At 61.6% G+C, this 453106-nt stretch carries 414 protein-coding genes, 9 tRNA genes and 12 pseudogenes (2 of these 435 only partly in view); 252 read left to right on the plus strand and 183 right to left on the minus strand.

Going from position 1 to position 453106, the window contains the following annotated elements:
- Together ileS and ACVWWD_RS18145 are read left to right on the plus strand one after the other, a co-directional pair.
- Positions 1-863 carry the 3' end of an isoleucine--tRNA ligase gene (gene ileS / locus ACVWWD_RS18140; protein ID WP_457103223.1) on the plus strand. 2122 nt of this gene lie to the left of the window's left edge, so the window shows 863 of its 2985 coding nt (coding positions 2123-2985); its start codon lies off the left edge, out of view; the stop codon is at positions 861-863.
- A gap of 205 nt (positions 864-1068) precedes the next feature.
- Positions 1069-1746 carry a metal ABC transporter substrate-binding protein gene (locus tag ACVWWD_RS18145; protein ID WP_023774544.1) on the plus strand — a complete coding sequence of 226 codons (678 nt, stop codon included), beginning with the start codon at positions 1069-1071 and terminating at the stop codon, positions 1744-1746.
- 36 nt (positions 1747-1782) lie between these two features.
- Here the strand turns inward: ACVWWD_RS18145 and ACVWWD_RS18150 are convergent, their stop codons facing one another.
- The gene (locus tag ACVWWD_RS18150) at positions 1783-2232 is read right to left on the minus strand and encodes a nucleoside deaminase (RefSeq protein ID WP_023782980.1); all 450 of its coding nucleotides are present in this window, start codon (positions 2230-2232) and stop codon (positions 1783-1785) included.
- 181 nt (positions 2233-2413) lie between these two features.
- Between ACVWWD_RS18150 and ACVWWD_RS18155 the strand changes: the two genes are divergently transcribed.
- From ACVWWD_RS18155 to ACVWWD_RS18175, 5 genes are all read left to right on the plus strand, one after another.
- Positions 2414-4426: a pseudouridine synthase gene (locus tag ACVWWD_RS18155; protein WP_023774542.1), complete on the plus strand. Its 2013-nt coding sequence runs from the start codon at positions 2414-2416 to the stop codon at positions 4424-4426.
- Positions 4423-4977: a 16S rRNA (guanine(966)-N(2))-methyltransferase RsmD gene (rsmD, locus tag ACVWWD_RS18160; protein WP_023774541.1), complete on the plus strand. Its 555-nt coding sequence runs from the start codon at positions 4423-4425 to the stop codon at positions 4975-4977. Before ACVWWD_RS18155 ends, rsmD begins: the two co-directional genes overlap by 4 nt.
- A gap of 119 nt (positions 4978-5096) precedes the next feature.
- The gene (locus tag ACVWWD_RS18165) at positions 5097-6485 is read left to right on the plus strand and encodes a M16 family metallopeptidase (protein WP_352550388.1); all 1389 of its coding nucleotides are present in this window, start codon (positions 5097-5099) and stop codon (positions 6483-6485) included.
- Between the two features lie 2 nt (positions 6486-6487).
- The gene (locus ACVWWD_RS18170; protein WP_352550389.1) at positions 6488-7885 is read left to right on the plus strand and encodes a M16 family metallopeptidase; all 1398 of its coding nucleotides are present in this window, start codon (positions 6488-6490) and stop codon (positions 7883-7885) included.
- A complete protein-coding gene (locus ACVWWD_RS18175) occupies positions 7882-8754 on the plus strand; it encodes a patatin-like phospholipase family protein (protein WP_352550390.1) in 873 nt (290 codons plus the stop codon). Before ACVWWD_RS18170 ends, ACVWWD_RS18175 begins: the two co-directional genes overlap by 4 nt.
- A gap of 82 nt (positions 8755-8836) precedes the next feature.
- Here ACVWWD_RS18175 and efp read toward each other — a convergent pair whose 3' ends face one another.
- On the minus strand, positions 8837-9406 hold the full coding sequence (efp, locus tag ACVWWD_RS18180; RefSeq protein WP_023782984.1) for an elongation factor P: 570 nt from the start codon (positions 9404-9406) through the stop codon (positions 8837-8839).
- Between the two features lie 114 nt (positions 9407-9520).
- On the opposite strand from efp, the gene epmA reads away from it, so the two are divergent.
- A complete protein-coding gene (gene epmA / locus ACVWWD_RS18185) occupies positions 9521-10567 on the plus strand; it encodes an EF-P lysine aminoacylase EpmA (protein WP_352550391.1) in 1047 nt (348 codons plus the stop codon).
- A 25-nt stretch (positions 10568-10592) separates the two neighbouring features.
- Here the strand turns inward: epmA and ACVWWD_RS18190 are convergent, their stop codons facing one another.
- On the minus strand, positions 10593-11009 hold the full coding sequence (locus ACVWWD_RS18190; protein ID WP_023782986.1) for a VOC family protein: 417 nt from the start codon (positions 11007-11009) through the stop codon (positions 10593-10595).
- Between the two features lie 173 nt (positions 11010-11182).
- On the opposite strand from ACVWWD_RS18190, the gene ACVWWD_RS18195 reads away from it, so the two are divergent.
- The 6 genes from ACVWWD_RS18195 to lpxK all read left to right on the plus strand — a co-directional run bounded on the left by ACVWWD_RS18195 (position 11183) and on the right by lpxK (position 16775).
- Positions 11183-12526: a TldD/PmbA family protein gene (locus tag ACVWWD_RS18195; protein ID WP_023795556.1), complete on the plus strand. Its 1344-nt coding sequence runs from the start codon at positions 11183-11185 to the stop codon at positions 12524-12526.
- A complete protein-coding gene (locus ACVWWD_RS18200) occupies positions 12513-13316 on the plus strand; it encodes a 3'(2'),5'-bisphosphate nucleotidase CysQ (protein ID WP_023774533.1) in 804 nt (267 codons plus the stop codon). The genes ACVWWD_RS18195 and ACVWWD_RS18200 overlap by 14 nt, the downstream gene beginning before the upstream one ends.
- A gap of 76 nt (positions 13317-13392) precedes the next feature.
- Complete coding sequence (locus tag ACVWWD_RS18205) at positions 13393-13638, plus strand: DUF4170 domain-containing protein (RefSeq protein WP_352550393.1); 246 nt, start codon at positions 13393-13395, stop codon at positions 13636-13638.
- A gap of 5 nt (positions 13639-13643) precedes the next feature.
- A complete protein-coding gene (locus tag ACVWWD_RS18210; RefSeq protein WP_023774532.1) occupies positions 13644-14435 on the plus strand; it encodes a lysophospholipid acyltransferase family protein in 792 nt (263 codons plus the stop codon).
- Entirely contained in the window at positions 14432-15748 is a 1317-nt protein-coding gene (gene waaA, locus ACVWWD_RS18215) for a lipid IV(A) 3-deoxy-D-manno-octulosonic acid transferase (RefSeq protein ID WP_023774531.1), read from the plus strand. Before ACVWWD_RS18210 ends, waaA begins: the two co-directional genes overlap by 4 nt.
- A gap of 1 nt (position 15749) precedes the next feature.
- A complete protein-coding gene (gene lpxK / locus ACVWWD_RS18220) occupies positions 15750-16775 on the plus strand; it encodes a tetraacyldisaccharide 4'-kinase (RefSeq protein ID WP_352550394.1) in 1026 nt (341 codons plus the stop codon).
- Positions 16776-16868: 93 nt separating this feature from the next.
- Here lpxK and ACVWWD_RS18225 read toward each other — a convergent pair whose 3' ends face one another.
- Positions 16869-17102, minus strand: a complete 234-nt coding sequence (locus tag ACVWWD_RS18225) for a DUF2093 domain-containing protein (protein ID WP_023774529.1) — start codon at positions 17100-17102, stop codon at positions 16869-16871.
- A gap of 114 nt (positions 17103-17216) precedes the next feature.
- Here ACVWWD_RS18225 and ACVWWD_RS18230 point away from each other — a divergent pair, with 114 nt between their 5' ends.
- Positions 17217-17816, plus strand: a complete 600-nt coding sequence (locus ACVWWD_RS18230) for a hypothetical protein (protein ID WP_023795559.1) — start codon at positions 17217-17219, stop codon at positions 17814-17816.
- A gap of 61 nt (positions 17817-17877) precedes the next feature.
- Here ACVWWD_RS18230 and ACVWWD_RS18235 read toward each other — a convergent pair whose 3' ends face one another.
- Positions 17878-18804, minus strand: a complete 927-nt coding sequence (locus ACVWWD_RS18235) for a LysR substrate-binding domain-containing protein (protein ID WP_023795560.1) — start codon at positions 18802-18804, stop codon at positions 17878-17880.
- 90 nt (positions 18805-18894) lie between these two features.
- Between ACVWWD_RS18235 and ACVWWD_RS18240 the strand changes: the two genes are divergently transcribed.
- Positions 18895-19788, plus strand: coding sequence for a DMT family transporter (locus ACVWWD_RS18240; protein WP_352550395.1), 894 nt, complete (start codon positions 18895-18897; stop codon positions 19786-19788).
- Positions 19789-19892: 104 nt separating this feature from the next.
- Positions 19893-20606, plus strand: a complete 714-nt coding sequence (locus ACVWWD_RS18245) for a hypothetical protein (protein ID WP_457103224.1) — start codon at positions 19893-19895, stop codon at positions 20604-20606.
- A gap of 103 nt (positions 20607-20709) precedes the next feature.
- On the opposite strand, the gene mutL is transcribed toward ACVWWD_RS18245, so the two are convergent.
- Entirely contained in the window at positions 20710-22599 is a 1890-nt protein-coding gene (mutL, locus tag ACVWWD_RS18250; protein ID WP_352550397.1) for a DNA mismatch repair endonuclease MutL, read from the minus strand.
- Between the two features lie 55 nt (positions 22600-22654).
- Complete coding sequence (locus ACVWWD_RS18255) at positions 22655-23617, minus strand: GlxA family transcriptional regulator (RefSeq protein WP_352550398.1); 963 nt, start codon at positions 23615-23617, stop codon at positions 22655-22657.
- A 113-nt stretch (positions 23618-23730) separates the two neighbouring features.
- Here ACVWWD_RS18255 and ACVWWD_RS18260 point away from each other — a divergent pair, with 113 nt between their 5' ends.
- Complete coding sequence (locus tag ACVWWD_RS18260; RefSeq protein WP_023774522.1) at positions 23731-24039, plus strand: putative quinol monooxygenase; 309 nt, start codon at positions 23731-23733, stop codon at positions 24037-24039.
- A gap of 54 nt (positions 24040-24093) precedes the next feature.
- Here ACVWWD_RS18260 and ACVWWD_RS18265 read toward each other — a convergent pair whose 3' ends face one another.
- Positions 24094-24996, minus strand: a complete 903-nt coding sequence (locus ACVWWD_RS18265) for a LysR substrate-binding domain-containing protein (RefSeq protein ID WP_023774521.1) — start codon at positions 24994-24996, stop codon at positions 24094-24096.
- Positions 24997-25088: 92 nt separating this feature from the next.
- Between ACVWWD_RS18265 and ACVWWD_RS18270 the strand changes: the two genes are divergently transcribed.
- The 6 genes from ACVWWD_RS18270 (at position 25089) to ACVWWD_RS18295 (ending at position 32764) form a co-directional block, all read left to right on the plus strand.
- Positions 25089-26639, plus strand: a complete 1551-nt coding sequence (locus ACVWWD_RS18270) for a trimethylamine methyltransferase family protein (RefSeq protein WP_023774520.1) — start codon at positions 25089-25091, stop codon at positions 26637-26639.
- A gap of 45 nt (positions 26640-26684) precedes the next feature.
- Positions 26685-28334 carry an ABC transporter substrate-binding protein gene (locus tag ACVWWD_RS18275; RefSeq protein ID WP_352550399.1) on the plus strand — a complete coding sequence of 550 codons (1650 nt, stop codon included), beginning with the start codon at positions 26685-26687 and terminating at the stop codon, positions 28332-28334.
- A 74-nt stretch (positions 28335-28408) separates the two neighbouring features.
- Complete coding sequence (locus tag ACVWWD_RS18280; RefSeq protein ID WP_352550400.1) at positions 28409-30391, plus strand: oxidoreductase; 1983 nt, start codon at positions 28409-28411, stop codon at positions 30389-30391.
- A gap of 52 nt (positions 30392-30443) precedes the next feature.
- Positions 30444-31553, plus strand: coding sequence for an enolase C-terminal domain-like protein (locus tag ACVWWD_RS18285; protein WP_435054018.1), 1110 nt, complete (start codon positions 30444-30446; stop codon positions 31551-31553).
- Positions 31554-31677: 124 nt separating this feature from the next.
- Positions 31678-32154 carry a DUF3828 domain-containing protein gene (locus tag ACVWWD_RS18290; protein ID WP_023774516.1) on the plus strand — a complete coding sequence of 159 codons (477 nt, stop codon included), beginning with the start codon at positions 31678-31680 and terminating at the stop codon, positions 32152-32154.
- A gap of 4 nt (positions 32155-32158) precedes the next feature.
- Positions 32159-32764 (plus strand): hypothetical protein, encoded by a 606-nt coding sequence (locus ACVWWD_RS18295; RefSeq protein ID WP_352550403.1) that lies wholly within the window; start codon positions 32159-32161, stop codon positions 32762-32764.
- An 8-nt stretch (positions 32765-32772) separates the two neighbouring features.
- Here the strand turns inward: ACVWWD_RS18295 and queF are convergent, their stop codons facing one another.
- Complete coding sequence (queF, locus tag ACVWWD_RS18300; protein ID WP_023783002.1) at positions 32773-33234, minus strand: preQ(1) synthase; 462 nt, start codon at positions 33232-33234, stop codon at positions 32773-32775.
- Between the two features lie 57 nt (positions 33235-33291).
- Between queF and ACVWWD_RS18305 the strand changes: the two genes are divergently transcribed.
- Positions 33292-35337 carry an NADH:flavin oxidoreductase gene (locus ACVWWD_RS18305; protein ID WP_352550404.1) on the plus strand — a complete coding sequence of 682 codons (2046 nt, stop codon included), beginning with the start codon at positions 33292-33294 and terminating at the stop codon, positions 35335-35337.
- Positions 35338-35437: 100 nt separating this feature from the next.
- Here the strand turns inward: ACVWWD_RS18305 and ACVWWD_RS18310 are convergent, their stop codons facing one another.
- Positions 35438-35845: a hypothetical protein gene (locus tag ACVWWD_RS18310; protein ID WP_457103225.1), complete on the minus strand. Its 408-nt coding sequence runs from the start codon at positions 35843-35845 to the stop codon at positions 35438-35440.
- A gap of 145 nt (positions 35846-35990) precedes the next feature.
- On the opposite strand from ACVWWD_RS18310, the gene ACVWWD_RS18315 reads away from it, so the two are divergent.
- Complete coding sequence (locus ACVWWD_RS18315; RefSeq protein WP_352666692.1) at positions 35991-36419, plus strand: MarR family winged helix-turn-helix transcriptional regulator; 429 nt, start codon at positions 35991-35993, stop codon at positions 36417-36419.
- A gap of 145 nt (positions 36420-36564) precedes the next feature.
- On the opposite strand, the gene ACVWWD_RS18320 is transcribed toward ACVWWD_RS18315, so the two are convergent.
- Complete coding sequence (locus ACVWWD_RS18320) at positions 36565-38637, minus strand: putative bifunctional diguanylate cyclase/phosphodiesterase (RefSeq protein WP_457103226.1); 2073 nt, start codon at positions 38635-38637, stop codon at positions 36565-36567.
- A 306-nt stretch (positions 38638-38943) separates the two neighbouring features.
- Here ACVWWD_RS18320 and ACVWWD_RS18325 point away from each other — a divergent pair, with 306 nt between their 5' ends.
- Entirely contained in the window at positions 38944-40131 is a 1188-nt protein-coding gene (locus tag ACVWWD_RS18325; RefSeq protein ID WP_352552526.1) for a glycine C-acetyltransferase, read from the plus strand.
- A 52-nt stretch (positions 40132-40183) separates the two neighbouring features.
- Positions 40184-41218 (plus strand): L-threonine 3-dehydrogenase, encoded by a 1035-nt coding sequence (tdh, locus tag ACVWWD_RS18330; protein ID WP_023773358.1) that lies wholly within the window; start codon positions 40184-40186, stop codon positions 41216-41218.
- Between the two features lie 156 nt (positions 41219-41374).
- On the opposite strand, the gene ACVWWD_RS18335 is transcribed toward tdh, so the two are convergent.
- The gene (locus ACVWWD_RS18335) at positions 41375-41812 is read right to left on the minus strand and encodes a MarR family winged helix-turn-helix transcriptional regulator (RefSeq protein WP_023773357.1); all 438 of its coding nucleotides are present in this window, start codon (positions 41810-41812) and stop codon (positions 41375-41377) included.
- A gap of 87 nt (positions 41813-41899) precedes the next feature.
- Here ACVWWD_RS18335 and hmgA point away from each other — a divergent pair, with 87 nt between their 5' ends.
- From hmgA to ACVWWD_RS18355, 4 genes are read left to right on the plus strand one after another with little or no spacing between them, the layout of a single operon-like run.
- On the plus strand, positions 41900-43213 hold the full coding sequence (gene hmgA, locus ACVWWD_RS18340) for a homogentisate 1,2-dioxygenase (protein ID WP_352552529.1): 1314 nt from the start codon (positions 41900-41902) through the stop codon (positions 43211-43213).
- A gap of 11 nt (positions 43214-43224) precedes the next feature.
- Entirely contained in the window at positions 43225-44112 is an 888-nt protein-coding gene (locus ACVWWD_RS18345) for an MBL fold metallo-hydrolase (RefSeq protein WP_023783004.1), read from the plus strand.
- Entirely contained in the window at positions 44109-45122 is a 1014-nt protein-coding gene (locus ACVWWD_RS18350) for a fumarylacetoacetate hydrolase family protein (RefSeq protein WP_352552531.1), read from the plus strand. Before ACVWWD_RS18345 ends, ACVWWD_RS18350 begins: the two co-directional genes overlap by 4 nt.
- Positions 45123-45143: 21 nt before the next feature.
- Positions 45144-45704 (plus strand): DinB family protein, encoded by a 561-nt coding sequence (locus ACVWWD_RS18355; protein WP_023783006.1) that lies wholly within the window; start codon positions 45144-45146, stop codon positions 45702-45704.
- 145 nt (positions 45705-45849) lie between these two features.
- Here the strand turns inward: ACVWWD_RS18355 and hppD are convergent, their stop codons facing one another.
- Complete coding sequence (hppD, locus tag ACVWWD_RS18360; protein WP_352552533.1) at positions 45850-46962, minus strand: 4-hydroxyphenylpyruvate dioxygenase; 1113 nt, start codon at positions 46960-46962, stop codon at positions 45850-45852.
- A 135-nt stretch (positions 46963-47097) separates the two neighbouring features.
- Here hppD and ACVWWD_RS18365 point away from each other — a divergent pair, with 135 nt between their 5' ends.
- On the plus strand, positions 47098-47565 hold the full coding sequence (locus ACVWWD_RS18365) for an Lrp/AsnC family transcriptional regulator (protein WP_023773351.1): 468 nt from the start codon (positions 47098-47100) through the stop codon (positions 47563-47565).
- On the opposite strand, the gene ACVWWD_RS18370 is transcribed toward ACVWWD_RS18365, so the two are convergent.
- From ACVWWD_RS18370 to aztA, 4 genes are all read right to left on the minus strand, one after another.
- On the minus strand, positions 47562-47900 hold the full coding sequence (locus ACVWWD_RS18370; protein ID WP_023783008.1) for a TIGR01244 family sulfur transferase: 339 nt from the start codon (positions 47898-47900) through the stop codon (positions 47562-47564). The genes ACVWWD_RS18365 and ACVWWD_RS18370 overlap by 4 nt on opposite strands.
- Before the next feature lie 149 nt (positions 47901-48049).
- Positions 48050-48991, minus strand: a complete 942-nt coding sequence (gene aztC, locus ACVWWD_RS18375) for a zinc ABC transporter substrate-binding protein AztC (RefSeq protein ID WP_457103227.1) — start codon at positions 48989-48991, stop codon at positions 48050-48052.
- Between the two features lie 31 nt (positions 48992-49022).
- A complete protein-coding gene (gene aztB, locus ACVWWD_RS18380; RefSeq protein ID WP_352552537.1) occupies positions 49023-49898 on the minus strand; it encodes a zinc ABC transporter permease AztB in 876 nt (291 codons plus the stop codon).
- Positions 49898-50701: a zinc ABC transporter ATP-binding protein AztA gene (aztA, locus tag ACVWWD_RS18385; RefSeq protein WP_023783011.1), complete on the minus strand. Its 804-nt coding sequence runs from the start codon at positions 50699-50701 to the stop codon at positions 49898-49900. The genes aztB and aztA overlap by 1 nt, the downstream gene beginning before the upstream one ends.
- 219 nt (positions 50702-50920) lie before the next feature.
- On the opposite strand from aztA, the gene ACVWWD_RS18390 reads away from it, so the two are divergent.
- Entirely contained in the window at positions 50921-51265 is a 345-nt protein-coding gene (locus tag ACVWWD_RS18390; RefSeq protein WP_023773346.1) for a RidA family protein, read from the plus strand.
- Between the two features lie 41 nt (positions 51266-51306).
- Here ACVWWD_RS18390 and hutC read toward each other — a convergent pair whose 3' ends face one another.
- Together hutC and ACVWWD_RS18400 are read right to left on the minus strand one after the other, a co-directional pair.
- Positions 51307-52053, minus strand: coding sequence for a histidine utilization repressor (hutC, locus tag ACVWWD_RS18395; protein WP_023795574.1), 747 nt, complete (start codon positions 52051-52053; stop codon positions 51307-51309).
- Between the two features lie 5 nt (positions 52054-52058).
- The gene (locus ACVWWD_RS18400; protein ID WP_352552540.1) at positions 52059-53414 is read right to left on the minus strand and encodes a formimidoylglutamate deiminase; all 1356 of its coding nucleotides are present in this window, start codon (positions 53412-53414) and stop codon (positions 52059-52061) included.
- Between the two features lie 99 nt (positions 53415-53513).
- Here ACVWWD_RS18400 and hutI point away from each other — a divergent pair, with 99 nt between their 5' ends.
- The 8 genes from hutI to ACVWWD_RS18440 all read left to right on the plus strand — a co-directional run bounded on the left by hutI (position 53514) and on the right by ACVWWD_RS18440 (position 71277).
- The gene (gene hutI / locus ACVWWD_RS18405; protein WP_352552542.1) at positions 53514-54746 is read left to right on the plus strand and encodes an imidazolonepropionase; all 1233 of its coding nucleotides are present in this window, start codon (positions 53514-53516) and stop codon (positions 54744-54746) included.
- Positions 54743-56284 (plus strand): histidine ammonia-lyase, encoded by a 1542-nt coding sequence (gene hutH / locus ACVWWD_RS18410; RefSeq protein ID WP_023795577.1) that lies wholly within the window; start codon positions 54743-54745, stop codon positions 56282-56284. The genes hutI and hutH overlap by 4 nt, the downstream gene beginning before the upstream one ends.
- Positions 56284-57102 (plus strand): N-formylglutamate deformylase, encoded by an 819-nt coding sequence (gene hutG, locus ACVWWD_RS18415; protein ID WP_352552544.1) that lies wholly within the window; start codon positions 56284-56286, stop codon positions 57100-57102. The genes hutH and hutG overlap by 1 nt, the downstream gene beginning before the upstream one ends.
- Positions 57103-57127: 25 nt before the next feature.
- On the plus strand, positions 57128-58801 hold the full coding sequence (gene hutU / locus ACVWWD_RS18420; protein ID WP_198019218.1) for a urocanate hydratase: 1674 nt from the start codon (positions 57128-57130) through the stop codon (positions 58799-58801).
- Positions 58802-58811: 10 nt separating this feature from the next.
- Entirely contained in the window at positions 58812-59390 is a 579-nt protein-coding gene (locus tag ACVWWD_RS18425) for a HutD/Ves family protein (protein WP_352552547.1), read from the plus strand.
- A 288-nt stretch (positions 59391-59678) separates the two neighbouring features.
- Positions 59679-68267: a GH36-type glycosyl hydrolase domain-containing protein gene (locus ACVWWD_RS18430; protein WP_457103228.1), complete on the plus strand. Its 8589-nt coding sequence runs from the start codon at positions 59679-59681 to the stop codon at positions 68265-68267.
- A gap of 371 nt (positions 68268-68638) precedes the next feature.
- Positions 68639-70411: a glucan ABC transporter ATP-binding protein/ permease gene (locus tag ACVWWD_RS18435; RefSeq protein WP_023783018.1), complete on the plus strand. Its 1773-nt coding sequence runs from the start codon at positions 68639-68641 to the stop codon at positions 70409-70411.
- 104 nt (positions 70412-70515) lie between these two features.
- Positions 70516-71277, plus strand: a complete 762-nt coding sequence (locus ACVWWD_RS18440; protein WP_352550320.1) for a heme ABC transporter permease — start codon at positions 70516-70518, stop codon at positions 71275-71277.
- 4 nt (positions 71278-71281) lie between these two features.
- Here ACVWWD_RS18440 and ACVWWD_RS18445 read toward each other — a convergent pair whose 3' ends face one another.
- Positions 71282-72340 carry a D-TA family PLP-dependent enzyme gene (locus tag ACVWWD_RS18445; RefSeq protein WP_352550321.1) on the minus strand — a complete coding sequence of 353 codons (1059 nt, stop codon included), beginning with the start codon at positions 72338-72340 and terminating at the stop codon, positions 71282-71284.
- A gap of 199 nt (positions 72341-72539) precedes the next feature.
- Here ACVWWD_RS18445 and ACVWWD_RS18450 point away from each other — a divergent pair, with 199 nt between their 5' ends.
- Positions 72540-73226: a D-lyxose/D-mannose family sugar isomerase gene (locus ACVWWD_RS18450; protein ID WP_352550348.1), complete on the plus strand. Its 687-nt coding sequence runs from the start codon at positions 72540-72542 to the stop codon at positions 73224-73226.
- A 72-nt stretch (positions 73227-73298) separates the two neighbouring features.
- Complete coding sequence (locus tag ACVWWD_RS18455; RefSeq protein WP_352550322.1) at positions 73299-73700, plus strand: hypothetical protein; 402 nt, start codon at positions 73299-73301, stop codon at positions 73698-73700.
- 30 nt (positions 73701-73730) lie between these two features.
- On the opposite strand, the pseudogene ACVWWD_RS18460 reads toward ACVWWD_RS18455, so the two are convergent.
- The 4 genes and pseudogenes from ACVWWD_RS18460 to ACVWWD_RS18475 all read right to left on the minus strand — a co-directional run bounded on the left by ACVWWD_RS18460 (position 73731) and on the right by ACVWWD_RS18475 (position 77486).
- Positions 73731-75415: pseudogene (locus ACVWWD_RS18460) on the minus strand (hypothetical protein).
- A gap of 122 nt (positions 75416-75537) precedes the next feature.
- Positions 75538-76182 (minus strand): hypothetical protein, encoded by a 645-nt coding sequence (locus ACVWWD_RS18465; protein WP_352550323.1) that lies wholly within the window; start codon positions 76180-76182, stop codon positions 75538-75540.
- A gap of 121 nt (positions 76183-76303) precedes the next feature.
- Positions 76304-76377 (minus strand) — tRNA-Gln (locus tag ACVWWD_RS18470).
- A 176-nt stretch (positions 76378-76553) separates the two neighbouring features.
- Positions 76554-77486, minus strand: coding sequence for a lysylphosphatidylglycerol synthase domain-containing protein (locus ACVWWD_RS18475; RefSeq protein WP_023773309.1), 933 nt, complete (start codon positions 77484-77486; stop codon positions 76554-76556).
- 351 nt (positions 77487-77837) lie between these two features.
- On the opposite strand from ACVWWD_RS18475, the gene ACVWWD_RS18480 reads away from it, so the two are divergent.
- Both ACVWWD_RS18480 and ACVWWD_RS18485 read left to right on the plus strand, forming a co-directional pair.
- Positions 77838-79193, plus strand: a complete 1356-nt coding sequence (locus tag ACVWWD_RS18480) for a Ppx/GppA phosphatase family protein (protein WP_457103636.1) — start codon at positions 77838-77840, stop codon at positions 79191-79193.
- 25 nt (positions 79194-79218) lie between these two features.
- A complete protein-coding gene (locus ACVWWD_RS18485; RefSeq protein WP_352550325.1) occupies positions 79219-80016 on the plus strand; it encodes an RlmE family RNA methyltransferase in 798 nt (265 codons plus the stop codon).
- A 133-nt stretch (positions 80017-80149) separates the two neighbouring features.
- Here the strand turns inward: ACVWWD_RS18485 and ACVWWD_RS18490 are convergent, their stop codons facing one another.
- On the minus strand, positions 80150-81571 hold the full coding sequence (locus ACVWWD_RS18490) for an MFS transporter (RefSeq protein WP_352550326.1): 1422 nt from the start codon (positions 81569-81571) through the stop codon (positions 80150-80152).
- A gap of 240 nt (positions 81572-81811) precedes the next feature.
- On the opposite strand from ACVWWD_RS18490, the gene ACVWWD_RS18495 reads away from it, so the two are divergent.
- From ACVWWD_RS18495 to ACVWWD_RS18515, 5 genes are all read left to right on the plus strand, one after another.
- Complete coding sequence (locus tag ACVWWD_RS18495) at positions 81812-82057, plus strand: type II toxin-antitoxin system Phd/YefM family antitoxin (protein WP_084056445.1); 246 nt, start codon at positions 81812-81814, stop codon at positions 82055-82057.
- A complete protein-coding gene (locus ACVWWD_RS18500; RefSeq protein WP_023795587.1) occupies positions 82054-82509 on the plus strand; it encodes a PIN domain-containing protein in 456 nt (151 codons plus the stop codon). Before ACVWWD_RS18495 ends, ACVWWD_RS18500 begins: the two co-directional genes overlap by 4 nt.
- 135 nt (positions 82510-82644) lie before the next feature.
- Positions 82645-84147 carry an IMP dehydrogenase gene (gene guaB / locus ACVWWD_RS18505; protein WP_015318286.1) on the plus strand — a complete coding sequence of 501 codons (1503 nt, stop codon included), beginning with the start codon at positions 82645-82647 and terminating at the stop codon, positions 84145-84147.
- Positions 84148-84178: 31 nt separating this feature from the next.
- Entirely contained in the window at positions 84179-84721 is a 543-nt protein-coding gene (locus ACVWWD_RS18510; protein WP_023773303.1) for a hypothetical protein, read from the plus strand.
- A gap of 25 nt (positions 84722-84746) precedes the next feature.
- Entirely contained in the window at positions 84747-85166 is a 420-nt protein-coding gene (locus ACVWWD_RS18515; protein WP_352550327.1) for an MAPEG family protein, read from the plus strand.
- A gap of 48 nt (positions 85167-85214) precedes the next feature.
- On the opposite strand, the gene rnd is transcribed toward ACVWWD_RS18515, so the two are convergent.
- Complete coding sequence (rnd, locus tag ACVWWD_RS18520; RefSeq protein WP_015318283.1) at positions 85215-86366, minus strand: ribonuclease D; 1152 nt, start codon at positions 86364-86366, stop codon at positions 85215-85217.
- Between the two features lie 75 nt (positions 86367-86441).
- Positions 86442-87687 (minus strand): annotated as a pseudogene (locus ACVWWD_RS18525) (MFS transporter).
- Between ACVWWD_RS18525 and ACVWWD_RS18530 the strand changes: the two are divergent.
- Positions 87686-87838: a hypothetical protein gene (locus tag ACVWWD_RS18530; RefSeq protein WP_352550328.1), complete on the plus strand. Its 153-nt coding sequence runs from the start codon at positions 87686-87688 to the stop codon at positions 87836-87838. The pseudogene ACVWWD_RS18525 and the gene ACVWWD_RS18530 overlap by 2 nt on opposite strands.
- Before the next feature lie 12 nt (positions 87839-87850).
- Here the strand turns inward: ACVWWD_RS18530 and ACVWWD_RS18535 are convergent, their stop codons facing one another.
- Complete coding sequence (locus ACVWWD_RS18535) at positions 87851-88225, minus strand: avidin/streptavidin family protein (protein WP_023773301.1); 375 nt, start codon at positions 88223-88225, stop codon at positions 87851-87853.
- Positions 88226-88447: 222 nt separating this feature from the next.
- On the opposite strand from ACVWWD_RS18535, the gene aspS reads away from it, so the two are divergent.
- On the plus strand, positions 88448-90235 hold the full coding sequence (gene aspS, locus ACVWWD_RS18540) for an aspartate--tRNA ligase (protein WP_352550349.1): 1788 nt from the start codon (positions 88448-88450) through the stop codon (positions 90233-90235).
- A 236-nt stretch (positions 90236-90471) separates the two neighbouring features.
- On the opposite strand, the gene ACVWWD_RS18545 is transcribed toward aspS, so the two are convergent.
- A complete protein-coding gene (locus tag ACVWWD_RS18545) occupies positions 90472-91662 on the minus strand; it encodes a hypothetical protein (RefSeq protein ID WP_352550329.1) in 1191 nt (396 codons plus the stop codon).
- A 331-nt stretch (positions 91663-91993) separates the two neighbouring features.
- On the opposite strand from ACVWWD_RS18545, the gene parC reads away from it, so the two are divergent.
- Together parC and ACVWWD_RS18555 are read left to right on the plus strand one after the other, a co-directional pair.
- Entirely contained in the window at positions 91994-94246 is a 2253-nt protein-coding gene (gene parC / locus ACVWWD_RS18550; protein ID WP_457103229.1) for a DNA topoisomerase IV subunit A, read from the plus strand.
- Positions 94247-94507: 261 nt separating this feature from the next.
- On the plus strand, positions 94508-95716 hold the full coding sequence (locus ACVWWD_RS18555; protein WP_023773297.1) for an AI-2E family transporter: 1209 nt from the start codon (positions 94508-94510) through the stop codon (positions 95714-95716).
- Between the two features lie 9 nt (positions 95717-95725).
- Here ACVWWD_RS18555 and ACVWWD_RS18560 read toward each other — a convergent pair whose 3' ends face one another.
- From ACVWWD_RS18560 to ACVWWD_RS18570, 3 genes are all read right to left on the minus strand, one after another.
- Positions 95726-96622 (minus strand): DMT family transporter, encoded by an 897-nt coding sequence (locus ACVWWD_RS18560; RefSeq protein WP_352550331.1) that lies wholly within the window; start codon positions 96620-96622, stop codon positions 95726-95728.
- A 131-nt stretch (positions 96623-96753) separates the two neighbouring features.
- On the minus strand, positions 96754-97512 hold the full coding sequence (locus ACVWWD_RS18565) for an arginyltransferase (RefSeq protein WP_352550332.1): 759 nt from the start codon (positions 97510-97512) through the stop codon (positions 96754-96756).
- A 140-nt stretch (positions 97513-97652) separates the two neighbouring features.
- Positions 97653-98123 carry an RDD family protein gene (locus ACVWWD_RS18570; protein ID WP_023773294.1) on the minus strand — a complete coding sequence of 157 codons (471 nt, stop codon included), beginning with the start codon at positions 98121-98123 and terminating at the stop codon, positions 97653-97655.
- Positions 98124-98327: 204 nt separating this feature from the next.
- Between ACVWWD_RS18570 and sthA the strand changes: the two genes are divergently transcribed.
- Entirely contained in the window at positions 98328-99716 is a 1389-nt protein-coding gene (gene sthA, locus ACVWWD_RS18575; RefSeq protein WP_352572829.1) for a Si-specific NAD(P)(+) transhydrogenase, read from the plus strand.
- 347 nt (positions 99717-100063) lie between these two features.
- On the opposite strand, the gene ACVWWD_RS18580 is transcribed toward sthA, so the two are convergent.
- Entirely contained in the window at positions 100064-100732 is a 669-nt protein-coding gene (locus tag ACVWWD_RS18580; RefSeq protein WP_023795595.1) for an alpha/beta hydrolase, read from the minus strand.
- A gap of 201 nt (positions 100733-100933) precedes the next feature.
- Between ACVWWD_RS18580 and ACVWWD_RS18585 the strand changes: the two genes are divergently transcribed.
- Complete coding sequence (locus ACVWWD_RS18585) at positions 100934-102130, plus strand: OpgC family protein (RefSeq protein WP_352550334.1); 1197 nt, start codon at positions 100934-100936, stop codon at positions 102128-102130.
- Positions 102131-102135: 5 nt separating this feature from the next.
- Here the strand turns inward: ACVWWD_RS18585 and ACVWWD_RS18590 are convergent, their stop codons facing one another.
- Positions 102136-103212 (minus strand): substrate-binding domain-containing protein, encoded by a 1077-nt coding sequence (locus tag ACVWWD_RS18590; protein WP_457103230.1) that lies wholly within the window; start codon positions 103210-103212, stop codon positions 102136-102138.
- Positions 103213-103579: 367 nt separating this feature from the next.
- Here ACVWWD_RS18590 and ACVWWD_RS18595 point away from each other — a divergent pair, with 367 nt between their 5' ends.
- Positions 103580-103729 carry a hypothetical protein gene (locus ACVWWD_RS18595; protein WP_352550336.1) on the plus strand — a complete coding sequence of 50 codons (150 nt, stop codon included), beginning with the start codon at positions 103580-103582 and terminating at the stop codon, positions 103727-103729.
- 15 nt (positions 103730-103744) lie between these two features.
- Here the strand turns inward: ACVWWD_RS18595 and ACVWWD_RS18600 are convergent, their stop codons facing one another.
- A complete protein-coding gene (locus tag ACVWWD_RS18600; protein WP_352646646.1) occupies positions 103745-104107 on the minus strand; it encodes a DUF423 domain-containing protein in 363 nt (120 codons plus the stop codon).
- 32 nt (positions 104108-104139) lie between these two features.
- On the minus strand, positions 104140-105393 hold the full coding sequence (locus ACVWWD_RS18605) for an MFS transporter (protein ID WP_457103231.1): 1254 nt from the start codon (positions 105391-105393) through the stop codon (positions 104140-104142).
- 115 nt (positions 105394-105508) lie between these two features.
- Here ACVWWD_RS18605 and ACVWWD_RS18610 point away from each other — a divergent pair, with 115 nt between their 5' ends.
- Positions 105509-106174 (plus strand): GntR family transcriptional regulator, encoded by a 666-nt coding sequence (locus tag ACVWWD_RS18610; RefSeq protein ID WP_352550338.1) that lies wholly within the window; start codon positions 105509-105511, stop codon positions 106172-106174.
- 130 nt (positions 106175-106304) lie between these two features.
- Positions 106305-106538, plus strand: a complete 234-nt coding sequence (locus ACVWWD_RS18615; RefSeq protein ID WP_245262889.1) for a DUF982 domain-containing protein — start codon at positions 106305-106307, stop codon at positions 106536-106538.
- Between the two features lie 67 nt (positions 106539-106605).
- On the opposite strand, the gene ACVWWD_RS18620 is transcribed toward ACVWWD_RS18615, so the two are convergent.
- On the minus strand, positions 106606-106752 hold the full coding sequence (locus ACVWWD_RS18620) for a hypothetical protein (RefSeq protein ID WP_015318263.1): 147 nt from the start codon (positions 106750-106752) through the stop codon (positions 106606-106608).
- Between the two features lie 196 nt (positions 106753-106948).
- Between ACVWWD_RS18620 and ACVWWD_RS18625 the strand changes: the two genes are divergently transcribed.
- Positions 106949-107920 (plus strand): glycosyl transferase family 90, encoded by a 972-nt coding sequence (locus ACVWWD_RS18625; RefSeq protein ID WP_352550339.1) that lies wholly within the window; start codon positions 106949-106951, stop codon positions 107918-107920.
- A 139-nt stretch (positions 107921-108059) separates the two neighbouring features.
- Positions 108060-109031, plus strand: coding sequence for a glycosyl transferase family 90 (locus tag ACVWWD_RS18630; protein WP_352550340.1), 972 nt, complete (start codon positions 108060-108062; stop codon positions 109029-109031).
- Positions 109032-109055: 24 nt separating this feature from the next.
- Here the strand turns inward: ACVWWD_RS18630 and ACVWWD_RS18635 are convergent, their stop codons facing one another.
- Positions 109056-110099, minus strand: a complete 1044-nt coding sequence (locus ACVWWD_RS18635) for an aldo/keto reductase (RefSeq protein ID WP_352550341.1) — start codon at positions 110097-110099, stop codon at positions 109056-109058.
- A 275-nt stretch (positions 110100-110374) separates the two neighbouring features.
- Between ACVWWD_RS18635 and ppk2 the strand changes: the two genes are divergently transcribed.
- Positions 110375-111295, plus strand: a complete 921-nt coding sequence (gene ppk2, locus ACVWWD_RS18640; RefSeq protein WP_023773281.1) for a polyphosphate kinase 2 — start codon at positions 110375-110377, stop codon at positions 111293-111295.
- A gap of 253 nt (positions 111296-111548) precedes the next feature.
- Here the strand turns inward: ppk2 and ACVWWD_RS18645 are convergent, their stop codons facing one another.
- The 4 genes from ACVWWD_RS18645 to ACVWWD_RS18660 all read right to left on the minus strand — a co-directional run bounded on the left by ACVWWD_RS18645 (position 111549) and on the right by ACVWWD_RS18660 (position 114673).
- Positions 111549-112193 carry a dihydrofolate reductase family protein gene (locus tag ACVWWD_RS18645; protein WP_352550343.1) on the minus strand — a complete coding sequence of 215 codons (645 nt, stop codon included), beginning with the start codon at positions 112191-112193 and terminating at the stop codon, positions 111549-111551.
- A 133-nt stretch (positions 112194-112326) separates the two neighbouring features.
- Positions 112327-112605 carry a hypothetical protein gene (locus ACVWWD_RS18650; RefSeq protein ID WP_352550344.1) on the minus strand — a complete coding sequence of 93 codons (279 nt, stop codon included), beginning with the start codon at positions 112603-112605 and terminating at the stop codon, positions 112327-112329.
- A 101-nt stretch (positions 112606-112706) separates the two neighbouring features.
- Positions 112707-113738, minus strand: coding sequence for a porphobilinogen synthase (hemB, locus tag ACVWWD_RS18655; protein WP_023773278.1), 1032 nt, complete (start codon positions 113736-113738; stop codon positions 112707-112709).
- Positions 113739-113851: 113 nt separating this feature from the next.
- Positions 113852-114673, minus strand: a complete 822-nt coding sequence (locus ACVWWD_RS18660; RefSeq protein WP_023773277.1) for a DUF2066 domain-containing protein — start codon at positions 114671-114673, stop codon at positions 113852-113854.
- A 159-nt stretch (positions 114674-114832) separates the two neighbouring features.
- Between ACVWWD_RS18660 and ACVWWD_RS18665 the strand changes: the two genes are divergently transcribed.
- The 15 genes and pseudogenes from ACVWWD_RS18665 to ACVWWD_RS18735 all read left to right on the plus strand — a co-directional run bounded on the left by ACVWWD_RS18665 (position 114833) and on the right by ACVWWD_RS18735 (position 127942).
- Entirely contained in the window at positions 114833-115873 is a 1041-nt protein-coding gene (locus ACVWWD_RS18665; protein WP_352550346.1) for an enoyl-CoA hydratase/isomerase family protein, read from the plus strand.
- Complete coding sequence (locus ACVWWD_RS18670) at positions 115870-116292, plus strand: DUF6163 family protein (protein ID WP_023773275.1); 423 nt, start codon at positions 115870-115872, stop codon at positions 116290-116292. The genes ACVWWD_RS18665 and ACVWWD_RS18670 overlap by 4 nt, the downstream gene beginning before the upstream one ends.
- Positions 116293-116600: 308 nt before the next feature.
- On the plus strand, positions 116601-117116 hold the full coding sequence (ldtR, locus tag ACVWWD_RS18675) for a transcriptional regulator LdtR (RefSeq protein WP_013896002.1): 516 nt from the start codon (positions 116601-116603) through the stop codon (positions 117114-117116).
- Between the two features lie 350 nt (positions 117117-117466).
- On the plus strand, positions 117467-118720 hold the full coding sequence (locus tag ACVWWD_RS18680; protein WP_023773274.1) for a L,D-transpeptidase family protein: 1254 nt from the start codon (positions 117467-117469) through the stop codon (positions 118718-118720).
- 133 nt (positions 118721-118853) lie between these two features.
- Positions 118854-120494 carry a Na+/H+ antiporter gene (locus tag ACVWWD_RS18685; RefSeq protein ID WP_352550347.1) on the plus strand — a complete coding sequence of 547 codons (1641 nt, stop codon included), beginning with the start codon at positions 118854-118856 and terminating at the stop codon, positions 120492-120494.
- A gap of 180 nt (positions 120495-120674) precedes the next feature.
- Complete coding sequence (gene glyA, locus ACVWWD_RS18690; protein WP_023773272.1) at positions 120675-121988, plus strand: serine hydroxymethyltransferase; 1314 nt, start codon at positions 120675-120677, stop codon at positions 121986-121988.
- Between the two features lie 114 nt (positions 121989-122102).
- Positions 122103-122681: a hypothetical protein gene (locus ACVWWD_RS18695; protein ID WP_023773271.1), complete on the plus strand. Its 579-nt coding sequence runs from the start codon at positions 122103-122105 to the stop codon at positions 122679-122681.
- Between the two features lie 157 nt (positions 122682-122838).
- Entirely contained in the window at positions 122839-123318 is a 480-nt protein-coding gene (nrdR, locus tag ACVWWD_RS18700; protein WP_015318247.1) for a transcriptional regulator NrdR, read from the plus strand.
- A 2-nt stretch (positions 123319-123320) separates the two neighbouring features.
- Complete coding sequence (gene ribD, locus ACVWWD_RS18705) at positions 123321-124457, plus strand: bifunctional diaminohydroxyphosphoribosylaminopyrimidine deaminase/5-amino-6-(5-phosphoribosylamino)uracil reductase RibD (RefSeq protein WP_457103232.1); 1137 nt, start codon at positions 123321-123323, stop codon at positions 124455-124457.
- A 6-nt stretch (positions 124458-124463) separates the two neighbouring features.
- Positions 124464-125084, plus strand: a complete 621-nt coding sequence (locus tag ACVWWD_RS18710; RefSeq protein ID WP_352552583.1) for a riboflavin synthase — start codon at positions 124464-124466, stop codon at positions 125082-125084.
- Positions 125085-125125: 41 nt separating this feature from the next.
- Positions 125126-125397: pseudogene (locus ACVWWD_RS18715) on the plus strand (CopG family ribbon-helix-helix protein).
- On the plus strand, positions 125375-125662 hold the full coding sequence (locus ACVWWD_RS18720) for a type II toxin-antitoxin system RelE/ParE family toxin (protein WP_352552616.1): 288 nt from the start codon (positions 125375-125377) through the stop codon (positions 125660-125662). The pseudogene ACVWWD_RS18715 and the gene ACVWWD_RS18720 overlap by 23 nt, the downstream one beginning before the upstream one ends.
- Positions 125663-125742: 80 nt before the next feature.
- Positions 125743-126237, plus strand: a complete 495-nt coding sequence (ribH, locus tag ACVWWD_RS18725) for a 6,7-dimethyl-8-ribityllumazine synthase (RefSeq protein ID WP_023773266.1) — start codon at positions 125743-125745, stop codon at positions 126235-126237.
- Positions 126234-126734 carry a transcription antitermination factor NusB gene (gene nusB / locus ACVWWD_RS18730; protein ID WP_015318243.1) on the plus strand — a complete coding sequence of 167 codons (501 nt, stop codon included), beginning with the start codon at positions 126234-126236 and terminating at the stop codon, positions 126732-126734. Before ribH ends, nusB begins: the two co-directional genes overlap by 4 nt.
- Positions 126731-127942 (plus strand): MFS transporter, encoded by a 1212-nt coding sequence (locus ACVWWD_RS18735; RefSeq protein ID WP_352552586.1) that lies wholly within the window; start codon positions 126731-126733, stop codon positions 127940-127942. The genes nusB and ACVWWD_RS18735 overlap by 4 nt, the downstream gene beginning before the upstream one ends.
- Positions 127943-127955: 13 nt before the next feature.
- On the opposite strand, the gene ACVWWD_RS18740 is transcribed toward ACVWWD_RS18735, so the two are convergent.
- A complete protein-coding gene (locus tag ACVWWD_RS18740) occupies positions 127956-128528 on the minus strand; it encodes an NADPH-dependent FMN reductase (protein WP_023773263.1) in 573 nt (190 codons plus the stop codon).
- Between the two features lie 216 nt (positions 128529-128744).
- On the opposite strand from ACVWWD_RS18740, the gene osmF reads away from it, so the two are divergent.
- The 5 genes from osmF to ACVWWD_RS18765 all read left to right on the plus strand — a co-directional run bounded on the left by osmF (position 128745) and on the right by ACVWWD_RS18765 (position 134933).
- On the plus strand, positions 128745-129656 hold the full coding sequence (gene osmF, locus ACVWWD_RS18745) for a glycine betaine ABC transporter substrate-binding protein OsmF (RefSeq protein WP_023783051.1): 912 nt from the start codon (positions 128745-128747) through the stop codon (positions 129654-129656).
- Positions 129657-129693: 37 nt separating this feature from the next.
- Positions 129694-130857 (plus strand): ABC transporter permease, encoded by a 1164-nt coding sequence (locus tag ACVWWD_RS18750; RefSeq protein ID WP_457103233.1) that lies wholly within the window; start codon positions 129694-129696, stop codon positions 130855-130857.
- Complete coding sequence (locus ACVWWD_RS18755) at positions 130854-131792, plus strand: ABC transporter ATP-binding protein (protein ID WP_023773261.1); 939 nt, start codon at positions 130854-130856, stop codon at positions 131790-131792. Before ACVWWD_RS18750 ends, ACVWWD_RS18755 begins: the two co-directional genes overlap by 4 nt.
- A complete protein-coding gene (locus ACVWWD_RS18760; RefSeq protein ID WP_023773260.1) occupies positions 131789-132538 on the plus strand; it encodes an ABC transporter permease in 750 nt (249 codons plus the stop codon). Before ACVWWD_RS18755 ends, ACVWWD_RS18760 begins: the two co-directional genes overlap by 4 nt.
- Positions 132539-132791: 253 nt before the next feature.
- On the plus strand, positions 132792-134933 hold the full coding sequence (locus tag ACVWWD_RS18765) for a sodium-translocating pyrophosphatase (RefSeq protein WP_023783053.1): 2142 nt from the start codon (positions 132792-132794) through the stop codon (positions 134931-134933).
- Positions 134934-135038: 105 nt separating this feature from the next.
- Here the strand turns inward: ACVWWD_RS18765 and ACVWWD_RS18770 are convergent, their stop codons facing one another.
- The 3 genes from ACVWWD_RS18770 to ACVWWD_RS18780 form a co-directional block, all read right to left on the minus strand.
- The gene (locus tag ACVWWD_RS18770) at positions 135039-135998 is read right to left on the minus strand and encodes a glycosyltransferase family 2 protein (RefSeq protein ID WP_352552592.1); all 960 of its coding nucleotides are present in this window, start codon (positions 135996-135998) and stop codon (positions 135039-135041) included.
- 40 nt (positions 135999-136038) lie between these two features.
- On the minus strand, positions 136039-136584 hold the full coding sequence (locus ACVWWD_RS18775) for a dTDP-4-dehydrorhamnose 3,5-epimerase family protein (protein WP_051407651.1): 546 nt from the start codon (positions 136582-136584) through the stop codon (positions 136039-136041).
- 155 nt (positions 136585-136739) lie between these two features.
- The gene (locus tag ACVWWD_RS18780; RefSeq protein ID WP_023773257.1) at positions 136740-137255 is read right to left on the minus strand and encodes an outer membrane protein assembly factor BamE; all 516 of its coding nucleotides are present in this window, start codon (positions 137253-137255) and stop codon (positions 136740-136742) included.
- Between the two features lie 114 nt (positions 137256-137369).
- Here ACVWWD_RS18780 and ACVWWD_RS18785 point away from each other — a divergent pair, with 114 nt between their 5' ends.
- The 7 genes from ACVWWD_RS18785 (at position 137370) to ACVWWD_RS18815 (ending at position 142201) form a co-directional block, all read left to right on the plus strand.
- Positions 137370-137912 (plus strand): ubiquinol-cytochrome C chaperone family protein, encoded by a 543-nt coding sequence (locus ACVWWD_RS18785; RefSeq protein ID WP_352552595.1) that lies wholly within the window; start codon positions 137370-137372, stop codon positions 137910-137912.
- Between the two features lie 3 nt (positions 137913-137915).
- Positions 137916-138464, plus strand: coding sequence for a YceD family protein (locus tag ACVWWD_RS18790; protein ID WP_023773255.1), 549 nt, complete (start codon positions 137916-137918; stop codon positions 138462-138464).
- Between the two features lie 113 nt (positions 138465-138577).
- Positions 138578-139648: a phosphate acyltransferase PlsX gene (gene plsX / locus ACVWWD_RS18795; RefSeq protein ID WP_457103234.1), complete on the plus strand. Its 1071-nt coding sequence runs from the start codon at positions 138578-138580 to the stop codon at positions 139646-139648.
- A 9-nt stretch (positions 139649-139657) separates the two neighbouring features.
- Positions 139658-140629, plus strand: a complete 972-nt coding sequence (locus ACVWWD_RS18800) for a beta-ketoacyl-ACP synthase III (RefSeq protein WP_023783055.1) — start codon at positions 139658-139660, stop codon at positions 140627-140629.
- A 102-nt stretch (positions 140630-140731) separates the two neighbouring features.
- Entirely contained in the window at positions 140732-141055 is a 324-nt protein-coding gene (locus tag ACVWWD_RS18805) for an integration host factor subunit alpha (protein ID WP_010915609.1), read from the plus strand.
- A 215-nt stretch (positions 141056-141270) separates the two neighbouring features.
- Positions 141271-141810 carry a MerR family transcriptional regulator gene (locus ACVWWD_RS18810; protein WP_015318228.1) on the plus strand — a complete coding sequence of 180 codons (540 nt, stop codon included), beginning with the start codon at positions 141271-141273 and terminating at the stop codon, positions 141808-141810.
- 88 nt (positions 141811-141898) lie between these two features.
- A complete protein-coding gene (locus ACVWWD_RS18815) occupies positions 141899-142201 on the plus strand; it encodes an MDR/zinc-dependent alcohol dehydrogenase-like family protein (RefSeq protein ID WP_023773252.1) in 303 nt (100 codons plus the stop codon).
- Between the two features lie 241 nt (positions 142202-142442).
- Here ACVWWD_RS18815 and ACVWWD_RS18820 read toward each other — a convergent pair whose 3' ends face one another.
- Together ACVWWD_RS18820 and ACVWWD_RS18825 are read right to left on the minus strand one after the other, a co-directional pair.
- Positions 142443-142640 carry a hypothetical protein gene (locus ACVWWD_RS18820; protein ID WP_084567499.1) on the minus strand — a complete coding sequence of 66 codons (198 nt, stop codon included), beginning with the start codon at positions 142638-142640 and terminating at the stop codon, positions 142443-142445.
- 186 nt (positions 142641-142826) lie between these two features.
- Complete coding sequence (locus tag ACVWWD_RS18825; RefSeq protein ID WP_352552602.1) at positions 142827-143441, minus strand: hypothetical protein; 615 nt, start codon at positions 143439-143441, stop codon at positions 142827-142829.
- 276 nt (positions 143442-143717) lie between these two features.
- Between ACVWWD_RS18825 and ACVWWD_RS18830 the strand changes: the two genes are divergently transcribed.
- Together ACVWWD_RS18830 and ACVWWD_RS18835 are read left to right on the plus strand one after the other, a co-directional pair.
- Positions 143718-144002: a helix-turn-helix domain-containing protein gene (locus ACVWWD_RS18830; RefSeq protein ID WP_023783058.1), complete on the plus strand. Its 285-nt coding sequence runs from the start codon at positions 143718-143720 to the stop codon at positions 144000-144002.
- 204 nt (positions 144003-144206) lie between these two features.
- Positions 144207-144668, plus strand: a complete 462-nt coding sequence (locus ACVWWD_RS18835) for a YbaK/EbsC family protein (protein ID WP_352572811.1) — start codon at positions 144207-144209, stop codon at positions 144666-144668.
- 96 nt (positions 144669-144764) lie between these two features.
- Here the strand turns inward: ACVWWD_RS18835 and ACVWWD_RS18840 are convergent.
- From ACVWWD_RS18840 to ACVWWD_RS18860, 5 genes are all read right to left on the minus strand, one after another.
- A tRNA-Pro gene (locus ACVWWD_RS18840) sits at positions 144765-144841 on the minus strand.
- A 36-nt stretch (positions 144842-144877) separates the two neighbouring features.
- Positions 144878-146167: an O-antigen ligase family protein gene (locus ACVWWD_RS18845; protein WP_352552607.1), complete on the minus strand. Its 1290-nt coding sequence runs from the start codon at positions 146165-146167 to the stop codon at positions 144878-144880.
- Positions 146164-147699 carry an undecaprenyl-phosphate glucose phosphotransferase gene (locus ACVWWD_RS18850; protein WP_023773246.1) on the minus strand — a complete coding sequence of 512 codons (1536 nt, stop codon included), beginning with the start codon at positions 147697-147699 and terminating at the stop codon, positions 146164-146166. The genes ACVWWD_RS18845 and ACVWWD_RS18850 overlap by 4 nt, the downstream gene beginning before the upstream one ends.
- Before the next feature lie 87 nt (positions 147700-147786).
- The gene (locus tag ACVWWD_RS18855) at positions 147787-148917 is read right to left on the minus strand and encodes a glycosyltransferase (RefSeq protein WP_352552610.1); all 1131 of its coding nucleotides are present in this window, start codon (positions 148915-148917) and stop codon (positions 147787-147789) included.
- Positions 148918-148927: 10 nt separating this feature from the next.
- Entirely contained in the window at positions 148928-149491 is a 564-nt protein-coding gene (locus ACVWWD_RS18860) for a polysaccharide biosynthesis/export family protein (RefSeq protein ID WP_023773244.1), read from the minus strand.
- 253 nt (positions 149492-149744) lie between these two features.
- Between ACVWWD_RS18860 and ACVWWD_RS18865 the strand changes: the two genes are divergently transcribed.
- A complete protein-coding gene (locus tag ACVWWD_RS18865) occupies positions 149745-152081 on the plus strand; it encodes a Wzz/FepE/Etk N-terminal domain-containing protein (RefSeq protein ID WP_457103235.1) in 2337 nt (778 codons plus the stop codon).
- Positions 152082-152128: 47 nt separating this feature from the next.
- On the opposite strand, the gene ACVWWD_RS18870 is transcribed toward ACVWWD_RS18865, so the two are convergent.
- Positions 152129-153358 (minus strand): GNAT family N-acetyltransferase, encoded by a 1230-nt coding sequence (locus ACVWWD_RS18870; RefSeq protein ID WP_352549064.1) that lies wholly within the window; start codon positions 153356-153358, stop codon positions 152129-152131.
- 89 nt (positions 153359-153447) lie between these two features.
- Between ACVWWD_RS18870 and ACVWWD_RS18875 the strand changes: the two genes are divergently transcribed.
- On the plus strand, positions 153448-154506 hold the full coding sequence (locus tag ACVWWD_RS18875) for a polysaccharide deacetylase family protein (protein ID WP_352549066.1): 1059 nt from the start codon (positions 153448-153450) through the stop codon (positions 154504-154506).
- Positions 154507-154529: 23 nt separating this feature from the next.
- On the opposite strand, the gene ACVWWD_RS18880 is transcribed toward ACVWWD_RS18875, so the two are convergent.
- Positions 154530-154745 carry a DUF2842 domain-containing protein gene (locus ACVWWD_RS18880; RefSeq protein WP_015318215.1) on the minus strand — a complete coding sequence of 72 codons (216 nt, stop codon included), beginning with the start codon at positions 154743-154745 and terminating at the stop codon, positions 154530-154532.
- A 153-nt stretch (positions 154746-154898) separates the two neighbouring features.
- On the opposite strand from ACVWWD_RS18880, the gene ACVWWD_RS18885 reads away from it, so the two are divergent.
- Positions 154899-155990, plus strand: coding sequence for a COX15/CtaA family protein (locus ACVWWD_RS18885; RefSeq protein ID WP_352549069.1), 1092 nt, complete (start codon positions 154899-154901; stop codon positions 155988-155990).
- A 130-nt stretch (positions 155991-156120) separates the two neighbouring features.
- Here the strand turns inward: ACVWWD_RS18885 and ACVWWD_RS18890 are convergent, their stop codons facing one another.
- Genes ACVWWD_RS18890 through speB form a run of 3 tightly spaced genes read right to left on the minus strand, consistent with a single transcriptional unit; the run spans position 156121 to position 158924 of the window.
- Positions 156121-156963, minus strand: coding sequence for an aminoglycoside phosphotransferase family protein (locus ACVWWD_RS18890; protein WP_457103637.1), 843 nt, complete (start codon positions 156961-156963; stop codon positions 156121-156123).
- Complete coding sequence (gene argC / locus ACVWWD_RS18895) at positions 156960-157886, minus strand: N-acetyl-gamma-glutamyl-phosphate reductase (RefSeq protein WP_023773238.1); 927 nt, start codon at positions 157884-157886, stop codon at positions 156960-156962. Before argC ends, ACVWWD_RS18890 begins: the two co-directional genes overlap by 4 nt.
- 30 nt (positions 157887-157916) lie before the next feature.
- Positions 157917-158924 carry an agmatinase gene (gene speB / locus ACVWWD_RS18900; RefSeq protein ID WP_023795080.1) on the minus strand — a complete coding sequence of 336 codons (1008 nt, stop codon included), beginning with the start codon at positions 158922-158924 and terminating at the stop codon, positions 157917-157919.
- 123 nt (positions 158925-159047) lie between these two features.
- Here speB and ACVWWD_RS18905 point away from each other — a divergent pair, with 123 nt between their 5' ends.
- Together ACVWWD_RS18905 and ACVWWD_RS18910 are read left to right on the plus strand one after the other, a co-directional pair.
- The gene (locus ACVWWD_RS18905) at positions 159048-160256 is read left to right on the plus strand and encodes an acyltransferase family protein (protein WP_023773236.1); all 1209 of its coding nucleotides are present in this window, start codon (positions 159048-159050) and stop codon (positions 160254-160256) included.
- 297 nt (positions 160257-160553) lie between these two features.
- A complete protein-coding gene (locus tag ACVWWD_RS18910) occupies positions 160554-161612 on the plus strand; it encodes a glycerophosphodiester phosphodiesterase family protein (protein ID WP_457103236.1) in 1059 nt (352 codons plus the stop codon).
- Between the two features lie 98 nt (positions 161613-161710).
- On the opposite strand, the gene rpsI is transcribed toward ACVWWD_RS18910, so the two are convergent.
- The 3 genes from rpsI to ACVWWD_RS18925 form a co-directional block, all read right to left on the minus strand.
- Entirely contained in the window at positions 161711-162193 is a 483-nt protein-coding gene (gene rpsI, locus ACVWWD_RS18915; protein ID WP_015318209.1) for a 30S ribosomal protein S9, read from the minus strand.
- A gap of 1 nt (position 162194) precedes the next feature.
- Entirely contained in the window at positions 162195-162659 is a 465-nt protein-coding gene (rplM, locus tag ACVWWD_RS18920; RefSeq protein WP_010915638.1) for a 50S ribosomal protein L13, read from the minus strand.
- A 299-nt stretch (positions 162660-162958) separates the two neighbouring features.
- Positions 162959-163402, minus strand: coding sequence for a PaaI family thioesterase (locus ACVWWD_RS18925; RefSeq protein ID WP_352549076.1), 444 nt, complete (start codon positions 163400-163402; stop codon positions 162959-162961).
- Positions 163403-163554: 152 nt separating this feature from the next.
- Here ACVWWD_RS18925 and ACVWWD_RS18930 point away from each other — a divergent pair, with 152 nt between their 5' ends.
- The 6 genes from ACVWWD_RS18930 to ACVWWD_RS18955 all read left to right on the plus strand — a co-directional run bounded on the left by ACVWWD_RS18930 (position 163555) and on the right by ACVWWD_RS18955 (position 167888).
- Positions 163555-164379: an enoyl-CoA hydratase gene (locus ACVWWD_RS18930; protein ID WP_023773233.1), complete on the plus strand. Its 825-nt coding sequence runs from the start codon at positions 163555-163557 to the stop codon at positions 164377-164379.
- A 4-nt stretch (positions 164380-164383) separates the two neighbouring features.
- A complete protein-coding gene (locus ACVWWD_RS18935; protein ID WP_352549079.1) occupies positions 164384-164806 on the plus strand; it encodes a VOC family protein in 423 nt (140 codons plus the stop codon).
- A complete protein-coding gene (locus ACVWWD_RS18940) occupies positions 164806-165582 on the plus strand; it encodes an AAA family ATPase (RefSeq protein ID WP_023773231.1) in 777 nt (258 codons plus the stop codon). Before ACVWWD_RS18935 ends, ACVWWD_RS18940 begins: the two co-directional genes overlap by 1 nt.
- A complete protein-coding gene (locus ACVWWD_RS18945) occupies positions 165579-166100 on the plus strand; it encodes a CoA-binding protein (protein WP_023783837.1) in 522 nt (173 codons plus the stop codon). The genes ACVWWD_RS18940 and ACVWWD_RS18945 overlap by 4 nt, the downstream gene beginning before the upstream one ends.
- 156 nt (positions 166101-166256) lie before the next feature.
- Positions 166257-167537, plus strand: a complete 1281-nt coding sequence (locus tag ACVWWD_RS18950; protein ID WP_023773229.1) for an O-acetylhomoserine aminocarboxypropyltransferase — start codon at positions 166257-166259, stop codon at positions 167535-167537.
- 6 nt (positions 167538-167543) lie between these two features.
- The gene (locus tag ACVWWD_RS18955) at positions 167544-167888 is read left to right on the plus strand and encodes a cupin domain-containing protein (protein ID WP_352572802.1); all 345 of its coding nucleotides are present in this window, start codon (positions 167544-167546) and stop codon (positions 167886-167888) included.
- 44 nt (positions 167889-167932) lie between these two features.
- Here ACVWWD_RS18955 and ACVWWD_RS18960 read toward each other — a convergent pair whose 3' ends face one another.
- Positions 167933-169186: a cytochrome P450 gene (locus tag ACVWWD_RS18960; RefSeq protein ID WP_352549084.1), complete on the minus strand. Its 1254-nt coding sequence runs from the start codon at positions 169184-169186 to the stop codon at positions 167933-167935.
- Between the two features lie 100 nt (positions 169187-169286).
- On the opposite strand from ACVWWD_RS18960, the gene ACVWWD_RS18965 reads away from it, so the two are divergent.
- Positions 169287-170390 carry an NAD(P)/FAD-dependent oxidoreductase gene (locus ACVWWD_RS18965; RefSeq protein WP_023783840.1) on the plus strand — a complete coding sequence of 368 codons (1104 nt, stop codon included), beginning with the start codon at positions 169287-169289 and terminating at the stop codon, positions 170388-170390.
- 2 nt (positions 170391-170392) lie between these two features.
- On the opposite strand, the gene ACVWWD_RS18970 is transcribed toward ACVWWD_RS18965, so the two are convergent.
- Positions 170393-170986 carry a hypothetical protein gene (locus ACVWWD_RS18970; RefSeq protein WP_023783841.1) on the minus strand — a complete coding sequence of 198 codons (594 nt, stop codon included), beginning with the start codon at positions 170984-170986 and terminating at the stop codon, positions 170393-170395.
- 333 nt (positions 170987-171319) lie between these two features.
- Here ACVWWD_RS18970 and clpP point away from each other — a divergent pair, with 333 nt between their 5' ends.
- The 4 genes from clpP (at position 171320) to ACVWWD_RS18990 (ending at position 176673) form a co-directional block, all read left to right on the plus strand.
- Positions 171320-171949 carry an ATP-dependent Clp endopeptidase proteolytic subunit ClpP gene (gene clpP / locus ACVWWD_RS18975; RefSeq protein WP_015318198.1) on the plus strand — a complete coding sequence of 210 codons (630 nt, stop codon included), beginning with the start codon at positions 171320-171322 and terminating at the stop codon, positions 171947-171949.
- Between the two features lie 295 nt (positions 171950-172244).
- Positions 172245-173519, plus strand: a complete 1275-nt coding sequence (gene clpX / locus ACVWWD_RS18980; protein WP_013532190.1) for an ATP-dependent Clp protease ATP-binding subunit ClpX — start codon at positions 172245-172247, stop codon at positions 173517-173519.
- Between the two features lie 273 nt (positions 173520-173792).
- On the plus strand, positions 173793-176204 hold the full coding sequence (gene lon / locus ACVWWD_RS18985; RefSeq protein WP_015318197.1) for an endopeptidase La: 2412 nt from the start codon (positions 173793-173795) through the stop codon (positions 176202-176204).
- Positions 176205-176400: 196 nt separating this feature from the next.
- Complete coding sequence (locus ACVWWD_RS18990) at positions 176401-176673, plus strand: HU family DNA-binding protein (RefSeq protein WP_015318196.1); 273 nt, start codon at positions 176401-176403, stop codon at positions 176671-176673.
- 86 nt (positions 176674-176759) lie between these two features.
- On the opposite strand, the gene ACVWWD_RS18995 is transcribed toward ACVWWD_RS18990, so the two are convergent.
- Positions 176760-177782, minus strand: coding sequence for an aldo/keto reductase (locus tag ACVWWD_RS18995; RefSeq protein ID WP_352549090.1), 1023 nt, complete (start codon positions 177780-177782; stop codon positions 176760-176762).
- Positions 177783-177993: 211 nt separating this feature from the next.
- Here ACVWWD_RS18995 and ACVWWD_RS19000 point away from each other — a divergent pair, with 211 nt between their 5' ends.
- Positions 177994-178539, plus strand: a complete 546-nt coding sequence (locus ACVWWD_RS19000) for an SIS domain-containing protein (RefSeq protein WP_032922509.1) — start codon at positions 177994-177996, stop codon at positions 178537-178539.
- Positions 178540-178542: 3 nt separating this feature from the next.
- Complete coding sequence (locus tag ACVWWD_RS19005) at positions 178543-179286, plus strand: creatininase family protein (protein ID WP_023783844.1); 744 nt, start codon at positions 178543-178545, stop codon at positions 179284-179286.
- 45 nt (positions 179287-179331) lie between these two features.
- On the opposite strand, the gene ACVWWD_RS19010 is transcribed toward ACVWWD_RS19005, so the two are convergent.
- From ACVWWD_RS19010 to ACVWWD_RS19020, 3 genes are all read right to left on the minus strand, one after another.
- A complete protein-coding gene (locus tag ACVWWD_RS19010; protein WP_023783845.1) occupies positions 179332-180249 on the minus strand; it encodes a carbohydrate ABC transporter permease in 918 nt (305 codons plus the stop codon).
- A 6-nt stretch (positions 180250-180255) separates the two neighbouring features.
- Positions 180256-181377: a carbohydrate ABC transporter permease gene (locus tag ACVWWD_RS19015; protein WP_031248099.1), complete on the minus strand. Its 1122-nt coding sequence runs from the start codon at positions 181375-181377 to the stop codon at positions 180256-180258.
- Positions 181378-181446: 69 nt separating this feature from the next.
- On the minus strand, positions 181447-183111 hold the full coding sequence (locus ACVWWD_RS19020; protein ID WP_023795085.1) for an ABC transporter substrate-binding protein: 1665 nt from the start codon (positions 183109-183111) through the stop codon (positions 181447-181449).
- Positions 183112-183387: 276 nt separating this feature from the next.
- Here ACVWWD_RS19020 and ACVWWD_RS19025 point away from each other — a divergent pair, with 276 nt between their 5' ends.
- Genes ACVWWD_RS19025 through rbsK form a run of 3 tightly spaced genes read left to right on the plus strand, consistent with a single transcriptional unit; the run spans position 183388 to position 185851 of the window.
- Positions 183388-184437 (plus strand): ABC transporter ATP-binding protein, encoded by a 1050-nt coding sequence (locus ACVWWD_RS19025; RefSeq protein WP_023783847.1) that lies wholly within the window; start codon positions 183388-183390, stop codon positions 184435-184437.
- 27 nt (positions 184438-184464) lie between these two features.
- Positions 184465-184917, plus strand: a complete 453-nt coding sequence (locus ACVWWD_RS19030; RefSeq protein WP_352549094.1) for an RbsD/FucU family protein — start codon at positions 184465-184467, stop codon at positions 184915-184917.
- Positions 184918-184921: 4 nt separating this feature from the next.
- Complete coding sequence (gene rbsK, locus ACVWWD_RS19035; protein WP_457103237.1) at positions 184922-185851, plus strand: ribokinase; 930 nt, start codon at positions 184922-184924, stop codon at positions 185849-185851.
- Positions 185852-185928: 77 nt separating this feature from the next.
- Here the strand turns inward: rbsK and ACVWWD_RS19040 are convergent, their stop codons facing one another.
- Positions 185929-186444, minus strand: a complete 516-nt coding sequence (locus tag ACVWWD_RS19040; protein WP_352549098.1) for a hypothetical protein — start codon at positions 186442-186444, stop codon at positions 185929-185931.
- 312 nt (positions 186445-186756) lie between these two features.
- Positions 186757-186833: transfer RNA gene (locus tag ACVWWD_RS19045), tRNA-Asp, on the minus strand.
- 217 nt (positions 186834-187050) lie between these two features.
- Here ACVWWD_RS19045 and ACVWWD_RS19050 point away from each other — a divergent pair.
- Positions 187051-187126, plus strand: a tRNA-Val gene (locus tag ACVWWD_RS19050).
- A 74-nt stretch (positions 187127-187200) separates the two neighbouring features.
- On the opposite strand, the gene ACVWWD_RS19055 is transcribed toward ACVWWD_RS19050, so the two are convergent.
- The 4 genes and pseudogenes from ACVWWD_RS19055 to ACVWWD_RS19070 all read right to left on the minus strand — a co-directional run bounded on the left by ACVWWD_RS19055 (position 187201) and on the right by ACVWWD_RS19070 (position 190833).
- Complete coding sequence (locus ACVWWD_RS19055; RefSeq protein WP_457103638.1) at positions 187201-188139, minus strand: tyrosine-type recombinase/integrase; 939 nt, start codon at positions 188137-188139, stop codon at positions 187201-187203.
- Positions 188040-188363, minus strand: coding sequence for a helix-turn-helix domain-containing protein (locus ACVWWD_RS19060; RefSeq protein WP_457103238.1), 324 nt, complete (start codon positions 188361-188363; stop codon positions 188040-188042). The genes ACVWWD_RS19055 and ACVWWD_RS19060 overlap by 100 nt, the downstream gene beginning before the upstream one ends.
- On the minus strand, positions 188360-189430 hold the full coding sequence (locus tag ACVWWD_RS19065; protein ID WP_457103239.1) for a tyrosine-type recombinase/integrase: 1071 nt from the start codon (positions 189428-189430) through the stop codon (positions 188360-188362). The genes ACVWWD_RS19060 and ACVWWD_RS19065 overlap by 4 nt, the downstream gene beginning before the upstream one ends.
- 664 nt (positions 189431-190094) lie before the next feature.
- Positions 190095-190833: pseudogene (locus ACVWWD_RS19070) on the minus strand (IS5 family transposase).
- A 493-nt stretch (positions 190834-191326) separates the two neighbouring features.
- Here ACVWWD_RS19070 and ACVWWD_RS19075 point away from each other — a divergent pair.
- Positions 191327-193123: a caspase family protein gene (locus ACVWWD_RS19075; protein ID WP_457103240.1), complete on the plus strand. Its 1797-nt coding sequence runs from the start codon at positions 191327-191329 to the stop codon at positions 193121-193123.
- A gap of 716 nt (positions 193124-193839) precedes the next feature.
- Here the strand turns inward: ACVWWD_RS19075 and ACVWWD_RS19080 are convergent.
- A complete protein-coding gene (locus ACVWWD_RS19080; RefSeq protein ID WP_457103241.1) occupies positions 193840-194427 on the minus strand; it encodes a hypothetical protein in 588 nt (195 codons plus the stop codon).
- Between the two features lie 208 nt (positions 194428-194635).
- On the opposite strand from ACVWWD_RS19080, the gene ACVWWD_RS19085 reads away from it, so the two are divergent.
- From ACVWWD_RS19085 to ACVWWD_RS19155, 15 genes are all read left to right on the plus strand, one after another.
- Positions 194636-195748: a DUF4384 domain-containing protein gene (locus ACVWWD_RS19085; protein WP_457103242.1), complete on the plus strand. Its 1113-nt coding sequence runs from the start codon at positions 194636-194638 to the stop codon at positions 195746-195748.
- 46 nt (positions 195749-195794) lie between these two features.
- Complete coding sequence (locus tag ACVWWD_RS19090) at positions 195795-196766, plus strand: OmpA family protein (RefSeq protein WP_457103243.1); 972 nt, start codon at positions 195795-195797, stop codon at positions 196764-196766.
- On the plus strand, positions 196763-198373 hold the full coding sequence (locus tag ACVWWD_RS19095) for a caspase family protein (protein ID WP_457103244.1): 1611 nt from the start codon (positions 196763-196765) through the stop codon (positions 198371-198373). The genes ACVWWD_RS19090 and ACVWWD_RS19095 overlap by 4 nt, the downstream gene beginning before the upstream one ends.
- On the plus strand, positions 198346-199884 hold the full coding sequence (locus ACVWWD_RS19100; protein WP_457103245.1) for a caspase family protein: 1539 nt from the start codon (positions 198346-198348) through the stop codon (positions 199882-199884). The genes ACVWWD_RS19095 and ACVWWD_RS19100 overlap by 28 nt, the downstream gene beginning before the upstream one ends.
- Positions 199881-200876, plus strand: a complete 996-nt coding sequence (locus ACVWWD_RS19105; protein ID WP_457103246.1) for an OmpA family protein — start codon at positions 199881-199883, stop codon at positions 200874-200876. The genes ACVWWD_RS19100 and ACVWWD_RS19105 overlap by 4 nt, the downstream gene beginning before the upstream one ends.
- 115 nt (positions 200877-200991) lie before the next feature.
- Positions 200992-202833, plus strand: coding sequence for a caspase family protein (locus ACVWWD_RS19110; protein ID WP_457103247.1), 1842 nt, complete (start codon positions 200992-200994; stop codon positions 202831-202833).
- Positions 202834-203118: 285 nt separating this feature from the next.
- Positions 203119-207201: a caspase family protein gene (locus ACVWWD_RS19115; RefSeq protein WP_457103248.1), complete on the plus strand. Its 4083-nt coding sequence runs from the start codon at positions 203119-203121 to the stop codon at positions 207199-207201.
- Positions 207202-207517: 316 nt separating this feature from the next.
- Entirely contained in the window at positions 207518-210685 is a 3168-nt protein-coding gene (locus ACVWWD_RS19120; protein ID WP_457103249.1) for a caspase family protein, read from the plus strand.
- A gap of 5521 nt (positions 210686-216206) precedes the next feature.
- Entirely contained in the window at positions 216207-218204 is a 1998-nt protein-coding gene (locus ACVWWD_RS19125) for a CHASE2 domain-containing protein (protein ID WP_457103250.1), read from the plus strand.
- A gap of 12 nt (positions 218205-218216) precedes the next feature.
- Positions 218217-219002 carry a hypothetical protein gene (locus tag ACVWWD_RS19130; protein WP_457103251.1) on the plus strand — a complete coding sequence of 262 codons (786 nt, stop codon included), beginning with the start codon at positions 218217-218219 and terminating at the stop codon, positions 219000-219002.
- A gap of 878 nt (positions 219003-219880) precedes the next feature.
- Positions 219881-221782: a DUF262 domain-containing protein gene (locus tag ACVWWD_RS19135; RefSeq protein ID WP_457103252.1), complete on the plus strand. Its 1902-nt coding sequence runs from the start codon at positions 219881-219883 to the stop codon at positions 221780-221782.
- A 641-nt stretch (positions 221783-222423) separates the two neighbouring features.
- Positions 222424-225318, plus strand: coding sequence for a helicase-related protein (locus ACVWWD_RS19140; protein WP_457103253.1), 2895 nt, complete (start codon positions 222424-222426; stop codon positions 225316-225318).
- Complete coding sequence (locus tag ACVWWD_RS19145; RefSeq protein WP_457103254.1) at positions 225315-226007, plus strand: DUF4391 domain-containing protein; 693 nt, start codon at positions 225315-225317, stop codon at positions 226005-226007. Before ACVWWD_RS19140 ends, ACVWWD_RS19145 begins: the two co-directional genes overlap by 4 nt.
- 10 nt (positions 226008-226017) lie before the next feature.
- The gene (locus ACVWWD_RS19150; protein WP_457103255.1) at positions 226018-227883 is read left to right on the plus strand and encodes a site-specific DNA-methyltransferase; all 1866 of its coding nucleotides are present in this window, start codon (positions 226018-226020) and stop codon (positions 227881-227883) included.
- Positions 227884-227893: 10 nt separating this feature from the next.
- Complete coding sequence (locus ACVWWD_RS19155; RefSeq protein ID WP_457103256.1) at positions 227894-230932, plus strand: type III restriction-modification system endonuclease; 3039 nt, start codon at positions 227894-227896, stop codon at positions 230930-230932.
- Between the two features lie 130 nt (positions 230933-231062).
- Here the strand turns inward: ACVWWD_RS19155 and ACVWWD_RS19160 are convergent.
- The 5 genes and pseudogenes from ACVWWD_RS19160 to ACVWWD_RS19180 form a co-directional block, all read right to left on the minus strand.
- Positions 231063-231341: pseudogene (locus ACVWWD_RS19160) on the minus strand (IS3 family transposase); the annotation flags it as partial.
- Between the two features lie 37 nt (positions 231342-231378).
- Positions 231379-232752 carry an IS30 family transposase gene (locus ACVWWD_RS19165; RefSeq protein WP_457103257.1) on the minus strand — a complete coding sequence of 458 codons (1374 nt, stop codon included), beginning with the start codon at positions 232750-232752 and terminating at the stop codon, positions 231379-231381.
- 4 nt (positions 232753-232756) lie between these two features.
- A pseudogene (locus ACVWWD_RS19170) lies at positions 232757-233419 on the minus strand (IS3 family transposase); the annotation flags it as partial.
- On the minus strand, positions 233420-234787 hold the full coding sequence (locus ACVWWD_RS19175; RefSeq protein WP_352662903.1) for an IS110 family RNA-guided transposase: 1368 nt from the start codon (positions 234785-234787) through the stop codon (positions 233420-233422).
- A 236-nt stretch (positions 234788-235023) separates the two neighbouring features.
- Positions 235024-235278, minus strand: a pseudogene (locus ACVWWD_RS19180) (transposase); the annotation flags it as partial.
- Positions 235279-236066: 788 nt separating this feature from the next.
- Here ACVWWD_RS19180 and ACVWWD_RS19185 point away from each other — a divergent pair.
- Entirely contained in the window at positions 236067-236990 is a 924-nt protein-coding gene (locus ACVWWD_RS19185) for a PD-(D/E)XK nuclease family protein (RefSeq protein ID WP_457103258.1), read from the plus strand.
- Positions 236991-237053: 63 nt separating this feature from the next.
- On the opposite strand, the gene ACVWWD_RS19190 is transcribed toward ACVWWD_RS19185, so the two are convergent.
- Positions 237054-238367 carry an McrC family protein gene (locus ACVWWD_RS19190; RefSeq protein ID WP_457103259.1) on the minus strand — a complete coding sequence of 438 codons (1314 nt, stop codon included), beginning with the start codon at positions 238365-238367 and terminating at the stop codon, positions 237054-237056.
- The gene (locus ACVWWD_RS19195; protein WP_457103260.1) at positions 238364-240547 is read right to left on the minus strand and encodes an AAA family ATPase; all 2184 of its coding nucleotides are present in this window, start codon (positions 240545-240547) and stop codon (positions 238364-238366) included. The genes ACVWWD_RS19190 and ACVWWD_RS19195 overlap by 4 nt, the downstream gene beginning before the upstream one ends.
- 198 nt (positions 240548-240745) lie before the next feature.
- Between ACVWWD_RS19195 and ACVWWD_RS19200 the strand changes: the two genes are divergently transcribed.
- The 3 genes from ACVWWD_RS19200 to ACVWWD_RS19210 are packed head-to-tail and all read left to right on the plus strand — an operon-like array spanning position 240746 to position 242966.
- On the plus strand, positions 240746-241477 hold the full coding sequence (locus ACVWWD_RS19200; RefSeq protein ID WP_457103261.1) for a hypothetical protein: 732 nt from the start codon (positions 240746-240748) through the stop codon (positions 241475-241477).
- A gap of 49 nt (positions 241478-241526) precedes the next feature.
- A complete protein-coding gene (locus ACVWWD_RS19205; protein ID WP_457103262.1) occupies positions 241527-242144 on the plus strand; it encodes a hypothetical protein in 618 nt (205 codons plus the stop codon).
- A 30-nt stretch (positions 242145-242174) separates the two neighbouring features.
- Entirely contained in the window at positions 242175-242966 is a 792-nt protein-coding gene (locus ACVWWD_RS19210; protein WP_457103263.1) for a hypothetical protein, read from the plus strand.
- A 175-nt stretch (positions 242967-243141) separates the two neighbouring features.
- Here ACVWWD_RS19210 and ACVWWD_RS19215 read toward each other — a convergent pair whose 3' ends face one another.
- The 3 genes from ACVWWD_RS19215 to ACVWWD_RS19225 all read right to left on the minus strand — a co-directional run bounded on the left by ACVWWD_RS19215 (position 243142) and on the right by ACVWWD_RS19225 (position 248384).
- Positions 243142-244653 (minus strand): DNA recombination protein RmuC, encoded by a 1512-nt coding sequence (locus tag ACVWWD_RS19215; protein WP_457103264.1) that lies wholly within the window; start codon positions 244651-244653, stop codon positions 243142-243144.
- 47 nt (positions 244654-244700) lie between these two features.
- Positions 244701-244964 (minus strand): hypothetical protein, encoded by a 264-nt coding sequence (locus ACVWWD_RS19220; protein ID WP_457103265.1) that lies wholly within the window; start codon positions 244962-244964, stop codon positions 244701-244703.
- Positions 244965-245060: 96 nt separating this feature from the next.
- On the minus strand, positions 245061-248384 hold the full coding sequence (locus ACVWWD_RS19225) for a TM0106 family RecB-like putative nuclease (RefSeq protein ID WP_457103266.1): 3324 nt from the start codon (positions 248382-248384) through the stop codon (positions 245061-245063).
- Between the two features lie 81 nt (positions 248385-248465).
- Between ACVWWD_RS19225 and ACVWWD_RS19230 the strand changes: the two genes are divergently transcribed.
- The 6 genes from ACVWWD_RS19230 to ACVWWD_RS19255 all read left to right on the plus strand — a co-directional run bounded on the left by ACVWWD_RS19230 (position 248466) and on the right by ACVWWD_RS19255 (position 258749).
- The gene (locus ACVWWD_RS19230) at positions 248466-249461 is read left to right on the plus strand and encodes a helix-turn-helix transcriptional regulator (protein WP_457103267.1); all 996 of its coding nucleotides are present in this window, start codon (positions 248466-248468) and stop codon (positions 249459-249461) included.
- A gap of 179 nt (positions 249462-249640) precedes the next feature.
- Positions 249641-250030, plus strand: coding sequence for a hypothetical protein (locus ACVWWD_RS19235; protein ID WP_457103268.1), 390 nt, complete (start codon positions 249641-249643; stop codon positions 250028-250030).
- Between the two features lie 43 nt (positions 250031-250073).
- Positions 250074-250403, plus strand: a complete 330-nt coding sequence (locus ACVWWD_RS19240) for a hypothetical protein (RefSeq protein WP_457103269.1) — start codon at positions 250074-250076, stop codon at positions 250401-250403.
- A 689-nt stretch (positions 250404-251092) separates the two neighbouring features.
- Positions 251093-256612, plus strand: a complete 5520-nt coding sequence (locus ACVWWD_RS19245) for a DUF4011 domain-containing protein (RefSeq protein ID WP_457103270.1) — start codon at positions 251093-251095, stop codon at positions 256610-256612.
- 148 nt (positions 256613-256760) lie between these two features.
- Positions 256761-257870: a hypothetical protein gene (locus ACVWWD_RS19250; protein ID WP_457103271.1), complete on the plus strand. Its 1110-nt coding sequence runs from the start codon at positions 256761-256763 to the stop codon at positions 257868-257870.
- 225 nt (positions 257871-258095) lie between these two features.
- A complete protein-coding gene (locus ACVWWD_RS19255; RefSeq protein ID WP_457103272.1) occupies positions 258096-258749 on the plus strand; it encodes a hypothetical protein in 654 nt (217 codons plus the stop codon).
- 827 nt (positions 258750-259576) lie between these two features.
- On the opposite strand, the gene ACVWWD_RS19260 is transcribed toward ACVWWD_RS19255, so the two are convergent.
- From ACVWWD_RS19260 to ACVWWD_RS19295, 8 genes are all read right to left on the minus strand, one after another.
- Positions 259577-259777 (minus strand): hypothetical protein, encoded by a 201-nt coding sequence (locus tag ACVWWD_RS19260; RefSeq protein ID WP_457103273.1) that lies wholly within the window; start codon positions 259775-259777, stop codon positions 259577-259579.
- A 223-nt stretch (positions 259778-260000) separates the two neighbouring features.
- Positions 260001-260480, minus strand: coding sequence for a GIY-YIG nuclease family protein (locus tag ACVWWD_RS19265; protein WP_457103274.1), 480 nt, complete (start codon positions 260478-260480; stop codon positions 260001-260003).
- A 235-nt stretch (positions 260481-260715) separates the two neighbouring features.
- Positions 260716-261486, minus strand: a complete 771-nt coding sequence (locus tag ACVWWD_RS19270) for an SDR family NAD(P)-dependent oxidoreductase (RefSeq protein WP_352553552.1) — start codon at positions 261484-261486, stop codon at positions 260716-260718.
- A 13-nt stretch (positions 261487-261499) separates the two neighbouring features.
- Entirely contained in the window at positions 261500-262495 is a 996-nt protein-coding gene (locus ACVWWD_RS19275; RefSeq protein WP_023773215.1) for an ABC transporter permease, read from the minus strand.
- A 116-nt stretch (positions 262496-262611) separates the two neighbouring features.
- On the minus strand, positions 262612-263652 hold the full coding sequence (locus ACVWWD_RS19280) for a sugar ABC transporter substrate-binding protein (RefSeq protein ID WP_352553549.1): 1041 nt from the start codon (positions 263650-263652) through the stop codon (positions 262612-262614).
- A gap of 30 nt (positions 263653-263682) precedes the next feature.
- A complete protein-coding gene (locus tag ACVWWD_RS19285; RefSeq protein WP_023773213.1) occupies positions 263683-264456 on the minus strand; it encodes an ATP-binding cassette domain-containing protein in 774 nt (257 codons plus the stop codon).
- Entirely contained in the window at positions 264453-265619 is a 1167-nt protein-coding gene (locus ACVWWD_RS19290) for an ROK family transcriptional regulator (RefSeq protein WP_352553547.1), read from the minus strand. Before ACVWWD_RS19290 ends, ACVWWD_RS19285 begins: the two co-directional genes overlap by 4 nt.
- Positions 265620-265810: 191 nt before the next feature.
- A complete protein-coding gene (locus tag ACVWWD_RS19295; RefSeq protein WP_352553545.1) occupies positions 265811-267115 on the minus strand; it encodes a M23 family metallopeptidase in 1305 nt (434 codons plus the stop codon).
- A gap of 300 nt (positions 267116-267415) precedes the next feature.
- Between ACVWWD_RS19295 and ACVWWD_RS19300 the strand changes: the two genes are divergently transcribed.
- Positions 267416-268417, plus strand: a complete 1002-nt coding sequence (locus ACVWWD_RS19300; protein ID WP_352553543.1) for a sterol desaturase family protein — start codon at positions 267416-267418, stop codon at positions 268415-268417.
- On the plus strand, positions 268414-269553 hold the full coding sequence (locus tag ACVWWD_RS19305; RefSeq protein ID WP_352553541.1) for a GNAT family N-acetyltransferase: 1140 nt from the start codon (positions 268414-268416) through the stop codon (positions 269551-269553). Before ACVWWD_RS19300 ends, ACVWWD_RS19305 begins: the two co-directional genes overlap by 4 nt.
- 34 nt (positions 269554-269587) lie before the next feature.
- On the opposite strand, the gene ACVWWD_RS19310 is transcribed toward ACVWWD_RS19305, so the two are convergent.
- On the minus strand, positions 269588-270055 hold the full coding sequence (locus ACVWWD_RS19310) for a peroxiredoxin (protein ID WP_352553537.1): 468 nt from the start codon (positions 270053-270055) through the stop codon (positions 269588-269590).
- Positions 270056-270150: 95 nt separating this feature from the next.
- Here ACVWWD_RS19310 and ACVWWD_RS19315 point away from each other — a divergent pair, with 95 nt between their 5' ends.
- Positions 270151-273531, plus strand: coding sequence for a hypothetical protein (locus tag ACVWWD_RS19315; protein WP_457103275.1), 3381 nt, complete (start codon positions 270151-270153; stop codon positions 273529-273531).
- 93 nt (positions 273532-273624) lie between these two features.
- Here ACVWWD_RS19315 and tyrS read toward each other — a convergent pair whose 3' ends face one another.
- Both tyrS and ACVWWD_RS19325 read right to left on the minus strand, forming a co-directional pair.
- Positions 273625-274878, minus strand: coding sequence for a tyrosine--tRNA ligase (gene tyrS, locus ACVWWD_RS19320; RefSeq protein ID WP_352551688.1), 1254 nt, complete (start codon positions 274876-274878; stop codon positions 273625-273627).
- Between the two features lie 56 nt (positions 274879-274934).
- Positions 274935-275132 carry a hypothetical protein gene (locus ACVWWD_RS19325; RefSeq protein WP_352551690.1) on the minus strand — a complete coding sequence of 66 codons (198 nt, stop codon included), beginning with the start codon at positions 275130-275132 and terminating at the stop codon, positions 274935-274937.
- Between the two features lie 89 nt (positions 275133-275221).
- On the opposite strand from ACVWWD_RS19325, the gene ACVWWD_RS19330 reads away from it, so the two are divergent.
- Positions 275222-276865: an ArnT family glycosyltransferase gene (locus tag ACVWWD_RS19330; protein WP_352551692.1), complete on the plus strand. Its 1644-nt coding sequence runs from the start codon at positions 275222-275224 to the stop codon at positions 276863-276865.
- Positions 276866-277106: 241 nt separating this feature from the next.
- On the plus strand, positions 277107-277718 hold the full coding sequence (locus ACVWWD_RS19335; RefSeq protein WP_245273892.1) for a phosphatase PAP2 family protein: 612 nt from the start codon (positions 277107-277109) through the stop codon (positions 277716-277718).
- Between the two features lie 89 nt (positions 277719-277807).
- Here the strand turns inward: ACVWWD_RS19335 and ACVWWD_RS19340 are convergent, their stop codons facing one another.
- The gene (locus ACVWWD_RS19340; RefSeq protein ID WP_015318172.1) at positions 277808-278482 is read right to left on the minus strand and encodes an alpha/beta hydrolase; all 675 of its coding nucleotides are present in this window, start codon (positions 278480-278482) and stop codon (positions 277808-277810) included.
- A 253-nt stretch (positions 278483-278735) separates the two neighbouring features.
- On the opposite strand from ACVWWD_RS19340, the gene ACVWWD_RS19345 reads away from it, so the two are divergent.
- The 9 genes from ACVWWD_RS19345 to ACVWWD_RS19385 all read left to right on the plus strand — a co-directional run bounded on the left by ACVWWD_RS19345 (position 278736) and on the right by ACVWWD_RS19385 (position 286296).
- Positions 278736-279896, plus strand: a complete 1161-nt coding sequence (locus ACVWWD_RS19345) for a cysteine desulfurase family protein (RefSeq protein ID WP_457103276.1) — start codon at positions 278736-278738, stop codon at positions 279894-279896.
- 27 nt (positions 279897-279923) lie between these two features.
- A complete protein-coding gene (locus ACVWWD_RS19350; RefSeq protein ID WP_023783858.1) occupies positions 279924-280073 on the plus strand; it encodes a hypothetical protein in 150 nt (49 codons plus the stop codon).
- 41 nt (positions 280074-280114) lie between these two features.
- Positions 280115-281632, plus strand: a complete 1518-nt coding sequence (gene sufB, locus ACVWWD_RS19355) for a Fe-S cluster assembly protein SufB (RefSeq protein WP_023773201.1) — start codon at positions 280115-280117, stop codon at positions 281630-281632.
- 29 nt (positions 281633-281661) lie between these two features.
- Positions 281662-282417: a Fe-S cluster assembly ATPase SufC gene (sufC, locus tag ACVWWD_RS19360; protein ID WP_352551698.1), complete on the plus strand. Its 756-nt coding sequence runs from the start codon at positions 281662-281664 to the stop codon at positions 282415-282417.
- A gap of 40 nt (positions 282418-282457) precedes the next feature.
- Positions 282458-283726, plus strand: coding sequence for a Fe-S cluster assembly protein SufD (gene sufD, locus ACVWWD_RS19365; RefSeq protein ID WP_023773199.1), 1269 nt, complete (start codon positions 282458-282460; stop codon positions 283724-283726).
- Between the two features lie 5 nt (positions 283727-283731).
- On the plus strand, positions 283732-284976 hold the full coding sequence (locus tag ACVWWD_RS19370; RefSeq protein WP_023773198.1) for a cysteine desulfurase: 1245 nt from the start codon (positions 283732-283734) through the stop codon (positions 284974-284976).
- Between the two features lie 21 nt (positions 284977-284997).
- The gene (locus ACVWWD_RS19375; RefSeq protein ID WP_352551701.1) at positions 284998-285390 is read left to right on the plus strand and encodes an SUF system Fe-S cluster assembly protein; all 393 of its coding nucleotides are present in this window, start codon (positions 284998-285000) and stop codon (positions 285388-285390) included.
- Between the two features lie 100 nt (positions 285391-285490).
- The gene (gene sufA, locus ACVWWD_RS19380) at positions 285491-285871 is read left to right on the plus strand and encodes a Fe-S cluster assembly scaffold SufA (RefSeq protein ID WP_023773196.1); all 381 of its coding nucleotides are present in this window, start codon (positions 285491-285493) and stop codon (positions 285869-285871) included.
- A 68-nt stretch (positions 285872-285939) separates the two neighbouring features.
- Positions 285940-286296: a hypothetical protein gene (locus ACVWWD_RS19385; protein ID WP_023783859.1), complete on the plus strand. Its 357-nt coding sequence runs from the start codon at positions 285940-285942 to the stop codon at positions 286294-286296.
- A gap of 29 nt (positions 286297-286325) precedes the next feature.
- Here the strand turns inward: ACVWWD_RS19385 and ACVWWD_RS19390 are convergent, their stop codons facing one another.
- Positions 286326-286823 carry a GFA family protein gene (locus ACVWWD_RS19390; RefSeq protein ID WP_352551704.1) on the minus strand — a complete coding sequence of 166 codons (498 nt, stop codon included), beginning with the start codon at positions 286821-286823 and terminating at the stop codon, positions 286326-286328.
- Positions 286824-286913: 90 nt separating this feature from the next.
- Here ACVWWD_RS19390 and ACVWWD_RS19395 point away from each other — a divergent pair, with 90 nt between their 5' ends.
- A complete protein-coding gene (locus ACVWWD_RS19395) occupies positions 286914-287237 on the plus strand; it encodes a TfoX/Sxy family protein (RefSeq protein ID WP_023783860.1) in 324 nt (107 codons plus the stop codon).
- A 186-nt stretch (positions 287238-287423) separates the two neighbouring features.
- On the opposite strand, the gene ACVWWD_RS19400 is transcribed toward ACVWWD_RS19395, so the two are convergent.
- The gene (locus ACVWWD_RS19400) at positions 287424-288341 is read right to left on the minus strand and encodes a pseudouridine-5'-phosphate glycosidase (RefSeq protein ID WP_352551707.1); all 918 of its coding nucleotides are present in this window, start codon (positions 288339-288341) and stop codon (positions 287424-287426) included.
- 77 nt (positions 288342-288418) lie between these two features.
- Complete coding sequence (locus tag ACVWWD_RS19405) at positions 288419-289363, minus strand: carbohydrate kinase family protein (protein WP_023783862.1); 945 nt, start codon at positions 289361-289363, stop codon at positions 288419-288421.
- A gap of 281 nt (positions 289364-289644) precedes the next feature.
- Here ACVWWD_RS19405 and recA point away from each other — a divergent pair, with 281 nt between their 5' ends.
- Together recA and alaS are read left to right on the plus strand one after the other, a co-directional pair.
- Complete coding sequence (recA, locus tag ACVWWD_RS19410) at positions 289645-290745, plus strand: recombinase RecA (protein ID WP_013895892.1); 1101 nt, start codon at positions 289645-289647, stop codon at positions 290743-290745.
- A gap of 271 nt (positions 290746-291016) precedes the next feature.
- Positions 291017-293683, plus strand: a complete 2667-nt coding sequence (alaS, locus tag ACVWWD_RS19415; RefSeq protein ID WP_352666843.1) for an alanine--tRNA ligase — start codon at positions 291017-291019, stop codon at positions 293681-293683.
- Between the two features lie 241 nt (positions 293684-293924).
- Here the strand turns inward: alaS and ACVWWD_RS19420 are convergent, their stop codons facing one another.
- On the minus strand, positions 293925-294548 hold the full coding sequence (locus ACVWWD_RS19420) for a glutathione S-transferase family protein (protein WP_352551711.1): 624 nt from the start codon (positions 294546-294548) through the stop codon (positions 293925-293927).
- A 16-nt stretch (positions 294549-294564) separates the two neighbouring features.
- Positions 294565-295776: an NADP-dependent isocitrate dehydrogenase gene (locus ACVWWD_RS19425; RefSeq protein WP_023773187.1), complete on the minus strand. Its 1212-nt coding sequence runs from the start codon at positions 295774-295776 to the stop codon at positions 294565-294567.
- 211 nt (positions 295777-295987) lie between these two features.
- Here ACVWWD_RS19425 and ACVWWD_RS19430 point away from each other — a divergent pair, with 211 nt between their 5' ends.
- Both ACVWWD_RS19430 and murI read left to right on the plus strand, forming a co-directional pair.
- Positions 295988-296905: an RNA methyltransferase gene (locus ACVWWD_RS19430; RefSeq protein ID WP_352563123.1), complete on the plus strand. Its 918-nt coding sequence runs from the start codon at positions 295988-295990 to the stop codon at positions 296903-296905.
- Positions 296898-297767 carry a glutamate racemase gene (gene murI / locus ACVWWD_RS19435; protein ID WP_352551716.1) on the plus strand — a complete coding sequence of 290 codons (870 nt, stop codon included), beginning with the start codon at positions 296898-296900 and terminating at the stop codon, positions 297765-297767. The genes ACVWWD_RS19430 and murI overlap by 8 nt, the downstream gene beginning before the upstream one ends.
- Here the strand turns inward: murI and ACVWWD_RS19440 are convergent.
- Positions 297711-299093 carry an RNB domain-containing ribonuclease gene (locus tag ACVWWD_RS19440; protein WP_352551718.1) on the minus strand — a complete coding sequence of 461 codons (1383 nt, stop codon included), beginning with the start codon at positions 299091-299093 and terminating at the stop codon, positions 297711-297713. The two genes, murI and ACVWWD_RS19440, sit on opposite strands and share 57 nt — an antisense overlap.
- A 159-nt stretch (positions 299094-299252) precedes the next feature.
- Between ACVWWD_RS19440 and ACVWWD_RS19445 the strand changes: the two genes are divergently transcribed.
- Positions 299253-299435: a DUF3008 family protein gene (locus ACVWWD_RS19445; RefSeq protein ID WP_015318153.1), complete on the plus strand. Its 183-nt coding sequence runs from the start codon at positions 299253-299255 to the stop codon at positions 299433-299435.
- Positions 299436-299519: 84 nt separating this feature from the next.
- Here ACVWWD_RS19445 and ACVWWD_RS19450 read toward each other — a convergent pair whose 3' ends face one another.
- Positions 299520-299714 (minus strand): hypothetical protein, encoded by a 195-nt coding sequence (locus tag ACVWWD_RS19450; RefSeq protein WP_023773183.1) that lies wholly within the window; start codon positions 299712-299714, stop codon positions 299520-299522.
- 374 nt (positions 299715-300088) lie between these two features.
- Here ACVWWD_RS19450 and rpsD point away from each other — a divergent pair, with 374 nt between their 5' ends.
- The 4 genes from rpsD to ACVWWD_RS19470 all read left to right on the plus strand — a co-directional run bounded on the left by rpsD (position 300089) and on the right by ACVWWD_RS19470 (position 303029).
- Positions 300089-300706, plus strand: a complete 618-nt coding sequence (gene rpsD / locus ACVWWD_RS19455; protein ID WP_023773182.1) for a 30S ribosomal protein S4 — start codon at positions 300089-300091, stop codon at positions 300704-300706.
- A 148-nt stretch (positions 300707-300854) separates the two neighbouring features.
- Entirely contained in the window at positions 300855-301742 is an 888-nt protein-coding gene (gene ttcA / locus ACVWWD_RS19460; protein WP_352551722.1) for a tRNA 2-thiocytidine(32) synthetase TtcA, read from the plus strand.
- A complete protein-coding gene (locus tag ACVWWD_RS19465) occupies positions 301732-302559 on the plus strand; it encodes an inositol monophosphatase family protein (protein ID WP_352551724.1) in 828 nt (275 codons plus the stop codon). Before ttcA ends, ACVWWD_RS19465 begins: the two co-directional genes overlap by 11 nt.
- 62 nt (positions 302560-302621) lie before the next feature.
- Positions 302622-303029, plus strand: coding sequence for a cell envelope integrity protein TolA (locus ACVWWD_RS19470; protein ID WP_023783868.1), 408 nt, complete (start codon positions 302622-302624; stop codon positions 303027-303029).
- Between the two features lie 19 nt (positions 303030-303048).
- On the opposite strand, the gene ACVWWD_RS19475 is transcribed toward ACVWWD_RS19470, so the two are convergent.
- The 5 genes from ACVWWD_RS19475 to purL all read right to left on the minus strand — a co-directional run bounded on the left by ACVWWD_RS19475 (position 303049) and on the right by purL (position 308149).
- Positions 303049-304335: a multidrug effflux MFS transporter gene (locus ACVWWD_RS19475; protein WP_457103277.1), complete on the minus strand. Its 1287-nt coding sequence runs from the start codon at positions 304333-304335 to the stop codon at positions 303049-303051.
- A gap of 145 nt (positions 304336-304480) precedes the next feature.
- Entirely contained in the window at positions 304481-304816 is a 336-nt protein-coding gene (grxD, locus tag ACVWWD_RS19480) for a Grx4 family monothiol glutaredoxin (RefSeq protein ID WP_013895877.1), read from the minus strand.
- 151 nt (positions 304817-304967) lie between these two features.
- Entirely contained in the window at positions 304968-305201 is a 234-nt protein-coding gene (locus ACVWWD_RS19485; RefSeq protein WP_015318146.1) for a BolA/IbaG family iron-sulfur metabolism protein, read from the minus strand.
- Positions 305202-305322: 121 nt separating this feature from the next.
- The gene (locus ACVWWD_RS19490; protein ID WP_352551728.1) at positions 305323-305910 is read right to left on the minus strand and encodes a hypothetical protein; all 588 of its coding nucleotides are present in this window, start codon (positions 305908-305910) and stop codon (positions 305323-305325) included.
- Positions 305911-305917: 7 nt separating this feature from the next.
- Positions 305918-308149, minus strand: a complete 2232-nt coding sequence (purL, locus tag ACVWWD_RS19495) for a phosphoribosylformylglycinamidine synthase subunit PurL (RefSeq protein WP_023773177.1) — start codon at positions 308147-308149, stop codon at positions 305918-305920.
- A 246-nt stretch (positions 308150-308395) separates the two neighbouring features.
- On the opposite strand from purL, the gene ACVWWD_RS19500 reads away from it, so the two are divergent.
- The gene (locus tag ACVWWD_RS19500; protein ID WP_015318143.1) at positions 308396-308560 is read left to right on the plus strand and encodes a hypothetical protein; all 165 of its coding nucleotides are present in this window, start codon (positions 308396-308398) and stop codon (positions 308558-308560) included.
- A gap of 78 nt (positions 308561-308638) precedes the next feature.
- Here the strand turns inward: ACVWWD_RS19500 and ACVWWD_RS19505 are convergent, their stop codons facing one another.
- Positions 308639-310048, minus strand: coding sequence for an aminotransferase-like domain-containing protein (locus ACVWWD_RS19505; RefSeq protein ID WP_457103278.1), 1410 nt, complete (start codon positions 310046-310048; stop codon positions 308639-308641).
- Positions 310049-310142: 94 nt separating this feature from the next.
- On the opposite strand from ACVWWD_RS19505, the gene ACVWWD_RS19510 reads away from it, so the two are divergent.
- Entirely contained in the window at positions 310143-310394 is a 252-nt protein-coding gene (locus tag ACVWWD_RS19510) for a DUF1127 domain-containing protein (RefSeq protein ID WP_457103279.1), read from the plus strand.
- An 8-nt stretch (positions 310395-310402) separates the two neighbouring features.
- Here the strand turns inward: ACVWWD_RS19510 and ACVWWD_RS19515 are convergent.
- From ACVWWD_RS19515 to purC, 7 genes and pseudogenes are all read right to left on the minus strand, one after another.
- A pseudogene (locus ACVWWD_RS19515) lies at positions 310403-311060 on the minus strand (Pr6Pr family membrane protein).
- A 7-nt stretch (positions 311061-311067) separates the two neighbouring features.
- Positions 311068-311475 carry a hypothetical protein gene (locus ACVWWD_RS19520; RefSeq protein WP_352550544.1) on the minus strand — a complete coding sequence of 136 codons (408 nt, stop codon included), beginning with the start codon at positions 311473-311475 and terminating at the stop codon, positions 311068-311070.
- A complete protein-coding gene (locus tag ACVWWD_RS19525; RefSeq protein ID WP_352550542.1) occupies positions 311472-312137 on the minus strand; it encodes a glutathione S-transferase family protein in 666 nt (221 codons plus the stop codon). The genes ACVWWD_RS19520 and ACVWWD_RS19525 overlap by 4 nt, the downstream gene beginning before the upstream one ends.
- Positions 312138-312201: 64 nt before the next feature.
- Positions 312202-312870, minus strand: a complete 669-nt coding sequence (gene purQ, locus ACVWWD_RS19530) for a phosphoribosylformylglycinamidine synthase subunit PurQ (RefSeq protein ID WP_352550540.1) — start codon at positions 312868-312870, stop codon at positions 312202-312204.
- A 55-nt stretch (positions 312871-312925) separates the two neighbouring features.
- Positions 312926-313120: a hypothetical protein gene (locus tag ACVWWD_RS19535; RefSeq protein WP_348625760.1), complete on the minus strand. Its 195-nt coding sequence runs from the start codon at positions 313118-313120 to the stop codon at positions 312926-312928.
- Between the two features lie 18 nt (positions 313121-313138).
- Positions 313139-313381, minus strand: a complete 243-nt coding sequence (gene purS / locus ACVWWD_RS19540) for a phosphoribosylformylglycinamidine synthase subunit PurS (protein ID WP_023773171.1) — start codon at positions 313379-313381, stop codon at positions 313139-313141.
- Between the two features lie 42 nt (positions 313382-313423).
- Positions 313424-314218 (minus strand): phosphoribosylaminoimidazolesuccinocarboxamide synthase, encoded by a 795-nt coding sequence (gene purC / locus ACVWWD_RS19545; RefSeq protein ID WP_013532127.1) that lies wholly within the window; start codon positions 314216-314218, stop codon positions 313424-313426.
- 274 nt (positions 314219-314492) lie between these two features.
- Here purC and ACVWWD_RS19550 point away from each other — a divergent pair, with 274 nt between their 5' ends.
- Complete coding sequence (locus ACVWWD_RS19550) at positions 314493-314813, plus strand: DUF1476 domain-containing protein (RefSeq protein ID WP_015318134.1); 321 nt, start codon at positions 314493-314495, stop codon at positions 314811-314813.
- A gap of 110 nt (positions 314814-314923) precedes the next feature.
- A complete protein-coding gene (locus ACVWWD_RS19555) occupies positions 314924-315697 on the plus strand; it encodes an HpcH/HpaI aldolase family protein (protein ID WP_023773170.1) in 774 nt (257 codons plus the stop codon).
- On the opposite strand, the gene ACVWWD_RS19560 is transcribed toward ACVWWD_RS19555, so the two are convergent.
- Positions 315604-316902 carry an acyltransferase family protein gene (locus ACVWWD_RS19560; protein WP_457103280.1) on the minus strand — a complete coding sequence of 433 codons (1299 nt, stop codon included), beginning with the start codon at positions 316900-316902 and terminating at the stop codon, positions 315604-315606. The genes ACVWWD_RS19555 and ACVWWD_RS19560 overlap by 94 nt on opposite strands.
- A 170-nt stretch (positions 316903-317072) precedes the next feature.
- A complete protein-coding gene (locus ACVWWD_RS19565; RefSeq protein WP_352550535.1) occupies positions 317073-317621 on the minus strand; it encodes an RBBP9/YdeN family alpha/beta hydrolase in 549 nt (182 codons plus the stop codon).
- A 244-nt stretch (positions 317622-317865) separates the two neighbouring features.
- Here ACVWWD_RS19565 and ACVWWD_RS19570 point away from each other — a divergent pair, with 244 nt between their 5' ends.
- Positions 317866-318678, plus strand: coding sequence for a VOC family protein (locus ACVWWD_RS19570; RefSeq protein WP_023773168.1), 813 nt, complete (start codon positions 317866-317868; stop codon positions 318676-318678).
- 57 nt (positions 318679-318735) lie between these two features.
- Here ACVWWD_RS19570 and purB read toward each other — a convergent pair whose 3' ends face one another.
- The 3 genes from purB to ACVWWD_RS19585 are packed head-to-tail and all read right to left on the minus strand — an operon-like array spanning position 318736 to position 321350.
- Positions 318736-320046 (minus strand): adenylosuccinate lyase, encoded by a 1311-nt coding sequence (gene purB / locus ACVWWD_RS19575; RefSeq protein ID WP_023773167.1) that lies wholly within the window; start codon positions 320044-320046, stop codon positions 318736-318738.
- A 60-nt stretch (positions 320047-320106) separates the two neighbouring features.
- The gene (locus ACVWWD_RS19580) at positions 320107-320571 is read right to left on the minus strand and encodes a hypothetical protein (protein ID WP_352550532.1); all 465 of its coding nucleotides are present in this window, start codon (positions 320569-320571) and stop codon (positions 320107-320109) included.
- A 56-nt stretch (positions 320572-320627) separates the two neighbouring features.
- The gene (locus ACVWWD_RS19585) at positions 320628-321350 is read right to left on the minus strand and encodes a DUF2259 domain-containing protein (protein ID WP_352550530.1); all 723 of its coding nucleotides are present in this window, start codon (positions 321348-321350) and stop codon (positions 320628-320630) included.
- Between the two features lie 146 nt (positions 321351-321496).
- On the opposite strand from ACVWWD_RS19585, the gene ACVWWD_RS19590 reads away from it, so the two are divergent.
- On the plus strand, positions 321497-321751 hold the full coding sequence (locus ACVWWD_RS19590; RefSeq protein WP_352550529.1) for a DUF2171 domain-containing protein: 255 nt from the start codon (positions 321497-321499) through the stop codon (positions 321749-321751).
- 17 nt (positions 321752-321768) lie between these two features.
- On the opposite strand, the gene ACVWWD_RS19595 is transcribed toward ACVWWD_RS19590, so the two are convergent.
- The gene (locus ACVWWD_RS19595; RefSeq protein WP_352550527.1) at positions 321769-322791 is read right to left on the minus strand and encodes a P1 family peptidase; all 1023 of its coding nucleotides are present in this window, start codon (positions 322789-322791) and stop codon (positions 321769-321771) included.
- Positions 322791-323864, minus strand: coding sequence for a branched-chain amino acid ABC transporter substrate-binding protein (locus tag ACVWWD_RS19600; RefSeq protein WP_457103281.1), 1074 nt, complete (start codon positions 323862-323864; stop codon positions 322791-322793). The genes ACVWWD_RS19595 and ACVWWD_RS19600 overlap by 1 nt, the downstream gene beginning before the upstream one ends.
- Positions 323865-324042: 178 nt before the next feature.
- Here ACVWWD_RS19600 and ACVWWD_RS19605 point away from each other — a divergent pair, with 178 nt between their 5' ends.
- The 7 genes from ACVWWD_RS19605 (at position 324043) to ACVWWD_RS19635 (ending at position 330380) form a co-directional block, all read left to right on the plus strand.
- Positions 324043-324570, plus strand: a complete 528-nt coding sequence (locus ACVWWD_RS19605) for a flavin reductase (RefSeq protein ID WP_023773161.1) — start codon at positions 324043-324045, stop codon at positions 324568-324570.
- Positions 324567-325496, plus strand: coding sequence for an AAA family ATPase (locus ACVWWD_RS19610; protein ID WP_023795101.1), 930 nt, complete (start codon positions 324567-324569; stop codon positions 325494-325496). Before ACVWWD_RS19605 ends, ACVWWD_RS19610 begins: the two co-directional genes overlap by 4 nt.
- Before the next feature lie 4 nt (positions 325497-325500).
- On the plus strand, positions 325501-326751 hold the full coding sequence (locus ACVWWD_RS19615; RefSeq protein WP_457103282.1) for a vWA domain-containing protein: 1251 nt from the start codon (positions 325501-325503) through the stop codon (positions 326749-326751).
- 47 nt (positions 326752-326798) lie between these two features.
- A complete protein-coding gene (locus ACVWWD_RS19620; protein WP_352550520.1) occupies positions 326799-327137 on the plus strand; it encodes an XdhC family protein in 339 nt (112 codons plus the stop codon).
- A 6-nt stretch (positions 327138-327143) separates the two neighbouring features.
- Entirely contained in the window at positions 327144-327848 is a 705-nt protein-coding gene (locus ACVWWD_RS19625; protein WP_457103283.1) for an XdhC family protein, read from the plus strand.
- Positions 327845-329455, plus strand: a complete 1611-nt coding sequence (locus tag ACVWWD_RS19630) for a molybdopterin-binding/glycosyltransferase family 2 protein (protein WP_352550516.1) — start codon at positions 327845-327847, stop codon at positions 329453-329455. Before ACVWWD_RS19625 ends, ACVWWD_RS19630 begins: the two co-directional genes overlap by 4 nt.
- Positions 329456-329528: 73 nt before the next feature.
- Positions 329529-330380 (plus strand): alpha/beta hydrolase family protein, encoded by an 852-nt coding sequence (locus ACVWWD_RS19635; protein WP_435053629.1) that lies wholly within the window; start codon positions 329529-329531, stop codon positions 330378-330380.
- A 19-nt stretch (positions 330381-330399) separates the two neighbouring features.
- Here ACVWWD_RS19635 and ACVWWD_RS19640 read toward each other — a convergent pair whose 3' ends face one another.
- Complete coding sequence (locus ACVWWD_RS19640) at positions 330400-331449, minus strand: DUF1176 domain-containing protein (RefSeq protein WP_352550512.1); 1050 nt, start codon at positions 331447-331449, stop codon at positions 330400-330402.
- 140 nt (positions 331450-331589) lie between these two features.
- On the opposite strand from ACVWWD_RS19640, the gene ACVWWD_RS19645 reads away from it, so the two are divergent.
- Positions 331590-332096, plus strand: coding sequence for a DUF1993 domain-containing protein (locus ACVWWD_RS19645; RefSeq protein WP_015318115.1), 507 nt, complete (start codon positions 331590-331592; stop codon positions 332094-332096).
- A 52-nt stretch (positions 332097-332148) separates the two neighbouring features.
- On the opposite strand, the gene ACVWWD_RS19650 is transcribed toward ACVWWD_RS19645, so the two are convergent.
- On the minus strand, positions 332149-332313 hold the full coding sequence (locus ACVWWD_RS19650) for a hypothetical protein (protein ID WP_352550510.1): 165 nt from the start codon (positions 332311-332313) through the stop codon (positions 332149-332151).
- 3 nt (positions 332314-332316) lie between these two features.
- Entirely contained in the window at positions 332317-332481 is a 165-nt protein-coding gene (locus tag ACVWWD_RS19655; protein ID WP_156939400.1) for a hypothetical protein, read from the minus strand.
- Between the two features lie 215 nt (positions 332482-332696).
- Between ACVWWD_RS19655 and ACVWWD_RS19660 the strand changes: the two genes are divergently transcribed.
- The 3 genes from ACVWWD_RS19660 (at position 332697) to ACVWWD_RS19670 (ending at position 335660) form a co-directional block, all read left to right on the plus strand.
- The gene (locus ACVWWD_RS19660; protein WP_023795108.1) at positions 332697-333158 is read left to right on the plus strand and encodes a hypothetical protein; all 462 of its coding nucleotides are present in this window, start codon (positions 332697-332699) and stop codon (positions 333156-333158) included.
- Positions 333159-333278: 120 nt separating this feature from the next.
- Positions 333279-334346: an aldo/keto reductase gene (locus tag ACVWWD_RS19665; protein WP_352550506.1), complete on the plus strand. Its 1068-nt coding sequence runs from the start codon at positions 333279-333281 to the stop codon at positions 334344-334346.
- Between the two features lie 45 nt (positions 334347-334391).
- Complete coding sequence (locus ACVWWD_RS19670) at positions 334392-335660, plus strand: cysteine desulfurase-like protein (RefSeq protein WP_352550504.1); 1269 nt, start codon at positions 334392-334394, stop codon at positions 335658-335660.
- Positions 335661-335673: 13 nt separating this feature from the next.
- On the opposite strand, the gene ACVWWD_RS19675 is transcribed toward ACVWWD_RS19670, so the two are convergent.
- The 5 genes from ACVWWD_RS19675 to ACVWWD_RS19695 are packed head-to-tail and all read right to left on the minus strand — an operon-like array spanning position 335674 to position 341201.
- Positions 335674-336702, minus strand: a complete 1029-nt coding sequence (locus tag ACVWWD_RS19675; RefSeq protein ID WP_352550503.1) for a histone deacetylase family protein — start codon at positions 336700-336702, stop codon at positions 335674-335676.
- Entirely contained in the window at positions 336699-337202 is a 504-nt protein-coding gene (locus ACVWWD_RS19680) for a GNAT family N-acetyltransferase (protein ID WP_032922494.1), read from the minus strand. The genes ACVWWD_RS19675 and ACVWWD_RS19680 overlap by 4 nt, the downstream gene beginning before the upstream one ends.
- A 37-nt stretch (positions 337203-337239) precedes the next feature.
- Complete coding sequence (locus tag ACVWWD_RS19685) at positions 337240-338169, minus strand: BKACE family enzyme (protein WP_352550502.1); 930 nt, start codon at positions 338167-338169, stop codon at positions 337240-337242.
- A 4-nt stretch (positions 338170-338173) separates the two neighbouring features.
- A complete protein-coding gene (locus ACVWWD_RS19690; protein ID WP_352550501.1) occupies positions 338174-339559 on the minus strand; it encodes an aminotransferase family protein in 1386 nt (461 codons plus the stop codon).
- Between the two features lies 1 nt (position 339560).
- On the minus strand, positions 339561-341201 hold the full coding sequence (locus ACVWWD_RS19695; RefSeq protein ID WP_352550500.1) for a N,N-dimethylformamidase beta subunit family domain-containing protein: 1641 nt from the start codon (positions 341199-341201) through the stop codon (positions 339561-339563).
- 155 nt (positions 341202-341356) lie between these two features.
- Between ACVWWD_RS19695 and ACVWWD_RS19700 the strand changes: the two genes are divergently transcribed.
- The 3 genes from ACVWWD_RS19700 to ACVWWD_RS19710 all read left to right on the plus strand — a co-directional run bounded on the left by ACVWWD_RS19700 (position 341357) and on the right by ACVWWD_RS19710 (position 343191).
- Positions 341357-341605: a ParB N-terminal domain-containing protein gene (locus tag ACVWWD_RS19700; protein WP_023773145.1), complete on the plus strand. Its 249-nt coding sequence runs from the start codon at positions 341357-341359 to the stop codon at positions 341603-341605.
- A 118-nt stretch (positions 341606-341723) separates the two neighbouring features.
- Complete coding sequence (locus ACVWWD_RS19705) at positions 341724-342209, plus strand: SRPBCC family protein (RefSeq protein WP_352550499.1); 486 nt, start codon at positions 341724-341726, stop codon at positions 342207-342209.
- Between the two features lie 25 nt (positions 342210-342234).
- Positions 342235-343191 (plus strand): alpha/beta fold hydrolase, encoded by a 957-nt coding sequence (locus ACVWWD_RS19710; protein WP_023773144.1) that lies wholly within the window; start codon positions 342235-342237, stop codon positions 343189-343191.
- 49 nt (positions 343192-343240) lie between these two features.
- Here ACVWWD_RS19710 and ACVWWD_RS19715 read toward each other — a convergent pair whose 3' ends face one another.
- Positions 343241-344269: an isopenicillin N synthase family dioxygenase gene (locus tag ACVWWD_RS19715; RefSeq protein ID WP_023783888.1), complete on the minus strand. Its 1029-nt coding sequence runs from the start codon at positions 344267-344269 to the stop codon at positions 343241-343243.
- A 114-nt stretch (positions 344270-344383) separates the two neighbouring features.
- Here ACVWWD_RS19715 and ACVWWD_RS19720 point away from each other — a divergent pair, with 114 nt between their 5' ends.
- The 5 genes and pseudogenes from ACVWWD_RS19720 (at position 344384) to ACVWWD_RS19740 (ending at position 347953) form a co-directional block, all read left to right on the plus strand.
- Complete coding sequence (locus ACVWWD_RS19720; RefSeq protein WP_352550498.1) at positions 344384-344779, plus strand: GFA family protein; 396 nt, start codon at positions 344384-344386, stop codon at positions 344777-344779.
- A 152-nt stretch (positions 344780-344931) separates the two neighbouring features.
- A complete protein-coding gene (locus ACVWWD_RS19725; RefSeq protein WP_352550497.1) occupies positions 344932-345129 on the plus strand; it encodes a hypothetical protein in 198 nt (65 codons plus the stop codon).
- 281 nt (positions 345130-345410) lie between these two features.
- A pseudogene (locus ACVWWD_RS19730) lies at positions 345411-346285 on the plus strand (undecaprenyl-diphosphate phosphatase).
- Positions 346286-346430: 145 nt separating this feature from the next.
- Positions 346431-347057: a transglutaminase-like cysteine peptidase gene (locus ACVWWD_RS19735; protein ID WP_352550496.1), complete on the plus strand. Its 627-nt coding sequence runs from the start codon at positions 346431-346433 to the stop codon at positions 347055-347057.
- 104 nt (positions 347058-347161) lie between these two features.
- Positions 347162-347953, plus strand: a complete 792-nt coding sequence (locus tag ACVWWD_RS19740) for a phosphodiester glycosidase family protein (protein WP_352550495.1) — start codon at positions 347162-347164, stop codon at positions 347951-347953.
- A 27-nt stretch (positions 347954-347980) separates the two neighbouring features.
- On the opposite strand, the gene ACVWWD_RS19745 is transcribed toward ACVWWD_RS19740, so the two are convergent.
- Positions 347981-348613 (minus strand): DedA family protein, encoded by a 633-nt coding sequence (locus ACVWWD_RS19745; protein WP_457103639.1) that lies wholly within the window; start codon positions 348611-348613, stop codon positions 347981-347983.
- Positions 348614-348943: 330 nt separating this feature from the next.
- On the opposite strand from ACVWWD_RS19745, the gene ACVWWD_RS19750 reads away from it, so the two are divergent.
- Positions 348944-350014 carry a glycoside hydrolase family 25 protein gene (locus ACVWWD_RS19750; protein WP_023783892.1) on the plus strand — a complete coding sequence of 357 codons (1071 nt, stop codon included), beginning with the start codon at positions 348944-348946 and terminating at the stop codon, positions 350012-350014.
- A gap of 36 nt (positions 350015-350050) precedes the next feature.
- Here ACVWWD_RS19750 and ACVWWD_RS19755 read toward each other — a convergent pair whose 3' ends face one another.
- The gene (locus ACVWWD_RS19755) at positions 350051-350239 is read right to left on the minus strand and encodes a hypothetical protein (protein ID WP_352550494.1); all 189 of its coding nucleotides are present in this window, start codon (positions 350237-350239) and stop codon (positions 350051-350053) included.
- Positions 350240-350562: 323 nt separating this feature from the next.
- Here ACVWWD_RS19755 and ACVWWD_RS19760 point away from each other — a divergent pair, with 323 nt between their 5' ends.
- Positions 350563-351543: a DUF3592 domain-containing protein gene (locus tag ACVWWD_RS19760; protein ID WP_352550493.1), complete on the plus strand. Its 981-nt coding sequence runs from the start codon at positions 350563-350565 to the stop codon at positions 351541-351543.
- Positions 351544-351554: 11 nt separating this feature from the next.
- Here the strand turns inward: ACVWWD_RS19760 and ACVWWD_RS19765 are convergent, their stop codons facing one another.
- Positions 351555-351914 carry a hypothetical protein gene (locus ACVWWD_RS19765; RefSeq protein ID WP_352550492.1) on the minus strand — a complete coding sequence of 120 codons (360 nt, stop codon included), beginning with the start codon at positions 351912-351914 and terminating at the stop codon, positions 351555-351557.
- A 181-nt stretch (positions 351915-352095) separates the two neighbouring features.
- Here ACVWWD_RS19765 and ACVWWD_RS19770 point away from each other — a divergent pair, with 181 nt between their 5' ends.
- Positions 352096-352617, plus strand: coding sequence for a hypothetical protein (locus ACVWWD_RS19770; protein WP_352550491.1), 522 nt, complete (start codon positions 352096-352098; stop codon positions 352615-352617).
- Positions 352618-352738: 121 nt separating this feature from the next.
- Complete coding sequence (locus ACVWWD_RS19775) at positions 352739-353260, plus strand: hypothetical protein (protein ID WP_457103284.1); 522 nt, start codon at positions 352739-352741, stop codon at positions 353258-353260.
- A 35-nt stretch (positions 353261-353295) separates the two neighbouring features.
- Here ACVWWD_RS19775 and ACVWWD_RS19780 read toward each other — a convergent pair whose 3' ends face one another.
- From ACVWWD_RS19780 to ACVWWD_RS19815, 8 genes are all read right to left on the minus strand, one after another.
- Complete coding sequence (locus ACVWWD_RS19780; RefSeq protein WP_352550489.1) at positions 353296-353862, minus strand: hypothetical protein; 567 nt, start codon at positions 353860-353862, stop codon at positions 353296-353298.
- Between the two features lie 100 nt (positions 353863-353962).
- Positions 353963-354625, minus strand: coding sequence for a hypothetical protein (locus ACVWWD_RS19785; protein ID WP_352550488.1), 663 nt, complete (start codon positions 354623-354625; stop codon positions 353963-353965).
- Positions 354626-358420, minus strand: coding sequence for a vitamin B12-dependent ribonucleotide reductase (locus tag ACVWWD_RS19790; protein WP_457103285.1), 3795 nt, complete (start codon positions 358418-358420; stop codon positions 354626-354628).
- A gap of 668 nt (positions 358421-359088) precedes the next feature.
- Entirely contained in the window at positions 359089-359400 is a 312-nt protein-coding gene (locus ACVWWD_RS19795) for a PilZ domain-containing protein (protein WP_023773128.1), read from the minus strand.
- A 100-nt stretch (positions 359401-359500) separates the two neighbouring features.
- Positions 359501-359989: an NUDIX hydrolase gene (locus ACVWWD_RS19800; RefSeq protein ID WP_023783900.1), complete on the minus strand. Its 489-nt coding sequence runs from the start codon at positions 359987-359989 to the stop codon at positions 359501-359503.
- Positions 359990-360201: 212 nt separating this feature from the next.
- Positions 360202-360702, minus strand: coding sequence for a xanthine phosphoribosyltransferase (gene gpt, locus ACVWWD_RS19805; protein ID WP_015318084.1), 501 nt, complete (start codon positions 360700-360702; stop codon positions 360202-360204).
- A 114-nt stretch (positions 360703-360816) separates the two neighbouring features.
- The gene (locus ACVWWD_RS19810) at positions 360817-361650 is read right to left on the minus strand and encodes a universal stress protein (protein WP_352550551.1); all 834 of its coding nucleotides are present in this window, start codon (positions 361648-361650) and stop codon (positions 360817-360819) included.
- An 81-nt stretch (positions 361651-361731) separates the two neighbouring features.
- Positions 361732-362475: a competence/damage-inducible protein A gene (locus ACVWWD_RS19815; RefSeq protein ID WP_352552484.1), complete on the minus strand. Its 744-nt coding sequence runs from the start codon at positions 362473-362475 to the stop codon at positions 361732-361734.
- Positions 362476-362844: 369 nt separating this feature from the next.
- Between ACVWWD_RS19815 and ACVWWD_RS19820 the strand changes: the two genes are divergently transcribed.
- Positions 362845-363129, plus strand: a complete 285-nt coding sequence (locus ACVWWD_RS19820; protein WP_023773124.1) for a hypothetical protein — start codon at positions 362845-362847, stop codon at positions 363127-363129.
- 71 nt (positions 363130-363200) lie between these two features.
- Here ACVWWD_RS19820 and ACVWWD_RS19825 read toward each other — a convergent pair whose 3' ends face one another.
- From ACVWWD_RS19825 to ACVWWD_RS19835, 3 genes are all read right to left on the minus strand, one after another.
- Positions 363201-363440, minus strand: coding sequence for a DUF2188 domain-containing protein (locus ACVWWD_RS19825; protein WP_015318080.1), 240 nt, complete (start codon positions 363438-363440; stop codon positions 363201-363203).
- 28 nt (positions 363441-363468) lie between these two features.
- Positions 363469-363792 (minus strand): DUF982 domain-containing protein, encoded by a 324-nt coding sequence (locus ACVWWD_RS19830; RefSeq protein WP_051407654.1) that lies wholly within the window; start codon positions 363790-363792, stop codon positions 363469-363471.
- A gap of 108 nt (positions 363793-363900) precedes the next feature.
- A complete protein-coding gene (locus ACVWWD_RS19835; protein WP_023773122.1) occupies positions 363901-365004 on the minus strand; it encodes an NADH:flavin oxidoreductase/NADH oxidase in 1104 nt (367 codons plus the stop codon).
- Positions 365005-365161: 157 nt separating this feature from the next.
- Between ACVWWD_RS19835 and ACVWWD_RS19840 the strand changes: the two genes are divergently transcribed.
- Positions 365162-365740: an NUDIX domain-containing protein gene (locus tag ACVWWD_RS19840; protein WP_023773121.1), complete on the plus strand. Its 579-nt coding sequence runs from the start codon at positions 365162-365164 to the stop codon at positions 365738-365740.
- Positions 365741-365762: 22 nt separating this feature from the next.
- Here the strand turns inward: ACVWWD_RS19840 and ACVWWD_RS19845 are convergent, their stop codons facing one another.
- Both ACVWWD_RS19845 and ACVWWD_RS19850 read right to left on the minus strand, forming a co-directional pair.
- The gene (locus ACVWWD_RS19845) at positions 365763-366302 is read right to left on the minus strand and encodes a J domain-containing protein (protein WP_023773120.1); all 540 of its coding nucleotides are present in this window, start codon (positions 366300-366302) and stop codon (positions 365763-365765) included.
- 255 nt (positions 366303-366557) lie between these two features.
- On the minus strand, positions 366558-366869 hold the full coding sequence (locus tag ACVWWD_RS19850) for a hypothetical protein (protein ID WP_023795121.1): 312 nt from the start codon (positions 366867-366869) through the stop codon (positions 366558-366560).
- Positions 366870-366970: 101 nt separating this feature from the next.
- Between ACVWWD_RS19850 and ACVWWD_RS19855 the strand changes: the two genes are divergently transcribed.
- From ACVWWD_RS19855 to ACVWWD_RS19870, 4 genes and pseudogenes are all read left to right on the plus strand, one after another.
- Positions 366971-367690, plus strand: coding sequence for a carbonic anhydrase (locus ACVWWD_RS19855; protein WP_023773118.1), 720 nt, complete (start codon positions 366971-366973; stop codon positions 367688-367690).
- Between the two features lie 38 nt (positions 367691-367728).
- Positions 367729-369122: pseudogene (locus ACVWWD_RS19860) on the plus strand (patatin-like phospholipase family protein).
- 30 nt (positions 369123-369152) lie between these two features.
- The gene (locus tag ACVWWD_RS19865) at positions 369153-369908 is read left to right on the plus strand and encodes a bestrophin-like domain (RefSeq protein ID WP_352666924.1); all 756 of its coding nucleotides are present in this window, start codon (positions 369153-369155) and stop codon (positions 369906-369908) included.
- Positions 369909-370145: 237 nt separating this feature from the next.
- Positions 370146-370230 (plus strand) — tRNA-Leu (locus tag ACVWWD_RS19870).
- A 510-nt stretch (positions 370231-370740) separates the two neighbouring features.
- On the opposite strand, the gene ACVWWD_RS19875 is transcribed toward ACVWWD_RS19870, so the two are convergent.
- Entirely contained in the window at positions 370741-371403 is a 663-nt protein-coding gene (locus ACVWWD_RS19875) for an outer membrane protein (RefSeq protein ID WP_352552472.1), read from the minus strand.
- 188 nt (positions 371404-371591) lie between these two features.
- Here ACVWWD_RS19875 and ACVWWD_RS19880 point away from each other — a divergent pair, with 188 nt between their 5' ends.
- Together ACVWWD_RS19880 and ade are read left to right on the plus strand one after the other, a co-directional pair.
- Positions 371592-371966: a SecDF P1 head subdomain-containing protein gene (locus tag ACVWWD_RS19880; protein ID WP_352552470.1), complete on the plus strand. Its 375-nt coding sequence runs from the start codon at positions 371592-371594 to the stop codon at positions 371964-371966.
- An 84-nt stretch (positions 371967-372050) separates the two neighbouring features.
- The gene (gene ade / locus ACVWWD_RS19885) at positions 372051-373868 is read left to right on the plus strand and encodes an adenine deaminase (RefSeq protein WP_352552468.1); all 1818 of its coding nucleotides are present in this window, start codon (positions 372051-372053) and stop codon (positions 373866-373868) included.
- A 24-nt stretch (positions 373869-373892) separates the two neighbouring features.
- On the opposite strand, the gene ACVWWD_RS19890 is transcribed toward ade, so the two are convergent.
- Together ACVWWD_RS19890 and ACVWWD_RS19895 are read right to left on the minus strand one after the other, a co-directional pair.
- Positions 373893-375053: an alpha/beta hydrolase gene (locus tag ACVWWD_RS19890; protein ID WP_457103286.1), complete on the minus strand. Its 1161-nt coding sequence runs from the start codon at positions 375051-375053 to the stop codon at positions 373893-373895.
- A 143-nt stretch (positions 375054-375196) separates the two neighbouring features.
- Positions 375197-376228 (minus strand): alpha/beta hydrolase, encoded by a 1032-nt coding sequence (locus tag ACVWWD_RS19895; protein ID WP_156939408.1) that lies wholly within the window; start codon positions 376226-376228, stop codon positions 375197-375199.
- Positions 376229-376667: 439 nt separating this feature from the next.
- On the opposite strand from ACVWWD_RS19895, the gene ilvA reads away from it, so the two are divergent.
- Both ilvA and ACVWWD_RS19905 read left to right on the plus strand, forming a co-directional pair.
- Positions 376668-377924 carry a threonine ammonia-lyase IlvA gene (ilvA, locus tag ACVWWD_RS19900; protein WP_457103287.1) on the plus strand — a complete coding sequence of 419 codons (1257 nt, stop codon included), beginning with the start codon at positions 376668-376670 and terminating at the stop codon, positions 377922-377924.
- The gene (locus tag ACVWWD_RS19905; protein WP_352552462.1) at positions 377921-378475 is read left to right on the plus strand and encodes a DUF1697 domain-containing protein; all 555 of its coding nucleotides are present in this window, start codon (positions 377921-377923) and stop codon (positions 378473-378475) included. The genes ilvA and ACVWWD_RS19905 overlap by 4 nt, the downstream gene beginning before the upstream one ends.
- Positions 378476-378522: 47 nt before the next feature.
- On the opposite strand, the gene ACVWWD_RS19910 is transcribed toward ACVWWD_RS19905, so the two are convergent.
- Positions 378523-378816, minus strand: a complete 294-nt coding sequence (locus tag ACVWWD_RS19910) for a DUF2218 domain-containing protein (protein WP_023773108.1) — start codon at positions 378814-378816, stop codon at positions 378523-378525.
- A gap of 133 nt (positions 378817-378949) precedes the next feature.
- Complete coding sequence (gene gloA, locus ACVWWD_RS19915) at positions 378950-379390, minus strand: lactoylglutathione lyase (protein ID WP_023773107.1); 441 nt, start codon at positions 379388-379390, stop codon at positions 378950-378952.
- Between the two features lie 216 nt (positions 379391-379606).
- Here gloA and ACVWWD_RS19920 point away from each other — a divergent pair, with 216 nt between their 5' ends.
- From ACVWWD_RS19920 to ACVWWD_RS19930, 3 genes are read left to right on the plus strand one after another with little or no spacing between them, the layout of a single operon-like run.
- Positions 379607-380200 (plus strand): cold-shock protein, encoded by a 594-nt coding sequence (locus tag ACVWWD_RS19920; RefSeq protein ID WP_032922500.1) that lies wholly within the window; start codon positions 379607-379609, stop codon positions 380198-380200.
- A gap of 23 nt (positions 380201-380223) precedes the next feature.
- Positions 380224-380784, plus strand: a complete 561-nt coding sequence (locus tag ACVWWD_RS19925; protein WP_023773106.1) for a DUF192 domain-containing protein — start codon at positions 380224-380226, stop codon at positions 380782-380784.
- Between the two features lie 21 nt (positions 380785-380805).
- Entirely contained in the window at positions 380806-381573 is a 768-nt protein-coding gene (locus ACVWWD_RS19930; RefSeq protein ID WP_023773105.1) for an alpha/beta fold hydrolase, read from the plus strand.
- Positions 381574-381621: 48 nt separating this feature from the next.
- On the opposite strand, the gene ACVWWD_RS19935 is transcribed toward ACVWWD_RS19930, so the two are convergent.
- Positions 381622-382218, minus strand: a complete 597-nt coding sequence (locus ACVWWD_RS19935) for an HD domain-containing protein (RefSeq protein WP_457103288.1) — start codon at positions 382216-382218, stop codon at positions 381622-381624.
- A gap of 133 nt (positions 382219-382351) precedes the next feature.
- Here ACVWWD_RS19935 and cysE point away from each other — a divergent pair, with 133 nt between their 5' ends.
- Together cysE and ACVWWD_RS19945 are read left to right on the plus strand one after the other, a co-directional pair.
- Complete coding sequence (gene cysE / locus ACVWWD_RS19940; protein ID WP_015318060.1) at positions 382352-383200, plus strand: serine O-acetyltransferase; 849 nt, start codon at positions 382352-382354, stop codon at positions 383198-383200.
- Positions 383201-383339: 139 nt separating this feature from the next.
- A complete protein-coding gene (locus ACVWWD_RS19945) occupies positions 383340-383543 on the plus strand; it encodes a DUF3126 family protein (protein ID WP_006200852.1) in 204 nt (67 codons plus the stop codon).
- Between the two features lie 52 nt (positions 383544-383595).
- On the opposite strand, the gene ACVWWD_RS19950 is transcribed toward ACVWWD_RS19945, so the two are convergent.
- Positions 383596-384327, minus strand: coding sequence for a hypothetical protein (locus ACVWWD_RS19950; protein ID WP_352552455.1), 732 nt, complete (start codon positions 384325-384327; stop codon positions 383596-383598).
- A 141-nt stretch (positions 384328-384468) separates the two neighbouring features.
- Between ACVWWD_RS19950 and ACVWWD_RS19955 the strand changes: the two genes are divergently transcribed.
- On the plus strand, positions 384469-384795 hold the full coding sequence (locus ACVWWD_RS19955) for a DUF6949 family protein (protein ID WP_435053631.1): 327 nt from the start codon (positions 384469-384471) through the stop codon (positions 384793-384795).
- Positions 384796-384814: 19 nt separating this feature from the next.
- A complete protein-coding gene (locus tag ACVWWD_RS19960; protein WP_352552451.1) occupies positions 384815-385342 on the plus strand; it encodes a gamma carbonic anhydrase family protein in 528 nt (175 codons plus the stop codon).
- 38 nt (positions 385343-385380) lie between these two features.
- Here the strand turns inward: ACVWWD_RS19960 and ACVWWD_RS19965 are convergent, their stop codons facing one another.
- The 5 genes from ACVWWD_RS19965 to ACVWWD_RS19985 form a co-directional block, all read right to left on the minus strand.
- Positions 385381-385944 (minus strand): ankyrin repeat domain-containing protein, encoded by a 564-nt coding sequence (locus ACVWWD_RS19965; RefSeq protein WP_352552449.1) that lies wholly within the window; start codon positions 385942-385944, stop codon positions 385381-385383.
- 78 nt (positions 385945-386022) lie between these two features.
- Entirely contained in the window at positions 386023-386775 is a 753-nt protein-coding gene (locus tag ACVWWD_RS19970; RefSeq protein WP_457103289.1) for an NYN domain-containing protein, read from the minus strand.
- A gap of 310 nt (positions 386776-387085) precedes the next feature.
- The gene (locus ACVWWD_RS19975) at positions 387086-387694 is read right to left on the minus strand and encodes a transglutaminase-like cysteine peptidase (RefSeq protein ID WP_023773100.1); all 609 of its coding nucleotides are present in this window, start codon (positions 387692-387694) and stop codon (positions 387086-387088) included.
- Between the two features lie 282 nt (positions 387695-387976).
- The gene (locus tag ACVWWD_RS19980; protein WP_023773099.1) at positions 387977-388594 is read right to left on the minus strand and encodes a PilZ domain-containing protein; all 618 of its coding nucleotides are present in this window, start codon (positions 388592-388594) and stop codon (positions 387977-387979) included.
- Between the two features lie 119 nt (positions 388595-388713).
- On the minus strand, positions 388714-389346 hold the full coding sequence (locus ACVWWD_RS19985) for a PAS domain-containing protein (protein ID WP_352552445.1): 633 nt from the start codon (positions 389344-389346) through the stop codon (positions 388714-388716).
- A gap of 459 nt (positions 389347-389805) precedes the next feature.
- Between ACVWWD_RS19985 and ACVWWD_RS19990 the strand changes: the two genes are divergently transcribed.
- From ACVWWD_RS19990 to ACVWWD_RS20010, 5 genes are all read left to right on the plus strand, one after another.
- Positions 389806-390561, plus strand: a complete 756-nt coding sequence (locus ACVWWD_RS19990; protein ID WP_023773097.1) for a rhomboid family intramembrane serine protease — start codon at positions 389806-389808, stop codon at positions 390559-390561.
- Positions 390562-390647: 86 nt separating this feature from the next.
- Complete coding sequence (locus tag ACVWWD_RS19995) at positions 390648-391079, plus strand: CBS domain-containing protein (RefSeq protein ID WP_015318050.1); 432 nt, start codon at positions 390648-390650, stop codon at positions 391077-391079.
- Between the two features lie 390 nt (positions 391080-391469).
- Complete coding sequence (gene gatB, locus ACVWWD_RS20000) at positions 391470-392969, plus strand: Asp-tRNA(Asn)/Glu-tRNA(Gln) amidotransferase subunit GatB (RefSeq protein WP_457103290.1); 1500 nt, start codon at positions 391470-391472, stop codon at positions 392967-392969.
- A gap of 4 nt (positions 392970-392973) precedes the next feature.
- The gene (locus ACVWWD_RS20005; RefSeq protein ID WP_352553272.1) at positions 392974-393468 is read left to right on the plus strand and encodes a GNAT family N-acetyltransferase; all 495 of its coding nucleotides are present in this window, start codon (positions 392974-392976) and stop codon (positions 393466-393468) included.
- Between the two features lie 150 nt (positions 393469-393618).
- Positions 393619-394317, plus strand: coding sequence for an AIM24 family protein (locus tag ACVWWD_RS20010; protein WP_023773094.1), 699 nt, complete (start codon positions 393619-393621; stop codon positions 394315-394317).
- Between the two features lie 134 nt (positions 394318-394451).
- Here ACVWWD_RS20010 and panC read toward each other — a convergent pair whose 3' ends face one another.
- Positions 394452-395303: a pantoate--beta-alanine ligase gene (gene panC, locus ACVWWD_RS20015; RefSeq protein WP_352553269.1), complete on the minus strand. Its 852-nt coding sequence runs from the start codon at positions 395301-395303 to the stop codon at positions 394452-394454.
- Complete coding sequence (gene panB, locus ACVWWD_RS20020; protein WP_352553267.1) at positions 395300-396142, minus strand: 3-methyl-2-oxobutanoate hydroxymethyltransferase; 843 nt, start codon at positions 396140-396142, stop codon at positions 395300-395302. Before panB ends, panC begins: the two co-directional genes overlap by 4 nt.
- A gap of 227 nt (positions 396143-396369) precedes the next feature.
- On the opposite strand from panB, the gene ACVWWD_RS20025 reads away from it, so the two are divergent.
- The 3 genes from ACVWWD_RS20025 to ACVWWD_RS20035 all read left to right on the plus strand — a co-directional run bounded on the left by ACVWWD_RS20025 (position 396370) and on the right by ACVWWD_RS20035 (position 397963).
- The gene (locus ACVWWD_RS20025) at positions 396370-396768 is read left to right on the plus strand and encodes an NADH:ubiquinone oxidoreductase subunit NDUFA12 (protein ID WP_352553265.1); all 399 of its coding nucleotides are present in this window, start codon (positions 396370-396372) and stop codon (positions 396766-396768) included.
- 139 nt (positions 396769-396907) lie between these two features.
- A complete protein-coding gene (locus tag ACVWWD_RS20030; RefSeq protein WP_457103291.1) occupies positions 396908-397516 on the plus strand; it encodes a DUF2155 domain-containing protein in 609 nt (202 codons plus the stop codon).
- Between the two features lie 63 nt (positions 397517-397579).
- Entirely contained in the window at positions 397580-397963 is a 384-nt protein-coding gene (locus tag ACVWWD_RS20035; RefSeq protein WP_352553261.1) for a hypothetical protein, read from the plus strand.
- Between the two features lie 9 nt (positions 397964-397972).
- Here the strand turns inward: ACVWWD_RS20035 and aat are convergent, their stop codons facing one another.
- The 6 genes and pseudogenes from aat to ACVWWD_RS20065 form a co-directional block, all read right to left on the minus strand.
- Positions 397973-398590, minus strand: a complete 618-nt coding sequence (gene aat, locus ACVWWD_RS20040; protein ID WP_023773089.1) for a leucyl/phenylalanyl-tRNA--protein transferase — start codon at positions 398588-398590, stop codon at positions 397973-397975.
- Positions 398591-398616: 26 nt separating this feature from the next.
- Positions 398617-399960 (minus strand): acetyl-CoA carboxylase biotin carboxylase subunit, encoded by a 1344-nt coding sequence (gene accC / locus ACVWWD_RS20045; RefSeq protein ID WP_023773088.1) that lies wholly within the window; start codon positions 399958-399960, stop codon positions 398617-398619.
- Positions 399961-399970: 10 nt separating this feature from the next.
- Positions 399971-400423 carry an acetyl-CoA carboxylase biotin carboxyl carrier protein gene (accB, locus tag ACVWWD_RS20050; protein WP_023773087.1) on the minus strand — a complete coding sequence of 151 codons (453 nt, stop codon included), beginning with the start codon at positions 400421-400423 and terminating at the stop codon, positions 399971-399973.
- Positions 400424-400449: 26 nt separating this feature from the next.
- Positions 400450-400884 (minus strand): type II 3-dehydroquinate dehydratase, encoded by a 435-nt coding sequence (aroQ, locus tag ACVWWD_RS20055; protein WP_023773086.1) that lies wholly within the window; start codon positions 400882-400884, stop codon positions 400450-400452.
- 145 nt (positions 400885-401029) lie between these two features.
- Complete coding sequence (locus ACVWWD_RS20060) at positions 401030-401869, minus strand: DsbA family protein (RefSeq protein WP_023773085.1); 840 nt, start codon at positions 401867-401869, stop codon at positions 401030-401032.
- 69 nt (positions 401870-401938) lie between these two features.
- Positions 401939-403334, minus strand: a pseudogene (locus tag ACVWWD_RS20065) (M48 family metalloprotease).
- A gap of 147 nt (positions 403335-403481) precedes the next feature.
- On the opposite strand from ACVWWD_RS20065, the gene ACVWWD_RS20070 reads away from it, so the two are divergent.
- Together ACVWWD_RS20070 and ACVWWD_RS20075 are read left to right on the plus strand one after the other, a co-directional pair.
- Complete coding sequence (locus ACVWWD_RS20070) at positions 403482-404630, plus strand: pyridoxal phosphate-dependent aminotransferase (RefSeq protein ID WP_352553254.1); 1149 nt, start codon at positions 403482-403484, stop codon at positions 404628-404630.
- Positions 404631-404634: 4 nt separating this feature from the next.
- Complete coding sequence (locus ACVWWD_RS20075) at positions 404635-405582, plus strand: glutaminase (RefSeq protein WP_031241230.1); 948 nt, start codon at positions 404635-404637, stop codon at positions 405580-405582.
- Positions 405583-405676: 94 nt separating this feature from the next.
- Here ACVWWD_RS20075 and ACVWWD_RS20080 read toward each other — a convergent pair whose 3' ends face one another.
- Positions 405677-408631, minus strand: a complete 2955-nt coding sequence (locus ACVWWD_RS20080; protein WP_457103292.1) for an Rne/Rng family ribonuclease — start codon at positions 408629-408631, stop codon at positions 405677-405679.
- 649 nt (positions 408632-409280) lie between these two features.
- On the opposite strand from ACVWWD_RS20080, the gene ACVWWD_RS20085 reads away from it, so the two are divergent.
- The 7 genes from ACVWWD_RS20085 (at position 409281) to ACVWWD_RS20115 (ending at position 417561) form a co-directional block, all read left to right on the plus strand.
- Positions 409281-410558: an N-acetylmuramoyl-L-alanine amidase gene (locus ACVWWD_RS20085; RefSeq protein ID WP_352552273.1), complete on the plus strand. Its 1278-nt coding sequence runs from the start codon at positions 409281-409283 to the stop codon at positions 410556-410558.
- 213 nt (positions 410559-410771) lie between these two features.
- The gene (locus ACVWWD_RS20090; protein WP_023773079.1) at positions 410772-413216 is read left to right on the plus strand and encodes a penicillin-binding protein 1A; all 2445 of its coding nucleotides are present in this window, start codon (positions 410772-410774) and stop codon (positions 413214-413216) included.
- 123 nt (positions 413217-413339) lie between these two features.
- A protein-coding gene (gene prfB, locus ACVWWD_RS20095) for a peptide chain release factor 2 (protein ID WP_015318029.1) occupies positions 413340-414471 on the plus strand; the annotation gives its coding sequence in 2 pieces (ribosomal slippage) (positions 413340-413405 and positions 413407-414471; 1131 coding nt in all).
- A 591-nt stretch (positions 414472-415062) separates the two neighbouring features.
- Complete coding sequence (locus ACVWWD_RS20100) at positions 415063-415431, plus strand: hypothetical protein (protein ID WP_352552270.1); 369 nt, start codon at positions 415063-415065, stop codon at positions 415429-415431.
- 115 nt (positions 415432-415546) lie between these two features.
- Positions 415547-415915: a GFA family protein gene (locus ACVWWD_RS20105; RefSeq protein ID WP_023773076.1), complete on the plus strand. Its 369-nt coding sequence runs from the start codon at positions 415547-415549 to the stop codon at positions 415913-415915.
- Positions 415916-416048: 133 nt separating this feature from the next.
- Complete coding sequence (locus ACVWWD_RS20110) at positions 416049-416699, plus strand: OmpA family protein (protein ID WP_023773075.1); 651 nt, start codon at positions 416049-416051, stop codon at positions 416697-416699.
- 256 nt (positions 416700-416955) lie between these two features.
- On the plus strand, positions 416956-417561 hold the full coding sequence (locus ACVWWD_RS20115) for a hypothetical protein (protein ID WP_023773074.1): 606 nt from the start codon (positions 416956-416958) through the stop codon (positions 417559-417561).
- 145 nt (positions 417562-417706) lie between these two features.
- Here the strand turns inward: ACVWWD_RS20115 and ACVWWD_RS20120 are convergent, their stop codons facing one another.
- Positions 417707-419290, minus strand: coding sequence for a DEAD/DEAH box helicase (locus tag ACVWWD_RS20120; RefSeq protein ID WP_031241235.1), 1584 nt, complete (start codon positions 419288-419290; stop codon positions 417707-417709).
- 192 nt (positions 419291-419482) lie between these two features.
- Positions 419483-420256 carry an NAD kinase gene (locus ACVWWD_RS20125; RefSeq protein WP_023773072.1) on the minus strand — a complete coding sequence of 258 codons (774 nt, stop codon included), beginning with the start codon at positions 420254-420256 and terminating at the stop codon, positions 419483-419485.
- A gap of 357 nt (positions 420257-420613) precedes the next feature.
- On the opposite strand from ACVWWD_RS20125, the gene ACVWWD_RS20130 reads away from it, so the two are divergent.
- Positions 420614-420781, plus strand: a complete 168-nt coding sequence (locus ACVWWD_RS20130) for a hypothetical protein (RefSeq protein ID WP_245273899.1) — start codon at positions 420614-420616, stop codon at positions 420779-420781.
- A gap of 183 nt (positions 420782-420964) precedes the next feature.
- On the opposite strand, the gene ACVWWD_RS20135 is transcribed toward ACVWWD_RS20130, so the two are convergent.
- Genes ACVWWD_RS20135 through ACVWWD_RS20155 form a run of 5 tightly spaced genes read right to left on the minus strand, consistent with a single transcriptional unit; the run spans position 420965 to position 425572 of the window.
- Positions 420965-421765 (minus strand): MBL fold metallo-hydrolase, encoded by an 801-nt coding sequence (locus ACVWWD_RS20135; protein ID WP_352552266.1) that lies wholly within the window; start codon positions 421763-421765, stop codon positions 420965-420967.
- A gap of 2 nt (positions 421766-421767) precedes the next feature.
- A complete protein-coding gene (locus ACVWWD_RS20140; protein WP_352552264.1) occupies positions 421768-422832 on the minus strand; it encodes an ABC transporter ATP-binding protein in 1065 nt (354 codons plus the stop codon).
- Positions 422829-423611, minus strand: a complete 783-nt coding sequence (locus tag ACVWWD_RS20145) for an ABC transporter permease (RefSeq protein WP_352552262.1) — start codon at positions 423609-423611, stop codon at positions 422829-422831. The genes ACVWWD_RS20140 and ACVWWD_RS20145 overlap by 4 nt, the downstream gene beginning before the upstream one ends.
- A gap of 2 nt (positions 423612-423613) precedes the next feature.
- A complete protein-coding gene (locus tag ACVWWD_RS20150) occupies positions 423614-424474 on the minus strand; it encodes an ABC transporter permease (protein WP_352552260.1) in 861 nt (286 codons plus the stop codon).
- Positions 424475-424486: 12 nt separating this feature from the next.
- Positions 424487-425572 carry a polyamine ABC transporter substrate-binding protein gene (locus tag ACVWWD_RS20155; RefSeq protein ID WP_352552258.1) on the minus strand — a complete coding sequence of 362 codons (1086 nt, stop codon included), beginning with the start codon at positions 425570-425572 and terminating at the stop codon, positions 424487-424489.
- Between the two features lie 90 nt (positions 425573-425662).
- On the opposite strand from ACVWWD_RS20155, the gene ACVWWD_RS20160 reads away from it, so the two are divergent.
- Both ACVWWD_RS20160 and ACVWWD_RS20165 read left to right on the plus strand, forming a co-directional pair.
- On the plus strand, positions 425663-426277 hold the full coding sequence (locus ACVWWD_RS20160; protein ID WP_023773066.1) for a TetR/AcrR family transcriptional regulator: 615 nt from the start codon (positions 425663-425665) through the stop codon (positions 426275-426277).
- A 124-nt stretch (positions 426278-426401) separates the two neighbouring features.
- The gene (locus tag ACVWWD_RS20165; protein ID WP_023795140.1) at positions 426402-426971 is read left to right on the plus strand and encodes a DUF2569 family protein; all 570 of its coding nucleotides are present in this window, start codon (positions 426402-426404) and stop codon (positions 426969-426971) included.
- A 101-nt stretch (positions 426972-427072) separates the two neighbouring features.
- Here the strand turns inward: ACVWWD_RS20165 and ACVWWD_RS20170 are convergent.
- Positions 427073-427148: transfer RNA gene (locus ACVWWD_RS20170), tRNA-Thr, on the minus strand.
- A gap of 153 nt (positions 427149-427301) precedes the next feature.
- On the opposite strand from ACVWWD_RS20170, the gene ACVWWD_RS20175 reads away from it, so the two are divergent.
- Together ACVWWD_RS20175 and ACVWWD_RS20180 are read left to right on the plus strand one after the other, a co-directional pair.
- Positions 427302-427469, plus strand: coding sequence for a hypothetical protein (locus tag ACVWWD_RS20175; protein ID WP_023773064.1), 168 nt, complete (start codon positions 427302-427304; stop codon positions 427467-427469).
- A 186-nt stretch (positions 427470-427655) separates the two neighbouring features.
- The gene (locus ACVWWD_RS20180) at positions 427656-427874 is read left to right on the plus strand and encodes a hypothetical protein (RefSeq protein ID WP_352552254.1); all 219 of its coding nucleotides are present in this window, start codon (positions 427656-427658) and stop codon (positions 427872-427874) included.
- Positions 427875-427963: 89 nt separating this feature from the next.
- Here the strand turns inward: ACVWWD_RS20180 and ACVWWD_RS20185 are convergent, their stop codons facing one another.
- Complete coding sequence (locus ACVWWD_RS20185; RefSeq protein ID WP_156939398.1) at positions 427964-428176, minus strand: hypothetical protein; 213 nt, start codon at positions 428174-428176, stop codon at positions 427964-427966.
- Between ACVWWD_RS20185 and ACVWWD_RS20190 the strand changes: the two genes are divergently transcribed.
- The gene (locus ACVWWD_RS20190; RefSeq protein WP_023773062.1) at positions 428169-428474 is read left to right on the plus strand and encodes a BA14K family protein; all 306 of its coding nucleotides are present in this window, start codon (positions 428169-428171) and stop codon (positions 428472-428474) included. The two genes, ACVWWD_RS20185 and ACVWWD_RS20190, sit on opposite strands and share 8 nt — an antisense overlap.
- 67 nt (positions 428475-428541) lie before the next feature.
- On the opposite strand, the gene ACVWWD_RS20195 is transcribed toward ACVWWD_RS20190, so the two are convergent.
- Both ACVWWD_RS20195 and bhcR read right to left on the minus strand, forming a co-directional pair.
- Positions 428542-428964, minus strand: coding sequence for a hypothetical protein (locus tag ACVWWD_RS20195; protein WP_023773061.1), 423 nt, complete (start codon positions 428962-428964; stop codon positions 428542-428544).
- 99 nt (positions 428965-429063) lie between these two features.
- Positions 429064-429885 (minus strand): HTH-type transcriptional regulator BhcR, encoded by an 822-nt coding sequence (bhcR, locus tag ACVWWD_RS20200; RefSeq protein WP_023773060.1) that lies wholly within the window; start codon positions 429883-429885, stop codon positions 429064-429066.
- 208 nt (positions 429886-430093) lie between these two features.
- Between bhcR and gcl the strand changes: the two genes are divergently transcribed.
- From gcl to ACVWWD_RS20215, 3 genes and pseudogenes are all read left to right on the plus strand, one after another.
- Positions 430094-431875: a glyoxylate carboligase gene (gcl, locus tag ACVWWD_RS20205; protein WP_352552250.1), complete on the plus strand. Its 1782-nt coding sequence runs from the start codon at positions 430094-430096 to the stop codon at positions 431873-431875.
- 71 nt (positions 431876-431946) lie between these two features.
- Positions 431947-432744 carry a 2-oxo-tetronate isomerase gene (otnI, locus tag ACVWWD_RS20210; protein ID WP_352552248.1) on the plus strand — a complete coding sequence of 266 codons (798 nt, stop codon included), beginning with the start codon at positions 431947-431949 and terminating at the stop codon, positions 432742-432744.
- Positions 432745-432950: 206 nt separating this feature from the next.
- Positions 432951-433865: pseudogene (locus ACVWWD_RS20215) on the plus strand (2-hydroxy-3-oxopropionate reductase); the annotation flags it as partial.
- A 122-nt stretch (positions 433866-433987) separates the two neighbouring features.
- Here the strand turns inward: ACVWWD_RS20215 and ACVWWD_RS20220 are convergent.
- Positions 433988-434836 (minus strand): TrmH family RNA methyltransferase, encoded by an 849-nt coding sequence (locus tag ACVWWD_RS20220; protein WP_352552245.1) that lies wholly within the window; start codon positions 434834-434836, stop codon positions 433988-433990.
- Between the two features lie 200 nt (positions 434837-435036).
- Here ACVWWD_RS20220 and ACVWWD_RS20225 point away from each other — a divergent pair.
- Both ACVWWD_RS20225 and ACVWWD_RS20230 read left to right on the plus strand, forming a co-directional pair.
- Positions 435037-435121 (plus strand) — tRNA-Tyr (locus ACVWWD_RS20225).
- Between the two features lie 85 nt (positions 435122-435206).
- Positions 435207-435280 (plus strand) — tRNA-Gly (locus ACVWWD_RS20230).
- A gap of 78 nt (positions 435281-435358) precedes the next feature.
- On the opposite strand, the gene ACVWWD_RS20235 is transcribed toward ACVWWD_RS20230, so the two are convergent.
- Positions 435359-435823 (minus strand): YidB family protein, encoded by a 465-nt coding sequence (locus tag ACVWWD_RS20235; RefSeq protein WP_023773055.1) that lies wholly within the window; start codon positions 435821-435823, stop codon positions 435359-435361.
- Positions 435824-435954: 131 nt separating this feature from the next.
- Here ACVWWD_RS20235 and ACVWWD_RS20240 point away from each other — a divergent pair, with 131 nt between their 5' ends.
- A complete protein-coding gene (locus ACVWWD_RS20240) occupies positions 435955-436212 on the plus strand; it encodes a GlsB/YeaQ/YmgE family stress response membrane protein (RefSeq protein WP_015318000.1) in 258 nt (85 codons plus the stop codon).
- A gap of 108 nt (positions 436213-436320) precedes the next feature.
- Here the strand turns inward: ACVWWD_RS20240 and ACVWWD_RS20245 are convergent, their stop codons facing one another.
- A complete protein-coding gene (locus tag ACVWWD_RS20245; RefSeq protein WP_023773054.1) occupies positions 436321-437208 on the minus strand; it encodes a DMT family transporter in 888 nt (295 codons plus the stop codon).
- A 292-nt stretch (positions 437209-437500) separates the two neighbouring features.
- Here ACVWWD_RS20245 and tuf point away from each other — a divergent pair, with 292 nt between their 5' ends.
- The 13 genes from tuf to rpoC form a co-directional block, all read left to right on the plus strand.
- Positions 437501-438676 (plus strand): elongation factor Tu, encoded by a 1176-nt coding sequence (tuf, locus tag ACVWWD_RS20250; protein WP_015317986.1) that lies wholly within the window; start codon positions 437501-437503, stop codon positions 438674-438676.
- Positions 438677-438908: 232 nt separating this feature from the next.
- Positions 438909-440486, plus strand: coding sequence for a hypothetical protein (locus ACVWWD_RS20255; RefSeq protein ID WP_435054052.1), 1578 nt, complete (start codon positions 438909-438911; stop codon positions 440484-440486).
- A 94-nt stretch (positions 440487-440580) separates the two neighbouring features.
- Positions 440581-441063, plus strand: a complete 483-nt coding sequence (locus tag ACVWWD_RS20260) for a group II truncated hemoglobin (RefSeq protein WP_352553354.1) — start codon at positions 440581-440583, stop codon at positions 441061-441063.
- A 29-nt stretch (positions 441064-441092) separates the two neighbouring features.
- On the plus strand, positions 441093-441644 hold the full coding sequence (locus tag ACVWWD_RS20265; protein ID WP_352553352.1) for a putative glycolipid-binding domain-containing protein: 552 nt from the start codon (positions 441093-441095) through the stop codon (positions 441642-441644).
- A 76-nt stretch (positions 441645-441720) separates the two neighbouring features.
- Positions 441721-441796, plus strand: a tRNA-Trp gene (locus ACVWWD_RS20270).
- Between the two features lie 363 nt (positions 441797-442159).
- A complete protein-coding gene (gene secE / locus ACVWWD_RS20275; RefSeq protein WP_013531408.1) occupies positions 442160-442363 on the plus strand; it encodes a preprotein translocase subunit SecE in 204 nt (67 codons plus the stop codon).
- Between the two features lie 27 nt (positions 442364-442390).
- Positions 442391-442918 carry a transcription termination/antitermination protein NusG gene (gene nusG, locus ACVWWD_RS20280; RefSeq protein ID WP_015317996.1) on the plus strand — a complete coding sequence of 176 codons (528 nt, stop codon included), beginning with the start codon at positions 442391-442393 and terminating at the stop codon, positions 442916-442918.
- Positions 442919-443092: 174 nt separating this feature from the next.
- Positions 443093-443521 carry a 50S ribosomal protein L11 gene (rplK, locus tag ACVWWD_RS20285; protein WP_010909262.1) on the plus strand — a complete coding sequence of 143 codons (429 nt, stop codon included), beginning with the start codon at positions 443093-443095 and terminating at the stop codon, positions 443519-443521.
- Positions 443522-443525: 4 nt separating this feature from the next.
- Positions 443526-444224, plus strand: a complete 699-nt coding sequence (rplA, locus tag ACVWWD_RS20290) for a 50S ribosomal protein L1 (RefSeq protein WP_023775355.1) — start codon at positions 443526-443528, stop codon at positions 444222-444224.
- 406 nt (positions 444225-444630) lie between these two features.
- Positions 444631-445149: a 50S ribosomal protein L10 gene (rplJ, locus tag ACVWWD_RS20295; protein WP_015317994.1), complete on the plus strand. Its 519-nt coding sequence runs from the start codon at positions 444631-444633 to the stop codon at positions 445147-445149.
- A 54-nt stretch (positions 445150-445203) separates the two neighbouring features.
- On the plus strand, positions 445204-445581 hold the full coding sequence (gene rplL, locus ACVWWD_RS20300; protein WP_015317993.1) for a 50S ribosomal protein L7/L12: 378 nt from the start codon (positions 445204-445206) through the stop codon (positions 445579-445581).
- 266 nt (positions 445582-445847) lie between these two features.
- The gene (gene rpoB, locus ACVWWD_RS20305; RefSeq protein ID WP_023785185.1) at positions 445848-449984 is read left to right on the plus strand and encodes a DNA-directed RNA polymerase subunit beta; all 4137 of its coding nucleotides are present in this window, start codon (positions 445848-445850) and stop codon (positions 449982-449984) included.
- Positions 449985-450136: 152 nt separating this feature from the next.
- Positions 450137-453106: the 5' portion of a DNA-directed RNA polymerase subunit beta' gene (gene rpoC, locus ACVWWD_RS20310; protein WP_457103293.1), read on the plus strand. It continues 1227 nt past the right edge of the window; the window shows 2970 of its 4197 coding nt (coding positions 1-2970); the start codon lies at positions 450137-450139; its stop codon lies beyond the right edge, outside the window.

The raw sequence follows: 453106 nt of genomic DNA on the forward strand, positions 1-453106 counted from the left end.
CCAACATCGACGCCTATCGCAAGCTGCGCAACACCATACGCTGGATGCTGGGCACGCTCGCCCATGACGATGGTGAGGTCGTTCCCCTGGAGACGATGCCGGAGCTTGAGCGGCTGATGCTGCACCGGCTGGCCGAACTCGACGAGGTGGTGCGCCAGGGCTACGACGCCTTCGAGTTCAAGCGCATCACGCGCGCAGTGCTCGATTTCATGGTGGTCGAGCTGTCGGCCTTCTATTTCGATATCCGCAAGGACGCGCTCTACTGCGACGGCCCGTCGAGCGTGAAGCGCAAGGCCTCGGTCCAGGTGGTGCGCCATCTCTTCGACTGCCTGGTGAAATGGCTGGCGCCGATGCTGCCGTTCACCACAGAGGAGGCGTGGCTCGAGCGTCATCCCGATGCGATGTCGGTGCATCTCGACCAGTTCCCGCAAATCCCGGCGGATTGGAGGAACGAGGCGCTGGCGGAGAAATGGCGCAACGTCAGGCAGGTGCGCCGCGTCGTCACCGGCGCCCTCGAGATTGCGCGTGCCCGGAAGGTGATCGGCTCGTCGCTGGAGGCCGTCCCCGTGGTCACGATCAACGACGCGACGCTCGAGGCGGCGATATCGGACGTCGACATGGCTGAAATGGCGATCACCAGCGATCTCGTCATTGCCCATGGCCAGGCGCCGCGAACCGCCTTCGCCCTCGACGATGTCAAGGGTGTTGCCGTGGTCGTCGAGAAAGCGGAGGATCGCGGCCTGGTCAAATGCGCGCGTTCGTGGCGCTACACCGCCGATGTCGGGCAGGATCCCGAGTTCCCGGATGTTTCGGCACGGGATGCCGCGGTGCTGCACGAACTGAAAGCGCTGGGAAGGCTCTAGTGCCTGTCGCCCAAAGAAGTGCACAAACGCCACGCCGCGCGGGTGCAAACCCGCCGGTGCGTTGCCCTTAACGAGCGGTTGAGGTAAACACGCGAAACTCCGGAAGACAAATTGTCGCCGGATTTCCGTCGCAAGTGCTTGCACGATGGGGACCGGACACAAGGCCGGTGCGATCGAGAGGTTGTCTAGAGTGGGACTTTTTGGCATGACCGAAAGATATAACGCGCGCCTTGCGCTGCTGGCGCCGCTTGTCGCATCGGGCCTTGCTTTGTCCGGCTGCATGGGCTCTCCGACCTATGGCACCGACAAGACGGCCGCCGAACAGTTGGCCGGCGATCTTACAGGCGCCGTTTCCTTCGCGCCGAAGCGCAAGGACCCGATCGACTACAAGCCACGTCCCACCCTGGTGAAGCCGGCACCTGGCCAGAAGGAAGCGCTGCCTGCCCCGCAGGAAAGCATCCAGACGGCAAACGCCGGTTGGCCCGAATCGCCCGAGCAGCGTCGCGCGCGCCTGCGCGCCGACGCCACCGCGCATCAGAATGATCCGGCCTACCAGTCGGAGATCGTCGATGACGTGCAGACGGATCCGGCATCGGTGAAAAGGGCGATGGAGGATTCAGGATCCAGCCACCCGCCGGCGTGGAAACCCGCCGATTCCGACAAGGGCCGCGCCGCCGAGATCCAGCGCCGCCTTGCCGACAGCAAACAGGGCGACCCGAACACGCGCAAATATCTCAGCGAACCGCCCTTGGCCTACCGCACCGCCTCCGGTGCCGCGCCGCAGAACGAACTCGGCGAAGACGAGTACAAGAAGGAACGCCGCCTCAAGGCCAAGGCCGAGGGCAAGAAGGGCGGCTGGTTCGACTGGTTGCCGTCGCTGTAGGAACAGTGGCGCCGCTGATCTTGCAGCGTCCTTGGCTCAATCTCGACGTTCCCTGAAAAAATCCTTCAGCAGCAGGCCCGCTTCGGTCTCGGCCATGCCCGGATAGATGTCGGGCGTGTGGTGGCAGGTCGGAGAGGCGAAGAAGCGCACGCCGTTGACGACGGCGCCGCCCTTTTCGTCGGCCGCACCGAAATAGAGACGGCGCAGCCTGGCGAAGGAGATTGCCCCGGCGCACATGGCGCAGGGCTCCAGCGTGACATAGAGATCATGGCTGGTGAGCCGCTCGCTCGAGAGTTTGCCGCAGGCTTCACGGATCACCAGCATCTCGGCATGGGCTGTCGGGTCCGCAAGCTCGCGCGTGCGGTTGCCGGCACTGGCAATAACCGCGCCGCCATTGGCGATGACCGCGCCGACCGGCACTTCGCCACGCAAGGCTGCCGCTTCGGCCTCTTTTAGCGCCAAGGCCATGAAATCCGGCCTCTTCAAGGGGTTTGTCTTCCCATTATGTCCTCGCCACCCGGCGGTGATCCTGTTATGGAGCGCATCAACCCGAAAAATCGGACTCGATTTTCGGAAATGATCATGCGCCAAATCAAAAGTGCTACAGCGTCCGTTGCGCGCCGAACGGATGCGCCACGCTGTAGCAGCGCAAACGGACAAAGGCCACATGGACGACAACGACAAGAAATCTCCGCGCAAAGCCGGCCCGGGCAGGAGTGGCCCGAAATCGGCAGGTGCACGTGGCCGCGATGCCGGCAAGGGCGGGAAGCCCTCCTTTGCTGCGAAAAAACCTTATGCGCCACGTGGCGATCGGCCGACGGCCGCCGACGGCGACCGGCCGAAGCGGGACTTCAAGGGCGGCGACAGGCCGTTCAGCAAGGGACCCCGCCCCGAAGGCAAGCCTTATGAAAAGCGCGAAGGCCCGCGCAAGCCATATGCGCCGCGCGGCGACCGCCCGATGGCGGCCGAAGGCGAGCGCAAGCCTTATGAAAAGCGCGAGGGACCACGCAAGCCCTACGCGCCGCGCGGCGACCGCCCGATTCCGGCCGAAGGCGAGCGCAAGCCATATGAAAAGCGCGAGGGACCACGCAAGCCCTACGCGCCGCGCGGCGACCGCCCGGTTTCTGCTTCGGCGGAGGGCGGTGAAAAGCGCTTCGACCGTCCCAAGCGTGATTTCGGAGATCGTCCGAAGCGGGATTTCGCTGACCGTCCAAAGCGTGACTTTGGCGGCGACAGACCCAAGCGTGATTTCGGAGATCGGCCGCAAGGCGCGTCTGGCGGCGGCTTCAAGCCGCGCCCTCGGCCTGCCGAAGCAACGGAAGAAGCCGGCGAGCGCATCGCCAAGCGGCTGGCACGCGCCGGGCTCGCCTCGCGCCGCGACGCCGAGGAGTTGATCGCCGCCGGCCGCGTCAAGGTCAATGGCAAGGTGCTCGCCTCGCCGGCGTTCAACGTCATGCCCAATGACATCATCCATCTCGACGGCATGGAAATCCCGCCGATCGAACGCACGCGCCTGTTCCTGTTCCACAAGCCGGCCGGCGTCGTCACCACCAACCGCGATCCGGAAGGCCGCAAGACCGTCTTCGACGTGCTGCCGGCCGAACTGCCGCGGCTGATGACCATCGGCCGCCTCGATATAAACACCGAAGGCCTGCTGCTGCTGACTAATGATGGCGGCCTGTCGCGCGTACTCGAGCTGCCGGCCACTGGCTGGCTGCGCCGCTACCGCGTGCGCGTTCATGGCAAGGTCGAGGAAAGCGCGCTCGCCGGCCTGCGCGAAGGAATTGCCGTCGACGGCGTTTTCTACGGCGCCATCGAAGCCAGCTTGGATCGCGAGCAGGGCTCCAACGCCTGGCTGACGATCGGTCTGCGCGAGGGCAAGAACCGTGAGGTCAAGAACATCCTCGGCGCGCTCGGCCTCGACGTCACGCGGCTGATCCGCATCTCCTACGGTCCGTTCCAGCTCGAGGATCTCGCCGAGGGCCATGTTCTGGAGATCAAGGGCCGGGTGCTGCGCGACCAGCTTGGCGAGCGCCTAGTCGAGGAATCCGGCGCCAATTTCGACGCTGAGATAACAAAACCGTTTTCCAACCAGCCGGTGCGGCGTACCGAAGTGCGTGAGGTCGAGCCCGAACGGCCGAAGTTTACGCGAGACGGCGAGCGCCGGCCGATCGGCGAGGGCGGACTGATCAAGAACCGCAAACGCCGGGAAGGCAGCCGCGACGAGGCGCTCGGCAAACTGTCGACGAGCCCCGACAGGGGCGAGAGACCAGAAAAGAGCTTCGGCGATCGCGGCCCGCGACCGGAGCGCGGCGGCTTTGGCGATAAGCCGCGTGGAAGTTTTGGCGACAAGCCGCGCGGCGGATTCGGTGACAAGCCTCGTGGCGGCGGCAAGAAATCCGAACGCGAGCAACGGCCGATCGAGCCGCCCGGCCAGCGCAAGGCCAATGTCTGGATGGCGCCGGGAGCCCGGCCGATCGGCAAGGGCAGGGCGGAGGCCGATGCGGCCAAGGCGGCCGAGAACAAGGCACGCAAGGCGTCGTTCAAGCCATCTTATGGCAAGCCCGCCGGCAAACCAGGTGGCGCAAAGCCATTCGGCAAGCCGCGTGGCGAGCGTCCAGGAGGCGCCGGTGGCGGCGAGCGGCCGCGCGGCGGCCCCAAGGGCCCCCGGACAAGATGAGAATCGTCGGCGGTGAGTTTCGCGGGCGGCCGCTGGCGACGCCCCGTGGCAGCGCCATCCGCCCGACGACCGACCGCACCCGCGAGGCCGTCTTCAACGTTCTGGCGCATCGCTTTGCCGGGCAACTGGACGGCGCGCGCGTGCTCGACCTGTTCGCCGGCACCGGTGCGCTTGGCCTGGAAGCCCTGTCGCGCGGGGCATCCTATGGCGTCTTTATCGAGGAATCGGCCGAGGGCCGTGGTCTGATCCGCGACAATGTCGAAGCCTTCGGCCTGACCGGACGCACCAAGATCTTCCGCCGTGATGCAACCGGGCTTGGCGAGGCGGGCACGCTGGCGCCGTTCGGCCTGGTCTTTGCCGATCCGCCCTATGGCAGGGGCCTTGGCGAGCAAGCCCTGCGGTCGGCCCAGGCCGGCGGCTGGCTGCGGCCAGGCGCACTCTGTGTGGTCGAGGAGACGGCGGTGGTTCCCTTCGAGCCGGGCCCGGGCTTTTCCGTCCTTGATGAGCGCAACTACGGCGAGACCGTGATCCGCTTCATCGAGGCTGCCTGACAGGCCTGCTTTCAGCAGTGGCCTCTTTGCCGCCGCCTTTGCCGGCAACATGACCAACAATTCACTTTGCTTGTCGCCAGCGCCTTGCCTATCGTCGCTGCATGAAACCGGAGCCATCGATGACATCCAGGACTAAATGGCTGCGGGCCACGTTGCTGGCGACGTCGCTGGCTTTGTTCATGACCGACCCCGTCCTGGCGGACGGCCCCGTATTGCCGAGCACCCTGCCGGCCGAGTTCAAGGTCACGGACTTCCTCCTCGACAACGGCATGGAAGTGGTCGTCATTCCCGATCACCGCGCGCCGATCGTCACCCACATGGTCTGGTACAAGATCGGCAGCGCCGACGAGCCGCCGGGCAAATCCGGCATCGCCCATTTCTTCGAGCATCTGATGTTCAAGGCCACGGCCCACCACGCGGCCGGCGAGTTCGACCGCGCCGTCTCCGACATTGGCGGCTCCAACAACGCCTTCACATCCTACGACTACACCGCTTTCCATGAGACGGTGGCGCCGTCGGCGCTCGAACTGATGATGAGCTTCGAAGCCGACCGCATGCGCAACCTCATCCTCACCGATGACGTCATCAAGACCGAACGCGATGTTATCCTGGAGGAGCGCCGCTCGCGCATCGACAACAATCCGCAGGCCGTGCTCGACGAAGAGGTCGATGCCACGCTATGGCAGAACCAGCCCTATCGCATCCCGGTCATCGGCTGGATGCAGGAGATGGAGCAACTGAACCGCACTGACGCGGTCGCGTTCTACAACAAATACTATCGGCCCAACAACGTCGTGCTGATCGTGACCGGCGATGTCGAACCGGACACGGTGAAGGCGCTGGCCGAAAAGACCTATGGCAAGGTGGCCCGCGGGCCGGACCTGCCGCCGCGCGTCCGCCCGGTCGAGCCGGAGCAGAATACCAGGCGCACGGTCACGCTCTCCGACGCTCGCGTCAGCGTGCCGAGTTTCTCGACACAATGGGTCGTGCCCTCCTATCACACTGCGAAGCCCGGCGAGGCCGAAGCGCTCGATTTGCTGGCCGAGATCCTCGGCGGCGGCAACCGCAGCCGGCTTTACCAGGCGCTTGTCGTCAAGCAGGGCATAGCTTCCGGCGCCGGTGCGTACTTCCAGGGCACCATGCTCGACGACACCAATTTCACTGTCTACGGCGCGCCGCGCGGTGACGCCAAGCTGGCCGACGTCGAAGCCGCGGTCGATGCGGAAGTGGCGCGCATCGCCAGCGACGGCGTCACCCCGGATGAGCTCGAGAAAGCCAAGGACCGCTATGTCAGGTCGATGATCTTTGCTCGCGACAAGCAGGATTCCATGGCCAACATCTATGGCTCGACGCTCGCCACCGGCGGCAACGTCCAAGACGTGCAGCAATGGCCGGACCGCATCCGCAAGGTCACCACTGACGAGGTCAAGGCCGTTGCCGCGCGCTATCTGTTATTGGCCCGCTCGACGACCGGCTATCTCTTGCCGCAGCAACAGGCGGGGAATTGATAATGACGAACCAGTTTAGCGGCGCGTTGACGTCTCCCCGCCAGGCTCCCCCTTCTCCCCTCGCGCGAGAAGGGAAGGCCCTCCATGCCCTTGCAACCTTCTTCCTCTCCGTCCTCTTCCTTGTTCTGCCGGCGCTTGCCGCCCGCGCGATGGAGATCCAGTCCGTTACCTCCTCGAAAGGCGTCACGGCCTGGTTGGTCGAGGACTATTCGGTACCGGTGGTCGCCGTCCGCTTCGTCTTCGGCGGCGGCTCGACGCAGGATCCGGTGGGGAAGGAGGGTCTTGCAAATCTGATGACCGGCCTGTTCGACGAGGGTGCCGGCCCGCTCGACTCGGAAGCCTTCCAGATCAAGCTTGACGACGCCGGCGCCGAAATGAGCTTCGACGAGGCCCGCGATGGCATCTACGGTTCCATGCGCATGCTGGCGGAACAGCGCGACGAAGCCTTCGACCTGTTGCGTTTGGCGGTCAATGAGCCGCGCTTCGACCAGGCGCCGATCGACCGCATCCGCGCGCAGGTCCTGTCCGGCATCATCGCCAACGAGAATGACCCCGACACGGTGGCGCAGAACCGGTGGGCGCGCGCCGTCTATGGCGACCACCCTTATTCGCGTTCCGACCAGGGCACCAGGCAGAGCATCGCCGCCGTCACGCAGGCCGATCTCGAGACTCTGCACAAAGCGGTGTTCGCGCGCGGCGGCTTGCATGTCGCCGTGGTCGGGGCCATCGATCCCGAGACCCTGAAGAAGAAACTCGACATGGTGTTCGGCGACTTGCCGCGGGACCAGACGCTCGCTCCTGTAGCCGATGTCGAGCCCAAGCTGGCGCAGCATATCGAGGTCAATTACGACCTGCCGCAGACATCGCTGCAGCTCGCCTGGCCGGGCGTGAAGCGCAAGGCGACGGATTTCTTCCCGGCGGTGCTGATGAACGAGATCCTCGGCGGTGGAACTTTCACCTCGCGCCTGTTCCAGGAGGTGCGCGAAAAGCGCGGGCTCGCCTACAGCGTCAATTCCTCGCTGGTCAACCAGGACCATGCCAATGCGCTGATCGTCACCACTGGGACGCGCTCGGACCGTGCGGCCGAGACGCTCGCCATCGTGCGCGACGTCGCCAAGCGCCTGGCCGAGGATGGCCCGACAGAGGCCGAACTGGCGGCGACCAAGAAATATCTCATCGGCGCCTATGCGATCAGCAATCTGGATTCCTCGAGTTCCATCGCCGCCACGCTTGTCGAGCTGCAGATCGACGATCTCGGCATCGATTACATGCAGCGCCGGGCCGGCTATATCAACGCGGTGACGATCGATCAGGTCAAGGCGGCGGCGAAGAAGCTGCTGACGACCGAGCCAACCATCATGGTGGTCGGGCCGCCGCTGGCGGGAGCCGGCAAGGGATGAGCCCCACTTTCGGCATAGCGTTCGGCGGTGGCGGCGCGCGCGGTCTGGCGCATATCCATGTCATCGAGGCGCTGGACGAGCTCGGCATCAAGCCGGTGGCGATAGCCGGCTCGTCGATCGGCGCCATCATGGGCGCCGGCATGGCCTCGGGCATGAGCGGCAAGGATATCCACGACTATGCCCGCTCGATCCTCGGCCGCCGCGCCGAGGTCGCGAGCCGCATGTGGCGGGCGCGGCCTGGCACGATCGCGGAGGCCATGCAAAATGGCATCCGCGTCAGCCAGTTCAATGTCGAGCGCATCCTGAAGGCGTTTCTGCCGGAGGCCATTCCCGAAAGCTTCGCCGAACTAAAAATCCCGCTGAAGGTCACGGCAACCGACTATTTCGGCCACAAGCTCGCTGTGTTCGACGACGGCGACCTGCATTCCGCACTTGCGGCCTCAACCGCCATTCCTGCCGTCTTCCGTCCGGTGACGCGCGATGGCAGGCTGCTGATCGACGGCGGCATCTATAACCCTGTGCCCTTCGACCTGATCGAGAAGGATGCCGATATCATCATCGGCGTCGACGTGGTCGGCGCGCCGGAAGAGGCCGACCGCAAGCAGCCGACCTCCGTCGACCTGATGTTCGGCGCCACGCAGCTGATGATGCAGTCGATCATCGCAAACAAGTTGAAACAGTGCCAGCCCGACATACTGGTCCGCCCGGCGGTGTCGAAATACCGCGTCCTCGATTTCCTGAAGATCGAGGCCCTGATGAGCGAGACAGTTGAAATCAAGGATCGGCTGAAGCGGGAGGTGGAGGTCGCAATTGAACGGCGTTCCGCCAAGGTCGAAGCAAAAAGGACAAAAACACCAGCCAAGTCGTGATCGCGGTCAGCGAGACTGCGAGCTTACTTTGTGCCGTGTCGGCGGGGCATCAATGCCGAGATGGCAACAATGCCCGCTTCGCTCAGTCCTTCGCCCGCTCCACATAAGCGCCATCCGCCGTCATCACCACGACGCGGGTGCCGGGCGCGATGTGCGGAGGCACGGTGGTGCGCACGCCATTGGAAAGCACGGCCGGCTTGTAGGACGACGATGCCGTCTGACCCTTGGTCGTCGGCTCGGTCTCGACCACTTCGAAGGTGGCGCGCTGCGGCAGCACCAGGGCGATCGCGATGCCGTTGAACTGTGACACCTGCACCGGCATGCCCTCCTTCAGATAGGGCGCCGCGTCGCCGACCACGGCTTCCGACACCGCCACCTGGTCGTAGGTTTCCGGGTTCATGAAGTGATAGCCTTCGCCGTCGGCGTAAAGGAAGGTGTGCTCGCGCTCCTCGACATAGGCGCGCTCCACCTGTTCGGTGGTGCGATAGCGCTCGGATACCTTCACCCCGTCGCCGATGCGGCGCATGTCGAGCTGCGTCACCGGCGTGCCCTTGCCTGGGTGGATGTTTTCGGCAAAGAGGATCACATAAAGCTTGCCGTCCTTGTCGACGACATTGCCTTTGCGGAGCGAACTGGCGATGACTTTCACCACGGTTTTAAATCCTGCGAGAGTTGACTGGCGTTTGCCGGCTTGTGCGGCGCTGGATGGGGGCCTAGCGCATCTTGGCGCGAACCGCCAGCCCCCTCGGCGAACCGAAGCGCGCTGATGACCGCGGCTTCGCCCTGGTGGACGCCGCATGTCCATGCCGACCGCCGTCCGCGCCTGATGCTGCGCAATGGGCTGACGGCTGCCTTTCGCGACTGGTTCGCCCGCCACGACTTCATCGAGGTGGAAACGGCGGCGCTGCAGGTCTCGCCCGGCAACGAGGCTCATCTGGCGGCCTTCGCTACCGAAGCGGTCGGGCCGGATGGCGCCCGCTCGCCGCTTTATCTCCACACCTCCCCCGAATTCGCCTGCAAGAAACTGCTCGCTGCCGGCGAGCGGCGCATTTTCAGTCTGGGTTCGGTTTACCGCAACCGTGAGCGCGGTCCCTTGCATCATCCCGAATTCACCATGCTCGAATGGTATCGGGTGGGCGAGACGTATGAGAGCCTGATGCGCGACTGCGCCGATCTGTTGGCGACGGCCGCGACACGGGCAGGGGCCACGCACTTCTCTTTCAGGGGCCGGGAGTGCGATCCGTTTTCCGAACCGGAACGGCTGACCGTGGCGGACGCCTTCAGCCGGCACGCCGGGATCCGTCTGCTGGCAACGGTCGCGCCCGACGGCGGCACGGACCGGGACGCGCTGCATGCCGCTCTGATCCAGGCCGGCCTGCGCACCGCGCCTGACGACAGCTGGGCGGATTTGTTCAGCCGCGTGATGGTGGAAAAGATCGAGCCCAATCTCGGCCTCGGCCGCGCGACCATTCTTTGCGAATACCCGGTGGTCGAGGCGGCGTTGGCGCGGCCGAGCCCGAGGGATCCGCGCGTCGCCGAACGCTTCGAGCTCTACTGCTGCGGCGTCGAGCTCGCCAACGGCTTTGGCGAACTGACCGACGCGGCCGAGCAGCGCCGGCGCTTCGTCATCGAGATGGACGAGAAAGAGCGCGTCTATGGCGAGCGCTACCCGCTGGACGAGGACTTTCTCGCCGCGTTGGCCATCATGCCGCAGGCCAGCGGCATCGCGCTCGGCTTCGATCGGCTGGTGATGCTGGCGACCGGCGCGCGGAAGATCGAGGACGTGATCTGGACTCCGGTCGCCGCATCTTGAATGAGGGGCTGCCGCCCCTCTGATCTCAATGCGCGAAAACCTGCTCAAGAGAGCGAAAACCCTTGAATTCCAAGGCATTGCCAGAGGGATCGCGGATAAACAATGTCGCTTGTTCGCCGGGCTCGCCCTTGAAGCGGACCATCGGCCGCTCCAGCCAGTCTATGTCGTCGCGCGCTTCCAGCCGCGTCGCCAGGCGCTGCCAGTCGTCCATCAAGAGCACAGCGCCGAAATGCGGGATCGGCACCAAAATGCCGTCGACCTTGCCGTCGCTTGCAGCTTGCGCGGCCTGCGGCCGCAAATGTGCCGACATCTGGTGGCCGTACAGGTCGAAATCGACCCAGGTCGCCGACGAGCGGCCGATCGCACAGCCCAGTACGTCGCCATAGAAAGTTCGGGTTTGATCGAGATCACGGACTGGAAAAGCAAGATGGAAAGGCGTCATGGCGAGGCTCCAGATAGGCAAAAACTGCGACGTCCGCTCTTTGCGGGCGCTTCGATGGCGATTTGGTCGCGACATCCTGATTGGCCTTCTGCCATTGCACAAGCGGCAGTGGAACAATAGATGGTGCGGCAGCACCTGCCTTCCGGACAGGCTGAAGAAATAGGATCAAGTGCATGACCGACAAGCTCGACGCCGCGAAATTGACGGACCGCGTCGCGGCCCTGGTCGAGGCCGCCAAACGCGCTGGCGCCGATGCCGCGGACGCCGTCGCGGTGCGTGGCCGCTCGACCGGTGTTTCGGTGCGGCTTGGCAAGGTCGAAAACACAGAGGCGTCCGAGGGCGACGACGTTTCGCTGCGGGTCTTCGTCGGCCAGCGTGTGGCCAGTGTATCGGCCACCGCCGCGTCCGATCCGAAGGCCCTTGCCGAGCGCGCCGTCGCCATGGCCAAAGTGTCTCCCGAGGATCCCTACCAGGGTCTTGCCGACCCCGCGCTGCTCGCCAGACAGACGCGCGATCTGGACCTGTTCGATGCAACCGAAGTGTCGGCAGACCAATTGAAGGAGGCGGCCCTCGCGGCCGAGGCGGCGGCTCTCGCCGTCAAGGGCGTAACCAATTCGGCCGGCAGCAATGCCAGCGCCGGCCTGGGCGGGCTGGTTCTGGCCACCTCGCACGGTTTTGTCGGCCAGTATGTCGCCTCGCGCTTTTCGCGCTCGGCCAGCGTGATTGCCGGCGAGGGCACGGGCATGGAACGCGACTATGAATTCTCCTCGCGCCAGCATTTTGCCGATCTCGACGCGGCCGAGGATATCGGCCGTCAGGCCGGCGAACGGGCCGTGCGTCGCCTTGGCGCGCGCAAGGCGGCGACCGGATCGGTCGACGTGGTGTTCGACCCGCGCGTCGCGCGCGGCATTGCCGGCCATATCGCCGGAGCCATCAACGGCGCTTCCGTCGCGCGAAAAACCTCGTTCCTGCGCGACATGATGGGCAAGCAGGTGGCGGCTTCCGCCATCACCGTCACCGACGAGCCGCTGCGGCGCCGTGGCCAGGCCTCGCGCCCATTCGATGGCGAAGGCGTCGAGGGCGAGAAGCTCCTGATGATCGAAAAGGGCGTCCTGAATCACTGGTTCCTGTCGACATCGGCGGCCCGGGAGCTCGGCCTCGTCACCAACGGGCGCGGCGCGCGCGGCGGCTCTTCCGTCTCGCCGTCTTCCACCAATCTTGCCATCGAGCCAGGCGAAAGGTCGCCGGAAGACCTGATCGGCTCGCTCAAGAGCGGCTTCTACGTCACCGAAGTGTTTGGCCAGGGCGTCGACATGCTCACCGGCGAATACAGCCGCGGCGCCTCCGGCTTCTGGATCGAAAATGGGGCGCTTGCCTATCCGGTCGCCGAAGTCACCATCGCCTCGAACCTGAAGACGATGTTCCTCAACATGGTGCCCGCGAATGACCTTGATCGCAATTTCGGCACCGCCGCCCCGACGCTCCTGATCGAAGGCATGACCCTTGCCGGAGCATGAGCTGACCACCGCCGGTGCCGATCTGGACCTGCCGCTGCTGCGCGACGCCGCCCGCGAGGCGGGTCTTATCGCGATGCGCTACTTCGGCAACAATCCGCAGGTCTGGATGAAGGGCGGCACCTCGCCGGTCAGCGAAGCCGATCATGCCGCCGATGCGTATCTGCGCCAGACGTTGCTTGCGGCACGGCCGGATTATGGCTGGCTGTCGGAAGAGACGGCCGACGACCCGGCGCGGCTTTCGGCGCGCCGCACCTTCGTTGTCGACCCGATCGACGGCACGCGCGGCTTCCTTGAAGGCCAGCGCGCCTGGTGCGTCAGCGTCGCCGTCGTCGAGAATGGCCGCACGCTTGCCGGCGTGCTCGAATGCCCGGCGATGGACGAGACCTATTCCGCGCTGCCAGGCCAGGGCGCATTCCGCAACGGCAAGCGCATTGCGGTGCGCAAGCCAGGCGACAAGCCCGAGATTTCCGGCCTGAAGCAGTTGATCGACCTGATGCCGGCCGGCTGGCAGGAGCGGCTGCAACGGGCGCCCTACAGCCCTTCGCTTGCCTACCGCCTGGCGATGATCGCCAACGGCACGCTCGACGGCACCTTCGTCAAGCCGAACGCGCATGACTGGGACATTGCCGCCGCCGACCTCATCCTGCGCGAGGCAGGTGGCCAACTGCTCGACCCGCACGGCCACGCGCCGCTCTATGCCGGCGAGGTGACCCGCCACGGCGCGCTCGCGGCCGGCAGCGGCGATCTGCTGGCGGTGCTGGTCGACGTCATTGCCGGGCTGGATGGCTGAAAGCGTTTTCGAAGGTTTCAAAGTCGGCGGCTTTGGTCTAGACCTGTCACAAACTCACGATATGTGAAGGATCGACATGGCCGCGGAAGACGGAAAGAAACAGCTTTTGCATCTGGTGTTCGGCGGCGAACTGAAGAAGCTTGGCGGCACCGAGTTCCGCGATCTCGATGCGCTCGACATCGTCGGCGTCTATCCGGATTATGAATCCGCGCACACGGCGTGGAAAGCCAAGGCGCAGGCCAGTGTGGACAATGCCCATATGCGTTATTTCGTCGTTCATCTGCACCGTTTGCTGGATCCCGATAGCAAGGCCGCCGGTTGACTTCGATGGAGCATGATCTGGCGAAAGAGCCAGCCGGCGAGGCCGCGCCCACGGGCAGGGGCCGCAGCCGCACGACCAAGGCCTTCTGGCGCAGGATTCGCGAACCGCTCGCGCAGTCGCGATTCGTCAAGAACGCCATTGCCAGCCTGCTCGCGCAGTTCGTGCGGCTGGTTCGCCTGACCAGCCCCCTGGTCGCCGGATCGGCGCGCTTTTCGGGCGGCGCCTATGCCGAGTTCGAGCCGGGGATCATTGCTCTATGGCATGGCCAGCACCTTTTGACGCCGGCCTATTATCCCAAGCGCAAGCCGCTGGTTGCCATGGTGTCGCGCAGCGCCGATGCCGAGCTCAACGCCCTGATGCTGGAGAAATTCGGCATCGAGGCGGTGCGCGGTTCGGGTGGGCGCGACAATGCCAGGCATCTCGACAAGGGCGGGGCCAAGGCGCTCATCGCCCTCAAAAAGTCGCTCACATCAGGCAAGAACGTCGCCATGATCGCAGACATTCCCCATGGTACCCCGCGCGATGCAGGGCTCGGTATCGTTCTCCTGGCTCGCCTCTCCGGCCGGCCGCTGCTGCCCGTCGCCATCGCCACCAGCCGCCGCAAGGTGCTGGAAAAGAGCTGGGACAAGACCACCATCAACCTGCCCTTCGGCCGCTCCGCCGTGACCATCGGTGCGCCGATCTTCGTGGCGGCGGATGCCGATGACGCCGAAATGGAGCGCAAGCGCCAGGAAATCACCACGGCCCTCAATGCCGCGACCGCCGAGGCCTACCGCCTCGTGGACGGTCCGCGATGAGCGGCCGCTGGGCCCGCACGATGTTGTCGGCATACCGCTTTGCCGGCGCTGCCGCCTATCCGCTGGTCGGGCCTTACGTCGCCTGGCGCACCTCGCGCGGCAAGGAAGACCGCAATCGCCGCCGCGAGCGCTACGGCGTCGCCGGCCGGCCGCGCCCCGAGGGCCCGGTGATCTGGATCCACGCCGCGAGCGTCGGCGAGACCTTGGCCGTCGTGCCGCTTGTCGAAAGCATCCTCGACTATGGCGTCAACATCGTGCTGACGACCGGTACGGTCACCTCGGCCCAGGTCGTCGACGAGCGGCTCGGCGATCGCATCATCCACCAATATGTGCCACTCGATCTGAAGCCGGCGGTCAGCCGCTTCCTCGATCACTGGAAACCCGATCTGGCGATCATCGCCGAATCCGAGATATGGCCGATGACCATCCTCGAACTCGGTGCCCGCCACGTGCCGCAGGTGCTGGTCAATGGCCGGCTCTCCGATCGCTCCTTCACGTCTTGGAAGAAGCGGGCCAACATCGCCGAGGCCCTGTTCGAGAATCTGGCCCATGTAGTTGCCCAGTCCGACGTCGATGGCGAGCGTTTTCGGGCGCTCGGCGCCCGGCCGGTCACTGTGTCGGGCAATCTCAAGGTCGACACCAACCCGCCGCCGGTCGACTTGCGAGCGCTTGGCACATTGCAGCGGCAGATCGGCGATCGCCCGACCTGGGCGGCGATCTCGACCCATGATGGCGAGGAAGTGGTCGCCGCGGAAGTTCACGCGACGCTGCACAGGCGTCACCACGGGCTTTTGACGATCGTCGTTCCGCGCCATCCCGATCGGGCCGAAGCCCTTGCCCTGCAGATTTCCGGCATGGGCCTTAAAGTCGCCCGGCGCAGCAAGGGCGACCGTATCGGAGGCGATACCGATGTCCTGCTTGGCGATACGATCGGCGAAATGGGCTTGTATCTCCGGTTGACCGAAATCGCTTTCGTCGGCCGCTCGCTGACCTCCGAAGGCGGCCAGAATCCGCTTGAGCCGGCCATGCTCGACACCGCCGTTCTCGCCGGGCGCAACGTGCAGAATTTTCGCGAAGCCTATCAGCGCCTGCTCGACAGCGGCGGCGCCAAGCTGGTGCGCGACCGCGACATGCTGGCCGGCGCCGTCAATTTCCTCCTGACCAACGAAGTGGCGCGCCACGAGATGATGGCGGCGGGGATCGCGACTGTCGATGAGATGCGCGGCGCACTGGCACGCACGCTCAAATCGCTCGAACCCTATATCCAGCCGCTGGTGGTCAAGGCGCGCCTAAAGGGCGCCAACGGGCGTTAAAATGGCCTCCGAAGCACCGCCATTCTGGTGGGAAGAGCCGGACTGGAAGGTCCTGGCGCTGTCGCCGTTATCGGCTGTCTACGCGCTGGTCGCCGGTCGCGGCATGCGGCGGGCCCGGCGCGAGAAGATCCAGGCGCCGGTTCTGTGCGTCGGCAATTTCACCGTCGGCGGCACCGGCAAGACACCGGTGGCGATCGCACTCGCCCAACAGGCCAAGCGCATGCATCTGAAGCCCGGGTTCCTGTCGCGCGGCCACGGCGGTTCCTTCGCCGAGCCGCATGTCGTCAATGCCAGCCATGACAGCGCCAGGCATGTCGGCGACGAACCGCTGCTGCTGGCCGAACATGCCCCGGTGGCGGTGACGCCGAACCGTGCCGCCGGCGCCCGGCTGCTGCTGGAAAAACACGGTTGCGATTTCCTGATCATGGACGACGGCTTCCAGAGCGCGCGCATCCACATCGATTATGCGCTGGTCGTGGTCGATGCCCGCTACGGGATCGGCAATGGCCGCGTCATCCCGGGCGGTCCGCTCAGGGCCAAGATCGTCGACCAGTTGGTCTTCACCAGCGGGCTGCTGAAGATGGGCGAGGGCACGGCCGCCGACGCCGTGGTCCGCCGAGCCGCGCGTGCCGGCCGGCCGATCTTCGAGGCCCACACGGAGCCGAGAAGCACGGCCGGGCTTGCCGGCAAGCAGTTCCTGGCCTTTGCCGGCATCGGGCATCCCGAAAAGTTCTTCGACACGGTGCGTGACGCCGGGGGCGAAGTGGTGCTGCCCAGGCCCTTTCCGGACCATCACTTCTACGCCGAGGACGAGCTTACCGAACTGGCCGCGACGGCGCGCGCCGAAGGCCTTGGCCTGATCACCACCGCCAAGGACGCCGTCCGGCTGCGTCACAACGCTCCGCAGGACTTTCTCGACCGTCTCGACGTGCTGGAAATCGACACGGTGTTCGAGCTTGATCACATGCCCGAACGGATCATCGGGGAAACGCTCGATGCCTGGCGGCAGCGCAAGCTGAGAAACTAAAGCTATTCCAGGAAGAGTGCGTAGCGGTTTTCCGTCCGGAATTGCATAAACAAAGAAGGAGAGCGGTCAAATTCTATCAAACGCCGAGCCGCTCTAACTCCGTTTGCGCAACTCCGGATGCACCTCGATTTCGCGGCGCAGCGATGCGGTGGCGTTCACGTAGGGCTCCTGCCTGGCGACGCTCCAGTATTTCAGCTCGTCCAACGGGATGCTTTCGCCCGTCACGGCGCAGCGCACGAACGAGCCCGGGCTGGTGACCTGGAAATCGCCATCGAGATAGCGGATGCGGGCTTCCTTGCTGCCCGGGCCTTCGAAACGGTTCATCATGCAACGGCACTTGAGTTCATCGGGATTCAATCGCCATAAATCGTGGGCAAGGTCAAGCTTGGCGCAATGCTCATATACTATTGCGGTTCGGCACAATGGTTGTCAGGAAGCGCCATGGACATCGCCAATGCCAGTATGACGTCTTTGCTGAAAGAAGCGCTCATTCCCGAGCCGGTGCCTTCGCCCAAGGCCGATCCCGCGACCGCGGCTCTGGTCAAGGCGCTCGTCCAGCCGCAGGCGCCCGCGATCGTGCAATCGGCGCAGTTCGCCGCCCAGGCGCTGCAAGGCTCGCTACCGCGGTCGGCCGGTCAAACGTCGCAACGCCTGTCTTCCCCCGAGATCGAGGATGCCTACCGGGCCGTCATGGAACCTGACGCCACCCACCATGCATTGGCACAAGCCTCGACGGGTGGGGCAGGGCCGGACGCCGATCAGGCTTCGCGCGGCCTGGCCCCGCCGCGGATAACGGCCAACGACAGTACCCCGAAACTGGCGGCGGCGCCGGCCCCGACCACATTCTCGCCGGTCGTCTCTGCCGCCGCGGTGTTGGTCGCGGCCAACGCCAACGCGCCGCAACCGCGCGGCGCCTCCATCCGTCCGGCGGGCCATGCTCCCCGATCCGAGCCAGTTCCTTCGTCGCTGTGGACGATATCGATCGTAACGGCCATCGTCTCCGCCGCAACCACCACGATCGTGCTTTTGCTGTTCCGTTAGTCTAGGCGAGCATCACGATCCGACAGCGGCCGTCACGCATGTCTCCGAGATACGTCAGCGCCTAATCGTCATCCTGCAGGAAAGCTTCCAGCCTTGCCGAAGCAAGCCCGGCCTGTTCGGCAATGCGCCTGGCGAGATCCGCGGCGGCCGCGCGCGGCCGGCCAATCGGACGATCCAGCCAGTAGGAAACGGGATTGAGCGCGGTGCGACCGTCAACCGCGACGAGGCGGCCGGACTGTATCTGGTGCTCGGTGAGCGGCGGCCGCGCCAGCGCGATGCCGAGGCCATGAGCCGCTGCATCGAGCACCAGATTGTAATCCTCGAAACGCCGATCTTGCGGGCGCGGCCGGTAGTCCATGTCCTGCGCGGCCAACCATGCGCGCCAGCCCGAAGCGTCGGAATCGTTGATCAGCGGGAATTTGAGCAACCGGGCCGGATCGCCGCTGCCGATCTCCCGTGCGAGGCCCGGCGAGGCGATCGGGAAGAGATATTCTTCGAACAGTTGCACCGAGACCCGGCCCGGGATGCGGCCGCGACCGCAGCGCACCGACAGGTCGATGCCTTCGTCGGCCAGATCGGCCTGGCGGTTGTCGACATCGAGCACGATGCGCAGGCGGGTGGGGTCGTTCTCCAGCGCCGCCATGCGCGGCATCAGCCACAGGCCGCTCACCGAAGGAATGGAGGCCAGGCGCACCACAGCGGTGCCGCGCGGCTCCACCCACCGGTCGGAATTGACCGAGATCAGCGCGAAGGCTTCGGTGGTCCTGAGATGCAGGCGATTGCCTTCGTTGGTCAGCGTAACGCCGCGCGCGCCGCGCTCGAAAACCTTCAGGCCAAGCCAGTCCTCGAGTTTGGCGACCTGCCGGCTGACCGCGCCATGCGTGAGGTTGAGTTTTTCGGCGGCGGCCGAGAAGCTCCCCGTGCGCGCCGCCGCGTCGAAAGCGCGCAACGTCTCCAAAGGCAGCATGCTGTTCGAGCTGTGATCCATGCTCACAGGTGACCCTCGATTTGGTCGTTTGTCAATTAACCTGGAAAGGCGTTTCCTGCTCCCGAGACCTGAAGAATCCGAGGCACTGGGATGAGCACGACGACAGGCACATTGAATTCGACACAGCGGATGGACACCACGGCCGCCATCGCAGTGGCGCTGACGGTGATCGGCTGGGCCTCGGCCTTCCCGGCAATCCGGGCCGGGCTCGCCGCCTTTCAGCCGCTGGAGCTTGGCGCCCTGCGCTTTGCCATAGCCGCCGTGCCGGCGGCGATCTTCCTAGCCGTCAAGCGTCAGGCATTGCCCAGGATCGGCGATCTCTGGCGCTTCGCCTTTGGCGGCGCCATTTTCGTCGCGCTCTACACGGCGATGCTCAATTTCGGCGAACTGACCGTCTCGGCCGGAGCCGCCGGCTTCATCATCAATGTCAGTCCCATCTTTACCGCCATCATGGCAATGGCGCTGCTCGGCGAGCGCTTTTCCGGCCTGGCCTGGATCGGTACGGTCATCTCCTTCGCCGGCATCGGCATCATCGCCGTCGCCGACGGGCACGGCCTTCATTTCAATGCCGGGGCGCTGCTGGTGCTTGGCTCGGCCCTCTGCTCGGCCGTCAACACCATCGTCCAGAAGCCGCTGTTTGCCCGTCATCATCCGCTGACGATCGCGGCGTCCAACATGGTGCTCGGCGCGTTCTGCCTGGCGCCCTTCCTGCCCGCCGCTCTCCAGCAGGCCGCTGTCGCCGACACCGCCGGCCTCGGCGCAGTCATCTATCTCGGCATCGTGCCGAGCCTGATCGCCTATGCGGCCTGGGCAACGGCCCTGTCGCGCCTGCCGGCGGCGCGCGCCTCGAACTTCCTCTATCTGGTCTCGCCGATGTCGGCCCTGATCGGCTTCTTCTGGCTGGGCGAGGTGCCGACGCTGCTCGGCATCCTCGGCGGCGCGCTGGCGCTGGGCGGTGTCATCGTGGTGAATTTGAAACGCTGATTCAAAAGCTTGCGATCTTTCTCTGACTCGTACCGGGAACCACCGATCTCATCGCCAGTTGACGGCTGCCGCAAGGCAAGGCAACTGTCACGCAGTCTTGGCGGATGGTCGACGCGGGGCGCTGCGAGGTCGGGATGGGAAGACGTTTTATCTCAACGGTCGTTTGCTTGTTGCTGCTTAACGCGAAAGCCGTCGCGGGTTGGTACCACGTGGAAAACTACGAGGGTTTCCTCGGGCCGTCTCCCATCCATTTCTCCATCCAGACATATGATAGCTTAGGCAGCGCGCCAAAGGTCGATGGAAGCTACTTCTACGACGCGAAGCAAAGCCCGATTGCGCTGTATGGCACAGTCAGCGGCACCAAGTTCGTGCTTTGCGAGATCTCGGACGACAAGGAATTCTATCGGATAATGGTGCAGGGGCCGAGACCCGCTGTCGATACCACAAGCTGCCCATTCTCCCTCGACCTCAATGGAAACGCTGTGACCGGAAGCTGGAGCAAGGGCACGGACAGATATCCCGTCACCCTCACGAAAGTAGCGAGCCTGGATGACACCGGCGAGGCGAAGACCGATGGCACAGTCGAGATTTCCTTCTGGGCGCAGACAGCCACCGACAGGTTTTCGGGATTTTACACAGATACCAGCGCCGGCCTTTGCATGGAAAAAATGCGTGTCATCAAAAAGAGCAGCCGCAAGGTTGTCCAGGAAATTACCTTCCCCGATGACGACGTGTGCAGCGCCGGCATGCTGATGACGACCATCTACATGAACGTCGAGAGAAATGGGTGGAGCGAGGCAAGGACGTCATTTCCGTGAATTTTCGAGGTGGTGGCGCCGGAACCGCGGTCGATTACGTCTTCAATGCACGGACAGGGAAATACCAGCGGAGGAAATGAGGGCTGGCTGCCGGGCAGCCGTTTCACCGGCGCCCGAACAGTCTCTCGATGTCCGCCAGCTTGAGCTCGATATAGGTTGGGCGGCCATGGTTGCAGGTGCCGGATCCCGGCGTTGCTTCCATCTGGCGCAGCAGCGCGTTCATCTCCTCGGCCTTGAGCAGCCGCCCGGAGCGCACCGAGCCATGGCAGGCCATGGTGGCGGCGATCTTGTCCAGCCGTTGCTTGAGTGTCTCGACCGTGTCGTTGTCGGCAATCTCGTCGGCAAGGTCGCGGACCAATTGCTGGACGTTGGTCTCGCCGAGCATCGACGGCGTCTCGCGCACGGCAACCGCACCCGGTCCGAAACGCTCGATGCCGAGGCCGAAGCGGGCGAGCGTTTCGGAATGCATGGCCAGCCGTTCGGCGTCCTCCTCCGGCAGATCGATAATCTCGGGCAGGAGCAGCATCTGTGACGGCACCGGCCGCGCGTGCAGCGCGTTCTTCAGCGCCTCATAAACCAGCCGCTCATGGGCTGCGTGCTGGTCGACGATGATGAGCGAATCGTTGGTCTGGGCGACGATATAGTTCTCATGCACCTGCGCGCGCGCGGCCCCCAGCACCGCGCCGAGCAGCGTCTCCGCTGCCTCGCTCTGCCCGGCGCGCGCATCGGCGGTGGCAAGCGAGCCGGCATCGAACGCGGCTTGCTCATTTTCGCGAAATCCGCCCTGTCTGGCGCCGGTGCGTTCAAAGCCCGGGCTGTCGAATTGCATGTCGAGCGGACGCTGCGGCGAGCGCCTGGGATCGAAGCCGGCGGCGCCTGAAGCGCGATAGGCCGCGTCGTAGCTGCGATGGCCGTTGGCCGGGCCGGGATGCGCATAGGACGGGCTGCCCGGCCGGAACGCTGCCATCATCCTAGCGGCACCGGTGGTGGCCGAGCGGATGCCGGCATCGGCCAATGCTTGCCGGATCGCGCCGACGATCAGCCCGCGCACGAGGCCCGGATCGCGGAAGCGGACATCGGCCTTGGTCGGATGGACGTTGACGTCGACGATGGCCGGATCGAGCGAAAGAAACAGTACCGTCACCGCATGGCGGTCGCGCGGCAGGACGTCGGCGAAGGCGCCGCGGATCGCTCCGGCGATCAGCTTGTCGCGCACCGGGCGGCCATTGACATAGGCATATTGCTGCAATGCGTTGGCGCGGGTGAAGGAGGGGATCGACACATGGCCGGTCAGGTGCACGCCTTCGCGCATCGCGTCGATGGCAATGGAATTGTCGGGAAAGTCGGCGCCCATCACCTGCGCGACCCGGCGCAGGCTGCCGTCCGCGCTATCCTCGGTGGCCGGCAGTTCCAGCGTCGTGCGGTCGGAACCGGCCAGCGTGAAACGCACCGTGGGAAAGGCGATGGCGATGCGCTTGACGATGTCGCTGATGGCCGAGCTTTCGGCGCGTTCGCCCTTCATGAATTTCAGCCGTGCCGGTGTGGCGAAGAACAGGTCGCGCACCTCGACGGTCGTGCCGCGATTGGCCGCCGCCGGCCTGACGGGCAGGACGCGGCCGCCCTCGATGCCGATCTCGGCCGCGCTGTCGCCCGAGGCCGTGCGCGAGCGGATCGACAGCCGCGACACCGAGCCGATCGATGGCAACGCTTCGCCGCGAAAGCCGAGCGAGCGGATGTCGTTGATATCCTCGGTGAGCTTGGAGGTGCAGTGACGTGCAATGGCCAGCGCCAGTTCCTGTTCGGGAATGCCAAAGCCGTCATCGGTGACGCGGATCAGGTTCAGCCCGCCACCCGATGTGACGACTTCTACCTTGCTGGCCCCGGCATCTAGCGCATTCTCGACCAGTTCCTTGACCACGCTTGCCGGACGCTCGATGACTTCGCCGGCGGCGATCTGGTTGATCATCGTTTCGGAAAGCTGGCGGATGGGCATGGGAGTACTATAGGCGGATTCGTCTCGTGCGGGAGGGGAGAATTGCCAGGGTGGATCAGTTTGCAGCGCGGATTTCGCGCACGCCCTTGCGAAGCCGCCGACGCAACAGATTGCGCAACGTCACCCCGTCGCCGTAGCCGACCTTGGCGGCAATCTCATCGACACTATCGGATGTGGTCTTCAACAAATGCACAGCCTGCTCGACGCGCAGATCCTGGAAATAGGATAGCGGCGTCTTGCCAAGTACGTCGTTGACCCGCCGCGACAGCGTCCGCTTGCTGGCACCCAGCGCCGCCGCTGCTTCGTCGAGATTGAAACCGGCGGCGAGATGGCCGCGCGCCCAGCGCTCGAAACGTTCTACCAGCGGGTTCGAATGGGCGAGGTGGTCGGAGATTGCATAGGCCGATTGCAACGGCCGGCTGTCGACGATGAGGTATTTCGCAGTCAGCGCGGCGAGCTCGGGACTGGTCTGGCGGATCACCATCAAAGCGAGATCGATATGGCCGAGCGCCGCACCCGCGGTTGCTAGCTGCCCATCATTGATCAGCATTCGCGAAGCATCGAGCCGCACTTGCTGGTAACGTTGCCGGAACATCGGCGCCAGCCACCAGGTTGTGGTCGACGGCCGCCCATCGAGCAGCCCGGTCTCTGCCAGCACAAACGTCCCGATGCAGGCAGCACCAATGCGCGCGCCGGCTTTGGCCGCGTCACGCAGGGCCACGACCGCCTCCGCGACATCCGGCCTGAGCAGCGCCTTGCCGAGCGGATCAGGCATCTTCTGGCCGAGTGCCGGAATGAGAAGCCAGTCCGGCGCCGGCTCACTGCCGATTGCAGACACCGGAACCTGCAGGCCTTGCGCCGTCAGCGCCCTGTCCCTGACGCCGACAATGGTTGTGTTGAAGCGGGCGGGCGGCTCCGGCAGCAGGCCCGCCAGTTCGTTGGCGGTGCCGAAAACGTCGAGCACCGTAGCGAGGCCGGTGTCAAAGGCGCCATCGAGAACAAGCACGGAAATGTTCATGGCAAGAATTATATCAAAGATGTCATTTTTGCCAATACGATTTTCAAGCCATTCCTGCGAGGCTTGAAATCGACGGCCGGTTCGGCCGCACGAATACCAACAGGAGGATTGAGATGATCAAGCTCGCGCTGTTCGCACGTTTTGAGGCCAAGCCCGGCAAGGAGAAGGACGTCGCCGCATTCCTGAGCGAGGGATTGCGGATGGCCAACCAGGAGGCGAAGACGCCGATCTGGTTCGCCCTTCGGCTTTCGCCAAGCGTCTTTGGCGTCTTCGATGCCTTTCATGATGAGACAGGACGCCAGGCGCATCTCACCGGCGAGATTGCCAAGGCACTGATGGCCAACGCCGAAGCGCTGTTCGTCGGACCCCCGACTATCGACAAAATCGACGTGCTCGGGCTGAAGAACGACGGCTCGGTCTGATCTCTTTCAGCACGCGAATGCAATCCGGTCATGCGCCGGATTGCGCCGACGCATTTACGCTTGCGCCAGCAGCCAATCCCTTACCTTGCGCGCATTGTCGCTGAGCTCGCGGTTCTTCGGCCAGACGACGTAGAAAGCGGTGCCCGTCTTCATGACGTGGTCCGTCACTGGCACCAGCAATCCGGTCGACAGCAGCCGTTCGACAAGGTGGCGCCAGCCGAGTGCGATGCCTTGCCCTTCCATGACCGCCTGGATCACAATCGCATAGTCATTGATGCGCAAGCCACGCTCCGCATTGCGGAGGCTGGTTCCGGCCGACCGGAACCATTCGTCCCAGTTCGGGGCCTCGCGATAGGGCTCCTCAAGATGAATGAGGCGGTGTGTCGCCAACTGCTCCACGGTCTCCGGCTGGCCGAATTTCGTCAGATAGCTGGGACCCGCGACCGGAAAGATCTCTTCGTCGGAGAGCGATAGCGAGTGGTAGTCCGGCCAGTCGCGTGGCACGCCTCCGCGCACGGCGAGCGGAATGCCTTCCGCGATGATGTCGAGATCTCGGTCGCCGGTCTGGATGCGCAGATCGATGCCCGGCAGTTCGTCGCGGAACCGCTGCAGGCGCGGCATCATCCAGAACGAGCCGAAGGCCGTCGAGGCGGCGAGCGTCACATGGCCGCCAGTCGCCTGCAGACGCAGGTCCTCCGCCGACTTCCGGATGTGGGAAAGGCCGAGCGAGACGTCGGCATGGAAGCGCTCGCCGGCCTCGGTCAGGCTGACCTGGCGGTGGCGGCGCTGGAATAGCGTGGCGCCAAGCTGTTCTTCCAACCCGCGCACGGCATAGGAGACCGCGGCCTGCGTCATGCCGAGCTCGCGCCCGGCGGCGGTGAAACTCGACAACCGGCCGGCTGCTTCGAAGACGACAAGGCTGCCGGCGGAGGGCAAGAGGTGGCGCAGGCTTCGCATAAGCTCAGCTTATACAAGAGATCAGGATTTTCCAGCGTCACAGTCGAATTTCACCTCGCTAAGTTGACTGGGATCGAAGGGATGGAGGCTCCATGAACGCGCCGGCCGCTGAATTGACCGAGCAAACCCATCGCCGTGGTGGTGGCCGTCTCGGGCGCAAGGCGATGAGGAGCGCGCCGATTGCCTCGTTCCCGACCCTGGTGCGCCAGATTCCGGTCTATGAGATCGTTCCCGATGAGGCGGTGGAACTGATCCACGAGGAATCGCTTAAGATACTCGAAGAAGTGGGCTGCGAATTCCGCGACGACGGAGCCATCGAGCTCTGGAAGGCGGCTGGTGCCGATGTCAGGGAAACGCGCGTGCGCATCGACCGCGCGCTTCTGATGGAGCTCGTCTCGAAAGTTCCATCGGAATTCACGCTCAATGCACGCAATCCCGAGCGCACGGTCCGCGTTGGCGGCAAGAATTCGATCTTCGTGCCCATGTATGGCGCGCCGTACATACGCGACCTCGACAACAACAGGCGCTACGGCACGCTTGCCGACCTCAACAATTTCCACAAGCTTGCCTATATGGCGCCGGCGCTGCATTCCTCGAGTTCGGTCATCTGCGAGCCGATGGAAATCGCCGTGCCGAAGCGGCATCTGCACATCATCCATTCGGCGCTGAAACATTCCGACAAGCCGTTCATGGGCATCGTGACCTCGAAGGAGCGCGCCGAGGACACGATGGCGATGGCTGCAATCGTCTTCGGCGAGGAGTTCGTCCGTGAGAACCCGGTGCTGGTGGCGATCACCAACTGCAATTCGCCGCTGGTCTGGGACGCCACCATGATCGATGCGATGCGGGTCTATGCAAGCCACAACCAGCCGCTGATCCTGGCGCCGTTCGCGCTCTGCGGCGCCTCGACCGCGGCGTCGGCCGTCGGCGCGGTGGCCCAAGTCAATGCCGAGGCGCTCGCGGGCGTGGCCCTGACCCAGCTCATCCGTCCCGGTTCGCCCCAGATCTACGGCCAGTTCATGGTCACGGTCGACATGAAGACCGGCGCTCCCATGGGCGGCACGCCGGAGGCCGCCCAGATGATGTACTTGATGGGTGCGCTGGCGCGGAAATACAAACTGCCGTGGCGCACGTCGGGCTTTCATGTCGGCTCGAAGCTCAACGATGCCCAGGCTGGCTACGAGGCGAACATGCTGATGCATGCGGCCATCCTCGCCGGCGCCAACTACATCTGGCATTCGGCCGGATGGCTGGAAGCGGGTCTCACCTGCGGTTACTCGAAATTCGCCACCGACTGCGAACAGCTTGTCGGCTGGTACAAATATGCCGGCGGCCTGCCTTTCGACGATTTCAAGGAAGCGATGGCGGCGATCCGCGAGGTCGGGCCGCAGGGCCATTTCCTCGGCACCCAGCACACGCTAGAGCATTTCGAGAAGGCTTTCTTCATGCCTAGCATCATGGATTTCAACTCCTACGAACAATGGAAGGCGGAAGGGGCGAAGGACCATGACACGCGCGGCCGCGAGAAGGCGCGCAACATGCTCGCCGACTATGAGGAGCCGAAACTCGACGAGGGCATCGCCGACGGTCTCAAGGATCTGATCGCGCGGCGCGAGGAACAACTGCCTGACAGCGTCAGTTGAAAAAAGCAGGCAAAGACCTCACGGGAACAACAAGGGGAGAATGACATGACGATTTTCAGAAGCAACGGCGACCGTGTGCCGCCCGCAATCGAAGCGATGGCAGCGGAAGCGAAGGCGGGTCGCATGGACCGGCGCGAGTTCCTGGCGCTGGCCAGCGCGCTTGGTGCGTCGACGGCATTTGCCTATGGCATGATCGGCCTCGTCGCGCCGGCGCAAGCTGTGGCCGAGGAACCGAAGAAGGGCGGGACGCTGCACATCTCGATGGCGGTGAAAGCGCAGAAGGATCCGCGCACTTACGACTGGGTGGAACTGGCTAACATCTCGCGCAGCTGGCTGGAGCCTCTGGTGCGCTACACCAAGCAATTCACCTTCGAGCCGGTGCTGCTCGAAAGCTGGGACATCAACGACGACGCCACCGAATACACGCTGCATGTGCGCAAGGGCGTCACCTGGAACAATGGCGATGCCTTCGGCGCCGATGACGTGGTCCACAATGTGACGCGCTGGTGCGAGAAGGGTGTCGCCGGCAACTCGATGGCGGCCCGCGTCGGCGCGCTGATCGATGCCAAGACCGGCAAGGCCAGGGACGGCGCCATCACCAAGGTCGACGACAACACGGTCAAGCTGAAGCTCAGCGAGCCCGATATTTCGCTCATTCCCAATTTCACCGATTATCCGGCGCTCGTCGTGCACCGCAATTTCGACGCCGATGGCGCCGATCCGATCAAGAAGCCGATCGGCACGGGAGCGTTCGAACTGGTCTCTTACGACGTCGGCCAGAAGGCGGTGGTCAAGCGCCGCGAGAACGGCAAATGGTGGGGCGGCGAGGCGCCGCTCGACGGCATCGAATTCATCGACTACGGCACCGATTTCAACGCCACTGTGAACGCGTTCGATTCCGGTGAAATCGACCTCAACTTCGAGTCGCCCGCCGACTTCATCGACATTCTCGACAAGATGGGGCTGCAGAAGTCGGAGGTCGCGACCGCCACCACGCTGGTTGCCCGCACCAACATCACGCACAAGCCCTACGACGATCAGCGGGTTCGCAATGCGCTGCAGATGGCGGTCGACAACAACGCGGTGCTGCAGCTCGGCTACAACGGCCGCGGCACGGTCGGCGAGAACCACCATGTCAGCCCGATCCATCCCGAATATTATGCCCTGCCCAAGAAGGAGCGCGACGCCGCCGGCGCCAAGAAGCTGATGGCGGACGCCGGGCAGGCCGACTTCGAGCACGAGCTGATCACCATCGAGGACGACTGGCAGAAGAACACCGGCGACGCGATCGCCGGCCAGCTGCGTGACGCCGGCATCAAGGTCAAGCGCACGGTGCTGCCGGGCTCGACCTTTTGGAACGACTGGACCAAATATCCCTATTCGATGACCATCTGGTACATGCGCCCGCTCGGTGTCCAGGTGCTGGCGCTGGGATATCGCACCGGCGAGGCGTGGAACGAAACGGCCTATTCCAATCCCGATTTCGACGCCAAGCTCAAGCAGGCGCTCTCGCTGATCGACGTCGCCAAGCGCAAGGAGGTGATGAAGGATGTCGAGCAGATCCTGCAGGACTCCGGCGTCATCATCCAGCCGTTCTGGCAGAAGCTCTACAGTCACACGAACAAGAAGGTGAAGAACTACGGCGTCCACCAGACCTTCGAAATGGACCTCCAGAACGTCTGGCTGGATGCCTGACGCCAGAGGTTCAGCCACACAGCGCCGGCGCTCCGTTGCGCCGGCGCAATGCCGCCGATGGGGAGAGAATTTGCATGCCCGGCCGGGTCTTCAAACGTTTGTTCGAGCCGGCCACCTTGCGTGGCAAAACATTGCGCAACAGGATCGTGTTTGGAGCCCATACGGCGAACATGGCCGAGAACGGGCTGCCGACCGAACGCCATGTCGGCTACTATGCGGAACGCGCCATCGGCGGCGCCGGCATGATCGTGGTCGAGCCGATGCCCGTGCATCAGGCCGCCGTGCTTACCCGTGGCAATTTCAGCCCTTCCGATGACCGCGTCATCCCGCATTTTCGCAAGGTGACGGAGGCGATCCGCGGTAACGGCGCCGTCGCCATCCAGCAGCTCTATCATGTCGGTCAGCACGCGGACGCGGACAACTCGTTTCACCCCGGTTGGTCGCCGTCGGGCCTGCCGAGCTACCACGATTCCGACGGTTCGCATCGGATGTCCGAAGCCGAGATCGAAGAAACGATCGACGGCTTTGTCCAGGCCGCGCGCCGTTGCCACGAGGCCGGCTTCGACGGCGTCGAGGTCTGGGCGGCGTACCATTCGATGCTGGACCAGTTCTGGACACCCTGGTCGAACCGCCGGGACGACCGATGGGGCGGCAGCCTCGAAAGTCGCACCCGGATGAGCCGTGAGGTGATGACCAGGATTCGCCGGGAATGCGGCGATGATTTCATCATCGGTCTGGCAATCAATGATGAGCCCGAAGTCGAAGTGGCGCTGAAGCGCGAAGCGCTGGCCGAGATCATCGACCTCCACGACCGCGACGCCTTGATGGACTATGTCACTTGCGGGACGGGTTCCTACTTCGATTTCTACAAGATCATGCCGACCTTTGTTTATCCGGAAAAGCTCGGTGCCGACCTGGCGTCCGTGCTGAAATCCACCGTGCGCCACGCTTTGATCACCGCCGAGAGCCATATCCGCACGCCCGAGAACGCCGAGAGCGTGCTGAGCGAAGGCCACGCCGATCTCGTTTCCATCGTGCGTGGGCAGATCGCCGATCCGCATCTGGCTGCAAAGGCTGCCGCCGGCCGGCCGCAGGACATTCGAGGCTGCCTGTCCTGCAACCAGATGTGCTGGGGCCGGCGCAGCCGTGACTACTGGATCAGCTGCGTCATCAATCCTTCCGCGGGGCGGGAATGGGAGTGGGGCGGCGACCGCTTTGCTCCGGCCGGCCAGCCGAAGCGCGTACTGGTCGTCGGTGGCGGCCCGGCCGGTCTCGAAGCGGCGCGCGCCGCCGCCGAGCGCGGCCATCGCGTCACGCTAGCCGAGGCATCCGACCGCCTTGGGGGGCAGTTCCGTCTTGCCGGACTGCAGCCGCGCCGTGCCCAGATTCTGGACCTGATCGACTGGTACGAGCGCCAGCTCGGCCAGCTCCAGGTCGACATCCGCTACGGGCAGTATGTCGAAGCCGACGATGTCGAGCGCGAAGGCGCCGATCACGTCATCGTCGCGACGGGGTCGATGCCGCCGGACGGCGCTTTCCAGCGGGCCTTGCCGCACTGGGAGAGCATTCCGGGCGGCGGTCCGGTGCTCTCGGCCGAAGCGGTGATGGCGCGCGAGGCGAGGCCGGGAAAAAATGTTCTCTTGCTGGACGATGGCGGCAATTGGAAGGGCTGCGGCACCGCCTGGAAACTCGCCGAGGATGGTCACAATGTGACGCTTGTGACACCGGACGCCCTGGTCGGCAAAGAGCTTCAGCGAATGGCCGTCGATGCGCCGCTGCGACGGGCACTCGCCAAGCTGAAGGTGCGGTTTGTGACCGAGAGCGCCGTCGTTCATTGGGACGGCAGGGCGGCCAGGATCGCTTCGCTGCTCGACGGGACCGAGCAGCAGGTCGAGGCCGACGCTTTGGTCTTCGCCGCGACTAGCATGGCGCGGGACAGCCTCTCCATCGAGCTCGAAAGGCGCGGAATTGCGCATACCTCCATCGGCGATTGCACCGCCTCCAGACAGGCGGCCTTTGCCATTCATGACGGGCGCAAGGTGGCGCTTAGTCTTTGACCATCGCGAAAGGTGCCATACCAGGCAAGGCATGAACGGGGCTAATGTCTGAATGCGTATCAGGGCGATCAAGGTCTATCAGGTGCTTCTGCCTGTTAAAGGCGGTGCCTACCGGATGGCCAGCGACACCGTGCAGAATTTGGACAGCACGCTGGTTGAAGTCACCACTGAGGATGGACTGTCAGGGTGGGGTGAGACTTGCCCGATCGGCCCTGTTTATCAACCTCAGCATGCTCTGGGCGCGAGAGCGGCAATTGCTGAAATAGCGCCGGGACTCATCGGCGAGGACACAGCGTCCATGCGCCGCCTCGCCAAACGAATGGACGAACGGCTGAACGGTCACAACTATGCCAAGGCGGCCTTGGACATAGCTCTCCTCGACCTCGCCGGCCAGCGGCTGGGCGTCCCTGTTTCAACACTTCTCGGCGGTGCGCTCACCGATCGCGTGCCGTCATACTACTCGACGACCGTCGGTGCTCCGGACGAGACCGCGCGTATTGCCGCCGACAAGGTCAATGCCGGATATCCACGGCTTCAGATCAAGATCGGCGGGCGGGATCTCGAACAAGACGTCGCCACTGTGCACAAAGTATGGGAGGCGGTTGGCTTCAAGGCTCGGATAGCCGTCGACGCCAATCGCGGCCTGACCGCTGCCGCGGCGCTGCACATCGATCGGCTTTGCCAGGCAATCCCGTTCGCGTTCGAACAGCCTTGCAACACCATGGAGGAAGTCGCTGGTCTCAAAGGACGCGTTACGCATCCGATCTATCTCGATGAGAGTACCGAGGATTTGAATGCCGTGCTTCGGGCGGTTTCGTCAGGGATCGCGGACGGATTCGGATTGAAGGTCACTCGTCTTGGTGGTCTCACCAAAATGGCCATGGTCCGCGACCTGTGTGCGATACGGTCTCTTCCGCACAGCTGCGACGATGCCTGGGGCGGAGACGTCATCGCCGCGGCATGCGTCCACCTCGCCGCTACCGTCGAGCCGAGACGTTTTGAGGGAGCCTGGATCGCCCAGGAGTACATCGAAGGGCATACAGATCCCGCAAACCCGATCGTGATCGAGAACGGGCATATACGCGTCCCGCAGATCCCAGGGCTCGGTGTCAAGCCTGAGCGCTCCCAACTCAACGCGCCGATCGCCACTTTCGGAGACTAAGGATCGTTGGATTTGATCTATGCAAGCAGACGCGCCGCCCGGAGGCTTCATGGGCCGCAAAAAAGCCGATATGCACGATGCGTGATATTGATTGCTTTCCGCAGCCAAACATTCGGGGAAATCCATGAAACTGCTGCTCGCTGCCATCCTGTCGATTGCCGCACCAGCCGCGGCATTGGCCGGCCCGGCGTCCGACGCCGTGAAGTTCTTCTATGTCCCGCAGGTCAAGTTCGAGGCCGACGCGCAATACCGCGATCGCTTCACCGAGCCGGTGACGAAACTGTTCGACCTCAACGACCAGGCGACCAAGAAGAATCCGGACCAGGTCGCCTGTATCGACTTCGACCCCGGCCTCGACGCGCAGGATTTCGACCAGAAGGCCCTTTCCAGGACATTGAAGCTGTCCGAAACGGTGGAGGGCGACACGGCGCAGGTGATTGCGAGTTTCAGTCTTTTTCCGGAAGGAGACGATTCGCAGCGCGAAATGCACTGGTCGCTGAAGAAGGTCGACGGCAAGTGGAAGATATCGGACATTGCATCGAAGACCAGCGACTGGACGCTGAGCCAGCTCGAGTGCATGGCGGGCCAAGATCCGGAGTGATGGGATGGCCGGTCGCACGCTTCTTTTGTTCTCGGCCATGTGCCTGCTGGCGGCGGGCTTGAACGGCGCAGCTGCTCAGGGGCTGTTGGGCGCGCCGCCGGCAAAAGCTCCGGCCGGGACCGCGCCCGACAGCGTGACGCCGCAGGCAACCACGCCTGGCGGCGCCGCGGGGCCGCCGACGCCACCCGTCGCATGGCCGCCGAGCGAGCCTGCCGCTCCAATCCAGCCGGGGTCGCCGACAGCGGTGGTGCGGCCGTTCTACGATCAGGTCGGCCTGGAGGTCGATCCGGCTCAGCGCGGCCATTTCATCGATCCGGCGAAAACCGTGCTCGACAAAAGCGACGCCTTGCGCAAATCCGGGCAAGGCGAGTGCCTGGATCCCAACATGGCGCTCGACAATGCGGACTACGACAAGGCCGAGATCGACAAGAGCCTGAAGACGCTCGAAGCGATCAACGGCGACCAGGCCAAGGTGATCGTCGCCTTCGTCGTCGCCGGTAACCCGCACCGCCTCGAATGGAAGTTCAAGAAGGTCGATGGCGAATGGAAGATATCGGACCTTTTGTCGGTGACCGGCGAATGGGCGCTCAGCCAGTACCAGTGCGAATGATGGGCGAACTAGCCGCGCCCGCGATAGGGAGCCACGCCGGTATCCGGCAGCCAGGCGCCTTCGGGCGGAGCGCCGGTCTGCCAGAACACGTCGATCGGAATGCCGCCGCGCGGATACCAATAGCCGCCTATGCGCAACCAGAGCGGCTTGGTCGCGGCCACGATGCGACGTCCGATCACCACCGTGCAGTCTTCATGGAAGGCGCCATGGTTGCGAAACGAGGTCATGAACAGCTTGAGCGACTTCGATTCCACCAGGGCGGCATCGGGTGCGTAGTCGATGACGATATGGGCGAAATCCGGCTGTCCGGTCACCGGGCAGAGCGAGGTGAATTCCGGGCAGGTAAAGCGCACGATCGCCGGTGGTCCGTCGCCGCGCGAAAACGGCACGGTTTCCAGGACCGCGGCTTCGGGGCTCTGTGGCGTCTCGACCTGCGTGCCGAGCTGGGTGAGATTTTTGGTATCGATCATGTGCGGTTTCCCTTGGATTTGCCGCTCATTAGCACAAATTAAAACGGCAGGAAGACGATGACCAGCAACGACCCGCTTCTCCAACCCTACCAGCTCAAGCATTTGACGCTGAAGAACCGGGTGATGTCGACCAGTCACGAGCCGGCTTACTCGGAGGACGGCATGCCGAAGGAGCGCTACCGGCTCTACCATGCCGAAAAGGCCAAGGGCGGCATGGCGCTGACCATGACCGCGGGCTCGGCCATCGTTTCGCGCGACAGCCCGGCTGCCTTCGGCAATCTGCACGTCTATGACGACCGCATCGTGCCGTGGCTGGCTGAACTCACCGATGCCTGCCACGAGCACGACTGCAAGGTGATGATCCAGATCACCCATCTTGGCCGCCGCACGGGTTGGAACAAGGCCGACTGGCTGCCGGTGCTCTCGGCTTCGCCGGTGCGCGAGCCGGCGCATCGCGCTTTCCCCAAGACCATCGAGGAGTGGGATATCGAGCGCATCGTCGCCGACTATGCATCGGCCGCCCAGCGCTGCCAGGCGGCCGGGCTCGACGGCATCGAGTTCGAATCCTACGGCCATCTGATGGACGGCTTCTGGTCGCCTGCCACCAATCATCGCGATGACGAGTATGGCGGTCCGCTCGACAACCGCCTGCGCTTCACCAACATGGTGCTCGATGCGGTGCGGACGGCGGTCGGCGACAAATTCGTCGTCGGCATCCGCATGGTCGCCGACGAAGATTTCGACAAAGGCCTGTCGAAGGAGGAGGGCGTCGAGATCGCCAGGCGGCTGGCCGGCTCCGGCAAGCTCGATTTCCTCAACATCATCCGGGGCTCGATCGAGACCGACGCGGCGCTCACCAAGGTCATTCCGGTGACCGGCATGCGGTCTTCGCCGCATCTCGATTTCGCCGGTGAGGTAAGGGCGGCGACGAAATTCCCGACCTTCCACGCGGCGCGCATTTCCGACGTCGCCACCGCGCGCCATGCGATCGCCACCGGCAAGCTCGACATGGTCGGCATGACACGCGCCCACATCGCCGATCCGCACATCATCAAGAAGGTGATGGAGGGCCGCGAGCACGAGATACGTCCCTGTGTCGGCGCTACCTATTGTCTCGACCGCATCTATGAAGGCGGCGAGGCGCTGTGCGTTCACAATGCGGCGACCGGCCGCGAGGCGGATATCCCGCACATCATTGTCAAGACGGAAGGGCCTAAGCGGAAAGTGGTGGTCGTCGGCGCCGGCGCTGGTGGGCTGGAGGCGGCGCGCGTCGCAGCCGAGCGCGGTCATCAAGTGACGATCCTCGAGGCATCATCACAAGCGGGCGGCCAGGTGCGTCTGGCGACCCAGAACCCGCGCCGCAAGGAATTGATCGGCATCATCGACTGGCGACTGGCCGAACTCGCCCGGCTCGGCGTCGAGATCCGCTACGACACCTGGGCGGAACAGAACGATGTTCTGGCGCTGGCGCCCGATGTCGTGGTGATCGCCACCGGTGGCCTGCCGCAGAACCCGCCGCTGGCCTCCGGCGACAATCTCGTCACCTCGAGCTGGGACATCATGGCCGGCAGCGTCAAGTCGGCCGAGAATGTGTTGCTCTACGACGACAATGGCGGCCATCAGGGCATGGGCGCGGCCGAACTGATTGCCAACAGCGGCTCGAAGCTGGAACTGGTTTCGCCGGAACGCTTCTTCGCCCCCGAAATGGGCGGCATGAACCACGTACCCTATGTCAGGGCCTTCCAGGAAAAGGGCGTCACGGTCACCATCAATACCCGCCTGCGCTCGGTGCGGCGTGAGGGCAATCAACTGATCGCGGAACTCGCTTCGGATTTCGCCGATGGCTGGCGCGGAGAGCGCAGGGTCGATCAGGTGGTGGTCGAGCACGGCACGGCGCCGCTCGACGATCTGTATCTTTCGCTGAAACCGCTGTCGAAGAACGGTGGTGCGGTCGACTATGAGCGTCTGGTCAATGGCGGCGACATTTTTCCCAAGCGCAACGTGGATGGCGGCTTCGTGCTCTTGCGCATCGGCGACGCCGTTGCCTCGCGCAACATCCACGCCGCCATCTATGACGGGATCAGGTTCGGGATCAGGATTTGATCACGATCAGGTGGCGCGCAACGGCCTTTGCAAGGAGAGCCATCTGCCGCTCTGGTCCGTTGCGCGCCGCGCATGATCGGCTTTCACCGGCCGTGCGATTCTAAAACATCTTGGCGGTCGCCATGCAAAGCACGGTGATGACCAGCAGCCCGCCGGCGATGCGTTCGCCCCTGGTCATTTTCGCGCGCAGCTCCGGTTGGGTCGCTGCATCGGCGCCGGCAAACTGCCTGCTGGCGGAGCCCACGAGCGCGCCTTGCACGCCGGCGGCGATCAGCGCCGTCAAAATTCCGAGCGCCAGTACCTTTTCCATCGAGCCGAAAGCACCCTCATGAAAGAAATACCAGAGCAGGAAACCGGTCAGGAAAGCCAAACCGGCCGCGCCCATTTGCGGCCGGAAGAACCGCTCTGCCCGGATGTCCGGATCGCGGCCAACCGCGATGGTCGTGCCGGCCCAGAAGACGCCGGCCATGACGTGCAGGCCGATGACAGCGATATAAACGTATTGCATGGCCGCATTCCTCTCATTCGCCCACCGCCTACGCGCCGCAACCATGTTGCGATGCCACGGATAAAGCAAAATTAGATATCTAACGGTTAGATGTCAATCATGAAGCCAAGTTTCACATTCCCACTGCTTGCTCTACTGTCAGATCATGACACCATTTGACCGCCCGCCGGTCGGCATGAATCTCGGCCGCACCGCCAAGCTTGTCGCACAAGCATTCGACGCTGCCTTGGTTGAGGCAGGCGGCACATTGCCGGTCTGGCTCACACTGCTGTCCGTCAAGTCGAGCGAGCTTGCCAATCAGCGCGAACTCGCCGGCATGATCGGCATCCAGGGTGCGACGCTGACCCATCATCTCAACGCAATGGAGGCGCAGGGCCTGCTGACGCGGCGGCGCGATCCCGTCAACCGCCGGGTCCACCTGGTCGAATTGACGGAGACGGGAGAAGCGCTGTTCGAGACGTTGCGGCAAGCGGCACTCGTCTTCGACAAGCGGCTTCGCAAAGGACTGTCCGACGAGCGTCTGGCGGAATTTGCCCAGGTGCTTGCGGCGTTGCGGAAGAATGTAAAGAGCTAGGAATGCCGGCCTGATGGCTCAGTCGTCATAGCTCTGGATTGTTCCAAACGTATAGTGGCGTAGTTTCAGCGCGGCGATCAGGCTGGTCAATTTTGTCGTGCCGTCAAAGCCGTCCTGAACATCTCGTCATGCATCGCTGGCCGGGTTACGCCAGGCTTCCCTGCAATACCGTCAGCCTGGCTTTCTTCGGCGTGCGGGCGGTCAGCCATTCGAGCGCCTTGTCATGCGGCATCGGGAAGGCGATGGAATAACCCTGCACCTGGTCGCAGCCGATCGCCATCAGCGAGTCGAGTTCCGCTTCGGTTTCCGCACCCTCGGCGACGATGGAGATGCCCAGCCCCCGGGCAAGTTCGGTGATGGCGCGCACGATCTTGGAGTTGTCGCCATTCTCGTGGATGTTTTGCACGAAGCGACGGTCGATCTTGAGCCGGTCGATCTCGTTGGGATTGACGTGGCTGAGCGAAGCATAGCCGGTGCCGAAATCATCGAGCTCCAGATGCACGCCGGCCGCCCTGATATCACGCAGCTTCGCCGCGATGCCGGTCTTCTCGTCGTCCAGAATGACGGATTCGACGATTTCCAGCGACAGTTTCTGCGGCGGCAGTCCGGCTTTCTCCAGCGTATCGAACAGAAACGCATCGAAATCATGCTCGCGCAACTCGGTGCCCGAGACATTGACCGCAAGCCGGCCGAAGGCAATCCCGGCACGATTCCACTCGGCGGCCTCGTTGATCGCCTTGCCGATCACGATGCGGCCGATCTCCGGCATGAAGCCGCATTTCTCGGCGACCGGGATGAATTCGCCCGGCGAGATCATGCCTCGCTCGGGATGGTTCCAGCGCACGAGCGCTTCTATGCCGCTGATGGTGCCGTCGGTCAGCGAGACCTGCGGCTGGAAATAGACCTGGAACGCCCTTTCGGAAATGGCGATCTTGATGTCATGTTCGAGCTGCTTGCGGTAGTCGAGTTCGCGGCGCAGCTCCTCCGAGAAGAAAGAGAAGTTGCCGCCCCCCATTTTCTTGGCGGAGTAGAGCGCCAGATCGGCATGGACGAGCAGGTCCTGCGCATTGTCGGCATCGATCGGATAGACCGCGATGCCGCCGCTGGCGCCCGGGAGAATGGTGGTGCCCTGGAACACGATCGGCTCGTTGATGTGCACCAGGATGCGCCGTGCCAGCATGTTGATGTCCTCGGTGCTGCCGGCTCCGTTGAGGATCATCACGAATTCGTCGCCGCCGAGCCGCGCGCACAGATCCGAAGCGCGGCAGGAATCGCGCATTCGCTGTGCCGTCACGACCAGGACATAGTCGCCGGCGGCGTGACCCAGCGTATCGTTGATCTGCTTGAAGCGGTCGAGGTCGAGCTGAACTACGGCCAGGCGCTCGCGCCGGCGATGCGCGCCCTTGATCAGCGTCTCGAAATGGTCGGTGAGGAAGGTGCGGTTGTGCAGGCCGGTCAGGCCGTCATGCACCGCGATGAAGGCCATTGAATTGCGGGCGTCGACCAACTCACGCGTCTTGCGCAGGATCGCGTTGGACATCGGCCTGAAGATGAACAGCGCCACCAGCAGGATGACGCCGAGTGTGGCGTAGAACAGCGTGCGGTGGAGGGAGAGCAGCTTTTCGGAGCGCTCGTCGGCATCGGCGCTGATGCGCTGGCCGAGCGCGGCATAGCCCGACAGCGTGGCATTGGCGACCGACGCATCGAGATTGACGCGTTCGGCGCCGCCCTTGTAGCCGCCATTGTCGCCAAGGTTGAGCTGCGATTCCAGTGCAGACACCAGCCGGTCGCCATTGGCGATCAGGCCAACCGAGAAATAGTCGAGATGGAAGGGTTTGGTGAAAAGCACGCTCTCGATCGACTTCGCATCGAGCTTGGCCGGCGATTGCGGATCCGCGCCCGTTTGCTTGAGCAGCAGATCGTAGTTCGTCTCGAACTCCGCCGTGGCCTGCTTCAGCGCGCTGACCAGCGCCGGCTGCTTGTCGCGCGAGGCGGCGCCCGTCGCGCTGGCAAGGAAAACGATGCGCTGCGACAGCGTCTTCTGCGTGCCGACGATGTCGAGCAAGGTGTGGTTGTGCTGCTGCGTGGCCATCGTCTGCTGCAGCAGAACGAAGGAGGCCGCGACCATGGCGGCAATGATCAGCAGCGCCAGCCAGTAGCCAGCCTTGATCAGCAGTATGAGCCTGCCTGAAACGGTTTGCACCGGCTGCTGAGACATGTTCGGGGGCGGTCCTCTCGCCAACGGATCTATGCGAGCACCATTGGACTGCAAACGTTAACAGGACTGGAAATCGACAACCGGTCCGCAAGGGGGAAAGGGCCAAAGATCGCGAAATGGTTATCGCCTCCTTTCGCCGCAGGCCGGCATTTATGTATTCGTCGGCCCGAGCGTTCTTGCGTGGCGGTTGAACGATCTCCATGGCGTCCCAGCTGATGCTGCCGGGCCACCTGATCCGGTCGCTTTTGCGATGGATTTTTTGTGCGGGCGGGACGACAGTCTGCCGACGTCAAACGGGGCCCGATCATGACCGCAGCATTTCTCTCCCATATCGACAACGAGCTTGCAGGGTTGAAATCCGCCGGGCTCTACAAGTCCGAGCGGGTGATTTCCTCGATGCAGTCGGCTGAGATCGAGGTCGGCGGGGAGAAAGTGCTGAACTTCTGCGCCAACAACTATCTCGGCCTTGCCGACAGCGCGGAACTGCGTGCGGCGGCCACGCAGGCGCTCGACCGCTACGGCTACGGCATGGCCTCGGTACGCTTCATCTGCGGGACCCAGGAAGAACACAAGCAGCTCGAGACGACGATCTCCTCTTTCCTCGGCTTGGAAGACACCATCCTCTACGGCTCTTGCTTCGACGCCAATGGCGGCCTGTTCGAGACGCTGCTTGGCGAGGAAGACGCAATCATCTCGGATGCGCTGAACCACGCCTCGATCATCGACGGCGTCAGACTGTCGAAGGCCAAACGCTTCCGCTATGCCAACAACGACATGGCCGATCTCGAGGCACGCCTGAAGGAAGCCAAGGATTGCCGCTTCCGGCTGATCGCCACCGACGGCGTGTTTTCCATGGACGGCATCATCGCCAATCTCTCAGGCGTCTGCGATCTGGCCGAGAAGTACGACGCCATGGTCATGGTGGATGACAGCCATGCGGTCGGCTTCGTCGGCGGAAATGGGCGCGGTTCGCCCGAGCATTGCGGTGTCGAGGGCAGGGTTGACATCATCACCGGCACGCTCGGCAAGGCGCTCGGCGGCGCTTCGGGCGGCTACACCTCGGGCAAGAAGCAGGTGGTCGACTGGCTGCGCCAGCGCTCGCGGCCCTATCTCTTTTCCAACACGCTGATGCCGGCGATCGCCGGCGCCTCGATCAAGGTGTTCGAGTTGATCCGCAATGGCGACGGATTGCGCGAACGCCTATATGCCAATGCGGCCCAGTTCAGGTCCCAGATGGGCAAGCTTGGCTTCACGCTGGCTGGGGCCGATCATCCGATCATCCCGGTAATGCTGGGCGATGCCACGTTGGCGCAGGAGATGGCGGCGCGCATGCTGAAGCGTGGCATCTACGTCATCGGATTCTCATTCCCCGTGGTGCCGAAGGGCCAGGCGCGCATCCGCACCCAGATGTCGGCGGCGCACTCCAGCACCGACATCGACCGGGCCGTGGAAGCGTTCGGCGCGGTCGGCAGGGAATTGGGCGTGATTTCCTGAAGGGCCGGTAGCGAAAAGCGATTCCGGATCAAGAGATTCAAGGGACAAAAGAATGTCGAACATGATGAAGGCGCTGGTGAAGGCCAAGGCCGAACCGGGCATCTGGATGGAAGAGGTTCCGGTGCCGGAGATTGGCCCGAACGATGTGCTGATCAAGGTCAAGAAGACCGCGATCTGCGGCACCGACGTCCACATCTACAACTGGGACCAGTGGGCGCAAAAGACGGTTCCCGTGCCGATGGTTACCGGCCACGAATTCGTCGGCACGGTCGCCGACTTTGGTGCCGCGGTCACCGAATACAAGGTCGGCCAGCGCGTGTCGGGCGAGGGACACATCGTCTGCGGCCACTGCCGCAACTGCCGCGCGGGCAGGGGGCATCTGTGCCGCAACACGCTCGGCGTCGGCGTCAACCGTCCCGGCGCCTTCGGCGAGTACCTGGCCATTCCCCAGCACAATGTGGTGCCGATCCCCGACGACGTGCCGGACGAGATTGCCGCGATATTCGATCCCTTGGGCAATGCGGTCCATACGGCATTGTCCTTCGACCTGGTCGGCGAGGATGTGCTGGTCACCGGCGCCGGGCCGATCGGCATCATGGGCGCGCTGGTGGCGCAATGCGTCGGCGCGCGAAAAGTGGTCATCACCGACATCAACCCGGTGCGGCTGGCGCTGGCCAAGAAGCTTGGCGTCCAGCATGTTGTCGACGCCTCGAAGGAGAAGCTGCGCGATGTCATGCCGGTGCTCGGCATGACCGAGGGTTTTGACGTCGGCCTCGAAATGTCGGGCGCGGCCCCCGCCTTCCGCGACATGATCGATACCATGAACAATGGCGGCAAGATCGCCATTCTGGGCATTGCGCCCACCGGCTTCGAGATCGACTGGAACAAGGTCATCTTCAAGATGCTGCATCTCAAGGGCATCTACGGCCGCGAAATGTTCGAGACCTGGTACAAGATGATCGCGCTGGTACAGGGTCCGCTGGATGTGAGTGGGCTTATCACGCATCGGATTGGCATCGACGATTATCAGGTTGGGTTCGATGCGATGCGCAGTGGCAGTTCGGGCAAGGTGGTGATGGACTGGTAACGGCGGTATAGCGCCATCCGGTGAAACGTTTGCGCGAGGCGCCCCCTCTGTCCTGCCGGACATCTCCCCCTCAAGTGGGGAGATCAAATTACGGGATAGCTTTGCGTCAGGACAGAGGGGGCGCTGTCCCGCCAGCACATCCCCATTTTTTCGGCGCTACTTTGCTTCCAATGCCCTCTCAAGCGCCGCCACCCCACGCACAATCGCCGCACGTTCGTCCACGCCAAGTTTCGCCAGCAGTTCCCGCTCGAAACTCTGCGCCAGCGGCACCATCTCGCGATAGGCTGCAAGCCCGGCGTTGGTAAGCGTCAAGTGCTCGACGCGGCGGTCGTTCTCGTCAGGTGTTCGTACCAGCCAGCGCCGCCGTTCTAACTCGGCCACGGCGCGCGAGACCTTGGTCTTATGCATGGCCGACTGCTCGCCAAGTTCCGTCGCGGTCATCGTGCCGCGCTGTCCCAACCCCGATAACGTGCGCCATTCGGGCCGGGTAAGGCCGTGGCGGTCCTTATAGACTTTCGAAAATTCGCGGCTGACGGCGTCTGAAAGACGATACAGCCGGTAGGGCAGAAAGCTTTCGAGCTCGAGAATGTCCATTGTCCGCATCCGGGAAAAACGGAAGGTTGATAGTTACATTTTCGATGGTTACAAATGAAACCAATTTGGTCAATCCGGGAGGAAGCAATGGCCTTTTCCTACATGCCGGGTTTCGGCAACGACTTCGAAACCGAGACCCTGCCCGGTTCGCTGCCGCAGGGACGAAACTCGCCGCAACGGCCGGCCTACGGCCTCTACGCCGAGCAGCTTTCAGGCTCGCCCTTCACCGCTCCGCGCGGCACCAATGAGCGCTCCTGGCTCTACCGGATCCGGCCGAGCGTCAAGCACACGGGCAGGTTCAAGGCGGCGAGTTATCCCCTGTGGAAGACCGCGCCCAATGTCGGCGACCACGAGCTGGCGCTTGGCCAGTACCGCTGGAATCCGGTGCCGATGCCGAAGGAGCCGACCGACTTCATCAAGGGTATGCGCAGCATCACCACGGCCGGCGACGTACTTGGCCAGACCGGCATGGCTGCCCATGTCTATGTCGCCAATACGTCGATGGTCGACGATCATTTCTTCAATGCCGACGGCGAGTTGCTGGTCGTGCCCCAGGTGGGCAGCTTGCGCTTCGTCACCGAGATGGGCGTCATCGAGCTTCGGCCCGGCGAGATCGCCGTGCTGCCACGCGGCCTCGTCTTCAAGGTCGAACTGGCCGACGCAGAAGTGCGCGGCTATGTCTGCGAACACTATGGCGCCAAGCTGACTCTGCCCGACCGCGGCCCGATCGGCGCCAATTGCCTGGCCAATCCGCGCGACTTCAAGACGCCTTGCGCCTGGTTCGAGGAGAAGGAAACGCCGTGCCGGCTGATCGTGAAATGGTGCGGCAATTTCCATGTCACCGAGATCGGCCATTCGCCGCTCGACGTCGTTGCCTGGCACGGCAACTACGCGCCCTATAAATATGATCTGGCGACCTTTTCGCCGGTCGGCGCGCTGCTGTTCGATCATCCTGACCCGTCGATCTTCACCGTGCTGACGGCGCCGAGCGGCGAGGAAGGCACCGCCAACATCGACTTCGTCCTCTTCCCGCCGCGCTGGCTGGTGGCCGAGGATACGTTCCGGCCGCCCTGGTACCACCGAAACATCATGAGTGAGTTCATGGGTCTGATCCACGGCCAGTACGACGCCAAGGAGGAGGGTTTCGTCCCCGGCGGCATCAGCCTGCACAATCTGATGCTGGCCCATGGTCCGGATGCGCCTGGCTTCGAAAAGGCCTCGCGCGCGGAGCTGAAACCGGTCAAGCTCGACAATACCATGGCCTTCATGTTCGAGACCCGTTTTCCGCAGATGCTGACCCGCTACGGCGCCGAACTCGAAACCCGGCAGGACAACTACATCGATTGCTGGGCCGACCTGAAGAAGCGCTTCAATGGCACGCCCGAGGGCGACTGGTCTTGATCGGCAAACCAATGCCGGACCGGCTGGTGCTGCTCGGGTCGAAAGGCGGTCCGGCACTGCGGCCCCGCGGGCCGTGGCCGAGTTCGTCGCTGCTCGAGATTGGTGGGCGAGCCGTCGTCGTCGATTGCGGGCTTGGCGTGACGCGCGGTCTGGTCGATGCCGGGGTCAGCCTGAAGGTGCTCGACCTGATCTTCATCACGCATCTGCATTCCGACCATGTGCTGGAACTCGGGCCGCTGATCCACACCGCCTGGACGGCCGGATTGGCGACGCCGGTCACGGTGTTCGGGCCGCCTGGGGTTGGCCACTACTGGCGGCGCTTTTGTCAGGCCATGGAATTCGACATCGAGATCCGCATCGCCGACGAGGGCCGCCCCGATATTCGCGAGTTGGTCTCTGTCGACGAATTCGGCCAAGGGCATGTGGTCGAGCAGCGCGGACTGACGGTCACGGCGCTGCGCGTCGACCATCCGCCGGTGACCGACTGTTTTGCCCTGCGCTTCGAGCATGGCGGCAAAAGCGTGGTGTTTTCCGCCGATACGGCCTTCTTTCCGCCGCTGGCGCATTTCGCCGAAGGGGCTGACATTCTCGTCCACGAAGCCATGCTGGAAGAAGGCATCGAGCGGCTGGTTGCCAGGACCGGCAATGGCGCGCGGCTCAGGGAACATCTGCTCTCCAGTCACAGCTTTGCCGAGGAGGCAGGCCGTATCGCCCGCGATGCCGGCATCAAAAGATTGGTGCTCAACCACCTCATTCCAGCCGACGATGCCGAGATCGGCGAGCTCGACTGGATCGCCGCGGTCAGGAAAACATGGGCCGGCGACTTGACGATCGCTCGCGACGGCCTTGTTGTGGAGTTAAGCGGCGCCAAGGCCGCATCAGGAGAGGGAACCGCATGAAGCTTGCCACGCTGAAGGACGGAACACGCGATGGAAAGCTCGTCGTCGTTTCGCGCGACCTGACGCAATACACCGACGCCTCGTTCCTGGCGCGCACGCTGCAGGCCGCACTCGACGACTGGCGCAGGATCTCGCCGCATCTCGCGACCATAGCGGAATCGCTGGAGAACAATGCGATGCCGGCGGCCCGTTTTCACGAGCATGACGCGCATTCACCGCTGCCGCGCGCCTATCAATGGGCCGACGGCTCGGCCTATGTGAACCATGTCGAACTGGTGCGGAAGGCGCGCGGCGTCGAGATACCGGCAAGCTTCTGGACCGACCCGCTGATCTACCAGGGCGGCTCGGACTCCTTCGTTGCCCCGCGCGATCCGATCCGTCTAGCGGATGAGGCCTTCGGCATCGACATGGAAGCCGAGATCGCCGTCATCGTCGACGATGTGCCGATGGGCGCCAGCCTCGACGAGGCGCGCGCCGCGATCCGGCTGGTGATGCTGGTCAACGATGTCACGCTGCGCGCGCTGACCGGGCCGGAACTCGCCAAGGGATTCGGCTTCTTCCAGTCGAAACCGTCCTCCGCCTTCTCTCCGGTCGCGGTGACGCCGGATGAGCTGGGCGATGCCTGGGACGGCGGCAAGGTCAATCTGCCGCTGCTTGCCGACATCAACGGCAAGCCGTTCGGCCGCGCCGATGCCGGTGTCGACATGACCTTCGATTTCCCGGCGCTGATTGCTCACGCCGCCCGCACAAGGCCGCTGGTATCAGGCGCCATCATCGGCTCGGGTACGGTGTCCAACAAACTCGACGGCGGCCCGGGCAACCCGGTCTCTGCGGGCGGAGCCGGTTATTCCTGCATCGCCGAACTGCGCATAATAGAGACCATTGTGTCAGGCGAGCCCAAGACACCTTTCTTGCGCTTCGGCGACACCGTGCGCATCGAGATGAAGGACAGATCAGGGCATTCGATCTTCGGCGCCATCGAGCAGAAGGTCGAGAAATACCAGCGGTAGGCACAATGAGAGGTTTGAGTGATGGACCTGCTGGATCATCTGCGTCGCATGGCGGGGAACAATCTCTGGTCGAACGACCGGCTCTATCGCGCCGTGCTTGCGCTGAAGCCCGGTGAATTCGAGGCCGAGCGCACCAGCTTTTTCCCGTCGATCAAGGCAACGCTCAACCATGTCCTCGCGGTCGATCATCTCTATCTCGATTTTCTCGAAGACGGCGGCGTCGGTGCGGCTGCCTACGATGACTTCGTGCCTTTCGATGCCGCGCCGGAGCTTTACCTGGCTCAGCTTGCGGCCGATCGGCGGCTGATCGCCTTCTGCGATGGCCTGTCGGAGGCCGATCTCGACCGCCGCGTCGTCACCGACCGGCGTGAAGACGGCATGATCCCGGAAAAGATCGGCGATATCTTGGCGCACGTCTTCCTGCACGACATCCACCATCGCGGCCAGGTGCATGCGATGCTGTCCGGCACCTCGGTGGCGCCACCGCAACTCGACGAGTTCCTGCTCGACTATGATTTGAAGCTGAGGAGAGTGGAAGTCGAGCGGCTACGGTTGGACGATCAGACCAACGCAACATCATAGGCTGAAAAAGACGATCAGCGGCGACCAACGTCAGGCCTTTGATACGCGCGTGTGCTTTCGCCATCGGATGCTCATTGCCAGGCCCCTTATGACCAGATTTTGGTCATAAGGGGCCTGGCTGCAAGAAATCTTGGCGAAGGTCTGTCTATTCCGCGGCCTGAACCTTGATCACGCCGCGCTTGATCTGGTCCTGCTCGATCGATTCGAACAGCGCGCGGAAATTGCCTTCGCCAAAGCCTTCGTCGCCCTTGCGCTGGATGAACTCGAAGAAGATCGGCCCGATCACGGTCTTCGAAAAGATCTGCAATAGAATCTTGGTCATGCCGCCGTCGACCACACCTTCGCCGTCGATCAGGATGCCGTGCTTCTTCATCCGCTCGATCGGCTCTTCATGGCCGTTCACGCGGTCATACGACATGTCGTAGTAGGTCTCGGGCGGGCCGGGCATGAATTTCAGCCCGTTCTCCGCGAGCTTGTCGGTGGCGGCGTAGATCTCGTCGGTTCCCACCGCGATGTGCTGGATGCCTTCGCCATTGTACTTCTTCAGATATTCGGCGATCTGGCTGGTCTCGTCCTTCGACTCATTGAGCGGAATGCGGATCTTGCCGCAGGGCGAGGTGATCGCCCGGCTGACCAGGCCCGTGATCTTGCCGTCGATGTCGAAGAAATGGATCTGCTTGAAACCGAACAGATTGCGGTAGAAATCCCACCATTTGTCCATCTGGCCGCGATAGACGTTGTGGGTCAGGTGGTCGAGGAAATAGAAGCCGACGCCTTGCGGCTTGGGGTCGCGTTCGCCGAGCCACTCGAATTCGGCGTCATAGGCCGAGCCCTTCTTGCCATAGCTATCGATGAAATAAAGCAGCGAGCCGCCGATGCCGACGATAGCAGGCACGTCGAGCGCCTTGTCGCCGCCTTCGTAAGGCGTGGCGCCCTTCGAGACGGCATGCTCGAAAGCATGCTTGGCATCGACCACCCGCCAGGCCATCGAGGCAGCACAGGGGCCGTGCTTGTCGACGAATTTCATCGCATGCGAGCTGGGCTCGGCATTGACGACATAATTGATGTCGCCCTGGCGCCAGACGGTGATGTCCTTGGTGCGATGCCTTGCTACCGCGACATAACCCATGCGGGTGAACAGCTCGGCCAGCTTCTGCGGCTCCGGATGCGCGAATTCGACGAACTCGAAACCGTCGGTGCCGGCGGGGTTGTCCTTGCTGATCGTGGCGGGCGGTGCGTCGTGCGGGAAAGGACCCATGATATCCTCCGGATGCTGCTCGGCCTGAAAAGGCCGTCTAAATCATAATAGCGCGGAGCCCACGCACGGTGCTTGCATTCAAACGCTTGAAATGGTGATCTCATGCGCGGACCGTGCATGACGAGAGATAAAACCATGGATCAGACGCGCATTGATCAGTTCGACCGCAAGATAATGGCGCTTTTGCAAGGCGACGCGCGGCTCACTAACAACGATCTCTCCGAGCGGGTAAACCTCTCTGCCTCGCAATGCTCGCGCCGCCGCCAGCGGTTGGAGGAGGACGGCTACATCAGGGGCTATCGTGCGGTGCTCGACCGCGACAAGCTCGGTTTCTCGCTGGTCAACGTCATCTCGGTGACACTGGCCACCCACAACCGCGACAATGCGCGCCGCTTCGGGGAATTGGTGGCGCGGCTGCCCGAGGTGCAGGAGGCCCATGCGCTGACCGGCGAGATGGACTACATCCTGAAGGTCGTAACCCCAGACCTCAAATCGCTGTCGGAATTCGTCAACGGCGTGCTCCTGCCGCACGAATCCGTGCAGCATGTGAAGACGGCGATCGTGCTGGAGACGCTGAAGGAGACCGGCGCGCTGCCGATTTAATCCTTCGACTGCTGGATCAGCCCGTACAGATTGGTACAGCGGGCGCCGGAGCGGCAATAGGCGAACACCGGGCCGTCGAGCTCGTCGAGTGCCTCGGCCTGGTCGTCGACATTCTCTCGCGTGATCTGGCCGCTGATCACCGGAATGTAGCGGAAGGCGAGGCCGGCGGCCTCGACCGCGGCCTTGAGCGTGTCCGCCGAAGGCTGTCCCGGCTGCTCATCATCAGGCCGGTTGCAGATCACGCTCTTGAAGCCGGCTTCCTTGATGGCGGCAACGTCCTCGGGCTGGATCTGGCCCGAGACCGAATAGTCTTCGCTGATCTGGCGGTATTCCATGGCTCGTATCCTCGCGATCTCTTTGACGGCAGTCTTGCCACTCCGGGAGGGGGGCGGCAATCCGCATCGAAGGAATTCTCTGCCAAATAGACATCGCGCGCCAGAAAATCCAACCGGGCCGATACGGCCCGGCTGGCCGCGGATCAAACTCAGCTGCCGAGAATGGCGCCTTTGATCTGGCGGATGTTGTTGTGCATCATGTCGATATAGGTCGAGCCGGGGCCGTCGGGCTGCGACAGCGCGTCCGAGTAAAGCGTGCCGCCGACCTTGATGCCGGTCTCGCTGGCAATCTGCTCGATCAGGCGAGGGTTGATGATGTTCTCGACGAAGATGGCCGCGGCCCTGTCCTGCTTGACCTGCTCGACCAACTTGGCGACATCGGCGGCCGACGGCTCGGAATCGGTCGAGATACCTTGCGGGGCGAGGAAGATCAGGCCGTACTCGTGCTCGAAATAGCCAAAGGCGTCATGCGAGGTGATGACGACGCGCTTTGCCTCGGGGATCGACTGGATCGCCGTCCTCACTTCGCCTTCCAGCGCGTCAAGCTTCTTGGTGTAGGCGGCGGCGTTGGTCTGGTAGCTGACGCAGCCGTCGCTGTCGGCCGCGCAGAAAGATTCGGCGATGTTCTTCACATAAATCCTGGCATTGGCGATCGACTGGAAGGCGTGCGGGTCAGTGACCGTCTTGCCGCTGCCGGTGCCGGCGCCATCGGCCGCGTCGGCATCGGCGAATTCAGCCTTGAAGTCGATCGGCGTCACACCCTTGGTCAGCGTGACGATCGAGGCCTTGGTGGCGCTGGCATCGACCAGCCGCTGCAGGAAACCTTCGAAATGCAGGCCGTTGACCAGCACGATGTCGGCCTTGGCCATGGCGACCGCGTCGGCAGGGCTTGGCTCATAGACATGAGCGTCGCCATCCGGCCCGACGATCGTGGTGATCGCGACACGGTCGCCGCCGACGTTTTTGGCAAAGTCGGCAATGACCGTAAAGCTGGCGACCACCTTCAGCGGCGCCGCGAAGGCCGATGATGCGCCAAAGGCGGTTAATGTTATAACGCTCAATGTCAGGGCGGCGCGGACCGTTTTCAGCATAAGCGGGGTTCCTTCCAGAGGGTGAGGCGGATCAGGCCGTTCTGTGACGGTGATGGATGATGCGACCGCGCAGAATGCCGCGCGTGCCAAACAGGATCGAGGCGAAATAGATGGCACCGGCCGACAGGATGATGGCCGGGCCGGATGGCAACGACGCGTGATAGGACAAGAGCAATCCGGCAATGCAGGAGGCAAAGCCGATCAGCACCGCCAGCCCGCACATCGGCTCGACGCGTGCGGTCCAGAATCGCGCGGCTGCCGCGGGCAGCATCATCAATCCGACGGACAGCAAAGTGCCGAGCGCCTGGAAGCCGCCGACGAGGTTGAGCACGACGAGGCCGAGGAAGATGAAATGCACCGGGCTGCCCATGCGGCTGACCGAACGCAGGAACAGCGGGTCGAGGCACTCGGCGACCAGCGCCCGCCAGAAGATGGCCAGGCTGGCCAACGTCACCGCGACGATGCCGCCAATCAGCATCAATGCCTCGTTGTTGAGCGCCAGCACCGTGCCGAACAGCACATGCATGAGATCGACGCTGGAGCCGCGGATCGATACCATCAGCACTCCGATGGCGAGCGAAATCAGATAGAAGGCGGCCATCGAGGCGTCCTCGCGCTGGATGGTGAAGCGCGAGACAGCGCCAGCGCCGAGCGCGACGATGACGCCGGCGATCAGGCCGCCAATGGTCATCGGCAGGATCTCAAGGCCATAGAACAGGAATCCGGCCGCCGCTCCTGGCAGGATGGCATGCGCCATGGCGTCACCCGACAGGCTCATGCGTCGTAGCATCAGGAAGACGCCGATGGGGCAGGCGCCGAGCGACAGCATCAGCGAGCCGAACAGCGCCCGCTGCATGAACCCGAAATCGGCGAAGGGAGCAATGAAAAGACCGTAGAGCGCGTACATCAGGCGGCCCTCGGTCCGGCGCCATGGTGATGGTCGTGATCGTGGCCATGATCATGGCCATGAGCGTGCTCGTCAGGCTCGCACCAGGGGGCGTTCTCTTCCCAGGCTTCGTGGAAGCGGCGCGCGCGCAGTAGGTTCTCCGGCTTCAGCGTCTCCCGGGTATCGCCCCAGGCAACCGGCTGGCGGGCAAGCAGCAGTGTTTCGGGAAAATTCTGGCGCACCAGATCCAGATCATGGACCACCACCATGATAGTGCGCTCTTCGCCATGCCAGCGATTGATCAGGGCAATGAGGTCACCGACCGTCTTGGCGTCGACCGCGTTGAAGGGCTCGTCGAGCAGGATCAGGTCGGCATCCTGCAACAGCACCCGGGCAAACAGCGTGCGCTGCAGCTGGCCGCCCGACAGCGTGTCGATCGGCCGCTTCTCGAAGCCGCCGAGGCCGACGGCCATCAATGCCTGGCTGACGGCTTCGCGATCTTCCCTGGTATAGCGGCCAAGCATGCCGCGCTTCGGCCACAGGCCAAGCGAGACCAGATCGACGACGCGGGCGGGAAAGGAGCGATCGAGTTCCGACTGCTGCGGCAGATAAGCTGCCCGCACGCCCGACGCGCGGATAACCTCGCCGGCCATTGGCTTCAGCACGCCGACAATACCCTTCATCAGCGTCGATTTTCCGGAGCCGTTGGCTCCGACCACGGCCGTCAGCGAACCCTTTCGGATCGTGCCATCGAGGTGATGGATCGCGGGATGGCTGTTGTAGCCCAGCGTCAGGTCACGGAAGGTTAGGCAGGTCTGGGTCATATCGTTCCGTTGGAAGTCGAGCCTGGCCGCGATAGTGGCCGTTGGATATGTGATGTTATTACATTAGTCAACAAGCCAATCCGGTGGATTTGCGACCCGGCGGCTCAATTTGCCGTGAGTTTCTTCCGTGCTGGTCCAAGGAGATTTGGCCCCGGCGGCCTTGCCCGAAGCCCGCGCCGACTCTAAACAGGCGCAACCCTCAAACGAAGGAACCTCGCAATGAGCATTCGTCGCATCGATGTTGGCCCGCGCATGAGCCAGATCGTCATCCACGGCAACACCGTCTATCTGGCCGGCCAGGTCGGCGAGCCCGGCGGCAACGTCGCCGCGCAGACCCGCGACATCCTCGCGACCATCGACGAATTGTTGGCCAAGGCCGGCACCGACAAGACCAAGATCGTCCAGGCGATCATCTGGCTGGCCGACATGGGCACCTTCGCCGAGATGAATTCCGAATGGGACAAGTGGGTGCCGCAGGGCCACACACCCGCTCGCGCGACCGGCGAGGCAAAGCTCGCCGGTCCCGAATATCTGGTCGAGATTATTATTACGGCTGCGCTGTAAAGCCGCTGCAGGTGCCGATCTTCCCCAAGCGGGAGATCGGCTTACCCCTGCGACGGCGTGAACCTTGCCACCAGCGTGTGGCTTTCCGCCGGATAGATGAAGCGCACGTGGGTAACCGGGTGCTCCGCGCTCCAAGTGCGACGCTCCACGACCAGGCAGGGCGCGCCAGGATCGATATCGAGCTCGTCACCGATAGTCTCATCGGCGGCCATGGCGCGTATCCGATGTTCGGCCTCGCTCCACGGCACGCGGCCGATCAGCCATGGACCCGCCGCGATTTCCAGAAACTCTTCGTCGCCGGCTTCCGCAACCGCCGAAAGATTGATCAGACGTTGCTCGAGTGCGAATGGCCGTTCGCCGGCAAAATGAAGGCCTTCGACCGCCAGCACCGACCCTGCGGCGGACAGTCCGAGCAATGCCCTGTCCTCCACGTTGCTGCGCCGCCTCAGGCGTTCCAGTCGTTCGTAACGGTAGGGCAGGCCGAGCGCCTCGACCTCGATCCTGATGTCGTGAAGCTCCAGCACCGCCGCTTGCGATTGCGGCTGACGGACAAAGCTGCCCGACCGGCGGCGGCGTTCAATCAAACCTGCCTTGGCCAATTGCGACAGAGCCTTGTTCACCGTCATGCGTGAGCATTTGTATTCGGCGGTCAGCTCATGTTCGAACGGGATACGGTGGCCGGGCGCCCAGGTGCCGGACAGAATTTTTTTCCGGATGCCGGACAGGATGCGCTGATGCAGCGAGACCGTCTCGTTGTCGTCCATCTCCGTCGGTTCAGCCATGCTCATCTGGGTTAACCCTCGGAAAGCGCAGTCATCACGCTGCGAAACCGTTCGGCGATCGCCTCGCGCCTGGCGTGTCTGCCAGCGCTGACCTGTTTTTTGCCATGCACCCAGACGCAATCGACCTTGCTGCCATTGGCAAAGATCCAGGCATCGAGGATCGCGTCGCCTGTCTTGCCGGCCAGCGAAGGGTTTTTGCCGTCCAGCGAGACGAGATCGGCGGATGCCCCAGTTGCGATTTGCGAGGCGCCGGCACCAATGGCGACGCCGCCGCCGTCTAGCGCTGCGTCGAACAGGGCGCGGCCCGTTGAGCCGCCGGCTACCGAAAGCACATTGCGGGCGCGGTGCGCGAGGCGCTGCGAATATTCCAGCTGGCGCAATTCGTCGGGCAGGCCGATCAGCACATTGGAATCGGAGCCGACGCCGAAGCGGCCGCCATGCTCCCTGAACAATGGCGCGGCAAAGGTGCCGTCGCCCAGATTGGCCTCCGTGATCGGGCAAAGGCCGGCAATGGCGCCGGTCTTCGCCATGCCGATGGTCTCGGCATCCGTCATATGGGTGGCGTGAATCAGGCACCAACGCTGGTCGACAGCGGCAGCCCCAAGCAGAAATTCGACCGGACGCGCGCCTGACCAGGCAAGGCAGTCCTCGACTTCCCTGACCTGTTCGGCGACGTGGATGTGGATCGGTCCGTTTGGCGCCATGGCGGCGACTTCGATCAGTTCTTCGGGCGTCGCGGCGCGCAGACTGTGCGGCGCGACCCCGACGACAGCTTGATTCAGCGCGCGAACCGATTCACGGCTTTTCTCCACGAGCCGGGCGAACCGATTCACATCGTTGATGAATCGGCGCTGGCCCTCATTTGGAACCGCGCCGCCGAAAGAGGAGTGGGCGTAGAACACCGGCAGCAGCGTCAGGCCGATCCCTGTTTCGCCAGCCGCGGCAGCGATGCGCTCGGCCATCTCGGCTGGGTTGGCATAGGGTTGTCCATCGCGGTCATGGTGCAGATAATGAAATTCGCCGACGCGGGAAAAACCGGCCTCCAGCATTTCGACATAGAGCTGCGCCGCCACCGCCTCGACCTGGTCGGGAGTCATCGACAGCGCGAAGCGGTACATCACCTCGCGCCAGCTCCAGAAACTGTCGGCGGAGGGGCCGCGCAACTCGGCAAGGCCGGCCATGCCGCGCTGGAAGGCGTGGCTGTGCAGATTGGGCATGCCTGGCAGCAGAATGGAATGGCGTTCATCACCGGGCAAGGCGGCGGCTTCAGGCTCTACGGCCGTAATGCGCCCATTGGCGAAGATGATCCGCACATTGTCGTGCCAGCCGTCGGGAAGAAGCGCCTGTTCCGCAAAGATATCGGTCACTTTTTCTCTCCGCTTTCCGGTCTCGTATGCGATGATGGCACTTGCAGTGCGTTTCAATATGTATATACATAATCGCCACCGATTGAAATGGAAAAGATCATGGCCGTAGAGAGCAAAAACCGGGCAGGGAGGCTTCGCCTGTGGCGCAATGCGCGTCTGGCGACCATGGCTGAAAATTCTGCCGGATTGGGTATCGTCGAGCATGGTGCGCTGGCCGCGCGCGACGGCCGCATTGTTTATGCCGGTCCGCAATCCGAGATGTCCTCGGCCTTTGCCCAAGGCGAGATCATCGATTGCGAGGGCCGCTGGATTACGCCCGGCCTGATCGACTGCCACACCCACCTGATCCACGCTGGCAACCGCGCCAACGAATTCGAGATGCGGCTGGCCGGCGCCACCTATGAGGAAGTCGCCAAGGCCGGCGGCGGTATCGTCTCGTCGGTCAAATCCTTGCGTGCTGCCAGTGAGGGCGACCTGGTTGCCCAGACGCTGCCGCGCCTCGACGCGCTGATTGCCGAGGGCGTAACCACCGTGGAAGTAAAGTCGGGCTATGGCCTCGATCTGGAAAACGAGAAGAAATCGCTGCGCGCCGCGCGACAGCTGGGCAATGAACGCCCGGTGACGGTTCGCACCACATGTCTCGCAGCCCACGCGCTGCCGCCCGAAGCCAAGGGCGACAAAGATGCCTTCATCGATCTCGTCGCCAAAACGATCCTTCCCGGCGTCGTCGAGGAAGGCTTGGCCGATGCCGTCGATGGGTTCTGTGAAGGCATCGCCTTTTCGCCGGAACAGATGGCGCGCGTCTTCGATGTGGCCCGGGCGGCTGGCTTGCCCGTCAAACTCCACGCCGACCAGCTGTCCAATCTGCATGGCGCTGAACTTGCCGCCCGCTATGGCGCGTTGTCGGCCGACCATCTCGAATATACCGACGAGGCAGGCGCGGTGGCGATGGCCAAGGCGGGGACCGTGGCGACCATCCTGCCCGGCGCCTACTACTTCATCCGCGAGACCAAGAAGCCGCCGATCGGCCTGTTTCGCCAGCATGGCGTCAGAATGGCTGTTGCCACCGACAACAATCCCGGCACATCGCCGCTGACCTCGCTGCTTCTGACCATGAACATGGCGGCCACCCTGTTCGGCATGACGGTCGACGAATGTCTTGCCGGCGTCACCCGCGAAGCCGCCCGTGCGCTGGGGCTGCTCGGCGAGACCGGCACGCTGGTATCGGGCAAATCCGCCGATCTGGCGATCTGGGACATCGAGCGCCCCGCCGAACTCGTCTACCGCATGGGCTTCAACCCGCTGCATGCCCGCATCTGGAGAGGACAATGACCGAACTGACCCTGAAGCCCGGCAATGCGAAGCTGGCCGACTGGCGCGCCATATACCGTGGCGCCGTGCCGAAACTGGACGATGCCTGCCGTCCGAAAATCAAGGCGAGCGCCGAGGCCGTCGCCAGGATCGTTGCCAAGGGTGAGCCGGTCTATGGCATCAACACCGGTTTCGGCAAGCTGGCCAGCGTGCGCATCCCCGCCGAGGATCTCGAGACGCTGCAGCGCAACATCGTGCTTTCGCATGCCGCGGGCGTGGGCGAGCCGATGCCCGTTGCCGTTGCCCGGCTGATGATGGCGCTGAAACTTGCGAGCCTCGCGCAGGGCGCCTCCGGCGTGCGCTCGCGGACCATCGAGTTGCTTGAAGCGATGCTGGTCAACGACGTCATCCCCGTCGTGCCGGCGCAAGGGTCCGTCGGCGCCTCCGGCGACCTTGCCCCGCTGTCGCACATGACGGCGGTGATGATCGGCGTCGGCGAATGCTTTACTCCGCATGGCCGTTTCCCGGCCAAGGTCGCGTTCGTCTCGCATGGGCTGGAGCCCGTGACATTGGGCGCCAAGGAAGGTCTGGCGCTGCTCAACGGCACGCAGTTTTCGACGGCCTATGCACTGGCCGCTTTGTTCGATGCCGAGGTGCTCTACCAGTCGGCGCTTGTCGCCGGCGCGCTTTCGACCGACGCGGCCAGGGGTTCCGACGCGCCGTTCGACCCGCGCATTCATCTGTTGAGAAAGCACCGTGGCCAGATCGAGACCGCGGACGCGCTGCGCAATTTGATGGCAGGTAGCGCGATCCGCGAGTCGCACCGGGTCGGCGATGAGCGCGTGCAGGATCCCTATTGCCTGCGTTGCCAGCCGCAAGTGATGGGCGCCGCACTCGATGTCCTGCGCAAGGCCGCCGATACGCTTGAAACCGAGGCCAATGGCGTCACCGACAACCCGCTGATCTTCGCAGAAGACGATACTGCTCTGTCCGGCGGCAATTTCCACGCCGAGCCGGTGGCGTTCGCCGCCGACATGATCGCGCTCGCCGTCTGCGAGATCGGCTCGCTGTCGGAACGCCGCATCGCCATGCTGGTCGATCCCGCGCTGTCAGGCATGCCCGCTTTCCTGACGCCTAAGCCCGGTCTGAACTCCGGCTTCATGATCCCGCAGGTTACGGCGGCCGCGCTTGTCTCGGAAAATAAGCAAAAAGCCTATCCGGCCAGCGTCGATTCCATCCCGACCTCGGCCAACCAGGAAGACCACGTCTCGATGGCCGCGCATGGCGCACGCCGCCTGATCGGCATGGTCGAGAATGCAACCGCGGTGATCGGCATCGAATTGCTGGCCGCCGCCCAAGGCTGCGATTTCCATCAGCCGCTGGCGTCGAGCGCAGCACTGGAAGCCGTGCGCAAGCTGGTGCGCGCCGAGGTGCCGCATCTCGATAACGACCGGCATTTCCATCCCGACATGGAAAAGGCGATTGCCATGGTGCGCAGTGGTGCGGCTGTGAAAGTCGCGAGCGCGGTGGCACTGCCCTCGATCGCCGGAGCGGCGTGATGACGGCCAGCCCCTGGCTCACGGTCACGCGCGGCACGGCGCCGCTGCTGGTGTCGATCCCGCACACCGGTATCGACCTCGCCGGCCTCGAAAACCGGCTGGTCTCGCCTTGGCTCGGCCGTCGTGATTGCGACTGGTGGATCGACAATCTCTATGATTTCGCCGCCGGTCTCGGCGCCACTGTCGTGCACACCGCGATCTCGCGCACCGTCATCGACGTCAACCGCGATCCATCCGGCGCCTCGCTCTATCCCGGCCAGGCAACCACCGGCCTGTGCCCGACCGAAACCTTCGACGGCGACCCGCTCTACCGCGACGGCGAAGAGCCGGGGCCGTCGGAGATCGACGAGCGCCGGCAGAAGTTCTTTGCGCCCTATCACGCCGCCTTGCAGGCCGAGATCGACAGGTTGCGCACCTTGCATGGCAAGATTGTCCTCCACGACTGCCATTCGATCCGCTCGGTGCTGCCACGCTTGTTCGAAGGCACGCTGCCGGTGTTCAATCTCGGCACGAATGACGGCAAGAGCGCCGATCCGACCTTGCAGGCGATGGTCAACCAGATCATGGCCGAAACCGGCGAGACTTTTGTCGTCAACGGACGCTTCAAGGGCGGCTGGATCACGCGCCATTTCGGCCAGCCGCTTCAGGGCGTGCACGCGCTGCAGATGGAACTCTCCAATCGTGGCTATATGCGCGAGCCCGACGGGAAGGGCACGCCGGACAATTGGCCGGTGCCCTACGACGCCGCGTTCGCCGCACCGATCCGCGCCACGCTGACGCGGATTCTTCAAATCGCCATTGACTGGGCCGGGCGCTGACGCGCCGCCTCGTCCGAAAGGGACAATGATGAACAATCCCCGTCACAATATACGCGAAGTGCGCGCGCCGCGCGGCGACAAGCTCAATGCCAGGTATTGGACCACCGAAGCGCCGCTGCGCATGCTGATGAATAACCTCGACCCTGATGTTGCCGAAAACCCCAACGAACTGGTCGTCTACGGCGGCATCGGCCGGGCGGCGCGGACCTGGAACGATTTCGACCAAATCGTTGCGTCGCTGAAGACGCTTGGCGAGGACGAGACGCTGCTGGTGCAGTCGGGCAAGCCGGTCGGCGTGTTCCGCACCCACCCGGACGCGCCGCGCGTGCTCATCGCCAACTCCAATCTGGTGCCGCACTGGGCGACCTGGGAGAAATTCAACGAGCTCGATAGAAAGGGCCTGATGATGTACGGCCAGATGACGGCCGGCTCCTGGATCTACATCGGCACGCAAGGCATCGTGCAGGGCACCTACGAGACCTTCGTCGAGGCCGGCCGCCAGCATTATGGCGGCAATCTCAAGGGAAAATGGATCCTGACCGGCGGCCTCGGCGGCATGGGCGGCGCCCAGCCATTGGCCGCCGTCATGGCAGGCGCCTGCTGCCTGGCGATCGAATGCAATCCCGACTCGATCGATTTCCGCCTGCGCACCCGCTATGTCGACGAGAGAGCCGAGACGCTCGACGAAGCCATGGAAATGATCGAGCGCTGGACCAAGGCCGGGGAGGCGAAGTCCGTCGGCCTGCTAGGCAACGCCGCCGAGATCGTGCCCGAAATGTACCGTCGCGGCATCCGCCCCGACATGGTCACCGACCAGACCTCGGCCCACGACCCCATCAACGGCTATCTGCCGAAGGGCTGGACGATGGCCGAGTGGCGCGAAAAGCGTGTCAGCGACCCCAGGGCGGTCGAGAAGGCGGCTCGCGCCTCCATGCGCGAACATGTCGAGGCGATGGTCGCATTCTGGAACGCCGGCGTGCCGACGCTCGACTATGGCAACAATATTCGCCAGGTCGCCAAGGATGAAGGGTTTGAAAACGCCTTTGCCTTCCCCGGTTTCGTGCCGGCCTATATCCGCCCGCTCTTTTGCCGCGGCATCGGCCCGTTCCGCTGGGCAGCTCTCTCCGGCGATCCGGAGGACATCTACAAGACGGACGCCAAGGTCCGCGAGCTCACCCCCGGCAACACCCATCTGCACAATTGGCTGGACATGGCCCGCGAGCGGATTTCCTTTCAGGGGTTGCCGGCTCGCATCTGCTGGGTGGGCCTCGGCGACCGGCACAGGCTGGGTCTCGCCTTCAACGAGATGGTGGCCAAGGGCGAACTGAAGGCGCCCGTTGTCATCGGCCGCGATCACCTCGATTCCGGTTCGGTCGCCTCGCCGAACCGCGAGACGGAAGCGATGAAGGACGGTTCGGACGCCGTGTCCGATTGGCCGCTGCTCAACGCGTTGCTCAACACAGCATCGGGCGCCACCTGGGTGTCGCTGCATCATGGCGGCGGCGTCGGCATGGGTTTCTCGCAGCATGCCGGCATGGTCATCGTCGCCGACGGCACGCCGGATGCTGCAAGGCGCCTGGAACGGGTGTTGTGGAACGATCCGGCGACCGGTGTCATGCGCCACGCCGACGCCGGCTATGACATCGCGATCGAATGCGCCAAGGAGCACCAGCTCAACCTACCCGGCATTCTAGGCTAGCGCTGGCGTCATGCACATTCTGCGTACCACCGATTACCGCGTCATGCCATGGAAAAACGGCGGCGGTACGACGACCGAGATCGCCGTCTCGCCCGCTGGCGCCGGGCTCGACGATTTCGAATGGCGCGTCTCGATGGCCCGGGTCGAGACGAGCGAGCCGTTCTCCAGCTTTGCCGGCATCGACCGCACCCTGTCCGTGCTGGAAGGCGAGGGGATCGTGCTTGACGTCGCCGGCCTTCCGCCCGAGCGGATGACAGCGGCTTCCCAGCCTTTTTCCTTTCCAGCCGACCAGCCGACAAGTGCCGCGCTGATCGCCGGCCCGATCACCGATCTCAACGTCATGACCCGCCGCGGCCGCGTGTTGCATCAAGTCGAACGCCTGCCGGTTTCGGCGCCTGTGGAAATCTCGACCGAGGCCTGTTCCACCCTGATCCTTTGCCACAGAGGCCATGCCATTTTCGCCGGCGCCGCTCCTCTCCGCCTCGGGCCGCTCGACACCCTGCTGCTCGGGCCGGATATTTCCGTCTTGCGGGTAGAGCCCGCCCCGGATGCGACCCTTTTCGTGGTCCGCATAAGGGGGGCCGCCTGACGCGTTTACCGCCAACGGTTACCGCCTGTTTTCAAACATGATCGCGATGCCGGCGAAATATAGCGTAAGCTGACGGTGGCATCACGAAAAAGCCCGAATCCTCTCCGTCGATCGGTCCCGACGGGAGCGAGGGGCGCTCGTCTTTGAGTCGGTCGAAAGATGACGCTCCGTCGTGGTGCGGAAACAAACTTTCGGCATAGGGGTTGATGCAACCGATTGCATTTGAACCGGTTTTAGGGCCATTGCCGTGGCGGTGACGCCGCTGAGTGCCCGCTTACGGAATTTTCAATGAATATTCAGACGAACCCAGCCCAGATCGAGAAGACAAGCGCGAGCTTCCCGGCCATCACGGAAGAGCCGATACGATCGGTATTCCTGCCGGAGGAACGGCTCCGGCGGCTCGGCGAGAGCCTGGCCAAGGGCGATCTGACGGATCTGTTCGGCCTGATCCCGTTCGACTTCCAGGCCCGCATCCGTGACAGCGCCAAGAAGATCCTCGAAGTCTACCGGTCGACCAATGCCGCGCAGGGGAGGGGCGAAACCATCACGCCGGCCGCGCAGTGGCTGCTCGACAACAACTATCTGATCGAGGAAACCATTTTCCAGGTCAAACGCGACCTGCCGCGCCGCTTCTACCGGCAGTTGCCAACGCTGAAACTGCCCGATGGCGGCACCGTGCCGCGCGCATTGGCGCTGGCCTGGACTTATGTCGCGCATTCCGACAGTTCCGTCTCGGCGACCATGTTCAAGTCCATCGTCCAGGGTTTTCAGTCGGTCGAGCCGCTTAAAATCGGCGAACTCTGGGCCCTGCCGTCCCTTTTGCGCTTCGTGCTCATCGAGAACCTCCGCCGCCTGGCGGTCAGGGTCAACCGCACCCGCCAGATGCGCCAGATCGCCAACGATGTGGCCGACAAGGTGCTTGCGACCGACGACAATCCGGACCGGCAGGCGATCCTTGCCAATTTCAGCGCGCATGCACAGGACACCACCTTCGCCACTCAGCTTCTCTACCGCCTGCGTGACGGATCGCAGAATGCCGGCAAGGCGCTGGAGTGGCTGGAAGGCGAACTTGAGAAGACCGGCTCGGATGCCGAGGAAATCATCATTTCCGAGCACCAGACGTTGTCCAGCGGCAATGTGACCACCGGCAACATCGTCCGCGGCCTGCGCCTCATCAACGACGTCGACTGGACGGTGTGGTTCGAAGGCGTCAGCCGCATCGATACCGTGCTGCGCGAGCGCACCGATTTCGCGGCACTCGACTTCTTCTCGCGCGATCAATACCGCACCGCGATCGAGGAACTGGCACGCCGCTCGAATCTGTCGGAGTACCGTGTCGCCGAAAAAGCCATCGAACTGGCCGGCCATGCTGTTAGTGAAACCGTCCCGGAGAGCGGCGAAGGGGTTGATGCCGAGGCTGCAGCCGTCCACACCGATGTCGGTTTCTATCTCGTTGGCCCGCGCCGGCTGGAACTCGAAAAGACGATCGGTTATCGGCCAACGATCAGCCAGATGGTCAAACGGACCTTCGCCAAGACCGGATGGCTTGGCATCGTCCTGCCCGTCTTCGCCCTGACCGTCCTGCTGCTCGTCCTGTCGGGCAACGCCCTTTCCAATCTCGGCCTGTCGGTGCCGTCGATCGTGCTGATGCTGGCTCTGTTTGCCGTGCCGGCCAGCGAAGGCGCGCTCGCTTTCTTCAACACCGTGGTCTCGCTGTTCCTCAAGCCGACACGCCTGATCGGCTATGACTACAGGCACGGCGTGCCGCCCGAGGCGCGCACCCTGGTGGTCGTGCCGTCGCTGATCGGCTCGCGTGACGATGTCGAGGAGAACATCCGCAACATCGAAGTGCATTACCTTGCCAATCTGGCGGACGAGATCCATTTCGCGCTGCTTTCGGACTGGCCCGACAGCAAGATCGAGATCGAGGCGGCCGACACCGAGATATTAGACTTCGCCCGCGCCGAAATCGCCCGCCTCAATGCGCGCCATCCCTCCGAAGGCGCGCCGCGCTTCTACATCCTGCACCGCCGCCGGCTCTACAATGCCGCTCAAGGGTCCTGGATGGGTTGGGAGCGCAAGCGCGGCAAACTGCACGAACTCGACCTGTTGCTGCGTGGCGACAGCGATACCACCTTCCTGCCGCTCGAAGTGCCGCTGCCTGAAAAAGTCGTCCATGTGATGACGCTCGACGCCGATACCCGCACCACCCGTGATGCCGTATCGAGCCTGGTCGGCAAGCTATGCCATCCGCTCAACCGGCCGCATTTCGACGCCACCAGGCGCGTCGTCACCGCCGGCTACACCATCCTGCAGCCGCGCATCACCGCTTCGCTCACCAGCGGCGATGAAGCCTCGTTCTTCCAGCGCGTGTTCTCGGCCAATCGCGGCCTTGATCCTTATGTCTTCGCTGTTTCGGACCTCTATCAGGACGTCTTCAGCGACGGGTCTTTCACCGGCAAGGGCCTCTATCACGTCGATGCCTTCGAGGCCGCCTTGCAGGGCCGCATCGAGGAAAACACCATTCTCAGCCACGATCTGCTCGAAGGCGCGCTGGCGCGCGCCGCGCTGGTCACCGACGTCGAGTTGGTCGAGGATTACCCGACCCGCTACTCGGTCGATGCCTCGCGCCACCATCGCTGGGCGCGCGGCGACTGGCAGCTTTTGGGATACATCTTCAACCCGCGCTCCGGCGTGCCGGCGCTGTCGCGCTGGAAGATGGTCGACAATCTCCGCCGCTCGCTGACGCCGATCTTCTGGGTGATGGCGGCGATCGCCGGCTGGACCTTGCTGCCCTTCACGCAGGCCGCGCAGTGGCAGGCATTGTTGATCCTCAGTCTGTTCATGGCGCCGACCTTCGACATCGTCAACGCCATCCTGCCCAAAAGCGGCGACCAGACGCCGCGCGGCCACTTCTCGGCGCTGGCGCGCGACGTCGCCTTCGGCACCGCCATGGTGGCGCTGAAGATCGTACTGATGGCACATAACGCCTGGATGATGGGCGATGCCATTGTGCGCACGCTCTACCGGCTGTTCGTCAGCCGGCAAAACCTCTTGGAATGGCGCACCGCCTCGCAGGCGCACAAAGCCGGCGACAACGATGTCGGCTCCTATTACGGCATGATGTATGGCGCCGTGATCATCGGCTTTGTCGGCCTCGCCATTCCCGTGCTGGCTGATTCCACCGGTGCCTTCGTTGCGTTCTTCTTTGCCTTGTTCTGGATCGGCTCGCCGGCGATCGCCAGTTGGATCAGTCGCTCCGCGGAAACCGAGGACCGGCTGCGCATCTCGCAAGCCGACATCCACACGCTGCGCACCGTGGCGCGCCGTACCTGGCACTATTTCGAGAGCTTCGTGACGGCAGAGCATCACAATCTGCCGCCGGACAATTTCCAGGAGAGCCCCGCGCCAGTCGTCGCGCCGCGCACCTCGCCGACCAACATCGGCGTTTACTTGCTCTCGGTCGTCTCGGCACGCGATTTCGGCTGGATCAGCCTGTCCGATGCCATCACCCGCATCGACGCCACCATGACCACCATCGAGAGCATGCCGCGCCATCGTGGCCATCTCTTCAACTGGTACGACACCACGACGCTAAAGCCGCTCTATCCGCTCTACATCTCGGCTGTCGACAGCGGCAATCTCGCCGGCCACCTGGTGGCGGTGGCGGCTGCCTGCGCCGAATGGGCGGAAGCCCCTTCCGTCCACCTGCAGGGCGATTTCGAAGGCATCCTCGATACGGTGACCATCCTGAGCGAAAGCCTCGATGAACTGCCCGACGACCGCCGACAGTTGCGGCCGTTGCGCCAACGCCTTGTCGATCGCCTCGACGGCATGCGGCGCGCCGTCGAAACAATCAAGGCGCAGCCGGAAATGGCCTCCATCCGCACCATCAACCTGGCGGTGCTGGCCGGCGAAATCCGCAAGCTCGCCACCGCCATTCACACCGAAGCCGCATCGCCGCAAAGCGACGTCATCGTCGACTGGACGGCAAGGCTCGAAACCACCTGCGAGGCGCACGTCCACGACGCCCATAGCGACGAGAACGCCGTCGAGGCTCTGCGTGCCAAGCTGCTCACCTTGCGCGAACGCACCCGTCGTTTCGCCTTCGAGATGGAGTTCGCCTTCCTGATGCGGCCGGAGCGCAAGCTCTTGTCTATCGGCTACCGGGTCGAGGAGCATCAGCTCGACGAAAGCTGCTACGACCTTCTCGCCTCCGAGGCGCGGCTGACCAGCCTGTTCGCCATCGCCAAGGGCGATCTGCCGACCGAACACTGGTTCAGGCTTGGCCGCCCGATCGTCGAGATCGGCTTCCAGGGCGCGCTGATGTCGTGGTCCGGCTCGATGTTCGAATATCTGATGCCGCCGCTGGTGATGAAGGAACCGCAAGGCTCGATCCTCAACCAGACCAGCAAGCTGATCATCAAGCGCCAGATGCAGTATGGCCGCCAGAAGAACGTGCCGTGGGGTATTTCGGAAGCGGCCTACAACGCCCGTGACCGGGAACTGACCTATCAATATACCAATTTCGGCGTGCCCGGACTGGGACTAAAGCGCGGCCTCGGCCAGAACACGGTGATTGCGCCTTACGCGACTATCATGGCGGCGCAGTTCAACCCGCGCGAAGCGGTGCAGAATCTGGCCCGGCTGCGGGAGATCGGCGCGCTTGGCCGTCATGGCTATTATGATGCAGTCGACTTCACGCCGCAGCGCGTACCGGAAGGCACCAACCACGCAGTCGTGCTGAACTACTATGCCCACCATTCGGGCATGTCGATCGCCGCCGTCGCCGACGCCATCTTCGAAGGTCGCCTACGCGATCGCTTCCATAGCGATCCGGTCATTGAATCGGCCGAATTGCTGCTGCAGGAGAGGGCGCCTCGCGACATTCCGACCGCCACCGTCCGCACCGAGGCGGACGAGCGCTCCAAGGACGAGACCGAGACCGAGAGCCCCGACACCCGCATCGTGCTCGATCCCGCGCGGGCGCTTCGTTCGACCAATGTGATGTCGAATGGCCGCTATTCGGTGATGGTGACCGCAACCGGCTCCGGCTACAGCCGCTGGGGCGATCTTTCCGTCACCCGCTGGCAGCCCGATCCGGTCGAGGATCGGCTTGGCTCCTACATATTCCTGCGCGATGCCGCCACTGGCGACTGGTGGTCCGCGACTTCGGAACCGAGGCGCGCGGCCGAGGAAAAGACGCAGGCCCTGTTTTCCGATGACAAGGCGAGCTTCGTGAAGCTGGTGGGCACGCTGCGCTCCGAAGTGGAGTGCATCGTCATCTCCGAGGGCAATGGCGAAGGCCGTCGAATCACGCTCTACAACGAGAGCACATCCGACCGTCACATCGAGGTGACGTCCTTTGCAGAACTGGTCCTGGGTTCGGAAGCTTCCGACAACGCGCATCCGGCCTTCTCGAAAATGTTCGTGGAAACGGAAATCGCCGCCAACAACGGCGCGATCTTCGCCACGCGTCGCAAGCGTGAAACCAGCGAGCCCGATGTAACGCTGGTGCATTTCGTCACCGATCCGTCGGGACCGGCGCGTGATGCCGAGGCCGAGACCGACAGGCGCGCCTTCATCGGCCGTGGCCGCACCATCGTCGATGCCGCCGCCTTCGATCCAGGCGCCAGGCTTGGCGGCCATTCCGGCTTCACGCTCGATCCCATCGCCTCGCTGCGTCGTCAGGTGCGCGTGCCCGCCAACAAGAAGGTATCTCTGACCTTCTGGACCGTCGTCGGGGCCAACCGTGCTGAGCTGGAGGAGGCGATAAACCGGCTCGACCATCAGGAGAGTTTTGCCCGGCAGGCGATGCTTGCCTGGACGCGTAGCCAGGTGCAGACCCGCCATATGGGCCTCAGTCTGACCGACGCGGCCAATGTGCAGAAACTGGCGCGCTATCTGATCTATCCCGACCCGTTCCTCCGGTTGCCGGCCGAGTCCATCGCTTCCGGGCTGGGCAAGCAGTCGAGCCTGTGGCCGACCAGTATTTCGGGCGATTACCCGATCTTCCTGGTCAGGATCGGCGACGTTGCCGATCTCGAGATCGTAGCCCAGGCGTTGCGCTTCCAGGAATATATGCGCACCCGCGGCATGATGATCGACTTCGTCGTCGTCAACGAGCAGGCTTCCTCCTATGTCCAGGATCTGCAGCGCGCGGTCGAGACGCTGTGCGAAAACAGCCGCTTGCGCGGCAAGGAACTCGGACCCCGCCAGCACATTTTCGCGGTCCGTCGCGACCTGATGGAGGAAACCACCTACAAGACGCTGCTCGCCGTCGCCCGGGTTGTGCTGCATACGCGCAATGGCACCATCTTCGACCAGATCGAACGGGCCGAGGCGGCCGCGCTGCAGACGCGCGATGGCCTGCAGCCGGCAGGATTGCCGAGTTCGCGCGAAATCGCGGCGCTCGCACCGCAGATGCATGCATTTGCCTCGCAGGCTGTGGCCGACGTCAGCGCCGATGGCTCCGGCCTCAGCCTGTGGAATGGTTTCGGTGGCTTCGACGGCGACGGGCGGCACTACGTGGTGCGCCTGGCCGGCCGGCGCACGACGCCGCAACCCTGGATCAACGTCGTCTCCAACGCCTCGTTCGGCTTCCACACCTCGGCCGAGGGGGCGGCCTTCACCTGGAGCCGCAACAGCCGCGATTACCAGCTGACGCCATGGTCGAACGACCCGGTGTCCAACCGACCGGGCGAGGGCATCTATATTTACGACCAGGCCAGCGGCAAGGCGTTCTCTCCGCTCGCAGCGATGGTGCGCGATCCCGCGATGACCTACGAGGCCTGGCATGGCCAAGGCTTCTCGACCTTCCGCTCGAAGCGCGGACCGTTGTCGATGGACCTGACCCATGTCGTCGATCCAATCGATCCGGTGAAGATCACACGGCTGCGCATCCAGAATTCCGGCCCGGTACCGGCTCGGCTGCGCGTCTATGCTTACGCCGAATGGGTGCTTGGCGGGCATCGGTCGCGCACCGCGGCAACCATAGTGCCATCCCGCGACGGGGCCTCTGGCGCGCTGCTGGCGCAAAATCCCTACGGGCTCGATTTCAGCGAGCGGGTGGCCTTCCTCGCCGCCGACACCGGCGTCCACTCGGTGACGTCAGACCGGGCCGAGTTCCTCGGCCGGCACGGGTCCAGCGAGCTGCCACAGGCGGTGCTGAGCGGTTCGGCCCTGTCGGGTCGCGTCGAGGCCGGAGATGATCCTTGCGCGGCGATCGCTCGCGACGTCGAGATTCCGGCCGGCGCCGACGTCACGCTTATCTGGCTGCTCGGCGATGCCGATTCCGCGGCGCAGGCGAGCGCGTTGGTGCAGACGCACCGTGGCAAGGACTTCGACCAGCGCCTTGCCGACAATGAGCGCGAATGGCGCGCCTTCCTAGACACTATCCAGGTGGAGACGCCGGACAAGGCACTCGATGCCATGGTCAACCACTGGCTGCCCTATCAGAGCCTTGCCTGCCGCATCCGCGCCCGCTCGGCCTTCTATCAGGCAAGCGGCGCCTTCGGCTTCCGCGACCAGTTGCAGGACACGCTCGCCTTGCTGGCGCATGACCCGACGCTGGCGCGCGACCAGATCCTCAACGCCGCGCGGCGGCAGTTCCCGGAAGGGGACGTGCAGCATTGGTGGCTGCCGCGCACCGGCGCCGGCGTGCGTACCTTGATCTCCGACGACGTGGTGTGGCTCGCCCACGCCACGGCGCGCTATCTCACGGTAACCGGCGACGCCGCCATCCTGAAGGAGCAACTGCCTTTCCTCGACGGACAGGAGCTGGGTGAAGGCGAGCACGACGCCTTCTTCACCCCTGAAATCTCGAAGAAGACGGTGTCGCTCTACGACCACTGCGCGCGTGCGCTCGACCTTGCCATCAAGCGCAGCAGTCCAGCCGGCCTGCCGCTGATCCTTGGCGGCGACTGGAACGACGGCATGAACCGTGTCGGCGAACACGGCAAGGGCGAGAGCGTGTGGCTGGGGTGGTTCCTGTTGAAGACCCTGGGCGACTTCGCCGCGGTCGCCAAGACCGAGGGCGACACCAAGCGCGCACAGGCCTGGGCAAAGCATGCCGACGCACTGAAGCGGGCGCTTGAAAGCACGGCATGGGACGGCGAATGGTACCGGCGCGGCAGTTTCGATGACGGTACGCCTTTAGGGTCGCGCACATCGCAGGAGTGCAAGATCGACTCCATAGCACAGTCCTGGAGCGTGCTGTCGGGCGAGGGCGACCCGGCGCGGTCGACCACCGCCATGCAGCAGGCGACGAAGCTGCTCGTCGATGATCATCTCAAGATCGTCAAACTGTTCACGCCACCGTTCTCGAAGACGCAGAAGGACCCCGGCTACATCAAGAGCTATCCGCCTGGCGTGCGCGAGAATGGCGGCCAGTACACCCACGCGGCGACATGGTTCGTCATTGCGCTGGCCGAGATGGGGCAGACCGATGAAGCCTATCGCTGCTTCTCGATGCTGAACCCGGTCAACCACGCGTCCGACGAGGCCTCGGCCGAGCACTACCGCGTCGAGCCCTACGTAGTGGCGGCTGATATCTACGCCGGGGACGACAAGGGAGGTCGCGGCGGCTGGACCTGGTACACCGGCTCGGCGGGCTGGCTTTATCGGGCGGCGGTCGAAGGCATCCTAGGCATTGAACGGCGCGGCAAGCAGATCACATTCCGGCCGAAGCTGCCCAGCCACTGGGATGGCTACCAGGCTTCACTCAAGATGCTGGGCGCCGAGATCAAGGTCCAGGTCATTCGCGACAAAAAGACCAAGACGATCTCGCTCGAAGTGAATGGTTCGAAGACAAAATCGACGTCCTTCGCACCAAAAGCTGGTGGCCAGACCGAGGTTGTGGTCAAGATTCCGGCATGAAATCAACTATCTAGTGATCAGATCGCGCGTCCTTCGGGGACGCGCGACTCGTGCATTTTTTACTTGCGCGCGGGGTGCTGACGACGTTGGCCAGGCGCCCGGACGAAAGTGATGCCGGCCTGCCGTGATTAAAAATGTGGCACCGCTCGACCACTGCCATGATTTTGCCGCAAGCTGACATTTCACCTTTTATCTCAAACCGTTAGGTGATCACGCCAGATTTCGTATCGTCGTCATCTTTTGTTCGCTAAATGGGAACGGAAGAGATAGACGGGCATTGTTTTGCGACGCATCAACCGTTACGTGTCAGGGAATGGTGCGGTGCACAATATCGGTATTGGGCACAATAGAACGTTGGCGGAGTAGCTGAAGTGTCACTTCTGCAGATCTATTGGAGAGCGCTGGGGTATCTGGCTGCCGACAAGAAGCGCGTCGCGCTGATCTGTTCGGCCAACGTCGCTCTTGCAGCCATCGCGATCCTCGAGCCGATCATGTTCGGCCGGGTCATCGACGCTATTTCCGCGCATGGTTCCGTTTTCTCCACGCTCGCCGTGTGGGCCGGCCTCGGCGCCTTCAATGTGATGGCTTTCGTACTGGTGGCGCGCGGCGCCGACCGGTTCGCGCACGCCCGGCGCAGCGAAGTGCTCTGCCAGTCGTTCGAGCGCGTCATCACCATGCCGCTCGCCTGGCATCATCAACGCGGCACCTCGAATGCCCTCCACACGCTGCTGCGCGCCGTCGAGACGCTGTTCAGCCTTTGGCTCGAATTCATGCGTCAGCATTTGTCCACGGCTGTCGCGCTCGTTCTGCTGGTTCCGACGGCCCTCAGCATGGATGTGCGCATGTCGATGGTTCTGCTCGTGCTTGGCGTGCTCTATGTCGGCATCGGCCGCCTTGTGATGAAGCGCACCAAGGAAGGCCAGGCCGCGGTCGAGCGCCACTATCACAAGGTGTTCGCGCATGTGACCGACTCGGTGAGCAACGTCGCCGTGCTGCAAAGCTACAACCGTCTTGGTTATGAGGCCGAGGCGCTGCGCGGCTACGTCAAGAACCTTCTCGACGCGCAGAACCCGGTGCTCGACTGGTGGGCTATCGCCAATGCGCTCAATCGGCTGTCGTCGACGATCTCGATGATGGTGGTGCTTCTGATCGGCGCTTATCTGGTCACTCATGGCCAGCTGCGCATCGGTGACGTCATCGCCTTCACCGGCTTCGCCACGCTGCTGATCTCACGGCTCGACCAGATGTCGGCGTTCGCGAACCAGATTTCGGAAGCTCGCGCCAAGCTCGAGGATTTCTACAAGCTCGAGGACTCGGCCGCCGATACCGCCGAGCCGGACGGCTTGCGCGACCTTGCCAACGTCACCGGCCATGTCCGTTTCGAGGATGTCAACTTCGAGTTCGCCAATTCGGGGCAGGGCGTCAGCGACGTGTCCTTCGAGGTGCAGGCCGGCCAGACCGTCGCGATCGTCGGACCGACGGGTGCGGGCAAGACCACGCTCATCAACTTGCTGCAGCGCGTCTTCTCGCCGTCCAGCGGCCGAATCCTGATCGACGGCATCGATACTCGCACGGTGACCCGCAAGTCGCTGCGCCATTCGATCGCCACCGTGTTCCAGGATGCTGGGCTTTTGAACCGCTCGATCGAGGACAACATCCGGGTCGGCCGTGCCGATGCGACCAACGACGAGATCCATGCCGCCGCCACCGCGGCCGCGGCGCAGGATTTCATCCTGGCCAAGAGCAATGGCTACGACACGGTGGTCGGCGAACGTGGCGGCCAGCTTTCAGGCGGCGAGCGCCAGCGCATCGCCATTGCCCGTGCCGTGCTGAAGGATGCCCCGATCCTAGTGCTCGACGAGGCGACCAGCGCGCTCGACGTCGAGACCGAGGACCGCGTCAAGGAGGCGATCGACGAATTGCGCCGCGACCGCACCACCTTCATCATCGCCCACCGCCTGACCACCGTTCGCGATGCCGACCTGGTCGTGTTCATGGACAAGGGCAGGGTGGTCGAGATGGGTGGCTTTGCCGAACTGTCGCTGCGCAACGGCCGCTTCGCCAGCCTGCTGCGCGCCGGCGGCCTGCTCAACGACGAGGAAGTCCGGCGCCTCAGCCGGTCGGTGCAGGGCGAGGCCGCCTGAGCCGTTAACGGTTCCGCCTTCTCCCGAATGGGGGGAGGCAAGACCAAACCTGCGACACCGCCGCTCGATTGCCCCAAACGCTTCGGCGGTCTATGTAAAGTCGCATGAGTGACACCACCTCACGCTTGAGCGGCTTGACCGATCTCGCCAATCCGACGCGGTTCGTCGGGCTTGCCGATAAGCTTGTGCCGTGGCTGGCCGCGCTCGCCGCGCTCATCCTCGCGATTGGCCTCTATATGAGCTTCACCGCGCCCGAGGATTTCCAGCAGGGTATCACCGTTCGCATCATGTACATCCACGTGCCCTTCGCCTGGCTCGCCATGATGTGCTACACGCTGATGGCGGTCTCCGCCCTTGGCACGCTGGTCTGGCGCCATCCGCTGGCCGATGTCGCGCTCAAGTCGGCCGCACCCATTGGATCGGTGTTTACCGCGCTGGCGCTGATCACCGGTTCGATCTGGGGCAAGCCGATGTGGGGCACCTGGTGGGTATGGGACGCCCGCCTGACTTCTGTCTTTGTGCTGTTCCTGATGTATCTCGGCATCATCGCGCTGACCCGCGCGTTGGATGATGCCAGCCGCGCCGCCTGGGCCGCCGCCATCATCACGCTGGTCGGCTTCATCAATATCCCGATTATCAAATTCTCGGTCGACTGGTGGAACACGCTGCACCAGCCTGCCTCGGTGTTCAGGCTCGGCGGCCCGACCATCGACCCGAGCCTGCTCTGGCCTCTGCTGGTGATGGCTGTCGGGTTTACCGTGCTGTTCTTCGCGCTGCACCTGATGGCAATGCGCACCGAAATCCGCCGCCGCCGGGTGATAGCCATGCGGCGGGTGGCGGCACGGCAGGCGGAGAGTCCGGTCTAAAACCTCATGTCATCAGCCCGCGTGCCGCTACCGGCAGCGTTTCGAGAACCTTCTCACCGTCTATCAGATTGACCTCGTTGAACAGGTTGGTGACGACGCAGCAGTGGTCCGGCACCACGCGCACGCGTTCGCCAATGCGGAGCCTGCCGTCGCCGGAAAGCGTGACCGTGCCGTGCTCCTCGCTCAGGCCCGTCACCAGCGCTCCGGGGACGCCCATCAACTCTCCAAAATCCTTTAGCCCAAGCGTATCGCTGGACAGGGCCTTGCTGCCGCTATCGAGAATGGCGCGCGTCGCTGTCGGATGGCTGACCACGGTTGCGAGCACCGTCAGCGCGCAATCGTCCAAGGTGCCGACGCCTTTGGCGACCTGGTAGCGGTCGAGATAGATGTAGGTTCCCGGGCGATACTCCGTGATGACGCATGCATCGGCGGAGCGCCACATATCAGGCGTGCCGCCGCTGGAGATGCGCTCGCAGGCAAGTCCCGAGGCTGCCAGCGCCTGCTTGGCGTCGGCAAGCCAGGCTTCAGCTTCACTCGCGCGGCCGGCGGCCGGATAGGTCATCAGTCCGCCGAAGGTGAGGCCACCTGCCTTGTCGATCAGCCTTGCCAGCGCCACTGCTTCATTGGCTGTCTGCACGCCGCAGCGACCCATGCCGGTGTCGCATTCGACCAACACGGGCAGAGGATGGCCGGCATCGGTGAAAGCTGCCGCGAGCCCTTCCAGCGTATCCATGCTGTCGGCCGTCACCGACAGGGTCACGCGGCCGTGCAGCGCCTTCAGCCGCTCGAGCTTGGCGCGCCCCAGAATGTTGTAGGGGAGAAAGATATCGGTCAGCCCGGCGTCGGCCATTACCTCGGCCTCGCCGATCTTTTGGCACGTGATGCCCACGGCACCTGCCGCCATTTGCTTCTTCGCCCAATAAGGCAGCTTGTGCGTCTTGATGTGCGGCCTGAGCTTCAGTCCGTTCTTGTCGGCATGAGCCTGTGCACGAGCAATGTTGGCTTCGGCGCGTGCGACGTCGACAAGGATCGAAGGCGTATCGAGGTCATGGATGGTCTGCATCGGCTATCCCTGTGCAATTCGCAAGGGTTTATGAGCCTCAAAGCACGCGATGTCACGCGGCCAGCGGGCCGCGATCTGTTGGCCATGGGTGGCACGCGCGAGGCTCGAACAGGCAGGGCTCGAATCGGCAAGATGGATCGACACCGCACCGGCGTTCGGCTATGCGATTGTCGGAAAAATCGACACGAGGGTCATCATCTTGAAACGCTCCGCCATCAACGACATCATCCGCGAAGCCGACGCCTTCATCCGCTCGTTCGGCTATATCATGCCGCCTTTCGCCTACTGGTCGCCGGAAGAGATGAAGACGCGCCAGGTCGATTCCTCGGCCATCTTCACCTCACGGCTCGGCTGGGACATCACCGACTACGGCCAGGGCAAGTTCGACGATCTCGGCCTGTTTCTGTTCACCGTTCGCAACGGCCGCTATGAGGACATGAAGAAGGGCATGGGCATGCTCTATGCCGAAAAGATCATGATTTCGCGCAAGGAACAGATGTCGCCGATGCACCGCCACAACATCAAGGCCGAGGACATCATCAACCGCGGCGGCGGCAAGCTGGTGCTTGAACTGTTCATGCATGATCGCGACGGCGGCATCGACCCCAAGGCCGAGGTATCGGTGCCGGTCGACGGAACCATCCACAGGCTGCCGGCGGGCGGGCTGCTGAAGCTTGATCCGGGCCAAAGCGTCACGCTCTTGCCTGGCGTTTGGCACGCCTTCTGGGCCGAGGGCAAGGATGTCCTGATCGGCGAGGTGTCGACCGTCAATGACGATCGCACGGACAACGTCTTTCGCGAGCCGATCGGCCGTTTCGCCGATATCGAGGAAGACACATCGCCGCTGCATCTATTGGTGGCGGACTATGACAAATGGCTGTGCTGAGGGCGTCCGTTCTCAACCCCACATCGCCCCCGACTTGCGGGGCGAGCAACCAAGTCCGAGGAGAAATAAGTCTTGAAGTCAGTTCTAGTTCTAACCATTGCCGCCTTGGCGGCGCTCGGTTTCGGTATGCCGGCCCAGGCGGCGGGCTTCACCAATATCGTCATTTCCGCGACCAAGGACGGGAGAATGCCTCAGAGCAACTTCCCTGTCGAGACACCGGTGATCTACGTCTCGGCTGACCTCGTGGATATCGCGCCGACCTCGAAAATCACATTCTCCTGGGTCTCGGTTGATTCTCACGGCGCCGCGCCGGAGAACTATACCATCGACAAGGTTGACCTCGACGTAGGAGCCAACAATCAGGCTGATTCACAACTCAGCAAACCCACGGCGGGATGGCCGGAGGGCACCTATCGGGTTGATTTGGCCATTGATGGAACGGTTGCTGAATCGGTACCCTTCAGCATTCCATGATTGAACTGCGCGAGAAGGGCGCGACGGGCATCAATGACAACAGCTGAGTGCCGATTGCACGCCCGTCCGGCACAGGCACGATGAGCTGATCGGCACATCGGCCTTGGCCAGCGCCGTGGCGAGTTTTGCCTGCAGTGCAGGCAGCTCTTGGCTCTCGCCGCGCCGCCTCAAACATTCCACCAGCCCGTGCAGCGCCCAGACATTGTCCGGGTGCTGGGCGCAGCGCTGCACATTGCCGCTCAGGCCGAGATCGTGGCGATAGACCTGTTCGGCCTCTTGCGCGTGCCCCTGGTCGAGAAGCAGCGCCGCCAGCGCATGACGCGGCGGGTGCATCCACGCCCACGGCTCGGTGTAGGACAGATTGTCATCCAGCTCGACCGCCTGCCTGAGATGGCCGTAGGCCTGCTCGTGCCGGCCTTGATGATAGGCAAGCTCGCCGTCGAGCAAGGCGGCACCGACGGCGAGCGAGGCGCGGGCCGGGTTGCTAAGAAACGCCGCTCGGCTGGAATGCCTTCGAGATGCTGGTGGAAGCGTTCACGCTCGCGCTCGGCGTCGGTGAATTGCCTCAGCGTCGCATGCGCCACGCCCTTGGCGTAGTGCTGCATGGCCGCCGTCAGCACATAGAGGCCGGGCTCTTCGGTTGCCGGCTCCTTGATGATTTCCCGCCAGCGACCGAAGCGCACCAGCACGTGCGATTTCATCGCATGATAGCCTTCCACGGTCTGGGTGAGTTTGGGCCGATCCTGGATGGCGACCACGTCACGCGTCACCCGGCTGCGCACCTTGTCGGCGGCCCACAGCGCCGGCTGGTACTGGCCCGACAACATGCAGGTGAACATCATCAGGTGCAGGTCGTGGCAGCAGCCGAGCAGATAATAGGTCGGCTCATCGGCGTAGGCGAGATAGAGGTCGTTGGCCCGAACCGCCTTTTTGCTGGCGAGCTTCGCCTTCTCATAGTCGCCGCACAGCACATAGATATGCCCCGGCATGTGGTTCATGTGCCCGGCATCGGGGCACATCTCGCCGAGCTGATCGGCCGAGCGCATGCCGCGTTCCGGGACGGTGGACATTTCTAGCAGATGAATGTGCAGGTGGATGATCGCCGGATGCTGCGCGATGCCGGATTCGTCTGCGAGCCGGATTGACCGCTCGCAAACCTCCAGCGCCTCGACGACGGCGGAATTCGGCGCCGGTTTACCTGTCTTGAGGTCCCACAGGCGCCGTACCGTTCGCATCATCAGCGCCTCGACGAGAAGCGCCATCACATCATGATCGTCGGGAAAATTCTGATGGACCCGCCGCATCGCGTCGGCATAGGCGTTGTCCCATTGCTCGAACTCCGGCGGCGCCACCCGGTGCGGTTTCCGGAAGCGGCAAGCCAACGCCTCGATCAATTGTCTTTCCATCTCGCTAGCTGCGGCCGCACTGGCGCGCGCGAGCTGGACATGCTCGAAGCAACGCTTCGTCGCGCTGTTTGCCTCGGCCTCGCCATGCTCCTTCCATGTCAGATTGTAGAAAGGCCCGGCTGCATAGGCTATGCCCCAATGAACCATCGGGCAGTCCGGATCGGTCTCCAGCGCCTTCTCAAAGCACTTGATGCCTTCCTCATGGTTGAAGCCGTAGCACCAGTTCAGACCGAGATCGAACCAGCGCTGGGTCTCGGTAGAGCGGGTGGAGATCGGGCGGCGGTAGCCGCCGAGATTGAAGCGATCCATGGGGTCTCATTCAAGTCGGGTTCGCCGCGAGCCAAGCCCTGGCCAGATTCTTCGCCGTCAATGTGTTCCGAAATTCGTGGCCGTGGCAAACACCATGGTTTTGGGGTGGATGTGAAGAGCGGCTACGCGCCGTCCTGGTCGGTCTCTTCGGGTGCCACTTCGCCTTGCCAGCCGCCTAACTCCGGCAGGTCCTCAAGCCAACTTTTCTCGGTCATCACGGCATCGCCGGCCTGTGGTGCGGCCTCGGTGGCGTTTTGAATCAGCCAGTCCACCCACTTCCGATAGGCAGCCGGATCCATCTGGGGCGGCAGCACCTTGGCCTTGAGCAGCATCCTCTTGCGGAAGCTGGTTTGCCTGCGCAGTTTGGTCGTCGTGAACTTGATTGCCTTGCCCTGGTATTCAACCGTCCAGCGGTCGCCTCCATGGCCGACAAGCCTGTCTACGGCGAAACCGGCATCGACCGGTCTCTCCCGCCAGGGAAGCTCGATGGCGTTCTTCCTCAAATCGATAGCCCATCGTCTGTAGTCGGCCCCGGGACGCTGGGGCGGCAGCACGCCGGCCTGTTCAAGAATCTTCCGTCGGAAGGTAGGCTGCTTCTTGAGCTGGCCGGTCGTCAGCTCGATGCGATGTCCACGGAATTCGACATGCCAGCGGATCCTCCCATTGCCGACATACTTCACCAATCTGTCGATAAAGAACTCGCCATCGGCAAGCATCACGCATCCCTGCTTGATGCTGGAGAGGATGTACTGGCTGTCAGTGACCATCAGGCGGCCTTATGCAGGATTCGTTCGCGAAGCGTAGCGACAGCGATGTGCCGGATTTATGCACCAGAAAAGCGTTCCGGTTCCGATTTTCGCTAAGTGACCACTTTCATTGACAAATGCTTGGCTGGGGAACCTGGATTCGAACCAGGACTAACGGAGTCAGAGTCCGTGGGTCTACCGTTAACCTATTCCCCAGCAGGCGTGCTATCGCCACAAAAGCGAAAATCGCGCGGGCCCAACGGCTGAGCCGCTTGAGCGCTGCCTTGTAGCCGCCAGTGGAAAATAGTCAAGTCTGCTTTGCGGTTCAATTGCCAGGTTTTATCACCGGTTCCGAACGCCAGCTTTTCCGGCGGCGTGCGAACCTCCGAGCCTCAGCTCTCCTTGCGGCTGAACTGCGAGCGTTCGAAAAACAGCACGATGCCCAGGCCCATAAACAGCGGGACGATGAGATAAAACAGCCGGAACACCAGCAGCGCCGCCACCACGCCGACCGGGTCCATGTCGGAAAGCCCGGCAAGGAACACCACCTCAAACACGCCGAGTCCGCCTGGCGCGTGCGAGATCTGGGCGACTGAGAAGGAGACCAAGAAGACGCCCAGCACGACGAAATAGCCGGGATTATGCACCTCGGGCAGGGTGAAAAAGATGATCGCCGCGGCCGCGAGCAGTTCGATCGGGCCGATCAGCAACTGCCTGGCGACGATCGGCAGCGCGGGATAGTGCAACTGAAAGCCGGCGATCCTCAGCGGGCGCAGGTGCAGCCAACTGCCGAATACATAGGCTGCGATGAGGACCAGCATCGCAATGCCTGCCGCCTCCGACAGGCCGTGATGGGCGATGCCGGAAAAGCGATCAATGATCTGCGGCTCGAACACCAGCACAAGGCCGGAGGCGAGTAACGTCGACAGCACGAAGGTTATCCAGCAGATCGCCACCAGCACGCCGACTTCCTGGCCGGTCAGCCCCCTTGTGCCGTAGGCACGGTAGCGAATGACGGCGCCGGAGAACACCGAGCCGCCGATATTGTGCGACAGCGCGTAGGTGGTGAAGGAGCAGAGCGTCACGAACAGCCACGACACTTTTTTGCCAATATGCAGCAGCGCGATGTGATCGTAGCCGGCGAGCGCGGCATAGGCGACGAGCGAGCTCAAGCCTGCCAGGATCCAGCCACGAGTTGGAATAGCCGCCATCCCGTCCCAAACGTCGTCGAGCGAGATGCCGCGCAATTCATGCCAGAGCAGCAGCAGCGAGAAGATCACCGCGCCGATGCCGACGACCGGCCAGAAATAGCGTTTCCAGTTCATTGCCCGACCGCCATGCGTTGCGTATCCGCTTCCTTTCCGTCGAGAGGCCGTCCTCCCCGGTTTCCCCGTTCATTTCAGAAATGCCTCATTGAAGCCGGCTATTCAACCGCGAACACTTGTCGCGCCTGACGCCATCCTTGTTTGCCGCGCGCCGCCACGGTGTTGCGCTACCAGCCCAGCCTTGCCGGTACATTACGCCAGTGCAAAAACAGGCCCGCGCACCCGGCGGCAAAATTCAGCATGCGGCTCTTGGTGATCGAGCACGGCACTGTTAGTCTGGCGGCAACTTGAAACATGCCAAAGCGCCTGCTGCGTCCGTCACCGGTTCGCGCGGCGCCGGAAGGAACGACAGTGGAAGACCGCGACACCGGCGCAGGCGCGCCGGAGGTGGGCGCGTCCAGCGCTTCCCTTGGGCCATCAGGCCCGGGGACAGCCGGTTGGCAGCAACGCCGCGCAACGGAGCCTCGCTCCGTCAATGGGCAGGCTGGCGACGCGACCCAGAAGGGCAAGCCCAAGAAACGACGCAAGCGAAGGCGTGGACGCAAGGTTTTTGCGCGCGACGAGGCGCGCCCAGAGGCCAATCTATCGCCGGTACAAGGCAAGGCCGCTGTCGCGGCGGTGGATTTGAAGCCTGTTGCCGCCGCCACAATCTCGCCCGCCGTTGCAATGCCCGAGCAAGGCAACCGCCGGCCGCCGGTGCACGAGCTTCCCATCTTCGCCGCGCTGGACCTCGGCACCAACAATTGCCGGCTGCTGGTCGCCGTTCCCACGCGTCATGGCCAGTTCCGCGTCATCGATGCCTTCTCGCGCATCGTCAGGCTGGGCGAGGGGCTCACCGCCAATGGCCGGCTCGGCCAGCCGGCGATGGACCGCGCGGTCGAGGCGCTGAAGGTCTGCGGCGATAAATTGCGCGGCCGCAAGATCAGGAAGGCAAGGCTGATCGCCACCGAAGCCTGCCGAACAGCCGAAAACGGCGTGGAGTTCCTCGATCGCGTCGAACGCGAAGCCGGCCTGAAGCTCGAGATCATCGACCGCCAGACCGAAGCCCGCCTTGCGGTCTCCGGCTGCGGTTCGCTGGTCGAGCGCAACACGCAGGGCGTCGTCCTGTTCGACATTGGTGGCGGGTCTTCCGAGATCGCGCTGATCGATCTCACCGGCCGCCGTTCGCCGCGGCTGGCCAATCACATCGTCTCGTGGACCTCGCTGCCGGTCGGCGTCGTCTCGTTGGCGGAACGCTTTGGCGGCCGCACCGTGACGCGCGAGATATTCACCGCCATGGTCGACGACGTTGCCGGCAGGCTGGCCGCTTTCGATGGCCGGGATCGGTTGAGCCATCTCAAGGCCAGCCCGAATTTCCATCTGCTGGGCACTTCGGGTACGGTGACGACGCTGGCCGGCGTCCATCTCGACCTCGAACGCTACGACCGCCGGCGCGTCGACGGCCTGTGGATGGACCGCGACAGCGTCGACCGTATGGTGGAGAAACTGGTCGGCTGGGACTTCCAGCAGCGTTGCGCCAACCCCTGCATCGGCGCCGACCGCGCCGATCTCGTGTTGGCCGGTTGCGCCATCCTCGAAGCAATCCGCGCCGTCTGGCCGTCGGAACGGCTGCGCGTCGCGGACCGGGGCTTGCGCGAAGGAATATTGAGTGAGCTGATGGCCGATGACGGCGTCTGGCGCAATGACGGGCGTGCTAGGGCATCATGATCATGCTCGAACAAGAAATCAGGTAATGACGAAGAAACCGGAAAAGCCAGGGTCCGCCAGCATTCGCGTGCTGAAGACGCGGATCAAGAAGAAAAGCGGCCTGAAGGAATCGTCGCGCCGCTGGCTGCAGCGCCACATCAACGATCCCTATGTCCAGCGCTCCAAGGCCGACGGCTATCGCTCGCGCGCGGCCTACAAGCTGATCGAGATCGACGACAAGCACCACCTCTTGAAGTCCGGCATGAAGGTAATCGATCTGGGTGCCGCCCCCGGCGGCTGGTGCCAGGTCGCGGCCGCGCGCACGAAATCGACGGCCGAAAACCCGCATGTCATCGGCATCGACTATCTCGAAATGGACGCCGTGCCCGGTGCGCCGGTGCTGCTGATGGATTTCCTGGACGCCGACGCGCCGCGAAAGCTGGCCGAGGCGCTGGGCGGGGACCCGGATGTCGTGTTGTCCGACATGGCGGCGCCGACCACCGGCCACAAGCGAACCGACCATATCCGCACCATGCATCTGTGCGAGGTGGCGGCCGATTTCGCGCTCTCGGTCCTCAAGCCGGGCGGCCATTTCCTCGCCAAAACCTTCCAGGGCGGCGCCGAAAATGAGTTGCTCTCGATGCTCAAGAAGAATTTCCGCTCCGTCCATCACGTCAAGCCGCCGGCCTCACGCGATGAATCGGTGGAGCTCTATCTATTGGCCAAGGATTTTAAGGGGCGAGAGTCCGGTCCGCCGCCAGACGGATCGGAACGTCCAGTGGACGTTCCGAAGGACTGGAGCGCCCGGAGCCATAGCGAAGGGCCGGGGGACGCCGACGGCTGAAAGGACGGCCCTCCGCCGGTCCGCCGCCAGGCGGATCGGAACGTCCAGTGGACGTTCCGAAGGACTGGAGTGCCCGGAGCCATAGAAAGGGCCGGGGGACACCGACGGCTGATCGCTCTGCTGCGACTTTGCTTTACTCTCCCGGCGATCTGACCGGTTCCAGCGTCTTCGGCGTCGTCAGCCGGCCATGGCCGGATACGGCGTTGCCGGCGTCGGGCGCCATCCGCATGAACGACAGCGACGCCGCCGCCGACACCGCTGCCACGATGAAGAAGGCGGTGTGGAAGTCGCCCAGCGTCAGCGGGCCGCCATGGATCGAGGTCGAGACTTCGAGAATGCCGCCGGCGAGCGCCACGCCGAGCGCGATCGAGAGCTGCTGGAACACCGCCGTGATCGGCGTTGCCTTGCTGGTATCCTCGGCTGACACCTCGGCATAGGAGAGCGCGTTGACGCCGGTGAAGAACATCGAGCGGATGAAGCCGCCGACCAGCAATATGGCCAGCATCAGCGCGTAAGGTGTTTCGGGGGTGAAGAGGCCGTAGATGGCGATCGATGCGGCAGCGACCAGCGAGCCGACGATCAGCACGCGGCGAAAGCCGACAACGCGGAAGATCAGCGCGGTGACGAATTTCATGCCGATGGCGCCGATCGCCGAGACGAAGGTGATCATGCCGGACTGGAACGGTGTCAGCCCGAAACCGATCTGGAACATCAGCGGCAAAAGGAACGGCACGGCGCCGATGCCGATGCGAAACAGCGAGCCGCCAAGCACCGACGAGCGGAACACCTGGTTGCGGAACAGTTCGAGCGCCAGCAGCGGATTTTTGGCGCGGCGCGCATGCACGAGGTAGAGCGCGCCCGACAACAGTCCCACGGCGATCGTGATGAAGCCGGTCGCCGGCGGCAGATAAGGCAGGCTAACCACCGACAGGCCAAAGACGACGCCGGAAGCGGCCAGCCCGCTCAGCACGAAGCCGACCAAATCGAGCGGCGGCGTCTCGGTTGCCTCGGTTTCCGGCAGGAAGCGGGTGGCAAGCCAAATGCCGATCAGGCCGATCGGGACGTTGATCAGGAAGATCCAGTGCCAGGTGAAGAAGGTGGTGATGAAGCCGCCAATCGGCGGACCCACCAACGGGCCGACCAGTGCGGGAACGGTCAGCCACGACATGGCGGCGACCAGTTCGCTCTTGGGCGTTGCGCGTACCAGAACCAGGCGCCCGACCGGGGTCATCATGGCGCCGCCAATGCCTTGCAGGAAACGCGCAACCACGAAGGCGGGCAGCGAACCGGAGAGGGCGCACGCCACCGAACCGGCAATGAAGACTGCAATCGCGGCACGAAAGATAGTCTTGGCGCCGAAGCGGTCGGCCATCCAGCCGCTGATTGGAATGAAGATCGCCAGCGACACCAGATAGGCCGTCAGCGCCAGTTTGAGCGCGATCGGGCTGGTGTGGATGTCGATGGCGATCGCCGGCAGCGATGTCGCGATGACGGTCGAATCCATGTTTTCCATGAAGAGAGCGACCGCCAATATGAGCGGGATGGTGCGGTTCACAAGACGCGTCCGGACTTATTCTCTGTGTCGTCGGCTGGGCAAGCCGGCACGCAGGGCGGTTATCACGGCCAGAGGGTGATGTCGTGTTAAATTGCTGTCACTTTTGTGCGACCGCAAGGATGCGGCCTTTCGCTTTGGCATGTCCCATGCTGGCAGAGATCCCTGCCAGGCAAGGGACACCTTGCATGGAGCGACACACATCATTATTGTAGTGAATATAACTACTATAGGACATTGTCATTGGAAAAAGGTGTTTCGGCGACCGATGCCAATCGCAGGTTTTCTCTCCTACTGCGCGGCGTTCGCGAAGGACAAAGCTACGTGGTGACCAGTCACGGGCGTCCGGTCGCCCGGATCGTGCCCGCAGATCATCAGGAGGGGGTGGCTGCCCGATCGCGCGCGGCGTTGTTGTCGCGCCTTGAGCGCCAGCCTGTTGTGGATGCCGGGCAGTGGACGCGCGATGAGCTTTATGAGGACGAGCATTGAAGATCGCGCTCGACACGAACATCCTTGCTTACGCGGAAGGGGTAAACGGTGCGGAGAAGCGCGACATCGTTCTCGAATTGCTGCGCGATCTCCGGCAAGATGACGCGGTTATTCCTGTTCAGGTTCTTGGTGAACTCTTCAAAGTTTTGGTCCGCAAAGCAGGAAGACCGCCCCTGGAGGCACGGGATGCCCTTCTGAGCTGGAGCGACGCATTTTCCGTTGCCGCGACAACGCAAGATGTGATGATGATGGCCGCTGATCTGGCTACCGACCATCGACTCAGCATTTGGGACTCGGTCGTTCTCTCCACGGCCTCGCAAGCTGGCTGTCGGCTGCTGGTCTCGGAAGATCTGCAAGACGGCTTCACATGGGGCGCGGTCACTGTCGTCAGTCCCTTCGCAGCGCCGCGTCACCCATTGCTTGATGCTCTGGCGGGGAAGTCTGGCGACTAGAACGCGGAACGCCGCAACGATCGGCTTTTCATCCGCCCCGCGACGTGTTACCAGCCACCGCCAATCCTGAAAGGGAATAACGAGTCGGCGCTGTCCATTCCGGTCCAGCGCTTTTTCGCATTCAAAGGGCTGGCCATGGCAAAAATCATCGAAACGTCCACCGGCGCACTGGCGCTGACCTTTGACGACGTGCTTTTGCAGCCCGGTCATTCCGAGGTGATGCCCGGCCAGACCGATATCCGCACCCGCATCGCCGGCGACATCGACCTCAACGTGCCGATCCTGTCGGCGGCGATGGACACGGTCACCGAGGCAAGGCTTGCCATCGCCATGGCGCAGGCCGGCGGCATCGGCGTCATCCATCGCAATTTCTCGCCCGCCGAACAGGCCGAGCAGGTGCGGCAGGTCAAGAAATTCGAATCAGGCATGGTGGTCAACCCGGTCACGATCGGGCCCGACGCCACGCTAGCCGACGCATTGTCGCTGATGCGCACCTATTCGATCTCGGGCATTCCGGTGGTCGAGAATGGCGGCGCCGGGGGCCACAAGACCGGCCGGCTGGTCGGCATCCTGACCAACCGCGATGTGCGCTTCGCTTCCGATCCGGCGCAAAAGGTCTACGAATTGATGACCCGTGAGAACCTGATCACGGTCAAGGAGAACGTCGACCAGGACGAGGCCAAGCGGCTTCTGCACCAGCACCGCATCGAGAAGCTGGTGGTGGTCGACAAAACGGGCAATTGCGTCGGGCTGATCACCGTCAAGGACATCGAGAAATCGCAGCTCAACCCGCACGCCACCAAGGATGCGCAGGGGCGCCTGCGCGCCGCGGCCGCCACCAGCGTCGGTGATGACGGCTTCGAGCGCGCCGAGCGTCTTATCGAGGCCGGCGTCGACCTTTTGGTGATCGACACAGCGCATGGCCACTCGCAGCGCGTGCTGGACGCGGTGACGCGGGCGAAGAAGCTTTCCAATTCCGTGCGCATCCTGGCCGGCAACGTCGCCACCGCGGAAGGCACGCGGGCGCTGATCGACGCCGGCGCCGACGCCGTCAAGGTCGGCATTGGCCCGGGCTCCATCTGCACCACCCGCATTGTGGCCGGGGTCGGCGTTCCCCAGCTTTCGGCCATCATGTCGGCGGTCGAGACAGCACACAAATCAGGCGCCTCGGTGATCGCCGACGGCGGCATCAAATATTCCGGCGATCTCGCCAAGGCACTCGCCGCCGGCGCCAGCGCCGCCATGATCGGCTCGCTGCTTGCCGGAACCGACGAAAGCCCGGGCGAGGTCTATTTGCACCAGGGCCGCTCCTTCAAGGCCTATCGCGGCATGGGCTCGGTCGGCGCCATGGCGCGGGGCTCCGCCGATCGCTACTTCCAGGCCGAGGTGCGCGACACGCTGAAACTGGTGCCGGAAGGCATTGAAGGGCAGGTTCCCTATAAAGGACCTGTGTCTGGCGTGCTGCACCAGCTTGCGGGCGGGCTGAAAGCCGCTATGGGTTATGTTGGTGGCCGCGACCTTGCCGATTTCCGCGACCGCGCCACCTTTGTGCGCATATCCAACGCCGGACTTCGTGAAAGCCACGCCCATGACGTCACGATTACCCGCGAAAGCCCCAACTATCCCGGCGGAGCCTGATTCTTCCGGGCTTTGGGGGAACTTGACCGCCATGGTGCTGCGCCTGTCGCGCCATGTCGGGGCGCTCTGCTTCCTCTCGGCGGCGGTTTTTGTCGCCATGACGGGGATGGAGTTCTTCTATTTCCGTCGACTGAGCGGGGGCCTGGCTTCGCTCGACATGCGTTATTTCGGATTTACGCCCGACGAAGGCATGGCCTGGCTGACGGCGCTTGGCCGGCGCGGCAGCGAGATCATCCTGGTCTGGCACTACCTGACCTTCGATCTTCTGTTTCCGGCACTGTTGTCGCTGACGCTGGTCAGCCTGATCCTGGCAACTGGCCGGCGCCTGAAGAATTTCCGCGTGCTGCCGGCGCAGATGCAGGCGATCTTCGCGCTGGTCCTGGTGCTGCCCTATATGCTCGCCGACTACGCACAGAACATCGCCGTGGCGCGCCTTCTGTCCGATTTCCTCTACGCCAATCCGGACTCGCTGTCCTTTGCTTCGGCGCTGATCGTCACCAAATTCGCGCTTCTCGCCGTCCCGGTCATCGTCATTGCCGCTTTCTGGCTGGCAGGCCAAAGACGTCGGAATTGAAGCGGAGCAGGGCAGGGGCGACTTCATGAACCAGACCACGATCTTCTGGCCTGTGCTGGCTCACGTGCTGCTGATCTACATCGTCTATATCGTCATGGGCCGGCGCCGCTATTTTGCTGTCAAGTCGGGTGAAGCCAAGGTCGGCCAGTACAAGGTTCGCTCGACCGAGCCGGCCTCTACCGTCACCGTGGCGAACAATCTGATCAATCAATTCGAACTGCCGGTGCTTTTCTACGTACTGTGCCTGACACTGCCCATGACCAACGGCGTCAATTACATCACCCTCGCACTGATGTGGATTTTTGTCGCGTCGCGCTATTTTCACGCCTGGTTTCACCTGACCAGCAACAAGCTGCTGGTGCGCAACCGCTCCTTCGTGCTGGGCGCGGTGGTGCTAGCGCTCGGTTGGATCTGGCTGGCCCTGCACTTGCTCGCGATCGTATGAGGTGCGCCTAATCACCTTCTCCAAAAGGGAAGAGGGAAAGGCCGGCGCCTATAGATCGAACACCGCGATCTTGCGATTGTCGAACTTGATGCCGATCTCGCCGCGTACCAGCTTCAGCGCGTGTTCGCCGAACACGGCGCGCCGCCATCCTTGCAGCGCAGGCACATCGGCATCCTCGCCCTCGGCCGCGATGCGATCGATGTCATCGCTGGAGGCCAGCACCTTCGAGGCGACGCCCTGTTTTTCGGCGACGATTCTGAGCAGCACCTTCAACAGTTCCGCGGCCGCATTCGAGCCCTCGGGCGGCTGGAAGTTTTTCGGCAGTTTCGGCATCTGCTCCTTGGGCAGGGCGAGCGCGGTGTTGACCGCGCCGAGCAATGCCGTCGCCGTCGAGGAGCGTTCCCAGCCTTTTGGCGTGGTGCGCAACTTGGCAAGGGCTGGCGCATCGCGCGGTCCTTGTTGTGCGATCTCGTAGATTGCGTCGTCCTTGAGCACACGGCCGCGCGGCACGTCGCGCTCGCGCGCCTCGCGTTCGCGCCATGCCGCCACGGCCTGCACGATCGCCAGCTCCTGGGGCTTGCGAAGCCGCATCTTCAGCCGCTTCCAGGCATCCTCGGGGTGCGGATCGTAGGTCTCGCGCGAGGTCAGGACATCCATCTCCTCATTCAGCCAGTGGGCGCGGTTTTCCCGCGCCAGCTCGGCGTTGAGGTGCTGATAGACCTCGATCAGATGGGTGACGTCGGCCAGCGCGTAATCAAGCTGCTTGTCGGACAGCGGCCGATGGCGCCAGTCAGTGAAGCGCGACGACTTGTCGAGCCGCGCTCCGGTGATGCGCTGTACCAGCTGATCGTAGGAAACGCTGTCGCCGAAGCCGCAGACCATCGCCGCCACCTGGGTATCGAACACCGGGTGCGGAACGAGGTCGCCGAGATGGACGATGATTTCGATGTCCTGTCGCGCCGCATGGAAGACTTTGACCACCGCCTCGTTGGCCATCAGCCTGAAGAAGGGAGCCAAGTCGATGTCAGGCGACAGCGGATCGATCAGCGCGGTCACGCCGGGCGCGGCCATCTGGATCAGGCACAGGATTGGCCAGAAGGTCGTTTCGCGGATGAATTCGGTGTCGACGGTGACGAAATCCGACTTTTCGAAAGCGGCGAGAACGGTCTCGAGTTCTTTCTGGGTGGTGATGACGTGCATCAAATCGCTTTTGGCAGGAGTAGGGTCTTCCTAGATTTCAGCCGGGAAGGCTTTCGTCAAGCTGTGGTGCCCCCGTCACGGCCCTTCCGGACTGTCTTGATCACTATTTCTCCTCGCCAGCCGCGCGAAAATGGTCGACGTGCGCAACAGCGCCGTGAAGCGGCTGCGCTTGCCTGCCGGTACTCCTGAGCGTGCCTGCATGCGGTAGAGGATGACGGCAATGAAGATCGCGTAGACCACGGCGCTGAAGACGAACAGCGCGCTTGGCCCGAAATACTGCATCGCGGTCGACGCCGCGAAAGGGCCCCCAATAGCGCCGAAGGAATAGAACAACATCAGGGCGGCGTTGATCAGCACGAACTCCGCCGGCATCCGCGCGGTCGTTGGAATGTGCCGCCGACAGCGAATACAGCGGCATGGCGAAACAACCGAAGATAAAGATGATGATGAAGTTGAGCAGCGGGTTGCTGCCGGCGATGAACACCAGCGCCAGTGCCGAAAGCATGGCGCAGCAGGTCGTCATCAACAGCACCCGGCGCCGATCCCAGCGGTCGGAAAGGTAACCAAGCGGATACTGGATGATGGCTCCGCCGAAAATGCCGACGCTGACGAAGGTGACGACGTCGCCGACCGACATGCCGATCTGCTCCGCATAGACCGGCGACAAGGTGCGAAAGGCACTGTTGGTGACGCCCACGGCGATGCAGCCAAAGCAGCCCAGCGGCGAAATCCGCCAGACGCGGGCCAGATCGAGCTTGACCTCTTCCGGCGGCGTCGGGTTGGAGCGGTCGCCGAGCGAAACCGGCACCAACGACAGCGTGATCATGATCGACATGATGGCGAAGATGGTGAAGCCACCGGCGCCGAAGACGGGAATCAGGAACTGGGCTGATGTCACCGATCCGGTATCGACCATCCGGTAGATCGCCAGCACGCGGGCGCGGTCGTGGTTGGTGACGCCGGAATTCAGCCAGCTTTCGACGATGGTGAACAATCCGGCGAAACAGAAGCCGCCGGCAAAGCGCACCGCGCACCACATCACCGGATCGAGAACCAGCACGAGCAGCAAGGTGCCGACGGAGGCGATCGCCGCCAGCGCCGAAAACGCCCTGATATGGCCGACCGCCTTCATGATGCGGGTGATGGCCAGGCAGCCGAGCAGGAACCCGGCGAAATAGAAGGTGCCCATCAGGCCGATGTCGGAAGCCGAAAACCCTTCCTGCGCGCCACGCAGCGCGATCAGCGTGCTCTGCAGCCCATTGCCGCCGAGGAGGATGCCTGCGGCGAGAAGAAGCGGGATCAGGGGACGGATGGAGGACATGAAGAAATACAGCCGCTCATCGTTGATCCTTTTTGGACCATCGTCTCCGTCGATGCCAGCGGCATTTGCCAATGAAAAGGCAGCGATGCCTCGGGTCGAATCAGCTCGGCGGATGAAACAGACGTCGATGGCGACCGCCAGCGCCGGTTAATCGATCAGCGTATCAATCGACGCGCTCAAAAGTGTCTAGGCTGGTCCCGAAGGCGCGCCATGTTCCAACCGTGGTCAGCTTTGCGGGCTCACCCTCGGCCTCGGCTGAAAGAGCCAGTCCAGCCACCGTGTGCCACAACATCTCGATCTTGCCGTCTCGAAAAATGCCGGTATAGCTCACAGCCGCCGGCCCTGTCTTTCCTGACGCTGCGGAAGTAAAGCCGATCACATCTCCATGAGCGGCCCCGTGAAGAGGCACTTCCATTCCGGAAAAGCTGCTGTCGGGCAACGCTGTCTTGAAGACACCGCGGATCAAACCCTCACTATCGTCGTCGATAATTACAACCGAACCGTATTGATTGCGCCAAGTGCCCTTCCAGGAAAACATGTTTGCCTCCTCTCAGTCCATCATGCGCTAACGCGACAGGCGGTTCACCGTTCCGCCATATGACCGGCCATAAATTGAAGCGGAGGTTCCAAGCTGAGAGATAGCCCCTCCGTCCCTTTGCCTTGACAAACCATGCCTCCCATGCGCTTTTCGCGCAAATTTTGAGGCCGGGCCGCAATGCTTCGGCCTACCATCCAGCACCCCGGACTTATATCCATGACCATGCACCGTTACCGCAGCCATACCTGTGCCCAGTTGCGAAAGAGCGACGTTGGCAACTCCGTTCGCCTGTCGGGTTGGGTGCATCGCGTACGCGACCATGGCGGCCTACTGTTCATCGACCTTCGCGACCATTACGGCCTGACCCAGATCGTCGCCGATCCCGATTCGCCTGCCTTCAAGGTCGCCGAGACCTTGCGCGGCGAGTGGGTGATCCGCGTCGATGGCGAGGTCAAGGCGCGCTTGCCCGAGACGGTCAACGCCAACCTGCCGACCGGTGAGATCGAAATCTTCGCTCGTGAGATCGAAGTGTTGTCGGCGGCCAAGGAATTGCCGCTGCCGGTGTTCGGCGAGCCCGATTATCCCGAGGACATCAGGCTGAAATACCGCTTCCTGGATCTGCGCCGCGAGACACTGCACAAGAACATCGTGGCGCGCACGAAAATCATCGCCGAGATGCGCAAGCGCATGGGCGAGGTCGGCTTCACCGAATTCTCGACGCCGATCCTGACCGCCTCGTCGCCGGAAGGCGCGCGCGACTTCCTGGTGCCGTCGCGCATCCATCCCGGCACCTTCTACGCGCTGCCGCAGGCGCCGCAGCAATACAAGCAGCTGATCATGGTGTCTGGCTTCGACCGCTATTTCCAGATCGCGCCCTGCTTCCGTGACGAGGACCCGCGCGCCGACCGCCTGCCCGGCGAGTTCTACCAGCTCGACCTCGAAATGAGTTTCGTCGAGCAGGACGACGTGCTGTCGACCATGGAACCGGTGATGCGCGGCGTCTTCGAGACCTTCGCCAACGGCAAGCCGGTGACGCAGAAATTCCAGCGTATCCCCTATGATGTCGCCATGCGCAAATACGGCTCCGACAAGCCGGACTTGCGCAACCCGATCGAGATGCAGGCCGTCTCCGACCATTTTCGCGATTCCGGCTTCAAGGTGTTCGCCAACATCCTGGCCAACGATCCGAAGGCCGAGGTCTGGGGCATTCCGGCAAAGACCGGCGGCAGCCGCGCCTTTTGCGACCGCATGAATAGCTGGGCGCAAGGCGAGGGCCAGCCGGGGCTGGGCTACATCTTCTGGCGCAAGGAAGGCGACAAGCTCGAAGGCGCCGGCCCGCTCGCCAAGAACATCGGCGAGGAGCGCACCGAGGCGATCCGCCTGCAGCTCGGCCTTGCCGACGGCGACGCCGCTTTTTTCGTCGCCGGTGATCCCAAGAAGTTCGTTTCGTTCGCCGGCGCGGCGCGCACCCGTGCCGGCGAGGAACTGAACCTCGTCGACCGCGAACGCTTCGAACTGTGCTGGATCGTCGACTTCCCGTTCTTCGAATGGAACGAGGAGGAGAAGAAGATCGACTTCGCCCACAACCCGTTCTCGATGCCGCAGGGTGGCATCGATGGGCTGAACGGCGAGGATCTGCTCGGCATCAAGGCCTTCCAGTACGACATGGTGTGCAACGGTTTCGAGATCGCCAGTGGCGGTATCCGCAACCATTTGCCCGAAACCATGGTGAAGGCGTTCGAGACGGTTGGGCTCGACCGTTCCACGGTCGAGGAACGCTTTGGCGGCCTCTACCGTGCCTTCCAGTATGGCGCGCCGCCGCATGGCGGCATGGCCGCCGGCGTCGACCGCGTCGTCATGCTGCTGGTCGGCGCCAAGAACCTGCGCGAAATCACCATGTTCCCCATGAACCAGCAGGCTTACGACCTGCTGATGAACGCGCCGTCGGAAGCCTCGCCGCAGCAGCTTCGCGAACTGGCGCTGCGTGTCGCGCCGACCAAGAAGGACTGATTGCAGCGTCGCAACTGCCCTTTTCTCCCCGTCACTCTACGGGGAGAAATGTCCGGCAGGACAATGAGCGGCAGCGCGGATGCAGGCGTTTGGCGACCAGCCGCGACAACTGACGCCTTCTGACAGGCAGGCGGTTCGGCATTCAATTTCAAACTTGCAGGCGTCAGCGCTGCCCCTCATCCGCCTGCCGGCACCTTCTCCCCGTATAGGGACGGGGAGAAGGGAGTTGTCTTCGATCAGTCCTCGTTCGCCTTGACGCTGACGCCGAGCGTCTTCGGCAGGTCGAGCGGATTGGACATGGCACCCGCCATGATCAGTGCGAACGGCACCGATGCCGGCGGCTCGGCCGAGATTTCGAGGCTCTTCGGATCGTCGAGATATTTGCTGACAGCCGCCGTAACCTGAGCCGTCAGCTCGGGATTGTTGAGCTGCGACATGCCGAACGGCACGATTGCCTTGGCCTGATTGGCGATGTCCTTGGCTGACATGCCCTGCTGCTTGCCGACATAGTCCAGCACCTTGCCGGTCAGCGAATCGTCGTCGAAGCGGATCGATGCGCTGTTGAACGAAAGCTGCTGCAACAGGCCGAGCATGGCCATGCCTTGCGCCGAATTGTCGGCGCCTTCCGGCTGTGCGGCCATCTTCTTCTGCATTTCCTGCAGCGACTTGATGAAGTCGATCGTGTAGCCGCCGAGGTCGAACGTCATGCCGAGCGTGCCGGCATTCTCGACGGAGATGTCGTATTTCGACAGTTCCATCTTGCCGTCCGACGGCTGCCAGGTGCCGGCCATTTCAAGATTGCCCGAGATGTTCTGGTAGCCGAGCGCGTTGATGACCTCCTTGGATTTGGGATCCTCGACCAGCGACAGATCGGCCGTGAACTTCTCCGTGTTGGCGGTGAATTCCATCGCCTTGCCGTCGGCGGGCGGCGTGATCTGGATGGCGAGCCCATCCATCGAAAAGGCGGTCTTGTCGGCGACCTTGACCGTCATGTTCGAGAGTTCAGCGGAATTGTACATCATCAGCGAGCCAAGCGGGCTGGTGGAGCCGTCGGCCGGCACCGTCATGTCGTGGATAACGAAGGGGCTGAGATCGAGGGTGACGCCGTCCTTGCTGTGTTCGAAGGCCGAGGTCGACACGGTGCCGATATCATAGCCGCCATTGGCCTCGGTGATGTTCTCGAGCTTGACGTCGCCGATCGTCAGCGCTTCCTTTTCCGCGGCCGGTTTCACCGACACGCCCTGCAGCACCATGCTGGTGTTGTCGCCGGTCACGCCGGTCCAGGAGATGTCGACGCCCTGTGCGGAGAGTGCTGCCTTCAGCCGGTCCGCGACCGCCGCGTCCTGAGCAAGGGCCGCATTCAGCGGCAGCGTGAGCAAGAAGGTCGAAAGTGCGAATTTCCGGAGAGTTGAGCGGTTGATTGTCATCGCAAGGTCCCTGAGAGTGTCCTGAAATTATTTTTCAATTCTTTGCGCCATCACCATTCCGTGACGAACTGGACGGGAAAAAGGCGTGTCCCGGCACAATGGTCGAAAATCGCGCTGAAAGGCAAACCCGATCCGAACGCTATTGGAGAACGCAGTGAATTTGGCATGAAGGTCGGGCCGCCAGCGTGCTTCGCAATAGATGCGGCATGTAACAGATTGATGTTGGCCGGCAGGCTCGACCTTGCGGTTTTCTGTTGCAGAACTGCGCGCAAATCGACTGGTCCGGTGCGCGCCTCTTGCCGCGAATCACCCGCTCGGCTAGGTCCAGCCCATGGGAAAAAGGCTTTTGCCGCCTGACAATGGCGGTGGCGATCATATCGAACCAGTCGACCTGAAGAAGGCGCTGGAAGAGCGCTATCTCGCCTATGCGTTGTCGACCATCATGCACCGGGCGCTCCCGGATGTGCGCGACGGACTGAAGCCGGTCCATCGCCGCATCATGCACGCCATGCGCCTGCTGCGCCTCAACCCGGACCAGGGGTTCGCCAAATGCGCTCGTATCGTCGGCGAGGTGATGGGCAAGTTCCACCCGCATGGCGACCAGTCCATCTATGATGCGCTGGTGCGGCTGGCGCAGGATTTTTCGATGCGATATCCCCTGGTCGACGGCCAGGGCAATTTCGGCAACATCGACGGCGATAACGCCGCCGCCATGCGCTACACCGAAGCGCGCATGACCGACGTGGCGACCGACCTGCTTGCCGGCATCACCGAAGACGCGGTCGACTATCGGCCGACCTACAATGAAGAAGACGAGGAGCCGGTCGTGCTGCCCGGTGCCTTCCCCAATCTCTTGGCCAACGGCTCGTCCGGCATCGCGGTTGGCATGGCCACCTCGATCCCGCCGCACAATGCCGCCGAGCTCTGCGACGCGGCGCTGCATCTGATCGAGCATCGCGATGCGCCGGTGGCGAAGCTGATGGAGTTCGTCCAGGGCCCGGATTTTCCGACCGGCGGCATCATCGTCGACAGCCGTGCCTCGATCCTCGAAGCCTATGAGACCGGCCGCGGCGGGTTCCGCGTGCGGTCGAAATGGAACCAGGAAGACCAGGGCAGGGGCACCTGGAGCATTGTCGTCACCGAAATTCCCTATGGGGTGCAGAAGGCGCGGCTGATCGAGAAGATCGCCGAGCTGTTGATGGCCCGCAAGCTGCCGCTGCTCGAGGATATCAGGGACGAAAGCGCCGAGGACATCCGCGTCGTCCTGGTGCCGAAGAGCCGATCGGTCGACCCAGGCATCCTGATGGAATCGCTGTTCAAGCTGACCGAGCTCGAAAGCCGTTTCCCCCTCAACATGAACGTGCTGTCGCGAGGCAAGGTGCCCAACGTGCTGTCGCTGAAGGGCGTGCTGCAGGAATGGCTGGACCACCGCCGCGACGTCCTCATCCGTCGCTCGAAATTTCGCCTCGGCGAGATCGAGAGGCGGCTGGAAATCCTTGCCGGCTACCTGATCGCCTATCTCAACATCGACGAGGTGATCAGGATCATCCGCGAGGAGGATGAGCCCAAGCAGGTCATGATGGCCCGCTGGTCGCTCACCGACACCCAGGCCGAAGCGATCCTCAACATGCGGCTGCGCGCCTTGCGCAAGCTGGAGGAATTCGAGATCCGCAAGGAATTCGACGGCCTGACCGCCGAGAAGAAGCAGATCGAGGCACTGCTGGCGTCCGATGCCAAGCAATGGTCGACCATCAAGTGGGAAGTCACTCAGGTTCGCGACAAGTTCGGTCCGGAGACCGAGATTGGCAAGCGCCGCACGCAGTTCGCCGACGCGCCCGAGCACGACCTGACCGATATCGCGCACGCCATGATCGAGCGCGAGCCGGTCACCGTGGTGGTTTCGGAAAAAGGCTGGCTGCGGGCGATGAAGGGCCATCTGGCCGATTTTTCGACGCTGACCTTCAAGGAGGGCGACAGCCTCAAGCTCGCCTTCCATGCTCAGACGACAGACAAGGTTCTGGTCTTTACCACCGGCGGCAAGTTTTACACGATCGGCGCCGATCGGCTGCCGGGCGGCCGCGGCCATGGCGAGCCGATCCGCATCATCGTCGACATGGACAATGACCAGGACATCGTCACCGCCTTCGTTCACGATCCCAAGCGCAAGCTGCTGCTCGCCTCTTTCGACGCCAACGGCTTCATCGTTCCGGAGGAAGAGGTGGTCGCCAACACCCGCAAGGGCAAGCAGGTGATGAACGTCAAGGCGCCGGACGAGGCCAAGCGCTGCGTGCCGGTCACCGGCGATCACCTGGCCATCGTCGGCGAGAACCGCAAGATGCTGGTGTTCGCGCTCTCGGAAATTCCGGAGATGGGTCGCGGCAAGGGCGTGCGGCTGCAGAAATACAAGGACGGCGGCCTGCTCGACCTCAAGCCTTTCACGCTTGAGACAGGTCTCTCCTGGCAGGATTCGGCCGACCGTACCTTCACCCGGTCGCGCGAGGAATTGGCCGAATGGATCGGCGCCCGGGCGTCGGCGGGACGGATGGTGCCCAAGGGATTCCCCAGGACCGGGAAGTTCGGGTAGAAGCTGCCGATCCCCCCTCGTGGGGGAAGGTGGCCGGCAGGCCAGAGGGGCGCGCTATCCCGCCGGCGCATCAAGCTAGCTACACCTCTCGCAATTCTCGGTCCCTAAGATCAGATCAGAGGTCGCGCCCCCCTCTGTCCTGCCGGACATTCCCCACGAGGGGGGAGATTGGCAGCTCCACCATCACATTTGGACTATCGTCACGATTGCTGCACTATATCGGTGCATAACTGACCGGATGAGCCGGGGAGAGCAGGGCGTTTGAAGGAAGCAAAGATCCAGAAACCGGAACGGCAGCAGCGCCTCTTCGGGCTGTCCACACCGCTCCGTTCGGCCGTCATACCGCCGCTGTCGGCGGCGCGCTGGCTGCTGGTGCTGATCGTTGCCGCCGGCGTCTATTTCTTCCACGGCTTCCTGTTCCCGGTGCTGGCTGCCCTCGTCATCGCCTTTGCCAGCTGGCCGCTTTACCGACGACTGCTGGTCGGCGTTGGCGGCAATCGAACCATCGCCGCCACATTTGCCATCCTGTTCATCCTCGCCTTCCTGGTCATACCGATCGCGCTTGCTGGCACCTATGCCATCAACGAGGTGCGCGAATGGGTCGGCTGGGCGATAGAGACCAACCGCCACGGTGCGGTGACGCCGCACTGGATCGCGACCCTGCCTGTGGTGGGTGAATGGCTGAACGAGCAGTGGACGACCAATCTCGGCCATCCCGGCGGGATCGGCGAACTGATCCAGCTAGTCAGCGGCGCCAATATAGGGAGCATTTACCGAGGCGCGCTCGCCGCCGGCGGCAGCGCTTTCAGCCTCTTTCTAACGCTGCTGTTCATGATGATCGCCCTGTTTTTCGCCTATCGCGACGGCGAGAATTTCGCCGGCCAGATCGATCGCCTCGGCGAGCGCATTCTGCCCACCCGCTGGGAGCGGATCTCGCGCGTCGTGCCGGCGACCATTTCCTCGACCGTGACCGGCATGACTGTAATCGCCATCGGCGAGGGACTGGTGCTGGGCATCGCGTACTGGCTGGCTGGTGTGCCGTCGCCGGTGACGCTCGGCGCGCTGACCGGCGTGATGGCGCTCATCCCCGGCGGTGCGCCATTGTCCTTCACACTGGTCTCGATCTATCTCGCCGCCAGCGGCTCGCCGATGGCCGGCCTGGCGCTGTTCATCTGGGGAACGGTCGAGTTGTTCATCGTCGACAAGACGTTGCGCCCCAAGCTCGTCGGCGGCCCGATAAAACTGCCCTTCCTGCCGACCTTTTTCGGCCTGATCGGCGGCGTCAAGACCATGGGTTTTCTCGGCCTGTTCATCGGCCCGGTGCTGATGGCGCTGCTGGTCGCGATCTGGCGCGAGTGGCTGCGCGAGGTGGAACTGGCCGACGAGATCGTGCCGCCGAATGAAATCGAAGCCGGTCCACAAATCGAGGTCTTGCCCGAGCCCAGCGTGGTCAAGAAAGCCAGCGCCTGATCTCGACCTCTAAGCCGGATGGTGCACCGCGAGGTCGCCGCGGCGTTTGCGCCCATCATGCACCTGCCAGAGCGAATGGGCGACCAGCGTGACGATCAGGATGCCGCCGCCGATCAGGCTGTTGCGGGTCGGCGTCTCGGCAAAGATCATCCACACCCAGATCGGCGCCAGCACGGTTTCGAGCAGGTAGAACATCGCCACTTCCGGTCCAGAAATGTATTTCGGCCCAGCGGCGAGGCAGAAGAACGAGATCGGCATGATGACGGCGCCGTTGAAGATGATCCACCATGGCGCGTTCACGTGAAAGCCTTCGCCGCTCACCATGAAGGCTGCCAGCCCAAGCGGCAGAAGGACGCCGATCAGCGAGGTGAATCCCATATCCTTGCCGCTGGCTCGCGAGATGGTGATGGCCACCGCGATGAAGAAAGCCGAGCACAGTGCCATGAAATCACCGAACAGCTTGCCGCTGCCAACCGAACCGCCGACGATGACCAGCACGCCGAGGATCATGACCAGCATGGCCGCGATCGTCACCGCCCCCGGCCTTTCCCGTAGGAATATCCAGGACAAGAGTGCGGCGAATACGGTGTTGAAGGCTAGGATGAACACCAGGTCGGCGGTCGAGGTGTGGAAGACCGCGGTAACGAAGGTGATCGAGGTCAGCCCATAGCATATCGCCACGATCAGCCCAGACCAGCCGGGGATAAGCGGCGGGACATTCCGGCTCAGCGCGCGCCAGACCGACCAGATGATCATCGCGGCGATGAAGGTGGTTCCGGTTCGCAGCAAAAGGATGGTCCACGCGCCGCCATCCGCAAGACGGATCAACGGTATGTCGACGGTCAGTATCAGTCCGCCGATGGCGGTTATCAGAAGGCCCTTCTGGTGATCATGGTGAGAGGACATGCAGGAACTTTCGCAATTGCATTGCAGGCGGCCGATCGGCGAAAGCGCGCACTCTCTCCAGCCGAGCGGCTGAAAGACCAGCATCCCCTGCCTTGAAACAGTTTAAGCGTGGATCGGGGGAAAACTCAGCGTCAGACCGCTTCGTTGGTATAGCGCTCCCAGCCTTTTGGGCCGAGATGCTCCTGCGGCATGAAGCGCATCTTATAATTCATCTTGCGCGAACCATTGACCCAGTAGCCAAGGTAGACATGGGGCAGCCCCATCGCCTTGGCACGGGCGATATGGTCGAGGATCATGAACGTGCCGAGCGAGCGGCTTTCGAAATCCGGATTGAAATAGGAATAGACCATCGACAGGCCGTCGGCCATCTTGTCGGTGAGCGCCACCGCGATGAGTTCACCCTGGCCTTTGCCGGTGATGAAGGTGTCGGGTCCGCGCCGCCGGTATTCGATCACCTTGGTGTCGACATGGGTATCCTCGACCATCATGGCGTAGTCGAGCACCGTCATGTCGGACATGCCGCCGCGGCGGTGGCGGGCATCGAGATAGCCGCGAAACAACGAATACTGTTCGGTCGAGGGCTCGGCATTGTGCATGGCGCCGACGAGGTCGAAATTGTGCTGCAGCACGCGCTTCATGTTGCGGCTGGGGGTAAACTCATGGGCCAGGATACGCACCGACACACAGGCGCGGCAGGTCTCGCAGGCTGGCCTGTAGGCGATGTTCTGCGAGCGCCGGAAGCCGCCTTGCGTGAGCAGGTCATTCATCTCCGAGGCCTTGTCGCCGACCAGATGCGTGAACACCTTGCGCTCGAATTGGCCATCGAGATAAGGGCACGGCGACGGCGCGGTGAGGAAGAACTGCGGCGACTGGGTCGGGTGCTGCGTCATCGAGCCTTGGAAACACTCCTTCGAATCTCTCTACCTTTGGCTCCGGCGGCGAAAAATTCAACAGGATTGTGAAGGTGCGAGCAACTCAACACCTTCACATTTGCGCTCAAGGGGGGCTGCGGCTCTGCTTGAGAGCGATATCAGCGGCCGGTGCGGCTGACGACAGTGCCGAGCAAAAGATCGTGCAGCGTGCGCTTGCGATCCGAGAACAGGGTCACCAGCAGGACCAGCGGCGACAGGATGACGTTGCCGGCCCAAAACAGTACTGAGTGGACCACCGCGGTCAGCCCGTCGATGCGGGTGCCGTCGAGACGGTCAAGGCGGATGCCCATCATCTTCATACCCGTGGTGGCCTGGTCGGCGCTGCCCAACGTGTTCCAGATGTAGAGGATGGCGACCGCCGGCACCAGGACGCCGAACAGCATCCAGCCCAGGCCGAGGGTCAAAAGCCCGAGGAAGAACACCAGGATGGCGAACGGAATGGTCAGCAGGCCGACGATGAGATAGTCGAGCACGAAGGCCAGGATCCGCCTTGTGCGCACGCCTTCATAAGCCCTGGCATCGTCGAGCCGGGTGTTGATGATTTCGCCGTCGAAAACGCGAGCGTTCATGTCATCTCCTGGTAACAGGGGCCTGCTTAGCCTGAGCCTCACCGCACCAGAAATGGTGAAGGCTCATGGTGGAATCAAGATCGGACCGTTTCGTCGCGGCGCCAAGCGGCACACGACGGCGTGAGGGTCCGAAGCGGTTGAATTTGTAGCACGGATGGCGTTAGTTTGCTGCGGCGCAACAAGACGCCGAGGGGACGGGGCAATATGGACTACGACATGCTGGTCATCGGCAGCGGCCCTTCCGGCCGCCGCGCCGCCGTGCAATCGGCCAAACTCGGCAAATCGGTGCTGGTGGTCGACCGGGGCCGGCGTCTTGGCGGCGTCTCGGTGCACACCGGCACCATCCCCTCGAAAACGTTGCGCGAAACGGTGCTCAATCTCTCCGGCTGGCGCGAGCGCGGCTTCTATGGACGCGGCTATCGGGTCAAGCAGGATATCTCCGTCGGCGACCTGATCGAGCGTCTGCACAAGACGCTCGATCACGAGGTCGAGGTGCTGCAGCACCAGTTCATGCGCAACAAGGTCAAAAGCGCGCGCGCGGCGGTGAAATTTCTCGGCCCCAACAAGGTCAGCCTGACGTCGGACAACGGCGACTACAGCGAAATCGGTTTCGCCAATGCACTGATCGCCGTCGGCACCAGGCCGCATCGGCCGGCCGACGTGCCCTTCGACAGGACCCGGGTCTTCGACAGCGACGAAATGCTTGAACTCGACCGCCTGCCACGCACGCTGACGGTGATCGGCGCCGGGGTGATCGGCGTCGAATACGCCACGATCTTTTCCGCGCTCGACGTACCGGTGACGCTGGTCGAGCCGCGCAACTCCATCCTCGATTTCGTCGACCGGGAGATCGTCGACGATTTCATCCACCAGATGCGCGACCGCGGCATGACGATAAGACTGGGCAGCGCGGTCAAGGAAATCCGCTCCAAGCCGGATGCCGCCGAAGTGGAACTGGCCGATGGCCGCACTATCCGCTCCGAGGTCGTGCTTTACGCCGCCGGCCGCACCGGCAATATCGGCAGCCTCGGCCTCGACCTGATTGGTATCGAAGCCGACTCGCGGGGCCGCATCAAGGTCGATCCGCGGACGTTTCAGACCAGCGTGCCGAATATTTATGCCGCCGGCGATGTCATCGGCTTTCCGAGCCTCGCCTCCACCTCGATGGAGCAGGGCAGGGTGGCAGCATGCCATGCCTTTGGCGTGTCGCTTCCGCCACCGCCGGAGACCTTCCCGTACGGCATCTATGCGGTGCCGGAGATCTCGACGGTCGGCCAGTCCGAGGAGCAGGTGCGCCAAAGCGGCGGCGCCTATGAGGTTGGCGTCGCGCGCTTCCGTGAGACGTCGCGCGGCCACATCATGGGCGTCGACACCGGCTTCCTGAAGCTGTTGTTCTCCATCGAGACGCGGCGCCTGCTCGGCGCGCACATTGTCGGCGAGGGCGCCACAGAACTCATTCATATCGGCCAGGCGGTGATCAATCTCGGCGGCACGGTCGACTTCTTCGTCAACAACACCTTCAACTATCCAACCCTGGCCGAGGCCTACAAGATCGCCGGCCTCGACGCCTGGAACAGGATGGGGCGGGGATAGGCACTGTCTGATGCAAGTTCGGGGAAGCCGTACACTCCCCTTCATTCTGTTGCCACTTCGAGCGGCTGCTGGAATTTCTGGCGGGCAGCCATGGAATTGCTGATGACGGTCGGCCGCTACACAGTCGGCTGCGTCACGAGCAAGCCGAATATCCGTCAGGTCCGGGGCGTGGCGAAGCACTGGATGCGGCGGCGCATGATCATCCGCTTTTGCGCGAAGCCTTGGTGCACTACAGTGCCGGCGGACACGAGGCGCTGTTTGAAAGCGGGCTTGCCCTGCTGATCGCCGGGGCAAAGCTCGAATGGTGGCCGAACGCTGATTGGGCAGCGAGCGGTCCGCAAAGGCGGTCAGCCTCCCTGCGCCGCCGCCGCCGATTCCGCCAGCCAACGCTCGACGATCACTGCGTCCGGGTCGCCGATTTCATGGCCTAATGGAACGATCCGGGCGGCGATCTCGGTACCGTGCCGGCTGAGCAATGTCACCAGGGGCGGCGCGAAAGGCCCGTAGGTCTCGTCCTCCGCCCCGGCAATGATCAGCGTCCGTGTGCCCATGAGGTCCGTTGAAGGCACCTTGTCGAGCACCGGCATTGGCCTCAGCAGCGCCGCGCTTCGGACAATGCCGGGATGGAGCAGCATCAGGCTCGAAACCAGATTAGCGCCATTCGAATAGCCAAGGAATGTCGCGTGAGCGAGATCAAGCCCATGGCGGGTGGCGACTTCGCTTGCGAATTCCACGAAGGCAGCGGTTTCGACACGGATGCTTTGCTGGTCGAAGCGCGTCGGCGTGATTCGCTCGAACCAGCGAAAACCGTCTTCCTGGGGGATACGGCCGCGTACCGCGATCAGGGCGGCATCGGGCGCGATGCGCCTCGCCAGCGGCACCATGCTTGTCTCGTCGACACCCGATCCATGCAGCAGGAACAGGCATGCACGGCCGTTTTTGCCGGCACCGAGGAGCCGATAGGGAAACGTTAGATCCAGCATCAGAGGGCCATTTTCGCCACTGGCGCCAGTCATAATGCATCCCGTTGATTATATAAGGCTTTACTCAATTTGCCGGCTTCAAAACGCAATATTTTCATGCTCCGCGAAAGTTGATTGAACCAGGCTCATTCCGGCCCGTTTCTGCGCCGATACACTCCTTGTGGGAGGAATCGAAGCGGTGCGTCGGGGGTCGCATTGCTGGACATGAACAACCAGCTTTGAGGCCTTTTGTCGATGACTACCCCTGTTTCGCCAGATCGCGATTTGCGCATCTTGGTCCGCGACACGCGTATCGATGTACTGCGCGCGCTGGCACTGCTCACCATCTTCGTCGACCATGTGCCGGGTACCGCTTTCGAGACGCTGACGTACAAGAATTTCGGTTTTTCGGATGCGGCCGAGGCGTTCGTGCTGATATCAGGCATTTCGGTCGCGCTCGCCTACGGCACCAAGTTCCGGCCTGGCGGCCGGCTTCTGGCGACCTTGAAAATGTGGCGGCGGGCGGGCGGGCTCTACGTCGCCCATATCGTCACGACAATGGTGGTGATGGCCCTGTTCTGCGCCGTGGCGGTGTTTGCCAGGCGGCCGGAACTGCTGACGCTCATCAACATCGAGCCCTTGATGAAGAACACGCCGCAGGTGCTGATCGGCATCGTCACGCTCGGCCACCAGCTCGGCTATAACAACATCCTGCCGGTCTATGCAGCGCTGCTTTTGATGGCGCCGGCCTTCGTCCTGTTCGTCAGCTCCAGGCCCGTCGCGGCGCTTGTCGCGTCCGGCACGCTGTGGCTGGTTGCCGGAATTTGGGAGATCGCCCCGCCCAATTATCCGGAGCCGGGTTTCTGGTTCCTCAACCCGCTGTCCTGGCAGTTCCTGTTCAACATCGGCCTTGCCGCCATGCTGCATGTCAGGCGCGGCGGCGTCATTCCGGTCAACCGTTGGCTGGTCGGCGCGGCGGCGGTGTATGTGCTGGCCGCGCTGGTGTGGGTGCATAGCCCGCTATGGGGACAGATAACGTGGTTCAACCTGCCGGTGGTGATCGGCGGCTTCGACAAGACCTTCCTGTCGTTGCCGCGGCTGTTGCACATCCTGGCGGTCAGCTACCTCGTCGTCGCCCTGCCGACGCTGTCAAACCTGTTCCGCACCAGCCCCGACCATCCGCTGGCCATACTGGGCAAAAGATCGCTGCCGGTCTTCATCGCCGGCACGCTGATAGCCATGGTCGCGCAGGTGGTGAAGCTGATCAATCCGGGCGGGCTCGTCTATGACAGCCTGCTGATATCGGCCGGCATTGCCATGCAGTTCGCGCTCGCCTTCTATCTCGAATGGCTGTCGACCATCGGCGGTTCGGGCAAGGCCCGCACGGCTCAAACGGTTCCCGCGCCGGTTCGTGCGCCTTTGGGGACTGCCATGGCAAGAGCCAATCGGTAGGCGGTTCAGCCGCGTGGCGAAGCCGACGAGGCTCGCACGATCAGTTCGACCGGCAGTTGATGCCGGCTGACCGGCCCGTTGCTTTCCAGGATCGCCCTGACGGCAAGGCGGCCCATCTCGGCAATCGGCTGGGCGATCGTGGTCAATGGCGGCTCGGATACCGCTGCTTCCGGAACACCGTCGAACCCGACGATGGAAACGTCGTCAGGCACGCTCAGCCCGCGTGCGCTCAGCCAATCGAGCGCCACCAGGGCTATTCTGTCCGACATGGCCAGGATGGCGGTGGGCGGCGTGTCGGAGGCGAAGATGATCTCGAGCCCCGCCTTCGTGCTCGCCACGTCGTTGGCGGTCTCGTAGACAGGCACTTTGGATATATCGACGCCAACCCGCGAAAGCTCCCGGAAATAGCCGGTGAGGCGGTCGCGCGTCCCTGCATAGGTCGCCGCCCGAACCTGTTCGGCCGAAACAAGGCCCGTCCTGTTGTCGGCGAAGGGCAGGGCCATGACGGCGAAGCGGCGATGGCCGAGATCCGTGAGATGGCGGGCCGCCACGCCGGCGCCGGCGATGTTGTCGACACCGATCGCGGCGACCGAGCCGTCCTCGGAGTCGAGGTCGAGCGCGACGAAGGGCAGCTTGCGCTCACGTGCCAACTCCACCAGGCGCGAGCCACCTTCGATGCAAAAGACGATGAAGCCGTCGACCAGCGCACTCTGGATGTTCCAGGCAAGCTGCTCGTTGTTGGCGGCCGAGACCAGGGAAATGCCAGCTCCGGTCGCATCGCAAGCTTGCGAGATGCCCGCCATCATGACCCGCGCAAACGGATCGTCGAAGAAATAGGAGAGGGGCTCGGCGGTGGCCACGCCAATGGCGTTGACCTTGCCGGCCCGGAGCAGCCTGCCCTTTGGATCGGGCCCGCCATAACCCATGGCTTCGGCCGCGGCGCGAACCCGTTCGCGGACTTCCTCGCGCACGATCTCGGGGCGGCTGAATACATTGGACGCGGTGCCGTGCGAAACACCGGCGGCCTTGGCGATGTCGGCCAGCCGTACGGGTCGTCGATTGCCTGCGGTGAGTGACGCCATTTTGTGCGTGCCTCCTGACATCCATGTAGCACGTTCTTCCGCCGCATCTAGTATTTTCGTTGGATCGATTCAATTTTTGCTTGACCTGCGCTGGTTTCAATCTTATATTTGAATCGATCCAAGTGGCGGCTTGGGTCTGCTGAATAGCCAAGAGGGAGGAGCGCCGTGCATCCCGTTAACTACCTGTTCGCCGACATCTATCGCAACGACTGGAATATCGGGTCAGCCATCAACAAGGCCAAGCATCGTGGTGAGACGGGCCCATGGATTCGCGATCTTCGCTTCTTGGTGCTGCGCAGGCGGAGCTGATCAACCGGCTCTTTTCGTGCCCGACGATTGGATCGATTCAAGACAAGGAGGATGAGCTATGCATCCCATCAAGCATCTGTTCGAAGATATCTACCGCAACTACTGGGGCATCGGACCGGCCATCGAGCGACCGGAAGCGCGACGCCGGCTGAAACCTGCTGTTGACGGCCGTGCCCTTTCGGGTCGCCCGGCACGCCGCCGGGACTGACCTCAAGCAATCATTTCAGGGCCGTGGACGTGCCACGGCCGAGATCGCTATCGCCAGCCAGCCTGCGATGAGCAGGGTGCCGCCGATCGGCGCCGACATCGGAAACAGCCTTGAGCCCCAGAAATCGCGGGCGAGAAGATCGCCCGCGAAGAGGAGCAGTCCGGCGAGCAGAACGAGGCTTGCGATGCGCAGCCAGCGGTTTGTGCCTATAAGGCCGATGGCGAGGAAGACCGGCGCATGCATCAGCAGGAACGACGCGGCGGTGCCGGTGAGGGCGCCGCCGCGGTGGGCGGCGGCCGCCGAAAGCGCCACCCCCGCCGCGCCGACGAGGCCGCCGGCAAGCACGAGAAGGCGACTGCCGTTTGGATCGCGGTTCATGGCCGGCGTGCTCCTTCTTTCTTCAGCAAGCGTCAGGGCTTGCGCGCTTCCAGCGCCATATGCCGCGTCCGCCGCGACTGGACGATCCAGTTGTAGGCGGCCCCGAGCGCCATCAGCACCGACGTGCCGAAAAACACCGCCGGCATGGCGAAATGGCCGCCCACAAAACCGCCGGCCAACGGCCCCGCGACCTGTCCGACATACTGCGCCGAGATCGCCAGGCCAAGCACGTTGCCGCCAACGCCGTCGGGGATGTTGTGCCTGATGACACTGGTGATGCAGGGCAGGAGCCCGCCCAGCGCCAGGCCCATCAGGAAACGCAGGCCGATGAGCTGCAAGCTGTTGGTAACAAAAGCCTGCGGGATAAGCAGCAGCGCCGAAACGGCCAGCGCTCCCACGACAACGTTCCAGTGCCCGATCCGGTCCGCGAGCTTGCCGAGCCAGGACGCCGAGAGGATCGTGCCCAGCGCGGCGGCCGACATCACAACGCCGGCGACGAGCGTCACCCTGCTCTGGTCCTCGACGAGCTGTTGCACATAGACGGTGATGATCGGCTCGATCGACATTGTGGCGAAGGCGAGCAGCATACCGGTGGTCAGCATGGCCACGACCGGGCGCTTGTCCGGGATCTGCGACCAGCCGCTTTTCGGCTTTGCCGCCGACGCGGGTTTGGCTGGCTTCGGGCGCGGACTCTCCTTGATGAGGAAGGTCGTTGCCAGGAAGGCGAGGAAGATCACGCCGCCTGACAAGAGGAAGGTGGCGCGAATGCCGATCACCGGCGGCAGCACGCCGCCCAACAGGGGACCGACCAGCGAGCCCGCTGTAATGCCCGCCGACAGCACACCAAGGGCCCAGCCGGAACGCTCCTTCGGCGTCTGCATGGCCACCAGTATGGTTGAACCGGAGGAATAGCCGCCCGCGAAGCCGATCAGCAGGCGCAACAGAACCAGTTGCCAGACCGTCTCGACCATGCCCGTCAGCGACATGCAGATCGCCATGCCGAAGGAGGCGCGCACCAGCATCACCTTGCGCCCGTAGCGGTCGCCCAGGCGCCCCCATAGCGGCGCGACTGTGGCCGCGGCGAAGAAGGTGGCGCCATAGGCGATGCCGGACCACTGCACGATTGCCGCGTGGCCCTGTGCGCCAAGTTGTTCGACATAAAGCGGCAGGAATGGCAGCAGCAGGGTCATGGCGATGAGCGTGCTGAACGAGCCCGCGAAACAGACGGCGAGATTTCGCCGCCAGTGGAAGTTGTAGCCGCTTTGCTGCGTGTCTTCCTGCGTCATGCCCTGCCTGCCCGGTATCAGCGCTTGTTACGGATACCATTTTGGGATACCAAACTGGTCTCCGTCATGAACTTCACGCCGGCCGCTGTCAATGCGGCTTCGGAAAGGACGCGCGATGTCGCAGATGCAGAATGTCGAACGGCAGCTTCGCGAGATGATCCTGGCGCTCGAGATCGGGCCGGGAGAGCGACTGACCGAGCGCTGGATCGAAAGCCAATTCGGCGCCTCGCGCACACCTGTCAGGGCGGCGCTGCTGCGGCTGGAAACCGAGGGGCTGGTCGGCAGGGACGGGCGCGGCTGGACCGTTTCGCCCATCAACCTGGCCGAACTCGAGCAGGTCGCGGTCTATCGCGAGGCGGTCGAGATCGCGGCATTGCGGCTGACGTGCGGGCAAGCCGACAAGAGCGCCATCGATGTCATAGAGGCGATGCTCGATTCCTGCGACGAAGATACGCCGCGCGAGGAGTGGCACCGTGTCGGCATGGATTTTCACATCGAGCTGGCGCGGCTCTCCGGCAACGAATTCCTGTTCCGGGCGGTTCGTGACGCGATGACGCGCCTGTCACGCGCCCGCTGGCTGGAAGTGCGTGACGAAACGGCCCTTGGCCGTGCCTGGGTCGAACATCGCGCCATCCTTGCCGCGACACTCCTCGGTCAGGCCGATGAAGCCGCGCGGCTGCTGTCGGCCCACATCGTCGGCAGCCGTGACCGGCTGGTGAGGTCGCTTGCGAACGACCGACGTGGCCTTCGCGCCAGGGGATTTGCCGTTGTCGCCGCTTAGTGCGGTCCATGCGCTGCGTCACACTGGCCGGAAAAACAGACGGGTCTGACGTGAAGCGCACTTTCGGCCTCGCTTCAAGGAAGCCGATGGCGTAAGAGCGGCGATGGAAAACAACCGGTTTGAAACACCCGTGACCGTCAAATCCGTCACGGCGGGAAGCACTCAACTCTTGCGTTCGGCAAGGGAGGCTTCCGATTACCTCCTCAACAACTGGCCCGGCAAGCGCAGCCCCAAGCATCGTGCGGCGCTGCAGGCCTGTCACGACGCGCTCGCCGGCGACAAGCCGGCGATGAATGCCAGGCGCGCTTTCATCGCCGCGGCGCGGGAAGTGGATGTCTTCATCAGCGACAAGGCGCCAGCCTGATATTAGCTCGCGGTTTGGGCTGACAATTTGGATTGAGGCTCGGCCCGCATTAGCGGGCCGGATGCCGTTAATCCTTCGTTTCGGTCTCAGTCTCGGTTTCCGGCTTCGTACGTTCGCGCGCGGCAACCTTGGCCGCCAGCTTTTCAGCCTTCTTGGCCGCTTTCTGGCGGTCGCGCTCCTTGCGTTCCTGATCGTAGTTTGGTGCTCGCGCCATGTCGGCTCCTTTTGTGACTGCCTTGCGGCCCTGAGCCTGCCTAGGAGCATTAGCCGTCAAACACAACAGCCGAAGCGACAATGCGTGGCTGCTGGCATCCAAGAGATGCGGGCACTTGCCAGATCGGCGCCACAATGATGTAGGACATGCGGGCGCCAATGAATTGAGAAGCCCGTTTGTTTTGATCAAGTGACCGATGGCCACAATTTCACGGACCGCAGCAAGAGTTTTCTATTATTCGAGAAACGTCGCGCGCGATATCGCTCCGCAAGCGCTGTTTCGTGCCAGGCTGGCTGGCCGTCTCGAAAGGGCCAGGCTTTCCGGTGAGGCGGCACGCCGCAGGCTGAATTACTACAACAAGTTGCAGGATGGTTTCGCGCCAAGCGCCCATGCCGTGCGCATCGGCAAACTGCCCTTCACGCCAACCATGTACTATTACGACCTGAAGGAATTCGCCCGCTACTTCGATCCCGGCCTGCTCATCGACCTGGAATTCGGCGACGTCAGGAATGTCCCTAAGGTGCCTTCGATCGTTAAGGACAGGCCAATCTGTGCTGACGACAAGAACGCGATCATCATGAAACTCGACAAGTTTCGTCATTTCCAGATGCCGGCTGACGCCATCTCGTTCGCCGACAAGCTGCCGTCCGTTGTCTGGCGTGGTGATCTCAACAATCCGATCAGGACAAGATTTCTGAACGCCGTGCACGACTTGCCGTTCTGCGATGCCGGTTCGCACAAGCCGAACGCACCGCCCGAATACGCCAGGCCTTTTCTCAGCATCAGCCAGCACCAGCGCTATCGCTACATCGTCTCGCTCGAGGGCAACGACGTGGCGACCAATCTCAAATGGATCATGAATTCGAAGTCGCTCTGCATGATGCCGCCGCCGACCTATGAGACATGGTTTGCGGAGCGGCAGCTCGAAGCCAACGTCCACTATGTGCCGCTCGCGGCGGATTTCTCGAACCTTGAGGACCACGTCGCCTATTTCGAGCGGAAACCGGCGGAGGCGGAGCGCATCATCGCGGCCGCGAACGCCTATTGCCGGACATTCGACGACGAACAGACCGAGCAGGCGATCTCCCTGCTGGTGCTCTACAAATACTTCGTTCTGTCGGGCCAGATCAAACCGGATGCCGAGGTGTGGCGCTACATAACGGGCTAGTTGCGGCGCTCGGTCGAGGCAGCTAGCCATGCATTGGGGTGCTATCGGAATGCGTGGCTGGATGATACGGCAATCATGCTGCGGGAACCATCCCGACCGTCATTTGTTTGAACGCGTTTATCTTTGATCAAAAGAACCCATGGCCACCCTCCAACGAACGACGGCAAAGGTCTTCTACTATGCGCGGAACGTCATGCGCGATATCGCGCCGCAGGCGATCTTCCGGCGGCGATTGGCCAGCCGCCTGCAGCAGGCCAGACTCTCGGACGAGGCCGTGCGCCGGCGTCTGAATCACTACAACAAGCTGCAGGACGCTTTTACGCCAGGCCCGGATGCGGTGCGCATCGACAAGATACCGTTTGAACCGAGCATGTACTATTACGACCTGAAGGAATTTGCCCGCTATTTCGATCCATCATTGCTCATCGACCTGAAGTTCGGCGATGTCATCGGCGTGCCCAAGCTGCCGACCCTCGTCAAGGACCGGCCGATCCGCGCCGACAACAGCAATGCCGTCGTCATGAAGTTCAACAAATTCCGCCACTTCCACATGCCCGTCGATACCGTCGCCTTCGCCGACAAGCGCCCTGCCGTGGTCTGGCGCGGCGACCTCAACAATCCGATCAGAACACGGTTCCTGGATGTCGCGCGCGACCTGCCGTTCTGCGATGCCGGTTCGCACAAGCGCAGCGCACCGGCTAAGTACAGCAAGCCCTTCCTCAGCATCAGCCAGCACCTGCGCTATCGCTACATCGTCTCGCTGGAGGGCAATGACGTGGCGACCAACCTCAAATGGATCATGAATTCCAACTCGCTCTGTCTGATGCCACCGCCGACCTACGAAACATGGTTCGGCGAGAGCCAGCTCGAGGCCGGTGTCCACTATGCGCCGCTCGACCCCGATTTTGCCGATCTCGGCGCAAAACTGCGCTATTTCGAAGCGCACCCGGCCGCGGCGGAGCGCATCATAGCCGCAGCCAATGCCTATTGCCGCAAATTCTCCAATGAACGGGACGAGCATTCGATCTCCTTGCTCGTCCTCTACAAATATTTCGTGCTCGGCGGCCAGATCGAACCCGATCCCGAACTCTGGCGGTTTATCGGCGGCTAGCTCATGCTCTCGGCCTGATGCCGATCAGATATCGCTGCGGTCGAGAACCAGATCGGCGGGGCCGAAGCGATCCTTCGCTGTTAGTTGCTGGTGCCAGTAGGGGTAGAGCAGGGGCGGCCGGCTGACCGCGTCGAGGCGCTGGCGTTCTTCGGTGCCGAGCTTCAGGGCCGCCGCCGCAAGGTTGTCCTTGAGCTGAGCGTCATTGCGGGCGCCGATCACCAGCGAGGAGACGGCAGGGCGGCCGAGCAGCCAGGCGAGCGCCACCTGCGCCGCCGAGACACCACGATCCTTGCCGATGTCGACCAGCACATCGACAATCCGCCACAGCCGGTCCTCGTCGCGGATCGGCGGCTCGGACCAGCCGGCAAGCTGGCGAGCGGTCGGGCTGTCACGGCGGTATTTGCCCGACAGCAGGCCGCCGGCGAGCGGGCTCCAGACCAGAACGCCCAGCCCCTGATCGACCGAGATCGGCAAGAGCTCGTACTCGGCCTCGCGTGCTTCCAGCGTATAGTGGATCTGCTGGGTGACGAAGCGTTGCTGGTGACGGCTGTCGCTGATGGAAAGCGCCTTCATCACCTGCCAGCCGGAATAGTTGGAGCAGCCGATGTAGCGCACCTTGCCCTGGCTGACCAAACTGTCGAGCGCGGCAACGGTCTCCTCGAGTGGGGTGAGGCCGTCCCATTGGTGGACGAAATAGATGTCGATGACATCGGTCTTCAAGCGCTTCAGGCTGCTCTCGCATTCACGGATCAGATGGTGGCGCGACAGGCCCTCGTCGTTCGGGCCCTTGCCGATCCGCATCCGCGCCTTTGACGCGATCAGCACATCGTTCTTGCGCTTGCCGCCGAGCGCTTCGCCAATGATCTCTTCGGAGAGCCCGTTGGAATAGACGTTGGCGGTGTCGATGAGGTTGATGCCGGCATCGATGCACATGTCGATCATCCGCTTGGCTTCGGCGAGATCGCTGTTGCCGACCGCCGCGAAGGGCCCCGCGCCGCCGAATGTCATGGTGCCAAGCGTCAGTGTCGAAACCTTCAGGCCGGAACGGCCAAGGGTGCGGTATTCCATGTCTGATCCTCACGATTTGTTGAAGAGGCGTGCCGCCAAGGCAGGCCTGGAATGCGACCGCATTTGTAGGACAATTCAGCCTGCTTGTCGCCATGCAACGACGGTCGATCGATCGTACATTGCGGAATTTGCAACGTCGGAATTGCGCTCGGGCTGCAATAAAACCGTCACCGCCGGCCTATATTGAAGTCGGCTCAGGTGTTTCCATTCAGGCCGCTGGCCAGCAATTGGGGCGCCAGTGGTAACCGAGAGGGCTTGCAAGCGGAGCAGTTGATATGACCGAGCTGAAACAGAATTCCCCTGCCAAGGACTGGCTTGAGGCCGAGCTCGCCGACACGCTCGACGAGGACTATGAGCTCGAAATGTCGGAGCCGGCCCTCTCTATGGAGATCGCCAAGATCTACAAGAACTCGCATCCGCCTTCGATCGATCGCATGCGGTATTTTCGCGACCTGATCAGCCTCCAGTCCGAATTGATCAAGCTGCAATCCTGGGTCGCCTACCACAAGAAGAAACTGGTGGTGATATTCGAGGGCCGCGACTCCGCCGGCAAGGGCGGCGTCATCAAGCGCATCACACAGCGGCTCAATCCGCGTATCTGCCGCGTCGTGGCGCTTCCGGCTCCGACCGAACGCGAGAAGTCGCAATGGTATTTCCAGCGCTATGTCCCGCATTTGCCCGCAGGCGGCGAGATCGTTTTGCTCGACCGCTCCTGGTACAACCGCTCCGGCGTCGAACGGGTAATGGGTTTTGCCAATCCCGAGCAGGTCGAGGAGTTCTTCCATGACGTGCCGGAGTTCGAGCGCATGCTGGTGCGCTCGGGCATCACCGTGGTCAAATACTGGTTCTCGATCACCGATGAGGAACAACAAATGCGCTTCCTGATGCGGATCCACGACCCGATGAAACAGTGGAAGCTGTCGCCGATGGACCTGCAGTCGCGGGTGCGCTGGGAACAGTACACCAAGGCCAAGGAGGAGACCTTCGCCCGCACCAACATTCCCGAGGCGCCCTGGTTCATCGTCGAGGGTAACGACAAGAAGCGCGCGCGGCTGAACTGCATCGACCATCTGCTCAAGCAGCTGCCGTATGAAGAGGTGCCACACGAGGAGATCACGCTGCCGGAGCGCGTCTTCAACCCGGAATACGAGCGCCAGGTGCTGCCGCGCGAACTTTACGTGCCGGAGAAGTATTGAGCGAGAGTTTTGTCCGTCTCCCCGTCACTATCCGGGGAGAAGGTGCCGGCAGGCGGCTGAGGGGCGGCGCTGGCTTTGATAATTGAGCCAGGATAAATCCCGCGCGCGCTATGTTCTTCTGCTGACACATTGCCATCTGACATGCTCGACAGCGCAATCTTCTAGCGCTAGCGCCGCCCCTCATTGTCCTGCCGGACATTTCTCCCCGTATAGTGACAGGGAGAAACGGGCGTTCGTCGAGGGTTTCGCCACCTTACGCCCGCTTGATCACGACATGCGTGGCAAGCGCCGTCGCCACTTGCTCGGTGCATTGATAGCCAAGCTTCACCATATCCAGCCCCGCAAAAAGGTTCTCGCCTCTGCCAAGCAGCACCGGCGAGATCGCCAGGTGCATCTCGTCGATCAGCTTTTCCTGCAGATACTGCCGGACGGTGGAGACGCCGCCGCCGACTCGCACGTCCTTGCCTGACGCGGCCGCTTTGGCCTGTTCGAGAGCCGAATGAATGCCGTAGGTTACGAAATAAAAGGTCGTGCCGCCTTCCATCACGATGGGATCGCGCTTGTAATGCGTCAGCACGAAGGTCGGGACGTGATAGGGCGGGTTGTCGCCCCACCAGCCCTTCCAGCTGTCGTCAGGCCATTCGCCGCGGATCGGCCCGAACATGTTGCGGCCGAGGATCCAGGCGCCGACATTCTCGAAGCTGCGCGCCGCAAAGTCTTCGTCGACGCCTGTCTCGCCGCCTTCCTCGCCAAACATCTTGCGGAAGGTGCGGGTGCTGAAAGCCCATTTGTGCAGGGCCGGTCCGCCGACTCCGAGCGGATTTTCAAGGCTCTGATCGGGACCGGCGCCATAGCCGTCAAGCGACAGGCTGAAAGCGTTGACGCGAAGTTTGGACATGAGGACCTCCTTCTTCTTGAGAGCCAGTTGTATTTTGCAAGCGGTTTTCTAGCAAACTGATTTTGAATTGCAAGCGGTTTTTCGAGGCGGAAAAGGTGTTTCCGAATCTTGCCGCCAAGCTACGGCCACCGCCTCATTGCCCGGTCAGTTGGCGCGCGACGATTCCAAGGTCCTCGCTGTGGCTGATCGTCAGGTCGCGGGCGGCCAGCGCCTGCCGCATGGCTTTCGCCATCGTCTTGGCATGGCAATAGGCAAGCATGACCGTTTCCTCGGGTTGCGGCGAAGCCTTCGTCAGTGCCCGCCTTGCCGACACCGTCGCCCGACGGTGAAACGGGTCAGGAAGCATCCTCAGAAGGCGTTCGCCATACCTCTTGGCCGAGGTGCGGGCCGCCTCCGGCCGTGCTTCGATCATAGCTGCAGCTGCCAGTTTTTGTCAGCGGGTTTTCGATGGAACAGCCGACCAATCGAAGGAAGTGGTGACATCTACTGAAGTGCCTTGCCCGGGAAGTCGGGCTACCCCTTCAGCATCACAGCCACTTCGGGTGCGAAATAGGTCAGGATGCCGTCACAGCCGGCGCGCTTGAAGGCGAGCAACGATTCCAGCATCGCCTTCTCGCCATCGATCCAGCCATTGGAATCAGCCGCCTTGATCATCGAATATTCGCCCGAGACCTGGTAGGCGAAGGTCGGCATCTGGAATTCGTCCTTCAGCCGGCGAATGATATCGAGATAGGGCAGGCCGGGCTTGACCATCAGCATGTCGGCGCCCTCGGCGATGTCCTGCTCGGCCTCGCGCACCGCCTCGTCCGAATTGGCGTGGTCGATATAATAGGTCTTCTTGTCGCCCTTGAGCAGGCCGGCGGTGCCGACCGCCTCGCGATAGGGGCCGTAGAAGGCCGAGGCGAATTTGGTGGCGTAGGACATGATCGCCACGTCCTGGAAACCGTTGGCGTCGAGCGCGTCGCGGATGCCGCCGATACGGCCGTCCATCATGTCGGACGGCGCGATGATGTCGGCGCCGGCCGCCGCCTGGATGACGGCCGCCGCCGCGACCTGTTCGACGGTCTCGTCATTGACGATGATGCCATCGCGCAGGATGCCGTCATGGCCATGGCTGGTGAACGGGTCGAGTGCGGCGTCGGTGATGATGCCGATCTCGGGTACCGCGTCCTTGATGGCACGCGTGGCGCGGTTGATGATGTTTTCCGGGTCGAGGATGTGGGACCCCGTCTGGTCTCGCAGGCCGAGATCGACGTTGGGAAAGGTGGCAAGAGCCGGGATGCCGAGCTTGGCCGCCCGTTCGGCCTCCTTGACGGCAAGGTCGACCGAAAGCCGGAAGACGCCGGGCATGGCGGCAATCGGCTCTCGGACATTCCTGCCCTCGACAACGAATATCGGCCAGATCAGGTCGTCCACCGAAAGCCTGTTCTCCTGCACGAGCCGGCGCGACCAGTCGGCCTTGCGCATGCGGCGCAGGCGGCGGCTACCGGTGACGTCATCGACGCTGCGCGCGCCGGCAGCTTTTGCTGGGGTGAATTTGTTCATGGCCAAAACTCCGGATCCGCTGCTTTTACCACGAGCCCTTGGTGCTGACCAATGCGACACGTTTGTGCCAGTGCCGAAAGCTGCCACAACGCTGTCCCACCACGCCTATTGGGTCAGGGCTGCCCATTGCCCGAAAGGACCTGTGCCGCGCCTCCTATTGCCACACGGAACGCCTCGTCGAAGCTGACACCGCGCACCTGCCAGCGATAGGTCTTGCCGTGATCGGCCAGTCGCCAATCGGCGATCCAGCCCAGTTCCTCGTCGCTCCATACGATGCTGCCGGCGAGCGCTCGGTCGCCGCCGGTTTGCTTGGCCATCCGATCCAGCCTTGCCATGTCCGTCGCGCGTAGCGCTCCTTCACCCAAGCCGGCAAGTTGCGCGGCTTTCGGAAACGCGACATGCATCAGCATCGGCCCGGTGGCATTGACGAAGGATTCGCGCATCGTCTCGCCGCGCCCTTCCTCGGCGCTCAGAACGAAATGCCGCGCGCCTTGTTCGGTCGTGAGGAAGACGGTGAGTGTCGGCCGCTCGCCCAGCCAGGGCCTGCTGCCGAGCGACGCCAGCAGCCTGTCGATCACATCAGGTTTGTAGAAGCAGGTGAGATCATGCGGCCGGTCATGCGTGCCTTGCTCGTCATGGATCGGAATGCCCTCCATCCGGTCATGGTAGCGGAACGAGTCGACAAAGCTGCCGGCCTTGTCGCGCAGCGCGTCCATTTCGCGTCTGGCAAGCAGCCGCTGATCGCCCGAAACACGGACGAGCACCTTGTCGAGGCAAGTCCTGAAGCCGAGCTGACGGTTTTCTTCACCCTGGCCGGTGACAATGGTCTGCGAGTGGTAAAGGTCGCCTAGGTCGGTTGCCCCCGCGGCGACATTGGTTGCCATCAACACCGATAGGCAACTCAGAACAAAGGCAAGGCGCAAAAACGGCGGCATGGCTAACTATCCTGCTCTCGGCCTCTCGTAACGTCCACCAATAGCATCGGCCTCCGCTAGCCGCCAAGATCGAGGCGGCCAGGCTGCAGCCATTGACGCACCCATGTGCCGCCTTTAGCACTTCAGTCCCGCAGGCGTGGGAACAAGGATTCTCTGGCGATGGATTTTGGTGGAGGCGACGAAATTCGCTTCGAAAGGTTGGGCAGGGCGGGGGTCGTCACGCTGACGCGGCCGCAGGCGCTCAACGCCGTCACCCATCGCATGATCAAGGCGCTAGGCAAGGCCCTGCGGTCTTGGGAGCGCGACGAGGGTGTGGATGTCGTCGTGGTCAAGGCCGAGGGCAGGGCGTTTTCGGCCGGGGGCGATATCCTGCACATCTACGAAGCCGGTCGGGCTGGAAACCCACCGGTAGAGTTTTTCGCAGACGAGTATCGCCTCAACGCCTACATCGCGCGTTTCAAGAAGCCCTATGTGGCGCTCATCGACGGTATCGTCATGGGCGGCGGGGTCGGCATTTCCTTCCACGGTTCGCACCGGGTGATGACCGAGAATGCCCAGTTCGCCATGCCGGAGGTCGGCATCGGCTTTTTCCCGGATGTCGGCGCCAGTCATCTGCTGCCCGACCTTGGCGGTTCCTTCGGCATGTACCTGGCGCTGACCGGGAACCGCATTCGTTATGGCGATGCGCTGTGGTCGGGGCTGGCCACCCACACCATCAAGGCCGAAGACCAGCTAAGCTTCCTCGATCGGCTGGCGCTGACGGGCGATCCGGAATCGGTGCTGCGCGGTTTCTTTGTTCCGGCCAAGCGGGAGACCGACAGGCCGATCCTGGAGGCGATCTCCCGCCATTTTGCCCAACCGTCGCTGCCGGATCTCATCGACACCCTGGACCGCGCGGGCAAGGACGAATTCGCCGCCGGGACGCTGGCAACGATCCGCACGCGCTCGCCGACCAGTCTTCGCGTCGCCTGGCGACAGATCAGCGCCGGGCAGACCTTGTCGATGGACGACTGCATGAAGATGGAGTTCCGCATCCTGAACCGGATGCTGGCCGGCCACGATTTCTACGAAGGCATCCGCGCCGCCATCATCGACAAGGGCTCGAAGCCGCAATGGCGGCCGGCAGCGATCGATGCGGTCGGCGAGGCGGATGTCGAGGCCTATTTTGCCTCGCTCGGCGATCGGGAACTCGAGTTGTGAGCGAGGTGACATCGAGACGCGTCGTCCTGCAGCCCTCGACCGTCGAGGTGATCTTCGCCTGGTTCCAGCGTGTTATCGCGGGCTACTGCCTGCTGTTCGGCATCCTCTACTGGATCAAGCTGATCGGCTTCTATCCGGGCTCGCTGTGGCGGTTCGACCTTATGCCGGTGCATTGGCAGGTCGCGGCGGTGATGCTCGCGGTGTTCTTTCCCTTCGCCGCGGCAGGGTTGTGGATGCTGGCGTCCTGGGGCCCGGTGATCTGGTTCATCTGCGCGGTCACGGAGACGGTCATGTATGCCGGCTTTCCCGAGCTTTTCGGCCATCGTCCCCTGATCATCGTCTCGCATGCCTGCGTGGCGCTGCTCTATATCGTCTTTCGCGTCGTCATCTACCTGCAGAAACGGCCGGCACGGCACTAATGCATGTCGCCCGGAAGTGTCCTCGGTTCCGGGATCACGACATGCATAAAATCAGAGGCGACGTGCTGTAAGCCTTATACCCATTGACGACCTGTCGACTGCCTGAATCCGGCGCGGCGATCATTGCCTAAATCTTTAGGTTAATCATCCTTGCCCGGGTGACCGTTCGTTAAGCGTCTTGCGAAACCTCTTACCGGTAAGCTCTTGTTAGCCCTAGCGTTTAAGTCGAATTTTATGAGTATTCGATAGTGTCGCGATCAAGGTGAAAAACAAAAAATCACCAAGGCGACAAACGAGAGGCAAAGACAATGATCAATTCGCGTCCGGCGGCGAAGACCGCCAACGTTTCCGACGATCGCCGCGAGGCTATCCGTTCCCTGTACATGGAATCGCTGCAGCTGGTCGAGCGTTTGCACCGCCGTCTGCTTGATGTCATCAAGGACGAATTCGACCGCAACGGCCGCTCCGACATCAACGCCATCCAGGCGCTGCTGCTCTTCAACATCGGCAATTCCGAGCTGACCGCCGGCGAACTGCGCTCGCGTGGCTATTATCTCGGCTCGAACGTCTCCTACAATCTGAAGAAGCTGGTCGATCTCGGCTTCATCAACCACCAGCGCTCGCGCATCGACCGCCGTTCGGTCCGTGTCTCGCTGACGCCGAAAGGCAATGAAGTGGCGGACGTGGTTGCCGGTCTCTATGAGCGCCATGTCGGCTCGATCGAACAGGTCGGCGGCATCAACACCGACGAGTTCAAGCAGATGAACCGCGCTTTGCAGCGGCTCGACCGCTTCTGGAACGACACGATTGCCTACCGGATGTAAGACCATCCAGGAAACGGAGCCGCGCCGCAGAAGCGTGGCCGAAACAGCGACCTCCAGTCAGGGCCGGTGCCGAAAAGCACCGGTCTTTTCTTTCTTGCGTCCGGCCGAAGCAAATTACCGGCCAAGGCCACGTTGCCGCCATATTCCAGTGGAACCGAGAGCGGAAGTGATGCTGTGGTGAAGACCATGCGTCCACCCGCAACCGTGTCGCGCCCCTTGGCTTGGTCGCCAATGTGATACGGACCATGGTTGGCTAATTGTTAAGATTGCCGATTTTAGAGTGCGGGCGAGATCGCGCGATGGTCGATGCAGCAAGTGATCGAACCGCTACAAGAATGTCTGGAACGTCCATGAGAACCAGCCGCCGCTTTTTCCTTTCCGGAGCCTCCGCGCTCGCTGCCGCCGTGGTGGCTGGGCGTGCGAATGCGCAGGACGTGATCGGAGATATCCTGAAATCCTCGGCCCGCGGCAACTGGGACGATCAGTTCGATGCACGCGCCAGCGAAGGCGGCAAGGTGGCCTCGACGCTGCCCATCTTCAGTCCCCAGACTGTCGCCTTCACCGAGCAGGCGGTCGCGCAGTATCAGAACATTGTCGGGCAGGGCGGCTGGACAGACGTTCCCGCGACGAAGAGGCTGCAACTCGGCGTCGACGATCCGGACGTGGTGCCGCTGCGCAAGCGCCTGATGGTTGCGGGCGACCTGTCGCAGAGCGCCGGCATTTCGACGGCTTTCGATTCCTATGTCGACTCGGCGGTCAAGCGCTTCCAGTTGCGCCACGGCCTGCCGGCTGACGGCTCGATGGGCAAATACACCTATGCCGCGATGAACGTTTCGGCACAGATCCGGCTCGGCCAGTTGCAGACCAATCTGCAGCGGCTGAAGGAAAAGGCCGGTACGTTGGGCAGCCGTTATGTTCTGGTCGACATTCCGGCGGCGCAGGTCGAAGCGGTCGAGAACGACCGGGTCGTGCTTCGCCACACCGCGATCGTCGGCAAGATCGATCGCCAGACGCCGATCGTCAATTCCAAGATCAACGAGATCATCGTCAATCCGTACTGGAACGCACCGGTCTCGATCGTGCGCAAGGACATCATTCCGTTGATGCGGAAGAATCCCGACTATCTCAAGAACAGCCATATCCGCCTGTTCGCGCCTGATGGCAGCGAAGTCGATCCGATGAATGTGGACTGGTCGACCGACGATGCCGCCAAGTACCGTTTTCGTCAGGATCCCGGTTCGGAAAACGCCATGGCGTCGGTCAAAATCAATTTCCCGAGCCCGGACGGCGTCTACATGCACGACACGCCGCAGCAGAGCCTGTTCGGCAAGATGATGCGCTTCGATTCCTCGGGCTGCGTGCGTGTCCAGAACGTGCGCGATCTCGTCACCTGGATCCTGCGCGACACGCCCGGCTGGGATCGCCAGCATTTCGAGGCGGCCATCAAGACCGGCCAGAACACGCCGATCCAGGTCACCAACCCGGTGCCGGTGCATTTCCTCTATCTCTCTGCCTGGTCGACAGGACCCGGCGTCGTCCAGTTCCGCGACGACGTCTATGCGCTCGACGGCAACAGCGAGCTGCAGATCACGTCTTCACTGTAACGACCTGATATTTTTTTTAAAAAGCCGCTCTCAGGCGGCTTTTTTGTTGCGGATGTCGTCAGATCCACTCATTCGACCGGCTGGACGAAGCTCAGGCGATTGGCGATGGTCGGCAAACAGCCGGGATCGTGCCATGGACGTCGCCATCTTCATTCTCGTCGTGCTGGTCTTCGTGGCGCTGTCGGGCGCGCTCGTCCGCCTGGTTCGAGTGCCGCTGCCGGTGCTGCAGATCGCCATCGGCGCGGCCCTTGCTTGGCCCGCCAAGGGCCTCCATGTCGAGATAGATCCGGAACTTTTCCTGCTGGTGTTCATCCCGCCGCTTCTGTTCGGCGACGCCTTCGCGGCGCCCAAACGCGAACTCGTCGCTTTGCGCGGACCCATACTCGATCTCGCCATCGGACTGGTCTTCTTCACCATTGTCGGCTTCGGCTATGCCTTGCATTGGCTGGTGCCGAGCATTCCGCTCGTCGTCGCATTCGCGCTGGCCGCCGTTCTGTCGCCGACCGACGCCGTGGCTGTGTCCGCCATCGTCGACAGGAATGTGGTTCCGTCCCGGTTGATGCACATATTGGAGGGCGAGTCGCTGCTCAACGACGCGTCGGGCCTGGTCATGTTCCGCTTTGCGGTGGCGGCGGCATTGACCGGCAGCTTCTCCTTCGCGGGAGCCTCGCTCAGCTTCCTCTACGCCGTCGCCGCTGGCATCCTGGCCGGTATCGCGGCGCTGTTCATCGCCGCCAAGGCGCTGCAACTGCTCAACCGCATCGGCGGCGTGCCCGCCGAAGCGCAGGTTCTCGTCATGATCCTGCTGCCTTTCGTCGCCTATCTCGGCGCCGAGCATGTCGGTGCCTCGGGTATCCTGGCGGCCGTCACCGCCGGCCTGCTGACCGGGGCTTCCGGCATGTACCGCTTCCTTGGCGTGTCGGCGCGCATGCAGACCCTGTCGCTTTGGGCGACGCTCACCTTCGTCTTCAATGGCGCTCTGTTCATTCTGCTCGGCCTGCAGCTTCCCGACATCATCCGCAAGGTCCCACCGGAACTGTCCAGCCGTCATTGGCTGATCGAGCCGGTGGCGACGGTGCTGATCCTGACGCTCTGCCTGATCGGGCTGCGCTTCCTGTGGATCTGGGCCGGGGACATCGCCCAGGCGATCGCGGCGCGCATCGGCAAACGCGAGGCCGAGCCGTTCGGATTTCGCGTCCGGCTTGCCGGCTCCGTGGCCGGCGTGCGCGGCGCAATCACATTGGCGGGCATCCTGTCATTGCCGCTCGCTTTGCAGGACGGCTCTCCCTTTCCTGAACGTGATGTGGTGATCTTCCTTGCCGCTGGCGTCATCATCTGCTCGCTTCTGATCGCCAGCCTTGCCTTGCCCAGGATAGCGCGGGGGCTGGTCGAGCCGGGCAAGGATCCGGCAGCGGCGGAAGAGCGCCGGGCGCGCGTCGGCGCCGCCAATGCGGCGATCGCCAGGATCGAGAGCATCGCCAACGAGGCGGGCGAGGGCGAGGCGGTCCAGGCCCGCCTGGCCGTCGCCGACAGCATCGTGGCAGGTTACCGTAGACGCATCGCGGCTTCGGACGAAGCCGACGAGGCCCGCGCCGAAGCCCGCGAAGCCGGCAGGTTGGAGCTGGAACTCAGGGCGGCCGGCATCGAGGCGGAGCGTGCAGCGCTGCGCGCCATGTTCCGCAGCCAGGAGATCAACGATCACACGATGCGCGCGCTGTTTTCTGAAATCACCTTGACCGAGGCCTTACTGAAGCAGCGGCGGGACAGGAAATAGCGAACGGCCGCGATCCGTTGGCGCAAACCGGCCAGCAAATTTCGCGCTGCAAACGTGGCGAGCCCAAAACAACTGTGTTAATGGCCCGGCGAACGCAATGCATGTCGTCCAAGGCCGTTGAGTGGTTCGGGACGACGGCGTGCACGAATTTGCCCTTCCAACCCTAGGGGAACTCAGGCCATGGCAACAGCAGCGGCGGCGTCCAACAAATTCGAATCCTTCTTCGAAACCACTTTGGAAGATGCCGATCCGGAGATCTTCGGCTCCATCCGCAACGAGCTCGGTCGCCAGCGCCACGAGATCGAACTGATCGCCTCCGAAAACATCGTCTCGCGCGCCGTGCTCGAGGCCCAGGGGTCGATCATGACGAACAAATATGCCGAGGGCTATCCGGGCAAGCGCTACTATGGCGGCTGCCAGTTCGTCGACGTGGCCGAGGAACTGGCCATCGAGCGGGCCAAAAAACTGTTCGGCTGCAACTTCGCCAACGTCCAGCCGAATTCCGGCAGCCAGATGAACCAGGCGGTGTTCCTGGCGCTGCTGCAGCCCGGCGACACTTTCATGGGGCTCGACCTCAATTCCGGCGGCCATCTCACCCATGGCTCGCCGGTCAACATGAGCGGCAAGTGGTTCAAGGTTGTCTCCTACGGCGTGCGCAAGGACGACCACCTGCTCGACATGGACGCCATCGAGAAGACCGCGCACGAGACCAAGCCGAAGCTGATCCTGGCCGGCGGCACAGCCTATTCGCGTATCTGGGACTGGAAGCGTTTTCGCGAGATCGCCGACGCCGTCGGCGCCTATCTGATGGTCGACATGGCCCACATCGCGGGCCTCGTTGCCGGCGGTGTGCATCCCTCGCCCTTGCCGCACGCCCATGTGGTGACGACCACCACGCACAAATCGCTGCGCGGCCCGCGCGGCGGCATGATCCTGTGCAATGACGAGGATATTGCCAAGAAGATGAACTCGGCGGTGTTCCCTGGCCTGCAGGGCGGACCGCTGATGCATGTCATCGCCGCCAAGGCGGTGGCCTTCGGCGAAGCGTTGAAGCCGAGCTTCAAGGTCTATGCCGAAAGCGTCGCCGCCAACGCCAAGGCGCTTGCCTCCAGCCTCAAGGAAACAGGCCTCGACATCGTCTCCGGCGGCACCGACAACCACCTGATGCTGGTTGACCTCAGGCCCAAGAACGCCACCGGCAAGCGCGCCGAGGCGGCCCTTGGCCGCGCCAACATCACCTGCAACAAGAACGGCATCCCCTTCGACCCGGAAAAGCCCTTCGTTACCTCTGGCGTGCGGCTCGGCACGCCCGCCGGCACCACGCGCGGTTTCGGCCAGGCCGAGTTCCGCGAGATCGGCAAACTGATCGCCGAGGTGCTGGATGGGCTCAAGGTTGCCAATTCCGACGAAGGCAATGCGGCGGTCGAGGCGGCGGTCAAGGCCAAGGTCGTCGCATTGACCGGTCGATTCCCCCTCTATCCTTATCTCGGTTGATCCCTTATCTCGGGCGATCCCTTATCGCGGTTGACCGGGCGCGAAGCGTCATCTTTTATCCACCGGAATCGCGTCACCCCTGATTGGGTGACGCATCGACCCGGAGAATTGATGATGCGAAATTTTTGTCTTGCTTCTCTCGGCGCTTTAGGTTGGCTGGCCGCCTGCGGCCCCGTTTTGGCCCAGACGCAGCCCGCTGCGGACATGCCTGCCACCAGCACTTTCGGCCGGTGGACGACCATGGTCGATACGCTCGACACCGGCCAGGACGCACACAAGACCTGCGCGGCCTCGACGGCGTTCTTCGATGCGAGTGGCAATTCGGGCACGCTGACATTGTCGATCTCGACCGGCGACGCGCTGCCGCCTGACGCCTATCCGGCCGTCATGCTCACCATCGACAACCGGACCCTGCCGACCGACAAGAAGATCTCTGCCATTTTCGGCGATCCCGGCATCAAGGTTTCCGCGACGGTTTACTCCAGCGATGCCGTCAATGGCCGTCCGAGCTGGACGATCGACAACCAGGCCAAGACAAGTCTCGCGCTGCTGCGGGCCATGCGAAAAGTCACATCGCTCGACGTCACCTTCGGCAAGCAGGCTGTCGCCAGCATTCCGATGGACGGTTTCACGAAGGCCTATCGCACCCTCGGCACATCTTGTGGCTTCCCAACCAAGGACGTGGCACCTTAACGGCCTGGCCGGAGCAAGCTTGCCACGCTGGCAATCTTCCTCGCGCCTCGCTATCTCTGAGGTGCGGCAGGCAGTGGAAAAAGCGGAACTGCTTCTATCCGCACCGGAAAGGCTCTAAGCCTTTCACCCCACCAGATTCGCGAACCCAAGGCTCTCCATGCGCTGTCCCTATTGCCAGTCCGAAGATACGCAGGTGAAGGATTCGCGCCCCGCCGAGGATGGCGCGGCGATCCGCCGGCGGCGTGTCTGCCCCGATTGCGGCGGCCGTTTCACGACGTTCGAGCGCGTGCAGTTGCGCGACCTCGTCGTGGTCAAGAAATCGGGACGAAAAGTGCCGTTCGACCGCGACAAGCTGTTGCGCTCGGTCGAGATCGCGGTGCGCAAGCGCAATGTCGATCCCGAGCGCATCGATCGCGCGGTGACTGGGATCGTGCGCCAACTGGAAAGCTCCGGCGAAACGGAAGTGGCCTCGGGCGAGGTCGGCCGGCTGGTCATGGATGCGCTGAAATCGCTCGACGATGTCGCCTATGTGCGCTTCGCCTCGGTCTATCGCAATTTCCGTGAGGCCAAGGATTTCCACGAGTTGCTCGGCGAACTGAAGGGGGACGAGGAAAAGAGCGAAGAGGACGCCGGCTGAGCATGGCAGCACCGCAACGCAGCGAGGCCGAACAAGCGACCTTTGACCGCCGTTTCATGGCCGCGGCCTTGCGGCTGTCGCGCAAGAATGCCGGACGCACCTCGACCAACCCGTCCGTCGGCACGCTGATCGTGCGCGATGGTGGGACCGGGCCGATGATCGTCGGTACCGGCGTCACCGCCGTCGGCGGCCGGCCGCACGCCGAGACCGAGGCGCTTGCCGAGGCCGGCGAACTCGCGCGTGGCGCCACCGCCTATGTCACTTTGGAGCCTTGCGCCCATCACGGCCGCACGCCGCCTTGCGCCAACGCGCTGGTCAGTGCCGGCATTGCGCGTGTCGTGGGTGCGGCCAGCGATCCCGATCCGCGGGTCTCTGGCAAGGGTTACGCCATCCTGCGCGAGGCCGGTGTCGAAGTGGTCGAAAAGGTCCTCGCCACGGAAGCTGCCGAACAGATGGCGGGCTACTTGATTCGCTCTTTGAGAAAGCGCCCGGAAGTAATTCTGAAGCTTGCGCTTTCCAGCGACGGCAAGATTGGCAGGGAAGGCGCCGGCCAGGTCGCGATAACAGGCGACATGGCGCGCCGCGAAGTCTACCTCATGCGCGCCGAGGCGGACGCCATCCTGGTCGGCATCGGCACGGTGCTGGAAGATGATCCGGCGCTTACGGTGCGTTTGCCCGGACTGGAGAACCGCTCGCCGGCACGCATCGTGCTCGACCGCCAGATCAGGCTGCCGGAGGGCTCGAGGCTGGTGTCGGGCGTCGATCGAGTACCTCTTTATGTCGCGGCTTGCCTTGAGGCCGATCCGCGGCGGCGGGCCGCGCTCGAGCGCGCCGGCGTGCGCTTCATCGGTACGGAGACGCACGAGGGCGGCGTCGCCTTGCCGGAGCTGCTCGAGGATTTGGCGGCGCTTGGCATGGCAAGCGTGCTGGTCGAGGGCGGCGCCAAGGTGGCGAGCGCCTTTCTGGCCGACGGGCTGGTCGACCGCATCGTGCTGTTCCAGGGACCGGAAGCGATCGGCCAAGACGGCATTGCATCGCCTGTCGACGCTGACCATATCCCGGTGGGTTTTCGCAAGCTGCGCGAGATGCGGTTCGGCGAAGACGGTTACGCCGAATGGATCAGGGATTTTCAGGGATAGCGATCGATGTTTACCGGGATTGTCACCGATATCGGCACCGTGGCCGCCATCAAGCCGCTGCGGGAAGGGGTGGGACTGCGCATCGACACTGCCTATGATCCCGAGACCATCGCCATCGGCGCCTCGATTTCCTGCGGTGGCGTCTGCCTAACGGTCACGGCTTTGCCCGACAGCGGCTCGAACGCGCGCTGGTTCGAGGTCGAGGCCTGGGAGGAGGCGCTCAGGCTGACCACGGCGGCGGGTTGGAAGGCCGGCACCAGGATCAATCTGGAACGGGCGCTGCAGCTCGGCGACGAGCTTGGCGGCCACATCGTTTCGGGCCATGTCGACGGCACCGCCGAGATCGTTGAACGCAGGGATGAGGGCGATGCGGTGCGCTTCACACTGGAAGCGCCGCGCGATCTGGCGAAATTCATTGCGCCGAAAGGCTCCGTTGCGCTCGATGGCACCTCGCTCACCGTCAACAGCGTTACGGGCACCCGCTTCGACGTGCTGTTGATCCATCATTCGCTGACCGTCACCACCTGGGGCGAGCGCAAGGCAGGCGACCGCGTCAATCTTGAGATCGATACCATGGCCCGCTACGCCGCCCGGCTGGCGGAGGCGGCGAAAGAGGGACAGGCATAGCCTCGGTCTTAATCGGCATTATTAAACTTGATTGCGAGGCCCTGACGGAAACAAAGGTTATCACTGGTCATGTTCCACTGCCGCTTGCGAGGAAAGTGGACCAACTGGCTGCTCGACTGAGCGTCCGCGCGGGTGGATCGTTAAACAGGCACTTTCCGCTTGGGTTGTTTTGGAGGAGGAACGTCCACGGCTCACGCTTGAAGCGCTGGCCGATGTCGACGCTGGTCGGGTTATAGACCACCAGGCCGTTCAGGCCCGGGCAGAGAGCCTTGGTAGTGAAAAGCCGCTCCCTGCGCCACGCTGGTGGAGCTAAGTGGACCAGTAGGGCTTTGGCCGACCTGGTCGGGCTTCATGACTTTCTTGCATCAGCAAACAATCAGGCCGCCGCCAGTGTGGTGCGGTCGCTGGTTGCCGCTGCAGCACGGCTAAACGAAGATCCGCGTCTCGGGAAGAAGCTGGAAGAGTTCGAGCCGCGTGAAGTCCGCCGCATTTTGGTCGGCAACTGCGAGGTCCGCTACGAGATAGAGAACACTACGATTTCACTGCTCCGTCCGTGGCAGACCCGAGAAGAGCGATAAGCGGACTTCGCCCCCAGCCAATCTTCCGCTTGCGATCAAACCGGCTTCGGCCTAAGTCACCGGCGACCCCGGAGACATCTATGGCTGGCACATCCCAACACGGCAAGGCGTTCATTCGTCCCAAGAAGAAGGCTCACCTTCTCGTCATCGAGGCGCGCTTTCACGACGATCTCGCCGACGCACTGCTCGATGGGGCGACAAGCGCGCTCGACGAAGCGGGCGCGACTTTCGACGTCGTCACTGTTCCCGGTTCGCTTGAAATTCCCGCGGTGATCACCTTCGCGCTCGACGGCATGGCTGAAGGCGGGACGGGCTATGACGGTTTCGTCGCCCTCGGCACGATTATCCGTGGCGATACCTATCATTTCGATATCGTCGCTAATGAATCCAGCCGTGCGCTCATGGACCTGTCCGTGCAGGACTCGGTCTGCATCGGCAACGGTATCCTGACCACCGAGAACGATGCGCAGGCGTGGACGCGGGCCAAGCGCTCCGAAGGCGACAAGGGTGGCTTTGCCGCGCGTGCGGCGCTGACCATGATCGCGCTGAAGGAACAATTGGGAGCGCAATCGTGAGCGAACCCGCTTCGCCCGGACAGCCCGCGGTGCGCCACGCCAACAAGCGCGGCGCTGCCCGTCTGGCCGCCGTGCAGGCGCTCTACCAAATGGATGTCGCCGGCAGCGGCGTGTTCGAGATCACCGCCGAGTACGAGGCGTTCCGCCTCGGCAAGGAAGTCGATGGCGCGCTCTATCGCGAGGCGGACGCGCAGTGGTTTCGCGCCATCCTGACCGGCGTCGTCGAGAACCAGAAGACCATCGACCCGATTATTCGCCAGGCGCTGACCGACGACTGGCCGCTGTCGCGCCTCGATTCGACGCTGCGTGCCATCCTTCGCGCGGGCGTCTACGAACTGATGAAGCGCGAGGACGTTCCTGTCGCGGTCATCGTCACCGAATATGTCGACATCGCCAAGGCCTTCTACGAGGAAGACGAGCCGAAGCTGGTCAATGCCGTGCTCGACCGCGTGTCACGCCGGGTGCGTGGCGAGGGACGCGGCAAGGACGCTTCGTGACCGCCATCACGGTCGAGGCGGGCAAGGAGGCGCGGCGCACCGCGCTGATCCTCGCCGCCTCGCAGGCGATCATCGGCTCGGCGGCTCCCATCGCGATTTCCATGGGCGCGCTAGCCGGGCAATATCTGCTCGGCGCCGACAAATCCCTGGCGACCGCGCCTATCACCGGCTTCAATCTCGGTGTGGCGCTCGGCGCCTTGCCCGCGGCCGCCATTATCCGCTGGCTGGGGCAGCGTGGCGGTTTCATGACCGGAACGGTGATCACCGCGCTCGGCGGGCTGGTCGCCACCCTGGCTTTGTTCCACGGCAGCTTCTGGCTGTTCGCGTTCGCGCTGCTCGTCATCGGTGTCGGCGGGGCCTTCGTCCAGCAGTTCCGTTTTGCCGCGGCCGACAACGCGCCGCCGGCGTTCAAGGCCCGCGCCATCTCCTTCGTGCTCGCCGGTGGCATCATCACCGCCATCCTCGGGCCGCAGATCGTCATCTTCACGCGCGAATTGTTCGCACCCGTCATGTTTGCCGGTTCATTCGCCTCGATCCTGCCGCTGGCGGCTGTCGGCGCCGTCATCTTGTCGTTCCTTCGTTTGCCGTCGAGGACCGCGAGCAAGGTGGACGTTGCCGACGGCGATGCCCGACCCCTTTCCGAAATCGTCACCAAGCCGCGTTTCGTCGCGGCGCTCTTCTGCGCCGTCGGCAGCTACGCGCTGATGAGTTTCGTCATGACCGGCGCGCCGCTCGCCATGGTGGGCTGCGGCCTGTCGGAGAACGATGCGACGCTGGGCATCTCCTGGCACGTCATGGCGATGTTCGGGCCAAGTTTCTTCACTGGCTCGCTGATCCATCGCTTCGGTGCCGAGCGCATTGTCGCCATTGGCCTGCTGTTGCTGATCGGCTGTGCCGTCGTTGCCTTGTCGGGCCTGGCGCTGTGGCAGTTCTGGACGGCGCTGATCCTGCTCGGCCTCGGCTGGAATTTCAGCTTCATCGGCGCCACCGCCATGGTGGCGGCCAGCTACCACCCTTCCGAAAAAGGTAAGGTGCAGGGCTTCCACGACTTCGTCCTGTTCGGCTCCGTCGCCTGTGCGTCGCTGATGTCGGGCATGGTCTATAATGCCTGGGGCTGGATGATGCTCAACTGGATGATCTTTCCGGTCGCCGCACTTTGCTTCGTGGCACTCGGCGCGCTTAAGATCACAAGCTTGCGACCGGCTTGACGCGAATTTGAAGCTATGCGTCCGGCGGCAGAACCTGAAGCACCCGCGCTATAAACATGTGGAACTCAGCCATGTAATTGCGCAGGAAATCCTCAGTGGATTCAACCGTCACCTCGCCGTCATCCGTGATCAGTCCCGGCGTGAACTGGATATAGGCTTCGGGTGCATTCATCTGCGGTGAGTTGCAGAAACTCAGCACGCTGCGCAGGCTTTGTTGGGCGACAGCGGTCGCGATGGCGCCCGGCGATGTTCCAATGACGGCCGACGGTTTGCGCGCGAATGAATTTTTGCCGTAGGGGCGGCTGGCCCAGTCGATCGCGTTCTTAAGTCCGCCGGGAATCGAGCGGTTATACTCCGGGGTGACGAACAGCACGGCCTGGACGGAGGCGATCGCCTTTTTGAAAGCCTGGGCGGCCGGCGGGAAATTGGCGTCGTAGTCGTAGCTGTAGAGAGGCAGATCCTTGAAGCCGATTTCCGTCATTTCGAGCTCGGGAGGGGCAAGTTGAACGAGCGCCTTCGCGAGCTTGCGGTTGATGGATGCCTGGGCAAGGCTGCCGATGAGATAACCGACCTTGTGTATGGCCATGACACGCTCTCCGTGTTTGCCGCCACCCGCACGGCATTATCCACCCGATAGCGGCCAATCGCCAGCCCGCTCTTGCGGCCAAGCCCAAATCGGCGCGTCCGGAACAAAAATATTGCGCGGGTCCCCCTTCATATGAAACCGTGTGCCCCGACTGGCCGTTGAAGCCATGCTCATATGCGGCCACCGCATTACGGTTCATAGCAAGGGGTTTTCACGATGTTTTCAGTCAAGGTTCTGGCCAGCGCGGCGATGGCGTTCGCCATCACAACGGCTTCCGCTAGCGCTCAGGTCGTCGTCTCCTCGAAGATCGACACCGAGGGTGGCGTGCTCGGCAACATTATCCAGCTCGTCCTCAACGCCAACAACATCAAGACCACGGACCGCATCCAACTCGGCGGCACGCCTGTGGTGCGCAAGGCGATCACCGCCGGCGAGATCGACATCTATCCCGAATACACCGGCAACGCCGCCTTCTTTTTCGAAAAGGCCGATGACCCCGTGTGGAAGGATGCCGCCAAGGCCTATGAGACGGCCAAGAAGCTTGACTACGACGCCAACAAGATCGTCTGGCTGTCACCGGCGCCGGCCAACAACACCTGGGCGATCGCCCTGCGCAAGGAAGTGACGGATGAGAACAAGCTCGTCACGCTGTCGGACTTCGGCAAATATGTTGCCGGCGGCGGCAAGGTGGTCCTGGCGGCCTCCGCCGAGTTCGTCAATTCGGCGGCAGCCCTTCCGGCCTTCCAGACTACCTATGGCTTCACGTTGAAGCCGGACCAGCTGATCACGCTATCGGGCGGCGATACAGCAGCGACCATCGCGGCCGCCGCCAACCAGACCAGCGGCGCCAATGCTGCCATGGTCTACGGCACCGATGGGGGCATCGCGCCATCGGGCCTCGTGGTGTTGACTGACGACAAGGGCGTGCAGCCTGTCTATCAGCCGGCGCCGATCATCCGCGAATCCGTGCTGAAGGAGCACCCGGAGATCGAAACGCTGCTGAAGCCGGTCTTCGCCAAGCTCGATCTCGTCACGCTGCAGGAACTGAACGGCCGCGTGCAGGTCGGCGGCGAGCCGGTCAAGGGCGTCGCCGAGGACTTTTTGAAGAAGAACGGGTTTTTGAAATAGCTACGCGTCGATAAGTGACGTCAGTGCGAGGCGCCTTATGACCCTGCGTTTCGATAAGCTCGGCGTGGTCATCGCTGCACTCGCGGCTTACGCCGCGTTTCTCGCGCCATTCGCCACCTTCCGCGCCAACCGCATCGTTCCCGGCCAGGCACGCTCTATCCTCGAGGCGCTGCCGCAGGCGATAGGGCCGTTGCTGCTCGCGATCATTGTCGTGGTGGCAATCATCGCGCTCCTCAAAACGCCGCTCGTCTTGCGCCTTGCAGCGAGCGTCGTGGCGCTTGTCGCGCTGGCGCTGCTCATCGGCGTCGCCGGCACATTTCTCACTCCGGCCGGCAATACCTTTGCCCGGGTCTCGCCGGCATCCGGCTTCTGGATTCTTATCTTCGCCTTCACGCTTTTGCTCGCCGACGTGCTGACCCGGCTCAACCTGTCGCCCTCGGCGCGCGTCGGCGTGCTTGTCGTCGCGGCACTGGCCATCGGCTTGCTGCTGATTTCGGGACGCTGGGACAGCCTCTCGATCCTCAAGGAATACTCCAACCGCGCCGACAGCTTTTGGGCAGAAGGCTCCAAGCATGTCACCCTTGCTCTCGGCTCGTTGCTTGCCGCCGTGATCGTCGGTCTGCCGCTCGGCATCCTATGCCACCGTGTCGAGAGCCTGCGGGCCGGCGTCCTCAACGTCTTGAACATCATCCAGACCATTCCCTCGATCGCGCTGTTCGGGCTGCTCATCGCGCCGCTTGGCTGGGTCGCGGCCCAGGTCCCGGGGGCCGCCGCGCTAGGCATCAGGGGCATCGGCACGGCGCCCGCCTTCGTCGCCCTGTTCCTCTATTCGCTTCTGCCGGTGGTGGCCAACACCGTGGTCGGCCTTGCCGGCGTGCCGCGCGCCGCCAATGACGCGGCGCGGGGCATGGGTATGACGGACCGCCAGCGCCTGTTCGGTGTGGAGTTTCCGCTGGCCTTTCCGGTGATCCTCACCGGCATTCGCATTGTCCTGGTGCAGAATATCGGTCTTGCCACCATCGCCGCGCTGATCGGCGGCGGCGGTTTCGGCGTGTTCGTCTTCCAGGGTGTCGGCCAGACGGCGATGGACCTGGTGCTGCTTGGCGCCGTGCCGACCGTGGCACTCGCTTTTGCCGCCGCCATCATCCTCGACGCTGTGATCGAAATGACCGCCACCAAGCGCAGGGTTGAAACGGCATGATCGAAATCGAAGGCATCACCAAGCGCTATGACGCGACCACTGTCGTGGACGACGTCTCGATGGTCATCGAGCCGCGCACGGTCTGCGTCATTGTCGGTACTTCGGGCTCCGGCAAGACGACGCTGCTGCGCATGATCAACCGGCTGGTCGAACCAACCGCCGGCGTCATCAAGCTCGACGGTGCCGACAATCGATCGGTACCCGGTTACGAACTGCGCCGCAGCATCGGCTACGCCATCCAGGGCCACGGCCTGTTTCCGCATCGCACGGTGGCGCAGAACATCGCCACCGTTCCGGTGCTGCTTGGCTGGGACAAGGCGCGCATCAAGTCCCGCGTCGACGAGCTGATGACGCTCTACCAGCTCGACCCGCAGGAATTTGGCCCGCGCTACCCGCACGAACTGTCCGGGGGCCAGCAGCAGCGCGTCGGCGTTGCCCGCGCGCTCGCCGCCGAACCCAATGTGCTGTTGATGGACGAGCCGTTCGGCGCACTCGACCCGATCATCCGCACCAAGGCGCAAGAGGATCTGCTGGCAATCCAGAAGCGCTTCGGCACCACCATCATCCTCGTCACTCATGACATGGAGGAGGCCGTGCATATGGGTGACAAGATCGCGGTGATGGATGCCGGCAAGCTCGTGCAATATGCAAGGCCGGCGGAGATCCTGGCGAACCCGGCTAGCAGCTTTGTCGAGACCCTGGTCGGCGCCAGCGAAAGGCCGTTCAGGCTGCTGTCGCTGGGGCGGGTACGCGATGCGGTGGAGCAGGGCGGTGCCGAAGGCGAGGCGATCCCCGGCGACGCCAGCCAGCGTGACGCGCTCGCGGAACTTCTCTGGTCCGGCAAGCCGGCGCTGCCGGTGAAGGGTGCCGACGGCAAGCCGATCGGCCGCGTCACCGTGGACGGACTGGTCAAGCGCGCGGCGAGGCCGGCATGAAGGCCTGGCTGCCGCTGCTGCTCAGGCTTGCCTTGGTGGTGTTGCTTGTTGCCTTCATCACCAGTCCGGCTTGGTTCGAGCCGTTGTTGAAGCCGCTGACCGAAAACAACGCACCCGTAATCTACAACCAGGGTAGCCTGCTGACGCTGACGCTGCTGCATCTGCGCACCGTGTTGATCGCGACCGTCGCCGCCACCATCGTCGCGGTGGCGCTCGCCATCCTCGTCACCCGGCCGGCTGGCGTCGAATTTCTGCCGTTGTCGCGCAGCCTGGTCAACATCGGCCAGACCTTCCCGCCGGTGGCGGTGCTGGCGCTCGCCGTGCCGGCTGTCGGCTTCGGCGAGAAGCCGACGCTGATCGCGCTGTTTCTCTACGGACTGTTGCCAATCTTCGAGAACGCACTCACCGGGTTGACGACCCTGCCGGCCAATGTCGTCGAGGCGGCACGTGGCGCCGGCATGACCGGCTGGCAAAGGCTCACCAAGGTCGAGTTGCCGCTCAGTGCACCGATCATCCTTGGCGGCATAAGGCTCTCCGTGGTGATCAGCCTGGCCACGGCCACAATCGGCTCGACGGTGGCCGCCAAGACGCTCGGCGAAGTGATCATCGCCGGCCTGCTATCCAACAATCTCGCCTTTATCCTGCAGGGGGGCCTGATCGTGGCGGCGCTTGCCGTGCTGATCTATGACGGACTGTCGGCGGTCGAGCGATACACGGCGCGCCGGATGGGCCGCGAAGCGGAATGACCCTCGGGGAGACCGGCGGTCTGCCCCGGATGTCTGATTCAATCGATCTAAATCGAAGGCCTTGTCGGCTCTGTCGTCCCGGTTTTTGTCTTTTGGGCGAAAGCCGGGCAAAAACCGAACAATATCTTGACGTTCGCGGCCCTGTTTCGCATACACCGATGCGAAGAGGCGGATTCCGCGCGCGGAATCCGTTCTTTGTCTCAACGGCCCAGGGAGGGGTTCTTTTGGGCCAACAATCGAGGAAAATTCGGCAATGACCATTATTTCCGCCGTCATCGCCTGCGGCCTGCTTTCAATCCTATACGCCATCTGGGCGACACGTTCGGTCCTCGCGGCCGATCAGGGCAATGCACGCATGCAGGAAATCTCCGCCGCCATCCGCGAAGGCGCCCAGGCCTATCTGGCGCGCCAATACACCACCATCGCCATCGTCGGAGCGGTCGTGCTCGTGCTCGCCTGGTGGCTGCTGTCGATCACCGCCGCCATCGGCTTCCTGATCGGCGCCGTTCTCTCGGGTGCCGCCGGCTTCATCGGCATGCATGTTTCGGTGCGGGCCAATGTACGCACCGCGCAAGCGGCTTCCAACAGCCTCGCCGCCGGCCTCGACATCGCTTTCAAGTCGGGCGCCATCACCGGCATGCTGGTGGCCGGCCTCGCTTTGCTTGGCGTTTCCATCTATTATCTCATCCTGACCCATTTCATGGGTCTTCAGCCCAACGATCGTATCGTCATCGACTCGTTGGTCTCGCTCGGCTTCGGCGCCTCGCTGATCTCGATCTTCGCCCGTCTCGGCGGCGGCATCTTCACCAAGGGCGCCGATGTCGGCGGCGATCTGGTCGGCAAGGTCGAAGCCGGTATCCCGGAGGATGATCCGCGCAACCCGGCCACCATCGCCGACAATGTCGGCGATAATGTCGGCGACTGCGCCGGCATGGCCGCCGACCTGTTCGAAACCTATGCGGTGACGGTTGTCGCCACCATGGTTCTCGCCGCCATTTTCTTCGGCGGCACCGCTGTCCTCGGTGCGGCGATGCTGTACCCGCTCGCCATCTGCGGCGCCTGCATCCTGACCTCGATCGTCGGCACCTTCTTCGTCAAGCTCGGCTCCAACGGCTCGATCATGGGCGCGCTCTACAAGGGCCTGATCGTGACCGGCCTGCTGTCGATCGTCGGCCTCGGCGTCGCCACCTCGGCCACGCTCGGCTGGGGCGAGGTCGGCACCGTCGCCGGCATGACGATCACCGGCAAGAACCTGTTCATCTGCGGCCTGATCGGCCTCGTGGTGACCGGGTTGATCGTGGTGATAACCGAGTACTACACCGGCACCAACAAGCGCCCGGTCAACTCCATCGCCCAGGCGTCGGTGACCGGCCACGGCACCAACGTCATCCAGGGCCTGGCGGTCTCACTGGAATCGACGGCACTGCCGGCAATCGTCATCGTCGGCGGCATCATCGCCACCTACCAGCTCGGCGGCTTGTTCGGCACGGCGATCGCCGTCACCACCATGCTCGGCCTCGCCGGCATGATCGTGGCGCTCGACGCCTTCGGCCCGGTCACCGACAATGCCGGCGGCATTGCCGAAATGGCGGGCCTTCCCAAGGAAGTGCGCCACTCCACCGACGCGCTCGACGCGGTCGGCAACACCACCAAGGCGGTGACCAAGGGCTACGCCATCGGTTCGGCTGGCCTCGGCGCGCTGGTGCTGTTCGCGGCCTACTCGAACGACCTGAAGTTCTTCGCCGCCAATGGCGACAAATATCCCTACTTCCAGGGCATGGGCGAAATCTCCTTCGATCTCTCCAACCCTTACGTCGTCGCGGGCCTGATCTTCGGTGGCCTGATCCCGTACCTGTTCGGCGGCATCGCCATGACGGCGGTCGGCCGCGCCGCGGGCGCCATCGTCGAGGAGGTGCGCAAGCAGTTCCGCGAGGATCCGGGCATCATGGCCGGCACCTCGAAGCCGAACTATGCGCGTGCGGTCGACCTTCTGACCAAGGCGGCGATCCGGGAAATGATCATCCCGTCGCTGCTGCCTGTGCTGGCGCCGCTCGTCGTCTATTTCGGCGTGCTGCTGATCTCGGGCTCGAAGGCGTCCGCCTTCGCGGCGCTCGGCGCCTCGCTGCTCGGCGTCATCGTCAATGGCCTGTTCGTCGCCATCTCGATGACCTCGGGCGGCGGCGCCTGGGACAACGCCAAGAAGTCGTTCGAGGACGGGTTCACCGACAAGGACGGCGTCAAGCACCTCAAGGGCTCCGAAGCACACAAGGCTTCGGTGACCGGCGACACCGTCGGCGATCCCTACAAGGACACCGCCGGCCCGGCGGTCAACCCGGCGATCAAGATCACCAACATCGTGGCGCTCCTGTTGCTGGCCGTGCTCGCGCACGGCTGAGCGGAAGCGGTTGAAAAAAACCCGCGGGGAGCGATCCCCGCGGGTTTTTCATGTCAGCTGACTGGTCGCTTGGTCCGGCATTTGGACGCCGCGTGCGCGACGCCGCTATTCTCCGGTTTCTTCCCGCTTGCTGCCTCTGCGGTACTTAGCCAACAGATCATCCACGCTCGGCTCCCGTTCAGGCATGGGCGGCAGGCCGCGTACCTTTCGCAGCATGGAGACAAAAGCACCGCGTTGGTATTTGCGGCGAAACTCGACGGATCTCGGATGAATGCCGCACGCAGCCCAAACCCTGCGTTTCAGGTAGCTGGATTTCTTCAGGCGAGACGGCACCACCGCCGCGGCAAGAACCTTGACACGCAGGTCGTCCGGTATGCGCATGCGATCGATGAGTTCCTCCTGCTCCATCGCCGTGTCTTCGAGATAACTGCCGCTGCGCTGGCCGGAGAAGATGCTCAGCACCGTCAGATGCGGCATGGTCGCGATCACGGCTCCCTTTCGCCAAGCCCGGAAGAGCCAGTCCTGCGAACTTTCGCAAGAGCATTTGCCGGCAGGCCGCCAGGGGCCGAGCCAGTCCAACGACGCCCGCCTGACCACCTGTGCCGATCCGTATCCGGCCGTGACGACGGGATCGTAAAAACCGTCTTTGCCCATTCCGTAAATCGAGGTCTTGAGAGCATCGCCCCTCGTCCGCACCGGTTCGATGATGGCGCCGCGAGCGATGACGACATCCGCACCGGTCGCATCGATCCATCCCGTGGTTGCCGCCAGATGATCCGGAAACCAAAGGTCGTCGTGATTGAGCACGGCGACAAGCCGGCCGCGCGCCCTGGCAAAACCGATATTGTTGGGGCCGGATTGCTCGCCGAAATTGACGGGCAGGTCTATATAGAAGATGCGCGGATCGGCGAATTCGGCGATGATCGCCGGTGTCTCAGGGCGACAGTCGTCGCCGATCACCAGAATTTCAAAATCCTGCAGCGTCTGGCGCAAGACGCTGAACAGGGTTTGCCGCAAGGCCGCGGGACGATTGTGGGTGGCAATCACCACCGAGACGAGCGGCACGCGCTGCCCTGCTGCATCCGACCGGCGCGATCCTTCCACGCTACACCAGCTTGTAAGGGATTTGTTCGGTGTCCGGTGGCAGGCGCCAATGGTCGGGCGCGTCGTAGGCATAGGCCTTGTCGACGAGATTGAGCAGCAGGGCGATCTCCGGCCCGAGCGCCGTCACGCCGTGCCACACGCCTGGCGGGATTATGACGATCGCCGGCCGCAACGCGCCGAGTATCTTGTGCCACACCGTGCCGAAACTGGGCGAAGCCTTTCGGCCGTCATAGAGCGATATGCGGACGCTGCCGGCACAACAGAAGAGCCGATCCAGCGTCACCTTGTGCGCGTGCCAGCCGGTTACCGCGCCTGGATACATCGTGCGTTGAAACACCTGGCCGACAGGCGATGGATCAAGTCCCCACTCATCCCGAAAAACCTCGGTCAGATAGCCGTTGGATGTAGCGACCGGCCTGATTTCCTTGATTGTGACGCCATCGATCGACGGCGGATCAATGGCAAGCCAGTCTGATGTCACCGTCTGCCGGTCGGGTGTCCCGGTCGCCATCCAGCCATCCGGCATCGCATGGTCGTCACTGCTCATGTCCAAGTTCCCCAGCCTGGCGGTTTGATATGGGTTTGCCCCATCACTGGCAAGCCGGGCCCCGTTAAACAAAAACCCGTGGGATCGCTCCCACGGGCTTTTGGTCGCCTGAGACATTTCTGTTCCCCAAAGTCAGGGAAGCAGGATTCTAGCGATCAGGGGGTGCCGCCGCCGGGAATGCCGGGCGCCAGCTTGCTGGCGCCGTTGATGATCTGGCTGAGGAAGTTCTGGTCCTTGCCGCCGGTCGGCGTGGTGCGCGAAATGAAGTCGAAGATCTTGCCGTCCTTCAAACCGTAATTGGCGATCTGGGTGACGCGGCTGTCCGGGCCGAAATAGACCGCCAGCACTTTCTGGTCGACCAGCCTCGGCTTGTCGAATGCGACATAGCGCTTGCGCGTCTGCGAAATATAGTAAAACGCCTCATTGTCGAAAGTCGCCGTGGTCGACGGCGTGCCGAGCGCCAGGAGCACCTGCTCGCGGCTGGAACCGACCGGCACCGAATCGATCGCCTGCTGATCGAGGACATAGCCCTGCGTGAACGTCTCGCTCGGATTGAGGTCGCCGATCATCTTGTTGGTGTGGCATGCCGACAGCGCCGCAACGATAGCCAGCAGCGAGATCACGCCGGCAGCCCTGGAATTGAAACTCGACTTGAAATTCAGCGCGCGCAACAACAATTCTCCATTATATCGCCGCAACTTGCGCTGGGCCGCAAAACCGGTAAACCAGCTTGCTTGCCGATGCAACAAGGCCAATTCAACAAACGGTCCCCGGAGACCATCCCCATGTTCCAGCGCCTTTTTGGCCGCGAACGCCACGCCAACCGCGCCATCACCGACGCGCTTTACGCACAAATCGTGGCGGCGGCGCGGCAGACTGTTTTTTATTCCCACTGGAATGTGCCGGACACGCCGCTTGGCCGTTTCGAGATGCTTTCGTTGCACATGTTCCTGGTCCAGCACCGCTTGCGCGGCGAGGACGGCGTGGCGCAAGAGATCGCGCAGGTGCTGATCGACGAATTCTTTCTCGACGTCGATCATTCGCTGCGGGAACTGGGCATTGGTGACGTGGGTGTGCCAAAACGCATGAAGAAGCTGGCGAAGATGTTCTATGGCCGCACCGCCGCCTATGATGATGCGCTGGAACGAAGCGACCATGACGGTCTGACCGCGGCACTTGCCCGCAATGTCCGTCCCGACGCCGGCGGCTGGCCGGAAGCGTCACGTTTGGCCGAGTATGTCGCCGAGGCCAGCCGGCAACTGAGTGCGCAGCCGACCGAATCGATCGTTGCCGGCACTGTGGCGTTTCCTGTAGCCAACGGAGGCTGATCGATGAAAGATGCGGGTATGCAAAGTCCGGTATCCTTTTTCGCCAATGTCGCGCGTCTGCCGCACAAAGGGCTGCCGGTTGTGATCGAGGCCGATGCCGCGCAGCGCGCGGCCCTTGCCGAGGCCCATGGGCTGCTGTCGGTCGAAGCCTATCGCGCCGAACTGCTGGTTGCGTCATGGAAGCGCAACGGCGTGAAGGTCAGTGGCCGTGTCGAGGCGGACATTACGCAGGCCTGCATCGTCACGCTAGACCCCATCGAAGCGCATGTTGAAGAGCCGTTCGAGGCGCTGCTCTTGCCCGAGGACTCCAAACTCGGACGGCAGGGATTCGAAGGCGGCGGCGAAATCCTGCTCGATGCCGACGGACCCGACAGTCCCGAGACATTTTCGGGCGACACCATTGATGTCGGGGCACTTGCCGAACAGTTCTTCGGCTTGGCCATCGATCCCTATCCGCGCAAGCCCGGCGCCTCGATTGGCACCGATGACGACACCGGACCGGCCGAGAATGAATTTCAGCAAAAACTGCGATCCTTGCTGCGAAAATCCTGAAAACCTTGCTCGCGACGGAAAAGTCGGTTGTGCGACAGCCTAAAACCGCTATTTTCGCCGAACCTTTGCGATCACTAAAACGACTTGCCGCCTAACCGTGAGATTAATACCGCGTGATCAGGATTTCCATCGATGCCATGGGCGGCGATCACGGACCAGCCGTGGTCATTCCGGCGCTCATGACGGTCGCGACCCGCCGTCCCGACATCCGCTTCGTCATCTACGGACGTGAGGAATTGGTGCGCCCGGAACTCACCAAATTCCCCAAATTGGCCGAGGTCAGCGAGTTCTTCCACTGCGAGATCGCGGTCAGGATGGATGACAAGCCGAGCCAGGCGCTGCGCCATGGCCGCTGGAAATCGTCGATGTGGAAGGCGGTCGAGGCGGTGAAGTCGGGCGCCGCGGATGCATGCATCTCCGCCGGCAATACCGGCGCGCTGATGGCGATGTCTAAATTCTGCCTGCGCACCATGGCGACCATCGATCGCCCGGCGATCGCGGCCTTATGGCCGACATTGCGTGGCGAAAGCGTGGTTTTGGACGTCGGCGCCACCATCGGCGCCGACGCGCACCAGCTCATCGATTTTGCCATTCTTGGCACCGGTATGGCGCGTTCCGTATTCGGCATCGCCCGACCCACGGTAGGCCTGCTCAACGTCGGCGTGGAGGAGATCAAGGGCCAGGAAGAGGTCAAGGAGGCGGGACGCATGTTGCGCGAAGCCAATATGGCCTCGATGAATTACCATGGCTTTGTCGAAGGCGACGATATTGGCAAGGGCACGGTCGACGTGGTGGTGACGGAAGGCTTTGCCGGCAATATTGCTCTCAAGACGGCGGAAGGCACCGCGCGCCAGATAGCTGGCTATCTGCGCGCCGCGATGAGCCGCACCCTGATGGCCAAGATCGGCTATATCTTCGCCAAGGGCGCCTTCGACCGCCTGCGCGAAAAGATGGATGTCGGCCGCTCCAATGGCGGCGTCTTCCTTGGGCTGAACGGCATCGTCGTCAAAAGCCATGGCGGTGCCGACTCGGACGGTTTCGCCGCGGCGATCGAACTCGGCTATGACATGGTGCGCAACAATCTGCTTGATCTCATCGAGGCCGATCTCGACCTGTTTCATGCGCGCAACCCGCATGCCCTGACATCAAGGAAATCCGACGTCGTTACCGACGCAAAGGAATAGGAAAGAATTTTGATCAGATCAGTTGTGCGCGGCACGGGCGCCGCGCTGCCCCGCCGCATCATGAAGAATGCCGATTTTGAAGGTATGGTCGAGACCTCCGATGAGTGGATCGCTCAGCGCACCGGCATCCGCCAGCGCCATATCGCGGCTGATGACGAGACGACGGCTTCCCTGGGCGAGGCCGCGGCGCGTGCCGCCCTTGCCGATGCCGGATTGACTCCGGACGATATCGATCTGGTTGTGCTGGCGACCTCGACGCCCAACAACACGTTCCCGGCTACCGCGGTCGAGATCCAGAACCGGCTCGGCATGCGGCACGGTTTTGCGTTCGACATGCAGGCGGTATGCTCGGGCTTCGTCTATGCGATGACGACAGCCGATCTCTACATCCGCGGTGGCCTTGCAAAGCGCGTGCTGGTGATCGGCTCGGAGACGTTCTCGCGCATCCTCGACTGGAGCGATCGCTCGACTTGCGTGCTGTTCGGCGATGGCGCCGGTGCGGTCGTTCTGGAAGCGGGTGATGGGGCCGGCACGATCGCCGACCGTGGCGTCCTGGCGGCCAGCCTGCGTTCCGACGGCTCGCACAAGGAAAAGCTTTTCGTCGACGGCGGACCATCGACGACCGGCACGGTCGGTCATCTGCGCATGGAAGGCCGCGAGGTCTTCAAGCACGCGGTCGGCATGATCACCGATGTCATCGAGGCGACCTTCTCGGCCGCCGGTATTACCGCCGACGATCTCGACTGGTTCGTGCCTCATCAGGCCAATAAACGCATTATTGACGCTTCAGCCAAAAAGCTCGGGATAGCTGAGCAAAAGGTGGTGGTGACCGTCGATTTGCACGGTAACACCTCGGCTGCTTCCGTACCGCTGGCGCTGTCGGTGGCCGTCGCCGACGGCCGCATCAAGAAGGGAGACCTGGTGCTCCTGGAGGCGATGGGCGGCGGGTTCACCTGGGGCGCCATTCTGGTTCGCTGGTAAGTGCAGAACGGTCCGGTTTCGGTCCTTGACCTTGCCGGATCAATTACTTAGGCTCTGCCGTTGTTGTGCCGATTTTATGTTTGAGCTGGATGGGGCGGTCGCATGGGGGGAAAGACACTTACGCGCGCCGACCTTGCCGAGGCCGTCTACCGAAAGGTCGGTCTGTCGCGCACTGAATCCGCCGAACTCGTCGAGGCGGTGCTGGACGAAATCTGCGAAGCGATCGTGCGCGGCGAGACGGTGAAGCTGTCGTCCTTCGCGACATTCCATGTCCGTTCCAAGAATGAGCGGATCGGACGCAATCCCAAGACCGGCGAAGAAGTACCGATCTTGCCACGCCGGGTGATGACTTTCAAATCGTCCAACGTCCTGAAGAACCGCATCCTGCGTTCTCACCAGAACAGCAAGGCCAAGGGCGGCAAATAGCCTCCATTGCACGGTTGAAAACCGGCTCCGCGACAACGGCGGACTTGAATATTGCTTCACAAACCGCTGAAATAAGGCCCGATTCGGCAGCATGGCCGGATGGGTGTTCTGGCTTATGATCGGTTCCGCACCTGCGGAACAAGCTCTTCTCATTGTTGAGCGGGATCTCGTCTGAGCGCCGTTCCGGGCTACACGCCAGCGTGAGGATTTCGCCCATGGACAAGAGCCCTGACGCCTTCCGCACCATCAGCGAGGTCGCTGAAGATCTCGACCTGCCACAGCATGTGCTGCGTTTCTGGGAGACGCGCTTCAACCAGATCAAGCCGATGAAGCGTGGCGGCGGCCGCCGCTACTACCGGCCGCAGGATGTGGAACTGATCAAGGGCATCCGCCATATGCTGTATGACCAGGGCTACACCATCAAGGGCGTGCAAAAGCTGCTGCGCGAAAACGGCAATCATTTCCTGGTCGCCATCGGCAATGGCGACATGGCTGCCGTCGAGGCGATCTCGCAGCGCAAGCAGGCCGATCAGGTGCCGCTGACGCCGGCAGCCCAGCCGCGCGGCGGAGATGACGAACTGGTTGGCCAGCCAAGGGTCAAGCCCAGCCGCCGCTTTTTCGGCCTGGGCAAGGGCGACGAGGAAGGTCCGGTAGCGCCGGACGCGTCGAAGCTCTCGCGTGACAACCGCGCGCTGCTGCAGGAGGCGCTGTTTGACCTCCTGGAATGCAAGCGCCTGCTCGACCAGGTGCGCTGACCGCCGCCAAGCGCTTTAAAGCCTCGGAACTGGAACTCGCTTTGGGGTGAGGCGTTACGTTTCCTTCTGCAAGACAAGGAAACGCATGATGCCATCATTTTCGACCCTATCGGACATCGACCTCGAAAAGCAGGTCGCGGCTCTCTCGAGGGAACTCGCCGCGTTGCGCAAGGCAGTGTCGAAGCGGGGTGGCGCTTACTATGAAGACGGCCGTGATGCTGCTCTTGATACCTATTCGGATCTTGCGGAGCGTCTGCGCGATGCTATGCCGGCAATCCGCAAACAGGGCAGGGTGATCGAGAAATCTGCACGCGACCATCCGGCGGCCGCCGCTGCGGTCGGCCTTGTCGTACTCGGTTTGGTGGCCAGCCTGCTGTTCAGCCGGCGCTGACTGCTACCCCAGGACAAGAATTTCCAGAGAGAAAATGGCGGCTCGCCCTCCAGGCGCGGGCGCCATTCCCATTGATGTCAGCGAATTGCGATACCGCTCCGGAATCTGGCCGAAGCGTGTCGAGCCGCACGATTTCCGCGGCGATAGCCGGGTTTGTCCAGAAGTCCCGGCCTTGGGATTGTGACCAGGAGAAAACCAGCCTTGGACAAGAAGCCAGGGCCGGTCTTCTCGTTGGCAATGCTTAGGCCTTGTTGCCCATCTTCTTCATGTGGTGATGATGATGATGGTGGTGGCGATGATGGTGACGGTGATGATGGTGGTGACGATGGTGATGATGCTTTGCCATAGGGGCCGCGTCCGCGCTTGTCGCGCCGACCACCGGCACCGCGAAAGCGATTGCAGCTGCAAGCCCGAGGGCCGAGAGGAGGGATTTCTTCATTGGATCGTTTCCTTTTTTTCGCGGGCAGGTACCGATCGGGCCGATATCCCCGACGCCGCGAACGGAATTACGCTCCTGAATTTTTTCGTCAGTATTTCCCGATTGTAGAATCTTGTTTCTGAATTGTTTCCGAGGAACCGGCTTCCTGCCCCATGATCGCCAGGGTCGAAAGCCGGCTGCTTTGGCTTACATTGGCGGGATCACACCATTGTTTCCGACCACGACGCGGCTGGAACTCAGCGTGCCGTCCGTCTCGCGCTGAGCGGTAACGAAGACCGTCGCGCTTGGCTTGAGATCGGTCGGGGCGGCCGGCGCAAAAGTCACGACAGGCGTGCCGTCGGGGATCGAGATATTCTTCGTCTGCCCATTGTCGTAGGTCAGCGTCACGGCACGCCCGTTTATGTCGGTGACGTCCGCGACGGTGCCGTTGGTCATGCGACTGTTCGGCTCCAGGTCCCAGGGGCGATCACCCTCTCCAGTGCCTTTCAAGGCCGCGGGAAAGACCACCACTTCCAGCGCGCCGCTGCCGCCGTCGGCCTTAGAGACGGAGGCGATGCCGACGAAATCGCCCTGCTTGATGTCTTTCACCGATGCGTTGGCGACGCCTGAAAGCTTCCAACCGTCTTTCAGCTTGATCGCGGCCGTGTCGCCTTGACGGGTTTTCACGGTCAGCAACGACGGCACGAAACTGACCACCGTGCCGCGCACGCGCAATGTGTCCGCCGCCTGCGTGCTGGCCACACCGGTGCCGGAAAGCATGGAAATCGTGCCGAGCACGAGGAGAGGTGTCTTGAGGTTCATTGGAGTATCCTTTTGGGAAAGGCTGGCTGGAACTATGGTTTCACGCCAGCGACGTCGAGATAACGAACGGGTGGGGCGAAACTGCCGGGCAAAACTCCGCTCGCGCGTTCAAAACAACTTGATCGGGATAGGGCGAGGCAGCCGCATGGGCATCCGGGTCACGATGCCGTGACGGCCAGATTGGCGCTTGGCAAATCGCTGGCGAGAGGGCATCTTCCTGCTCGTCTCAGGCAACATCCCATTTTGATCAAACGCTTTCAGCCAACGGAGTTGCCAATGCCCAACAATGCAAAAAGCCACGCCCCCTCCGAACCATTAGCCAACGAGATCGGGCCGGATTACAACGCCCTCAGGGCAATGCGGGAAACGCGCGGATACAGCCTCGAAGCGCTTTCGCTGACCTGCGGTCTCTCGGTCGAAGAGATCGAGGACATCGAGAGCGGCCGGGCGGCCGACCCGGCGAAGCTGCGTCGCATTGCGTCCGCGCTTCGTCTGCCTCACGACGCTCCGATTGCTTCCGCCGTGCCGACGCCGGCCGCACAAGGCCGGCCTCAGGCATAGAATCGGCGCCAGGCATGCGCGGAAAACCCGCCAAGGTCCGCTTGGCGGGTTTCTTGTGGACACCATGGCATTCGCCGGTAGGCCGGGCTTGCCAATTTGCAGAGCTTGCCGATTTGGAGATCGCACGCGTTTATGCGTGCGGCCCCCAAATCCGCGCCAAATCGCATCTGCCGTGCAGCGGGTCTGAACCGTGAGTTTTTCGATATGAGCCTGGGTTCCGTCAGTGCCTTCTTCGCGGCTCGCGCGCCTGATATCGAGGTCGTCGTCACACAATCAAGTTCGGCGACGGTGGCCCTGGCGGCGGAGGCGCATGGTGTATTGCCGGCACAGATCGCCAAGACGATCTGCCTTCGCGTCGGTGACCGCACCATGCTTGTCGTGACCAGCGGCATCGCCAGGCTGGACAACCGCAAATTCAAGGACCGGTTCGGCGGCAAGCCGCGCATGCTGGACGCGCAAGAGGTTGTCGCTGCCACCAGCCATCCGGTCGGCGGCGTCTGCCCATTCGGCCTGCCGTCGCCGCTGCCGGTCTATTGCGACGTCTCGCTGCGCGAATTCGCCGAGGTCGTCCCCGCCGCCGGCGCCACCAACGCCGCTGTGCGCATCCCACCGCAGCGCATGGTTGATTTGACTGGCGCCGAGTGGGTCGATGTGTGCCAAGCCTAGTGCCGGATCCGATCCAGGCCGGCGGGCAAAGGAACGCGCGATTCGAAAATTGGGTGATGCGGTGGCGGACTTTTGGGGGCAAGTCCTGCTTCGAAATGGTCGGAGTGGCCGGATTCGAACCGACGACCCCTTGACCCCCAGTCAAGTGCGCTACCGGGCTGCGCTACACTCCGGACCGGTCGCGATGTATCGTGATAACCCGGCTCGGGTCAACCGAAATTCGGCGCTAATCGCGCCGGTGCGGATGTGATGGCTGGTGGACCCGGCAATACCGGCCGCAATAGCCGCTGATGGCGGTATTCGAGCGCTATGGCACCCCAGATCAAGCCGAGCAGCAGATACACATGGCGCCAGTGGTCGATGTCGATGAAGGTGCCGAGCCCGACATTGCCGATGAAGGCGACGTAGGCGCATAGGAGGTAAGGCTGCCACGGCCGATCGCGCAGCAGGATGCGGAATCCGGCTGAAATCGTCCAGATGACCAGCGTCAGGAACGAGACGAAGCCGAGCCAGCCATAGTCCATCAGCATCTTCAGCCAGATGTCGTGTGTGTCCTCGCCGAAGATCGTGCCGAAGACCAGCGGCCCGATGCCGAACGGGTGCTCCATCGCCATCTGGAAACCGAGCGTGTAGCGGGCGAAGCGGCCCAGGCGTGCGGTGTCGTAGCTCTGTTCCAGATGCGCGCGGTTGGAGAACATGTCCGACACACCGGGCAGTTGCAAGATGACGATGACGGCGATGGCCAGCAGCGACAGCGCGGCGAGCGTCATGATCACCACGCGGAGCCGGAACGTGCCGCTGGCGCTCTGCAGGAACAGGCAGCCGGTGAGCAGGATGGCCGAGACCGCGAACATGCCCCAGGCACCACGCGAGAAGGAGAAGAAAATGCCGGCGCTGATGATCAGCAGCGGCACAGCCAGCAGCGGCATGCGTGTGACCGGGCCCGTCAGCAGCAAATAGAGCAGATAGATGCCGGGCAGCACCAGGAACGGCCCGAACACATTCGGGTCCTGGAAGGCGCCGGCGGCGCGGTCGTATTTGGTGAAGATTTCGGCATCGGGGAAGGCATGGAAATAGCCCGCTATGCCAAGCAGCGACGTCGCCACCGCCGAAAGGACATAGGCATTGAAGATCAACCGGTAGAGGTTCGGCTGCATGGCCGTAACAGATGCGAAAAACACCGCGCTGAAAGCGAGAAACAGCGACACGGCAAGATAAAGCGGGGTGTTGGCGAGATCCGCCATCTGCGTCATGGAAATCATGCCGCCGATGTTCATCGTCACCAGCAGAACCAGAAGCGGCACGGCCGCGCGCGATATCCTCAGGCCGAACAGCGCCCAGATGGCGATCAGCGCGGACATGTAGATTTCGTAAGGCGCCGGCTCGCTGATGACGAAGCCCGACAAAAGAATGCCGAGCACGACCGCGCTCGAGGAGATCAGCGTGATCAGCTTGGCGTTGACCGCCGCGCGCGGCAGATCATGGCTGATCGCGCTCAATAGGCGTTTTCCGTGTTCAAGAGCCGGACCGGCGTCAGGAACAGGATGCGCAGATCGAAAAGCAGCGACCAGTTCTCGATGTAGTAGAGGTCGTATTCGGTCCGCATGCGGATCTTTTCATTGGTGTCCATCTCGCCGCGCCAGCCATTGATCTGCGCCCAGCCGGTGACCCCCGGCTTGACCTTATGGCGCGCGAAATAGCCGTCCACCACCTCGTTGTAGAGCAGGTTGTGCGACTGGGCGGCAATGGCGTGCGGGCGCGGACCGATGAGCGACAGCGAGCCCAGCAGCGAGTTGAAGAACTGCGGCAGTTCGTCGATAGAGGTCTTGCGGATGAAGCGGCCGACAGGGGTGACGCGCGGATCGTTCTTGGTCACCGTCTGCTTGGCGGTCGGATCCGACCGGTCGGTGTACATGGAGCGGAACTTGTAGACCTCGATGATCTCGTTGTTGAAGCCATGCCGCTTCTGCTTGAACAGCACCGGTCCCTTGCTGTCGAGCTTGATGGCGATCGCCGCGGCCAGCATCACAGGCGAGAACACGACGATGCCGATGAGGCTGAAGATGATGTCGAAGGCGCGCTTGGCGACCGAATCCCAATCGTTGATCGGCTTGTCGAAGATGTCGAGCATCGGCACTGAACCGATGTAGGAATAGGCGCGCGGACGGAATTGCAGCGCATTGGAATGCGCCGACAGCCGGATGTCGACCGGCAGCACCCAAAGTTTCTTCAGCAACTGCAGCACGCGCGATTCGGCGGTCAGCGGCAACGACACGATCAGCATGTCGATGCGGGCGATGCGGGCGAATTCGATCAGTTCCGAAATGGTGCCGAGCTTGGGATAGCCGGCGACGAGGGATGGCGAACGCTTGTCGTTGCGATCATCGAAGATACCGCAGATGCGGATGTCGTTGTAAGGCTGCTTTTCCACCGAGCGGATGAGCACTTCCGCCGCCTTGCCGCCGCCAACGATGACGGCGCGCCGTTCCATGCTGCCATCGCGCGCCCAGCGCCGGATCAGCCTCGACATCACCAGCCTGAGGCCGAAGAGGCAGACGAAGGCGACGACGAACCAGGTGCCGAACAGCAGGCGCGAATAATCTTGCGACATCTTCATGGCGAATGCCGTCAGCGCCATCAGGGCGAAGGTGCCGGCCCAGACCAGCAGGATGCGCCCAAAATTGGCGATCGGCCGCATCAGGGACACCACCTGGTAGCAGTCGGTGACATCGAGCAGCACCACGGCGAGGAACGATGCGGCGGCGATCGTCAGCGGATATTGCCAGGCGAGATAATTGAAGAACCCGACATAGTAGAAATAGACGCCGAGCCCCGAGACCAGCAGCACCGCGAATTCGACCATGCGCAGCACGCCGCTGACCATGATCGGCGACATCGTATCGCGCCGGTATTGCGACGCGACCTGCCGGGCAACGTCGTTCATGCCGCCGGGCTTGTCGCCATCGGCAGGGCCGTCGAAGTGACGCACCGCCTCTGATGAAAAGCGGTGCGCGGGGTCGATCTCGTTCATGGAACAGTCCGCAAGCTTCCCCAGGGTGATTAGCAAAAGAGAGCTAAGAAACCCTTGAAACAACCTGTGGCTTTGGAAGGGCCCGAGCTAACTTTCGAGCGCGGCGAAGTAGGCCTTCTCGATTTCGGCGGCCATGACGTCGGCGCCGAAGCGCGCCCTGAGCGTGGATTCGTCCGGCATCAATCGGCGATAGGTGGCAAGGTCGCCCAGCGCCTGGCTCATTTTGTCGGCGAGTTCGGCCGGATCCGGGCGAATCAGGGCGGGGGAGCTTGAACCGAAAATCTCCGGTATGCCGCCGACCGAGGTCGCGATGACAGGTCTTGCCGCGGCAAGTGCCTCCAGCACGGTATAGGGCATGGCTTCCGCGCGCGAAGGAACGACGACGACCGCCCCCAGCACAAATGCCTGCCGGGCCGGCATTGGCGGCAGGAAGCGGACATTGCCTTGAAGCCCGAGGCGTTTCACCTGCGCATGGTAGCGGGGCAGGTCGTCGCCGTCGCCGACCATTACGGCACTCGGTGCGCGGCCGAGCCGGGGAGCGGCGGCGGCCAGGGCATCGATGAAGATATCCGGGCCCTTGAGGTCCCGCATCATGCCAATATAGAGCAGATCTGCCGCATCGGCCCTGGTGGCTACCGGCTCGAATTCGGTGGTGCGAAGTCCATTGTAGACCAGCGTGTTCGGAATCGGCGGTTCGCCCACCTTCCTGCGGTAGGTCCGCCGCTCGTAGTCGGAGACGAACAGCAGGCAATCGGTGAAGCGCGCCATGAGATGCTCGAGCGCGAAGAACAGCTTTCCGGTGGCTGTGCTCTCGTCATAGTGGAGAGAGCCGCCATGCGGCGAATAGAGGCGGGCTACGCGAGACCTTGATACCCGCAACAATGAGCCGAACAGACGGGCATAGGCGCCACCCTTGGCGCCGTGCCCATGCAGCACGTCCGGCCGCAATTCCTTGATGATCCTGTAGGTGCGCCGGGCCGAGGCGAGGTCGCCCGGCCCGACATGGCGCTGCATTGGCGTACGATGGATGCCGAGCGCCAGCATCTCCTTCATCTGCCCGAAAAGACGCTCCTCGAATTCACCGCCCGTGGTCGAGTCGCAGACGATGCCGACCATGTGGCCGGCGGCGACCTGCGCTTCCGCCAGGTCGCGCACGTGCCGGAAAATTCCTCCCACGGGTGAGCGAAAGCAGTGGACGATCCTGAGCTTGTCCGCCACGAGGTGTCTGTCAGAACAGGCGTTCGCGGACGTAGACGGTATCTCCCGGCAGCAGGGGATCGGAGGTGACCACACGGCCGGTTATCACCTTGCCGTTGATATCGCGGGTGATGTCGACGCTCTCCTGGTTGGCGCGTGGCGTGAAGCCCCCGGCAATGGCGATGGCTTTCTGGACCGTCAGGCCGGGCACGTAGGAATACTGGCCGGCGGCGCCCACTTCGCCCATGACGAAGATCGGCCGGTAACGATCGATCTCGACCGAGACGTCGGGGTCGCGCAGATAGCCCTGCCGCAATTTGTCGGCGATCTCTTTTTCCATCTGCTGCGCGGTATGGCCTCGTGCCGGTATGGCGCCGACGAGCGGGAAGGAGATGTAACCGGACTGGTCGACGCTGTAGCTGTTGGTCAGGCCGTCCTGTTCGAACACTGTGACGCGGACCCGGTCGCCTGCGCCGAGGCGATACGGCTGTTCGAGGACCTCGTGGAAGGCGGCCGGCGTCGGCCGGTAGCTGGAACAGCCGGCGAGCATCGAAATGGCAAGCAGTGCGCGAAAGAGGGAAGCAGTGCTTTTCATGACCGGACAGGTACCTTCGACTGGCCGCTGCGATGTCGCAGCAAACATCTGGGATCGGGTCCGTTATCATCCTGTTAGGGTTAATGGCCGGTAAAGGAGCGCCTCAATAGCGTTTTAGCAGGCAAGGTTTCGCTATTTTATCGATTTTTTTGTCTGCCCCAGCAAATCCTAACGGAAGCTTACCGTGATCTTAACGGCTGGGTTACCATAGTTGTTTACGGTGCACCCTGATCCAGTTTCGGAGTAGGGATGCATGTCCGTTCAATCCGCGGCCGCAGACGTCGACGTTGATCTTAGGCAGCTCTTCGCCAGCCTGGGACGCAACTGGCTGCGGATTCTGGTCTTCGTTGTGGTGGTGACGGGGCTTGCATTCGTAGCTGCGTCGTTCGCGACCCGCCATTACAAGGCCCAGACGCAGGTGGAGATCGCCCCGCGAGAATCGGTCTACACGCGGCCCGCCAGCAGCAATCCGGACAGCGACAAGCCGATCCTCGACGAGCAAGGCGTTGCCACCCAGGTCCAGATAATTTCGTCCAACGAGATCCTCAAGCAGGTCGCCCAGAAGCTCGGCCTGTCGCGACTGCCCGAGTTCGACGAGACGATCGACATGTCGTCGCTGAGCCGCGTGCTGATCCTGCTTGGCCTGAAGAACGACCCGATGGATGTTCCGGCCGATGAACGTGTCCTGAAGAAGATGCGCGAGAAGCTCAACGTGTACGGCGTTGAAAAGACTCGCATCATTGCCATCGAGTTCTCCTCGGAAGATCCGAAGCTCGCGGCCGCCATCCCCGATGCCATTGCCGCCGCTTACATTGCGGGGCAGGGCGCGGCCAAGAGCGAATCGAACACCGCCGCCGCCGACTTTCTGGCGCCCGAGATCGCCGACCTGTCCAAGCAGGTCAGGGATGCCGAAGCCAAGGTCGCGGCTTACCGCTCCCAGTCCGACCTCCTGATGGGCGGCAACAATTCCACCCTGGCCACCCAGCAATTGGCCGAGCTGTCGACCGAGTTGTCGCGGGTGCGGGCCAACCGGGCCGCGGCCGAAGGCACTGCCGAGAGCGTGCGCAAGGCGCTGCAGAATGGCGGATCGCTGGATTCGCTGCCGGAAGTGCTGTCTTCCGATCTGATCCAGCGCTTGCGGGAGCGCCAGGTCGAGCTGCGCGCCAACATCGCCGATCTGTCGACGACGCTGCTCGACAATCATCCGCGTATTCGCGCGGCCAAATCGCAACTGGCCGATCTCGATGCGCAGATCCGCAGCGAAGCCCAAAAGATCATGAAGGGCCTGGCGATGCAGGCCGATGCCGCAAAGGCGCGCGAAAGCCAGCTGGTCGCCGACGTCAACACGCTCAAGGCTGCTTCGGCGCAGGCCGGCGAACAGCAGGTCGGTCTCGACGCGCTGCAGCGCGATGCCGCCGCCAAGCGCCAGCAGCTCGAACTTTACCTGACCAATTATCGTGAGGCGGCGTCGCGTCAGGATCGCAACTATATCCCGGTCGACGCCCGCATCGCCTCACCGGCTTCGGTCCCCGCCGAGCCGTACTTCCCCAAGGTCGGGCCGATCGTTGGCGCTGCCGCCGCGGCTTCCCTTCTGCTGGCGGCCGTGTTCACGCTGCTGCGGGAGCTTTTCTCGGGCCGTGCCATGCGCCCGGCCAGGGGCGCGCGGTTTGAACCGATCGACGAGGTGATAATGCCGCCGGCCGCCTATCAGGAGCCGCCCACCCGCCTCGAACCGGCTGCCGCCACTGAGCGCGCCAATCGCACCGCCGACGTATCATGGCCCGAAACGGTCACCGAAACACCGGCACGGCCGCGGCCTGCCGCCGAGGTCGAGCCCGTCGCCACAGCGGAGCCTGTCGCCGAGCCTGAACCCTTGGCCAAATCCGAACCCTTGACCAAATCTGAACCCTTGACCAAATCTGAACCCGTGGCAGAGCCTGAGCCGATGGCTGTGCCGGAACCCGTGGAGGTTCGGCGGCCGCGCTCCGTGCTCGGCGAGATCGATGTCGAGAAGGCAGCCGAGAAGCTGATCGCCAGCGGGGCCGCGCGCGCCATATTCGTTTCCCCCGAGGGCGATGAAGCGGCGGCGTCGGCGGTCCTGGTGGCGCGCGAGGTTTCCGACGCCGGACTGCGCGTCCTGCTGCTCGACCTCACTGCCTCGGGGGCTGCCTCGCGCCCGATGCTGGACAGCGGGCTTTTCCCCGGTATCACCAATCTGCTGGCGTCGCAGGCGCAGTTCAGCGACGTGATCCATGGCGACCTCTATTCCGACTGCCATGTCATCCCCGTCGGCACCGCCGACCCGGTCCGTGCCATGCGTGCCGCCGATCGGCTGCCGATCATCATGCAGTCGCTGACAACAGCCTATGATCTGGTGGTGGTCGAGTGCGGGCCGGCCGATGCACAAGGCATCAGCCGTCTGGGCGGCGAGGCCACCGAGGTGTTCTTGTCCATGCTGGAGGCCGACGACGAGGTGACGCAGGCCGCGGTCAAACTGATCGAGAGCGGCTATCCCGACCTGACGCTGGTAACGCCGCTCGGCCACGAGCCGCCAGGCAATCCGGTGCCGGGGCGGCGTTCGGCTGCCTGAAAGAGCCGCCCGTTCAAAGGCACGCCTGGCTGCAAGCCGCGGCAGGCCTAGTTGTCGTCGTCGCCGGCGGCCAGTGGCGCCTGGCCGGCTGCCTTGCGACGCAGAAGCTTGGCGAGCTTCCAGATTGTCGGGCTGTTCTTGACGACGGTCTTCAGCCGCGCGCCTTGGCGAAGTGCCTGTCGCAGCGCACGGCCCTTGAGCGTCAGCGGGACGAGGACCTCGAAATGCCGGGTTTCGATATCGCACCATAACCGTTTGTAAGGTTCGTCTCCGACGGAGAAATCATAAACCGCGAACCCGCTCCGGCAGGCATCCTGGATGTTGTCGAAGAACAGGAAATCGCCCGGGCTGGTGTGGGCAAGATCATCCTCGGCGATCGCTCCGAACTCGCAGATCAGCCTGCTGCCCGAGCGGCTCGCTCCGGTGACGGCGCGCAGCTTGCCGGCGACTTCCAGCCCGTGCAGCACGAAGCAGGGCTTGTCGTCGGCAAGTGCTTGCTTGAACAGGCCCTGGAAGAAGGCGCGTGTCCGGTCGTCACCGAAGACGTTGGCGATGCCCATCTTGCGGAAGCGCTGTTCCTTCATCTCGAAGAACGCGTCGAGCAGCCTCTCCACGTCGTCGGCGCTGCTCGCCTCGATGCGCCGGTAGCTACCGACAGCCTCGAACTTGCGCGTTTGCGAGCGATGCTTCTTGCGTTTGCGCTTGCCGCTGGCGCGCAGCAGCAGCGCATCGAACCCGCCGCTGAGGTCGACGGCCAGCGAAAGATTGGGGCTGGCGAAGTGATCGAGCGATGCCAGCGGATTGGCGATGCCGTCAAGATCGGGGAGCAATCTTTCCAGCGCGATGAGATCTATGTCGGGTCGGAATTTGGCGATCGTCGCGAGCATAGATCGGATGGCCGTGAGGTCGCCGCTGGCCAGCCATTGCGGTTCGACGGCGCAGAAATTGCCATTGGCGTGGCGGCCGCCCATGAACTGGGCGACCCGCAACGGGCCGCGCTTGACCACCTCCAGCGCCAGTGCGAAGGCCGGCTTGCCCTCCAGTTCCAGCGTGGCAATGAGCAGATCGGGCTTGACCTCGGCGGCCCAGTTCAACACCCATGCCCCAGTTTGCGCCGGAGCACAGAGCGCCGAACGACAGAACGTCGCATATGCCGCGAGCCCCTCGGCGGCGGCAATGGAAACCGACGGCCCCGCGGCATTTCTGGGCAGTGTGCGTGGCGAGGCGTGGCTCGACGCGAGCCGCTTGCCATCAAATGACGCGGTCGCGTCAACCATACCTCAATCCTTAAGGCGTATTGATCCCGATTTGGGAGGCGCTCGGGCGTATTCCGTGCTTGGTTAGCCTAGGCGCAAAAGGTGAATGAATGATCGACGGTGGGGAGGCAATCCGGAAACTGGCGCTCAACGTCGCCCGTTATACCGGCCTCGCACCGCTGGCCAGGCCGTTTGTCGGCGGCATCGGCGCCATCCTGATGCTGCATCGCGTGACGGCGACGCCCGAAAAGCCCGACAGCGTCAACCGGCACCTCAACATCGCGCCCAGTTTCCTCGATGCCGTGATCGCCGACATGAAAGCGGGCGGCTATGCCTTCGTTTCGATGGATGAAGCGGTGCAGCGTATCAAGGCGGGCGGCAAGGGCGGCCGGTTCGCCACCATCACCGCCGACGATGCCTATCGCGACAACATGACCGAGGCCCTGCCGGTGCTGGAAAAACATGGCGCGCCGCTCACCATCTATGTGGCGCCCGGGCTGATCGATGGCTCCGCCCACCTTTGGTGGGATGTGGTGGAGGACATCGTCAAGGCATGCGACCGGCTGACCTTGGCCACATCGAACGGCCCTGCGGTGATCGATTGCGCGACCCCCGCCAGGAAACATCAGGCCATCGCCCGCCTGCATGCCTATTTCACCACCGAGGTTCGCGAGGAAGACCTGCGGACCGTGCTGCGCGGTCTCGCCGCGTCGCATGGCGTCGACGCCGACGCCCCGCGCCTGCGCACGCTGATGACCTGGGATGAGATCCGCGCCGTCGCCGCGCACCCGCTGGTGACGATAGGCGCCCACACGATCAACCACAGCAATCTGAAGCGGCTTTCCGAGGCTGATGCGCGGCGCGAGATCGGCGCCGTCAAGGACATGCTGCGGACCGGGCTTGGCGAGGAGCCGAGCCATTTTGCCTATCCCTATGGCTATGCCAGCGCCGTCGGCTGCCGCGAAGTGGGCTTTGCGCGCGACGCCGGCTATGCCTCCGCGGTGACCACCCGCCACGGCGTGCTGCGCGCCGAACATGCCGGCTTCCTGCATGCCCTGCCGCGCATTTCGGTCAATGGCCGCTACCAGAGCCTCGCCCACATCCGCACTATGCTGTCGGGCGTGACGACCCCGCTCGCCAATGCCGGCAAGATGCTTGTTACCGTCTGACGTACGGCCTGGCCGGGCAGGGCTCAGCGCTTAGTCCGCGGCTCCAGCATCAGCCATTTGATGATGCCCATCGCCGGCAGCACCCAAAGCAGGCCGCTGACGAGGAAAAACAGGAATTGCACCAGCGCGCCCGATTCCGACAGGCGGGCGACGGCGAAGATCGAGGCGACCAGCGCGTAGATGATGACCAGCGCCAACAGCAGGAACATTCCGATCAGTTTTTTCAGGCGAATGGGCATGTCTTGGCCTCGTTGATGGCTACCGCTTAGGCCGAACGCGGGGCACGCGCAACCCACGACACCGGGCGCGACGGCGTGCCGCGCTGCGCGGCCTTGCCAGCCGGAGTGCGATGGTTCACCAATCCGCGACATTCAACCTGCCGGGACATATCCATGGCCGCCATCACTGCCGCCGCGCCCTATCAGGCCCGCGATCGCGATCTGCACAACCGGGCACTCGTGCGCGGCTGGCTTTACGTCGTGCTCCTAGTGCTGTTCGCGCTGGTGCTGGTTGGCGGCGCCACGCGGTTGACCCAGTCCGGCCTTTCGATCACCGAATGGCAGCCGATCCACGGCGTCATCCCGCCGCTCAACGACGCCGAGTGGCAGGAGGAATTCCAGCGCTATCAACAGATCCCGCAATACACCGAACTCAACAAGGGCATGAGCGTCGAGGCGTTCAAGTCGATCTTCTGGTGGGAATGGGCGCATCGCCTGCTGGCGCGCAGCGTCGGTCTGGTCTTTGCCTTGCCGCTGCTGGTCTTCTGGGCGACGCGTCGCATCGAGCGCGGCCTTGGGCCGAAACTGGTCGGCATTCTGCTTCTCGGCGGCCTTCAGGGGGCCATCGGCTGGTGGATGGTGGCATCCGGACTGGCCGACCGCGTCTCGGTGAGCCAGTACAGGCTGGCGACGCATCTCACGCTGGCGGCACTGATCTTCACCGCGACCATGGTCGTCGCGCGTGGCCTGGCGCCGCATTCCGAACCCGCGGCCGATCGCTCGACGCAGCGTCTGGCCGGTTTCATCGTGCTTTTGGCGCTGGTCCAGATCTATATCGGCGGTCTGGTCGCCGGTCTCGACGCCGGCATGAGCTACAACACGTGGCCGCTGATGGACGGCCGGATCATCCCCGGCGATCTGCTCATTCTCGAGCCGGCGTGGCGCAATTTCTTCGAAAGCCCGAAAACGGTGCAGTTCATCCACCGGCTTGGCGCCTATACGGTGTTTGCCGTCGCGCTCTGGCACCTGATCGCCACGCGTCGGCGGCTGCCCGGCTCGACGCACGCGCGACGCGCGACACTGTTGTTCGTTCTGGTGCTGGTGCAGGCTTCGATCGGTATTGGTACGCTGCTGATGCAGGTGCCCTTGCACATGGCGCTGACCCATCAGGCTTTTGCGCTCGTCGTGCTGGGCTTTGCCGCAGCGCATTGGCGCGGCACCAAGGGCGCATATCCCTTGCCCAACGAGATTGCCGTCGGACGTTGAGTGCTGCCGATCACATCCAGAATTCGTTCGACTTCGTCTTCTTCTCGCCGTCGAATTCGGCCTGACGCAGGGCGGCGGCGGATGGTGCCGATTTGTCCTGGCCGGCCTTGGCCGCCTGGTCTTCCGTGATTCAGAAACGGGTCCGCACCGTCCGGATCGCCGTGGCGACCGACAGTTCGCGGTTCTCCTCGATCGCATTGCCGTCCTCATGGTGCCAGGCCGCGGACAGGCAGCCATAGGCGAGGGCGTGGTCCAGTATCGCTGCCGGTGATTGCCCCAGCGTCCGGGCAAAGATTTCGGCCATAAGCGCGATCCGCGCCGGGGCTAGGCAAAGTGCATCGCGATCGAGCGGGTTGTAAAACATGTTGGCGGCGTCGAAGCCGGGATCGCCGAGCACGCCCTTCGGATCGATCGCCAGCCAGCCGCGCGGTCCCCGCAGGATGTTCTCGTGATGCAGGTCGCCATGCAGTGGCCTGATCTGATGCGGATTGGCCAGCAGTCGATCCGCGATGGCCGCGGCCTCGACATAGAGGCTGTGATCGCCGAGGTCACGATCGCTTGCGGCCTTCTTGAAAAGACTGGCGAACCGCTCCCTCAGCGGCTGAAGCTCGGGCGGGTAGGGGTGATCAGATGGCGAAAACAATTTCGCCATCACATCCGCCGCGATGGCGGTCGCTGCATTGTTGCCCTGTTCGTCGAGAACCTGCGACAGAAGTGTGTCCCCGCCATATTCGAGCAGCATGGAATGCCCGTCGCGGCCGAGAAGCCGCACCGCTCCTTCGCCGCGCCGCCAGGCAAGGAAATGCTCGCCGCGCAACTCGTCTGCAACGTCGTCGAACGGCTTCAGTGCCTTCACGATGGCAGGTGACCCGTCCTCAAGCCGCACCTTCCAGATGCGGCTCGAAAAGGTCTCGGCCACGAGTTCCGGTTCGCTGACCTTCCAGCGCGCTGGAAAGGCTGGTGCGTCCATCAGAGACCGAGCATCAGGTCCATGTTCTGGACGGCCGCACCCGAAGCGCCCTTGCCGAGATTGTCATAGACCGCCAGCAGCAGCGCCTGGGCTCTGCTGTCGTTGGCAAAGACATAGAGCTTCATGCGGTTGGTGCCGTTGTAGATCTCCGGATCGATGTCAGGCACGCGTTCCAGATGCGCATAGGGCGCCACCTCGACCACACCGCCCTTGATCGCGGCGAAATGGTCCGAAATGGCGGTGTGAAGTTCGGCGCCCGTCGGCACGCGGTCGAGGCCACCGAGCTGCAGCGGCACCACCGTGATCATGCCTTGCGCGAAATTGCCCACCGCCGGCTGCATGATCGGATCATGCGATAGCTTCGCATAGGCTTTCAATTCCGGCACGTGCTTGTGCTGCAGGGTCAGGCCATAGGGCAGGAATTCCGAGGCGTCCTCGCCCTTGGCGACGTAGTCCTCGATCATCGGGCGCCCGCCGCCCGAATACCCCGTAATGCCGTTGACCGCGACCGGGAAACTCGCCGGCAATAGGCCCGCGGTGACCAGTGGCCTGAGCGTCGCGATCGGCCCCTGCGGCCAGCAGCCGGGATTGGCGACGCGCTTGGCCGTGGCGATCTTTTTCGCCTGCTCCTTGTCCAGTTCGGCGAAGCCATATTCCCAGCCTTCGGCCACTCGATGCGCCGTCGACGCATCGATGACCTTGGTGGTTTCGTTGGCGATCAGCGAGACGCTTTCCTTGGCCGCGTCGTCGGGCAGGCACAGGATCGCGATATCGGCGGCGTTGAGGAATTCGGCGCGCGCGGCCGTTTCCTTGCGGCGCTCGACCGGGATGGAAATGATCTCCAGATCGCCGCGCTCGGCAAGCAGCGCCCGGATCTGGAGGCCGGTAGTGCCGTGCTCGCCGTCGATGAAGATTTTCGGTTTCATTGCCTGATCAAATTCCCTGATATCTCAAAACTATATGCCGTTGCCATGATTGACCGCGGCGCCATTGTGGTTGCCGTTGTTCAGCTCCTCGATCCGGGCCTTTCGCTCGGCTAGCAGGCCAAGATATTGCATGGCCACCATCGAGCCGGCGATCGCCGTTATATCGGCGTGATCATAGGCCGGCGCAACTTCCACGACATCGGCCCCGACGATATCGACCTGGTTGAGCTGGCGCAGCGTCGACAGGATCTTCGCCGACGACGGGCCCCCCGAAACCGGCGTGCCGGTTCCCGGCGCATAGGCCGGATCGAGGCAGTCGATGTCGAAGGTCAGATACGTCTTCTTGCCACCGGTGCGATCGACGATGGCGTAGGCGATGTCGGAGGCGCGCATTTCCTCGATTTCATGGCCATGGAGAATCTTGATGCCGAACGTGTCGGGCGCATGGGTGCGAATGCCGATCTGGATCGAGCGATCGGGATCGACGATGCCTTCCTTGACCGCGCGGCCGACGAAGGAACCATGGTCGATGCGCTTGCCGTCATCGGGCCATGTGTCCTGATGGGCGTCGAACTGCACCAGGGCCAGCGGTCCGTGGATGGCGGCGTGCGCCTTGAGCAGCGGCCAAGTGATGAAATGGTCTCCGCCGAGCGTCAGCAGGAAAGCGCCCGATTTCAGGATTTTGGCCGCTTCGCGCTCGATCGTGCCTGGCGTCTTCTGGTGGTTGCCCGAATCGAGCAGGCAATCGCCATAATCGACCACGGCAAGGTGTTCGAACAGATCGCGCGAGAACGGGTATTGCGGGTCGTTGTCGAGGATCGCGGAGGCGCGGCGGATCGCCTGCGGTCCGAACCGGGCGCCAGGCCGGTTGGTGACGGCGGCGTCAAACGGAATGCCCCACACCACCGCATCGGCGCCCTTCACGTCCTTGGTGTATTTGCGCCGCATGAAAGACAGCGCGCCGGAGTAGGTCGGCTCGAGGGCGCCACCCGTTTTGGAGCGGGCGGTGAAGGCATGGTCGATGGTGTTGGTCGCCATTACGGGTCCTCGTTTTCATCGGGGTGCAACAACTACAGAACCGGCATGGAAGATGCCAGTCACGGCTTGGGGAGACGAAACCGCGCCGCCCGGGTGCCACGGCAAGACAGGACTTGTATCATCATGACGCAGACCGCGTTTCTTAATCCGTCGGATGCCGTGGTGTCGACCCACACCGGTACGATCGCCAGCGATCGGTTTCGAGTTCTCGACTCGTGGCGCGGCATCTGCGCGTTGCTGGTCGCGCTGTTTCATTTCCCGACCGCCTCGACGGTCTCGCAGAGCAGCTTTATCGGTTCGTCCTATCTCTTCGTCGACTTCTTCTTCGTCCTCTCCGGCTTCGTCATCGCCTCCAGCTATGCCGATCGGCTCGGCCGGACGGAGGAGGTCTGCCGCTTCGCGCTGGTCCGTTTCGGCCGCATCTATCCGCTGCATCTGGTCATGCTTGCCGCCTTTGCCGCCTTCGAGCTGTTGCGGCTGGTGCTGCCCCGGCTGCATGGCACGGGGGCTGCTCCCTTCACCGGCGGCTTCGACCTCAAGAGCTTGGCCGCCAATCTCCTTTTGCTGCAAGGTGTCGGCTTCGAGGATAGGTTGACCTGGAACGCCCCGAGCTGGAGCATCTCGGCCGAATTCTTTGCCTATCTGCTGTTTGCCGGCGTGGTCTTCGTCGCTGGCGCACGCGCCTGGATATGGTTCGTCGCCGCCGCCATCACCGCGCCGCTGTTCCTGCTCGGCTTCTCCACGCATCATATGGATGTGTCCTATGATTTCGGCTTCATCCGCTGCCTCTACGGCTTCTCGCTCGGCGCCCTGCTGGCCTGGTTTCAGCATGATTCCATTGCAAGGGCGCGACAGGTTCTGGCCGCGAACCGCCCGCGGATGAGCTGGACTGTTGCCGAAATCGTCATGGTGGCCGTCATCGCTCTCTTTGTCTCGCTGGCGGGCGACAATAACGCCGGCATTGCCGCGCCCCTGGTGTTCGCCTTGGCACTGTTTCTCTTCGCCCATGAAGGCGGCTGGATCAGCGCGTTGCTGAGGACGCCGTTCATGCTGACGCTCGGCGCGCTGTCCTATTCGATCTACATGGTCCACATCTTCGTTCAGGCGCGCCTGATCAATGTCGCCGGGCTGGTCGAGCGCAAACTCGGCCTCGGCCTGGTTGGCGACATCCTACTGCGTGGCGAGCCCGCGACCGGCTTTGGCGCCGGCTGGACGGGAACCGTGGCGATCGTCGTCATGCTCGCCGCCACCATCGCCGTGTCGTGGGTGACTTGGCGCCTGATCGAAATGCCTGCAATGGCCTGGTTCCGCAGGCTGTCGAAGCGTATCTGACTCGCGTCGCCGGCCGACCGCCAATGCATGTCGCCCAAAAGTGAGGTCGGTTTTGGCAAGACGGCAGGCATAGAAACAAGACCTAATGCATCTTGCCCGGAAGTATCCCCGGTTCCGGGACAACGACATGCATAAATCAGAAGCTTACAGCAGGTCGGGCCAATCCGATTCGCCGCGACGTGCTGTAAAGCGCATCGCCTGAAACCGTTCGACGCGACGCGCTTTAGCCGGCTTCGTTCACGGGGATGTCACCGATGTCGCCTATCCCCGGCTCGATCCGGCAAGGAGCGATTCTCGATGCGGACGATCTGGCTGAGCCTTCTGCTTTCCACGGCACTTTCTGCAGCCTCCGGTCAGGCCTTGGCCGGCGAAACCCGCGCCAGGCAGATCCTCGACCGTTTCGAACATGCCAATCAGTGGCGCGACCATATCATGGTGGCCGCCCATCGCGCCGGCAGCATGCAGGCCGGCAAGACGCTCTATGCGGAAAACTCGCTTGCCGCCGTGGAAGGCTCGATCGCGATCGGCGCCGAAATCGTCGAAGTCGACATCCGGCGCTCGAAGGACGGCGCGTTCATCGTCATGCATGACAGCTGGCTCGACCGCACGACGACGTGCAAGGGCGAGGTCATCAACTACACGCTGGCCGAATTGAAGAGATGCCGGCTGGTGATCGAGGGCACCCATGCCGTCACCAACGAGACCGTCTCGACGTTGCGCGAGATGCTGATGGCGACACGGGACAGGATTCTCATCAATCTCGACAACAAGCTCGAAGTCGGCGACCTCCCGGGCATGATCGCGGTGGCGCGCGACCTCGGCATGGCCGAGCAGGTTATCGTCAAGGAAAACCTTTGGAACCAGAACAGGATCAGCACGGTGAAGGCGGCCATGGCCGCGGCAGGCGGTGGCTTCCAGTTCATGCCGATCATCGCCGACGACGCGGTGCATGATGCCGGCTTCGCCTCGACGGTCGACCACGCTTTCGCGCCGCGCGCGATCGAACTGATCAACTGGCGGGCGGGCGCCGAGACGTTGACCGAAACCGGCGGGCCGCTGTTCAGCACGCGCATGCGCGCCGAGGCGGTAAGGGGTGACTGGCACATCTGGGCCGACACCTATGCCATCGTCAACAAACCAGGCGGCTTCCTCGCCGGCGGCCCTGGCGACGAACTGGCGGTCCAGGCCAGCTTGCCGCGCGAAACCTGGGGCTTCTGGGCGGATCGTGGCGCCACCATCATCCAGACCGACGAGCCGAAAGCGGCGATCGGCTGGCTTGCGGCGAATGGTTATCGGGTGCCCTATGCCGGCACGGGCGAACGCATCGAGCCGGCCGCGACCGCCAGCATCAATTGATCCGTCGCATCAAGCAAAAGGCCGCCCGGAGGCGGCCTTTTCGATTGTCTGGAACGTCGAAACGCTTAGCGCTTCGAGAACTTCGCCCCAAGCGCGCCTTAGCGCTTGGAAAACTGGAAGGAGCGGCGGGCCTTCGCCTTGCCGTATTTCTTGCGCTCGACGACGCGGCTGTCGCGGGTCAGGAAGCCGCCCTTCTTGAGCACGGCGCGCAGCGCCGGCTCGTAATAGGTCAGCGCCTTCGAGATGCCGTGACGCACCGCGCCGGCCTGGCCGGAAAGCCCGCCGCCGACGACGGTGGCGATGATGTCGTACTGGCCCGAACGGTTGGACGCGATGATCGGCTGGTTGAGGATCATCTGCAGGACCGGACGCGCGAAATAGGTCGCGAATTCCTTGTCGTTGACGACGATCTTGCCGGAACCCGGCTTCACCCAGACGCGCGCGATGGCGTTCTTGCGCTTGCCGGTGGCGTAGGCGCGGCCCGACTTGTCGAGCTTCTGGACGTGGACGGGGGCGGCGGCCTGCGTGTTGGTATTGCCGGTGGCGGCGCCCAGTTCTGCGAGCGAGGAAAGCTCAGCCATCTTATGCGACCTTCTTGTTCTTGGAATTCAGCTTGGCCACGTCGAGGACTTCTGGCTGCTGGGCGACATGCGGATGCTCGGCACCTGCATAGACGCGCAGGTTCTTCATCTGGCGGCGGCCGAGCGGGCCACGCGGAACCATGCGCTCAACGGCCTTCTCGACGACACGCTCGGGGAAGCGGCCCTCGAGCAGCTGGCGCGCGGTGCGCTCCTTGATGCCGCCGGGGTGGCCGGTGTGCCAGTAATAGACCTTGTCGGTGAACTTCTTGCCGGTGAACACCACCTTGTCGGCATTGATGACGATGACATTGTCGCCGTCGTCGACATGCGGGGTGAAGGTCGGCTTGTGCTTGCCGCGAAGATGATTGGCGATGACAGTGGCGAGACGACCAACGACGAGACCTTCGGCGTCGATCAGGATCCACTTCTTCACCACATCCGCAGGCTTCTGCGAAAAGGTTGTCATGTTTTCTGCTCTCGGTTCTGACCTTCAAAGCGAAGGCGTTTCTTGTTGCTTGGATTGGCGAAAAGCGTTTGCCCGGTGCCAATAATAAAACGGCGGCCTTTGCGGGCCGCTGTTTCGTGAGGGCTTATAGGCGAGGGGAGGGATCGCGTCAAGGCGATAGCAAAAGCAGATAGCCAAGAAAACTAAGCAAATACAGCTATTTGTATAAAAGGTATTATTTTACCACGCTTGCCGGCGTACCAAACGCGCTGTCAAGCCAGCTTATTTGGCGACATCGCCGAGAAGTTCAATCGTTACGATCACCGCGGCGGGATCGAGTAGGTGCCCGTGGCATGCGCGATCGTGTGTCCTTCCGGGCCGGCGACGATGTCAATATCGAACACCATCAGGCTCTTGCCGAGCTTCAGGATGCGGCAATGGCCATCGATCGGTCCGGCCTCGGCCTTTCGCACGAAATTGATGTTGAGGTTGGTGGTGACCGAGAGCGCATCCGGCCCGGCATGGCTGAGCACGCAGACATAGCCGCCAATGTCGGCCAGCGTGAACAGGGCGGGGCCGGACACCGTGCCGCCGGGACGCAAATGCCGTTCGCCGGCATTGAGCCGTACGATGCAGCCGCCTGGAAACACGTCGATCGCCTCGTAGGCGGCGGCACTCTCATTGAGTTGGGGAAAGACGGTTTCCATCAACAAATTGATCTGCGCAGCGGTCAGCACCGGCTTGAGGTTGGTGTGGGCGGGCATGTCGGTCTCTCGTTCTGCGCCAAGCCTGTATGGGCGCTGCCGGGTGTTTCTGGCAACATATACATCACCCTGGCGCAAGCGATGGGTGTTGGACGAAACCCGATCCGATATTAGATACTGCCAGCACGACCGGAATCGCGGAGACCTTAGCCATGGCCGAAATCCTTGCCATCAAGCCTGCTGCCGCCGACGAGGGCCCGGTCACGACAAGACAGGAGAAGGGCGTGCTGCGCCTGACGCTCGCCAATCCGCCCGCCAATGCCCTGTCGCTTTCGGTGATGGCGGCGCTCGTGGCTGAGTTGGAACGCGCCAAGGCGGACAAGGCGGTTCGCGTTATTGTGCTGTCGGCGGCGGGCAAGGTGTTCTGCGCGGGCCACGACCTCAAGGAAATGACCGCGCGGCGTGCCGATGCCGATCGCGGCAAGGCCTTCTTCGAAGAGACCTTTGCCGCTTGCGCCATGCTGATGCAGACGATCGTGCGCCATCCCTTGCCTGTCATCGCCGAGGTGGATGGTCTGGCGACAGCCGCCGGCCTGCAATTGGTCGCCAGCTGCGACCTGGCGATCGCCTCGCACGAGGCGACCTTCTGCACGCCGGGCGTCAACATCGGCCTGTTCTGTTCGACGCCGATGGTGGCGCTGTCGCGCAACGTCTCGCGCAAGCAGGCGATGGAAATGCTCTTGACCGGCGAGACGATCGACGCCGCGACCGCCAAGGAGTTCGGCCTCGTGAACCGCGTCGTGCCACGCGAGTACCTGAATCAGATAGTCACCAAATACGCGCAAACCATTGCTTCCAAATCCTCTTTGGTGATCAAGACCGGCAAGGAAGCTTTTTACGCGCAGGCCGAGATGGGCTTGGCCGATGCCTATGCCTATACCGGCCGGGTCATGGTCGAGAACATGCTGGCGCGGGACGCGGAAGAGGGCATCGGCGCCTTCATCGGCAAGCGCAAGGCGGAATGGACGGACGAATAGGATCATGGAACCGCGCATTTCCATCATCACCATCGCCACCGACAATCTGGATCGCGCCGTGCGCTTCTACGAGGCGATGGGTCTGAAGCGCCACGCAGGAATTACCGACGGCGTTGCCTTCTTCCAGATGGGCGGCGCCATCCTCGGCCTGTTCCCGCGCCCCAGCGCCGAGGAGGACTCCGGCATCACCTTCGCCCAGGCGCCCTCGGCGGTCTATCTCGCCTACAACACCCGCTCCGACGCCGAGGTCGACGAAGTGCTCGCCATGGCCGAGAAGGCTGGCGGCCATATCGTCAAGCCGGCTGGCCGCGCCTTCTGGGGCGGCTGGTACGGCTATTTCGCCGATGCCGACGGGCATGTTTGGGAGGTGGCGCACAATCCGGCCTTTCCGATCGCGGACGACGGCACGATTTCGCTGCCTGATTGATGGCCTACCGCAAGCAACTGACACGGCTCAAGGCACCGTACCTCAAACGGATTTTGCTCGATGCCGAGCGGGCGGCTGACTGGGAAAAATATCCCTGGAACCTGCCGCTGTTTCGCCGCCACGCGTTCGAGCTCGAATTCACCACGCCCATCACCATCATCGTCGGCGAGAACGGCACCGGTAAATCCACGCTGCTGGAGGCCATCGGCGCGCTGGCCGGTTATGACGAAGCTGGAGGCGGCAAGGGCTACCGGCCGGTCGACCACTCCCGCGCTGTCGACAAGAGCGGGGCCGCGCTAGCTGATGCGTTTCGTTGCCACTGGCTGCCGAAGGTTACTGCCGGTTGGTTCTTCCGCGCCGAATCCTTCTATTCCGTTGCCCGTTACCTCGACGAGGCGGCCAGGGAATCCGGCGGAATACCGCCCGACTTTCTGTCCTGGTCGCATGGCGAAGGCTTTATCCACTTCTTCGAGGAGCGCTGCCGCAGGCAAGGCATCTATATTCTCGACGAGCCCGAGAGCGCGCTTTCGCCGACGCGCCAGATCGAATTGCTGAAGATGCTGCGGCGCATGGACCAATCGGGCACCGCGCAGGTGATCATGGCGACCCATTCGCCGCTATTGATGGCCTGTCCCGGCGCGCAATTGTTCCGCATCAGCCGCTTCGGGCTCGAGCCTGCCGACTTTCGTGATACGGACCACTTCCGCATGCTGCGCGATTTCAGCAATGACCCGGATGGTTTTCTCGCCGAGGCGTTGTATGAGGGCGAGACATGAATCACGATAGCTACGACAACGCCTATATCGGTGGCATCCTCAATTCGGTGAAGACGATCGCTATGGTCGGGGCGTCGGCCAATGATGTCAGGCCGAGCTATTTCGTCCTGAAATACCTGCTGGCCAAAGGGTTTTCGGTGTTCCCGATCAATCCTGGCCAGGCCGGCAAGGAAATCCTCGGCCGAATGACCTATGCCAGGCTGGCCGACATACCGGAGCCGATCGACATGGTCGATATTTTCCGCAATGCCGCGGCGGTCCCTGGCGTCCTCGACGAGGTGTTGCAACTCGATCCCTTGCCGAAAGTCATCTGGATGCAGCTTGGCGTGCGCCATGACGAGGCAGCCGCCCGTGGCGAAGCGGCCGGCATCAAGGTGGTGATGAACCGCTGCCCCAAGATCGAGTATGGCAAGCTCTCCGGCGAGATCGGCTGGACCGGCGTCAACTCCGGCGTCCTGTCGTCCAAGAAGCCGCTGATGCGCCAGGGCTTCCAGAGTTTCGGCGTGCGTCAGAAATAGGCGCGGCGCAGAGGCGCAAAATTATTCCGCTGAATGCCGCATTATCTTGCGGTGTGATCGGAGGACCGGCGCCGAAAGGTATTTTCTTCTTTGCATTCGCACGCCGCCTTCGCCAAGAATGCATGGCTAATTTAAGAAGTTCAAAGGGAGGTTTCAGTGACCCGTTCGCCCGGTTTCAACACGCTCGCCGTCCATGCCGGCGCCAAGCCCGATCCGGCGACCGGCGCACGCGCCACGCCGATCTACCAGACGACCTCCTTTGTTTTTGATGACGCCGACCACGCCGCTTCGCTGTTCGGGCTAAAGGCGTTCGGCAACATCTACACCCGCATCATGAACCCGACCCAGGCAGTGCTCGAAGAGCGCGTCGCGGCCCTCGAGGGCGGCACGGCCGCCCTTGCGGTCGCTTCCGGCCATGCCGCGCAGGTCATCGTGTTCCACAATCTGATGCAGCCCGGTGACAACTTCGTCGCCGCCAACAAGCTTTACGGTGGTTCGATCAACCAGTTCGGCCATGCCTTCAAGAATTATGGCTGGGAGGTGCGCTGGGCCGAAACCAACGACATCTCGACCTTCGAGAGCCAGATCGACGACAGGACCAAGGCGATCTTCATCGAGAGCCTGGCCAATCCGGGCGGCACCTTCGTCGATATCGAGAAGATCGGCGACATCGCCCGCAAGCACGGATTGCCGCTGATCGTCGACAACACGCTGGCCTCCCCCTATCTCATCCGGCCGATCGAGCATGGCGCCGACATCGTCGTGCATTCGCTGACCAAGTTCATGGGCGGCCACGGCAATTCGATTGGCGGCGTCATTGTCGACGGTGGCACCTTCGACTGGTCGAAGTCGGGCAAATACCCGATGCTGTCGGAACCGCGCCCCGAATACGGTGGCCTCGTGCTGCACGAGACCTTCGGCAATTTCGCTTTTGCCATCGCCGCGCGCGTGCTCGGTCTGCGCGATCTCGGCCCGGCGATCTCGCCGTTCAATGCTTTCCTTATCCTTACCGGCCTCGAGACCTTGCCGCTGCGCATGCAGCGCCATTGCGACAATGCGATCACCGTCGCTGGCTGGCTGTCCAATCACCCCAAGGTCGCCTGGGTGAATTATCCCGGCCTGCCCAGCGACAAGAACAACGCGCTACAGAAGAAATATTCGCCGCTGGGCTCTGGCGCCGTGTTCACCTTCGGTCTGAAGGGCGGCTACGAGGCCGGCATCAAATTCGTCGAGGCACTCGAACTGTTCTCGCACCTGGCCAATGTCGGCGACACCAAGTCGCTGGTCATCCATCCGGCCTCGACCACGCATAGGCAGCTTTCCGACGAACAGAAGGTCAAGGCTGGTGCCGGGCCGGACACGGTGCGGCTGTCCATCGGCATCGAGGATGTCACCGACATTGTCGCCGACCTCGAACAGGCACTCGCCAAGGTCTGACCTGATATGACCGCGTTTCTTTCCGTCGACGCCAAAAGCGTCGAGCCCGAATCCGGTGCGCCGGCGCCGGATCGCCTGATCTCGGGCGATCCGAAATTCCGCACCTGGAATGTCGAGGAGCGCGACGGCGGCCTCTATGCCGGCATCTGGGAATCGACCCCCGGCAAGTGGCGCATCGTCTATGACGAATGGGAGTTCTGCCACATTCTCTCAGGTGTTTCGGTAATCGCCGAAGAGGGCGCCGAAGCGCGCACCGTCAAAGCCGGTGACAGTTTCGTGCTGCGGCCAGGCTTCAAGGGCAGCTGGGAAGTGCTTGAAACGACTCGCAAGCAGTATGTGATCAAGCTTTGAAGCTTGAACATATTCGAGAATCCCGTCGGATTTCCGGGCACTCGCTAGCCAAGATCGACGGCAAGTCGTTCCAGCCCATGGAAGTGGTAAGTGTCGCGGAAGCGTGGCTGTTCGGCGAGATGCAGTTGTGGGTGCCGCTCGAACAAGGTCCTCAGCGAAACCTGCAGTTCGAGGCGGGCCAGCGGCGCACCGATGCAGAAATGGATACCGGCGCCGAATGATACATTCTTCTGGTCGGTCCGCTCCGGCCGGAAGGCCCGAGGTCCGGCGAAGGCGTGCGGATCATGATTGGCCATGCCCAGCAAAAGTCCGATCGTCTGGCCCGGCCGCACGACGATGCCGGGCGCGATTTGGATTTCCTCGTAGGCATAGCGCATGAACATGTGCAGCGGCGCGTCGAAACGCAGGCATTCCTCGACCGTGGCTGCCGTCGCCTCCGGCGAGGTAAAGAAGCGGCGCGGGTCGCCGCCTTGTGCCAGGATGGAGTGGACGGCATTGCCTGTCTGGTGCACGGTTGCTTCATGGCCGGCGTTGAGCAGCAGGATGGCCGAGGAGACCAACTCGTCCTCTGACAGTTTCTGGCCGTCCTCCTGAGCCGAGATCAGCAGCGACAGCAGGTCATCGCCCGGCTTTTTGCGCCGCTCGGTCACGTAGCCGCGCAGGAAATCGGAAAATTCGCCCGCGGCACGGTTGGCCGTCTCCTCGGTCTCACGGGTGCGGCCATGGATATACATGGCGACCATTTGATGTGACCAGTCGAGCAGTCGCGGCCCCATCTCCAGCGGCACCCCAAGCATTTCGGCGATGATGGTGATTGGCAGCGGGGACGCGAAGGCCGGCAGGAGGTCGACGGCCTTGCCAGGTTCGAAACGATCGATCAATTCGTTGGCAAGCGCCTCGACGCGCGGCCGCAACCGTTCGACCTGACGGGAGACGAAAGCACGGTTGACCAGTGTTCTCAGCCGCGTATGCACCGGCGGCTCCAGCTCCAGCATCGAATTGGCTTCGATGCCGTCGAATGCCTCGAGATGGGTCCTGTGTCGGCCGACACCGCGGCTGTCGGGGATGCCGGCCGGGTTCTGGCGGCCGAAACGGCGGTCGCGCAACAGCCGGTTGACGTCGCCGAAGCCGCCAAAGCACCAGAAGCCGAATTCTTCCCAGAAAAACGCATTCGAAGCTTCGTGCAGAAAGCCGTAGGCCTCGTAAGGATTCAGGAAGAAAGCCGGTTCGCGCGGGTCGAGTCTGAGCCGGCGAGCGGCTGGATCGAAGGCCAGATAGGAGAGCGTCGATTTGGTCATGCCAGACCCATAGCGCGGCTTGCCAGCCCGGTTCCAGACCGTATGTTGCGTCCGACAGCCCGATGCATTGAGCCAGTAGGGTTGCGGAAGGTCTGAACGGATGAATGTGATCGTTGTCGGCGCGGGTATCGCCGGTCTGTCCACGGCGTGGTCGCTGGTCAAGGCCGGCCACGCCGTGTCGGTCGTCGAGCAGGGGCCGATCCCCAATCCGCTGGCGGCGTCGGGCGACCATCACCGCATCATCCGCCGCGCCTACCGCGCCGGCACCGGTTATGGGCTGCTGATCACTGAAGCCTACGAGGCCTGGGACGAGATGTGGGCTGATCTCGGCGAGAACCACCTCGACGCGCGGGGCTTCGTCTGCGTTTCGCGCGAGCCCGGCGACGAGGCCGAGGAATACCGCGAGGGCCTGGAAGAAGGAAAATTCCCTTACGAATTGCTGGGACCGGACGCAGCCGTCGAGCGCTGGCCGTTCCTTGAGACCGGCTCGTTCCGCTACGCCTATTTTTCGCCCGAGGGCGGCGCGCTGCATTGCCGCAAAATAGCGGCTGGGCTGGCTAAATGGCTGCGTACCAATGGAGCCAACGTCTACGACCACAGCAAGGTGACGGAGATCGATGCAGAGGCCGGCCATATCGTGCTCGAATCCGGCGAGACGATGCAGGCCGACCGCATCGTCGTTGCCGCTGGCGCTTGGGTGCTGAAGCTATTTCCCGAACTCGGCGGCGAATTGAAAACCTTTCGCACCGCGCTCGCCTATGTCGACCCGCCAGCCGACCTCAGGGCCGCTTGGGAGGCGGCGCCCGTCATTCTCGATGTCGGCGGCACGACCGACGGCTATATGATCCCGCTTACGCGGGGTGCCGGCATGAAATTCGGCTCGGGCCTGCATAAGGTGCCGACCAGCGACGCCGACTGGAACCGCGAGCCGGTGCCCGGCGAGGGCGAGGCGATACGCAACCTGTTTTCGCCGCCGATCGCCCGCATCGAGGAGTACAAGGTGACCGAAGTGGTCACCTGCGCCTACACGTTCACCGAGGACGAGAAATTCCTGGCACATGAGACCGGCAAGTGCCTGGTCGTCTCGGCTTGCTCGGGCCATGGCTACAAGTTCGGCGCGGCGGTCGGGCGTCGCGTGGCCAAAGCCATTGGCGATGGCGATGTCGCCGGTCTTAAGGCCTGGCTGCGGGCCGAGGTGGCCTAAGTCTAGTCCTGGCAGTGCCTTGGAATATGCACCCGCCGCCAGCTGGATGACCCTTCGCGCACCAGCACGCGGCGCGGGACGGTCTGGTAGGCGGCGGGAATATCGATGACGCGCCTTTGCTCGGGCCGCACCAGCACCTCCTCGGCGATGCTGTCATATTGCGCCGGAATGACGACGCGCCGCGTGCGCTCGGGCTGGATCACCGCCGTCTCGGCGACGCGTTCATAGCGTGCCTTGTGCCAAACCTTGCACAACACGCGGCGGCCATGGATGACGCGCCATTCCCAGGAATAGCTGCCGCCATCGACCCTCACTGTATGGTAGACGGTCCTGGTGACCGCAGGCACCACCTCATACCGAACCTGGGCCGGCACAGTCATCACCACACGCTCGCGCGTGCCATGGATCGGCGGATCGTAGTCGACGATCTGCTGGCCGGGAGGGCTGACCATGACGTTTTCGTAGACGGTGTCGTAAACGGCCGGTGTGTGGACGGGCTCGTAGCATTCGACGGCGCGACCGCCGGCCGCCGTTTGCGAAATCGAGCCGAGCATGGTCAGCCCGGCAATGGTGAAGCATGCGGTTTTCCCGGACATGGCACTCCCCGTATGAACTGTAGGCACAAGTTCAACGTTGAATTGTAGGGGACGCCGTTGCCGAGAAAAGCATTTTGGCGCATTTCCTTAAGCCACGAGGTTAAGAAACTGCTACCCTGGCGGAGCCGGCTCGGTATTTAGGTCGGCGTGGCATCAGCTGTTGCTAATTCTTGCCCGGAAGCTTGATTCGACTTACCCAGGTGGCTAGGACGGGTCGGCCTTGCACAAGGATGAGCCGGCATCCTATTTACATCTTAACGATCCAGAACCGATTCTGCCCGAGCTGCCAGCCTGTCCGGCGCCGGAATCCCACCGCGAGACAAGAGATAACTGATGAAGAATCCCGTCGAAACCTACATGAACCTCGTTCCGATGGTGGTCGAACAGACCAATCGCGGCGAGCGGGCCTACGACATTTTCTCGCGCCTCCTCAAGGAGCGCATCATTTTCATCACCGGTCCGGTCGAGGACGGCATGGCGACGCTGGTCTGCGCGCAACTCCTGTTCCTCGAAGCCGAGAACCCGAAGAAGGAAATCAACCTCTACATCAATTCGCCGGGCGGCGTCGTCACCTCGGGCATGGCGATCTACGACACCATGCAGTTCATCAAGCCGGCCGTGTCGACGCTGTGCATCGGCCAGGCGGCCTCGATGGGCTCGCTGCTGCTGACCGCCGGCCACAAGGACATGCGTTTCGCCACGCCCAACGCCCGCATCATGGTTCACCAGCCGTCCGGCGGCTTCCAGGGGCAGGCGTCCGATATCGAGCGTCACGCCCAGGACATCATCAAGCTGAAGCGTCGCCTCAACGAGGTCTATGTCAAGCACACCGGCAAGAGCTATGAGGACATCGAGAAGACGCTCGACCGGGACCATTTCATGACCGCCGACGAGGCCAAGGATTTTGGCCTGATCGACAAGGTCATTTCGTCGCGCGAGGCGGCCGAGGGGGCGTTGGCATAAAGGCTAGTTGGCAGTTGGATGGCACCATCACGCGCTTTTGGCGTGTCTTGCGTCATTTCGGCCACAATTGGCTGTTCCCTCGGAGGTCGGGATTGCCTACGTTAAGGCTATGTTGATTTTCGACGGCTTAGCTTTGCGAGGGGAAGCTGCGAATCATTGCCACGTTTTCTGATTTGTGTTTCGTACGGAATACGTTGCGGGGGCCGGAAGACTGGCGGCGGCGGATTCCCGCGATAAATAGAGTATGCGCCCTTTCAGCCAGACCATCGGCGGGCGGCCATGAAAGGACATGAAAATGAGCAAGGTCGGCAACAACAGCGGTGATTCCAAGAACACGCTTTATTGCTCGTTTTGCGGCAAGAGCCAGCACGAGGTGCGCAAGCTGATCGCCGGCCCGACGGTGTTCATCTGCGACGAGTGCGTCGAGCTGTGCATGGATATCATCCGCGAGGAGAACAAGACCTCGATGGTGAAGTCGCGCGAGGGCGTGCCGACCCCGCAGGAGATCCTCAAGGTCCTCGACGACTATGTCATCGGCCAGCCCTACGCCAAGCGCGTGCTGTCGGTGGCCGTCCACAACCACTACAAGCGCCTCGCGCATGCCGGCAAGAACAACGATGTCGAGCTGGCCAAGTCCAACATCCTGCTGATCGGCCCGACCGGCTGCGGCAAGACGCTGCTGGCACAGACGCTGGCCCGTATCATCGACGTACCCTTCACCATGGCCGACGCCACGACGCTGACCGAGGCCGGTTACGTCGGCGAAGACGTCGAGAACATCATCCTGAAGCTGCTGCAGTCGGCCGACTACAATGTCGAGCGCGCCCAGCGCGGCATCGTCTACATCGACGAGATCGACAAGATTTCACGCAAGTCCGACAATCCTTCGATCACCCGCGACGTGTCGGGCGAGGGCGTGCAACAGGCGCTGCTCAAGATCATGGAAGGCACGGTCGCCTCCGTGCCGCCGCAGGGCGGCCGCAAGCACCCACAGCAGGAGTTCCTGCAGGTCGACACCGCCAACATCCTGTTCATCTGCGGCGGCGCCTTCGCCGGGCTGGACAAGATCATTTCGGATCGCGGCAGGAAAACCTCGATCGGCTTCGGAGCTGTCGTCGCCTCGCCGGAGGATCGCCGCACGGGTGATGTTTTCCGCCTCGTCGAGCCCGAGGATCTGTTGAAATTCGGCCTCATTCCGGAGTTCGTCGGCCGTCTGCCGGTCCTGGCGACGCTGGAGGATCTCGACGAGCCAGCACTGATCCAAATCCTGACCGAGCCGAAGAATGCGCTGGTCAAGCAGTACCAGCGCCTGTTCGAGATGGAAAATGTCGATCTGACCTTCCACGAGAACGCGCTTTCGGCGATCGCCAAGCGCGCCATCGAGCGCAAGACCGGCGCGCGCGGCCTGCGTTCGATCATGGAAGCGATCCTGCTCGACACGATGTTCGAATTGCCCGCGCTCGAAGGCGTGCGCGAGGTTGTGATTTCGGAAGAGGTGGTGACCGGCAGCGCCCGGCCGCTCTACATCTATTCCGAACAGAAGGAAAAGAAGGGCAATGTCAGCGCCTGATATGGCACCTGGCCCAATATTTTGTGGAACGGCGCCCCTGCGGCGCCGTTTTGCTGTGAGGGACCGGCAAACCTTCGGGATGGAGTGGATTGCGGACGATGTTAACTCTTGATCTTTGGCCCGCCTGCCTCCACCTAACACGAGAAGGCCGAGGTGCCCGATTTCTGTGCTGTAAAACTCCCGTCATAAACGGTGGTAGGCGGAACGATCCCCGGTCGTTAATATGAGATTCGCGGTTGGCCTGATGGTGGCCGCGACATGAAAGGTTGGACAATGGCCAAAATATCCAAGGCTCCCAGCGACGGCGTCTTCGCGGTCCTCCCACTGCGCGACATCGTGGTGTTCCCGCATATGATCGTTCCGCTCTTCGTCGGGCGCGAAAAGTCGATCAAGGCGCTGGAAGAGGTGATGGGTCAGGAAAAGCAGATCCTGCTTGCCACCCAGATGAATGCCGCCGATGACGATCCCGAGCCCGATGCGATCTTCGACATCGGCACGCTCGCCAATGTGCTGCAATTGTTGAAGCTGCCCGACGGCACCGTCAAGGTTCTGGTCGAAGGCGCTTCGCGTGCGAAAATCGTCTCCTTCACCGACCGTCCCGATTTCCACGAGGCCAAGGCCACGGCTCTGGTCGAACCGGAAGAGGAAGAGGTCGAGGTCGAGGCCCTGGCCCGCTCGGTCGTCACCGACTTCGAGAACTACGTCAAGCTGAACAAGAAGATCTCGCCCGAAGTGGTGGGTGCCGCCAGCCAGATCGACGACTATTCCAAGCTCGCCGACACGGTTGCCTCGCATCTTGCCATCAAGATCCCTGAAAAGCAGGAAATGCTGGCCACGCTTTCCGTCAAGGAGCGGCTGGAAAAGGCGATGGGCTTCATGGAAGCCGAAATCTCCGTCCTGCAGGTGGAGAAGCGCATCCGCTCGCGCGTCAAGCGCCAGATGGAGAAGACGCAGCGCGAATACTACCTCAACGAGCAAATGAAGGCGATCCAGAAGGAACTCGGCGAGGGCGAGGACGGCCGCGACGAGGCCGCCGAGATCGAGGCTCGCATCAAGAAGACCAAGCTCTCCAAGGAGGCCCGCGAAAAGGCGGACGCCGAATTGAAGAAGCTCAGGACGATGTCGCCGATGTCGGCCGAATCGACTGTCGTGCGCAACTATCTCGATTGGCTGCTGTCGATCCCGTGGGGCAAGAACTCCAAGGTCAAGCAGGACCTGGCCTATGCGCAGAACGTGCTCGATACCGATCACTTCGGCCTCGACAAGGTCAAGGACCGCATCGTCGAGTACCTTGCCGTGCAAAGCCGCCAGAAGAAGCTCAAGGGGCCGATCCTGTGCCTCGTCGGCCCTCCCGGCGTCGGCAAGACCTCGCTCGGCAAGTCGATCGCCAAGGCGACCGGTCGCGAATTCATCCGCATGGCGCTTGGCGGCGTGCGTGACGAGGCCGAGATCCGTGGCCACCGGCGCACCTATATCGGCTCGATGCCCGGCAAGGTCATCCAGTCGATGAAGAAGGCCAAGAAGTCCAACCCGCTGTTCCTGCTCGACGAGATCGACAAGATGGGCCAGGACTTCCGTGGCGACCCGTCGTCCGCGCTGCTCGAGGTGCTCGACCCCGAACAGAACTCGACGTTCATGGACCACTATCTCGAGGTCGAATACGACCTGTCGAGCGTGATGTTTGTGACGACGGCGAACACGCTGAACATCCCTGCGCCCCTGATGGACCGCATGGAGATCATCCGTATCGCCGGCTACACCGAGGACGAGAAGATCGAAATCGCCAAGCGGCACCTGATGCCGAAGGTGATCCGCGATCACGCGCTGCAGCCAAAGGAGTTCTCCGTCGGTGAGGACGCGATCCGCGCCATCATCCAGACCTACACCCGTGAAGCGGGCGTCAGAAGCCTGGAGCGCGAGCTGATGAAGCTCGGGCGCAAGGCGGTGACCGAGATCCTGAAGACGAAGAAGAAGACGGTGAGCATCACGGCGGCGAACCTCGCCGACTATCTCGGTGTTCAGCGCTACCGCTTCGGCCAGGTCGAGGCTGACGATCAGGTCGGTGTCGTCACCGGTCTTGCCTGGACGGAAGTCGGCGGCGAGCTGCTGACGGTCGAAGGCGTCATGATGCCTGGCAAGGGCCGCATGACGGTGACCGGCAATCTGCGCGACGTGATGAAGGAATCGATCTCGGCGGCGGCCTCCTATGTCCGCTCGCGCGCCATCGATTTCGGCATCGAGCCGCCGCTGTTCGACAAGCGCGACATCCACGTGCACTTGCCGGAAGGCGCCACGCCGAAGGACGGTCCGTCCGCCGGTGCCGCCATGGCCACGGCTATCGTGTCGGTGCTGACGGGCATTCCGGTGCGGGCCGATGTGGCGATGACTGGCGAGATAACGCTTCGCGGTCGTATCTTGCCGATCGGCGGCCTCAAGGAGAAGCTGCTCGCCGCGTTGCGCGGCGGCATCAAGAAGGTGCTGATCCCGGAAGACAACGCCAAGGATCTGGCGGAGATCCCGGATAACGTGAAGAACGGCATGGAAATCATTCCGGTCTCACGCGTCGGTGAGGTGTTGCGCCACGCGCTGGTGCGGATGCCGGAGCCGATCGAATGGGTCGAACCGGTCAATCCGCCGGCTTCCACGGACACGAGCGATGACGCTGGAAAGTCGCTTGCGCATTAGTTTTTTCTAAGGTTGCAGCGCACAAACAGAAAGCCGGGCCTCGCGCCCGGCTTTTTCATGTGAAAAACCCCGGAATTCCGGGCTTTTTCCGCTTTTTTCCTGCCTTTTCGACTTGGTTGCGGGAACGCTTCTTTCTAAAGTCCGTTTCCTGCCGGATGAGTCGTGAGTTCCGGTGTTCTCATGGAAGGGAATTTTTATGAACAAGAACGAACTGGTGTCCGCTGTCGCCGACGCCGCGAGCATTTCGAAGGGTGACGCGCAGTCCGCGGTCGATGCAGTGTTTTCTGTCATCTCCGGCGAACTGAAGAAGGGCGGCGATGTCCGGCTTGTCGGCTTTGGCAATTTCACCGTGTCAAAGCGCGCCGCATCCACCGGCCGCAACCCGCAGACCGGCGCCGAAGTGAAGATCCCGGCGCGCACCGTGCCGAAGTTCTCGGCCGGCAAAGGTCTCAAGGACGCCGTCAACTAAGCGCGTTTTGATTTTTGAAAAACCAGAAAAGCCGGGCTTGCCCGGCTTTTCTTTTTCGGATCCGTATTGGGCCGGACGGTAGCTCCTCAAGCTGCCGGGGCGTCGGCGCGCATGAGGCCTTCGTTCTTGAGATCGGCCCAGAGCGATGCAGGGAGTTTCGCGTCCAGCAGCGAGCGATTGCTCTCGACTTCTTCGGGCCGCTGACCGCCGGGGATGACTGAAACCACAGACGGGTGCAACAGCGGGAACTGCAGGGCGGCTTCGATCAACCTGACCCCATGGCGCTTGCAGACGGCCTCGATGCGCGTCACGCGATCGAGCACATCCTGCGGCGCCTCGGAATAATTGTAGTAAGCGCCGGGCTTCGGTCCGGTGGCCAGGATGCCGGAATTGTATGGTCCGCCGAGAACGATGCCGATGCCGCGTTTCTGGCAAAGCGGCAGGAACGATGTCAGCGCCTCCTGTTCCAATAGCGTATAGCGACCGGCAAGCAGGAATAGGTCGAAATCGCCGCGCTCGGCCAGGGTCTGGGCCACCTGCCATTCGTTGATGCCGCCGCCGAACGCCTTGATGACGCCTTGGTCGCGCAAGGCGAGCAGGCCATAATAGCCCGAGCGCATGAACTCCTCGACGCGCCGGTCGGACGCCTCCTTGCTGCCGTGGGTGAAGATATCGACATCGTGCACGAACAGGATGTCGATGCGGTCGACGCCAAGCCGCTCCAGCGAGGCCTCGAACGAGCGCATGACGCCGTCATAGCTGTAATCGTAGACCTCCTTGCGCGACGGCGTGTCGAAGAACTTGCCGATGCCGGTGCGCTCATCTGGCGGGCAGGCGCGCATGATGCGGCCGACCTTGCTCGACAGCACGTAGTCGTCGCGCCTCCTGGAGCGCAGGAACGGGTTGAGACGTGTTTCCGACAGGCCGAGCCCATAGAGGGGCGCGGTGTCATAGTAGCGGCAGCCGGTCGCCCAGGCGGCCTCTAGCGTCGCATTGGCGTCCTCGTCCGAGACGGGGCGGTAAAGATTGCCGAGCGGCGCGGTACCGAAACCCAGCTCCGTGAAGGTGATGCCGCCATTGCCGATGCGGTCGAAATGCCGTGTCTTCATATCTTGAAATTTTCCCGGATTGCTTTGTCTGACATGACACTATCACGCTCGTGGCTTGGCAAAAGCGCCGCTGAGCGTTGGACACGCATTTTCCCGGTTGCTAGCATGAACGAAATCAAGCTGTTCCGGGGAAAAGCGTGATCAGGAATTGCCAATCCAATTCGATTGCTGGCGCGCAGGCGGCGTGGCCGTGAGCAACTCCAGCTCGGAGATGTTCAAGACCGCGCTCGACGAGCTTGGCGCGGTGCTGGCGCGCGTCGATGGCGATCGGATCGACGCCGCCTGTGGGATGCTGGTCGGTGCCAGACAAATTGTCGTCCATGGCTGCGGCCGCGAGGCCTTGCAGGTGAAGGGCTTCGCCATGCGGCTTTATCATCTGGGCCTGCCGGTTTCGGTCGTCGGCGACATGACCACCCCGCCTGTAGGGCAGGGCGATGTCCTGCTTGTCAGTTCCGGGCCCGGCGAAACCTCGACCGTACTCACCCTGATGCGAATCGCGCGCCAGGCAGGCGCGACCGTCCTGCTCCTGACCGCCCAGGCAGGCGGCAGCGCCGCAGGGCTGGCCGATTTGACGCTGCTGATCCCGGCGCAGACCATGGCCGACGATCAGGGGCCGCAAAAGACGTCGGTGCTGCCGATGGGCTCGGTGTTCGAGGGCGCGTTGTTCCTGCTGTTCGAGATCATGGTGCTGAAACTCAGGGACATGACCGCGGCGTTGCCGGAAGCCATGCGCGCCCGCCACACCAACATGGAATAGGTCATGCGCTATGAACTGATGCTGCCGCACCAGATCCGCAAGGCGATCGCCCAGAATTGGCCAGTCGCGCTGCCGCTCGGCGTGCTCGAATACCATGGCGAGCACATGGCCGTCGGCATGGACACGCTGGCGGTCGTCAAGACGCTAGAGTTGTTCGAAAAAGAAAGCGATGTCGTCATCCTGCCGCCCTTCTACTATGGCGCGGCGAGTTACGCGGTGGCACCGCCGGAAGGCAGCGGCTCCGTCCAGGTCGGCGGCAATCAACTGGCGCCATTCGGCGAGGCGCTGTTCTACAGCCTGCTGCGCATTGGGTTTCGCAACATCCACGCCATCATTCATCACCAGACCGAGAATTTCGCCGCCGGCATGCCGACGGACCTCGCCTTCAAGACAGCTGGCAGGCAGGCGATCTTCCGCTTCCTCGAGAAGCAGCGTGGCGAGGGCTGGTGGGGCTCCGAGACGATGGCCGACTACTATGCCGGACATGCCGAGGGCGAGAACTTCTTCAACTGGGTGCAGGTGCATCCGCTGATGCCTGCCGCCATGAACGGCAAATATCCGTTCGACCATGCCGGCATCGGCGAGACATCGCTGATGCTGGCGCTATGCCCGGAAGCGGTGGACGCCGCGCATTTCGCGGACAACAAAAGCTGGTATACGGCGACTGCGGCGGAGGGTTCGGCAGCACTTGGACAGAAGGGCGTCGCCATGATCATGGATCATCTGCGCGCGATCCTGAAGTCCTAGACTAGCGCGACCTTCTCCCCGGGAGGGGAGGGTGAAGACGCCCGGTCACTTCACCGCGCCAGCGGTCATGCCCATGATCAGGTAGCGCTCCAGCGCGATGCCGATAATGGCAAGCGGCGCGATGGCCGCGGTGGCAAGCGCCGCCATCGACCACCAGTTGATGCCTTGCGAGCCCGTCTGGCTGGCAACCATGACGGGGATAGTCTTGGCGTCCGTCGAGGTCAAAAGAGCGGCGAAGAAGTACTCGTTCCAGCACAGCACCATCGCCAGGATGAAGGCGGCCACCATGCCCGGCAGCGCGATCGGCATGACGATACGGAAAAAGGCGCCCCAGATCGACAGGCCGTCGACGAGGGCTGCTTCCTCTAGTTCGACGGGGATGGAATTGAACTGGTCGCGCATGATCCAGATCACGATCGGCAGCACCATCAGCGTGTAGAGCAGGATCAGCCCGACACGGGTATCGAGCAATCCGACTTCGCGGTAGAGCACCAGGAAGGGCAGGGCCAGCACCACCGGCGGCAGGATGAGCTGCGACAGGAAGAAGAAGGAGATGTCTTCGTTCTTGAACCAGGCGAAATGGTAGCGGTAGCGGGTCAGGCCATAGGCGGCGAGGCTGCCGATGATGATCGCCAGGCTCGACGCGCCAACCGAGGTGATGACCGAATTCATGAAGCGCTTGAGGAACTCGTCGCGCACGGTCGATGTCTGGAAGATCGAGTCCGGCGACAGGCCAAGCGATCGCCAGCCTTTCCAATCCGGCTGGAAGTCGACGAACGGGATGAGGTGGCCCTGCGTGACATCCACCGCCGTCTTGAACGATGTGGTGATGGTCCAATAGATTGGAAACAGGCAGATGAAGCCCCAGCAGGCGAGCGCGCCATAGATGAAGACGCGGCTGGCGAGGAAGCTCGCCGGCGAGCGGATTTCGGATGCAACGTAGTCGGTGGTCTGAACGCTCATCTCTACCTAATTCACATTGCGGACGAAACGGCTGGCGAACTTCAACAGCCAGGTCACGAACACCACGATGATGACGAGATACGCCATCGCCAGCATGGTGCCATAGCCGACATTCGAGCGGTCGCGGTACTCGCGATAGATGAAGCTCGAGACCGAATCGGTGGCGCCGCCCGGACCGCCCGAGGTGACCGTGATGATGATGTCGGCAAGCTTCAGCTTGAAGATGATGCGCAGGATCACCGCCGTCACCGACACCGGCAGCATCAGCGGGAACGTGACCTGCCAGAAGGTCTGCCAGGGCGTGGCGCCGTCGACACGTGCCGCCTCCAGCACCTCGCGCGACATCGCCTGCAGCCCCGCCAGCAGCATGATCATCATGAATGGAATGAAGGTCCAGGCGTCCAGCAGCATGATCGAGATGCGGGCGGTGATCGGGTTCGAGAAGAAGGCGGGGTCTTCCCAGCCGAGATGGCGCGCCAGCGTGGCTGCCGGTCCAAAGCGGTATTCCATCAGCGACTTGCCGATCATCCACGAGACCGCGACCGGCGATAGCATGAGCGGCATCAGGAACACCACCCGGAAGAATTTTCGAGCCCGGATCTGCGCGTTGAGCAGCAGCGCCAGACCAAAGGCGATGACATATTCGACCAGCACCGCCAGGACATAGAGCACCATGTTGAACAGGGCGTTGCGGTAGTAGGGATCGGCGAGCATCTGCCAGAAATTGTCGAGCCCGTTGAACCGGCGGCCGCTGAAGGAGGAGAGATTCCAGTCGGTAAGCGCGATGTAGAAGCCGAACAGGGTCGGGAAGATCACCATCGCAATGGTGAACAACAGGGCCGGCAGCAGGAACAGCGCGCGCTGGCCGTCCTCGCCACGTGTCAGAACCTGGCCGATGCCGATCGCCACACCCCACAGCACATAGGCGTAGACCACGGGCCGCCATGTCTCGAAGCCGATCGGATCGACCTCGGTCTTGTAGAGAATCTGCAGCACGATCGTGGCCAGCAGGCCAAGCGTGGCAATCGCCATCAGCGCCCAGCCCAGACGCCTGCGGCCCGGCGGGATCAGATCATAGGGGGTGGCGTCTGCCGGCCACCGGGTCGCGGTCGAAGTCTGGTCAGCCACAAATCTCGCCCGGTTGGAAGGGAAGGCTGTGGCCCGGCGTTGCCGCCGGACCACGGTTCATAGGGTAGCCTACATGCCGAGCGAAGCCTTGTAGAGCTTGATCTGCTTGTCGCGGCCGATCTGGTCGGTCAGCTTCTCCCAGGCGGCTGCGATGGCATCGGCGCCTTCCTGCGCCTTCATCTTGCCGGCGAAGGTGTTGGCCAGGATATCCTCGGCGGCGCTGTAATACTGGAAGATGCCGGGGATGCGCGGCTCGATCGCCGCGTTGGGGTGGTTGTAGCTGTCGCCTTCCGACTTCAGATACGAGGTGATGAACGCCTCGTCGTAGCCGGCCGCCACCCACTCCGGAATGTCGAAGTGCGAATTGCGATAGGGCTGGAAGCCCGACGGATACATCGCCGTCCAGATCGACAGGTCCTTGCCGCCGAGATGGGCGGCAGCCGACCATGCCGCCTTCTTTTTCTTTTCGTCGCTATCGACGCGGGCCATTACATAGACGCCCCAGCCGAGATAGGCGCAGTTGGGCGCATAGTTCGGGCCGCTGGCGAGCTTCTCCCACTTGCCGGTCTTGGAGTTGTAGACATCGTCGGAGCCCGGCAGGATCGAGAAGCCGGTGACATCGCCGATGACCGAGCTGTCATTGGTCTTGACGTTCGAGCCGACGTCACCCCACCAGGGGATCATCGAGCCGGTGCCGGCCAGGAACTGCTGGAAGGCGGTGGTGTTCGGGTCGGCATTGATCTGGTCGGCCGGCTCCGACGGCAGGGCGTCGATGACGTCCTGGATGGCGCGTACCCAGGCCGGATTGTTGACGCGTGGCTTCATCGTGTCGGCGTCGAACAGCCAGGCCTTGTCGTCGGGGTGCTTGGCGTAGGCGGTGGCACGGCTGCCAAGGAAGTAGAAGCCGAACCCGCCCCAGGGCTTGGGCGCGTCGAGATAGCCGTAGACGTCCTGACCCTTGAACTTCTTGCCTTTCAGGAACTTGGTCACTGCCTGAACCTCTTGCCAGGTCTTAGGCACGCCCCATTCGCTCGTCGCCCCGCCATCCTTCCACTGCTTGGCGAGGTCGGCGTCGGCAAACACGTCGGTGCGGTAGTTGAAATTGTGCGCGTCGCCGTCGATGGTGACCCGGTACTGCTTGCCATCCCAGGTGCCGACGGGCGGCTTGAGGTAGTTGACGAGATCGTCGAAGTCGATCTGCTTCTTGACCCAGTCGGGCATCTCCGAAGTCAGGCCCTTGCCGCAGACGTCGCCCTCGAACGGCGCGCCCATCTCGATGATGTCGAAGTCGACGGTGCCGGTGGCGATCGACTGCTGCAGGCGGGCGTTGTAGTCGGCCTGCGCCAGGTCGATCCAGCTGATCTTGGCGCCGGTATAGGTTTCCCACGGCTTCAGGAAACCACGGAACAGGACGTTGTGCAGGTTCTGGTTATTGAGGCCCATGAAGGTGAGCTCGACGCCGGCGAACTCGCCTTCCTTGACATTGGCCTTGGTCGCCTCCAGGCAAAGCTCGCCGACCTTCTGGAAATCGGCGTCTGTCGGTTGGCCTTTGCCAACCCCGGGGATCTGCAGGATTTTCGAGCGCAGTTCGCTTGCGGCGGAAGCCGGGCGCGTCAGCGCGCCAAGTCCGGCGCCAGATGCGGCCGCGATCGCGGCCATCGAGGCCGCGCCCTTCAATATGTCACGCCTTGTGGCGCCGGCACGTACCAGTTTGTCGTAAAGACCTACTCGCATGGACTATTTCCTCCCAGAACGTTAGTCGTGAATCGAAAGTGCCAATCGTGCCGGGCGCTGGCCTTTTAGAAGCGAAATCAGGACCCCAACCTGCGTCGCTTCGCGTTCCGTTTTTTCGGGTAGAGTACCGGCGTTCGGATTGGCGCTCGCCACTATTCTCACAACCAAACGCCGTGTCAACGACGACGGGTTTTTATCTAGAAGAGACCGACTTGCCCTGACCGGTCGCGTTGGTTAGCTTCTGCGCCTACGGCCGGTGGAGCCGATGGGGGAACGATGGCTCAAGTCGCGATCAGCAATGTGGCCAAGGCGTTTGGAACCGTCAAGGTTCTGCACGAAGTCAGCGTCGACATCGCCGATGGCCAGTTCGTCGTGCTTGTCGGCCCGTCCGGTTGCGGAAAGTCCACGCTGCTCAGGATGGTGGCGGGGCTGGAGACCGTATCCGGCGGCACGATCGCCATCGGTGACCGTGTCGTCAATCACCTGCCACCCGCAAAACGCGACATCGCCATGGTGTTCCAGAACTATGCGCTCTACCCTCACAAGACGGTCGAGCAGAACATGGCCTTCGCCCTCAAACTGCGCAAGACCGATCCGGCCGTGGTTGCCGAGCGGGTCAAGCGCGCCGCCGACATCCTCGACCTCAGCCCCTATCTGAAGCGCTACCCGCGCCAGCTTTCCGGCGGCCAGCGTCAGCGCGTCGCAATGGGGCGCGCCATCGTGCGCAATCCGCAGGTATTCCTGTTCGACGAGCCGCTTTCGAACCTCGACGCCAAGCTGCGCGTGCAGATGCGCACCGAGATCAAGGAACTGCACCAGCGGCTGAAGACCACCACCATCTATGTCACCCACGACCAGATCGAAGCCATGACGATGGCCGACAAGATCGTCGTCATGCGCGATGGCCGCATCGAACAGGTCGGCGCGCCGCTGGAGCTTTTCGACAGGCCGGCGAACCTTTTCGTTGCCGGCTTCATCGGCTCGCCGTCGATGAACCTGCTCAAGGGTATCGGGCGCAAGGGCGGCGTCGAGATTGCCGGAACGCTATTCCCGGTGGCTCCGAACAACACCGTCGAGGAAGGGCGCTCCGTCGTCTATGGCGTGCGCCCCGAACATCTCGAAATCCATCCCGATGGCGTGCCGGCGAAGATTTCCGTGGTCGAGCCGACCGGCTCGGAAACCCTGGTGTTCCTCCGCTTCGGCGACGGCGAGATGGTGGCGCTGTTCCGTGAGCGTCATGACTTCAAGCCCGGCGATACGCTGAAGCTTCGGCCAAGGCTCGACCATATCCATCTGTTCGACGCCGAGACCGGCAAGCGTCTCTGATCTCAAACGCACTTCACGAGGACCATCATGCTCAAAGGGATCGATCCGTTGCTCAATGCCGACGTGCTCCAGGCATTGCGGGCGATGGGGCATGGCGACGACCTGATCATCGCCGACACCAACTTCCCGTCCGATTCGGTGGCGCGCCAGACGGGGCTCGGTCGGGTGCTGCGCATCGATGCGCCGGCGGCGAAAGTGGTCAAGGCGGTTCTGTCGCTCTACCCGCTGGACACCTTCGTCGATGATTCCGCCGCCCGGATGGAGATCGTCGGAAAGCCGGACGAGATCCCAGCCGTGCAGAAGGAAGTGCAGAAAGAGATTGACGCCGCGGAGGGCAAGTCCTGGCCGATGGTGCCGGTCGAGCGTTACGCCTTCTACGAGCGCGCCAAGCAGGCCTATTGCGTCATCCAGACCGGCGAACGCCGCTTCTACGGCTGCTTTGCCTTCCGCAAGGGCGTCGTGCCGCCGGATGCGGAGTAGCGGCATGGCCTCGGGCAAGCCGGTCGTCATCCTCGGTGTGTTTGTCGCCGACACTGCCTACAGGGCCGAGCGCCAGCCGCGCATGGGCGAAACGATCCTTGGCAATTCCTTCAAGCTGGGGCCAGGCGGCAAGGGGTCGAACCAGGCCGTGGCCGCTGGCAAGCTGGGGGCCGGCGTCGCTTTCCTGACCCGCCTCGGTGTCGATGCCTTCGCCGACATGGCCAAGCGGACCTGGAAGGATGCCGGCGTGAAGAGCGCCGCCGTCGACACGCCGGACAGCTACACCGGTGCCGCCTATATCTTCGTCGAGGAGGGAAGCGGCAACAATGCCATCATCGTCAGCCCCGGCGCTGCCATGCTGATCACGCCCGAGGACATCGAAGCCAATGCCGACCTTATCAGGGGCGCCGGAGTTTTCGTGACGCAGCTCGAACAGCCGATCGATGCCGCGATGCGGGCGTTGGAGATCGCGCGCGGGGCCGGGGTGACGACCATCCTCAACCCGGCACCGGCGGCAAAGCTTCCCGACCGCATCTACACACTGTGCGACTATCTTACACCGAACGAGACAGAGACGGAGGAATTGACCGGGCTGAAAGTTTCGTCGGTCGACGAGGCCCGCTCCGCCGCCGGCAAGCTGCTCGAAAAGGGCGTCGGCACGGTCATCGTCACGCTGGGCGACAAGGGCGCGCTCCTGCACACGAAGGATCGCTCCGAGCATGTTTCCGCCATCAGTGCCGGCCCTGTCGTCGAAACCACCGGCGCGGGGGACGCCTTCAATGGCGGACTGGCCGCAGCACTCTCACGAGGCGTGGAGCCGCTGGAGGCGGTGCGCTTCGCCTGCGCCGTCGCTGGCATTTCGGTGACCCGACCAGGCACGGCACCGTCGATGCCGACATTGCAGGAGGTCGAGGCGTTGCTGGCCAAGCGCTGAGGCTGCTCAGGGCTCGCGGGGTCCCCGGAGCCAGACCGTTCTGGCCTCCGGGTCCCGTGCCAGTGGGCATTGAGAAGCTACTGCATGACGTAGCAGCGCTTTCCCTGGTCGGGAGCGGGATCACCGAATGCATCGTTGTCGCATTGAACGCCATTGCGGAACACGTCCTGCGTGAACCGGCCGCGGGCGCCATACCTGACCACCTTGCGGCCATAGAAGTCGCAGAATTCGCCTTCCTCGGCGCAGACCGCCCACTGCTCGCGGCGAGGCTGATCGTAGTCGTCGTTCGACTCGTCACGGTCGCGCTTCACAACGAAGCAGAACTTTTCCCTGCCTGGCGCGGGATCGCCGAAAACGCGGTTCGAACAGGGTATCGCGTTGCGCTCGATGTAACGCGAGGTCGTGCGGCCCCTGGCACCGTAGACGACCTCGGCGGGATAGGGCAGGCGGCAGATCTCCCCCTCGCGAGCGCATCGCTGCAGCCGGTCGGCCGACGCGGCGGCGGGAAAAAGGACGGATGCGGCCGTCGTCGCGCCACCCAGGCAAATCAGCGTGAATATCGTGCGCGTGGAAATGTTCGGTGCAATTGACATTACGTCCTCCATGCCATTCCGGCAGCATACTCCAATCTGGCTGCCTGCGGCATGAATCGAGCCTTTTGTGGGCGATTGCGCAAGCAGATTCGCAACGAGCAATTCGGTCGCGTCTGCAGGGCCGCTTGGTCCGTTGCTTGTCGACCCACAGGAATCGCGTCGCGGGTTCCACGGCATCGCTCATGCATGGGTGATTTTGGAGCCAAGAAAAACCAGGCTGAAGAAGGCCTTCGGAACGCTGTTCCTGGAGAGAATTTTGACAATTTTGTCGGCATTTCCCCGGAGCCAAGGATCATCATCCTTCAGGGGAAATGGCGCGAGTGACGGGGCTCGAACCCGCGACCTCCGGCGTGACAGGCCGGCACTCTAACCAACTGAGCTACACCCGCGCATTGACGAGCACGTGTCAGCCGTGTTCGTCGTTGGGGCGCTGGATAAGGGGTTCGCTACCGGGTGTCAAGCGCACCAAACCATCATAACGCCAAACAGGAGAAGGTTTTTTGACAGCCGGCATTTTGTTCGCAAATCCGGCCTGCGAACAGGGCATCCCGCACTCATTTGGCCTTGCGAAGCAAGTCCCGACCGCTTAAAGGTCCGGCCCGGAGCGGGCGATTAGCTCAGTTGGTAGAGCGCTTCGTTTACACCGAAGATGTCGGCGGTTCGAGCCCGTCATCGCCCACCAGTAACCTTTTGAATTTCCTTCGTATTTTCATCGATGCACCCTGTTTTACGAAGCGGTCTGTCGGTTCACTGAACCTAGAGCTCCAGCGAAGCAGTCAATTTTCGCAGGTATTCCGGGCTGTAGCGGGCATAAACCCGGTACGTCATTGCGGTGTTGGAGTGCCCCAGGAACTGGGCAACAGCCTCCATTGAATGGCCATCCTCGACGAGCCAGACGGCAGCCGAGTGCCTCAGCATGTGGGGCGAAGCATCAGGCCTTCCGATCTTGGTTCCCGCCGTCTTGATGCCCTTCTTGATCGACACGATCTTGTCGCCGGCCCACTCCAGAACGTAGGGGGTCAGGGCGCCTTCCTGTGCCTCTTTCAGGGCAGCGAGCAAGCCATCATTGACCGGCACAGTGGCGCGTCCCTTGCGGTGCGCCTTGTCGAATGGATTGCGCAGCTGGATCATGCGCCGGTCGAAGTCGACACGATCCCAGGTCAGCTGCAGGGCAGCGCCCACTCTGGCTCCAGTGGCGATCATCAGCAAGATAGCCAGCTTGATGTGCGCCGAGTTTGCGGCGGCAAGGAGCTGGGTGATCTCCGGCCGGGTAAGGTATCCCTCCTTTGGATCGGGCTTGGCCGGACGCTCGATGTCGGGCGCAAACGGGATCAACCGCTGCTTACGTGCCCAGACCAGGACCGAGCGAAGGTGGCCCAGCTCCGTATGGATCGAGCCATCCTTCTTGTTGTTCTTGCGCCGTGCCGCGGCATAGGCGCGGCAGTCGGCGAGCGTCACCGCCTCGCCTTCCTTGTCGGCAAAGAACGGAGCCAGGGCCTTCCAAGTGTAGCTCATTGTCGTGACGACTGATCGGCCTGCCTTGTCTATGCAGTAAGCCGCCCAGAGATCCCTGACGGTGGAGCCTTTCGGACGTGTCAGTTCCGCATATCGAGCCGGGGCGCGGCGGGCCGCCTCCTTCGGATCGTTTGTTCCAAGTCGATAACGTCGGCGGATGTCGCCTTCGTACCAGGAGATGCAAAGCTCTCCTCTGAGCTTGGTGATTGTCCATTCGGGTTCGTTTGACATTCGAAGTTCTCCACGTCCTGCCCTCTGATGCGCAATAGCTTCCCGGCCAACCTAAAGGCAGGCAGTTCGCCCGATACAATCATATTGCGAACATGGCGCTCCGAACACGCCCACCGATCGGCGAGCATCGCCGGCGTATAGACATTGGGAAAGTTCATGTGGCGCCCTTTCATTTCATCTCTATCCGGTCAATGACGGCGTCAGCGAGCCCTTGATCGGTCCCCAGATGTTGGTTTTCGAGGACCGACATAATTGCGGCGATCGAGCGTCCGGAGACGCGTGCAATGTCCTGAATGGATGAGCCTTCCTTGGCTCGCTCGCAGATGAACGTGCCGCGCAGATCGTGATAGGTGACGCCTTCGATCTTTACGCCGTCGGCGCCCATTGCCTTACCCCATGACGTCTTGAAGCCGTCCTTGGTCCATGGGCGGCCGCGGGAGTTGAGACAGATCCTCAGTTTGTCCTTGTTGGCCGGCAGCAGGGTGTAGATCATCTTGAGGCGCAAGTTGGCCTTGACCTTGAGCTTCTTGCTGGTCTTCGACTGGTTGAACAGCAGATAGGTGCCGTCCCACTGCTTCCAGTTCAGGGACAGGATGTCGCCCTGGCGCTGGCCTGTAGCGAGAGCGATCTCGAACGGCAGCAGCAGGTGAGCTGCAAGCTTCGCTCGAACCAGGGCTATCTGCTCCTGGCTCCAGAGGAATTCCTTTCGGGATCCCTTGTAGAGGCGCTCGATGCCCGCACAGGGGTTCTTCTCGATGCCGCCGAACGCCGTCTCGATAGAGTAGGAGAACACGTTCGAGAGCGACAACAGCACCTTGTCGGCCTTGCGCGGATTGGCGCGCATGCCGCGGTGCCATTTGCGGACGTCGCCGTTGAAGCCCTTCGCCTGGGTGAAAGCGGCGGGGCATCCAGGCCAGTTCTTGCGAACTAGCTTGAAGGCGTAGAGGTAATCGACCCTAGTGCTCTCAGCGAGCGCCAGGAAGTCGGGATTGCGTTCATGCTGGGGGCCACTGAAGTGCTCGATCAGGTGATCAAGGGTTAGGATTACCTTGCTGGCTTCCGCGGCGTTTTCCCGGAGCCGGGCGTGCTCCCGGGAGAAAGCCTCGGTGTGAGGCTCCTCCTTCATGCGAGGTCCGCCACGCCAGGCATAGTAGTAGGTCTCCTTCGACCCATCAGCCAACTGACGCCTAGCACTGTGGATCCCTCTTATTTTGACCAACACGAGTCCGATCTCCTTCAATCGTGGGTAGAGCTTTTTGATAGCCCCAGAACCAAGTCGCCCTTGCCTCGGATCTGAATCTGACCCTGTAGGTCAGTTGGGCGCCATCTTGATCCATGAAAACTGTATTCCTGAAATAGTTGACGGGCAAGGTTCTTTTGGAGCAGTCACAATATATTGTGGGAAGCTCGTGCGATTAACTTCAGCATTTTTAGAAGATAATGGTCGTAAAATTACAGAATATATTATAAAATTGGTGGAGATTTTGTCTTCGATGTATGCGCGTCGCTGCGGTGGCGCCAAGGGTTGTTCGACTCCAACGCCTGTTTCTTGTCATCTGGCTAGAGCGCGCTTCGTTGGTCGGCGGCCTAGCCACCGATGTCGATGCGCGGCTGTTACCCTTTAGACGCCCTATCGCCAGTTCCGGCGGGAAAGTCGGAATAGCTTTTAGAAGGTCGAAGCCAGTAGTGGAGACGTGCTTAATTATTCCAACTTCCAAATCGACAATACCCGACGCGTTGCTAAGGGCAGTCTGTCGTGCGCGCTTCGAAGGGCGGGCAAGGAAACCGCTCTATCGGATCTGCGGCTTTGAGGCGGTTGAAGAAGTCGTCGACAACAGAGGCGGAGCGGGCGTGCCACTGTTGCGGATGAGGAAGGCGTTTGTGAATGATCGGCGGGCTCGCACTCATAGCCAGTAGCTGACGGTGGCTGCGAGGCAGACGGTGGCAAGGAAGTTCGTCGCCGATCGATCGTACCGAGTGGCGATGCGGCGGAAATCCTTGAGGCGTCCGAACATGCGCTCGATGGCGTTGCGATCGCGGTAGAGGAACGGGTGAAAAGCAGTTTTTCCAGAGCCGGTTAGCCTTCGGCGGGATGTTCGGCATTGTCCCTCTGCCCTCGACCTTATGGGGGCATTGGTGTCATAGCCCTTGTCGCCATGCAGGATCGGACACTTAGGTATCTGCTCCAGGAGCAAATCCGCTGCGGTGCAATCGGCCACCTGGCCGCCGTTCAGAAAGAAAGCGATCGGACGGCATTGGCCGTCGGTCAGGGCGTGGATCTTCGTGGTTCGCCCACCGCGCGATCGGCCGATCGCCTGATTTGCTCCCCCCTTTTGCCGCCTGAAGTGCAGCGATGCGCCTTCACGGCCGAGGAGTCGATGAGCACCTGCGCCGGCGGTCCGCCAGCCGAGGCCAGGACATGGAAGATGTCGACCCAAACGCCCTTGGCGGCCCATCGGACGAATCGGTCATAGACCGTCTTGGGCGGGTCCGTAGGTCTCCGGCGCATCGATCCAACGACCCCCCGGACTTCAGGACATGCACAATGCCGCTGATGACCCGGCGATCATCAACCCGCGGCTTGCCGCGCGTATCGGTCGGCAGAAGCGCCAAGAGCGCGAACTGCTCCTCCGCCAACGCGATTCATCGTTGGTCTCCTTGGAGACCGTGAATCACGAAACCGCTGCCAACGGCATCCACCTTATGGGTCCGGACGCTAGTCTGAGCAACCACACCGTTCGAGGTAAGCTGGGCGTTATCGGGCTTCGTAGCCAAGGCCCTGCAGCTTTTCCGCTACGGCCGGATTCTTGAGGAATAGAGACGTTATAGTATTCGATGTTGCTACGAGGAGCACTAGCCGCTTGGTTCCATATGACATGTCCTACGGTAGCAGCATGGCCGCTGCCGAGCGCCACTACGGCAACTAGCCGCTTGTCACGAAGATGAGTTTCGTAAGCGATCGAGCCGCGAGATCCCCGAGCAGCTTTCGAAACGGGCTTTCGTGAATGGTATGCCTCCGGTAGCTGATCCAGATGCTACAAATCCGGCTCCGGCTATGATCTGCTCCACAGCCGCGACATAATGTCCTTTTCCTCAACCTCAGTTCGTGCCACGATGCCTTCGTTGGGGGCGTATCATGGCCAATCTGTCGCCAAGGTCATTCCTGGAGGCTGCAGTGAACGCCTTGTACGGTGCGGTCGTAGCGCCGCAAACATGGGCGAGTGCACTTCGAAGGTTTGCACTGGCCACCAATTTTGGCGGCTACTTTCTCTACCGGCGTGACTTGGCACGCGCATTATTGCAACTGGCCGTCTCGCCTGCTGTGTACGAATTCATCGATGCCTATGTCAAAGAGGGCTGGTTCCAGTTCGCCCCCCGAGCTGCCATCTTCGACTGTTACCTGGCCGAGGAAAGCCAAAATGGGCTGCTACCGGCGGTCCGATCGATTGCTGGATGGCCTGTCCGGCCTGCAACATTCGTTGCTTTCGCAGCGGGTCTCGTCATTGCATTCGGTTCGCCGGGACCGATTCATGCCGAGGCGACGGCGAACGTCACGATACTGCAGCCGAAAGTTGCGCTGCACGGCGCTCAGCGGCTGGCTCTTGTCGTCGGCAACAGCGGATACCGCAACGTCCCTACTCTGAAGAACCCGACCAACGACGCCACGGCAGTTGCAGAAAAACTGCAAGGGCTTGGCTATAGGGTGCATCTCGCGGAGGATCTCGATCGCCTAAATTTCAACGAAGCCGTGGCTGCTTTCCTGCAAAACATCGAGCCCGGGATGGAAACCCTTGTCTACTATGCCGGTCACGGCGTGGAACTCGGCGGTTCGAATTACCTGCTTCCTGTCGACGTGCCCGAGCTCGCCCCGGGACAGGAATATTTGTTGCGCACAGAAGGTATCAACCTCACCGACCTGCTCATCGAACTCCAGGACCGCTCGGCACGAGTCACACTTGTCATCCTGGACGCCTGTCGTGACAATCCTTTCCGGATTGCGGGCGCCCCAGCAGGCACCCGATCGCTTGGCGCTTTGCGAGGTCTCGGACGCGTCGATCCTCCGAGCGGCACGTTCGTCATATTCTCGGCAGGCGTCGGCGAGCAGGCGCTAGACAATCTCGGGTCGGCCGACAAGAATCCCAACGGCCTCTTCACCCGCAATCTGCTCACACTTATGGATAGGCAAGGGTTGGAGATTCGTTCCATGGTGCAGCAGCTCCGTGCTCAGGTTCGGCAAGCGGCGCTAACAGGCGGGCAAAGCCAAACGCCCAGCTACTATGACCAGTTGCTCGGCGAATTCTATTTCAGGCCTGGCGCAGCGGAGCCGGATACAGTCGCGCCCCCTCCACAACTAGCGCCAAACCAAGTGGCGACGTTGCCAGTTGAACCTCCGGCGGCGACCGCCAATCCGGAAAACGACGCAGGCACCGAATTGACGGAAAGTGCCATCCGGCTCAATCGTCAGGAGAAGATCGATCTGCAGGAAAGACTGCTGGCGATCGGTTACGACCTAGACGAGGCCGACGGCGACTTCGGCATCAAAACACGCCGGGCCATCGGCAAGTGGCAGGAAGACAACCGGTTGCCCCCGGCCACGTTCCTTACCCGCAAGCAGTACCTTCGCCTGAAGCTCGATACGAACGACGCCGTCGACAGCTATCGCGCGCGGCGAGCTTCGGAGGCTGAAGCCAAGAAGCAGGCCGCTGAGCGGAAGAAGCCGCAAATCACCACATCGCAAAAGTCACGCAAGCCAACTGTGCACGCGAAGCCGAAGCGCCCGCCTGCCGCAGAGTCAACGGCAGATTCGGCCGTACCCAGCCCGGTCACGCGGCAACCCAAGTTCCGTACATGTGGCGGCAGGCAAGGCTTCTTCCAGATTCCAGCATCGCAGAAATGTCCGCAGGCCTGGTCCAATGTCTCCGATAACCCCTGATTCGCTCGATTGGTGGGCGGCAATGGCTGCAAGGAATATCGCGCCGAACTTCAGGAGCTTCGCGGCGCCGACGCATTGAGTTCGGAGAAGGCGTCGCGGTCGCGAGGCAGCGTTCGGCCATATTGATCAGCGTGCGTTCGGAGAAGATCACATAAGGCGGTACTTGGGCTCCCTGGTGAGTCGAGCGAGCTGAGCGACTCGCCTTCTATCGAAGCGCAAGACTTGTTGTCGCTGCATGAGACGTCGAACTCGTTCATATCGGCTGTCAGGATGCAACGCTTTGCCCGAGCAGAAATCAGTTATTCCGTGGGCCTTTCTTTCCTCCTGCTGCACGGATCAGGGCGAGCAAATCCACAGCGGCCTCCGGCGAGGACCGCCAGATGGATTCTAGTCCCGGGTTGCTCTGTATGATCCGCATTTCATAGTCGTCGGCGGAACGAGGCACAGCCGGGGCAGTCGAAGCATCCTTTAACGAGAGCCTGTCCGCTGCGGCGTCAGCAACCTCATTGAGTGCCATTCGCAATAACCAAGGGTGCCGCTCTTCCATGTGTGCCAAAACTGGATTGGCGGCAACGGTTTCCCGCTCCGCGTCGGTAAGCGCAGGTGGCGACGTCATGCTACCAACCAGGTCGGCATGTGCTGGTGCAAGCGTTGCGCAAATAAGTGCTAGGACAACGACTAATTCGCCGGTGTAGCTACTCACGTGTTTTTGGTTGTTAGTATTGTATGATCGCATTGCGGGCTCCGCGCAGCACTTCCCCAAAAATGTCCTCAAGCGCACCACACGAACTTACCAGAACTGCACCATAGGGCAGACGTCGCCGTTCCAGAAAGCCCGCCTTTTCACCAGCGACAGCAAGCTTACGGCATGTCTCGGTTGACATGACGGCTACGAGTAAGCGAGCCAAATCGGACTGATCAAACGCAGGTGGATCGCCAGTAAAATTGGCGACCAGTTTGCCAAGGTTGTTTCCCGTGAAAAGCGCCTCATCCAACCGGTCGACCCTTAAGCCAAGACGGCGCGTTCGATCACGATCTGACCGTAGAGCCAACACATAGTCGTTATGCAGCATGGCCAGCTTCTCCACTCGATCCGCACTGTCGACGCCATATGACCGGATCGCGAAAAGGAACTCAGCAAGCTGGTAAAGCGGTTCTTGCCGCAGGGCAAATAGCACGCTTGGCTCGTCCGATTTTGATGCACTCACGACCGCAGCAACGAAGTTCGCCTTCATCATCCGGAGCGTTTCCATGAACCGAAGGTCCAGTTCCAACTCATCGACTCTGGCATCATCTGACGTCATTCATATCCCCAAATTGGCCATATACTGGAGTATCGAATATTCTGCACCACCCTGCGCATACCGCAAGGCTCCAATCATTTTGGACGCCTCCACAAAGTGGGTACTTTTCAAAGTTGCAAATAACGCGCACGCTGGATCTGTTGGCTCATCTTAATGCTATGTGCCGCCGAAAATTTTACGCACTAGCGCGCCCGTGGAGGCCGTAACCATGAACCGTATTCTTTTTCTCGCAGTCGCCGCAGCTTCCGTCGTTTGTGCAGAAAGGACTAGTGTAGCGGGGGATTTCGACCGCCGGGATCTTTCAATGGAACAGAGTTCTGTAGCATCGGTTCAGCCACACGCGTCGGGTTCACTTCGGGTAACAGCCTGGGTCGATGACAAGGCTAATACATATAGGAGAGGCGAAGAAGTCCGGCTCTTTGTGAAACCGAACAAGGATGCTTACGTCACGGTTGTTTCAATCGGCCCCTCCGGCAGCGCAGTCCTGCTTTATCCCAACGCTTTCCAGCCTTCCATGAAAATCCTAGCCGGACAGACGCTTGAAATTCCAGGAAAACGAGCTGCCGCCAAGATCGTGGTGAGCGGCAAGCCGGGGTTCGAGTTCATTCGGGTCGTCGCTTCAGTGACCCCAATCAACGACAAACTCGCAGATTGGAACGTGGGAAGCGGACCTTTCCCGGCAATTGAAGGTGGGGCCCGATCTGTGGCACGAGACCTGCAGTTGATCCAATCGAACGAAATGGCCTTCTATGACAAAATCATCAAAACTGTTGACGAACTAGGTTCCGAAGCTTCCCACGACGGTTCGGGTGCGCCGGATGCTGATCACATAGTGTCGACTACGCTGCCACTCGCTACTGAACCACAGGCCGATGTCCGTCCTCCGGTTTTGATCGCCGTCGATAAACGGCGATACAAGACCGGCGACACTGTGACGATGGCAGTAACAACGCTCGAAGCCTGCTATCTCTGGGTCGTCGATATATCGTCAGATGGCTCGGCCCGAATGTTATTTCCCAACCAGATCGTTCAGGACAATCACGTACAGTCTCCCCAAACAATCCTGGTATCCGGGGGGCAGTCAAAGGTTAAGGTGCTCGCAGCCGCGCCGGCTGGCCAAGACTCCATCTTCGCCATTTGTGGTCGCGATTCTACTTCGCCGTGGAAGGGCAGCGCCAATTTCTCGACCATGTTTAGCGATCTTGACAGGTCCGATCCGCTGGCTCGCGCGCTAATAGCCACGAGTACTGATTTAGATCAACTGGCGGCGGTTCCTAGTCAGTTTACCTGGAATGAGGCAAAGATAGAAATATCGGAATAAAATACCCGCTCATTTGAGCGCGATCACAGTCTCTGGAACCAAGACCATGCGGTATTTCTGGATTGTTTGTTTTTCTTTGCTGTCGCTCATGAGCCTGTCCGTTTCTGGAACGACAGCGGCAAAAGCGGAGTCCTGCCAGGCCGCAACGGACAAATTCATTGCTGAGCGCAAAGCTGACGATCTTGCAAAGATTGTAGATGCGTATGCTGTTCTTATTGAAAAGACGACTGCATGCAGCGAGCACATTGTTCATTGCGGAGGCGATAGCGTTGCACGCGCGTATGTAGAGGCCAGTTACGCGAAGGCTGACCAAGGAGGGGACCTCAACGAGGTACGGAAGGTGCTGGAACAAGGCAGGAGCTTTGGTTCTCCATGGCAGTTGCTCGTAGGACTCGGGGATACGAGTTTCGCTCAGGCTAGACAGCTAAAGGACGCAACGGCCTTCGAGCGGGCTGCGACAGAATATCAGGACGCCTTAAACGCTATTAGCGAAGATCCCACATGTGCCGATTTTGGCGAACCATCCCTTCCTGGTCCTGCGGAAATCGAACCCATTCACAAACGCATGACGGAGGCGTTGCTGCTCGCCCCTGAGTTTGATGTGATTAGAACGCGGGATGGAAATTGTGGCGGCGTGTTTCTGGCAAGCGTGCGCGGCTTCACGCCGACGTTTCGTCCTATCCCCATCAATTTCGTATTCGCACAGGCGCACTTCGCCCCGGAAGGCGACAGGGCAGCTTCGATTTTATTGAGCTGTCTCAAGCAGGAAAATTATCGCCGGGTGGTTCTAAGCGGGCATACTGATTCAATTGGCTCCGATAGCTATAACATGGAGCTTTCCAAACGGCGGCTAGACGCGGTCGCATCCTATCTTCGTGCTGGCGGCTTCAAGGGTGAACTCGTACTCCAACCGAAGGGCGAGGGCGAGCCGTTTCAGCCTGACGATCCGACCGCCTATACCGAAGACGAGCTTAACCAACTCAACCGGCGGGTCGCGCTGCGCGAGACCGACAAATGATCTCGCGACCGACGATCGCGGTGTTTGCGGCGGCCACAATCGCAATTCTGGCAATCTCCGACGCAGGCGCAGCAGTGAGGGCGCTTGTTATTGGCGTGGACAAATACGCCACAAAGCAGCAACTGCGCGGATCTGTGAATGATGCGGTAGACATCGCTCATGTGCTCAAATCGGACGGTATCTCGGATCTGACCTCGCTCACGGACGGCGACGCGACGATAAATGCGTTCACCGCTGCCTGGAAGGCGATGGTCGAACGAGCAGTGCCCGGCGACATTCTGTTTCTTTCGTTTTCGGGGCATGGCATTAGGTTGCCGGAAAAACCTGGGGGACATCCCACGCCGGACGGCTACGAGAAGGGGTTCCTGCTACAGCCGTACGACGAGGCTGCAGCACCCGACGAACTTCTTCGAGACGAAGATCTCTATGATCTTTTCGGCATAGCAAGCGCGAAGGGAGTCAAGGTCGTTTTCGTTGCTGATGCCTGCCATGCCGGTGCGGCCGTGCGAGGCATCGATTCACGTTCCTCCGGCTTGCCCTTCCGCTTTCAGCGGTTCCAAACTCAGGCCGACCCGATTATCCCTTCACAACCAGAAAAAGTCACGGCCCGGCCACCCAATCCTGCCGTTGCCGTTCTGTCCGCTACCGACGAGCGTCTCTCCATTCAAGAAATACTCGTCGAAGGCACCTATCGCGGAGCCCTCAGCTACGCGGTCGCCCGCGGCCTTGAGGGAGCTGCGGCGAGCCCCTCGGGGAAAATCAACCTCGGGTCCCTGCACGGATTTGTGGCGCCGCTCGTACGGGTCTTGTCGGGAAACAGGCAAATCCCCCAGTTCATGCTGCCGGATCCCGAACTTGATCTCCTGTCTGTACCGGCACGCACCGGTCCAGCCGAGGATTTCCCGATGCTCCCACAAATCAAAGTGGCTGTCCTGGGAGATGCGGCACAGAAGAACGTGAAGCTGATCGGTGCAGATCTCACGAACGACCGCTCGGCAGCGGAACTCATATGGGACAGCCAAAAGCGTCAACTTGTGGGCTCGGCGGGCGATGTTCTCGCATCAGGGCTTGCGCCCGAGGCGCTACAAGGCTCGGTCGACGCCCAGCGCGTCCTGGACGGCCTCCGCGACGCGATGGCTCATCAATACGGACCGGTGTCGAGCGTAGCCAATGTTACCGACCGAGCGCTCAGTGAGGGGGCCGTGGTGACCCGCGGGATGAATGTGCATTTTACCGTTGAGCCGGGAGATTTTCGCTTCATTACCATGCTTAATATCAATGCTACCGGCACGGTTCAGTTCCTATGGCCGCTTAAGGAACTTGGCGATGAAGAAGAATGGACGGCTGCCACCCCTCTAATCTTCACGTCTCCCGTCACAGCCCCTTATGGCGCAGATTTCGTGATCAGCCTTCTCAGCCGGGAGCCGCTTTCTGAACTCCAGGCTATGCTGAAGAAGGTCCACAACAAGGTGGCTCCGCTCGATTTCTACCGAGCTTTCCTTTCGGCGCGCACGACTGCCGAGATCCGCATTGGCATCGAGAGCGTCTATTCATGCGAAAATCTCAGGAGCGACGGACAATGCGACTCGATGCTGCCCTCGCCATAGTCTTCTTATGGTTGTTAGTTGGTTTCACGGCAATGGCGGAGGCGCATGATCGCGCCATGGTGATTGGGGTCGGCCAGTACCCTGGGCTACTGGGCCCCGATGGACAGGCTGGCGGAGTGAACTTGGCAGGTCCGCCTATCGACGCTCAGAACGTGGCGTCGATGCTGGTCCGCGATCTCGGCTACCGGGAGGAGGACGTAAAGATCCTTATCGACGCGCAAGCCTCGCGCGCGACGATATTGGACACGTTTCAGACTTGGCTGATCGACGGAACGGCTCCTGGCGACCGGGTGTTTTTCTACTTCTCGGGCCATGGCGCTGAAGTGTCGCTAAAGTCTGGTGGGAAGACCCATTTGACGACCGGGCTCGTTCCAGCCGACGCGCGCTCGGAGGTCTCTGCGAGCGCCGCGAGGGCAGGAGGTCTTATCCTTGGCTCACAACTCGGTCGTCTCGTCAGGAAGCTTGACGGCCGCGACATCACCGTCGTTGCTGACGCATGCCATTCCGGATCGTTGACGAAGGATGCTAATAAGGGCCTCGTGAGCAATCGCGCCATCCGGACCATCACGCCAAACGGGCCGATCGATCTCGATCCCGGCGAAATTACCGATGATATTATTCAGGAAAACAAGACGGGCGTGCGTTTGCTCGATTTCAATGTCCGAGGCGGGGAAACGTTGCCCAATCTAGCAGTATGGTCTGCGGCCACCATCGCGCAATATTCCTGGGACTCACCTTCCGGCGGGATATTCACCAATGCGTTCGTCGAAGGTCTGCGCGGTCGCGCGGCTGATACGACGGGCTCCAAGAGAGTGACGGCAAGCGCGCTGCTCGCTTACGTCCGCGACGAGGCGAAGCTATTCTGCGAAAAAAACAAAGAATGCACGGAATTCACCCCGGATCTGATCGCGCCCGATTCCTACAGAGCCAAGGCGCTGGTGCCTTATCCATCGGAAGAGCCGCCGCTTGCGGACGACGGGGCAGTCCCTCCGGATGGACCGCAGCTTGTCGACCTGGCACAAGGCGTTCTGTCCCATACCAATGATTTTCAAATCGAGGCCGAAGTTGTCCCCTCGGACCGGGTAAAACTAAACTCGTCGGTGAAATTCAGGATCAAATCGGCGGAGGCCGGCCAACTGCTCGTCCTGGACACCGGACCTGACGGCAAGTTGCGGATGATCTTCCCCAACTCCTATTCACAAGCTGCCAATCGGAAGGGCGAGATCCGCGCGGGTGTCGCGCTAACGATACCGGATGAGAGGTATCCGTTCGAGTTCACCGCGACGGATCCGGGGCCGGGAACCTTAATGGTGGTGGCGGCTGAAAAGGGAACCGATTTCGAGGCGATCCTTGCTGGCACACCTGCATTGGACGCCTTGACCACGCCGGTTCGCAATCTCGTCGCCATAGCCAGCCAATTGCAGCAGCCCGTGCTCGATCCCAATCCGAATGTGCCTAACCGTGCGCGCCGCTGGGCGTTCACGACCGTACCTTACGTGGTGGAGCCATGAAAATACTGGTGCTTTTCGGATTGGCTCTCACTGTGGGATTGGCCGGGACGCAAATTGTGCAGACCGCGGACCGCGTCTGCACCGAGATCAACGCCGAGATCAACGCCGAGATCACCGCGGCGCGCAAGGCCGGCAACCTCGATCAACTGGCCACGCTGTGGCTTCGCGCCAAGGCGAACGAGGAAGGATGCAGCGAAGAGGCGCTCTATTGTCTCGGCCAATCGATCGCGCTCGGCCATGTCGAGGCGGCCTACACCAAAGGCGATGCCGGCGCCAGTACCGGGGAGATTGAGCCCCTCCTCGATAAGGGCCTCGCATACGGTTCGCCGTGGCAGCTTCGGACCGCGCGCGGCGACCTGCTCCTTACCCGTGCAAAGGTAGCGCATGATGGCTCTCTGTATAGTAAGGCAGCGCTCGACTATCAGGAGGCGCTGATCGCGCTCGGCGAGCCTCCAATTTGTGGCGCCTATGGCGAGGCGCCGCGCCCGTCCAAGGACGACATCGCCTCGATCTATCGGCGCATGTCCACTGCTTTGCTGCTGGCGCGACCGGTCAAGATCGCGACAACCAGATGCGCCCCATGCGAATGGCTGTTCATCAATGGCGTGGCGGGGTTCGACCCAGCAGTGCGACCGTTGCCGATCACCTTTCCTTCGAATGCTACCGAGCCGACACCTGAGGGGCGCGCAGCGGCGCTGGCACTGCTCGAGTGCGTCAAGGCCGGAGGTTACAGCCGCATCGTGCTGACAGGTCACACAGACCAGCTGGGCTCGGCCACTTACAATCTCGCCCTTTCGGCTCGGCGGCTGGATGCACTGAAAAGGATCCTCGTCGATGGCGGCTTTGCCGGCGAGATCGCGCTCGAACCGAAGGGCAAGAGCGAGCCGTTTATTATCGATGGGCAAGGTTTCTTGCCAACGGAAGTCAGGCGGCTGAATCGGCGGGTAGAACTCAAGGAAGCGACACCAGGGGCTGGAGAAAAATGCGGGTGATTTCGCAAAGCCTACGAAAACCGGACTCGTTTTCAAGTGACTCGGCGTCAAAAGGCCGCTTGGGCGCTTTAGAAGACCGGATCACCGCGCAGCGTCGAGATTGTGGATCACGGCAATGACTCTTGATGCGCAGCCGCCAAAGCGGAAGTGCCTGGCGAGGTTTCACGCTGGACTTTGGATTGCGCATCCCGGCGGGACACGGCTCATCACCACGTTGCTTTCCTTGATCATCGGTCTAATGGCGGCAGCGTTGTTTTCAGAGCCGGGTCGCGCTGAAGCGAGCGCGACCGTCACAGTCCTTCAGGCAAAGGATTCCCCTTCAGACGGCAAGCGGCTTGCGCTCGTCATCGGCAACAGCGAGTACCGCAACGTCTCCTTCCTCAAGAATCCAGTTAACGATGCGGCCGCCGTAGCGGAAAAGCTGCAGGGCCTTGGCTACGAAGTACATCTTGCAAAGAATCTCGATCGGCTGAGCTTTAATGAAACTATTGCCGCTTTCCTGCACGGTGTCGAGCCCGGTATGGAAATCCTCATCTACTACGCCGGACACGGGGTAGAGCTGGACGGGTCAAACTATCTGCTCCCCGTGGACGTGCCTGAACTCGCTTCGGATCAGGAATATCTGCTGCGCACTGAAGGCGTAAGCCTGTCGGAACTCCTCATTGGACTCCAGGCGCGCTCAGCGCGAGTGACGCTCGTCATTTTAGACGCGTGTCGCGACAATCCGTTCGTTGTTCCCGGAGCGCCGGCAGGTACAAGGTCTCTCGGTGCCTCGCGAGGCCTTGGGCGGGTGGACCCTCCGAGCGGGACGTTTGTAATATTCTCCGCAGGTGTTGGCGAGGAGGCGCTCGACAATCTCGGGCCATCTGACACGGACCCAAACGGCCTCTTCACGCGCAAGCTGCTCACACTCATGGGACAGCAAGGGCTGGAAATCCACTCTATGGTACAGCAACTGCGCGCCCAGGTCCGTCAAGCAGCGCTCACGGGGGCGGGACAAAGCCAGATCCCGAGCTACTACGACCAGTTGCTTGGGGAATTTTATTTCAAGCCCGATGCAGCGAAACCGGAACCGGTCATGCCGTCTGAGCAATCAGTCCCAAACCAGTCGATGTTGCCAGTACAAAAGCCGGACGCCGGCCACGAGATCGTCATCGGGCCGGCAACGCCTGAAGCGGCGGCTCCGGCTGCGCAGGCTCCGGGCAGCAACCCTCCGACCCAGGCCGCTGGAGTGGCCTCGCGCGGATGGGAAGTCGAGCAGCGCGTCTGGGATGAAGCATCGAAGCGCAACACGGTCGCACACTACGAAGCCTATCTGCAGCAGTTCCCGAATGGAGCGTTCGCTGATCTGGCGCGCCTCAACCTGAAACAAATCAAGAAGACGCCGCCCGTTGTCGCGGAGGTGGAAAACGACACGTCGAGATCCGCCACCGCGGCCGAAACTCCGGCAGCGACTGCCGACCCCGACAACGAAGCCGGTACGGAATTGACGGAAAGTGCCATCGGGCTCAACCGCCAGGAAAAAATCGATTTGCAGGAGAGGCTGTTGGCAATCGGCTATGATCTGCATGATCCCGATGGCACTCTTGGCACCATGACGCGCCGGGCCATCGGCGAGTGGCAGCAAGACAACCGGTTGCCCCCGACCACCTTCCTTACTCGCAAGCAGTATGTTCGCCTGATACTCGATTCCGATGGCTCCATGAAGAACTATCGCGCCCAGCGAGCGTCGGAAGCGAAAGCGAAGAAGCAGGAAACCGCCACATCGCAAAAGACGCGCAAGCCTGCACCGAAGCCGATACGTGAACAACAACGCCAGGCGACAAAGCCGCGGCCGTCAGCAAACTCAAAGCCGGCCTCGCAACACACCCCTCAAAGACCGGGGATGTGCGTCAACGGAGAGTTCTGGCCCTCGGGAATCGGCCATAACCCCTATTCGACCGAGCCGTGTCCATGAAAGGCGGAGTTCCGACATGCACGAGAACTTTACCGCTGTCTGGTGAAAGGCGCGAGGGACAGTTTAGCTTGAGTTCCTCCAAACAACGATCGCGGCGCCCCAAGGGTCGCAAACGAAGCCTGGATCGTCAGAGTTGTGGACATAGAGATCCTCGAGAGAATTTACAAATGCAAATAAGCACAGACGGTCAAAGCGGCGGGATTATCAACATGACACCGTTTTTGACACACTCAATCACTGAACATGCAGGGTGGCGTGATTTTTGCCGCCTAAGAGGAATTGGACATGTCAAAAAATTGGATCCGCATTCGCACGACCCTTGCGGTGTTGATGTCGGTGGGGATGCTCTTGTGCCTTTCGAAAACTTGGGCGGCAGATGGGCCGAAGGCAGAAACTGCGGCCGAAATTCAAAAGCTCCTGACCCAGTTCGGATACGTGCCGGGCACGATCAGTGGCGTGTGGGATGCCGACACCGATCACGCCATTTGGCTCTACCTCGGAATAGAAAATCAGCGAGATCTCGTCTCTGGAAGCGGGAGCCCTGATGAGAAGTATTCGAATGTCTTGAGTTATATGCGTCGCAAAGGTGCAGCCGAAACCGATGTAGATAAGCAATCATTGTTCATTCCTGTGGGCGGCCCTTTAATCCCCGGCTGGGCGATCATGGACTCGCAGTCCCGGTTGCTGGCGCAGAACGACGACGGTCTTGTCAGAGTGTGGGATCTTACAGATGGACGTCAGGTCCGCGCCATCCAGGTTCCCGAAATAGCCGCGCCACATGCAAGTTCGTGGGGAATGACGTCGGATGGCAAGTACCTGATCACGGCGAATTCCGCAGTCCGCGTCGTCGATATTGAAACCGGTCGCGGGGTGCGCACCTTCTGGAGCCGGATCAACGCCAGCGGCAACGCGGCACAGCTCTCTACAATCGCGGTGCGTCCCAACTCGACGGAATTTATTGCCTGCGACGGCTCAGATGTCGTCGTCTATGACTGGGCGGCGGGGAAAGCAGTTGCTTCTCTCGGTACCTACGCCAATGTCAGGTGGCGCGACGGCAACCTAATTTCCAGTTTTTCTTTCAAGGCGGCTATGGCGCTTGCGATTTCCTCTGACGGCCGCTACCTCGCCACAAGCGGGAGCGAATTCGGAATTCGTGTCTATGATCTTGAGAAGCGCAAACTGCTGTTCAATGCATCAGGCGACGCAGGCGCATATTATACAGAACTAACGTTTTCGGGTGACGGAAAAGAGGTCTTTGCGCAGAGCAGTTCATTGCATCTCGGAAAGAAAGCTGGGGTGTTCCGCCTTGATCTCAAAAGCCGTTTGATTAGCCCTCTCGCCATAGGAAGTTCTCCCACCTTTATGCCCAAATTCGATGGGGTCTATTTTTCTGGATGGCAGCACAATGAGTTTGGATTCTTCTCCATCGATGATTCCGGCGAGACCATTACACCAGTTGAGGCTGACCCCTATGTTCAATATGACGCGATTTCGGCAGACGGTCGGGTATCAGTGTGGACACGATCCTTTCCTCAGGACGCGAATGGCAACACACCTTCCTCGATCACGACTATCGTTCGCGACGGGGTGTCTCAGCCATTTGACCCGACCACGCGGGCTGTGACCACGGATTCCTATATCCAGCATGTGGAACTGGGCGGCGACAAGGCTGCGTCGCGGGTCGCGCGTTCGCTGTCACTGCGGACGGGCGAGTTGATCGCAGGACCGAGCTTCCCCCGCGAACCTTCCGACGCGGTATCGGACAATTACGGCGAGTTGCACCTCTCGGCCGATGGCACCAAATACGCCATGTTGGGCGGACCGCACGTGTACGACCGCAAGCCGGGCGAACTGCCGGGGCTTGGAGACTTTCGCGTCTTTGATGCTAAATCCGGTGCCCGGATCTGCGCTTCTAAGGAGCGATCGAATTGGTGGGCTAGGGATGGAAATGCAGGACTGGCGGACCACGTTCCAGAGAGATTCGAGGGCGGGAGCCATGCTTGGTCGGATAGCCTTGGTTTAACATTTATCTGGGAGAAGCATGGCTTCGCCGTGGTGGATTCGACATGCGCTACCCTGCGCCATATCGACGTGGCTCAGGCCACCAATTACAAGTGGCGGGTTTCCCCACTCCTTTTCCAATACAACCGCTTCGCCAAGCCACATTTCAGCGAGGGGCTCGCGGTGTCTGGGGACGGCAGGAGCGTGATTGCCTGGCGGCCGGAGCAGGCGGTCCAGAAGATCGATCCGACGACCGGCAAACGTCTACAGGTCTATCGAACCGAGTTGAATGGCGGTCGTGAGACCACGATTTCAGCTGAAGATCTAGTCTTTTTCCGCAAGCATCCCGAGTATGAGCTTGTTGACCGGGTGATTACGGCTCCGGGCACCAGCAAATTCCTGGTCTTCCTCGATGGTGGAGGTTCCGTTAGCGATAACGTCGATACCGGCGTCCTTGAGATGTTCGACGAGAGCGACCCAAAATGGCAAGCGGCTTACGAAATCGACAAATTCAAGGGTTGGGCAGTCGATCCGGGTATGCTCCATCTGGCAATAATTTCGAACCTCGGAGCGGTCAGGATCATCGAGCCGTCGACAGGGCACGTGTTGGCGAACTTATCTACCGATTTGTCTGCCGATGGATCGGCGGCAGCGATTCGTTTCTCTGAGGATGGCAACAGACTTTTGGTGTTGGGAAGCGACGGTTACTTGAGGGTGTACGATGCAGGAGGCGGAACATTGCTTTCATCGACTCTGGTATTCGAAGACGGGGAATGGCTAACACTTACACCGCAAGGTTTTTTCGTCGCCTCCGCTCACGGCGCAGACGGTCTCGTCATCCGCCTTGGCGGCCTCAAGACTGCATCTCTCGGTGCTGCTTTTCAGGCTTTGTACCGACCGGATTTGGTCGCCGAGGCGCTTAAAGGCGACCCGGACGGAAAGGTCAAAGACGCGGCTGCTAAACTGGACCTCGCCAAGGTAGTTGGGAGCGGTGCCGCGCCGTTGGTCGCGATTACATCGCCTTCACAAGGTACCGCTGTCGACACGGATTCAGTTGAAGTTGACGCAGTAGTGAAGGACCAGGGCGGTGGCGTCGGCAAGATCGAGTGGCGCGTAAATGGGGTGACGCTGGGCATCGATGCACGCGGCTTCGACCGATTGGCCGCTTCTGGAGATTTAGGGAATGGTGGCGGTGATACGGTAGGGGGTGGCAAAACAGTCACCGTGAGGCAACCGCTGTCGCTCGATCCGGGCGAAAACCAAATCGAGGTAGTGGCGTACAACGCCAAAGGACTTATCGCCTCCGTCCCGGCGGCGCTCACCGTGAAATGGGACGGAGCTAGCAGCTCGGCTCCGCCAAAACTGTACGTGCTGGCGGTGGGCGTGAACGAATACTGGGATAGTCGTCTGCAACTGACTTATGCGGCGTCTGATGCGAGGGCGATCGGTGAAGCCTTCGCCAAGAGCGGGAAGGAACTCTATCAAAGTGTCGATGTGACAACCGTCCTCGATACTGATGTCACGGTCGCGCATCTCGATCAGGTGTTTTCCAATCTCGCGACAAAAGTCAAGCCTCGCGACGTATTCGTCTTTTTCCTCGCGGGTCATGGCAAGACGCAGGATGGCCGCTACTATTTCCTGCCTCAGGATTTCCGCTATGAGGATGAGAGCTCGATCGCCAAAGGGGGCATCGATCAGGACCGCTTTCAGCAATGGTTCGCGAAAATAAAGGCGCGCAAGAGTGTTCTGCTCTACGACACATGCGACAGCGGCTCGCTGACCGCTTCGAACGTCGCAGCCCGAGGACTTGAACAAGTTGCTGCGCTGGCGCGCATGACGCGGGCGATGGGACGCACGGTGCTGTCGGCCTCCACCAACGATGCGCCTGCATTGGAAGGCTACCGCGATCACGGTGTGTTCACCTATGCAGTGCTCGATGCCTTAGGCTACGCCGACACCAACAGGGATGGCCTGATCGAGGTTACAGAGCTTGCCGCCGCGGTCGACAAGATGGTTCCCGATATCTCATATGCCGCGTTCAAGCTGCGGCAAGTCCCCCAGATGTCGATCGTCGGCTCGGACTTCGCCCTGACGAACGAAGTAGCGGTGCTGACAATCGCAACGCCGCCACCGTCGGCAGTTGCGGCTCCATCGGAAGCGCCCATTCCTGATACCCCGACACATGTCGTAATTGCCGTTGCCGCTGTGCATGAATTAGGCGACGAGGCGTCTCCAATAGTTACCCAACTGACGCCTGGAACCCAAGTGCGTCTCATCGAGAGCGGCAGCGGCGGCTGGGCTGTAGTCGCACGCCAAGGCCAACGCCTCGGATATGTGAAGACCAGTGATCTTGCAAAAATGCAGTAGGCCAAAGCGCAAATATTTGAAAATAGAATGAAGATGGTGGGGTTGGAAGATGAACGTTTTCGCAACATGGATCTCAGCTTCTAATAGCGCGAACATCAGGCCGGTCAATGCAAGTAGGATATCCCAATGTCATATAGGCGTCTGGTTGTGCGCATTGATGTTTTGGACGTGTGGTGCATTGACCGCAGTAGCGTCCTCTGAATTGCCTACGGAATTTACGGTGAATGCGTCTTCGTCCAAGCCAATGGACATAGTTACATCGCCAAATCACCAACTCTTCGCGACACTCGAGGGCGATGGTGTCGGGATCTGGGATATGGCCAGCAAACGCCTCCTTCGTAGACTAGACACCTCAGCGGAGTACATCGCGCGCGCGATATTTCTCGATGACACAACAGTACTAGTGTCAGAGATGTACGGCGCTGTGACAGTCTGGAATACCGTTTCTGGGCTCAAGCTAGCTGATCTAGCAACAGGTAACCGAGAACCTGGAAGAGCTGCCTTTGTTGCGATTTCAGCAGACCGCAGATATTTTGTTATCAACGAGATGTCAGTGCAAGCGCCCCAGATGAGGCTCTTTCTCTCCAGCGACTTAAGTGAATTACCGCTCCCGAATCAGTTAAATAAGTCCATTCCTACTCAGTTCGTGGGGGCTGATCGTATCGTATCGTATAACATTTCTAAAAAGAAAAAAATGACTGGCTTCACGATTTGGAATATACGTCCTGTAAAGCAGGTATTATCTGTGAAGACGATTGGTGGGTCTCGCATATTTCCTACGACTGATGGCTCTGCTGTAGTGACGACCTTCGACGACGGTCACATCAGGACGTATAATTCGGCAACCGGTGCCGTTGTGGCTGATTTTACAAGCAATGAGAGGGTTCATTCGATCGACTACGCTTCGCACGGAAAGTTCATTATTGGACTTTCCGAAGGCAAGGATGATACTGTATTCTCCGGCGTGGCGAAGTCCGTCAATGTGTGGGACCTTTCTGGCGTCGTCGTTAAGCACTTTGATATGGCTGGATCTAAGTCACTGATGGTGTCAACAGATGGAGTATCTGCCGATGTAACGGGCGAAGATGGATCCATAAAAACGATAGACCTGAACAATTTCAGTGTAAAAAACACGAGAGCGGCTTTAGCGGGCAAGGTGCAAGATCGTGACAGGACACCAGATGCCTCTTCTGCATTTAGTCAATTTTTAGAGCAGAATTTTGAGCAGCCTAAGTCAATTAAGTTAAACTCGGCATGGATTAAATTTCTCGCCGATAATCAATTGAGAATAGGATCTTATAGCAGAGATGGTAGACTAGCTATCGCGACCGATGGTAAATGGCAAAATGCACTTTGGAATACTAGTGAAAACAAAATCGTTAAAAAATTGGGTCCGTTCGCGGATTTTACGCCAGACGGGAACGTCGTTATAGTTGATGGAAATGACAGCGAGATTGGGGTTTTCAACATTTCGGATGGCAGTATTCGTTTATTTGACGGAAGTGAGGGCACCTATAGCTTTACAATTTCACCTACAGGGAGGTTCTTGGTGTCTTCAAAGTTCAGCGAGAATTCGCTGTCTGTGTGGGACATCTCAAAGGGTCAGCTCGTCTCGACTGTAGCTGTGGAGAGGGCCGGCATTCTAGGCGTAGGAATTTCTGCAGATGACAGCACGGTAGCTGTACCTCCTTCGCGGGGCGAAGGCGCACCAACATTGTTCGAATTGCGGACTGGAACAAAAATCAGGACGCTTGAGGCAAGCGATATTACTTCGTCGGTATTCGCATTTTCAAAGGATGGTCATTTCCTGGCTTCCTCTTGGCCCGTTCCACAGATTTGGGACACGGCAACTGGGAAGCGGCTTGTGTCTCATTTTGAACTTCCCGGCGGCTCATGGATTACGATAACGCCGGAAGGTTTTTTCGAGGCTTCTCCCAATGGCGCCTCGGATCTAAACGTTGTGCGCGGCCTCGATGTGTATTCCATTGACCAGGTTAAGCAGGAACTCTATCGACCGGATCTGGTGCGGGCGAAGCTTGCAAGCGATCCGGAGGGGGCAGTCGCTGCCGCGGCGGCCAAGCTCGATTTGACCAAGGTGATCGGTACTGGCCAGGCGCCCAAGGTGTCGATCACGGCCCCTGTGGATGGTGCCACCGTGGGCGATGACGGACAGGTGACGGTAGAGGCGGATTTCGCTGACCAGGGCGGCGGCATCGGCCGGGTGGAATGGCGTGTCAATGGCGTTACGCTCGGGATCGAGGCTCGCGGCTTCGATCGCCTGGCAGCGCTCGGCTCAACGAATGGAGCGGCGGAGCCTACGCCCACGGTTGGCGCGCTTTCGCTGAAGAGGGTCCTCACGCTCGAACCGGGAGATAACAAGATTGAATTGGTGGCGTTCAACGCCAGGAATCTGATCGCTTCGGAGCCCGCTGCCGTGACGGTCCATCGTGCCAAGCCGATGCAGGCAAGCCCCGTCAAGCCCAAGCTGCATGTCCTCGCTGTCGGGGTGAACGCATACTGGGACAGCCGCCTGACGCTGGCCTACGCCGCGCCGGACGCGACAGCGATCGCGGGTGCATTCCGTAAGGCGAGCGGCGGCTTGTTCGGTGCGGTTGAGGTGACAACCGTGCTCGATGGCGACGTAACCGCCTCTCACCTCGATCAGGTCTTCGCCGACCTCGGCAAGACGATCGGTGCGGAGGACGTCTTCGTGTTCTTCATGGCCGGCCACGGCAAGACCATCGACGGGCGCTACTATTTCCTGCCGCAGGATTTCCATTACCGGGACGAACATTCGGTCGAGAAGGATGGGATCGGCCAGGATCGCCTGCAGCAATGGTTCGCGGAGATTCCGGCGAGGAAAAGCATCCTGCTCTACGACACTTGCGACAGCGGTTCGCTGACCGGAACTCGCCAAGCGGCACGAGGACTTGGCGAGCTCGAGGCCCTGCAGCGCCTCATCTGGGCGACCGGACGTACCACGCTGACGGCTTCGACGGACGATGCTCCGGCGCTGGAGGGTTATCGCGGTCATGGGGTCTTCACCTACGCTCTGCTCGACGGCTTCGGGGCCGCCGACGCAAACAAGGACGGGGTGATCGACGTCACGGAACTTGCCGGCTACATCGACCGTCAAGTTCCGCTGATCAGCCAGGATGCGTTCCAGATGCGCCAGGTTCCGCAGATGTCGATCGTCGGCTCCAGCTTCGCCCTGGCCGATACCACGATAGTTCTGACAAATGAGGACAGCGCTGGCGGCGCCGGGACTTCAGGACCGTCTTCGACTACCCCCGTAACGCCCACTCACGTCGTGGTCGCTCCCGCCGACGTCTTCGCCAGCCCCGGCACGGGTGCCGCCCTTGTCAGGCTTAACCCAGGAACCCAGGTGCGTCTCATTGAGACAAAAGACGGCTGGACGCTTATCGCCAAAGACGGAAGGAAACTCGGTTACGTGCAGGAAAGAACACTCGCGAGTTTGCAGTAAGCGAAGGCTCGCAGGATGCGTCGATAGTGCTGGGTATTCCAGGACGGGAAAGCATGCCCGGATGATCATTATTGGGTTTTAGGTGCCCTATCGCCGATTGTAGGATAAGCGTCGGGTTAGCATTTAGAAAGTTGGAACCAAGGTTGGAAACAGGTCCAACTTTTCCAACTTCGTAATCGATAATCTTGAATATATTTTTAGGCTTTATCTATCGTGTGAGCAAAGATGGGCAAGAGTTTCGTTCCCTTGCCCCTTCTCTGGATCGATTCAGCCTGCCGGAAATGATCGTGTGCAGGATCCTGTTGCAATCGCTCCTTCGGATGCGGACGAGGGACTGACGAACGTACCAGTGAGCAGCATGACGAGATCTGTGCTGAATTCGTTGATATCCTGCGGGACGTTGGCGTCTTCGTTGACGGGGCGCAGCTTGATGCAGGAATAGGTAGATCCATTGCATCGACCGGCTGAAGTTGCGGATCGAGGCCCTGCAAGTTTGACCAGGTCGTTGCGTGTCGCCTCCAAATTCATCCTGTCGACGTTCTGGCCGCGGACTTCCCGGGCGCTCTATCGTGTCGATGGGCCTACTGATCGGCAGGTTGACGAAGCTACCATTGGTCTCGTGGCTGATGTTCAGCCAAAGCTGGGCCATATGACGATCGGGCGGTTGGTTGCTGTCCCTGAGCTTGCAGAGAAGGACATATGGCTGGTGGATGGCGTTTTTGGGGTTTGAGAATTGGAAGCGTCCAAGGATTCTCATGCGAGAGTTCTCCGATTCGTTCATGGGTGATGGTTGTTGGGTGCGCTCTGTCTGCAAGAGCCAAAGAAAACGATATGGATCAGCTTTTGATCGGGTCGAAGCGTTCCTGGCGGTCGATCGGGCATTGTCTGCTCGAACACGAGGAACGGGGCCAATCGAGGAGAGACTACGAGGAAGCGGAATGTCGAGTGATCGTGAATCTTTAGGATAATTCGATCCTAGATTTTCTCGATATCGAAATTGGATTGCTTCATATGTTGAACAGGACAGATCCAAAATCCAACTCTTGGTTTCTCAGGACTGGAATCCGCTAGGCTCAAGCGGTAGTTTAGGTGAAGAGGAAATTCGGTGGGGCTTTAGATCTGGCTCGGCGTTGAGTGAGCTTTGGATCGGGCTATTTGATCGTGACCAGTCAGGCACCCGATCCCCAAAGGTTAGCCATCGTGCCGCTGAATGACCTACCCCGGCAACGTCGCTCGAGGTGTGGCCCGTCTCAACTCGGTCGAAGCAACTGGGTGAGGGTGGGTGTAAGGCGGAGGACACCGGGGCGATACAGGGTTGTGTAAGCCCATGAAGGTACTATGAGAGAGTGAGGTATTATCTCTATTATCTACCTATTATCTTCAATAATCCGGGGAGGGCAGGCTTATAGCCTCAAGGCTTCGCGGTTCTTTTGGCTCACAGCTTCCGCCTTGCGGGCGTTATACCTCGGTCGCTGCGCTCCCTCGGTACGCCCCGGCGTTGCCGGCTCGCCGTGAGAGGTAATTGGGGCAGGTATCATTTCTAATGCACCTACCCATTAAATTATTAATTCAAACAAGAGGGTATTACATAATATATATGTAATTTCTCTCTCTATTATCTTAATAATCAACGCCATGCCTTGTTATGGCTCGCCGGACTGCCGCCGTAGGGCGTCATACCTCGGTCGCTGCGCTCCCTCGGTACGCCCCGGCGTTGCCGGCTCGCCGTGGGTCGGCGGTGGATGTATATAGGGCTTGGAGGGAAAACGAATAACGGAGGAGGTTTTTGAGTAGTAATCCTCTGTCAAGTGTTTGTCTACAACTATTTTGTTTATTCGGGGTATTTCTTCGACGTTGTGTCATATAAGGCGCAACAGGCGTACTATTATCTTAATAATCTCGGGGAAATTAATAAGAGTTTATCTGAATCTAATTCTTCGCCGGCTTCTGCCTTTCGGGCGTACTATGTCCTTCGCTGCTCAGTCAGCCGGGGTCAAACGACGGTCCCGCAACTCCAGTTCCTCCACCCATCCCTAAACCGGCCATGCGATAGGCGGCGCTATGGCGGCCGTATCGACAAACCTAAACGTTGTCGGTTTGATGGCTCGACTGGTTCCCAACCAGCCAGACGAGACAAGACCTGCTCCTGGTGCTCAATCAGGAAGGCAATGTGGTCGAATTCGACCGTACAGCCCCCCTGAAGGGGCTTGAGAACCAGAAGCGCAGCCCATGATCGGCGTCTAAGGGGGGCTGCGAGGCCGATTTGAGACTGGCCAAGTCTCAACGGGCAACTCGTCGACGATATCCACGAGATCTGCTGCCGGACACGAAAGGGCAGGTCACAGGATAGAATTCGTCATCATCACTCAGTTCGGCAAGAATGACGATCGCATCCTTCGGGAACCAGAGAAGCTGACTTGCATGAGTAAGGACATCAGGCGGATGATTGCCGCTTAGCTGCTGGATTTCTGCCGCATTGAACTGGCGTTTTAGCCTTCTGGATCTTCACGGAAGCAAATTCAGCAATCGGGTCGGGGGGCAAACCCTGTTCCGTTACACATCTCTGCCGGAGCATGGACGGGTGGTTGCCAGAGCCGACCCAGATCGCTTAGGAAGGCAGCGCTCAAGAGTGAGCATAGACCTGAGCGTCTTAGGCATGGATCGCTCCTACGGTGCCCATGACGCTCGGCATAACACGCTGCCCTGTAGCTTGGATCTGATCACGAGAATCATGCGAAGAATTGGGCGCGTGCTCGGCATCAAAGTGGGCTTGAAGAATCTAGCGAAGTTGGACCGTCGAAGAATAGCTCACGTTTGTGCCGTGGTGCTGATGAAGGCGGCGAGCTGATGGCACAGCTCGCGCTTCTAGGCCTCATCGTTGACGACCAAACATAGAGGCAGGCCGGATACGCTATGCGTTCCTAAACCAAGAGGGTCGAGCGCCTGTGACTATGCCTCGATGGGAGCAGCCTTCCTGTCGGTCCTACTTGGCACCTGTGCAATGCCCACAGACGAAGGACCGGGCCGGGCGGACGTGTCCGATTCTATCGAGCGCATACAATGCTCGGCGGATCTCTCGTCGCTGGACTATCTACGAAAAATAGAGTCCGAGAAGGGAGCTCTCTACCCTCTACGGTGTCCTAAAAGTCGGCGGCAATGCCTTGCCGATGTGTTTCGTTTGTTTCGGTGGTTCGCGGTCTCGCCGAAGGATGGCTCGACGCGAATAACGAACATCCGAACTGTAGCCACGATCGTGCCTCCATTGGTTTGTGGTCATCTTGCTCCAAGATGCCCGAAAGCGCGAAGCGCCGGAACCATGGAGGAGAACCGAAACCTGGAACCAGGAAGAATATGGGGGGAGGTGTGATGGTGTGAGAGACAGCACACCGGGGGGGTACTTAGCACTGGGCAAGTGTGCCAGTGTGAATACAGCACCTACCCCTACATATTGAAAATCTCCCATCCCCAAAATATATATAATATTTTCTATATAATATTATCTATTAAATCCCGCATATAATGGCGCGAGCATTATCACATAAGCGATTATCAATTCACTCAGTTAATATATTTATATAAGATTATATGGGATTTCCCTCTACCCCTTGATCCTGTATCCTCTTGGACACGGATATACCTTCGCCCGTCCGTCTTCTTCCTACTTCTATTTACTTTATAGAAGGGTGTGGAAAAAGGCAGAGGTAGGCCGGTGTTCGGCGAGGGGTAAGTGCAGTGGATATATGTTCGGTCTATTGTGATGTCAAATGATAATGAACCGATGACTTTCTTTTTTGACTTGATGCAAGAGAAAGCGCTCCCAGGACGATGATGGCACGTCGACCTCGTACCAAACGCCGTCGGGATGCTTGGCCAGGACCGGAGACCCTGTCGAATAGGGGGTGGGGCTCATTGACGTCTTTGTCGAGGATGATGGGCCATGGAGGATGCTCCCGCCTTCGAACTGGTTCATCACCTTCCTTGCTTCAAGCGTCTCCGGAGGGAATCCCGAGTCCCGCTGACGTGGCGCTTGGGTGACAGTGTCGATCTCAAATTTCTCTCCTTCAGGAGGAGTCGGCGAGAATCGTCGGGTGCTGCTCCTAACCGGAATGGTTGAAGCGTTGCCGGGGAAGGTCGATTTCCTCCTTGGTTCACATGTTCTGATCTGTCTGATCGACAACTCGCCTCGAATGCAGCCAATGCAGCATTGCCGCCATTGGCTCCGCCGCACCTGGGTGCCCAGCCCTCGCAGGCTAGGAAGAGCCAATGTGCTGCATTATGGTGATGATGGTCTGTGGCGTCTCTCCGGATCCGCGAAGGTAGATCCCGGGCATGCAGATAGCGGCGACACCGGCATCCTTCTCGGCGTCGCCCGGCAACTGTGTGCACTTACCGGTTCCTCAAAACGAAAAGCCCCCAAAACGATGAAGGGCCGATTAACTTGATTACCTTGCTTGATAATCACATGAGCGAAAACGATGTTCCACCTAAGATTACGAAGAAAATAGATTTGAGATTATCAAAAAATAAATCCCTAGCAATCAGCTCTTCGGTGGCCGCAGCCTCGGCTCTTCAGCGGTGCCCACGACGCCGGTCTTCTCGCTGCAGGTAGCGTCACCTCGACGGCTACGGCGGTTTGCTCGTCCTTGGTTCGCGGGCGGGCTCAGCAGCCATGGCCGCCGGCTCCGGCATTTCTTGGGCCGCACGTCGAGTTGGACCCCTAGAAGCAATGCCGGTCCGCTTTCTTATCGGTTCCAATAATGTTTTCGGGAAAATCGATCGGGTTTCCAAGATAATCATTATCTCGAATATCCACTTGGGACCGAGGAAGACCAATCACTTGCAGGCCGATCTCGAACCACCTTCTTACCATGGGGCTGTAAGAATCATCGGGTGCTGCTCCGAGGAAGGTGGTTGAAGCCTAGCCAGGGAAGGCGATTTCCTTCCTTGGTTCTTTGCTCTGATCAATCTGATCGACACAGGCATCGAATGCAGCATTGGCCCCATTGGCTCCGCCGCATGTGCGTGTGGGTCTCTGGATCCAAGATAGCCCCCTTGTATCGCCCCGGGCCGGAAAAGCAGTGTGAGCCAGGGTTGGACGTCGGGGAGGCAGTTTAATCTGACGGGGTCAGCCCCGGTGTGAATACAGCACCAGAACATACATATCAAATCTCGTACTGCGATCCCCTAGAACCAGATCCCCTACTGCGCGCCATTATCTTACATAATAAGTATCTAAAGAATGCCGGGGAGGATGCTCCTGACGGGAACCAAGGATGATATGCGCAGGTTATAATATTATGTATTTAATCCAATATAAAATTTGTGATGATTATAACAAGTTTATATTACATCTAGAGGATTTTGATTACTAAGATAATAACATATTTATAAATAATTATAATCGTATTATTCTCCTTTCTTCTAAGAAGAAGAAAGGGTTGTTGGCGGACACCGTTTCGGTGCTGCGGCCGTGCATTCTCATGCAAACGGGCGACAATTTGCTTGATGCGCCCGAACGGGTATGCTGGCGGGGAGCGGCGCTTCCACTGGTTTGGGGGTCTATTTCGGCGTGCGGACACTTGGCCGGATCGTCAGCCTGACGCGAGGGGGCATTGCCGCATCGCTCGCGTATCTGGTTCTGCTGGGCCTCTCGATTGCTCTCGTGTCCCCGCCGTTGGAGAATATCCTTCACGACGTCATGACGGTCTCGATCTCGCCGTTCACCCATGCTCCAACCAACATCGTTGTGGTCTCAATTACAGAACAGACCCTGGCGAATTTTCCATACCGCTCGCCACTGGACCGTGGCTTCTTGGCCGACATGGTGGCCCGGATCGAGTCCGCCCGCCCTCTTGCCATCGGCATCGACCTACTGTTCGACCAGGCAACAGAGCCGGAAAAGGATGCCCGCCTCGAAACTGCCATTGAAACCGCCCGTGTGCCTGTGGTGATCGCCTCGGCTTCGCGGACTGACGGCCTTACCCAAAGACAATCCGACTATCTAAACGCGTTCGCTCCGTCGGCAAAGCGGGGCCTTGCCGCATTGTTGCATGACAACCTCGACGGTGTAGTCCGCGGGGCCTTTCCAGGTCGAGAGGGCGACGGCGCTTGGATGCCAAGCTTCGCTGCTGTGATCGCAGCATCTACGGGTGTTGATCGCGGCCACTGGCCTGAGGAAATGGTCTACTACCGGACGGCGAACAGCCTGCCCTTCAGCTTTCCAACCTATCCGGCACAGGCCGTTCCGCTGGCACCGCTCAGCTGGTTCGAGGGGAAATATGTTCTTATCGGTGTAGACCTACAGCAAATAGACCGTCATCCGACACCGTTCGCGTTGTTGAGCGGGGCGAAAATCGGTGTCCTCCCTGGCGTCGCGATCCACGCCCATTCGTTAGCCAGGCTCGTGTCCGGGAATCGAATAACGGCCCCTTGGCCTGCAGTGGGCTATGCGCCAATGCTTCTTGTCGGGCTGTTCTGCTTATGGATCGTTTCGCGGCCGATCCCAGTGGTCTTCAAACCTGTCGCGGTCGCTTGTACGGTGCTGCTGGTATGGATCAGTGAGGCGTGGGCGTTCGCGCGGTTCGCAATCCTCGTTCCGATGGTCGCCCCTGCATTGCTTGTGGTCGGCCTGGCGGCGTTCGTTGGCTTCCTGGCTTGGAGACGGGACGCCAAGGCTCGCCAGTTCATTCAGAACGCGTTCTCGAAATATGTCAGTCCGGCCGTTGTTGCAGCGATTGTCAAGGAACCCAACGCTCTCCATCTCGGTGGCGAGAAGCGTGAGCTCACCTGTGTATTCACGGATGTCGAGGGATTTACGTCATTCAGCGAGCAACTCGCGCCAGAGGTGCTCGCAGATGTATTGAACGAATATCTGAACGGGCTCTGCGAGTTATTTATCGAGCATGGTGCAACCATCGACAAGGTCATCGGCGATGCGGTGGTCGGCTTCTTCGGGGCTCCGGCAGAACAAAATGACCAAGCGGAGCGGGCGGTGTCTCTGGCACTTGCTGTGCAGGACCACACGCAGCGGCTGCGAGAGAAATCGGCGGGACGAGGCCATTCACTCGGCTCCACCCGCATAGGTATTCATGGCGGGCCGGCAATCGTCGGCAACTTCGGGGGAAATCGGTTCTTCAATTACACAGCTATTGGAGATACTGTAAATGCCGCAGCCCGGTTTGAAGGAGCGAACAAGTACCTCGGAACCAAAAACTGCATCAGCTCAGAAGTCGCGAGGCAGACGACGCGCTTCCTGTTACGCCCTGCTGGAGTTCTACACCTTAAGGGCAAGAACCAAGGCATCGAGGCTTTCGAGGCAATGACCCGTAATCCAGAAAATACGATACTATGCGAGGAGTATTCGAACGCGTATGCCCTACTTGCTGCAGGTGATACGCGTGCGATAGCGGCATTTAAGTTATTGGTCAAAAACTACCCGCAAGACGGCCTGATCGCTTTTCACCATAACCGTCTTGCAAACGGAGATTTCGGAGCAGACATTCATCTTGTCGGGAAATAAGGGCATCGTGACATGAGCCTCAGGCGTTCGACTTTGCGGATCGCCTCCCTGATCGTCGCTGCGACCGTCCTTGTGACGGCGCAACACGCGGCAGCCGGCAGCCAGTATGTGGTCCTGTCGGCTCAGCCGGTGGTGGATGAACTGCCGCCAGGCAAGCTCTATATGCCAAGCGACGTCATCAACGTTCCAGCCGGTACGGTCGTCACTTTGCTCGGCGAAGACGGCAGCGTCAACGCGCTTTCGGGCCCAGGTTCCTTCGTAGTCACTGAGGATGCATTGACGTCCGGCAGTTTGCCGGAAACTACCAACGCGCAGGAAGGGCCTTCAAAACTTGACCTCATAGCCGCCCTCTTGGCGAATGAGCGCAAGAGAACGGAGTCCGTCGGCGGTTCGCGCACCATTACCGACTATTCCACGCCGAGCGGGCTCGACGACCCCTGGGCAGTGTCCATCGAAGAATCCGCCCCTGGCTGCATCCGCGATGGTGAAATGGTTCTGGCGCGCGAGGGTATAGGTCAGAGCGCGGTTTTCTCGATACGCATCGGCGACGGCGAGCCGCTCAACGGCATAGTCTGGAGCGCCGGTAAGCTCACTTACTCTCTCCCAGACCGTATTCCTCCCGAGGTGAAATCTGTTGTCGTCGAGACCGACAAGACATCGGCGTCGATCGAAATTAAAACGTTTCCAAAGAACGCCGTTCTTGAAAATCCGCTGGAAGTTCTTGGATGGATGGTGAGCAGCGGTTGCAAACGCCAAGCGTTGGCCTTGGTGCGTCAACTTGCGACAAAACAGCAATAGGTTATTGGCCAGGAGCCAACGCCGCGAATGCCGGAGCGACTGGCTCTACGGTGCGGCGGGCGGTGGCGGCCCGCTCGGCAAGAGGCCCCAGGTGATCGTGATCACCAATGACAAGGGCGCCCAACTCGAACTCAGGCAAGCAGGTAGGCCTGCAAGTCAATGCCGATCTCAGCGGTATGGCCATCACGGTGAAGTAAGGCCCGTCGCTCCGTTCGTCGTGCCTGCAGTTGCTACGCTGAATAGAAGGTCGGCTTTCTAGCCCTATCATCTCGGAAGCAGACACTAAACTCCCTCTCCTCGTGGCCGTTTGATCTGACAGTGTGAAAACCCAATTTCACACTGAGCGGTTGTCAGGAATGCACGGGGGGTGCGGTCCGAGTCCGATCGAAGCGGTCGGGCATTTCGCTGAACTATTCGCGCTGGGGCAAGTGACGAGGTTCCTTAACCTTCATCGCTAACAGTGGCAAAAGGCTTAGCGAAGTAGCGCTAAGGGGTTTAAGGTTGCCGACGTCGCGATAGTCGAATCAGACTATTATTTGAATCGGTGTACGATCGTGGGCTTGGGAAATGACGAGTTATACACACATATTATTGCAAATATTTTACGGCTGTCAGCCATGGACCTAGCTGCTGGTGCCAGCGCGCTGGTGGCAGCCAATGCACATGCGGCGTGGCCAGTGCGCCTGGAGCAGGCCTGAAAACTTAACAACAAACGGTGCCCTGCAGAATTGGAGATGCCAGGCTAGGCTGATCGTCGACTTCGGATTAACGCAGGAAGAAATCAAGAAATTGCGGGTCGAGACGAAGATCTCAGAGCAACCATATCTGGACTGGGTGTTCAGAACACCGGCACAAAAATATTCACACAGAGGGGGAAAATGCGACCTTTTACGCGAACGATTATAGAGCTTTTCGATGGGAAGAGACGTTACCTGATCCCGCTGTATCAGAGGCAGTATGCTTGGAAGACCACACCGCAACTGGAGCTGCTTTGGGACGACATTCAGCGAGCTGCTGCAAAGCTTGAGGCCCAGGGCATGGTAGCCGCCCCCCATTTCATGGGGGCCATCGTCATTTCGCAAGTAAAAACGTTCGGCAAGCAGGTGCAGGCATTTGAAGTGATTGATGGCCAGCAGCGCCTCACGACCTTCCAGTTGCTCCTGACCGCACTGAGGGACGTGGCAATCGTGCACTCTCCCGAATATGCCGACGAGGTAGGCAAATACATATTCAACGACGGGGTGATGGAGCAGCCGGAAGTCGAGCGCTTCAAGCTATGGCCTTCACTCACGGACCGCGCATCGTTCATCGGCGTGGTCGACCCTCAAGACAAGTCCGAGGCCGCAACCTTCCGTTTGGATGACGAGCAGGGAGTGGTTCGCCCGTCGGCGGCAGCATATGCCTTCTTCAAAGATCGTATCGAGAAACACGTTCGACCGGATGGAGAATACGAACCCTTCCGCATGGAGAAGCTGTTCGAGGCTTTGCGTGTCGGGTTGGCGGCAGTATCCATTGAACTCGAAGGCGGAGATGACGCTCAGACGATCTTCGAAACTCTCAACAGCCGTGGAGTCGATCTCACCGCCGGTGATCTGATGCGCAACTTCATCTTTCAGCGGGCGAAAGGGTTGGGGCAGACCAAGGGTTCCCTGAACGTAGATCGCCTATACCAGAAGTACTGGCGACCGCTCGATGGGTGGTTCTGGAAAGAAGGAGATACGCGCGGCCGCCAGACAAAGTCCCGCCTGGATTGGCTACTTGTCGACCACCTTACCATGAAGAAAGCAGAGACCGTTTCGGTCGACGACCTCTTCGAGTCCTATCGCAGATGGATTTTGGACCAGACACCGTTTACCGCCGTAGAAGCCGAGTTAGAATCAATCGCCGCCAGCGCGGCGGTTCATCGACGGCTAACAGATCAATCGACAGACGACCCGTTGGGAAGCTTCGGGCGCTTTGCCAAGGCTTTCGACGTGTCGACGGCCATGCCGCTCGTCCTCTATTTGGCGAGCGAAAGCGGCTTAAGCGAAGGTGAATTGCCCGATGCTCTCCGACTGATCGAGTCCTACATCATCAGGCGAGATATCTGCGGTCTCTCTACCGCCAACTACAACAGGTTCTTTGTTGATATGGTCGCCAAACTTCGGACGGGGGGCCAGGTGTCGGTCGCGCGAGTTCATAAGTTGCTGTCTGCAAGCCAAGCAGACGCAATGCGATTTCCGACAGACAACGAATGGAAGTCGCAATGGCACGGTCGCGACCAGTACAAAGGGAGCCGTCAGCCGCGTCTGCGATATTTGTTTGAGGCTCTCGAACACCAGAAACGGACGGCTCACAGCGAAGTGGTTACCATCCGGAGCGATCTGACGCTCGAACACATTATGCCGCAAAAGTGGCGCGAGAATTGGCCTGTTCCGGGTTTCGGTCATATCCCGGAGGGGGAAGTGGACATTGACCACGTGGCGCGAGAAGTCGAGCGTGACAAGGTCATCAACAAACTCGGAAACCTCACGCTACTCACCCACAAGCTGAACGCTCAAGTGTCAAACGGGTCGTTCTCGACCAAGATGCCTGCCGTGAAGGCGCACACAGCCCTGGCGCTAAATCGCGACCTTCATCAGTATGACGGGTGGGATGAAAAGACGATTGCTCACCGCGGAACGGCGCTTTTCGACACAGCGTGTGCGATATGGTCTGGTCCGTTAAAGGCCGAGCAGAACAACCAAAACGCAGGGGTTGAGGACGTCCCCTCGAAAGAGCAGGCCGACGCCGCCGAGTAGGTCGGGCGCAACATCGTCGCGGATAAGCGCGGGCGGAAGTCAGCCCGCTGCTTGTTGCCGGTCTCCGTTACCTCCAATGCGGCCTTCCGCAACGCCATTCGGGGCGCAGGTCAAAATTTGTGGTCGATTTTGCACCCTTCGATGATGTTGACCGGTATAGATGGCTGCCGTGCCGCTACAGTATCGGAATACGCGTGCGGTCATATGGTTAGGACTAAAGGCGGAGCTTCCACCGAAGCGCCGCGCAGCAAACAGATGAAAGCATGAGAATCATTGACAACACGTCCAGCCTGTTCGGCGATGACCTCAAGGGGACGGTTAATCGGGGATCGAGGCTGAAAATCGCAGCTTCATGTTTCTCGATTTACGCTTTTGAGGCTCTGAAGTCAGAACTTTTAAAGATCGAGAGCCTCCAATTCATTTTTACCGCCCCGACTTTCGTTCCAACCGAAGTGGCCGACCACCTGCGCAAGGAACGGCGAGAGTTCTTCATCCCGAAAGCGCGGCGGGAGAGCGGCCTTTACGGAACGGAGTTTGAAATCCAGCTCCGCAACAAGCTGACGCAAAGGGCGGTGGCGCGCGAATGCGCCGACTGGATTCGAAAAAAGGCCAGGTTCCGTTCGAACACCACGAAAGCCCCGATGCAGCAGTTCCTACATGTGGCGGGCGATGACGGCGGAATTGCCTACATGCCGATCAGCGGCTTTACGGCCGTCGATCTCGGCTATCAGAAAGGCGATGCCGTCTCGAATTTCGTGACGCGGTTCGACGACCCGAACCACACGCAGATGTACCTCCAGCTGTTCGACCAAATCTGGTCCGACCCGGAGAAGCTGAACGATGTCACGGCCGCGATCTGCGACCACATCGAGTCCGTCTATCAGGAGAATTCGCCGGAGCGCATCTACTTCCTGATGCTGTACAACATCTTCCAGGACTTCCTTGAGGATATCGACGAGGACGTCCTGCCGAACGACCTCACCGGCTATCGTGACAGCGTCGTCTGGAACAAGCTCTTCAACTATCAGAAGGACGCGGCCACCGGCATCATCAACAAGCTCGAAACCTATAACGGCTGCATCCTCGCCGACAGTGTCGGCCTGGGGAAGACGTTTACTGCGTTGGCCGTTGTCAAATATTACGAGTTGCGCAATCGGGCCGTCCTGGTGCTCTGCCCGAAAAAGCTCGCGGACAACTGGCGGAACTACAACGCCAACCTGACGACCAACATCTTCGCCAAGGATCGGTTCAACTACGATGTCCTATGCCACACCGACCTGTCGCGAACGTCGGGCGAGTCCTTCGGCATTCCGCTCAATCGCATAAACTGGGGGAATTACGACCTCGTCGTCATCGACGAGTCGCACAATTTTCGGAATAATGATGTCTTCAAGGATCGGGAGACGCGCTACCAGAAGCTGATGAACAAGGTCCTCCGCGCAGGCGTGAAGACCAAGGTTCTGATGCTCTCGGCAACGCCGGTGAACAACCGCTTCACCGACCTGCGCAACCAGCTCGCGCTCGCCTATGAAGGGCAGTCGGATGCCCTCAGCCAGAACCTGAAGACGCAAACCAGCGTCGAGGAAATTTTCCGCCGCGCGCAGAAAGCCTTCAATGCCTGGACGCTATTGCCGCCGGACGAGCGAACCGCAGCCTCGATCCTGAAGGCGCTGGATTTCGATTTCTTCGAGCTTCTCGACGCCGTAACGATCGCCCGGTCGCGAAAGCACATCGAGACCTTCTACGACACGAAGGATATCGGCAAGTTTCCGCAGCGCCGGAAGCCGCTGTCCTTCCATTGCCCGATTACGCAGCGGGTGGACGTTATGGGCCTGAACGACATCTTCACCCAACTCTCGTTGCTGAAGCTCGCGGTTTATGCCCCCATCAGTTACATCCTTCCGAGCCGGCTCCGGAGATACGAGGAGATTTACGACACCCAGGTGGAGGGTGGCCGGGGCAAGCTTCGGCAGGCCGATCGCGAGCGCAGCCTTCAGGCGCTGATGACCACCAACCTGCTCAAGCGCCTCGAAAGCTCCGTCGAAGCGTTCCGTCTCACCCTGCGCTCGCTCAGCGGGAACATCGCGCGGGCCTTGGATGCCATTCGCGATTTCGAGCGGTCAGGCGGCACGCAGAGTGTGAGCGATTTTCTGGCTGACGAGGAATTGCTCGACGATGAAGATGATGATTTGGCCGGACTGGGCGACTTCACCGTCGGCAAGAAGGTACAGATCAGCCTTGCCGACATGGATCTTCAGTCGTGGAAGCACGATCTCGAGGCCGATCTCGTGCTCATCGAGGACCTGACCGCCTCGATGGACAAGGTCGAACCGGACGACGACGCCAAGCTCCAGCATCTCATGGAGGTGCTCCGGCAGAAGGTCAGCGAGCCCCTCAACCCGGGCAACAGGAAGGTCCTGATCTTCACGGCCTTCGCCGACACGGCGAATTATCTCTATGCCAACCTGGCGCCGTTCGCGCAGCAGTTGGGGTTGCAGACCGGCAAGGTGACGGGCTCGGGTGCGCCGAAAACCACGCTGCGGAAGAGTTATGATTATCAGGGGGTGCTCACGCTCTTTTCGCCGCGATCCAAGGAGAAGGCGATCGTCCTGCCCGACGAGCCGGGCGAGCTGGATATCCTGATCGGCACGGACTGCATCTCCGAAGGCCAGAACCTTCAGGACTGCGATTTCCTCGTCAATTATGACATCCACTGGAACCCAGTGCGTATCATCCAGCGCTTCGGCCGGATCGACCGCATCGGCTCGCAGAACGCCCAGATCCAGCTGGTCAACTATTGGCCTGACATCTCGCTCGATGAGTATATCAACCTCAAGGAACGGGTCGAGAATCGCATGGTGATCGCCGACGTCAGCGCCACCGGCGATGACAATGTCCTCACCGCCAAGAGCAGCGATATCGCCTATCGCAAGGACCAGCTGAAGCGGCTACAGGAAGAGGTCATCGAGCTGGAGGACGTGAAGACCGGTATCTCGATCACGGATCTCGGCCTCAACGATTTCCGGATGGACCTGCTCAATTACGTCAAGGAGCACGGTGAGCTCGATAACCTGCCGAACGGCATGCATGCCGTCGTTCCCGCACAGCCCGAACTGGGGCTTCGGCCCGGCGCGATCTTCGCGCTCAAGAACATCTACGACAGCGTCAACATCAACCAGCAGAACCGGCTGCACCCCTATTATCTGGTCTATATCGGCAACGACGGCGAGATCGTCGCAGACCACACCGAGGTGAAGCGCCTGCTCGACCTCGTCCGCTCAAGCTGCAAGGGCCGGCCCGAGCCGAGCCAGGAGGTGTGCCGCACCTTCAATGAGCGCACGCAGGACGGTCGGAAGATGGATCGCTACTCCGAGCTGCTGAGCAGCGCCATCCGCTCGATGATCGAGGTGAAGGAAGAGAAGGATATCGACAGCCTGTTCAGCGGCGGCCGCACCACGGCGCTGGTGCATAGCATCGCGGGGCTGAACGACTTCGAGCTGATCGCCTTTGTCGTGATCGAGGGGGGCGACGCATGACGGCCTTCTTCGACTATCCCAGAAGCGCCGCCTTCGGGCGCGTCGTGCCGAAGAACAAGATCTACGAGCATGCCGGCGCCAACACCGCGCTCAAGGATCTGTTCGTGCGCGAGGTCGATCAGATCGTCTGGCGGTTCAAGCTGGCTCCCGAGACGACCAACCTCGACGCCACCTCTGCCGTGTCCGAGGTCCAGGTGTTTGGTATATCTCTCAAGACGGGAAAGCTCGACGAAGCCGTCCTGCACGCGATCGACAAGGCCATTCCGTTTCCCCTGATCTTCGAGCTAACCTGGCGCGGAAAACGCAGGGCGACGGCGGCCTTCAAGCGCCCGAGCGAGGCGGATGGCTCCAAATGGGTGATCAGCGAGTATTTCGCCACCGATTGGGCGCCGGAGGATGCGCCGCGTCAGCCTCTACCCGTCGCGCTCGATCTGGGTGCGCTCTATGACCGCCTTCTGACCGCCATGATGCCTGCGTCCGCTCAAGTCAGCGAGGACATCAAAACGCGGGTGGACCGGATGGAGGCGATCCGGGCCAAGGCGCGGGAGATAGAACGGATCAAGGCGCGGCTGGCGCGCGAGAAGCAATTCAACAAGCGCGTGGCGATCAATACCGAGTTGCGCGCGGCGAAGCAGGAACTGGCGCGGCTGACTGCGGGCGAACCCGTCGGCGCCGTGACGAATACGTAAGAGGACAAGCATGGAAAAGCTGAAGATGCACAGCCCCGACCTGAGCCAGGACAAGATCGCGAAGATCCGCGACCTGTTTCCGGGATGCGTGACAGAAGCGCGCGATGAGGCCACGGGGAAGCTGCGTCTGGCGGTTGATTTTGATCAGCTTCGTCAGGAGTTGAGCGATCACATCGTCGATGGGCCGCAGGAGCGGTATCGGCTGGACTGGCCAGGGAAGCGGGAGGCGCTAATAGTTGCTAGCGCTCCTATTGCGATGACGCTTCGCCCTGACGTCCAAGAGAGTGTAGATTTTGCCTCGACGCAGAATATCTTCATCGAAGGTGACAATCTCGATGCTCTGAAACTCACACAAGAAACGTACCTTGGTAGCGTAAAGGCGATATATATCGACCCACCTTACAACACCGGAAAGGACTTCGTCTATGATGATGACTTCGCGCAAGGGTCAGATAAATACCTAGAGCTTTCCTTGCAAAGAGATGCGGAAGGCAACAGACTAGTAGCGAATATGTCTACTAATGGTCGGTTTCATTCTGACTGGATGAGCATGATGTTCGCGAGGCTTCGCCTTGCCAGAAATGTATTATCTGAAGATGGTGTTATATTCATTAGCATCGACGATGGTGAGCAGGCAAATCTAAAGAAAATTTGCGATGAAATATTTGGTGAAAATAACTTCATTGCTAATGCAATTTGGCGATCAAAGGACAATAGCAACAATGACGCCAAGAAATTCTCGACTGACCATAATCATACACTCGTGTATTCAAAGAACGCAAACTGGGAACCTGCAAAGCTGAATGATGAAGCAAAGAGGGGTCATTTTAAGAACCCGGACGATGATCCTCGTGGCCCCTATTTTGATGGTAACCCACTTAACTCACCAGCCTACAGAGAGAATCTTGTCTTTGATATAACCTCACCACTTGGATACGTAATCAAGCCACCGAAGAATGGTTGGCGTTGGTCCAAGGAGACTATCCAACACAGAATTGCCAGTGGGGAGATTCGCTTTTCTGATGACGGAAAGTCGATTCGACGTCGAACGTATCTGGCAGATATGGGCGGGCTTCCGCCCTCCACGCTATGGATCGATCTGGAAAAAACGGGTCACAACCGTCAGGCTAAATACGAGCTGGTAAAGCTGATTCCGGAAGATGTTTTTGACACACCAAAGCCGGTGAAACTAATCAGATTTATCCTCGAACTATGTAACCTTAAGACCGGTGATATTGTTATGGATTTCTTTGCCGGCGCTGCAACAACGGCGGAGGCTGTCATGCGTTTTTCGGCAGAGAGCGGAACCAATCTGAGGTTTGCGATGATTCAGATTGCAGAACCTGTTGCAGACGAGAGCGACGCGAAGAAGGCAGGATACTCTACAATCGCCGAGATTGCCAAAGAACGCATCCGGCGCGCTGGAACGCAAGTCCTAGAAGGCGACCACCACCCCGACTGGAATCGCGATGTCGGTTTCCGGGTGCTGAAGGTGGACACGTCCAACATGCAGGACGTGTTCTACCGCCCGGACCAGGTCGACCAGAAGGACCTGCTGGCCGCTGTTGACAACGTTAAACCCGACCGCACCGCCGAGGATCTGCTGTTCCAGGTGCTGGTTGATTGGGGCGTGGACCTCACGCTGCCGATCCAGCGTGAAAAGGTGCAGGGCAAGACCGTGTTCTTCGTGGACAGGAACGCGCTGGTCGCCTGCTTCGAGACCGGCGTGACAGAGAAGCTGGTGAAAGAGCTTGCCAGCCGCGAGCCGCTGCGTGTCGTGTTCCGCGACAATGGCTTCGTGTCCGACGCGGTGAAGATCAACGTCGAGCAGGTCTTCCGTCAGTTGTCCCCCGGCACCGACGTCAAGTCGATCTGAGGGGGCGGCCATGAAGCTGAAATTCAAGGTCCAGCCCTATCAGACCCAGGCCGTGAATGCGGTCGTGGACTGCTTCGCCGGGCAGCCGATGTCGAGCGGGATCACGTACCGGATCGATCCAGGCCGGAAGACGCAGACGAGCGCCTTCGAGGAAGGCTTCAAGAACGCCGATCTGGCGCTCAATGAGCTTCAGGTGCTGGCCAACATCAAGGATGTCCAGCGGCGCCAGAACTTGCCCATCTCAGACAAGCTGATCGCCAGCGCTGGGTGCAGGATCAACCTCGACATCGAGATGGAGACGGGCACCGGCAAGACGTACTGCTACATCAAGACCATCTTAGAGATGAACAAGCGCTACGGCTGGTCGAAGTTTATCATCATGGTGCCTTCGATTGCCATCCGCGAGGGCGTTCACAAGTCGCTGCAGATCACCGCTGACCACTTCACCGAAAGCTACGGCAGGAAGGCGCGCTTCTTCATCTACAACTCCAAGCGCCTGCACGAGCTGGAGAGCTTTTCGTCGGACGCCGGCATCAACGTGATGGTGATCAACATCCAGGCGTTCGCCGCGCGCGGGGCTGACAACCGCCGCATCTATGAGGAGCTGGACGACTTCCAGTCGCGGAAGCCCATCGACGTGATCGCCAGCAATCGGCCGATCCTCATCCTCGACGAGCCGCAGAAGATGGAAGGCGCGGCCACGATGGAGGCGCTGCCGAAGTTCAAACCGCTCATGATCCTGCGCTACTCGGCGACCCACAAGACGCAGCATAACCGCGTCCATCGGCTCGACGCGCTCGACGCTTACAACCAGAAACTGGTGAAAAAGATCGCCGTGCGCGGAATCCAGACGCGCGGCCTCGCCGGCACCAACGCCTATCTGTATCTCGAGGGCATCGATATCTCGAAAAAGGCGCCGGTGGCACGGATCGAGCTGGAGGTGCAGCTCAAGTCCGGCGACATCAAGCGCCAGCTCAGGCGCCTGGAGTTTCGCGACGACCTCTTCGCCGAGTCCGGTGAGATGGACCAATATCGCGACGGCTTTACGATTTCGCAGATAGACGCCCGCAACGACACCGTCGAGTTCACCAACGGCGTGGTTCTCCCGGCCGGCGAGGCGACTGGGGACGTTTCCGAGCGTGACATCCGTCGCATCCAGATCCGTGAAACCATCAAGGCGCATCTCGACAAGGAGAAGCAGCTCTTTACCCAAGGGATCAAGGTGCTGTCACTCTTCTTCATCGACGAGGTGGCTAAGTACCGCGACTATGACCAGGCCGACGAGAAGGGCGAATATGCCCGCGTTTTCGAAGAGGAGTACGAGCCTCTCAAGGCGGAATATCTATCGGAGTTGGCGATCGACAACGAGGCTTATCGGAAGCACCTCGCGGGCATTGACGCCACGAAGACCCACAACGGCTATTTCTCGATCGACAAGAAGACCAACCGCCTGAAGGACCCTGCCGTCGGGGCTCGTTCGGTCGATTCAGATGACGTGGACGCCTACGACTTGATCTTGAAGGACAAGGAGCGGTTGCTTTCGTTTGGAGAGCCGACCCGCTTCATCTTCTCGCATTCGGCGCTTCGGGAGGGATGGGACAATCCCAACGTCTTCGTCATGTGCATGCTCAAGCACAGCGACAACACCATATCGCGCCGCCAGGAGGTAGGCCGCGGGCTCCGGCTGTCGGTCGATCAGCATGGCGACCGCATGGATCACCCCGCCGTCGTTCACGACATCAACGTGCTCACCGTCGTCGCCAGCGAGAGCTACAAGGATTTCGTCAGCGGCCTTCAGAAGGAGATCGCCGACACCCTGTCTTCGAGGCCCCGGAAAGCCACGGAAGCGTATTTCACGGGCAAGACCCTCACGATCGAGAGCGGTCCGGTCGAGATCACGCCCGCCGTCGCAAAGCAGATTTATCGCTACCTGGTGAAGAACGATTACTCTGACGATGCGGACCAGATTTCCTCGACCTATCACGGGGCCAAGGAAGCCGGGACGCTGGCGGAGCTCCCCGACGAGCTGAAGCTGCATGCCGACCAGATATTCCAGCTGATCGACAGCGTGTTCAGCGATGCGCAGTTGCCAAAGGTGGAGGATGGCCGGAAGCCCAAGACCAACCCACTGAACGACAACTTCAAGAAGAAGGAGTTCCAGGAGCTTTGGACGCGGATTAACAGGAAGGCCGTCTACCGTGTCGAGTTCGATTCCGATGAGCTCATCCGCAAATGCGTGGGCGCTCTCGGCAGCCAGCTGCGGGTGACGCCGCTCCAGTACACGGTGAAGATAGGCGTCCAACGCGATGCTCTGACCGATGATCAATTGAAGGATGCGTCCGGGTTCGGAGAAACCGAGCAAGCCACTTATCAGGCAGGTAGTGTGTCTTCTGTTGTTCGTTACGATCTGCTCGGCAAGATCGCAGAAAACACGCAGCTTACCCGCGCAACGACAGCCACCATCCTTTCCGACATCCAGCCCAGTATCTTCGCTCAGTTTAAGCAGAACCCAGAGCACTTCATTGCGGAAGCATCTCGGATCATCTCTGAGCAAAAGGCCGCGATGGTCATCGAGCGGCTCTCCTATGACGAGCTGTCCGAACGGTATGATGTTGACATCTTTACGGCTAATCAGACCGGGCAGGACTTCTCCAAGGCGAGCGAGAAGCTGAAAAACCACGTCTACGACTATGTCGTCACAGACTCGGAGATTGAACGCCGCTTTGCCAGCGAACTCGATACAAGCAGCGAGGTGATTGTCTATGCGAAGCTGCCCCGCGGCTTCCTGATCCCGACACCGGTCGGCGACTATAACCCGGACTGGGCGATTTCCTTCAAGGAGGGCAGCGTCAAGCATATCTATTTTGTGGCCGAGACCAAGGGCACGATGTCTTCGATGAAGCTCCGCGAGATCGAGAACACGAAAATCGCATGCGCGCGAAAGTTCTTCGACGAGATCGGCCAACGCGTTACCGAGGATCGCGTCAAATATGACGTCGTCACCAGCTACGAGGAGCTAATGGATATTGTCGGGCGGGTCCAAGCATGAGCTGAGTGTTTAATTGCTCGACACAGCTATCCCTCTGCAAATACGATCTGCTGATCCAACCGCTGTCATATTGCCGCCCCACGCGTTGCAAGGCTAATTGTGGCCTGCTGCCGGTTTTTCGGACACGAGGTTAAGCTAACATAGCTTGTTCCTCGAACTCCACGGGGCTCAGATAGCCCAGCGTCGAGTGCCTCCGCCGGGGGTTATAGAAGCATTCGATGTAATCGAACACATCCGCTCTGGCGTCATCCCTCGTCCTGTAGACCTTGCGGGCTGTCCGCTCGGTCTTGAGCGACGAGAAGAAGCTCTCCATCGCAGCATTGTCCCATACGTTGCCCGACCGGCTCATCGAACACGTAATGCCGTGATCGGCCATCAGGCGCTGGAACTGCTCGCTCGTGTATTGGGCGGATTCAACCGGTCGTCGCAACACTGATTGTGTTCACTCACGACAGCAACTCGTCAAGCGCTTCTGCCGGCGTTTTCCAACCCAGGGTCTTTCTCGGCCGCGCATTGAGGGCCGCTGCCACGGCGGCGATCTCGTCGGCGCTGTGAATGCTCAGGTCGGTGCCTTTCGGGAAGTACTGACGCAGCAGCCCGTTGGTGTTCTCATTGGTGCCGCGCTGCCAGGGACTTTGTGGATCGCAGAAGTAGACTTGGACACCCGCGTCGACTTTGAGACGATCGTGCTGAGCCATTTCGGCTCCCTGATCCCAGGTCAGCGAACGGCGTAGTTCTTCGGGCAAGGTGATGATGGTGCGCGTAATCGCGTCACGCACGGCCTCGGCTCCATGTCCCGCGAGCGCAGGTCCGTTCTTCGTGCGCGGAGCTTCGCCATGCCCCACGAGCCGGGGAAGATGCAGTAGCATCGTGAAGCGCGTCGTGCGCTCGACCAACGTGCCGATCGCCGAGCTGCCAAGACCAAGGATGAGGTCTCCCTCCCAGTGACCCGGCACCGCGCGATCAGCCGCTTCGGCGGGGCGTTGACTGATCATGACCTCCGGCAAGACAAAGCTCTTACCTCGACTGCGTACGCGGGCCCTGGGGACCCGCAGCACGCGCCCCGTTCGCAAGCAGGCCGACAGTTCGCGGCGTAGCGCTCCCCGACCCTGAACGAAGAGGGCCTGATAGATGGTTTCGTGGCTGATGCGCATCGTCTTGTCGTCCGGGAAGTCGATCGCCAGGCGCCGGGCAATCTGCTCCGGGCTCCAGGCCCTGGCCCATCGCCGATCCTTTCGCGGGCCATGGCGGCGCCCTTTCCACGGAACGGCGGGACCAGGAACGGGAGCGCCGCTCGGGGTCACGACGACGCCGGCAAGTCTCTCCTCCACATAAGTGCGCAAGGTTGTGTTGAGCGCAAGCTTGGTCGGTTTGGGCCGACGGGCCGATCGATCCGCATGCCATTGGGCAGTCGTTGCCCGATACTCCAGCCCGCCGCTGCGGGTGGCTGCGTTGCGTCGTAGCTCACGGGAGATGGTCGAGGCGGATCGGCCAAGTCGGCGTCCGATCTCGCGTCTCGAAAGGCCCTGAACGCGAAGAAGTGCGATCTCCTCACGTTCCGCAAACGCAAGGTATCGCTCTGACGTCGGTTTGGTGGAAGACCTGAACATCGCTGGTGCCATGCCGCCCGCCTGTCGGAACAATCTGGTTCCAACAGGCTGCGACATACCAGCCGCCAACGCAGCATCTTCGCTGGTCAGCCCCTGCGCTATCCCCAACCAGAATCGCTGGAGTTCAGATCGCCCCGCCACTGGCGGACGTCCCGGTGACGGCAACGGCGCCCGTCCAGAACGGTGTGATCGTCGCTTTCCAATGCCCATCGCAACCTCCTTCGTTCAGGTGTTGCGACGACCGCTTGAATCCGCCTTGCGATCCCTGGTCGGAATGATGCAGCAGGCTGTCGGGCTTGCCCCGGCGCCAGATCGCCATCATGAGGGCGTCGGTGACGAGCTGTGCTGTCATCTCGGCCTTCATCGCCCAGCCGACGACCCGCCGGGAGAACAGGTCGACCACGGCGGCAACGTAGAGCCATCCTTCGGCGGTCCAGATATAGGTGAAGTCGGCGACCCATTTCTGGTTCGGCGCCGAGGCCTCGAAGGCGCGGTCAAGGAGGTTGTCCGACACAACCGCTCGCTCGCCCATATCCTTCGGCAGTCCGCGGCGCCGAGGCCTGGCACGCAGACCGTTCTCCCGCATAAGCCTCTCGATGCGATGCAGGCCGCAGGACAGCCCCTCAGCCAGCACGTCGTGCCAGACGCGACGGGCGCCATAGGTGCGGTCGCTGCTCTTGAAGCTACGGTCGATCCTGGAAACGAGGATTTCGTCATCCCGGGAGCGAGCGCTGGGGCTGCGGTCGAGCCAGGCATGGAAGCCTGAGCGGGACACATCCAGCGCACTGCAAAGCCATGCCACCGGCCAGATGTTCCGGTGCCTCGCGATGAAAGCGAACTTCACGTCACTTCCCTCGCGAAGTAGGCTGCGGCCTTCCTAAGAAACAGCCGCCTCAGTGTCGCATGGAACAGCTTGCAAAACGAAGCCCAGCGATTTGGCGCGCCGCTTCAGATTGGCGAGGACACGGCTGCGATATTGTTCCTCATAGTGATCGGCGCCCGGATCCCTGTAGGTCATGCCGTGCCTGAGGGTGTTGTAGAACAGGACCGCAATTTTGCGGGCGGTCGCCGTCACGGCCTTCGCCTTGCCCGCACGAGAGGACAGCCGACGATAGAATGCTCCGAGCGCCGTATCGCTCCGCCCGATAGTCGTGGCCGCCAACCGCAACAGCGCTGCTGCCCGGCTGGATGATCTCCGCGTGCGTGAAGAGAGCACCTTGCCGCCGGAGATTTTGTTCCCCGGCGCGAGACACAGCCAGGAGGTAAAGTGCTTGGCGCTCGGCCAAGCTCTCAGATCCGTGCCGCACTCGCCGATAAGCTTCAACGCGAGTGACGGACCCAATCCATGGATCTCGGTCAGATCAACGCCAAGCACGCCGTATAGAGCGGTCCTCACATCGAACGATGGTGTATTGACCTGCTTGGTCTTCACCCGCGGCCTGGAGAGCTTGCCGACCGGCTTGGTCCCTTTGTCAGTCAGCGCCGCTATCAAGGATTCCAGCTTGCGATCGCAGTCGAGCATCTTGGCCTGATAGGTGTCGTAAAGCTCCAGCGACTGGGTCAGGGCGAAGACATGTTCGTCCCGGTCGTTGCCCACCAGTGCAGCGCGGATCGTCTCGATAGAGGAATGGCAGCGCACATCGCGGTAGGTCGCCAATACATCGGGATTGCGCTCGCCCGCTACAATCGCCCGGATGATCCGCATACCGGTCGCGCCGGTGATGTCGGAGACAACGTGGTGAAGTTGCAGATTCATCTCCATCAGGGCCTTCTGCATGTGCTGGATATGGGCGGCTGCGTATTCCACTAGCCGCTCTCGCTGACGCAGATAGGCGCGCAGAGTTGCGATCTCGGCATCAGGACGGAAACTCCCGCGTAACAATCCGTAGGAATGGAGCTGGCGGAGCCACGCGGCATCGCTGACATCTGTTTTGCGCCCAGGCACATTCTTGGCGTAACGCGCATTGACCAGAATGACCTCGAACCCGTGCTGCTCAAGAATCTCATAGGCCGGGATCCAATAGACCCCGGTGGATTCCATCGCGACACTGGTCACGCCGCACGCTTTGAACCAGTCCGCCAGATCATGCAGGTCTTGCGTGAATGTGCCAAACGCTCGCACTGGCGTATCAGTGCAGCCCGGGTCGACCGCTGCCATGTGCATTTTTGATCCGATGTCGATGCCAGCGGCACCAGCATTGACCGGCTTCAATTCCGGGCGGTCACCGGTCTTCCTTTTGGGCATAGCAAATCCTCCATACGATTGTCGGCAGGAGGGTCTGGGCCATGCTAAATCTTCATCTTCCTAATCGGGATCACCGCAGGAACGGCGTCACCACTCTCAAGTTCGCATGCACCCATGGACCACGTTTTTTAACGGGGACTGTGCCTCCAATAAGCTGACGGCCGCTACCCTCCGAGGTCCGAGAATAGCATGGGCTGTTTCTACCGCGCACAGGCGGGCCATGGCCCGTGACAGTTTTTTAGGATGTCGCGCTCCGCCTCCAGCTTCGCCACTTCCTTGCGTAGCCGGTCGATCTCCTGCTGCTCCGGCTTCATTTGCCCATGACCGGGAAACGCATGCTGCGGATCGGTCGACAGCTCGCGCACCCATTTGCGCAGCACATTCTCGTGGAGATCGAGGTCGCGGGCAGCCTGGGCCACCGCAACGCCCCGATCCTTGATCAATCTCACCGCCTCAAGCTTGAACTCGCGGCTGAACTTCCTTCTTTGCATTCCAACTCTCCAGTTCCGTTAAACACCTTATCTCGGTGTCCACGAAACCGGCAGCAGGCCACCTGTCGGAGACTTTGATAGGCTTGACGAAAGCACCCAAGGCCAGAGAGCTGCGACTCATTCAAGACCAGCTCTGCACATAGCTTAACGAAGAGCGATTCCATGGCGCCTTCCGATGCAGCGGATTTCTTAAAGAGTTCTAGCCTTTGCGACGTGAAGTCCTCTCCTTTATTGCTGAGTAAGAAATTCCACGCCTTCCACGTCGAAAAAACTCGCCATAAATTCGGAAGAAATCGTCAGTCCGCGCTTGTGCCTGTTCACGCTGCTTCTGACGCAAATTCCAGCTCGCTGTGAGGCGATTGCCGACTAGCCATGCAAGAGCGACCGCCAGGATTGGTGGCAAATCGCTTTGGCGATTTCGATGATGGCGGGCGAACCCCCAAGTGCTTGAAACATTTAACCTATCCCCAAACGAAGCCATCCAGAGCATGATGCACCGGCCCATGCTCGCAGGCCGTGTCGGGGCGCTGTGGTTTTGCACCAATAAAGCAAAAAAACCAAATGTCCTTTTGGACATTTGGCGCCATCATATGACTGCCCGGAACATGGACAATTGTAGACATGTTGTAGCCGTCCGTTATCGTGAAATTGTTGGGGACAGGGTGGGGCACGATGCCAAAGAAGAATTTCTTGGACCGAATTGGGCTTGCTGCAACCCCCAAGGCTGGGGAGGGGACATGCCTAGTGTTTATGTGAGCAGTCGAACATTGAACCGAGTGGAGGAGATTATGACCGACCTCGTCCTATGTGAGCTGGCGGGTACTGAGCCCGAGTTCATCGCAGGGTTGGCTCACCATCTCGGGTTGAACGTCACTTATCCAGTCCGATCTGTACGGCGAAGTGTTCATGAAAGCTCTCTCGGAGAAACGGATGTGGAGATCGTATTCGCAAACCAAAGTACGAGCCTGGCGGTCCTGATCGAAAACAAGATCCGCGCGACCAGGATGATCCGCCAATTTGAAAGATACCGGCTGCGTGGTGAAGAGGGTATCGCGAAATCCCTCTGGGACAAATTTCTCGTCGTTCTCGCGGCACCTCAAAGATACATCGACTTGTTGCCCTTAAAGGAAAGGGAGCTTCTAGACGGGTGTCTGTCATACGAATGGATTGCCGATTGGCTTGAAGGTCACAACAGAGATCGGCACGCGTTCAAAATTCACATATTGCGCGAAGCGATCTCGGACTCTCACGCCGGCTACGTGAAGAAGCGCGACACGCGTATGACGGCGTTCCACCAAGGCGTGTACAAGATCGCAAATTCGGAGTTCCCAGGATTAAGGATGGCATGGGTCGACAAGGCGGGGCACGACGATTCCATCATTCATCTTCCGCATGCATTGCCCAGACGTGGCGACAAGCTCCTTCTGAAAGCAAAGATGGGAACGGCCGAGTTGCGGGTCGACACGAAAAATCCGATTGGTGCCGAAAGCGCCCTTCGTGAACTCATCGATCAGGGTTGGCGGACGACAATTGCGAAGAGTTATGCCGGCGTTGAAATTCCTGTCGCACATGTCGATCCAACCTCTGACTTCGACCAAGTCGAACCCCACGTACGTCATTTTCTAGAGGCGCTCATTAGGCTTCAGGAATTCTACCTTCGAAGGGAGGTGGCAGAAGCGATCGAGGCAAACCGCGGCATGCGACGACCATAGGATGTACCTGGGATGGTGATCGTTCCGGCTGGCGCCGACTGAAGGAGTGGTGTGCTCAGGGGCTCATGCAGCAAGGAAATGGGGCAAGTTCACAGCGCCCGCCTCATCAAAGATCAATCGATGACATTGCTCCGCCGCCGATCGAGGCTGGGATAGAGAGAGCGTTGCGAATCCGAGCCGAGTATCAAGTGTACCAGCTATGCGATGTGTGGCGATCAAGCCTGCGTGTCGGCCCAGCATATTGTGATGGGGATAAAGCAGCATCAGACGTTCGCACCGATAGACATGAGCGTAAGCCATCAGCTGATAAACATCCGCTTGGCTCACGCCGTGCTTCTGATCATCAATCTCGCTGCTCAATCTCTTCCATTTCGTGTCGATAATAAGCACGGGGCTACCGTCGCGGGAGACCACTATGTCAGGGCGTGTCAAAAACGAGCGCTTGCCTGTGCGGTAGTCGATCAACGCGTGATCTGTTGGGCTTTGCAAATAGACGGCATACTTCGTTTTTGTAAGCGCCTGCCTGATCTTACGACCGACGAACTCCTCGAAAAGAGTATGCATTTCAAAGAGGAGAGAAAAGCCTCGGCCCTCTCCGCTGCTGGTATTCTGGTAACGTCGACCAAGGAGCAGCTTGGCTAATTCTAGTGGCTGCGCCCAGGCGCGGTTTGTCCTGTCTATCGCCACACGATCCCAAGGCAATTGGGCCACGGCCACCGTAGAGATTTCTGAAAATGCAAAGGCAAGCTCCGCCAATCGCCGTTGATTGAGGGGCGATCTCGCGATGCTAAAGAGACGCGAGACCGCAGCTTTCATTATCCTGTTAAGAGCGATATCGGGACTCAATTCGTCGAACCGACAAGCAAGCCTCTGTGGAGTCACTGACAACGTTGTGAACTGCCGCTTGAGGACGAGCCGACCACGAATAGCTGCCAGATCATCTTCGTGTTCGATATATTGTCTAGGCATACCGCGATGCAGCGCTTTGAACAGCTGATCGCAGAAGAGGCGGATAAGAATCTCGAGCAAATCGTCGTTCTGCCAATCAAGATCTGTTATGGCGCCGTCCGAAATTTCGAGATCGATGACAGACGCAAGCATATGAACGAGGCTGCGACGCGTAGCGCCATCGTTGTCGGCGCCATCTATCTTGGGGAGAATCTCTAATGCGACCCCTGGGGCGGCCAACACGCCGACGACCTGTTGCGCTCGCAGCCGGTGAGGTTGATTAATCAGGATGCATTCGCCATCTTCACCGCCAAATGGGTTAGTCCGACTGAGTTCCAAAAGCCGATCGGCAATTGCGCGAGTGAACTCTCCCTCACCAGGTCGGTCGATTGGGAGGTATCCCCATTCGCGGATGGTTCGTTTGATCATGCCTCGAGCTGTCTGTATGCCGCCAAATCAAATGCGGGCTGTAGCGTGTATCGCCACCGGTCATTGCTGAAATCGCCGTTGGTGCCGCTAATTGGAGCTAGTTTTCGGCGTCTGATGAAACCGCCGTCATCGGCGGTGTCAGCCAGGGCGAGACGGATCTTCTCCCAATCCTCATAGAAATATTCGCTCAATAGTGGGATGATTTTGGTTCGCATTACGTCATCGAGTTCCGCTTTGGACCGACAACCCATGAAATAAGCATGTCCGATTTGATGCTCACGATCAAAAAGGCTCTCAATTCTTTCGTTCAAATTGGACAGGACGGCACTGACGTTTATCCCGTCGATGTTTGTGGGCAGTAGTCTGGGGTCAGGCATCATTTCGCGAAATTGGAAACGCCGCCTCAGTGCCGTATCCAACAGGGCGATCGATCGATCTGCAGTGTTCATGGTTCCAACGATATGCAGATTAATCGGAACTCCGAAACTCTTTCCTGAATAGGGTAGCGTGACTTTGAGCTCATTATTCGCCCCAACGCGCTTGTCTGGTTCAATAAGGGTGATTAGCTCGCCGAAAACCTTCGAGATGTTAGCTCGATTAATCTCGTCAATCACCAAGACGTAGGGTTCCGGTGCGTTGACTGACACACGATCTCCGCTGCTCGCTGCCAGCTGCTCGAGCGCGGGCCAACGGATCGCCTCTGAGTCCAACTGATAAAGCGACTGACGTCGAAACATCTTTCGATAGATCAGATCCCGCTGTTGGCTTTCGGACCCATGCCACAGCCATCGGACTTTGCGGCGATGTGGATGGTAGTCAGCGTTCTTATCAAAGTAGTAAGGCCCGGTAACTTGTGCGATTGCCCGAAACTTGTTGGCACCGTCGGAGGCGACGACTAGATCACCCTCTCGCATCAATCGGCGCAAAGCGTTCAGCTGTTCTATGTTGGGATCTTTGCCGGTTGCTTCCGGATGGTCGCGTTGCCACCGATTCTTGATGGCCTCAAAGGAGTCATATTCTGGGCCAGCCCAGTCGATATCTCCTCCCCAGCCAAGTGCGACAAAGCCGCCATCAAGACCGTCCTGCAGATATAGTTCGCCTTCTTCGCTCCAGTTTCGGCCAAGTGCCATCTTGAAGACCTTCGTGGAGCTATCTAGGGTTGGGGGGTTAGAGGACCGACCGCGGTTTTCTCCTGCCAGTTCGGCGATGCGCCTGAAGATTCCTGGATGGACTTTGAGTCCAAAACCAACACTCGACGTCGGCCTATCCTCCGCTCCGTCAATCGACGGTGTTTCAGGACGAAGCCCTTCGACAAAATCCTCGTACGAATATGATTGGTGAAATGTGACGAACGCGATGCGACCTCGCTCGACAAGTTCCCGATACCTCCTCATGACGCCATCTCGGCCCTGCGGAAGGGTACCGTCGCATAGGTTGACAGCAGCATTTGCCGTTTCGAAAGTCTTGCCGGTCCCTGGTGGGCCATAGAGAATAAGATTGGTGGGAGCCCCGGCGTTCATCGTCTCATCATTCTTTCCCTTTTGACCGTCATCCCAATCGACAGGTACGATGCCGCTCTCATACCAGTCGAGAAACTGCTGCAGCTGTAGGACGTCATTGATTCTGACGCTAACAACTGCCTTCGGAAAACCCTGTCGTCGATACTCATCTGACGGATTGTGCTTCAGCCTGGGAGGTAGGTTGGAGTGTCTTCCTTTTTCAGCAGGATAGTTTTGCAACTCGGCGACTGGAGGGTCGAGCTGCCCATCACTCTGCTCGATCCAGATCTGGACCTTTTCAATGTCCTTCTGCAGGGCGATAGACCGGCCGTCTCGCAAGGAGAAAGCAACCATTTTGTCGGTCACCTGTATTGGCGACCCGTAGCGCTCTCTTAGAGCGGTCTCTGCTACACCAACGTCAAGACGAACAGGAAGGAACTCGTAGAAGAATTCCGTCGTGGATCCGTTGCTTGGTCCGACTGTTTTGAGAAGTTGTGAGCCCGATGCGTCAAGAAGCTTGTTGCCGCCAAGCACACTGCATACTGCAGGATAGGCATTGTCGAGGCGCATATCGCGGTGGACATCACCGGCACGTATTGTCAACGTCTGTTCGGGGTTTGCACGGGCCTTCGAGAAGTACTCTCGAAGCGCGAATTCCCGAATGTCATCGGCTTGGGTCATCAAAGACCGCCCCTCGTTTGGTAAGTAGCGATGTCACGGACTCCCTTCGGAGCAGGGCCTCCAAGGCCATTGTCATTGATCTTCCAACAGGGATAACCCTTCAGAACAAAGTGAAGTTGCCGATTTGACCCATTCGACGTCAATAGTATGATATGATTTCCCTCGGCTTATCGGCGTTGGCGGGGAGGGGGTGTTCCTATGCCACTGTGGACCTTCGTTGCCCTGGACTATGAGAGATGGGGTAGAGGAAAGGAAGTCTTTGTCGAGAGCGACGATACGGTATCCGCAAATTCCATTAAAGTCTCCCGCGCGTCCGACCAACAGCGTGGGTACTTCTTTCAACAGATGCTAGCTGCGATCGCATGGCATTTGGGAACTGATCATGTGCCCGTCTTTGTGGATTTCAACGGCGAAAAAAGGCGGATGGACTGGGAGTGTATCGGCAATGCGCTTGCCTCTTCATTTTTGATCCCTCTCCGGAACGGGCCTGAGGGTTACCTGACCCATGTGGCAATCAATCCTCTGATGCCATCGGACGGGAAGGTAGATGGCAAATCGTCGGCTTTGTTCGAGGATCATGTCGCTTATACAGACGCGCAACGGCAACCAATCCTCCGGTCACTGCGGCAGGATATTCTCGAGATAGATAATCGCCTCCTTGAAAGCGAGGCCGTGACCCCGGCGCAGCGGCTTGCGTACAAGATTCCCGGATCCAGGAGATGCTTCCTAGAGATCAAGGTTCAGCGGAGCGCGATTTTGGTTCGATTGATAGACACGGGACTGGCGGATCCACGAGGGGCAATTCACAGAATCCCCGATAGCTATGGTTGGGCAGTGAAAGACGAGTTTCGGATCGCTGGCGAGGAAGATGCTGAATACGTCAAGCCGTTCATCCGAGCGGCTTGGCGGTTGGCTAATGCAGAAAGCTAGGTCTTTGCCAACAGGACGCGAGATCATTTAGTGGTTGGCGGTGAAGCGAATGCCAGAATGGACGCTTATCTCTTTGGATTATGAGCCACTCTATCGGGATTTGCAGGAAACCGGCACAGAGGTTTTCGTGAAAAGTGCTAGCACTTTCAGCGCAAAATCATTTGGGAAAATCAGCCGCGCCGCCGATCAACGTCGCCAAAGGTTCTTTGAGGAAAAACTGCGAACCATCGCGTGGCATTTGGGATCGGAGTCCATCCCGGTATTCATCGATTTCAACGGTGATAAGAGGCGTATGGATAAAGGTTGTATTGGTCATGCACTTGCGGCGCCCGCTTTACTCGCTCCGCCGGTTGATGGACCCCACGGTTATGTTAGCCACGTTACTATCGCGCGGCGGCAACAAGAGACGGTGGCCGGGCAACAGGATCGTAGTGAACTCAAGCCGCGGGTACTGGAATCTCTTAAGGCCCGGGGGCCGGTTACGGTAGAGACGTTGATGTCTTTGCTCGACGCTGGCGAAAAGCCAGTGCGTTCGGCGATAGATCGGCTACGCAGCGAAGGTCAGCCAATCTGGATCGATGAGGCTAGGGGGTTTTGGTGGCGTAATGACATAGTGCCCAACGGAACCCCATACTCTCGTTGGAAGAGGACTTATGTCCCTCTCTGATAGGGCTCGATTGCGTCCATGGAGGATAACGTGCCGGAATGGACATTCCTTCCGTTGGATTACGATCCCTGGACCAAGGGGACAGATGTATTTGTTCAAAACGCCGACACCTTTGCAGCGGATTCCTTTGAAAGGACGACACGCACTCCGGATCCGCAGCGCCAGCAGTTCTTTGAGCAAATGCTTTTCAACATCTCTTGGCACCTCGGTTCTGAAAGGATTCCAGTTTTCATCGATTTCAATGGGGATCGGAGGCGGATGGACCCGGGGTGTATCGGTCACGCGCTCGCTGAGCCAAGTTTTCTCTCGGCTGTCCAGGACGGGCCTGATGGGTATGTAATTCACGTATGGATCAAGCCGAAGGTCGGCTCCTCGACCGACCTCCAATTGTCGGACGACACGACCGCGCTCTGGAAACGCATCTATGAGACCGCGAGCAAGGAGCACCCAGAATTGGCTATGAAATCGCCGGGCTCCAAAGGGGCCAGATCGAACTGGGTCATTTTCAAAGCCGATCTGCCGCCGAAAATTACGATAGATTGGAAGATTAACAAGGGAACGGTTGATCTGTCGTTTTGGCCGGGAGCTTCGGCGATGCCCCGTGACAATATGGATCTTGGTTCCCTGGCGCAGGCGACATCGAGAAAACCAGCTATTGTCATGTTGGGAGCAACCAAGGTGATTACGGTGCCGATTTCCGCTCCCGGGCCGACCTTTACCCAACTAGATGAACAAAAAATAAAGGAGGCTCTGGAAGTCGCGTCTGCCCTGTACAAGTTCTATTGCGACAACGATGCGGTAATAAAAAACGACAGAAAATAGATGGCGGCATAATCTCAGGAGATCCTGGATTTTTGCATTGAATTATTGCCTCTTTGCCGATGAGCGCCTTGTCACAGTCGTCCAGGCGGTCAGTTTTCGTTGGCGTCGGTCGCCGCACTCGCCTCCTTCGGCTGCTCGGCAAGAGAGACGATCATCTCGGGCAAGAGGTCGGTGCTCAGGCCGTTTCTTCTAGCAGTTCTTCCTCTTGTTCTTCGTCTGCCCCCTCAGAAAACTCTGTGTTGAAATCGGGCAGTTCCAGTGTCTCGACATCGCGAAGCTTGCGCTCCAATGCCCTTGTGCGACGGCCGGCGTCGTCAACCGTCCTCTTGGCAGTATCGAGCTGTTTCCCAAGCTTGCTCCAGACTTCGCCGTACTTGCGGAATTCAGCCTTGGCGGCGCTAAGCACCTGCCAAACTTCGCTCGACCGCTTCTCAATTGCCAGTGTGCGAAAGCCCATTTGCAGGCTGGTCAGTAGCGCGGCGAATGTAGTGGGACCGGTTAGAACCACGCGGTATTTGCTTTGGATGTCTCCGCCGAGACCGGGGCGCCGAATCGCCTCCGCGAAAAGCCCTTCCGTTGGAAGATACATGATTGCGAAATCCGTCGAATGCGGCGGATGCACATACTTGTCCGAAATCGTTTTGGCCTGCAGTCGAATGGCGCGCTCGAGCCCTAAGCCGGCCGCCTCTATTTCGGCCGACGATCCTGCATCTTGCGCAATTAGGAGCCGCTCATAATCTTCCTGCGGGAACTTTGCATCGATTGGCAGGAAGACTGGAACATCATCGTTCTTACCCGGGAGCCGGATTGCGAATTCGACAACTTCGTTCGAGTCTGGGTTGATGCGCACATTTTTCGCGTACTGATCGACGGTCAACAGATCCTGCAGGACCATTTCCAGCTGCATCTCACCCCATCCGCCACGGGATTTTACGTTGGTGAGGACCCGCTTCAGATCACCCACACCCGTTGCCAGGCTCTGCATTTCCCCCAGGCCTTTATGGACCAGTTCCAGCCGGTCGCTGACGATCTTGAACGATTCGCCGAGGCGGCTCTCAAGTGTGCCTTGCAACTTTTCGTCAACCGTTAGACGCATCTGCTCGAGCTTTGCTTCGTTCTCCCTCCGCAAATGCTCCAGGTTTAAATTGAGCGCCTCGCGGATTGAGTCCTGCTTCTTCTCGTTCGACTCTGTGAGCGACTTGATTTGCGTGGCGATTACCACCAGGCCATCTTTTTGATCCCTCCGAGCTTCGATGTGCGCCTTTTCTAGCCGGTCGGCCAGTTCTTTCATGGCCTGGTTTGTCTCGCCGAGGCGCCTCGCCTGCACGTCTGAAAATGCTTCGGTGCTATGCTTCAGCCCGGTCTCCAACGCCGCCCGCCCATCGCTCGCTTCCTTTCGCATCGCGCCGAGTTGCTCATTTTGCTGGGTTCCCAGGGTTGCCAGGCGGCTTTCAATTGCCTGGAGCAGCCGAACCAGGAACTGGTTGAGTTCCTCCCGGCCATTGCGGCTGTCCTCACGGAATACTGCTTCCAGCTTTTGAATTCCTAGCTCAAATTGGCTCGGGTCCAGAGCGAAGCTTTTCAGGCGATTGATCCTGGTGCTGAGATAGAAGAGGCCAATCAGCGAAAGGACGCACGCTAAAGCGGATGCTATAGCCCCAACTGCAGGAAAATTTATATTGTACACGGTAAGACCCCCAAAGTCACAGACCTGCCGTCCGGAATTTCAATTGCCTAGAATTTGAGTCGCCCGAGCCTTTTTGCGGCAGTGATCATTTCCCCGCCGTCGCTCATCACGAGATACGTGTCGAGACGATCTGAGACCTTCGCGTACTGGCACCCCAGCTCCGCCTTAGCATGCGCCTTCGCCTTGTGGTCCATGAAATAGACATCCGCGCCATGGCGACGGCGGCGGCATCCGTAGGCGAGAATAGCGTCTATGACCTCGCCCCTGATTCCTCTTTGTTGGCAACGAATTTGGGCATGGTGGGTGAACATCAGTCCTTCCTCCTTCTATCGACATCCGGAAGGTAAAGGGTAGGGGTGCCATTTCCTGTCATGCCGTTTGCGAGGCCATCGTCATCTGCCCCCGCTTCAAGCGCGGCTATATTGCCTCAATGCGCACAATGTATTCACAAGCCGCATTTCGTGAATGTTGCTGCAGGGGATGTCGAGGAGCTTCGGGCTCGCAAAAACCAGCGCCAGCACTTGTGCGCGCGAGACCGCGACGTTGATCCGGTTCAAACTGAACAGGAAATCAACACCGTGCGGAATTTCGTCGTAGGATGAGCTCGTCATGGAGATCAGGCAGACAGGCGCCTCCTGACCCTGGAACTTGTCGACGGTTCCGACGCGCGCGCCCGCAGGGAGAGCCCTTTTAAGCGCGTTGACCTGGGCGTTGTAGGGCGCCACGATCAGGAGGTCAGCGAGTGTTATCGGCCGTTGCCGTCCGTCGCGGTCGCGAAATGTCTTACCCAAGAGACGCGACATCTCGCGGTTAATGGCTTCGATCTCTTCTGGACAGGTTTGCCGGTTGCCGGAGTGCACGATTTTGCGCAGGCGAACACCCGAAGCGGGTTCTTCGACGAGAATGGCTTGCCTTGCTGCGCCCTCGTCCGATCTCAGCCTGCCGTCATAAACCATGTCGGAAACGAACTGGCAGAGATCGGGATGCATCCTGCGCGAGAGGGGCAGGAAAATGCCATCCTCTGGGGGAACTGTTTTATGGCCCGCAAGCCGATATTCGAGCGAGGAGAGGCCGGCCTCGCCCGGATGTGCGCCTTGCACGGGTTGCGGCAGCTGCATCGGGTCGCCTACAAGAACTATGTTCTTCGCGCACGTGCCCATGGCGATGAGGTTCGCAAGCGAGACCTGGCCAGCTTCGTCGACAAACAGATAGTCGAAGATCTGTTCGAAGTCAGGTCTGGCGAAAAGCCAGGCTGTTCCGCCAACCACCGATGCCGAAAAAAGCTGCCGGTCATTGTTGTTCGTCGCCACGTAGATGGATCGGTTGTAGCCTTCATCGCCGGCATGGCTATTCTTCTTGGCGATGTTGACCGGTCTCTTGAGTTCGGCTGCCCTGTCCGCGACCGCAAAAAGAAGATTGTCGATCGCCTTATGGCTGTTCGAAGCGACTGCGACGCGCTTGCCACGCCCGACTAGGTCGAGGATGGCGCGCGAGCTCACATAGGTCTTGCCCGTCCCTGGCGGCCCCTGGATCACAAGGGTGGTTCCATCCATATCAACAATGGCCGCGACAGCTTCCTGAATAAGGTCCCGGTGCGGATTGATTATGTTTGCTGTCCCATTGCCGGCCCGGAAGCGAGGCTTTGATCGGTGCAGCAGGTCAAGAACGGCTGGATATTGCCGGTCATCACAAATGATGGAGTCCACCACCCGTTCCACAGCCCCCTCGATGGCATCGGTTCTCAGCGGACCTGGAGGGACAAGCGAGATTACATCTGGGGCATCATCGAACCACTTCTTGGGAAATAGAAGCTCGGCCGTGTTCTGGGCGAGATCGATCTCTGCAGAAGCCGGCGCGGGGGCTCCATCCAACTCGACGTGGCAGTCTCCCGATTGAAGCTTGCTTTCCTGTTCCGGGAAACGATAGCTGCGTGCCCAGCGGTTGCCCTCGCTTTTGGCCGGCGACGTGGCTTCCAGCGCGCCAAGGCAATCCAGATCATCAACGAGCCTTTCTGAATCCCGCCCCATCTTGTCGAAAATCGACCACCAGGCCGGTTTCCTCTCGCGCCAATGGAAATGGCTGAGATCAAAAAGCAGATCGGCAAAGGGGTCGCCGAACCGCTGCCGCACGGGAGCCAGCTTATTGTGCAACTCGTCGGCCAAAGCCTGTTCAATACTGACTTTTCCAAAATCGAAGATCTTCTCGTCGGCAATCACCTTATCTGCTCGCCAGGGCATTTCAACAGGACGCACCGTAGCAATGAGCCAGTCCCGGAGTTTCTGTGTCGAGATGCAGTCGATCCGATTGTAGTCGCGGATCTCGTCGAGGATGTGCTGGTCACCGCTCTGTCGCCATTCCTCGTAAGCCACGACGCTACCGCCCGCGGTCTTTACCTCTCCTGTCCGCTCCTCCATGTAGAAAACCTCAAGGTTTTTCAGCGAGTATCTCGGCTCCGATACAATGATGCCCCCGGAAACCACCCGATAGAGGTCGATGAAACGGTCCTCCCGCAGCATCTGGTCAAGCAGTGATTCACCTATCCCATGAATGCTGGTCAGGCGTCGCAATGCGGCGACTTCATAGTCTGCATAATGGTAGATGTGCGCGTTGGGGTGCCGGCGCAGCCGGGCCTCGAAGAATGCCATCAGCTGGCGCAAGGCTTCCTTTTCCTCCGCCCGGTCGTGGCCCCAGAAATCCTTGAAGAAACCAACCCCGTCGTCCTCGAACCAGAGGCCGTGGAGATACTCCAGTCCGTCTTCGTAGAATGGATCGCCTTCGATGTCATAGAAGACGTCTCCTCGATCGGACCGGGGAACAAGCGCCAGTCCGCGCTGCGGATCAAAAGCTTTCAGCGCGAAAGTGGGCGGGCCACCCGCACGCCGATCCGTTTGCAGGCGCGCCTGTGTCTTCAGCCTGGCAAGAGTGTCGTCACCGAGTTTCGGAACGCGTTTGTCGAGCCGCCCAAGAGCAGCCATCGTGCTCACGCCTCCGGCCGTCAGCTTGTCCCGTTGGGAGCTGGAGATACCAGCCACAAGCGCTAGGCTGTCGGTCTCCTCCCATTGCGCTTTGCAGTGCTCGCGCCAGCGGCAGAGACTGCACATTCTGACCGGCTCGGGTGAGGTTTCCGGCGGGTCGGAGACAAACCGTTCGAGCCGCTGGCGCGCATTCCTTGCGTACGCGGCGTATTCGTTCAGACGAAATGAAAAACGCTCGCCGCTGCCAAGCTCAAGATGCGCCTGCACGGGTTCAGTGCCCTGAATCCGTGCCAGAAGATCAGAATACAGGACGAGCTGCAGGATGTGCTTGGGATCGGGTTTCCGTTTCAGTTTGGTGTCGATCACCTCATAGGAAAAGGCACCCAGAGCCGACGGCTTGTCCACCTTGATGAGGAAATCTGACCAACCACCCCACGGGGTGGAGAGGAGGGCACCTTGGAAAAGAATGTCCGCGCCTGCGCTGAGTGCTTCTCTGGTAGCAGTCGCTGCGGTGCGCAGATCGATGTCTCGGCTGAATTCGATTATGCGGCGACCTTCGGCACGCAACTTAGCCAAGTATTTTGCTTCGTGCGCATCGCCATATTGCTGAAGGAGCTTTGCATCTTCGGTGTCCTCAGCTGGCGTAAGCCGCTCACCCCGCAAACTGCGCAGATCCATCGCCGTGGCATGCACGCACCCCATGAAGCGCATCAAATCCGATGCGGATAGCAAGATGTCCTTGCCTTCCAGCTTCATGTTAGTTTCCCCACAGCCGATGATAATAAAGCCGTAAGCAGTGGAGATGACAATAGCTGTCACCTGAAACGGTAAATGCCTATGTCTTTCGAAAAAGCGCAGCAGCTCATCGATCTCGCAACTTTTGTAGCCGCGCGTCGTATGGGGGTAACCACCGACGACGTCATTGACCGTCTCGGCGTTTCGAAACGCACGGCCCAACGGATTCTCCATACGCTCGAACTTAGATTTCCGGATACGGAAACGCATTTCGACGACGAGGGCCGAAAGAGATGGCGCCTGGATACGGCTGCCCTGCGCGATCTCCTCACACTCACTCCAGACGAACTGGCTGCGCTGGACATGTCGATTGGGACACTAGAACGCAGCGCCCAAGGTGTGGAGGCAGACATGCTGCGGTCACTCAGGGAGAAGATCGTTGCCCTGGTACCGCGTAAAAGAATTGCTCGCCTGGAAACAGATCACGATGCTCTTCTTGAGGCGCAGGGTCTAGCCGCCCGTCCCGGGCCCGTTTCGCGGCTGGCTCCTCAAATCGCCGCCACCATAGCGACGGCTTTGAAGGGTTCGGAGCGACTGCGGATCATCTATCAGTCTCGTAGCGCTGCCGTGCCGACCGAACGCATTATCGAGCCGTACGGTGTGTTGATCGGAATCAGACGCTATCTTGTGGCAAAACCTAGATTGGATGCAGGTGATAGCTTCCGGCATTATCTTGCTGAAAAGATCGAGAGGGCCGAGCTAACCGGAGAAATCTTCGAGCGCGACCCTAGCTTCGATATCAATCGGCATGCCCGCCAGGCATTCGGAGCCTTCCAGAATGACAGCGAGTTTGGCGAGGTCGTTTGGAGGTTCAGTTCAGATGCCGCTCCACAGGCGCGCAGTTTTCTTTTTCATCCGGATCAGGTGCTGGAGGACCAACCTGACGGCTCACTCATAGTGCGCTTCTCCGCGTCGGGGCACCTCGAGATGTGCTGGCATCTTTATATGTGGGGCGACAAGGTTGAAGTGATAGGTCCCCAAGCCCTGCGTCAGATGGTGCAGGAGTATCGGCGATCGGATTTCCCGTCGCTTCCATAATCTGGCGATCCATCCTTCCGAATCATGCAACGTGCGTGACCAGTAGCTGGTGACAGGTTTTGTCGCCGGACTATGGGAATGATGTAATACCTCAGACCGGGTGATAGGTTCTGTCGCCCGACTGTGGGAATAGGTCACCATTGGCTATAGCGATAGCATGGTGTGGTGAGGAGCATGGATTGGGGGTGGAGGACATGCTAGCTGCCGATGTTACAATCGCGGACGTTTGGAACCTGCTAAAGGACAATAAAGCCTATGCTGAGGCGGTTCTGAATTCGCTCGATCCTGTGTTCGAAAGCATGGGAAACGCGAATGTCAGGATTGGGACCGATGGCAACGGCAAATATCCCTCGTATCGCGTGGTCTATGATGTGCAGGCCTCTGACGGCGCAACCAGGGAAAGCGTCTTCAATTCATACTTCGATAGCGGCAAGTCCTTTCCCAAAGACTTCGCGTTTGTGGTTCCGGGAGATTATAGCACCGTCCGTACGACCATTTCTGAACTTGAGGAATTGCTGGCGCGCGAAATTCAAAAACGGCGGAACAGAGACCTTGGAGGAAAACGCTAGGTCATGCGGATAAGACAGCAGGTGCCACAAGGAGGAAGGTCGAATGGCAAAGTCGAAAGCAACGGGACATCATGGATCTTGGTTCGCGCTCGTGGATGGCGAAAAGCTGCCGTGCGTGCACAAGCACTGGTGGGTAGGGCAGCGGTATAGTGACTCGCAGGTTCGGCCCGGATCACCCAAATCCGATGAACTGGTAGCGGCCATTTTTGAAAAGAAGCGGGTAGTTCTGACCAGCGATGACCCATACGCGGCTGATCGGGGAACAGGTTTTATCAGAACTGGGTACATTGCGGAATACGCCGTCGACGACGTTGAATTTGACTCTGCTGGTCTGCGTTTCCGCTTCGTGGCTCGCTTGAAGGACCTGCAGTAATTTTGGGATTCAGTCCGGTCGCAGCACTAGCGGCTATCTAGGATCGCTGCTCAAGATACAAGCAAGGTTGCGGGAGCGGCCTTTCGTCGTCGCTCGGAAGCCATCATTGGCAACTGTAAGGGTGTCTGCTAATCGGTGACATCTACCGGTGAAACACTGCGGGGTGACGTTCTCGTGGACGCTGTCTCGTGCGAGGGGGGTTCCCTTCCAAATGAGAGGCACCGATTATCGGTTGCTGCACATCCGCTTCATAAATCGTGAAACCTAGGGTCTTTTCGCGACTCGTCGATGGGATTGTCCGTGTCTCTAAAAAATCTGATCTTCCTATTGGCTGTTATTAGAAATTCTTGCGTCCGAACTAGCACATGACGACTTAATGACGAGCATAAATACTATGATTCAATTATTATTATTAAACACCACTATGCCTATTTTTTTGCGTTCAATTTCCGCCAAACGGCTATCATCTCAACAACTTACGAAACAGCTGCCTTCTGCCCGTTCGATTGTGAGAATCCAATTGGTTGCAACGCGTATTCCTTGTTTGACGGAGTAAACCTCTCCAAATGGTGGACAATCCCAAGGCGATATCGGTGGCCGTAGTGTTCGAAGAAGAAGCTGTGATAGGTTCATCGAAGATTTCGAACGGCGTTCAGGCTGCGCGATTTGACCAAGACGGGTTTCAGTAAATGGCACATTCTTCCAAGAACGCTGGTCGCAAAAATCCAGGGCAGTTCGCTGAATTGGTGGCACGAAAAATCGAGGAGCTTCGTCCGCGTCTTCTCGATCTTACGCCTAGAAACCCGCTCATCTCTATGGGTTTTCATGCGCGCTCCACTAGCCATGTGAGAGTGGTCGACGAGTTGCCGGAAGCCCTTTATTTCCGGCTGACAAACGGCGAGAAAATGGTGTTTTCACCGTTGCCGCCTTTTGATGAAGACAGCAAGGATGAGCAAACGCCGTTTTTCGTCGAGGCCTATACGATCGCCTACCGCCGGGACGAGCCCTTCACGGATTCCATGGCAAAGCTCGATCCAGAAGACCCAGGCTACGTTGACGATGTCCGGAGGTTGGAGCGGGAACTAAAAGATCGCCTGCGCGCGCAACTCGGAATGCCAGTACGCATCACGCGTAAAGAAGAATCCGTTGTTCAACATGCGAAGAACAACGGGATATCGGCAAGCTATGACCTGCCTGAACCGCAAGAGCGGCATGACGATGGGCGGCACGAAGATGATCATATCCAAACCCTTCTGCTGCCGCCCGATCTCGAACGAAAGCTAAACGGGATCATATCAAAGGCCAGGACTGTCGAGCAGGAAACTGGCATCAGCGTTCTGCGAACCGCAATTGGGTTCTTGGAATGGAAGGATCCCGCGCGAGCAGACGGTCGGACTTTCCTATCGCCGCTCATTCTTCTGCCTGTGAAGATCACCCCGAAGCGCACTGCGCACGGTCCCGTCTACTGGGTGGAAGGCACTGGCGACGAGGCGGACCTCAATCTTGCCTTAAAGGAGAAACTCTCCCGAGAGTTTGCGATCGAACTCCCCGACTACGACGGTGGGTCTGTCGAGGATTACTTCGAAGTGCTCGGACAGACAGAACATCGAAAGCTGCCTTGGCGTGTCCGGCGACAGGTCGTGTTCGGCGTTTTCCCAGCCGCACGCATGTCAATGTATGCCGACCTCGATACGTCAGAGACCGACTTTGCAGAGAATGACACCTTAGAAAATATTCTCGTCGGTTCAGATCGCCCGGCGGACGGCGCACTTGCGGAAGAATATGAGGTGGATGACCGGGACGTGGAGGCGAGCGTCCGCTACGTGGTAAAGAAGGCCGATTCCTCCCAATTCAGCGTCCTTGTCGATCTGGCCAAGGGCAAAAATCTTGCAGTGGAAGGGCCTCCAGGTACCGGCAAGTCCGATACGATTGTCAACGCAATTGCGGCAGCACTTGGCGCAGGAAAGCGAGTGTTGTTCGTTGCCGAAAAGTCAGCAGCGCTGGAAGTGGTCAAGAATCGTCTGGACGAAGTAGGCCTCGGAGAATTTATCCTGCCATTGTTGGCTGGACGCTCGTCTCGTGAAGAATTTATGGATTCGATTCGAGATAGGCTGGATCTACGTGCGCAACGGCCACGAGAGTTGGAACAACAACTTGACCGCTTTTCTGAGACGCGAGATAGCCTTTCCGAATATGTCGAGGTGCTGGGAGCAGAATGGAACCACACCGGCATTACGGTTCACGAGCTTCTGGGCCGCGCCATTGCAACGGCGAAGGATCTGGAGCCAGTTCCCAAAGAAATCATACTGAACCACCAATTGCCTGAGACGGACTTTTCAGGCGTAAAGATCGCCGATCATGCCACCGATGCGTCACGTTTGGGCACGTTGTTCGCGGAGGCAAAAATCGCGCCTTCTTTTTGGCAAATTGCCAGCGGCATCAATCCAAGCCCTTTCGCCGTCGATCGAATACTCGACCAAGCCAGACTGGTAGCGGAATCGTTCGAAGATGTCGCGGAAGGGCAAGGGACTTTATCCCCTTACAAACTTGCCGGCTACGGAACTGCTGAAACGCATGACGAGCTTGTTGAGGCCCTCTCATCGCTAGCGGAAATCATTGAGATGGAGACGGCGGCGGACCATTCATCTTTGCTTTGTTGGAAGGACGTTGGGGCGCTGCGCAGTTTCCTGGCAGCTTGTAGTAAATGCCAAAACACCTTTGGGGAACTGGCTGTAATTCTGGTCGAGCCCGCAGCGCAAAATACCGCTGCCGTGATCGAGTCAATCTACAAAATTTGCAGAGACTGCGGTTTTGACACTCTGGACGTTGATCGTCTCACCCGGGGCCAAGATACGCTTCATACAGCAGTTGCCACAATTGCCCGCGTCGAGCAGGCTATCCAGCGATTCATCAAGCACTGTCCGGAATCCGAGCGATGGACCCTTGGGGATATTGTTCGGTCCAGAAACCTTGTTTCGGCAACCAGTCCAACGGTCTTACGCTTGCGGTCGGTTCGGCTCGAAGATGTCGCAGCAGTCGAGACCCTTGCGGATCTGGTGCGCCGCGGCATCGCTCTGAAACAGCAAAAGTCCGAATTGGCCGACATATTGCGCGTCAACCAGATCAATGGCTCGGCGATGTCGTCTGCGCTTGCGCGCATTCGGAGTGCCGGACGGCTATCTTTTCTGGCTGCGTCGTACCGTGAAGCCAAACGACAATATGGAGCCGTGTCTCGCCGGAGTAAATTTGATAGGATCCAGGCTCTCACTGATTTGGAGAAAGCGGTCGCTCTAGCCGAAGATTCGGACGCGTTCCTGGAGCGTGCGAGAAACGCCGGTGTCTTCGGCGTACAATTTAACGGGCTGGAAACCGATTTTTCGCAGTTTGCCGAGCTAGTAGTTTTTTATGAGGCCGTGGCCGCGCAATTTCCTCGTGTGGAACAGCGAGAGCTACGCCACTTTCTAAAGACCGCGGAACCTGATGTCCTGTCTGAGTTGCCAATCCTTCCCGAGATATCGGGCGATTGGAGCGCTGGTGATGTCACCAAACTGCACAACACGAGAAAGGTGGAATCCGAGGACTACAGAGGAGGCTTGAACTCGCTTCTCCCCTTGCTCGCCGCTTTGAAGAATCCATCGTCGATCGCGGTGGAGAAGTTGCCCGGCTTAGCCAAGAGTGTCCGGAAGTTCTGCATCGAATTTGACGTGTTGGACAATGACAAAAATATGCAAAGTGCGATGGGGAAAATGTTTGCTGGCTGGCAAACACCAATCGATGATGTAGAGCCTTATGTCACTGCGAGCGAAATAATTTCATCTGCTGGCGAAATGGCTGATGGATTGCGAAGAGCGTGTCGCCAGAACCGCCTGTCTAGTTTGCATCACGAGATGAACAAGATTCTGGATCTTTTCGTCGTTGCCAATGGCAAATTGGAGGAGTTGGGGGAGACGGCTGAAGGTGATTTTGCTGAGGCGGTCCGCGGCAAAACGCCGTCAGAAATCGTCAAAGTACTAAAAATCGCTGCGGAAGACCGAACAGGGCTACGCCGCCATATCGAAATTGCCTCAGTATCATCGTCACTGGATCGAGCCGGTGTCCTGACGACCGTACATATGCTGAATCAATCCGGAAAAGTCGCCGAAAACCTGGGTGCAACCCTTCAGGCTCTGATCAACCGTGCATCGGCTGAACGGGTCTACCGTTACTACGGGCGAGGATTGCACGATTATTCCGGTGTCCGCATGGACGAATTGCGGAAGACCTTGAAGGCTGCGGATGATGAAGTCCGCTCATTATCCCGCAAGGCCCTGCGAGCCGAGATCATCGCCGAATCGCGTCCCGCACCAGGCACTAGTCGCGGGCGCGTAGGCGATTTCACCGAAATGGGCTTGATTGAGCACCTAGCCGACAAGCGACGCATCCGGCAGCCTGTTCGCGAGATCATGCGTAAGGCTGGTCGGGCACTGTTGGAATTAAAACCCTGCTGGATAATGTCACCGCTGGCAGTTGCTCAGTATATTCCGAAAGGGACTGTGGAGTTCGATCTCTGCATAATTGACGAAGCATCTCAGATGCCCCCAGAGGATGCTATTGGAGCACTGTTTCGTGCCCGCCAGGCGATGGTAGTCGGCGATACCAAGCAGCTACCCCCGACAAACTTCTTCCGTCAGGTTTTCGATGACCAAGAGGAGGATGACGACGCAGATCCGGTCACTGACGAATCTGTTCTCGAAATGGCAAATGCTACTTTCCGACCGAAGCGCATGCTGCGATGGCACTATCGCTCTCGAAATTCGGCTTTGATACGCTTTTCAAATCGCATCATGTACGACGACAATCTTGTCGTGTTTCCGTCGCCTAATGAAGAGGAAGACGAGTCCACCGGCGTTTCGCTGGTGGAGACAAATGGAATTTACAAGGCCGGCTTAAACGACATCGAGGCCCACAAAGTCGTGGAGCATGCGTTAGGGTTGATGCGGCGACGCCCGGAGCGTTCGCTCGGGATTGTCGCGGTGAACAAATCGCAGGCCGAGCACATTCGCGAATTGCTCGACTATCAAATCGCCCGGGACAAAACCGCATTTGAATACGTTGAACATTGGAAGGAACGCGATGTCGGCCTGAACGCCTTTTTCGTAAAGAACCTTGAGAACGTCCAAGGTGACGAGCGCGATGTCATATTCATTTCGACCGTGTACGGACCTCCAGCAGCTGGCAAAAAGACGCACCAACGGTTCGGACCGATCAATGGGATTGGTGGGCAGCGGCGGCTGAATGTTCTGTTTTCGCGGGCAAGGGACCAGATCGTTACCTTCACCTCCATGACCGGCGCCGATATCACCGCCGACCAGACCTCAAATCCCGGCGCCTGGATGCTGAAGCGCTGGCTGGAGTATTCAGCCGGTGCGCCCTTGGATGTAGCGGACAGCGGCACACACGATGCCTTCGATTCCCCACTGGAGGATTATGTAGCAGGCCAGATCCGGTCGATCGGCTGCCTTGTTGATTGCCAGGTCGGAGTGGATGGCTATTCAATCGATCTTGCGGTGCGGCACCCTGCTTGGCCGTATGGCTACATCCTAGGTGTAGAATGCGACGGCGCAACATATCATTCGTCGCGATCTGCTCGCGACCGTGATCGGCATCGACAAGAAATTCTCGAAAATCTCGGATGGCATCTTTATCGTGTATGGTCGACGGATTGGTTCGCGAACCCCCGCGAAGAAGCGAACAAGCTGCGGGCTGCCATCACCGAGCGAGTAAAGGTGCTCAAAGAAGGCTTAAAGAAAAAATCAGTCAGCCCAACGCCTGCTCCTCCAAAGCAGACAGCATCCCCAGTTGATCGTAAGCCAACGGTCGCTCGTCCGTATCAACGCAGCGATAGGCAGAACTCCACTGCCGCTCAAACCACCCTGCCTTTCGAACAGAGCGTGGCCACCTTGGAGAAACCGCAAACCACGCGTACCGCCATGTCGCGCGCAGGAGCTCAATTGGGCGACACAGTTCGTATTCGCTACATGGACAAGGCTGATGAAGTCTTTCAATTCAAGATTGTGACTTTGCCGAGCGCCCCCGAGAGGGGGCTCGTCAACGCTTCAGCACCATTGGCAAAATCGGTGATCGGCTGCGAAGTCGACGATGAGTTCGAAGTGTTGTTCGGCAGCCGTATTCGAAAGGCGGTCGTCGAAAAACTGGAGAAGGGCCGATAACAAGTTCTCCTGCCGCGTGCCGATGTCGATGATCGCTCTCGACGGGAAATCATCCGTCAATACGGGTAAGGCAAACATGGACGATCGCAGCCTCTGTTTAAGGCGTGCGTGGCGGGCTGTATGCGCTTTTAGATCCGGGAGGCAACGAATGAAGCTCTTTGACTGGTTCAAGCCCGGGGACAGGAAAGTCGCACCAGCACCAATGCCTCCCGACCCATCAGTACAAGAGGTCCCACCGCAACCGGCGTTCTCGGACGTCATTGCTCAAATCCACAAAGACGATGGGGATGACCTCCAAGCTGCTTCGCAACACGTTGCCGATCTCGAACAGCAGGTCGACGAACTTGAGGACGAACTGAGCCGCGCATATGGGACCGTTGAGAGGCTCAAGGCAGAATTGCAGCGCGCGCGAACTCAGGTTGCGGTGGCTAAGCAGCCGGGTACGGAAGCAAAAGATGAGACGCTCAACTCCTCGACTGCGATCGGGCAACTAAATGAGATCGCCCACAGAGGAGACCCAGTCGCTCAGTTCTATATCGGCGTCAGTTATCTCGTCGGACTTGGCAATAAGAGAAATTCGTTTTTGGGCGAGCAGTGGCTAACCAAGTCTGCAAATTCGGGTGATGCCAACGCCCAGTTTGTTTTGGGGATGCTCAAGTGGCACGGCATCTTCCTCGAACGAGGTGTTCATCAGGCGTTGCATTGGCTCAGCTTGGCAGCGAAAAATCAACACCAGGAAGCTGATAAACTTATTATCGAAGTACAGGCTGTCGTCAAAACACTCAAAGAGGAGAGGCGACGAGCCTCCGAAGCCGGACAAACGGCAGAGCCGAAAAAACCATCCTGGCATCGTGCACATACAAAGTGGCAATCTCTAGATGTGGAAATCAACCCTCCACACATTAATCGAACTCGTGAGTCCTCATTTTGCCCTGAAGACCAATATTACGGCATTCAACGCGATGCCTATGCGTTGGGGCGCAGGATCGGGCGGCGGTGTCTGAAGCGAGCTGTTCGCTTCAATCGCCTGATACCCCTTCTGGTCGACGGCTTCGAGCCCCGTGATCTGAAGGGACTAGCCCGCAGATTTGCCAGACGCCGTGGCTATCTGCAACACTCGATCACTGAAGGAATGGAGGAACTTCGCATTTCGGAAGATCAGATCACTTCGGACCTTCGAGACGTATTCATCAAAGGGGTGACGCGGGGAATCGAAAGAACCCGAACGCACAACAGGAGCCAGTCTGCGGCCTCCTAGTATCGAAAGAGGTGCGGGCGTGAAAGCTATCTTCAGTGGCTGTGGCGATGGACCTACCCGTTGAACGGTGACTTGTCAGGAGCGGCGAAGAAGCAGAGTGTAAAGTACTGATGTGTTTGAATATTCTGGATCGTCCTTGCCTGCATTGCCTTCTGGCTTGGACCGATGCATGAGCATAACTTGAGTTTTAGATCCGTTAATCGCCAGCAACTTCGGAGACATTGCTTGACCTGCATCGCAGCCATATTGATCTACATCACTGCCGGTGTGTTCTTCGTCTTCGTCGGACCGGCCGCCCAATCGCGACGCATTGAGACTGCCATGGCAAGGGCCTCCGCGAGGAAGGCATGGCAGCCTCGTGCGTTTTCAGCTTTGCTGGGAACGGGTATCGTCCTGCTTTGGCCGTTTTTCGTGCCTTCTGCGTGGAAGTCGAACCGGGTGAATTTTTCGCATAAGCAGACAATGTTCACTTCGGCTATGCCACCACCATCCAACGCGGTCACGGCAAGCATCCAAGAAGCAAAACGACAAGGGCCGTCTATTCTTTCCTTTGACGAATTTCGAGAAATAGGAAAAGGCCTCGGGACGCTGGGACAGCTTGCACTTTTGGAGGAGATAGAAAACCTCGGCTACACGGTCAATGGAGCCACTACAGAAGCCGGAATATCAATGTCAGTTGTTCCGAGCGTTATGCGCGAGATCGGTTCTCCGATTGTCCTGAGAAAGTCTGATCGGAAGCTGGAAAATGCACCCAAAGATGAAGAGGTTTGGTATTTCACCACCGATCGGCAACATTGGAGCAACCTTGCCGGGCGAGCGGGCCTAGCATTTGTACGAGACCGTACCGTCGTGAAAATCATAATTAACGTAATGAGCTGAGGGTATGCCCGCTTGTACTAGCAGGCACCACCAAGTTTCGACACGACGCATGGTGCCTTACAGGTACCTTTGAAGGGGCTGCCGTTGGACAACTAAATATGTGTGATGGCCGCGGGCGCGAGTGTCGGCGGGCATGTTCTAGCCCAAAAATTCGCCCCACTATGTACGCTGATTTGTACGTAAATTGGAACACTCCTCGGTTAGTCTAGGTAAGTTAAGGCGCGATGGCGGAGGGTCGCTCCGCCTAATCGTTCACCGAGCCTCGCAGCATATGCCGAGGCGGTCAGAAAAAGTTGGTGATGCCACTCCTCCGCGGGTCACCGGTCACCAGTCGGCGAGGGGATCATCGAACGGGACTGGCTCCCCATCAAAGTTGCGGAAGGTCGGTTCGCAGTCGAAGTCTCGCGGCGGCCGCGCAGGACCGATAGACGGCTCGGAGGTGTTGCGACGTGTAGCCTTGCCGATGCCCCACCGGTATCTCCTTTAGCATTTCCTGCAGCGCTAGCGCGGCCTCGCGGAGCGCTGCGTCGCCGTCGGCCTTGGCCTTCCTGCCGCATGAAACGCGCCTTGACGCGGTCGCCGCCAGCTGCTTCAGTTTGGTTTCATCCCAGTGGCGGCCCTCGGCTCGGCGGTGGTGACCAGCCGGGCACCTTGGAGCCCCGAGACGTCTGTAGGATGCCGCTCCGGTCTTTGACGCGGCGAAGGTCTCGAACGGTGCGGTGGGGTGGTAGTCGGCAGAATACTCGCCCGCGTGTCGAGGATAACCGACTTGCCGTTGGCACCGGCGCCGTAGAAGAAGGCCATGGCGTGTTCTGTGGTGACGCCTGTCAATGCATAGCCCGCCAGCCGCGACTGAGGAATGACTCAAAGCGAGGGAACGGCCGAGGGAACGGCATTGCGTTGTCGGGCGTCACCGCCGTGATCTTCGTCATGTAGTCGTCGGCGCCGCGCCTCAGCCGCGCCATCCCCCGCATGTTCAGGCCGACGACAAGCAACACGACGGCGACGAGGGCCATCTTGAGCTTCAACCAGCCATTCAGACCGTCGATCTAGAGGCGTATCTGCAACCTCTCAATTTGGACTGGGTACCGAGCACCGGGCGGCCTAGTCTAGAGCCTCAAAAGCGCGTCCGTCCTCTTGGAAGACGCGGATGGGCGGCAGGTCTTTGCCGTTAGGATGCTGTCTTCCACTCTGAATGATCTGGGTGACTTGCTTGCGAAGGGCGGAAATCGACAAAATGCGGGAGACGGGTCACGAGCTGATGTTCGATAGCAGATGAGCTACATCGTCAAGCTCGAAGAATACATCTGGCATGTTGTCGAGATGCTCTCTGCCCGTGCTGCCCCATGACCCTCCGCCCTGGAAATCCCAAATGTCATGCCAAAGTTCCTCAAGCTCCCACGTCAGCCTGAACCATTTGCCCCGAACCCGGTCCTTGGCAAAGCGGTCGTGGACCATTTTTTTGGCTTCGAAATAGGAGTGGAACACCTCTTGAACGGAAAGCTTGTTGACGTTCCCGCTGTTGAGCGCGGCGATCCGGCGATAAACATCTGTGGCGAAGCCGATCTTCACGAGTTTGCCGCACATCGCAAAATAGATGTACCCGCGTCGAGTGCCAGCAACCGGCTCCGGTTTCTTAGCCTTCGGATCGAAAACTGCTGATTTGGTCGATTTGATAAGGTTTGGCGTTGACCTAATTTCAGTCATCCGCTGTTTAAAATATCGGCTCATATCTAACCTCATTTACGAAGTGCTCTTCGGTTCAATGAACCTGAAAAGTCGAACACAGGCAGAACAACATGCCTAAAACGGCATATTGCGAAGTGCTCTTTTCCCGGATTTCCAAGGGTTTCAGTGGGGAGCCCACCGTTTACACCGAAGATGTCGGCGGTTCGAGCCCGTCATCGCCCACCATTCAAACCCGCATTTCAAGTCAGCTGAGAGCCGGCCGCTGGCGAATGCGGTATCACGGCGGCACCATACGGAAATCCTTCCCCTCGGGCAGCAATTGCCCGCCGTCGACCACGATGGTCGTCCCGGTGATGTAGCTGGCGTCGTCCGAGGCGAGGAACAGGAAGGCGTTGGCCACGTCGCGCGGGCTGCCGAGCCGGCCGAGCGGGATCGAATCCTCCATGTTCTTGATATAGGCGGCGCCGCGGTGCTCCTGGATGGCTTCGGTGAGGATGTTGCCGGGTTCGACGCCGTTGACGGTTATGCCATAGCCGGAGAATTCAAGCGCTGCCGCCCGAATGAAGCCGTTGATGCCTGCTTTCGTAGCCGAATAGTGGCCGTGGCCGGGGCTGGTGACGTGCGGGCCGGTGATGGAGGAGGTGTAGAGCATGCGGCCAAAGCGCTGCGCCTTCATCGGCACCAGGGCCGCGCGGCTGGCGTTGAAGGTGCCGCGCAAATTGACCGCCATGACGCGGTCCCAGTCGTCGGCGCTGGTATTCTCGATCAACTGCCAGGGATAGATGCCGGCATTCTGGACGATGATGTCGAGGCGGCCATGGTGTTGCAACGAAAGCGCCACGGCGGCCTCGGCGTCGCTCATTCGCGAGATATCGGTGCGGATGAAGGGGACGCCGAGCTCATCCGCACTTGCCTGCCCGGCCTCGGTCTCGGAGTCGGCGAGCACCAGCCTCGCACCTTCCTCGACGAAGCGCAGCGCGATGCCCTTGCCGATGCCGCGCGCGCCGCCGATGATCAGCGCCACCTTGTCGTTCAATCGTCCGGTCATGCGAGCCGTCCTGTCACGCCAGTCTTTGGCGAATGGTTTGCTTGAATGCGTCGAGCAGCACGGCGGCCAGCACCAAGAGGCCATGGATGACCTGGGTGAAGTTGGCGGGCAGGCCCATCAGGTTGATCGCCGTGTTGATGGCCGAGAGCAGGAGCACTCCGGCATAGACGCCAGGCAAGGTGCCGACGCCGCCCTTCAGGCTGACGCCGCCGATAACCACGGCCGCGAAGGCGTTGAACAGAAGGCCGACGCCCAGATTGGCGGTGGCGCCCGAGGTGCGGATCGCCAGCAGCCAGCCGGCCAGCCCTGCGATGGCGCCGGCGAGCACGAAGGCGATGATCAGGTTGCGGTTCACCCGGATGCCGGCACGGAAGGTCGCGGTTTCATTGCCGCCGATCATCACCAGGTGCCTGCCGAACGGGGTCTTGGCCATGATCAGCGAGAACACCACGAAACAGGCCACCGCGATCCAGGCGGTAAGCGGCAGGCCGACCAGGCGTTGGATGCCGAACCAGCGGATGGCGGGTGCCAGGTCCTGCGCCGAGCGGCCGCCCGAAATGACCAGCACCAGGCCGCGCACCCAGATGTAGGAGGCGAGCGTGATGATGAAGGCGCTCATCTTGACCTTGACCACGAGATAGCCGTTGAAGGCGCCGATGAGGCCGCCGACGGCCAGCGCCAGCAGCAGCGAGACCGGAACCATCAGCCATTCCGGGTGCAACCGCACGCCGAGGCCGATGCCCGAGGAACAAAACAGGATGCCCACCACCATGGCGCTGAGCGCGGCGACGGATTCGACCGACAGGTCCATGTGCCCGGCAATGATGACCAGCGCCAGGCCGATCGACATGACGCCGAGCACGCTCGACGCTTCGATGATGTTGGCGAAGATGCCGAGCTGGAAATAGTTCGGGATGAAGAGCGAGAAGACGACCAGGACAAAAAGCAGCATGAACCAGACGAGATTGTCGAGGACGAACTCCAGGGCGTGGCGTGTGCGAGGGTTCATGTGTCGATCCGGTTGGCGCGCGGGATCAAGGCCGCGGCAGGTTGCCTGCGTCTCGTTTCATTCGGGCAGGGAAGGGCTCCGGGCCGGGTATGGCCCGGAGCGGTCGGGCCATCTGTCTATTCGACCGACTTGACGGTATCCGTCGGCGGCTTCTGGTTGCCCCAGAAAGCCGGGTTGTCGACGTTTTCCTTGGTGATGGCGGCACCCGGGATCTTGATGTTGGGGCCCCAGGCTTCCTTGGTGAGGGTCGATTTCAGGCCAAGCACATCGTATTCGCCGGGCTTGATCTCTTCCTTCTTGACGACCTTGTCCATGAACATGGCGACGGCAGCGGCCTGTGCGTAAAGCGGCTGCTCGACCTCGACGTTGAGCCAGCCCTTGCGGATCAGGTCGAGGCCGACCGGTGCGCCGTTCGAGCTCATCAGCATGACGTCGCCAGGCTTCTTGCCGGCGGCCTCGAGCGAGGCGACGGCGGCGACCGACAAGTGTGCGGCATGGCTGAAGATCAGGTCGATGTCGGGGTTGGCCAGCATCTGGTCGGCAACGATGGTGCCGGCGTTGCTGGCCTCCCATTGCATGGCCGGCAGCGAGATGATCTTGACGTCCGGGAACGCCTTCATCTTCTCCTCGAAACCCTTCTGGATGTCCAACGTGTAGGGATCGCCGGGATCGCCAAGCACCTGCAGGACCTTGCCCTTCACCGAGCCGTTCTTGGCTTTCAGAAGCTTTTCGGCCTGCTCTGCGGCGACGTAGCCGATCTCGACAGTGCCCGCGACCGACGTGAAGTCGGACGGTGTCGACGTGATCTGGCGGTCGAACTCGACCACTGGAATGCCTGCGGCGCGCGCTGCCTCGATCGATGGTTTCAGCGCATTGAAATCGACGGCGGCCAGGATGATCGCCGCCGGCTGCAGCGCGATGACGTCGTTCATCTGCGATTGCTGCGCGTCGGTCTTGTTGTCGGCGTTCAGCGTCTTCATCTCGTAGCCGGTCTGTTTCAGGAACAGCTCCAGCGCGCTCACCGAGCCGGTCTGGAACTCGTCGAGCAATGTCGGCACCATGTAGTAGACAATACCCTTGGACTGGGCGAATGCCGGCGTGAGCGTGGCAAAGGCCAGTGCCACGATACCGAAGACAGCAAGAAGTATTCGCTTCATGTCGTTGGCTCCCTGTTAAGCCGGACCCCTCTATGTCCCTCGGCCCGCCGGTCCGGCACCGGCAAGCGTCTCTCCGGTGATCATGTTGATCACCGCATCGGGACTTGTCTTGTTGCGTGCGACATCGCCTGCCACGACGCCTTGCCGGATGACCACGATCCGGTCGGCGACCTGAAAAGCCTGCTGCATGATATGGGTGATGATGACGACGCCGATGCCCTGGCTCGCCACCTGGCGGATCATGTCGAGACCGCGCCGCGTCTGCTCGACGCCAAGCGCGGCGAACGGCTCGTCGAGCAGCACCAGCTTGCCGCCCCAATGCACGAAGCGGTTCAACTCGATGGCCTGCCGCTGGCCGCCCGAGAGATGCTCGACATTGGTGCGCAGCGAAGGAATGCGGGTCCCGGCGCTGGCCAGCGCCTTGCCGACCACGGCTTCCATGGCGCGCTCATCGAGCACCGGAATGCCAAGCACCTTCCTGGTGATCTCGCGGCCCATGAAGAAATTGGCCACCACATCGACATTTGTGCACAGCGACAGGTCCTGGTAGACGGTCTCGATGCCCGCCGCCTTGGCTTCCGCCGGCGACCGGGCCAGGAATTCCTTGCCCTCGAACAGCATGCGGCCGGAGGTCGGTTCGAGACCGCCAGATATGATCTTGACCAGCGTCGACTTGCCGGCGCCATTGTCGCCGAGCAACGCCACCACTTCGCCCTTGCCGATGGAAAAGCTGATCCCCTTCAGCGCTTCGATCGCGCCGTAGTTCTTGGTCACGTTGTCGAGCACCAGCAGAGGTTCGCTCATGCGGCAATCTCCCTGGCCGAAAGTATGTCGCGGCCGCGCTCGCGTTCGGCGGCGAACATCTGGCCGAAGCGTGGCGACAACACCCCTGAAACGGCGAGCGCCGCCGCGCCGCGCAGCACGGCATGCTGGCCGCCGCCGGCGACGACGACACGCGGCGTCTTGCGGTCCGCGCGTGCCGAAACCGAATTGTGCAGCGGTTCGGCCGCCTCCGCCAGGCGCTCGAGCAGTTCCGATGCCGCCAGGCCGCCGAGCACGACCGTCTCTGGATCGAAGAGGTTTTCGATAATGGCGATGGTGTTGCGGAAGATCGGGCCGACTTGCGCCACCCAATCGGCGTCGTTGCCGGCCCGGCGGCCTCGCGCCTCGAGCGACAGGTAGCGCTCGAGGCAGCCTCGGTTGCCGCAGGGGCAAAGCTCGCCATCGGGGACCACGGGAATGTGGCCGATCTCGCCCGCATTGCCCCAGGCGCCGCGCAGAACGCTGCCGTCATGCATCATCGCGCCGCCAAGTCCGACGCCGAAATAGAGATAGTAATAGTCGGAATGGCGGGCTCCGATGCCATAAAGCCGCTCGCCCATCGCGGCGGCGGCCATGTCGCTCTCGAAGAACGCCGGCAATCTTGTCGCGGCCGTCAGCCGCTCACGCAGCGCCACATGCTTCCAGCCGGTCATCGTGGTCGGGCCGACAAAGCTCATGGAGTCCACATCGAACGGGCCGGGAAGCGCCATGCCGACGCCGATGACGCGGCCGCCTGGCCGCTTGCCCGTCAGGTCGCGGACCATGGCGCCAATCTGGTCGAACGCGTGATCGGGCGTCGCGTTGGACGCCTCGCAGCGTGAACTCTCGATGACGTCGCCGCTGAGATTGATCAGCGCGGCGTCTATTCCAAGCGGCGTCAGGTGGATGCCGACGGCATAGCCGCCTTCCGGGTTGATGCGCAGCGTCGCCGGTGGCAGGCCACGCCCCTTCGGCTCTTCGCGCAAGGACAGGATGTAGCCCTGTTCCTCCAGTTCGCGAACGATGGTCGACACGGTCTGCACGGTGAGCCCGACGTGCCTGGCGATGTCGCCACGTGCAATCGGGCCATGACGGCGGATGGACTCAAGCACGATGCGCCGGTTGTACGGCCGCCCGAACTCCTGATTGGTCCCCCGCAATGCCATGCCTTGCGCCTCCACCTGACGTAAGGTTCGCATCAAATATTTATTCAGTCAAATGGAATTCAAAAATGATTCGGAACGCGGGGAGCCGCGGATATGGCGGTTTACGGCGGTGCGGGATACCGCATGACGAGGAGAGGTGTGCCTGACCGGCACCGACGGCTCCGGATTCAGCAAGCCAGCGGTCGATCTTGTTAGAGATACTGGGCGACTTTCCTGCCGACAGTCAGGAAGCGCAGCGGATCGATCGCCTCGCCATTGTGACGCACTTCATAGTGCAGATGCGGGCCGGTCGAGCGCCCGCTGCTGCCGGTCTTGCCGATGACGGCGCCGGCGTCCACCTTCTCGCCCACCGTCACGTCGATCTCGCTGAGATGTCCGTAGCGCGTGGCAAAGCCATTGCCATGGTCGATTTCGACCATGCGGCCATAGCCGCCATTCCAGCCGGCCTTGGTGACGATGCCGGGCGCGGTGACCTTGGCCGCCATGCCGATCGGGGCCCTGAAATCCATGCCCGAATGCAAAGCGGCCGTCCCGAGAATGGGATCGGTGCGCACGCCGAACGGACTGGTGACGGAGTGGCCAGGGGCAGGGTTTTCAAGCGGCAACCGGCGCGCTTCCTTCTTTAGGTGATCGAGCGCATCCAGCGCCTCGTCCAGTTCCTTGACCTTGCTGTCGAAGATCATCGACGAGTCGAGCGGAATCAGCGGTCCGCCGACATCGCTTTCGTTCTTGCCGAAATCACTGTCGACCGGCAGCCCGGCCGTCCGCAGCGCCTGCTGGATGGCATCGGCGCTTTTATAGGCATTGTCAGCGAGCGTGTTGATGCGGCTGAGCTGTTCATTCTCGATGGATTTCAGCGACTGGTTAATCGAAACGAACAGCCTGTCGGCGCGATCGGCGGCTGAGTCGCTGGGCAGCGGATCGGTGCGGGTCGACCACAAGGAGAAGGGCCTTGTGTCGGCGGTGCCGAGGTCTGCGCCCAAGCTGGCAATCGCGTAGTTCTGCGCTGGCTGGCCGATGCTGCCGGTCACCTCGGCGCCCTTGTCCGGCTTGGCGGCCGCGGCCGGATCTTCGGCGGGCACCGTTCCGACCTCACCTTCGGCACGTTCGAGCAGTGGGCCGAGACGGCCATGCCGCTGGCTCAGCTGCGTCTGGCGCTCGAGCAGTTCGCTGACTTTGGTTTCCATCAATTGCTGGTCGAGCAACTGCCTGCTCGTAATGCGGTCGACCTGGGCGCGAAGCGCCGAAATGCGGTCCTCGTAAGCCTGCTGCATGCGAGCCTGGCGCGCCGTGGTGGCGCCGATCAGGTCGTCACGCAGAACCAGATAGGATGTGGCCAGGAGGTAGCCGATGGCAATGGCGGCGAGTGCTGAACCAATGAATGCCGCCAACCAGGGGCGGATCGTGAAGTGCCTGATCTGGTCGCCCCGGGCGATGATGATCGTGTGCGGTTCCTTGCGCCTGCCGAAGACTGCGGACTGACCGGTTGCGTTCACGGGACCAAGCTTTCGTTACGACACCACGACAGCCTGATTACACATTATTAGGGTTAACAAAGGCTTGCCGTATCAGCTGCGCCACGCCGAATGCCCGCAATGCAGGCAAGAGGTTGCATGGGAATCGCCAGGGACGGCGCTACGTCGCGAAATCCTTGGCGAAGAGCCCCAATGTTCCACCAGCAGCGGTCGGTCACGCGCTGAGCAAGGTCCAGGTTTCTTAACTGTATTCGATTGCGTTTGATTGACTTTTTTCGAGTAAAGGCTTGCCGGTATTTCGGATTCATCGTGGCGGTAGGAATGCTGGACGACCTGATTGGCAAGATCGTCGACAAGATTTCGGGCGCCAGTCTGCTGGCGACCGGGCTTTTGCTGCTGACGGCCTTTGTCAGCGCGCTCGTGGCCTATTGGCGCACGGTCGAGGAGAAGAGCTGGAAGGAGTTTTTCGAGTTCGTCGTCCCCCATGAGGTCATCACCCATCCCTCCGCGAAAGCCGACCTGCTGTTCTGGGTCACCAAGAAGGCCCTGATGCCTTTCCTGATGCTGCCCGCCGGAATTGTCTTCGTCACGGCGGCGGGCTACGGGACCAACTGGCTGTTTTCGACACTGTTCCAGTTCCAGCCGCCTCTAATCGAGGGGCCGGCAGGACCGGTGACGGTGCTGATCTTCACCATCAGCATGCTGCTCGCCTACGACATTTCCTATTATCTCTATCACGTCGCCCAGCATCGCTATCCGATGCTTTGGGAGCTGCACAAGGTGCATCACTCGGCCGAGGTGATGGTCGGGATCACCAAGGATAGGGTCCATCCGCTCGACGAGCTGATGAACCGAGCCTGGGACGGGCTCATCGTGGGGCTGTGCTTCGGCGTCTGGTCGCTGATTTCGCTTAACCTTGTCGAACTGACGGTCTTTGGCGTCAACGTCTATGTGATGCGGAACATCTTGATGATGGATTTTGTCAGGCACACGCATTTCAAGATCTCGTTCGGCCCGCTCAACAACTTGATCCTGTGTCCTCATTGGCACCAGCTGCATCACAGCGTCGATCCACGCCACTACGACAAGAATTTCGGGCTGCTCTTCTCGTTCTGGGACCGGCTCTTTGGAACATTGTGTGTGCCGAGGCCCGACGAGGACTTCAAGTTCGGACTGGTCGACCGCGATGTGCGCGACTACCAGTCGCTCGCCGGCCTTTATGTCATGCCGCTGAAGCGGATGTGGGGTCATATTGCCAGGCGTATCCGGCCTGGAAAGCGACAGCCACGGACCGCGCGACCATCGGAAGGGACACGGCCATGAACGCCCCCGTCACGCTTTCCCTCCAGCGGACACACACCTTCGAAATCGTGACATCGGCGGGGCGCCTGGCCGAGATCGCACCGGCCTGGAGCACGCTCTGGCAGCGGGCTGGCGGGCTTGTCTTCCAGCATCCCGACTGGATCGCGGCCTGGTGGCGCACCACCCCGCATCAGGAGCGGCGCGCACTCAGGATTGGGCTTGCCTGGAACGGCGACCGGCTCGAGGGCGTAATAGCGCTCGCGACCTTCAGGCGCTCCGGCATCCGCATGCTCGAATGGGCGGCGAAGGACCACAGTGACTATGGTGACGCGCTGGTTGCACCCGACAGCGACCCGCAGGCGATCTCCCGCCTTTGGCAGTATGTTTTCGATCAGGGCGGCTTCGACCTGATCTACCTCAACCGTCTGCTGCCGGATGCCGGTGTTCATGCCCTGCTGCGCCCGGCCCATGGCAAGGCGCTTCGGCCCAACCACCGCGGTGAAATCAGCTATCGTGTCACTGGTCCCTGGCGGAGTGGGGCGGAATGGTTCGAGACGTTGTCGAAAAAGGGCCGGCAGAACTATCGTCGTGGCCGCAAGTTCATGGAAGAGAGCGGCGCATTGCGTTTCCGCTTGCTGGATGCGGATGACCCGCGCGAGCCGGTGCTCGAGCGGGTGGCGACGCTGAAGCGGCTCTGGCTCGTTCGGCATGGCCGCGCTTCGGATCTGTTCGATGAGGGCTCGCCGGTTCTCGCCGCGCTTATTTCCGTGCTGGCCGACCTCGGGCTGTTGCGCATCTTCGTGCTTGAGCTTGACGACACGATCATCGCTGTCTCGATCAACTTCGAGCAGCACGGCACGATGATGGCTTTCGTCACCACCTACGACCCCGAACACGAGCGCGCCTCGCCGGGTATGGTGCTGATGATGGACTATATCCAGTGGTCGCTCGACCGTGGCCTTGCCACGATTGATTTTCTCTGCGGCGGCGAGGATTTCAAGCGCCGCTTCGCCACGCAATCGGTCGCGCTGTCGTCGATGATGGGTGCGCGCGGCTTGCGCGGTCATCTCGCCGCACTGGCCGACCATGTGGACCATGTTTCGAAATCCTGGAAGACGCGGCGGCAGCCGAAAGCCGACGCGGTGCCTGACGAATAGCCCCATGATCGTCTTTTGCGTCGCGGGCTTTGGCTCAAAGCGCGCGAACGGCTTCCAGAACGGCCTCGGCATGGCCCTTGACCCGGACCTTGCGCCAGATCTTGGCAATCCGTCCGTCACTGCCGATCAAGAATGTCGCGCGCTCGACACCCATGTATCTGCGGCCGTACATCGATTTCTCGACCCACAGATTGTAAGCCTCGATCACCTTGCGCTCCTCGTCGGCGGCAAGATCGATGGTGAGATCATATTTCGACTTGAACTTGTCGTGCTTCTTGGCGCTGTCGGGCGACAGGCCGATGACGACAGCGCCGGCCCTCTCGAATTCCGGCTTCAACCGCGAGAAGCTGATCGCCTCTTGCGTGCAGCTTGTCGTATCGTCCTGCGGATAGAAATAGAGCACGACTGGCTTGCCGGCGGATGCGGCCAGGCTGAGCGATCCGCCGCCGTCCCGCGGCAGATCGAATTGCGGCGCGGGATCGCCTACTTCCAGGTCAGCCATATCGATGCCCTTGTTTGAGGTTACGCGCGAAGCCACACCGATATAGTGTCGACCGGGGATTCGTCCACGAGCGAGTTTGTACAACGGAAGATTGCGTGGATCAGGAGCAACCGCAGCACGAGAAGATCCGGTTCAGGCGGGACGAAATCACCGACCTGGGGGCCCTGCCGTCCGCGTGCCGCGTCCCGCCCCTTGGCCAGGCGGCGATCGGCCGCGGCTTTCGCATCCTTTCGCGCGTGTTTGCCGGCGTGGTCGCGTTCATGCTGCTGGCCGCGACGGCGGTCTATCTCGTCGGCCTTTCCGGCATTGGTTCGGACCGGCTCCGCGTCGAGGCGGAGAGCGCCATCGAGAGGCTGGCGGGCGTCGACGTCGATGTCGCGGTCGGGCCCGCCCGCATCACGCTCGACAGTTCGAGCTTCGTGGCGCTGCAGGTGAGCGATGTCAGCCTGAAGACATCGGACGGCAAACCCATGGCCGATGCCGGGCGTGTGCGCTTCGGTATCCGCCTGGTGCCGCTTTTGTGGGGCGAGGTGCGGCTGACCAGTGCCAGGATATCCGATGCCCGCATCGTCATGGCCGCGATGCCGTCCGGCGGCGACTGGACCGCGGCGCTGCGCAACGAGAGCGGCCTCGTCGATCCGGAGAAGCTGTCGGACGCGGTGTTCGGCTACATCCATCGTGCGCTCGACGCCGTGCGGGAAGATTCGATGCGCCGGATCGATCTCAGCAATGTCGAGTTCGTGCTGCCCGACGCTGGATCGATCAAGCTGATCAAGATCGCCGACGCCACCGTGGTTCAGTCGGGGCCGGGCGGCATGGAGTTCACCTCCGAAGCCGACGTCGACGGCAGGACAGTCACCGTTGTAGCCTCCGCCACCCGTAATATCGCGGCGCACCGGGTGACGGCGTTGGATGCCAGCATGAATCTGGCGGATGCCGGCGCCACCGCTGCCGGCTCCGGCAAGCTTGGTGCCGTCGCGCTGAAGTTGACAGGATCGGAAGGGTCAGGTGCCACCGCATCACGCTTGACGGCCGCCCTTTCGTCCACCGGGTCCGTGCTGGATCTCGGCACACGCGGGCTGCTGCCGGCGGATGCCGATGTCAATGCGACGCTTGTCCATGGCTCCAACAAGATCCAGGTGGACAGGCTGCTCTTGAAAACCGGCAGGTCTTCATTCGATTTCGGCGGCTCGATCGGGCCAAAACCAGCAACCGGGGTGGCTGGTGAGGAACCCTCCTACCGTTACGATCTGACCAGCGACGGTTCGACCCTGGCTCCATCGGAATCTCCTGAGCCCGCGCTGATGTTCCTGGCGCGCATCGCCGGCATCTACCAGCCGCAAAGCCATAAACTGGTGGCCGAGCAGATCGCGGTTCGGTCCGCCGGGTCCGGCGAGGTGCTTGGCACCGCGGCCGTGGAATTCGCGGAGGGCAAGGCTCCCGGGATCAATCTGGCGCTCAACATCCATGACATGCCGGTCTCGCACGTCAAACAGCTGTGGCCGTGGTTTTCGGCGCGCAATGCGCGGCTCTGGGTGCTGAACAATCTGTTCGGCGGCCGCGTGGTCGATGGCAGCCTGCAGTTCCAGGTTGTGCCGGATCGCCTCGGCAATGGCGTGCCGCTTTCCGCCGACGAGGTCTTCGGCCGCTTCCAGATCGAAGGCGCGCGTTTCGACACTGCCGGCCGCATTCCGCCGATCCGCGACGCGGTGGGCGTGGTCGGATTCCACGGCAACGATGTCGACGTATCCTTGTCGTCGGGCACCGTCTTCATGCCGAGTGGCCGCACGGTGGCGGCCAGCAACGGCACGCTGACGGTCAAGGCCGCCAACCGTCCGCCGGTCATCGGCGCACTTGACATCGATGTCGAGGGGGAGGCGCCGGCCGTCGCCGAGCTTGCCTCCTACGAACCGATCAACGCCATGCGCCATGTCGGCATCCTGCCTGAGGATCTTTCCGGCAGCGTCACCGGCCACGTCAAGGCGGACATTCCGCTGCAGTCGGGCGTCGATACCGCGAAGCTCGATTGGCTGGTGTCGCTCGACTACACCGGCCTGTCCCTGGCCAAGCCGTTCGAGGGACAGGCCGTGACGGACGCGGACGGCTCGATCACGGTCGACCCGCAAAAGGCCGTCATTTCGGCCAAGGCATCGCTGAACGGCATTCCGGCCGAACTCGATCTCGTCGAGCCGTTGGCGGATGATGGACCGGCGCGCAGCCGCAAAGTCGCCCTTGTGCTCGACGACAAGATCCGCGCCGCCGCCATGCCCGGCCTGACGCCGCTGCTTGGCGGAACGGTGAAGGTCGCGATCGACAAGAGCGGCAACGGCAACCAGAACGTTTCGGTCGACCTGACCAATGCCAGGCTGGACATCCCCTGGGCTGGCTGGAGCAAGGGGGCGGGGGTTCCCGCCAGCGCCAACTTCGTCATGACCAAGTCCGGCGACACCACGACGCTGTCCGACTTCGACCTCGGTGGCAAGACATTCTCCATCGATGGCGGCATCGTGCTGGTCAACGGCGCGCTGTCGTCGGCCAAGTTCAGCAGGGTCACCCTGAACCGGGGCGATGATGTTTCCGTGTCGGTGAAGCGATCGGGCAAGGGCTATGCGGTCGGCATCAATGGCAATGCGCTTGATGCTCGTTCGCTGATCAAGCAGTTCACATCCGATGTGGACACCGCGACCAAAACGACAGGAACTGACAACATTTCGGTCAGTGCGGACGTCAATCAGCTCACCGGTTTCCACGACGAGCAACTCTCCAACCTGAAGCTCGACTACAGTGCGGCCGGTTCGCGGGTGAACGGACTGAAGGTCAGCGCGACGGCGAGTTCGGGCGCCGCCATCGCCATCAGCAACACCACCGGCGACGGCAGGCGTTCGCTCAATGTGCAGTCGGCGGACGCCGGCGCCATCCTGCGGTTCCTCAACATCTATGAGCACATGGAAGGCGGATCGATCACGCTGGCGCTGACCGGGGCCAGCGACGGGCCGATGAAGGGCAAGGTCGACACCACCAACTTCTTTGTCGTCAACGAACCCAAGCTCGCCTCCATCGTCTCGACCACGCCGGCCGGCGACAGCCGCAGCCTCAACCAGGCGGTGAAGGGCAAGCTCGACACGTCGCGGGTGAAGTTCGAGCGCGGCTACGCCGAAATCGACAAGGGCAGCGGCTATCTCCGGCTGACCAATGGCGTGCTGCGCGGCCCGCGCATCGGCACGACCTTCCAAGGCATCCTCTACGACCAGAACAACAATATGGATATGACCGGCACTTTCATGCCGGTCTACGGCCTCAACCGCATCTTTGGCGAGCTGCCCATCGTCGGCGCGCTTCTGGGCAACGGCCGCGACCGCGGCCTGATCGGCGTCACCTACCGCCTCAGGGGAAATGCCAACAAGCCGGTGCTCGACGTCAATCCACTGTCGGTGATCGCGCCGGGGATATTCAGGTCGATCTTCGAGTACCGCTAGAGTAATTCCAGGAAAAGTGTGAACCGGTTTTCCGTCCGGAACCGCGCCAAGACAAATAGTGGGAGCCGTTTCCAGGAAACGGCTCCAAGGGCCTCATGCCGGCCTGACCAGGATGTGTTTTTTCCTGCCCAATGAAAGCTTTATGACGTTTTCCGGACTCAGATCCTGAAGCGTCACCATGCGGCGATCGTCGCTGACCGGCTGGTCGTTCAGGCGCACGGCGCCGCCTTGGATATGCCGCCGTGCCTCGCCATTGGATGATGCCAGCCCGGCGCTGACCAGTAGCGACAGGATGCCGACACCGGCTTCGAGCGCGGCCTTGTCCGCCTCGACGGTCGGCAAAGTGTCGGCCAGAGCGCCTTCCTCGAAAGTCTTTCGCGCCGTCTCGCTGGCCTGTTCGGCGGCCGCGCGGCCATGCAGATGGGCGGTGATCTCGGTCGCGAGGATCTTCTTTGCCTCGTTGATCTCGGACCCGCCCAATCGCTCGAGCCGTGCGACCTCGTCCAGCGGCAATGTGGTGTAGAGTTTCAGGAACCGGGCAACGTCGGCATCCTCGGTGTTGCGCCAGTACTGCCAGAACTCGTAAGGGCTCAGCATCTGCGGATCGAGCCAGACCGCACCCGACGCCGACTTGCCCATCTTGGCGCCGGACGAGGTGGTGAGCAGCGGCGTGGTCAGCGCATGGAGTTGCGCATCTTCCATACGGCGACCGAGATCGATGCCGTTGATGATGTTGCCCCATTGGTCGGAGCCGCCCATCTGCAGGCGGCAGCCGAGGCGCTTGTAGAGTTCGACGAAATCATAAGCCTGCAGGATCATGTAGTTGAATTCGAGGAACGACAGCGATTGCTCGCGATCGAGCCGCAACTTGACGGAATCGAACGCAAGCATGCGGTTGACGGAAAAGTGCCGGCCGACATCGCGCAGGAAATTGACGTAGTTGATCTCCATCAGCCAGTCGGCATTGTTGACCATGACCGCGTCGTTCGGACCACTGCCGAATTTGAGGTAGGGCATGAAGTTGCGGCGGATGCCGGCAAGATTGGCGTCGATGTCTTGCGGCGTGAGCAGCTTGCGCGCCTCGTCCTTGAAGGAGGGATCGCCGATCATCGACGTGCCGCCGCCCATCAGGGCGATCGGCCGATGGCCGGTCTGCTGCAGCCAATGCAGCATCATGATCTGGATCAGCGAGCCGGCATGCAGGCTTCTGGCGGTGGCGTCGAAGCCGATATAGGCCGTCACCGTTTCCTTGGCGAAGAGTTGGTCGAGACCGGCATCATCCGAGGTCTGGTGGATGAAACCGCGCTCGCTCATGGTGCGCAGGAAATCGGATTTGAAGGCAGGCATGGTTTTTTCCCGAAAGCGTATGCCCGGTCCAGCCGGGCATATGTGAACGCGCGCGTTTAGCACCCAAGCGCGATCAGCAAAAGTGGAATCCGGTTTTGCGTCGGATCGCGCGCCAACAAGAAGCCCGCGATCAGCAAAAGTGGAATCCGGTTTTGCGTCGGATCGCGCGCCAACAAGGAGCCCGCGATCAGCAAAAGTGGAATCCGGTTTTGCGGCCGGCGCGGAGGGAATTTGCCAATCCTTGCCTCATCCATGCCGCTGGCGTAATGAGGCGCCGCGCAAGGGCAGCGCCCGCACGCCGCGACGGGGTCATCCCGTAGATCAGATCCGGAAAGCTCCCGCGATGAACAGAAACTACCTCTTCCTCTTCCTGTTCAGCTTGGTCATGAGTATCAGCGGCTTGGCGAGCCTTCCGCCGATCGACCGCGATGAATCCCGCTTTGTCCAGGCGACCAAGCAGATGGTCGAAACCGGCGACTATATAGACATCCGCTTCCAGGATGTCTCGCGCTACAAGAAGCCGATCGGCATCTACTGGCTGCAATCGGCTGCTGTCGCATTGAGCGGCGAGGGCGCGGCCGCGCCGATCTGGGTGTACCGCCTTGTCTCGATGCTCGGAATCGCGCTCGCTGTCCTGGGCATCGGCTGGACGGGCACAAAATTGTTCGGCGCCAATGCCGGCCTAGCCGCCGGCCTGATGATGGCGGCGATCTTCGCAACCGCGTTCGAGGGACGCGACGCCAAAACCGACGCCATGCTTCTGGCCTGTTGCGTGGCCGCGCAGGGCGCGCTGGCGCAAGTCTATCTGGCGTCGCGCCGCAACGAGCCGGTGGCCGGCCATCTGCCGTGGATATTCTGGTTCGCGCAAGGCGTCGGGATCCTCATCAAGGGGCCCGTGGCCCCGCTTCTGTCACTGCTGACGGCGGCCGCGTTGTTTGCTTTCGAACGCGACTGGCGCTGGCTTTTGAAACTGAAGCTGGTGCGCGGCGTCGCGCTCGTTTTGCTCATCGTGCTGCCCTGGGTCGCTTTTATCGGCTGGAAGAGCGGCGGCGCCTTTTTTCAGGAAGCCGTCGGCAAGGATATGCTGAACAAGGTCGCGTCGGGCGAGGAATCGCACGGCCTGCCGCCCGGCTTCTACATGCTGACCTATTCGCTTTTCATGTGGCCGTTCGGCCTGATCGCGGTCGGCGCCGGTCTGCAGGCACTCAATCGTGTGCGCGACGATTTCAGGCTGCGCTTTTGCCTGGCATGGTACATTCCGTTCTGGCTGGTGTTCGAACTCATCCCGACCAAACTGCCGCATTACGTCCTGCCGGCCTATCCCGGCATGGCGCTGCTGATCGGCTGGGTGCTGACGTTGTCGCCGCAGGACGCCAATGCGCCTCTCAAGCGCTGGCAGCAGTGGTTGTGGTGGTCGACCGCGTTCGGACTGGTGGTGGTCAGCCTCGGGCTGGCGGCGGTTTGTGTCGGGGCACCGATCTACATTACGCACAGCTTCTCGTGGTGGAGCATTCCTGCGGCAGCGTCAGCACTCGGCGCCGGCTATCTCGCATTCTCCAGGCAGTTACAGGTGCCGCTGCCTCGCATCGGAGCCACCGCCGCCTGCGCGGGCATCACCTATGCCTTGCTGTTCGGGGTCATCGCGCCGTCGCTGAAACCGATGTGGCTGAGCCCGGCGATCAGGCAAGCCGTGCTTGCCAACCAGGCATGCGACACAACGGTACTGGCCTCGGCGCGATATCAGGAGCCGAGCCTGGTGTTTCTGGTCGGCACGAAAACGGTGCTGACCGATGTCGGAGGCGTGGCGGAGCACCTGCTCGCCGATCCTGCCTGTGCCTTGGGGCTGGCCCCGATCGGGGATGAGCAGAAGCTGAATGGCATGCTGTCGGTGCGAGGCAAATCGGTGAACCGCGTCGCTGAAATCGATGGCCTCAACTATTCGTCGGGAGACAAACTGTCGCTCGGCCTTTATCGTGTAGCCCAATGACGGCTGGGTCGATGACAGAGTCCAGTTTCCAATGCTCGTGAAATCACGCCCACCAGTTACCAACTCCCCCCTCGGGATAGGACGCCGGTCCCTCGGCAATTTTCGCGACACCCTACGGATCGCAAGGCGGCGCCTCGCCGTTCGGCCCGCTCGCTATCCAAACATCTCATGGTGGGCGTGGGGACTGGTCTGGGTCTTTCTGACGGCAGCGGCCTTTGTTCGTCTCGATACGCCGGCGGGGGTGGCTCATGGCCAATGGTCGGCGGGTGCCGCCAGGCTTGCCGAATTCTTCACGCAGTTCGGGCTGGGCGGCTGGTATCTCATCCCGTCCGCGCTTCTGCTTGTCGCGGCCAATCTGACGGATTGGCGAAGCCTTCCGCGGCGCGCGCAGATGCTGGTCTACAGTTGGACTTGTCTGGCTTTTCTGGTGCTGAGCGCCGTTGGCCTGTCGGGCCTGACCGTCAATGTCCTGAAATATGCCATTGGCAGGGCGCGCCCGCTCTACTTCCAGGATTTTGGCGTCCTTGCACTGCACCCCTTTGCCTTCGATGCGCGCTTTGCTGGCTTTCCGTCCGGCCATGCCACGACGATGGGCGCCGTCTTCGGTATCCTGCTGCTTTTGTTTCCGCGGCGTTGGTATATCGCCCTGGTGGTCACCGGCTGCATCGCCTCGACCAGGATCTTCGTCGGCGCGCACTATCCGAGCGACACCGTCGCCGGCTTCGGCCTCGGCTGTGCCTTCGCGCTGGCGTGCGGACTGGTCTTTGCCAGGCTCGGTTTCATCTTCCGGCCGACAACTTCAGGTTTGCCGGTCCGCAAATCATCGTTCCGGCTTATTGCTCCAGAAAAATAAGTCGCTGCCGGACCGTGGCACGCCATGTGGCGAGGAGGCGGATATTGACCGCCCGCCCATACCCCCGCGAATACGCCCGGCCTGACGTCTTAACGCAGCCGCTTCGGCCTCGGATCGGACAATTCTCCCGCCAGCCGTCGATCGAGATAATCGGAGCATTCCTCGATCAAGAGATCGGCGTCGTTGGCGAAAAAGTGGTTGGCGCCGGGCAAGGTCTTCTGCGTGATGGTGATGCCCTTCTGCGTATGCAGCTTGTCGACCAGTCCTTGCACATCCTTTGGCGGCGCCACCTTGTCGGCGTCGCCATGAATGATCAGGCCCGAAGACGGGCAGGGCGCCAGGAAGGAAAAATCATAGGTGTTGGGCTGCGGCGCGATCGAGATGAAGCCCTCGATCTCGGGCCGGCGCATCAGGAGCTGCATGCCGATCCACGAACCGAAGGAATAGCCGGCGACCCAGCAGCTCTTGGAATCCGGATGCAGCGACTGCACCCAGTCGAGCGCCGCCGCCGCGTCCGACAACTCTCCGGTACCATGGTCGAACTCGCCCTGGCTGCGGCCGATGCCACGGAAATTGAAGCGCAGCGTGGTGAAATCACGCTTCTGGAACATGTAGAAGAGGTCGTAGACGATCTTGTTGTTCATCGTGCCGCCGAACTGCGGGTGCGGATGCAACACGATGGCAATCGGCGCGCTCTTTTCCCGCGAGGGCTGGTAGCGTCCCTCCAGGCGGCCGGCCGGACCGGTGAAAATGACCTCAGGCATGAAATACTCCACGTGACATACAAGTGCGCGGTGCCCGGAAACTCTTCCTCTGGCCCCGCTTGCACAGACCTTGACGCAGGGCGAGCGTCTTCATAGAAGCTAGTTTAGAACTGTTCAAAACTGGCTGGCCGAAACGCAATCGCCCGGTCGCGCTCGCCGCAAGCCGCGTAAATAGGACGGCTTGCCTTGGAATTTCAAGGAAATAACGCCATACGTCGGCGGAATGGCTTCTGACGGGAAGAACTGGACAAAAATGGCCGCGACACGCGCCTATCTCGACTATAATGCCAGTGCGCCGCTGCTTTCAGCGGCGCGCGAGGCCATGGTCGCGGCGTTTGATGCCGCCAACCCTTCTTCGGTGCATGCCGAGGGGCGCGCCGCGCGCAGGCTTGTCGACAATGCCAGGCGCGACGTGGCGGCACTGGTCAACGGCAAGGCCGAACATGTCGTCTTCACTTCAGGTGCGACCGAGGCCGCCTCGACGCTTCTGACGCCGGACTGGCGGATGGGGCGCGGCGCCATTCGCATGAGCCGGCTCTACGTGTGCGAGGCCGACCATCCGTGCCTGCTGAATGGCGGACGTTTCCCGCCAAGCCAGGTAACGCGGATCGGTGTCGACGCCGATGGCATCCTCAACCTCGACGCCTTGACGTCGGCGCTCGCCGGTCACGACAAGGCCGATGGCTTGCCGTTGGTCGCGATCCACGCCGCCAACAACGAAACCGGCGTTATTCAGCCGATCGATCGCATTGCCGAAATCGTCAAGTCGGCGGGCGGCATTCTTGTCGTCGATGCCGTGCAGGCCGCTGGCCGCGTTTCGGTCGACATGGCGGCTGGATACGCCGACTATGCGATTGTGTCCTCACACAAGATCGGCGGCCCCAAGGGCGCCGGCGCCATCGTTGCCGCGGCCGACCTGATGATGCCGACGCCGCTGATCAATGGCGGCGGCCAGGAAAAAGGCCACCGTGGCGGCACCGAGAACCTGCTTGGCATTGCCGGGTTTGGCGCCGCTGCACGAGAATCCCTGGCCGGACTGAAGGCCATCGGTGCCGTGCGTCAGCGTCGCGACGAGGCCGAAGCCATCCTCAAGACGCTGGTGCCGGACGTGGAAATCTTCGGAACGGGCGCGCCAAGGCTTGCCAACACGACATTCTTCGCTATTCCCGGCATCAAAGCCGAAACCGCCCAGATCGCCTTCGATCTGGCAGGCGTAGCGGTTTCCGCCGGCTCCGCCTGCTCGTCGGGCAAGGTCGGGCCGAGCCATGTGTTGAGAGCCATGGGGCACGGCGACAGCCTTGGCGCCCTGCGCGTCTCGGTCGGTGCCGCGACCGGCGCCGAGGACATCGAACTGTTCCGCACCGCGCTGGCAAGCATTGCCGCGCGTCGGGCGGGTAGAGAGAAGGCCGCCTAGCGGTTGGGCATCGGACCGGAAAATCCGATGCTTGAGAAAAAAGGATTTGGGCCCTTTGGCCCGGTCGAGCCGTGCGTTTCATGCTGGCCGGGTGAATTTCCGGTCGAGGCGCACTATATTGAACTTACGCTGCCGCGGATGCTGCTCGGGCGTCCATTTGGCGGTGCCATAGTTTGAAAACTGTCGGGCCTTGACCCCGGCGTGGATGGAGAACGCATATGCCTGCTGTGCAGGACACGATCGATCGGGTCCGAAAGATCGACGTCGACCAATACAAATACGGATTCCAGACCGAGATCGCCGTCGACAAGGCTCCCAAGGGCCTGAGCGAAGACATCATCCGTTTCATTTCGGCCAAGAAGGACGAACCGTCCTGGATGCTGGAATGGCGCCTCGAAGCCTATCGGCGCTGGCTGACGCTGGAAGAGCCGACCTGGGCGCGCGTCAACTATCCCAAGATCGATTTCCAGGACATCTACTATTACGCGGCGCCCAAGAGCACGCCCGGACCGACTTCGCTCAGCGACGTCGATCCTGAGATCTTGAAGGTGTACGAGAAACTCGGCATTCCATTGAAGGAGCAGGAGATCCTCGCAGGCGTCCAGAAGACCGACGCCTCGGAGTTCGAGGAAGCCAGCGACAATGTCTACAAGTCGGGCCGGGTTGCCGTCGACGCTGTTTTCGATTCCGTGTCCGTCGTCACCACCTTCAAAAAGGAACTGGCACAGGCCGGAGTCATCTTCTGCTCGATCTCCGAAGCCGTCCGCGAGCATCCTGAACTGGTGCGGAAATATCTCGGCTCGGTCGTGCCGACCTCCGACAATTACTACGCCACACTGAATTCGGCCGTGTTCACGGATGGGTCCTTCGTCTTCGTGCCGAAGGGGGTGCGCTGCCCGATGGAGCTATCGACCTATTTCCGCATGAACGAGAAGAACACCGGACAATTCGAGCGCACGCTGATCATCGCCGAGGAAGGGGCTTACGTCTCCTATCTCGAGGGCTGCACGGCGCCGCAACGCGACGAGAACCAGCTTCATGCGGCGGTGGTCGAACTGGTCGCGCTCGACGATGCCGAAATCAAATATTCGACGGTGCAGAACTGGTACCCCGGCGACGCCGAGGGCAAGGGCGGCATCTACAATTTCGTCACCAAGCGCGGTGACTGCCGTGGCGACCGTTCGAAGATTTCGTGGACGCAGGTCGAGACCGGCTCGGCAATCACCTGGAAGTATCCGAGCTGTATCCTGCGCGGCGACGATTCCTCAGGCGAATTCTATTCGATCGCCGTGTCGAACGGCTACCAGCAGGTCGACAGCGGCACCAAGATGATCCATCTCGGCAAGAACACGTCGAGCCGCATCATCTCCAAGGGCATCGCCGCCGGCTTCTCGCAGAACACCTATCGCGGCCAGGTCTCGGCGCACCGCAAGGCGACCAATGCCCGCAACTTCACCAACTGCGATTCATTGCTGATCGGCGACCAGTGCGGCGCCCACACCGTGCCCTACATGGAAGCCAAGAACTCGACGGCGCAGTTCGAGCACGAAGCGACGACGTCGAAGATTTCCGAGGACCAGAAATTCTACGTCATGCAGCGCGGCATTCCCGAGGAGGAAGCCATTGCGCTGATCGTCAACGGCTTCGTCAAGGACGTCATCCAGCAGCTGCCGATGGAGTTCGCCGTCGAGGCGCAGAAGCTGATCGGCATCTCGCTGGAAGGTTCCGTGGGCTGACGCCCAGATAAATATTCAGGAAACAAAGAATGCTTGAGATCAAGAACCTGCACGCCCGCATCGTCGATGACGGCACCGAGATCATCCGCGGCCTGAACCTGACGGTGAAAGCCGGCGAGGTCGCCGCGATCATGGGCCCGAACGGCTCCGGCAAGTCGACGCTGTCGTACATCCTCGCCGGCCGCGAGGACTATGAGGTGACCGAAGGCGACATCCTCTACAACGGCCAGTCGATCCTCGAAATGGATCCGGCCGAGCGCGCTACATCGGGAATTTTCCTCGCCTTCCAGTATCCGATGGAGATACCGGGCGTCGCGACCATGGAATTTCTCAAGGTGGCCATGAACGAGCAGCGCAAGGCGCGTGGTGAAGAGCCGCTGAAAATCCCGGAATTCCTCATGCGCGTGAAGGAAGCCGCCGCCTCGCTCAACATGGACATGGCGATGCTGAAGCGGCCGCTCAATGTCGGTTTTTCCGGCGGGGAGAAGAAGCGTGCCGAGATCCTGCAGATGAAGCTTCTGGAGCCGAAACTCTGCGTGCTCGACGAGACCGATTCCGGCCTCGACATCGATGCGCTGAAGATCGTCTCGGACGGCGTCAACGCGTTGCGCGCGCCCGACCGTGCGTTCCTGGTCATCACCCACTACCAGCGCCTGCTCGAGCACATCGTGCCCGACAGCGTGCACGTGCTCTACAAGGGCCAGGTCATCAAGTCGGGCGACAAGTCCCTGGCGCTCGACCTCGAAGCCAATGGCTATGCCGGCGTGATCGGCGAAGCCGCGTGAGATGCCAGGTCATTTTGTGCCAAAAGACGGGGCAAAGCTGATGAATATGCATTCACAACCGCAGCGCACACCGGCCGAGACCGCGTTGATCGACGCGTTCGGCGACAGGCTGTCGCTGTTGCCGGGCGACGGCGCGGTAATGCTGAAGCGCGACGACGCCATCGAAACGATCAAGCACGGCTTGCCGACGAGACGCATCGAATCCTGGCATTATACCGACCTGCGCCGCCTTTTGAGCGCGGTGCCGGAGTTCGACCCGGCCGCGGCGGCGAAAGCGATTGCGCCAATCGTTGAAGGTTCGACGGTTCTGAGCCTGTTGAACGGCGTATCGAGCGCCAAGGCGCCGGTTGTCGAGGGCGTCAGCGTCCAGCGCCTGTCGGAAAAGCTGATTGACGGCAGCATCGCGCCGGGCCTGGATCCCTATGGCAATGACGATGCCATCGGTGCGCTGAACACGGCTTTCGTCGCCGACGGCTACTTCATCGACATCGCCGATGGCGCCGAACTGGAAAAGCCGTTCGAGCTGCAGAATTTGCAGGCCGGCGGCCAGACCCATGTGCGCTTGGCCGTTCGCGCCGGCGCCGGCGCCAAGGCCGTGATCGTCGAGCGTCAGGCGGGCGATGGCGCGGCGCTGGTCAGTTCTGTCAGCCAACTCGTGCTCGGCGAAGGCGCCGAGGTAACGTGGCTGATCGTGCAGGAGCAGCCGGAGACGGCGACGCATCTGGCACAGTTCAAGGCCCATATCGGCAAGAACGCGAAACTGACGCTGTTCGTCATGAACGCCGGCGGCAAGCTTGTGCGCCAGGAGATCATGGTCAGGACGACAGGCGAAGGCGCCGACTTCCAATTGCGCGGCATCAACCTGCTCGCCGGCGACACCCACACTGACGTGACCATGGTGCTCGACCACGCCGTGCCGCACACGACCTCGACGGAGATCGTCCGCAATGTGGTGACCGGCAAGGCGCGTGGCGTCTTCCAGGGCCGCATCAACGTCCATCAATATGCGCAGAAGACCAACGCTAAGATGGCCTGCAACACGCTGTTGCTGTCGGACGACGGCGAGTTCTCGACCAAGCCCGAACTCGAGATTTTCGCCGACGACGTCGTCTGCGGCCACGGCGCGACGGTGACCGAGATCGACCACGACCATCTGTTCTACCTGATGGCGCGCGGTGTCGACGAAAAGAGCGCGCGCGGTCTGCTGGTCAAAGCCTTCGTCGCCGAGGTGATCGAGGAACTGGACGACGAGACGATTGTCGAGGCGCTGGAAGCGAAGCTCGATGAGTGGTTTGTGACGCACGGGTGAAGCTGATGAACGCACCGGGCAAGATTGGAGATTTCTACGACGTCGAGGCGATCCGCCGCGACTTCCCGATCCTGTCGCGGGAAGTCTATGGCAAGCCACTGGTCTATCTAGACAATGGCGCCTCGGCACAGAAACCGCGGGTGGTGCTCGACACGATCCAGCACGCCTACAGCCAGGAATACGCCAACGTCCACCGCGGCCTGCATTTCCTGTCCAATGCCGCCACCGACGCGTACGAAAAGGCGCGGGAAACGGTGCGCCGTTTCCTCAACGCGCCAAGCACCGACAACATCGTCTTCACCTCCAACACGACGTCGGCCATCAACACCGTCGCCTATGGCTATGGCATGCCCAATATCGGCGAGGGCGATGAGATCGTGCTGTCGATCATGGAGCACCATTCCAACATCGTGCCCTGGCACTTCATCCGCGAGCGGCAGGGCGCCAAGCTGGTCTGGGTGCCGGTTGACGATCTCGGCGTCTTCCATATCGAGGAATTCGAGAAACGGCTGACCAGCCGCACCAAGCTCGTCGCCATCACGCAAATGTCGAACGCGCTGGGCACGGTGACACCGATCAAGGAGATCGTGCGCATCGCGCATGCGCGTGGAATTCCGGTGCTTGTCGACGGCAGCCAGAGCGCGGTGCACATGGCCGTGGACGTCCAGGATCTCGATTGCGATTTCTTCGTCTTCACCGGCCACAAGGTCTATGGTCCCTCGGGCATCGGTGTGCTCTACGGCAAGAAGGATAGTCTCGCCGGCATGCGGCCCTTCATGGGCGGCGGCGAGATGATCGAGGAGGTGACGGAAGACATCGTCACCTACAACGACCCGCCGCATCGCTTCGAGGCCGGCACGCCGCCGATTGTCCAGGCGATCGGGTTGGGCGCCGCGCTCGACTACATGGACTCTGTCGGTCGTGAGCGCATCGCCGCGCATGAGGAAGACCTCAAGACCTACGCCCACGAACGCCTGCGCGCCATCAACTCGCTGCGCATCTTTGGCGACGCACCCGGCAAGGGCGCCATCATCTCCTTCGAACTAAGGGGTATTCATGCTCATGACGTGTCGATGGTGATAGATAGGCAAGGCGTGGCGGTCCGTGCCGGCACCCATTGCGCCCAGCCGCTGTTGAAACGCTTTGGCGTAACCTCCACATGCAGGGCATCGTTCGGCATGTATAATACCAGGGCCGAAGTCGACGCTTTGGCCGAGGCGCTTGAAAAAGCGCGCAAATTCTTCGGATGACGATTTTTTCGGGTAACGACCATGGATGATGTGAGCACCACCACCGAAGCTACGCCGGAAGCCGCCGGCAACAGCGTCGTTTCCGCCTCGGCCATCCCCGCCGATGAGCTGGCACGGCTGACCGACGACATCGTCTCGGCGCTGAAGACGGTCTACGACCCGGAAATCCCGGCCGATATCTACGAGCTTGGCCTCGTCTACAAGATCGACGTCGACGACGACCGCTCGGTCAAGATCGACATGACGCTGACCGCGCCCGGCTGCCCTGTGGCCGGCGAAATGCCTGGCTGGGTGGAAAATGCCGTCGGCGCCGTCGAGGGCGTCTCCGGCGTCGAGGTCAATATGACCTTCGACCCGCCCTGGACGCCCGACCGCATGTCGGAAGAGGCGCAGGTGGCGGTGGGCTGGTACTAGCGCCGAACCTGGCACACTTGCGCCAGTGGTAAAACTTCACCATTTTAGGTGAGGAATCATTCGGCAGGCCTTGAACCTGCATGGAATGGAGAAGGAAAACATGGGACGCTTTGCCGTCATCACGATGACCGATAAGGCCGCCGACCGGGTGCGCGAGATCGTCGCCACGCGCGAAAACGCGCATGGCATCCGCCTTGGCATCAAGAAGGGCGGCTGCGCCGGCATGGAATATACGGTCGACCTGGTGACCGACCCCAACACCAAGGACGACCATATCGAGCGCGATGGCGCCCATGTCTATGTGGCGCCGGAAGCCGCCCTTTTCCTGTTCGGCACCGAGATGGATTTCGAGCAGACGACGTTGCGCACCGGCTTCACCTTCCACAACCCGAACCAGAGTTCGGCCTGCGGCTGCGGCGAATCCGTCGAACTGAAGCCGGCCGATCTCAAAGCGCTGGCCGAGGCGCGCGCCACGGCCTGAAGCGCGGCCAGCGCACCATTGTATAATTTGCCGGTGTCAGAATTTGATGGCTTTTGAGGCGAATTTCCATGGACAGCCAAATCGTACCACTGGTTTTCGCATCGCTATTAATAATGGCGTTTGCCTATTTCGCATACCACCGTGTTTACCGATACGCTAAGCGTAATCTATTTTTGGACATGAATTTGAGTAACAGAGAGATACGGATGTCTCTTGATTTACATATATTGTGTAAACCTATACCAGTAAATATTATGCTCATGTACGTTGCGTTCGAGTTGTGTATTCCAGCCGTTACCGGTTTGTTTGGAATTTACGCGTTCAAGGCAGATAGAATCGATATGGCTGTACTGCTTGGAATTTCAACCATTTTTGGTTTGATAGCCGCTTTTGGCGGGCTCTACAGGATGATCAAAGCGCTCTAGGAACATGATTCTTCTTGTAGTGGAAATCGCTACTCAACCCACATGCCGGTCCGCTTGTGCCAGTCGGCGATCGATTCCTCGGGATAGACCTCGAACACCTTGTCGCTCGGTCCGACATCAGGCTCGACCCAGTTCGCCTTGTATTTCAGCATCAGATGCACCTTCTCCGGCGGCTTGGGCAGGTCGATGTCGATCGCCGACGCGAAGGGATGCACCAGCTCTGGCCAGGTTGGGTCGTAGAGCCAGAGCGCCGACCCGCATTTGCGGCAAAAATTGCGCTCCACGGTCGAGATCTCGCAGTGGGGATGCTCGTCATCCTCGATCTCGGCGCGATAGACGCCGAGATTGCTCTTGCCTCTGATGTTCAGCGTGTCGTTGACGGCGCCGAGATTGATGGCGAAGCCGCCGCCGCCCTGCTGCTTGCGACAGATCGAGCAGTAGCACAGCATGAATGGCACGGGTGTGTGGCTTTCCACCTCGAAACGCACGGCGCCGCAGCGACAGGACCCCTTGAGCAGCACAGGCATGGCAAAAACTCCGACAGGATAGTCACAACCTGTCAGCATGATTTTGGTTGCGGCGATGACAAGGCCAAATGCCGGTGACATGATCGCGGCATGGACAATGAGCGCATAGCAGAACTGTTCGACGGCCTCGGTCCGGTCAGCATCCGAAAACTATTCGGCGGCAAGGGCATCTATTTCGACGGCGTCATCGTCGCCATCGTGCTGCGCGGCGAATTGCTGCTGAAAGCCGACGAGCAGAGCGCATCGGAGTTCCAAGCCGCGGGCTGCCGGCAATGGACCTACACCGGCTCTCGCCACGGCAAGCTTGTCGCAATGCCCTATTGGAGCATTCCCGACAGCGCTTTCGACGATCCCGACGAAATGACGGTGTGGGCGCGACGCGCCTATGAGGCTGGGCGGCGGGCGGGGAAGTAGGCTCCCGCCAGCGCGAGGCCACCCCCTCATCCGGCCGCTTCGCGGCCACCTTCTCCCCGCCGGGAGAAGAGGTTTGCGTTGAAGCTGCAAGCTCCTCTCCCCTCGGGGAGAGGTCGGATTGCCCCGAATTGCTCCCGGTAATTCGACCTTGGCAAACCGGATGAGGGGGGACTTTCTTGGCAGACCCTACAGCGCCTTGGCGATCTCAGCCGCCAGCCTTGCATTGTTCTCGACCAGCGCGATGTTGGTCTTCAGGCTGCGGCCGCCGGTGAGTTCGAGGATTTTTCCCAGCAGGAACGGCGTCACGGCCTTGCCGGTGACGTTGAGGGCTTCGGCCGCCTTTTGGGCGGCTTCGATGTAGCCCGCCATTTCTTCAGCGGGGATTTCGTGGGATTCCGGCACGGGATTGGCAATCAGCATGCCGCCGCCCGAGCCCAGAGCGAGGCGTGTCCGGTAGAAATGCGCGATATCTTCCGGTCTGTGCAAGGTCAATGGCGCCCGGAACGGTGACTGCCGCGACCAGAAGGCCGGCATCGTCTCGCAGCCATGGCCGACCACGGGCACGCCGCGGGTCTCCAACACTTCCAGCGTCTTTTCGATGTCGAGGATCGCCTTGGCGCCGGCCGAGACGACGATGACCGGTGTACGCGCCAATTCATCGAGGTCGGCCGAGATGTCGAAGCTCTTTTCCGCCCCCTTGTGCACGCCGCCAATGCCGCCGGTGGCGAACACCTTTATCCCGACCATATCAGCCGCGATCATGGTAGCGGCGACGGTGGTGCCACCGGTGCGGCCTTGCGCGACGGCGAAGCCGAGATCGGCGCGCGACAGCTTCATGGCGTCACCGGTCATCGCCAGCGATTCGCGTTCGCCGTCCGAAAGCCCGATCTTGATGCGGCCGTTGACCACCGCGATGGTTGCAGGCACCGCGCCGCCGTCAGCGATGATCTTTTCGACATTGGCCGCCATGGCGCCATTGTCGGGGTAGGGCATGCCATGGGTGATGATGGTACTTTCGAGCGCCACCACCGGGCGCCCGGCGGCCAGGGCCTGCGCCACCGGTACGTGGATATCGATGAAGGGGCGAGCGGTCTCTGGCGTCATTCTCTGATCTCCAATCCGGAGTGCGGCGCATCCATCAGGAAAGCGTGGCTTCGATGCGCGTTATGAATTTGCCGGTCTCATGCCACTTCCCTGGCATCCGGCACAAGGGCCAGCGCTTCCGCGAAGCTCGCCGCGGTGAATTCGGGCACTGCATTGGCGCTTTCGATGGCCAGCGTTGCCGCGGCGACGCCCTCGCGCACGGCCTGGCGCAGTGGCAGGCCGCGCAGCAGTGCTGCGACCGTCGCACCTGCCAGCGCGTCGCCGGCGCCGGTGACATCGGCGACTTTTCTGGGGACGGGCGGCAGGATCGAAAAGGCGCCTGCCTCGTCGAAACCCAGCACAGGGCCGTTACCGGCCGTGACCACGCCGCGGGCAAGGCCGCTGCACCGCAACCCATCGACCATTTCCCGCTCGGCGGCCCCTGCATTGACGCCTGCCAGCACGACGGCCTCTCGCCGGTTCATGAAGAGCTGGGCCAGCCCGCCGAGAACCGGTATCAGCCGCGTTACCTTCGCCGGCGAAATCGCGATGGCGAAAACCGGTTTGCCGGCGGCGAGCGACAGCAGCCGCTCCAGGGCGGCCGACGGCAAATTGGCGTCGCACAGGATGGCATCGGCGGCGGCCACCTCCTGGCGTATCTTGGAACGCCTGATCTGTTTGGGAAAAGCCAGGTCATACAGCGCCATGTCGGCAAAGCCGACGATCAATTCGCCCTCGCGATCGATCAATGCCGTGTAGCTCGGCGTGGTACGGTCGAGGAACACCGCCGAAAGATCAGCGATGCCTGCCTCGGCGATGGCCCGTGAAACCGTATCGGCCGACGCATCGCCGCCCCGCATCGACAACAGGGAGGCCGACACGCCGCGCCGCACCATGCTGCGCAACGCATTGAAGACGCCCCCGCCGACATCCTCGCGCATCGTGCCGGGGTTGGAGGCGGCCGGCACGTAGGGACCGTACACCTGGCCACGCCGGTCGATATGGGCGCCGCCCACGGCTAGTATCTTCGGGGATTTCACCATGGCGGCGATATGACCTTTGTTGTTGCAGCCGCACAAGCGCTAGAGTGCGCGACAGAGCTCCGCATGCGGGTCGGCGATTCGGCCGGGCGATACGATCGAGCCGTCTGGCCCAATGCGCAGCCCGTTCATGCCCGGAATTGCGAGACAAAAAAAGAACAAATCGCAATATCGATTGTTTTTCAGTTGGTTGTCACCCCTTGCCAAATGAGAACAAAAAAGGTACAAAATGGCAGGGATTACGGATTGTCCGGCCTTCATTGACGACCAAGGGGTGATGTATCATGGCTCAGAATTCTTTGCGGCTGGTAGAGGATAAGGCAGTGGACAAATCAAAGGCTCTGGATGCGGCGCTGTCGCAAATCGAGCGGGCTTTCGGCAAGGGCTCGATCATGCGGCTCGGCGCCAACGAGCAGGTCGTCGAGATCGAAACGGTGCCGACCGGCTCGCTCGGTCTCGACATCGCGCTCGGCGTCGGTGGCCTGCCGCGCGGCCGTATCATCGAGATCTATGGGCCGGAAAGCTCGGGTAAGACGACCCTGGCCCTGCACACCGTGGCCGAAGCCCAGAAGAAGGGCGGCATCTGCGCCTTCGTCGATGCCGAACACGCGCTCGATCCGGTCTACGCCCGCAAGCTCGGCGTCGATCTTGAAAACCTGCTGATCTCGCAGCCCGACACCGGCGAGCAGGCGCTGGAGATTTGCGACACGCTGGTGCGTTCCGGCGCCATCGACGTGCTGGTGGTCGATTCGGTGGCGGCGCTGACGCCGCGTGCCGAGATCGAGGGCGAGATGGGCGATTCGCTGCCGGGCCTGCAGGCCCGCCTGATGAGCCAGGCGCTGCGCAAGCTGACCGCCTCGATCTCGCGCTCCAACACCATGGTCATCTTCATCAATCAGATTCGCATGAAGATCGGCGTCATGTTCGGTTCGCCCGAAACCACGACCGGCGGCAACGCACTGAAATTCTACGCTTCGGTTCGCCTCGACATCCGCCGTATCGGCTCGGTCAAGGATCGCGACGAGGTCGTCGGCAACCAGACCCGCGTCAAGGTGGTCAAGAACAAACTGGCGCCGCCCTTCAAGGTGGTCGAGTTCGACATCATGTATGGCGAGGGCGTCTCCAAGACCGGCGAACTGGTCGATCTTGGCGTCAAGGCCGGCGTGGTCGAGAAATCGGGCGCCTGGTTCTCCTACAATTCGCAACGTCTCGGCCAGGGCCGCGAGAATGCGAAACTGTTCCTGCGCGACAATCCCGACACCGCGCGCGAGATCGAGCTGGCGCTCAGGCAGAATGCCGGATTGATCGCCGAAAAATTCCTCGAAAATGGTGGCTCCGAGGGCAATGGCGACGACGGTTTTGAGGACGAAGCCGGCGCGATGTAGGCAACGGCCGGAGTTTGGCCATAAATCCAGCCTATTACCCGATGCTTAAGTAACAGAGTTCTGTAGTACCGCGTTCCAAACCGCCGGCCATCGCGCTGGCGGTTTTCGTTTGGGCGGCCCCGCAAGTGCCGGTGCAAAGCGCGAATTGGCTTAATTCCGTGTTTCTGGACAGGGTCAAGAGCTACGGCTAAAAGGCCAACTGCATCTTCTAGAAAATACAGAGCCATCTCCCGCCGGTCCGGCCGGCGGCTCTCTTGAAAAGGCAGTATCCATGAGTGGCGTCAACGAGATCCGGTCGACCTTTCTCGACTATTTCCGCAAGGAGGGCCACGAGGTCGTGGCCTCGAGCCCGCTCGTGCCGCGCAACGATCCGACATTGATGTTCACCAATGCCGGCATGGTGCAGTTCAAGAACGTCTTCACCGGTTTGGAGAAGCGACCCTATTCGCGTGCCACCACAGCTCAGAAAAGCGTTCGCGCCGGCGGCAAGCACAACGATCTCGACAATGTCGGCTATACCGCGCGCCACCTGACCTTCTTCGAGATGCTGGGCAATTTCTCTTTCGGCGATTACTTCAAGGAGCGTGCCATCGAGCTTGCCTGGAACCTCATCACCAGGGAGTTCGGGCTGAAGAAGGACAAGCTGCTGGTCACCGTCTATCACACGGACGACGAGGCAGCCGGCTTCTGGAAGAAGATCGCTGGTTTCTCCGACGATCGCATCATCCGCATCCCGACCTCCGACAATTTCTGGGCGATGGGCGACACCGGTCCTTGCGGACCATGCTCGGAAATCTTCATCGATCGTGGCGAGCACATCTGGGGTGGGCCTCCCGGCAGTCCCGAGGAAGACGGCGATCGCTTCCTTGAATTCTGGAACCTGGTGTTCATGCAGTACGAGCAGGTGACGAAAGAGGAGCGGGTCGACCTGCCGCGCCCGTCGATCGACACAGGGATGGGCCTGGAGCGCATGGCATCCATCCTGCAAGGGGTGGAGAGCGTCTTCGAGACCGACCTGTTTCGTCATTTGATCGATGCGGCGTCCTCGGCACTTGGGCGCGCGCCCGACGCCGAAACGGTCGCGTCCTACCGCGTCATTGCCGACCATCTGCGCTCGTCCTCCTTCCTGGTCGCCGACGGCGTGCTGCCGTCGAACGAAGGCCGCGGCTATGTGCTGCGCCGCATCATGCGCCGCGCCATGCGCCATGCGCAGTTGCTGGGGGCGAACGAGCCGCTGATGTGGAAGCTGGTGCCGGCGCTGGTGCGCGAGATGGGCCAGGCCTATCCCGAACTGGCACGCGGCGAAACGATGATTGCCGAGACCCTGAAACTCGAGGAGACCCGCTTCCGCAAGACGCTGGTGCGTGGCCTCGGGCTGCTCTCCGAGGCGACGGAGAAGCTCGGCGCCGGCGACATGCTCGATGGCGAAACGGCGTTCAAGCTCTACGACACCTATGGTTTCCCGCTCGACCTGACGCAGGATGCGCTGCGGCAGCGCGGCATCTCGGTCGACCTTGCCGGTTTCACCAATGCGATGGAGCAGCAGAAGGCGGAGGCGCGCAAGCACTGGGCCGGGTCCGGCGAGGCCGCCACCGAGACGGTTTGGTTTTCCGTGCGTGAGAAGACCGGCGCCACCGAATTCCTCGGCTACGAAACCGAGCAGGCGGAAGGCCTCATCGAGGCGCTGGTCAAGGATGGCAAGACCGTCGACAGCGCCGGCAAGGGCGATGCGGTCGCCGTGGTCGTCAACCAGACGCCCTTCTATGGCGAGTCCGGCGGCCAGATGGGTGACACCGGCATGATCTCGGGCGAGGGCTTCTCGATCGAGGTTTCCGACACGCAGAAGAAGGCCGATGGCCTTTTCGTGCATCTCGGCAAGGTGGTCGCAGGCATGGTCAGGGCGGGTGCCGCGGTCGAACTGAAGGTCGATCATGCCAGGCGCTCCAGGCTGCGCGCCAACCACTCCGCGACGCACCTGATCCACGAGGCGTTGCGCGAGGTGCTGGGCACCCATGTCGCGCAGAAGGGCTCGCTGGTCGCACCCGAGCGTCTGCGCTTCGACATCTCGCACAACAAGCCGATCTCCGCGCAGGAGCTGGAAGAGGTCGAGCGCATGGCCAACGAGATCGTCGTGCAGAATGGCCCGGTGACCACGCGCCTGATGTCAGTCGACGACGCCATTGCAGAGGGCGCGATGGCGCTGTTCGGGGAGAAGTATGGCGATGAGGTGCGCGTCGTGTCGATGGGCACGGGCTTGCATGGCGCCAAGGCCAACCGGCCTTATTCGGTCGAGCTCTGCGGCGGCACGCATGTCAGGGCGACCGGCGATATCGGCCTGGTGCGCATCGTCTCGGATGGTGCTGTCGCCGCCGGCGTGCGCCGCATCGAGGCGTTGACCGGCGAAGCCGCGCGTAGGCATCTCGATGAGCAGGACCGACGCCTGAAGACCACGGCGGCGACGCTTAAGATATCGCCCGCGGATGTGCCAGCGCGCGTCGAAGCGCTGCTCGAGGAGCGCAAAAAGCTCGAGAAGGACTTGACCGAAGCGCGCAAGAAGCTGGCGCTGGGCGGCGGGTCGCCTGCCGATGCTCCTGCCGCCAACGAGATTGTCGCTGGCGTCGGCTTCCTCGGCAAGGCGGTGTCAGGTGTCTCGCCGAAGGACCTGAAACCGTTGGCCGACGCGGGCAAGACTTCGTTGGGCTCTGGCGTCGTCGTGTTCGTTGGCGCCGGCGAGGACAACAAGGCGAGCGTCGTGGTCGCAGTCACCGATGATCTCGTCAGCCGCTTCAGCGCCGTCGACCTTGTTCGCGTGGCCTCCGCCGCATTGGGCGGGCAGGGCGGCGGCGGCCGCCCCGACATGGCCCAGGCCGGCGGCCCGGATGCGTCGAAGGCCGATGATGCGATCGCGGCAGTGAGGGCGGCGCTGGAAGCAGCGTAGCTACCCACGCGTGGGGCTAGGCGAAATCCTTTCTCTTAGGGCAGCGCCGCCCCTCGTCTGGCTGCCGCCATCTTCTCCCTGTTGAACGGGGAGAAGGGCGCTTTCGTCGCGGCCTTCGCCAATCGCCCTCGTTGCAGGAGAGCGCCGGCAACGCGACCAGCCTCTTTCTCCCCGTTCACGGAGAGAAAGGCCCGGCAGGGCAATGAGGGGCGGCGCTGACGTCGAGGAAGCTCACCTCGAATTACGCTTTTTCGGTACGCACGAAGCTCGGGCGGCCAGCCATTCGCAAATACAAATCCCAGATGCCTGTAAACTGCGTCAGCAAGTTGTGCCCTTCTGGAACCTTGACGAAGTAGGCGATGATCGGCGCCGCGTGCAGATCGGCAAGCGTCAGCTGGTTGCCGAGCAACCATGGGCCTTTTGCCTTCAGTGACGTCAACACCTTGAGCACCGTCTCGGCTTGCCGAACGCCATTGGCGATCAAAGCCACGTCCGGCTCCGCCTTCTCCAACCGCTCGACGGCGACGTCCCATACCATCGCCCTGTAAGCATAGGCGTCGAGCATGCCGATGATCTGGTTCATGGTTGCGCGGGCGCGCGGATCGGTCGGCTGGAGAGCAGGGCCCTCAAAACCCTCGTCGACGTAGCGAGCGATCGCGCTCGCCTCGAAAAGGCGGAAAGTGTCATGCTCGAAGGCCGGGATGCGGCCGAAGGGATGGTGTTTGCCGTACCATGCCGGCGCGCCACCTTCTGCAAAGATGTCGACCGGCACTATGTCGTAGGCAATGCCTTTCTCCTCGAGCGCAAGCCGGACAATGCGTACATAGACGCTGTAATCCGCGCCGTAGACGACCGGCTTGCCCATTTGTCCTCGAGGTGGGTTAGGCCATCGCTTTCTGCAAATTCTCGTCGATCTTGTCGAGGAAGCCGGTGGTCGAGAGCCAAGGCTGATCGGGGCCGATCAAGAGCGACAGGTCCTTGGTCATGAAGCCGCTCTCGACAGTCTGGATGCAGACCTTTTCCAGCGTCTCGGAAAAACGCTTCAGTTCGACGTTGTCGTCGAGCTTGGCGCGGTGCGCGAGGCCTCGCGTCCAGGCGAAGATCGACGCGATCGAATTGGTTGAGGTTTCCTCGCCCTTCTGATGCTGGCGATAGTGGCGCGTCACGGTGCCGTGCGCGGCTTCCGCTTCGACGGTCTTGCCATCGGGCGTCATCAGCACCGAGGTCATCAGGCCGAGCGAACCGAACCCTTGCGCCACCGTGTCGGACTGGACGTCGCCGTCATAGTTCTTGCAGGCCCAGACATAGCCGCCCGACCATTTCAGGCTCGAGGCCACCATGTCGTCGATCAGGCGGTGCTCGTACCAAAGCTTCTTCGACTTGAACTCGGCCTCGAATTCAGCCTCGTAAACGTCCTGGAAAATATCCTTGAAGCGGCCGTCATAGGCCTTGAGGATGGTGTTCTTGGTCGACAGGTAGACCGGATAGTTGCGCAGCAGGCCGTAGTTCAGCGACGCCCGGGCGAATTCGCGGATGGACTCGTCGAGATTGTACATGGCCATGGCGACACCGGCGCCGGGCGCGTCGAACACATCGTGCTCGATGACCTGGCCGTCCTCGCCGACGAACTTGATCGTCAGCTTGCCCTTGCCGGGAAAGCGGAAATCAGTGGCGCGATACTGGTCGCCGAAGGCGTGGCGGCCGACGATGATCGGCTTGGTCCAGCCGGGCACCAGGCGCGGCACGTTCTTCATGATGATCGGCTCGCGAAAGATGGTGCCGCCCAAAATGTTGCGGATGGTGCCGTTCGGCGATTTCCACATCTTCTTCAGCTTGAATTCCTCGACGCGCTGCTCGTCGGGGGTGATGGTCGCGCATTTCACGCCGACACCGTATTTCTTGATGGCGTTGGCCGAATCGATGGTCACCTGGTCGTTGGTGGCGTCGCGATGCTCGACGCCCAGGTCGTAATATTCGAGCTTGAGGTCGAGATAAGGGTGGATCAGCTTGTCCTTGATGAACTGCCAGATGATGCGGGTCATCTCGTCGCCGTCGAGTTCGACGACCGGGTTCGCCACCTTGATCTTCGCCATGGAAAGAATGCCTCGTTGCTGGGAATGGGACGGCCTTGCCCGCGTGGCGTCGGCCGGGGATGCCGCCCGTATATCAAAGCGCTTTTGGCCACGCAAACGGCGACGGTCACGAATGTGAGGCCACGGCGCCGTCATTTGCGAATGCTTCATTTTCGCGGCCGAATATGGCAGGGGACGCTGAAATGCCGCAAACAGCAGTTCATTGACAACCATGCCCATCACCAAAGACCCCGATAGCACCGCAGCCGCCGGCCCGGCGATCATCCTTGTCGAGCCGCAGCTCGGCGAGAATATCGGCATGGTCGCGCGCGCCATGGCCAATTTCGGACTGTCGGAACTGCGTCTGGTCAATCCGCGCGATGGCTGGCCGAGCGAGAAGGCGCGTGCCGCCGCCAGCCGTGCCGACCACGTCATCGATGCCGTCAAGGTTTTCGACGATCTGGCCTCGGCACTTGCCGACCTGAACTTCGTCTTCGCCACCACCGCCAGGCAACGCGACGGCTTCAAATCCGTGCGCGGCCCAGTGGAAGCGGGCAGGATGCTGCGCGCCCGTCACGGAATGGGGCAGCGCACCGGCATCCTGTTCGGTCGCGAGCGCTTCGGCCTCTACAATGACGAGGTTGGCCTCGCCGACGAGATCGTCACTTTCCCGGTCGATCCTGATTTCTCCTCGCTCAACATCGCCCAGGCGGCCTTGCTGATGTCCTACGAGTGGATGAAGTCGGGCCTGGAGGACGAGACCAGGACGAACTTTACCGGCCCTGACATGAAGCCGGCCAGCAAGGAAGAATTGCACGGCCTGTTCGCCTATCTCGAAGGCGCGCTCGAGGCGCGCGGATATTTCAGGCCGGCGCCGAAGAAGCCGAAAATGGTCGACAATCTGCGCGCCGTGCTGACGCGGGCAGGCTTTGCGGAACCGGAGCTCAAGGTGCTGCGCGGCATAATCTCTTCGCTCGACCGGTTCTCACCGGCGATGCCGCGCGGCGATGGGTCACCTGGCGATGACCCGAGGCGTTTGCCCGCGGCCGCCGCGCGCGCCCGCAAGGCGGAGGCGGCTGGCCGGGCACCGGACGCTGGCGACGACACGGACACGCCGCCGCTGGGCGGCAAGGGAACCGACAATGACTGACCAGCCGATCCTGATGTTCGATTCCGGCGTCGGCGGTCTGACCGTGTTGCGCGAGGCACGCGTCCTGATGCCCGACCGGCGCTTCATCTATGTCGCCGACGATGCCGCTTTTCCTTTTGGCGCCTGGGAGGAGCCGGCCCTAAAGGAGCATATACTCGGCCTATTCGCCAAACTGCTCGACCGGTTTGCGCCGGCTATCTCCGTTATCGCCTGCAACACCGCCTCGACACTGGTGATCGACGCGCTGCGCGAAAGATTTCCCGGCCATCCCTTCGTCGGCACGGTGCCAGCGGTCAAGCCGGCGGCCGAGCGCACGCGCTCCGGGCTGGTCTCGGTGCTGGCGACGCCGGGCACGGTGAAGCGCCAGTACACGCGCGACCTGATCAGCAAATGGGCGCAGAAATGTCATGTCCGCCTGGTCGGCAGCGACAGGCTGGCTGGCCTGTCCGAAGCCTATATGCGCGAGGGCTTCGTCGACGAGGAGGTCGTGCGCGCCGAGATCGCGCCATGCTTCATCGAGTGGGACGGCAGGCGCACCGACATCGTCGTGCTGGCCTGCACGCACTATCCTTTTCTGGTCAATCGCATGCGCAAGACCGCCCCCTGGCCGGTCGACTGGATCGATCCGGCCGAGGCGATCGCACGGCGCGCCCTTTCGCTGCTGCCGCCCATCGATGGCGCGCTGCCGCAAACCGAGCCTGACATCGCGGTTTTCACCTCGGGCAAGGCGGACTTTGCAGTCAGCCGCCTGATGCAGGGGTTCGGGCTGACCGTGCACTTGGACAGTGGCAAAACCGCCCGCCACTCAAACAGGTTCGAAGACGATGCTGCGTTGATCCGGATCGGCCAGGACCAGCCTTAGCGTCAGACCATCGCCCTGTCTGAGCCCCGAGGCCTTCACGGTGGCAACGACAGCCATGTCGGCAAGCTGAATGCGCACGCCATGGTCGACGAAGTCGGTGACGACGGCTTTGAACGTCTCGCCCTCGCGCCCCTCCAGCATTACCGCCTCGGCAAGGTCGATGGCCGCGTGGTTGATCTGCGAAGCGCGACTATCCGCACGTCCCATCGCCTTCGGCAATCTGGCGAACGCCTCGGTGACAGGCTGGGGCACGGGCTGGCCGTTGGCGATAGCCAGCGCGCAGCGAACGACATAGCGGTCGGCAAGGCGCCTTAGAGGCGCCGTTGCGTGGGCATAGGTCGCGGCCATCGCCTCATGCCAGGGGACAACGCCGTCCTGATACGGTTGATAAGATGCGCCGGGGCTCGCATGGCGGATTTCCAGCATCAGCGCCGCCTGATGCGGATCGGTCGGATCGAGGGTTCGCTGATAGTCCCTCAAACTGGTGGAAGCCGGCCAGGACAATCCGAGAGCCTGTGCGGCGTTGCGCAGCCTTTGAACCTTGAAGGCATCCGGCCCCGACATCACCCGAAACAGGCCGGTATGATGCGCAAGCATGGCATCGGCAATCGCCATGTTGGCGGCCAGCGAAAGCGCGGCGTTGTCCTGCTCGGATTGCAGCAGTGGTCTGAACGAAAGCCGGAATGTGCCGTCGGCGAGCCTTTCCACCTCCTGCTCGGGTGGGTCGACGCGGGAAGCCCCACGGCGCTGTTCGTTCGTCGCCATGCGCCGCGCCATTTCGGCGAAGCCGGTCGGGACATCCGAGGCCTTCACCCTGTCATAGGCGAGCTTCGCGCGGCTTTGAATGATTGCCCGCTCCGCGCCGTCCAGCTTCGTCGCGCCGTCCTGCGCAACCCGAACCGTGAAGATGACAGCCGGACGGGGTCCATCCGGCAACAGGCTTGCCGCGCCCTCGGCAATCACCGGGGGGTAGAGCCCGGCCTTGCCGTCCGGCAAGTAAAGCGTCTCGCCCCGCGTCCAGGCTTCGCGATCGATCGCGTCGCCGTCCTCGACGAACCAGGCCACGTCGGCGATGGCGTAATGCAGCAGAAGATCGCCACCGCTCGCCTCGATCGAGAACGCCTGGTCAAGATCGGTGGAAGCAGCCGGATCGAGCGTGACGAACAGGATATCAGTCCGATCGGCATGCTGGTTGGGCACACGTTTGGCCGCCGCCTCCGCCGCCGCAAGCACATCAGCCGGAAATCCGTCCGGCACGTGGAATTCGGCGCGTATTTTCGTCAGTCCAGTGGCGAGAACCTGTGAGGGATCGGTCAGGGATTTCATTTAGCCGTCCTACACTGGGGCTCCGGACACGGGAAGGCTGCTGACGAAAATCGCCGAGCGTGGCCTCGGACTGGCACCAAGCGGACCGGGAGCCGCGCCGCTGGCGCTGGAACCGCTGCCGAAGCATGGCGTTTCTCCTGACAGCAAAGGAGACCCGCCATGCCAGCCACTTCGAAAGCCCAGCAGAAAGCCGCCGGCGCCGCACTCTCCGCCAAACGCGGCGAGACCAAGAAAAGCGAACTCAAGGGCGCTTCCAAGGGCATGTATGAATCGATGAATGAAAAGCAGCTCGAGGAATTCGCCGAGACGAAGCGCAAGGGACTACCGGAGAAAAAATCCTAGGATTGAGCGCTTCGAGCCAGACTATCCTGGAATGAAAAAGGGCCAGCGACGTTCGCTGGCCCGGGATTGTGGCGTTGAACATCCTTACCAGCGGCAGCGCCGTACTCTCTCGACGATCACTCTGCGATGGCCATGCCGCCACACCACGCGCTTCTTCACGATGACGCGGCAAACCTGCTTGTGGCCGTGCCAATGACGCGCCATGGCCGGCTCAGGCGCCACCGCCATCGACCCAGCAAGCACCGCGGCGCCTGCCAGGGTAAGGAAAAACTTCTTCATGCAATTAAGCTCCTCTAGCTCCAGTCCCTTCCTGGTGCCGCTGGCGCAAAACCTCCCGCCGCATCGGCATCGCATCAACGCCTTGGACGCTATAGGGTTGCGTTGTGCCGCGCCACTCACAAGCTTGACATCGGTTAAATCTCGGTTTAACCAGCCGCCAACGCCGGGCAGCGATGTCCGGTGTTTGTTTTGTATACGCAAGATCTGTCACGACAATCGTTTCCGATCCTGTTTGAACTGACGTGTCCCGTGGGTTTTCCGCCGCGTTGCGTGGGAAAACCCTGTCAGGTCTCGAAAACGGAGGCCAGAGGAGGGCGCGTTTCCTTCACCCGGACCATGAGGTGCCGGGTGTGTTGTTTTTGAAAGGGAATGCGATGAGCAAGCGCGAATCCGCGAAATACAAGATCGACCGCCGTCTCGGCGAAAATATCTGGGGCCGCCCTAAGTCCCCGGTCAACAAGCGTGAATACGGCCCCGGCCAGCATGGCCAGCGCCGCAAGGGCAAGCTTTCCGACTTCGGCCTGCAGCTCCGTGCCAAGCAGAAGCTGAAGGGCCACTACGGCGACGTGTCGGAAAAGCAGTTCCGCAAGGTCTATGAAGAGGCCGATCGCCGCAAGGGCGACACTTCGGAGAACCTGATCGGCCTGCTCGAATCGCGTCTCGACGCGGTCGTCTACCGCTCCAAGTTCGTGCCGACCATTTTCGCCGCCCGTCAGTTCGTCAACCACGGCCACGTCAACGTCAACGGCAAGCGCGTCAACATCGGCTCGTATCGCTGCAAGCCGGGCGATGTCGTCGAAGTGCGCGAAAAGTCGAAGCAGCTGGTGATCGTCCTTGAATCGGTCGGCCTCGCCGAGCGCGACGTGCCGGACTACATCGAAGCCGATCACAACAAGATGGTCGCGACCTTCTCGCGCATCCCGGGCCTGGCGGACGTTCCGTTCGCCGTGCAGATGGAACCGAACCTGGTCGTCGAATTCTACTCGCGCTAAGCGAACGCTTTTTTGCGATACCGGAAGGCCGCCCTCGTAGGCGGCCTTTTGTTTTGGGCACCCGCTTTGCGGTGTGTCGCTAAAATCAATTTCGATTTTCCGGACAATGCGCTAAGCCGGGCGCAAGTCACATCCTGGGCGTCGCGCCATGAACATGCAGCCTGACATCGAAACACTTGAACCGGCCGCCGAAGGCGGCTCTCACCCGCTGTTCGCCGATGTACCGTCCTCGGTCGAGTTCAACAAGCTGCGCAAGCGACTGCTGCGGCTGACCCGCCAGGCGATCGAGGATTTTTCGATGGTGAAGCCGGGCGAGCGCTGGCTGGTCGCGCTATCGGGCGGCAAGGATTCCTACGGTCTGCTGGCCATGTTGCTTGATCTCAATTGGCGCGGGATGCTGCCAGTCGAGTTGCTGGCCTGCAATCTCGACCAGGGCCAGCCGAATTTCCCCAAGCATATCCTGCCCGAATATCTCCACACCAACGGCATAGCGCACCGCATCGAATACCGGGACACCTATTCGGTCGTCACCGACAAGCTCCCTGAAGGCAGCACCTATTGCTCGCTCTGCTCGCGGCTGCGGCGCGGCCATCTCTATAGGATCGCTCGCGAGGAAGGCTGCTCGGCCCTGGTCCTCGGCCATCATCGCGAGGACATCCTCGAAACCTTCTTCATGAACCTGTTCCATGGCGGCCGGCTTGCCGCCATGCCGCCAAAACTGCTCAACGACGAAGGCGACGTCATGGTGTTGCGGCCGCTGAGCTACTGTGCCGAAATCGATCTGGAGAAATTCGCTGCCGCGATGAGGTTCCCGATCATCCCTTGCGATCTCTGCGGCAGCCAGGAAGGGCTGCAGCGCAACGCCATGAAGGCGATGCTCGAGGACATCGAAAAGCGCATGCCCGGCCGCAAGGACACCATGATTCGCGCTCTGTCCAACACCAGGCCGTCGCATTTGCTCGACCGAAAGCTGTTCGATTTCGCCGCCCTCAATGAAACCCTCGCGATCAGGCAAGACATTTCCGATGACATTTGACGACACCGCGATCGACTGGCTGGCCGGCATTCTGGCCGAGGCAGCCCAAGCAGAAATCATGCCGCGCTTTCGCCGACTGGGCGACGGCGACGTCAGGCAGAAGACTTCCGCCGCCGACCTGGTGACGGAGGCCGATGTCAACGCCGAGCGGCTGATCACCGCCAGGCTGCGCGAGCGTTATCCCTCTGCCATGGTGGTGGGCGAGGAGGCCTGCTCCGAAGATCCGGCGCTGCTCGACGGCTTGGGCGATGCCGAACTGGCGTTCACCGTCGACCCGGTCGACGGGACCTTCAATTTCGCGTCCGGCGTGCCGCTGTTTGGGGTCATGCTGGCGGTCGTGGTCAGGGGGGAGACGGTCGCGGGCATCATCCATGATCCGGTGGGCAAGGACTGGCTTATCGCCGCCAGGGGCGCCGGAAGCCATATCAGCCATTCCAATGGCAGCCTGGAGAAAGTGCATGTGGCGCCGCCCGTGCCGATCTCGCGGATGACCGGCGCGGTCTCCTGGCAATATCTCGACGAACCGGAGCGCTCGCGCCTGGCGCGCAACCAGACCAAGGCACTGTCGCAGTTCGCCTACCGCTGCGCTGCTCACGAATATCGCCTGCTGGCGAGCGGGCATGCGCATTTTGTCGTCTACAACAAGCTGATGCCCTGGGATCATCTGCCCGGCGTGCTGATCCATCAGGAGGCCGGCGGCCATGCCGCTCGGATCGACGGCAGCGCTTATCTGCCTTCGCATGTCGATGGCGGTCTCCTTGTCGCGCCGGACCAGGACAGCTGGCAGGAACTGCGCCGCGAGCTGTGGGCGGAATAGGACAATTCCTGTGGCTTGAACCCTTGTATGATCGAGCCGGGCGTTTTGGCGGAGGCTCCCGGATGAAACCTCGGTTCGCAATTTTTGCGGCGGCTCTTGCCGGAGTGCTGTTTGCGAACTCCAGCGCGGCAATCGCGCAAGAACGCCCCTGTCACAGTCACGATTCCATCGACACCATCAAGGAGATGTCGGACGCTATCCATGCCTGTTGGAAGCCGCCACCCGGAACCGCGGGCATGTCCTTGACGATGCGGTTCTCGCTTCGTCGCAATGGCACCCTGATCGGGACGCCTCGCGCCACCTATTCCGATCTGGGGGCCGATCCGCGGCTCAGCCGAGCCTTCGTGGCGTCCATCCTCAAGGCGCTCGACGACGCTCTGCCATTGCCCTTTTCGGATGGCATGGGCAGAGCGATCGCGGGGCGAATGCTCTCTCCTCGCTTCACCGCGGCGCTTGAAGGCGCATCCTGACACCACCAGCAAACGAAAATCAGTGCAGGTCGGTGACGTGGCCTGAAACGGGGGCGTTCTGCGGCTGGAACATCTTGCCGCGCTCGGCAAACAGGATCATCAGCAGCGCGGCGACCGAGACGCTGCAGAAACCGGCGGCCAGCGGCGTCACCGTGCCGTTGAAAGCCTGGCCGATCAGCGTGCCGAGAATGCCGCCGAGAAAAGTCTGCATGAAACCCAGGATGGACGACGCCGTGCCGGCCAACTGGCCAAGCGGCTCCATGGCCAACGCATTGAAATTGGCTCCAAGACAGCCAAACGGCAGCATGGCACTGGCAAAGAAGGTGATGAACAGCCAGAGCGGCATCTTCGTTTCCAGTGAAACCACCAGCCAGGCCAGGCTGATCACCAGAAACAGCAGTAGCGCGCTTTGCGACAGGCGGCGCATGCCGACGCGGCCGACGAGGCGCGAGTTCAGATAGTTGGAGAAGGCGAGTACGCCCGCGACACCGGCGAAGATGACGGGAAACATCTCGCCGACGTTGAAGATGTTGACGTAGATCTGCTGCGCCGAGGCGATGAAGCCGAACATAGCGCCGAAGATGAACGTGCTGGCGAAGGCATAGCAGAGCGCGATGCGGTTGGTGAGCACGATGCGGAAACCGCCGAGGATGGATGAAACCGTCAGTGGCCGGCGATATTCGGGATGCAGCGTCTCTGGCAGGCGCAGCAGCGACCAAGCCGAGACGATCATAGCTCCGACAGCCATGGTGACGAATATCCAATGCCAGGTCGCGAACAGCATGATGAACTGGCCGATGCCTGGAGCCACGACCGGGATCGCCATGAACACCATGAAGATCAGCGACATGACCTCGGCCATACGCCGGCCGTCGAATGTATCACGCACGATCGAAACCGCTATGACGCGCGTGGCTGCCGCGCCAAGGCCTTGCACGGCGCGGCATATCAAGAGCGCTTCAAAGCTCGGCGCGATGGCGGCCGCGGCGGCCGCCGCCACATAGATAATCAGGCCGGCGACAAGCGGCGAGCGGCGCCCGAACCGGTCCGAGATCGGCCCGAAGAACAGTTGTCCGCCGCCGAAACCCAGTATGTAGGCAGTGACAACATATTGCCGATGATTCTCGTTCTCGACCCCGAGCGAAGCGCCGATCTGCTGCAGCGCCGGCAGCATGATGTCGATGGCTAGCGAATTGAGCGCCATCAGCGCGGCGCAGAGCGCAATGAACTCCCAGCGCGGAATCGGCAATTGGCCTGCCCGAGGCAAGGTGCTTGCCCCTTGCGGCGCTGATTTCTGCTGGTCCACGGCAAGTCCGATCTCTCAAACGAAAACGCGCCGGCGGGCCGGCCATTTGGCTCGTCTTGGTCCCGGGATCCGGGCTTGTAAAATTGCCGAGGTGGGGCCGCCTCGGTGGCCTGGGCATGTCGAAATCGACATGCCTGAACGGAAGTCAGGCGGCGCCTTTGACGCTCACGCCCTTCTCGACCAGGAAGGTCTGCAACTCGCCGGCCTGGAACATTTCGCGAATGATATCGCAGCCGCCGACGAATTCGCCCTTGACGTAGAGTTGCGGGATTGTCGGCCAGTTGGAATAGTCCTTGATGCCCTGGCGCAGTTCGGCGGAGTCCAGAACGTTCACGCCTTTGTAGTCGGCGCCGATATAGTCGAGGATCTGGACCACCTGGCCGGAAAATCCGCATTGGGGGAAGCCCGGCGTGCCCTTCATGAAAAGGACGACGTCGTTGCCCTTCACTTCATTATCGATGTAGTCGTTGATGCCGCTCATGGAATATCCTTTCACGCCTGTGGGAGTCAGGCTCGAAACATGTCCCTCAAATAAACCCATAGGTTGCCCGAAACAAGACTTTAGCCGTGCCGTCACCCGAATGGCGCAAAGAATGGCCGGTTTTGGGCCAAGCGTGTCGGGTGGAAATGCCTCAGTCGGGAACGCTGGTCTGCAGCGCCAGCGCGTGCAGCACGCCGCCCATATTGCCCTTCAATGCGTCATAGACCATCTGATGCTGCTGGACGCGGCTTTTTCCGCGAAAGCTCTCGGCCACGACCTCAGCGGCGTAGTGGTCGCCGTCACCGGCCAGGTCGCGAATCGTCACACGGGCATCCGGTATGCCGTCCTTGATCAGTTTCTCGATGTCGTGGGCATCCATTGCCATTGCGGAAATTCCTGTTTCGGGAGGGCGCGGCGCGGCGGCCCATGCGATGAGAGTCGGGCAAGCCTAGAGCCTTTCTAATCCGGATTGAAGCGGTTCTGTCCAGTGTCCGTTCTGCTGGTGTTCAGGCGATGCTTTCACCCGGCCCCTGCGCCGGCTCATCCTCGCGCATCGAGAAGGCGCGGCCAAGGCTGAAGACCAGCACGTAGAGCGGGATGTTGATCGCCATGTTGGCGATCGGCAGATAGCTGGTCATTCGCCAGGCGGGCGAGAAGAACGGCTGGCCATAACCATCGCAGACAAGCGAAGAGCCGTACTCCCACAAGGCCCCCAAGACGGCCGAGACGGCGAAAAGCTTGATGCAGGTGACGACGTGTCTTGTCCGCGCCTGGTCCGGCAGAAGCCGATTCCAGAGCACCAGGCAGACGATCGGAACCGCATAGATGAGGTTCTGCAGGACAAGCATCGGAAGCGTGCCGTTGGCCGCGGCGAGGAATTCTCCGCGCGTTTCCAGCCTGGGACAAACCTCGCTCGATGTCGTCGAGAGCAGGAAGAAGACGAACGGCCCGAGGCACCAGAAGAAGAACAGCGACGGCCAGAATACGACTGCAAGCAGCGCCCGGAGGGCCAGTTTCTTGTGATTGAGCGGGATCTCTGGACAAAACGGTTTTCCGTTTGTCCGAGAAAACGGGGTTCCACTTTTCAGGATCATGCTCTGGTCAATTGGCCTGATCCATGAAGCGCGGGAACCAGCCTTCATGGGCGGCGGTCAAGTCGCTGACAGGGATTGCCCTGGCATCGCCCAGCTTCAGCGCGGCGCCCCCGGTCGAGCCGATCCACGGCGCGAAAATGCCGAGTTCGCCCTGCTGCTTGCGGATGGCGTCCCATTCATCGCCATGCGGATCGATCGATAGCGTCAGCAGATAGCGGCCCTGGTCTTCGCCGAACCAGACCGGGATCGGATCGGTACCGACAAGCCCGGGAACGGTGGCGCCGATGCCCGACGCCATCGCCATTTCGGCCAGCGCCACCGCAATGCCGCCATCGGAGACGTCATGCGCGGCAGTGACGATGCCGGATGCGATCAACGAGCGTACATGGTCGCCGACGCGCTTCTCGTGTTCGAGGTCTACCGGCGGCGGCGGGCCGTCGGTTCGGCCGTGGACATCCCTGAAATAGACGGACTGGCCAAGATGCGTTCCCCAGGAAGCCGGTGCGCCGACCAGCAGGATCATCTGGCCCTCCGCGGCGAAACCGATCCGCGCCATCTTCGACCAGTCTGATATCAGGCCGACGCCGCCGATGGTCGGTGTCGGTAGGATGCCCTGGCCGTTGGTCTCGTTGTAGAGCGAGACATTGCCCGACACGATCGGGAAACCAAGCGCCCGGCAGGCGTCGCCGATGCCTTTCACCGCGCCGACCAGTTGGCCCATGATCTCAGGCCGTTCGGGATTGCCGAAATTGAGATTGTCGGTGGCGGCGAGCGGCAGCGCGCCGGTGGCGGTCAAGTTGCGCCAGCATTCGGCCACCGCCTGCTTGCCGCCCTCATAGGGGTCGGCCTCGCAATAGCGCGGCGTCACGTCGGAGGAGAAGGCCAGCGCCTTGGTCGGATGGCCCTCGACCCGCACCACGCCGGCATCACCGCCCGGAAGCTGCAGCGAATTGCCCTGGATCAGCGTGTCGTACTGTTCCCACACCCAGCGGCGCGAAGACAGGTCTGGTCCGCCAAGCAGCTTCAGCAGCGCATCGGCGAGGTCGGCCCGCGGGATATCGTTGGCGGCAAGCGGCGCCGGCTTCTTCGGCTCGACCCAAGGGCGATCGTATTCGGGAGCCTTGTCACCGAGATCCTTGATCGGCAGGTTGGCGACCTCGTTCCCCTGGTGCCGCACGCGGAAGCGCAGATCGTCGGTGGTCTTGCCGACGATGGCGAAGTCGAGGCCCCATTTGTGGAAGATCGCCTGGGCTTCCTTCTCTTTTTCGGGGCGCAGCACCATCAGCATGCGCTCCTGGCTTTCCGACAGCATCATCTCGTAGGCGCTCATGCGCTCCTCGCGCACCGGCACCTTGTCGAGGTCGAGTTCGATGCCGAGGTCGCCCTTGGCGCCCATTTCGACCGCCGAACAGGTGAGGCCGGCAGCACCCATGTCCTGGATGGCGATAACGGCGCCCGAAGCCATCAGTTCGAGAGAGGCCTCCAGCAGGCATTTTTCGGTGAAGGGATCGCCGACCTGCACGGTCGGGCGCTTCTCGTCGATCTTGTCGTCGAATTCGGCCGAGGCCATGGTGGCGCCGCCGACGCCATCGCGGCCGGTCTTGGCGCCGAGATAGACGACCGGCAGGCCGACGCCCTTTGCCTCGGACAGGAAGATGGCATCGGTCTTGGCAAGGCCCGCGGCAAAGGCGTTGACCAGGATGTTGCCATTGTAGCGGGCGTCGAAATTGACCTCGCCGCCGACCGTCGGCACGCCGAAGGCATTGCCGTAGCCGCCGACGCCGGAAACCACGCCCGCGACCAGATGCCTCGTCTTGGGATGGTCGGGCGCGCCAAAGCGCAGCGCGTTCATCGCCGCGATCGGCCGCGCGCCCATGGTGAAGACGTCGCGCAAGATGCCGCCGACGCCGGTCGCCGCACCCTGATAGGGTTCGATGAAGGAGGGGTGGTTGTGGCTTTCCATCTTGAAGACGACGCAGTCGCCGTCACCGATGTCGACCACGCCGGCATTCTCGCCTGGGCCCTGGATGACCTGCGGTCCGGTCGTCGGCAAGGTGCGCAGCCATTTCTTCGAGGATTTGTAGGAGCAGTGCTCGTTCCACATCGCCGAGAAGATGCCGAGTTCGGTGAAGCTCGGCTCGCGCCCGACCAGATCGAGGATGCGCTGATACTCGTCCGGCTTCAGCCCATGCGAGGCGATGAGGTCTGGTGTGATCGGGACGGAATTGGAAATGGTCATGGGCGGCGATTTATGTCCATGGAGCGGGGATTTTGAGTCTCCTCTTATCGCAAGCCTTGCGGCCGATACACCCGTCGGCTGAGGAAAAAGGCAGAAAGCAACAGGGGTGACGACCGCGACAGACCGCGGCGGGCCTTTTGGTGAACAGCGATAGGCGTCCCCCAGCTTTCAATTGCCCGCAAAACCAAAATTGGGAACGCTCTGATGCCCCGGTCGTTAGGTCGCTATCACCCGAGGAGACAGACCATGGCTACCAAGCAAGGCAAGAACGACAATCGCCTCTCGGACAAGGAAGCTCTCCATATCGCGGAGACCACCGACGTTTCGCCGCGGCAGGCCAAGGAATTGGCTGAGAAGCACGGCAAGGAAAAAGCCGAGAAGGAAGCCAAGAACTTCAAGGCCGAAGGCTGATCCGGGTCCGGTTCCGACAAGTCCCGGTTTCACACGGCGGCGTCTCGAGGCAAGCAGGGAAGCGTGGCCGCGAACGGTTCAGGAAAAACTGTCGTAGCCCGCGCGGCCCTCATCCAGCAGCCGCCTGATCACGCCGACGCCGCCGGCAATATCCTCGCGCCGGTTCGGCTGCGAGACGCCGAAGCGAACCCCATGGAAAACCCGCTCCGAGCGCCCCGCCTTGAACTCATCCTCATCGTCGATCAGCACGCCATGCTCCAGGCAGGCATTCTTGAACGTACCGGAAAGCCATGGGTCGGGCAGGGTGAGCCAGACGAACGGCACTTTGTCGTGCGATTTGAATGAGAAGCCCGCCAAACTTTCTCGCACTATGGACATGCGGGCGCTGATCTCAGCGATGCTGCGCTTGCGGATTTCGCTGGCCTGACCGGAAAGCACAAGCCGGGCATTCACCTCCGCCAACAGGAATGGCATGCCGCCCGTCATCATTTTGTGGGCGACCCGGATGCGATGGCGATAGGCGGGCGGGCAGGAGAGCCAGCCGCCACGCAGTCCGGCGGCGACCGATTTCGACAGGCCGCCGGCGATGATGGTGCGTTCGGGCGCGAATTCGGCAAGCAGCGGTGTCAGGTCGTCGGTCAAATGGCCGTAGAGGTCATCCTCGATCAGGATGACGTTGTAATCACGGGCGACACGTGCAATCGCCTCGCGTCGCGCCGACGACAAGGTCACCAAGGTCGGATTCTGCGCCGTCGGTATCAGGAAGATCATCTTGGGGTGCTTTTGCGCGCAGACGCGTTCGAAATCCGCCGGGTCGAGGCCTTCATCGTCCGATGCCACCAGCGCGGTGCGCCGGCCGATCAGGCCGGCGCTGCGGGAAATCTGGGAGTAGGTGAGGTGCTCGAAGGCGACGTAGTCGCCGGGCGTGGTCAGGGCCGCGATCGCCGCCATCACCGCGGCATGGGTACCAAGGGTGGGGACGATTGTATCGATCGTTGGCCGGAAGGCATTCCGGGACAGCCACCGGGCGCCGGCTTCGTACCAGCGATCCGGGAAGTCGCGCGTGTAACTTGAAATCTCATGCGGGTGGTCCTGTGCGGTGCGCGACAGGACGTCGGCTACAACGGCGCCCTGGCCAATATCAGGGGCGGCCGTGCTGTCGAACCGCAACTTGCCCTTGGGGGCATCGACATAGCGCGTGCCCTCCACGCTTGTGTCGGGCGCCTCCGGCTTCGTAACCCCGATGTTTTGACTGAGCACATAGGTACCGCGTCCGACTTCGCCGCTGACGAGGCCGCGCTCGCGCAGCAATTGATAGGCCCGCCCGACAGTGCCGACCGTGGCGCCGATGTCGTAGGCAAGGTCGCGCTGCGGCGGCAGCTTCGCCCCCGCGCCGATCACTCCTCGGTCGATATCGGTCTCGATGGAATCCGCGAGACGCTGATACAGCGGTCCTGAACCGGTGAGATCTGGAATCCAATTTGTCATGGTGACAATTTTCTATATTGCACCGTTTTGGGAGTCAATACATATCGGTAGCGCACCGAACCAACGGTGCAATTGACATTTGGGCAGAAAGAAAATGAATACAATCGGAACATTTCGCCGCTCCGGAACCCAATTGCTCGGCCAGCCTGCTCGCCCCTCCGGGCAGCGCGGCTTCGCCGGCCGGGTTGTACAAGTGGTCAGCTCGCTGGCGAAATGGATCGACCATCTGCTTGAGCGCCGGCGCGGCCGGCTGGCGCTGCTGGAGATGACCGACGATCAACTCAAGGACATCGGCATCTCACGCTGCGACGCTCACCGCGAAGGCATCAAGCCGCTCTGGGAATAGTGGCCAATCTATCGGGCGTCTTTGCTCCCGAGGCGCCCGATAGCATGGTCGACGAAAACGGCGACGACGCATATCACCAGGAAAAGTATGGTTATGGCGAGCGCGGCCACGGCGACGCTCTCAACGCCGTTCCTGGTGACATCGAGGAAGGGGTAGGGCATTTCGCCCGCCAGCGACGCGCGCATCAGCGCATAGGCCAGATAGGCGATGGGCCAGATAGGCGATGGGCCAGATAGGCGATGGGATAGAGCACCCACCAGGAGATGTCGCTCCATCGCGTCCTGCCATCGACGCCCGATATCAGCCACCACAGCACGAACACCACCGGCGTCACGTAGTGCAGCAGGACGTCGCAGAGCAGGAACAGAGCCGCGCCAGAACCGTGGCATAGACAATGAAGACCAGGGTGATGGAAGCCGCGACGCCCGCGCGCATCCGCGGTCCGGCAAAGGCCGGCAGCCATGCATGGAAGCTGGACGACAACAGCGAGGCGTGCACCAGCACGGCGCCAATGTTGGTCAGAATGGCGAAGAAGCTGAAATAGAACACGATTGAGCCGAGAACGCCGCGGCCCGCTTCCATCGAAGCCGGAATGGTGATCGAGAACTGCAAAGCGAGCGCTATCAGGCCAACAGCCAATCCCGCGATCTGCAGGAACCGGCCCATGGCTGGCTCAGGCGGTGGCCGCGCAGGCCGGATTGCCCGCCTGCCAGCGCGCGATATCAGAGCTGATGCGTGCGCCAAGCGGGTCGTTCATCAACGGTCCGAAGACGTCGACACGGCTTGAATTGCCCTGTGCCTGCACGACCAGCAACGGTTTGCCGCCATAGTGCTTGGCCGGCACCAGAAGGAAGCGCGGCGTGCCGCTGAACGAGTTCAGCTCATTGGCCATCTGATATTGCTTGAAGGCCGGATCCTTGCTGGCGATCCAGCATTTGTGGGCCGATATCGCCACCTGTTCCATGGACAGCAGCGCGGCACTCTTGCCCGACGGCACGGGGGTAATCTTGGGGCTCGATTGACAAGATGCCAAGGCAAAGCCTGACACGGCGATCAGGGCGATCGTCCTGTTCCTGATCAAGCGGCACCCATTTCGAGTTCGGACAGAAAGATCTTCAGGCCGTCGGTCATCTCGCCCCACACCCTGGACAATGCCGGATGCTGCGAGGCGATCTGCTCATAGGCATCGAATCTGGGATAGGCGTCGAGCAGGTCGTGGCGGCCGGTCATGGCTCGGAAATTGTTCAAGATGAACCGCGTCGGCGTCAGCCAGGCATCGGCGAAACTGATGTCGCTGCCGAGCGCGAAGGGGCCTTGCGCCATGCGTGCCTCGATGGCGGCCAGCCCATGGTATAGACGGGCGAATTGGGCGTCGATCTCGGCAGTGTTGCGCTTCGGCACGAAATGCAGTTCGAAAAGCTTCATCGTCGGTGTGAGCACGTCGAGATCGACGATGCGGGCAAACATGCGCACCAGCGCGCGGTCCTTCGAATCGGGCGGCAACAGCGCCGGTTCGGGAAACCGTTCCTCGAGATATTCGGCGATGACCACCGATTCGACGATCGTTTCGCCCGATCCGGTGATCAGGACCGGAATCCGGTTCATCGGCGAGATGGCGCGAAATGCCTCGGGGATCGGAAAACCGGGCGGCGGCGCGATGATCTTGATCGGCACATCCTTGATATAGGCCAGCGCCCGCACGATCGACGAGTAGGGCGACAACGGCCGCGAATAGAGTTTCATGACCGTCTCTCCCTCACGCTATGACCTTGAATTGCCGCAATTCTTAAGGTTGCGGTCGCAAACTTCAAGCGGCAATGCCCAAGGCGCCTTCGAACAACGCTCTGCCGTCATTGCCGCCATGAGCTGCTTCTATCAGATTCTCGGGATGCGGCATCAGGCCGAGCACATTGCCTTGTTCGTTGACGATGCCGGCAATGTCGTTGATCGAGCCGTTCGGGTTGGTGCCTTCGGCATAACGGAACACCACCTGGCCTTCGCCTTCGAGACGGGCAAGTGTGTCGGCGTCGGCAAAGTAATTCCCGTCGTGATGCGCCACCGGTGAGCGGATGATCTGGCCCGGCTGGTAGCGATGCGTGAACATGGTGTTGGCGTTGGCGATCTCGAGCTTGACCTGCCGGCAGACGAATTTCAGCGAGGTGTTGCGCATCAGCGCACCTGGCAGCAGACCGGCCTCGACGAGAATCTGGAAACCGTTGCAGACGCCGATGACCATGACGCCCTTCGCAGCCTTTTCGGCGACCGCCCGCATGACCGGCATGCGTGCCGCGATCGCGCCGCAGCGCAGATAGTCGCCGAAGGAAAAGCCGCCGGGGATGGCGATCAGGTCGACATCGGGAATTTCGGTGTCGGTCTGCCAGACGGTTGCCGGCGCCTGTCCGGAAATCTTGGTCAGCGCCGCGATCATGTCGCGGTCGCGGTTGAGGCCAGGGAGAAGGACGACAGCTGATTTCATTTTGGTTCGTATGGCCTTTGTGCTTCGGCAAGCTCGCGCGGGCCGAGACGGCGTTCTATGCGTTCAAGTCGATCGTCCTGGCGGGTGAGAATGCCATGGATGTTATGGATGTCACTTTGCGTTGCCACCATGTGACCCGCATCACATTCAATTCCCGTTTTGTCTCGGAAACGTCCTGACGAAGCTCACCAATGTCGTGATGCACGGGCTCCAGCAGCTCGAACATCAACTCATTGGTGACTTCAGGCATACTGCCTCCGAGACAACCTCAGGTAAGTGTCACACTATAATTCTCGATCACCGTGTTGGCCAGCAGCTTGTCGCACATGGCATTCAGATCGGCTTCGGCCTTGGCCTTGTCGCTTTCCGCCAGTTCGACGTCAAACACCTTGCCCTGCCGTACCGCGCCGACGCCATCGAAGCCCAGCCCCGACAGCGCATGTTCGATCGCCTTGCCTTGCGGGTCGAGCACACCATTCTTGAGGGTGACGGTAATGCGGGCCTTGATCACGCTGGACATGCTCCTGTTCTGAAGTTGAGGCGCAAGCCGCTATCAGTGCGGCTTGCCTTTGAGGCCGTCGGTCGAGGCGACAAGCACCGGACCGGTAGGACGTGGCGGCTCGTTCTCGTTCATGATGCCGAGGCGACGGGCGACTTCCTGATAGGCCTCGACGAGACCGCCCATGTCGCGGCGGAAACGGTCCTTATCGAGCTTGTCCTGCGTCGCCACGTCCCACAGGCGGCAGGAATCCGGCGAAATCTCGTCGGCCACGACGATGCGCATCATGTCGCCCTCGAACAGGCGACCGCACTCGATCTTGAAGTCGACGAGCTGGATGCCGACCCCCATGAACAGGCCGGAGAGGAAATCGTTGACGCGGATGGCCAGCGCCATGACATCGTCGATCTCCTGCGGGCTTGCCCAGCCGAACGCCGTGATGTGCTCTTCCGAAACCATCGGATCGTCGAGCGCGTCGGCCTTGTAATAGAATTCGATGATCGAGCGCGGCAGGACGGTGCCTTCCTCGATGCCGAGGCGCTTGGACAGCGAACCGGCGGCGACATTGCGCACCACCACCTCGAGCGGGATGATCTCGACTTCCTTGATCAGCTGCTCGCGCATGTTGAGCCGGCGGATGAAGTGGGTCGGGATGCCCATGCGGTTCAAATGGTTGAAGATGTATTCGGAAATGCGGTTGTTGAGCACACCCTTGCCGTCGATGACCTCGTGCTTCTTCTTGTTGAACGCGGTTGCGTCGTCCTTGAAGAATTGGATCAGCGTGCCCGGCTCGGGTCCTTCATAGAGGATCTTGGCCTTGCCTTCATAAATGCGGCGGCGATTTTTCATTTGAATTTTTCTCTGGATTGCGGGCAGGCGGCAAGCGACCACTTCCTGTCCGTCCGCCTGAACTAATGCGGCGACGGTGACGTTCAATGCCGGGTCTATCCCAATCACACCGTTTGCTCAATCGGCAAATCCTTCCAATCAACCGCTTTCGGGACTGAAATGCCGCAGCGCAGCATATGACGAAGCATATTGACCGGCCCGCGACCTTTTGGTTTGTGCTTCGGCAACACACATATCCATTGCCAACGAATCGGATTTGACCCGGAGGGACGCCATGAGCAGCATGAAAGACCGCGAAGAGGGCTTCGAACGCAAATTCGCATTCGACGAGGAGCTTCGGTTCAAGGCTTCGGCGCGGCGGAACAAGGCGCTTGGTCTGTGGGCCGCCGAAAAGCTCGGAAAATCCGGCGCCGATGCCGACGCCTACGCCAAGGAAGTCGTTGTTTCCGACATCGAGGAAGCCGGCGACCACGACGTGTTCCGCAAGATCCGCAAGGATTTCGATGCCGCCGGCGTCGAGCAGTCCGATCACCAGATCCGCCGCACCATGGACGAAATGATGGCGCAGGCGATCGAGCAGATCAAGAACACCTGATCCGGCCCTTATCTGGACCAATGAACCGCCCGGCCGATCCGGGCGGTTTTTCTTTGCCTTTGCGGCGGTTTCCGGCTGAAACTGCCGACGTCAACGAGGAAAGAGATTAGATGTCCCTAAAGTCCCGTCTTGCCGCGGATGAAACGCTGGTAACCGCCTGGTCGGGCGTGCCGGACGCCTTGACCGTGGAGATCCTTGCCAGGCAGGACTTCGATGCCGTCACCCTCGACATGCAGCATGGCGGCCATCACGAGGACAGCGTCCTGCGCGGCCTGGCACCGGTACTAGCCCTGGGCAAGCCGGCGCTGGTGCGCATTCCCGTTGGCCGTTTCGACATGGCCAGCCGTGCTCTCGATTTCGGCGCCGAGGCGGTCATTGCGCCGATGGTCAACTCCGTGGCAGATGCAAAGCTGTTCGCAGCGGCCATGAAATATCCCCCACTCGGCGAGCGCTCGTGGGGTCCGACCTATGCCTTTCCCCGCCATGGCAAGGGCGACTATGCCGAATGGCTGCGGGACACCAATCAGCGCACCATGGCTTTTGCGATGGTCGAGACGCGCGCTGCGCTCGACGCGCTTGGCGGCATCCTCGACACGCCCGGCATCGACGGCATTTTCCTCGGGCCGTCCGACTTCTCAATCGCTTGGACCAACGGTGCCACGGTCAATTCCACGCTGGAAAGCATGATGGAGACGGTGGCCTCGGTTGCCGAGCGCACCCGCAAGGCCGGCAAGCATGCGGCGATCTACGTCGTCGAACCGGCTATCGCCGGCCGCGTCGTGTCGATGGGCTACCGCCTGCTCGCCACGGGCTCCGAGCACGCGCTGATTTCATTGGGAGCAAAGACCCTGCTCAAGGACATGCGGGACTCGATCGGATCCTGAAGCAGCGGACTGCTGTCGCCAGCGTGTTTGCTCAGGCCCTTGCCACGGCGAGCGCCGTGGCGGCCGATCCGCCGCGTCTGATTTTTGTCGAACAGAGCGCCGAGCGCCTGGACCCACCAGTTGTTGAAAGCCATCAGCGGCAACGCCGCGAGGATCGACCCAGATATCGCGGCGGCAGCGCCGAGTGCGGCGGAGTCGCTTGCCAACAGGACCCATGATCCCAACGAGCAGATAACGGGTACATGCACCAGGTAGAGCGGGAAAGACAGGTCGCCCAGGAAACGTGCGGCCTTGCCGGAGAGCCATGACGGTGGGTCATCCATGCTCAGCATGGCGTAAACCAGCATGATGCTTGCCGGGATGGCCACGCAAGCTTGCCGCAAACCGATATCGGAAGCTGCAAAATCGAGCACGGCGAAGGGCCGGTATATTCCGACAGCGTCTCCTGCATAGCCCAGCAGCGCCACGGAAACCGTCACCATCGCACCTCTCACCCACCGATTGGGACGAAACTCCATGGCGAGAAGAGAATAGAGCAGGAGACTGGCCGGAAAGGCGCAAACGAGGAAGCTGAATTGCAATGCCAGGAATGTGCCTGCGGCCACGCCGAACCATGACAGCAGCATCCAGCGGCCCTGGAGGGAGAAGATGATCGGGGCGAGGGCGAAGGTCATCATGCTCCCCCAGAACTCGACCGTCATGGTCCACAGGCTACTGTCATAGGATTTGTCGCCATAGATGAATGTCCGCCACGCCCCTTCCATGAACGCGTCGGCGAAGCTCGCGGTCTCCGGTGAAAGCAGCTTTGGAGCATTGCCGAATCTGCTCAGCCACGTGGATTGGGTAACGGCGGCGGCATCGCTGAAAAAATACAGATCGAGCTTGAAGAGGATACAGGATGACAGAACCGCAACCAGCACGGGGCCGGCCAGACGAGGTAGGCGCTTTATCGCTCCTAGCAACAAATCTTCTGCTTTGCGGGATTGAAAATAGCGCTTCACAAGCACGTACGAGGACAGGACGAAGAACAAATAGACGGCAGAGCCGCCATTGAAAGCAACGAAAGCAAGACCCCTCTTCAGGGATTGCGCAGCCTGGTCTCCGTCACCTTTCGCTAACGGCGCAAAAGCTCTCAAAAGATGGCCGTTCAGAACGACGAGCGCCGCGACACCTCTCAGAAATTCGAGTGAAGCGTCCTTGCGCAAGCATTGGCCTCTGTTTCAAGAGCGAAGAATTGGCAGCCCGGTTCAAGCACAGATCATCATTCGGAAGCACTCCGCTGCCTCTGAATAATTAATGCTAGCCCTCTTAAATTATCATTTATTCGAGTCCCGCAGTTTGATCGAATGCCATCGTGCGTTGATTTTGGCGCGCCTCACAGGTCCGTCAGGAATTTGGCGAAGGTCATGGATCCCTCGGGCCAGGGGCCAAAGCCTGAATCCTCGCTGAGATGGCCGGTTTCTCCGGCATCGATGAACAGCGAGCCCCAGGCACCGGCGATGTCCTCGGCGACATCGAAAGGGCAGAAGGGGTCGTTGCGGCTGGCGATCACGATGGAGGGAAACGGCAGCGGTTCGCGAGGATAGGGGCCGAAGGTCATCAGATGTCTCGGCTTGATCTTGGGATTCGCGACGTCCGGCGGTGCCACGAAGAAGGCGCCGGCGACCGGCTTCCGGAACTGCGGAATGGCTTGCACGGCCGCGGTTACACCCAGCGAATGGGCTACGAGAACAACAGGTCTTTCGGCCTCGTTGACTGCCTTGGCGACGCTCGCCGTCCAGTCCTCGCGCAGCGGCTTCGACCATTCGGCCTGCTCCACGCGACGCGCCGTCGACAGTTTCGATTGCCAGCGGGTCTGCCAATGCTCAGGCCCCGAATTGGTGTATCCGGGAATGATCAGAATATCTGCGTCCTTGACTTTCATGGCGCTCAGATAGCGAGCGCGATTGCCTCATGCAACCTTCGATGGGCAGGCTTCCGGTCGTAACGGTGAACAACATGTTCGCCTTTCGCTGTCTTGTGTGAACGATGAAGATCGACGATCTCTGTCGGCAGAGAAACAGCCGTGGAGCACCGGGACTTTGGGGCTGACACGACGTAAAATGATCGGCGCCGCCGGGCTCCTGGCTTTGGGAGCTTCGCGAGACGTCGCCGCAACGGAGACAATGATGAGCGAACTGCCATTTGCCGCCACCACGCCGGTGAGCGTCGCCCGCGTCGGACTGAAGGCGCGCGATGCCGAAAGTCTTGCCGCCTATTATCGTAAAGTCGTCGGACTGCGGGAATTGAGCCGCGCCGACGGCGCGATCACGCTCGGCGCCGGCAGCCGTCCGCTGATGGTGCTTGAGCCGGACAGTTCTGCCAAACCGGACGATCCGCGCAGCGCCGGCCTGTTCCATACGGCTTTCCTGCTGCCCAGCCGTGCCGATCTCGGACGCTGGATCAACCACGCCATCTCAGACAAGATCACTATCGAGGGCGCTTCGGACCATCTGGTCAGCGAAGCGCTCTACCTGACCGACCCCGAGGGCAACGGCATCGAAATCTATGCCGACCGCCGCCCGCAGGATTGGAAATGGAACGGCGACAAGATCGCCATGGCGACCGAGCGGATGAACATTCCGTCTGTCGTTGCCGAAGTGCCGGCCGGCGATGCGGGATGGCAAGGCGCGCCGGAAAACAGCATCGTCGGCCATGTCCACCTGCGCGTCGGCAGGCCGGAAGAGGCAGAAGCCTGGTGGAACCAGGAATTCGGCTTCGACACAGTCGCCAAATATCGCGGCCAGGCGGTGTTCCTGTCGTCGGGGCATTATCACCATCACATCGGCGCCAATGCCTGGCAAAGCGCCGGCGCCGGCCGCCGCGACCCCTCCCGCTCGGGCCTTGCCTGGGTCGAGATGCGTTCGGACAATGTGAGCAGCGAAACGACCCGTGAGGATCCTTGGGGCACGGTGATCAGGACCGTGCCGGGTAAGGCTTGATTGGCGGAGGCGTCTGCGGGAGCGTTTTTCTCCCCGTATGGTGACGGGAGAAGAAAGCTAACTCACCCCTCCGAACACCCGCTTGAAGATCGTGTCGACGTGCTTGGTATGGTAGCCTAGGTCGAATTTCTCGCGGATTTGCGCCTCCGGCAGCGCGGCTGTCACTTCCTTGTCGGCCAGAAGTTCCTCAAGAAAATCAGCGCCTTGTTCCCACACCTTCATGGCGTTGCGCTGCACCAGCCGGTAGGAGTCCTCGCGTGACAGGCCGGCCTGCGTCAGCGCCAGCATGACGCGTTGCGAATGCACAAGACCGCGAAACTTGTTCATGTTGTTCAGCATGTTCTCGGGATAGACGACCAGCTTGTCGACCACGCTGGTCAGGCGTGACAGCGCGAAATCGAGCGTCACGGTGGCGTCCGGGCCGATCATGCGCTCGACCGAGGAGTGCGAGATGTCGCGCTCGTGCCAGAGCGCCACGTTCTCCATCGCCGGCAGCGCCATGGAGCGCACCATGCGGGCAAGGCCGGTGAGGTTTTCGGTCAGCACCGGGTTGCGCTTGTGCGGCATCGCCGACGAGCCTTTCTGGCCCGGCGAAAAATACTCTTCCGCTTCCAGCACTTCGGTGCGCTGCAGATGCCGGACCTCGGTCGCCAGCCGCTCGATCGAGGAGGCGACGACGCCGAGGGTCGCGAAGAACATGGCGTGGCGGTCGCGCGGAATCACCTGCGTCGACACCGGTTCCGGCTTCAGTCCGAGCTTTGCCGCCACATGTTCCTCGACATAGGGCTCGATGTTGGCGAAGGTGCCGACCGCGCCCGAAATCGCACAGGTGGCAATGTCTTCGCGCGCGTGCACCAGCCGCTCGCGGCAGCGCGAGAATTCGGCATAGGCCTGCGCCAGCTTGATGCCGAAGGTCGTCGGCTCGGCATGAATGCCGTGGCTGCGGCCGATGGTGACGGTGTCCTTGTGCTCGAAGGCGCGGCGCTTGAGCGCTGCAAGCAACGTATCGATGTCGGCCAGCAAAATGTCGCTGGCGCGGGTGAGTTGCACAGCAAAGCAGGTGTCGAGCACGTCCGAGGACGTCATGCCCTGATGGATGAAGCGCGCGTCGGGCCCGACGAATTCGGCAAGATGGGTCAGGAAGGCGATAACGTCATGCTTGGTGACGCGCTCGATCGCGTCGATCTTCTCGACATCGAATTCGGCCGCGCTTCCCTTTTCCCAGATCGTTTTGGCCGCTTCCTTGGGGATGACACCCAGTTCGGCCAGCGCGTCGCAGGCATGGGCCTCGATTTCGAACCAGATGCGAAACCGGGTTTCGGGCGACCAGATGGCGACCATTTCCGGCCGGGAATAGCGAGGGATCATCGGTCATTCCTGATGTATCGGAGGGATCTGTCCGCGTCCTAACAGAGGCGGACCAAATGCTCAACGCTGCTGCCGTGCAAACCAGAAGCTGACGGCGAACAAGGCGATGAAACCAAGCGGGAAATAGAGCCGGATGCCCAGCACAACGAACTGGTAGGACGCCACCGCCATCGTGAAGGCGAGCTGAAAGCCCCAGGTGAGGGTGAATACGGGCGCATGCCATTCGGCATAATAGGAGCGGTATTGCAGGGCATACAGCAGGGCGGTGAGGCCGATCGTTGCGGCAGCAAGCCCTACGAATGTCGCCGCGAAGGCGACCTCCCGGCCCCTTCCGCGCGAAACCAGTCGTGCGGCAAACAGGCCAACCGGAAAGGCCAGGGCGCCGCCGACGGCAAACAGCAGGAACACGGTGCCGATCTTGCCCGGCGTCACCCAATTGTCCAGCACCAGGTTGACGAGTGCGCTGGCGCCCGTGGTGGCGGCCCACAGCAGGGCGCCGAGAAGCGCTGCACGCAGTGTCGGCATGGCATCGCGAAGGTGGTGCAGGGCGCGATTGCGCCTGACGGGTTGGACAAGCTCTGTCACAGGCGGCCGGTTACGGCGATCCAGCGAAAGTCCGGCCCTTCGAAGCCATACTGGCGCACCGCGATCAGCACCGCGTAAGCGCTGAGGCTGTCCATCGAGAACGTCTGCACCGCGCCGATGCGGTAGCCGTTCGGGCAGCCCCGGCTCTTGGGGATCGCTTTGTCCTCGTGCAGCAATTTGGTGGTGCCGCCATCCCGCGCCTCGATACGCAGCAGCCGGAAGCCATTGATCTCGCCCTGACTGGCGCAACCTTCGGTGTCATTCATGCCGATCTCGTCGAGCCGGAACTCGAGCGGCTGGTCGACAAGGGAGAAGATCGGCCGCGGATTGACCACTATGCGATGCGGATCGGCCGAAAGCTCGGTCACCGGGTTGGAGCCGGCGGTGATGCCGCGGTTGGCACTCAGCTCGGCCTGGCTGACAATGGCCTCGCCCTTTTGCCGGGCCTGAAGGCGGGCAGCGTCGAGCGTTGCGTTCTCGTCGTCGAGCCGGATCCTGACCGGCGTGCCGTTGACAAAGCTGTCGTTGCTCGTGTCGATGTAATAGCGGTTGGCATAGGGAAAGCCCGACCCGTCCTGGATGCCGTACTCCTCGAAGGCGAACACGCCGCCATCCCGGGTGAAGCCCAGGATTTCGAGCTCCGCGACATCGCCGGCCTGGGCGATCGACGCCGCGAACTGCGTGGCCAGGCAAACGGCAAACAGGAAAAGCGTCCGCATTGTCATCGCTCCTTCGGCCTGATCGCTTCAATCCCTAGCACGACGAGATCAAAACGTCGTGCGGACCAAGGCCGATGCATCCAAACCGCTCGTCATTTGTTATTGTCGGCAGTCCCATGGAGACCCACCCCAACGGAGAAGCTAACATGACCGACACCAGCAAAATTCGTGAGCACATGGAAGTCGTCGGCGCCGATGGCGTGCATATCGGCACCGTCGACAAGGTCGATGGCCAGCGCATCAAGCTGACCAAGGCCGGCAGTGGCGAGGGGGCTCACAAGGGCCATCACCATTATATTTCCCTGGCCCTGGTTGCCGAGGTCGATGGCAAGAAGGTGTGGCTGTCCGCGAATTCCGATGTCGCGGTGACGTTCGAGGAAGAAAAATCCGATCCGGTTTGATCAAAGCTCCAGCCAGCCTAGTGACGTGACGACCAGACGGGAAACAGGTCGTTGTCGGCTGGCGTCGCGGCAAACACACCACGGCTGATGGCGCGCGCCATAGTGGCGCCGGCGGCGGCGTAGAGGTCGATTGCCGCGTCGGCGGTCAGTTCGACCCCGCTCTTGCCGGTGGCCAGCGCGAACACCAGATCCCCGTCGGCCGGCGTATGGGTCGGCCAGATGGCGCGCACGAAGCCGTCATGCGCCGAAATCGCCAGGCGTTTGGCGGCGGCCTTGGTGAGAACCGCGTCCGTGGCAATGACCGCGATCGTCGTGTTGCCGCCGCTGTCCATCTGCTGTCCCTGATCCTTGTCGCGGTATTTCAGCAAAATCCGCTTCGCGTCCTCGGGCATCGGCAAGGGATAACCAAGGCCGCCTAATTCATCGCCGATTTCGAAGGGTGCCGCCCAGAAATGACGGGTGCGGCCGACGGTTACCGAGCCGGTCGGGTTGACGGCGGCCAGCGCGCCGATGGTGATCCCATTGTCCAGCAGTGTCGAGGCCGAACCCAGGCCACCCTTCAGCCCCGATGTCAGTGCACCCGTCCCCGCGCCCGCCGTGCCAAATTGGAAATCGACTGCGGCAGCCTGCACCGACTCGTAGCCGAGGTCGCGATAGGGGGGATAGCGGCCCCAGTCCTTGTCGCCGCCGTTGCGCAGGTCGAAGAGGATCGCCGCCGGTACGATCGGTACGTGGAAGCCGCCAACCTCGAAGCCGATGCCGCGTTCGCGCAATGCGGCCTGCACGCCGGAGGCAGCATCGAGGCCGAAAGCCGAACCGCCTGACAGCACCACGGCATGGATCGTCTCCACCAAATTGTGCGGTTCCAGCAGATCGGTCTCGCGGGTGCCAGGCGCGCCGCCAAGAATCTGGACTCCCGCGACCGCCGGCTCGTCGCAAAGGACAGTCGTCACGCCGGACTTCAGCCTGGCGTCGGAAGCATTGCCAACGCGCAGGCCCATGACATCGGTGATGAGATTGCGTGGACCGGTGCGGAACATCAGTTGTTTTCCAAAAGCACGAAGCGGGTCCCGTCGAAGCGGAAGACACGGTAGAGACTCTGGCTGAGATCGCCCTTGTCGTCGAAGCGGACCGGTCCGATCGCCGTCGTGAAATCATGCCCGGTGAGTGCCTCGGCCAGCGGCCCGCCGGAGCCTGCTGCGTCCGAGGATGCCGCCTTGGCGATCTCGACCGCCGCATAGGCCGGCAGGGTGTAGCCGTCCGGCACGATCATGTGCGCGGAGAAGCTTTCCAGCACTTTGGGATCCGCGACATCGGCCCATTCGGGTGGCGCGATCATCAGCGTGCCGGTCGCGTAAGGCACCTCGCCGGGTGGCGTGCGCAGGTTTTCGCCGCCGGCAAGGATGATGCCCGTCTGGAGCTGGGCGGCATCGCGCCCCATAATGGCGATGTCGTCGCCGTCGCCGCCGGCAAAGACATGCGTGGCGCCGGCCTTTTTCAACCGTCCCACCAGGCCGATCTGGTTGTCGAGCTGCGGCCGGAACGTGTCGACGAAGACCGGTTTCAGTGCCGCCTGCTCGGCAGCGGCACGAAATGTCTCCGCCATCTCACGGCCATAGATGGTGCCGTCGTCGATGATCGCGAACAGCTCGTTCTGCCATAGCCGGGTGAGGGTAGAGGCGACGGCGTTGCGCTCGTCGTCGCCGCGCGGGCCGAGGCGATAAACCGGCCAGCCGGTCTTGGCGCGTCGGTCGGTCAGGCTTTCGGTTCGCACACCAACGGTGATGACAGGAATATTGGCGTCCTTAAGGACAGGCATCGCCGCCTCGATCGCCTCCGTGCAGAGGAAGCCGATCACGACATTGACCTTGGCTGCCACGAATTCCCTGGCCGCCGCGGCGCCGCCGTCTCCGGTGCAAGCGTCATCAACGGTGTAGAGTTGGATGCCGTCCACCTCTGCCGCGACCCCGGCGCCAGCCTCGATCTGCTTGCCGAGTATGGCCGATGGTCCCGACAGGGGTGCTGCGACACCGATCGTGAGCGTCTGTGCGCTGGCGGCGCCGGCCATTAACAGCCAGGCCAGCGCTGCGGTAATAGTTGCCCCGGATCGCATGCTGCCGAAGAATCCTCCAAGCCGGCGACGTCGCGCAGGCGTCAAATTCCCGCCAAGACCTAAAGGCTGCCCGGCTTTGGTGCAACACGCGAATTCGGGATATGGGCCAAGCACTTCGCTTGTGGCATGTGATGTCTGGCCATATATGTCAGGTGAACAATGGCCATGGAATCTTCAAGTGCTGAAGAAGAACGATATTGGACCGCAAGCCTATCGCGACGCGATGAGCCATTTTGCCGGTCATGTCCATGTGGTGACCACCGACGGACCCGCCGGAAAGCGCGGGACGACGGTGATCGCGGCATGTTCTGTGTCGGATACGCCGCCGACCATCCTGGTCTGCCTCAATCGTGAAAATGCCAAGAATGAGCTGTTCGTGAAGAACGGCAAATTTGCCCTGAACACGCTAGCTTCGCACCAGGAGCCGCTGTCTATTGGATTTTCCGGCATGACTGGACTGCCGGTCGAAGAGCGCTTCGCGCTCGGCGAATGGGATGCGATTTCCACCGGAGCGCCGACGCTGAAGGGCGCGCTCGCCGTGTTCGACTGTGAACTGATCGACACCAAGGACCTGGCCACCCATCGTGTGCTTTTTGGCAAGGTGACAGGTCTGCGTATGGGCGATAATTTGCGGCCGCTGATCTATCACGCCCGCGGCTACCACATCCTGGAAAGTGGGGCCGCCGCACCCACGGAGAAGGAATGAGCGACTTGAACCCGCGCCCCGTGCCGCGGACGATCGACGAAACGCTCGATCTCCTGACCGGCGCGGACTACATCGCGGACCGGTCGCTGGCAACGGTGCTTTTCCTGTCTCTGCGCATGAGACGACCGCTTTTCCTCGAAGGCGAGGCCGGCGTCGGCAAGACCGAGATCGCCAAGGTGTTGGCCGAGGCGCTTGGCCGCCGGCTGATCCGTCTGCAGTGTTATGAGGGGCTTGACGTCTCCTCCGCCGTTTATGAGTGGAATTACGCCGCGCAGATGATCGAAATCCGCATGGAGGAGGCCGCCGGCAAGGTCGACCGCTCCGCCATGGAGCGTAACGTTTTCTCCGAAAAGTACCTGATCCGCCGGCCGGTGCTCGATGCGCTGACCGGCAAGGCGGGCGCAGCCCCGGTTTTCCTGATCGACGAACTCGACCGCACCGACGAAGCCTTCGAAGCCTTCCTGCTCGAAATCCTCTCCGACTTCCAGGTGACTGTGCCTGAACTCGGCACGATCAAGGCGGAAGAGCCGCCGATCGTCATCATCACCACCAACCGCACCCGCGAAATCCACGATGCGCTGAAGCGGCGCTGCCTTTATCACTGGGTCGACTACCCCAATGCCGAGCGCGAACTGGAGATCGTGCGCCGCAAGGTGCCTCGGGCCAACCAGCGGCTTTCGGCCGAAGTGGTGTCCTTCATCCAGAAGCTGCGCCAGATCGAGCTGTTCAAGGTGCCGGGCGTCGCCGAAACCATCGACTGGGCCGGCGCGCTGACCGAACTCGACAAGGTGGCGCTCGATCCGGAGACCGTGTCCGACACGATCGGGGTGCTGCTGAAATACCAGGACGACATTGCCCGCATCGGCGCGGGCGAGGGCCGGCGCATCCTCGACGAGGTCAAGACCGAGCTCGCGGCGGCGGAGTAGGGTGGTGAAGGCGTCCCGACCCGACCCTGGAGAGGCGACGGCGGACGGCCGGATCGCCGACAACATCGTCTATTTCGCCCGCACCTTGCGCAAGGCCGGCATGCGCGTCGGGCCCGCTTCGGTCAAGGACGCGATCGAGGCGGTGCTCGTCGCCGGCATCGGCTCGCGTGATGACTTTTACTGGACCTTGCACGCCGTTCTGGTCTCACGGCATGAGGATCATGCCACCTTCGACGAAGCTTTCCGGCTGTTCTGGAAATCGCGCGAATTGATCGAGAAGCTGCTGGCGATGTTTTCGCCGGTGGCGCCGGATGTCAGGCAGAAGCAGAAGCCGCGCGCGGCTGAAAATCGCGTCAGTCAGGCGATGTTCGAGGGTCATCAGAAAAACCAGACGCCTCAGGGAGTCCCTGAGATCGAGGTCGACGCCCGCTTCACCTTTTCCGGCAACGAGCTGTTGCGGGGCAAGGATTTCGCGCAGATGAACGCAGTCGAAATGGCTGACGCCAGGAAGGCGATCGCGGCGTTGCGGCTGCCTGTCGACATGGTGCGGACCAGACGCTTCAAGGCCGATGCGCATGGCCGCCGCATCGATCCACGCGCCATGATGCGCTCGACGGCACGCACCGGCGGTGAATTGATCCTGCCGAAATTCCGCTCGGTCCGCGAAGTTCATCCGCCCCTGGTGGTACTGGCCGATATTTCCGGTTCGATGAGCCAATACACGCGCATCTTCCTGCATTTCCTGCATGCGCTGACGGAAAAGCGCCGGCGCGTGCACACTTTCGTTTTCGGAACACGGCTGACCAACCTGACCCGGCAGATGCGCCACCGCGATCCCGATGCCGCCCTTGCCGATTGCTCGGCGGCGGTCAAGGACTGGTCGGGTGGCACGCGCATCGGCGATACGCTAGCCGAGTTCAACCTTGTATGGTCGCGACGTGTGCTGGGACAGGGCGCGGTGGTGCTTCTGATCACCGACGGGCTGGAGCGCGACGATATAGGGGGCTTGGCGGAAGAAATGGAGCGGCTGCATAAATCCTGCCGACGGCTGATCTGGCTCAATCCGTTGTTGCGCTTCGATGGTTTTCAGGCGCGCGCCCGCGGCGTCAAGGCGATGCTGCCGCATGTCGACGAATTCCGCTCGGTGCATAATCTCGACGCGCTCGCCGATCTCTGCGCCTCGCTGGACAAGAAATCGGTTCGTTCCGTCGATCCACGGCGGTGGTTGGATGCTGGCGCAAGGCGCGCCGCATAGCCATATATTTTCCGGCTTTTGAAAAACAGACCCTGAGAGAAGCAACGATGAGTGACAGTCTTTATCTCGATGAGGCCCGCGACCCGCTGATCATCGCGGAAGCCTGGATGAAGGACGGCAAGGATGTCGCTGTCGCGACGGTGGTCGAGACCTGGGGTTCAGCGCCGCGCCCGGTCGGCAGCCACCTTGTCATCGATGCCGATGGCAATTTCCACGGCTCTGTTTCGGGCGGTTGCGTCGAGGGCGCTGTCGTGACCGAGGCGGTCGACGTGATCGGCTCCGGCAAGGCCAGGATGCTGGAGTTCGGTGTTGCCGATGAGACCGCCTGGCAGGTCGGCCTGTCCTGCGGCGGCCACATCAAGGTTTATGTTGAGCGATTGGGCTGACCTGCGATGGATCCTTATGCGCTGAAGACGCTCAATGCCGAGCGGCGCGCCCGCCGCGCGGCGATCCTCGTCACCGATTTCGGCGATGGTCGCGACCGTATCGTGCGGGAGGGCGATCAGGTCGCCGGCGATCTCGGAGCGGCGATCACCAAGGCGTTTCGATCCGGCAATTCGGGGTCCGTCGAGGCGGAAGGGCGGACCTTCTTCCTCAATGCGCATCTGCCGCGGCCGCGTCTGGTGGTGATCGGCGCCGTGCATATCAGTCAGGCGCTCGCGCCTATGGCCCGGATCGCCGGCTATCCCTTGGAGATCATCGATCCGCGCACCGCGTTCGCCACATCGGACCGCTTTCCCGATGTCGCCTTGCATGCCGACTGGCCACAGGATGTGCTGGAACGCCAGCCGCTCGACGCTTACACCGCGCTGGCCGCCGTTACCCATGACCCGAAGATCGACGATTTCGCGCTGAAGGCGGCACTCGACGCCAACTGTTTCTATGTCGGAGCGCTCGGCAGCCGAAAGACGCATGCCAAGCGCGTCGAGCGCCTGCTGTCGCTGGGCGCGAGTGCAGACCAGATCGCGCGTATCCACGCGCCGATCGGGCTCGACATCGGGGCGGCAAGCCCCGCCGAGATCGCCGTCGCCATTCTCGCGCAGACCATTCTTGCCTTCCGCTCACGGGGCCTCGATGCGAAGGGCGCGGCGGCGTGAAATTCGGTCCGATCCCGATCGACGCGGCCGAAGGGGCGGTGCTGGCGCATGCCACTGCGGCCGGCGAAAAGCGATTTCGCAAGGCGCACAGGCTGAGCGCCGAAGATATCTCCATGCTCAAGGGGGCAGGTGTTTCGCAGGTCGTTGCTGCTGTGCTGGCGCCGGATGATCTCGGCGAGGACGCCGCGGCGCAAAAAATTGCCGAAAGCATGACCTTAGGGGGCATCGAGGCGAAGCCCGCCGCCACCGGCCGGGTCAATCTCCACGCCAAGGCGGCTGGCATCTTCACCGTCAGTGAAGCTGTCATCGATGCCATCAATGCCGTCGATCCTGCCATCACCATCGCGACGCTGGCCCGGCACGCGCGGGTCGAAAAGGGCCAGATGGTCGCGACGGTGAAGATCATCCCCTTCGCGGTCTCTTCCTCGTTGGTGGCCGCCGTGGCGGAGATCTGCGCCAGCGGCGAAATTTTTGCCGTCAACGCCTATCGATCGATGCGTGTCGGCGTCATCCAGACGGTGCTGCCGGGCACCAAACCGACCGTGCTCGACAAGACGTTGCGTGTCACCGAAGCCCGGCTGGCGCGCTCCGGCGGCTGGCTGACGGCGGAGCGCCGTACGCCGCATGAGATTGCCCCTGTCGCGGAGGCCGCCATCGCGCTTGCGCGCGACAACGATATGGTGGTGATCTTCGGGGCTTCCGCCATGAGCGATTTCGCCGACGTCGTTCCGGCGGCGATCGAGAGGGCGGGCGGTACCGTCATCCGCGCGGGCATGCCGGTCGATCCCGGCAATCTGCTGGTGCTCGGCACACTCGGCGGGAAGCGCATCATCGGCGCGCCTGGCTGCGCCCGCAGCCCCAAGGAGAACGGCTTCGACTGGGTGCTCGATCGATTGATTGCCGGTCTGGACGTTACCGCGCGCGACATTGCCGGCATGGGCGTCGGCGGCCTGCTGATGGAGATACCGACGCGGCCGCAGCCGCGCGAGCCGCTGCCGCCCAAAAGTCGGCTCAAGGTCGGGATCGTGCTTCTGGCGGCGGGCCGGTCGAGCCGCATGGGCGGGCCGAACAAGCTGATGGCGCTGTTCGACGGCCAGCCGCTGGTGCGCCGCACCGCCGAACGCGCGCTCGCCTCGAAGGCTTCGGGCACGATCGTCGTCACCGGTCATCAGCGCGAGCGGGTGCGCGCGGCATTGTCAGGTCTGGACGTCACCTTCGCCGACAATCCCGATTTTGCCGATGGTCTGTCGACCTCGCTTAAGGCCGGCACTGCCTATCTGCCCGAAGACGCCGCTGGTGCGATGATCGTTCTGGGAGACATGCCGGGTGTCGCATCCGACGACCTCGACAGGCTTATCGATGCCTTCCGCAGGGCCGGCGGCAACTCCGTGATCCGTGCCACGCACCAAGGCAAACGCGGCAACCCGGTGCTTTTGCCGCGCTCGTTATTCGCGGCAATCGCCCATCTCGAAGGCGACACCGGCGCTCGCCATCTGGTCGAGGCCGAAGGGCTCGATGTCATCGATGTCGAGATCGGCGAGGGCGCGTCCGTCGATGTCGACACCCGAGAGGCACTGGAAGGCGCTGGCGGCGTGCTGCAGGATTGACAAACAGAGGCGGCATTAGCATGCCTGCGGTATGGCTATTCGTACCGTCGCGTGCCGCGCTTTCCTCACGGCAATGCTTTTCTTGTTTGGCTCGGCCGCCAGCGCCGACACGTTGTCCCTGAAACCCTTCAAGGACGATCTCTTCGCCTATCCGGCGACGCTCTCGTCCGACAGCAACGGCGCCTACACGGTCCTCGACTACCGTGAGATGCGCGACATCAACCAGCGCGACGAGGTGCCGGAAAAGCGCGTGCATACCCCGTACACCGACACCGGCGTACGCAAGGTGCAGCAGGATCTGATGCTGAAGACCGACGCCGGCGATGTCAGGCATGTCGCCGTCGGCAAGACGCAAGGAGCCACCGTCATCGTGCTTTACCTGCATGGGCAGGGCGGCAGCCGCAAGCAAGGCATCGACGATTTCACCTTCGGTGGCAATTTCAACCGGCTCAAGAACCTGATGGCCGGCAATGGCGGGCTCTATATTTCTCCGGATTTTCCTGATTTCGGCGACAAGGGCGCAGCACTGGTCGCGGCCCTGATCGACCATTATGCCGAACAGTCTCCGGACGCGAAAATCTTCGTCGCCTGCGGCTCGATGGGCGGCGCGCTGTGCTGGAAACTTGCAGCACGCGAGGATACTGGTGGCCGCGTGAATGGACTGTTGCTGCTCGGATCGTTGTGGGACGAGGGCTTTCTTGCAAGTCCCGCCTTCAAGCGTCGCGTGCCGGTGTTCTTCGGCCAGGGCAGCCATGACGTGGTCTTTCCCGTGGCCAACCAGGAAGCGTTTTTCCGCTCTATCCTTGCGAAATCCAAAAACTATCCGACCCGCTTCGTCCGCTTCGAGACCGGCACGCACGGCACGCCGATCCGCATGGTAGACTGGCGCGGCACGCTCAACTGGATGCTGTCGAAGGCACCCTAAGCCTGATGCGCTAGAGGATCTAAGGCGCGGTGTTGTAGTCGACGATCGTCTGCGGGTTCTCCTCGCCGTCATAGGACGCGTCGACGTCATACTGGACCAGCGAGAAATCGCCGTTGCGGAACAGATAGGTCCCGGCATCCGAAGCATCGCCGACGCCGCGCCATTTGTTGAACGTGGTGATGGTGTGAGCGTCCTGGTCATAGTCGGAATTGACAGCCCACCCTGTGGTCCGGAAGCCGATCACCGTTACACTCAACAGCTTGCCGTCGCTGTCGTTGTTCTCGTAGCGTATATCGGTCTCCGGCTCGGCGAACTGCAATTGCCTGACACCGTCCACCTCGTCGGTCATGTAATAGACCGAGCTTTCATTGTAGGCGGCGGCCGAGCAGGAAAAGTGGAACAGCCGGGTCTCCTTGTCAGGATCGTTCGGCTGAGCATTCCTGTCCTTGTATTTGATCGAAAAGACCTCCGGCTCATTGGCCAGACGGTCCTTGTCGCATTGGTCGCCATAGGTCGCCAGAAAGGCCTTCTTGGCCTGTTCCAGTGCGGTGTCCTTTTTGGGCGGCGGCGGGCCGTCGCCGCAGCTTGGCGGCAACGCCTCGTCGAAGTCGGCGGTGGAGGGCTTCAGCGCCCCTTTGTCGATGAAAATAGGCTGGAACGGCGGCGCCTGGATTTGGGCGTTGACCTGGCGCAGCGTATAGCAGCCGGCAAAAACCTTCGCCTCGCCCTTCTTGTCGATTGCCTGGATAGCGACCGGGACGTTGTAATAGATGCTGCCCGCCGCGCCCTCGTCCGAAATCGGACCGGTCTTGACCTCCACCTTGTCCGTGCCGTCATAGCCTTTGACGAATGTATCGAAATCCTTTGCCGGCTTTGTATCGCCGTAGTAGCCCCAAGCGCGGGCGAATTCATGCCGGTTGATGGCGCTGTAGAGTGAATGCACGACCGCATCCGCGCTCGAACGATCGTCGACGTAAGGCGCTTCGGGTGTGTCGGCTGCGGCCAATGCCGCGTGGCCTGTCGTGGCAAGGGAGAGAAGGGCAGTCGCTGCGAAAAGGGCGCGTCTCATCGGGAATCTCCGCTCGATAACGAAGATTCTACCACAGCGATTGCGGCGACGTGGTGACGCCATGCGGCCGCCGCTTGAAGAATCGCGCCTGAGAGCGCTACGTCCTCCCGCCGGCGTTCCTGCCGGACAGGAGATCCGACGTGACGATATCGATGTATGAGGCATCCGTGCCCGTGTTTTCAGCCAGGCTGAAAGCACTTTCCAGTGTGCTGGCTGCAGCCGAACAGAATGCGCTTGACCGAAAAATCGACCCGCAGGTGTTTTTGACGGCGCGGCTAGCGCCCGACATGTTCGCACTCGCCAGGCAAGTGCAGATCGCAACCGACCATGCCAAGGGCGCGCCTTCACGGCTGGCCGGCCGCGAAGTGCCTAAATATGAGGACAATGAAGCAAGCTTCGCCGATCTCGAAGCGAGGCTCGCCAAGACGGTCGCCTATTTGGCGACTTTTTCCGCAGCCGATATCGACGGGTCGGATGACAGGATGATCGAACTGAAGCTGGGCGGGCGGGAAACGACGCTGAGCGGCATGCAATATCTGCTGCATGTGGCCATGCCCAATTTCTATTTCCACCTGACCACCGCCTACGACATCCTGCGCCACAATGGCGTGCCGCTGGGCAAGGCGACATTCCTCGGATCGCGTTGAGAAATCAGACTTTGAGATGTCCCGGGTCGATCCGGGACATCTCGCAAGCTGCTTAGCGGATGGACATTTCGCGGGCGATGCGTGGGAAATCGGCGGGCTTGATGCCGATGTCGACGCGCTCGGCATTGCTCATCGAATAAAGCAGCGCGAGCGCCGCGCGATACCGCAGATGTTCCTGCGGGCGCGGCCGGGTGAACATTTCCGTGAAGAAACCCATGATTCAGGCTCCTGATTGGTCCTCCACATCAGGCAATATAGGTGAATCGTGAAGATTGTGCAGTGCAGCATATGCATGCCTGCCATGTCCGGATGGTTTTCGATGAAATTTTTGCAGCAAGGTGAAACTCTTGCGCAGCGCCAAACGTAGGCTTTGAAGCTGGTACATGGCCAGTTTTCCTCGCCACTCCTGGCGAAATTCCGGACTGCATGAATATGCAGTCCGGCTTTTTGCCTGCGCTTCCGGCAACGATTCCCTGACCGGAAATGAGTTAAGATCGGCGCTATTTATTTTTAACGAGCCGCTTCTATGGTGTGCAACTCGAACTGTCGGGCATAGGGGAGGCTGACATCGCTACCGGCGCCAAGCGGGATTTTGCGTCACTGCTCGACGACCTCTTCGTTGCAACCGACAAGGGCAACGGCAGTGAGGGCGCAGAGACCGGCGCGCTCCCATCCATCCCGTTCGACTATCTCTCGGTCGCCGATGAACTCCATTCCGGCCGCATCAAGGTATCCGCTGCGGAATATCGCGAGGCCGGCGCTGATCTGGCCAGCGAATTTGCCGCCGTGCTTGAACAGGCAAGGTTGGCGCTGGCTGGCGAAGAGCCGAAGCCGGAAGAAACATTGCCGCCAATCGATCCCGAATCGATTGCGGTCGAACTGGGGCTGGAGCAGTCCAAGAGCGCCGCCGAATTCGGCCGCATGCGCCGCAGCTTTGCTTTCGCCAACCATCCCGATCGCGTCGCCCCGCATTTGCGCCAGCGCGCCATGATCCGCATGCAGGTGGCCAACATGCTGATCGACGAGGCCAAGCGCCGCGCCGTGGCCGCCGCACGACGCTAACCACGCTCTGCTCACGCTAAAGTCGGCCTGGCAAGGCTTGGAGAGCGCCTCCGCTTTTCCTATAAGATGCGAACTCCTCCCCGCGCAGCCGCGCATACATGCCCTCCGGAGCAGAATTCCATGCACAAACGCCGTCTCGGTCGGACCGATCTTCTTGTTACCCAGATCTGCCTTGGTTCAATGACCTGGGGCCAGCAGAACACCGAGGCCGAGGGCCATGCCCAGATGGATCTGGCCTTCTCGCGCGGCGTCAATTTCATCGACACCGCCGAACTCTATCCGATCCCGCCCAAGGCGGAGACGCAAGGACGGACCGAGAAGATCATCGGCAGTTGGCTGAAGGCCAAGGGCAACCGCGACAAGGTGATCCTGGCCTCCAAGGTCGTCGGCCGCACGGCCAACAGCTGGTTTCGCGGCGACCGGCCCTCGCAATTGGTGCGGGCCGATATCTTCGATGCCATCGACAAGTCGCTGGCGAAGCTTGGCACGGATTATCTCGACCTTTATCAGATCCACTGGCCGGAGCGGGACATTCCCTGGGGCGCTAACCCGACGCGCGTCGGCGCCGTGGCGCGGCGTGCCGATTCTGTCGGCGCACCGGTCGGTGAAACCCCGATCGCCGAGACGCTGGCGGTGTTCGATGACCTGGTGAAGGCAGGAAAGATCCGCCATTTCGGCCTTTCGAACGAGAGTTCCTGGGGCCTGATGCGCTTCCTTGCGGAGGCCGACAAAGGGATTGGTCCGCGCGTCGCCTCGATACAGAATGCCTACAACCTCCTCAACCGCACTTTTGAGGTGAACCTCGCCGAGGTCTGCGAGCGCGAAGGGGTGTCGCTGCTTGCCTATTCGCCATTGGCCCAGGGTTATCTGACCGGCAAATACGATCATGGCGCCCGCCCGCAGGGCTCGCGCTCGCAGCTGTTCAATCGCGGCCAGCGTTACGAGACGCCCAATGCCGCCGAAGCGCAGCTCGAATACAATGAACTGGCGCGCGCTTTCGGCCTGGAGCCGGCGCTGTTTGCCAATGCCTATGTATCGAGCCGGCCCTTCGTGACCTCCAACATCATTGGCGCGACAACCATTTCCCAACTGAAAATGGCGCTGTCGTCGGTGGATGTCGTCTGGACTGAAGAAATGCAGAAGGCGGTGGATGCCGTTCACCAGAGGGTCGGCAATCCCTGCCCGTGACCGAGCCCGGGGCCGAATTGTCGTAGCAGCAAAGGGATGGAGACGATGGTGGACTTTTCGATCGAGGCCGTGCGTGGGAAATTCCCCGCCCTCGCGCTGACCGACAAGGGCCGGCGGCGCATCTATCTCGACAATCCTGCCGGCACGCAGGTGCCGCGGGCCGTGGCCGACGCGGTGTCGCGCTGCCTGCTTACCACCAACGCCAATCTGGGCGGCTATTTCGAAACGACGATCGCGGCGCAGCAGGTCGTCGACGAGGCGCATCTGGCCATGGGCGACTTCCTCGGCGCGGCAACCCCGCAGGAGATTGTCATCGGCGCCAACATGACGACGTTGACCTATCATATGTCACGCACGCTCGGCCGCACGATGAAATCAGGCGACGAGATCATCCTCACCCGCATGGATCATGAGGGCAATGTCTCGCCCTGGCTGCAACTGGCCGAGGACCTCGGCCTCGTCGTGCGCTGGTTGCCGTTCGACGAAAAGACCTGGCAGGTTGAGGAGACGACGCTCGCCGGTTTGCTGTCTGGGAAGACAAGGCTGGTGGCGTTGAACTACGCCAGCAATCTCACCGGCTCGATCAACCGGGTCAGGTCCTTGACCCAACTTGCAAAACAGGCCGGCGCGCTGGTTTATGTCGATGCCGTGCAATTCGCGCCGCATGGGCTCATCGATGTGCAGGAGCTCGGCTGCGATTTCCTGATCTGCTCGGCCTATAAATTCTTCGGTCCGCATTTGGGCATATTGTGGGGCCGGCGCGAGGTCATCGAAGGTCTGCAAGCCTATAAATGCCGTTGCTCCTCGAACGGCCTGCCGGAGCGGTTCGAACTCGGCACGCCCCAGATCGAACTGATGGCCGGTTTGACCGCCGCGGTCGACTATTTTGCCGAGTTCGGCGCGGCGGCAGGTGAGGGTGGTTCAAGAAGGCAGAAGATCGCCAGAGCGTTCCAGGTCTCCATCGCCCATGAAAACCCGCTGGCGCAAAGGCTGATCGATGGCCTGTCCGACATTTCCGGGCTGACGGTCCGAGGCATCACCGATCCGAAACGGCTCGGCGATCGTGTGCCGACTGTCTCCTTCACCGTCGATGGCATTGTCCCCGAAACGATTGTGCGGCAGATGAACGCCGAGAACATCTTCGTGTGGTCAGGCCACAACTATGCCTGGGAGATCGTCCATCAGCTCGGCATTCCGGCTGAGCAAGGTGTCGTGCGCATCGGCATCGCGCATTACAATACCGCGTCCGAAATCGACGAGACGCTGGAGAGCGTGCACAGGGTGATTGCCATGCTCAGGCAGCAACGCTCCTGATTTGGGTTTGAACTCACCGCGCCTTGCCGCCGAAGCCGGTGAGGAATGCGGTGAGATTGTCGCCGAGTTCGTCGCAGAGATAGCCGCCTTCCTGGACGATGACCGCCGGCAAGCCGAGCCCGGCGATGGCCTCGCCAATACGCGAAAAACCTGGCGTCGTCACCGAGAGCCCGCCGAACGGATCGCCCTCGAAGGCATCGAGGCCCAGCGCCACGACCAACGCGTCGGGCGAGAAGGACCGGATACGCTGGAACGCCACCTCGAGCGCTTCGAGGAATGCCACGTCGGCGGATTTGCGCGGCAGTGGCAGGTTGAAATTGTAGCCTAGGCCCGGGCCTTCGCCACGTTCGTCGGCGTGACCCCAGAAAAACGGGTAAAAGCGCACGGGATCGGCATGCAGCGAAACGGTGAGCACATCGGGCCGCGCATAGAAGATACCTTGCGTCCCGTTGCCGTGATGCAGGTCGACATCGAGTATGGCCACGCGGGCCGCCTGCCTGCGCAGCACTTGCGCCGCCACGGCCGAGTTGTTGATGAAGCAGAAGCCGCCGGCGACATCGGCGAAGGCGTGGTGGCCAGGCGGGCGGCACAGCGCATAGGCAGCCGGCGCGCCAGCCGTCACCGTTTCGGCTGCCTCCACCGCGCTCCAGGCGCTCCACAGCGCGCTCTGCCATGTTTCGCCTGAGATCGGGCAGGCGGTGTCGGCCATATGGTAGCCGGCCTGGCCGACGGCGGAGGCCGGATAGGAGCCGTTGCGGGCGATCGGGTGGATGTTGGGAATGACCTCGGCCGACGCCCCTTCGATCCGCTGCCAGCGTTCGAAAATATGTTCGAGGAAGTCGAGATACTCGGGTGTGTGCACCGCCGAGACCGGGCCGAGGCCGTGATCGCGCGGTCGCTCGATCGTGCAACCGGCGGATTTTGCGCCGCCTAACAACCTCTCGACGCGTTCCGGTTTTTCAGGGTTGGGCTGCGCCGCGCCGCTGGAAAGAAAGGCCTTGGGATCGTGGCGCTTCTGCTCCTGCGCATAGAAGGCCTTCATTGCTGCTCCCCATTTTCCGGCGCTTCGGCGAAGGCGAAAAAGGCCTCGCCGATGATCTTCTGCGTCTGCTCGTAGCTCGACCAGGCAATGCCTAGCCGTTCGTAAAAGGCCTTGGCGCCCTCATTGTCGGTGTCGACCGACAGCCTCAGATACACGCCGCCCTCTTTGCGGCACTCGGCAGCCACGCGTCGCAGCAGGCGTTCGCCGATCTTGCGACCGCGAAACCGGTCCTCGACATAGAGGTCCTGCACATAGACGCCGGGCCGCCCCATCCAGGTCGAGAAGATCGGGAAATGAAGACACAGCCCGGCGAATTCGCCGTCGACTTCTGCAATCAGGGTGGTGAACGCGGGTTTTTCGCCAAAGCCCCAGCTTCTGAGATCGTCCGCCGTCGAGATGATTTCCTCGGGCGCACCGATATGAGTGCCAAGCTTCAGGATCGCCGCGTGAATGGTTTCGACGTCATCGATGGTGCCGGGGCGAAGGATAACCGCACTCATGACAGGTACAGGGGCAGGACCGGGCGCTGTCATCTCGTCAAAACGCCACCCTGTCGCCGCCCTTGAGCGCCAGCATCTCGCGCGCTTCGGCCGGCGTCGCGACCTCCAGCGACAGTCCATCGAGCATGCCACGGATGCGGCGCACCTGGTCGGCGTTGGACTTCGCCAGCTGGCGACCATCATAGAGGCTGTCCTCCAGTCCGACCCGGACATTGCCGCCCATGGCCGCGGCGATCGAGATCAGCGGCATCTGGTTGCGGCCGGCGGCCAGCACCGAAAACTGGTAGCTGTCGCCGAACAATTTGTCGGCGATGCGCTTCATATGGATGAGATTGTCCGGGTCGGCGCCGATGCCGCCCAGGATGCCCAGCACGAACTGAATGAACAGCGGCGCCGAAACCAGCCCCCGATCGCGGAAATGCGCCAGCGAATAGAGATGGCCGACATCGTAGCACTCGAACTCGAAGCGGGTGCCGCAGCCCTTGCCTAGCCGCTCGATCACGCCTTCCATGTCGGCGAAGGTGTTCTTGAAGATGGTATCGCGGGTGGCTTCGAGCAGCTTCGGTTCCCATTCGTGCTGCCAGTCCCTTGGCTTGTCGAGCATCGGGAACAGCGCGAAATTCATCGAGCCCATATTGAGCGAGCACATTTCGGGCTGAGCCCGAAGCGGCGCCGCCAGCCGCTGGTCCAGCGTCATCAGCGAGGAGCCGCCTGTCGTGATGTTGATCACCGCATCGGTCGCCTGCTTGATGCGCGGCAGGAACTTCATGAACACTTCGGGGTCGGCGGTCGGGCGGCCATCCTTGGGATCGCGGGCGTGTAGATGCAGGATCGAGGCGCCGGCCTCGGCCGCGGCGATGGCGTCCGCGGCGATCTGGTCCGGCGTCACCGGTAGATAGGTCGACATCGACGGCGTGTGTACCGAGCCTGTAACGGCGCAGGTGATGATGACTTTTCGCGGTGCCATTCCGCTACCCCCGGCCTTCGACCGGCAGGTCGAGTTCGGTGGCCAGAACCTCAAGCGAGTCGCCGATGATGGAGATGATCTCGCCGACCTGCTCACCGGTGACGATCATCGGCGGCGCGACCATGAAATTGTCGCCGTCGACGCCTCCCTTGACCCTGCGGCCATAGATGATCAGCCCGCGCTCATAGCCGAGATCGAGCAGGCGCTGCGTGGCTTTTTTGCTCTGCTCGATCGGTTTCAGCGTATCGGGCTCGGCGACCATTTCGGCGCCGGTAAGCAGCCCCTTGCCACGCACATCGGCAATGAACGGGAACCGCCTCGCAAGTGCCTTCAATCCGTCCATCAGCACGTCGCCCATGGCAGCCGCATTGGCAATCAGGTCGAGCCGGTCCATTTCGCCCAGCACTGCAAGCCCGGCGGCGCAGGCGAGCGGATTGCCGGCATAGGTGTGGCCATGCTGGAAGCCGCCGGTGGCGAGAAGCGGCTCGACCAGTCGCATCGGTGCGGCCAGCGCGCCAAGCGGCGCATAGCCCGACCCCAAGCCCTTCGACAGCGCGACGATATCTGGCTTGCAGTTCCAGTGGTCGCCGCCGAGGAATTTGCCGGTGCGGCCGGCACCGCTCATCACTTCGTCGTGGATGAGCAGGATGCCGTAGCGATCGCAGATTTCGCGAATGCGCGCATAATAGCTGTCGGGTGCCACCAGGGCGGCGGTCGCCGCGCCGCCGATCGGCTCCATGATGAAGGCGACGACGCTTTCGGGACCTTCGGCGAGGATCTTCTCCTCCAGCATGTCGGCGTAGCGGACGCCCCGCTGCTCCATCGAGAGATTGTCGCGATCGCGCCAGGCGGTCGGTGCCGGCACGGTCGGCATCACCCGCATCATCGGCGCAAAAGTTTCGGCCAACGCGTCGTCGCCGGTGATCGAAAGCGAACCGAGCGTGCCGCCGTGGTAGGAAGGAAACCGCGTGATCACCTTCCAGCGGCTGGCCTGGCCGGTGGCCACAGCCCATTGCCGCGCCAGCTTGATGCAGGATTCCGTCGCTTCCGAGCCGCCGGAGACGAAGAAGATGCGGTCCATGCCTTCAGGCAATTTTCCAGCCAGTTCGCGTGCCAATTCTTCCGCCGGCTCGTTCTCGAAATGCAGCCGGTAGGCGAAGGTGGCGCGGTCCATTTGCCGCTTCATCGCATCGAGCACATTGCGGTTGGAATGGCCGATATTAGCGACCATTGGGCCGCTCGATCCGTCGATGAAACGGCGGCCATCCTGCGTCCACATGTAGATGCCTTCGGCGCGGTCGATCAGTGGCCGGCGCAGGCTGGAGAGGTAGAACAAATGCGATTGGCCCCGGACATCAGTGTCTTGGACGGCGGTCTGGGCTTTCGACATGTCAGAACTTTCCGAGATAGCGGTCGAGGACATTATGGGTGACCCGTTCGACCATCGGGTCTTGTCTTAGCAGACCGGCGACCCATTCGCAGCTTCCGGCGTGGAACACCTCGCCCTTGCCGCGTGGAAAATTGACGATCATGCCATTGCCGCGTTTGACCTTTTCAAGATTGGCGTCGCTTGCCTCGCCAAACAAGGTCTCGGCGGTGAAGCGGCCATCCTCGTCGGTGAGGAACTGGTCCTCGACCGGAATGTCGGCGCTTTCCTCGACCTGGCTGGCCATGCCGACGGCCAGCACTTGCAGGCCATCAGGCGCGCCGCTGTCTGGCGTGGGGTAGGGCAGCCCGCCGCGAATCTCGAAATCGAGCCCGTCGACCTCATAGCCATAGACGTGGCTGTCGGCGCCCAGCAGGTCGCCATAGTAGATGCCGGTGCCGGCAAAGGCCCAGTGCTCCGGCCGATAGACCGGAAAGCCGCGTACGCCGCGTGGCGCGCAGCCACCCCAGCCGGCATAGACGCCCCGTGTCGCATTGAGCCCGAAGGTCGCCGAACCCGGCCGGCCGATCTCCGGTGCTTCCCAGGAATTGGTGGCGCGGGTCACGTCGCCGCCGCGGTAGGCCGGGTCCTCGGTGCGGGCGCGGTATTTGTAGCAGACCTGCCGACGGCCCTCATCTTCCAGCCGCGTCTGCCACATGAAATTGCCGGCAAAGCGCGCAACATGGCCGCCGCGTTCGACATAGAAGTCGACCGCGTCGCGCATCTCCCAAGTCCAATATTCGTCATGGCCGACGAAGACCGTGCAGTCGTAACCGTCGAGAATCTCGGGCGAGAAGTGGAGGTCATGCTGGCTGGCGAGGTCGACGCCGTAGCCTGATCGTTCGGCAAAGCGAAAAAAATGGCTATCGTAGCTGGCCCAGCCCGACGACGCGTATTTCTTCGAATGGCCGGTGGCGAGCGCCCATTCCATGTGCGGATAGCGCGGCACGGTCTTCGGCGGCACCGCGACCTCCAAAGGCACGCGCGGTGCATCCCGGGGCAGCAGGACGAAGCCGCGGCACCATGGGCGCTGCGTCGACACGATGGGCGAGTACTGGTCGCGGTCGGGCCCGGTGATGCCCTGATAATGGTTGGAGCCGCCCCAGGTGTTGTAGGCAAGCCAGGTGCCCGTCGCCGCAACCTGCAGCACACGGCCAGGTTTCTTGCCGGGCTGGGGAGAGACGATGAAAACGTGGTGACTTTGGATCGGCCTGCCGTCGCGGCCTTCCGCCGCCAGCGTCACGCGATAGGCCCCAGAGGGCCAATCCTCCCCGATGCGAAATTCGAACGAGGCTTCCCAGCCGCAGCCTTCGACCGAGCACTGCTCCGGACTGTCCTGCCAGCGCGATGCGATATCAGACTTCTCGAACACCCTCGTCTCGGCACCGCCGTCCCGAACGATCGTCATGCCGAAGTACGGGGCGGTCGAGCTGACGTGCAGCGTAACTGTCTCACCGGCGCGATACGACAACCGGTCGCCGTAGCACCAGATTTCGCCGCGCTCGCCGTCCATCCCTGGCCACTCGTAATAGTGACCGCGCACCGCGTGGCGGCGCTGCTCGGCTGTCAGCCCGAAATCGGGGAATTCGGTCGGCAGATTGATCATGAAGCCCTAGCCCATCTGAGGCGCCATTTCGGCGATCCGCCCGCCAGGCGTCAAATGGAAACGATCATGCCAGCATTCGTTAGCCGCACCCTTGGCCGCCTTCGCCAAACCGACTATCTCAGGACGACGGCGGCAGTTCCGCCAAGGGGACAGGCATGCTCAGGGTCCAAAAGGTCAAGGTCGACGACATCTACGTGCCCACGGCGCGGAAGAAGACGCTGCACCCCGAGACCGTCCGGCATCTGGCCGAGGACATACTTGAGAACGGCATGAAGACGCCGATCCAGGTCCGCCACGATGGCAAGCGGCACATCCTTGTCGAAGGTCTGCATCGGCTCGAAGCCGCCAAATGGCTGGGCGAGACCGTAATCGACGCCTATCTGGTGCAAGCCAAGCGCCACTGACACGGGCTCCGCTCGCCGTTTTCAGCCTCCGTTTCCAGAATTTCTCGCGGGCAATGTCGGTTTGCTTTGCGTCGGCTCGTCCTTGGGACGGAAGCCAGATCAAACCAAGGAGACCACCGTGGCCGCCAAGCTCGACATCGCCCCCGCCGACGACCGCGAACTGGTTCTCGCCCGTATCATCGATGCACCGCGCCGGGACGTCTATCGCTGCTGGACCGAACCGAAATTGATCACGCAATGGTTCGCGCCAAAGCCGTGGACGACGCCGCGTGCCGAGATGGATGTGCGCGCCGGTGGCAACAGCCTGGTCGTCATGGCAGGCCCCGACGGCAACGAGTTCCCCAACCCCGGCGTCTTCCTCGAGGTCGTTCCCGGCGAGAGGATCGTCTTCACCGATGCTTATACCCAGTCATGGGTGCCATCGGAAAAACCGTTCATGACAGTCGTACTGACCTTCGAGGACGAGGGCGAGGGCAAGACCCGCTACATCGCGCGCGTCCGGCACTGGAGCGTCACCGACCGCGAGCAGCACGAGGCGATGGGCTTTCACACCGGTTGGGGCCAGTGCACCGATCAGCTCGAAGATCTCGCCAGGGCGCTCTGACAGAGCCACACCGGAGGAGATCGATATATCCAAAGTTCTGTTTTTTGCCATTTTTGCCTTGGCCGCTGCGTTTGTCGCTTGCCCGGGCACCATCAATGCAGAGGAGACAAAGCCTGCCATGACCACCGAAACGAAAACACTGCCGAAGCCACAAAAGTCCGGCCTGCTGCCGATCAACGGCGTAAATTACTATTACGCCGTCTATGGCAAGGGTGAGCCGCTGCTTCTGCTGCATGGCGGTCTCGGCTCCACCGACATGTTCGCGCCGATCCTGCCCAAGCTTGCCGAAAACCGCACCGTCATCGGGGTCGACCTGCAGGGGCATGGCCGCACCGCCCTTGGCGACCGGCCATTCAGCCTGCAGGCGATCGGCGACGACATGGCTGGTATCGTCAAGGCACTCGGCTACGACACGGTCGACGTCATGGGCTATTCGCTGGGCGGCGGGGTTGCCTTCCGCATGGCGGTCCAGCATCCCGAGGCTGTGCGCCGGCTGGTCCTTGTGTCGACCGGCTATGCCGCCGACGGCTTCTACGACGAGATGCGTCCGCAGCAGGCACAGGTGAGTGCCGCCGCCGCGGCGTACATGAAAGACACGCCGATGTACAAATCCTACGTCGCCGTCGCCCCGCATCCGGAGGACTTCCCGAAACTGCTCGACGCTCTCGGCAATTTCATGCGCCAGAACTACGACTTCTCGGCCGACGTTCCCAAGCTGAAAATGCCAGTCATGCTCGCTTACGGAGACAGCGACATGTACAAGCCCGAGCACGAGATCAAGTTCTACCAGATGCTCGGCGGCGGCCTGAAGGATGCCGGCTGGATGCGCGAGAACCTGTCGCAGAACCGGCTGGCCATCCTGCCCAACCGCACCCACTACGATGTCTTCTTCGCTCCGGAACTGACGGCCGCCGCACTGCCGTTCCTCGATGGCGAGACCAGGGTGAAGAGCTGGGACGAGGTGGTCGGCGAAGCCGAATGACCCCTGCCATCTCCGCCGGCCGTCTCCAGCGAGACAGCCGGCGTGCTGTTCAGGAAGCCTTGGCCCGGCGCGGCTGCCTCAGATGCTTGATGCCGCTCATTTCAACGAAGTTCGTCGCCGACTCCCAGAGATAGTCGCCGTAAAGAAACGGCGCGAAGGGTTCGGAGCCGTCCAACGGTAGAGGCGAGATTTCCGCGTCGACACGTGGCTCGTAGAAGAACGGGATCGAGAACCGCACGGTTTTTGGCGCAATGACCCGGTGCCGTGTCGCCCGCACGCGGCCGCCGGTCCAGCGTTGCAGCAACTGGCCGAAATTGACCGCCAGCGTGCCATCGGCTGGGGGCACGTCGATCCATTCGCCGGTGAGGTTCTTCGCCTGCAAGCCCTCGACGCCGTCCTGCGCCAGCAGGGTGACGAAGCCTGAATCGGCGTGTTCCCGGCCGATGATGGTGCGCGTCTCGCCTTTGTGGGTCACCGAAAACTCCGGCCCGCTGGTATCGACGCCGGCACTGGCGTCGCGCAGGGGATAGCGGATCAGGCGCAGCGTCGAGATGCCGCCGTCGAAATAGCTATCGAAGATCATGTCAGGCAGGCCAAGCCCGCGGGCGATCGACCGCATCAGCATGGTGCCGACCGTTTCCATCACGCGATAGTAGTCGGCTGCGGCAGCGCGCCAGCCGGGCAGGGCATTCTCGGCGGGTAACGGTGTCGGCTCGCACAAAGGATCGTCGCTGGCCGTTACTCGCGCTGCATCGGCAAGGTCCGGCCCCATGTCGATGCCTTCCTTGTAGGAAACGGCTTGCGGCTGCAGCGGAAACCAGCCGCGGTAGAAATTCTTCTTGGTGTGATCGAAATTCCAGCGCAGTAACTCCTGCTTCTCGGCGTCGGGAAGCGCGAAGACGCGCAGCAATCGCGCGCGCTTGTTGGGCGTCAGCCAGTCATCGCCGGGAAAATCCCGGACCGCCAGAAAGCCGATGCCGGCCGCTGCGGCCATGATCTCAGCGTCGGCGCGGTCGCGCGCGGGCGAGGGCGGCCCGAACAGGGCCGCGATGCCGATCGTTTCGATCTCGGGTGTCATGACAATCCTGCAGCATCACCATAATCGATGACCTTGTATCAAAGCTTTTCAATTGACCCAATCGGCCTCGCCGTTACTTTTGCCGCCTGTTTACTCCACCAATGGATCCAGGCGATGGCAAAATACGAGGGCGGATGCCTGTGCAGGGCGGTGCGCTATCGCACCGATGCTACCCCCATCAACGAGCGCATCTGCCATTGCCGGCTTTGCCAGAAGGCGATCGGCGCGGCGTTCAATGCGCGTGTTCTGTTTCGCATCGGCGATGTGACGGTCGAGGGCCCGTTGGCCACGGTCAACACTTCGCCGGACCTCAAGCGGGGGTTTTGTCCAGCCTGCGGCACGACGCTGTTTTCGCGGCGCGATTCCGCCGGCATCATCGGCGTGACGACCGGTTCGCTTGACGACCCGTCGCTGTTCCGGCCCCAGATGCACATCTGGACCGTCTCGAAACAGCCCTGGGTGATGCTGGATGACGGCCTGCCGCAATTTGAAGGCACTCCGCCGGCCTAGCGTTCCTTCTTCCCCGTGAAGGGAAAGGACGTGCCCCAGGATGACCAAAAATTAATCCAAAGAGACACGTGATAGCCGGCAAAACGTCATTGGCGGGCCATCTTTGTCTCCCTATCTAAGCGTCGCGGGCCCGGCATTCGAGGAGACGACGGATGAACGACAGCATCAGCACCCTGGACGAGCTTTTGAGCGATCCGATGGTCCTGCTTGTGATGGAACGTGACCGTGTGCGCCCGGAACAGGTGCGCATGCTGCTCGAGCGGGCTCGCCGGCCAGCCGCGGAGGAGCCTGTCGTGCCGCCCGCGCATGTGATTGCCAGGACCTGCCAGAAATTTTGGCTCTGCCCGTAATCGTCTTGCCAACCTCCATTCATGCGAGCATCGCTGGCCCTTCGGGCCGGTGAATGCATGTCGCCCTTTGGGAAGACGACATGCAAAAAAACAAATCTGAAGCGCGTAGCCTGAATCCGTATCGACGCGACGTGCTTTCGAAGCCGTGCGCGTCCGACGCGGCGGTGCCAGCTTACAAATCCGTAAATTGATTATCCGCCGCATGACGGTATGCCTTGCCGGGCACCGATCTCCTCCGATCGTGTCTTCGCGACTCCGATTTCTCCCGCATGGAACCCGACATGGCTGATATCTGCACACAAGGCGTCGACACGGGCTTTGTCGGCCTTGGATTTGCCAAGGTCGCATTCCTCGGCCTCGTGCAAGGCATCACCGAACTGCTGCCGATTTCCTCGACCGCCCATATGCGCATCGTGCCGGCGGTGCTTGGCTGGCAGGATCCGGGTTCCGCCTTCTCCGCCGCCATGCAGCTTGCCGCCCTTGCCGCCGTGGTCAGCTATTTCTGGGGCGATGTCAGGGATCTCCTGTTCGGTTCGATCGACGCTCTCACACGGCGCGGTTTCGCCGATCGGCATTTCCAACTGGCTTCCTGGATCGTGCTGGCGACACGATCCCCATCCTCATCGCCGGCGTGGTACTTTCGGGTGTTCTCAACGCCTGCAATTCGCCGTTGCGTAGCCTGAGCGTGATTGGCTGGGCCTGCATAGCCATGGCGATCCTGCTGGCCCTGGCCGAGATTTTCGCCCGCCACAAGCGCACCATCGGCGAAGCGTCGCTAGCCGACGCGCTACTTGTCGGTGTCGCCCAGGTTGGCGCGCTGATCCCGGGGGTCTCTCGCTCCGGCTCGACGCTGACGGCCGCACTGGGGCTCGGCTTCAAGCGGGCCGAGGCGGCACGCTTCTCGTTCCTGCTGGGGCTGCCGGCGATCGCACTCGCCGGCCTCAAGGAATTGTGGGAACTGCACAAGGTGCATCTCGATGCCCATGGATGGTCGGTTCTCGGCCTGGGGCTGCTCGTCGCCTCGATTTCGGCCTTCTTCGCCATCTGGGGCCTGATGCGTGTGCTGGAACGCTTCTCCGCCTGGCCCTTTGTCATCTACCGTGGCCTGCTCGGCGTCGTCCTGCTGCTGGGCGTGGCGATGGGATGGCTCGTCTAGCTCCCTAACCCGAACCTCTGTGTTGCGCTGCTGCAACCCTCGAAGGGGCATGCGGCGTCCTCAAAGAGGTAATCGGTCGGTTTGGTTGACTTCGGGATATAACCGCCCTTAACGTTCTGTTAACAAAACAGATGGGCGGGGCCGGATGGCATCCTCGATGGGTTGGCGCCGGAAGGCGAAGGGACTAGGGCTTGCGATTGCCCTGATTGCTTTCTGTTCGGCGGCGAATTCGGCCTATACGGCTCCCGTTTCCATGGCTATCGGCGGCTCGACCTCCCAGCCGATCGGCCACTATGATTTTTGCAAGATCCATGCCGCCGAGTGCTCGATCCGTTCATCCGACAGCGAGCCGGAACAGATGACCGGCAAGCTGTTGCGGGAGATCAGCGCCGTAAACCTTTCGGTTAACGCGCGCGTCAAGCCGATGAGCGACATGGACAATTACGGCAAGGAGGAATGGTGGGCCTATCCGGACAATGGCTTCGGCGATTGCGAGGATTACGCGCTGGAAAAGCGGCGTGAGCTCAACAGCCTGGGCATCGCCATAGCCAACCTCCTGATGACGGTGGTTCGCAAGCCGGACGGCGAAGGCCATGCCGTGCTGACGGTGCGCACCGACAAGGGCGACTTCATTCTCGACAATCTCGTCGACAAGGTTCGCCTCTGGAACCAGACGCCGTATCGCTATCTGAAAAGACAGGCGAGCGACAATACCGGGCGCTGGGTTTCCATTCTTGCCGGCGAAGAGGAACTGGTCAGCGCCGTCAAATAGCCGCTGCCCGACGTCCGGGCCATAATCCATACTTCTTTCCTTCATCGTGTCGGCAAGCGGTGCTATCCACGACAGTTCGTTGGAACTGCCAATCCGGAACGCGCATGGATTTTTTGACCGTCCTGTATTCGGCGCCCTTGCTGCTGAGCTTGTTCAAGGCCGCGTTGCCGTACGCGGTCGCCACGACAGTGGCATTCGGCCAGTGGTTCGCTTCGGTGCCGCCGTGCCGCGATGTCTCCTTCGAGGCTACGAGCTTCCTCGTCTGCGAGGTCGATCCGAAGCTCTATTCAATCGAACTGTTCTGGAAAGACCCGGCAGGCAAGCCTTTTCAGTCGCTGCACAATCTTGACAACGCCCAGCGCAGGGCCGGCCGGACCCTGCTGTTCGCCATCAATGCCGGCATGTACCACCCCGATCTCAGGCCGGTCGGCCTCTATGTCGAACGCGGCCAGGAAATGGCGGGTGTGAAAACGGGATCGGGAAGCGGCAATTTTTCGCTGCAGCCGAATGGCATTTTCTATATCAGCCGCGGCAAGGCCGTGGTGCGGGCGACCAAGGACTTCGTCAGGCAGCGGCCAGCCACCGACTATGCGACACAATCAGGGCCAATGCTGGTGATCGACGGCCAGCTTCACCCGAAATTCCAGGCCGACGGCACCTCGCGCAAGAGCCGCGACGGCGTCGGAGTGCGAAACGACGGTGTTGCCGTCTTTGCCATCTCGAACGGCACGGTGACGTTCCATGCCTTCGCTCGCCTTTTTCGCGACGCGCTCGGCTGCGACAACGCGCTCTTTCTCGACGGCACGATATCGAGCCTGCTCGCTCCGGCCATCGGCCGCAACGACGACTACTGGAATCTGGGACCGATGATCGGCGTCTTCAGGAAGCGCGGCTGATGCACGGCGCCCTCAATCGCGGCACGCCTAAATCCGTGCATTGCGCCTGCCGCGCATTCTGACGACAAGCACGGCGACGATGATCGCCACCACCATGGCCGCGATCACTGCCACGCCGACCAGGCTGGTCGCGTCGAGTTCGGGCAGATTGTCGGCTCCTTTCGCCACCAGCCATCCAGGCGACAGCGCGACCGGCGCCCAGATGATCGCCGACAGGATGTTGGCAATCTGGAAGCGCCGCCTGTTCATGCCCATCATGCCGGCGACCAGCGGCACGGTGGCGCGCACCGGACCGAAGAAGCGGCCGACGAAGACGGCGGCGACACCGTAGCGATGGAAGAACACGCGCGCCCTGGCGATCTCGCGGCGATAGCGGTTGAGCGGCCATTTGTGGACGACGCCGCGCCCCAGCCATTTGCCGAGAAAATAGGAGATAGTGTCGCCTAGCGCCGCGCCGAGCATAGCGGCGAGGAGAACGGGCAGGGGCTGGACGATGCCGGCGCCCACCAGGCCGCCGACGATGATCAACACCGCGGTGCCGGGCAACAGGATGCCGACCATCACCAGCGACTCGCCGAAGGCCAGCAATCCGACCACGAGACCCGCCCAGGCCTGATGGTTCTCGATGATACACACGCTCTGGTCGATGAACGACTGCACGCAAGCTCCCTGTTGAAAGTGTTCCTCGGCTGCCGCTGTCAGGCTCCTGAGTTCGTCGAGCTTGCCGTCGACGAGCCAGCCGTAATAGGTCTCGACCGGCAGCTTGCGGCCTTGGCACGGGCAAGGGCCGCCGCGCCGCACACCCGTTCTCAACAGCCACATCATGGCCCTGTCAAGGCTTGGCCGGGCCGATGCCGACGACTGCCTGAAAGCGGCCACATGCAGGGTAAAAAACTTGATTCAAACTTTATTGGTAATTTCTCGTTCATAACTCGTCTGGTTGTCCGTCGGCCGTCGCCTTCGGTCTGTTGTGTTCGAGTACAGGTCCAGATGCGGTTACCAGGCGTCGTCAGTTTCGTGATCGCATCGCTGTGCCTTGCCGGCTGCTCGTCGACATCGGGCATGGACGCGCTCGACATGCAGAAGCCGTCCAATGAAATCACCAATTCGGTGGTGCGGCCACGCGCGCCGATCGCGTCCGTTCCGATGGCCAAGGCAAACGCGGCGCGCAAGCTGGTTGAGGTTGCGCCCGAGGACACCGCTCGGCCTTTTGGCCTTGCCGAGGAAGAGACGGTGGCGTTTCCCGCACCCGAACTGCCCGACAGCGTCGAACCGCCGATCGAGGAGGCAGCCCTGGTGTCGCCGCCGAAGCTGTTGTCGCGGGCGGCACCGCCCATGCTGGCGGGCCCGGTCACGCGTTACGGCTTCCGCGATGCCAAGCCGATCAATTTCGGCCGCTCCTCGCCCCGACACCTTGCCGTGCACGGGGTGGACGTGTCGCGCTGGCAAGGCAACGTCAACTGGGAGAAGCTGCGCGCCCAGGGCGCCAACTTCGCCTATATCAAGGCGACCGACGGCGGCGACCACCTCGATCCCCTGTTTATGAAGAACTGGCGTGACGCCGACGCTGCCGGCCTGAAGCGCGGTGCCTATCATTTCTTCTACTGGTGCCGCACCGCCGGCGAGCAGGCCGACTGGTTCATCCGCAACGTGCCGAAGGTCGACGGCGCGCTGCCACCGGTGATCGACGTCGAGTGGAACGGCGACTCCAGCTGCCAGCGGCGTCCGTCGCGCGAAAAGGTGCTGGAGAAAATGCAGGTGTTCATGGACAAGCTGGAGCGCCACTACGGCCAGCGGCCGATCATCTACACGGCGCCCGATTTCTATCGCGACAATCTCCAGGGCGCATTCCCGGATTACCCGTTCTGGCTGCGCGCCGTGGCCCGGCATCCGTCGAAGGTCTATCCCGATCGCAAATGGCTGTTCTGGCAATATTCCGGCTCCGGCCTGTCGCATGGCGTAACCGGCCGCATCGATCTCAACGTCTTCCATGGCGATGAGCGGCAATGGCGCGCCTGGGCCGGCGGCGGAGGTCGGGCGGTGATGGCCGACGCGGATTAGAACAGATGCTTTCGCGTCGGCGCTCGTCCTGTCCACCTATCGGAACTGGTTGCTCCCGCCGTTCTTTTCCTCGCTCAAACGCAGCCGCGCCCTCAAGCCCATTATCTCGGCGATCGCGGCATCGATCATGGCGAGAAGGGTCAGCGTGTCGTGCTGGGTCGGATCGGCCCTGACATAGGCGAACTGGTTCAGTATATCGGTGTCATCTTCGGTTTGTTCGCTCATGCGCATCGTCCCGGCTGTTGTGGATCTTCATCCGATCGGATCGATCGTCTTTTATCACGTCATCGTCCGGATGGCCCGCCACATTGGCCCAGTTCCTGGCGCGGTTCCCACCGTGCTTCGGATAAGTCCCCGCGCCCTTCAGCTGGAGGGCTATGTTCGCGTCATGGCAATAGCCGAATAGCGGCTGGTCGTCGCTCCCGTAGCCACGCTACACCATTGAACCTTTCCGGCGGTCATTTCCTAATCTTGCGAATAGACGAGACATTGCCGTCGCCATGCTGTCACTATGCGTGCTGCCGCACTCTAATCGTCGGGGGGACGAGTTGGAGCTCAAGTTTCTGTTGGTCGGCTTTGCCTGCGCGGTCGCCGGCATGCTGTCGATCGTCACCTTCCTGAAATGGCTCGAGGTCAAGGCGGCCAGCCGCTGGTTGCCGACGCCTGGAAAGGTCGTCTCGTCGCGCGTCGAGGCGCGCGAGGTGACAAGCTCGGGTATTGGCTCGGAGAGCGGCACTTCGACCGAAATCCGCAATTTTCCGGCCATCACCTATGAATACAAGGTGGGCGGCAAGACATTTCAAAGCTCGCACTACAGCGTGCAGGAGAACCTCGGAAATTTCGAAGTCGCGGAAACCCTTGAGCGGTTTCCGCGTGGCGCGGCGGTAACCGTGTTCTATGACCCGTCCAGCCCGGGCAAGGCCGTGATCGAGCGCACCATGCCGGACGGCGCCTTCAAGTTCATGGTCCAGCTTTCGGCCGGGCTCGTGGTTGGCGCGCTGGTGTTGGTGTTTTCGGTCGGTGGCGTGCTGGAGGCTGTCGGACCGCATCTGCCCAAGCCGGGGAACCTCGGTGCGGCGGCATTCCTGCTGTTCATGGGGCTTTTTGTGCTGCGCATGGGCTTTGTCCAAAGATCGATTGCCGGGCAGGCGGCAACATGGCCGACCGCCGCCGGCCGTATCGATGCGTCCGGCCTGCAGGCAATCAAGACCCGCGACCGGTTTGAGGGCGGTGGGTACCGGCCTTGGCGCACGGTGTTCAAATCCCGCATCGTCTACAGCTATGGTGTCGCCGGAGAGCGCTACAGCGCCGATCGCGTCGCTTTCGGCGCCAGCGTGACAGCCTCGCTGCCCGGGCTCGTCGGCGGTCAGGCGCGGCGCTATGTCGAGGGCAGCAAGGTCGACGTGCGCTATGACCCCGCCAACCCCGCCTCGGCGGTACTCGAATGCCGGGTGCGCGGGCTATGGCTGCTGTGGGTCTGCTCGGCAGGCTTTCTCGGCGGCGCGGCCTTGCTGGTCGGGTTGGTCTGAGTGTCACCGCTTCAGCAGCGCACGAGAGGTCCGCTGTCGAATCCGCGCCAGCTCAACCGCACCGTCCCACCGTCTCTTTTGATATGGATGGTGCGAGAAAATGGCTCGTCAAGCGATGGGTCCGCGCCATAGCACTGGCTGGCGTGAACCACCCAACCGGTGGCGGTTTTGCGAAAGATCGCATGCTCGCAACCGAGGTCGGGAAACGACAGGGCCGACTGATCCACAGTGAAGACAGTCTGGCGCTGGACGTCGGCGGTCGCATGGCAGTTCAACCTTTCGCTGGACCATGTCCCGACATAGGGCGCTGCCGCTACGGCCGGCACAATCGTAGTTGCGGAGATCGCTATGATCAGTGTCAAACGCTGCATCTCTTGTCCCCTGGGCCGCTGCGTTCGATCATACAGATTGCGGGCTTGTGTGGGGCAAGTTTTCGATCGACCAGATAAACGCAGCGGTTCCGGATTTCGCTTATGGTTTTGCACGGATGATGCGACTGTGCGGCCCGGCACGCAGCCGGCCTTGCTTCATTGACACATGCCCGAGATTTCGATGATCATTCGCAAACTGGCCTTTGTTGTCCTGGGTTCGCTCGGGCTCGTGCAAGCGGCGGGCGCCAAGGAATGCCTCCTGAGCCACGCCACCTATCAGGAGCCACGCTCGGGCGCCGTCATGCAATTCCAACCGCTGGGCGACGAACCGGCGGCACTGACGACGCAGGTGTTCTCGCTGACGGTGCCTCATACCGGCATACGCCTGCCGGCCGATATTACCTGGACCAATGGCAAGAATTCGTTTCCGCTCGGTACCATCCGCCGCCCCTGCACCAACGACGACCGCGAAGCGGGTCTGCAAGACGACAGCGGGCTTTGCCGGATATGGGACGGGCAAATTTATGCCCTGACCGGAGGCGGAGCCGAGCAGCTGAATTCGCGCGAAGCGACCCCGGCGCCGAAAGGGCTATTGCTGCCTGAGTTTGGTGCGACTTTCATCGAATGGCCCGATTTCGCCAATGCCAATCCCGACGGCTCGGCCTGGGACGCCTTTACTTTGACAGGATGCAGCGATGAATAGCGCCATGAAGTCCATTCTCTGGGTGAGCGCCCTGTTCGCATCTTTGACGGTCTCGGCCACGGCACACGCGGACGAGCCGGCGCCGTCGCGGCCGCCGATCGACAAATGCGTCTGGGAAAAATTGACCGACAAGACCATCGGTGTGGCCGCATGGGCGCAGCGCTGCGATTTTGGCTTCCGCCAGATCCATTTTGAATTCGTCGGCAACGCGCTTGCCATCAAATACAGCGATGGCGGTGCGCCGGATCCGCTGGTCGAGGTGCTCGACATCCAGTCAGGCGAAGCCGCAGAGGCTGCGGTACAGCGCTTGTTCCTGGAAAAGACCGAGAAGGCCGTCAACGCCCGCTGCGTGCTCGCGCCCTACACGGAAGGCACCGTACCCGCTGGCGTCAGACGCTACACATTCAGCCCCGACGCCGCCTACGCCAAGGAACTGAAGGCGCAGGCCAATGATGATGTCCCCGAACCGCCCTGTGGTGACTGGGGCGAAAAGCCCGACGGCATCCAGTATTTCGAGGTGCCGGCAGGTGAAGCGCGCAAGCTTCTCTTCGTCCGGGCGGGGCAGGATGAGCCGCTGTTTGACGAGCAGACGTTGCGGTGTTGCAGTAGGGTAGGTGCTGGGACCGCGTCCGATCCGGATTGATTGGATCCCCGTCTGCGTTCTACGCCTCTCTGTGCTTATATTAGCAAACCTCGGACGTTGCTCGCGTTTGCTCGTGCTCCATCGAAGATGGACTGTCGATCAAATCCACAACGCTCCAAAATCGAGATTCTGAAGGCGAGCAAGAATGTTCTAGCCAGATAGTCCATGTCGACATACTCGTCAGTTTTATAGTTTGTATCCGCCCCGTGCGCCTCCTTACCTCGAAGGTACGCGACTCGTTGCGGCTTGATTTCCGAAAAGGCCTTGATCTCTGGGAATCGGGTGTAGAGGGTACGCAGTGTGGCAGTTAGCGACGGCGCGCGGCCAAGCATGGGATAGAGTCTTCGCTCAACAAAGCCGGTCAGAAAATCGTCGCCGTTTGACCTATGCGAAATTATGGAAAGGGCTTTCTCTGCTTCGTTGTCAATAGTTGGCTTTGATTTGAAGTATCTTTCTATCAACCTCACGGTATAGAAAAAAACTTCTTCTACATATCGCTGTTTTACCTGGGATGAACGAAACCATTTAAAAGAGATCTCGTTTAGGCTCCATTCTTTAAAAAATTTGTCCAAAATTTCCGCCCAGTTTTCGTCTAATGACAATTCAGCAAGTGTCTCATGTCTGTGAACGAAAGTGCTTTTTGAGAAGCCGGTATCATATCCCGAGAGCTGGAACTCCTCGTGGCTCGCTCCCTCACCTTGATCAAGCAGTACCTCCTAAGAAATCATCTAGAGCGCGTAAGTTCTGTAATGCTTCTGAAGTTGATTTTGGGGAATTGTATCTAATTACTAGGCAGACATCAGAAATAAAGCGAACCTCGCTTCTGTCCGACGAAGTACCGATATTCCTTTTGTCGCCGATCTCAATGGTGTAATCGGGTGCTTCCCATTTACTTCGAGTTATGTTGAATCTTGCGCTTCCACCAGTGTTTGGGATATCGAATGAATGCTCGACAGGGTTGATGCCAAGTACGCTGGCTAGAGTTGGTGAGTAAACCGTCAGAGCGGTGACAGCCTCTTCTTCGGCGGTAACGCCAACCTTGTCTATAAAATATGGAAAAGTAAATTCCACTCTTAAAACGCTGAGATTGGCCCAAGTCCTTCTGCCGAACCTTGGGTAACAAAAAGTGGCGTAGTGGCCATCCTCAGTCAGAACGCTGAGAAAACGATGCGTTAGCTTTTCGGGAAGCTCAAAGTTTAGGAAGTTTCCTTTGGATGGCTTGTAGTTCTCTAAGAACAGATGGCCGCTGTATCCTTGAGTGAGGTCGAACGAAAACTGACCCTGGCACGATGAGCAGCCATCGGCAGGGTCAGTCTTAATTGTGAATAACTTTAATGTAGGTAGGGAAGGGCTAATTTCTGGCAATCAGCTGCACCCGCTCGTCGCGCCGCACGTATCGCACTTTTCACATGTCCCGTTCCGCACCATGGTGAAATTCTGGCACTCGGAGCAGGAATTGCCGGTGTAGCCCTGCAGCAGCGACTTGGCGCGGCGGTCGGCGGCGAGTTTCTTCGCTTCGGCCGCTTCATGGGCCGCCGTATCTGTGAACAGCGCCGCGGTGGTATCGGTCGAGGCATCGGAGGCCGCTTCCTCGAAGGCGATGTCTTCCGCCAGTTCCTTGGCCCGCTCCTCATAATCGCGTTTGTAGGCGACCGCTTCGTCGCTGGCCGGCTTCAAGGCCAGCACGTTGGAGCCGGAGAAAGCAGTCGGCGCCGAGCGGGCAGGGGCTCCGGCACCGGCAAAGCCCTTCGGCTCGTTGCCGATCGCCCGGGAAACCAGCTTCACCGGCGAACCACGGGTCAGGCCCTTGGAGACGGCGTCGGTCTTGCCTTCGCTGATGCCGCGGCCCAGTGCGGTGTTGGAGAAATCCGACTGGTCGACATGGGCGAGATCGTTGCGGCCGAGATAGGAGATGGCCAGCTCACGGAACACATAGTCGAGGATCGACGTCGCGCTCTTGATGGCATCGTTGCCGATGACCATGCCGGCCGGCTCGAACTTGGTGAAGGTGAAGGCGTGCACATATTCGTCGAGCGGCACGCCATACTGCAGGCCAAGCGAGATCGCGATGGCGAAGTTGTTGAGAAGGCCACGCAGGGTGGCACCCTCCTTGTTCATGTCGATGAAGATCTCGCCGAGACGCCCATCGTCATATTCGCCGGTGCGCAGGAAGATGGTGTTGCCGCCGATCTTGGCCTTCTGCGTATAACCCTTGCGGCGGCCGGGCAGCTTTTCCTGCTCGCGCGACACGCGTTCGATGATGCGTTCGACGATGCGCTCCGTGATCTGCGCCGCGCGCGCCGCCGCCGGTGCCTGGATCAGCTGCTCGACCGCATCGTCCTCGTCCTCCTCGCCATCGGCGAGCAGCGAGGCATTGAGCGGCTGCGACAGCTTCGAGCCGTCGCGGTAGAGTGCGTTGGCCTTCAGCGCCAGCTTCCACGACAGCATGTAGGCGCTCTTTGCGTCCTCCACCGTCGCGTCGTTCGGCATGTTGATGGTCTTGGAGATGGCGCCGGAAATGAAGGGCTGTGCCGCCGCCATCATCTGGATGTGGCTGTTGATCGACAGCGAGCGCTTGCCGATCTTGCCGCACGGGCTGGCGCAGTCGAACACGGGCAGGTGTTCGGCCTTGAGGAAGGGCGCGCCTTCCAGCGTCATCGCACCGCAAACGTGGATGTTGGCGGCCTCGATGTCCTTTCGGGAGAAACCCAGCGCCGGCAGCATCTCGAACGAGAAGTCGTTGAGTTGCTCGTCGGTGAAACCGAACGTCTCCTTCACCCAGTCGGCGCCGAGCGTCCACTGGTTGAAGACGAACTTGATGTCGAAGGCCGACTTCAGCGCCGCGTTGAGCGCCGCGATCTTGTCGTCGGTGAAGCCCTTGGCCTTGAGCGAGCCAGGGTTGACGGCCGGCGCCTGGTTGAGGTTGCCGTGACCGACGGCGTAAGCCTCGATCTCGGCAATCTGGCTCTCCGAATAGCCCAGTGTGCGAAGCGCTTCCGGCACGGCGCGGTTGATGATCTTGAAATAACCGCCGCCGGCGAGCTTCTTGAACTTCACCAGGGCGAAGTCGGGCTCGATACCGGTGGTGTCGCAATCCATGACCAGACCGATCGTGCCGGTCGGCGCGATCACGGTTGCCTGTGCGTTGCGGTAGCCATGCTCCTCGCCGAGTTCGATGGCGCGGTCCCAGGCCGCTTTGGCGTGAGTGGCCAGATCCTGCTGCTTCAGGTCCGATGCGACGAGAGGCACAGGATTGACGGCCAGCTTCTCGTAGCCGTCCTTCTCGCCATAGGCGGCGCGACGATGATTGCGCATGACGCGCAGCATGTTCTGGGCGTTGCGGTCATAGTCGGGGAAGGCGCCAAGTTCGGAGGCCATCTCGGCCGAGGTGGAGTAGGCGACGCCGGTCATGATAGCGGTCAGCGCGGCGCAGATGGCGCGGCCCTCGTCCGAATCGTAGGGAATTCCCGAGGTCATCAGCAGGCCGCCGATATTGGCATAGCCGAGGCCCAGCGTTCGGTAGTCGTAGGAGAGCTTGGCGATCTCCTTCGACGGGAACTGCGCCATCATGACCGAGATCTCCAGCACCATGGTCCACAGCCGCACGGTGTGCTCGTAGGCTGCGATATCGATCGTGCCGTCGGCATTGCGGTAGGGGAGCAGGTTGATCGAGGCGAGATTGCAGGCCGTGTCGTCGAGGAACATGTATTCCGAGCACGGGTTGGAGGCCCGGATCGCACCGGCCGAAGCGCAGGTGTGCCAGTCGTTCATCGTGGTGTTGAAATGCAGGCCGGGATCAGCCGACGCCCAGGCGGCGTAGCCGATCTTTTCCCAGAGGTCCCGCGCCTTCAGCGTCTTCAAGACCTTGCCGTCCTTGCGGGCGGTCAGGTGCCAGTCCGCGTCCTCTTCAACGGCGCGTAGGAAATTGTCCTTCAGCGACACCGAATTGTTGGAGTTCTGGCCCGAAACGGTGAGGTAGGCGTCAGAATCCCAGTCGGTGTCGTAGGTCTTGAACGACATCGAGGTGTAGCCCTGCTTGGCGAACTGGATGACGCGGTAGATGTAGTTTTCCGGCACGGCCGATTTCTTGGCCAACTTGATTTCGCGCTTCAGCGCCGTGTTGATGGCAGGATCGAAACAGTCGTCATCATGGCCTTCGCAGTTCACGCAGGCCTTCATGATCGCTTCGAGATGCTTCTTGACGATCTTGGAGCCGGTCACCAGCGAGGCGACCTTCTGCTCTTCATTGACCTTCCAGTCGATGAATTCCTCGATATCGGGGTGATCGGCGTCGACGATGACCATTTTCGCCGCACGGCGTGTCGTGCCGCCCGACTTGATGGCACCCGCGGCGCGGTCGCCGATCTTGAGGAAGCTCATCAGGCCGGACGAGCGGCCGCCGCCGGACAGCTTTTCGCCTTCGCCGCGCAGCAGCGAGAAGTTCGAGCCGGTGCCCGAGCCATATTTGAACAGGCGCGCCTCGCGCACCCACAGATCCATGATGCCGCCCTCGTTGACGAGGTCGTCTTGCACGCCCTGGATGAAGCAGGCATGCGGCTGCGGATGCTCGTAGGAGGATTTCGACTTGGTCAGCTTGCCGGTGAACGGGTCGACATAGAAGTGACCCTGGCTCGGACCGTCTATGCCATAGGCCCAGTGCAGGCCGGTGTTGAACCATTGCGGCGAGTTCGGCGCGACGCGCTGGGTCGCCAGCATATAGGCAAGCTCGTCGCGGAAGGCGCGCGCGTCCTCCTCCGACGCCTTGAAGTAGCCGCCCTTCCAGCCCCAATAGGTCCAGGTGCCGGCCAGCCGGTCGAAGACCTGGCGGGCGTCGATCTCGGAGCCATAGCGCTCGGCCTCGGGAAGCTTGGCGAGTTCGGCCTCATCGGCGACGGAACGCCACAGGAAGGAGGGGACGTCGTTCTCCTCGACCTTCTTCAGGCGCGCGGGGACGCCGGCCTTGCGGAAATATTTCTGGGCCAGGATGTCGGCGGCGACCTGGGAGAACTGCGCAGGCACATCAATGTTGTCCAGGCGGAACACAACCGAGCCATCCGGATTCTTGATCTCGGAAAGCGCCTTGCGGAATTCGATCTCCGCATACGCTGCCCCTTCTTGACCTGCATGTCCTGGCTTGGTGAAACGACGCTCGATGCGCATTGGTCCGGTCCCTTTTGTCTATATGTAGCGCTTTCATCAGGGGATTTCTGCCCCCCAAAAGACGAAACGCGCAGTCCGCCGTTTGCCGACATTTTGAACAATGCCGACATCTCCCTTCGCAGGCTCGGCCACGCACACGACAATAATGCCTTGCCAGGCATCTGCCGAGGCTGCCAACCGGCCCGCAGGCCCCCTCAAAACTGAATTTTTCGATTCCCTCACCCGAGGGAAATTCACACTATCTAGCGTCGAACTTAGCTGCAAACACTAAATATAGTATTAACAGACAATTTATGCCAGTCCGACAATTCTCCCTTTCGTCGCCCACCAACCCACGATCCCAACGCTTCCGCCGGCCTCGTAAATAGGCGGAAATGCGGGCAAAACGCACATAATCCGGGAAAAAGACCGGGCTCAGAACTTTCCGGTCGCGCTCTCAACAGGAGCGCATGGCCTATAAAAGGCGACTCGTTTCGGGCCGTCAAGGATTCGTTTGCGTAGCTTTTGTGACCCCAACATCTTGTGTGTCACACATGTGGATAACGGGGATACAATTGACCCGCCGTCGGCCATCTGCCCGGCGGCAAGCCGGTGCGATCAGCGACATGGGCGCGGCGAAACATTTGCTGGACGCCGCAAAAGGCCCGCCAAGCCGGTGAGCCTCGCCTTCAGCCGTAGTGTAGCTTCGGCTTGGGTTCGGTGCCGTTGAACTGTACGCCGATCCGCTCGCTGCGGCGCCAGCGGACCTCGCAGCGATAGGCCACGCCGTCGAGCGGTATGTAGAGAAGGAAATGATCGGGGACCCGGGCTTCGGCGGGTAATTTCAGTTCGGCGCCGCCCGCATGCTGGTTGCGCACCGTACAGGCGATTTCGGAATTCTGGATCCCCGTGATGACTGTTCCACCTTTGAGCACGCGCGGACGATGCTCGCGCTGCGGCTCGCCGGGATCGTGCTGAAGTGGGTCTGCGGGATTCGCCATCGATCAAACGCCAAGACTGATCAATCCTAACCAACAAAAATTAGCAAACCCTTGCGGCACAAGGTTGTGCGTCCGCCGCGATACACGCGAAAGGCGTCGATCAGGAGAACCTGCGTGGGTCGGCACAGAAATAGGCAATGATCTGGCAAAGGTCGGGTTCATTGACCATGCGCACGGCCTCGCTGGAACTGACCCATTTGCGGGTGCGGGAGTGCTTTTCCTTCCAGCGGTCCGCGACCTTTTCGACGTGCAGTGGGAACACCAGAACCTCGCAAGGCACTTCATCGCCCGAAGCCAGTACCTTGGCATAGAAATAACGACCGGCTTCGAGATGAGAGATGTTTCCGCGCAAGCCGGCTTCCTCGGCGGCCTCCCGGGCGGCCGCTTCGCAGAGCGGCTCCCTAGCTTCCGGCCAGCCTTTTGGGAGCACCCAGCGGCCAGTATCACGGCTGGTGATCAACATGACCTCGACGCCATTCCCGACATCGCGCCAGGGCAGGGCGGCAACCTGCAGACGGCACGGCGCCGTGCCGAAGAGTCGCCTGACCCTTTCAGCAAGGTGATTGTGCGTCGTTGGCCGTGTCAACATCGGAGAAGCTAGCCCCAGCCTCCAGAATCGTTTGCCGTCTCATGAATCTTACGGCTAATTGTGACCAATAAAAGTAAAAACTTCGGTCACGCTGGCTGATTGCCGCCAACAACGGTCGATTTCACAGGATACCTTGGCGGCGGGGCCCTCCGCGCAAGCAAATATTGCCCGTTCGGCACCGGCTTGATTGGAAAAAAGCAGCTTGCCGCGAATCAGCCGGCGTGATCGTCGGCGATCGGCTTCTGATAGGTGAAACCCATGTCCCAGGGAAAATAGATCCAGGTGTCCTGGCTGACCTCGGTGACGAACGTATCGACCAGCGGCCGGCCTTTCGGTTTGGCGTAGACGGTCGCGAAATGGGCCTTCGGCATCATTGCCCGCACGATGCCGGCGGTCTTGCCGGTGTCGGTCAGGTCGTCGACGATCAGCACGCCGGCGCCATCGTCGGCCAGCAAGGCCGGCGTGATCTCCTTCAGCACCTGCAACTGCCCTTGGCTGGTGTAGTCGTGATAAGAGGCGACACAGACCGTCTCGATCACGCGGATGCCGAGTTCGCGCGAAATGATCGCCGCCGGGACCAGGCCACCACGCGTGATGCAGACGATAGCCTTCCACTGACCTTTGCTGGTGCCGGCAAGCCGCCAGGCAAGTGCGCGCGCGTCGCGATGGAACTGATCCCAGGAGACCGGGAAGGCTTTTTCGGGAAGGGACATGTCTCGCGCACTCCACGGCACGCGGCGGCCGCGTGCAAGAAACAGGGAATGCGCGCGGAATTAACTGGAAACCCCCGGACTTGGCAAGGGCGGCCCGTAGCAATCGCTGTGGACTTATCGCGACAGGAAGGCCGCGACCTGTGCCGAGCGCAGCACCGTGCGTGTTACCCCGCCGAACAGCAGCTGGCGCAGCCAGGAGTGGCTGTAGGCGCCAAGCACCAGCAGATCGGCGCCGGTCTCGGTGATCCTGTTCTGGATCATGTCGTCGACCGAGGTGCCGCCCGATTTCTGCACCGAGACGCTGACGGTGGCGCCGTGGCGCGACAGGGCCGACGCGATTTCGGCGCCCGCGGCCTCCGGGCGTTCGTCGAGCGAATCGGGCGGATCGATGACCAGTATGTCGGTTTTCTCGGCCTCGATGATGAAAGGCAAGGCATCGAAGGCGGCGCGCGCGGCCTCCTTGCTGCCGTTCCAGCCAAGCAGCACCCGTTTGAAGGTGGTGACCAGCGGGCCCGCACTCGGCACCACCAGCACCGGCCGGCCAGCGTCGTAGACAAGCGTATCGACGTCCGCGCTCGGATCGCCGCCGGTCTCGCGTTGGGCGGCGATGATGAGATCGGCGGCGCGCACGCTTGAAATTCCGGTCAGTGCGCTGTCGCCGGAGAAGCTCTCCAGGCTGCGCCATTCGAAGGAAAGGCCGGAATCCTCGATCCGCTTCACGAAGACAGCCTCGAGTTTGTCGGCCCGCTCCCGGTTCATGTCGGCGGACACCTGCAGGAATTCCGTATCGGGAAAGCCCGTCGCCGACGTGTAGGGCACCGGGAGCGCCTCGGCATGGATGCCGATCAGATGGCTCTCGAAGCGGCTGGCAAGCGGAATGGCGCAGTCGAGCACCCGCTCGGCGTCCTGCTCGTTCTGCAGAATGGCAATGATGGTCTTGAAACGCATGATGACCCCTCAATCCCGCGAGTGGCGAGCCCGCGGCAGGGAAACGTTGTAGCGTCGTTCTTGGTTCCGGTTTGCAGCGGATCAGCTCGCCTTAGCCGCGAAGCCTGCCACCAAGGCCTCGACATCGGCGCGCGCGGCTTCAAGCGCCTCCGCGCTGCGGGCACGAACGACCAGTTCGGTCCAGAACTTGCCGTCGCCATATTTGGGATAGGAGCCGATGATCGTATCCGGATGGGCTTTCTGGATCTCGCCCAATGGCCCGCCGACAAGGCCCTCGCCGAACGGACAGTGCACCGTGGCCGACAGCATTTTGGTGCCGGCTCTCAAGGTCGGCACGACATTGTCGAGCATGGCCTGGAAGATAGAGGGCACGCCAGCCATGACATGGACGTTGCCAATGCGGAATCCGGGCGCCACGGACACCGGGTTGTCGATATGGTCGGCGCCGCGAGGCATCCGCGCCATGCGCTTGCGCGCCTCCGTGTATTCGATGCCGCGCGCGGCATAGCTCGCCTCCAGCAGGGCATAGGCCTTGGCATCGTATTCGCAAGGCACACCGAATGCCTTGGCGATCGAATCGGCTGTGATGTCGTCATGCGTCGGGCCGATGCCGCCGGTGGTGAAGACATAGGTATAGCGTGCGCGCACGGCATTCACCGCCGCGACGATCTCGTCTTCCTCGTCGGGAACAATGCGCACCTCCTTCAGGTCGATGCCAATTGCCGTCATGATATCGGCGAGATGGCCGATGTTCTTGTCCTTGGTGCGGCCGGACAGAATCTCATCGCCGATGACGAGCATGGCGGCAGTGACGATTTCAGGCATGGAAGGCTCCGGAAGGACGGGTCGCCTGAAATAGCGCGGCGGATGGGCGGCGGCAATGGCCGTCCAAAGGCGAACGATATCACCTGCATTGCAGTACCCGGCGCGCTTGAGCAGGGTGGGAACAAGCCCTTCCAGATTATCCTCGGTCCCGGAGAGCGACGAAGGCCGAGGTGGTCGGCGGCCTTGGCCACATGCCGCAAACCATCGCGCCCGAACAGGTCACATCCTTCGAGCGCATGGCGGCACACGCTTTGCCAACCCGGCATCACCGCCACTTCACGAGAATTTCAGGGAACCACGCGGCTGACGGTCAGGTTTACGCCGTGTCGCATCCCAAGGCGGCCAAGATCAAGATACGGAGAAAAATCAATGTACAGGAAACTTTTCGCAGCATCCTTCCTGACCATCGGTCTCGCCACATCGGCGATGGCCCAATCGTCGGACGCTACCTATTCCAACCATCACTATTGGTGGCTGTTCGGCAATGAGGATTCCTCTGCCGTCGACCAGAGCACCACTGGCAGCATCAACGCCGACGGCTCCCGATTGAGCACTCTTGGCAATCCCGGCCCGGCCGGACCTTGTGCCTCAAGCACGCCAGGCCCTGATGCGAACGCGCAGGGCAACGTCAACGATCAGTATTGCGGTAAATAAATAGGCCAGCCGCGTATTGCCTGCCGCGGGACGCCGTCTCTCCTGGCGTCCGCGGCTGGCGCAGGGCTGGATCAATCCGAGATTTCAGTCTGAGGCCGATCGCGACCGTCGGCCAGTTCCTCGTGCCATTTGCCCTCGGCGTCCTCGTACTGGATGCCATCTGTGGAACCCGCCACCTGTTGTTCGGCCGAAGCGATCTCGGCGGCGCGCAATGCATCCTGATGGGTGGGAAATGTCTCCGAGAAGGTCGCACCGACCTTGTAGGCCCAGCCACCGTCATGCTCGACGATCTTGTAAGTCAGCTTCGCCATCTAAACCTCCAGTTAAAGGTCCGCCTGCTCAATGCAGCCGGTCATCGGGCAGCCGGTCGTCGGGCAGCCGGTCGTCGGGCAGCCGGTCGTCGGGCAGCTTGTCGTCGGGCACCAGCACTTCCGATTCCCTGGCGGCCTCGATCAGTGCCCGGCGCGCCTCCGCTGTCGAACGATAACCTTCCAGCACTTTGAGGCAAGTGTCGAGGGCATCACGATGACGAGGCCCGCGATTGAGCGGCCACACCGTCATCAGGCACTCGGCCGCCTCCTGGGTCGAGCGGATATGGCGATATTTGCCGACATGGCCAAGCTCGACCACGACCGGCGTTTCAAAGGGTTTGTTGTCCATCATCATGGCCGCAACGCAAAGCAGCCAATTTGGTTGCAAAAGTGGCCTTCGGCCTGCGCCCAAAGGTCGCGACGCCCTTGGGCAGCGCGCCGGTACCGGGAGAATGGGCGATCAGCCGGCGGCCTTCATCCAATGTTCCATCGTCGTCACCGAGCGGGCGAGTTGCGGCGCCGGATGAATCTTTTCGCTGAACGTGGCGGCCGCACGCCATCCCCAGCGCGGATCGGCGAGGAAGGCTCGCGCCAGGGCCACCATGTCGGCGCGACCCTCCGCGATAACAGCCTCGGCCTGTTTCGGGTCGTCGATCAGGCCGACCGCCCGGGTCGGGATGCCCGCGCCCTTGCGCACGGCTTCGGCCAGATGCACCTGATAGCCGGGGCCGGTGGGCAATTTCTGCAATGGCGAATTGCCGCCGCTCGAGCAGCAGAGATAGGCGACGCCTTCGGCCTTCAGCGCTTTCGCCACCTCGACCGCGTCCGCGACGTCAAAGCCGCCATCGACCCAGTCCTTCACCGACAGCCGTGCGCCGAGCATCAGTTTCGGTGCGGCTTTCTTCACCGCCCTGGCGATCTCGACGACGAGACGCATCCGGTTTTCCAGCGAGCCACCCCAGCGATCCGTGCGCTGGTTGGACAGCGGCGACAGGAACTGGAAGATGAGGTAGCCATGCGCCGCATGCAGTTCGATGAAGTCGAAGCCGGCACGGTCGGCCCGCCTTGCGGCGTCCGCGAACCGCTCGACGAGCTGCAGGATTTCCTCGTCGTCCAGGGCGCGCGGCACGTTCCAGCCGGTGTCGTAGGCGATGGCCGAGGCCGAGACGGTCTGCCAGGGATCCTCGTTTGGCTGCAACGGGCCGCCGCCTTCCCAGGGTTTGCGGTTCGAGGCCTTGCGGCCGGCATGCGCCAGCTGCGTGCCGAATTTGGTGCCGGGTGCGGCCACGCGCTTGGCCGCATCCAGCGCGCGTCGCGCGGCGGCTTCATTGTCTTCGGAGTAGAGGCCGAGACAGCCATGGCTGATGCGTCCGCGCCGCTCGACATCGGTCATCTCCACCGTGACCATGCCGGCACCGGACATGGCAAGGTTCATCCAGTGGTAAAGATGCCAGTCGCTGGCCGAGCCGTCCTCGGCGGAATACTGGCACATCGGCGCCACGGCGATGCGGTTGGGGAAGGTGAGCCCATCGAGGGTGATCGGCTGGAAAAGCGATGTCGTCATGGAAAAACTCCGAGAAGGGGAATGCGCTATCTAGGCGACGGCACCCGTCCATACCACACACGAGACGGTGAAGCGCGCTGGACCAATCGCTGGCCCGATTGCGCCTGTTCCGGTTCGCGGCTACGCCTGCGTCCGCCAGCCAGCATCGAGGTGTCATATGGAAGACCGCGTTCGTATCCGCTCGGAAGAGGTTCTCTCCGACGACTGGGCGGTCCTGAAAAAGACCGTGCTCGACTATCGCCGGCGCGACGGCCAATGGGAGACGCAGGTCCGCCAGACCTATGATCGCGGCGACGGCGCGGTGATCCTGCCCTATGACCCGCAGCGCTCGACCGTGCTTCTGGTGCGACAATTCCGCTATCCCGCTTACGTCACCGGCCACCGCGAGCCGCTGATCGAGGCCTGCGCCGGCCTGCTGGACGAAAACGATCCGGAAACCGCCATCCGCAAGGAAGCCGAGGAAGAACTGGGTTACCGGTTGAAGGACATCGAGCGGCTGTTCTCGCCCTATATGAGCCCAGGCAGCGTCACCGAGCGGCTCTGGTTCTTCGTCGCGCGCTACTCGCCCGCCGACCGCATCTCGGCCGGCGGCGGCGCTCCGGAGGAGGGCGAGGACATCGAGGTCCTGGAAATGCCGCTCGACGAAGCGCTGGCCGGCATCGCCGATGGCCGCATTGTCGACGCCAAGACCATCATCCTGATCCAGCATTTGAAGCTGAACCCAGTGACGGCTTGATCAGAGACCGAGCGATCTCAATTCAGCTCGCGTGACCCAACAGTCGGGTGGTGGCCGCGTCACGATGATGTTCGGAATTAACGCGATCGACGCCTTCGACGGTGATGGCGAACGTGCCGTTTTCCGTCCTGGCTATCCAGTCCTTCGCTTTCAGATACCAGAGGTGAAACTCGAGGTGCTCTTGCGGACAGCCTGACATTCGTTCGAGTTCTTCGTCGCCAATACCGGGATGGTTGACGTCCTGTCGGCGTTTTACATACAGCAGTGACAGCACTTTAGCTTGAATGACGGAATCTCGATCGAAGCCCTTTGTATTGCTCGCCTCATCGGTCAGCTCGGCCCGGTGGTTCAAATGGGCCTTGTACTGAATGTCGTACTGCGCACGCTTGACCGGATCCTTGAGCGTGTTGTGAGCCTCAAGAATATCGCTGAAGCGTGACTCGTTGCCGGTGACTTGGTTGTCGGGGTGATAGCGCATGGCAAAATGACGAAAAATGCGTTCTATTGTTTCCGAATTGGCATTCGGACTGATTTCCAGCATTTCGTAGAAATCGATGAACATACCTGGCTTCCCCATCCCATTTTCGGCCGTTTCTGTCTCACCGTCAGGTGACAATTTTGGCGACGACCATAGAGTATATATTTCACGATTTACTAATGTGCCGAGCGTACAAAGGGACACATACAGGAATTAAGCGAAAAAATCAGACCTTTGCGTCCTGAGCTGCAGACCTTGGTCTGGTAGCATTTCGCTCATCGGAGGCGGCTTGCCATGACCGATAAACCTTCTGAACCTCTAGTAGAGCGTCGGACGCACTTACGCGAGGTGGTTTTGAAGGAGGCGTTCATAATCACGCAGAATGGCGAAATAGGCTGCGCCGTCAGAAACCAGCATGAGCACGGCGCCGAGCTGCGTGTCGCTGCGGGGGTTGAAGTGCCAAATACCTTCCGGCTGCGCGTGCCTTTGGACGGTGCGAATTATCGAGCGGAAGTGCGCTGGAGAAAAGGCGAGCGACTGGGCATCCAGATCCACAGCAATTTCTCGCTTAAGGTCACCTAACAGGCGGTAAGCCGATTGATATGAGCGCACACCCAGCACTGCGTTGGGGTGGCTTTCGTCGTATCGCATCCCGGCCTCATCGCATAAATCCTGACTTTGTCACCAATCGCTTGCCTACATATTAGAGCAAGCGCATATTATGCCTTGGGGACTAGGGCGGGGAATTAAGAATGTGCAGCACCTGTGATGGTACAGCGGTCGACCGGAGAGATTTCCTCAAAGTCGCCGCGGGGCTCGTTGCGTTCGGCGTTGGTGGCGCCACATGGTCGGCGCGCGCGGCCCAAGGTGCCGTGACCTCGCTGAGCCCCGATGAAGCGCTCGCCGCACTGAAATCCGGCAACGAAAGCTACGTCAGTCACCCGGAACTCTGCTCGATAGACCTTGCCGCGCAGCGGAATGCTGTCGCCGCACACCAGGCGCCCTGGGCCACGATCATCAGTTGCGCCGACAGTCGCGTTCCGCCTGAACTGATCTTCGGCGGTCACGGCGTTGGAGAACTGTTCGTCGCCCGGAATGCTGGCAACCTCGTCGACACTGCCACGCTCGGTACGGTCGAGTACGGGGCAGCGGTGCTTGGTTCACCCTTGATCGTCGTTCTGGCGCACACAAACTGCGGCGCCGTCAAGGCGGCGTGCGACGTGGTGACCAAGAACGCGACCTATCCTGGTGCGATCGGCCCAATGATCGAACCGATCCTGCCCGCGGCGATAGCAGTGCGGAGCGAAGCGGGTGATTTCGTCGACAACACCGCCAAGGAAAGCGCGCGGAGAACCGCGAGGCGCCTGGCCGCCTCGAGCAAGGTGCTGGCCGGCCTCATCAAGGCGGGGAAGCTGAAGATAGTCGCGGCAATCTATGATTTGCCAACGGGTGCGGTGACTTACGTCGAATGACACACCCGTCGTCGAGATCGAAGGCTCTGGGGGCCTCGATGCGTCGGCGTCTGGCTTGGCTGGCTTTGGCAGGCTCATTATTGAGCGGTTGCGCGACAAACGATGTCGAGCCGATCAACACCCATTTGACACAGGTCGGGCCGGGCTCGCCGGCGTTCATCCCGGATGCTGCCGACGACGGCTCGACCGTGGTCGCTCTGTCGTTCTCCGGTGGCGGGACGCGCGCCGCCGCCTTCGCTTATGGCGTGCTGAGGGCGCTCGACGACGTGACCATCGACAGTGGCCGGCGTGCCCATACGCTGATCGATGATGTGCGTGTCGTCGGTGGTGTTTCGGGCGGGGCAGTGACGGCTGCTTATCTCGGCTACAAGGGCCACGGCTACCGTGACCTGCGAGAGCGCTTCCTGATCCAGAATGCCGAGAGTTCGTTGCATACGGCAAGGCTCGCGCCGGCCAATCTGGCGCGGCTTTGGCGTGGTGGCGTCAACGACCGCGGCACCTTTGCCGCCTGGCTGAATAGAAACCTTTTCGACGGCGCCACCTATAGCGCCTTCAAGCGCCCCGGAGCGCCGCTTGTCTGGATCCATGCTTCCGATATCTACAACGCAACCGCCTTCGGCTTCACCTATGACCGGTTCGCGGCGATTTGCAGCGATCTCGACAGGCTGCGCATCGCTGATGCAGTGGCGGCCTCAGCCGCGTTTCCGCTGGTATTCGCCCCTATGGTCATCTCGACGACCACGCCGCAAACCAAATGCAACTACAAGCAGCCGGCCTGGATCAAGCATGGGCTGCAGGATTCTGAAGCGCCGGTGCGGGTCAAAGCGGCGGCCCGGGCCATGGACTCCTATCAGAACAACGACCGCGTCAACTATATCAAGCTCCTAGATGGCGGTCTGACCGACAATATCGCCGTGGTCGGCTTCGCCGAATCGATCGACACCGCAGAGGACGCCCACAGTCCGCTGTCGCCACAAGCGGCGATCAGGATGCGCACCCTGATCATGATCGTGGCGGACGCCGGGCGACGGACCGAACCGAAGTGGGTCGAGGTCAAGCGGGAACCTCGATATCGTCCTCGGTGCGTGATGAATTCGATGCCCTGAAGTTGGCGTTCCGGCTGTGGCGCCAGAAGCTGGTCAGGTATCGCTGCGGCCTCCCGACAGTCACGGTGGCGCGCTACCGCGGCAGCCTTGCCGGCTGGGACTGCCGCGACGTGAGGATGGCGGTGGAATTGGTCTCGTTTGGCGATCTGCCCCCGGCCGATCTGACCGCGCTGAACGCTATTCCGACCCGGCTTAGGCTGACGCCCGAACAGGTCGACAGAACCATCTCGGCCGGCCGCGATGCGGTGCGCGTCAACCCGCGCCTGCGGCAGGCGTTCGGCAGGGCGCAAGGACGCGCCGGAATCGTAATGGCGGTCATCAACTGACGACCTCCATTGCCAATCGGAATGAGCGGCATGCGCGAAGCTTTCATCGCAATGGTAATCTTCCTATGCCTGACGGTGGCCGCGCTCGCCAGCACGGCGATATGGCCAAAATTGTCTGCCAAACATCGCGACGACGACACGAACACCGTGGTTCGGCACGCCGCGAACCTGTTCGGGGTCATGACCTCGCTGATGCTCGGCCTGATGATCAACTCGGCCAGGAACACCTTCGAATCGATCGACCGCAACGTGCACGCCTATGCGACCGAATTGATTCTTCTCGACAGGACCTTGCGCCAATATGGCCCGCAAACCGACACGGTACGCCAGCCGCTGGTCGTCTATGTGCAGCGCGTGGCGGGCGATTCTTCGCCCACCGGCGAGACGCTGATCGCCGCCAACCGACTCTCTGAGCAGTTGCTGGCGGAAGTCGGCACCCGGCTGAGTGCGCTGGCGCCGGCCGACGATGCGCATGGCTTCGTTGTGCAGGACGCCCGCCAGCATTTGCAGAAAGTGCTGGAGTTGCGCTGGGTGCTGATCGAGCAGTCGGAGGGCACGATCCCGGTGCCTCTGATCACGCTCCTGGTTACCTGGCTGGTGCTGATCTTCGCCAGCTTCGGCTTCAGGGCGCCACGCAATACGATCACCATTTCGACCTACGCGGTATCGGCGGCTTTGGTTGCTGGGGCGATCTACCTGATCTTCGACATGGACGTGGCTTTTTCCGGCCCGATCCAGATTTCAATGGCCCCGATGGAGAGGGCGCTGTCCGAGTTACAGCAGTGATCCGCAGTGGCCACGCCGGCTAAATGACGTTGCTGCGGTTCAACAGAGAAAATCCAAACAAATTTGAAGACCTTTCTGGCGCGGACAACGGGAACCGAACCCGCACGATCAGAGATCGGGGACTTTAAGTCTGTTTTTCGGCGAGGCCTCCCGCTCAATGACCCGGACAATCAAGTGCGCCAGCACGCCCCCATGCTCTTTGCAAAATCCCGTACCACGCGTACATGTGCGGGCACTGCGGGCGTGGTGAAATTGGTATACACACCGGACTTAAAATCCGGAGGCCTCGGCCATGCGGGTTCAAGTCCCGCCGCCCGCACCATGCTACCCATGAGATCGAACGCATCACGGCACGACGGCAATCTAGGATGTCTAGAGTTGGCACGGCAAAAACTGAGGTTGAAAACCGTCGCAACTCAGGAAGTGCAGAGGCAAGGTAGGCTGCCAAGGTAAACAACTCAAAACGTTGCAGTGGACGCGTGGGACATTCTAAGTCCCTTGCGTCTTACCAATTCCACCACGTCCGCAGGCCAGCCCTCTTCAGATGCCACAGCCCGTCAAGTCGTGTCCTACTGTGGCCGAACGCGCAACCCAGAGGAGGTGGCATAACGATACTGGCGCGATCACGGAATTATCCGCGCCGCGGACATCGGTAAATATCTGCGTGGCGGATCTGATCCGCCTAAGGCCGGCGCCTCTCAGGCCAACCCATCCCCCCCCGCCCACTTGGGGGCGCCGGCCGCCCCCTTCCAGCAAATAACCGCGGCCTTTGTAAGCCAGGGCCATAAACGTCACCCAAGGACTACGTTCAGAAGTCATCCGGGAACTACGTTCAGAACTTGTAGCTGAGATTGATGCCGACCGTGTTCAGTTTCACGCTCTGATCGCGATCGTTGAAGGGGGCTGGCGCCTCGTGGTTCTCTGAGCCGAAGTCATAGTAGCGATATTGCGCGCCGACGACGAACTTGTCGGTCAGCGCGTAGTCGACTCCTGCGCCGACGGTCCAGCCGACATTTGTGCCGGTGTTGTCAAACCCTGGCCCCGAGCTCTGCGACGTCTCGATGCCGGCAAAGGCAATGCCGCCGATGCCATAGACCAGCAGGCGGTCCATGGCGAAGCCGGCCTTGGCGTTGACCGACCCGAACCACTTGATGTCGGCGCCGAATGTATCTCCCAGGCCCGATTGCGCCGTGCCGTCGACCGAGGAATAGTTGAGGTCCGCCTCGGCGCCCAGCACTGCCTGATCGAACTGCCAGAGGCCTGCGACATGGCCGCCGACGAACCCGCCGTCGACGTCCGGCGTGATGGAAAATGGCGCGCCTTCCGTCGTGGTGATCTCGGAGCGGCCCCAGCCATATCCTGCCTGCAGGCCCGCATAGTAGCCGGTCCAGTCGAACCCAGGCGCGGTCATCGGCACATCGAATGTCGCGTCGGCGGCAAATGCCGGCACGGACAGGGCAAGAAGACCGGCACTCGCGACCATCAGGTGATGCATCGAACTCCCCGAGAAGAGTCAAAGATCTTGGTCGGAGCCTAGCCGGATTTGCGGCAAAACGGAATCGGATTTCTGCAAAGGTGGTTAGCGTCCTCGCGGGTCTCGAGGAGTTGGCGGGTAGCGTCCCGCCGCGATTGCGGTGGCGCGCGCCTCGTGCGAAACAGACCGCCATCGTGAGAGGATCCTCCATGCGCATCTTGTTCCGCTTGGTCGCGGCCGTCGCGACGGTGCTGGTCGGTCAGACCGCGGTGGCCGAACCATTGACGCTCATCATTGCCAGAACCGTGGCCGTTCCCGATTCTGTCTCGGGGCAGGCCATGCTTAGCCTGAAACTCACTCCCGACAGCGGCAAAGCCTTTGCCAGGTTTACGGGGGCAAATGTCGGCAAGATTGTCGATCTCAGCATCGACGGCGCCGTGATGATGTCGCCGCGCATCGTGGAGCCGATACGCGGCGGCGAGATCATGGTCAGCGGCACATTCAAGCCGGGCGAGGTCGAGCGTATCGCCGAGCGGATTTCAGCCGGCGACGCCAAGGTCGAAGTCGACGTGAAATCCGAGTAATCCGGCAATCTCCAGGCAAATCCATTCTTCCTCGCTGGCCAAAACGCCGTCGGCTTGGCACAGTCGGACAAACAGGAGCCTTTGATGATCAGGAAGCCGCTTGTCCGCGCGACAAAACCCAAACCGTGGACCGAAATGGCGACCGATCTGGTCGACGTCGCGATGGGCCGCAAACCCGCCGATCTGGTGATCCGCAATGGGCGCTGGGTGAACGTCCATTCGGGCGAGATCATCGCCGGCACCGACATCGCCATATCAGGCGGCCGCTTCGCCTATTGCGGGCCGAATGCCAGCCACACGATCGGGCAGGGCACCAAGGTGGCCGACGCCGGCGGGCGCTACCTCGTGCCCGGCCTATGCGACGCGCACATGCATGTCGAGAGCGGCATGGTGACGGTCACCGAATTCTGCCGCGCCGTCATCCCGCACGGCACCACCTCGATGTTCATCGATCCGCACGAAATCGCCAATGTGCTGGGCCTGCCAGGCGTGCGGCTGATGCATGACGAGGCTGTGGCCATGCCCATCAACGTGCATGTGCAGATGCCATCGTGCGTACCCTCGGCGCCAGGGCTGGAACACGCCGGCGCTGAACTGACGGTCGCCGATGTCGCGGAAGCAATGACCTGGGACAACATCATCGGACTTGGCGAGGTGATGAATTTTCCAGGCGTCGCCGCCAATGATCCTGTCATGTCGGGCGAGATCGCCGCGACGGTTCGTGCAGGCAAGACGGTTGGCGGCCACTATGCCTCGCGCGACCTTGGCTTGCCGTTCCACGGCTATGTCGCCGGCGGACCCGAGGACGATCACGAAGGCACGCGTGCCGAGGACGCCATCGCCCGCGTGCGCCAGGGCATGAAGGCGATGCTGCGGCTGGGCTCGGCCTGGTATGACGTTGCTTCCCAGATCAAGGCGGTGACGGAGAGCGGCATCGATCCGCGCAATTTCATCCTGTGCACCGACGACAGCCACTCCGGCACGCTTGTCCAGGAAGGCCACATGGACCGAGTGGTGCGCCACGCCATCCAACAGGGGCTGAAGCCGGTGACCGCGATCCAGATGGCAACGCTCAACACCGCTCAGCATTTCAAACTGGAACGCGAGATCGGTTCGATCGCGCCGGGCCGGTTGGCCGACCTGCTGGTCGTTTCCGATCTCACCGCAATGAGCATCGACGAGGTCTATGCGCGCGGCGTCAGGCTGGCCAAGGGCGGCAAGCTCGACATCGATATCCCGGCCTACGACTATCCGGAGACGGCGAAGAACACCGTCAATTTGGGCAAGAAACTCAAGGCCGGTGATTTCGATATCGCGGCACCCAAGGGCGCCAACGAAGTGCGGGTGCGGGTGATCGGCGTCATCGAGAACCAGGCACCCACGCGGGCGCTGGAGGCCGATCTGCCGGTCGAGGATGGGCTGGTCGCGATGGATCGCCGCAACGATGTCTGCCAGATCGCGCTGGTCGAGCGACACAGGGGCACGGGTGGCGTCACCAATGCCTTCGTCTCCGGTTTCGGTTACATGGCCGACTGCGCCATGGCCTCCAGCGTCGCCCATGACGCCCATCACATCATTTGTGTTGGCACCAACAAGCAGGACATGGCGCTGGCCGTGAACCGGCTGGGTGAAGTCGGCGGCGGCGTCGTGCTGTTCTCCAGGGGCAAGGAACTGGCGCTGGTCGAAATGCCGATCGCCGGGCTGATGTCCGACGAGCGGGCCGAGATCGTCGCCGCCAAGGCTGAGAAACTGACCGAGGCGATGCGCGAGATGGGCTGTTCTCTGAACAACGCCTACATGCAGCACTCGCTGCTGGCGCTGGTCGTCATTCCCGAGCTCAGGATTTCCGACGTCGGGCTGATCGACGTGACGACGTTCCAGAAAGTCGATCTGTTCGTCTGAGACCAGTCGTCCGCTCGTGGCTGCTCAGCCGCCGGTGGCGATGGTCAGCACCTTGAACGGCGTCGTGATGATGACTTCTGCGGCGGAGCCGACGACCTTTCCCAGGCCCTGGCCGATATTGGCGAGCTGTGCCGGATTCTCGTCCGCGGCGAGCCCGGCCGGCGTGCGCAGCCGGTCGCCCAGCAATTGCACCAGGAACGGGTTGTCGGCGAACTTCGCGTGGTTGAGGCCGCCGTCACCGCCTTTCGTTTTGGTCAGATCGACCACCGACACGCCATAGGAGGCGAGATCGGCCGCATCGCCATAGTCGCCGACGCGCGGTTTGTCGCCGGAGATGAACGAGGACAATTTGAGCGCCCGGTCGTCGCCCGAAAGCAGCACGGCGAACGGCTTGTCGGGTTTGCCATAACGGATCATCTGCTTCTTGAACACGTCGACATCAATGTCCGGTGAGGCAAGGATGACATAACCCAGCTTGCCGCCGAGATCGCGGTCGCCGGTAATGGCAAGTTGGCGCAGCGCCTCCATCGTCAGCCAGGTTCCCATCGAATGGGCGATGATGTCGATGCTCTTGACGCGCGTCTTGGCGAGCATCCTGAGCGTTGCCTCGAGATCGTCACGGGCGGCGGTGGAACTGTCCTTGTCGTAGATGTAGCCCGTCGTCTTGGCGCTCGACGCCCATGAGAACAGCACCGGCGTGCCCGGATATTTGGTGTCGTGGGCGATCTGCGTCAGCCGGTAGATGCCGTCGTCGAAACCATTGTTGAAGCCATGCACGAAAACCAGCGCCCGGTCGCCGCGCATGGCGATGTCGGCGCCGACCGCCTTGGCGAATTGCGGCGCGCCTTCGTAGAAGGTGACATCCGTGGCCGCAAAATCCTTGGTCGGATTGCTGTTGGCGGAACCCTTGGCGCGCTTGATGTTACCGACCTGATGGCTCTTCGGAACCGTGACATCGACCCGCGCGAAACTGGTGGTCAGGGAACGGTCACCGTCGAAGACCTGTCGCGGGTCCTTCACCGCTTTCTGGCGGGTGGTGGCGACAAATATCTCATGGGTGGCCGCAATGTCGGATGCCGGTACGGTGACCGTCGTCTTGTTGAGCAGATCATGCGTGTTTCCGGCGCAGCCAGCGACCAGCAGCGCGACCGCGACGACACCGAAACTCTTCAAGCGCAAGGCCACGCGTCGGCTCCCGCATAGGGGGACGTCAAACGCATGACGTCGCTCGATACTCCGATAAGGCCAGAGGCGGGCGCGGTCCAGTTCAAAGTGGGCTAATCGTTCGGCGATGCTGAACAGGCACGGCGAAATCCGCTGCGCCGCATTTACTGTCCAAGCAGGCTGATGCGGTCGGTCACGTCCCGGTCGCTGGCGAAACCATCGTCCTCGCGCAGCCGCTGGCCGATCATCTTCACCAGTGCCGGATTGTCGGCGAATTTCGTGTGGTTGAAGCTGTCGCTGCCCTTGACCTTGGAGAGATCGACGACCGTCACGCCATAGGAGGCAAGGTCGGCGGCATCCTTGTAGTCGCCGACGCGTGGGCGCGAGCCGGCGATCAGGCCGGACAGTCTCAGCGCGCGATCGTCATCCGACAACAGCAGGATGAACGGCTTGTCGGGCTTGCCATAGCGGCGCATCTGGCTCTTGAACACATCGACGTCGATGTCGGGAGAGGCGAGCACCACATCGCCGAGCTTACCGCCGAGGTCGCGGTCGCCGGTGATGGCGAGCTGACGCAGTGTCTCCATCGTCACCCAGGTTCCCATCGAATGGGCGACGATGTCGATGCGCCGCGCGCCGCTCTGCGCCAGCATGCGCAACGTCACTTCGAGCTGGTCCCGGGCGGCACTGGCACTTTCCTTGTCATAGACATAGTCGGTGGTCTTGGCTCCCGAGGCCCACGAGAACAGCACCGGCGTTCCCGGATAACCGGAATCGTGGACGATCTGGGTCAAGCGATAGACGGCATCGTCGAAGCCGGTGTTGTAGCCGTGGACGAAGACCATGACGCGGCCGCCGCGTGCCGCTATGTCGGCGCTGATCGCGCTGGCGAATTTCGGCTGCGTGTCGTAGCCGACGACTTCGGAAGCCATGAAATACTTGGCCGGATCGTTCGATTTGCCGCGCGAGCGCCGCTCGATCTGGCCCGTCTGGTGGAGACCGGGAACGGTGACGTTGACCCGGGCGTAGTTCAGCGTCGCCGAGCGTTCGCCGTCGAAAACCTTGTTTGGATCGTCGGAGGGCTTGCGGGTCGTGGCAATGAAGATCGAGTGGTTGCCCGCGATTTCCGTCACCGGCGCGGACATGACCGCGCTGCCGAGCAGTTCCTCGGTTTTGCGGCCGCCGCAGCCCGCCATCAGCAGCGTCAGCGCAAGAATGCAAATCGTCTTCAAATGCACGTCAAAAATTCCACTCGAGCCCAAAAAGGGCCATCCACCCTCCGCGATATCTCCCCAGCAGGCGAAGTGCGGCGGAAGTAAGTCGTGTCCAGCCAAAATGCGGTCGGCGCCGCGCGACGGCAGGCGCAGTGTTGCCCGAAAGCCAAAGCGGGCAGCAACGCCGCAACGTCGCGCAAGACCGGCACCTGCAACTCGGCCGGGTGTCGAACTTCGGCGTCCATCAATGCGCGGCCCCGCGCGACGGAGAAGCATGAACAAACATCCCCAAGTGCTTGCTAGTATTTCGGGAAGCCGCCGTTGCGGTTACAGGCCTGACGGGGCAATGGTCTTGCCGGGCCGGATGTGTAATAGGGTTGTCGTCTAACTCGCCCGCGGGCGATCCCGGGATGATCTTGCCATGACCAGCTTTTCCTCGCGCGTCGCCGTCGCCGCCTCCGCGATCCGCCAGATCTTCCCGGAAACGCCGCTGCAGGAAAATGACTATCTGTCGAAAAAGACCGGCGCGCGCGTGCTGCTGAAGCGCGAGGATTTGAGCCCCGTGCGCTCCTACAAGATCCGTGGCGCCTTCAACTTCTTCCGCAAGGCGCTTGGCGAAGGCAACCAGGCCGAGCTGTTTGTGTGTGCGTCCGCCGGTAACCACGCGCAGGGCTTCGCCTTCGTCTGCCGCCATTTCGGCAAGAAAGGCGTGGTGTTCATGCCGGTGACGACGCCCCAGCAGAAGATCGACAAGACCAGGCTGTTTGGCGGCGATTTCGTCGAGATCAGGCTGGTCGGCGATTTCTTCGACGACTGCTACCGCGCCGCCTTCGAATTCACCGAAAGATCCGGTGCCCACATGGTGCCGCCCTTCGATCACAAGGATATCATCGAGGGCCAGGCGACGGTCGCCTATGAGATCGTGGACCAGATGCCGGGCGGGCGCGTGCCCGACATCGTCATGCTGCCGGTGGGTGGCGGCGGGCTCGCAGCCGGGGTGACGCACTATTTCGCCGATCAGGGCCGCGAGGCGCGTTTCGTCTTCTGCGAGCCGGCTGGCGCGCCGAGCCTGCGCGAGAGCCTAGCTGCGGGAAAACGGCTGAAGCTCGCCAAGGTCGACAACTTCGTCGACGGCGCGGCGGTCGCCGAGATCGGCCGCGAACCTTTGCGATATCTCAAGGAGTTTGCCGCCGACAGCGTGCGGCTCATCCCGGAAAACCGGCTCTGCGCGACCATGATCGAGATGCTCAACATCGAAGGCGTGGTCCTGGAACCCGCCGGCGCGCTGGCGATCGACGCGCTGAAGGATTTTTCCAGGAAGGAGATCAGGGGCAAGACCATCGTCGCCGTGGTGTCCGGGGGCAATTTCGATTTCGAGCGGCTGCCGGACGTCAAGGAACGGGCGCTGCGCTTCGAGGGCCTGAAGAAATACTTCATCATCCGCTTTCCGCAGCGGCCGGGCGCGCTGCGTGACTTCCTCGACATGCTGGGTCCGGATGACGACATCGCCCGCTTCGAATATCTGAAGAAGTCGGCGCGCAATTTCGGCTCGGTGCTGATCGGTATCGAAACCAAGGATCGGCGCAATTTCGATCTCCTCGAGGCAAATTTCGAGGCCGGGGGCGTCCAGTATCAGGACATCACCGAAAACGAGACATTGGCCGGGTTCATCATATGAGCGGAAAGATCTTCATCGCCCTGTTTTCCGGCATCAATGTCGGCGGCAATCGCATCGTCAAGATGGCGGAGTTGCGGGCCTTCTTCGAGGATCTCGGCTTTTCCGATGTCGCCACCTATGTGCAGAGCGGCAATGTCGTGTTCCGGGCCGACAAGGGTGACGCGGCCGCGCTGACCAAACGGATCGAGGCAGCCTTCGAGACAAAATGGGGTTTCCATTCGCGCATCATGGTGCGCGATTTCGAATGGTTCGAAAGGCTCGTGCGCGAAAATCCGTATCCGGAAGCTGCCGCCGATCACACAAAGCTCCACGCCTATGCGCTGGAGCGTGAGCCGACCGCCGACGAGGTGGCGCGGTTGGCGGAAAAGTGCACCGGTCCCGAGCGTTTCGAGGTCAAGGGCGATGTGCTCTACCTCAGCGCGCCGGACGGGCTCGGCAAATCGGTGTTCGCCAACCTCATTCCGCGCACGTTGAAAGTGCCGGGCACGGCACGCAATTGGCGTTCGGTGCTGGGGCTGCTGGAGATGGCGGGCAAGTCCGGCAGCGATTGATCCATGCGTCTCGCCGGAAATGCGCGGCGGCGACACGCATGAACGAACTACGCCACCTCGGCGCGTTTCCAGTCGAAGGCCAGTTCTTCGCGGAACGCAAAGCGCTTGATGTGGTCGGCAACGACGCTTTCGAGGCGCTCGATCGAAGCGGGCTCGTTGGTCGATACCGTGATGTGCAGCGCTGCCCCGTCGGCGTCCATGACCGTACGGCCGAGTGAAAGGTCGATGATGCCGTGGTTGGGGTCGAACTCGACGGGAAACTTGTGCGCCCAATGCTTGCACAGCTGTTGCAGATAGCGGCTTGCATGGGCCGTGGCGACATTGGCATGGCTGGTCGGCATGAAGGGTTCTCCGAAGCTCAATCTGATGACGAGGCGGCGCCACTCTTCAGGGCAGGCGCCATAGCTGCATAGATAGGCACAACCTCACCAAACACCATCGAGTGGCCGCCGGCCACTCGAAAAGGGTGACCGATTACCAGCTTCCGGTATTCGCCATCGATGCCCACGGCTCTGCCTTGGCCTTGGCCGGGCCTTTCTGCAGAAGCTCGATGGAGATGCCGTCCGGCGACTTGATAAAAGCCATGTTGCCGTCGCGTGGCGGCCGGTTGATGGTGACGCCATTGTCCATCAGATGCTGGCAAGTAGCGTAGATATCGTCGACCTCATAGGCGAGGTGACCGAAATTGCGCCCGCCCTTGTAATCTTCCGGATCCCAATTGTAGGTGAGTTCGACCAGCGGCGCCTTCTCGTCGATGCCGCTCTGCTCATCTTCCGAAGCCGCCAAGAAGATCAGCGTGAAGCGGCCCTGCTCGTTTTCATAGCGGCGAACTTCCTTCAGGCCGAGCTTGTTGCAGTAGAAATCGAGCGAGGCATCGACATCGGCGATGCGGACCATGGTGTGCAGATAGCGCATGTGTTTTCCTCGATCTGTTGAGTTGCGGCGCAACATAGGGTCGGCCCGGTCAAAGGGCAATCGTGAGGCGCAAGCGGTGCCGGCAAAGAACAAATCCGGTATTCCCGCAATGAACCGTGAAAAAAGGCACGTCAGCTCTTGCACACACCGGAAGCCGCGGTGTTAATCTGGTATCAAGAATCAGTTGCGGTGTTCTTGAATAAAGGGGGCATTCTTATGGGGGAAAAGGCCTCTTTGACGGGGCGGGCCAATACCCTTGGCGACGCTTTGACGCGCGACGAAGGCAGCGATGCCGACCTGGCCGAGATTGCCGGCGCCATCAAGTGGTTCGATGTGGCCAAGGGCTATGGCTTCATCCTCCCCGATGACGGTGTTTCAGGCGATATCCTCCTCCATGTGACTTGCCTTCGACGGGACGGCTTCCAGACTGCCCTTGAAGGCGCGCGCGTGGTCTGCCTGGTCAAGCAAGGTGAGCGCGGGCTGCAGGCTTTCCGTGTGCTTTCCATGGATCTCACCACCGCCGTCCATCCCGCTGAAATGCAGGAACAGCGCACCCACGTCTCCGTGACGCCGGAGAGCGGGCTCGAACGGGCTTTGGTCAAATGGTTTAACCGCACGAAGGGGTTTGGCTTCCTGACGCGCGGCGAGGGCACCGAGGACATTTTTGTCCACATGGAGACCTTGCGCCGCTACGGCATCACCGAGCTTCGGCCGGGGCAAGTCGTGCTTGTCCGTTTCGGCCGCGGTGACAAAGGCCTTATGGCCGCCGAAATTCACCCCGATATGGGCACCTTGCCGGTCTCGCACTAGGGCGATCCGGCCGAGGATTTCATATGACACACAGGAACGGGCTGACGGCGGGCGTGATGTGCGCCGTGGCTGCCGTCATGGTCGCCGCTGCCGCGTTTTTCTATTTCCAGGTACCCAGCGCGGCCGATGGCCGGGCGATGATCCTTCCCGTCGATCCCGCGCCGCTGGTTGTGGCGACGAAAAACGGAGATCGCTCGTTTTCCATTGAAGTCGCCGACACCGACGCGGAGCGGGAGGCCGGACTGATGTATCGCCAGGATATGGCGGACGACCATGGCATGCTGTTCGTCTTTCCGATCCAGCAACAGGTCGGCTTCTGGATGAAGAACACGCCGCTGCCGCTTGACCTGATCTTTATTGGTCAGGACGGCAAGATTCGTGCGGTGAAGCAGGGCGTACCGCAGTCCGAGGCCGTCATTTCACCCGGCGTGCCCGTGCGCTTCGTACTTGAACTCAAGGCCGGCATGGCCGCCAGGAACGGCATCGAATATGGCAATCTGTTGAGCCATCCGGCCATCGGCACGGTCGTCGGTCCGAGCGCGCCGCCGGCGGACAACGGTGATGCGCCAAATGGCGGCGGCTGAGTGCCAATGGTGGTGTAGCCGATGCAGTTTTTCTCTCATGACGGGTTCGATCTAGCCTTCCTCGACCGCCAGCCGGCATCGGGCGAGGGCGATCCGGTGCTCATGATCCACGGCTTTGCGTCGAGTCATTATGTCAACTGGGTGTCGCCCGGCTGGTTCAAGACGCTCAACGATGCCGGCTACCGCGCCATCGCCTTCGACAATCGCGGCCATGGCTCGTCATCCAAGAGCTATGAGGAGGCCGATTATACACCGGCGAAAATGGCTTCGGACGCGGCAGCCCTGCTCGGTCATCTCGGCATCGAGCGCGCCCATGTCATGGGTTATTCGATGGGCGCGCGCATCGCGGCGTTCCTGGCGCTTTCCGACCCGGACAAGGTGGCGACGCTGGTCTTTGGTGGCCTCGGCATCGGCATGATCGATGGGGTAGGCGATTGGGATCCAATCGCTGCCGCCCTTCTGGCCGAGGATCCGGCCGCGACCACCCATCCGCGCGGTCGCTCTTTTCGTGCCTTCGCCGACCAGACCCGCAGTGACCGCCGGGCGCTTGCCGCCTGCATCGTCACCTCACGGGAACTGCTTGACGAACAGGATATTGCCCGCATCGCCCAGCCGACGCTGATCGCCGTCGGTACCACCGACGACATCGGCGGATCGCCGGACGAGCTTGCGGCGCTGATGCCGAACGCCAAGGCCTTCCACATCGAGGGCAGGGACCATATGCTGGCCGTCGGGGACAAGACCTTCAAGCAGCGCGTGCTGGAGTTCTACGCCGAAAATCCGCTCTGAGGCTCCGGCGTTCGGGGACGAAGCGTCTCGGGTGGCGAAATCGATACATCAGGTCAAGGCCTGCAGCGATCGCGCCATGTTCAGCCTTGCCTGCGGCTCGAAGCGCTGCCGGAACTCCTGCGTGTGAAAAATATGCGGGCGGGCAAGGAAGCTTTTCAGCACCGCGCCGCGGCCGGCACGCCACATCGGCTCTTCCACCCAGCCATATTCGCGGCGAACCGCGCGTTCATAAGCGTCGAATGCATCCGGTGCGGCACCCAGGATCGAAAGATCCATGTCGAGGAACAAGCTGGCGTCGCGCGTCGCCGCAACGTCGTCGAACAGCGGCAACTGGTGCGTGGCGGTGGCGAGGATCATTGCGCTGACGCGGCTCAGGCGACCGGCATCGATGCGGCCGGCGAGCTTTTGCTCGGCAAGGGCGGCACTTTGCGCTTCATTGTCCTTGGCCCTGCTGTCGTAAACGGCGTCGTGGAACCAGATCGCCGCTTCGACGGCTTCGCGGTCGTCTAGAAGCGTTCGATAATCGCGGGCCAGTGCCAGCATCGCCTCGATATGGGCGAGGTTGTGATAGTGGCGATCGCCGCCCTTGTAGAGGACCGAAAGCTCGGTTTTCAGGGCATCGTCGATCAAGGGTTCGTTTTCCATGGCTGCTTGAATTCCCGCGAACCAAATCCATTTGACACAGCACTAAGGAAAATTGAGTTCAATCATGCTATGAACTGGCTTATATGTGCGGCCAGATGGCAGGCAGACTAGCAGGACGCAGGACGAGACGTCGATGAACAGCATCAGCATTTCCCGCCAAAGCGCGTTGCAGCCGGTCGATCCGATCTGGCGTTCGATCCGCGACGAAGCGATGGAAGCGGTCAACCGCGACCCCTTGTTGGCTGCGTTCCTCTATTCCACGATCCTCAACCAGGAGAGTCTGGAAGAGGCTGTCATCCATAGGATCGCGGAGCGGCTTGCCCATCAGGATATCGGCTCCGATCTCATTCGCCAGACCTTCAAGTCGATGCTCGCCGACGACAAGGACTGGCCGACCACGGTGCGCGTCGACATCCAGGCCTATTATGACCGCGACCCGGCTTGCGATCGGTTCATCATGCCGGTGCTCTATTTCAAGGGCTTTCATGCCATCCAGACCCACCGGCTTGCGCATTGGCTGTGGAACCACGGCCGCAAGGATTTCGCGCTCTACCTGCAGAGCCGTTCGTCCGCGGTCTTCCAGACCGACATCAATCCGGCCGCGCGCATTGGCAAGGGCATCTTCATCGATCACGCCACCGGCCTCGTCGTCGGCGAGACGGCGGTTATCGAGGACGACGTGTCGATCCTGCATGGCGTGACGCTGGGCGGCACCGGCAAGGCCGGCGGCGACCGCCATCCCAAGATCCGCCACGGCGTGCTGATTGGCGCCGGCGCCAAGATTCTCGGTAACATCGAGATCGGCCATTGCTCCAAGATTGCCGCCGGATCGGTAGTGCTGTCGCCTGTGCCGCATAACAAGACGGTAGCCGGCGTGCCGGCCCGCGTGGTTGGCGAGACCGGCTGCGACCAGCCATCGCGCCAGATGGACCAGCTTCTGCCGTCGCAGAAGATGGACCATGTCATCAGTTTCGATATCTGATTTGCCGGCACTTGCCCCGTAGGACTGCCCGGCAGCGCTGCCGCTTCCAGTGCAATAAGGCCGGCTTGCCTTTACATCGCCATTGTCGACGTGCCAGAAGCGCCGTTCAAACGAGCAAGCCGATGATCGGAGAAGACTGTTGAAGCCGGACGAAATCAGAAAGCTGGACGCTTATTTCAAGCGCGTCTTCCAGAACCCCAAGCTTGAGGTCAAGGCACGGCCGCGCAAGGAAGATTCGGCCGAGGTCTATGTCGGTGACGAATTCCTCGGCATCGTCTTCAAGGACGAGGACGACGGCGACTACAATTTCTCGATGGCGATCCTGGACATCGACCTGGCCTGAGCCCGCAATGCCGCGTCAGGCCGCATCGAGCGCGGCCGGCCTCTTCAGCCTGTCAATGACCGGTTTTGAGGATCCGCCCCGCCTTGGCCATGATTGCCGCGTCGAGCGTCTGCCAGTCGCCAAGGAATTCCCTTGGGAAGCGATAGGTGAGGCTGAGATCATCCCCGACATGGATGTCCCGCTCGCATGGGGCCAGCGATTCGCCGGCGCTCGGCCCGCTGAGGCAGCGGGCCACGAAAGGGTCGTTGCCCGCGCGCTTGCCGACGACCAGCACTTCATTCAGGTACCCTGATTTCTCATTGAACCCGTAGACCGTCGTGCCGCCGGGGCCTGGAATGCCGGGCTGGACGATGAGCGCGCTGTAGATCGGCCCGAACCGGCCGCTCATGTCACGCGACATCATCTGCTGCTCGAAGGACAGGAAAATGATGTTCCTGTCGGTTCCGGCGTGGTTGAAATCATCACGCGACGCCTCGCTGTAGCCGTCCATCTGGGGATAGCGCATATAAAGGTCGAGGCGCGTGGCGACGCCGTCGCGCCGGGCTTGCTCGAACCGGATGAAATTGGCCGGCACGGTGATGACGTTGTTGCCGATCGCCACTTCGCGCACGGTCGCGTCGTCGGTGTAGCCGGCCATGGCAATGGAACGGCCGAACCATTTGCCGCCGAAGCTGATGGCTATCGACAACACGGCCAGAGCCGCGAAGGCGTAGAACACCCGCTTCATCAGCATGGAATCGACCACGGTCAGTTTCGGGCCGTCGGCGATCGCTGCCTGCTTCATCTCGGTCCTCGTTCCGCCGCCAATCGGCCATCCCCGCGGTCGAAGTGTCCCTTGACGGCACACTTCGCACGGCACGGCCCTTGCAGACTTCCTGAAACGACTGTGCGATTTCATGGTAAATGGAGGGTTAACGTGGCCCAGATGGAACTCTTGCTGTTCGCTTTTGTCGTCGGACTGACGGTTTGCGGTCTGGCGGGCTCGACAATGGAGCTGGTATCGGGTCGCAAGGTCGCCTTTACCGAACCCTATGTGTCGCCCGCCCATGTGTTGCGCTCGCTGGCTGTCACCGCGGGCGCCGGGCCGTTCATGCTGGTCAACGATGCGCTTGACGCCAGGCGGGCGAACCGCATCTCGGTAGTGGCGCTCCTGTCATGCGGCTGCACCGCTATTGCCTGGTCGCTGGCGCTGGGCATCGTCGTGCTTGCCATTGCTTCCTGGGCCACCGGTCTCCTAGGGTCTCCGGCCTGAGGCGAATCGGAGACCGAAAATGCCGCTTTATGCGATCGATGGAACGGAGCCGAGCTTCGCCGACGCGGACTCAAACTGGATCGCGCCCGATGCGACGCTGATCGGCGACATCAGGATCGGCCGCAATGCCGGCTTCTGGTTCGGCGTCGTCATCCGGGGTGACAACGAGCCCATCGTCATCGGCGCCGAAACCAATGTGCAGGAACATACCGTCATGCACACCGATCCCGGCTTTCCGCTGACCGTCGGAGAGGGCTGTACGATCGGCCATCGCGCCATGCTGCATGGCTGCACGATTGCTGACAACAGCCTGATCGGCATGGGCGCCATCGTGCTCAACGGCGCCAGGATCGGCAAGAATTCACTCGTCGGTGCCGGCGCCCTGGTCACCGAAGGCAAGGAATTTCCGGACAATTCGCTGATCGTCGGTTCGCCGGCCAAGGCGATCAGGGTGCTGGACGACGTGGCGGTCGAGCGGCTGCGGGCCTCGGCCGCGCACTATGTCGCCAACGCCAGGCGCTTCAAGGCGGGGCTGAAGAAGGTTTGAGGTCTCGGCCCGGGCATGCCGTCGGCCACCGGCGGCCATCAATCCCGGTTGGCGGTTGCGCGCTCCCCAAGAGCTGCCCGCAGCAGCGACGCGCCCACCTCGAACCCTGCAATGTCTGCTTCTTCCAGCGCTGTCGTGTAGTGGTCGATGCGAGTCCTCAAAGAGGGATCCGCGCCGGCGGCTAAAAGCAGGCGGATCGCCTCGGCGTCTCGCATGGCCACGGCTTGGTGGAGCGGCGTCCAGTCGTTGACACCTCGCATGTCCGCACCGGCGCCGTGATCGATGAGGATGCGGATAATGTCGAGTTTGTCCGCGCGCTCGGTGGACAGCGCCGCGATGATCGATGGAAATCCGGCATGATCGTCGTAGTTTGGGCTCGACCCGGCGTCGAGCAGCGCCGCGACGAAGGCAAGCGGGCTCCAGTAGATCGCGTATTCGAGCGGATGGCCAAGGCCGAGCTCAAACGGCATGCGCTCGTCGAACCAGCGGGGCGAACCGCTCAGGGCGGTGCCGAGGGCCTCGAAGTCGCCAGCCTTGAAGGCATCGTCCATCGCCTTGAACAGACGATCGCGCTCGCATCGATCTTCCGGAATTTCCAGCATGGCAATGACCCAACTCGTGCGGGATTGCAGACGATACGCCGCTGCGAATCCACACGTGCAGAGGCGTTCCGGTCCAACTCACCCCGATTTGTTTTTCCCTTTTTTTGTGGGGGCGGTGTTGATGCGTATTCGCATGGCTCCGCCGCTGGCCTTGTCGATTTCGAAAGCAGCCGTCTCCCGCACCAGATCGCTCAGCTTCCCGAAACCGTAGGTACGGGGATCGAAATCCGAGAAGAGGTTTAAGAGCTGCTTTCCAAAGTTACTCAGGGACACCCAGCCATCCTCGCTGTCCATCTGGCCGATAACTTTCCTCAGGATCGGCGTTGCGGCGTTCGGCGACCGGAGCGGCTTCGTGGCCGGTGCGGCATCCTGAACGCTAATTGCGCCACGCAGGAGATTTTCAGTGTAGATGAAACGGCGACATGCCTGCCGAAAGCTTTCTGGGGTTTTCCGCTCGCCGAAGCCGAACACATCGACGCCCTGTTCGCGGATGCGGGCAGCAAGCCTCGTGAAGTCGCTGTCGGACGAAACCAGACAGAAGCCGTCAAAGCGACTGCTATGGAGAAGATCCATGGCGTCGATCACCAGAGTGATATCTGACGCATTCTTACCGACAGTATAGGCAAACTGTTGCTGCGGGATGATGGCGTGTTTGGACAGGATGTCGGCCCACCCTTTCGACCGGGCGCTTGAGAAGTCGCCGTAAATTCGACGAACGCTGGCCTCGCCTATCTTGGCGATCTCCTCGAACAGACCGTCGGCAATCTTGGCGGAAGCGTTGTCGGCGTCGATCAGAACGGCAAGACGTGGTGATCGGGGTTCGGTCGGCATGCGACACCTTTGGTGACTAGCGCGCTTTCGACGTTCGCCAGCTTGGCCAGCGTATCTCGTGCGGAGAACGTCGGAACCATATCCGCCGACGAACCGACAGTCGAGGATCCTGCGGCATTCTGAAAGCAAGCGGAGTACGGAAGCCGGCTCATGTGCCGGCGTAATCCCCGTGTGGTTGGCCAAAAATGGTGGAGCCGGCCCGGGGACGGGGCCGGCTCCTTTGACCCGGTCGTTGGGGACGGGGAGGGTGGGACTCGACCGGGTTTCTCGGTAAGCGCGTCGTGCAACGCGCCTGACCTCATTGGCGTCCTCAGCGGACGCTGGCGACCGCGTCGGAACGGCCGTCGTTGATCGTCATCCAAACGCCGGAATTCTCCGTCGATTGACGCTTGAGATAGGTATAGTCGGTGTCCGTCCAGGACAGCACCTTGGTTTCAAGATTGTCGAGGATGAACTCGCCGAGGCTGGTGCGCACGGTCAGTACCGCGTGGCCGTCACCATTCGGCTGCCGCGCAACCGTCATCAAGAGGTCGCCGGCCGGCACGCCCGCATCCATCAACTCGCGGCGCTTTTCCAGCGCGTAGTCCTCGCAATCGCCATAGCCATTGTCCGGGTAGGCCCAGTATTCCTCGGCACCGTAGTTTTCCATGTCGGTGCGCGGCTTGATGCGGGTGTTGACCGAATTGTTGATGCTGACGATCGTCGCCCAGAGCTTGCGGCTCAGGTCGACCGGCGTCCCCTTGGGGGTCTTCTCGTTGCATTCGCCGGGGATGCGTTGGCAGAATTCATAGTGGCCAACAGGCTGCGTCGTGCGTCCGCCGGTATGCATATAGGCCGGTCCCGCGGCATATGCTGATCCCCAGGCGGAAAGCTGCATCGCCATTGCCATCAGCAACAGCTTGCCCCTCGTTTTTTTCATTGTTCAGTCTCCCCGTTCGAAGGAGACAGTGCCACATGTGGATTTATTCGACGCAAAGGCCCGAAGTAGATTTTAAGTAAAAAGCCAATAGAATAAACATAAAATTTGAATCATTTTAGTATTGAATTGGTTGGATTGCTGCACCCGGTTTTCGGCAAATTCGGCCTCGCGCGGACCATTTCCGACTATGGCGACCTGCTATCCAGACATATCGACCGCCGCCCCCGAAATCAAAAAAGCCGGCCGCGAGGGCCGGCATGACGGGCATGCTTTGCTGTCTAATCAGGAGCGCGGCGTGTTGAATTCGGAATCGAGCGTTTCGGGGCGCTGGATGACGGCGAATTCGATGGCGACGCCATCTTCGAAATGCCGCACGATCTGTCCGCGCATCGTGCCGAGCATGACCTGGACGCCGATCGCCGGTTTCACGTCGATCTCGATCGCTGCGCCCGACAGCGACAGATCGATGATCCGGCACTGATACTGACGGCCGTCGGTGAGCTGCAGCACGCTGGTCGGGTTGCGGGGCGAGACACGCTCGTGGCGGCGGTCTTCCGGGAGGTCGAGTTCGTGCTTGTTGGCAAGCCAAGTCAACTGCGCGGCGAGCTTGTCCTTCTTGCGGTCGGACGCAATCACCGTCATTGCGAAGCCATCCGGCAGCGTGCGTGTCAGCACACCCTCGATGCGGCCGATATGGTCGATATAGGCGATGACTTTCTCGCCGGGCATGCCGATGCGGTCGGTGCGAAGCGCCACGTTGCCGGGCGACATGTCCACGACCTGGCATGGGTGCTCGGTTCGGTCCTCCAGCATGAATCGTCCGTAGATCTTGACCCGGACGCGCTGAAAGTTACGCCTTTCAGCTTGGGACGGCGCGTAGTCGACCGCCGCTGACCTCATGACTGCCTACACCCTGTTTGGCATTCCCGCGCGTGGATGCGAGGAACTTCAGCAGAGAACTACAACAAATCGGGTTAACAAAGGGGAAAAACGGGCCTGCAAGACCATGCGATCGTCAACTATTCCTCCCGCCCGCCGTCGAAGACGACGAGATGGCGGATGCGGCGGGCGCGGCCGAGCGCAGAGATCGTTTCGGGCGCCTCGATCTCGTCGGGAACGAGCGAGGGAACGTTGATCGCGGGACGCCCGCTCAGCAATTCCTTCTCCGGGTCGATAACGCGGATGGAATCGATCAAGGCATCGGTGATCGGATCCGCGCCCAGCCAGAACGGCTTCTCCACGGCGCTGATCACGCCGAGGCAGCGTGGATTTTCGATGCCGCCGTCGAGCGGCAAGGCGAGCAATTCGAACTTGTTGGAGCGGCCGTTGCGGCTGAAGCCCTCGAAAGTGATCAGCACGACCGATTTCTGCTCGAAAACGCCGTGAATGAGCCGCGAAACCAGCCTCTGATCCTTCTCCCGCCACAGCGAGGGGAAGCAGAACCCCTTGAGTTCGCGGCCGTAGGAGGCGCAGAGCCTGGTGCCGGCTAGACGAAATACAGGCTGCCCACGCGTGTCCTTTTCGAGGATGAACGTGTCGGCCAGCAGCGTCTTGATATCGGCCGGCTCGACTTCCGATCGCTTCGGAGCCGGGCGTCCGTCACGCAGGCGGTTCCAATAGTGGAACAGCGTGATCGATCCGTTTTGGTTCATCCTACTAAGCTCCGCGCATTCTGTCGTCTGATGTCCCATCGGTGAACAGAAGGGCGCCCTCCGATGACCTACATGCGTTGGGGAGCAGGAAGCGTGCCAGCGTCGTTAACACTTGTTCACGGGTCGGGGCCGTTAAGGTTAACAACTGGTTTACGTTGCGCCGTGGGCCGCCGCGTGGCACACCAAAACCACTCCAGAAGCGGTCGTTTCGCGACGATCGGCAGCACTTCAGTCAAGAGTTTTAGGGGAGCAGGGGCTCGACCGGCCGTTCAGGGGAAACCTTGGACGGCTTCTTTTTCGATTCGCCCCTTTGATTCGGAGCGGGACGATTCGCCGTTTGCGGTTCCATCGGCGGTGATCTAGATGCTCGCCAGACCGAACCAGCCCAGACCGAACCAGCCCCGACCGAACCAGCCCAGTCGACCAGCCCAGTCGAACCAGCATCGAGTGCGATTGCAGATGAGCGAACCGCAAAATCCGTCCGAGTCCGAACCGGCCGAGACCATGCCGCCACCAGTGCGTGAGCCGGTGTTCAATCTGCCGCCGATCGTGCTGGCGGTGATCGGCATCTGTGCGGTCGTCTACCTGCTGCAGCAATATGCGCTGAACGACGCCCAGCAGATGACGCTACTCTATGACGGAGCTTTCATTCCGGTCCTCTATACCGGCAGGTACGGGTTCGACTGGTTTCTTTTCACGCGGCCTTTCACCTATGCCTTCATGCATGGCGGCTTTGCCCATATCGCCATCAACATGGTCTGGCTTGCCGCCTTCGGCTCGCCGCTGGCCAATCGTCTCGGCGCGCTTCGGTTCGCGTTGTTCTTTGCCGCCACCGGATTGGCGTCGGTGGCGCTCTTCTGGGCGATGCATCCGTACGGTGAAGCGCCGCTGGTCGGCGCATCGGGCGCCATATCGGGCATGATGGGGGCTGCGGCGCGCTTTGGTTTCCGCACCGACCGCTCGGCCGGCAAGGCTGCTTTCGCCGGCCCGGTGCTGCCGGTCAAGGTCGTGCTGCGCTCGCGCGGCGTCGTCATCTTCCTGGCCATGTGGATGGTCATCAATCTGGCCACCGGCCTTCTCGGCTTCGCGCCGGGCGTGGACGGCCAAGTCGCCTGGGAGGCTCATATTGGCGGCTTTGTCGCGGGCTTCTTCGGCCTGCGCTGGTTCGACAGGGTATGGCAAGCGCCCGAATGGGAGACCTCCGACCGGGCTTGAAATGCAACCGATCACGGCGCACCATGTTCACTCTTATGTGAAGCCGGTCAGGGCAGGAACCGGTTGGCAAAGTAGAGGAGGACGCCATGACGGTTAAGGCCATTCTCGAGCAAAAAGGCCATGACGTGTTGACGCTCGGGCCGAACGAAAAACTGAGCGAAGCCATCCGCATCCTTGCCGAGCACAGGATCGGCGCGTTGGTCATCACCAATGGCGATCGCAAGATCGTCGGCATCCTTTCGGAGCGTGACATCGTGCGCGTGGTTGCCAGGGAGGGCGGTGCCGCGCTCGATATAGCAGTGCGTTCGGCGATGACGCCAAAGGTGAAGATCTGCAACGAGAACCACACCGTCAACGAGGTGATGGAGATCATGACCAGGGGCCGTTTCCGCCATCTCCCGGTGGAAAAGGATGGTCTGCTCGATGGGATCGTATCCATCGGCGACGTGGTCAAGCGCCGCATCGAGGACGTCGAGCGCGAGGCCGAGGAAATCCGGGCCTACATCGCCACCGCCTGAGCGGTGAAGGGAACCGCCGGCCGGAGACCGACCGGCAACGCCAGGACAACCTCTTGTCGAGTTCGGAGCGGACGAATTCGAGTCCGCGCCGGTGATGTGGTGGGGCCCATTTGACGGAGGCAATCCGTCTCTTGTCGTTCTTTTCGATTTCAATGCGTCCGACCTGCGGGAGCAGGTGCAGGATGCGCTGTTCCCAACAGCGCCGCGCGTCCGGGACTGAGCGGAAGTGGACATCCACTCTCCATTGGGATTGGCGTCCTGTAGGCGAAAATGGCTGGGAAGATCAGACTGAGGCTTTGCGCTTGTCTCGCAAGACAGTTTGCACTAGCGAAGTTCCAAACCAAAATATGCGTTACATGCATATTCCGAAGTTCAAATTTGTAGGCCGTCATGTCCCTTATCGACACTCGTACCCCTGACGCAAAACGTCTGATCTCCGGCGCCACCGGCGACTGGGAGATCATCATCGGCCTCGAGGTGCACGCACAGGTCATCTCGGAAGCAAAGCTGTTCTCCGGCGCTTCGACCGCTTTCGGTGCCGCGCCCAATGCTAATGTCAGCCTTGTCGATGCGGCAATGCCAGGCATGCTCCCCGTCATCAACGAGGAATGCGTCAAGCAGGCGATCCGCACCGGCCTGGGGCTTAAGGCACAGATCAACCACAAGTCGGTCTTCGACCGGAAAAATTATTTCTATCCGGACCTGCCGCAGGGCTACCAGATCTCGCAGTTCAAACAGCCGATCGTCGGCGAGGGCACGGTGATCGTCTCGGTCGGCCCCGACCGCCAGGGCGAGTTCGAGGACATCGAGGTTGGCATCGAGCGCCTGCATCTGGAGCAGGATGCCGGCAAGTCGATCCACGACCAGCACCCGACCATGTCCTATGTCGACCTCAATCGCTCCGGCGTGGCGCTGATGGAGATCGTGTCGAAACCCGACATGCGCTCCGGTGATGAGGCCAAGGCCTATGTGACCAAGCTGCGGACCATCATGCGCTATCTCGGCACCTGCGACGGCAACATGGACGAAGGCTCGTTGCGCGCCGACGTCAATGTCTCGGTACGCCGGCCAGGTGGCGAATTCGGCACCCGGTGCGAAATCAAGAACATGAACTCGATCCGCTTCATCGGCCAGGCCATCGACTACGAGGCGCGCCGGCAGATCGCCATCATCGAGGATGGCGGCAGGATCGACCAGGAAACGCGGCTGTTCGACGCCGTCAAGGGCGAGACGCGCTCGATGCGCTCCAAGGAAGAGGCGCACGACTATCGCTACTTCCCTGATCCCGATCTTCTGCCGCTGGAATTCGACCAAGCCTACGTCGATACGCTGGCCAAGGAATTGCCGGAACTGCCAGATGACAAGAAGCTGCGGCTGATCTCCTCGCTCGGCCTTTCTACCTACGACGCCGCGATCCTGGTGTCGGAAAAGCCGATCGCCGATTATTTCGAGAAGGTGGCGGCCGGTCGCGACGGCAAGCTCGCCGCCAACTGGGTCATCAACGATCTGCTGGGCGCTCTCAACAAGGCCGGCAAGGACATTGAATCCGCTCCGGTTTCGCCCGACGAGCTCGGCGCCGTCATCGACCTGATCAAGGAAGGCACCATCTCCGGCAAGATCGCCAAGGACCTGTTCGATATCGTCTGGAACGAGGGTGGGGATCCGCGCCAGCTGGTCGAAAGCCGTGGCATGAAGCAGGTCACCGACACCGGAGCCATCGAGAAGGCGGTCGACGAGGTGATCGCGGCCAATCCCGACAAGGTCGAGCAGGCTCGCGCCAAGCCCACCATGGCCGGCTGGTTCGTCGGCCAGGTGATGAAGGCGACTGGCGGCAAGGCCAATCCGCAGGCCGTCAACGACCTCGTCAAGGCCAAGCTGGGCATCGAGTAAAAGCATGTTCGTTCGCACCGTCGGGGATCGCGACCTCGCAGCCGTCCGGGCGTTGCTGGTCGAGACCTGGCATGCGACGTATGACGACATCTATGGCGCTGAGCGGGTCACCGAAATCACCAATGAATGGCACTCCATCGCCTCATTGATGGCCAGGCTGGTAAAGCCGAGCAGCGAATTCCTCGTTGCCGATGACGGCAAGCGCATTGGGGGCATGGCGTTTGCCGAAGCCGTCGATGGCGGCGGCGTGGTTATGCTCAGGCAGCTCTATGTGCTTCCCTCGCTGCAGGGCCGCGGTATCGGCGGCATGCTTCTCGACGAGATCATCGAGAGTTTTCCGGAAGCTCACCGCATTCGGCTCGAAGTGGAAGAGAAGAACGCCCGCGCCGTTGCCTTTTATCAGGCCAACGGCTTCGTCCAGGCCGGCCGCACCGAGAATTGCGGCTCCGCCGGCTCTGCCATCCCGGCGCTGATCTATGAACGGGTACTTGCTGCCTGAGCACGGTGGCGGCGTGATCACCTTCGCGCGAGCGCGCGTCGCGAGGTCTGTTTTCGTTTGACGGCCCTGGTGTCCGGCACCAAGCTACCTGGGTCGAACCGCGCGAAGCCCGAGTAAACCGACACACGCGGGATGGCTTTGGGGGAAACCATGCCAAGTCTGCCGGAACTGATGCCGACCGAGGTGTCGGATGAAACCTTTGGTGGCGTCACCTATCACATAGCGGGCGAACTGGTGCCCGTGCTTTCCGTCGACGTGACGCGGATGCCTGTCTATTTTGAGCACCACATCCTGCTGTGGAAGAATTCCACAATCACCATCGGTCTGAAATCGCTGAAGGGCGCGCTGAAGCGCATGATGGCCGGCATGCAGATCTTCGTCACCGAGGCGTCGGGGGCGGGCATCATCGCCTTCAGCCGTGATGGGCCGGGTCACATCGTGCCGATTCACCTGCGACGAGGCGAGGAGATCCAGGTCCGCGAGCACCAGTTTCTGGCCGCCACCGGCAATATCGACTACACGTTCGAACGCGTACGCGGCCTGGCGACGATGCTGTTCGGCCAGAGCGGCTTCTTCATCGACCGGTTTCGCGGCGATACCGGTGACGGCATCGTCTGGCTGCACGGCTATGGCAACGTTTTTGAAAAGACGCTCGCTCCGGGCGAGATCATAGACATCGAGCCCGGCGGCTGGCTGTTCAAGGATGCCTCGGTCAGGATGGAGACTAAGATCGATCGGCTGTCGAGCGGCTTCTTCGGTGCCAACTTGAATTTCATCGTCAACCGCTTCACCGGGCCGGGCAGGGTCGGCATCCAGTCGATGTACCTGCATATGCCGACCGAGGAATAGGCTGGGGGGCAGGGGCCAGACGGATGAAGCCTGGGCAAGCGCGAACGCGGCGGTGACTTATCAGCGGTTCGGTTTGCCCGTGCCTTGGTGTTGGCAGGGCGAGCCTTCGACTTGATCGAGAGTACGAACGCCGATCAGGCGGCGGGAACTTCCACATTGTCGATCAGCCTGGTTTTTCCCAACCAGGCGGCGGCGAGAACGCGGCCCGCACGGTCGCGCCGCCATGGCGTGAGTGTCAGGCATTCGCGAGCCTCGACATAATCCACCGTCTGGAAGCCGGTCGCGACCAAAACTCGGCTTGCTTCGGCGATCGTTTCCTGCTGCCCTGCGCCCGCCGCCAGCGCAGCTGCTGCCTTGCGCAGAATGACGTTGAATTGGCGAGCGATCTGGAGTTCGGTTTCATCGAGATAGGCGTTGCGTGACGACATGGCGAGGCCATGCGCGTCGCGTATGGTCGGCGCGCCGATGATCTCGACGGGCAGGTCGAGGTCGCGGCAAAGCTGCCTGACGACGCAAAGCTGCTGGTAATCCTTTTCGCCAAAGATGGCGAAGTCGGGTGCGGCCTGCAGGAGAAGCTTGGCCACCACAGTGGCGACGCCGTCGAAAAAGGTGGGGCGAAAGTCCGTTTCGAGCCCGGCCGACGGGCCGCCGACCGAGATCTTCGTGGCAAAGCCTGCGCGATACATCTCGCTGACACCGGGCGTGAAGGCAAGGTCGGCTTTGACTACCGCCAGCATGTCGAGGTCGCGGGCCAACTGGCGCGGGTACTTGTCGAGATCCTCGGTCGGTGCGAACTGCCTCGGGTTGACGAAGATCGACACCACGCAACGATCAGCCCTTTCGAGGGCGATCTTGACCAGCGAAAGATGCCCGTCATGCAAGGCGCCCATGGTCGGCACCATGGCGATGCGTTGTCCGTCGCGCCGCCAGTCGCGGATTCGCGCGCGAAGCGCGGCAACGCTGTCAACGACGTGGGGCCGGTTCACGCGTCATCCCCGCCGTTGGTTTTTGAAAAGACGTGGGAGGGCCCGGGGAAAACGCGATCCCGCACCTCCGATGCATAGCGCTCCGCGGCATGCGTGATCACGCTGCGCAGATCGGCGTATTGCTTGACGAATTTCGGCACGCGGTCGACCGTCAGCCCGACCATGTCGTCGATGACCAGTATCTGGCCGTCGCAATCCCCGCTGGCGCCGATGCCGATGGTTGGAATGGCTATGCGGCGGGTGATGTCGGCGGCGACCGTCTCGATCGTGCCTTCGATGACCACCGAGAACGCGCCGGCCTTCTCGACCGCGAGCGCGTCGGCGATCAGGGCGGCTACAGTCTCGCCCGTGCGGCCCTTGATCTTGTAGCCGCCATCCTTTTCCACCGATTGCGGCTGCAGGCCGATATGGCCCATGACCGGAATATCGGCAGCCACGATCGCGGCAATCTGACGAGCCATGTCGACGCCGCCTTCGAGCTTCACCGCCTGGCAGCCGGTCTCGCCGACGACGCGCCGTGCCGAGGCCACGGCTTGCATGGCAGACTCCTCATAGCTGCCGGCCGGCATGTCGACGACCACGCAGGGCCGGGCTGAGCCCCTCATCACGGCTTGGCCGTGCGCGATCATCATCTCCAGCGAGGCGCCTAGCGTCGTCTCGTGGCCATGCAAGACCATGGCGACGCTGTCGCCGACCAGGAGCAGGTCGACGTGGGGATCGAGCAGGCGGGCGATCGGGTAGGTGTAGGCGGTGAGGCAGACGATCGGCGTGCCGCCCTTGCGGCGGCGAATCAGGTCGGCGCCGATGCGAATGTCGGTGGTCGGCAATTGCGTGGCCAATCGTCGCCTCCTTCAGTCCGGGCGGCACAGGATTTTCGCATGGGCGCGCAGAGCTTTAGAAAGAGCGGCAAGCCTTGGCAAGCGCGCATCCGGTCACCCTTGGAGTCACAGGCTGGTGTCGGGTCCCTGGCGCGCCATTTGCGCGCTCCCCGCGGCAAAACCCTTGCCTTCCCGAAGGCCTGACGCCATAAGCAGGAAACGGGCGCCGCCAGCGCGAGGGTTCTGAGATGAAGACTTTCCTGACGCAGTTTTTTACCTGGTGGAATAGCCAGACGCTGGGAACGCGCCTGCACACATGGCGCTACGGCAGCAGGGTCGGCCAGGACGAGGCCGGCAATGTCTATTACGAAGGCGGTATCGATTCGGAAGGCCGCACGCGTCGCTGGGTCATCTACCGCAACTATTCGGAAGCTTCGGCGATTCCGCCGGGCTGGCACGGCTGGATTCACCATCGTGTCGATATCGCTCCCTCCAGCGACGACTACCGGCCGCGCGACTGGCAAAAGCCGCATTTACCCAATCTGACCGGCACGCCATCGGCCTATCGTCCGAAAGGCTCGGTGCTGACCAATCAACACCGCCCGCAGGTCACCGGCGACTACGACGCCTGGACGCCGGGCTCGTAACGGCGCGGTTTACAAAGGTAAGGTGCAGGCCGGTCCTTTATCGCCACAATTGGTGTGTAGCTGCTTGCTGATCAGAAAACGGCGACTAGCCTTAGCGATTGACGGAATCACCTGGGCGCGAACCACCGGTACCCCCTGCATGAGCTTTTTCAACCCGATATCGACGGGCGCCCGGACGTTGGCCGCCAGCCTCGCCGTCAGCACCCTCGCCTTTGCGGCTTCACCCGCACCCGCACCCGTACCCGCCGCCCCGGCGCCGGCGGCGCCCGCGGGATCGGATCGCATCACCAACCCGGTCGCCGAGTTCGCCGGCATCGACAAGATCACCGGCCGCATCATCACCTTCGATGTTTATATCGACGAGACGGTGCAGTTCGGCGCCCTGCAGGTAACGCCGCGCGTCTGCTATTCCCGGCCGCAGAACGAACAGCCGAAGACCGATTCTTTCGTCGAGGTCGACGAGATCACGCTCGACCGCAAGATCCGCCGTATCTTCACCGGTTGGATGTTTGCCGAAAGTCCGGGGCTCAACGCGGTCGAACATGCCGTCTATGACGTCTGGCTGAAGGAATGCAAGCAGAAGTCGGATGTGCCGGCGCCCGATGCTGGCAAGAGCGGCGCGACCAAGGCCGATGGGGCGAAAGCCGACGCGTCGAAGCCAGCCGCGACCAAGCCAAATCCCCCGGTCGCTCCGGACGCGGCACAGCCCGACGACGCCGTGGAACCGGATACGACGGACACCAATTGATCTCTTGGAACCGCCATGGCTGGCGCGCGTTGGACCATCACCACGCGCGTTGAGGATAAGCCTATGTCGGACAGCAAGCGGATCATGGCCAACAAGGCCGAGTTGCTGGAGCTCGAAAAGGGGTTCTGGACGGGCGACACTGCCTACTACGCTGCAAATGTCGACACCGAATGCCTTGTGGCATTTCCGCAGATGGCACAGGCCATGGACAATGCCGATCTGGCCAAGACCGCAGCCAAACCCAACCGCTGGCGCGACCTCAACATCGAACTCAAGGGAATAATCGAACCCGGCAGCGATATCGTCATGCTGACCTATGAAGCGCGTGCGACGCGCGAAAATGGCGAGCCCTATGCGGCGCTGGTCAGCACCGGCTACGTCCATCGCGTCAACGGCTGGAAGATGATGTTCCATGCGCAGACGCCGATCGAGGCGTCGCCCAAGTAGGGCCTGATCCTACGGAAAAAAGACTGCTTCGCCTTTCAGCGCGTCTGCCAGCATCTTTTCATATTTGCCACGCGGCACGTCGACCGCGCCGAAACGCTTGAGGTGCTCTGTCGTGAACTGCGTATCGAGCAGCGCGAAGCCGCGTGCCCTCAGGCGCTCGACGAGATGCACCAGGCAGGTCTTCGACGCGTCCGTCTCTTTGGAAAACATGCTTTCGCCGAAGAACACCCGCCCGAGCGAGACGCCATAGAGGCCACCGACCATACGCCCCTCGCGCCAGGCCTCGACCGAGTGGCAATGACCCATGCGGTGCAGTTGCACATAGGCTTCGCGGATCGGCGCATTGATCCAGGTAGAGCGGCGCTCCTCGCGGTTTTCGGCGCAGCCGTCGATCGTCGCTTCGAAATCGAAATCGAAACGGATTTCGAACGGGTGCCTGCGGATCGTCTTCTTCAGGCTTTTGGGTGTGTGAAAACCGTCGAGCGGAATGATGCCGCGCGTCTCCGGCCGCACCCAGAAGACCTCCGGGTCACCGGCACTTTCGGCCATGGGGAAGACGCCCGAGGCGTATGCCTTGAGCAGAAGGTCGGTCGGGATGCGATAGCCTGGCGCGTAGGGACGGGTCATCGCGTCATCATAGCGGCAAGTTGGGGCTATTCGCCCTTGGCCAAATATTTTTCCAGCCAGTGGATGTCGTAGTCGCCATTGGCGATGTCGGCGTTGCCGACGAGATCGCGAAACAGCGGCAACGTCGTCTTGATCCCGTCGACGACGAATTCGTCGAGCGCCCGCCGCAGCCGCATCATGCATTCGACGCGGTTGCGGCCATGCACGATCAGCTTGCCGATCAGGCTGTCATAGTAGGGCGGGATCTTGTAGCCGGAATAGACGCCGGAATCGACGCGGATGCCGAGGCCGCCCGGCGTGTGGAAATGCGTGATGGTGCCGGGCGAGGGGGTGAAGGTGCGCGGATCCTCGGCGTTGATCCGGCATTCGATGGCGTGGCCGTTGAACTTGATGTCTTCCTGCTTGACCGAAAGACCGCCGCCGGAGGCGACACGTATCTGCTCGTGGACCAGATCGATGCCGGTGATCGCTTCCGTCACCGGATGCTCGACCTGCAGGCGCGTGTTCATCTCGATGAAATAGAACTCGCCGTTCTCGTACAGGAACTCGATGGTGCCGGCGCCCGAATAGCCGAGATCGGCAATCGCCTTGGCGCAGATGCCGCCGATGCGGGACCGCTCCTCGGCGTTGAGCGCCGGCGAATTGGCCTCTTCCCAGACTTTCTGGTGACGCCGCTGCAGGGAGCAGTCGCGCTCGCCGAAATGCACGCCGCCGCCAAAGCCGTCGCCGAACACCTGTACCTCGATGTGACGCGGTTTCTCCAGGTATTTCTCGATATAGACCGCGTCGTCGCCGAAGGCCGCGCCCGCTTCCGAGCGTGCCGTCTGCAGTGCGATTTCGAGGTCTGCCTCGGCATGCGCTACTTTCATGCCGCGTCCGCCGCCGCCGGCCGACGCCTTGATGATGACGGGATAGCCGATCTCGGCGGCAATGCGCCTGGCTTCCTTCTCCTCGGTGACCGCACCGTCGGAACCGGGCACCACTGGAATGCCGAGGCGTTTTGCCGTGCGCTTGGCCTCGATCTTGTCGCCCATGATGCGGATGTGGTCGCCGGACGGGCCGATGAAGGTGATGTTGTGCGCCGCCAAAATGTCGGCGAACTTGGCGTTCTCCGACAGGAAGCCATAGCCCGGATGCACGGCGTCGGCGCCGGTGATCTCACAGGCAGCGACGATCTGGTGGATGTTGAGATAGCTGTCGCGCGACGGCGGCGGACCGATGCACACGCTTTCGTCGGCGAGCCTGACATGCATGGCGTCAGCGTCGGCGGTCGAATGCACCACCACCGTCTGGATGCCGAGCTCCTTGCAGGCACGCAGCACCCGGAGCGCGATTTCGCCGCGATTGGCGATGAGGATCTTCTGAAACATCAGGTCCGCTCTACTCGATCACGACGAGCGGCATGCCGTATTCCACCGGCGTCGCGTCCTCGAACAGGATCGCCGTCACCGTGCCGGCGCGCGGCGAGGGGATCTGGTTCATCGTCTTCATCGCCTCGATGATCAGCAGCGTCTGGCCTTCCTTGATCTTCTGGCCGACCTCGATGAACGGCTTTGCGTCCGGCGACGGCGCCAGATAGGCGGTGCCGACCATTGGCGAGGTCACCGCGTTTTTCGACACGTCGACCGCCGCCGGCGCGGCCGCGGGCTGGGTTGCCGTTGGTGCATAGGCGGGCTGCGGGGCCGCGATCGCGTGAACGGCGGGCGCCTGTCGCGACACCCGTACCTTCAGGTCGCCGAGTTCAACCTCGATTTCTGTCAGGTTGGTGTCGTTCAGTATGCCCGCCAGATCGCGGATCAGTTGCTGGTCAACACCGGTCTTCTTTATCGACATTTTCGAGCCTTCTGTTTGTTGGCCGGTCATAGGCGTGCGGCCAGCGCTTGCAGCGCCAGCGTGTAGCCGAGCGGCCCAAAGCCACAGATCATGCCGACAGCGACCGGCGCGACCATGGAGACGTGGCGGAACGGTTCCCGCGCGTGGATGTTGGAAAGGTGAACTTCGGCGACCGGCAATGGCGCGACCGAACGGATGGCGTCGTGGATCGCGATCGAGGTATGGCTATAGGCGCCTGGGTTGATGACGATTCCGGCGGCTTTGTCGCCGGCCTCCTGGATCCAGTCGACAAGATCGCCTTCATGGTTCGACTGACGGAAATCGATCTCGATCCCAAGCGACGCGCCTGCCTGCTTGCAGTCCTCGGCGATCGCGGCAAGCGTCTTGCCGCCATAGATGCCCGGCTCGCGCTTGCCGAGCGCGTTGAGATTGGGACCGTTCAGGACGAATACCGTTTTCAAAAAAGCCGACCTTTTCCGGCACCGGCGTCAAGCCGGCGCGCTGGGCCTCTATACCGGGCATAGTCGCCCGCGGAAAGAGCGCAAGTGCGTTCTTTCACTGTCCACAACAGGCCGAAATGCGCCCGTGAAGAAAACCGCTTGCCGCTCAAAGCGCGGCTTTCGCCGCCTCGATCTTTTCGGCAAGCACTTCTTGCCCGAGCGCCCCGAACACGACCTCGTTGCCGACGACGTAGGACGGGGTTCCGGTGATCTGCAGTTTGTTGGCAAGATCGTAAGTTTTGGTGAAGGCCTCGGTGATCGATGGGTCCTTCATCTTCTCGTGCAATGTCGCCTCGTCGGCGCCGAGCGAAAGCGCGATCTTGATCGCGGTTGCCTCGGTGGCGCGCCCCTGGCCGCCGAGCAGGGCATTGTGGAACTCGCCGTATTTCTCCGGCATCATCAGGTGAAACGCCATCGAGACGACGCTCGCCTTCTGCGAATCCGGACCGAGGATCGGAAATTCCTTGAGCACGAAACGCAGGTCCGGATCGGACTTGGTAAGCGCCCGCATGTCCTCGATGGCGCGTTTGCAGAAGCCGCAATTGTAGTCGTAGAACTCGACGATGGTGACCTTGCCGTTCGGGTTGCCGACAACGCCGTCGAAGGTGGAATTGAAAATCTGGTCCTTGGCGTTCTTGATGACGCCCAATGCCGCGAGCCGCTGTTCCTCCTTCTGCTTGGCCTCGAGCGCGTCCTGCACTTCCAGCAGCACCTCCGGATTCTTCAGGAGATAGTCGCGGATGATTCCCTCGACCTCGGTGCGGTCGATTTTGGTGTCGGCCGCAACTGTCTGGATAGGCTGAGCCGCCTGGACAGGCTGCGCCGTCTGGACAGCCTGTGCCGTTCCGGCCTTCGCAACCTGCGGACTGCCGGCCACGAAACCGAAAGCCAGCATGCCAAGGGCGACCGCAACCCCCGTGGTGCCCAGCAGCAGTGCCTTTTTCATCGTTGTCGTTCCTTCTGCCTATTTTCCGGTCTGGCTGTGTCGCAGCACGCGGCCGGAAGGTTCATGAGATTACTGGCTCTTGCCTGACGATTTGTAGTTTATGATGTCCTGGGCGCGTATCCAGCGCGGCTCGCCGCGCTTCATCTGCTGTTGCGCCCGCATGGCGAAGATCTTCGCATCCTTGTAGTTGCCGGAATAGAAATGACCTTCGGCGGTGGCAAGCTCCGCGCCCGGTATGTCTCCCAGCTCCCCGTAAGCCTGCGCCAGATAACGATAGCCGGTGGAGTTTTCCTTGTCGCGGCCCAGGCCATCGTTGATCCGCACGACAGCTTGCTTGAGCGAGTCGGGCGTGCCGACCGCCATCAGCGCCTGGCCAAGCGAGACAGGCAGCAGGCCGGACCGTGCCGGGTCGAGGCTAACCGCTTTGGAATAAGCGTCGGCCGCATCCGCGGGCTTGTTGGCTTTCATCAGAATATCGCCGCGCAGCTCCTGGAAGTAGGCATTCCTGGGCTGCGCCTTGATCAGGGCGTTGGTCTTGGTGAGTGCCGCGGCGATGTTGCCGTAGAGATAGGCCGACTGGGCATCGCCGTACAGCGCCGCCATGCTGCCCCGCATCTTTTGCATCAGCCGCGTCGCGGCGGCCTGGCCTTCCATGTAGACGGCAATCTTCACCCGCATCATGTCGTGGCGCTGCTGCAGTGCCGGCGCGTCGATCTTGTCGACGTTGGGGCTCTGTTTGACCAGCACCTCGAGGTTGGCGATGCGGTCCTGCGGCATAGGGTGGCTGATCCGGTAGGGATCGACCTGCGCCCCCGACAGCGACAGCGCGGTCTGGAAGCGATGAAAGGTCTTCAGCATGCCCATGCCGGACTGGCCGGTGGCATTGAGATAAGTGATGGCCGAGCGGTCGGCCGTGATTTCCTCGGTGCGCTGATAGGCGAGGATGCTGCGCTGCGCCATCTCGCCGCCGCCGGCCGCCACGCCCATGCCGGCGCCGGCAAGGCCGCGGCTGTTCGTGGTCGCACCGGCAACGATCGCACCGGCCACCGAGCAAGGTGGCGATGATGGCCATGGTCTTGGCGCGTTCGAGCTGTTCGCGCAGTTTCTGCTGGTGGCCGCCGGCGATATGCCCGGCTTCGTGTGCGATGACGCCGATGATTTCGTTCGGCGTCTCAGCCGTCATCAACGCGCCGGTATTGATGAACAGCCGGCGCCCGGTGACGAAGGCGTTGAAGCTGGAATCGTTGACCAGCACGATGTCGATGCCGTCATTCGCCAGCCCGGCGGCCCTGAAGATCGGCCGTGCATAATCGCGCACGAGGGCTTCGATCTCGGCGTCGCGGACCACTGGCACGCCTTGGGCGAAGGCGGTCTGCGAACCGGCAACCGCAACCGCGGCGGCAAGCGAAACCGTCGCGAAGACACGCGCTGCCTGGGCAATCGTCGATCTGGGTCGGCTCAACATGATGTGTCCACTGGTAGACGAGCGGGCGAAAGATGAAAAGTCGGCGCCTGAAAAACTTCCTCAACTTGTGATCCTCACATCAATCGGGCATTTGTGCGGCGCATGCGTCAGGACCTGGCGCGCTCAATCCTCGGGACAGGGGTAAAAATGGTCGTTTCACTCTCCCATCGCGGCAATGTCGAGCCGTTCCACGCCATGGATGTGCTGGCCGAAGCGAACCGGCTGAGGGCTCAGGGCGTGCCGGTGATTTCCATGGCGGTCGGCCAGCCATCCGATCCAGCGCCCGTACGGGTTCGCGCCGCCGCCGCCAAGGCGCTGGAGAATGGACGCATAGGCTATACCGACACCTTGGGTCTGGCCCCGCTGCGCAAGGCGATCGCCGGGCATTACGCGGATCATTATGGCCTCGATGTCGACCCCGACCGGATCGCGGTGACCACCGGATCGTCGGCGGCCTTCAATCTCGCCTTCCTGGCGATGTTCGACCCGGGCGACCGGGTCGCCATCGCCGCTCCCGGCTACCCCGCCTATCGCAACATCATGGCGGCCCTTGGCATCGACGTGGTCGAAATCGAACTCGGCGACGCGGCTTATCTGCACGCAGGACATCTGGACGCCGCGCATCGCGAGGCGCCGCTGAGGGGCGTGCTGTTTGCAAGTCCAGCCAATCCGACGGGCGCCGTCATCCCAGCCGACGAGCTGGCGACGCTGATCACCACGGCGGAATCGCTCGGCATCGCCGTCATTTCCGATGAGATCTACCATCGGCTGGCCTATGGAGCCCCCGACACCACGGCACTCGCCTTCAGCGACAGCGTGACGGTGATCAACTCCTTCTCGAAATACTACTGCATGACCGGCTGGCGCATCGGCTGGATGGTTTTGCCGGAAGAACTCGTGCGGCCGGTCGAGCGCGTCGCCCAGAGCCTCTACATCTCGCCACCGGAGCTGTCGCAGATCGCCGCGATCGAGGCGTTTGCCGCAACCGAGGAATTGGAGGCGGTGAAGGCACGCTATGCCTGGAATCGCGAGCTCTTGATGAAGCGTTTGCCGGAGCTGGGTTTTCCCCTGGCGGCGCCCATGGATGGCGCCTTCTATGCCTTTTGCGATGTCGCCCGGCACAGCAACGACAGCATGGTCTTCGCCCGCAGGATGCTGGCCGAGGCGCATGTGGCCGCGACACCCGGCCGCGACTTCGACACTCGGGCGGGGCATCGCACGATGCGGTTTTCCTACGCCGGCAGCCACGACGACATGGTCGAGGCGATGGCGCGCATCGAAAGCTGGTTGAGGTAGCGTCATGCCGGAAGTCGAACAGGCCCCCAAACTTGATCAAGCATTGGCGGAAGTCGCGGCGGAAATGGCTGAACGCACCGATCGCGGCGATGTCGCGACCTATATTCCCCAACTGGGCAAGATCGACCCGAAGAAATTCGGCATCGCGGCCGTCACCAATGATGGCCGCACGCTCGTAGCCGGCGATGCCGAGCAGGCGTTTTCGATCCAGAGCATCTCGAAGGTGTTCACCCTGACGTTGGCGCTCGGCAATGTGGGCGACGCGCTGTGGAAGCGGGTGGGGCGCGAGCCCTCAGGCAACCCGTTCAACTCGATTGTCCAGCTCGAGCATGAGAACGGCATTCCGCGCAATCCGTTCATCAACGCCGGTGCCATCGTCATTTCCGACATCCTGCTTGCCGGCCACCAGCCACGCGAGGCGATCGGCGAGATACTGCGCTTCATCCAGTTCCTCGCCGACGACGAGACGATCATCATCGACCGCGAGGTCGCGGCTTCCGAACGTGCCACTGGCTACCGCAACTTCGCGCTCGCCAACTATATGAAATCCTTCGGCAATCTCTATCATGCGCCGGAACTGGCGCTGGGCGTCTACTTCCACCATTGCGCCATCGCCATGAGCTGCCGGCAATTGGCGATGGCCGGCCGCTACCTCGCCAATGGCGGCAAGAACCCGGCAACCGGGCATTCCGTGGTGTCGTCGGAGCGGGCGCGGCGCATCGGCGCCATGATGCTGACCTGCGGCCACTATGACGGCTCTGGCGATTTTGCTTTCCGCGTCGGCATCCCCGGCAAGAGCGGCGTCGGCGGCGGCATATTGGGCATCGTGCCGGGTGTCGCCTCGCTCGCCGTCTGGTCGCCTGGCCTCAACGCCAACGGCAATTCCAAGCTGGGTTCGATCGCGCTGGAAAAGCTCGCCAGGATGATGAACTGGTCGATCTTCGCGCCTTAGAAACGTGACCTGCCGATAAGAAAAATCCCGCGCCGTTCATTTCGATCGGCGCGGGATTCTTTTGTCAGAGAATCAATTCAACGGTTTGAAAAGCTTAGAAAAAGCCTTTCCGCTGCCACCAGCCGGCACGCTTCGGCTTTTCTTCGGTCTTGACTTCAGGCTCATCGGCGACGGTCGAGGAAACCACCGGTGCGACAGGCGTATCAGCGGCTGCCGCCTTGCGGCGCGATGGCCGGGCCTTCGGCGTCTCCTCGGTGGCCGCTGCCTCGTCCGATGCCGCGGCTGGCGTTTCGGCGGGTGCCTGCACGGCCAGTTCCGCGGTCGGCTCCTCGGCGACGGCTTCGGCCGCCGCCTTCTTCGGCTTGGCTGCGCGACGCGGCTTCTTGGGCTTCTCGGTGCTTGGCACCTCGTCGCTCACGGTAGCCGCGGGTTGTTCGACGGCGGCGGCAGCCACCGGCTCGATCGACACAGGCTCGCTTAGCGAAGCGTCAGCCTCGGCGGGCTCGGTGGTTTCGCCGGCTTCCGCCTCGGTCTCGCCTTCACCGTCTTCGCGACGGTTGCGCTTGCCGCCGCGCTTGCCGCGCCGACGCTTCTTGCCCTGGCCATCGTCGGACGCTTCCGCCGTTTCGACGGTCTCGGTTGCGGCGACCGCAGCCTCGTCGTCTGCCTCGGCACCGCCATGGTCCGCCGCGTTTTCCCGCGCGGAGAAACCGTCATCGGATGTGGAAAGGGAAGCGCCGTCCGTCGGGGCGCCATGCTCGCGATCGCGGTCCTTGCCGCCACGCCGCCTGCGGCGCTTGCGGCGCTTGCGATCGCGGCCTTCGCCGTCCTCGCCGGATTTGGGCTGCTGATGCTGCGGCTGCTGAGCGTGGCGCGGCTGTTCGGCCTGGGCCGGCGCCTCGTCTTCCTCCTCGGCGACGACGATCTCGTCCTCCGGTTCTTCCGGCTCGACATAGGCCGGCAGGCTGCGCACCTCGACGAAACCTTCCGGCTTTTCGGCCAGCGCGCCGCGGAAGATCGCGTAGTGCTGGGCACCGACCGCATCGTCTGCCTCGATGGTGATCGTCAGGCCGAAGCGGCTTTCCAGTTCCACCAGCGTGCCGCGCTTGTGGTTGAGTACGTAGAGCGCGGTCGCGGCCGGCGTGCGCACCGTGATGTGGCTTCTCGAATCCTTGAGCAGGAACTCCTCGATCGCCCGGACCACCATCAGCGCCACCGACGAATCGGACCTGACATGGCCGGTACCGCCGCAATGCGGGCACGGCTTCATGGTCGATTCCAGCACGCTGGCGCGAATGCGCTGGCGCGACATCTCCATCAGGCCGAAATGCGAGATGCGGCCGACCTGGATGCGAGCACGATCGTTTTTGAGGTGATCCTTCAGCCGCTTCTCGACAGAGCGGTTGTTGCGGTTCTCCTCCATGTCGATGAAGTCGATGACGATCAGGCCGGCGAGGTCGCGCAGCCTGAGCTGGCGGGCGACTTCCTCGGCCGCTTCCAGATTGGTGTGGAGCGCGGTGTCCTCGATCGAGTGCTCCTTGGTGGAACGGCCCGAATTGACGTCGATGGCGACCAGCGCTTCGGTCTGGTTGATGATGATGTAGCCGCCGCTCTTCAGCGTCACTTGCGGCTGCAGCATGCGGTCGAGCTGCGCCTCGATGCCGTTGCGCACGAAAATCGGCGTCGTGTCTCGGAACGGCTGAACCACCTTGGCGTGGCTCGGCATCAGCATGCGCATGAAATCCTTGGCCTCGCGATAGCCCTCATCGCCGGAGACGAGAATCTCGTCGATGTCCTTGTTGTAGAGGTCGCGCACCGAGCGCTTGATCAGGCTGCCTTCCTCATAGACGAGGGCAGGGGCCGTGGATTGGAGCGTGAGATTGCGCACGTTCTCCCACAGCCGCATCAGATATTCGTAGTCGCGCTTGATCTCGGCCTTGGTGCGGCTCTCGCCCGCGGTGCGCAGGATGACCCCCATGCCTTGCGGCACTTCGAGATCGGCAACGACCTCCTTGAGGCGCTTGCGGTCGACCGCACTGGTGATCTTGCGCGAAATGCCGCCGCCGCGCGCAGTGTTCGGCATCAGAACGGAATAGCGGCCGGCGAGCGACAGATATGTGGTGAGCGCCGCGCCCTTGTTGCCGCGCTCTTCCTTGACGACCTGCACCAGCAGGATCTGCCGGCGCTTGATCACTTCCTGGATCTTGTACTGGCGGCGCACCGGCTTGCGGCGGTTGCGCACTTCCTCGAGCGCGTCCTCGGCGCCGACCGATTCGATCTCATGATCGTCTGGATGGGAAGAGGATACTTCCTCGAGCATGCCGCGATCATTGTCGGTGGAGGTGGCTTCGCTTCCCTGTTCCGCCTGCGGGATGGGCTCGGAAATCACATCGCCTTCGACGGAGGCGGCGATCGACTTGGGGGGGGCGTCGTTGGTCTCGCTTTTATCCTGTTCGGAAGAAACCTCGTCCTGTTCGGATGCGTCGGCGTAATCCGAGGCGTCGGATGCGTGTTCCGAGGTCCCGGAAAAGTCGGCCATGTTCTCGGCGACAACATCCGGGCCGTTGTCATCCGGGCCATTGTCGTTGTTCTCGTCTGCCTCGCCGGCGACTTCGCTTGCCTCGCCGGATTCGGCCGCGCCGGCATCGCGCCTGTTTTCACCACGGTCGCGGGGCTTGCCGCCGCGCCGGCGACCGCGCCGTCCACGATCCCGGCTCTGGCGATCGTCGCCTTCGCTGTCCTCGTTCTCTTCGTCCTCGGCCTCCTGCGCTTCCGCGCGCAGCAGTGCCTGACGGTCGGCGACCGGAATCTGGTAGTAATCGGGGTGTATCTCACTGAAGGCGAGAAAACCGTGACGGTTGCCGCCATATTCGACAAAGGCTGCCTGAAGGGAGGGTTCGACGCGCGTTACACGGGCGAGATAGATATTTCCTTTGAGCTGCTTCTTGTCCTGGGATTCAAAGTCGAATTCTTCGATACGGTTACCGCGTACGACGACTACGCGTGTTTCCTCCGGGTGGGAGGCGTCTATCAGCATTTTGTTGGGCATTATTTCGTTTCCTCCCGGCAGCCGCCAGCCGCAGCTTGCAAGGCAAAGCCCGCTGCTGCGTTTCTGGTGTGTGGGTGCCGGATGTCTGAATGTCCGCCGGACGCTGCCTGCGTGTCATGGCGGTGCCGCCCGCAGCCATATTGGCGCGGTTTGATGCGGACCTTTCCATGATTGCGCTTGAAGCCATCGTCACCAGCAGAACCTTTTGAACCAAAGCCCGGAAACCGGACCAGCTTGTTTGCTCATACAGAGCCGGCGCGGGAATAAACCCGGCCGTTTTCCTCACGCAGGCGATTCCCCCGCCACGGGAGCACACCTGCGAAATTCGTCGCAATCACCTGAAGCCTTTTCGCGTGAAGCGAAAGGAGCCGCCTTTCATCTGACCCTGTAGCAGGAAGCTGCGGAGGAGGGCGGTTCCAGGATTGCAGTGATCCACCATCGCTTTTATGATTTGGCGGGTTGGAAGGCAACCCCGATTTCCGATGCCGGCAAAAAGCAGTTCCGTAGCGTAAGCCTGGCCCGGTCCTTGCGTGAAAAGGCTTGGTTAACCTTCTCTGGATACCAATCGTTAATCGAGCTCGCGGCCTAACCGGCATGTTGACGAAACGAACCGGCGCCTGGCGCCAAACCGGGAGCGACTGGAAGAAAGATGGGACTGGCGGACTTCACAGACAAGGGATGTCGTGTTGGCGGCCAGGTTCTCCGTGCCTTCTGTCTCCTGCTGCTGGTGGCGATTTCCCAGGTCTTTTTCCCTGTAGCCTTTTTCCCTGTTGCCAATGCCGCCGACGCTCCGCTCGTGGCCAAGGGCTACAAAATGGCCGGCGATGCCACCAAGATGCGCATCGTCATGGATTTCGATCGCGAGCCTGACATCAAATGGTTCCTGCTGCGCGGACCCAATCGCCTTGTCATCGATCTTGCAAACACCCGATTTGCCATCGATGCCAAGGATCTGAAACCGCGTGGCCTGGTCAAGGGCGTGCGGCTCGGCGAACTCGGCGAGGGCGTCTCGCGACTGATCCTCACCGGCAAGGGGCCGTTCGCCGTCGACAAGCTCGATGTGCTCAAGAACGAGGACGGAACCGGCTACCGCCTTGCCGTCGACATGTCGGCGGCCTCCGAACGTGAGTTCGACGCCGCTCTTGCCAATCAGGCGCTGACGACCGGTTCCACGGTTTCGACCGACAAGGGCGGCCGGGTCGGAACCGGGCCTGTCTCCAATCCGGGCCACCGATTCACCGTCGTCATCGACCCCGGCCACGGCGGCATAGACGGCGGTGCCGAAGGCTTGAACGGCACCATCGAGAAGAACGTCACACTGGCCTTTGCCACGGAGCTGCGCGACAAACTCGCGGCCGCCGGCCGATACGATGTCTTCATGACCCGGGATACCGACGAATATCTGCGCCTGGACGACCGCGTCCGCATTGCCCGCCAGCACGAGGCCGATCTGCTGATTTCGATTCATGCCGACACGATCAGCGTCAAAGGCATCCGCGGCGCCACGGTCTATACCGTCTCCGACAAGGCCTCCGATCCGGAAGCGCAGGCGCTGGCCGACCGTGAAAACCTGTCCGACCAGTTCGCCGGCATGGTAATCAAGAACGACAACAAGGAAGTGACCGATATCCTGATCGATCTGATCCGGCGCGAGACGCACACCTTCTCGATGAGTTTTGCCCACACATTGGTTGGCCAGCTGTCGACCAGTGTCGGCCTTATAAACAATCCCCAGCGTTCGGCCGGGTTCAAGGTGCTGAAGGCCCCCGACGTGCCGTCCGTGCTGGTCGAGCTCGGCTATCTCTCCAATGCCAAGGACGAGGCGCAACTGCTTGACGCCGAATGGCGCGGCAAGGCAGCGCAAAGCATCACCAATGCCGTGGCATTGTTCGCTTCCGCGCGTGCCGGGGCTGGAACTGGAGGTTGACGGTGCCCGGGGGCGCCTGCAACCAGAGGCGGCGTTGCGCGATGACAACACCCCGCGCTTTTATTTCGGGCTTGCGGCTGCGAAATCAGGCCTTGCCGTATTTTGTCCACATGGTGGCGACATGGGTTTCGATTACGGGTTGGGACCGGCTCGAAAGCTTGCGTGAAAGGCGGCTTCGTTTAGGAAATTCCCGAACCAAGGACTGGAGCGGGTATGATTCGTCTCATTGGCTATTTCTTCGGCATAGGCACGACGCTGGCCCTCCTGGCCGCAGCGGGCGTTGCCCTCTACATCGGCCATGTAGCGAAGGATCTGCCTGACTACGAAGTGCTGGCAAAGTACGAGCCTCCGGTGACCACCCGGATCCATGCCTCGGACGGCGCGCTGATGGCCGAGTACGCGCGGGAACGGCGCCTGTATTTGCCGATCCAGGCCATCCCGGATCGCGTCAAGGCTGCCTTCCTGTCGGCTGAGGACAAGAACTTCTACAGCCACCCCGGTGTCGACATAACGGGGTTGGGCAGAGCGGTTATCACTTACGTTTCGGGTGGCCCCATGCAGGGCGGCTCGACGATCACCCAACAGGTTGCCAAGAACTTCCTGCTCACCAACGAGCGTTCCCTGGAACGCAAGGTCAAGGAGGCCATCCTCTCGTTCCGCATCGAACAGGCCTATTCCAAGGATCGTATCCTCGAGCTCTATCTCAACGAGATTTTCTTTGGCTTCAACGCCTATGGCGTTGCCGGTGCGGCACTGACCTACTTCGATAAATCGGTAAACGAGCTGACCGTGGCCGAGGCCGCTTATCTGGCATCGCTCCCGAAAGGTCCGGCCAACTACAATCCCTTCAAGCATGCCGACCGAGCAATCGAACGGCGAAACTGGGTGATCGGCCAGATGGTCGAGAACGGTTACGTGACGCCTGAAGAGGGCGCAAAGGCGAAGGCCGAGCCGCTTGGCGTTGCTCCGCGCCGCAGCGGCTCCTACCTTTTCGCCGGCGAGTATTTCACGGAAGAGGTTCGTCGGCAGATCATCGCCCGCTATGGCGAGAACGCGCTGTATGAGGGCGGGCTGTCGATTCGCACCACTCTTGACCCGAAGGTCCAGCTCATTGCCCGCAAGGCGATGCAGAATGGATTGATGAAATACGATACTTTGCGTGGCTATCGCGGGCCGGTGAAGACGGTCGACGTGTCCGGCGACTGGGGTGTGCCGCTGGGCGCCGTCAAGGGCCTGGAAGACGTTCCCGAGTGGTCGCTGGCCGTCGTGCTCGACAGTTCGGCGTCCGGGCTGTCGATCGGCTTGCAGCCCGCACGCCAGGCGTCGGGCGACATCGTGAAGGAACGCGTCGAAGGCACCGTCAGTAAGGAGGACATGGGCTTTGCCATGCGCCATGTGGTCGACGGCAAAACAGTCAAGGCCAAGTCGCCGGCCGACGTGCTGAAGCCAGGCGACGTCATCTTCGTCCAGAAGAACGACGGCTCCGACAATACGTACAGCTTGCGGCAGGTTCCCGAGGTGGAAGGCGGCCTGATCGCGATGGATCCGCATACAGGCCGTGTGCTCGCCATGGTCGGCGGCTTCTCCTATTCGCAGTCGGAATTCAACCGCGCCACCCAGGCGATGCGCCAGCCGGGTTCGTCATTCAAGCCCATCGTCTATTCGGCCGCACTCGACAATGGCTATACACCGGCCTCGGTGATCATGGACGGACCGATCACCATCCAGAGCGGCAACACCACCTGGACGCCGAAGAACTATGACGGCACCGTCGCCGGGCCGGCAACGCTCCGCTCCGGCATCGAGAAGTCGCGCAACCTGATGACGGTGCGGCTTGCCAACGACATGGGCATGAAGCTGGTCGTCGAATATGCCGAGCGCTTCGGGGTCTATGATCATCTGGCGCCATATCTGCCGATGGCGCTGGGTTCGGGCGAGACGACCGTCATGCGCATGGTTTCGGCCTATTCGATCATGGCCAATGGCGGCAAGTCGATCAAACCGTCGCTGATCGACCGTATCCAGGACCGCTACGGCAAGACCGTGTTCAAGCAGGACGAGCGTGGCTGCGAAGGCTGCAACGCTCCTGAATGGAAAAACCAGCCCGAGCCGGAACTGGTCGACAATTCCGAGCAGGTGCTCGATCCGATGACCGCCTACCAGATCACCTCGATGATGGAAGGCGTCGTCCAGCGCGGCACCGGCGCCACAATCGGGGAACTTGGCCGCCACATAGCCGGCAAGACCGGCACCACCAACGACGAGAAGGACGCATGGTTCATCGGCTATACGCCGAACCTCGTGGTTGGGCTCTACATGGGCTATGACACGCCGCGCGGCCTCGGCCACGGCGCCACCGGCGGCGGTCTTGCCGCCCCGATCTTCAAGGACTTCATGCGTGTGGCGCTCGACGGCACGCCCAATGTCGACTTCAAGGTGCCTGACGGCATGAACCTGATCGCCATCAACCGCAAGACCGGCATGCGCTCCTCCTCGGGCGATGCGGGCACCATCATCGAGGCTTTCAAGCCGGGTACCGGCCCCGCTGACAGCTACTGGGTGATCGGCATGGGTGCTGATGGCTCCAACGCCTCGGGCGGCGCGCTGTCGCCGCAGGCCAACCAGGCCATCCAGGACGGCGGCGGCGGCCTTTACTGACGAATCCACGCGTCCAGTTGGGCCAGCCTCCGGCTGGCCCATTTCGCTTTACACATGGCGGCACCGTCCCTATGTATCGCGCCGACCGAAGCGTCATTCAGCAACAGGACAAAACATCAGGCCATGCGCGCGGAAACGCAGAATATCGTCGACGAGATCAGGCAGGCGATAACCCTGCTGAGGAGGCATCTTTGACTGGGATCAGGCCATAAAGCGGCTTGAATACCTGAACGTGCGGGCCGAGGACGCCAGTCTCTGGAACGAACCGCTGGAAGCGCAGAAGCTGATGCGCGAGCGCCAGGGGCTCGAGGAAGGCATCGCGGCGGTCAAGGGCCTGACCCAGGCGCTGGAAGACAATATCGGTCTCATCGAGCTCGGCGAGGAAGAGGGCGACGAAGGCGTCGTCGCCGAAGCCGAAGCCGCGATCCGTTCGATGCAGGGCGAGGCCAAGGCCCGACAGGTGGAAACGCTGCTCTCGGGCGAAGCGGACGCCAACGACACCTATCTCGAAATCCATGCCGGCGCCGGCGGCACCGAGAGCCAGGATTGGGCCTCGATGCTGTTGCGCATGTACACGCGCTGGGCCGAGCGCCGCCGCTTCAAGGTCGAGGTGCTTGAAGTGCACGACGGCGAAGAGGCTGGCATCAAGTCCGCGACCTTGCTGATCAAGGGCCACAATGCCTATGGCTGGATGAAGACCGAATCCGGCGTCCACCGCCTGGTGCGCATCTCACCCTATGACAGCAATGCGCGCCGTCATACGTCCTTCTCCAGCGTCTGGGTCTATCCTGTGGTCGACGACAGGATAGAGATCGACGTCTCCGAATCCGACGTGCGCATCGATACCTATCGTTCATCGGGTTCCGGCGGCCAGCACGTCAACACCACCGATTCGGCCGTGCGCATCACCCACATCGCCACCGGCATCGCGGTCGCCTGTCAGGCCGAACGCTCGCAGCACAAGAACAAGGCCAAGGCCTGGGAAATGCTGCGCTCGCGCCTCTACGAGGAAGAGCTGAAGAAGCGCGAAGCGGTGGCCAATGCCACCGAGGCATCGAAGAGCGACATCGGCTGGGGCCACCAGATACGGTCCTACGTGCTGCAGCCCTATCAGCTGGTCAAGGATCTGCGCACCGGTGTCGAAAGCACCAGCCCGTCGAGCGTGCTCGACGGCGACCTCGACGACTTCATGGAAGCCTCGTTGTCGCAACGCATCGAGGGCGGCGCGGGCGAAGCGGTGGCGGACCTGGATTAGGCTGCTTGCGCGGGCAATGATCGCGAGCCCCGTCGCAAAAGCGGACGTATTATCGTGCGGCGCCCGGTGTTGGCCTCAAGTACTAGCCGGTGCGGCGCGCCAAGTTCGCGGTGATCGCAAGGGTCCGGATTCGCTTTTGCTCTGGTGCGGGAAGGGGGCTTTTCTTGCTCCAAGGCGGGCGCGGCGAGTGTTCGCCGTTCGGCCGGCTGCCCATAGCTTCGTCGGCTGCATGGCGGCTGATCCTCCTTTGCGGGCGATCGTCGGAACTGTCGCGGTCAATCAAGAGCATGTGATTGGATTTGACCGGCTGGAACTAGTCCGGGACCAATCCCGTTGTTTGCATGCCCCGCCTGCCGGGAACTTACCTGGCTTGAATCTCGTCAGCGGTAGCAGTGTGCTTATGGCGTGCGCCCATATCTGGGCGCAGCGGCTTCTTGCGCCGACCAAGGAATCAGCCCAGCATCCAAATGCTGGGAGACAAAAAGCATTTATGGCCGGACGCGGCATATCTGCGACTGATGATCCGGCCACTGGGAAGACACGTTCCGGGAACGGGCAGGCGAAAAGCTTGACGCTCGAAAGGAACGTCCCATGTCTGCTGCCACGCCCAGATCGGCCCGAGCCGTTCAACCGGTCGGCCGACTTATGTTTTCTCTGTTTGCCGTCGCGATGTTCGCGCCTGCGGCCTTTGCTCATGATGCCAAGCCCACGGCGGCAAAGCCGCAGGGTTGGAGCTATCCGTTCGCCTGCTGCGCCAACTATGACTGTCGTGCCACGCATACCGGCGAAGTGCTGGAGAAGCCCGAGGGCTATGTGATTGCCGGCACCGGCGAAGTCGTTCCGATGACGGACAAGCGCATCAAGGACAGCCCTGACGGCGAATTTCACTGGTGCGCGCATCAGGCCGGTCTCGATGCCGGCAAGACGATATGTCTGTTCGTGCCGCCGCGCTCATTTTGAGCCGCGCCGACTGTTGAAGTGCATTGGCGCAAAAGCCTGCTGACGGCCAGTTGTCAGGATCGCTTCTTTATGGTGCCTTGCCGCTTGGGCGGCGGATAATGGAGAGGTGATATTCATGGCCATCAAGGGAAGCTGTCACTGCAAGGCGACGATGTTCGAGATGTCGGAAGCGCCCCAGACGGTGACGCAATGTACCTGTTCGTTCTGCTCGAAACGCGGCTCGCTTTGGGCCTACTATACCCCATCGCAGTTCAAGCTCGTCACGCCGCTGAAGAATGTTTCCTTTTATCAGTGGGGCTCAAAAACCGTAAAGCATGGTTTTTGCGCAACCTGCGGCTGCGGCACCTTCACTGAAACGCCGGACTGGTCGACCGGCGAGCCGGATTTCGACAATCCGAAGATCAGCGTCAACGCGCGGCTGTTCGATGACTTCGATCTCGACAAGGTCGAAGTGGTGGTCATTGACGGCAAGAATCTCTGGTAGCCACACCAGGCGGCCAACTGGATAATTGGCAGGCGCTTTTCCCGTTCCGTTTTTCGCCGCATTTCATGGTACAAGTCGCGGCAAGGGCTGATTTGGCGTCATCGTAAGGCGTGACTTGGAGAGGGACCATCCTATGAAGAAGACCGTGCTCGTCGTTATGGCGACGGCTCTGCTCGTGACCGCGTGCACCACCACCGACCCGTATACGGGCGACCAGAAGATTTCCAACACGGCGGCGGGCGCGGGCCTCGGCGCTCTGGCCGGTGCCAGCCTTGGTCTGCTTGCCGGCGGCAATGACCGCCGCAATGCCTTGATCGGCGCCGGCATCGGCGCGCTGGCCGGCGGCGCCATCGGCGCCACGATGGACCAGAACGAGGCCGAACTGCGCCGGCAGCTCGAGGGCAGCGGCGTCAGCGTCACCCGCAGCGGCGACCAGATCATCCTCAACATGCCGTCCGACATCACCTTCAACACCGACCAGGACGCGGTGAAGCCCGGCTTCTACCAGGTGCTGAATTCGGTGGCGCTGGTGCTGAAGAAGTTCAAGCAGACCACGGTCGACGTTTTCGGCCACACCGATTCGACCGGTGGCGACCAGCACAATTTCGACCTGTCGCAGCGCCGTGCACTGGCGGTCGCCAATTATCTCTCCGGCCAGGGCGTCGATCAGCGCCGCTTCGCCGTCACCGGATTTGGCAAGACCAGGCCCGTCGCCTCCAATGCCACGGCCGAGGGCCGGGCCCAGAACCGACGCGTCGAGATCCAGCTTTCGCCGCTCACCTAAAGCTGAATTGTGCTTGTGACGCTAAAACGGCCTCCAATGGGGGCCGTTTTCGTCCAGGCGTATATTGGCGTTCCCAGTCTCGTGACAGCAGTGAAATAAAATTAGCAAGATCTAATAAGTTCTTTTCCGAAGCCGTGGAAAGGATTAGCATTGCCGCGTTCCAAAGGGGATGGGGCGGTTTAATCGGCCGCGCAATCGACGTCTTTGCCGCCGCCTCGCTCTTGCACGGCCAGATCATGAAATCTGGGAGGAATGCATGACAAGAACAGCCAGCCTTGGGCGCTGCGGCGTCCTCGCTTTAACAGGTGTTGTAGGTGCATGGTTGGGCCTCGCCACGGCTCATGCCGAGGACGCCAACAAGGCCGACATCGACGCGTTGAAAAAATCGCTCGCCAAATATCAGGACTACACCGCCGCCGTCCGCGATCTCTATCTCTCGACGGTCGGCTGCGTCTACTACAGCGGAGAAAAGATACCCGGCTCCATGGACTATCCGAAAGGCGCCATGGGCATCCATTTCGTCAACGTTCCAAGCGTCGGCCAGAAACTGGACCCGATGAAGCCCAACGTCCTGATCTACGAGCCGACCAAGAAAGGCCTGAAGTTGGTCGGCGTGGAATGGCTGGTGCCGCTAACCCCGGACATCAAGGCGCCGCCGAAGCTATTTGGTCAAACCTTCATGGGCCCGATGGAAGGACACTACCCGCTCATCCCGAAGGAGTTCGTCCACTACGATCTTCATGCCTGGCTCGATGACAACCCGAACGGCATGTTCAGTCCGACGAACCCGAAGGTGAAATGCAACAGGGCCGAGTTTCCTATGCTGGAAAAACCGACCAAGATGATGCCCGGGCCGATGTGAACTGGAGCGGACCAGCGCTCGCCTGAATCGCCCCACGTCTTCGTTTCCGCAATTCGCGAGGAAGAGCGCTATGCGCCTTTTCCTCGAATGCTTTCGGCTGCCGGGCAAAGGAAGGCAAGCCGGCCAGGCGCCTTGCTGGCTGGAATCAGACCTTGGCGACGATGCGCATGAAGGCCGGCATGTCGTCGCCGAAGCCGACTGTGGCGTCGTTGTCTTCCTGATGGTGGCGGGCAGGGCGGCTGTTGCTGCGCTGCGGCCTGGTGTCACCGCGCTCAGGGGCGCGCGGCTCATTGCGGTCTGACGATTTGCGATCGGTGTTTTCCGAGCGGATTGCATCCTTGCGCGCGCGCCGTTCGACGACATCGGCCGTCTCCGCTACATCGGGCTGCTCCTGCGGTTGAGCAGCCACGGCCGAGGCATCTTCCTCGCTGTGTCCGCCGCGACGCTCGCCGCCCTTCTTGCGCCCGCCTCTGTCGTTGCGGTCCTCGTCCTTGCGGCCGGCGCGGCGCGGCGCGCCTTTGCCGCGGCGCGGAGCATCGTCCTCGCCTTCGCTGGCAACCACCGTCGACAGGTCGCCGTCATGCCACTCGATCTTGGTCCCGATCAGCCGTTCGATGGCGTCGATATATTTGGTGTCGGACTTGGTCGCGATGGTGAAGGACTTGCCCGAGCGTCCGGCACGACCGGTGCGGCCGATGCGGTGGACATAGTCCTCTGCATGGATCGGCACGTCGTAGTTGAAGACATGGCTGACATCGGGAATGTCGAGGCCGCGCGCGGCGACATCCGAGGCGACGAGATAGCGCAGCTTGCCGTCACGGAAATTGGCCAGCATCTGCATGCGCGCGCGCTGATCCATGTCGCCATGCAGCGCACCGGCATCGAAATCATATTTCAGCAGCGAGCGGAACAGCTCCGAAACCTCGATCTTGCGGTTGCAGAAGATGATCGCGTTCTTCAGCTCCGCATCCTCGGCTTTGATCAGGTTTCGCAGCGTTTCACGCTTGTCCCAAGGCTTCGAGCCCGATTTGACCAACCGCTGGATGATGTTGGTGGCCGCCGAAGCGGCCTTGGAGACCTCGACGCGCACCGGCGCATGCAGGAATTTTTCCGTCAGCTTGGTGATCTCTGGCGGCATGGTCGCCGAGAAGAACAGCGTCTGCCGGGTGAACGGGATCATCTCGCAGATCCGCTCGATATCGGGAATGAAACCCATGTCGAGCATGCGGTCCGCCTCGTCGATGACGAGGATCTCGACACCGTTGAGCAGCAGCTTGCCGCGCTCGCGGTGGTCGAGCAGACGGCCAGGCGTAGCGATCAGCACATCGGCGCCGCGCTCCAGCTTTTTGTCCTGTTCGTCGAACGACACCCCGCCGATCAGCAGCGCGATGTTGAGCTTGTGGTTCTTGCCGTATTTGACGAAGTTTTCCTCGACCTGCGCGGCAAGCTCACGCGTCGGCTCCAGGATCAGCGTGCGTGGCATGCGGGCGCGGGCACGGCCTTTTTCCAGCCGGGTCAGCATCGGCAGCACGAAGGACGCGGTCTTGCCGGTGCCGGTCTGGGCAATGCCCAGCACGTCCTTTCCGAGCAAGGCGTGCGGGATCGCACCAGCCTGGATCGGCGTCGGCTGGAGATAGCCGGCATCGGTGACTGCGGAAAGCACCTTCGGCGACAGGCCGAGGTCTGAAAAGGTCAACGCTTCTTGAGCGATCGTCGTGTCTGAGGACAAGTGTTGCTGTCTTTGGCTGGTTCGGGGAAGCGCAACGTCATTCGTCGCGGCAAGCGCCACGCGCCTGCAAGATTGGTATTGCGATTAGGCGCAAGCCCGCGATTTGTCAACAGAAACGGGCAGGATTGGCACGATTGTGAAGTTGTAACCTTAATCGCGATGCTCAATCCGGCCTCGTATCCCTGTGCCGGCTCAGTAACGGAACTGTTCGGCCAGGATGCGTTCGTTCCAAGAGTGGTTGGGATCGAACAGCAGAGTCGCGGTGGCCGTTGGCGATTCCCGCACCGTGACCGAGGTCACCGCCTTGACCTCCGTGTGGTCGGCGGCCGCGTTCACCGGCCGCTTTTCCGACTCCAGAATGTCGAAGCGCACGGTCGCCTTGTTGGAGAGCAATGCGCCGCGCCAGCGTCGCGGACGAAACGGGCTGACCGGCGTGAGAGCTAAAAGCGGCGCGTCGAGAGGCAGGATCGGGCCGTGGGCCGAAAGATTATACGCGGTCGATCCGGCCGGCGTCGCGATCATGACGCCGTCGCAGTTCAGTTCCTCCAGCCGTATCTGGTCATCGATGCTGATGCGGATCTTGGCCGTCTGATAGGATTGGCGCCACAGCGCGACTTCGTTGATCGCCAGTGCCGTGACGTGTTCGCCATCCGAGGTGGTCGCCAGCATCTCCAGCGGGCGGATCGTTTCGGCGACCGCGGCAGCGATGCGCTCGGTGAGTCCCCCGGACCGGTACTCATTCATCAGGAAGCCGATGGTGCCACGGTTCATGCCGTAGACCTTTTTTCCCGTACCCATCGTGTCGCGCAAGGTTTGCAGCAGAAAGCCGTCGCCGCCCAGCGCCACCACGACGGTCGCCTCGGCGACCGAACATTGGCCGTAGCGTGCCGACAGGCTGTCCAGCGCCGCCTTGGCGTCTGTTGTGTCGGACGAGACGAAGGCAATGCTGCTGGTGGCTGTGCTCATGGTTCCCCGATCGCGACCAATTGGCGCCGGCAGGTTCTGGCGCGCCAGCGCCGGGGTAGCATGGGCAGGCAGGTCTGCAAAGAGAGCCTATGTCAGCCCATGAGGCGAGGGTGCGGCAGGGCCGCCGCACCAGCCGCTCGCGGTTGATGTCATGGCGCGAGCGAATGTGATGGTTAAGGCCGGGCTTAAGGTCTCGTAAAGCCGGATCGATCATGTTAGCCGGCATGGGTGGCGTGGGGCGCCCGCAGCATCACCTTGTCCTTTGGGACGCAATGGACGCTGCGGCAGTTCAGATTTGTGTGCGCGATCCCGCGGTTTCCGATGCCAGGGGATATGCGCCAGCCAGACGAGGCCGACATGTTGCCGGTAGCACGCCTGATCATCGTCTTTGTCATGCTGGGAAGTTTCGCGCTTGTCTTCGCCGAACTGGTGCGCCAGTCGGAAGAAATGAGCGCCAGGCCGATCCCCACGGCGTCACGTTGCGGCGATGCCGCCGGCATGCCTTGCCCGCAAAGGGCGCTGTAGGGCTTCGGATCTGAAATCCGATTCTGTTCCCTCCTTTCCTGGGAACGAGCATGCGCCGAATTGACCGGCGGCGTTCTGGAGTGGAAGACTTTCGCGTGCCGGACCGGGAGACCAGGCGTCCTGCTTTTCGATCAACGCAATCGGTTTTTTCGGCTCGGACATTGTCGGCCTGGAAGAGCGCTTTCAACCGCGCGGCGACGAGGAAGAGTGGTTGTCGGCGACGCTTCCGGCCTGCCGCAGATGGCAGCCGGCCTGTCGCTTCTGCGCCAGATATTCGTCGATCAGCTGGCGATAGCGCACTTTGCCGAAACTCGGGAAATGGCCGCCATGGACGACCGAGACGTCGAGATCGCGCATGGCGAGCAGCGTCGCCATGTAATCTGGTATGTCCGAGTGGTAGACATCGTCGATCAGCGGGCCATCATAGATGATGTCGCCGGACAGCAGGATGCCGGTCTTCTTCTCGTAGAGCGCAATGCCGCCCGGCGAATGGCCTGGCGTGTGGACGACCTCGAAAGCCCGGTCGCCGAGATCGATGATGTCGCCATGCGCGAGCATACGGTCGGTCGGCGCGGGCTGGATGCGATAGCGCGCCGTGTCCCAGCCTCGCGGCAAGCCATCGAACATCTCTTCTGTCGCATAGGTGCCGGCAGCGGTCCATTCGTTGCGCGGATCGGCCAGGATTGCCGCTTCGGCCGAATGCACGCAGCGATCGGAAAACTCATGGTGGCAGCCGATATGGTCGAAATGCGTGTGGCTGGCAACGCAGGTCAGCTTGCGTTCGCTCACCAGGGACACATGGGTGCGCAGGCTGAAATGACCGAGGCCGGTGTCCAACAGGAGATCGCGGTCGCGTCCGCGCACATGCCACATATTGCAGCGGAAGAACGGTTTTATCCATGGCTCGTGGATCAGCGTGATGCCGTCGCCCATGCGGATTGTTTCGTACCAGTCCGGTGCCTCGATGACCGCAAGCTTACTCATGTTCAATCCGTCAGCACGATGATCTGGTCGGTATCACACGAAATCGCGACCCTGTCGCCCGCATGGACGATGGCGGTTGCCGGCAGCTTGGCGACAAACCGCAGGGAGGGCTCTTCGACGGAGGTCGCCAGCACGCGCTTGAAACTACCCTGGAAAACGACGTCGCTCACATCAGCCTTGCCGAGCTTCGTGCCAGCCGACACAGCGCCAAGCACAAGGTGCTCAGGGCGTATCGCCAGTGTGGCGGTAGACCCCAACGGCAAGACACTGGATAAGGAAACCGGTCCGACCGGTGTCGTGACGATGCTCGTCATGTCCATGGTCTCGATGACAGTGCCGGCAAGGATCGTGCTCTCGCCCATGAACGTTGCGGAAAAACGCGTCGCCGGCCTCGCATAGACGCGCTCGGGCGGCCCCTCGTCCTCGATGCGGCCGTCATTCATCACCACGCAATGGTCGGCCAGCGCCATCGCTTCTTCCTGGTCATGAGTGACATGGATGAAGGCGGTGCCGACCCGCTTCTGGATCGCCTTCAATTCGTCCTGCATCTGGCGGCGCAGTTTCAGGTCGAGCGCACCGAGCGGCTCATCGAGCAGAAGCACCGCCGGCTCGATCACCAGCGCGCGCGCCAGGGCGACGCGCTGGCGCTGGCCACCGGAAAGCTGGTGCGGCTTCTTGTCGAAGGCGGCGGCGAGACCCACTAGGGCCAGGGCTTCGCGCGCTTTTGCCGCCCGCGTCGCGCCGTCGATACCTTGCATGCGCAGGCCGAAACCGACATTGCCGCCGACGCTCATATGCGGGAACAGCGCATAATCCTGGAACACTGTCGTCGTCGGGCGTTTGGCCGGCGGCACCGAGGTGCAGTCCTGACCGCGGATGAGAACCTTGCCTTCGCTCGGATTGACAAAACCACCGAGAATGGAGAGCAGCGTCGTCTTGCCGGAACCGGATGGTCCAAGCAGGATCGTATAGCTGCCGGCGGCTATCGTCAGCGAGATATTCTTCAGCACGGGATGTTGGCCGAAGCGGTGCGAGACGTCGCGGATATCGACCAGGAGCGAATTCATGCCGGCTTTCTCCGCAGCAAGGTCAGTTCGAAAAAAACCACCAGCACGATCGAGACGGCAAAGACCAGCGACCCGACCGCGTTGGTCTTGGGGTTGAGGCCGGAGCGCAGCAGGTTCCAGATCTCCACCGGCAGCGTGGTCTCGAAGCGCGTCAGCAGGAAGGAGATCACGAACTCGTCCCAGGAGAAGGTCATCGACAGGAAGAAGCCGGCGAAAATGGCCGGCGCCATGACTGGCACGGTGATCAACAGCAGCACCTTCCATTCCGGCGCGCCGAGGTCGCGCGCGGCGCGCTCGATGTTGATCTGGTGGTCGCCCAACTGGCTGTAGATGATGGCGAAGCACAGCGGCAGGTTGATCACGACATGGCCGATGCCTGCGGCAAGCAGCGATTTCGGCACGCCGGCCCAGTTGAACAGCACCAGCAGCCCCATGCCGATGATGAGATAGCTGACGGTGAGCGGCAAGGTGATCAACCCACGCAGCAGGCCCGAGCCTGGCAGGACGAAGCGCGCGAACCCCCAGGCCGACAGGAAGCCGAGCACGACCGCTGCAGCCGAGGAAAGCACCGCGACCAGCAGCGAATTGACCAGCGCCGAGGTCAGCCGGCTATCGGAAAGAACCGCCTCGTACCAGCGCAGCGACGGGCCTGTGAACGGGGGAATGGGGAAGGACGTCGACTGGAGCGAGAACAGCACCAGCACGACGACCGGCAGGAAGATGAAGCCGTAGACGGCAAGCGCGTAAATCCAGGAAGCGATGCGGGCAATGCTGCGCATGATCAGGTCCGCTCGATCTTCAGCCAGCGGGCGCAGGCGAGGTAGGCGATGGTCACGACCGCCATCAGGATGATCGACAGCGCCGAGGCCAATGGAAAATCGCCGCGCCGGCCAATCTGCATCATCACCAACTGCGGCATCAGAAGCTCGTTGTTCCCGCCGAGGATCTGCGGCGTGATGTAGTCGCCGATGCACAGCACGAAAGTGAGAAAAGCGCCGACCATGATGCCGGGCAAGGTCAATGGCAGGATGACATGCAGGAAGGTGCGCACGGGTCCGGCGCCGAGATCTGCGGCGGCCTTGCGGTAACTGGGGCTGAGTTGCTTCAGATTGGCGAAGATGGTCAGCGTCAAAAGCATGACGAAGAAATGCACGAAGCCGGTGACGGTGGCCAGGCGCGTATTGGCGAGCTGCAGCGGTTCGGAGACCATACCGATGCCAGTCAGCGCCCGGTTGATGACGCCGTTCCGCGCCAGCACCAGCAGCCAGGAGTAGGAGCGCACGACATAGGAGGTCCAGAACGGTAGCACGGCCAGCATCAGCGCCAGCCGCTGCCAGCGTTCAGGAACCTGTTCGGCCAGAATCCAGGCGAAGGGATAGGCAAGCAACACGGAAACCACGGTGACGATCGCCGTCACCTGCAGCGAGTTCACCATCGCCTGCCAGTAGGCGGGGTTGGTGAAGAATTGGCTGTAGTTGGACAGGGTGCCCCCGCCGCCCTCCTGCGCGGTGAAGCTCGAAAGCCCCATGGCGACGAAAGGCAGCACGAAGAAGAGAAGCGTCCAGCCGAGTGCCGGCGTGACCAGCGCCCAGGGAAGGGCAAGGCCTGTCCGCGCGCCCTCACTGTTTCCCGCAGCGCTCATCAGCGTATCGGCTCACTTGGCCTGCAGCATTTCGGTCCACATATCCTGCATCTTCTTGTCGAGGTCGGCATTCGGCGACGGATAGGCCTGCGCACGGGCGAGGAAGCCGGGCTGCTCGTCGAAACGCAGGACCTTTTTCTGGTCATCGGTCAATGCGGCCTTGGTGTTGGACGGCATGCCCCAGTAACACGACGAGGTGGCGAGCCGTGCCTGGCCTTCGGGGCTCAGTATGTACTGGATGAATTTCAGCGCCATGTCCTTGTTCTTGGAATCCTTGAACATGGCGAGCGACTGCGACCACAGCACCGCACCTTCTTTCGGAATGGAGAAGTCCAGCGCCGGGTTTTCCTTGGCCAGCCCCGCCGTCACCCATTCGCCGCCGCCGACCAATATGTCGACCTCGCCGGTCGCCAGCGCGGTCTGGCTGGCTGTGACTTCACCGACCAGCTTGGCATTGGCCTTCATCTTGAGCAGCTCTTCCTTGAGCGCGGGCAGGTCGGCATCGGTGAGATCGGCCGTCTTCTTGCCGATGGCCAATGCCGCCATGCCGATGACGGGGAGATAATAATCGTAGATGGCGACCTTGCCCTTGTATTTGTCGCCGCTCAGCGACGCCAAGGATTGCATGTCCGCCGGGTCGACCTTTGTCTTGTTGAAGCCGATCGTGTTGTAGCCGAATTTTTCGGTGATGCCGTAGCGCTTGCCGCCGACAACGGTCGAGCCGTCCATCTTCACCTGCGGGAAGAGGTCGGCGAACGGCAGCTTGTCTTCCGGCAGCGGCTCGAACAGGCCTTTCTCGACGCCGCGCGGCACGTCGATGCTATCGATCACCATCACATCCCAGTCGCCGGGCTGCGACTGCTCGACGATGGCCAGCCCAGCCCCGGTGCCTTCGAATTCCTTGACATTGACCTTGACGTTGTTGGCCTCCTCGAAAGGCTGCAGCAGCGCCGGATCGGAATGGTCGCACCAGATCAGCGCGTTGAGATCGGCGGCGTCGGCAAGGCTGCCCGCCGCAAGCAGCAATGCCGTGGCGGCGGACGCGGCGTGCAGCTGGCGCTTCAGGATTGAAAGCGCATTCCTGGATTTGAGGGCCATCGAGTGTTCTCCTTGCCTTCGTGGCTTCTTGCAAAAAATTGAACCAATTCTAAAATTGAGTCAATTCTGTTTTCGTGGCAAGAGGCTGATATGAGCGGATTGCGGGCAAGGCAAAAGGCGGATCGTCACCGCCGCATCATCGAGTCGGCGGCGGCGCTTTTTCGCGAGGCCGGCTACGAGGGCGCCAAGATCGAGACGATCGCCGCGCAAGCCGAAGTCTCGATTGGCACCATCTACAATTACTACCAGAACAAAGGCGACATTCTCGGCGCCATCGTCTCGATGGAAGTCAACGAGGTGCTCAATGCCGGGCGCGGCGTGGTCGCCCGGCCGCCCGCCAATGTCGGCGACGCGCTGGACACGCTGATCGGCATCTATATCGAGCACTCGCTGAACTATCTCAGCAAGGAGATGTGGCGGCAGGCGATGGCGATATCGACGCAACTGCCCGACAGCCCGTTCGGCCAAAGCTACACTGGCCTCGACCGCTCGCTTACCGAACAGATCCGCGCGCTGATCGCCCGGTTGCAGGAGATCGGCCTTGTGCGGCAGGATATCGACGGCACGGCGCTCGGCGAACTGATCTTCAACAACATGAACATGATGTTCATCGAATTCGTGAAGCGGGACGACGCCAGGATACCGGAGTTGAGGGCCGCGATACGGCGACAGAACCGGATATTGGTGGCGGCGATCGGAGTGTGAGGCGTCAGGAGTAGGCAGGAGAAGTCGTCGCTTCGGCATCGGACGGCGTCTTACGCGATGATTGCCCTTGAGTTGAATTTGAAATCTGATACAACCTAGAGGAGCATAAAAAGGAGAAGTGTAAATGGGGACGTTTTCTATCTGGCATTGGGCGATCGTGCTGCTGTTGATCGGCGTGCCTGTTGTCTTTGCTGTCCGGTCGGCAGCGAAGCCGTCACAAAATCCTGAGGTTCTTGTGGGCTTCGGTGGCTGGCTGATGCTGCTGGCTATCGGCCAGACATTGTCACCGCTGCGCACGCTCGCCCATTTCGCCAATTCCGCCGACGGCTACCAGAAAATCATGACGCTCCCAAACGGCTCTCTGGCTGTGTACGGCGAGGTTGCCCTCAATCTGGCGTTTCTGGCGCTTCAGCTGGTGGTGCTGGTTTCAATGCTGCGGCGAAGCCGTCGATTCCCGCAATTGTTTCTCTGCCAATGGATTGCAATTCCCGCTGTGTTTATCCTCGATACGATCTGGACTTCGTCAATTCTGGGCGTTCCGGTGAACGAGGTGCTCGCAGGCGACGCGCTGGCGACACCCATAGCTTCGTTTGTGGTGACCGGCATCTGGGCCGCTTATATCTATAAGTCTGTGAGGGTGAGGAATACGTTCACCAGGACGAACGTGTCGGCCCAGATCGCGAGCGCTTCGTAGAGGTTGTGGCGATCGTAATCGCCCCACACGGGGGTTTCGGAGGACACTCCTGCGTCAAGGGACTCGGGGTGGCCGCCACCCGGAGCTCGAAGAGCGTAGGGTGGTGCCCCCGGACGGAATCGAACCGCCGACCTTCGGTTTACAAAACCGCTGCTCTACCAGCTGAGCTACAAGGGCACGGCGCTCCGGTTAGCATATTTGTTGCGCCAGTAAAGACAAAACTCCGTTTTTGGGCATCAGCTGTGGTGGATGATGCCATAGCCGCATGCTGAAATCTGGGAACGCGCTTCTTACATCAGGGTAAGTGCAATGCGCTGAACGGAGTGTCGCATGATCAGGCTTGTCGTCATTCTCCCTATCGTCGTCGTGGCGTGGATGCTGCTGGTGAAGCTCATCAGCGATGTGAAGAAGGCCAATGTCGACTGGACAGGTGTCACCACCATCATCGGCTTTATCGCGCTCGCCTTCTGGCTTCGGCATATCACCGGCATGGGCTGAGTGGGTGAGTAGTGAGTAGTGAGTAGTGAGTAATTGCTACCGGTCATGGCGTGAGCCGGTACTGCCTACTCGGTTTCGCCAACAGTGCGTCAAAAAATCTCCAGATCTGTCGAACCTTTTGCCGCGGCGCGCCGACTGATCCTCGGAGGCGAATTGTCGCCTCGATCAGAGATCCAGGAGGTCATCATGTTCAAGCGCAGTTTCGTTTCCGGCATCGTCGCAATCGTCGTTGCAACCGGCGCGCTCGCCGGCACCGTTCAGTCCTCGTCGGCTCATGGCATGCATCATCATCATCGTCATTTCGACTACCTCTACAACCAGGATTACCCGGACTATCCCGATTACTGGTGGGTCTATGGCCATCACCATCATCGTCACCACCACCGCCACATCATCCTCTATTGAGCGCAGCCTGGCGGCTTGATTGAAAACCTATCCAGGATAGGGCGGCTTCGGCCGCCCTTGTCTCACTGATACGGCGCCTCCTGTCGCCGTCACGGACGATGACCGATCGGCGCAAGGTGCCTGAAGCGCCGGAATGGATGATCAACGCCGGCGAGGGTCGCCGCGCCTTTTAGGCAGCGAATTCCTGCTACTTCGAAAAAAATTAAAAAACCCGTCGAACCTTTTTCCTTGCCGCAACGACAGATCATCAAGAGGCGGATGGCTCGCCTCTCCAAACCAAGCAAGGAGATCATCATGTTCAAGCGCACAGTCGTTTCCGGCCTCATCGCCACCACCGTCGCCGCCGCCGCTTTGGTCGGCACCGTCCAGCCCTCGGCGGCCCACTCGCATCACCACGGCCTCGGCATCGGCATCGCCGCCGGCGTCGGCGGTTTCGTTCTCGGCAGCCTGCTTGCCCAGCAGCCGCCGCGCACCGTCTATGTCGATGAAGATGGCGGTTCCTGGCACGTCCGCCGCTGCTTCGATCGCTACTCCAGCTACGACCCGGACTCCGACACCTATATCGGCCGCGACGGCTACAGCCATTACTGCCAGCTCTGAGTGGCGACGGGCGACTGGAAAGAGGGGTTGCGAGGCAGCCCCTCTTCGTCGTTTGAAGACCGTCTTTCTAGAGGTGCATCTTCGGGTCGGGGATCGGCAGACCGGCCGCGCGGCAGGTGCCGCCAATCTGAAGCCGGGCAGCCTCGGTTTCGTCGCCCATCGCGACCAGTTCAAAGCGGCTTGAAGCATCCGGGTAGACCTTGGCGATGAACGGCTTGTCGCCGACGCCGGACGAGGTTTTGGCATTGACGGTGCCGCAGACCACGATCTCCTGGCGGCCATCAAGAGTTCGCTCGCCTGCGAGCATGGTCCCGAACCTGGCGGAGGCCGAATCCGGCAGCCTTTGGCGGATACCGCCCGTGATGATCTCCTCCAGCGCGAGTGAGATCGGAATGGGATTGACCCGCTGGTCGCCGGCATCGGATCGTGGTGCCACGGCCACGCATCCGCACAGCGAAATGGCGAGCAGAAGCTGAACCACTTTCCTCATTCGCCCCCTTTCGCATGCATTCGAACGCGACGGCAAGACGGTCAGATCCCATGCAGCCGGCGGCATACAGATTTTCGGCGCGTCTAGTCTATCCCTTGATCAGCCTGCCTTCGAGCCGCCGATCATTTTCGTCACTTCGGCCGCCGCGTCGCGCACCAGCGGGCCGATCTCGGCCAATCGCTCGGGCGTGACCCGCACCGTCGGCCCGGACACGGAAACGCCGCCGATCGGCTCGCCATACTCATTGAAGATGGCGGCGGCCACGCATCGCATGCCGGGATGGCGCTCCTCGTCGTCGACCGACCAGCCGCGATGCTTGATGACGGCCAGATCGTGGGCGAGGGCGGAGATGTCGGAAAGGGTCTTGTCGGTATAGCGCTGCAGGCCCGCCTTGCGTAGGATGGTTCCGACGCGCTCCGGTTCGAGATGCGCCAGCACCGCCTTGCCGATTCCCGAGGCATGGAAAGGGCTGCGCGTGCCCGGCCGGAAGAAGGCGCGGATCGCCTGGTGCGTCTCGACCTGGTTGACGAAGACCACGCAATCGTCCTCGGCGACGCCGAGATTGGCGGTCTCGCCGGTCTTCTCCATCAGTTCCTGCATGACGATGCGGGCGCGGTCGACCAGCTTGCGGCGGCGCAGGAACGCCGCGCCCATGCGGTAGGTCTCGACGCCGATCGACCAGAGCTGGTCCGATGTATCGAATTCGACCATGCCGTGGTTTTCGAGTGTTGTCAGCATGCGGTAGGCGGTGGAGGCGGCAAGCCCGCTCTGCGCCGATATCTCGCTCAGCGACAGGCCGCTGCCTTCCGCGACAATGGCCAGGATACGCAAGGCCCGGTCGAGCGACTGCACCGAGGCAGCTTCGGCCGGACCATTGAAGGCGCGCGGGCGGCCACGCTGACGTTTTTCGCTCGTTTCCATGGGCAGGCATTCTCGACCGTTTCTCCCAAGATGCAATGAAAAAGTTTTTCATGAAATTCTCGGTGCAAATCCTGGAAAAGGGAAGATGCAACAATATCAGTTGGTCAAAGCCGCTTTCTAGAAATGAAAAAATATTTTGAAAAAATTGAAAAACCAAAAAGCCGGTGACATCCTTAGCCATCCAACAATGATTTCGTGGAGGCTGGAAATGGCCAGGATGCGTGCTGTCGATGCCGCGGTTCTCGTTCTCGAAAAGGAAGGCGTCTCCTGTGCCTTCGGCGTGCCGGGTGCGGCGATCAATCCGCTGTACTCGGGATTGAAGGCGAGGGGCACGATCCGCCATGTCCTCGCCCGCCACGTCGAGGGCGCCTCGCATATGGCTGAGGGCTATACCCGCGCCAAGGCGGGCAATATCGGCCTCTGCATCGGCACGTCGGGGCCGGCCGGCACCGATATGATAACCGGGCTCTATTCGGCCGCGGCCGATTCCATTCCGATCCTGTGCATCACCGGACAGGCGCCGCGCGCGCGGCTGAACAAGGAGGATTTCCAGGCTGTCGACATCGCCGCGATCGCTGCGCCCGTCGCCAAATGGGCGGTGACGGTGATGGAGCCCTATCTGGTGCCGATGGCGCTGCAAAAAGCGTTCCATTTGATGCGCTCGTCGCGGCCGGGTCCGGTGCTGATCGACCTGCCGGTCGACGTCCAACTGGCCGAGATCGAGTTCGACATCGATGCCTATGAACCGCTGACCCCATTCAAGCCGGCGATGACGCGCGCCCAGGCCGAAAAGGCGCTGGCGATGCTCAACGCGGCCGAGAAGCCGCTGATCGTTGCCGGCGGCGGCATCATCAATGCCGACGCGTCCGACCTGTTGATCGAGTTTGCCGAGATCACGGGCGTTCCGGTCATTCCCACGCTGATGGGTTGGGGCGCGATTCCCGACGATCACCGGCTGATGGCCGGCATGTGCGGGCTGCAGACCTCGCACCGCTACGGCAACGCCACCATGCTGGAAGCCGATTTCGTCTTCGGCATCGGCAACCGCTGGGCCAACCGTCACACGGGTTCGGTTGATGTCTACACCAAGGGCAAGAAATTCATCCATGTCGACATCGAGCCCACTCAAATAGGCCGTGTCTTCGCCCCCGATCTCGGCGTCGTTTCGGATGCGGGGGCGGCACTGAAGATGCTGCTCGATGTCGCGACCGAGTGGAAGATGGCGGGCAGGCTGCGCGACTGGTCGAGCTGGGCTAGGGGATGCCAGGGCCGCAAGAAGACGATGAAGCGCAAAACCCATTTCGAACAGGTGCCGCTGAAGCCGCAGCGTGTCTACGAGGAGATGAACATGGCGTTCGGCCGTGACGTCACCTATGTCACCACCATCGGCCTGTCGCAAATCGCCGGCGCGCAGTTCCTGCATGTCTACAAGCCGCGCAACTGGATCAATTGCGGCCAGGCCGGCCCGCTCGGTTGGACCTTGCCGGCCGCACTCGGCGTGCGCGCCGCCGATCCCGAGCGCACCATCGTGGCGCTGTCGGGCGACTATGATTTCCAGTTCATGATCGAGGAACTGGCGGTCGGCGCGCAGCACAAGCTGCCCTATATCCACGTCGTCGTGAACAATGCCTATCTCGGCCTCATCCGCCAGGCGCAGCGCGGCTTTTCGATGGACTATGAGGTCAGCCTTGCCTTCGAGAACATCAACCGGGCCGACGATCCGGAGGCGGGCTATGGCGTCGACCATGTCGCGGTCGCCGAGGCGATGGGATGCAAGGCGGTCAGGGTGCGCAAGCCGGAGGAATTCGCCGGCGCCTTCAAGCAAGCGCAGCGGTTGCTGAAGGAACACCAGGTTCCGGTCGTGCTCGAATTCATTCTCGAACGGGTCACCAACATCTCGATGGGGACCGAGATCGACAAGATCACCGAATTCGAGGACCTTGCCGAACACCAGGAAGACGCGCCGACCGCGATCGTGATGCTCGACTGATTTTGTTTGAGCATCGGATTATCCCAAAACCTGTTTCCACTTTTGGGTCCGATGCTGCAGGGAGAAAAGGAATGCCGCGTTTTTCAGCCAATCTGTCGATGCTTTTTGGCGAGCATGATTTCCTCGACCGTTTCGATGCCGCCGCCCGCGCCGGCTTCAAGGGGGTCGAATATATCGGCCCTTACGATCACGCGCCTGAGGTGGTGGCCGCCCGACTGAAGAAGAACGGCCTGACACAGGTGCTGTTCAACCTGCCGGCGGGCGACTGGGCCAGGGGCGAGCGTGGCATCGCCGTGCTGCCGGACCGCGTGCCGGAATTCCGCCAGGGCATTGCCAAGGCGATCACCTATGCGCAGGCGCTGGGCTGCCAGCAGGTCAACTGCCTGGCAGGCATCGCGCCAGCCAACGTCGACCGCAAGGTGCTGGAGGATGTCTTTGCCGAGAACCTGGCTTTCGCGGCGGAGAAACTCGACCAAGCCGGCATCAAGCTGCTGATCGAGCCGATCAACACCCGCGATATCCCGGGCTTCTTCCTCAACTACTCCGACCAGGCGCTGGCGCTGATCGACCGCGTCGGCTCGAAGAACCTATACCTGCAATATGACATCTACCACATGCAGATCATGGAGGGGGATCTCGCCCGTAAGATCGAGGCAAACCTCGGCCGCATCGCGCATATCCAGCTTGCGGACAATCCCGGCCGTCACGAGCCGGGGACGGGCGAGATCAACTATCCCTTCCTCTACGAGCATATCGACCGGATTGGTTATTCCGGCTGGATTGGCGCGGAGTACAAGCCGAAGGCAGGGACGGAAGCCGGTCTGGGGTGGTTCAGGGAACTGACCGGGCAGGGAAGTGCCGCGGCGTAGCCGTCGGAATTTCGTAGAACTCGCGTTCGCGCCCCCCTGGCCATCTCCCCACGAGGGGAGATCGAAAAGCATCACGGCTTTCGCCAACCTCCGACGTTGCAGGGGCGAGCGACGCGCCGAAGCTGCCAATCTCCCCACCTGTGGCGAAGATGGCAGGCAGGCCAGAAGGGGCGCCACAGAATGCGGCCTAACAAGGACGGAGAACACACATGGAAACTATCGGCTTCATCGGGCTGGGCATCATGGGTGCGCCGATGGCGGGGCATCTGCTGGCGGCCGGCTACAACGTCATCGCCAGCGACCACCGCTCAAGACCACCGGCCGATCTCGTCGCCAAGGGTCTGAAGTCGGTCGCCGGCCATGCCGCCGTCGCGAGCGCCGCCGAGATCATCATCCTGATGGTTCCCGACACCCCGCAGGTGGCCGATGTACTGTTCGGCGACAACGGCGTCGCGTCCGGACTGACAAAGGGCAAGCTGGTGATCGACATGAGTTCGATCTCGCCGATCGAGACCAAGGAATTCGCCAAAACGATCAACGATCTCGGTTGCGACTATCTCGACGCGCCGGTTTCCGGCGGCGAGGTCGGCGCCAGGGCGGCTTCGCTCACCATCATGGTCGGTGGTGAGGAACCAGCCTTCGAGCGCGCAAAACCCGTGTTCGAGAAAATGGGCAAGAACATCACTTTGGTGGGGCCCAATGGTGTCGGCCAGACCACCAAGGTGGCCAACCAGATCGTCGTCGCGCTGACCATTGAAGCCGTCGCCGAAGCGCTTGTTTTTGCATCGAAAGCGGGGGCCGACCCAGCCAAGGTCAGGCAGGCGCTGATGGGCGGGCTGGCCGCCTCGCGCATTCTCGAAGTGCATGGCGAGCGCATGGTCAAGCGCACCTTCGCGCCGGGCTTCCGCATCGAACTGCACCAGAAGGACCTCAACCTGGCGCTGGAGGGAGCAAAGGCGCTTGGTGTGTCGCTGCCCAACACTTCGACCACCCAGCAACTGTTCAATTCCTGCGCCGCCAATGGCGGCGCGAAGGAAGATCACTCCGCGCTGGTCAGGGCGCTGGAGCGGATGGCGAATTTCGAAATCGGCAAGGAGGCAAAAGAAATCAAAGCGGCATAGGTCGGAAGAGGGCGGCTCAACGTTCCCAAGCCGTCAACTTCTGTCTTAACACAGCAACGGGTTCCGGCAAGCATCGCCGGGACCCGTTTTGATTTCTGGCGGGAGGCGCTTGCCGCTTCCTGTCAGCCGCGCTTCAGAAATGCCCGCGCCGCATAAAGGCTCACCGCCGCTGCGTTCGAGACATTGAGCGAGCGGATGGCGCCGGGCATGTCGAGGCGGGCCAGCGTCGTCACCGTCTCGCGCGTCTTCTGCCGCAGGCCCTTGCCCTCGGCGCCGAGCACCAAAGCGATCCTGTCGCCGGCAAAGCTGGTTTCGAGCTCAGCCGGCCCGTCCGAATCGAGCCCGATGGTCTGGAAGCCCGCTTCGTGCAACTGGCCGAGCGCATCGGCGAGGTTCTTCACCTCGACCTGATCGATATGCTCAAGCGCACCGGAGGCGGATTTTGCCAGCACGCCTGACTCCTGCGGGCTGTGGCGCGCCGTGGTGATCAGCGCGCCAGCGCCGAAAGCGACCGCCGAACGCAGGATGGCGCCGACATTGTGCGGGTCGGTGACCTGGTCGAGCACCAGCAACAGCCTTGTGTCGCCAAGTGCGTCGAGGCGCTTGGGCTTCAGCGCCTCGGCCTCGATCAGCACCCCCTGGTGCACGGCGTCCGATCCGGTAATCTTGTCGATGTCCCTTGGTTCGACCAGTTCAGCCTGGAAGGGCAGGGCGGCGAGATCGGCGATCTCGAGCCGTTCGGCCGCATTGCGCGTCACCAGTATTTTCTTGATCCGGCGGCGCGGATTGTCGAGTGCCGCGCGCACCGTATGCAGGCCATAGAGCCGCACCAGCCCATCGGCTGCGTTTTCGCCTGGTGGCACTGGTTGCCGTGGCTTGAACGCCGGCGCGCCGCCGCTCTTCTCGTCGCGAAAGGCGCGGCGCAGCTTGGCGTAATGGGTGTCTTTGGGGGTGTTGGAATTGTTGCTCATGGCCGGCTTCTATAGCCGTCTCCTCCGGCCAAGGATATGCCCTGTCGCCCCAGTCGGCGAACAACATCGAAAAACCGTGGCCGCGCGGTTGACACCCAATGGCCTTGCCGCCATAAGGCGCTTCGCTGGTTTCGGAGAAGACATCTATCTCGGGTCCGGATCGGCAAGAATGCCTCGTTGCATGGCTCCGGCGGCAGACTGGAGAGGTGCCCGAGTGGTTAAAGGGGACGGACTGTAAATCCGTTAGCTTAGCTTACGTTGGTTCGAATCCAACCCTCTCCACCACTGCCGGCCCGGAAGCCTGAACGTAAGGATCGGACCGAAAAGGGCATGGCGCTTTTCGGGTGAATCCGGTACTTCAGTGCAAGGTGCGGGTATAGCTCAGTGGTAGAGCAGCAGCCTTCCAAGCTGAATATGCGGGTTCGATTCCCGCTACCCGCTCCAGATTTTCAGCGACACAACCGGCAAGCCGAAACACCGCGCGGCAGGCGCGCAGCGCTTCAGGCATTGGTGTCCGCCGCGTCAGCTGTTGAAGGCGGAGGCGACCTGGTGCTGTTGCGGTACCTGGCCGTTCGGGGTCAGCTTGTCGACGATGCCGGGCAAGGCGGCCGATAGCTGCTTGAGCAGCTCCTGCTCGTCGAGCCCCGTCCTTTGTGCGATCTCGCGAATGACCTGCGGTCCGATCGCGTTGCCCAGCTCATTGGCGTTGATCGACTGGTTCTGCCCGGTGCCGACCCAGGAGTCGGCGACGTTGCCATGGCCGGCGTTCTTGAGCTTGTCAAGCAGCCCGCCCAGTCCGCCGAGCAGCCCACCGTCACCTGACCCGGTTCCGACGGGCGTGGGATCGGCGGGCGCGGGCGCTTGAGCCTGGTCCGGCTGTTCGGCGCTTCTGCCGCTCAGCATCTTTCCGACCAGCAGCGCACCGAGCGCGATCATCAGCGGTTTGGTGATATTGCCGCCGGGAACGGCGTTGTCAAAAAGTCCCATGGTGGATCCTCCATCTCAACCAAGCCTAGCCCGCCTTCAACAATGGCGCATTCGGGCGGAATTTCAAGCTGGCTTGAGCTTTTGACAATCATATGAAAATGTCCGGTTGGCGGAGGAATGGAGAGGAAAAAATGGGTATCATCAGCTGGATCATTCTCGGGGTCATTGCCGGGTTCATTGGCAGTAAGATCGTCAACAAGACCGGCCAGGGCATGATCATGGATATCGTGCTCGGCATTGTCGGCGCCATAGTTGGCGGCCTGATCTTCAGCGCCTTCGGTGCTTCGGGTGTGACCGGTCTCAACATCTATAGCCTGATCGTCGCCGTCGTGGGCGCCGTCGTGGTGTTGTGGGCCTATCATCAGTTCGCGGGCAAGCGGACGATCTAGTCGCGATCGGCAGACTATCGGCTGCCGAATCCTGAATTGCGATGGTCCGCCGTCGGTGCTGCCTGCACTCACGGCGTTGGTCTGGTTATGCCGGTGCGCCGCCGCGGATCAGGCGACCACGGCCAGCCGACGCTTGCGCTGGTCCAGCGACACGATGGTCAGCCCGCTGGCGACAACCAGCAGGATGCCGCAGACCGCCAGTGCATTGGGGAATTGCCCGAACACCAGCAGGCCCGAAATGACGGCCCAGACCGTGAAGCAGTAGTAGAACGGCGCCACCGCGCCGGTCGGCCCGACGCGATAAGCCATGAAGATGAAGAAGTGGCCGAAGATCAGGAAGAAACCGGCTCCCGCCATCAGCATCAGATGGTGCGCCTCCGGCGCCACCCAGCGCTCGGAAACCAGATGCGCGGCGCCTGCGCCGATCAGGACCACGACGACCGCCGAGATCGCCACGATCATTCCTGGCACTTCGGCGGCGATCTTGCGGCCGGCCAGATCGCGCGCGGCTGCGAATGTCGCGTTGCCGAGCGCCAGCAAGGCGTAGACCGAAATGCCTTGCATGGTCGGCTGCGCCACCATCAGCGCACCGATGAAGCCCAGCCCGATCAGCGCCATGCGTTGGCCGCCGATACGCTCGCCAAACAGGATCGAGGAGCCGACCAGCATCAGCAGCGGCGTGATCTGCCCCAACGCGGTGGAATCGGCGATCTGCATGTTGGCGAGCGCGACGACGTAACAGAGGATCGCCGCCAGTTCGAGGAGGTTCCTGCGCAGCACCCGCCTGTCGAAGATCAGCGGGATCTGCTTGCCGTAGCCGAGCGCAAACAACAGCGGAAGGCCCCACAGCGTTGCCGCGGCACCACGCAGGAAGAGCACTTCGTAGGAGGGCAAACCCGACGTGGCGAGCTTCATCATCGTGTCGTTGACCAGATACGACCCGGTCGAGACGATCATGAACAGCGGGCCGCGAACGGCAGTCGGGATGAAATGCATCGGCGCAGGAAATCAGACGCGGATCGCCGCCGCAATGGGCCATGAACCGCTGATAAATCCGACAGCGACTGACGTGCAGGCCTGAGCAATCCTCGCGTCGCTCCCTCGATTTCGCCCATTCCATTTTCAACGGCGGATCCCTATATCAGCGCCATATCCCCGCAATCGGATCATGGGTTCTGGCCGAGTGAGATGGCGCCCGGGCAAAAGACGCTTGTGTTTTTTGGCCTTTGTCGCTAATCGCCCCGCATTCGACTGAACTGAAGGTCCAGGCCGTCCAAGGAAAGAGACTATGGCAAAAGGTAAATTCGAGCGCACCAAGCCTCATGTGAACATCGGCACGATTGGTCACGTCGACCATGGCAAGACGTCGCTGACGGCGGCGATCACCAAGTATTTTGGCGAATACAAGCGCTATGACCAGATTGATGCGGCGCCCGAAGAGAAGGCGCGCGGCATCACGATCTCGACGGCTCACGTCGAATACGAGACCGCCAACCGCCACTATGCCCACGTCGATTGCCCCGGCCACGCCGACTATGTGAAGAACATGATCACCGGTGCCGCGCAGATGGACGGCGCGATCCTGGTCGTGTCGGCCGCCGACGGCCCGATGCCGCAGACCCGCGAGCATATCCTGCTGGCCCGTCAGGTCGGCGTGCCGTCGATCGTGGTGTTCCTGAACAAGGTCGACCAGGTCGACGACGCCGAGCTGCTCGAACTGGTCGAGCTCGAGGTTCGCGAATTGCTGTCGAAGAACGAATTCCCTGGCGACGACATTCCGATCGTCAAGGGTTCGGCGCTTGCCGCTCTGGAAGATTCGGACAAGAAGATCGGCGAGGACGCGATCCGCGAACTGATGGCTGCGGTCGACGCTTACATCCCGACGCCGGTTCGTCCGCTGGACAAGCCGTTCCTGATGCCGATCGAGGACGTGTTCTCGATTTCGGGCCGCGGCACGGTCGTCACCGGCCGCGTCGAGCGCGGCGTGGTCAAGGTCGGCGAGGAACTGGAGATCATCGGCATCCGTCCGACGACCAAGACGACCTGCACGGGCGTGGAAATGTTCCGCAAACTGCTCGACCAGGGTCAGGCTGGCGACAACATCGGCGCGCTGCTGCGCGGCGTTGATCGTGAAGGTGTCGAGCGCGGCCAGGTTTTGGCCAAGCCGGGCACGGTGAAGCCGCACAAGAAGTTCGTGGCCGAAGCCTACATCCTGACCAAGGACGAAGGCGGCCGTCACACGCCATTCTTCACCAACTACCGTCCGCAGTTCTACTTCCGCACGACCGACGTGACCGGCATCGTGTCGCTGCCGGAAGGCACCGAGATGGTGATGCCCGGCGACAACATCACGGTCGATGTCGAGCTGATCGTGCCGATCGCCATGGAAGAGAAGCTGCGCTTCGCCATCCGTGAAGGCGGCCGCACCGTCGGTGCCGGCATCGTCGTTACCATCAAGGAATAATCGATCCGGCTGCTGCCGGTCTCGAACACGAAAGGGCGGTCTTCGGGCCGCCCTTTCTCGTTTCACACGCCTCGCAACGAAAGCATTGCGCGCTTGTTTCAAAGCTGTTGCAAGCGCCATGGCTGCAACTAGTATAGGTTGCACCGAGGGAGCTTTGCCGACAGTGGTTTCAAGGCACCGTTTCGATGGGAAGGCATGGCGGTTGTGGGCACTGGTTTGTCTCGCCGTCGCCATGGCACTGCCCGTTTTGACAGCGCGAGCGGAGGATGGGCCTCTCGACATCCCGCCTATGCGCTTCGTCGTGGTGCGCAGCAACGCTCCGGGATGCGAACCCAACTGTCCTGAATGGATATCGGCGGACGGCACCATCGACGCGGGCACGCCGTCGCTCCTCAAGCGCACGCTCAAGGCGCTCAGGGGAAGGCAATTGCCGGTCGTCGTCAATTCGCCCGGCGGTAACGTCGACGCCGCGCTGGCACTCGGCCGGATGATCCGCAAGAACAAGCTTGATATCGCGGTCGGCGTGACGGTTTTTTCCGGTTGCCAGCCGGAAGCGAAAGACTGCGGGGATAACAAGGGCAAGAGTGCCGATTATTTCGGGGCGGCCTATGACGACGGAGCCATGTGCAATTCGGCCTGTCCGCTAATGTTTTCCGGCGGTGTCCGCCGCGTCGTTGGGGATTTCGGCTATCTCGGTGTCCACCAGATCACCACCACATACCAGCGGGAGAAGCTGCTCTACCGGACCACGTACCGGATCGTGAACGGCAGGAAGAAGATCATCAGCACCAAGGTGGTCAGCCGCAAAAACGCTGGCAGCTACAAAACCTACGAGATGAGCAGGACCGTCGAGAAGACGCTTTCGGCGTACCTGAAGGAAATGGGGATAGCAGACGGCGTACTGGAAGTCATGAAAGCCACGCCGGCCAGTGAGATTCGTCAGATTCCGCTCGATGACATGGTGATGATGAAGTTGGTCACCAGCCGGGACGCAGTGGACCTGTTGACCACGGTAAGCCTCTGCGGCCTGGCCCAGCCGGCCACGAACTGCCGGCAAATAGCTGGACCCGCAAGCAAGACGACGCCATCGGCCGCGACCAGGGCCATGGCTGCCGTTCAACCGGAAACCGCGAAGGCCGGCGGGGACATGCGGTTTGTCGTCGTTCGGGGCAGCAATCCGCTGTGCAATCCCGACTGTCCGGAATGGATATCGGCCGAAGGCGCGATCACGAACCGGGCGCCGGGGAAGCTGCGGCAGTTGCTGGCCACCCTTGGCAATCGGCGGCTGCCTATCGTCATCAGCTCACACGAAGGCGACCTGCCCAGCGCTCTCGCAATGGGACGGCTTATCCATGAAAGAAAGCTCGACATCGCCGTTGCCCGGACGGATTTCGTCGACTGTGACCCCGGCGCGTGGAACTGCCTGGCCACGGAAGGAGCCTATGCCGGATTGAGCATCGATGCGGGGGTGGAGTGTGATTCCGGCTGTGCGTTAGTGGTCGCCGGCGGCGCCAGGCGGCTTGTCGGTCCCCGGGCGCGGCTCAGCCTGTATCCGATGGGACAGAAGCTGGTGGTCAAGGCCTACCTCGACGAGATGGCGATCGGCCCCGCTCTGTTCGCAACAATCGAACGACGCTCGACCGAGGGGCAACTTGACCCAGACGCCATGCTCAAGCTTGGACTGACAACAGGACCGCAATCGGTCGACGCGCTGACCGGCTCCACGACTTGCAAGGCTGTTGCCGAGCCCGACAATTGCCTGGGCCTGCCAGCCGCCAATGCACAGGCCGGCGCGCCCGCAAGGCTGTAGAGCACGGTGATGTCGGGGGGAACTGCCCATCGAGGCAGGTTGAGCCGTATCCGATTTCCGCTATCGTCGCGGCGGGGCCGGCGAAGGATCGAGAATGAGCCAGGACGTTCCGACACTCTATGAATGGGCCGGAGGCGGCGAGGCGCTGAACCGGCTGACGCAAACCTTCTACGACAAGGTGGCGCAAGATCCGGTGGTTGGCCCGGTCTTCAAGCACATGTCGCCGGACCACCCCGCCCATGTCGCGGCCTTCATCGGCGAGGTCTTCGGCGGACCGAAAACCTACAGCGAAACCTTTGGCGGCCACCGCGAAATGGTCATGCATCATGTGGGCAAGCACCTCACCGAGGCGCAGCGCCGTCGCTGGATCAATCTTCTCGCCGACGCGGCGGATGAGGTCGGTCTGCCGGACGATCCAGAATTCCGTTCAGCCTTCATGGGCTACGTCGAATGGGGATCTCGGCTGGCCAAGATGAATTCCAATCTCGGCGAGACCTGCGATCCCGAGATCGAACCGATGCCGGCCTGGGGGTGGGGCGTGCCTGGCGGACCGTACCGGGTGCCGGACGCAAAATAGCTTCGGCTGCCGGGGGAGGTGGACGATTGATGCCGCAAGATGCAAAGATCGTGCGCTGGCGCGAGTGGGATGGGCCCGGCTCCGAACATCTTGTGCTGCGGGAGCACGCGGGGCGGTTGCTGGCCGATTCGGTCGTTATCCGCTCGGGCGAAACGCCATTTGCGGTCCGCTACCGCATCGCCTGCGATGCCGGCTGGCGCGCCGAGAGTGTCATTGTCAATGTGATCGGTGATGACCGGACACTTGTCCTGGCGTCCGATGGCGATGGTCAGTGGACCAGGGACGGCTTGGCGATGCCCGAGCTTGCCGGCGTGCTCGACCCGGACCTCACCGTCACGCCCTTCACCAACACGCTGCCGATCCGGCGCCTGGCGCTCGCGGCCGGCCAGAGTGCGGAAATCACCACCGCCTTCATCGAATTCCCGGCACTCACTGTCGTGCGCAACCCGCAGCGCTACACGTGCCTCGAAGCGGGCCGGCGATACCTCTATGAATCGCGCGCCAGCGACTTCAGGCGGGAGCTGGAGATCGATGCCGAGGGGCTGGTCGTCGACTATCCCGATTTCTGGCGCAGGGGTTAAGCACGTTTGCCTGCAAACCGCTCTTTACAGAGCGCACGGAAGCTTTTAGGAAGCGCCTGCGCTGAAGCGCGCGTGTACGGGCATAGCTCAGTTGGTAGAGCGGCGGTCTCCAAAACCGCAGGTCGTAGGTTCGAGCCCTGCTGCCCGTGCCATTTGCTCTGAAAGATGGCATCAAAACGATATTTCGCGGGCTGCCTTTGAAAATCGGCGAGCCGCTTGCCATATTAGCCCGATTGGGGCATAAGAGCGCCATAGCCGGGACGGAACGACTGGATGGTTCCGAGGCGGCGTTTGGTCATAAAGCGGGCACTTGCCACTTGCGTGGATCAAGAATCGGTTTTATGTAGACGAAACAGACACGCGACGCGTGGAGCTGGGAAGCCGGCTTTACGCGTCTGATTTGCATGGGCGAAATGATTGCGCTGATTCGGCGCGAGATTGGGCTCAGGCGGCACGTCCCGGCCAGCGGGATCATCCAGGGGGCCCGGCCAACGGGTCTTGAAGACAGGCGGCATATGGCTTCGAAAACCACAAATCCTTTCGTCTTTCTCCAGCAGGTGCGCGCGGAGACAGCCAAGGTGACTTGGCCGTCGCGCCGCGAGACGATGATCTCGACGGTCATGGTCCTGGCCTTTGCTGTGATTGCGATGATCTTCTTCTTCACCGCCGATCAGCTCATGGGCCTCGCGGTCGAGCAGATTCTGGGCATTGGACGCTAAGTCCGGCGATTAGGAGAAGTCGAAAAAATGGCTACGCGCTGGTACATTGTCCACGCCTATTCGAACTTCGAGAAGAAGGTCGCCGAGGACATAGAGAACAAGGCCAAGCAGAAGGGCCTGTCCGCCGATATCGAGCAGATCGTGGTGCCGACCGAGAAGGTCGTCGAGGTTCGTCGCGGCCGCAAGGTCGACGCGGAGCGCAAGTTCTTCCCGGGCTACGTGCTCTTGAAGGCCAATCTGACCGACGCCGTGTTCTCGCTGGTCAAGAACACGCCGAAAGTCACTGGTTTTCTCGGCGACTCCAAGCCGGTGCCGATCACCGAGGCCGAAGCCCAGCGCATCCTGAACCAGGTGCAGGAAGGCGTCGAGCGGCCGAAGCCCTCCGTCACCTTCGAGATCGGCGAGGCTATCCGCGTTTCGGATGGTCCCTTCGCGTCGTTCAACGGTTTCGTCCAGGAAGTGGACGAGGAGCGGGCGCGGCTCAAGGTGGAAGTTTCGATCTTCGGGCGCGCCGTGCCCGTCGATCTGGAATTCGGACAGGTCGAAAAGGGCTGATCCGAAATCCCTGATGCCGGTCCGGCGATCAGGGGGGGCGGCGCGGCAACGCGCGGCTTGAGAACGGTGGGAGGCGAAGGCGGCTTTGGCCGGCCGCAAGAACCGCACCACCAGACTGCAACCGCCGGTGTTTCCCAGATCGTGGGGCCGGCATAGACAAAGGCAGGAAAAGAGATGGCTAAGAAAATTGCAGGCCAGCTCAAGCTCCAGGTCTCCGCGGGATCGGCTACGCCGTCTCCCCCGATCGGCCCGGCGCTTGGTCAGCGTGGCATCAACATCATGGAGTTCTGCAAGGCGTTCAACGCGCAGACCCAGGAAATGGAAAAGGGATCGCCGGTTCCGGTCGTCATCACCTATTACCAGGACAAGTCATTCACCTTCGTCATGAAGACGCCTCCGGTGAGCTACTTCCTGAAGAAGGCCGCGAATCTGAAGTCGGGCTCGAAGGAGCCGGGCAAGGTCAAGGCTGGCACGGTTTCGCGCGACAAAGTTCGCGAAATCGCGACCGCCAAGATGAAGGATCTGAACGCGAACGACGTCGAAGCGGCCATGCGCATGGTCGAGGGCTCCGCCCGCTCGATGGGTCTGGAAGTGGTGGGCTAAGATCATGGCAAAGATTGCAAAGCGTGTATCGAAGACCCGTGAAGGCATCGATCCCAACAAGGCTTACGCGCTCGGTGACGCGCTGAAGCTGCTCAAGGATCGTTCCTCGGTCAAGTTCGACGAGACCATCGAAGTGGCCATGAACCTCGGCGTCGACCCGCGTCATGCCGACCAGATGGTTCGCGGCGTGGTCAACCTGCCGAACGGCACCGGCCGCTCGGTCCGTGTCGCCGTGTTCGCCCGTGGCGACAAAGCCGAAGAGGCCAAGGCCGCCGGTGCCGACATCGTCGGTGCCGAGGATCTGGTCGACATCGTCCAGAAAGGCACGATCGATTTCGATCGCTGCATCGCCACGCCGGACATGATGCCGCTCGTCGGTCGTCTCGGTAAGGTGCTCGGCCCGCGCGGCATGATGCCGAACCCGAAGGTCGGCACCGTCACCACCGATGTCGCCGCGGCCGTCAAGGCATCGAAGGGCGGCGCGGTCGAGTTCCGCGTCGAGAAGGCCGGCATCGTTCATGCCGGCGTCGGGAAGGTCTCTTTCGACGTCAAGGCGCTGGAAGAGAACGTCCGTGCATTCGCCGATGCGGTGACCAAGGCAAAGCCGGCTGGCGCCAAGGGCAACTACGTCAAGAAGGTGTCTGTCACCTCGACGATGGGCCCGGGCCTCAAGCTCGACGTCTCGACGCTCGCCGCGTCCTGATTAGATTTGGATTGGCCTTTCGAAGGCTGATCCGTGACTGAATTCCGGGCCTTGGATTTATCCTGGCCCGGTACCGGAAGCCGGAAGGCTTCCGGACATCCTGTCCGAGATTGCGGGCGGCCCGAACCTTGATTCAAGAGGAGGGCCTTAATTCATGTGGGCCTGCATGAGACGGGTGAAAACCGGACAACGGAGCAACAAGCTCCAATGAAAGGTTCGAACCGTGTTTGCCTTTTGTCTGCGCATCGCCGGCTTTGCCGTCGATGTGGCGAAAGGGGGCAGGATCCTCGAGCGTCGTTCGGGAGATCCGTTACTGGATGGCCCGGCCGGCAAAAGGCAACCCGACGCCTGTCCTCGAAATGGGAATGTTCCCATTGGCAGGACTGGGGTCAACTGGAGATAGGCAGTGGACAGAGCGGAAAAACGCGAACTCGTCACGGGCCTGAATGATGCGTTTTCGGGCGCGGGTTCAGTCGTCGTGGCCCACTATGCCGGTATCACCGTCGCGCAAATGAACGACCTTCGGTCGAAGATGCGCGCTGCCGGTGGCACCGTTAAAGTCGCGAAGAACCGTCTCGCCAAAATCGCTCTTCAGGGCACGGACTCCGCATCGATCATCGAGCTGTTCAAGGGACAGACGCTGATCGCCTATTCGGAGGATCCGATTGCGGCGCCGAAGGTCGCGTCCGATTTCGCCAAGGGGAATGACAAGCTCGTCATTCTCGGCGGCGCAATGGGCACCACCTCGCTCAACGCCGACGGTGTGAAGGCACTCGCCACACTTCCGTCGCTCGATGAGTTGCGCGCCAGGCTGGTTGGCATGATCGCCACGCCGGCAACCCGGATCGCCCAGATCGTCAATGCGCCAGCGGCCTCGGTCGCGCGCGTCATCGGCGCTTACGCCCGGAAGGACGAGGCGGCATGAGGCCGTTCCTCGCTATCAAAAACACACGTTCGAACCTAACGAAGGAACACAACAATGGCTGATCTGGCAAAGATCGTAGACGACCTTTCGAAGCTGACCGTCCTCGAGGCGGCTGAGCTGTCGAAACTTCTGGAAGAAAAGTGGGGCGTTTCGGCTGCTGCTCCGGTGGCGGTTGCCGCTGCTGGCGGTGCTGCCGCTGCTGCTGCTCCGGTCGAGGAAAAGACGGAATTCGACGTCGTTCTCACCGAGGCCGGCGCTCAGAAGATCAACGTGATCAAGGAAGTGCGCGCTATCACCGGTCTTGGCCTCAAGGAAGCCAAGGACCTGGTCGAAGCGGCTCCGAAGCCGGTCAAGGAAGGCGTTTCCAAGGCCGACGCTGACAAGTTCAAGGCCCAGCTGGAAGCAGCCGGCGCCAAGGTCGACCTGAAGTAAGCATAAAAAGCGGCGGGCGGCCTCGCGCCGTCCGCCACTCCCTTGGGTGACCAGGGGAGGCTGCGTAACGCGAGATGTACGAAAACCTCTTTTCTGAGGGCCGTAAACCGGCCTTCAGGAAACGGGTTTTCTCCCGTTTTAGCCGGTAACCGCCAAGCAATTGGAGAGGCGGCCGGAGAACAGACAGAGAGCCGCCGCCCAGGTGGCTCAGTATGCAAGGCGAACCGCGGCGAGGTTCGTCCCGAGTTTAGAGCTAAGGAGCGACGATGGCCCAGACCCAGACTTTCAATGGCCGCAGACGCGTACGCAAGTTCTTCGGGAAGATCCCGGAAGTTGCGGAGATGCCGAACCTTATCGAGGTTCAGAAGGCATCCTATGACCAGTTCCTGATGGTGGACGAGCCCAAGGGCGGACGTCCCGACGAAGGACTGCAGGCTGTTTTCAAGTCGGTCTTCCCGATCTCCGATTTTTCCGGCTCCTCCATGCTGGAGTTCGTGAAGTACGAGTTCGAAGGACCGAAATTCGACGTTGACGAATGCCGTCAGCGCGACCTGACCTATGCCGCGCCGCTGAAGGTGACGCTGCGCCTCATCGTGTTCGATATCGACGAGGATACTGGTGCCAAGTCGATCAAGGACATCAAGGAGCAGGACGTCTACATGGGCGACATGCCGCTCATGACCTTGAACGGCACCTTTATCGTCAACGGCACCGAGCGCGTCATCGTCTCGCAGATGCACCGCTCGCCGGGCGTCTTCTTCGACCACGACAAGGGCAAGTCGCACTCGTCGGGCAAGCTTCTGTTTGCCGCCCGTGTGATCCCCTACCGTGGCTCGTGGCTCGACATCGAGTTCGATTCCAAGGACGTTGTGCACGCCCGCATCGACCGTCGCCGCAAGATTCCGGTGACGTCGCTGCTGATGGCGCTCGGCATGGACGGCGAGGAGATCCTGTCGACTTTCTATAACAAGATCATCTACAAGCGCGCCGGCGACCATTGGCGCATTCCCTTCAACGTCGAGCGTTTCCGCGGCCTCAAGGCCGTCGGCGACCTGGTCGATGCCGACACCGGCGAAATCGTCGTCGAGGCGGGCAAGAAGATTACCGCTCGCCAGGCACGTCAGCTCGGCGAAAAGGGTCTCAAGGCGATCAAGGCGACTGACGAGGATCTGCTCGGCAATTACCTGGCCGAGGACATCGTCAACTACGCCACCGGCGAGATTTTCCTCGAGGCCGGCGACGAGATCGACGACAAGACGCTCAAGGTGCTGCTCGGCACCGGCGAGCACGAGATCCAGGTCCTCGACATCGACCATGTCAATGTCGGTGCCTATATCCGCAACACGCTCGCGGTCGACAAGAACGAGAGCCGCCAGGACGCGCTGTTCGACATCTACCGTGTCATGCGCCCGGGCGAGCCGCCGACGCTCGAGACCGCCGAAGCCATGTTCAACTCGCTGTTCTTCGACAGCGAGCGCTACGACCTGTCCGCCGTCGGCCGCGTCAAGATGAACATGCGTCTCGAGCTCAAGGCCGAGGACACGGTGCGCGTGCTGCGCAAGGACGACATCCTGGCCGTGGTCAGGACGCTGGTCGAACTGCGTGACGGCAAGGGCGAGATCGACGACATCGACAATCTCGGCAATCGCCGCGTACGTTCGGTCGGCGAGCTGATGGAGAACCAGTACCGCGTCGGCCTGTTGCGCATGGAGCGCGCGATCAAGGAGCGTATGTCCTCGATCGAGATCGACACGGTCATGCCGCAGGACCTGATCAACGCCAAGCCGGCGGCCGCCGCCGTGCGCGAGTTCTTCGGTTCCTCGCAGCTGTCGCAGTTCATGGACCAGACCAACCCGCTGTCGGAGATCACCCACAAGCGTCGTCTCTCGGCGCTTGGACCGGGCGGTCTGACCCGCGAGCGTGCCGGCTTCGAAGTGCGCGACGTGCACCCGACGCATTATGGCCGTATCTGCCCGATCGAGACGCCGGAAGGCCCGAATATCGGTCTGATCAACTCGCTGGCGACCTTCGCGCGCGTCAACAAGTACGGCTTCATCGAAAGCCCGTACCGCAAGATCGTTGACGGCAAGCTGACCAATGACGTCGTTTATCTCTCGGCGATGGAAGAGGCCAAGCACCATGTCGCGCAGGCCAACGCCGAGCTCGACAAGAATGGCGGCTTCGTCGACGAATTCGTCATTTGCCGCAGCGCCGGCGAAGTGATGATGGCGCCGCGCGAAAACGTCGACCTGATGGACGTGTCGCCCAAGCAGATGGTGTCTGTTGCCGCGGCACTTATCCCGTTCCTGGAGAACGACGACGCCAACCGCGCTCTGATGGGCTCGAACATGCAGCGCCAGGCCGTGCCGCTGGTGCGCGCCGAGGCGCCGTTCGTCGGTACCGGCATGGAGCCGATCGTCGCCCGTGACTCGGGCGCCGCCATCGGGGCGCGTCGTGGCGGCATCGTCGACCAGGTGGACGCCACGCGTATCGTTATCCGCGCCACCGAGGATCTCGATCCGGGCAAGTCCGGCGTCGACATCTACCGGCTGATGAAGTTCCAGCGTTCGAACCAGAACACCTGCATCAACCAGCGTCCGCTGGTGCGCATGGGTGACCGGGTCAACAAGGGCGACATCATCGCCGACGGTCCCTCGACCGAACTCGGTGATCTGGCGCTCGGCCGCAACGTGCTGGTCGCGTTCATGCCGTGGAACGGCTACAACTACGAGGACTCGATCCTGCTCTCCGAGCGGATCGTGGCCGACGACGTCTTCACCTCGATCCACATCGAGGAGTTCGAGGTCATGGCGCGCGATACCAAGCTCGGTCCGGAGGAAATCACGCGCGATATTCCAAACGTCTCGGAAGAAGCGCTGAAGAACCTCGACGAAGCCGGCATCGTCTATATCGGTGCGGAAGTGCAGCCGGGCGACATCCTGGTCGGCAAGATCACGCCGAAGGGCGAGAGCCCGATGACCCCGGAAGAGAAGCTTCTGCGCGCCATCTTCGGCGAAAAGGCTTCCGACGTGCGCGACACTTCGATGCGCATGCCTCCGGGTACTTTCGGCACCGTCGTCGAGGTGCGCGTGTTCAATCGCCACGGTGTGGAGAAGGACGAGCGCGCCATGGCGATCGAGCGCGAGGAGATCGAACGCCTCGCCAAGGATCGCGACGACGAGCAGGCCATTCTGGACCGTAACGTCTATGCGCGTCTTTCCGACGTTCTCGTCGGCAAGGAAGCGATCGCTGGACCGAAGGGCTTCAAGAAGGGCTCGACGCTGTCCAAGGACACGCTCGACGAGTATCCGCGTTCGCAGTGGTGGCAGTTTGCGGTGGAGAACGAAAAGCTCCAGAGCGAACTGGAAGCCCTGCGTGGCCAGTACGACGATTCCAAGAAGGCGCTCGAACAGCGCTTCATGGACAAGGTCGAGAAGGTGCAGCGCGGCGACGAAATGCCTCCAGGCGTCATGAAGATGGTCAAGGTCTTCGTGGCGGTGAAGCGCAAGATGCAGCCCGGCGACAAGATGGCCGGCCGTCACGGCAACAAGGGTGTCGTGTCGCGTATCGTTCCGGTCGAGGACATGCCTTTCCTCGAGGACGGCACGCATGCCGATATCGTGCTCAACCCGCTGGGTGTGCCGAGCCGCATGAATGTCGGCCAGATCCTGGAAACGCATCTGGGCTGGGCCTGCGCTGGCATGGGCAGGAAGATCGGCGAGCTTATCGATGCGTACAAGACAGCCGGCGACATCAAGCCGCTGCGCAAGACGCTCGAGAGCTTCATGCCGGCCAACGACCGCAACGAGCCGGTTCGCGAATATGACGACGAGAGCATCGTTCGCCTCAGCGAGCAGATGCGCCGCGGCGTCTCCATCGCGACCCCGGTGTTCGACGGCGCGCATGAGGCTGACATCAACATCATGCTGGAGCAGGCGGGCCTGCACACATCAGGTCAGTCGCAACTCTACGACGGACGCACCGGCGAGCCGTTCGATCGCAAGGTGACGATGGGCTATATCTACATGCTCAAGCTTCACCACCTCGTGGACGATAAGATCCACGCGCGTTCGATCGGTCCGTACTCGCTCGTCACCCAGCAGCCTCTGGGCGGCAAGGCGCAGTTCGGCGGCCAGCGCTTCGGCGAGATGGAGGTCTGGGCACTGGAAGCCTACGGCGCCGCTTACACGCTGCAGGAAATGCTGACGGTGAAGTCGGACGACGTCGCCGGCCGCACCAAGGTCTACGAGGCGATCGTGCGTGGCGACGACACGTTCGAGGCAGGCATTCCCGAGAGCTTCAACGTGCTCGTCAAGGAAATGCGGTCTCTCGGCCTCAATGTCGAGCTCGAGAACACCAAGCTCGACGACAACCCGATCCGGCTGCCCGATGCTGCCGAATAGGGGCGCGGCCGAGTAAACAAGACATCCGGACGCGGGAGAGGGCTCTCGCGACCGGATGCACCAATTCTTCGGCCGGTGGGCCGACCACTCAGCGGGCATTCGGCCCGCGCTAGATGCAAGGGGTTTTCGAGGACCCCGCAAAGGAGAACGGCATGAACCAAGAGGTCATGAATCTCTTCAATCCGCAGGCGCCTGCGCAGGTGTTCGATTCCATCCGGATTTCGCTTGCCAGCCCTGAGAAGATTCTGTCCTGGTCGTTCGGCGAGATAAAGAAGCCGGAGACCATCAACTACCGCACCTTCAAGCCGGAGCGTGACGGTCTGTTCTGCGCGCGCATTTTTGGCCCGATCAAGGACTATGAATGCCTGTGCGGAAAGTACAAGCGCATGAAGTACAAGGGCGTGATCTGCGAGAAGTGCGGCGTCGAAGTCACGCTGTCGCGCGTCCGCCGCGAGCGCATGGGCCATATCGAGCTGGCGGCCCCCGTCGCCCACATCTGGTTCCTGAAGTCGCTGCCCTCGCGCATCGGCACGCTGCTCGACATGACGCTGAAGGACATTGAGCGGGTCCTCTACTTCGAGAACTACATCGTCACCGAGCCTGGCCTCACCGCGCTGAAGGAGCACCAGCTGCTCAGCGAGGAAGAGTACATGATCGCCGTCGACGAATATGGCGAGGATAGTTTCACCGCCATGATCGGCGCCGAGGCCATTCATGACCTTCTGGCCGGCATGGACCTGGAGAAGATTGCCGGCGACCTGCGTTCGGAACTGGCATCGACCACGTCCGAGCTGAAGCAGAAGAAGTATCTGAAGCGGCTCAAGGTCGTCGAGAACTTCATGGAATCCGGCAACCGTCCGGAATGGATGATCATGAAGGTGGTTCCGGTGATCCCGCCGGACCTGCGCCCGCTCGTCCCGCTGGACGGCGGTCGTTTCGCGACGTCCGACCTGAACGATCTCTACCGCCGCGTCATCAACCGCAACAACCGCCTGAAGCGGCTGATCGAGCTGCGGGCGCCGGGCATTATCGTGCGCAATGAAAAGCGCATGCTGCAGGAAGCCGTCGATGCGCTGTTCGACAACGGCCGTCGCGGCCGCGTCATCACCGGCGCCAACAAGCGTCCGCTGAAGTCGCTGTCCGACATGCTCAAGGGCAAGCAGGGCCGGTTCCGTCAGAACCTGCTCGGCAAGCGCGTCGACTATTCTGGCCGCTCGGTCATCGTCACCGGTCCGGAGCTCAAGCTGCACCAGTGCGGCCTGCCGAAGAAGATGGCGCTCGAACTGTTCAAGCCCTTCATCTACGCCCGTCTCGACGCCAAGGGTTACTCCTCGACCGTCAAGCAGGCCAAGAAGCTGGTCGAGAAGGAGCGTCCGGAAGTCTGGGATATCCTCGATGAGGTCATCCGCGAGCATCCGGTTCTCCTCAATCGCGCGCCGACGCTGCACCGCCTCGGCATCCAGGCGTTCGAGCCGATCCTGATCGAAGGCAAGGCGATCCAGCTTCACCCGCTGGTCTGCACGGCCTTCAACGCCGACTTCGACGGCGACCAGATGGCCGTTCACGTGCCGCTGTCGCTGGAAGCGCAGCTCGAAGCCCGCGTGCTGATGATGTCGACCAACAACATCCTGCACCCGGCCTCCGGCGCGCCGATCATCGTCCCGTCGCAGGACATGGTTCTGGGTCTCTACTACCTCTCGATCGTCAACCAGAACGAGCCGGGCGAGGGCATGGTGTTTGCCGACATGGGCGAACTCCAGCACGCGCTCGAGACGAAGGCGGTGACCCTGCACGCCAAGATCAAGGGCCGCTTCCGCACGGTCGACGCCGAAGGCAAGGTCCTGTCGAAGATCCATGACACCACGCCTGGCCGCATGATCATCGGCGAGCTTCTGCCGAAGAACGTCAACGTGCCTTACGAGACCGCCAACCAGGAGATGACCAAGAAGAACATCTCCAAGATGATCGACACCGTCTACCGCCATTGCGGTCAGAAGGAGACGGTCATTTTCTGCGACCGCATCATGGCGCTCGGCTTTGCCCATGCCTGCCGTGCCGGCATTTCGTTCGGCAAGGACGACATGCTGATCCCGGACACCAAGATCAAGCTCGTGTCGGACACCGAGGCTTTGGCCAAGGAGTACGAGCAGCAGTACAATGACGGCCTGATCACGCAGGGCGAGAAGTACAACAAGGTTGTCGACGCCTGGGCCAAGTGCTCGGAAAAGGTCGCCGACGAAATGATGGCCCGCATCAAGGCGGTCGAGTTCGAGGACAATGGCCGTCAGAAGCCGATGAACTCGATCTACATGATGTCGCACTCCGGTGCGCGCGGCTCGCCCACTCAGATGCGCCAGCTCGCCGGCATGCGCGGCCTGATGGCCAAGCCGTCGGGTGAAATCATCGAGACGCCGATCATCTCGAACTTCAAGGAAGGCCTGACCGTGCTCGAGTACTTCAACTCGACCCACGGTGCCCGCAAGGGTCTGGCCGATACCGCCTTGAAGACGGCGAACTCGGGTTACCTCACCCGTCGTCTGGTCGACGTGGCGCAGGACTGCATCGTCAACTCCGTGGATTGCGGCACCGACAAGGGCCTCACCATGCAGCCGATCGTCGATGCCGGTCAGGTCGTCGCTTCGGTCGGCCAGCGCGTGCTGGGCCGTACATCGCTCGACGACATCACCCATCCGGTGTCGGGCGAGGTTCTGGTCAAGGCCGGAACGCTGATGGACGAGCGTGACGTGGAGCAGATCGAAAAGGCCGGCGTGCAGTCGGTCCGCATCCGCTCGGCCCTGACCTGCGAAGTCAGGATCGGTGTCTGCGCGGTCTGCTACGGACGCGATCTGGCCCGCGGCACCCCGGTCAACCAGGGCGAAGCCGTCGGCGTCATCGCGGCGCAGTCGATCGGCGAGCCGGGCACGCAGCTCACCATGCGTACCTTCCACATGGGCGGTACGGCGCAGGTGGTGGATAGCTCGTTCCTTGAAGCCTCCTATGAGGGCAAGGTCGAGATCCGCAACCGCAACGTGGTGCGCAACTCGGACGGCCAGCAGATGGTCATGGGCCGCAACATGGCGGTGCTGATCCTCGACGAAGCCGGCAAGGAGCGCGCCACGCAC

The organism is Mesorhizobium sp. URHB0026 (assembly GCF_054059755.1).

What these genes read in the sequence shown, in the direction of transcription:
- ACVWWD_RS18145 (WP_023774544.1), top strand. Translation starts at nt 1,069, where the DNA reads ATGACCGAAAGATATAACGCGCGCCTTGCGCTGCTGGCGCCGCTTGTC.
- ACVWWD_RS18155 (WP_023774542.1), top strand. Translation starts at nt 2,414, where the DNA reads ATGGACGACAACGACAAGAAATCTCCGCGCAAAGCCGGCCCGGGCAGG.
- rsmD (WP_023774541.1), top strand. Translation starts at nt 4,423, where the DNA reads ATGAGAATCGTCGGCGGTGAGTTTCGCGGGCGGCCGCTGGCGACGCCC.
- ACVWWD_RS18165 (WP_352550388.1), top strand. Translation starts at nt 5,097, where the DNA reads ATGACATCCAGGACTAAATGGCTGCGGGCCACGTTGCTGGCGACGTCG.
- ACVWWD_RS18170 (WP_352550389.1), top strand. Translation starts at nt 6,488, where the DNA reads ATGACGAACCAGTTTAGCGGCGCGTTGACGTCTCCCCGCCAGGCTCCC.
- ACVWWD_RS18175 (WP_352550390.1), top strand. Translation starts at nt 7,882, where the DNA reads ATGAGCCCCACTTTCGGCATAGCGTTCGGCGGTGGCGGCGCGCGCGGT.
- epmA (WP_352550391.1), top strand. Translation starts at nt 9,521, where the DNA reads ATGACCGCGGCTTCGCCCTGGTGGACGCCGCATGTCCATGCCGACCGC.
- ACVWWD_RS18190 (WP_023782986.1), bottom strand. Translation starts at nt 11,009, where the DNA reads ATGACGCCTTTCCATCTTGCTTTTCCAGTCCGTGATCTCGATCAAACC.
- ACVWWD_RS18195 (WP_023795556.1), top strand. Translation starts at nt 11,183, where the DNA reads ATGACCGACAAGCTCGACGCCGCGAAATTGACGGACCGCGTCGCGGCC.
- ACVWWD_RS18205 (WP_352550393.1), top strand. Translation starts at nt 13,393, where the DNA reads ATGGCCGCGGAAGACGGAAAGAAACAGCTTTTGCATCTGGTGTTCGGC.
- ACVWWD_RS18210 (WP_023774532.1), top strand. Translation starts at nt 13,644, where the DNA reads ATGGAGCATGATCTGGCGAAAGAGCCAGCCGGCGAGGCCGCGCCCACG.
- waaA (WP_023774531.1), top strand. Translation starts at nt 14,432, where the DNA reads ATGAGCGGCCGCTGGGCCCGCACGATGTTGTCGGCATACCGCTTTGCC.
- lpxK (WP_352550394.1), top strand. Translation starts at nt 15,750, where the DNA reads ATGGCCTCCGAAGCACCGCCATTCTGGTGGGAAGAGCCGGACTGGAAG.
- ACVWWD_RS18225 (WP_023774529.1), bottom strand. Translation starts at nt 17,102, where the DNA reads ATGATGAACCGTTTCGAAGGCCCGGGCAGCAAGGAAGCCCGCATCCGC.
- ACVWWD_RS18230 (WP_023795559.1), top strand. Translation starts at nt 17,217, where the DNA reads ATGGACATCGCCAATGCCAGTATGACGTCTTTGCTGAAAGAAGCGCTC.
- ACVWWD_RS18235 (WP_023795560.1), bottom strand. Translation starts at nt 18,804, where the DNA reads ATGGATCACAGCTCGAACAGCATGCTGCCTTTGGAGACGTTGCGCGCT.
- ACVWWD_RS18240 (WP_352550395.1), top strand. Translation starts at nt 18,895, where the DNA reads ATGAGCACGACGACAGGCACATTGAATTCGACACAGCGGATGGACACC.
- ACVWWD_RS18245 (WP_457103224.1), top strand. Translation starts at nt 19,893, where the DNA reads ATGGTCGACGCGGGGCGCTGCGAGGTCGGGATGGGAAGACGTTTTATC.
- mutL (WP_352550397.1), bottom strand. Translation starts at nt 22,599, where the DNA reads ATGCCCATCCGCCAGCTTTCCGAAACGATGATCAACCAGATCGCCGCC.
- ACVWWD_RS18255 (WP_352550398.1), bottom strand. Translation starts at nt 23,617, where the DNA reads ATGAACATTTCCGTGCTTGTTCTCGATGGCGCCTTTGACACCGGCCTC.
- ACVWWD_RS18260 (WP_023774522.1), top strand. Translation starts at nt 23,731, where the DNA reads ATGATCAAGCTCGCGCTGTTCGCACGTTTTGAGGCCAAGCCCGGCAAG.
- ACVWWD_RS18265 (WP_023774521.1), bottom strand. Translation starts at nt 24,996, where the DNA reads ATGCGAAGCCTGCGCCACCTCTTGCCCTCCGCCGGCAGCCTTGTCGTC.
- ACVWWD_RS18270 (WP_023774520.1), top strand. Translation starts at nt 25,089, where the DNA reads ATGAACGCGCCGGCCGCTGAATTGACCGAGCAAACCCATCGCCGTGGT.
- ACVWWD_RS18275 (WP_352550399.1), top strand. Translation starts at nt 26,685, where the DNA reads ATGACGATTTTCAGAAGCAACGGCGACCGTGTGCCGCCCGCAATCGAA.
- ACVWWD_RS18280 (WP_352550400.1), top strand. Translation starts at nt 28,409, where the DNA reads ATGCCCGGCCGGGTCTTCAAACGTTTGTTCGAGCCGGCCACCTTGCGT.
- ACVWWD_RS18285 (WP_435054018.1), top strand. Translation starts at nt 30,444, where the DNA reads ATGCGTATCAGGGCGATCAAGGTCTATCAGGTGCTTCTGCCTGTTAAA.
- ACVWWD_RS18290 (WP_023774516.1), top strand. Translation starts at nt 31,678, where the DNA reads ATGAAACTGCTGCTCGCTGCCATCCTGTCGATTGCCGCACCAGCCGCG.
- ACVWWD_RS18295 (WP_352550403.1), top strand. Translation starts at nt 32,159, where the DNA reads ATGGCCGGTCGCACGCTTCTTTTGTTCTCGGCCATGTGCCTGCTGGCG.
- queF (WP_023783002.1), bottom strand. Translation starts at nt 33,234, where the DNA reads ATGATCGATACCAAAAATCTCACCCAGCTCGGCACGCAGGTCGAGACG.
- ACVWWD_RS18305 (WP_352550404.1), top strand. Translation starts at nt 33,292, where the DNA reads ATGACCAGCAACGACCCGCTTCTCCAACCCTACCAGCTCAAGCATTTG.
- ACVWWD_RS18310 (WP_457103225.1), bottom strand. Translation starts at nt 35,845, where the DNA reads ATGCAATACGTTTATATCGCTGTCATCGGCCTGCACGTCATGGCCGGC.
- ACVWWD_RS18315 (WP_352666692.1), top strand. Translation starts at nt 35,991, where the DNA reads ATGACACCATTTGACCGCCCGCCGGTCGGCATGAATCTCGGCCGCACC.
- ACVWWD_RS18320 (WP_457103226.1), bottom strand. Translation starts at nt 38,637, where the DNA reads ATGTCTCAGCAGCCGGTGCAAACCGTTTCAGGCAGGCTCATACTGCTG.
- ACVWWD_RS18325 (WP_352552526.1), top strand. Translation starts at nt 38,944, where the DNA reads ATGACCGCAGCATTTCTCTCCCATATCGACAACGAGCTTGCAGGGTTG.
- tdh (WP_023773358.1), top strand. Translation starts at nt 40,184, where the DNA reads ATGTCGAACATGATGAAGGCGCTGGTGAAGGCCAAGGCCGAACCGGGC.
- ACVWWD_RS18335 (WP_023773357.1), bottom strand. Translation starts at nt 41,812, where the DNA reads ATGGACATTCTCGAGCTCGAAAGCTTTCTGCCCTACCGGCTGTATCGT.
- hmgA (WP_352552529.1), top strand. Translation starts at nt 41,900, where the DNA reads ATGGCCTTTTCCTACATGCCGGGTTTCGGCAACGACTTCGAAACCGAG.
- ACVWWD_RS18345 (WP_023783004.1), top strand. Translation starts at nt 43,225, where the DNA reads ATGCCGGACCGGCTGGTGCTGCTCGGGTCGAAAGGCGGTCCGGCACTG.
- ACVWWD_RS18350 (WP_352552531.1), top strand. Translation starts at nt 44,109, where the DNA reads ATGAAGCTTGCCACGCTGAAGGACGGAACACGCGATGGAAAGCTCGTC.
- ACVWWD_RS18355 (WP_023783006.1), top strand. Translation starts at nt 45,144, where the DNA reads ATGGACCTGCTGGATCATCTGCGTCGCATGGCGGGGAACAATCTCTGG.
- hppD (WP_352552533.1), bottom strand. Translation starts at nt 46,962, where the DNA reads ATGGGTCCTTTCCCGCACGACGCACCGCCCGCCACGATCAGCAAGGAC.
- ACVWWD_RS18365 (WP_023773351.1), top strand. Translation starts at nt 47,098, where the DNA reads ATGGATCAGACGCGCATTGATCAGTTCGACCGCAAGATAATGGCGCTT.
- ACVWWD_RS18370 (WP_023783008.1), bottom strand. Translation starts at nt 47,900, where the DNA reads ATGGAATACCGCCAGATCAGCGAAGACTATTCGGTCTCGGGCCAGATC.
- aztC (WP_457103227.1), bottom strand. Translation starts at nt 48,991, where the DNA reads ATGCTGAAAACGGTCCGCGCCGCCCTGACATTGAGCGTTATAACATTA.
- aztB (WP_352552537.1), bottom strand. Translation starts at nt 49,898, where the DNA reads ATGTACGCGCTCTACGGTCTTTTCATTGCTCCCTTCGCCGATTTCGGG.
- aztA (WP_023783011.1), bottom strand. Translation starts at nt 50,701, where the DNA reads ATGACCCAGACCTGCCTAACCTTCCGTGACCTGACGCTGGGCTACAAC.
- ACVWWD_RS18390 (WP_023773346.1), top strand. Translation starts at nt 50,921, where the DNA reads ATGAGCATTCGTCGCATCGATGTTGGCCCGCGCATGAGCCAGATCGTC.
- hutC (WP_023795574.1), bottom strand. Translation starts at nt 52,053, where the DNA reads ATGAGCATGGCTGAACCGACGGAGATGGACGACAACGAGACGGTCTCG.
- hutI (WP_352552542.1), top strand. Translation starts at nt 53,514, where the DNA reads ATGGCCGTAGAGAGCAAAAACCGGGCAGGGAGGCTTCGCCTGTGGCGC.
- hutH (WP_023795577.1), top strand. Translation starts at nt 54,743, where the DNA reads ATGACCGAACTGACCCTGAAGCCCGGCAATGCGAAGCTGGCCGACTGG.
- hutG (WP_352552544.1), top strand. Translation starts at nt 56,284, where the DNA reads ATGACGGCCAGCCCCTGGCTCACGGTCACGCGCGGCACGGCGCCGCTG.
- hutU (WP_198019218.1), top strand. Translation starts at nt 57,128, where the DNA reads ATGATGAACAATCCCCGTCACAATATACGCGAAGTGCGCGCGCCGCGC.
- ACVWWD_RS18425 (WP_352552547.1), top strand. Translation starts at nt 58,812, where the DNA reads ATGCACATTCTGCGTACCACCGATTACCGCGTCATGCCATGGAAAAAC.
- ACVWWD_RS18430 (WP_457103228.1), top strand. Translation starts at nt 59,679, where the DNA reads ATGAATATTCAGACGAACCCAGCCCAGATCGAGAAGACAAGCGCGAGC.
- ACVWWD_RS18440 (WP_352550320.1), top strand. Translation starts at nt 70,516, where the DNA reads ATGAGTGACACCACCTCACGCTTGAGCGGCTTGACCGATCTCGCCAAT.
- ACVWWD_RS18445 (WP_352550321.1), bottom strand. Translation starts at nt 72,340, where the DNA reads ATGCAGACCATCCATGACCTCGATACGCCTTCGATCCTTGTCGACGTC.
- ACVWWD_RS18465 (WP_352550323.1), bottom strand. Translation starts at nt 76,182, where the DNA reads ATGGTCACTGACAGCCAGTACATCCTCTCCAGCATCAAGCAGGGATGC.
- ACVWWD_RS18475 (WP_023773309.1), bottom strand. Translation starts at nt 77,486, where the DNA reads ATGAACTGGAAACGCTATTTCTGGCCGGTCGTCGGCATCGGCGCGGTG.
- ACVWWD_RS18485 (WP_352550325.1), top strand. Translation starts at nt 79,219, where the DNA reads ATGACGAAGAAACCGGAAAAGCCAGGGTCCGCCAGCATTCGCGTGCTG.
- guaB (WP_015318286.1), top strand. Translation starts at nt 82,645, where the DNA reads ATGGCAAAAATCATCGAAACGTCCACCGGCGCACTGGCGCTGACCTTT.
- ACVWWD_RS18510 (WP_023773303.1), top strand. Translation starts at nt 84,179, where the DNA reads ATGGTGCTGCGCCTGTCGCGCCATGTCGGGGCGCTCTGCTTCCTCTCG.
- ACVWWD_RS18515 (WP_352550327.1), top strand. Translation starts at nt 84,747, where the DNA reads ATGAACCAGACCACGATCTTCTGGCCTGTGCTGGCTCACGTGCTGCTG.
- rnd (WP_015318283.1), bottom strand. Translation starts at nt 86,366, where the DNA reads ATGCACGTCATCACCACCCAGAAAGAACTCGAGACCGTTCTCGCCGCT.
- ACVWWD_RS18530 (WP_352550328.1), top strand. Translation starts at nt 87,686, where the DNA reads ATGAAGAAATACAGCCGCTCATCGTTGATCCTTTTTGGACCATCGTCT.
- ACVWWD_RS18535 (WP_023773301.1), bottom strand. Translation starts at nt 88,225, where the DNA reads ATGTTTTCCTGGAAGGGCACTTGGCGCAATCAATACGGTTCGGTTGTA.
- aspS (WP_352550349.1), top strand. Translation starts at nt 88,448, where the DNA reads ATGCACCGTTACCGCAGCCATACCTGTGCCCAGTTGCGAAAGAGCGAC.
- ACVWWD_RS18545 (WP_352550329.1), bottom strand. Translation starts at nt 91,662, where the DNA reads ATGACAATCAACCGCTCAACTCTCCGGAAATTCGCACTTTCGACCTTC.
- parC (WP_457103229.1), top strand. Translation starts at nt 91,994, where the DNA reads ATGGGAAAAAGGCTTTTGCCGCCTGACAATGGCGGTGGCGATCATATC.
- ACVWWD_RS18560 (WP_352550331.1), bottom strand. Translation starts at nt 96,622, where the DNA reads ATGTCCTCTCACCATGATCACCAGAAGGGCCTTCTGATAACCGCCATC.
- ACVWWD_RS18565 (WP_352550332.1), bottom strand. Translation starts at nt 97,512, where the DNA reads ATGACGCAGCACCCGACCCAGTCGCCGCAGTTCTTCCTCACCGCGCCG.
- ACVWWD_RS18570 (WP_023773294.1), bottom strand. Translation starts at nt 98,123, where the DNA reads ATGAACGCTCGCGTTTTCGACGGCGAAATCATCAACACCCGGCTCGAC.
- sthA (WP_352572829.1), top strand. Translation starts at nt 98,328, where the DNA reads ATGGACTACGACATGCTGGTCATCGGCAGCGGCCCTTCCGGCCGCCGC.
- ACVWWD_RS18580 (WP_023795595.1), bottom strand. Translation starts at nt 100,732, where the DNA reads ATGACTGGCGCCAGTGGCGAAAATGGCCCTCTGATGCTGGATCTAACG.
- ACVWWD_RS18585 (WP_352550334.1), top strand. Translation starts at nt 100,934, where the DNA reads ATGACTACCCCTGTTTCGCCAGATCGCGATTTGCGCATCTTGGTCCGC.
- ACVWWD_RS18590 (WP_457103230.1), bottom strand. Translation starts at nt 103,212, where the DNA reads ATGGCGTCACTCACCGCAGGCAATCGACGACCCGTACGGCTGGCCGAC.
- ACVWWD_RS18595 (WP_352550336.1), top strand. Translation starts at nt 103,580, where the DNA reads ATGCATCCCATCAAGCATCTGTTCGAAGATATCTACCGCAACTACTGG.
- ACVWWD_RS18600 (WP_352646646.1), bottom strand. Translation starts at nt 104,107, where the DNA reads ATGAACCGCGATCCAAACGGCAGTCGCCTTCTCGTGCTTGCCGGCGGC.
- ACVWWD_RS18605 (WP_457103231.1), bottom strand. Translation starts at nt 105,393, where the DNA reads ATGACGCAGGAAGACACGCAGCAAAGCGGCTACAACTTCCACTGGCGG.
- ACVWWD_RS18610 (WP_352550338.1), top strand. Translation starts at nt 105,509, where the DNA reads ATGTCGCAGATGCAGAATGTCGAACGGCAGCTTCGCGAGATGATCCTG.
- ACVWWD_RS18620 (WP_015318263.1), bottom strand. Translation starts at nt 106,752, where the DNA reads ATGGCGCGAGCACCAAACTACGATCAGGAACGCAAGGAGCGCGACCGC.
- ACVWWD_RS18625 (WP_352550339.1), top strand. Translation starts at nt 106,949, where the DNA reads ATGGCCACAATTTCACGGACCGCAGCAAGAGTTTTCTATTATTCGAGA.
- ACVWWD_RS18630 (WP_352550340.1), top strand. Translation starts at nt 108,060, where the DNA reads ATGGCCACCCTCCAACGAACGACGGCAAAGGTCTTCTACTATGCGCGG.
- ACVWWD_RS18635 (WP_352550341.1), bottom strand. Translation starts at nt 110,099, where the DNA reads ATGGAATACCGCACCCTTGGCCGTTCCGGCCTGAAGGTTTCGACACTG.
- ppk2 (WP_023773281.1), top strand. Translation starts at nt 110,375, where the DNA reads ATGACCGAGCTGAAACAGAATTCCCCTGCCAAGGACTGGCTTGAGGCC.
- ACVWWD_RS18645 (WP_352550343.1), bottom strand. Translation starts at nt 112,193, where the DNA reads ATGTCCAAACTTCGCGTCAACGCTTTCAGCCTGTCGCTTGACGGCTAT.
- ACVWWD_RS18650 (WP_352550344.1), bottom strand. Translation starts at nt 112,605, where the DNA reads ATGATCGAAGCACGGCCGGAGGCGGCCCGCACCTCGGCCAAGAGGTAT.
- hemB (WP_023773278.1), bottom strand. Translation starts at nt 113,738, where the DNA reads ATGAACAAATTCACCCCAGCAAAAGCTGCCGGCGCGCGCAGCGTCGAT.
- ACVWWD_RS18660 (WP_023773277.1), bottom strand. Translation starts at nt 114,673, where the DNA reads ATGCCGCCGTTTTTGCGCCTTGCCTTTGTTCTGAGTTGCCTATCGGTG.
- ACVWWD_RS18665 (WP_352550346.1), top strand. Translation starts at nt 114,833, where the DNA reads ATGGATTTTGGTGGAGGCGACGAAATTCGCTTCGAAAGGTTGGGCAGG.
- ldtR (WP_013896002.1), top strand. Translation starts at nt 116,601, where the DNA reads ATGATCAATTCGCGTCCGGCGGCGAAGACCGCCAACGTTTCCGACGAT.
- ACVWWD_RS18680 (WP_023773274.1), top strand. Translation starts at nt 117,467, where the DNA reads ATGAGAACCAGCCGCCGCTTTTTCCTTTCCGGAGCCTCCGCGCTCGCT.
- ACVWWD_RS18685 (WP_352550347.1), top strand. Translation starts at nt 118,854, where the DNA reads ATGGACGTCGCCATCTTCATTCTCGTCGTGCTGGTCTTCGTGGCGCTG.
- glyA (WP_023773272.1), top strand. Translation starts at nt 120,675, where the DNA reads ATGGCAACAGCAGCGGCGGCGTCCAACAAATTCGAATCCTTCTTCGAA.
- ACVWWD_RS18695 (WP_023773271.1), top strand. Translation starts at nt 122,103, where the DNA reads ATGCGAAATTTTTGTCTTGCTTCTCTCGGCGCTTTAGGTTGGCTGGCC.
- nrdR (WP_015318247.1), top strand. Translation starts at nt 122,839, where the DNA reads ATGCGCTGTCCCTATTGCCAGTCCGAAGATACGCAGGTGAAGGATTCG.
- ribD (WP_457103232.1), top strand. Translation starts at nt 123,321, where the DNA reads ATGGCAGCACCGCAACGCAGCGAGGCCGAACAAGCGACCTTTGACCGC.
- ACVWWD_RS18710 (WP_352552583.1), top strand. Translation starts at nt 124,464, where the DNA reads ATGTTTACCGGGATTGTCACCGATATCGGCACCGTGGCCGCCATCAAG.
- ribH (WP_023773266.1), top strand. Translation starts at nt 125,743, where the DNA reads ATGGCTGGCACATCCCAACACGGCAAGGCGTTCATTCGTCCCAAGAAG.
- ACVWWD_RS18740 (WP_023773263.1), bottom strand. Translation starts at nt 128,528, where the DNA reads ATGGCCATACACAAGGTCGGTTATCTCATCGGCAGCCTTGCCCAGGCA.
- osmF (WP_023783051.1), top strand. Translation starts at nt 128,745, where the DNA reads ATGTTTTCAGTCAAGGTTCTGGCCAGCGCGGCGATGGCGTTCGCCATC.
- ACVWWD_RS18750 (WP_457103233.1), top strand. Translation starts at nt 129,694, where the DNA reads ATGACCCTGCGTTTCGATAAGCTCGGCGTGGTCATCGCTGCACTCGCG.
- ACVWWD_RS18755 (WP_023773261.1), top strand. Translation starts at nt 130,854, where the DNA reads ATGATCGAAATCGAAGGCATCACCAAGCGCTATGACGCGACCACTGTC.
- ACVWWD_RS18760 (WP_023773260.1), top strand. Translation starts at nt 131,789, where the DNA reads ATGAAGGCCTGGCTGCCGCTGCTGCTCAGGCTTGCCTTGGTGGTGTTG.
- ACVWWD_RS18765 (WP_023783053.1), top strand. Translation starts at nt 132,792, where the DNA reads ATGACCATTATTTCCGCCGTCATCGCCTGCGGCCTGCTTTCAATCCTA.
- ACVWWD_RS18775 (WP_051407651.1), bottom strand. Translation starts at nt 136,584, where the DNA reads ATGAGCAGTGACGACCATGCGATGCCGGATGGCTGGATGGCGACCGGG.
- ACVWWD_RS18785 (WP_352552595.1), top strand. Translation starts at nt 137,370, where the DNA reads ATGTTCCAGCGCCTTTTTGGCCGCGAACGCCACGCCAACCGCGCCATC.
- ACVWWD_RS18790 (WP_023773255.1), top strand. Translation starts at nt 137,916, where the DNA reads ATGAAAGATGCGGGTATGCAAAGTCCGGTATCCTTTTTCGCCAATGTC.
- ACVWWD_RS18805 (WP_010915609.1), top strand. Translation starts at nt 140,732, where the DNA reads ATGGGGGGAAAGACACTTACGCGCGCCGACCTTGCCGAGGCCGTCTAC.
- ACVWWD_RS18810 (WP_015318228.1), top strand. Translation starts at nt 141,271, where the DNA reads ATGGACAAGAGCCCTGACGCCTTCCGCACCATCAGCGAGGTCGCTGAA.
- ACVWWD_RS18815 (WP_023773252.1), top strand. Translation starts at nt 141,899, where the DNA reads ATGCCATCATTTTCGACCCTATCGGACATCGACCTCGAAAAGCAGGTC.
- ACVWWD_RS18820 (WP_084567499.1), bottom strand. Translation starts at nt 142,640, where the DNA reads ATGAAGAAATCCCTCCTCTCGGCCCTCGGGCTTGCAGCTGCAATCGCT.
- ACVWWD_RS18825 (WP_352552602.1), bottom strand. Translation starts at nt 143,441, where the DNA reads ATGAACCTCAAGACACCTCTCCTCGTGCTCGGCACGATTTCCATGCTT.
- ACVWWD_RS18830 (WP_023783058.1), top strand. Translation starts at nt 143,718, where the DNA reads ATGCCCAACAATGCAAAAAGCCACGCCCCCTCCGAACCATTAGCCAAC.
- ACVWWD_RS18835 (WP_352572811.1), top strand. Translation starts at nt 144,207, where the DNA reads ATGAGCCTGGGTTCCGTCAGTGCCTTCTTCGCGGCTCGCGCGCCTGAT.
- ACVWWD_RS18850 (WP_023773246.1), bottom strand. Translation starts at nt 147,699, where the DNA reads ATGAACGAGATCGACCCCGCGCACCGCTTTTCATCAGAGGCGGTGCGT.
- ACVWWD_RS18860 (WP_023773244.1), bottom strand. Translation starts at nt 149,491, where the DNA reads ATGAAAAGCACTGCTTCCCTCTTTCGCGCACTGCTTGCCATTTCGATG.
- ACVWWD_RS18865 (WP_457103235.1), top strand. Translation starts at nt 149,745, where the DNA reads ATGTCCGTTCAATCCGCGGCCGCAGACGTCGACGTTGATCTTAGGCAG.
- ACVWWD_RS18870 (WP_352549064.1), bottom strand. Translation starts at nt 153,358, where the DNA reads ATGGTTGACGCGACCGCGTCATTTGATGGCAAGCGGCTCGCGTCGAGC.
- ACVWWD_RS18875 (WP_352549066.1), top strand. Translation starts at nt 153,448, where the DNA reads ATGATCGACGGTGGGGAGGCAATCCGGAAACTGGCGCTCAACGTCGCC.
- ACVWWD_RS18880 (WP_015318215.1), bottom strand. Translation starts at nt 154,745, where the DNA reads ATGCCCATTCGCCTGAAAAAACTGATCGGAATGTTCCTGCTGTTGGCG.
- ACVWWD_RS18885 (WP_352549069.1), top strand. Translation starts at nt 154,899, where the DNA reads ATGGCCGCCATCACTGCCGCCGCGCCCTATCAGGCCCGCGATCGCGAT.
- argC (WP_023773238.1), bottom strand. Translation starts at nt 157,886, where the DNA reads ATGAAACCGAAAATCTTCATCGACGGCGAGCACGGCACTACCGGCCTC.
- speB (WP_023795080.1), bottom strand. Translation starts at nt 158,924, where the DNA reads ATGGCGACCAACACCATCGACCATGCCTTCACCGCCCGCTCCAAAACG.
- ACVWWD_RS18905 (WP_023773236.1), top strand. Translation starts at nt 159,048, where the DNA reads ATGACGCAGACCGCGTTTCTTAATCCGTCGGATGCCGTGGTGTCGACC.
- ACVWWD_RS18910 (WP_457103236.1), top strand. Translation starts at nt 160,554, where the DNA reads ATGCGGACGATCTGGCTGAGCCTTCTGCTTTCCACGGCACTTTCTGCA.
- rpsI (WP_015318209.1), bottom strand. Translation starts at nt 162,193, where the DNA reads ATGGCTGAGCTTTCCTCGCTCGCAGAACTGGGCGCCGCCACCGGCAAT.
- rplM (WP_010915638.1), bottom strand. Translation starts at nt 162,659, where the DNA reads ATGACAACCTTTTCGCAGAAGCCTGCGGATGTGGTGAAGAAGTGGATC.
- ACVWWD_RS18925 (WP_352549076.1), bottom strand. Translation starts at nt 163,402, where the DNA reads ATGCCCGCCCACACCAACCTCAAGCCGGTGCTGACCGCTGCGCAGATC.
- ACVWWD_RS18930 (WP_023773233.1), top strand. Translation starts at nt 163,555, where the DNA reads ATGGCCGAAATCCTTGCCATCAAGCCTGCTGCCGCCGACGAGGGCCCG.
- ACVWWD_RS18935 (WP_352549079.1), top strand. Translation starts at nt 164,384, where the DNA reads ATGGAACCGCGCATTTCCATCATCACCATCGCCACCGACAATCTGGAT.
- ACVWWD_RS18940 (WP_023773231.1), top strand. Translation starts at nt 164,806, where the DNA reads ATGGCCTACCGCAAGCAACTGACACGGCTCAAGGCACCGTACCTCAAA.
- ACVWWD_RS18945 (WP_023783837.1), top strand. Translation starts at nt 165,579, where the DNA reads ATGAATCACGATAGCTACGACAACGCCTATATCGGTGGCATCCTCAAT.
- ACVWWD_RS18955 (WP_352572802.1), top strand. Translation starts at nt 167,544, where the DNA reads ATGACCGCGTTTCTTTCCGTCGACGCCAAAAGCGTCGAGCCCGAATCC.
- ACVWWD_RS18960 (WP_352549084.1), bottom strand. Translation starts at nt 169,186, where the DNA reads ATGACCAAATCGACGCTCTCCTATCTGGCCTTCGATCCAGCCGCTCGC.
- ACVWWD_RS18965 (WP_023783840.1), top strand. Translation starts at nt 169,287, where the DNA reads ATGAATGTGATCGTTGTCGGCGCGGGTATCGCCGGTCTGTCCACGGCG.
- ACVWWD_RS18970 (WP_023783841.1), bottom strand. Translation starts at nt 170,986, where the DNA reads ATGTCCGGGAAAACCGCATGCTTCACCATTGCCGGGCTGACCATGCTC.
- clpP (WP_015318198.1), top strand. Translation starts at nt 171,320, where the DNA reads ATGAAGAATCCCGTCGAAACCTACATGAACCTCGTTCCGATGGTGGTC.
- clpX (WP_013532190.1), top strand. Translation starts at nt 172,245, where the DNA reads ATGAGCAAGGTCGGCAACAACAGCGGTGATTCCAAGAACACGCTTTAT.
- lon (WP_015318197.1), top strand. Translation starts at nt 173,793, where the DNA reads ATGGCCAAAATATCCAAGGCTCCCAGCGACGGCGTCTTCGCGGTCCTC.
- ACVWWD_RS18990 (WP_015318196.1), top strand. Translation starts at nt 176,401, where the DNA reads ATGAACAAGAACGAACTGGTGTCCGCTGTCGCCGACGCCGCGAGCATT.
- ACVWWD_RS18995 (WP_352549090.1), bottom strand. Translation starts at nt 177,782, where the DNA reads ATGAAGACACGGCATTTCGACCGCATCGGCAATGGCGGCATCACCTTC.
- ACVWWD_RS19000 (WP_032922509.1), top strand. Translation starts at nt 177,994, where the DNA reads ATGTTCAAGACCGCGCTCGACGAGCTTGGCGCGGTGCTGGCGCGCGTC.
- ACVWWD_RS19005 (WP_023783844.1), top strand. Translation starts at nt 178,543, where the DNA reads ATGCGCTATGAACTGATGCTGCCGCACCAGATCCGCAAGGCGATCGCC.
- ACVWWD_RS19010 (WP_023783845.1), bottom strand. Translation starts at nt 180,249, where the DNA reads ATGAGCGTTCAGACCACCGACTACGTTGCATCCGAAATCCGCTCGCCG.
- ACVWWD_RS19020 (WP_023795085.1), bottom strand. Translation starts at nt 183,111, where the DNA reads ATGCGAGTAGGTCTTTACGACAAACTGGTACGTGCCGGCGCCACAAGG.
- ACVWWD_RS19025 (WP_023783847.1), top strand. Translation starts at nt 183,388, where the DNA reads ATGGCTCAAGTCGCGATCAGCAATGTGGCCAAGGCGTTTGGAACCGTC.
- ACVWWD_RS19030 (WP_352549094.1), top strand. Translation starts at nt 184,465, where the DNA reads ATGCTCAAAGGGATCGATCCGTTGCTCAATGCCGACGTGCTCCAGGCA.
- rbsK (WP_457103237.1), top strand. Translation starts at nt 184,922, where the DNA reads ATGGCCTCGGGCAAGCCGGTCGTCATCCTCGGTGTGTTTGTCGCCGAC.
- ACVWWD_RS19040 (WP_352549098.1), bottom strand. Translation starts at nt 186,444, where the DNA reads ATGTCAATTGCACCGAACATTTCCACGCGCACGATATTCACGCTGATT.
- ACVWWD_RS19060 (WP_457103238.1), bottom strand. Translation starts at nt 188,363, where the DNA reads ATGAAAGGGCGCCACATGAACTTTCCCAATGTCTATACGCCGGCGATG.
- ACVWWD_RS19075 (WP_457103240.1), top strand. Translation starts at nt 191,327, where the DNA reads ATGGCCAATCTGTCGCCAAGGTCATTCCTGGAGGCTGCAGTGAACGCC.
- ACVWWD_RS19080 (WP_457103241.1), bottom strand. Translation starts at nt 194,427, where the DNA reads ATGACGTCAGATGATGCCAGAGTCGATGAGTTGGAACTGGACCTTCGG.
- ACVWWD_RS19085 (WP_457103242.1), top strand. Translation starts at nt 194,636, where the DNA reads ATGAACCGTATTCTTTTTCTCGCAGTCGCCGCAGCTTCCGTCGTTTGT.
- ACVWWD_RS19090 (WP_457103243.1), top strand. Translation starts at nt 195,795, where the DNA reads ATGCGGTATTTCTGGATTGTTTGTTTTTCTTTGCTGTCGCTCATGAGC.
- ACVWWD_RS19095 (WP_457103244.1), top strand. Translation starts at nt 196,763, where the DNA reads ATGATCTCGCGACCGACGATCGCGGTGTTTGCGGCGGCCACAATCGCA.
- ACVWWD_RS19100 (WP_457103245.1), top strand. Translation starts at nt 198,346, where the DNA reads ATGCGACTCGATGCTGCCCTCGCCATAGTCTTCTTATGGTTGTTAGTT.
- ACVWWD_RS19105 (WP_457103246.1), top strand. Translation starts at nt 199,881, where the DNA reads ATGAAAATACTGGTGCTTTTCGGATTGGCTCTCACTGTGGGATTGGCC.
- ACVWWD_RS19110 (WP_457103247.1), top strand. Translation starts at nt 200,992, where the DNA reads ATGACTCTTGATGCGCAGCCGCCAAAGCGGAAGTGCCTGGCGAGGTTT.
- ACVWWD_RS19115 (WP_457103248.1), top strand. Translation starts at nt 203,119, where the DNA reads ATGTCAAAAAATTGGATCCGCATTCGCACGACCCTTGCGGTGTTGATG.
- ACVWWD_RS19120 (WP_457103249.1), top strand. Translation starts at nt 207,518, where the DNA reads ATGGCCAGCAAACGCCTCCTTCGTAGACTAGACACCTCAGCGGAGTAC.
- ACVWWD_RS19125 (WP_457103250.1), top strand. Translation starts at nt 216,207, where the DNA reads ATGCTGGCGGGGAGCGGCGCTTCCACTGGTTTGGGGGTCTATTTCGGC.
- ACVWWD_RS19130 (WP_457103251.1), top strand. Translation starts at nt 218,217, where the DNA reads ATGAGCCTCAGGCGTTCGACTTTGCGGATCGCCTCCCTGATCGTCGCT.
- ACVWWD_RS19135 (WP_457103252.1), top strand. Translation starts at nt 219,881, where the DNA reads ATGCGACCTTTTACGCGAACGATTATAGAGCTTTTCGATGGGAAGAGA.
- ACVWWD_RS19140 (WP_457103253.1), top strand. Translation starts at nt 222,424, where the DNA reads ATGCAGCAGTTCCTACATGTGGCGGGCGATGACGGCGGAATTGCCTAC.
- ACVWWD_RS19145 (WP_457103254.1), top strand. Translation starts at nt 225,315, where the DNA reads ATGACGGCCTTCTTCGACTATCCCAGAAGCGCCGCCTTCGGGCGCGTC.
- ACVWWD_RS19150 (WP_457103255.1), top strand. Translation starts at nt 226,018, where the DNA reads ATGGAAAAGCTGAAGATGCACAGCCCCGACCTGAGCCAGGACAAGATC.
- ACVWWD_RS19155 (WP_457103256.1), top strand. Translation starts at nt 227,894, where the DNA reads ATGAAGCTGAAATTCAAGGTCCAGCCCTATCAGACCCAGGCCGTGAAT.
- ACVWWD_RS19165 (WP_457103257.1), bottom strand. Translation starts at nt 232,752, where the DNA reads ATGGGCATTGGAAAGCGACGATCACACCGTTCTGGACGGGCGCCGTTG.
- ACVWWD_RS19175 (WP_352662903.1), bottom strand. Translation starts at nt 234,787, where the DNA reads ATGCCCAAAAGGAAGACCGGTGACCGCCCGGAATTGAAGCCGGTCAAT.
- ACVWWD_RS19185 (WP_457103258.1), top strand. Translation starts at nt 236,067, where the DNA reads ATGACCGACCTCGTCCTATGTGAGCTGGCGGGTACTGAGCCCGAGTTC.
- ACVWWD_RS19190 (WP_457103259.1), bottom strand. Translation starts at nt 238,367, where the DNA reads ATGATCAAACGAACCATCCGCGAATGGGGATACCTCCCAATCGACCGA.
- ACVWWD_RS19195 (WP_457103260.1), bottom strand. Translation starts at nt 240,547, where the DNA reads ATGACCCAAGCCGATGACATTCGGGAATTCGCGCTTCGAGAGTACTTC.
- ACVWWD_RS19200 (WP_457103261.1), top strand. Translation starts at nt 240,746, where the DNA reads ATGCCACTGTGGACCTTCGTTGCCCTGGACTATGAGAGATGGGGTAGA.
- ACVWWD_RS19205 (WP_457103262.1), top strand. Translation starts at nt 241,527, where the DNA reads ATGCCAGAATGGACGCTTATCTCTTTGGATTATGAGCCACTCTATCGG.
- ACVWWD_RS19220 (WP_457103265.1), bottom strand. Translation starts at nt 244,964, where the DNA reads ATGTTCACCCACCATGCCCAAATTCGTTGCCAACAAAGAGGAATCAGG.
- ACVWWD_RS19225 (WP_457103266.1), bottom strand. Translation starts at nt 248,384, where the DNA reads ATGAAGCTGGAAGGCAAGGACATCTTGCTATCCGCATCGGATTTGATG.
- ACVWWD_RS19230 (WP_457103267.1), top strand. Translation starts at nt 248,466, where the DNA reads ATGTCTTTCGAAAAAGCGCAGCAGCTCATCGATCTCGCAACTTTTGTA.
- ACVWWD_RS19240 (WP_457103269.1), top strand. Translation starts at nt 250,074, where the DNA reads ATGGCAAAGTCGAAAGCAACGGGACATCATGGATCTTGGTTCGCGCTC.
- ACVWWD_RS19245 (WP_457103270.1), top strand. Translation starts at nt 251,093, where the DNA reads ATGGCACATTCTTCCAAGAACGCTGGTCGCAAAAATCCAGGGCAGTTC.
- ACVWWD_RS19250 (WP_457103271.1), top strand. Translation starts at nt 256,761, where the DNA reads ATGAAGCTCTTTGACTGGTTCAAGCCCGGGGACAGGAAAGTCGCACCA.
- ACVWWD_RS19265 (WP_457103274.1), bottom strand. Translation starts at nt 260,480, where the DNA reads ATGAGCCGATATTTTAAACAGCGGATGACTGAAATTAGGTCAACGCCA.
- ACVWWD_RS19270 (WP_352553552.1), bottom strand. Translation starts at nt 261,486, where the DNA reads ATGACCGGACGATTGAACGACAAGGTGGCGCTGATCATCGGCGGCGCG.
- ACVWWD_RS19275 (WP_023773215.1), bottom strand. Translation starts at nt 262,495, where the DNA reads ATGAACCCTCGCACACGCCACGCCCTGGAGTTCGTCCTCGACAATCTC.
- ACVWWD_RS19280 (WP_352553549.1), bottom strand. Translation starts at nt 263,652, where the DNA reads ATGAAGCGAATACTTCTTGCTGTCTTCGGTATCGTGGCACTGGCCTTT.
- ACVWWD_RS19285 (WP_023773213.1), bottom strand. Translation starts at nt 264,456, where the DNA reads ATGAGCGAACCTCTGCTGGTGCTCGACAACGTGACCAAGAACTACGGC.
- ACVWWD_RS19290 (WP_352553547.1), bottom strand. Translation starts at nt 265,619, where the DNA reads ATGGCATTGCGGGGGACCAATCAGGAGTTCGGGCGGCCGTACAACCGG.
- ACVWWD_RS19300 (WP_352553543.1), top strand. Translation starts at nt 267,416, where the DNA reads ATGCTGGACGACCTGATTGGCAAGATCGTCGACAAGATTTCGGGCGCC.
- ACVWWD_RS19305 (WP_352553541.1), top strand. Translation starts at nt 268,414, where the DNA reads ATGAACGCCCCCGTCACGCTTTCCCTCCAGCGGACACACACCTTCGAA.
- ACVWWD_RS19310 (WP_352553537.1), bottom strand. Translation starts at nt 270,055, where the DNA reads ATGGCTGACCTGGAAGTAGGCGATCCCGCGCCGCAATTCGATCTGCCG.
- tyrS (WP_352551688.1), bottom strand. Translation starts at nt 274,878, where the DNA reads ATGCCTGCCTTCAAATCCGATTTCCTGCGCACCATGAGCGAGCGCGGT.
- ACVWWD_RS19325 (WP_352551690.1), bottom strand. Translation starts at nt 275,132, where the DNA reads ATGGATGAGGCAAGGATTGGCAAATTCCCTCCGCGCCGGCCGCAAAAC.
- ACVWWD_RS19330 (WP_352551692.1), top strand. Translation starts at nt 275,222, where the DNA reads ATGAACAGAAACTACCTCTTCCTCTTCCTGTTCAGCTTGGTCATGAGT.
- ACVWWD_RS19340 (WP_015318172.1), bottom strand. Translation starts at nt 278,482, where the DNA reads ATGCCTGAGGTCATTTTCACCGGTCCGGCCGGCCGCCTGGAGGGACGC.
- ACVWWD_RS19345 (WP_457103276.1), top strand. Translation starts at nt 278,736, where the DNA reads ATGGCCGCGACACGCGCCTATCTCGACTATAATGCCAGTGCGCCGCTG.
- ACVWWD_RS19350 (WP_023783858.1), top strand. Translation starts at nt 279,924, where the DNA reads ATGCTTGAGAAAAAAGGATTTGGGCCCTTTGGCCCGGTCGAGCCGTGC.
- sufB (WP_023773201.1), top strand. Translation starts at nt 280,115, where the DNA reads ATGCCTGCTGTGCAGGACACGATCGATCGGGTCCGAAAGATCGACGTC.
- sufC (WP_352551698.1), top strand. Translation starts at nt 281,662, where the DNA reads ATGCTTGAGATCAAGAACCTGCACGCCCGCATCGTCGATGACGGCACC.
- sufD (WP_023773199.1), top strand. Translation starts at nt 282,458, where the DNA reads ATGAATATGCATTCACAACCGCAGCGCACACCGGCCGAGACCGCGTTG.
- ACVWWD_RS19370 (WP_023773198.1), top strand. Translation starts at nt 283,732, where the DNA reads ATGAACGCACCGGGCAAGATTGGAGATTTCTACGACGTCGAGGCGATC.
- ACVWWD_RS19375 (WP_352551701.1), top strand. Translation starts at nt 284,998, where the DNA reads ATGGATGATGTGAGCACCACCACCGAAGCTACGCCGGAAGCCGCCGGC.
- sufA (WP_023773196.1), top strand. Translation starts at nt 285,491, where the DNA reads ATGGGACGCTTTGCCGTCATCACGATGACCGATAAGGCCGCCGACCGG.
- ACVWWD_RS19385 (WP_023783859.1), top strand. Translation starts at nt 285,940, where the DNA reads ATGGACAGCCAAATCGTACCACTGGTTTTCGCATCGCTATTAATAATG.
- ACVWWD_RS19390 (WP_352551704.1), bottom strand. Translation starts at nt 286,823, where the DNA reads ATGCCTGTGCTGCTCAAGGGGTCCTGTCGCTGCGGCGCCGTGCGTTTC.
- ACVWWD_RS19395 (WP_023783860.1), top strand. Translation starts at nt 286,914, where the DNA reads ATGGACAATGAGCGCATAGCAGAACTGTTCGACGGCCTCGGTCCGGTC.
- ACVWWD_RS19400 (WP_352551707.1), bottom strand. Translation starts at nt 288,341, where the DNA reads ATGACGCCAGAGACCGCTCGCCCCTTCATCGATATCCACGTACCGGTG.
- ACVWWD_RS19405 (WP_023783862.1), bottom strand. Translation starts at nt 289,363, where the DNA reads ATGGTGAAATCCCCGAAGATACTAGCCGTGGGCGGCGCCCATATCGAC.
- recA (WP_013895892.1), top strand. Translation starts at nt 289,645, where the DNA reads ATGGCTCAGAATTCTTTGCGGCTGGTAGAGGATAAGGCAGTGGACAAA.
- alaS (WP_352666843.1), top strand. Translation starts at nt 291,017, where the DNA reads ATGAGTGGCGTCAACGAGATCCGGTCGACCTTTCTCGACTATTTCCGC.
- ACVWWD_RS19420 (WP_352551711.1), bottom strand. Translation starts at nt 294,548, where the DNA reads ATGGGCAAGCCGGTCGTCTACGGCGCGGATTACAGCGTCTATGTACGC.
- ACVWWD_RS19425 (WP_023773187.1), bottom strand. Translation starts at nt 295,776, where the DNA reads ATGGCGAAGATCAAGGTGGCGAACCCGGTCGTCGAACTCGACGGCGAC.
- ACVWWD_RS19430 (WP_352563123.1), top strand. Translation starts at nt 295,988, where the DNA reads ATGCCCATCACCAAAGACCCCGATAGCACCGCAGCCGCCGGCCCGGCG.
- murI (WP_352551716.1), top strand. Translation starts at nt 296,898, where the DNA reads ATGACTGACCAGCCGATCCTGATGTTCGATTCCGGCGTCGGCGGTCTG.
- ACVWWD_RS19440 (WP_352551718.1), bottom strand. Translation starts at nt 299,093, where the DNA reads ATGAAATCCCTGACCGATCCCTCACAGGTTCTCGCCACTGGACTGACG.
- ACVWWD_RS19445 (WP_015318153.1), top strand. Translation starts at nt 299,253, where the DNA reads ATGCCAGCCACTTCGAAAGCCCAGCAGAAAGCCGCCGGCGCCGCACTC.
- ACVWWD_RS19450 (WP_023773183.1), bottom strand. Translation starts at nt 299,714, where the DNA reads ATGAAGAAGTTTTTCCTTACCCTGGCAGGCGCCGCGGTGCTTGCTGGG.
- rpsD (WP_023773182.1), top strand. Translation starts at nt 300,089, where the DNA reads ATGAGCAAGCGCGAATCCGCGAAATACAAGATCGACCGCCGTCTCGGC.
- ttcA (WP_352551722.1), top strand. Translation starts at nt 300,855, where the DNA reads ATGAACATGCAGCCTGACATCGAAACACTTGAACCGGCCGCCGAAGGC.
- ACVWWD_RS19465 (WP_352551724.1), top strand. Translation starts at nt 301,732, where the DNA reads ATGACATTTGACGACACCGCGATCGACTGGCTGGCCGGCATTCTGGCC.
- ACVWWD_RS19470 (WP_023783868.1), top strand. Translation starts at nt 302,622, where the DNA reads ATGAAACCTCGGTTCGCAATTTTTGCGGCGGCTCTTGCCGGAGTGCTG.
- grxD (WP_013895877.1), bottom strand. Translation starts at nt 304,816, where the DNA reads ATGAGCGGCATCAACGACTACATCGATAATGAAGTGAAGGGCAACGAC.
- ACVWWD_RS19485 (WP_015318146.1), bottom strand. Translation starts at nt 305,201, where the DNA reads ATGGCAATGGATGCCCACGACATCGAGAAACTGATCAAGGACGGCATA.
- ACVWWD_RS19490 (WP_352551728.1), bottom strand. Translation starts at nt 305,910, where the DNA reads ATGATCCTGAAAAGTGGAACCCCGTTTTCTCGGACAAACGGAAAACCG.
- purL (WP_023773177.1), bottom strand. Translation starts at nt 308,149, where the DNA reads ATGACCATTTCCAATTCCGTCCCGATCACACCAGACCTCATCGCCTCG.
- ACVWWD_RS19500 (WP_015318143.1), top strand. Translation starts at nt 308,396, where the DNA reads ATGGCTACCAAGCAAGGCAAGAACGACAATCGCCTCTCGGACAAGGAA.
- ACVWWD_RS19505 (WP_457103278.1), bottom strand. Translation starts at nt 310,048, where the DNA reads ATGACAAATTGGATTCCAGATCTCACCGGTTCAGGACCGCTGTATCAG.
- ACVWWD_RS19510 (WP_457103279.1), top strand. Translation starts at nt 310,143, where the DNA reads ATGAATACAATCGGAACATTTCGCCGCTCCGGAACCCAATTGCTCGGC.
- ACVWWD_RS19525 (WP_352550542.1), bottom strand. Translation starts at nt 312,137, where the DNA reads ATGAAACTCTATTCGCGGCCGTTGTCGCCCTACTCGTCGATCGTGCGG.
- purQ (WP_352550540.1), bottom strand. Translation starts at nt 312,870, where the DNA reads ATGAAATCAGCTGTCGTCCTTCTCCCTGGCCTCAACCGCGACCGCGAC.
- ACVWWD_RS19535 (WP_348625760.1), bottom strand. Translation starts at nt 313,120, where the DNA reads ATGCCTGAAGTCACCAATGAGTTGATGTTCGAGCTGCTGGAGCCCGTG.
- purC (WP_013532127.1), bottom strand. Translation starts at nt 314,218, where the DNA reads ATGAAAAATCGCCGCCGCATTTATGAAGGCAAGGCCAAGATCCTCTAT.
- ACVWWD_RS19550 (WP_015318134.1), top strand. Translation starts at nt 314,493, where the DNA reads ATGAGCAGCATGAAAGACCGCGAAGAGGGCTTCGAACGCAAATTCGCA.
- ACVWWD_RS19555 (WP_023773170.1), top strand. Translation starts at nt 314,924, where the DNA reads ATGTCCCTAAAGTCCCGTCTTGCCGCGGATGAAACGCTGGTAACCGCC.
- ACVWWD_RS19565 (WP_352550535.1), bottom strand. Translation starts at nt 317,621, where the DNA reads ATGAAAGTCAAGGACGCAGATATTCTGATCATTCCCGGATACACCAAT.
- ACVWWD_RS19570 (WP_023773168.1), top strand. Translation starts at nt 317,866, where the DNA reads ATGAGCGAACTGCCATTTGCCGCCACCACGCCGGTGAGCGTCGCCCGC.
- purB (WP_023773167.1), bottom strand. Translation starts at nt 320,046, where the DNA reads ATGATCCCTCGCTATTCCCGGCCGGAAATGGTCGCCATCTGGTCGCCC.
- ACVWWD_RS19580 (WP_352550532.1), bottom strand. Translation starts at nt 320,571, where the DNA reads ATGCCGACACTGCGTGCAGCGCTTCTCGGCGCCCTGCTGTGGGCCGCC.
- ACVWWD_RS19585 (WP_352550530.1), bottom strand. Translation starts at nt 321,350, where the DNA reads ATGCGGACGCTTTTCCTGTTTGCCGTTTGCCTGGCCACGCAGTTCGCG.
- ACVWWD_RS19590 (WP_352550529.1), top strand. Translation starts at nt 321,497, where the DNA reads ATGACCGACACCAGCAAAATTCGTGAGCACATGGAAGTCGTCGGCGCC.
- ACVWWD_RS19595 (WP_352550527.1), bottom strand. Translation starts at nt 322,791, where the DNA reads ATGTTCCGCACCGGTCCACGCAATCTCATCACCGATGTCATGGGCCTG.
- ACVWWD_RS19600 (WP_457103281.1), bottom strand. Translation starts at nt 323,864, where the DNA reads ATGCGATCCGGGGCAACTATTACCGCAGCGCTGGCCTGGCTGTTAATG.
- ACVWWD_RS19610 (WP_023795101.1), top strand. Translation starts at nt 324,567, where the DNA reads ATGAGCGACTTGAACCCGCGCCCCGTGCCGCGGACGATCGACGAAACG.
- ACVWWD_RS19620 (WP_352550520.1), top strand. Translation starts at nt 326,799, where the DNA reads ATGAGTGACAGTCTTTATCTCGATGAGGCCCGCGACCCGCTGATCATC.
- ACVWWD_RS19625 (WP_457103283.1), top strand. Translation starts at nt 327,144, where the DNA reads ATGGATCCTTATGCGCTGAAGACGCTCAATGCCGAGCGGCGCGCCCGC.
- ACVWWD_RS19635 (WP_435053629.1), top strand. Translation starts at nt 329,529, where the DNA reads ATGCTTTTCTTGTTTGGCTCGGCCGCCAGCGCCGACACGTTGTCCCTG.
- ACVWWD_RS19640 (WP_352550512.1), bottom strand. Translation starts at nt 331,449, where the DNA reads ATGAGACGCGCCCTTTTCGCAGCGACTGCCCTTCTCTCCCTTGCCACG.
- ACVWWD_RS19650 (WP_352550510.1), bottom strand. Translation starts at nt 332,313, where the DNA reads ATGGGTTTCTTCACGGAAATGTTCACCCGGCCGCGCCCGCAGGAACAT.
- ACVWWD_RS19655 (WP_156939400.1), bottom strand. Translation starts at nt 332,481, where the DNA reads ATGTACCAGCTTCAAAGCCTACGTTTGGCGCTGCGCAAGAGTTTCACC.
- ACVWWD_RS19665 (WP_352550506.1), top strand. Translation starts at nt 333,279, where the DNA reads ATGCACAAACGCCGTCTCGGTCGGACCGATCTTCTTGTTACCCAGATC.
- ACVWWD_RS19670 (WP_352550504.1), top strand. Translation starts at nt 334,392, where the DNA reads ATGGTGGACTTTTCGATCGAGGCCGTGCGTGGGAAATTCCCCGCCCTC.
- ACVWWD_RS19675 (WP_352550503.1), bottom strand. Translation starts at nt 336,702, where the DNA reads ATGAAGGCCTTCTATGCGCAGGAGCAGAAGCGCCACGATCCCAAGGCC.
- ACVWWD_RS19680 (WP_032922494.1), bottom strand. Translation starts at nt 337,202, where the DNA reads ATGAGTGCGGTTATCCTTCGCCCCGGCACCATCGATGACGTCGAAACC.
- ACVWWD_RS19685 (WP_352550502.1), bottom strand. Translation starts at nt 338,169, where the DNA reads ATGGCACCGCGAAAAGTCATCATCACCTGCGCCGTTACAGGCTCGGTA.
- ACVWWD_RS19690 (WP_352550501.1), bottom strand. Translation starts at nt 339,559, where the DNA reads ATGTCGAAAGCCCAGACCGCCGTCCAAGACACTGATGTCCGGGGCCAA.
- ACVWWD_RS19695 (WP_352550500.1), bottom strand. Translation starts at nt 341,201, where the DNA reads ATGATCAATCTGCCGACCGAATTCCCCGATTTCGGGCTGACAGCCGAG.
- ACVWWD_RS19700 (WP_023773145.1), top strand. Translation starts at nt 341,357, where the DNA reads ATGCTCAGGGTCCAAAAGGTCAAGGTCGACGACATCTACGTGCCCACG.
- ACVWWD_RS19715 (WP_023783888.1), bottom strand. Translation starts at nt 344,269, where the DNA reads ATGACACCCGAGATCGAAACGATCGGCATCGCGGCCCTGTTCGGGCCG.
- ACVWWD_RS19720 (WP_352550498.1), top strand. Translation starts at nt 344,384, where the DNA reads ATGGCAAAATACGAGGGCGGATGCCTGTGCAGGGCGGTGCGCTATCGC.
- ACVWWD_RS19725 (WP_352550497.1), top strand. Translation starts at nt 344,932, where the DNA reads ATGAACGACAGCATCAGCACCCTGGACGAGCTTTTGAGCGATCCGATG.
- ACVWWD_RS19735 (WP_352550496.1), top strand. Translation starts at nt 346,431, where the DNA reads ATGGCATCCTCGATGGGTTGGCGCCGGAAGGCGAAGGGACTAGGGCTT.
- ACVWWD_RS19740 (WP_352550495.1), top strand. Translation starts at nt 347,162, where the DNA reads ATGGATTTTTTGACCGTCCTGTATTCGGCGCCCTTGCTGCTGAGCTTG.
- ACVWWD_RS19750 (WP_023783892.1), top strand. Translation starts at nt 348,944, where the DNA reads ATGCGGTTACCAGGCGTCGTCAGTTTCGTGATCGCATCGCTGTGCCTT.
- ACVWWD_RS19755 (WP_352550494.1), bottom strand. Translation starts at nt 350,239, where the DNA reads ATGAGCGAACAAACCGAAGATGACACCGATATACTGAACCAGTTCGCC.
- ACVWWD_RS19765 (WP_352550492.1), bottom strand. Translation starts at nt 351,914, where the DNA reads ATGCAGCGTTTGACACTGATCATAGCGATCTCCGCAACTACGATTGTG.
- ACVWWD_RS19770 (WP_352550491.1), top strand. Translation starts at nt 352,096, where the DNA reads ATGATCATTCGCAAACTGGCCTTTGTTGTCCTGGGTTCGCTCGGGCTC.
- ACVWWD_RS19790 (WP_457103285.1), bottom strand. Translation starts at nt 358,420, where the DNA reads ATGCGCATCGAGCGTCGTTTCACCAAGCCAGGACATGCAGGTCAAGAA.
- ACVWWD_RS19795 (WP_023773128.1), bottom strand. Translation starts at nt 359,400, where the DNA reads ATGGCGAATCCCGCAGACCCACTTCAGCACGATCCCGGCGAGCCGCAG.
- ACVWWD_RS19800 (WP_023783900.1), bottom strand. Translation starts at nt 359,989, where the DNA reads ATGTTGACACGGCCAACGACGCACAATCACCTTGCTGAAAGGGTCAGG.
- gpt (WP_015318084.1), bottom strand. Translation starts at nt 360,702, where the DNA reads ATGTCCCTTCCCGAAAAAGCCTTCCCGGTCTCCTGGGATCAGTTCCAT.
- ACVWWD_RS19810 (WP_352550551.1), bottom strand. Translation starts at nt 361,650, where the DNA reads ATGCGTTTCAAGACCATCATTGCCATTCTGCAGAACGAGCAGGACGCC.
- ACVWWD_RS19815 (WP_352552484.1), bottom strand. Translation starts at nt 362,475, where the DNA reads ATGCCTGAAATCGTCACTGCCGCCATGCTCGTCATCGGCGATGAGATT.
- ACVWWD_RS19820 (WP_023773124.1), top strand. Translation starts at nt 362,845, where the DNA reads ATGTACAGGAAACTTTTCGCAGCATCCTTCCTGACCATCGGTCTCGCC.
- ACVWWD_RS19825 (WP_015318080.1), bottom strand. Translation starts at nt 363,440, where the DNA reads ATGGCGAAGCTGACTTACAAGATCGTCGAGCATGACGGTGGCTGGGCC.
- ACVWWD_RS19830 (WP_051407654.1), bottom strand. Translation starts at nt 363,792, where the DNA reads ATGATGGACAACAAACCCTTTGAAACGCCGGTCGTGGTCGAGCTTGGC.
- ACVWWD_RS19835 (WP_023773122.1), bottom strand. Translation starts at nt 365,004, where the DNA reads ATGACGACATCGCTTTTCCAGCCGATCACCCTCGATGGGCTCACCTTC.
- ACVWWD_RS19840 (WP_023773121.1), top strand. Translation starts at nt 365,162, where the DNA reads ATGGAAGACCGCGTTCGTATCCGCTCGGAAGAGGTTCTCTCCGACGAC.
- ACVWWD_RS19845 (WP_023773120.1), bottom strand. Translation starts at nt 366,302, where the DNA reads ATGTTCATCGATTTCTACGAAATGCTGGAAATCAGTCCGAATGCCAAT.
- ACVWWD_RS19850 (WP_023795121.1), bottom strand. Translation starts at nt 366,869, where the DNA reads ATGCGATACGACGAAAGCCACCCCAACGCAGTGCTGGGTGTGCGCTCA.
- ACVWWD_RS19855 (WP_023773118.1), top strand. Translation starts at nt 366,971, where the DNA reads ATGTGCAGCACCTGTGATGGTACAGCGGTCGACCGGAGAGATTTCCTC.
- ACVWWD_RS19865 (WP_352666924.1), top strand. Translation starts at nt 369,153, where the DNA reads ATGCGCGAAGCTTTCATCGCAATGGTAATCTTCCTATGCCTGACGGTG.
- ACVWWD_RS19875 (WP_352552472.1), bottom strand. Translation starts at nt 371,403, where the DNA reads ATGCATCACCTGATGGTCGCGAGTGCCGGTCTTCTTGCCCTGTCCGTG.
- ACVWWD_RS19880 (WP_352552470.1), top strand. Translation starts at nt 371,592, where the DNA reads ATGCGCATCTTGTTCCGCTTGGTCGCGGCCGTCGCGACGGTGCTGGTC.
- ade (WP_352552468.1), top strand. Translation starts at nt 372,051, where the DNA reads ATGATCAGGAAGCCGCTTGTCCGCGCGACAAAACCCAAACCGTGGACC.
- ACVWWD_RS19895 (WP_156939408.1), bottom strand. Translation starts at nt 376,228, where the DNA reads ATGGCGGGCTGCGGCGGCCGCAAAACCGAGGAACTGCTCGGCAGCGCG.
- ilvA (WP_457103287.1), top strand. Translation starts at nt 376,668, where the DNA reads ATGACCAGCTTTTCCTCGCGCGTCGCCGTCGCCGCCTCCGCGATCCGC.
- ACVWWD_RS19905 (WP_352552462.1), top strand. Translation starts at nt 377,921, where the DNA reads ATGAGCGGAAAGATCTTCATCGCCCTGTTTTCCGGCATCAATGTCGGC.
- ACVWWD_RS19910 (WP_023773108.1), bottom strand. Translation starts at nt 378,816, where the DNA reads ATGCCGACCAGCCATGCCAATGTCGCCACGGCCCATGCAAGCCGCTAT.
- gloA (WP_023773107.1), bottom strand. Translation starts at nt 379,390, where the DNA reads ATGCGCTATCTGCACACCATGGTCCGCATCGCCGATGTCGATGCCTCG.
- ACVWWD_RS19920 (WP_032922500.1), top strand. Translation starts at nt 379,607, where the DNA reads ATGGGGGAAAAGGCCTCTTTGACGGGGCGGGCCAATACCCTTGGCGAC.
- ACVWWD_RS19925 (WP_023773106.1), top strand. Translation starts at nt 380,224, where the DNA reads ATGACACACAGGAACGGGCTGACGGCGGGCGTGATGTGCGCCGTGGCT.
- ACVWWD_RS19930 (WP_023773105.1), top strand. Translation starts at nt 380,806, where the DNA reads ATGCAGTTTTTCTCTCATGACGGGTTCGATCTAGCCTTCCTCGACCGC.
- ACVWWD_RS19935 (WP_457103288.1), bottom strand. Translation starts at nt 382,218, where the DNA reads ATGGAAAACGAACCCTTGATCGACGATGCCCTGAAAACCGAGCTTTCG.
- cysE (WP_015318060.1), top strand. Translation starts at nt 382,352, where the DNA reads ATGAACAGCATCAGCATTTCCCGCCAAAGCGCGTTGCAGCCGGTCGAT.
- ACVWWD_RS19950 (WP_352552455.1), bottom strand. Translation starts at nt 384,327, where the DNA reads ATGAAGCAGGCAGCGATCGCCGACGGCCCGAAACTGACCGTGGTCGAT.
- ACVWWD_RS19955 (WP_435053631.1), top strand. Translation starts at nt 384,469, where the DNA reads ATGGAACTCTTGCTGTTCGCTTTTGTCGTCGGACTGACGGTTTGCGGT.
- ACVWWD_RS19960 (WP_352552451.1), top strand. Translation starts at nt 384,815, where the DNA reads ATGCCGCTTTATGCGATCGATGGAACGGAGCCGAGCTTCGCCGACGCG.
- ACVWWD_RS19965 (WP_352552449.1), bottom strand. Translation starts at nt 385,944, where the DNA reads ATGCTGGAAATTCCGGAAGATCGATGCGAGCGCGATCGTCTGTTCAAG.
- ACVWWD_RS19970 (WP_457103289.1), bottom strand. Translation starts at nt 386,775, where the DNA reads ATGCCGACCGAACCCCGATCACCACGTCTTGCCGTTCTGATCGACGCC.
- ACVWWD_RS19975 (WP_023773100.1), bottom strand. Translation starts at nt 387,694, where the DNA reads ATGAAAAAAACGAGGGGCAAGCTGTTGCTGATGGCAATGGCGATGCAG.
- ACVWWD_RS19980 (WP_023773099.1), bottom strand. Translation starts at nt 388,594, where the DNA reads ATGAGGTCAGCGGCGGTCGACTACGCGCCGTCCCAAGCTGAAAGGCGT.
- ACVWWD_RS19985 (WP_352552445.1), bottom strand. Translation starts at nt 389,346, where the DNA reads ATGAACCAAAACGGATCGATCACGCTGTTCCACTATTGGAACCGCCTG.
- ACVWWD_RS19990 (WP_023773097.1), top strand. Translation starts at nt 389,806, where the DNA reads ATGAGCGAACCGCAAAATCCGTCCGAGTCCGAACCGGCCGAGACCATG.
- ACVWWD_RS19995 (WP_015318050.1), top strand. Translation starts at nt 390,648, where the DNA reads ATGACGGTTAAGGCCATTCTCGAGCAAAAAGGCCATGACGTGTTGACG.
- gatB (WP_457103290.1), top strand. Translation starts at nt 391,470, where the DNA reads ATGTCCCTTATCGACACTCGTACCCCTGACGCAAAACGTCTGATCTCC.
- ACVWWD_RS20005 (WP_352553272.1), top strand. Translation starts at nt 392,974, where the DNA reads ATGTTCGTTCGCACCGTCGGGGATCGCGACCTCGCAGCCGTCCGGGCG.
- ACVWWD_RS20010 (WP_023773094.1), top strand. Translation starts at nt 393,619, where the DNA reads ATGCCAAGTCTGCCGGAACTGATGCCGACCGAGGTGTCGGATGAAACC.
- ACVWWD_RS20025 (WP_352553265.1), top strand. Translation starts at nt 396,370, where the DNA reads ATGAAGACTTTCCTGACGCAGTTTTTTACCTGGTGGAATAGCCAGACG.
- ACVWWD_RS20030 (WP_457103291.1), top strand. Translation starts at nt 396,908, where the DNA reads ATGAGCTTTTTCAACCCGATATCGACGGGCGCCCGGACGTTGGCCGCC.
- ACVWWD_RS20035 (WP_352553261.1), top strand. Translation starts at nt 397,580, where the DNA reads ATGTCGGACAGCAAGCGGATCATGGCCAACAAGGCCGAGTTGCTGGAG.
- aat (WP_023773089.1), bottom strand. Translation starts at nt 398,590, where the DNA reads ATGACCCGTCCCTACGCGCCAGGCTATCGCATCCCGACCGACCTTCTG.
- accC (WP_023773088.1), bottom strand. Translation starts at nt 399,960, where the DNA reads ATGTTTCAGAAGATCCTCATCGCCAATCGCGGCGAAATCGCGCTCCGG.
- accB (WP_023773087.1), bottom strand. Translation starts at nt 400,423, where the DNA reads ATGTCGATAAAGAAGACCGGTGTTGACCAGCAACTGATCCGCGATCTG.
- ACVWWD_RS20060 (WP_023773085.1), bottom strand. Translation starts at nt 401,869, where the DNA reads ATGAAAAAGGCACTGCTGCTGGGCACCACGGGGGTTGCGGTCGCCCTT.
- ACVWWD_RS20070 (WP_352553254.1), top strand. Translation starts at nt 403,482, where the DNA reads ATGGTCGTTTCACTCTCCCATCGCGGCAATGTCGAGCCGTTCCACGCC.
- ACVWWD_RS20075 (WP_031241230.1), top strand. Translation starts at nt 404,635, where the DNA reads ATGCCGGAAGTCGAACAGGCCCCCAAACTTGATCAAGCATTGGCGGAA.
- ACVWWD_RS20080 (WP_457103292.1), bottom strand. Translation starts at nt 408,631, where the DNA reads ATGCCCAACAAAATGCTGATAGACGCCTCCCACCCGGAGGAAACACGC.
- ACVWWD_RS20085 (WP_352552273.1), top strand. Translation starts at nt 409,281, where the DNA reads ATGGGACTGGCGGACTTCACAGACAAGGGATGTCGTGTTGGCGGCCAG.
- ACVWWD_RS20090 (WP_023773079.1), top strand. Translation starts at nt 410,772, where the DNA reads ATGATTCGTCTCATTGGCTATTTCTTCGGCATAGGCACGACGCTGGCC.
- ACVWWD_RS20100 (WP_352552270.1), top strand. Translation starts at nt 415,063, where the DNA reads ATGTCTGCTGCCACGCCCAGATCGGCCCGAGCCGTTCAACCGGTCGGC.
- ACVWWD_RS20105 (WP_023773076.1), top strand. Translation starts at nt 415,547, where the DNA reads ATGGCCATCAAGGGAAGCTGTCACTGCAAGGCGACGATGTTCGAGATG.
- ACVWWD_RS20110 (WP_023773075.1), top strand. Translation starts at nt 416,049, where the DNA reads ATGAAGAAGACCGTGCTCGTCGTTATGGCGACGGCTCTGCTCGTGACC.
- ACVWWD_RS20115 (WP_023773074.1), top strand. Translation starts at nt 416,956, where the DNA reads ATGACAAGAACAGCCAGCCTTGGGCGCTGCGGCGTCCTCGCTTTAACA.
- ACVWWD_RS20125 (WP_023773072.1), bottom strand. Translation starts at nt 420,256, where the DNA reads ATGAGCACAGCCACCAGCAGCATTGCCTTCGTCTCGTCCGACACAACA.
- ACVWWD_RS20130 (WP_245273899.1), top strand. Translation starts at nt 420,614, where the DNA reads ATGTTGCCGGTAGCACGCCTGATCATCGTCTTTGTCATGCTGGGAAGT.
- ACVWWD_RS20135 (WP_352552266.1), bottom strand. Translation starts at nt 421,765, where the DNA reads ATGAGTAAGCTTGCGGTCATCGAGGCACCGGACTGGTACGAAACAATC.
- ACVWWD_RS20140 (WP_352552264.1), bottom strand. Translation starts at nt 422,832, where the DNA reads ATGAATTCGCTCCTGGTCGATATCCGCGACGTCTCGCACCGCTTCGGC.
- ACVWWD_RS20145 (WP_352552262.1), bottom strand. Translation starts at nt 423,611, where the DNA reads ATGCGCAGCATTGCCCGCATCGCTTCCTGGATTTACGCGCTTGCCGTC.
- ACVWWD_RS20150 (WP_352552260.1), bottom strand. Translation starts at nt 424,474, where the DNA reads ATGAGCGCTGCGGGAAACAGTGAGGGCGCGCGGACAGGCCTTGCCCTT.
- ACVWWD_RS20155 (WP_352552258.1), bottom strand. Translation starts at nt 425,572, where the DNA reads ATGGCCCTCAAATCCAGGAATGCGCTTTCAATCCTGAAGCGCCAGCTG.
- ACVWWD_RS20160 (WP_023773066.1), top strand. Translation starts at nt 425,663, where the DNA reads ATGAGCGGATTGCGGGCAAGGCAAAAGGCGGATCGTCACCGCCGCATC.
- ACVWWD_RS20165 (WP_023795140.1), top strand. Translation starts at nt 426,402, where the DNA reads ATGGGGACGTTTTCTATCTGGCATTGGGCGATCGTGCTGCTGTTGATC.
- ACVWWD_RS20175 (WP_023773064.1), top strand. Translation starts at nt 427,302, where the DNA reads ATGATCAGGCTTGTCGTCATTCTCCCTATCGTCGTCGTGGCGTGGATG.
- ACVWWD_RS20180 (WP_352552254.1), top strand. Translation starts at nt 427,656, where the DNA reads ATGTTCAAGCGCAGTTTCGTTTCCGGCATCGTCGCAATCGTCGTTGCA.
- ACVWWD_RS20190 (WP_023773062.1), top strand. Translation starts at nt 428,169, where the DNA reads ATGTTCAAGCGCACAGTCGTTTCCGGCCTCATCGCCACCACCGTCGCC.
- ACVWWD_RS20195 (WP_023773061.1), bottom strand. Translation starts at nt 428,964, where the DNA reads ATGAGGAAAGTGGTTCAGCTTCTGCTCGCCATTTCGCTGTGCGGATGC.
- bhcR (WP_023773060.1), bottom strand. Translation starts at nt 429,885, where the DNA reads ATGGAAACGAGCGAAAAACGTCAGCGTGGCCGCCCGCGCGCCTTCAAT.
- gcl (WP_352552250.1), top strand. Translation starts at nt 430,094, where the DNA reads ATGGCCAGGATGCGTGCTGTCGATGCCGCGGTTCTCGTTCTCGAAAAG.
- otnI (WP_352552248.1), top strand. Translation starts at nt 431,947, where the DNA reads ATGCCGCGTTTTTCAGCCAATCTGTCGATGCTTTTTGGCGAGCATGAT.
- ACVWWD_RS20220 (WP_352552245.1), bottom strand. Translation starts at nt 434,836, where the DNA reads ATGAGCAACAATTCCAACACCCCCAAAGACACCCATTACGCCAAGCTG.
- ACVWWD_RS20235 (WP_023773055.1), bottom strand. Translation starts at nt 435,823, where the DNA reads ATGGGACTTTTTGACAACGCCGTTCCCGGCGGCAATATCACCAAACCG.
- ACVWWD_RS20240 (WP_015318000.1), top strand. Translation starts at nt 435,955, where the DNA reads ATGGGTATCATCAGCTGGATCATTCTCGGGGTCATTGCCGGGTTCATT.
- ACVWWD_RS20245 (WP_023773054.1), bottom strand. Translation starts at nt 437,208, where the DNA reads ATGCATTTCATCCCGACTGCCGTTCGCGGCCCGCTGTTCATGATCGTC.
- tuf (WP_015317986.1), top strand. Translation starts at nt 437,501, where the DNA reads ATGGCAAAAGGTAAATTCGAGCGCACCAAGCCTCATGTGAACATCGGC.
- ACVWWD_RS20255 (WP_435054052.1), top strand. Translation starts at nt 438,909, where the DNA reads ATGGCACTGCCCGTTTTGACAGCGCGAGCGGAGGATGGGCCTCTCGAC.
- ACVWWD_RS20260 (WP_352553354.1), top strand. Translation starts at nt 440,581, where the DNA reads ATGAGCCAGGACGTTCCGACACTCTATGAATGGGCCGGAGGCGGCGAG.
- ACVWWD_RS20265 (WP_352553352.1), top strand. Translation starts at nt 441,093, where the DNA reads ATGCCGCAAGATGCAAAGATCGTGCGCTGGCGCGAGTGGGATGGGCCC.
- secE (WP_013531408.1), top strand. Translation starts at nt 442,160, where the DNA reads ATGGCTTCGAAAACCACAAATCCTTTCGTCTTTCTCCAGCAGGTGCGC.
- nusG (WP_015317996.1), top strand. Translation starts at nt 442,391, where the DNA reads ATGGCTACGCGCTGGTACATTGTCCACGCCTATTCGAACTTCGAGAAG.
- rplK (WP_010909262.1), top strand. Translation starts at nt 443,093, where the DNA reads ATGGCTAAGAAAATTGCAGGCCAGCTCAAGCTCCAGGTCTCCGCGGGA.
- rplA (WP_023775355.1), top strand. Translation starts at nt 443,526, where the DNA reads ATGGCAAAGATTGCAAAGCGTGTATCGAAGACCCGTGAAGGCATCGAT.
- rplL (WP_015317993.1), top strand. Translation starts at nt 445,204, where the DNA reads ATGGCTGATCTGGCAAAGATCGTAGACGACCTTTCGAAGCTGACCGTC.
- rpoB (WP_023785185.1), top strand. Translation starts at nt 445,848, where the DNA reads ATGGCCCAGACCCAGACTTTCAATGGCCGCAGACGCGTACGCAAGTTC.